Source organism: Oceaniglobus trochenteri (assembly GCF_020529025.1).
GTDB classification, from domain to species: Bacteria; Pseudomonadota; Alphaproteobacteria; order Rhodobacterales; family Rhodobacteraceae; genus Oceaniglobus; species Oceaniglobus trochenteri.
Genome location: NZ_JACNMM010000004.1, coordinates 1 through 415,966, shown reverse-complemented (window position 1 = coordinate 415,966; position 415,966 = coordinate 1). Strand labels below are relative to the sequence as shown.

The 415,966-nt window shown below is 65.5% G+C and carries 413 protein-coding genes, 4 tRNA genes, 1 other RNA gene and 3 pseudogenes; 201 read left to right on the top strand and 220 right to left on the bottom strand.

What is annotated here, in order from left to right:
• The first annotated feature begins 2 nt into the window (after window positions 1–2).
• The 8 genes and pseudogenes from H7828_RS22975 to H7828_RS09425 all read left to right on the top strand — a co-directional run bounded on the left by H7828_RS22975 (window position 3) and on the right by H7828_RS09425 (window position 4,589).
• Window positions 3–179, top strand: a complete 177-nt coding sequence (locus tag H7828_RS22975; RefSeq protein ID WP_226780788.1) for an integrase core domain-containing protein — start codon at window positions 3–5, stop codon at window positions 177–179.
• 33 nt (window positions 180–212) lie between these two features.
• Window positions 213–524, top strand: a pseudogene (locus H7828_RS09455) (ATP-binding protein); the annotation flags it as partial.
• Window positions 525–640: 116 nt separating this feature from the next.
• Window positions 641–1,069, top strand: a complete 429-nt coding sequence (locus H7828_RS09450; RefSeq protein WP_211237077.1) for a helix-turn-helix domain-containing protein — start codon at window positions 641–643, stop codon at window positions 1,067–1,069.
• Window positions 1,066–1,986 carry an ImmA/IrrE family metallo-endopeptidase gene (locus tag H7828_RS09445; protein WP_226780765.1) on the top strand — a complete coding sequence of 307 codons (921 nt, stop codon included), beginning with the start codon at window positions 1,066–1,068 and terminating at the stop codon, window positions 1,984–1,986. Before H7828_RS09450 ends, H7828_RS09445 begins: the two co-directional genes overlap by 4 nt.
• A 135-nt stretch (window positions 1,987–2,121) precedes the next feature.
• Complete coding sequence (locus tag H7828_RS09440; RefSeq protein ID WP_226780764.1) at window positions 2,122–2,400, top strand: hypothetical protein; 279 nt, start codon at window positions 2,122–2,124, stop codon at window positions 2,398–2,400.
• 34 nt (window positions 2,401–2,434) lie between these two features.
• Window positions 2,435–2,884 (top strand): DUF2924 domain-containing protein, encoded by a 450-nt coding sequence (locus H7828_RS09435; protein WP_226780763.1) that lies wholly within the window; start codon window positions 2,435–2,437, stop codon window positions 2,882–2,884.
• Window positions 2,884–4,209, top strand: a complete 1,326-nt coding sequence (locus tag H7828_RS09430) for a recombinase family protein (protein ID WP_226780787.1) — start codon at window positions 2,884–2,886, stop codon at window positions 4,207–4,209. The genes H7828_RS09435 and H7828_RS09430 overlap by 1 nt, the downstream gene beginning before the upstream one ends.
• Window positions 4,206–4,589, top strand: a complete 384-nt coding sequence (locus H7828_RS09425) for a hypothetical protein (protein WP_226780762.1) — start codon at window positions 4,206–4,208, stop codon at window positions 4,587–4,589. Before H7828_RS09430 ends, H7828_RS09425 begins: the two co-directional genes overlap by 4 nt.
• Before the next feature lie 3 nt (window positions 4,590–4,592).
• Here the strand turns inward: H7828_RS09425 and H7828_RS09420 are convergent, their stop codons facing one another.
• The 8 genes from H7828_RS09420 to H7828_RS09385 form a co-directional block, all read right to left on the bottom strand.
• A complete protein-coding gene (locus H7828_RS09420) occupies window positions 4,593–5,429 on the bottom strand; it encodes a protein NO VEIN domain-containing protein (protein WP_226780761.1) in 837 nt (278 codons plus the stop codon).
• A 349-nt stretch (window positions 5,430–5,778) separates the two neighbouring features.
• Window positions 5,779–5,868: transfer RNA gene (locus tag H7828_RS09415), tRNA-Ser, on the bottom strand.
• A 72-nt stretch (window positions 5,869–5,940) separates the two neighbouring features.
• Window positions 5,941–6,657, bottom strand: coding sequence for an alanyl-tRNA editing protein (locus H7828_RS09410; RefSeq protein ID WP_226780760.1), 717 nt, complete (start codon window positions 6,655–6,657; stop codon window positions 5,941–5,943).
• Window positions 6,654–9,128: a DUF3772 domain-containing protein gene (locus H7828_RS09405; RefSeq protein WP_226780759.1), complete on the bottom strand. Its 2,475-nt coding sequence runs from the start codon at window positions 9,126–9,128 to the stop codon at window positions 6,654–6,656. The genes H7828_RS09410 and H7828_RS09405 overlap by 4 nt, the downstream gene beginning before the upstream one ends.
• The gene (locus H7828_RS09400; protein ID WP_226780758.1) at window positions 9,125–10,150 is read right to left on the bottom strand and encodes a cysteine synthase A; all 1,026 of its coding nucleotides are present in this window, start codon (window positions 10,148–10,150) and stop codon (window positions 9,125–9,127) included. The genes H7828_RS09405 and H7828_RS09400 overlap by 4 nt, the downstream gene beginning before the upstream one ends.
• A 61-nt stretch (window positions 10,151–10,211) precedes the next feature.
• Window positions 10,212–11,318 (bottom strand): NUDIX domain-containing protein, encoded by a 1,107-nt coding sequence (locus H7828_RS09395; protein WP_226780757.1) that lies wholly within the window; start codon window positions 11,316–11,318, stop codon window positions 10,212–10,214.
• Between the two features lie 3 nt (window positions 11,319–11,321).
• A complete protein-coding gene (locus tag H7828_RS09390) occupies window positions 11,322–11,780 on the bottom strand; it encodes a TrgA family protein (protein WP_226780756.1) in 459 nt (152 codons plus the stop codon).
• Window positions 11,781–11,784: 4 nt separating this feature from the next.
• A complete protein-coding gene (locus tag H7828_RS09385) occupies window positions 11,785–12,999 on the bottom strand; it encodes an SAM-dependent methyltransferase (RefSeq protein ID WP_226780755.1) in 1,215 nt (404 codons plus the stop codon).
• A 207-nt stretch (window positions 13,000–13,206) separates the two neighbouring features.
• On the opposite strand from H7828_RS09385, the gene H7828_RS09380 reads away from it, so the two are divergent.
• Window positions 13,207–13,827, top strand: coding sequence for a hypothetical protein (locus tag H7828_RS09380; protein ID WP_226780754.1), 621 nt, complete (start codon window positions 13,207–13,209; stop codon window positions 13,825–13,827).
• Between the two features lie 13 nt (window positions 13,828–13,840).
• Here the strand turns inward: H7828_RS09380 and H7828_RS09375 are convergent, their stop codons facing one another.
• The 4 genes from H7828_RS09375 to acuI all read right to left on the bottom strand — a co-directional run bounded on the left by H7828_RS09375 (window position 13,841) and on the right by acuI (window position 19,580).
• Complete coding sequence (locus tag H7828_RS09375) at window positions 13,841–15,262, bottom strand: cryptochrome/photolyase family protein (RefSeq protein ID WP_226780753.1); 1,422 nt, start codon at window positions 15,260–15,262, stop codon at window positions 13,841–13,843.
• A gap of 36 nt (window positions 15,263–15,298) precedes the next feature.
• A complete protein-coding gene (locus H7828_RS09370; protein WP_226780752.1) occupies window positions 15,299–16,519 on the bottom strand; it encodes an aminotransferase class V-fold PLP-dependent enzyme in 1,221 nt (406 codons plus the stop codon).
• Window positions 16,520–16,708: 189 nt separating this feature from the next.
• On the bottom strand, window positions 16,709–18,349 hold the full coding sequence (locus H7828_RS09365) for a BCCT family transporter (RefSeq protein ID WP_226780751.1): 1,641 nt from the start codon (window positions 18,347–18,349) through the stop codon (window positions 16,709–16,711).
• Window positions 18,350–18,590: 241 nt separating this feature from the next.
• Window positions 18,591–19,580: an acryloyl-CoA reductase gene (gene acuI, locus H7828_RS09360; RefSeq protein WP_226780750.1), complete on the bottom strand. Its 990-nt coding sequence runs from the start codon at window positions 19,578–19,580 to the stop codon at window positions 18,591–18,593.
• Between the two features lie 228 nt (window positions 19,581–19,808).
• Here acuI and H7828_RS09355 point away from each other — a divergent pair, with 228 nt between their 5' ends.
• From H7828_RS09355 to H7828_RS09295, 13 genes are all read left to right on the top strand, one after another.
• Window positions 19,809–20,852 carry an ABC transporter substrate-binding protein gene (locus H7828_RS09355; RefSeq protein ID WP_226780749.1) on the top strand — a complete coding sequence of 348 codons (1,044 nt, stop codon included), beginning with the start codon at window positions 19,809–19,811 and terminating at the stop codon, window positions 20,850–20,852.
• A gap of 403 nt (window positions 20,853–21,255) precedes the next feature.
• Entirely contained in the window at window positions 21,256–21,708 is a 453-nt protein-coding gene (locus H7828_RS09350) for a TadE/TadG family type IV pilus assembly protein (protein ID WP_226780748.1), read from the top strand.
• On the top strand, window positions 21,705–23,279 hold the full coding sequence (locus H7828_RS09345) for a pilus assembly protein TadG-related protein (RefSeq protein ID WP_226780747.1): 1,575 nt from the start codon (window positions 21,705–21,707) through the stop codon (window positions 23,277–23,279). The genes H7828_RS09350 and H7828_RS09345 overlap by 4 nt, the downstream gene beginning before the upstream one ends.
• Before the next feature lie 28 nt (window positions 23,280–23,307).
• Window positions 23,308–23,661, top strand: a transfer-messenger RNA (tmRNA) gene (gene ssrA, locus H7828_RS09340).
• A 104-nt stretch (window positions 23,662–23,765) separates the two neighbouring features.
• Window positions 23,766–24,191, top strand: a complete 426-nt coding sequence (locus H7828_RS09335; RefSeq protein WP_226780746.1) for an ester cyclase — start codon at window positions 23,766–23,768, stop codon at window positions 24,189–24,191.
• A gap of 82 nt (window positions 24,192–24,273) precedes the next feature.
• The gene (gene chrA / locus H7828_RS09330; protein ID WP_226780745.1) at window positions 24,274–25,530 is read left to right on the top strand and encodes a chromate efflux transporter; all 1,257 of its coding nucleotides are present in this window, start codon (window positions 24,274–24,276) and stop codon (window positions 25,528–25,530) included.
• A 76-nt stretch (window positions 25,531–25,606) separates the two neighbouring features.
• The gene (locus H7828_RS09325; protein ID WP_226780744.1) at window positions 25,607–26,071 is read left to right on the top strand and encodes an SspB family protein; all 465 of its coding nucleotides are present in this window, start codon (window positions 25,607–25,609) and stop codon (window positions 26,069–26,071) included.
• Window positions 26,072–26,098: 27 nt separating this feature from the next.
• Window positions 26,099–26,668 (top strand): class I SAM-dependent methyltransferase, encoded by a 570-nt coding sequence (locus tag H7828_RS09320; RefSeq protein ID WP_226780743.1) that lies wholly within the window; start codon window positions 26,099–26,101, stop codon window positions 26,666–26,668.
• Between the two features lie 81 nt (window positions 26,669–26,749).
• Complete coding sequence (gene fumC, locus H7828_RS09315) at window positions 26,750–28,141, top strand: class II fumarate hydratase (RefSeq protein WP_226780742.1); 1,392 nt, start codon at window positions 26,750–26,752, stop codon at window positions 28,139–28,141.
• Window positions 28,138–28,326, top strand: a complete 189-nt coding sequence (locus tag H7828_RS09310; protein WP_226780741.1) for a DUF4169 family protein — start codon at window positions 28,138–28,140, stop codon at window positions 28,324–28,326. Before fumC ends, H7828_RS09310 begins: the two co-directional genes overlap by 4 nt.
• A complete protein-coding gene (locus H7828_RS09305; RefSeq protein ID WP_226780740.1) occupies window positions 28,323–28,553 on the top strand; it encodes a ribbon-helix-helix domain-containing protein in 231 nt (76 codons plus the stop codon). The genes H7828_RS09310 and H7828_RS09305 overlap by 4 nt, the downstream gene beginning before the upstream one ends.
• A gap of 151 nt (window positions 28,554–28,704) precedes the next feature.
• Window positions 28,705–29,421: an RlmE family RNA methyltransferase gene (locus H7828_RS09300; RefSeq protein ID WP_226780739.1), complete on the top strand. Its 717-nt coding sequence runs from the start codon at window positions 28,705–28,707 to the stop codon at window positions 29,419–29,421.
• Window positions 29,422–29,599: 178 nt separating this feature from the next.
• Window positions 29,600–30,067: a hypothetical protein gene (locus H7828_RS09295; RefSeq protein ID WP_226780738.1), complete on the top strand. Its 468-nt coding sequence runs from the start codon at window positions 29,600–29,602 to the stop codon at window positions 30,065–30,067.
• 81 nt (window positions 30,068–30,148) lie between these two features.
• On the opposite strand, the gene pgi is transcribed toward H7828_RS09295, so the two are convergent.
• The 3 genes from pgi to zwf all read right to left on the bottom strand — a co-directional run bounded on the left by pgi (window position 30,149) and on the right by zwf (window position 33,941).
• Entirely contained in the window at window positions 30,149–31,759 is a 1,611-nt protein-coding gene (pgi, locus tag H7828_RS09290; RefSeq protein ID WP_226780737.1) for a glucose-6-phosphate isomerase, read from the bottom strand.
• Window positions 31,756–32,427 carry a 6-phosphogluconolactonase gene (gene pgl, locus H7828_RS09285; RefSeq protein WP_226780736.1) on the bottom strand — a complete coding sequence of 224 codons (672 nt, stop codon included), beginning with the start codon at window positions 32,425–32,427 and terminating at the stop codon, window positions 31,756–31,758. The genes pgi and pgl overlap by 4 nt, the downstream gene beginning before the upstream one ends.
• A 62-nt stretch (window positions 32,428–32,489) precedes the next feature.
• On the bottom strand, window positions 32,490–33,941 hold the full coding sequence (gene zwf / locus H7828_RS09280) for a glucose-6-phosphate dehydrogenase (protein ID WP_226780735.1): 1,452 nt from the start codon (window positions 33,939–33,941) through the stop codon (window positions 32,490–32,492).
• 211 nt (window positions 33,942–34,152) lie between these two features.
• Between zwf and H7828_RS09275 the strand changes: the two genes are divergently transcribed.
• Window positions 34,153–35,103: a radical SAM protein gene (locus tag H7828_RS09275; protein ID WP_226780734.1), complete on the top strand. Its 951-nt coding sequence runs from the start codon at window positions 34,153–34,155 to the stop codon at window positions 35,101–35,103.
• Window positions 35,104–35,200: 97 nt separating this feature from the next.
• On the opposite strand, the gene H7828_RS09270 is transcribed toward H7828_RS09275, so the two are convergent.
• The 5 genes from H7828_RS09270 to H7828_RS09250 form a co-directional block, all read right to left on the bottom strand.
• Complete coding sequence (locus H7828_RS09270) at window positions 35,201–35,785, bottom strand: HNH endonuclease (protein WP_226780733.1); 585 nt, start codon at window positions 35,783–35,785, stop codon at window positions 35,201–35,203.
• A gap of 232 nt (window positions 35,786–36,017) precedes the next feature.
• Complete coding sequence (locus H7828_RS09265; protein ID WP_226780732.1) at window positions 36,018–36,692, bottom strand: alpha/beta hydrolase; 675 nt, start codon at window positions 36,690–36,692, stop codon at window positions 36,018–36,020.
• Window positions 36,689–37,321 (bottom strand): DNA-3-methyladenine glycosylase family protein, encoded by a 633-nt coding sequence (locus H7828_RS09260; protein ID WP_226780731.1) that lies wholly within the window; start codon window positions 37,319–37,321, stop codon window positions 36,689–36,691. The genes H7828_RS09265 and H7828_RS09260 overlap by 4 nt, the downstream gene beginning before the upstream one ends.
• Window positions 37,318–38,058 (bottom strand): cobalt-precorrin-6A reductase, encoded by a 741-nt coding sequence (locus H7828_RS09255; protein WP_342592292.1) that lies wholly within the window; start codon window positions 38,056–38,058, stop codon window positions 37,318–37,320. The genes H7828_RS09260 and H7828_RS09255 overlap by 4 nt, the downstream gene beginning before the upstream one ends.
• The gene (locus H7828_RS09250; RefSeq protein ID WP_226780730.1) at window positions 38,055–39,101 is read right to left on the bottom strand and encodes a cobalt-precorrin-5B (C(1))-methyltransferase; all 1,047 of its coding nucleotides are present in this window, start codon (window positions 39,099–39,101) and stop codon (window positions 38,055–38,057) included. Before H7828_RS09250 ends, H7828_RS09255 begins: the two co-directional genes overlap by 4 nt.
• A 95-nt stretch (window positions 39,102–39,196) precedes the next feature.
• On the opposite strand from H7828_RS09250, the gene cobA reads away from it, so the two are divergent.
• The 3 genes from cobA (at window position 39,197) to H7828_RS09235 (ending at window position 42,641) form a co-directional block, all read left to right on the top strand.
• Window positions 39,197–40,048 carry a uroporphyrinogen-III C-methyltransferase gene (cobA, locus tag H7828_RS09245; protein WP_226780729.1) on the top strand — a complete coding sequence of 284 codons (852 nt, stop codon included), beginning with the start codon at window positions 39,197–39,199 and terminating at the stop codon, window positions 40,046–40,048.
• A gap of 75 nt (window positions 40,049–40,123) precedes the next feature.
• A complete protein-coding gene (locus tag H7828_RS09240; protein ID WP_226780728.1) occupies window positions 40,124–41,398 on the top strand; it encodes a cobyrinic acid a,c-diamide synthase CobB in 1,275 nt (424 codons plus the stop codon).
• 28 nt (window positions 41,399–41,426) lie between these two features.
• Window positions 41,427–42,641: an MFS transporter gene (locus tag H7828_RS09235; RefSeq protein ID WP_226780727.1), complete on the top strand. Its 1,215-nt coding sequence runs from the start codon at window positions 41,427–41,429 to the stop codon at window positions 42,639–42,641.
• A 79-nt stretch (window positions 42,642–42,720) separates the two neighbouring features.
• Here the strand turns inward: H7828_RS09235 and H7828_RS09230 are convergent, their stop codons facing one another.
• From H7828_RS09230 to cysS, 4 genes are all read right to left on the bottom strand, one after another.
• Window positions 42,721–43,479: a squalene/phytoene synthase family protein gene (locus H7828_RS09230; protein WP_226780726.1), complete on the bottom strand. Its 759-nt coding sequence runs from the start codon at window positions 43,477–43,479 to the stop codon at window positions 42,721–42,723.
• Window positions 43,476–44,183 (bottom strand): class I SAM-dependent methyltransferase, encoded by a 708-nt coding sequence (locus H7828_RS09225; RefSeq protein ID WP_226780725.1) that lies wholly within the window; start codon window positions 44,181–44,183, stop codon window positions 43,476–43,478. Before H7828_RS09225 ends, H7828_RS09230 begins: the two co-directional genes overlap by 4 nt.
• A complete protein-coding gene (gene cimA / locus H7828_RS09220; RefSeq protein WP_226780724.1) occupies window positions 44,180–45,796 on the bottom strand; it encodes a citramalate synthase in 1,617 nt (538 codons plus the stop codon). The genes H7828_RS09225 and cimA overlap by 4 nt, the downstream gene beginning before the upstream one ends.
• 151 nt (window positions 45,797–45,947) lie before the next feature.
• Window positions 45,948–47,387: a cysteine--tRNA ligase gene (gene cysS / locus H7828_RS09215; protein ID WP_226780723.1), complete on the bottom strand. Its 1,440-nt coding sequence runs from the start codon at window positions 47,385–47,387 to the stop codon at window positions 45,948–45,950.
• Between the two features lie 225 nt (window positions 47,388–47,612).
• Between cysS and H7828_RS09210 the strand changes: the two genes are divergently transcribed.
• The 4 genes from H7828_RS09210 to H7828_RS09195 all read left to right on the top strand — a co-directional run bounded on the left by H7828_RS09210 (window position 47,613) and on the right by H7828_RS09195 (window position 50,931).
• Window positions 47,613–47,972 carry an MmcQ/YjbR family DNA-binding protein gene (locus H7828_RS09210; RefSeq protein WP_226780785.1) on the top strand — a complete coding sequence of 120 codons (360 nt, stop codon included), beginning with the start codon at window positions 47,613–47,615 and terminating at the stop codon, window positions 47,970–47,972.
• Between the two features lie 100 nt (window positions 47,973–48,072).
• Window positions 48,073–49,242, top strand: a complete 1,170-nt coding sequence (locus tag H7828_RS09205; protein WP_226780722.1) for a pyridoxal phosphate-dependent aminotransferase — start codon at window positions 48,073–48,075, stop codon at window positions 49,240–49,242.
• A complete protein-coding gene (locus H7828_RS09200; protein ID WP_226780721.1) occupies window positions 49,239–50,054 on the top strand; it encodes an isocitrate lyase/PEP mutase family protein in 816 nt (271 codons plus the stop codon). The genes H7828_RS09205 and H7828_RS09200 overlap by 4 nt, the downstream gene beginning before the upstream one ends.
• Before the next feature lie 40 nt (window positions 50,055–50,094).
• Window positions 50,095–50,931: a TPM domain-containing protein gene (locus H7828_RS09195; RefSeq protein ID WP_226780720.1), complete on the top strand. Its 837-nt coding sequence runs from the start codon at window positions 50,095–50,097 to the stop codon at window positions 50,929–50,931.
• 23 nt (window positions 50,932–50,954) lie between these two features.
• Here H7828_RS09195 and H7828_RS09190 read toward each other — a convergent pair whose 3' ends face one another.
• Together H7828_RS09190 and H7828_RS09185 are read right to left on the bottom strand one after the other, a co-directional pair.
• The gene (locus tag H7828_RS09190) at window positions 50,955–51,548 is read right to left on the bottom strand and encodes an outer membrane protein (protein WP_226780719.1); all 594 of its coding nucleotides are present in this window, start codon (window positions 51,546–51,548) and stop codon (window positions 50,955–50,957) included.
• Between the two features lie 258 nt (window positions 51,549–51,806).
• Window positions 51,807–52,922 (bottom strand): Ppx/GppA phosphatase family protein, encoded by a 1,116-nt coding sequence (locus H7828_RS09185; protein ID WP_226780718.1) that lies wholly within the window; start codon window positions 52,920–52,922, stop codon window positions 51,807–51,809.
• Window positions 52,923–53,156: 234 nt separating this feature from the next.
• On the opposite strand from H7828_RS09185, the gene H7828_RS09180 reads away from it, so the two are divergent.
• The 8 genes and pseudogenes from H7828_RS09180 to H7828_RS09145 all read left to right on the top strand — a co-directional run bounded on the left by H7828_RS09180 (window position 53,157) and on the right by H7828_RS09145 (window position 60,097).
• Window positions 53,157–53,453 (top strand): virulence factor, encoded by a 297-nt coding sequence (locus H7828_RS09180; protein ID WP_226780717.1) that lies wholly within the window; start codon window positions 53,157–53,159, stop codon window positions 53,451–53,453.
• Window positions 53,454–53,479: 26 nt separating this feature from the next.
• The gene (locus H7828_RS09175) at window positions 53,480–54,400 is read left to right on the top strand and encodes a methylenetetrahydrofolate reductase (protein WP_226780716.1); all 921 of its coding nucleotides are present in this window, start codon (window positions 53,480–53,482) and stop codon (window positions 54,398–54,400) included.
• Between the two features lie 9 nt (window positions 54,401–54,409).
• Window positions 54,410–55,063, top strand: coding sequence for an HAD family hydrolase (locus H7828_RS09170; RefSeq protein ID WP_226780715.1), 654 nt, complete (start codon window positions 54,410–54,412; stop codon window positions 55,061–55,063).
• A complete protein-coding gene (locus tag H7828_RS09165; RefSeq protein ID WP_226780714.1) occupies window positions 55,060–56,037 on the top strand; it encodes a methyltetrahydrofolate cobalamin methyltransferase in 978 nt (325 codons plus the stop codon). Before H7828_RS09170 ends, H7828_RS09165 begins: the two co-directional genes overlap by 4 nt.
• A gap of 96 nt (window positions 56,038–56,133) precedes the next feature.
• The gene (locus H7828_RS09160; protein ID WP_226780713.1) at window positions 56,134–56,820 is read left to right on the top strand and encodes a hypothetical protein; all 687 of its coding nucleotides are present in this window, start codon (window positions 56,134–56,136) and stop codon (window positions 56,818–56,820) included.
• Between the two features lie 10 nt (window positions 56,821–56,830).
• Window positions 56,831–58,864: an ASKHA domain-containing protein gene (locus H7828_RS09155; RefSeq protein ID WP_226780712.1), complete on the top strand. Its 2,034-nt coding sequence runs from the start codon at window positions 56,831–56,833 to the stop codon at window positions 58,862–58,864.
• A gap of 117 nt (window positions 58,865–58,981) precedes the next feature.
• Window positions 58,982–59,542, top strand: a pseudogene (locus H7828_RS09150) (fasciclin domain-containing protein); the annotation flags it as partial.
• A 21-nt stretch (window positions 59,543–59,563) separates the two neighbouring features.
• Entirely contained in the window at window positions 59,564–60,097 is a 534-nt protein-coding gene (locus H7828_RS09145) for a fasciclin domain-containing protein (RefSeq protein ID WP_226780784.1), read from the top strand.
• Window positions 60,098–60,163: 66 nt separating this feature from the next.
• Here H7828_RS09145 and H7828_RS09140 read toward each other — a convergent pair whose 3' ends face one another.
• From H7828_RS09140 to H7828_RS09100, 9 genes are all read right to left on the bottom strand, one after another.
• Window positions 60,164–60,949 (bottom strand): FAD binding domain-containing protein, encoded by a 786-nt coding sequence (locus H7828_RS09140; RefSeq protein WP_226780711.1) that lies wholly within the window; start codon window positions 60,947–60,949, stop codon window positions 60,164–60,166.
• Window positions 60,950–61,048: 99 nt separating this feature from the next.
• On the bottom strand, window positions 61,049–63,409 hold the full coding sequence (locus H7828_RS09135) for a xanthine dehydrogenase family protein molybdopterin-binding subunit (RefSeq protein WP_226780710.1): 2,361 nt from the start codon (window positions 63,407–63,409) through the stop codon (window positions 61,049–61,051).
• A gap of 114 nt (window positions 63,410–63,523) precedes the next feature.
• Entirely contained in the window at window positions 63,524–63,856 is a 333-nt protein-coding gene (locus tag H7828_RS09130) for a VOC family protein (RefSeq protein ID WP_226780709.1), read from the bottom strand.
• A gap of 4 nt (window positions 63,857–63,860) precedes the next feature.
• Window positions 63,861–64,346, bottom strand: a complete 486-nt coding sequence (locus H7828_RS09125) for a (2Fe-2S)-binding protein (protein ID WP_226780708.1) — start codon at window positions 64,344–64,346, stop codon at window positions 63,861–63,863.
• A 111-nt stretch (window positions 64,347–64,457) separates the two neighbouring features.
• The gene (locus H7828_RS09120; protein WP_226780707.1) at window positions 64,458–65,441 is read right to left on the bottom strand and encodes a molybdopterin-binding protein; all 984 of its coding nucleotides are present in this window, start codon (window positions 65,439–65,441) and stop codon (window positions 64,458–64,460) included.
• Window positions 65,441–66,412, bottom strand: coding sequence for an XdhC family protein (locus H7828_RS09115; RefSeq protein WP_226780706.1), 972 nt, complete (start codon window positions 66,410–66,412; stop codon window positions 65,441–65,443). The genes H7828_RS09120 and H7828_RS09115 overlap by 1 nt, the downstream gene beginning before the upstream one ends.
• A gap of 130 nt (window positions 66,413–66,542) precedes the next feature.
• Window positions 66,543–68,276, bottom strand: a complete 1,734-nt coding sequence (locus H7828_RS09110; protein WP_226780705.1) for an OmpA family protein — start codon at window positions 68,274–68,276, stop codon at window positions 66,543–66,545.
• A gap of 72 nt (window positions 68,277–68,348) precedes the next feature.
• Entirely contained in the window at window positions 68,349–69,608 is a 1,260-nt protein-coding gene (locus tag H7828_RS09105) for a vWA domain-containing protein (RefSeq protein ID WP_226780704.1), read from the bottom strand.
• Between the two features lie 93 nt (window positions 69,609–69,701).
• Window positions 69,702–70,610 (bottom strand): AAA family ATPase, encoded by a 909-nt coding sequence (locus H7828_RS09100; RefSeq protein ID WP_226780703.1) that lies wholly within the window; start codon window positions 70,608–70,610, stop codon window positions 69,702–69,704.
• A gap of 128 nt (window positions 70,611–70,738) precedes the next feature.
• Between H7828_RS09100 and H7828_RS09095 the strand changes: the two genes are divergently transcribed.
• Window positions 70,739–71,959: an acyl-CoA dehydrogenase gene (locus H7828_RS09095; protein WP_226780702.1), complete on the top strand. Its 1,221-nt coding sequence runs from the start codon at window positions 70,739–70,741 to the stop codon at window positions 71,957–71,959.
• A 10-nt stretch (window positions 71,960–71,969) separates the two neighbouring features.
• Here the strand turns inward: H7828_RS09095 and H7828_RS09090 are convergent, their stop codons facing one another.
• Genes H7828_RS09090 through H7828_RS09080 form a run of 3 tightly spaced genes read right to left on the bottom strand, consistent with a single transcriptional unit; the run spans window position 71,970 to window position 75,681 of the window.
• A complete protein-coding gene (locus H7828_RS09090) occupies window positions 71,970–73,007 on the bottom strand; it encodes a glycosyltransferase family 2 protein (protein ID WP_226780701.1) in 1,038 nt (345 codons plus the stop codon).
• Complete coding sequence (locus H7828_RS09085) at window positions 73,004–73,900, bottom strand: hypothetical protein (protein ID WP_226780700.1); 897 nt, start codon at window positions 73,898–73,900, stop codon at window positions 73,004–73,006. The genes H7828_RS09090 and H7828_RS09085 overlap by 4 nt, the downstream gene beginning before the upstream one ends.
• Window positions 73,897–75,681, bottom strand: coding sequence for a glycosyltransferase family 2 protein (locus tag H7828_RS09080; RefSeq protein WP_226780699.1), 1,785 nt, complete (start codon window positions 75,679–75,681; stop codon window positions 73,897–73,899). The genes H7828_RS09085 and H7828_RS09080 overlap by 4 nt, the downstream gene beginning before the upstream one ends.
• Window positions 75,682–75,886: 205 nt before the next feature.
• Between H7828_RS09080 and H7828_RS09075 the strand changes: the two genes are divergently transcribed.
• The 6 genes from H7828_RS09075 (at window position 75,887) to H7828_RS09050 (ending at window position 80,506) form a co-directional block, all read left to right on the top strand.
• Window positions 75,887–76,690, top strand: a complete 804-nt coding sequence (locus H7828_RS09075; RefSeq protein ID WP_226780698.1) for a hypothetical protein — start codon at window positions 75,887–75,889, stop codon at window positions 76,688–76,690.
• Entirely contained in the window at window positions 76,687–77,574 is an 888-nt protein-coding gene (locus tag H7828_RS09070; RefSeq protein ID WP_226780697.1) for a hypothetical protein, read from the top strand. Before H7828_RS09075 ends, H7828_RS09070 begins: the two co-directional genes overlap by 4 nt.
• Window positions 77,574–78,269 (top strand): class I SAM-dependent methyltransferase, encoded by a 696-nt coding sequence (locus H7828_RS09065; RefSeq protein ID WP_226780696.1) that lies wholly within the window; start codon window positions 77,574–77,576, stop codon window positions 78,267–78,269. Before H7828_RS09070 ends, H7828_RS09065 begins: the two co-directional genes overlap by 1 nt.
• A complete protein-coding gene (locus H7828_RS09060) occupies window positions 78,262–78,948 on the top strand; it encodes an FkbM family methyltransferase (RefSeq protein WP_226780695.1) in 687 nt (228 codons plus the stop codon). Before H7828_RS09065 ends, H7828_RS09060 begins: the two co-directional genes overlap by 8 nt.
• 142 nt (window positions 78,949–79,090) lie before the next feature.
• Entirely contained in the window at window positions 79,091–80,017 is a 927-nt protein-coding gene (locus H7828_RS09055; RefSeq protein WP_226780694.1) for a hypothetical protein, read from the top strand.
• Window positions 80,018–80,305: 288 nt separating this feature from the next.
• Window positions 80,306–80,506: a hypothetical protein gene (locus H7828_RS09050; RefSeq protein WP_226780693.1), complete on the top strand. Its 201-nt coding sequence runs from the start codon at window positions 80,306–80,308 to the stop codon at window positions 80,504–80,506.
• A 93-nt stretch (window positions 80,507–80,599) separates the two neighbouring features.
• Here the strand turns inward: H7828_RS09050 and H7828_RS09045 are convergent, their stop codons facing one another.
• Complete coding sequence (locus tag H7828_RS09045) at window positions 80,600–80,845, bottom strand: DUF1127 domain-containing protein (protein WP_226780692.1); 246 nt, start codon at window positions 80,843–80,845, stop codon at window positions 80,600–80,602.
• Between the two features lie 217 nt (window positions 80,846–81,062).
• On the opposite strand from H7828_RS09045, the gene pyrC reads away from it, so the two are divergent.
• The 11 genes from pyrC to H7828_RS08990 all read left to right on the top strand — a co-directional run bounded on the left by pyrC (window position 81,063) and on the right by H7828_RS08990 (window position 91,987).
• Window positions 81,063–82,100, top strand: coding sequence for a dihydroorotase (gene pyrC, locus H7828_RS09040; RefSeq protein WP_226780691.1), 1,038 nt, complete (start codon window positions 81,063–81,065; stop codon window positions 82,098–82,100).
• A 79-nt stretch (window positions 82,101–82,179) separates the two neighbouring features.
• The gene (locus H7828_RS09035; RefSeq protein ID WP_226780690.1) at window positions 82,180–82,854 is read left to right on the top strand and encodes an orotate phosphoribosyltransferase; all 675 of its coding nucleotides are present in this window, start codon (window positions 82,180–82,182) and stop codon (window positions 82,852–82,854) included.
• A gap of 200 nt (window positions 82,855–83,054) precedes the next feature.
• Window positions 83,055–84,557, top strand: coding sequence for a replicative DNA helicase (locus H7828_RS09030; RefSeq protein WP_226780689.1), 1,503 nt, complete (start codon window positions 83,055–83,057; stop codon window positions 84,555–84,557).
• A gap of 167 nt (window positions 84,558–84,724) precedes the next feature.
• Window positions 84,725–86,056 (top strand): ATP-binding protein, encoded by a 1,332-nt coding sequence (locus H7828_RS22940; RefSeq protein WP_226780688.1) that lies wholly within the window; start codon window positions 84,725–84,727, stop codon window positions 86,054–86,056.
• A gap of 69 nt (window positions 86,057–86,125) precedes the next feature.
• Entirely contained in the window at window positions 86,126–87,172 is a 1,047-nt protein-coding gene (gene alr, locus H7828_RS09020; RefSeq protein WP_226780687.1) for an alanine racemase, read from the top strand.
• Window positions 87,173–87,373: 201 nt separating this feature from the next.
• Window positions 87,374–88,189, top strand: a complete 816-nt coding sequence (locus H7828_RS09015; protein ID WP_226780686.1) for a DNA repair protein — start codon at window positions 87,374–87,376, stop codon at window positions 88,187–88,189.
• Between the two features lie 116 nt (window positions 88,190–88,305).
• The gene (locus H7828_RS09010) at window positions 88,306–89,067 is read left to right on the top strand and encodes a DNA repair protein (protein ID WP_226780685.1); all 762 of its coding nucleotides are present in this window, start codon (window positions 88,306–88,308) and stop codon (window positions 89,065–89,067) included.
• 46 nt (window positions 89,068–89,113) lie between these two features.
• On the top strand, window positions 89,114–90,478 hold the full coding sequence (gene radA, locus H7828_RS09005; protein ID WP_226780684.1) for a DNA repair protein RadA: 1,365 nt from the start codon (window positions 89,114–89,116) through the stop codon (window positions 90,476–90,478).
• Window positions 90,479–90,519: 41 nt separating this feature from the next.
• Window positions 90,520–91,074, top strand: coding sequence for a CvpA family protein (locus H7828_RS09000; protein ID WP_226780683.1), 555 nt, complete (start codon window positions 90,520–90,522; stop codon window positions 91,072–91,074).
• Window positions 91,075–91,287: 213 nt separating this feature from the next.
• Window positions 91,288–91,518 carry a hypothetical protein gene (locus H7828_RS08995; protein WP_226780682.1) on the top strand — a complete coding sequence of 77 codons (231 nt, stop codon included), beginning with the start codon at window positions 91,288–91,290 and terminating at the stop codon, window positions 91,516–91,518.
• Between the two features lies 1 nt (window position 91,519).
• On the top strand, window positions 91,520–91,987 hold the full coding sequence (locus H7828_RS08990) for a host attachment family protein (RefSeq protein ID WP_226780681.1): 468 nt from the start codon (window positions 91,520–91,522) through the stop codon (window positions 91,985–91,987).
• A gap of 59 nt (window positions 91,988–92,046) precedes the next feature.
• On the opposite strand, the gene H7828_RS08985 is transcribed toward H7828_RS08990, so the two are convergent.
• Together H7828_RS08985 and H7828_RS08980 are read right to left on the bottom strand one after the other, a co-directional pair.
• Entirely contained in the window at window positions 92,047–92,628 is a 582-nt protein-coding gene (locus H7828_RS08985) for a L,D-transpeptidase (protein ID WP_226780680.1), read from the bottom strand.
• Between the two features lie 79 nt (window positions 92,629–92,707).
• The gene (locus tag H7828_RS08980; RefSeq protein WP_226780679.1) at window positions 92,708–93,160 is read right to left on the bottom strand and encodes an Lrp/AsnC family transcriptional regulator; all 453 of its coding nucleotides are present in this window, start codon (window positions 93,158–93,160) and stop codon (window positions 92,708–92,710) included.
• Window positions 93,161–93,232: 72 nt separating this feature from the next.
• Here H7828_RS08980 and H7828_RS08975 point away from each other — a divergent pair, with 72 nt between their 5' ends.
• The 6 genes from H7828_RS08975 (at window position 93,233) to H7828_RS08950 (ending at window position 98,996) form a co-directional block, all read left to right on the top strand.
• On the top strand, window positions 93,233–93,826 hold the full coding sequence (locus tag H7828_RS08975) for a LysE family translocator (protein WP_226780678.1): 594 nt from the start codon (window positions 93,233–93,235) through the stop codon (window positions 93,824–93,826).
• Between the two features lie 109 nt (window positions 93,827–93,935).
• Window positions 93,936–95,393 carry an amidophosphoribosyltransferase gene (purF, locus tag H7828_RS08970; RefSeq protein ID WP_226780783.1) on the top strand — a complete coding sequence of 486 codons (1,458 nt, stop codon included), beginning with the start codon at window positions 93,936–93,938 and terminating at the stop codon, window positions 95,391–95,393.
• 108 nt (window positions 95,394–95,501) lie between these two features.
• Window positions 95,502–96,149: an SDR family NAD(P)-dependent oxidoreductase gene (locus tag H7828_RS08965; RefSeq protein ID WP_226780677.1), complete on the top strand. Its 648-nt coding sequence runs from the start codon at window positions 95,502–95,504 to the stop codon at window positions 96,147–96,149.
• A gap of 120 nt (window positions 96,150–96,269) precedes the next feature.
• Window positions 96,270–97,049, top strand: a complete 780-nt coding sequence (gene surE, locus H7828_RS08960; RefSeq protein ID WP_226780676.1) for a 5'/3'-nucleotidase SurE — start codon at window positions 96,270–96,272, stop codon at window positions 97,047–97,049.
• Window positions 97,046–97,690, top strand: coding sequence for a protein-L-isoaspartate(D-aspartate) O-methyltransferase (locus H7828_RS08955; protein ID WP_226780675.1), 645 nt, complete (start codon window positions 97,046–97,048; stop codon window positions 97,688–97,690). The genes surE and H7828_RS08955 overlap by 4 nt, the downstream gene beginning before the upstream one ends.
• Window positions 97,691–97,802: 112 nt before the next feature.
• Complete coding sequence (locus tag H7828_RS08950; RefSeq protein ID WP_226780674.1) at window positions 97,803–98,996, top strand: LysM peptidoglycan-binding domain-containing protein; 1,194 nt, start codon at window positions 97,803–97,805, stop codon at window positions 98,994–98,996.
• 146 nt (window positions 98,997–99,142) lie between these two features.
• Here H7828_RS08950 and H7828_RS08945 read toward each other — a convergent pair whose 3' ends face one another.
• From H7828_RS08945 to H7828_RS08935, 3 genes are all read right to left on the bottom strand, one after another.
• A complete protein-coding gene (locus H7828_RS08945; RefSeq protein WP_226780673.1) occupies window positions 99,143–100,507 on the bottom strand; it encodes a cytochrome P450 in 1,365 nt (454 codons plus the stop codon).
• Window positions 100,504–101,757 carry a hypothetical protein gene (locus H7828_RS08940; RefSeq protein WP_226780672.1) on the bottom strand — a complete coding sequence of 418 codons (1,254 nt, stop codon included), beginning with the start codon at window positions 101,755–101,757 and terminating at the stop codon, window positions 100,504–100,506. The genes H7828_RS08945 and H7828_RS08940 overlap by 4 nt, the downstream gene beginning before the upstream one ends.
• A 62-nt stretch (window positions 101,758–101,819) precedes the next feature.
• The gene (locus H7828_RS08935; RefSeq protein ID WP_226780671.1) at window positions 101,820–102,572 is read right to left on the bottom strand and encodes a cytochrome c biogenesis CcdA family protein; all 753 of its coding nucleotides are present in this window, start codon (window positions 102,570–102,572) and stop codon (window positions 101,820–101,822) included.
• A gap of 91 nt (window positions 102,573–102,663) precedes the next feature.
• Here H7828_RS08935 and H7828_RS08930 point away from each other — a divergent pair, with 91 nt between their 5' ends.
• On the top strand, window positions 102,664–102,894 hold the full coding sequence (locus tag H7828_RS08930; RefSeq protein ID WP_226780670.1) for a sulfurtransferase TusA family protein: 231 nt from the start codon (window positions 102,664–102,666) through the stop codon (window positions 102,892–102,894).
• A gap of 87 nt (window positions 102,895–102,981) precedes the next feature.
• Here the strand turns inward: H7828_RS08930 and H7828_RS08925 are convergent, their stop codons facing one another.
• The 7 genes from H7828_RS08925 to purC form a co-directional block, all read right to left on the bottom strand.
• Window positions 102,982–105,660 (bottom strand): Rne/Rng family ribonuclease, encoded by a 2,679-nt coding sequence (locus tag H7828_RS08925; protein ID WP_226780669.1) that lies wholly within the window; start codon window positions 105,658–105,660, stop codon window positions 102,982–102,984.
• Window positions 105,661–106,081: 421 nt separating this feature from the next.
• Window positions 106,082–107,410, bottom strand: a complete 1,329-nt coding sequence (locus tag H7828_RS08920) for a sigma-54-dependent transcriptional regulator (RefSeq protein ID WP_226780668.1) — start codon at window positions 107,408–107,410, stop codon at window positions 106,082–106,084.
• Window positions 107,411–107,418: 8 nt separating this feature from the next.
• A complete protein-coding gene (locus H7828_RS08915; RefSeq protein WP_425354942.1) occupies window positions 107,419–109,176 on the bottom strand; it encodes a sensor histidine kinase in 1,758 nt (585 codons plus the stop codon).
• Window positions 109,177–109,214: 38 nt separating this feature from the next.
• Complete coding sequence (gene purQ / locus H7828_RS08910) at window positions 109,215–109,883, bottom strand: phosphoribosylformylglycinamidine synthase subunit PurQ (protein WP_226780667.1); 669 nt, start codon at window positions 109,881–109,883, stop codon at window positions 109,215–109,217.
• A 10-nt stretch (window positions 109,884–109,893) separates the two neighbouring features.
• Window positions 109,894–110,928 (bottom strand): zinc-binding dehydrogenase, encoded by a 1,035-nt coding sequence (locus tag H7828_RS08905; RefSeq protein WP_226780666.1) that lies wholly within the window; start codon window positions 110,926–110,928, stop codon window positions 109,894–109,896.
• Window positions 110,928–111,158 carry a phosphoribosylformylglycinamidine synthase subunit PurS gene (gene purS, locus H7828_RS08900; RefSeq protein WP_226780665.1) on the bottom strand — a complete coding sequence of 77 codons (231 nt, stop codon included), beginning with the start codon at window positions 111,156–111,158 and terminating at the stop codon, window positions 110,928–110,930. Before purS ends, H7828_RS08905 begins: the two co-directional genes overlap by 1 nt.
• 52 nt (window positions 111,159–111,210) lie before the next feature.
• Complete coding sequence (purC, locus tag H7828_RS08895; protein ID WP_226780664.1) at window positions 111,211–111,972, bottom strand: phosphoribosylaminoimidazolesuccinocarboxamide synthase; 762 nt, start codon at window positions 111,970–111,972, stop codon at window positions 111,211–111,213.
• Window positions 111,973–112,142: 170 nt separating this feature from the next.
• Between purC and H7828_RS08890 the strand changes: the two genes are divergently transcribed.
• The 3 genes from H7828_RS08890 to H7828_RS08880 all read left to right on the top strand — a co-directional run bounded on the left by H7828_RS08890 (window position 112,143) and on the right by H7828_RS08880 (window position 114,170).
• Window positions 112,143–112,457 (top strand): DUF1476 domain-containing protein, encoded by a 315-nt coding sequence (locus tag H7828_RS08890; RefSeq protein WP_226780663.1) that lies wholly within the window; start codon window positions 112,143–112,145, stop codon window positions 112,455–112,457.
• 153 nt (window positions 112,458–112,610) lie between these two features.
• A complete protein-coding gene (gene bmt / locus H7828_RS08885; protein ID WP_226780662.1) occupies window positions 112,611–113,627 on the top strand; it encodes a betaine--homocysteine S-methyltransferase in 1,017 nt (338 codons plus the stop codon).
• Window positions 113,628–113,630: 3 nt separating this feature from the next.
• Window positions 113,631–114,170: a DUF1697 domain-containing protein gene (locus H7828_RS08880; RefSeq protein WP_226780661.1), complete on the top strand. Its 540-nt coding sequence runs from the start codon at window positions 113,631–113,633 to the stop codon at window positions 114,168–114,170.
• Here the strand turns inward: H7828_RS08880 and H7828_RS08875 are convergent.
• Window positions 114,128–115,216 (bottom strand): PA0069 family radical SAM protein, encoded by a 1,089-nt coding sequence (locus H7828_RS08875; RefSeq protein ID WP_226780660.1) that lies wholly within the window; start codon window positions 115,214–115,216, stop codon window positions 114,128–114,130. The two genes, H7828_RS08880 and H7828_RS08875, sit on opposite strands and share 43 nt — an antisense overlap.
• A 160-nt stretch (window positions 115,217–115,376) precedes the next feature.
• Between H7828_RS08875 and H7828_RS08870 the strand changes: the two genes are divergently transcribed.
• The gene (locus H7828_RS08870; protein ID WP_226780659.1) at window positions 115,377–116,078 is read left to right on the top strand and encodes a corrinoid protein; all 702 of its coding nucleotides are present in this window, start codon (window positions 115,377–115,379) and stop codon (window positions 116,076–116,078) included.
• A 519-nt stretch (window positions 116,079–116,597) separates the two neighbouring features.
• On the opposite strand, the gene H7828_RS22935 is transcribed toward H7828_RS08870, so the two are convergent.
• On the bottom strand, window positions 116,598–118,472 hold the full coding sequence (locus tag H7828_RS22935) for a divergent polysaccharide deacetylase family protein (protein ID WP_226780658.1): 1,875 nt from the start codon (window positions 118,470–118,472) through the stop codon (window positions 116,598–116,600).
• A 169-nt stretch (window positions 118,473–118,641) separates the two neighbouring features.
• Between H7828_RS22935 and H7828_RS08860 the strand changes: the two genes are divergently transcribed.
• Together H7828_RS08860 and trpD are read left to right on the top strand one after the other, a co-directional pair.
• A complete protein-coding gene (locus tag H7828_RS08860) occupies window positions 118,642–119,223 on the top strand; it encodes an anthranilate synthase component II (protein WP_226780657.1) in 582 nt (193 codons plus the stop codon).
• The gene (trpD, locus tag H7828_RS08855) at window positions 119,220–120,239 is read left to right on the top strand and encodes an anthranilate phosphoribosyltransferase (RefSeq protein ID WP_226780656.1); all 1,020 of its coding nucleotides are present in this window, start codon (window positions 119,220–119,222) and stop codon (window positions 120,237–120,239) included. The genes H7828_RS08860 and trpD overlap by 4 nt, the downstream gene beginning before the upstream one ends.
• 72 nt (window positions 120,240–120,311) lie before the next feature.
• Here the strand turns inward: trpD and H7828_RS08850 are convergent, their stop codons facing one another.
• The gene (locus H7828_RS08850) at window positions 120,312–121,844 is read right to left on the bottom strand and encodes an NAD(P)H-hydrate dehydratase (RefSeq protein ID WP_226780655.1); all 1,533 of its coding nucleotides are present in this window, start codon (window positions 121,842–121,844) and stop codon (window positions 120,312–120,314) included.
• 145 nt (window positions 121,845–121,989) lie between these two features.
• On the opposite strand from H7828_RS08850, the gene H7828_RS08845 reads away from it, so the two are divergent.
• Both H7828_RS08845 and glnA read left to right on the top strand, forming a co-directional pair.
• On the top strand, window positions 121,990–122,328 hold the full coding sequence (locus tag H7828_RS08845) for a P-II family nitrogen regulator (protein ID WP_226780654.1): 339 nt from the start codon (window positions 121,990–121,992) through the stop codon (window positions 122,326–122,328).
• A gap of 65 nt (window positions 122,329–122,393) precedes the next feature.
• Entirely contained in the window at window positions 122,394–123,800 is a 1,407-nt protein-coding gene (gene glnA / locus H7828_RS08840; RefSeq protein ID WP_226780653.1) for a type I glutamate--ammonia ligase, read from the top strand.
• Between the two features lie 85 nt (window positions 123,801–123,885).
• Here glnA and H7828_RS08835 read toward each other — a convergent pair whose 3' ends face one another.
• A complete protein-coding gene (locus H7828_RS08835; RefSeq protein WP_226780652.1) occupies window positions 123,886–124,836 on the bottom strand; it encodes an ADP-ribosylglycohydrolase family protein in 951 nt (316 codons plus the stop codon).
• A gap of 164 nt (window positions 124,837–125,000) precedes the next feature.
• On the opposite strand from H7828_RS08835, the gene H7828_RS08830 reads away from it, so the two are divergent.
• Window positions 125,001–126,221, top strand: coding sequence for a bifunctional alpha/beta hydrolase/OsmC family protein (locus H7828_RS08830; RefSeq protein WP_226780651.1), 1,221 nt, complete (start codon window positions 125,001–125,003; stop codon window positions 126,219–126,221).
• A gap of 9 nt (window positions 126,222–126,230) precedes the next feature.
• On the opposite strand, the gene coaD is transcribed toward H7828_RS08830, so the two are convergent.
• The 3 genes from coaD to H7828_RS08815 all read right to left on the bottom strand — a co-directional run bounded on the left by coaD (window position 126,231) and on the right by H7828_RS08815 (window position 128,173).
• Window positions 126,231–126,725, bottom strand: coding sequence for a pantetheine-phosphate adenylyltransferase (gene coaD, locus H7828_RS08825; RefSeq protein ID WP_226780650.1), 495 nt, complete (start codon window positions 126,723–126,725; stop codon window positions 126,231–126,233).
• A 63-nt stretch (window positions 126,726–126,788) separates the two neighbouring features.
• A complete protein-coding gene (locus tag H7828_RS08820) occupies window positions 126,789–127,220 on the bottom strand; it encodes a CBS domain-containing protein (protein WP_226780649.1) in 432 nt (143 codons plus the stop codon).
• Window positions 127,221–127,282: 62 nt separating this feature from the next.
• Window positions 127,283–128,173, bottom strand: a complete 891-nt coding sequence (locus tag H7828_RS08815; RefSeq protein WP_226780648.1) for a LysR family transcriptional regulator — start codon at window positions 128,171–128,173, stop codon at window positions 127,283–127,285.
• Window positions 128,174–128,281: 108 nt separating this feature from the next.
• Between H7828_RS08815 and H7828_RS08810 the strand changes: the two genes are divergently transcribed.
• The 3 genes from H7828_RS08810 to H7828_RS08800 all read left to right on the top strand — a co-directional run bounded on the left by H7828_RS08810 (window position 128,282) and on the right by H7828_RS08800 (window position 132,092).
• The gene (locus tag H7828_RS08810; RefSeq protein ID WP_226780647.1) at window positions 128,282–129,778 is read left to right on the top strand and encodes a CoA-acylating methylmalonate-semialdehyde dehydrogenase; all 1,497 of its coding nucleotides are present in this window, start codon (window positions 128,282–128,284) and stop codon (window positions 129,776–129,778) included.
• Between the two features lie 122 nt (window positions 129,779–129,900).
• Window positions 129,901–131,040 carry an acyl-CoA dehydrogenase family protein gene (locus H7828_RS08805; RefSeq protein WP_226780646.1) on the top strand — a complete coding sequence of 380 codons (1,140 nt, stop codon included), beginning with the start codon at window positions 129,901–129,903 and terminating at the stop codon, window positions 131,038–131,040.
• Window positions 131,037–132,092 (top strand): enoyl-CoA hydratase/isomerase family protein, encoded by a 1,056-nt coding sequence (locus H7828_RS08800; protein ID WP_226780645.1) that lies wholly within the window; start codon window positions 131,037–131,039, stop codon window positions 132,090–132,092. The genes H7828_RS08805 and H7828_RS08800 overlap by 4 nt, the downstream gene beginning before the upstream one ends.
• Window positions 132,093–132,217: 125 nt before the next feature.
• On the opposite strand, the gene H7828_RS08795 is transcribed toward H7828_RS08800, so the two are convergent.
• The 6 genes from H7828_RS08795 to H7828_RS08770 all read right to left on the bottom strand — a co-directional run bounded on the left by H7828_RS08795 (window position 132,218) and on the right by H7828_RS08770 (window position 138,529).
• The gene (locus tag H7828_RS08795) at window positions 132,218–132,817 is read right to left on the bottom strand and encodes a superoxide dismutase (RefSeq protein WP_226780644.1); all 600 of its coding nucleotides are present in this window, start codon (window positions 132,815–132,817) and stop codon (window positions 132,218–132,220) included.
• Window positions 132,818–132,931: 114 nt separating this feature from the next.
• Window positions 132,932–133,504 (bottom strand): sarcosine oxidase subunit gamma, encoded by a 573-nt coding sequence (locus H7828_RS08790; protein WP_226780643.1) that lies wholly within the window; start codon window positions 133,502–133,504, stop codon window positions 132,932–132,934.
• The gene (locus H7828_RS08785; RefSeq protein ID WP_226780642.1) at window positions 133,497–136,484 is read right to left on the bottom strand and encodes a sarcosine oxidase subunit alpha family protein; all 2,988 of its coding nucleotides are present in this window, start codon (window positions 136,482–136,484) and stop codon (window positions 133,497–133,499) included. Before H7828_RS08785 ends, H7828_RS08790 begins: the two co-directional genes overlap by 8 nt.
• Before the next feature lie 61 nt (window positions 136,485–136,545).
• Window positions 136,546–136,869 carry a sarcosine oxidase subunit delta gene (locus H7828_RS08780; RefSeq protein WP_226780641.1) on the bottom strand — a complete coding sequence of 108 codons (324 nt, stop codon included), beginning with the start codon at window positions 136,867–136,869 and terminating at the stop codon, window positions 136,546–136,548.
• A gap of 75 nt (window positions 136,870–136,944) precedes the next feature.
• Window positions 136,945–137,199: a hypothetical protein gene (locus H7828_RS08775; protein ID WP_226780640.1), complete on the bottom strand. Its 255-nt coding sequence runs from the start codon at window positions 137,197–137,199 to the stop codon at window positions 136,945–136,947.
• Window positions 137,200–137,281: 82 nt separating this feature from the next.
• The gene (locus H7828_RS08770) at window positions 137,282–138,529 is read right to left on the bottom strand and encodes a sarcosine oxidase subunit beta family protein (protein WP_226780781.1); all 1,248 of its coding nucleotides are present in this window, start codon (window positions 138,527–138,529) and stop codon (window positions 137,282–137,284) included.
• A gap of 209 nt (window positions 138,530–138,738) precedes the next feature.
• Between H7828_RS08770 and ccmI the strand changes: the two genes are divergently transcribed.
• From ccmI to H7828_RS08755, 3 genes are read left to right on the top strand one after another with little or no spacing between them, the layout of a single operon-like run.
• On the top strand, window positions 138,739–139,950 hold the full coding sequence (gene ccmI, locus H7828_RS08765) for a c-type cytochrome biogenesis protein CcmI (RefSeq protein WP_226780639.1): 1,212 nt from the start codon (window positions 138,739–138,741) through the stop codon (window positions 139,948–139,950).
• Window positions 139,947–140,423, top strand: coding sequence for a Holliday junction resolvase RuvX (gene ruvX, locus H7828_RS08760; RefSeq protein WP_226780638.1), 477 nt, complete (start codon window positions 139,947–139,949; stop codon window positions 140,421–140,423). Before ccmI ends, ruvX begins: the two co-directional genes overlap by 4 nt.
• A complete protein-coding gene (locus H7828_RS08755; protein WP_226780637.1) occupies window positions 140,420–140,683 on the top strand; it encodes a DUF1289 domain-containing protein in 264 nt (87 codons plus the stop codon). The genes ruvX and H7828_RS08755 overlap by 4 nt, the downstream gene beginning before the upstream one ends.
• Before the next feature lie 75 nt (window positions 140,684–140,758).
• Here H7828_RS08755 and dusA read toward each other — a convergent pair whose 3' ends face one another.
• Window positions 140,759–141,766 (bottom strand): tRNA dihydrouridine(20/20a) synthase DusA, encoded by a 1,008-nt coding sequence (gene dusA, locus H7828_RS08750; protein ID WP_226780636.1) that lies wholly within the window; start codon window positions 141,764–141,766, stop codon window positions 140,759–140,761.
• A gap of 395 nt (window positions 141,767–142,161) precedes the next feature.
• On the opposite strand from dusA, the gene H7828_RS08745 reads away from it, so the two are divergent.
• Genes H7828_RS08745 through H7828_RS08735 form a run of 3 tightly spaced genes read left to right on the top strand, consistent with a single transcriptional unit; the run spans window position 142,162 to window position 142,941 of the window.
• A complete protein-coding gene (locus tag H7828_RS08745; RefSeq protein ID WP_226780635.1) occupies window positions 142,162–142,353 on the top strand; it encodes a hypothetical protein in 192 nt (63 codons plus the stop codon).
• Between the two features lie 53 nt (window positions 142,354–142,406).
• Window positions 142,407–142,625, top strand: a complete 219-nt coding sequence (locus tag H7828_RS08740; protein ID WP_226780634.1) for a hypothetical protein — start codon at window positions 142,407–142,409, stop codon at window positions 142,623–142,625.
• Entirely contained in the window at window positions 142,606–142,941 is a 336-nt protein-coding gene (locus tag H7828_RS08735) for a YbjQ family protein (RefSeq protein ID WP_226780633.1), read from the top strand. Before H7828_RS08740 ends, H7828_RS08735 begins: the two co-directional genes overlap by 20 nt.
• Here H7828_RS08735 and H7828_RS08730 read toward each other — a convergent pair.
• Window positions 142,938–143,399, bottom strand: coding sequence for a hypothetical protein (locus H7828_RS08730; RefSeq protein ID WP_226780632.1), 462 nt, complete (start codon window positions 143,397–143,399; stop codon window positions 142,938–142,940). The genes H7828_RS08735 and H7828_RS08730 overlap by 4 nt on opposite strands.
• A gap of 154 nt (window positions 143,400–143,553) precedes the next feature.
• Here H7828_RS08730 and H7828_RS08725 point away from each other — a divergent pair, with 154 nt between their 5' ends.
• From H7828_RS08725 to H7828_RS08670, 12 genes and pseudogenes are all read left to right on the top strand, one after another.
• Window positions 143,554–144,198 (top strand): DUF1638 domain-containing protein, encoded by a 645-nt coding sequence (locus H7828_RS08725; RefSeq protein WP_226780780.1) that lies wholly within the window; start codon window positions 143,554–143,556, stop codon window positions 144,196–144,198.
• Window positions 144,191–145,213, top strand: a complete 1,023-nt coding sequence (locus H7828_RS08720) for a zinc-dependent alcohol dehydrogenase (protein WP_226780631.1) — start codon at window positions 144,191–144,193, stop codon at window positions 145,211–145,213. The genes H7828_RS08725 and H7828_RS08720 overlap by 8 nt, the downstream gene beginning before the upstream one ends.
• 113 nt (window positions 145,214–145,326) lie before the next feature.
• Entirely contained in the window at window positions 145,327–146,295 is a 969-nt protein-coding gene (locus tag H7828_RS08715; RefSeq protein ID WP_226780630.1) for a TRAP transporter substrate-binding protein, read from the top strand.
• 89 nt (window positions 146,296–146,384) lie between these two features.
• Window positions 146,385–146,828, top strand: a pseudogene (locus tag H7828_RS22705) (TRAP transporter small permease subunit); the annotation flags it as partial.
• A 135-nt stretch (window positions 146,829–146,963) separates the two neighbouring features.
• Window positions 146,964–148,295, top strand: a complete 1,332-nt coding sequence (locus tag H7828_RS08705; protein ID WP_226780779.1) for a TRAP transporter large permease — start codon at window positions 146,964–146,966, stop codon at window positions 148,293–148,295.
• Between the two features lie 68 nt (window positions 148,296–148,363).
• Window positions 148,364–149,320, top strand: coding sequence for a LacI family DNA-binding transcriptional regulator (locus H7828_RS08700; protein ID WP_226780629.1), 957 nt, complete (start codon window positions 148,364–148,366; stop codon window positions 149,318–149,320).
• Window position 149,321: 1 nt separating this feature from the next.
• A complete protein-coding gene (locus H7828_RS08695) occupies window positions 149,322–150,341 on the top strand; it encodes an ABC transporter substrate-binding protein (protein ID WP_226780628.1) in 1,020 nt (339 codons plus the stop codon).
• Window positions 150,342–150,440: 99 nt separating this feature from the next.
• The gene (locus H7828_RS08690; RefSeq protein WP_226780627.1) at window positions 150,441–151,271 is read left to right on the top strand and encodes an ABC transporter permease; all 831 of its coding nucleotides are present in this window, start codon (window positions 150,441–150,443) and stop codon (window positions 151,269–151,271) included.
• Entirely contained in the window at window positions 151,268–152,047 is a 780-nt protein-coding gene (locus H7828_RS08685) for an ABC transporter permease (RefSeq protein ID WP_226780626.1), read from the top strand. Before H7828_RS08690 ends, H7828_RS08685 begins: the two co-directional genes overlap by 4 nt.
• Entirely contained in the window at window positions 152,040–152,999 is a 960-nt protein-coding gene (locus tag H7828_RS08680) for an ABC transporter ATP-binding protein (RefSeq protein WP_226780625.1), read from the top strand. Before H7828_RS08685 ends, H7828_RS08680 begins: the two co-directional genes overlap by 8 nt.
• Window positions 153,000–153,001: 2 nt before the next feature.
• The gene (locus H7828_RS08675) at window positions 153,002–153,883 is read left to right on the top strand and encodes a nucleoside hydrolase (protein WP_226780624.1); all 882 of its coding nucleotides are present in this window, start codon (window positions 153,002–153,004) and stop codon (window positions 153,881–153,883) included.
• Complete coding sequence (locus H7828_RS08670; protein WP_226780623.1) at window positions 153,880–155,646, top strand: adenine deaminase; 1,767 nt, start codon at window positions 153,880–153,882, stop codon at window positions 155,644–155,646. The genes H7828_RS08675 and H7828_RS08670 overlap by 4 nt, the downstream gene beginning before the upstream one ends.
• Here H7828_RS08670 and H7828_RS08665 read toward each other — a convergent pair.
• Window positions 155,643–156,791, bottom strand: coding sequence for a M20 aminoacylase family protein (locus H7828_RS08665; protein ID WP_226780622.1), 1,149 nt, complete (start codon window positions 156,789–156,791; stop codon window positions 155,643–155,645). The two genes, H7828_RS08670 and H7828_RS08665, sit on opposite strands and share 4 nt — an antisense overlap.
• A 48-nt stretch (window positions 156,792–156,839) precedes the next feature.
• Between H7828_RS08665 and H7828_RS08660 the strand changes: the two genes are divergently transcribed.
• A complete protein-coding gene (locus tag H7828_RS08660; protein WP_226780621.1) occupies window positions 156,840–157,514 on the top strand; it encodes a phosphoribosyltransferase in 675 nt (224 codons plus the stop codon).
• A gap of 3 nt (window positions 157,515–157,517) precedes the next feature.
• Here H7828_RS08660 and H7828_RS08655 read toward each other — a convergent pair whose 3' ends face one another.
• The gene (locus tag H7828_RS08655; RefSeq protein ID WP_226780620.1) at window positions 157,518–157,931 is read right to left on the bottom strand and encodes a SufE family protein; all 414 of its coding nucleotides are present in this window, start codon (window positions 157,929–157,931) and stop codon (window positions 157,518–157,520) included.
• Window positions 157,932–158,044: 113 nt separating this feature from the next.
• Between H7828_RS08655 and H7828_RS08650 the strand changes: the two genes are divergently transcribed.
• Window positions 158,045–158,518, top strand: a complete 474-nt coding sequence (locus H7828_RS08650; protein ID WP_226780619.1) for a hypothetical protein — start codon at window positions 158,045–158,047, stop codon at window positions 158,516–158,518.
• Between the two features lie 66 nt (window positions 158,519–158,584).
• Here the strand turns inward: H7828_RS08650 and rnd are convergent, their stop codons facing one another.
• From rnd to purM, 3 genes are all read right to left on the bottom strand, one after another.
• Entirely contained in the window at window positions 158,585–159,748 is a 1,164-nt protein-coding gene (gene rnd / locus H7828_RS08645) for a ribonuclease D (RefSeq protein WP_226780618.1), read from the bottom strand.
• A gap of 73 nt (window positions 159,749–159,821) precedes the next feature.
• Window positions 159,822–160,415, bottom strand: a complete 594-nt coding sequence (gene purN / locus H7828_RS08640) for a phosphoribosylglycinamide formyltransferase (RefSeq protein WP_226780617.1) — start codon at window positions 160,413–160,415, stop codon at window positions 159,822–159,824.
• A complete protein-coding gene (gene purM, locus H7828_RS08635) occupies window positions 160,412–161,458 on the bottom strand; it encodes a phosphoribosylformylglycinamidine cyclo-ligase (protein WP_226780616.1) in 1,047 nt (348 codons plus the stop codon). Before purM ends, purN begins: the two co-directional genes overlap by 4 nt.
• A 117-nt stretch (window positions 161,459–161,575) precedes the next feature.
• Here purM and H7828_RS08630 point away from each other — a divergent pair, with 117 nt between their 5' ends.
• The 4 genes from H7828_RS08630 (at window position 161,576) to H7828_RS08615 (ending at window position 163,091) form a co-directional block, all read left to right on the top strand.
• The gene (locus tag H7828_RS08630) at window positions 161,576–161,818 is read left to right on the top strand and encodes a hypothetical protein (RefSeq protein WP_226780615.1); all 243 of its coding nucleotides are present in this window, start codon (window positions 161,576–161,578) and stop codon (window positions 161,816–161,818) included.
• Window positions 161,819–161,852: 34 nt separating this feature from the next.
• Window positions 161,853–161,929: transfer RNA gene (locus H7828_RS08625), tRNA-Ile, on the top strand.
• 355 nt (window positions 161,930–162,284) lie between these two features.
• Window positions 162,285–162,839 (top strand): DUF5131 family protein, encoded by a 555-nt coding sequence (locus H7828_RS08620; protein ID WP_226780778.1) that lies wholly within the window; start codon window positions 162,285–162,287, stop codon window positions 162,837–162,839.
• Between the two features lie 9 nt (window positions 162,840–162,848).
• A complete protein-coding gene (locus H7828_RS08615) occupies window positions 162,849–163,091 on the top strand; it encodes a Hint domain-containing protein (RefSeq protein ID WP_226780614.1) in 243 nt (80 codons plus the stop codon).
• Window positions 163,092–163,169: 78 nt separating this feature from the next.
• Here the strand turns inward: H7828_RS08615 and H7828_RS08610 are convergent, their stop codons facing one another.
• The 6 genes from H7828_RS08610 to H7828_RS08585 form a co-directional block, all read right to left on the bottom strand.
• Window positions 163,170–164,162, bottom strand: a complete 993-nt coding sequence (locus H7828_RS08610) for an ABC transporter permease (protein WP_226780613.1) — start codon at window positions 164,160–164,162, stop codon at window positions 163,170–163,172.
• Complete coding sequence (locus H7828_RS08605) at window positions 164,159–165,658, bottom strand: sugar ABC transporter ATP-binding protein (protein ID WP_226780612.1); 1,500 nt, start codon at window positions 165,656–165,658, stop codon at window positions 164,159–164,161. Before H7828_RS08605 ends, H7828_RS08610 begins: the two co-directional genes overlap by 4 nt.
• Window positions 165,659–165,713: 55 nt before the next feature.
• Window positions 165,714–166,637, bottom strand: a complete 924-nt coding sequence (locus tag H7828_RS08600; protein WP_226780611.1) for a sugar ABC transporter substrate-binding protein — start codon at window positions 166,635–166,637, stop codon at window positions 165,714–165,716.
• A 121-nt stretch (window positions 166,638–166,758) separates the two neighbouring features.
• On the bottom strand, window positions 166,759–167,082 hold the full coding sequence (locus tag H7828_RS08595; protein ID WP_226780610.1) for a MocE family 2Fe-2S type ferredoxin: 324 nt from the start codon (window positions 167,080–167,082) through the stop codon (window positions 166,759–166,761).
• An 18-nt stretch (window positions 167,083–167,100) separates the two neighbouring features.
• Entirely contained in the window at window positions 167,101–168,219 is a 1,119-nt protein-coding gene (locus H7828_RS08590) for a fatty acid desaturase family protein (RefSeq protein WP_226780609.1), read from the bottom strand.
• 2 nt (window positions 168,220–168,221) lie between these two features.
• The gene (locus H7828_RS08585) at window positions 168,222–169,100 is read right to left on the bottom strand and encodes an aldose epimerase family protein (RefSeq protein ID WP_226780608.1); all 879 of its coding nucleotides are present in this window, start codon (window positions 169,098–169,100) and stop codon (window positions 168,222–168,224) included.
• A 543-nt stretch (window positions 169,101–169,643) separates the two neighbouring features.
• On the opposite strand from H7828_RS08585, the gene H7828_RS08580 reads away from it, so the two are divergent.
• Complete coding sequence (locus H7828_RS08580; protein WP_226780607.1) at window positions 169,644–170,483, top strand: helix-turn-helix domain-containing protein; 840 nt, start codon at window positions 169,644–169,646, stop codon at window positions 170,481–170,483.
• Between the two features lie 55 nt (window positions 170,484–170,538).
• Here H7828_RS08580 and rnk read toward each other — a convergent pair whose 3' ends face one another.
• Window positions 170,539–170,973, bottom strand: coding sequence for a nucleoside diphosphate kinase regulator (rnk, locus tag H7828_RS08575; protein ID WP_226780606.1), 435 nt, complete (start codon window positions 170,971–170,973; stop codon window positions 170,539–170,541).
• A gap of 437 nt (window positions 170,974–171,410) precedes the next feature.
• Here rnk and H7828_RS08570 point away from each other — a divergent pair, with 437 nt between their 5' ends.
• From H7828_RS08570 to H7828_RS08550, 5 genes are all read left to right on the top strand, one after another.
• A complete protein-coding gene (locus H7828_RS08570; RefSeq protein WP_226780605.1) occupies window positions 171,411–171,827 on the top strand; it encodes an SRPBCC family protein in 417 nt (138 codons plus the stop codon).
• 29 nt (window positions 171,828–171,856) lie between these two features.
• Window positions 171,857–173,467: an alkaline phosphatase family protein gene (locus H7828_RS08565; protein WP_226780604.1), complete on the top strand. Its 1,611-nt coding sequence runs from the start codon at window positions 171,857–171,859 to the stop codon at window positions 173,465–173,467.
• 324 nt (window positions 173,468–173,791) lie between these two features.
• On the top strand, window positions 173,792–174,121 hold the full coding sequence (locus tag H7828_RS08560; RefSeq protein WP_226780603.1) for a TfoX/Sxy family protein: 330 nt from the start codon (window positions 173,792–173,794) through the stop codon (window positions 174,119–174,121).
• 62 nt (window positions 174,122–174,183) lie between these two features.
• Complete coding sequence (locus H7828_RS08555; protein ID WP_226780602.1) at window positions 174,184–175,446, top strand: methyltransferase domain-containing protein; 1,263 nt, start codon at window positions 174,184–174,186, stop codon at window positions 175,444–175,446.
• Between the two features lie 134 nt (window positions 175,447–175,580).
• Window positions 175,581–176,069, top strand: coding sequence for a P-loop nucleotide/nucleoside kinase family protein (locus tag H7828_RS08550; protein WP_226780601.1), 489 nt, complete (start codon window positions 175,581–175,583; stop codon window positions 176,067–176,069).
• A 181-nt stretch (window positions 176,070–176,250) separates the two neighbouring features.
• Here the strand turns inward: H7828_RS08550 and ndk are convergent, their stop codons facing one another.
• The gene (ndk, locus tag H7828_RS08545; RefSeq protein ID WP_226780600.1) at window positions 176,251–176,673 is read right to left on the bottom strand and encodes a nucleoside-diphosphate kinase; all 423 of its coding nucleotides are present in this window, start codon (window positions 176,671–176,673) and stop codon (window positions 176,251–176,253) included.
• Window positions 176,674–176,802: 129 nt separating this feature from the next.
• Between ndk and H7828_RS08540 the strand changes: the two genes are divergently transcribed.
• Genes H7828_RS08540 through H7828_RS08530 form a run of 3 tightly spaced genes read left to right on the top strand, consistent with a single transcriptional unit; the run spans window position 176,803 to window position 179,886 of the window.
• Entirely contained in the window at window positions 176,803–178,647 is a 1,845-nt protein-coding gene (locus H7828_RS08540) for an ABC-F family ATP-binding cassette domain-containing protein (RefSeq protein WP_226780599.1), read from the top strand.
• A gap of 3 nt (window positions 178,648–178,650) precedes the next feature.
• Complete coding sequence (locus H7828_RS08535; RefSeq protein WP_226780598.1) at window positions 178,651–179,265, top strand: MarC family protein; 615 nt, start codon at window positions 178,651–178,653, stop codon at window positions 179,263–179,265.
• A 39-nt stretch (window positions 179,266–179,304) separates the two neighbouring features.
• A complete protein-coding gene (locus tag H7828_RS08530; protein ID WP_226780597.1) occupies window positions 179,305–179,886 on the top strand; it encodes a retropepsin-like aspartic protease family protein in 582 nt (193 codons plus the stop codon).
• Between the two features lie 75 nt (window positions 179,887–179,961).
• Here H7828_RS08530 and H7828_RS08525 read toward each other — a convergent pair whose 3' ends face one another.
• Genes H7828_RS08525 through H7828_RS08515 form a run of 3 tightly spaced genes read right to left on the bottom strand, consistent with a single transcriptional unit; the run spans window position 179,962 to window position 182,290 of the window.
• A complete protein-coding gene (locus H7828_RS08525; RefSeq protein WP_226780596.1) occupies window positions 179,962–180,420 on the bottom strand; it encodes a DNA polymerase III subunit chi in 459 nt (152 codons plus the stop codon).
• On the bottom strand, window positions 180,420–180,821 hold the full coding sequence (locus tag H7828_RS08520; RefSeq protein WP_226780595.1) for a VOC family protein: 402 nt from the start codon (window positions 180,819–180,821) through the stop codon (window positions 180,420–180,422). The genes H7828_RS08525 and H7828_RS08520 overlap by 1 nt, the downstream gene beginning before the upstream one ends.
• Window positions 180,822–180,823: 2 nt before the next feature.
• Window positions 180,824–182,290: a leucyl aminopeptidase gene (locus H7828_RS08515; protein WP_226780594.1), complete on the bottom strand. Its 1,467-nt coding sequence runs from the start codon at window positions 182,288–182,290 to the stop codon at window positions 180,824–180,826.
• 137 nt (window positions 182,291–182,427) lie between these two features.
• Here H7828_RS08515 and lptF point away from each other — a divergent pair, with 137 nt between their 5' ends.
• From lptF to H7828_RS08475, 8 genes are read left to right on the top strand one after another with little or no spacing between them, the layout of a single operon-like run.
• The gene (gene lptF / locus H7828_RS08510; RefSeq protein ID WP_226780593.1) at window positions 182,428–183,552 is read left to right on the top strand and encodes an LPS export ABC transporter permease LptF; all 1,125 of its coding nucleotides are present in this window, start codon (window positions 182,428–182,430) and stop codon (window positions 183,550–183,552) included.
• Window positions 183,549–184,643: an LPS export ABC transporter permease LptG gene (gene lptG, locus H7828_RS08505; RefSeq protein WP_226780592.1), complete on the top strand. Its 1,095-nt coding sequence runs from the start codon at window positions 183,549–183,551 to the stop codon at window positions 184,641–184,643. The genes lptF and lptG overlap by 4 nt, the downstream gene beginning before the upstream one ends.
• Window positions 184,643–186,757, top strand: coding sequence for an LPS-assembly protein LptD (locus H7828_RS08500; protein ID WP_226780591.1), 2,115 nt, complete (start codon window positions 184,643–184,645; stop codon window positions 186,755–186,757). Before lptG ends, H7828_RS08500 begins: the two co-directional genes overlap by 1 nt.
• A gap of 31 nt (window positions 186,758–186,788) precedes the next feature.
• Complete coding sequence (locus tag H7828_RS08495; protein WP_226780590.1) at window positions 186,789–188,027, top strand: peptidylprolyl isomerase; 1,239 nt, start codon at window positions 186,789–186,791, stop codon at window positions 188,025–188,027.
• The gene (gene pdxA, locus H7828_RS08490) at window positions 188,024–189,028 is read left to right on the top strand and encodes a 4-hydroxythreonine-4-phosphate dehydrogenase PdxA (RefSeq protein WP_226780589.1); all 1,005 of its coding nucleotides are present in this window, start codon (window positions 188,024–188,026) and stop codon (window positions 189,026–189,028) included. The genes H7828_RS08495 and pdxA overlap by 4 nt, the downstream gene beginning before the upstream one ends.
• Before the next feature lie 55 nt (window positions 189,029–189,083).
• Window positions 189,084–189,932: a 16S rRNA (adenine(1518)-N(6)/adenine(1519)-N(6))-dimethyltransferase RsmA gene (gene rsmA, locus H7828_RS08485; protein ID WP_226780588.1), complete on the top strand. Its 849-nt coding sequence runs from the start codon at window positions 189,084–189,086 to the stop codon at window positions 189,930–189,932.
• Window positions 189,929–190,786 carry a PhzF family phenazine biosynthesis protein gene (locus tag H7828_RS08480; protein ID WP_226780587.1) on the top strand — a complete coding sequence of 286 codons (858 nt, stop codon included), beginning with the start codon at window positions 189,929–189,931 and terminating at the stop codon, window positions 190,784–190,786. Before rsmA ends, H7828_RS08480 begins: the two co-directional genes overlap by 4 nt.
• Window positions 190,787–190,834: 48 nt before the next feature.
• Window positions 190,835–191,776 carry a DMT family transporter gene (locus tag H7828_RS08475; RefSeq protein WP_226780586.1) on the top strand — a complete coding sequence of 314 codons (942 nt, stop codon included), beginning with the start codon at window positions 190,835–190,837 and terminating at the stop codon, window positions 191,774–191,776.
• Here H7828_RS08475 and H7828_RS08470 read toward each other — a convergent pair.
• Both H7828_RS08470 and H7828_RS08465 read right to left on the bottom strand, forming a co-directional pair.
• Window positions 191,764–192,567 (bottom strand): metallophosphoesterase family protein, encoded by an 804-nt coding sequence (locus tag H7828_RS08470; RefSeq protein WP_226780585.1) that lies wholly within the window; start codon window positions 192,565–192,567, stop codon window positions 191,764–191,766. The genes H7828_RS08475 and H7828_RS08470 overlap by 13 nt on opposite strands.
• Window positions 192,564–193,481, bottom strand: a complete 918-nt coding sequence (locus H7828_RS08465) for a diacylglycerol/lipid kinase family protein (protein ID WP_226780584.1) — start codon at window positions 193,479–193,481, stop codon at window positions 192,564–192,566. The genes H7828_RS08470 and H7828_RS08465 overlap by 4 nt, the downstream gene beginning before the upstream one ends.
• 133 nt (window positions 193,482–193,614) lie before the next feature.
• Here H7828_RS08465 and eno point away from each other — a divergent pair, with 133 nt between their 5' ends.
• From eno to H7828_RS08440, 5 genes are all read left to right on the top strand, one after another.
• Complete coding sequence (gene eno, locus H7828_RS08460; RefSeq protein ID WP_226780583.1) at window positions 193,615–194,889, top strand: phosphopyruvate hydratase; 1,275 nt, start codon at window positions 193,615–193,617, stop codon at window positions 194,887–194,889.
• A 128-nt stretch (window positions 194,890–195,017) separates the two neighbouring features.
• The gene (locus H7828_RS08455) at window positions 195,018–195,164 is read left to right on the top strand and encodes a hypothetical protein (protein ID WP_226780582.1); all 147 of its coding nucleotides are present in this window, start codon (window positions 195,018–195,020) and stop codon (window positions 195,162–195,164) included.
• On the top strand, window positions 195,161–195,337 hold the full coding sequence (locus tag H7828_RS08450; protein WP_226780581.1) for a hypothetical protein: 177 nt from the start codon (window positions 195,161–195,163) through the stop codon (window positions 195,335–195,337). Before H7828_RS08455 ends, H7828_RS08450 begins: the two co-directional genes overlap by 4 nt.
• A gap of 43 nt (window positions 195,338–195,380) precedes the next feature.
• Entirely contained in the window at window positions 195,381–195,908 is a 528-nt protein-coding gene (locus H7828_RS08445) for a glutathione peroxidase (RefSeq protein WP_226780580.1), read from the top strand.
• Window positions 195,909–195,915: 7 nt separating this feature from the next.
• Complete coding sequence (locus H7828_RS08440; protein WP_226780777.1) at window positions 195,916–196,335, top strand: cupin domain-containing protein; 420 nt, start codon at window positions 195,916–195,918, stop codon at window positions 196,333–196,335.
• Window positions 196,336–196,402: 67 nt separating this feature from the next.
• Here the strand turns inward: H7828_RS08440 and H7828_RS08435 are convergent, their stop codons facing one another.
• From H7828_RS08435 to H7828_RS08420, 4 genes are read right to left on the bottom strand one after another with little or no spacing between them, the layout of a single operon-like run.
• Complete coding sequence (locus tag H7828_RS08435) at window positions 196,403–197,245, bottom strand: ATP-binding protein (RefSeq protein WP_226780579.1); 843 nt, start codon at window positions 197,243–197,245, stop codon at window positions 196,403–196,405.
• Window positions 197,242–198,162, bottom strand: a complete 921-nt coding sequence (tatC, locus tag H7828_RS08430; RefSeq protein WP_226780578.1) for a twin-arginine translocase subunit TatC — start codon at window positions 198,160–198,162, stop codon at window positions 197,242–197,244. The genes H7828_RS08435 and tatC overlap by 4 nt, the downstream gene beginning before the upstream one ends.
• Window positions 198,159–198,626 carry a Sec-independent protein translocase protein TatB gene (gene tatB / locus H7828_RS08425; protein WP_226780577.1) on the bottom strand — a complete coding sequence of 156 codons (468 nt, stop codon included), beginning with the start codon at window positions 198,624–198,626 and terminating at the stop codon, window positions 198,159–198,161. Before tatB ends, tatC begins: the two co-directional genes overlap by 4 nt.
• A gap of 23 nt (window positions 198,627–198,649) precedes the next feature.
• Complete coding sequence (locus tag H7828_RS08420; RefSeq protein WP_226780576.1) at window positions 198,650–198,940, bottom strand: twin-arginine translocase TatA/TatE family subunit; 291 nt, start codon at window positions 198,938–198,940, stop codon at window positions 198,650–198,652.
• 219 nt (window positions 198,941–199,159) lie between these two features.
• Here H7828_RS08420 and H7828_RS08415 point away from each other — a divergent pair, with 219 nt between their 5' ends.
• Window positions 199,160–199,471, top strand: coding sequence for a hypothetical protein (locus H7828_RS08415; RefSeq protein WP_226780575.1), 312 nt, complete (start codon window positions 199,160–199,162; stop codon window positions 199,469–199,471).
• Between the two features lie 31 nt (window positions 199,472–199,502).
• A complete protein-coding gene (locus H7828_RS08410; protein ID WP_226780574.1) occupies window positions 199,503–200,183 on the top strand; it encodes a helix-turn-helix transcriptional regulator in 681 nt (226 codons plus the stop codon).
• A 20-nt stretch (window positions 200,184–200,203) separates the two neighbouring features.
• On the opposite strand, the gene H7828_RS08405 is transcribed toward H7828_RS08410, so the two are convergent.
• Both H7828_RS08405 and H7828_RS08400 read right to left on the bottom strand, forming a co-directional pair.
• A complete protein-coding gene (locus H7828_RS08405; RefSeq protein ID WP_226780573.1) occupies window positions 200,204–201,364 on the bottom strand; it encodes an ABC transporter ATP-binding protein in 1,161 nt (386 codons plus the stop codon).
• Window positions 201,365–201,448: 84 nt separating this feature from the next.
• Window positions 201,449–202,237: an SDR family oxidoreductase gene (locus H7828_RS08400; RefSeq protein WP_226780572.1), complete on the bottom strand. Its 789-nt coding sequence runs from the start codon at window positions 202,235–202,237 to the stop codon at window positions 201,449–201,451.
• 276 nt (window positions 202,238–202,513) lie between these two features.
• Here H7828_RS08400 and H7828_RS08395 point away from each other — a divergent pair, with 276 nt between their 5' ends.
• From H7828_RS08395 to H7828_RS08380, 4 genes are all read left to right on the top strand, one after another.
• On the top strand, window positions 202,514–203,521 hold the full coding sequence (locus H7828_RS08395; RefSeq protein WP_226780571.1) for a Hint domain-containing protein: 1,008 nt from the start codon (window positions 202,514–202,516) through the stop codon (window positions 203,519–203,521).
• Between the two features lie 144 nt (window positions 203,522–203,665).
• On the top strand, window positions 203,666–205,273 hold the full coding sequence (locus H7828_RS08390; protein WP_226780570.1) for a peptide chain release factor 3: 1,608 nt from the start codon (window positions 203,666–203,668) through the stop codon (window positions 205,271–205,273).
• Between the two features lie 182 nt (window positions 205,274–205,455).
• Window positions 205,456–206,922, top strand: coding sequence for a DEAD/DEAH box helicase (locus H7828_RS08385; RefSeq protein ID WP_226780569.1), 1,467 nt, complete (start codon window positions 205,456–205,458; stop codon window positions 206,920–206,922).
• 96 nt (window positions 206,923–207,018) lie between these two features.
• Entirely contained in the window at window positions 207,019–208,047 is a 1,029-nt protein-coding gene (locus H7828_RS08380) for an acyltransferase family protein (RefSeq protein WP_226780568.1), read from the top strand.
• A gap of 51 nt (window positions 208,048–208,098) precedes the next feature.
• Here H7828_RS08380 and H7828_RS08375 read toward each other — a convergent pair whose 3' ends face one another.
• The 27 genes from H7828_RS08375 to H7828_RS08245 form a co-directional block, all read right to left on the bottom strand.
• On the bottom strand, window positions 208,099–208,524 hold the full coding sequence (locus H7828_RS08375; RefSeq protein WP_226780567.1) for an OsmC family protein: 426 nt from the start codon (window positions 208,522–208,524) through the stop codon (window positions 208,099–208,101).
• 72 nt (window positions 208,525–208,596) lie between these two features.
• Window positions 208,597–210,264: a ribonuclease J gene (locus H7828_RS08370; protein WP_226780566.1), complete on the bottom strand. Its 1,668-nt coding sequence runs from the start codon at window positions 210,262–210,264 to the stop codon at window positions 208,597–208,599.
• Window positions 210,261–211,040 (bottom strand): type III pantothenate kinase, encoded by a 780-nt coding sequence (locus H7828_RS08365; RefSeq protein WP_226780565.1) that lies wholly within the window; start codon window positions 211,038–211,040, stop codon window positions 210,261–210,263. Before H7828_RS08365 ends, H7828_RS08370 begins: the two co-directional genes overlap by 4 nt.
• A 14-nt stretch (window positions 211,041–211,054) precedes the next feature.
• The gene (locus H7828_RS08360; RefSeq protein ID WP_342592290.1) at window positions 211,055–211,759 is read right to left on the bottom strand and encodes a biotin--[acetyl-CoA-carboxylase] ligase; all 705 of its coding nucleotides are present in this window, start codon (window positions 211,757–211,759) and stop codon (window positions 211,055–211,057) included.
• Window positions 211,760–211,802: 43 nt separating this feature from the next.
• Window positions 211,803–213,242, bottom strand: coding sequence for an NADH-quinone oxidoreductase subunit NuoN (gene nuoN, locus H7828_RS08355; protein ID WP_226780563.1), 1,440 nt, complete (start codon window positions 213,240–213,242; stop codon window positions 211,803–211,805).
• 11 nt (window positions 213,243–213,253) lie between these two features.
• Window positions 213,254–214,795, bottom strand: coding sequence for an NADH-quinone oxidoreductase subunit M (locus H7828_RS08350; RefSeq protein ID WP_226780562.1), 1,542 nt, complete (start codon window positions 214,793–214,795; stop codon window positions 213,254–213,256).
• A complete protein-coding gene (nuoL, locus tag H7828_RS08345) occupies window positions 214,795–216,912 on the bottom strand; it encodes an NADH-quinone oxidoreductase subunit L (protein WP_226780561.1) in 2,118 nt (705 codons plus the stop codon). The genes H7828_RS08350 and nuoL overlap by 1 nt, the downstream gene beginning before the upstream one ends.
• Before the next feature lie 545 nt (window positions 216,913–217,457).
• Window positions 217,458–217,763 (bottom strand): NADH-quinone oxidoreductase subunit NuoK, encoded by a 306-nt coding sequence (gene nuoK / locus H7828_RS08340; RefSeq protein ID WP_226780560.1) that lies wholly within the window; start codon window positions 217,761–217,763, stop codon window positions 217,458–217,460.
• 136 nt (window positions 217,764–217,899) lie between these two features.
• Complete coding sequence (locus H7828_RS08335; protein ID WP_226780559.1) at window positions 217,900–218,514, bottom strand: NADH-quinone oxidoreductase subunit J; 615 nt, start codon at window positions 218,512–218,514, stop codon at window positions 217,900–217,902.
• A 51-nt stretch (window positions 218,515–218,565) separates the two neighbouring features.
• Window positions 218,566–219,060 carry an NADH-quinone oxidoreductase subunit NuoI gene (gene nuoI, locus H7828_RS08330; protein ID WP_226780558.1) on the bottom strand — a complete coding sequence of 165 codons (495 nt, stop codon included), beginning with the start codon at window positions 219,058–219,060 and terminating at the stop codon, window positions 218,566–218,568.
• Window positions 219,061–219,063: 3 nt separating this feature from the next.
• Complete coding sequence (gene nuoH / locus H7828_RS08325; RefSeq protein ID WP_226780557.1) at window positions 219,064–220,101, bottom strand: NADH-quinone oxidoreductase subunit NuoH; 1,038 nt, start codon at window positions 220,099–220,101, stop codon at window positions 219,064–219,066.
• A 36-nt stretch (window positions 220,102–220,137) separates the two neighbouring features.
• Complete coding sequence (locus H7828_RS08320) at window positions 220,138–220,533, bottom strand: hypothetical protein (protein WP_425354941.1); 396 nt, start codon at window positions 220,531–220,533, stop codon at window positions 220,138–220,140.
• A gap of 4 nt (window positions 220,534–220,537) precedes the next feature.
• Window positions 220,538–222,556 carry an NADH-quinone oxidoreductase subunit NuoG gene (nuoG, locus tag H7828_RS08315; RefSeq protein ID WP_226780556.1) on the bottom strand — a complete coding sequence of 673 codons (2,019 nt, stop codon included), beginning with the start codon at window positions 222,554–222,556 and terminating at the stop codon, window positions 220,538–220,540.
• 181 nt (window positions 222,557–222,737) lie between these two features.
• Complete coding sequence (locus H7828_RS08310) at window positions 222,738–223,145, bottom strand: DUF5333 domain-containing protein (RefSeq protein WP_226780555.1); 408 nt, start codon at window positions 223,143–223,145, stop codon at window positions 222,738–222,740.
• A 136-nt stretch (window positions 223,146–223,281) separates the two neighbouring features.
• Window positions 223,282–223,749, bottom strand: a complete 468-nt coding sequence (locus H7828_RS08305) for a DUF3291 domain-containing protein (protein ID WP_226780554.1) — start codon at window positions 223,747–223,749, stop codon at window positions 223,282–223,284.
• The gene (locus tag H7828_RS08300; RefSeq protein ID WP_226780553.1) at window positions 223,746–224,102 is read right to left on the bottom strand and encodes a hypothetical protein; all 357 of its coding nucleotides are present in this window, start codon (window positions 224,100–224,102) and stop codon (window positions 223,746–223,748) included. The genes H7828_RS08305 and H7828_RS08300 overlap by 4 nt, the downstream gene beginning before the upstream one ends.
• An 80-nt stretch (window positions 224,103–224,182) precedes the next feature.
• Window positions 224,183–225,481, bottom strand: coding sequence for an NADH-quinone oxidoreductase subunit NuoF (gene nuoF / locus H7828_RS08295; protein WP_226780552.1), 1,299 nt, complete (start codon window positions 225,479–225,481; stop codon window positions 224,183–224,185).
• Between the two features lie 15 nt (window positions 225,482–225,496).
• On the bottom strand, window positions 225,497–225,730 hold the full coding sequence (locus H7828_RS08290) for a DUF5337 domain-containing protein (RefSeq protein ID WP_226780551.1): 234 nt from the start codon (window positions 225,728–225,730) through the stop codon (window positions 225,497–225,499).
• Between the two features lie 31 nt (window positions 225,731–225,761).
• Window positions 225,762–227,063, bottom strand: coding sequence for an NADH-quinone oxidoreductase subunit E (locus H7828_RS08285; RefSeq protein ID WP_226780550.1), 1,302 nt, complete (start codon window positions 227,061–227,063; stop codon window positions 225,762–225,764).
• An 80-nt stretch (window positions 227,064–227,143) separates the two neighbouring features.
• Entirely contained in the window at window positions 227,144–228,352 is a 1,209-nt protein-coding gene (locus tag H7828_RS08280) for an NADH-quinone oxidoreductase subunit D (RefSeq protein ID WP_226780549.1), read from the bottom strand.
• A 1-nt stretch (window position 228,353) separates the two neighbouring features.
• On the bottom strand, window positions 228,354–229,232 hold the full coding sequence (locus tag H7828_RS08275) for a sulfotransferase (RefSeq protein ID WP_226780548.1): 879 nt from the start codon (window positions 229,230–229,232) through the stop codon (window positions 228,354–228,356).
• Window positions 229,233–229,285: 53 nt separating this feature from the next.
• Window positions 229,286–229,897 (bottom strand): NADH-quinone oxidoreductase subunit C, encoded by a 612-nt coding sequence (locus tag H7828_RS08270; protein ID WP_226780547.1) that lies wholly within the window; start codon window positions 229,895–229,897, stop codon window positions 229,286–229,288.
• Between the two features lie 5 nt (window positions 229,898–229,902).
• A complete protein-coding gene (locus H7828_RS08265) occupies window positions 229,903–230,427 on the bottom strand; it encodes a NuoB/complex I 20 kDa subunit family protein (RefSeq protein WP_226780546.1) in 525 nt (174 codons plus the stop codon).
• Complete coding sequence (locus H7828_RS08260) at window positions 230,424–230,789, bottom strand: NADH-quinone oxidoreductase subunit A (RefSeq protein WP_226780545.1); 366 nt, start codon at window positions 230,787–230,789, stop codon at window positions 230,424–230,426. The genes H7828_RS08265 and H7828_RS08260 overlap by 4 nt, the downstream gene beginning before the upstream one ends.
• A 109-nt stretch (window positions 230,790–230,898) precedes the next feature.
• Window positions 230,899–231,567 carry a glutathione S-transferase family protein gene (locus tag H7828_RS08255; RefSeq protein ID WP_226780544.1) on the bottom strand — a complete coding sequence of 223 codons (669 nt, stop codon included), beginning with the start codon at window positions 231,565–231,567 and terminating at the stop codon, window positions 230,899–230,901.
• Window positions 231,568–231,655: 88 nt separating this feature from the next.
• Entirely contained in the window at window positions 231,656–232,876 is a 1,221-nt protein-coding gene (locus H7828_RS08250) for a DegT/DnrJ/EryC1/StrS family aminotransferase (RefSeq protein ID WP_226780543.1), read from the bottom strand.
• Between the two features lie 11 nt (window positions 232,877–232,887).
• On the bottom strand, window positions 232,888–233,553 hold the full coding sequence (locus H7828_RS08245; protein WP_226780542.1) for an HAD-IA family hydrolase: 666 nt from the start codon (window positions 233,551–233,553) through the stop codon (window positions 232,888–232,890).
• A gap of 121 nt (window positions 233,554–233,674) precedes the next feature.
• Here H7828_RS08245 and glmU point away from each other — a divergent pair, with 121 nt between their 5' ends.
• Together glmU and glmS are read left to right on the top strand one after the other, a co-directional pair.
• Window positions 233,675–235,030: a bifunctional UDP-N-acetylglucosamine diphosphorylase/glucosamine-1-phosphate N-acetyltransferase GlmU gene (gene glmU, locus H7828_RS08240; protein WP_226780541.1), complete on the top strand. Its 1,356-nt coding sequence runs from the start codon at window positions 233,675–233,677 to the stop codon at window positions 235,028–235,030.
• Window positions 235,030–236,844: a glutamine--fructose-6-phosphate transaminase (isomerizing) gene (gene glmS / locus H7828_RS08235; RefSeq protein ID WP_226780540.1), complete on the top strand. Its 1,815-nt coding sequence runs from the start codon at window positions 235,030–235,032 to the stop codon at window positions 236,842–236,844. The genes glmU and glmS overlap by 1 nt, the downstream gene beginning before the upstream one ends.
• Window position 236,845: 1 nt before the next feature.
• Here glmS and H7828_RS08230 read toward each other — a convergent pair whose 3' ends face one another.
• A complete protein-coding gene (locus H7828_RS08230; RefSeq protein WP_226780539.1) occupies window positions 236,846–237,376 on the bottom strand; it encodes a hypothetical protein in 531 nt (176 codons plus the stop codon).
• Between the two features lie 84 nt (window positions 237,377–237,460).
• Between H7828_RS08230 and moaA the strand changes: the two genes are divergently transcribed.
• Window positions 237,461–238,465, top strand: coding sequence for a GTP 3',8-cyclase MoaA (moaA, locus tag H7828_RS08225; protein WP_226780538.1), 1,005 nt, complete (start codon window positions 237,461–237,463; stop codon window positions 238,463–238,465).
• A gap of 243 nt (window positions 238,466–238,708) precedes the next feature.
• On the opposite strand, the gene H7828_RS08220 is transcribed toward moaA, so the two are convergent.
• Together H7828_RS08220 and argE are read right to left on the bottom strand one after the other, a co-directional pair.
• Window positions 238,709–239,875 carry a M20 aminoacylase family protein gene (locus tag H7828_RS08220; RefSeq protein ID WP_226780537.1) on the bottom strand — a complete coding sequence of 389 codons (1,167 nt, stop codon included), beginning with the start codon at window positions 239,873–239,875 and terminating at the stop codon, window positions 238,709–238,711.
• Window positions 239,876–239,952: 77 nt separating this feature from the next.
• Window positions 239,953–241,140 carry an acetylornithine deacetylase gene (gene argE, locus H7828_RS08215; protein WP_226780536.1) on the bottom strand — a complete coding sequence of 396 codons (1,188 nt, stop codon included), beginning with the start codon at window positions 241,138–241,140 and terminating at the stop codon, window positions 239,953–239,955.
• A 213-nt stretch (window positions 241,141–241,353) separates the two neighbouring features.
• Here argE and H7828_RS08210 point away from each other — a divergent pair, with 213 nt between their 5' ends.
• The 10 genes from H7828_RS08210 (at window position 241,354) to H7828_RS08165 (ending at window position 249,968) form a co-directional block, all read left to right on the top strand.
• Window positions 241,354–242,358 carry an ABC transporter ATP-binding protein gene (locus tag H7828_RS08210; RefSeq protein ID WP_226780535.1) on the top strand — a complete coding sequence of 335 codons (1,005 nt, stop codon included), beginning with the start codon at window positions 241,354–241,356 and terminating at the stop codon, window positions 242,356–242,358.
• A gap of 81 nt (window positions 242,359–242,439) precedes the next feature.
• Window positions 242,440–243,498 (top strand): ABC transporter ATP-binding protein, encoded by a 1,059-nt coding sequence (locus tag H7828_RS08205; protein WP_226780534.1) that lies wholly within the window; start codon window positions 242,440–242,442, stop codon window positions 243,496–243,498.
• Window positions 243,495–245,219, top strand: a complete 1,725-nt coding sequence (locus H7828_RS08200; RefSeq protein ID WP_226780533.1) for a peptide ABC transporter substrate-binding protein — start codon at window positions 243,495–243,497, stop codon at window positions 245,217–245,219. The genes H7828_RS08205 and H7828_RS08200 overlap by 4 nt, the downstream gene beginning before the upstream one ends.
• A 73-nt stretch (window positions 245,220–245,292) precedes the next feature.
• The gene (locus tag H7828_RS08195; protein ID WP_226780532.1) at window positions 245,293–245,913 is read left to right on the top strand and encodes a LysE family translocator; all 621 of its coding nucleotides are present in this window, start codon (window positions 245,293–245,295) and stop codon (window positions 245,911–245,913) included.
• Between the two features lie 15 nt (window positions 245,914–245,928).
• Window positions 245,929–246,936 carry an ABC transporter permease gene (locus H7828_RS08190; RefSeq protein ID WP_226780531.1) on the top strand — a complete coding sequence of 336 codons (1,008 nt, stop codon included), beginning with the start codon at window positions 245,929–245,931 and terminating at the stop codon, window positions 246,934–246,936.
• Window positions 246,929–247,867 (top strand): ABC transporter permease, encoded by a 939-nt coding sequence (locus tag H7828_RS08185; RefSeq protein WP_226780530.1) that lies wholly within the window; start codon window positions 246,929–246,931, stop codon window positions 247,865–247,867. The genes H7828_RS08190 and H7828_RS08185 overlap by 8 nt, the downstream gene beginning before the upstream one ends.
• An 88-nt stretch (window positions 247,868–247,955) precedes the next feature.
• The gene (locus H7828_RS08180; protein WP_226780529.1) at window positions 247,956–248,402 is read left to right on the top strand and encodes a hypothetical protein; all 447 of its coding nucleotides are present in this window, start codon (window positions 247,956–247,958) and stop codon (window positions 248,400–248,402) included.
• Window positions 248,402–248,965: a hypothetical protein gene (locus H7828_RS08175; RefSeq protein ID WP_226780528.1), complete on the top strand. Its 564-nt coding sequence runs from the start codon at window positions 248,402–248,404 to the stop codon at window positions 248,963–248,965. Before H7828_RS08180 ends, H7828_RS08175 begins: the two co-directional genes overlap by 1 nt.
• Window positions 248,962–249,516, top strand: a complete 555-nt coding sequence (locus H7828_RS08170; RefSeq protein ID WP_226780527.1) for an SCO family protein — start codon at window positions 248,962–248,964, stop codon at window positions 249,514–249,516. The genes H7828_RS08175 and H7828_RS08170 overlap by 4 nt, the downstream gene beginning before the upstream one ends.
• The gene (locus H7828_RS08165) at window positions 249,513–249,968 is read left to right on the top strand and encodes a rhodanese-like domain-containing protein (protein WP_226780526.1); all 456 of its coding nucleotides are present in this window, start codon (window positions 249,513–249,515) and stop codon (window positions 249,966–249,968) included. The genes H7828_RS08170 and H7828_RS08165 overlap by 4 nt, the downstream gene beginning before the upstream one ends.
• 108 nt (window positions 249,969–250,076) lie before the next feature.
• On the opposite strand, the gene mdoH is transcribed toward H7828_RS08165, so the two are convergent.
• The 12 genes from mdoH to H7828_RS08105 all read right to left on the bottom strand — a co-directional run bounded on the left by mdoH (window position 250,077) and on the right by H7828_RS08105 (window position 264,891).
• Window positions 250,077–251,972 carry a glucans biosynthesis glucosyltransferase MdoH gene (gene mdoH / locus H7828_RS08160; protein WP_226780525.1) on the bottom strand — a complete coding sequence of 632 codons (1,896 nt, stop codon included), beginning with the start codon at window positions 251,970–251,972 and terminating at the stop codon, window positions 250,077–250,079.
• Window positions 251,960–253,468 carry an OpgD/OpgG family glucan biosynthesis protein gene (locus tag H7828_RS08155; RefSeq protein ID WP_226780524.1) on the bottom strand — a complete coding sequence of 503 codons (1,509 nt, stop codon included), beginning with the start codon at window positions 253,466–253,468 and terminating at the stop codon, window positions 251,960–251,962. Before H7828_RS08155 ends, mdoH begins: the two co-directional genes overlap by 13 nt.
• A gap of 2 nt (window positions 253,469–253,470) precedes the next feature.
• On the bottom strand, window positions 253,471–254,709 hold the full coding sequence (locus tag H7828_RS08150; protein ID WP_226780523.1) for an OpgC family protein: 1,239 nt from the start codon (window positions 254,707–254,709) through the stop codon (window positions 253,471–253,473).
• A 31-nt stretch (window positions 254,710–254,740) separates the two neighbouring features.
• A complete protein-coding gene (locus H7828_RS08145) occupies window positions 254,741–256,102 on the bottom strand; it encodes a tetratricopeptide repeat protein (RefSeq protein ID WP_226780522.1) in 1,362 nt (453 codons plus the stop codon).
• Between the two features lie 166 nt (window positions 256,103–256,268).
• Window positions 256,269–257,450 (bottom strand): CaiB/BaiF CoA transferase family protein, encoded by a 1,182-nt coding sequence (locus H7828_RS08140; RefSeq protein ID WP_226780521.1) that lies wholly within the window; start codon window positions 257,448–257,450, stop codon window positions 256,269–256,271.
• Window positions 257,451–257,555: 105 nt separating this feature from the next.
• Window positions 257,556–259,163 (bottom strand): thiamine pyrophosphate-binding protein, encoded by a 1,608-nt coding sequence (locus tag H7828_RS08135; protein WP_226780520.1) that lies wholly within the window; start codon window positions 259,161–259,163, stop codon window positions 257,556–257,558.
• Between the two features lie 78 nt (window positions 259,164–259,241).
• Window positions 259,242–259,835 (bottom strand): L,D-transpeptidase, encoded by a 594-nt coding sequence (locus H7828_RS08130; RefSeq protein ID WP_226780775.1) that lies wholly within the window; start codon window positions 259,833–259,835, stop codon window positions 259,242–259,244.
• 209 nt (window positions 259,836–260,044) lie between these two features.
• Complete coding sequence (locus H7828_RS08125) at window positions 260,045–260,995, bottom strand: TAXI family TRAP transporter solute-binding subunit (protein WP_226780519.1); 951 nt, start codon at window positions 260,993–260,995, stop codon at window positions 260,045–260,047.
• 22 nt (window positions 260,996–261,017) lie between these two features.
• Complete coding sequence (locus H7828_RS08120) at window positions 261,018–261,812, bottom strand: ABC transporter permease (RefSeq protein ID WP_226780518.1); 795 nt, start codon at window positions 261,810–261,812, stop codon at window positions 261,018–261,020.
• Window positions 261,805–262,572 (bottom strand): ABC transporter ATP-binding protein, encoded by a 768-nt coding sequence (locus H7828_RS08115; protein WP_226780517.1) that lies wholly within the window; start codon window positions 262,570–262,572, stop codon window positions 261,805–261,807. The genes H7828_RS08120 and H7828_RS08115 overlap by 8 nt, the downstream gene beginning before the upstream one ends.
• 6 nt (window positions 262,573–262,578) lie before the next feature.
• Window positions 262,579–263,592: an ABC transporter substrate-binding protein gene (locus tag H7828_RS08110; protein WP_226780516.1), complete on the bottom strand. Its 1,014-nt coding sequence runs from the start codon at window positions 263,590–263,592 to the stop codon at window positions 262,579–262,581.
• A 69-nt stretch (window positions 263,593–263,661) separates the two neighbouring features.
• Window positions 263,662–264,891 (bottom strand): TRAP transporter substrate-binding protein, encoded by a 1,230-nt coding sequence (locus H7828_RS08105; RefSeq protein WP_226780515.1) that lies wholly within the window; start codon window positions 264,889–264,891, stop codon window positions 263,662–263,664.
• A gap of 141 nt (window positions 264,892–265,032) precedes the next feature.
• Between H7828_RS08105 and H7828_RS08100 the strand changes: the two genes are divergently transcribed.
• Window positions 265,033–266,028, top strand: coding sequence for an aldo/keto reductase (locus H7828_RS08100; protein WP_226780514.1), 996 nt, complete (start codon window positions 265,033–265,035; stop codon window positions 266,026–266,028).
• An 89-nt stretch (window positions 266,029–266,117) separates the two neighbouring features.
• Here the strand turns inward: H7828_RS08100 and H7828_RS08095 are convergent.
• Together H7828_RS08095 and H7828_RS08090 are read right to left on the bottom strand one after the other, a co-directional pair.
• Window positions 266,118–266,203, bottom strand: a tRNA-Leu gene (locus tag H7828_RS08095).
• A gap of 73 nt (window positions 266,204–266,276) precedes the next feature.
• Window positions 266,277–267,602 carry a peptidoglycan-binding domain-containing protein gene (locus H7828_RS08090; RefSeq protein WP_226780513.1) on the bottom strand — a complete coding sequence of 442 codons (1,326 nt, stop codon included), beginning with the start codon at window positions 267,600–267,602 and terminating at the stop codon, window positions 266,277–266,279.
• A gap of 137 nt (window positions 267,603–267,739) precedes the next feature.
• Here H7828_RS08090 and lipB point away from each other — a divergent pair, with 137 nt between their 5' ends.
• From lipB to H7828_RS08070, 4 genes are all read left to right on the top strand, one after another.
• Window positions 267,740–268,396: a lipoyl(octanoyl) transferase LipB gene (lipB, locus tag H7828_RS08085; RefSeq protein ID WP_226780512.1), complete on the top strand. Its 657-nt coding sequence runs from the start codon at window positions 267,740–267,742 to the stop codon at window positions 268,394–268,396.
• A gap of 339 nt (window positions 268,397–268,735) precedes the next feature.
• A complete protein-coding gene (ctaD, locus tag H7828_RS08080; protein ID WP_226780511.1) occupies window positions 268,736–270,409 on the top strand; it encodes a cytochrome c oxidase subunit I in 1,674 nt (557 codons plus the stop codon).
• 31 nt (window positions 270,410–270,440) lie between these two features.
• A complete protein-coding gene (locus H7828_RS08075) occupies window positions 270,441–270,977 on the top strand; it encodes a DUF2244 domain-containing protein (RefSeq protein ID WP_226780510.1) in 537 nt (178 codons plus the stop codon).
• Between the two features lie 63 nt (window positions 270,978–271,040).
• Window positions 271,041–271,670, top strand: a complete 630-nt coding sequence (locus H7828_RS08070; protein ID WP_226780509.1) for an NADase-type glycan-binding domain-containing protein — start codon at window positions 271,041–271,043, stop codon at window positions 271,668–271,670.
• Here H7828_RS08070 and H7828_RS08065 read toward each other — a convergent pair.
• A complete protein-coding gene (locus H7828_RS08065) occupies window positions 271,667–272,131 on the bottom strand; it encodes a GatB/YqeY domain-containing protein (protein ID WP_226780508.1) in 465 nt (154 codons plus the stop codon). The genes H7828_RS08070 and H7828_RS08065 overlap by 4 nt on opposite strands.
• 198 nt (window positions 272,132–272,329) lie before the next feature.
• Between H7828_RS08065 and carA the strand changes: the two genes are divergently transcribed.
• A complete protein-coding gene (carA, locus tag H7828_RS08060; RefSeq protein ID WP_226780507.1) occupies window positions 272,330–273,490 on the top strand; it encodes a glutamine-hydrolyzing carbamoyl-phosphate synthase small subunit in 1,161 nt (386 codons plus the stop codon).
• 73 nt (window positions 273,491–273,563) lie between these two features.
• Complete coding sequence (locus H7828_RS08055; RefSeq protein WP_226780506.1) at window positions 273,564–275,429, top strand: glycosyltransferase; 1,866 nt, start codon at window positions 273,564–273,566, stop codon at window positions 275,427–275,429.
• Here H7828_RS08055 and H7828_RS08050 read toward each other — a convergent pair.
• Entirely contained in the window at window positions 275,410–276,060 is a 651-nt protein-coding gene (locus tag H7828_RS08050; protein ID WP_226780505.1) for a GntR family transcriptional regulator, read from the bottom strand. The two genes, H7828_RS08055 and H7828_RS08050, sit on opposite strands and share 20 nt — an antisense overlap.
• A gap of 100 nt (window positions 276,061–276,160) precedes the next feature.
• On the opposite strand from H7828_RS08050, the gene H7828_RS08045 reads away from it, so the two are divergent.
• Together H7828_RS08045 and H7828_RS08040 are read left to right on the top strand one after the other, a co-directional pair.
• Window positions 276,161–276,808: a pyrimidine 5'-nucleotidase gene (locus H7828_RS08045; protein WP_226780504.1), complete on the top strand. Its 648-nt coding sequence runs from the start codon at window positions 276,161–276,163 to the stop codon at window positions 276,806–276,808.
• A 38-nt stretch (window positions 276,809–276,846) separates the two neighbouring features.
• Window positions 276,847–278,046, top strand: a complete 1,200-nt coding sequence (locus H7828_RS08040) for an FAD-dependent monooxygenase (RefSeq protein WP_226780503.1) — start codon at window positions 276,847–276,849, stop codon at window positions 278,044–278,046.
• Here the strand turns inward: H7828_RS08040 and H7828_RS08035 are convergent.
• The 3 genes from H7828_RS08035 to H7828_RS08025 form a co-directional block, all read right to left on the bottom strand.
• On the bottom strand, window positions 278,034–279,161 hold the full coding sequence (locus tag H7828_RS08035; RefSeq protein WP_226780502.1) for an aminotransferase class V-fold PLP-dependent enzyme: 1,128 nt from the start codon (window positions 279,159–279,161) through the stop codon (window positions 278,034–278,036). The two genes, H7828_RS08040 and H7828_RS08035, sit on opposite strands and share 13 nt — an antisense overlap.
• 68 nt (window positions 279,162–279,229) lie before the next feature.
• The gene (locus H7828_RS08030) at window positions 279,230–279,685 is read right to left on the bottom strand and encodes an Lrp/AsnC family transcriptional regulator (RefSeq protein WP_226780501.1); all 456 of its coding nucleotides are present in this window, start codon (window positions 279,683–279,685) and stop codon (window positions 279,230–279,232) included.
• On the bottom strand, window positions 279,682–280,137 hold the full coding sequence (locus H7828_RS08025; RefSeq protein ID WP_226780500.1) for an Lrp/AsnC family transcriptional regulator: 456 nt from the start codon (window positions 280,135–280,137) through the stop codon (window positions 279,682–279,684). The genes H7828_RS08030 and H7828_RS08025 overlap by 4 nt, the downstream gene beginning before the upstream one ends.
• Window positions 280,138–280,272: 135 nt before the next feature.
• Here H7828_RS08025 and ilvC point away from each other — a divergent pair, with 135 nt between their 5' ends.
• Both ilvC and H7828_RS08015 read left to right on the top strand, forming a co-directional pair.
• Complete coding sequence (ilvC, locus tag H7828_RS08020) at window positions 280,273–281,295, top strand: ketol-acid reductoisomerase (protein ID WP_226780499.1); 1,023 nt, start codon at window positions 280,273–280,275, stop codon at window positions 281,293–281,295.
• Between the two features lie 74 nt (window positions 281,296–281,369).
• Entirely contained in the window at window positions 281,370–282,314 is a 945-nt protein-coding gene (locus H7828_RS08015; protein WP_226780498.1) for a DMT family transporter, read from the top strand.
• Window positions 282,315–282,370: 56 nt separating this feature from the next.
• On the opposite strand, the gene glmM is transcribed toward H7828_RS08015, so the two are convergent.
• From glmM to H7828_RS07995, 4 genes are read right to left on the bottom strand one after another with little or no spacing between them, the layout of a single operon-like run.
• Entirely contained in the window at window positions 282,371–283,714 is a 1,344-nt protein-coding gene (gene glmM, locus H7828_RS08010) for a phosphoglucosamine mutase (RefSeq protein WP_226780497.1), read from the bottom strand.
• On the bottom strand, window positions 283,711–284,748 hold the full coding sequence (gene folP, locus H7828_RS08005) for a dihydropteroate synthase (RefSeq protein ID WP_226780496.1): 1,038 nt from the start codon (window positions 284,746–284,748) through the stop codon (window positions 283,711–283,713). Before folP ends, glmM begins: the two co-directional genes overlap by 4 nt.
• Window positions 284,749–284,779: 31 nt before the next feature.
• Window positions 284,780–285,700: a dihydroneopterin aldolase gene (locus tag H7828_RS08000; RefSeq protein ID WP_226780495.1), complete on the bottom strand. Its 921-nt coding sequence runs from the start codon at window positions 285,698–285,700 to the stop codon at window positions 284,780–284,782.
• Between the two features lie 42 nt (window positions 285,701–285,742).
• Entirely contained in the window at window positions 285,743–286,309 is a 567-nt protein-coding gene (locus H7828_RS07995; protein WP_226780494.1) for a cell wall hydrolase, read from the bottom strand.
• Between the two features lie 365 nt (window positions 286,310–286,674).
• On the opposite strand from H7828_RS07995, the gene H7828_RS07990 reads away from it, so the two are divergent.
• Entirely contained in the window at window positions 286,675–287,481 is an 807-nt protein-coding gene (locus tag H7828_RS07990) for a lytic murein transglycosylase (protein WP_226780493.1), read from the top strand.
• A 48-nt stretch (window positions 287,482–287,529) separates the two neighbouring features.
• Here H7828_RS07990 and H7828_RS07985 read toward each other — a convergent pair whose 3' ends face one another.
• Together H7828_RS07985 and H7828_RS07980 are read right to left on the bottom strand one after the other, a co-directional pair.
• On the bottom strand, window positions 287,530–288,231 hold the full coding sequence (locus H7828_RS07985; RefSeq protein ID WP_226780492.1) for an HAD family hydrolase: 702 nt from the start codon (window positions 288,229–288,231) through the stop codon (window positions 287,530–287,532).
• Window positions 288,228–288,506, bottom strand: a complete 279-nt coding sequence (locus tag H7828_RS07980; protein ID WP_226780491.1) for a DUF3572 domain-containing protein — start codon at window positions 288,504–288,506, stop codon at window positions 288,228–288,230. Before H7828_RS07980 ends, H7828_RS07985 begins: the two co-directional genes overlap by 4 nt.
• A 95-nt stretch (window positions 288,507–288,601) precedes the next feature.
• On the opposite strand from H7828_RS07980, the gene H7828_RS07975 reads away from it, so the two are divergent.
• A complete protein-coding gene (locus tag H7828_RS07975) occupies window positions 288,602–290,056 on the top strand; it encodes a diguanylate cyclase (RefSeq protein ID WP_226780490.1) in 1,455 nt (484 codons plus the stop codon).
• On the opposite strand, the gene H7828_RS07970 is transcribed toward H7828_RS07975, so the two are convergent.
• The 4 genes from H7828_RS07970 to H7828_RS07955 form a co-directional block, all read right to left on the bottom strand.
• A complete protein-coding gene (locus H7828_RS07970; RefSeq protein ID WP_226780489.1) occupies window positions 289,996–290,490 on the bottom strand; it encodes a periplasmic heavy metal sensor in 495 nt (164 codons plus the stop codon). The two genes, H7828_RS07975 and H7828_RS07970, sit on opposite strands and share 61 nt — an antisense overlap.
• Window positions 290,491–290,493: 3 nt before the next feature.
• On the bottom strand, window positions 290,494–290,856 hold the full coding sequence (locus H7828_RS07965; protein WP_226780488.1) for a dihydroorotate dehydrogenase: 363 nt from the start codon (window positions 290,854–290,856) through the stop codon (window positions 290,494–290,496).
• Window positions 290,849–291,427: an RNA polymerase sigma factor gene (locus H7828_RS07960; RefSeq protein ID WP_342592289.1), complete on the bottom strand. Its 579-nt coding sequence runs from the start codon at window positions 291,425–291,427 to the stop codon at window positions 290,849–290,851. The genes H7828_RS07965 and H7828_RS07960 overlap by 8 nt, the downstream gene beginning before the upstream one ends.
• A 77-nt stretch (window positions 291,428–291,504) precedes the next feature.
• Window positions 291,505–292,050: an EF-hand domain-containing protein gene (locus H7828_RS07955; protein WP_226780486.1), complete on the bottom strand. Its 546-nt coding sequence runs from the start codon at window positions 292,048–292,050 to the stop codon at window positions 291,505–291,507.
• Between the two features lie 203 nt (window positions 292,051–292,253).
• Between H7828_RS07955 and H7828_RS07950 the strand changes: the two genes are divergently transcribed.
• Both H7828_RS07950 and H7828_RS07945 read left to right on the top strand, forming a co-directional pair.
• Window positions 292,254–292,661, top strand: a complete 408-nt coding sequence (locus tag H7828_RS07950) for a DUF983 domain-containing protein (RefSeq protein WP_226780485.1) — start codon at window positions 292,254–292,256, stop codon at window positions 292,659–292,661.
• Between the two features lie 29 nt (window positions 292,662–292,690).
• The gene (locus H7828_RS07945) at window positions 292,691–293,389 is read left to right on the top strand and encodes an NUDIX hydrolase (RefSeq protein ID WP_226780774.1); all 699 of its coding nucleotides are present in this window, start codon (window positions 292,691–292,693) and stop codon (window positions 293,387–293,389) included.
• Here the strand turns inward: H7828_RS07945 and H7828_RS07940 are convergent.
• From H7828_RS07940 to H7828_RS07910, 7 genes are all read right to left on the bottom strand, one after another.
• The gene (locus tag H7828_RS07940) at window positions 293,384–294,286 is read right to left on the bottom strand and encodes a DMT family transporter (protein WP_226780484.1); all 903 of its coding nucleotides are present in this window, start codon (window positions 294,284–294,286) and stop codon (window positions 293,384–293,386) included. The two genes, H7828_RS07945 and H7828_RS07940, sit on opposite strands and share 6 nt — an antisense overlap.
• An 88-nt stretch (window positions 294,287–294,374) precedes the next feature.
• A complete protein-coding gene (locus H7828_RS07935; protein WP_226780483.1) occupies window positions 294,375–295,808 on the bottom strand; it encodes a carnitine 3-dehydrogenase in 1,434 nt (477 codons plus the stop codon).
• Entirely contained in the window at window positions 295,805–296,356 is a 552-nt protein-coding gene (locus tag H7828_RS07930; protein WP_226780482.1) for a lipocalin family protein, read from the bottom strand. The genes H7828_RS07935 and H7828_RS07930 overlap by 4 nt, the downstream gene beginning before the upstream one ends.
• The gene (locus H7828_RS07925; RefSeq protein ID WP_226780481.1) at window positions 296,344–296,685 is read right to left on the bottom strand and encodes a hypothetical protein; all 342 of its coding nucleotides are present in this window, start codon (window positions 296,683–296,685) and stop codon (window positions 296,344–296,346) included. Before H7828_RS07925 ends, H7828_RS07930 begins: the two co-directional genes overlap by 13 nt.
• Window positions 296,682–297,332 carry an SGNH/GDSL hydrolase family protein gene (locus H7828_RS07920; RefSeq protein WP_226780480.1) on the bottom strand — a complete coding sequence of 217 codons (651 nt, stop codon included), beginning with the start codon at window positions 297,330–297,332 and terminating at the stop codon, window positions 296,682–296,684. The genes H7828_RS07925 and H7828_RS07920 overlap by 4 nt, the downstream gene beginning before the upstream one ends.
• Window positions 297,332–298,246 carry a 3-dehydrocarnitine:acetyl-CoA trimethylamine transferase BcoG gene (gene bcoG / locus H7828_RS07915; protein WP_226780479.1) on the bottom strand — a complete coding sequence of 305 codons (915 nt, stop codon included), beginning with the start codon at window positions 298,244–298,246 and terminating at the stop codon, window positions 297,332–297,334. Before bcoG ends, H7828_RS07920 begins: the two co-directional genes overlap by 1 nt.
• 184 nt (window positions 298,247–298,430) lie before the next feature.
• On the bottom strand, window positions 298,431–299,474 hold the full coding sequence (locus H7828_RS07910; RefSeq protein ID WP_226780478.1) for an aldo/keto reductase: 1,044 nt from the start codon (window positions 299,472–299,474) through the stop codon (window positions 298,431–298,433).
• A 172-nt stretch (window positions 299,475–299,646) separates the two neighbouring features.
• Between H7828_RS07910 and H7828_RS07905 the strand changes: the two genes are divergently transcribed.
• The 3 genes from H7828_RS07905 (at window position 299,647) to metG (ending at window position 304,839) form a co-directional block, all read left to right on the top strand.
• On the top strand, window positions 299,647–301,764 hold the full coding sequence (locus tag H7828_RS07905) for a DEAD/DEAH box helicase (protein ID WP_226780477.1): 2,118 nt from the start codon (window positions 299,647–299,649) through the stop codon (window positions 301,762–301,764).
• Window positions 301,765–301,837: 73 nt separating this feature from the next.
• A complete protein-coding gene (locus tag H7828_RS07900) occupies window positions 301,838–303,055 on the top strand; it encodes an MFS transporter (RefSeq protein ID WP_226780476.1) in 1,218 nt (405 codons plus the stop codon).
• 53 nt (window positions 303,056–303,108) lie between these two features.
• Entirely contained in the window at window positions 303,109–304,839 is a 1,731-nt protein-coding gene (gene metG / locus H7828_RS07895) for a methionine--tRNA ligase (RefSeq protein ID WP_226780475.1), read from the top strand.
• A 113-nt stretch (window positions 304,840–304,952) separates the two neighbouring features.
• Here metG and H7828_RS07890 read toward each other — a convergent pair whose 3' ends face one another.
• The 4 genes from H7828_RS07890 to H7828_RS07875 all read right to left on the bottom strand — a co-directional run bounded on the left by H7828_RS07890 (window position 304,953) and on the right by H7828_RS07875 (window position 308,282).
• Complete coding sequence (locus tag H7828_RS07890; RefSeq protein WP_226780474.1) at window positions 304,953–306,311, bottom strand: MATE family efflux transporter; 1,359 nt, start codon at window positions 306,309–306,311, stop codon at window positions 304,953–304,955.
• Window positions 306,312–306,354: 43 nt separating this feature from the next.
• Complete coding sequence (locus H7828_RS07885) at window positions 306,355–307,008, bottom strand: DUF1007 family protein (protein ID WP_226780473.1); 654 nt, start codon at window positions 307,006–307,008, stop codon at window positions 306,355–306,357.
• A gap of 149 nt (window positions 307,009–307,157) precedes the next feature.
• Window positions 307,158–308,063, bottom strand: a complete 906-nt coding sequence (locus tag H7828_RS07880) for an NAD-dependent epimerase/dehydratase family protein (RefSeq protein WP_226780472.1) — start codon at window positions 308,061–308,063, stop codon at window positions 307,158–307,160.
• Window positions 308,064–308,126: 63 nt separating this feature from the next.
• On the bottom strand, window positions 308,127–308,282 hold the full coding sequence (locus H7828_RS07875) for a hypothetical protein (RefSeq protein WP_226780471.1): 156 nt from the start codon (window positions 308,280–308,282) through the stop codon (window positions 308,127–308,129).
• A gap of 165 nt (window positions 308,283–308,447) precedes the next feature.
• Here H7828_RS07875 and parE point away from each other — a divergent pair, with 165 nt between their 5' ends.
• Both parE and H7828_RS07865 read left to right on the top strand, forming a co-directional pair.
• Window positions 308,448–310,409: a DNA topoisomerase IV subunit B gene (gene parE / locus H7828_RS07870; RefSeq protein WP_226780470.1), complete on the top strand. Its 1,962-nt coding sequence runs from the start codon at window positions 308,448–308,450 to the stop codon at window positions 310,407–310,409.
• A gap of 3 nt (window positions 310,410–310,412) precedes the next feature.
• A complete protein-coding gene (locus H7828_RS07865) occupies window positions 310,413–311,186 on the top strand; it encodes a hypothetical protein (protein ID WP_226780469.1) in 774 nt (257 codons plus the stop codon).
• 302 nt (window positions 311,187–311,488) lie between these two features.
• On the opposite strand, the gene H7828_RS07860 is transcribed toward H7828_RS07865, so the two are convergent.
• Complete coding sequence (locus H7828_RS07860; protein ID WP_245398628.1) at window positions 311,489–311,887, bottom strand: c-type cytochrome; 399 nt, start codon at window positions 311,885–311,887, stop codon at window positions 311,489–311,491.
• A 159-nt stretch (window positions 311,888–312,046) separates the two neighbouring features.
• On the opposite strand from H7828_RS07860, the gene H7828_RS07855 reads away from it, so the two are divergent.
• A complete protein-coding gene (locus tag H7828_RS07855) occupies window positions 312,047–312,730 on the top strand; it encodes a hypothetical protein (protein WP_226780468.1) in 684 nt (227 codons plus the stop codon).
• Here H7828_RS07855 and H7828_RS07850 read toward each other — a convergent pair.
• The 10 genes from H7828_RS07850 to H7828_RS07805 form a co-directional block, all read right to left on the bottom strand.
• Complete coding sequence (locus H7828_RS07850) at window positions 312,727–316,293, bottom strand: hydantoinase B/oxoprolinase family protein (protein ID WP_226780467.1); 3,567 nt, start codon at window positions 316,291–316,293, stop codon at window positions 312,727–312,729. The two genes, H7828_RS07855 and H7828_RS07850, sit on opposite strands and share 4 nt — an antisense overlap.
• A gap of 59 nt (window positions 316,294–316,352) precedes the next feature.
• The gene (locus H7828_RS07845; protein WP_226780466.1) at window positions 316,353–316,715 is read right to left on the bottom strand and encodes a VOC family protein; all 363 of its coding nucleotides are present in this window, start codon (window positions 316,713–316,715) and stop codon (window positions 316,353–316,355) included.
• Window positions 316,716–316,738: 23 nt separating this feature from the next.
• A complete protein-coding gene (locus tag H7828_RS07840; protein ID WP_226780465.1) occupies window positions 316,739–317,485 on the bottom strand; it encodes an ABC transporter ATP-binding protein in 747 nt (248 codons plus the stop codon).
• Window positions 317,482–318,336 (bottom strand): ABC transporter ATP-binding protein, encoded by an 855-nt coding sequence (locus tag H7828_RS07835; RefSeq protein ID WP_226780464.1) that lies wholly within the window; start codon window positions 318,334–318,336, stop codon window positions 317,482–317,484. Before H7828_RS07835 ends, H7828_RS07840 begins: the two co-directional genes overlap by 4 nt.
• Window positions 318,333–319,244, bottom strand: a complete 912-nt coding sequence (locus H7828_RS07830; protein ID WP_226780463.1) for an ABC transporter permease — start codon at window positions 319,242–319,244, stop codon at window positions 318,333–318,335. The genes H7828_RS07835 and H7828_RS07830 overlap by 4 nt, the downstream gene beginning before the upstream one ends.
• A gap of 9 nt (window positions 319,245–319,253) precedes the next feature.
• Complete coding sequence (locus tag H7828_RS07825; RefSeq protein ID WP_226780462.1) at window positions 319,254–320,312, bottom strand: ABC transporter permease; 1,059 nt, start codon at window positions 320,310–320,312, stop codon at window positions 319,254–319,256.
• On the bottom strand, window positions 320,313–321,911 hold the full coding sequence (locus H7828_RS07820; RefSeq protein ID WP_226780461.1) for an ABC transporter substrate-binding protein: 1,599 nt from the start codon (window positions 321,909–321,911) through the stop codon (window positions 320,313–320,315).
• A 44-nt stretch (window positions 321,912–321,955) separates the two neighbouring features.
• The gene (locus H7828_RS07815; protein ID WP_226780460.1) at window positions 321,956–323,017 is read right to left on the bottom strand and encodes a dipeptidase; all 1,062 of its coding nucleotides are present in this window, start codon (window positions 323,015–323,017) and stop codon (window positions 321,956–321,958) included.
• A 63-nt stretch (window positions 323,018–323,080) separates the two neighbouring features.
• Window positions 323,081–324,043: a hypothetical protein gene (locus H7828_RS07810; RefSeq protein ID WP_226780459.1), complete on the bottom strand. Its 963-nt coding sequence runs from the start codon at window positions 324,041–324,043 to the stop codon at window positions 323,081–323,083.
• Window positions 324,018–325,268, bottom strand: a complete 1,251-nt coding sequence (locus tag H7828_RS07805) for an NAD(P)/FAD-dependent oxidoreductase (protein ID WP_226780458.1) — start codon at window positions 325,266–325,268, stop codon at window positions 324,018–324,020. The genes H7828_RS07810 and H7828_RS07805 overlap by 26 nt, the downstream gene beginning before the upstream one ends.
• A gap of 112 nt (window positions 325,269–325,380) precedes the next feature.
• Between H7828_RS07805 and H7828_RS07800 the strand changes: the two genes are divergently transcribed.
• Entirely contained in the window at window positions 325,381–326,091 is a 711-nt protein-coding gene (locus tag H7828_RS07800; RefSeq protein ID WP_226780457.1) for an aspartate/glutamate racemase family protein, read from the top strand.
• Here H7828_RS07800 and gghA read toward each other — a convergent pair.
• Together gghA and H7828_RS07790 are read right to left on the bottom strand one after the other, a co-directional pair.
• A complete protein-coding gene (gene gghA / locus H7828_RS07795) occupies window positions 326,048–328,441 on the bottom strand; it encodes a glucosylglycerol hydrolase (RefSeq protein ID WP_226780456.1) in 2,394 nt (797 codons plus the stop codon). The genes H7828_RS07800 and gghA overlap by 44 nt on opposite strands.
• Window positions 328,442–328,506: 65 nt before the next feature.
• Entirely contained in the window at window positions 328,507–329,082 is a 576-nt protein-coding gene (locus tag H7828_RS07790; RefSeq protein ID WP_226780455.1) for a hypothetical protein, read from the bottom strand.
• A 117-nt stretch (window positions 329,083–329,199) separates the two neighbouring features.
• Here H7828_RS07790 and H7828_RS07785 point away from each other — a divergent pair, with 117 nt between their 5' ends.
• Window positions 329,200–330,237, top strand: a complete 1,038-nt coding sequence (locus tag H7828_RS07785) for a hypothetical protein (protein WP_226780454.1) — start codon at window positions 329,200–329,202, stop codon at window positions 330,235–330,237.
• Here H7828_RS07785 and H7828_RS07780 read toward each other — a convergent pair.
• The 4 genes from H7828_RS07780 to H7828_RS07765 all read right to left on the bottom strand — a co-directional run bounded on the left by H7828_RS07780 (window position 330,234) and on the right by H7828_RS07765 (window position 332,360).
• On the bottom strand, window positions 330,234–330,632 hold the full coding sequence (locus H7828_RS07780) for a DUF2177 family protein (protein ID WP_226780453.1): 399 nt from the start codon (window positions 330,630–330,632) through the stop codon (window positions 330,234–330,236). The genes H7828_RS07785 and H7828_RS07780 overlap by 4 nt on opposite strands.
• Before the next feature lie 70 nt (window positions 330,633–330,702).
• Entirely contained in the window at window positions 330,703–331,038 is a 336-nt protein-coding gene (locus H7828_RS07775) for an arsenate reductase family protein (protein ID WP_226780452.1), read from the bottom strand.
• 42 nt (window positions 331,039–331,080) lie between these two features.
• Window positions 331,081–331,581, bottom strand: coding sequence for a dihydrofolate reductase (locus tag H7828_RS07770; RefSeq protein ID WP_226780451.1), 501 nt, complete (start codon window positions 331,579–331,581; stop codon window positions 331,081–331,083).
• Window positions 331,581–332,360: a thymidylate synthase gene (locus H7828_RS07765; RefSeq protein WP_281070712.1), complete on the bottom strand. Its 780-nt coding sequence runs from the start codon at window positions 332,358–332,360 to the stop codon at window positions 331,581–331,583. The genes H7828_RS07770 and H7828_RS07765 overlap by 1 nt, the downstream gene beginning before the upstream one ends.
• Before the next feature lie 242 nt (window positions 332,361–332,602).
• On the opposite strand from H7828_RS07765, the gene H7828_RS07760 reads away from it, so the two are divergent.
• Genes H7828_RS07760 through H7828_RS07745 form a run of 4 tightly spaced genes read left to right on the top strand, consistent with a single transcriptional unit; the run spans window position 332,603 to window position 336,238 of the window.
• Window positions 332,603–333,583: a hypothetical protein gene (locus tag H7828_RS07760; protein ID WP_226780450.1), complete on the top strand. Its 981-nt coding sequence runs from the start codon at window positions 332,603–332,605 to the stop codon at window positions 333,581–333,583.
• The gene (locus H7828_RS07755; RefSeq protein WP_226780449.1) at window positions 333,561–334,952 is read left to right on the top strand and encodes a surface lipoprotein assembly modifier; all 1,392 of its coding nucleotides are present in this window, start codon (window positions 333,561–333,563) and stop codon (window positions 334,950–334,952) included. Before H7828_RS07760 ends, H7828_RS07755 begins: the two co-directional genes overlap by 23 nt.
• 57 nt (window positions 334,953–335,009) lie before the next feature.
• A complete protein-coding gene (locus H7828_RS07750) occupies window positions 335,010–335,438 on the top strand; it encodes a VOC family protein (RefSeq protein WP_226780448.1) in 429 nt (142 codons plus the stop codon).
• Window positions 335,435–336,238: a DUF1194 domain-containing protein gene (locus H7828_RS07745; RefSeq protein ID WP_342592288.1), complete on the top strand. Its 804-nt coding sequence runs from the start codon at window positions 335,435–335,437 to the stop codon at window positions 336,236–336,238. The genes H7828_RS07750 and H7828_RS07745 overlap by 4 nt, the downstream gene beginning before the upstream one ends.
• Here H7828_RS07745 and H7828_RS07740 read toward each other — a convergent pair.
• The 3 genes from H7828_RS07740 to H7828_RS07730 all read right to left on the bottom strand — a co-directional run bounded on the left by H7828_RS07740 (window position 336,232) and on the right by H7828_RS07730 (window position 337,475).
• The gene (locus tag H7828_RS07740) at window positions 336,232–336,729 is read right to left on the bottom strand and encodes a MarR family winged helix-turn-helix transcriptional regulator (RefSeq protein ID WP_226780447.1); all 498 of its coding nucleotides are present in this window, start codon (window positions 336,727–336,729) and stop codon (window positions 336,232–336,234) included. The genes H7828_RS07745 and H7828_RS07740 overlap by 7 nt on opposite strands.
• A gap of 81 nt (window positions 336,730–336,810) precedes the next feature.
• Window positions 336,811–337,074: a succinate dehydrogenase assembly factor 2 gene (locus tag H7828_RS07735; protein WP_226780446.1), complete on the bottom strand. Its 264-nt coding sequence runs from the start codon at window positions 337,072–337,074 to the stop codon at window positions 336,811–336,813.
• Window positions 337,071–337,475, bottom strand: a complete 405-nt coding sequence (locus tag H7828_RS07730) for a helix-turn-helix domain-containing protein (protein ID WP_226780445.1) — start codon at window positions 337,473–337,475, stop codon at window positions 337,071–337,073. The genes H7828_RS07735 and H7828_RS07730 overlap by 4 nt, the downstream gene beginning before the upstream one ends.
• Window positions 337,476–337,582: 107 nt before the next feature.
• Here H7828_RS07730 and H7828_RS07725 point away from each other — a divergent pair, with 107 nt between their 5' ends.
• Both H7828_RS07725 and H7828_RS07720 read left to right on the top strand, forming a co-directional pair.
• On the top strand, window positions 337,583–338,788 hold the full coding sequence (locus tag H7828_RS07725) for a pyridoxal phosphate-dependent aminotransferase (protein WP_226780444.1): 1,206 nt from the start codon (window positions 337,583–337,585) through the stop codon (window positions 338,786–338,788).
• Entirely contained in the window at window positions 338,785–339,183 is a 399-nt protein-coding gene (locus H7828_RS07720) for a hypothetical protein (protein ID WP_226780443.1), read from the top strand. Before H7828_RS07725 ends, H7828_RS07720 begins: the two co-directional genes overlap by 4 nt.
• Window positions 339,184–339,190: 7 nt before the next feature.
• Here the strand turns inward: H7828_RS07720 and H7828_RS07715 are convergent, their stop codons facing one another.
• Entirely contained in the window at window positions 339,191–340,006 is an 816-nt protein-coding gene (locus tag H7828_RS07715) for a DUF4198 domain-containing protein (protein WP_226780442.1), read from the bottom strand.
• On the opposite strand from H7828_RS07715, the gene H7828_RS07710 reads away from it, so the two are divergent.
• A complete protein-coding gene (locus tag H7828_RS07710) occupies window positions 340,005–341,168 on the top strand; it encodes a HupE/UreJ family protein (protein WP_226780441.1) in 1,164 nt (387 codons plus the stop codon). The two genes, H7828_RS07715 and H7828_RS07710, sit on opposite strands and share 2 nt — an antisense overlap.
• A 49-nt stretch (window positions 341,169–341,217) precedes the next feature.
• On the opposite strand, the gene H7828_RS07705 is transcribed toward H7828_RS07710, so the two are convergent.
• Window positions 341,218–342,339, bottom strand: coding sequence for a polysaccharide biosynthesis/export family protein (locus H7828_RS07705; RefSeq protein ID WP_226780440.1), 1,122 nt, complete (start codon window positions 342,337–342,339; stop codon window positions 341,218–341,220).
• Window positions 342,340–342,456: 117 nt separating this feature from the next.
• Here H7828_RS07705 and H7828_RS07700 point away from each other — a divergent pair, with 117 nt between their 5' ends.
• Together H7828_RS07700 and H7828_RS07695 are read left to right on the top strand one after the other, a co-directional pair.
• The gene (locus tag H7828_RS07700) at window positions 342,457–343,308 is read left to right on the top strand and encodes an NAD-dependent epimerase/dehydratase family protein (protein WP_226780439.1); all 852 of its coding nucleotides are present in this window, start codon (window positions 342,457–342,459) and stop codon (window positions 343,306–343,308) included.
• Complete coding sequence (locus H7828_RS07695; protein WP_226780438.1) at window positions 343,305–343,916, top strand: sugar transferase; 612 nt, start codon at window positions 343,305–343,307, stop codon at window positions 343,914–343,916. Before H7828_RS07700 ends, H7828_RS07695 begins: the two co-directional genes overlap by 4 nt.
• Here the strand turns inward: H7828_RS07695 and H7828_RS07690 are convergent.
• From H7828_RS07690 to H7828_RS07675, 4 genes are all read right to left on the bottom strand, one after another.
• Complete coding sequence (locus H7828_RS07690) at window positions 343,903–344,628, bottom strand: YjbF family lipoprotein (RefSeq protein ID WP_226780437.1); 726 nt, start codon at window positions 344,626–344,628, stop codon at window positions 343,903–343,905. The genes H7828_RS07695 and H7828_RS07690 overlap by 14 nt on opposite strands.
• Window positions 344,629–344,639: 11 nt before the next feature.
• Window positions 344,640–346,814, bottom strand: coding sequence for a YjbH domain-containing protein (locus H7828_RS07685; protein WP_226780436.1), 2,175 nt, complete (start codon window positions 346,812–346,814; stop codon window positions 344,640–344,642).
• A 160-nt stretch (window positions 346,815–346,974) separates the two neighbouring features.
• On the bottom strand, window positions 346,975–348,861 hold the full coding sequence (locus H7828_RS07680; protein ID WP_226780435.1) for a polysaccharide biosynthesis protein: 1,887 nt from the start codon (window positions 348,859–348,861) through the stop codon (window positions 346,975–346,977).
• A gap of 220 nt (window positions 348,862–349,081) precedes the next feature.
• Complete coding sequence (locus H7828_RS07675) at window positions 349,082–349,954, bottom strand: MurR/RpiR family transcriptional regulator (protein ID WP_226780434.1); 873 nt, start codon at window positions 349,952–349,954, stop codon at window positions 349,082–349,084.
• Window positions 349,955–350,050: 96 nt separating this feature from the next.
• Here H7828_RS07675 and H7828_RS07670 point away from each other — a divergent pair, with 96 nt between their 5' ends.
• The 7 genes from H7828_RS07670 to H7828_RS07640 all read left to right on the top strand — a co-directional run bounded on the left by H7828_RS07670 (window position 350,051) and on the right by H7828_RS07640 (window position 357,853).
• Entirely contained in the window at window positions 350,051–350,833 is a 783-nt protein-coding gene (locus H7828_RS07670) for an N-formylglutamate amidohydrolase (RefSeq protein WP_226780433.1), read from the top strand.
• Window positions 350,830–351,396, top strand: coding sequence for a TRAP transporter small permease subunit (locus tag H7828_RS07665; protein WP_226780432.1), 567 nt, complete (start codon window positions 350,830–350,832; stop codon window positions 351,394–351,396). Before H7828_RS07670 ends, H7828_RS07665 begins: the two co-directional genes overlap by 4 nt.
• On the top strand, window positions 351,396–352,721 hold the full coding sequence (locus H7828_RS07660; protein WP_226780431.1) for a TRAP transporter large permease: 1,326 nt from the start codon (window positions 351,396–351,398) through the stop codon (window positions 352,719–352,721). Before H7828_RS07665 ends, H7828_RS07660 begins: the two co-directional genes overlap by 1 nt.
• Window positions 352,722–352,767: 46 nt before the next feature.
• The gene (locus H7828_RS07655) at window positions 352,768–353,796 is read left to right on the top strand and encodes a TRAP transporter substrate-binding protein (protein ID WP_226780430.1); all 1,029 of its coding nucleotides are present in this window, start codon (window positions 352,768–352,770) and stop codon (window positions 353,794–353,796) included.
• Window positions 353,797–353,866: 70 nt separating this feature from the next.
• Window positions 353,867–355,225: a glutamine synthetase family protein gene (locus tag H7828_RS07650; RefSeq protein WP_226780429.1), complete on the top strand. Its 1,359-nt coding sequence runs from the start codon at window positions 353,867–353,869 to the stop codon at window positions 355,223–355,225.
• A gap of 99 nt (window positions 355,226–355,324) precedes the next feature.
• Window positions 355,325–356,704, top strand: coding sequence for an aldehyde dehydrogenase family protein (locus tag H7828_RS07645; protein WP_226780428.1), 1,380 nt, complete (start codon window positions 355,325–355,327; stop codon window positions 356,702–356,704).
• 3 nt (window positions 356,705–356,707) lie between these two features.
• On the top strand, window positions 356,708–357,853 hold the full coding sequence (locus H7828_RS07640) for an iron-containing alcohol dehydrogenase (RefSeq protein WP_226780427.1): 1,146 nt from the start codon (window positions 356,708–356,710) through the stop codon (window positions 357,851–357,853).
• Here the strand turns inward: H7828_RS07640 and H7828_RS07635 are convergent, their stop codons facing one another.
• From H7828_RS07635 to H7828_RS07610, 6 genes are all read right to left on the bottom strand, one after another.
• Window positions 357,854–358,729, bottom strand: a complete 876-nt coding sequence (locus H7828_RS07635; RefSeq protein WP_342592287.1) for a carbohydrate kinase family protein — start codon at window positions 358,727–358,729, stop codon at window positions 357,854–357,856.
• Window positions 358,726–359,778, bottom strand: a complete 1,053-nt coding sequence (locus H7828_RS07630) for an ABC transporter ATP-binding protein (protein ID WP_226780426.1) — start codon at window positions 359,776–359,778, stop codon at window positions 358,726–358,728. Before H7828_RS07630 ends, H7828_RS07635 begins: the two co-directional genes overlap by 4 nt.
• Window positions 359,779–359,781: 3 nt before the next feature.
• Entirely contained in the window at window positions 359,782–361,269 is a 1,488-nt protein-coding gene (argH, locus tag H7828_RS07625) for an argininosuccinate lyase (protein ID WP_226780425.1), read from the bottom strand.
• Window positions 361,270–361,359: 90 nt separating this feature from the next.
• Window positions 361,360–362,238, bottom strand: a complete 879-nt coding sequence (locus H7828_RS07620) for a carbohydrate ABC transporter permease (RefSeq protein ID WP_226780424.1) — start codon at window positions 362,236–362,238, stop codon at window positions 361,360–361,362.
• On the bottom strand, window positions 362,238–363,125 hold the full coding sequence (locus H7828_RS07615) for a carbohydrate ABC transporter permease (RefSeq protein ID WP_226780423.1): 888 nt from the start codon (window positions 363,123–363,125) through the stop codon (window positions 362,238–362,240). Before H7828_RS07615 ends, H7828_RS07620 begins: the two co-directional genes overlap by 1 nt.
• Window positions 363,126–363,203: 78 nt before the next feature.
• Window positions 363,204–364,466 (bottom strand): sugar ABC transporter substrate-binding protein, encoded by a 1,263-nt coding sequence (locus tag H7828_RS07610; RefSeq protein WP_226780422.1) that lies wholly within the window; start codon window positions 364,464–364,466, stop codon window positions 363,204–363,206.
• Between the two features lie 123 nt (window positions 364,467–364,589).
• On the opposite strand from H7828_RS07610, the gene H7828_RS07605 reads away from it, so the two are divergent.
• The 4 genes from H7828_RS07605 to H7828_RS07590 all read left to right on the top strand — a co-directional run bounded on the left by H7828_RS07605 (window position 364,590) and on the right by H7828_RS07590 (window position 370,477).
• Window positions 364,590–365,765, top strand: a complete 1,176-nt coding sequence (locus H7828_RS07605) for an ROK family transcriptional regulator (RefSeq protein ID WP_226780421.1) — start codon at window positions 364,590–364,592, stop codon at window positions 365,763–365,765.
• 17 nt (window positions 365,766–365,782) lie between these two features.
• Window positions 365,783–368,149: a PIG-L family deacetylase gene (locus H7828_RS07600; RefSeq protein WP_226780420.1), complete on the top strand. Its 2,367-nt coding sequence runs from the start codon at window positions 365,783–365,785 to the stop codon at window positions 368,147–368,149.
• A 2-nt stretch (window positions 368,150–368,151) separates the two neighbouring features.
• Complete coding sequence (locus H7828_RS07595) at window positions 368,152–369,024, top strand: DMT family transporter (RefSeq protein WP_226780419.1); 873 nt, start codon at window positions 368,152–368,154, stop codon at window positions 369,022–369,024.
• A 64-nt stretch (window positions 369,025–369,088) separates the two neighbouring features.
• Window positions 369,089–370,477: a phosphomannomutase gene (locus H7828_RS07590; protein WP_226780418.1), complete on the top strand. Its 1,389-nt coding sequence runs from the start codon at window positions 369,089–369,091 to the stop codon at window positions 370,475–370,477.
• On the opposite strand, the gene kdsA is transcribed toward H7828_RS07590, so the two are convergent.
• The 3 genes from kdsA to H7828_RS07575 all read right to left on the bottom strand — a co-directional run bounded on the left by kdsA (window position 370,468) and on the right by H7828_RS07575 (window position 373,613).
• Complete coding sequence (gene kdsA / locus H7828_RS07585) at window positions 370,468–371,289, bottom strand: 3-deoxy-8-phosphooctulonate synthase (RefSeq protein ID WP_226780769.1); 822 nt, start codon at window positions 371,287–371,289, stop codon at window positions 370,468–370,470. The genes H7828_RS07590 and kdsA overlap by 10 nt on opposite strands.
• A complete protein-coding gene (locus tag H7828_RS07580) occupies window positions 371,286–372,092 on the bottom strand; it encodes a 3-deoxy-manno-octulosonate cytidylyltransferase (RefSeq protein ID WP_226780768.1) in 807 nt (268 codons plus the stop codon). The genes kdsA and H7828_RS07580 overlap by 4 nt, the downstream gene beginning before the upstream one ends.
• Window positions 372,093–372,218: 126 nt before the next feature.
• A complete protein-coding gene (locus H7828_RS07575) occupies window positions 372,219–373,613 on the bottom strand; it encodes a pyridoxal phosphate-dependent decarboxylase family protein (RefSeq protein WP_226780417.1) in 1,395 nt (464 codons plus the stop codon).
• A 121-nt stretch (window positions 373,614–373,734) separates the two neighbouring features.
• Between H7828_RS07575 and H7828_RS07570 the strand changes: the two genes are divergently transcribed.
• Entirely contained in the window at window positions 373,735–374,751 is a 1,017-nt protein-coding gene (locus H7828_RS07570; RefSeq protein WP_226780416.1) for a P1 family peptidase, read from the top strand.
• A 3-nt stretch (window positions 374,752–374,754) separates the two neighbouring features.
• Here H7828_RS07570 and ychF read toward each other — a convergent pair whose 3' ends face one another.
• A complete protein-coding gene (gene ychF, locus H7828_RS07565; RefSeq protein ID WP_226780415.1) occupies window positions 374,755–375,852 on the bottom strand; it encodes a redox-regulated ATPase YchF in 1,098 nt (365 codons plus the stop codon).
• Between the two features lie 62 nt (window positions 375,853–375,914).
• On the bottom strand, window positions 375,915–376,106 hold the full coding sequence (locus tag H7828_RS07560; RefSeq protein WP_226780414.1) for a hypothetical protein: 192 nt from the start codon (window positions 376,104–376,106) through the stop codon (window positions 375,915–375,917).
• 100 nt (window positions 376,107–376,206) lie between these two features.
• Between H7828_RS07560 and trpA the strand changes: the two genes are divergently transcribed.
• The 4 genes from trpA (at window position 376,207) to H7828_RS07540 (ending at window position 380,684) form a co-directional block, all read left to right on the top strand.
• A complete protein-coding gene (trpA, locus tag H7828_RS07555) occupies window positions 376,207–376,998 on the top strand; it encodes a tryptophan synthase subunit alpha (RefSeq protein WP_226780413.1) in 792 nt (263 codons plus the stop codon).
• 25 nt (window positions 376,999–377,023) lie between these two features.
• Complete coding sequence (locus H7828_RS07550; protein ID WP_226780412.1) at window positions 377,024–377,338, top strand: hypothetical protein; 315 nt, start codon at window positions 377,024–377,026, stop codon at window positions 377,336–377,338.
• A gap of 221 nt (window positions 377,339–377,559) precedes the next feature.
• On the top strand, window positions 377,560–378,729 hold the full coding sequence (locus tag H7828_RS07545; protein WP_226780411.1) for an alpha-hydroxy acid oxidase: 1,170 nt from the start codon (window positions 377,560–377,562) through the stop codon (window positions 378,727–378,729).
• Window positions 378,730–378,788: 59 nt separating this feature from the next.
• Window positions 378,789–380,684: an alpha-amylase family protein gene (locus H7828_RS07540; protein WP_226780410.1), complete on the top strand. Its 1,896-nt coding sequence runs from the start codon at window positions 378,789–378,791 to the stop codon at window positions 380,682–380,684.
• Here the strand turns inward: H7828_RS07540 and H7828_RS07535 are convergent.
• Complete coding sequence (locus H7828_RS07535; RefSeq protein WP_226780409.1) at window positions 380,651–381,820, bottom strand: MFS transporter; 1,170 nt, start codon at window positions 381,818–381,820, stop codon at window positions 380,651–380,653. The genes H7828_RS07540 and H7828_RS07535 overlap by 34 nt on opposite strands.
• 282 nt (window positions 381,821–382,102) lie before the next feature.
• Here H7828_RS07535 and H7828_RS07530 point away from each other — a divergent pair, with 282 nt between their 5' ends.
• On the top strand, window positions 382,103–382,753 hold the full coding sequence (locus H7828_RS07530; RefSeq protein ID WP_226780408.1) for a 50S ribosomal protein L25/general stress protein Ctc: 651 nt from the start codon (window positions 382,103–382,105) through the stop codon (window positions 382,751–382,753).
• Between the two features lie 91 nt (window positions 382,754–382,844).
• Here the strand turns inward: H7828_RS07530 and H7828_RS22830 are convergent, their stop codons facing one another.
• The 9 genes from H7828_RS22830 to H7828_RS07480 form a co-directional block, all read right to left on the bottom strand.
• Window positions 382,845–384,662, bottom strand: coding sequence for a patatin-like phospholipase family protein (locus tag H7828_RS22830; protein WP_281070710.1), 1,818 nt, complete (start codon window positions 384,660–384,662; stop codon window positions 382,845–382,847).
• A gap of 278 nt (window positions 384,663–384,940) precedes the next feature.
• The gene (locus H7828_RS07515; protein WP_226780407.1) at window positions 384,941–386,005 is read right to left on the bottom strand and encodes a Gfo/Idh/MocA family protein; all 1,065 of its coding nucleotides are present in this window, start codon (window positions 386,003–386,005) and stop codon (window positions 384,941–384,943) included.
• Window positions 386,002–387,000, bottom strand: a complete 999-nt coding sequence (locus H7828_RS07510) for a Gfo/Idh/MocA family protein (protein WP_226780406.1) — start codon at window positions 386,998–387,000, stop codon at window positions 386,002–386,004. The genes H7828_RS07515 and H7828_RS07510 overlap by 4 nt, the downstream gene beginning before the upstream one ends.
• Window positions 387,001–388,002, bottom strand: coding sequence for a Gfo/Idh/MocA family protein (locus H7828_RS07505; RefSeq protein ID WP_226780405.1), 1,002 nt, complete (start codon window positions 388,000–388,002; stop codon window positions 387,001–387,003).
• Window positions 387,999–389,096, bottom strand: a complete 1,098-nt coding sequence (locus tag H7828_RS07500; protein WP_226780404.1) for an ABC transporter ATP-binding protein — start codon at window positions 389,094–389,096, stop codon at window positions 387,999–388,001. The genes H7828_RS07505 and H7828_RS07500 overlap by 4 nt, the downstream gene beginning before the upstream one ends.
• 22 nt (window positions 389,097–389,118) lie before the next feature.
• Window positions 389,119–390,198 carry a carbohydrate ABC transporter permease gene (locus tag H7828_RS07495; protein ID WP_226780403.1) on the bottom strand — a complete coding sequence of 360 codons (1,080 nt, stop codon included), beginning with the start codon at window positions 390,196–390,198 and terminating at the stop codon, window positions 389,119–389,121.
• Between the two features lie 3 nt (window positions 390,199–390,201).
• The gene (locus tag H7828_RS07490) at window positions 390,202–391,632 is read right to left on the bottom strand and encodes a carbohydrate ABC transporter permease (RefSeq protein WP_226780402.1); all 1,431 of its coding nucleotides are present in this window, start codon (window positions 391,630–391,632) and stop codon (window positions 390,202–390,204) included.
• 75 nt (window positions 391,633–391,707) lie between these two features.
• Entirely contained in the window at window positions 391,708–392,997 is a 1,290-nt protein-coding gene (locus tag H7828_RS07485; protein ID WP_226780401.1) for an ABC transporter substrate-binding protein, read from the bottom strand.
• 94 nt (window positions 392,998–393,091) lie between these two features.
• Window positions 393,092–393,991 carry an alpha/beta hydrolase family protein gene (locus H7828_RS07480; protein ID WP_226780400.1) on the bottom strand — a complete coding sequence of 300 codons (900 nt, stop codon included), beginning with the start codon at window positions 393,989–393,991 and terminating at the stop codon, window positions 393,092–393,094.
• Between the two features lie 84 nt (window positions 393,992–394,075).
• Here H7828_RS07480 and H7828_RS07475 point away from each other — a divergent pair, with 84 nt between their 5' ends.
• On the top strand, window positions 394,076–396,535 hold the full coding sequence (locus H7828_RS07475; protein WP_226780399.1) for a hypothetical protein: 2,460 nt from the start codon (window positions 394,076–394,078) through the stop codon (window positions 396,533–396,535).
• 182 nt (window positions 396,536–396,717) lie between these two features.
• Here H7828_RS07475 and uxuA read toward each other — a convergent pair whose 3' ends face one another.
• Window positions 396,718–397,926, bottom strand: coding sequence for a mannonate dehydratase (gene uxuA / locus H7828_RS07470; protein ID WP_226780398.1), 1,209 nt, complete (start codon window positions 397,924–397,926; stop codon window positions 396,718–396,720).
• Window positions 397,927–397,950: 24 nt separating this feature from the next.
• Window positions 397,951–398,637, bottom strand: a complete 687-nt coding sequence (locus H7828_RS07465) for a rhomboid family intramembrane serine protease (protein ID WP_226780397.1) — start codon at window positions 398,635–398,637, stop codon at window positions 397,951–397,953.
• 75 nt (window positions 398,638–398,712) lie between these two features.
• On the opposite strand from H7828_RS07465, the gene trpS reads away from it, so the two are divergent.
• The 3 genes from trpS (at window position 398,713) to H7828_RS07450 (ending at window position 401,084) form a co-directional block, all read left to right on the top strand.
• The gene (gene trpS, locus H7828_RS07460; RefSeq protein ID WP_226780396.1) at window positions 398,713–399,744 is read left to right on the top strand and encodes a tryptophan--tRNA ligase; all 1,032 of its coding nucleotides are present in this window, start codon (window positions 398,713–398,715) and stop codon (window positions 399,742–399,744) included.
• 3 nt (window positions 399,745–399,747) lie between these two features.
• On the top strand, window positions 399,748–400,491 hold the full coding sequence (locus H7828_RS07455; RefSeq protein ID WP_226780395.1) for an NAD(P)H-dependent oxidoreductase: 744 nt from the start codon (window positions 399,748–399,750) through the stop codon (window positions 400,489–400,491).
• A gap of 95 nt (window positions 400,492–400,586) precedes the next feature.
• Window positions 400,587–401,084, top strand: coding sequence for a VOC family protein (locus tag H7828_RS07450; protein ID WP_226780394.1), 498 nt, complete (start codon window positions 400,587–400,589; stop codon window positions 401,082–401,084).
• A gap of 3 nt (window positions 401,085–401,087) precedes the next feature.
• Here H7828_RS07450 and H7828_RS07445 read toward each other — a convergent pair whose 3' ends face one another.
• Window positions 401,088–402,281, bottom strand: a complete 1,194-nt coding sequence (locus H7828_RS07445; protein WP_226780393.1) for a pyridoxal-phosphate-dependent aminotransferase family protein — start codon at window positions 402,279–402,281, stop codon at window positions 401,088–401,090.
• A gap of 156 nt (window positions 402,282–402,437) precedes the next feature.
• Between H7828_RS07445 and H7828_RS07440 the strand changes: the two genes are divergently transcribed.
• Entirely contained in the window at window positions 402,438–404,198 is a 1,761-nt protein-coding gene (locus H7828_RS07440) for an ABC transporter ATP-binding protein (protein ID WP_226780392.1), read from the top strand.
• Here the strand turns inward: H7828_RS07440 and H7828_RS07435 are convergent.
• Entirely contained in the window at window positions 404,195–404,878 is a 684-nt protein-coding gene (locus H7828_RS07435; protein ID WP_226780767.1) for a TIGR04283 family arsenosugar biosynthesis glycosyltransferase, read from the bottom strand. The two genes, H7828_RS07440 and H7828_RS07435, sit on opposite strands and share 4 nt — an antisense overlap.
• 59 nt (window positions 404,879–404,937) lie before the next feature.
• Between H7828_RS07435 and ygfZ the strand changes: the two genes are divergently transcribed.
• Window positions 404,938–405,681, top strand: coding sequence for a CAF17-like 4Fe-4S cluster assembly/insertion protein YgfZ (ygfZ, locus tag H7828_RS07430; RefSeq protein ID WP_226780391.1), 744 nt, complete (start codon window positions 404,938–404,940; stop codon window positions 405,679–405,681).
• A gap of 50 nt (window positions 405,682–405,731) precedes the next feature.
• On the opposite strand, the gene efp is transcribed toward ygfZ, so the two are convergent.
• A complete protein-coding gene (gene efp, locus H7828_RS07425; RefSeq protein WP_226780390.1) occupies window positions 405,732–406,295 on the bottom strand; it encodes an elongation factor P in 564 nt (187 codons plus the stop codon).
• A gap of 213 nt (window positions 406,296–406,508) precedes the next feature.
• Between efp and H7828_RS07420 the strand changes: the two genes are divergently transcribed.
• Together H7828_RS07420 and H7828_RS07415 are read left to right on the top strand one after the other, a co-directional pair.
• Window positions 406,509–406,826, top strand: coding sequence for a DUF6280 family protein (locus tag H7828_RS07420; RefSeq protein WP_226780389.1), 318 nt, complete (start codon window positions 406,509–406,511; stop codon window positions 406,824–406,826).
• A 190-nt stretch (window positions 406,827–407,016) separates the two neighbouring features.
• Window positions 407,017–408,471 carry a cobyric acid synthase gene (locus tag H7828_RS07415; protein ID WP_226780388.1) on the top strand — a complete coding sequence of 485 codons (1,455 nt, stop codon included), beginning with the start codon at window positions 407,017–407,019 and terminating at the stop codon, window positions 408,469–408,471.
• 3 nt (window positions 408,472–408,474) lie between these two features.
• On the opposite strand, the gene H7828_RS07410 is transcribed toward H7828_RS07415, so the two are convergent.
• The 3 genes from H7828_RS07410 to H7828_RS07400 all read right to left on the bottom strand — a co-directional run bounded on the left by H7828_RS07410 (window position 408,475) and on the right by H7828_RS07400 (window position 411,408).
• Window positions 408,475–409,227, bottom strand: a complete 753-nt coding sequence (locus tag H7828_RS07410; protein ID WP_226780387.1) for a hypothetical protein — start codon at window positions 409,225–409,227, stop codon at window positions 408,475–408,477.
• 108 nt (window positions 409,228–409,335) lie between these two features.
• Complete coding sequence (locus H7828_RS07405) at window positions 409,336–410,715, bottom strand: TolC family outer membrane protein (RefSeq protein WP_226780386.1); 1,380 nt, start codon at window positions 410,713–410,715, stop codon at window positions 409,336–409,338.
• 39 nt (window positions 410,716–410,754) lie between these two features.
• Window positions 410,755–411,408, bottom strand: a complete 654-nt coding sequence (locus H7828_RS07400; RefSeq protein WP_226780385.1) for a protein-L-isoaspartate O-methyltransferase family protein — start codon at window positions 411,406–411,408, stop codon at window positions 410,755–410,757.
• A 359-nt stretch (window positions 411,409–411,767) separates the two neighbouring features.
• On the opposite strand from H7828_RS07400, the gene H7828_RS07395 reads away from it, so the two are divergent.
• From H7828_RS07395 to H7828_RS22970, 4 genes are all read left to right on the top strand, one after another.
• Window positions 411,768–411,841: transfer RNA gene (locus tag H7828_RS07395), tRNA-Cys, on the top strand.
• A 131-nt stretch (window positions 411,842–411,972) separates the two neighbouring features.
• Complete coding sequence (locus H7828_RS07390; RefSeq protein WP_226780384.1) at window positions 411,973–412,371, top strand: hypothetical protein; 399 nt, start codon at window positions 411,973–411,975, stop codon at window positions 412,369–412,371.
• The gene (locus H7828_RS07385; RefSeq protein ID WP_226780383.1) at window positions 412,371–412,574 is read left to right on the top strand and encodes a hypothetical protein; all 204 of its coding nucleotides are present in this window, start codon (window positions 412,371–412,373) and stop codon (window positions 412,572–412,574) included. The genes H7828_RS07390 and H7828_RS07385 overlap by 1 nt, the downstream gene beginning before the upstream one ends.
• Window positions 412,567–412,935 carry a DUF262 domain-containing protein gene (locus H7828_RS22970; RefSeq protein WP_425354940.1) on the top strand — a complete coding sequence of 123 codons (369 nt, stop codon included), beginning with the start codon at window positions 412,567–412,569 and terminating at the stop codon, window positions 412,933–412,935. Before H7828_RS07385 ends, H7828_RS22970 begins: the two co-directional genes overlap by 8 nt.
• A gap of 178 nt (window positions 412,936–413,113) precedes the next feature.
• On the opposite strand, the gene H7828_RS07375 is transcribed toward H7828_RS22970, so the two are convergent.
• The 5 genes from H7828_RS07375 to H7828_RS07355 all read right to left on the bottom strand — a co-directional run.
• Window positions 413,114–413,326 (bottom strand): hypothetical protein, encoded by a 213-nt coding sequence (locus H7828_RS07375; RefSeq protein ID WP_226780382.1) that lies wholly within the window; start codon window positions 413,324–413,326, stop codon window positions 413,114–413,116.
• A complete protein-coding gene (locus tag H7828_RS07370) occupies window positions 413,323–414,090 on the bottom strand; it encodes a glycoside hydrolase family 108 protein (protein WP_226780381.1) in 768 nt (255 codons plus the stop codon). Before H7828_RS07370 ends, H7828_RS07375 begins: the two co-directional genes overlap by 4 nt.
• A complete protein-coding gene (locus H7828_RS07365) occupies window positions 414,087–414,566 on the bottom strand; it encodes a hypothetical protein (protein ID WP_226780380.1) in 480 nt (159 codons plus the stop codon). Before H7828_RS07365 ends, H7828_RS07370 begins: the two co-directional genes overlap by 4 nt.
• Window positions 414,563–414,892, bottom strand: a complete 330-nt coding sequence (locus H7828_RS07360) for a hypothetical protein (protein ID WP_226780379.1) — start codon at window positions 414,890–414,892, stop codon at window positions 414,563–414,565. The genes H7828_RS07365 and H7828_RS07360 overlap by 4 nt, the downstream gene beginning before the upstream one ends.
• A 37-nt stretch (window positions 414,893–414,929) precedes the next feature.
• Window positions 414,930–415,966, bottom strand: a 1,037-nt coding sequence (locus tag H7828_RS07355) for a hypothetical protein (RefSeq protein ID WP_226780378.1), incomplete at its 5' end; no start/stop codon positions are given.

Here is a 415,966-nt window from a genome sequence, read left to right as displayed (position 1 = left end):
GCATGGTCGAGCGCTTCATTCGGACGCTCAAGGAGCAGTGCGTGCATCGCCACCGCTTCGAAAGCATCCAACATGCGATGCGCGTCATCGGTGACTGGATTGCCTTTTACAATAACCGCCGCCCTCACCAGGCGCTTGCCATGCGCACGCCTGCCGAGGCATTCAGATTAGCGGCTTAACCTGAGCAGATTCCGCTGGGTCAATACACAAGCCTCGTCCGACTGGATCTCGTGATCATGGACGAACTTGGCTACCTGCCATTCAGCGCATCAGGCGGCGCGCTGCTCTTCCATCTGCTGAGCAAACTCTACGAGCGGACCAGCGTCGTCATCACCACGAACCTGAGCTTCAGCGAATGGGCCACCGTCTTTGGCGACCCCAAGATGACGACCGCACTCCTCGATCGCCTGACACACCGCTGCCACATCCTGGAGACCGGCAACGACAGCTTCCGCTTCAAAGCCAGCGCCGCCGTAGCGGCCCGGAAAAAGAGGGAGGCCAATGATGTCTTGACCCAAGCCTGACCCTCGAAACATAACCTCAAGGTGGGTCAGTTCTCGATGGAAAACCCGGGTCATTTCTGGGTGAAAATCAACACTTTCTGGCCAGGAGGAGGAGGGAAACGGCGCAAAGCGATACGATGCTGTTCGATATATACCGAACAAACCGCCATGTCTACTTGCGCGGCACGATTTTGTTCGGCATACCGAACAAGCTTCCTGCAACCAAGGAAAACAAGGATGATACAATGACCACGTCCCTCGGCGCCAAGATCAAGCGCCACCGCCAGGAAAAGGGATACTCCCTAGACAAGCTCGCGGAACTGACCGACTCGAGTAAGAGCTACATTTGGGAGTTGGAAAACCGCGACGCACGAAAGCCGTCCGGAGAAAAACTGACACGGATCGCTCAGGCCCTCGAGGTCACCACCGATTATCTGCTGGATGAAAGCGAGGAGCCCGGAGACGCGGTTCTAAAGGAGGCATTCTTCCGCAAATTCAGCAAGCTCGCCCCGGACGACCAAGCTAAGATCAATCAGATGATCGATATGTGGGGAAAGAAGGATTGAGCCTGCCCACGACGCCACAGGGTTGGGCAATCCGCCTTACTCAGATCCTGTCGCTGCATCAGGCAGCGCATGGGCTACCGCGGTTTCCCATTGATGTGGCGGCGCTGGCGAAGGATTTCTCACGACAGGTGTTTCCGGACGCACCGATCACCATGGTCGGCGGGTTGGACCTGTCCAAGGGCGTCGAAGGCATGTTGATGCCGCACCCCAACGGTTCCGGTGAGTGGGGTATAATTTACAATGAGACCATCCGTTCGCCGGGGCGGCGGAACTTCACGCTGGCCCATGAGCTGGGCCACTACCTGCTGCACCGGCAGACCAACCCCAACGGCCTTGAGTGTAGCAACCGCAATATGGCTGACTGGGATGAGGGCCGGAACAAGATCGAAGGTGAGGCCAATACTTTTGCCTCCTACCTGTTGATGCCGCTCGACGATTTCCGTGAGCAGATCAAGGGTCGCGTCATCGATATCGATATGATGACTGATTTGGCCGACCGCTATGCCGTGTCGCTCACGGCGGCGATCCTGAAATGGATGACCATCACCGACAAGCGGGCGATGATCGTGGTTGGCAAGGAGGGGTTCATCGACTGGGCATGGTCCAGCGAGCCTTTGCTGAAATCCGGCGTCTTCTACAGGGCGCGGCAAACCGTGACCGAGATGCCAGCCGCCTCCTTGGCCGCGCAGGAGGTGGACTGGGATACTGGTCGCCATGGTCACCTCCACCCGGCAGGTGTCTGGTTGGGATCTGAACCCGTCCATGAAATGACGGTGTTCTCGCCCCGCAACGACCAGATGACGATCTCGCTGCTGCTTTATCCTGACCGCGCTCCATCCCGCTGGGATATGGCCGAGCTGGAAGAAGAACAGACCATCGATACATTCGACAAATTCATGGATGGTCGCCGAGGCTGATTCGGCTCTGTGCTTCCAATTGGCGCCCCCTACGGCCGCATAGTCATTGCGCAGAAATACGCGGCTCTACGCGCAGGTCGATGCTGTCCGCAAATTATTGAATTGCTTGTGATTTTCTGATTTCGCGATACATTCATGGCATCATTCCAATCGCGAAAAGTCGCCATGCCCAGCATCACATCAGGCCCGATTTCGGGTGCCAATCCCCTTTGTCCTGAGCGCATGTCAGCGGATGCGCGCCTCGAAGAAATCGGCCGCATTCTGGCGGCTGGCGTCATTCGCCTGAACGCCGAAGATGCCAGTTCTTTATCTGCCGAAGGCGGAGACAGTTTCGTGGACTTCTCGCCCCGGAAGAGCGGTGGTCGTCGTGCAAAACGTATCCGCATCGGAGGAATTGATGAAGCATCACAATAAGATAAGCCCTAAAAAACCTGGGCAGGACCGATCCATGGATCAAACCGTCCTAGCGCGCCTGGCCACGCTGAAGGCCATGTCGGTCAGGGATCTGAAAGCCGAATGGGAAAAACTTTTCGGCAGTGCCGCGCCGAACAACAGCCGGACCTTTTTGGAAATGCGCATCGCCTATCGTATCCAGGAACTGACCTACGGCGGCCCTGACCGGGAAACGCGCCGCATGTTGGATCTGCTGGCCGATGAGGTTGAGGGTGTCGCGCGGAGGAAAAACCAGATCGCCGATCCGCGCAATCCGGTGGTGGGCACGAGACTGATCCGGGAATGGGACGGGGTCGAGCAGACTGTGATCGTTCTGACAGACGGTTTCGACTGGCAGGGCCGGAAGTTCAAATCGCTCTCGGCCGTGGCCCGTGCCATCACCGGAACGCGTTGGAATGGCTATCGCTTCTTCGGCCTGCGTGAACGCAAGCGGGAGGAAGCATGATGGATATCAACGCCCGCCCCAAGCGCCGCCTGCGCTGTGCCATCTACACCCGCAAGTCGAGCGAAGAAGGGCTCGACATGGAATTCAACAGCCTCGATGCCCAGCGGGAGGCCTGCGAAGCCTATATCGCCAGCCAGCGATCCGAGGGCTGGGTTGCGACCCGCGAACGCTACGACGATGGCGGTTTTTCCGGTGGCACCCTCGAACGTCCCGGTCTCAAGCTGCTTCTGGCCGACATCGACGACGGGTTGATCGACGTGGTCGTTGTCTACAAGATCGACCGCCTCAGCCGCTCGCTGATGGATTTCTCCAAGCTGGTCGAGATCTTCGACCGCAACGGCGTCACCTTCGTGTCGGTGACGCAGTCGTTCAACACCACCACGTCCATGGGACGGCTGACGCTGAACATCCTGCTCAGCTTCGCCCAGTTCGAGCGCGAAGTTATCGGCGAGCGGATCCGCGACAAGGTGGCGGCATCGCGCAAGCGCGGGATCTGGATGGGCGGCTATGTTCCGCTGGGTTATGATGTGCAGGATCGAAAACTGTTGGTGAACGACGCCGAGGCCGCATCGGTCCGCCGCATCTTCGAGCGGTTTGTCGAACTGGGATCCGCGACGGTTCTCGCACGCGAACTCCGCCGCGACGGCTTCCGCAACAAGCAGGGTACGCTGATCGACAAGGGCTACCTCTATCGGCTCCTGAACAACCGTGTTTATCGTGGTGAAGCCGTCCACAAGGGCAAGGCTTATCCCGGCGAGCACGACGCTATCATCGACAACGACCTCTGGGATCGGGCGCACGCCATCTTGCAGGAAAGCCCGCGCAAACGTGCAAATAACAGCCGGTCGCGGACCCCCGCCCTGCTGAAAGGGCTGATCTTCAGCGACACCGGCGCTGCCATGACGCCCACAAGCACCAAGAAGGGCGCGAAGCTTTACCGCTACTACGTTTCGATGGACGTCATCCGGAACCGCGAGACCGGCGAAGAGACCGCCCCGATGCGGCTCGCGGCTGGAATGGTCGAGGACGCTGTCGTGACAGAGGTCCGGCGCATTCTGCAGACGCCGGAGGTCGTGACGCAGGTGATCGCGGCCCTGAAGACGGAAAAGGGCGCGACTTCCGAGGCCGACGTCATCGCAGCATTGCATGAATTCACCGCGCTCTGGGCGCAACTGTTCCCGACCGAGCAAGCACGGATCATCCAGCTTCTAATCCGTCGTGTCACCGTCACAGCCGACGGCTTGGAGCTGGACATCAGGCGCGAAGGGATCGCAGGCGTCATCCGCGAGATGGTCGCGCCGCGCAATCTGGAGACAGCCGAATGACCCATGCCGATGACACAATTCGCGTGCAGATACCATTGAAGGTCCGCAAGAAGAATGGTCGGCCTAAAATCATGCCGCCTGCCGATTATCTGCCCAGCGAGGACCAGACGCAGGATCCGCATGTCCTCCGCGCCATTGGGCGGGCGTGGGGTTGGCGGCGGCGCATGGACACTGGCGAATTCAGCACGATCATGGAACTGGCCGAAGCCGTCGGTCTGGCCGAACGCCATGTCAGTCGCCAGTTGCGGCTGGCCTACCTCGCACCGGAGGTACTCAAGCGGCTGACCTGCGGGCGCGAGCCGTTGGCGGTCAGCCTGTACGATCTGTGCTTTCTCCCAGGAGAGGCTTGGCCAGAGCAAGAACAGCGCGGGTTCAGTTAGATTTTAATGAAAGCTCGCCTGAAAGGCCGTCGCGGTCAACGAGACATGGGCATCTAGCGGCGGGCGCAACTCAAATGCTTTCGGCTCACGCGAGAAATTCCAGAGACGGAACAAGCACCATTCTGACCGGCGCTCTTCGGCGACCGCCAGTTCATTGCGGGAAATGTAAAAGGGCGTTCGTTCCCAGCCATTTGTCGTTTTCACCTCGATCAAACGCTCCTGTCCGTCCGGCGTAAAGCTGGCAATGTCGTACCCGGCACCGTCGCCATCCTCTTCGGAAACCCACCGCACCTTGCGCGCCAGATCATCTCGACCGGCTATTTTCAGTGCGGATTGTTCGTGTGCAACGACGCACTCTTCTCCCGCACGTCCGAGGGCGCGGTTGCGTTCATCCCGACCCGCCACGTCAAACTTTTTAGCGACATGCAACATCTGCTCCAGTTCCAGCGGCGGCGGCTGGTTCGACAGCGTCGGTGACGGTCCAATCCAGATCTGCGCAGCCTCGCGCAAACCATTTGCTGATCGCGAGCCCGGCATCCGCCCAAGCCAGGCCGGGTTCCATGCCAACCAGCGCGCCACAGCATCAACCAAGGTCATCTGGAAATTGAACGCTGGCTTGTAGCCGGGGATCCAATCTTCGCCGAGCCCCTTCAGCACCGCACTGATATTCTGATGCTTGAACTCGATCGATCCTTCCGTTCGGCTTCGCAAAAGGGGCATCAAACTGCGCCGGTGCTGAGCCTTGTTGTAGGGACGGCCCGCCATGTCGTCGGCCAGCATCGCGAAGTAATCCGCGACGATCAGGTCGTTTTCTTCATCTGTCCAGGGCCCGTTCGACATGCCACCAGGCTATGAGCGGAAAGTCCGTTTGTCATCAAAGACGTCTCGCGACCGTTCGCACTGTTTCGAAGAACCACGCCGCCTTCAGGTGTCTCTGACCGTTTCGATAGCGGTCGAACCTGCCTCAACTGCGGCGCAATCCATTTTTGGCAAGCATCTGAAAAGAGTTGCTTTTTTGAATGCGTCTCGATTTGAGTGAAGGGCGGGTGAAAAGAGCCGCGGGGCGTTCAGAGACAGATTTGGGCCCAAATGCCAGTCTCCGAAAGTCGGATGGCCTCGTTAAACCCCTTTGAACCAAAAAGAAAAAAGGCCCACACTGGGACCTCGTCTCGGGTTCGCGAATCGTTTGTGGCGGACAGACAGGGATTCGAACCCTGGAGACGGTCTCCCGCCTACACACTTTCCAGGCGTGCGCCTTCGACCACTCGGCCACCTGTCCGTGGCGCGTGGATTAGCCAATCGTGGCGGGGATTGCAAGGGAGTCGGGCGGGAAAACGCGGGGTTTCGACGCTCAGGCCAGGTGAAGATAGATCCGGCGGTTCTGTGCGCCCTTCTTTTCGATCTTGCCCAGCCGCAGAGGGCCGATTTCGCCGGTGCGGCGCACATGGGTGCCGCCGCAGGGTTGCAGATCGACCTGGTCGTCGTCGGAGCCGATGCGCACCAGGCGCACCTTGCCGCTTCCCATGGGGGGCATGACCGACATGGTTTTCACCAGCCCCGGATTTGCGCGCAACTCGTCATCGTCGATCCAGCTTTCACTCACCGCAAGATCACGCGCGACAAGGTCGTTCAGCGCGTTTTCAAGGGCCGCCTTGTCGTCGGGCGCTTCGGGCATGTCGAAATCCAGCCGCCCCTTGTCGGCGCTGATCGCGCCGCCGCTGACCGGCAGCGGTACGACCACCGAAAGCAGGTGCAGGGCGGTGTGAACGCGCATGTGGCCCAACCGCCGGCCCCAGTCCAGCGTCTGGGTCACGGCCTGGCCCACGGGGGGCAAGGGCGCCGGGGCTGCGGGCACCAGGATCAGCGTCTCGCCCTCGCGCTTGAGACAGGTCGCGATCTCGATCTCGCCGCCCGGCCAGCGCAGGGCGCCGCTGTCACCCGGCTGACCACCCCCCGTGGCATAGAACAGCGACTGGTCAAGGATGATGCCCCCCTCGTCGGTATGGGCGGTGACGGTGCCGGTGGCCGTGTGGCAATAGGCATCCTGGCGGAAGAGAGGGAGGGTCACGGTTCGTCCTTTCCGGCGTCGGGGTTGTCGGTGGCATTGCCTGTCTGTTCCAGGTCGTCCGGGGTCAGGTAAGGCCGGTCCGAAACAGGGGCTTGGGTGGCAGGTGCGGAAGAAGCGGCTGGACCGGTGGCACCGGTGCGGCTTTCGTGCAGCGCCTCGGGGTTGCGCAGCCAGATGTCGCGTTGGGCGAAGGGAATTTCAATCCCCTCGGCGGCAAAGCGTGCCGCGATCTCGTGGTTCATGTCGGATTTCACCGAGAGAACGAAGTTCACGTCGCGCAGGATGGCCCGGATCTCGAAGTTCAGGCTGTCGGCACCAAAGGCCACGAACAGCACGGCAGGTGGCGGGTTCAGCACCACGAGGGGGTGCGCCTCGGCGATCTCCTGGAGGATGGCTTCGACCTTGCGGGTGTCCGAACCATAGCCAACGCCCACCGGCACGATCACCCGCCCCACCAGGTTGCCCCGGGTCCAGTTGGTGACGGTGCCGCTGACGAAATCGGCGTTGGGCACGATCACGTCGGTGCGGTCGAAGGTCTCGATCCGGGTCGAGCGTACCGAGATGTCGCGCACATAGCCCATCTGCCCGCCGACCTCGATCCAGTCGCCTTCGGAAATCGGGCGCTCCACCAGCAGGATGATGCCGCTGATGAAGTTGCTGACGATGTTCTGAAGGCCAAAGCCGATCCCGACCGACAGCGCCCCCGCCACGATGGCAAGCGACGACAGGTCGATCCCGGCCGAGGTGACGGCGAAAATCCCCGCCAGGAACACCCCGATATAGCCGGTGCCCGCCACGATGGCGTTGCGCCCGCCGGTATCCAGCCGCGTCTTGGGCAGGACCGAACCGCGCAGGGCAGCCTGCAACAGACGGGTCAGCATGAAGCAGACGGCAAAGACCACGGCAAAGCTGAGGAAATCGGCCGGCGATATGCGGCTGTCACCGATGGCAAAACCTTCGCGGAACCGCGCCCAGAGTTCCGATAGGTCCGTGACCCTTGCCCCCCAGATCAGCGCGAACAGCGGCAGGGCACAAATCGCCAGCAGGAAACTGATCAGCACCGGGGTCAGCGCCTCTCCGGCCTGTTGCGGATCAAGCCGCATGACCAGGGCGTAGAAATCGCGTACCACCAGCCGCATCACCGCCAGCAGGGCCAGAAGGGCAATGCTGCCGATCATCCCGAAGACGATCAGCGACCCCGCGCTGGCAAACCCCAGCGCCGCAAGGGCCGGCCCGATCACCCCGATCACCATCGACGCCCGCCCCAGCAGGTGCAGCATGGTGACGAAATAGGGCACACTTTCCCCCTCGCCGTCGTCCGGCGCCGGGTCGGGCGGGCCGACCTCGCTCAGCAACCGGCCAAAGCCAAACAGGATCGCCCCGCCCGCCAGTTGGACAAGGAAGCTGAGCACCGAAACCGTTTCGGCCGAATAGTTGTCGAATTCCACAAGGCGCGTCAGAAGCGTGGCCGCCGCGCTGAGCAGGCCCAGCATCGCCGCATAGAACCGCCCCGAACGGCGCCGTTCGGCCCGCACCGGAAGCGGGGAATCGTGGATGCCATCGGTGGGGAACACACGCGCGCCCAGCCAGACCGCCCCGAAGACGACGATACCCAGCCCGGTCAGGTTCTCGGCCAGGATCTGCCCGCGCAGCCCCAGAAGGCCGCTGGCAAAGCCGACCGTCGCCAACAGCGCCAGCCCCAGCACCGGCACAACCACCTGCCCCAACGACACGATGAAGGCCAGGGCCGGGCTGCTGTTGCCGCGCCAGCCGACATAGAACCGCCGGGTCAGCCAGGTCAGCGCGACGCGCCCGCGCAGGACCATGACCATGCCGATCGCGGCCAGCGCCAGCAGGATCGCGTTGTCGGCATTCAACAGTTGCCCGCCGATGGGGGCTGTCAGCCCCTCGTGCAGTTCCTTGCCCCATTCATCCAGGCTGCGCGCCAGGTCGGCGAAGGCGGGCGCCCAGTGGGCGGGGTTCAGGGGGCTTGGGCCGCGGCTCAGCACCTCCTTGGTCTGGCGTTCGCGGATGGTGCGGTCGATCTCGCGGATCAGGCCGTCGGCGCGGTTATAGGCCTCCTCCGCGGCGCGGCGGGGCGCCTCAAGGCGCGCAAGCTGCTGTTCCAGCTCGGCCCGGCGCGCGGCGATCTCGTCGGCCTCGGGCGGGTCGTTTTCGCCCGGCGGGGCGCCAAGGGCCGAAATCTGCGCCTGAAGCGTGGTGATACGGGTCTGGTTGGTGCCCTGGGCGCTCAGGAACGTCTCGCGGTAATCGGCAATCTCGCCGCGCAGATCCTCAAGCCGCCGGTCCGAGGCGCGATCGACCTCGAGGATCTCTTCGGCGCGTTCGGCCAGGGCCTCCCAGGCGGCGATGTCGTCCTCTCCCTGGGCCAGGGGCGCAATCGCCAGCGCCAGCCAGACAAGGACGCCAAGCAGGAACGCGCGCAACAGTTGCGGCGCGCCTTGGATCATTCCTCGAACACCGCTGGCAATCCGCGCCCGCCATCGTCCAGCCATACCGGGATCGGCAAGCCCTTTTCACGCAGGAAGGCGGGGTTGAACAGCTTGCTCTGGTAACGGGTGCCGTAATCGCAGAGGACGGTCACGATGGTGTGGCCCGGACCCATCTCCCTGGCCATGCGGATCGCGCCGGCCACGTTGACGCCCGACGAACCGCCAAGGCACAGCCCTTCGTCGGTCAGCAGCGAGAAGACCACCGGCAGCGCCTCGGCATCGGGGATGCGGAAGGCCATGTCGGGGGTGAACCCTTCGAGGTTGGCGGTGATGCGCCCCTGGCCGATGCCCTCGGTGATCGAATCTCCCGGGTTCTCATCGCCGGTATAAAGCTTCAGCAGGCCTGCCCCCTCGGGGTCGGCCAGGGCCACCTTGACGCCCTTGGGTTGCAGCACATCGGCCACACCGGCCAGCGTGCCGCCCGACCCGACCGCGCAGATGAAACCATCCACCTTGCCCCCGGTCTGATCCCAGATCTCGGGGCCGGTGGTCTCCACATGGGCCTGGCGGTTGGCGGTATTGTCGAACTGGTTGGCCCAGATCGCGCCGGCCGGCTCGGTCCTGGCCAGCGCCTCGGCCAGACGGCCGGAATATTTCACGTAATTGTTGGGGTTCTTGTAGGGCACCGCGGGCACCTGCACCAGTTCGGCCCCCGCAAGGCGCAGCATGTCCTTCTTTTCCTGGCTCTGGGTTTCCGGAATCACGATGACCGTGCGAAACCCCATCGACGCGCCGACCAGCGCCAGCCCGATACCGGTGTTCCCGGCGGTGCCTTCCACGATGGTGCCGCCCGGCTTCAACTCGCCGCGCGCCACCGCATCGCGGATGATGTAAAGCGCGGCGCGGTCCTTGACCGACTGGCCGGGGTTCATGAATTCGGCCTTGCCCAGAATCTCGCAGCCCGTGGCCTCGGACGGGCCTTTCAGCCGGATCAGGGGCGTGTTGCCGATGGCCGCGGCCAGATCACTGTGAATTGTCATGCTATGCTTCCTTGCCGATGCCCTTCGATCAGCTTCTGTCTATGCCTGCGGCACGGCGAACTCAAGCAAAGGCGCCGGGGCGGCTGCGTTCGTTCAACAACCAGTATGCGGTCAGCAGAAGCGGGGTGTTGGTGATCACCCCCTGCCCGATGCGCGCCATCAGATCGTCGAAGGCCATCACATGGGTGCGGATGTCCTCGTGTTCGGAATCGAGCCCGCCCGCCCCCGGCGTCAGCCCAGGCAGATCGCAGAGGCCGACATAGCTGAACAGAAATTCGGTCACGGCGGCGGGGCTGGGATAATGGTTGGCCACATGGTGCAGCCTGCCCATTTCAAGGCCCGCCTCCTCCTGCGCTTCGCGGCGGACGGCGGTTTCGGGGTCTTCGCCGGGGTCGATGCGGCCTGCCACGGGCTCAAGGCTCCATGGCGCGGGATCGCCGCGCAGGTAGATGCCATAGCGGAACTGTTCGACCAGAAGCACCCGGTCGCGCACCGGATCATAGGGCAGCACCGTGACCGCATCGCCCATGAGGAAGCCCGCGCGCGTCATCACCCCGCTTTGGGTGCCGTCAAAACGACGGTGCGACAGCTCCTGCTCCTCGACGGCGAAGAAATTCACGTAGGGGCGGCGCGCGGCGATGGTGGTGACGGCCGAGCGGCCGAATGGTTCACCCGCCACCTCGCGCGTCTCGGCCCGCAGGGATGAGGCCGCGCGCACGCGGATGGTGCCCATCCTCTGGCGCAGCCCCTCGCCCGTGGTGGTTCCGAACAGCGCCATCGCCTCTTGCGCGGCGCGGCGCGTCATGGCGCCCCAGCCGGCCTGCCAATCGGCCAGCGACCATTCATCGCCGCTGGGGGCTGCCGGATTTGCCGGCACATAGACGGTGGCCGGGCGCATGGCCCCATCGACGCAGACGGTCACGCTGTCGGTGACATAGCCGAAACCTTCCTCGTAGAAATGCAACCGCGCCAGCGCCTCGGACGGGACATCGCACAGCAGCAGGCCCGCGGCACCGTCACCCGCCCCAAGAACCGGGTAATCCCCCCTCGAGGCCCGCCAGACCCCCTGCCCGTTCAGAACCGCAGGATGACCGGCAAGATCACAGCCCGCCACCACGCGCCGCAGGTCGCCGTCCAGCAGCGTGCCGAAAATGAAAAGGTCGTTCATGGATCACTCCGTCGGGTGGGCGTTCTTCTGGCCGACCCATTCGGTGACGATTCCGCAGAAGACCGCGCCGACCGCGAATGCGGGTATCACCCCGCCGGGCAGCATGTAAGCCGCGTAATCCAGCATCAGCCGCACCATTTCCTCAAGCGCCTCGGTCGGATCGTCATAGTAGAGATCGAGCGAGCGTTTGATCATCTCGCGCCCGGCCCAGAACATGAGAACCCAGAAGGCGGTGGCCACGGCCGCCGTCGCGCCGTAGGCCATGCCGAAGGCATATCCCTCGCCCGCGCGCCGCCCCACCACGCGCCAGCCCATGAGAAAACCGATCACGGCATTCATCAGCCCGAACTTCATCGGAATATCCGCACCATAGGGGATGTTCGGAATGACCAGCCCGCTTACGAAAAACGCCAGCGCCGCGAAAAGAAGTCCGGCGATCAGCTTGGCGGCGGTGGGATACATGGGGCTATGCGGGCCTTGTCACGGTAATCTGGGTCACGTCGCAGTTTCCGCTTTGAAAGGCCGCAGCGCAAGAGACCAGATAGAAATTCCACATCCGCCGGAACCTGTCGTCGAACCCCAGGGCGCGCACCTCGTCCCAGCGGTCGTTGAAGGCATCGTGCCAGCGGCGCAGCGTCCGGGAATAGCTTTCGCCGAATTCCACCGAACGGCGCACGGTCAGACCGGCCTTTTCCACCTCGCGGCGCAGCACCGAAGGCGCGGGGAGCATCCCCCCCGGGAAGATGTATTTCTGAATGAAATCAACGGTGTTTCGATAGACATCCCAACGCTCCTCCATCACGGTGATGATTTGCAGGGTGGCATTGGCGCCGGGTTTCAGGCGTGCGTGCAGCGTCTTGAAATAGACCGGCCAATATCTTTCGCCCACGGCCTCGAACATCTCGATGCTGGCGATGCCGTCGTAAAGGCCGGTTTCGTCGCGGTAATCCTGCAGCTTTATGGTCACACGGTCGGCCAGACCGGCCGCCGCGATCCGCGCCACGGCATAGTCGTGCTGGGCCTTGCTGATGGTCAGGCAGGTCACCTTCAGCCCGCGTTCGGCCGCAGCATATTCGGCGAACCCGCCCCAGCCACAGCCGATTTCCAGCACGTGATCGCCCGGCTTCGCGCCCATCTGATCGACCATGCTGGCATATTTCGCGGTCTGCGCGGCCTCAAGGCTTTCCTGCCCCGTGGTGAACAGCGCGCTGGAATAGGTCATCGTGTCATCCAGCCACAGACCGTAGAAATCGTTGCCCAGGTCGTAATGGGCGGCAATGTTGCGCCGGGCCTGGGCCTTGGAATTCCCCAAAAGCCAGAACCGCGCCCGTTCGAACAGGCGCACGATGCCCATGCCCGGAAAGCTGTCGTAGACATCCCAGTTGTCGGCATTGCAGAGATCGAGAAAGGCCTGAAGATCGGGCGATGACCACCAGCCGTCGATATAGGCGTCGCAAAAGCCAAGATCGCCCTCGCGGATCAGGCGGGCAAAGACATCGGCGTTGTGCACATGCAGCTCGGCCACCGGCCAGGGGGTTCTGGTTCCGGTCGCGCGAAACCGCCGTCCGTCGGGCAGGACGAAATCCAGCCGCCCGTTCTGCATTCCGCAGGCCATGTTGAAGACCTGGGGAAAATACCGCGGCAGACCCTTCTGGTCGGCCGTGCTTGTCAATGGGTTCATCCCGCCTCATCCTGTTTGCAGGCCAGATTAGCGCCTGCGCCTGTGCGGAACAATATCCGCTTTCCTGATACTTACGGCGGTATCGGCGAACCGGATCATTGAAAGCCTGCCTTACCCAGGGTGAGGATTTCCCCACTTTCGCCCACCGCTTCCCCTACGTCATGATGCGCCCAGACCGGCAAACCGAGGCAAGCAAGGAGGTTGGCAATGACCCAGGCAAGCATCTGGCGGGTTCCCGCACCCCGGGTTCGGCGCGGCGGCGGCCATTCCGTCATTCAGGACAACGGAATGATGCGCTCTGCCACCATGGCGTCCAGCGTGAATGGCTGGGTGTTTTCCGAGGTGGGCGCCGGGGTTCAGCCCCTCGCGCTGATCGGCACGGCCCACGGGTTGGCCGAATGGTGCGCCGTGCACCGCGAACAGAAGATCGTCAACCTGATCGCCGATCTGCCCGAGATCTACATGGGTCTGTGCCGTTATGTGCCAGGCAACCGCTACAAGGGCCTTTTCCCCCTGCATGACAGCGGCGCCGCCATTGCCAAGACCGCGGCCGGTTTTGCCGTTGGCGGCGCGAAAACCGCCATCGGAACGCCCGACGGCGTGGCCAAAACTGCAGCCTCCTTGGGCAAGACCATCGCAAGCGGCTACAAACAGGTCAGGACAATCTTTCCCGGCAAGGCCAAGCCGCCGAAATTGCGAGGGTCAGGCCATGATCTTTATGTCAAGATCAGCTATCTGCCGGAAAAGAACATGATGAAGCTGGGCGAAGGCAAGGTGACGATCGAGGCCCTGGGCGCGCAGCTCTTTCGTCAGATTGCCCTGATGTGACGCGGCACCCCACCTAGAAATCGCGGTCTTCATAGGCGGCAAGCGCGCGCTTGCGCCCCTCGGACACGCCGACCACCGGTTCGGGGTAATCATCCGTCTCTGCCATGGACCAGCGGCGCGGGATCGCCTTGAAATAGGCCAGCGCATCCTTGTGCGGATCGTCGCGCCCCTCGGCGATCCAGCGGTTCACATAGGCATCGTCGGGGTCGAACTTCTCTTGCTGGGTCACGGGGTTGAACACCCGGAAATAGGGCGTGGCGTCCGGCCCCGACCCCGCCGACCATTGCCAGCCCATGGCATTGCTCGCGGCGTCCCAGTCGATCAGGCAATCCTCGAACCATTTCATCCCGATCCGCCAGTGGCACATCAGGTGCTTGGTCAGATACGAGGCGACAATCATCCGCGCTCGGTTGTGCATGCGCCCGGTGACATACATCTCGCGCTGCGCGGCATCCACGAAGGGAATGCCGGTGCGCCCCTGCTTCCACGCCTTCACCTCGGCCAGACGCTCGTCCTCGTTCCAGGGGAAGGCCGACCAATCCTCGCGCCAGTTGTCGCTGACGATGCGGGGCGTGTGATAGACAAGGTGATAGGCGAATTCGCGCCAGACCAGTTCCTTCAAGAAGGTTTCGGCCCCTGCCTTGCCCTCGTGCAGCGCACGCATCCCCGAATGCCAGCAGGACCGGGGCGAGATTTCGCCATAGGTCAGGTTCTCGCTCAGCCCGCTGGTGCCGTCTTCGGCCACCATGTTGCGCGCCTCGCGATAGTCCTCGACCCGGTGGGCCATGAAGGTGCCCAGCCGCGTCTGCGCCGCCGCCTCGCCCAAGTGCAGATGCGGGCGCACGATCCCGGCGCCCCGGTCCATGGCGGCGCCCATGGCCCAGTCATCCAGGGTATCGCTCGCGGGCCAATCTCCCGGCGCCGGAATGTCCGACGGCGCCGAAAGGGCGGCGGGTACATCGCGCCCCTTTACCGATTTCCAGAAGGGCGTGTAGACCTTGTAGAAGCCACCGGTCTGCGTCTCTACACTCCAAGGCTCGAACAGAAGATGGCCGGCGAAACTCTCGGCCTCGATCCCGTCCTCCTTCAGCCCGGCCTTCACCCCCTTGTCGCGGGCGATGCTGTCGGGGTCGTAAACGCGGCTCCAATAGACCGCCCCCGCCCCGGTTTCCGCCACGAGGGCGCGCAAGACCTCAAGCGCCCTGCCCCGGCGCAGGATCAGGCGGCTGCCCTGTTCTGCCAGCAGGTCGGCCATATGCCCGACCCCCAGCCCCAGGCGCCACTTCGGGCAGGCCCCGTGGGTTTCGGCCACCTCGTCCAGAATCCAGACCGGAATCACCGGCCGCCCCGATTGCACCGCAGCGCATAGCGCGGGGTGGTCGGACAGCCGCAGATCGCGCCGCAGCCAGAGAAGAACAGGAGAGGTTTCGGACATGGGACAGAACCGGAGTTGCGCCGGTCCGACCGGCCGTTACACCCGATCTAGTGCGTCGATCAGCCCGTCAACCTCTTGCCGGGTGGTGTAATGCACGAAGGACAGGCGCAGAACGCCTCGCTCCATCTCCACTCCCATGCCAGACAGCGCGCGCCCGGCATAGAAATCGCCCCCTTCGGCCATGATCCCGCGCTCGGCCAGCCGCGCGGCAACCGCCTCGCCCGGTTCGGCCAGCGCGATTGCCACCGTGGGCGCACGGCGGGCGGCATCGGCGGGGCCGATCAGGCGCATGGTGTTCTTCGCGGCGACGTGATCCAGCAGCGGCTGCAACAGCGCGGCCTCGTGGGCGCGGATCAGGTCATGCACCGCCACACCCCGCGACGGGGCATCGGCACTTTCGGAAAAGTGGTGATCGTACAGCGCATCGAGGTAATCGACCATTCCGGCACAGGCCGCCACCTGTGCATGGTCCGGCCCCGCGGGCGTGAACCGCTTGTAAAGGGTATCGCCGTTGAACACATGCCCCTGATTGGGGAGCGCCATACCCAAGGCGCGCCGGATCGTCATGATCCCCTGATGGGGCCCGAAGGTCTTGTAGGCCGAGAACAGGTAGATGTCGGCGCCAAGCGCGCCCACGTCCGGCAAACCATGGGGCGCATAGCTCACTCCGTCCACGCAGGCCACGGCACCCGCGGCATGGATGCGCGCACAGATCGCCGCAACATCGTTGATCTCGCCCACCACGTTGGAACAATGCGGAAAACAGACCAGCCGCACCCTGTCGTCCAGCAGATCCTCCAGCGCTTGCGGGTCAAGATGGCCGGATTCGGGGTCGATCCGCCACTCGCGTATCTCGAACCCCCGCTCGGCCAGGCGGCGCCATGGGCCGGTGTTGGCCTCGTGATCCTGGTTGGTCACGATCACCACATCGCCGGGTGCCATCATCGCCGCAAAGGCCTGGGACAGGACATAGGTGTTCTGGGTGGTCGAGGGCCCGAAGGACAGTTCGTCAGGGGCCACGTTCAACACCGCAGAAAGACGCGCCCGGGCCTCGTCCATCTCCTCGCCGGCCAGCAGCGAGGCGGCGTAGGGCGCATAGGGCTGCACCTTGCGCTGGGTGTAAAAGCGCGTGAGCCGGTCGATCACCTGGCCACAGGTATAGGACCCACCGGCATTGCCGAAAAAGGCCTGCCCGGCAAGCGAGACTTCGCGAAAGGCCGGGAATTGCGCCCGGACGAATTGGGTATCCAGTTTCATGGCTCCACCGTTGCGCCCCCGACCTGCCGCGTCAAGAGCGGCGCCGTCGACGCCTCCGGCGGGAGTATTTGGGCAAAAAAGAAACCCTGGCACCCGCCCTGTCTCTTTCTTGCTAAAAAAACTCAAAAAAAAACCGGCGCGCAGTTTCCCGCGCGCCGGTCATTGTCTTGCCGAATGGTCAGCCGGGCATCACATCTTGGCCCGTTCCGACTGAAGCCCGCGCCAGATGCAGTAACACATGGCCAGAAGCACGACCGTGAACAGAAGCCCGGTCGAGATGACCATGGATTGCAGCGCCGCAAGGCCACCGCCGATCAGCAGGGCAATGGCGACCGCGCCCTCGAAGATGCACCAGAACACCCGCTGGGGCATGGGCGCATCCACCTTGCCGCCCGCCGTGATCGTGTCGATCACCAGCGAACCGGAATCCGACGAGGTGACGAAGAACACGATGACAAGGACAATACCGATGAACGAGGTGATCTGTGCCAGCGGCAGTTCGGCCAGCATCTTGAACAGCTGCAGCGGAAGCTCGGCATCCTGGGCGCCGGTATAGCTGTCGGTCAGCACCTGGTGAATCGCGGTGCCGCCGAAGATCGACATCCACAGCACACAGACCATGGAGGGGATCAGCAGAACGCAGATCACGAATTCGCGCACCGTGCGCCCCCGCGACACCCGGGCGATGAACATGCCCACGAAGGGTGACCAGCTGATCCACCAGGCCCAGTAGAAGGCCGTCCAACCCTGGCTGAAGTTCACGTCTTCACGCGCGAAGGGATTGGCCAGTTGCGGCAGGAACTGGACGTAGGCCACCAGACTGTCCCAGAAGAAGGCCAGCAGGAAGGCCGTCGGCCCGACGATCAGGGTGAACAGCGCCAAAAGGCCGGCCAGCCCCATGTTGACCTCGGACAGGATCTTGACCCCGCCATCCAGCCCGCGCACCACCGACACCAGCGCGACAGCGGTGATGCAGGTGATCAGGATCACCTCGGTCGTGTTGCCGATGGGAATGCCGAAGAGCTCGTTCAGGCCGGCATTGGCCTGGGTCGCCCCGAAGCCCAGCGATGTCGCCAGGCCGAACAGCGTGGCGAAGACGGCGATGATGTCGATCACGTGACCCCACCAGCCCCAGATGCGTTCGCCGAAGATCGGGTAGAAGGCGCTGCGGATCGTGAGCGGCAGCCCCTTGTTGTAGGTGAACAGCGCCAGCGCCAGGGCCACGGTCGCATAGACCGCCCAGGGGTGCAGGCCCCAGTGGAAGATCGTGGCCGCCATGCCAAGGCGCACCGACGCCGTCTCGTCACCCGTCGCCGCCCCCAGGGGGGCCCAGTCGGTGCGGATGCCGTTCTCGCTGGTGATCTCGCCCATCGAGGTCGAGAAGTGGGTCAGCGGTTCGGACACGCCGTAAAACATCAGCCCGATGCCCATGCCCGCCGCGAACAACATGGCGAACCAGCCGATATAGGTGTAATCCGGTTTGGCCTCCGAGCCGCCCAGGCGCACGTTGCCATAGGGGGTGACGATCAGAAGAAGCGTGAAGATCACCACCAGGTCGGCCGCGCCCAGAAGGAACCAGTCGAAGTTCTTGGTGGTGAAGTCGAACATCCCCGAGAACACGCCGCTGGCCTGTTCAGGAAGCGCTATGGTGTAGAACACGAAGGCCATGATCGAGAGCGCCGAGATCATGAAGACCGGGTTGTGGATGTCAAAACCCAGCGACCCGAGCGAACCCTCGATGTTGTTGTCCCCGATCTCGTGCTCCGTCTGAATGACGGCAGTATTGCCTTCGGGCTCGGGTATGCCCTGATTGGCGGTCTGGTCTGTCATATGGTTGTCCCTTTTTGTGCGGGGTCGTTGTTGCGCGACCTTCGATCGCGGTATTCACATGGAAAGAAGACCGGATCATTCTGCCCCGGGCGGTGCGAAAAGCGACGCTTCGCCCCGGGTTAGCGGTGATTTCAACCTTGTTACGCCGCCGACACCCCCTTCGGGCGCAGGCGGCGGCCGCGTTCGTGAAACAAGGCTAGCAGGCGCACCCCCCGGTGCGCAACCAAAGCCGCGCCGCGGTTCAGGCGTTCACATCCACCACCACCCTGCCGCGCACCTGTCCCTTGAGGATGGCCGCCCCCAGCTCGGGCAGATCGTTCAGCGTCGCCGGAACGATCATGCTGTCCAGCTTGTCCAGGGGCAGATCGCGCGCGATCCGCGCCCAGGCCCGCTGGCGGTTGGCGAAAGGCTGCATCACCGAGTCGATCCCCAGAAGGTTCACGCCCCGCAGCAGGAACGGGATCACCGAGGCGGGCAGCGTCGCCCCCCCGGCCAGGCCCACGGCGGCCACGCTGGCGCCGTATTTCATCTGCCCCAGGACCCGCGCCAGCATCGCGCCGCCCACCGCATCGACACAGCCGGCCCAGGTCTCGCCCTCCAGCGGGCGCTTGATGGTCTCGTCGATCTCGCCGCGCGCCACGATCCGCTGCGCACCAAGGTCGCGCAGGTATCCCTCCTGCTCGGGGCGCCCGGTGACGGCGGCCACCTCATGCCCCAGCGCCGCAAGAAGCGCCGTCGCGATCGACCCGACACCGCCCGCCGCGCCCGTCACCAGAACCGGCCCCTGCCCGGTAGCCAACCCGTGATCCTCCAGCGCCATGACCGCCAGCATGGCCGTGAAACCGGCGGTGCCCACCGCCATGGCGCGCCGCGGGTCCAGCCCCTCGGGCAGCGGCACCAGCCAATCGGCCTTCACCCGCACCTTCTGGGCATGGCCGCCCCAATGCGCTTCGCCCACCCGCCAGCCGGTCAGAACCACCCTGTCGCCGGGGGCATAGCGCGGATCGTCGCTCGCCTCGACGGTGCCGGCAAGATCGATGCCGGGCACATGGGGATAGGTGCGCACCAGCCCGCCGCCGGGCCCGATGCACAACCCGTCCTTGTAGTTGACGGTGGAATATTCGACCGCCACCGTCACCTCTCCCTCGGGCAGCCTGTCCTCGGAGATTTCCTGAACTTCGGCGCGCGTTTTCCCGTCCTCGTCCTTCTCCACCACCAATGCCTTGAACATCCGCTTCTCCATCTTTGGTCCCCAAATATCCCGGGGGAGGGCGCCGCAGGCGACCGGGGGCAGCGCCCCCAAACCCCGCTCGCGACCGACGCCGCCCTTCCCTTTCGCGCCAGCCTAACCGATCCTGACCGCGACCGCGACATTCGCCTTGCCTTTCGCCTTGTCTGGCGCCGGTCGGCCCCCTAACGTCACAACGATTCACGCCACGCCTTCACGGGAGGAAAGCCATTGACCAAGTATACCGCCCTCTTCTGTTCCAGCGCGCTGTCGCTGGTTGCCGGTGCCGCATTGGCACAGGATGCCGAACTTCTGGTGTTCGATTACCCGGGGTTCGAAATTCCCGCATTCCACAACAAATACGTGGAAGAAAACGGCGCCAGCCCGACCTTCGCCTTCTTCGGTGACGAGGAGGAAGCCTTCCAGAAGCTGCGCTCGGGCTTTACCGCCGATGTCAGCCACGTCTGTGCCGGCTCGGTCACCAAATGGGTCGAATCCGGCATTCTCGAACCCTGGGACACCTCGCGCATCGCGGCCTACGGTGATCTGGATGCCAACCTGACGGGCAAGGACGTGTCGGCCGACACCGACACCTTCTTCATTCCCACCGATTTCGGCTCGACCGGCATTGCCTACAACACCGACGAGGTCCCGGCCGAGGATGTCGCCAGCCTCGAGGTGTTCAAGAACCCCAAGTACGCCGCGCGCATCACCCTGCCCGACAACGTCGACGATGCCTATGCGCTGGCCTACCTGGCCACCGGCACCACCGATTGGACCACCGCCACCGACGAACAGTTCCAGGCGGCAAGCGATTGGCTGCGCGAGGTGCACGGCAACCTGCGCACCTACTGGACCGACCCGGCCGAACTGGCCCAGCTTCTGGCCACGGGCGAGGTTCTGGTGGCCTGGGCCTGGAACGAGACCCTGCCCACCATGGTCGAGGAAGGCTTCCCCATCGGCTTCCAGCGCGAAGCAACCGAGGGATCGTCGCTCTGGCTGTGCGGCTACGTCAACCTGAAGGACGGTCAGGGGTCCGAGGACAAGGCCTATGGCTTCATGAACGCCATGCTCGACCCTTCCTCGACCGAACCGCTTCTTGATGCGGGCTATGGCCACTCCAACGCCACCGCCATGCAAAGCTTCGGTGACGAGGCGCTGAGCGCCGTAGGCCTTGGCCAGATCGACGCACCCGTTCTGGCCCAGCTGCCCATGTCGAACGAACTGCGCGAAAAGCAATCCGAGACCTTCGAGAAGATCAAGGCCGGTTTCTGAGAAACCGCACGAAAACAGGAATTGACGCCGCACGTTCGGCGTCAATTCCATTTCAGGGGAATCGCGGCATCGGATTCCATTTGTTTCTGCACAAATGAACCCTCACCTTTCCCCGCAACATTTCCAATTTCACCGAAAAAATTAAATCGCGCGCCCGGTCGTTTCCTGCGCGCCGCAATCCTGCCGCGCCCAAAGTGTTAACGCGCCATTTCCCTGCATTTCAAAGCCCGTTGCGCATCGGGCTTTGCACATTCTTCGTGCATTGCCACATGTGTGACCGCATGAAGGCAGAATTGCGCGAAACGCGCCTGAATCCGGCCCTAAAAATGCCTTCTCTCTCGGCCCCAATCACAACCATACGGAGAGTTCCAAATCTTCACCCCTGCTCCGTGGAGACAATCCGATGTTGGAAAAATCACTTGTAAAAAAGAGGACTGAACGCTTCCTGCGCGCCGAGGACGGCAACATCTCGGTTGAATTTGTCATCCTGCTGCCCGGGATCTTTCTAGTCTGCCTGACGATCGCCGCGATCTGCCTTTATTTCGCTACCCTCAGCGATGTTCAACAACTTGCCTCGGACATGACACGTTTGTCGCTGACCTATGTTGACCGCGCCATTCCCACCAATGAACTTTGCCTTGCGCTGCAGTCCGACCTGATGCCGAAACTTGCCGAGGGCCTGCCCTTTGTCACCCCCGAACGTGTGAACAGCGTGATCTGCCATTCGGGCGAATCGGGTCGGACGATTTCGGTCATGGTTCAGTACGATCTGGCGGAAACCCTGGCCCATCGTCTGGGGGGGCTGATCGGCTTTACGATCCCGAACCTTTCAGGCTCGGCGGAGATGGTCCTGTGAGTGGGCGGGCGTTGCGCGCCCGCCTGCGCGTCCTCGCCCACCGCGAAGACGGCGGGCTGAGCGTTTTCGTCATGGTGATGATGCCCGCCATCATCATCGCGCTGGGGCTGGCCATCGACCTGACCAGCCTGAACGCCCAGAAACGCCACGTCCAGGCCAAGGCCGATCTGGCCGCCCTGACCGCGATCCGAAATTTCGACACCGCGCCGATCTCGCGCCGCGCGGCACAGGACACCAACGCGCGGCCCGGGCGTTGGCCCTTTCCCATGCTGCCCCTGCCCGATGGCCATGTCGTCTTTGGCCACCTGTCCCCCGATCACCATTTCGCCCCCGCTTCCGATCAGTGGCGGCTGGATGGCATGAACGCCGTGCGGGTGACCGCAAGGGCGCGGCCTCATTTCTTTGTCCTGAATGCCTTCCTGCCCGAAGAAGAGCTGATGATCGCCCGCGCCGCCACCGCCGCGCTGAAGCCCCGGGTCAGCTTTGCCCTGTCCAACTGCCTTCTCAGCCTCAACCTGTTCCGCGACATGCTGCGCCCGGTGCTTGGCGCAAGTCTCGACACCCTCTGCTCGGGCCACGGCCTGCGGTTGCGCGGGTTCGAGTTCCTCGGCCTTGTCGCCGCCGAGGCCGATATCCTCCAGCCCGGCCATACCACCTATGGCGACGTCCTGGATGCCCAGATCGACGCTTCGACGATCATGGGCACGGCCACCGGGCGGACTGTTTCCAACCTGCTGGGCGACATCCGGCTTGGCGATCTGATCTACCTTGACGAAGCGCTGCGCCGCACCGTCATCGGCTCTCCCATTCACGAAGTCGAACTTTCGGTCGCCGATATCGTTTTCGGCTCTGCCGAAATACTGGGCGCGCGGGTCGTCGATCTGGGGGTGAATCTGGATATCGGTGCCTTGGCCGGGGCCGATGTGCTGGTGCAGGTCTCCGACCCCCGCCAGATCGTGCTGAGCGCAGTTCCGGGCGACCCGAACGCCGTGGCCCGCACGTCGCAGATCCGCCTGCACATCACCGGCGTGCGCCTTGCCGGACTGGTGGAACTGAACCTGATCATCGATGTGGCCAATGCGGCGGCGCGGCTGTCGGATGGCGGCAATGCCTGCAGCGAGTCCGCAAGCCAACCCGTCGCAGTCTTTTCCCCGGTCGAGGCCGATCTTCTTCAGGTGTCCATCTCGGCCCGTGCCCTGGGCCTGTCGCTGGGCGGCAGCACCGATCACATGGACAGCGAGGGCTACCGTTATGAACCGGTCAGCCGTTCGGTGTCGTTCACCTACGGCGATTACGCCCAGGGCCGCTCAAAAACCTTCGGGCCCACCACGCCGGGGCTTACCGCCTCGCTTCGCCAGGACCTGCGCCACCTGCTGGTCGACATCATCGCCGATGTCCTGCCCGGCCCTGTCGGCGGGCTGCTGGGCAACGTGCTGGGGGGGCTTGATCGCGTCGTCGGCCTGGTGGGCGGCCCAGTCGATGCCCTGCTGATCGGTCTTCTCGATCTGAAACTGGCCGAGGCACAGCTTGACCTGCTGAAAATCGATTGTTCGGCACGCCTGGCCCTGTGACGGGGCCGGCCACCGAAGCCTGCGAAGAACCCTTGAAATCCATCTGGGAACGCCCTACTTTCAATCCTGTCGGGGCAACCCGACTATGGTGATAAACGCGCAGGTAATAAGCGGATTGGACCCGGGGGCGGTACCCGGCGGCTCCACCAACACTTCCCTTATTGGGGGAATATGGGGCCGAAACAGGATCGACAAACGTCTAAAGCTGTTGCTTTTACTCGGTGAGCTACCACCGATATCGGTGCATATAGTATAGTTGCCAATAACAACCATGCTCCGGTCGCAGTCGCAGCGTAAGCTGTCACTGTTACCAAATCTTAAGTCCTTGCGCCTAGCCGCGTAAGGCGGGGTTCGCAGGCACCTGGCAACAGAAGCCTGCACTTTCCCACATTTCCGGCCCTGACCGAACCCTGACCATGGGGCTTCACGGATTCTCAAGGTTTGGGGCATAGAACCGGACCAATCACAGTTGTGAAAGGCCGCGCGATGACCAATGCCCAGATCCTGAACGATTTCCTGCACCGTGTCTGGATCCGGGGGGACATGGACGTGGTGGATGACATCTTTGCCCCCGATGTCGAAGCCGCCGGTCTGATGCCCGACATGAAACTGACGCCGGAAGACTTCAAGACGATGGTGCTGGCCATGCTGAACATGGTCACGATCCGCGAATTCACCGTCGTGATGGCCCTCTCCGACGGCGATTGGGTGACCGCCATGATCCGCATCCGCGCGCAATCGCAGATCAACACCGCCATGGTCGACACCACAGCCCAGACCACCGCAAGGTTCGAAGGCGGAAAGATTGTCGAAGCCTACAACCACTTCGATTTTCTGGCCCTGTTCCAACAGTTGGAGCTGATCCCGCCGGATGCCATGGTCGTCTGCCTTTCGGGGGAATCGCTGTCATGAATTGCGGCCGGGCGCCCCTTGCCCTTCCCGGCGTTCTGGCCAAGGCTGCGGCCCGAACCAGCCGCCCGGAAGGACCGCCCCGATGCCGCCCAGCTTTTGTGAACTTGTCCGCGTCTTCGGGCGGATCGGCCTGCTGTCCTTCGGCGGCCCGGCGGCGCAGATCGCCCTGATGCACCGCGAGTTGGTGGACCGTCGCCCATGGCTGGACGAACGCAGCTTTCTCAACGCGCTGTCCTTCTGCATGCTGCTGCCCGGCCCCGAGGCGACGCAGCTGGCCACCTATGCAGGTTGGCGATTGCGCGGCACCTGGGGCGGTGTGCTGGCGGGCGTTCTGTTCGTGCTGCCGGGGGCGCTGGTCATCTTCGGGCTGGCGGCGGGCTATGCGCTTTGGGGGGACCTGCCGCTGATCATGGCGCTGTTCCTCGGCGTCAAGGCAACCGTCGTGATCGTGGTGGTCGAGGCGCTGATCCGCGTCGCGCGCCGGGCGCTGGTGGGCCATGCCGGCTGGATCATCGCCGCGCTGTCCTTCGTCGCGATCTTCGCGCTGCGCCTGCCCTTCCCCCTGATCATCGCGCTGGCGGGGGCCTGGGGCGCCTGGCGGGCCAAAACCGCGCTGGCGCCCGGCGATGATCCGCCCCTGCGCCCCCGCACCCTTCGCACGGTGGCGATATGGCTGGCCATCTGGGCCGCGCCCGTTGCCCTGCTTGCCGCCACCGATCAGGCCCTTTTGCTTGAAATCGCCGGGCTCTTTTCGAAACTTGCCGTCGTCACCTTCGGCGGCGCCTATGCCGTTCTGGCCTACATGACGCAAGAGGTGGTGGCACAGCGGGGCTGGCTGAGCACCGAGCAGATGATGGATGCCCTCGGCCTGGCCGAAACCACGCCCGGCCCGCTCATTCTCGTGACACAGTTCGTGGCCTTCATGGCGGGCTTTGCCGCCGATGGAATCGCCCTTGGCATTCTCGCCGGTGCGGTGGCGCTTTGGGTCACCTTCGTGCCCTGTTTTCTGTGGATCTTTGCAGGCGCCCCCTATCTTGACTGGATCGCCACACGCCCCCGGCTGACCGGGGCCCTTGGCGCCATCACCGCCGCGGTTGTCGGGGTGATCCTGAACCTTTCGGTCTGGTTTGCCGCCCATGTCTTTTTCGACTCGGTGGGCACCGCAACCCTTGGCCCGCTGCGCGTCATCCTGCCCGATCCGCTCAGCATGAACCTGGCGGCCGTGGTGCTGGCGCTTTGTGCCGGGGCGCTTCTGCTGTGGCGGCACTGGCCCCTGCCTGCGGTGCTGGGCACGATGGCGCTGGCGGGCGCGGCGATCCCGGCGCTTGGCTGGGCCTGACGCGAAAAGCGCCGTCGCGGTCTTTTCATCACCTCGGAATCAACTATGGTGAAAGCTACCAAAACGGGGGCCGTTGATGTCGCGCACGATCGACTATGGAAACCTGATGCACCGCGCCATGCGGGGCCTGATTCAGGAGGTGTTGAATGATGTTTCCCGGCATGGCCTGCCGGGCGATCACCATTTTTTCATAACGTTCGACACGATGCATCCCGACGTCGAGATCGCCGATTGGCTTTCGGATCGTTACCCCGATGAAATGACCGTGGTGATGCAGCACTGGTATGACGGGCTGGACGTCACCGACGAAGGCTTTTCCGTCACGCTGAACTTTGGCGAAAACCCCGAACCGCTGTATATTCCCTATGACGCGATCCGCACCTTCGTGGACCCCTCGGTGGAATTCGGCCTGCGCTTCGAAACCCAGACCCGCGATGACGACGAGGCCGAGGATGACGAGGCCGACATCGAAGACGAGGATGACGCCGCCGAAAAGTCGGCGGGCGAAGTTGTCAGCCTCGACAGCTTTCGCAAACACTAGAAAACACAGCGGGCGGACAACGGGCCAGTGATCGAGCAAACCTCAGAACGGGCCATTTTCCGCCGTCGCCTGCTAAGCAACCCCCGCCAGATCTCGGCCATAGCGCCCTCGTCGCGCCATCTGGGGGCGGCCATGGCCTCGGGGTTCGGCCCCACCAGCGGCCGGGTTGTCGAATTCGGGCCGGGCACCGGCAGCATATCCCGCGCCCTGCTGCGGGCCGGCCTGCCGCCAAGCCACCTGACCCTGTTCGAGCTTGACCCCGAACTTGCCACCTACCTGCAAACCGCCCTGCCCCCCGGCGTGACGATCCACAACGCCCCGGCGCAGACCGCTGCCGAAACCCCCGATCTTCACGATGTTGATGGCGTCGTGTCGGGCCTGCCGCTCTTGTCGATTCCCGAATCCATCGTCCATGATCTGGTCAGCGCCGCCTTCCGCATCCTTGCGCCCGGCGCGCCCTTCGTGCAGTTCACCTATGGCCCCCGCGTGCCCCTGCCTGCGGAAACCATCGCCAAGCTTGGCCTGCGGGTTGAACGGGGCGAACGGGTTTTGCGCAACCTGCCCCCGGCGCGAATCTATCGTTTTCGCCGCTGCTAGCGCCACCGGCGCGCGCCGAAGAATTGCCTTTCGCCCGCGCGGCGCCTAGAACCCGACCAATCCCTTTTGCCGGAGACTGCAATGACCAATACCCGCACCGAAACCGACAGTTTTGGCCCCCTCGAGGTGCCCGCCGACAAATACTGGGGCGCCCAGACCCAACGGTCGATCCTGAATTTCCCCATCGGTTGGGAGAAACAGCCCGTCGCGATCGTGCGCGCCCTCGGGGTCATCAAGCAGGCCTGCGCCATGGCCAACAAGGCCGCCGGGGCGCTGGACGCCGACAAGGCCGATGCGATCATCACCGCCGCTTCCGAGGTTGTTGCCGGCAAGCTCGACGACAATTTCCCGCTGGTGGTCTGGCAGACCGGCAGCGGCACCCAAAGCAACATGAACGCCAACGAGGTGATCGCAAACCGCGCCATCGAAATTCTGGGCGGCGTGATCGGCAGCAAGGACCCGGTGCACCCGAACGATCACTGCAACATGGGCCAGTCGTCCAACGACACCTTCCCCACCGCCATGCACATCGCCGTGGCCACCACCGCCCGCGATGTCACCCTGCCGGGGCTTGAGAAACTGCACGCCGCGCTTCAGGCCAAGGTTCAGGAGTTCGACGGCATCATCAAGATCGGCCGCACCCATACCATGGATGCCACGCCGCTGACCCTGGCGCAGGAGTTTTCCGGCTATACCCACCAGGTCGCCATGGCGATCAAGCGGGTAAAGGCCGCCCTGCCCCATATTCACGAGCTGGCCCAGGGTGGCACCGCCGTCGGCACCGGGCTGAACACCCGCAAGGGATGGGATGTCGAGGTCGCTGCCAACATGGCCGAGATCACCGGCATTCCCTTCGTCACCGCCCCCAACAAGTTCGAGGCGCTGGCCGCCCATGACGCGCTGGTGGAAATGTCGGGCGCACTGAAAACCGTCGCGGCCTCCCTGTTCAAGATCGCCAACGACATCCGGCTTCTGGGCTCGGGCCCCCGTTGCGGGCTGGGCGAACTGATGCTGCCGGAGAACGAACCGGGCAGCTCGATCATGCCGGGCAAGGTGAACCCCACCCAGTGCGAGGCGCTGACCCAGGTTTGCGCCCATGTCTTCGGCAATGACGCCGCCGTGGGCTTTGCCGGATCGCAAGGTCACTTCGAACTGAACGTCTACAAGCCGATGATGGCCTATAACGTGCTGCAAAGCATGCAGCTTCTGGGCGATGCGGCGGCGGCCTTCACCGACAATTGCGTCGTCGGGATCAGGGCCAACACCGACAACATCACCCGGATCATGAACGAATCGCTGATGCTGGTCACGGCCCTGGCCCCCACCATCGGCTATGACAATGCCACCACCGTCGCCAAGACGGCGCACAAGAACGGCACGACCCTGAAGGAAGAGGCGATCAACCTCGGCTTCGTCGATGCCGAAACCTTCGACAAGGTGGTGCGCCCCGAAAAGATGATCGGTCCGAAATGACCTCGGGGTCGGGGCCGATCAACCTGAACCGCGCCCGCAAGGAAAAGGCCCGCGACGAAAAGCGGGCCAAGGCCGACGCGAACGCGGCAAGCTTCGGGCGCAGCAAGGCCGAGAAGATCCTCGAGGCCACCCGCAACGCCCGGGCGGCCCGCACCCTTGACCAGCACCGGCTGGACGAGGAATGAACGACCGCCCGCGCAAACATTCGCTTACCCTGCGCGGGCATCGCACCTCGGTCTCGCTCGAGGATGATTTCTGGCAGGGCTTCCGCGCCCTTGCCGCAGCACAGAAACGCCCGATCAACGATCTTGCGGCCGAAATAGACGCCACCCGCGACCCCGAAACCGGGCTGGCCACGGCGATTCGGCTTCACGTCTACCGGGCGGTGCGGGACGGGCGCGGCGGAATTTGAGTATTTTGGGCAAGAAAGAAACAGGGCGGGCGCCTGGAATTTCTCGCTGCACGCGCAGGCCCGCCGAAATCACCCGACGGCTGCCCCGCAGTCGGCCATGGCCCCGCCTGCGGCCACGCGTTATAAGAGCGCCGTAAAGAGGGACCGAACCATGGCCAAGACACCCGGCAAGAAGAACAACTCGGGACGCGGACAGCGTGACCTGACCATCAAGGTCAAATCCGCACGGGGGCGCAAGCTGTCTTCGACGCTGTGGTTGCAGCGCCAGTTGAACGATCCCTACGTGAAGAAGGCCCAGGCCATGGGCTATCGCGGGCGGGCGGCCTTCAAGATCCTTGAACTGGATGACAGGTATCGCTTCCTTGTGCCTGGCGCGCGGGTGGTCGATCTGGGCTGCGCGCCCGGGGGCTGGTGCCAGGTGGCGGCGCGCCGGGTCAACGCGCTTGGCGACAAGCCGGGCAAGGCGGTGGGCCGGATCGTGGCCATCGACCTTCAGGAGGTCGAGCCGATCGCGGGCTGCGACATCCACGTTCTCGATTTCCTGGAAGAGGGCGCCGACGAGAAGGTGAAGGGTTGGCTTGACGGGCCGGCCGACGTGGTAATGTCGGACATGGCCGCTTCAAGCTCGGGGCACAAGCAGACCGACCACCTGCGCATCATGGCCCTTTGCGAGGCGGCGGCGCATTTCGCTTTCGACGTGCTGGACCCGGGCGGCACCTTCGTGGCCAAGGTTCTGGCCGGCGGCGCCGAGGGCGATCTGCAGCACCTTCTCAAGCAGAAGTTCACCAAGGTCGCCAATGTGAAACCCCCTGCGTCTCGGTCCGACAGTTCCGAGAAATTCGTCGTGGCGACGGGGTTCCGGGGATAGAGCGGGCGCGACGCCCTTTTCCCAACCTTTGAAACCGGCCTTTCCCCGCCTCGCCCACCCGGGCGGGGTGAAAAAATCTCTGCGCGGCCGATAATCCGCGACGGAACCCTGGCGCTGCCGCGTTTACGGCATGCAAACCAACGGGCCGGATGCCCAAGCCAGAGGAAAGACCAAGACCATGAAACCGAACGCCTATTTCGCCGCCCTCGTCGCCGTCGCCACGTCTGTCGCCGCCCTGCCCGCCCTCGCACAGAGCTATTCCGCAGGCCACGTGCAACTGTCGCAAAGTGTCGGCGTCGCCCCCGGCACCCTGACCGATGGTCAGTTGATCCTGCTGAACCAGGCGCTGAGCGAGGGCGGGGCAACCGGGCGCGCGAATGCCGAACACATTCTGAAATCCGCCGGTATTGGACGCATCTCGACCTCGGGCCAGGGCGCCGGGGATCAGGGCCGTGCCATCCTTCTTGAACAGGCACGGCAAGAAAACGACGCTTTCCTGATCCGTCAGCTTTCAACGGCGGCTGATGACACCACTGCCAGCGACCGCGGTGCGGTGACACCCGGCAAGGCGCAACTTGCCGCATCGCTGGGCGTGAACGCGGCAGATTACACCACTGCCGAACTGGTCCTGCTCAGCACCCGCTAAGTGGGCAGGCCACGGCTGGCGGGCAGGCAAGACGCCCTCTCTTTCTTGCTGAAAATACTCTCGCCGAAGGCGTCCTGCCCGTCAGCCCGCGTGCCGCTGGATATAGCTCACCAGTCCCAGCGTCGATTCGTCCTTGCCTGCGCCGTCGTCCTTGCCGCTGACCACCGGTTCAAGCGCCAGCGCCAGCTCCTTGCCCAGTTCGACACCCCATTGATCATAGGAGTTGATGCCAAGAAGGACGCCTTCGACAAACACCCGGTGTTCGTAAAGCGCGATGATCTGGCCCAAAACGAAGGGCGTCAGCTTGGGATAGGCCAGCGTGGTCGAGGGGCGGTTGCCCGGGAAGACGCGGTGACGGGCCTGGCGCTCCAACTCGTCGCCGGAAAAGCCTTTTTTCTCCATCAGCGCGCGTGCCTCGTCCAGGGTGCGCCCGCGCAGCAGTGCTTCGGACTGGGCCAGACAATTGGCGATCAGCAGGCTGTGCTGGTGCGCCAGGTCCGGCTCGAACCCCTCGGCGCCCACCATGAATTCGCAAGGTACGACCCGCGTTCCCTGGTGAATCAGTTGATAGAAGGCGTGCTGGCCATTGGTGCCGGGTTCGCCCCAGACCACCGGTCCGGTATCGACCGGCACGGTGCTGCCATCCATCTGCACCGACTTGCCGTTGCTCTCCATCTCGAGTTGCTGAAGATAGGCTGGCAGGCGCAGCAGCCGCTGTTCATAGGGCAGAACGGCGCGGGTGGCATAGCCGCAGCCCTGGTTGTGCCAGATTCCCACCAGGGCCAGCATCACCGGCATGTTCTCAAGCGGCGCGGCGGCGCGGAAATGCTGGTCCATCGCCTCGGCACCCGCCAGGAAGGCGCGGAAGGCCTCGCGGCCCACGGCCAGCATCAGCGGCAGGCCGATCGGCCCCCAGATGGAGTAGCGCCCGCCGACCCAATCCTCGAACCCGAACACCCGTTCCGGCGCAATGCCGAAATCGGCGGTCTTGTCGGCGGCTGTCGACAGCGCGGCGAACTGCGCGCCCGGATCGGTGACCCTCTCGCCCATCCAGGCCTTGGCTGTTGCGGCATTGGTCATGGTTTCGATGGTGGTAAAGGTCTTGGACGCGATGATCACCAGGGTGGTTTCGGGGTTCAGCGGGCGCAGGGTGTCGGCGATATGGGCGCCATCGACATTGCTGACGTAATGCACCCGCGGCCCGTCGTGATAGGGCGACAGCGCCAGCGTGGCCATGACCGGCCCCAGGTCGGACCCGCCGATGCCGATGTTCACCACATCGGTGATGGCCCCGCCCTGCCCCGTGAAGGTGCCGCTACGCACGGCCTCGGCGAAATCGCCCATCCGCTTCAGCGTGTCCAGAACACCCGGCATCACGTCTTCGCCCCCAACCGTCACCGGCGTGCCGGTCAGGTTGCGCAGGGCCGTGTGCAGTACCGCGCGCCCCTCGGTGTCGTTGATCGCTTCGCCCGAAAACATCGCATCGCGCTTTTCCGCCAGCCCGGCCGCGTCGCAGAACGACACCAGCAGATCGCGGGTGTCACCGTCGATATTGGTCTTGGAATAGTCGAACAGAAGGTCCCCGGCCGAGACCGAGAATTCCGCTGCCCTGTCGCCCTGGAACAGGGAAAGGATCTTGCGCTCGCCAACCTTTTCGGCGGCCTCGGTCAGTTTGCTCCAGTCGATCATCATTCAGCCCAGTGTATGGTTGCTTCGCCCAGGACGGCCGCAATCGGCGCCTCGGCGGGGGAAAGGTGGCGGGCGCGGTCAAGTGCCTCGCGCTTCTCGGTGCCGGTGATCACCACGTGGGTCGACAGCGCGCCGCGCAGCACCGGTGCGGTCAGGGTGACGCGCGGTTCGGGGGCGCCCGGCGCGCGCATGGCCATCAGGGGCGGCGCATCGCTGTTCAGCGCATCGTCCAACTGATCGGCCCCGGGAAACAGCGAGGCGGTGTGCATGTCGGCCCCCATGCCCAAGAGCAGCACCGACAGCGGCAGGACCGAGACGATCTTCTCGCTCAGCATGTCCAGCCGGTCTTCGGGCGTCGGCGCCTCGTCGTACAGCGGCACATAGGTGGCCGCCGCCGCCTTGTCGATCAGCAGGCGCTGGCGCAACAGCCGGGTGTTCGACCTGTCCGAGCTTTCGGGCACCCAGCGTTCGTCGGTCAGCATGACATGCACGCGATCCCAGTGCAGATCGGCCCCGCACAGCGTATCGAAGACCGGCCCGGGCGTGGTTCCGCCCGGCACCGCCAGCGACGCGGTATCGTGCGTCAGCAGGCAATTGTTCAGCTCGCTGGCGATCCGGTCGGCCAGCTGCATCATCATCATTTCGCGGTCGGCGTATTCTTTCAGGTCCATGCCTGGCCCCCCTTTCGGTTTCGCGCCCAAGGTATCGTGCCGCGCGGGCTGCCGAAAGCCCCTTAGTCCCGGATGTCGCGCCAGCGGCGGCCTTCTCGGTGCATCAGCATCTGCGCATCCTCCGGCCCGGACGAGCCGGGGTCATAGGTTTTCGGGGCCTCGCCACGCCCCTCCCAGCCTTCGATGATCGGGTCGGTCCAGGCCCAGGCGGCCTCAACCTCGTCACCGCGCATGAACAGGGTCTGGTTGCCGCGGATCACGTCCATGATCAGCCGCTCATAGGCTTCGGGCGCTTCCTCGGCATCCGGGCCCAGGGCATCGGCAAAGGTCATGTCCAGCGGCACGTCGATCAGGCGCATGCCGCCCGGGCCGGGTTCCTTGATGGTCACGCCCAGGGTCATCCCCTCGTTGGGTTGCAGGCGGATGGTCAGGATGTTGCGGTGTCGCCCGGCCTCTTCTCCGAAGATCGAATGGGGCGCGTCCTTGAACACCACGGCGATCTCGCTCGTGCGGGCCTTCAGCCGCTTGCCCGTGCGCAGGTAGAAGGGCGTGCCCGCCCACCGCCAGTTCGACACGTTGATCTTCATGGCGATGAAGCTTTCCGTCAGGCTGCGCGCGTTTTCCGCATCTTCGCGGTACGACACGGTATCGCCATCGCCATCGTATTGCCCGCGCACGATGTGGTGCGGCATCACCGGATCAAGCGCGCGGATCACCTTCAGCTTTTCGTCCCGCACGCTGTCGGGGGAGAAGCGGCTGGGCGGCTCCATGGCGATCAGGCACAGAAGCTGCATCAGGTGGTTCTGCACCATGTCCCGCATGGCGCCCGACTTGTCGTAATAGGCGCCCCGCCCGCCCACGCCCACGGTTTCGGCCACGGTGATCTGGATGTGGTCCACGTATTGGCTGTTCCACAAGGGTTCGAACAGCACGTTACCGAAACGGACCGCCATAAGGTTCTGCACCGTCTCCTTGCCCAGGTAATGGTCGATCCGGTAAATCTGGGTTTCGTCGAAATGCTGCGCCAGGGTGGCATTCAGCGCCTTGGCCGACCCAAGGTCGCGGCCAAAGGGTTTTTCCACCACGATGCGGGTGTTGTTGTCGGCCAGGCCATGCTTGTGCAGACGCTCGGCCAGGTCGCCGAACAGGCTGGGCGCGACGGAAAAGTAATAGGCGTGGATCACGTCGTCGCGCACCAGGTCGGCCAGCTGCGCCCAGCCGCCCTCGCCCTTGGCGTCGATGCTGACGAAATGCAGCCGTTCCAGGAATTGCGACAAGGCGGCATCGTCGCGGTCCTCGGTCACAAACTCCTCGACCGCGGCGCGCACGAAATCGCGGTATTCCGCATCGCTGGGCTCGGACCGCGAGGCACCGATCACCCGTGCCGTCTCGGGCATCTGGCCGGCCATGTAGCGGCGGAACAGCCCCGGCAGGATCTTGCGGCGGGCCAGGTCGCCGGTGCCGCCAAAGATGACCAGATCGAACGGATCGACCGGAATTACGCGTGAGACCATGATACCCTCGTCTGCTTGCGGCCCGTGGGCCGGTCTTGTCGGATCAGCGCCGGATGTTAGCGCTAACCAGCCCTCGTCGCCTCTTATCGCCCGTCACGGCGCAAGTCCAGTGTCGCGATTGACCTTCACTTCTGTGTCAAACATGCCCGGCGGGGTTTCGGCCCGCCGCGCAAGCCGTTACCACATCTGACAAAACATGCGGAGCCTTGCAATGAAAGACCAGTCCAACACGCTTGATCCGGCCAAGTTTCGCGATCCCCGCGTAACCGCCAAGGGCGAGCAGCGCGCGACGGTCGCCCTTGGCGATCCGCAGACGCTCTGGTTCAACACCGGCACCCTGTGCAACATCGAATGCGTGAACTGCTATATCGAAAGTTCCCCCACCAACGACGCGCTGGTCTATATCACGGCCGCCGAAGTCGAGGAGTATCTCGATCAGCTGGACCAACGCCAATGGAACGTGCGCGAAATCGCCTTCACCGGGGGCGAGCCCTTCATGAACCCCGAGATGATCGACATGACCCGCGCCGCCCTGGCCCGTGGGTATGAGGTGCTGATCCTCACCAATGCCATGCGCCCGATGATGCGCAAGAGCGTGCGCGCCGGGCTCGAGGGCCTGCAGGCCGAATATCCCGGCAAGCTGACCCTGCGCATTTCGGTCGATCACTGGTCGCAGGACATGCACGATACCGAACGCGGCAAGGGCGCCTTCGCCAGAACGGTCGAGGGGATGGAATGGCTGCGCGATGCGGGCATTCCCATGGCGGTGGCCGGGCGCACGGTCTGGGGCGAAACCGAGGCCGACTCGCGCGCCGGCTACGCCGCCCTCTATGCCCGCCACGGGTTCGACATCGACGCCAACGATCCGGGGGCAACGGTGCTGTTCCCCGAAATGGACGACCGCGCCGACGTGCCCGAGATCACGACCGCCTGCTGGGGCATTCTCGACGTGTCGCCCACCTCGGTCATGTGCGCCAGCTCGCGCATGGTGGTCAAACGGCGCGGCGCCGCGAAACCCGCGGTGCTGGCCTGCACCCTCCTGCCCTATGCGCCCGAATTCGAATTGGGCGAAACCCTGGAGCAGGCCGAACGCGACGTAGCCCTGAACCACCCCCACTGCGCGAAATTCTGCGTGCTGGGCGGGGCAAGCTGCTCGGGCTGACTGCGGGACGGCGGGTGGGGCGTCGTGCCGAAGGCACGCGCGTCACCCGGCCGCGCCAAAGGCACGCGCGAACCTTCCAACCGGACCCCTCGCCTCCCTAGGCCTCCAGTTCCGCATCCCAGTACAGGAAATCGACCCAGCTGTCGTGCAGGTGGTTGGGCGGGAAGCGGCGGCCGACGTTCTTCAGCTCTTCCGCCCCCGGCTGACGGGCCGGTTTCAGCAGGTTCATGCCCGACTGGCGCAGGCTCTTGCTGCCCTTCTTCAGGTTGCAGCGCGAACAGGCCGCCACCACGTTTTCCCAGCTGGTCACCCCGCCCCGGGCCCGCGGGATGACGTGATCGAAGGTCAGATCGCCCTTGGCGCCGCAGTACTGGCAGCAGAATTCATCGCGCAGGAACAGGTTGAACCGGGTGAAGGCCACCCGCTTTTGCGGTTTGACATAATCCTTCAGCACCACGACCGAGGGTATCCGGATCTGCGTGGTGGGCGATCTTACGATCTGGTCGTATTCCGCCAGAATCTCGACCCGGTCCAGGAATGCGGCCTTCACCGCCTCCTGCCAGGGCCAGAGCGACAGCGGATAATAGGAAAGCGGCCGGTAATCCGCGTTCAGCACCAGCGCAGGGCAATGCCTCAGATTGCTGGGTTCGCGTACGAAAGTGGTTCGAAAATCGCCGTCCATCGGTGCGTTTTCTCCTCGCCCGGGGGCGGCGGAGACCTGTCAGAGGGCCCACGCTCCGCCCCGGTTATGATCGGACTATAAGCCGCGCTGACCAAGGGGCAAGCACAACATTTCCTGTCCTCGGGGGCGAAGATGGCAGGCGGATGCAACAGGATGATGACGCCCCCGCAAATGGCAACGGATAAGAACCGCACCCGCAGGGGCCAATCGCGGGCGGCGGGAACCGCGCGGATCAGCCGGTCTGTTCCATCCCCAGCCGTTCGCGCATGAAGGCCAGAGCAACCGAAAGGCCGTCGGGTGCGATCCCGTGGCCCGTGCCCTTCATGATGTGGGCATAGACATCGATCCCGGCCTCCTGCAGGGCCTCGGCGGCGGCCGGCAGGCTTTCGGGCGGCACCACCTCGTCGGCGTCCCCGTGAATCAGCAGGACGGGCATTTTCGACACCACCTCGTCGGCCAGGGTTTCGGGCTGCACCAGGCGGCCGGAGAAACCGACGACACCCGCCAGTTCCTCGCGACGACGCGGCGCCACGTGCAGTGCCATCATCGTGCCCTGGGAAAAGCCCACAACGATCATCCGGTCGGCGCTCAGCCCCTCATCGGCCAGCACGGAATCAAGCCAGGCGTTCAGATCGTCCACCGAGGCGCGCATCCCGGCCTCGGCTTCCTCTTCGCTGGACCCGTCCATCCAGGGGATCGGAAACCACTGGAACCCCATCGGGTTGCCGGGGCACCGCTCGGGGGCGTCGGGGGCCAGGAAGGCCACGCCGGGCATATGCGGACCCAGCGGATCTGCCAGCCCCAGAAGATCGGCGCCATCGGCCCCGTATCCGTGCAGCAGCACCACAACTGCCGTCGCCTCGCCCTTGGGCGCGCCGGCCCGCTTGCTGTCCAATGCCCGTGTCATCCGATGCCCTCTCGTGTCTTGATATGGGCGTAGTACGCCCAAAGCCCCCGCGCCGCAACGCCGCGCCAGGGCGCCCAGGGCTCGGCCAGGGCGCGCAGCCGCGCTTCGTCGGGGCGGGCGGGCAGATCGAACAGCACCCGCGCGCCCTCCTGCACCGCCAGATCGCCTGCCGCAATGACATCGGCCCGCCCCAGGGCGAAGGCGGCGTAGATGTCCGCCGTCCAGCGCCCGATGCCCAGCAGTGCCGTCAGCCGCGCGATCACCTCGTCGTCGGGCAGATCCGCCAGCACGTCGAAATCGAAGTCGCTGTCGGCCAGCGCCTTGGCATAGCGCACCTTGGGCCGCGAAAGGCCGCAGGCGCGCAGATCGTCGTCGCTGGCGGCGGCAACGGCGGCGCGGTCATCCAGCCCCGCCGCCTGCGTTTTCGCCCAAAGCGCGGCCGCCGAGGCAACGCTCACCTGCTGGCCGACGATGGCGAACAGCAGCGTGGCAAAGCCACCCGCCCGGCGTCGCAGGGGCCAGGGCCCGGTCAGCGCCAGAACCTCGGCAAAGCGCGGCTCGACCCGGATCAGCCATGCCGCGCCCTCGGCCATGTCGTCGGGCGTGTCCAGGATGCGCCCGACGCTCATGTCACCAGGGCCCGCGCCCAATCCAGTGCCTGCGCCACGGTTTCAACCCTCGCGCCGCCCGGTTGCGGGGGGCGGCGGATCATCCCCACCGGCAGCCCCAGTTCCCGCGCCGCATCCAGTTTCGACCGGCTGGCATCGCCGCCGGCGTTCTTCACGATCAGCCAGTCGATCTTCAGCTCCCGGAACAGCGCCACCTCGTCCTGTACCGAAAACGGCGGCCGCCCCACAAGGAACCGCCCGTTGGCAAAGGGGAACGGAGCCTCGGGCGGGTCGATCTGCCGGCAGGTCAGATCGCAGCGTGACAGATTGGCGAAACGCTCCAGCGTCTGGCGCCCGGTGGCCAGAAAGACGCGGGCGCCATGGGGAACATGCTCGGCGGCCTCTTCCTCGCGCGCCAGATCGACCCAGCAATCGCCCGGCTGCGCCACCCAGGGCGGGCGCAAGACCTGCAGACAGGGCAGGCCATGGGCGGCGCAAACCTCATGCGTGCGATGCGAGATGGCATCGGCAAAGGGATGGGTCGCATCCAGAACCGCGCCGATCCCTTCACGCTCCAGAAATCCGACAAAGCCCGCGCGCCCGCCAAAACCGCCGATCCGCGTGTCCACCCCCATGGGGCGCGGCGCCCTTGTGGCCCCCGCCAGCGACGCGATCACCTTCAACCCCGGCGCATCGCGCAGCCCCTCGGCAATGCGGCGCGCATCCGTGGTGCCCGCCAGCAACAGCAGCCGCATCATTGCGCCACCGCCAGGATCGCGCCCGCCCGGTCGCAGACCACGACATCGACTGCGATATCGGTCTTCGCCACCATCTGGCGCAACTCGCGCAAAGCCTCCTGCGCGATCACCTCTGCCAGGGGCGGGCCGACCATGCCATAGGCCTCCAGCACTGTCCGCGCGCCCGCCACATCCGCCACACCGCAGGACAGCGCCAGCCGGTCGAAATCCACCTGGTTGCGGGCCGAATGCAGATCGCGCGCGCCCTGCCCCAGCTTGGCCATCTTCGCCATGCCCCCGCCCACCGTCAGGCGCGGCACCGGATGGCGGCAGAGGTATTTCACCAGCCCGCCGACGAAATCGCCCATGTCCAGCATCCCGAAATCAGGCAGGCCGAACCGCGCCTGCACCGCGCGTTCGGATTGCGCGCCGGTGGTCCCCGCCACATGGTCCAGACCCTCGGCGCGGGCCACGTCGATGCCCCGGTGGATGCTGGCAATCCAGGCGGCGCAGGAAAAGGGCCGCACGACGCCGGTGGTGCCCAGCACCGAAAGCCCGCCGACAATGCCAAGCCGGGGGTTCCAGGTGCGCCCGGCAATCTCGGCCCCGCCCGGGATCGACAGCGTGATCTCGACATCCGGCGCCTCTCCATGTTCGGCGGCCAGGGCCTCGACCTCGGCGATCATCATCTGGCGCGGCACGGGGTTGATGGCGGCTTCGCCCACCGCCACCGGCAGGCCCGGGCGCGTCACGGTGCCCACGCCCACGCCGGCGCGAAACACCACGCCCCCGCCCGAAGGCGCCACCCGCGCGATCACGAGGCAGCCGTGGGTCACGTCCGGATCGTCGCCCGCGTCCTTCACCACCCCCGCCTCGGCCCAGCCCGCGCCGGTCTCGCGATGCGCCAGCTCCCATTCCGGCACCTCGCCGCGCGGCAGGATCAGCGACACCCTCGCCGGAAAGGCCCCGCCCCACAGCCGCATCAACGCCGCCTTGACGGCAGCGGTGGCACAGGCGCCCGTGGTCCAGCCACGGCGCAACTCTCGGGTCTGGGGGCCTATCATGGCGCCACCATAGGCCCGGGCGACAGCGGCGCCAACGGCAAGATTTCGGTCGCAACCGGGCTTTGCCCCGGCGCCGTTCCGCGCCATAACGGGGCATGAGCGATTCATCCCCCCTTCCGCCCCTCGACTGGCCGGTGATGCAGCCCGGCTGGGTCTGGCTGTGCGGCGCCGGGCCGGGCGATCCGGGTCTTCTGACACTGCACGCCCTGAACGCGCTGCGACAGGCCGATGTCGTGGTATATGACGCCCTGGTGGAACCGGCGATCCTCGACTGGGCGCCCGGGGCCGAACATGTCTATGCCGGCAAGCGTGGCGGCAAACCCTCGGCCAGGCAGCGCGACATCTCGCTGCAACTGGTCGATCTCGCCCGCAACGGCAAGCGGGTGCTGCGCCTGAAGGGGGGCGATCCCTTCGTCTTCGGGCGCGGCGGGGAAGAGGCGCAGACCCTCGTGCAACACGACATCCCGGTGCGCATCATCCCGGGCATCTCGGCCGGGATCGGCGGGCTGGCCTATGCCGGCATCCCCGTCACCCACCGCGACGTGAACCAATCCGTCACCTTCGTCACCGGCCACGATCAATCGGGCAACACGCCCGGATCGCTGGACTGGCAGGCGATCTCGCGCGGCAGCCAGGTGATCGTGATCTACATGGGCATGAAGCATATCGCCCAGATCACCGCCGCCCTGCTGGCGGCCGGGCGTCCGGCGGATGAACCCGTGGCCGTCGTCACCACCGCCACCCTGCCAACCCAGCAGGTGCTGGAAACCACACTTGCCACCTGCGTCGACGACATTGCCGAGGCAAGGCTCGAACCACCCGCCGTGATCTGTGTCGGCCGCTCGGTCCTGATGCGCCAGACGCTCGACTGGCAGGGCCAGGCACGGGGCGAACCGCCGCGCAACCTCGATCCGCTGGGCCGCGGCCGCCCCGCCGAATCCGCCTGAGCGCACCCCCTCTTTCTTGCCCAAAATACTCCCGCCGGAGGCTCCCGAAATCACCCCTCGCGCCACGCCCAGACAATGAGCACCGGACTGATCATCGCCGCGCCCCATTCGGGCAGCGGCAAGACCACCCTCACCCTTGGCCTGCTGCGGGCGCTTTCGCGCATGGGCCATGGGGTGCGTGGGGCGAAATCCGGGCCCGATTACATCGATCCGCACTTTCACGAAGCCGCCTGCGGGGCGCCCTGCCGCAATCTCGACGCCTGGGCGATGACCCCCGACCGCATCCGCAGCCTCGCGCAGGGCGATGGCACCCTCATTGTCGAAGGCGCCATGGGCCTGTTCGACGGCGCTCCGCCCGAAGGGCGCGGCGCCACGGCCGACCTGGCCCGCATCCTTGGGCTGCCGGTGGTGCTGGTGGTGGATGCCGGGCGGATGGCCCAGTCGATCGCGCCACTGGTGGCGGGATTTGCGGGCCATGACCCGGCGGTGCGCATCGCGGGCGTGATCCTGAACAATGTCGGGTCCGACCGCCACGAAGGTATGCTGCGCAAGGCCCTGGCCCCGCTGGCAATTCCGGTGCTGGGTGCGGCGGCGCGCAGCGCGGCGCTGTCGCGCCCCTCGCGCCATCTTGGGCTGGTGCAGGCGGGGGAACAGCCCGATCTCGAATCCTTCCTCGAAAGCGCCGCCGATGCCGTCGCGGCTGCGGTCGATCTGGCCACCATCGTGGCGCTGGCGGCCCCTCTGGCGCCCGTCGCGGCCGCACCCGGCCTGCCGCCCCCCGCTCAGAAAATCGCCGTCGCCCGCGACGCCGCTTTCGCCTTTTCCTATCCGCACATGCTTGACGACTGGCGCCGCGCGGGGGCCGAGATTCTGCCCTTTTCTCCCCTGGCCGACGATCCGGTGCCGCCCTGCGATCTGGTGTTCCTGCCCGGCGGCTACCCCGAGCTTCACGCCGGCCGCCTGGCCGGCAACAACATCTTCATGCAAAGCCTTAAAGATGCCACAGAAAATACTGATATATATGGAGAATGTGGCGGTTACATGGTCCTGGGCGACAGGCTCACCGATGGTGAGGGGCGACACCACGCCATGGCCGGGCTGCTGCGGCTGGAAACCAGTTTTGCAAGGCGGCAGCTTCACCTGGGATATCGCAGCCTTATCGCGGGCCGCGGTCCCTTTTGCGGCGCATGGGCGGGGCATGAGTTTCACTATGCCACCACCCTGCGCGCCGAGGGCGATCCGTTGTTCAAGGCGGAAGATGCCGAGGGCACGGCCCTGCCCGACATGGGCCTGCGCCTTGGCCGGGTCTGTGGCAGCTTCGCACATCTGATCGACCGCCCTCTTCCCTAATGCGCGCGCCGGGCGTATGGGAGGGTTCATGACCCAAGCCAGCACCCCCAAAACCGCCATACGCAACGTCTGGATCCTTGTCGCCGCGCAGGCGATCCTGGGGGCGCAGATGCCCATGATCTTCACCATCGGGGGCCTTGCGGGCCAATCTTTGGCGTCGAACCTCTGTTTCGCCACCCTGCCGATTTCCATGATCGTGCTGGGCAACATGCTCTGCGCCACGCCGATGTCGGCCTTCATGCAGCGCCACGGGCGGCGCGCGGGATTCTGGCTGGGCACGCTGGGGGGGGCCATCGGCGCGGCCATCGGGGCCTGGGCGCTGGCGATTGCCAGCTTCCCGCTGTTTCTGGTCGGTTCGCTGTTCACCGGCATCTACATGTCGGCCCAGGGGTTCTATCGCTTTGCCGCCTCCGACAGCGCCGACGATGCCTTCCGGCCCAAGGCGATTTCCTATGTCATGGCGGGCGGGCTTTTCTCGGCCTTCGTCGGCCCGCAGCTGGTGAAGGTCACGGCCGATTCCATGGTGGTGCCTTTCCTCGGCAGCTACCTGGCCGTGATCGCGCTGAACGCCGTTGGCTCGCTTCTGTTCCTGGGGCTGAAGATCGCCCGCCCGCCCGTGCCGAAGGCGGGCGAGGATCTGGGCCGCAGCCGCTGGCAACTTCTGACCACCCCGCGCATCGCCGTGGCGATCATCTGTGCCATGGTGTCCTATGCCCTGATGAACCTGGTGATGACCTCGACACCGCTGGCCGTGGTCGGCTGCGGGTTCGACAAGAACAACGCCGCCGACGTCGTCTCGGCCCATGTGCTGGCCATGTTCATCCCCTCGTTCTTCACCGGCCACCTGATTGCCCGGTTCGGTGTCGAGAAGATCGTCGGCATCGGCCTTGTCATCCTTGCGGGCGCCGGAATCGTGGGGCTGTCGGGCGTCGCGCTCGAGAATTTCTTCGTCGCGCTGATCCTGCTGGGCATCGGGTGGAACTTCGGCTTCATCGGCGCCACCACCATGCTGGCTGGCGCCCATTCCCCGGCCGAACGGGGCCGCGTGCAGGGCATGAACGACATGATCGTCTTTGGCTGCGTCACCGTGGCCAGCCTGGCCTCGGGCGGGCTGATGAATTGTTCGGGCGGCACGCCCCAGGCCGGGTGGAGCGCGGTGAACTATGCCATGGTGCCCTTCCTCGTGCTGGCGGGTGGGTCGCTTCTGTGGCTGGTGCTGCGTGGACGCGGGCGCACCGCCTGACCCCGAACCGCCCGCCCCGCTGCGGGCGGCGGGATTGTGAGTATTTTCAGCAAGAAAGAGAGGGGCCCGCGCCTGCCCTTCAGATCCCGGTGATCTGCGCCTTCAGCAGGCTGGCGCGGCGGGCGAATTCGGATTCCGAAAGCCTGCCGTCCAGCACCGCCTGGGGATCACGCCGCGCGCGCGTCAGGATGCCCCGCGCCCGCCAGGCCGAAAGTGCCGCCCGGCGCAACGCCTTCGAGGCCACCGGCCGTGCCTTGGCCCCGGCCAGCAAGGCCAGATGTTCGCCCGCGAGGTCACGGATGCAAGACAAGGTCTCACCCGGCAGGGGCTGCCCCCCCTGGGCGATCAGGGCCGGCACCGCCAGAAGATAGTTCGCCGCCGCCCCGGCCTGGCCGATCAGATGGGCGCGCTCTTCATCCTGGCCGCCCAGGGCGCGGGTCGCCACCGCCATGAGCGTGCCGCCGGTGTCGCCAAGATAGCGTTCCAGGTCGCCACGCTGCGCGAAAGGCTCATCGCCGAGGTCGTGTTCGCGCGCGTCGATCAGGCGCCCCAGCCGCGCCGCGCCCTCGGCATCGATCACGCCGGCCAGGGGCACCACGACCTCGTGTCGCCGCACGATGCCCCCGGCCGCGATCTCGGCCAGGGCGTCGCGCCACCATTGCAGGCGCATCTGCGCAATCATCGGTTCCTTCGTCACCTGGGGGGCGCGGGCCACCTCGACGTTGAAGGCATAGAGCGGAAACAGCACCTGGCGCGCCGCGGGCGGCGCTGCCATGACCGCAAGAAACCGGTCAGGATCGCCCTTCAGGACGATCTCGGCGCAGGCCTGCACGCTCATGCGGGCTCGACCACCAGCAGGGCATAGGCGATCTCGTCGGGGGCGCTGCGCCAGAGGTCGATCTCGCGCTGGCCTTCGTCCAGCACCTCGATCAGGTCGGGGCTCGCGGTGGGGCGCAGCAGGTCGATGCGTGCCTGCATGGGGCGGTAATAGGCCTCCCATCCGGCGCCGACGATCATCCGGTGGTGCAGCACCCGGTATCCGGCCTTGCGCACCCGTACGACGATCCCGTCGTAATCGGTGATCTCGGGGTATTCGGCCCAGAACTCGGCCACCGCGCCCGAGGGCTTGCCCAGCAGGCAGGGTTCGGAGAAGGCCACCCGCCCCCCCGGCGCCAGCGCCCTTGTCCAGGCGTTCAGCCCCTCGGTCACGCCGACAAAGTAAAGCGCCCCGGCGCACCAGATCAGATCGTAGGGGCCGGAAATCTCGGTCATGTCGCCCTGTTCCACCGTCACCCGCGCCGGGAACTGCGACAGACGCGACCGGGCGGCCACTACGAAATGGCGCATCTTGTCGATGGCATGGACCGATCCCGCCGGGCGCGAGGCCGCCAGCGTCACCGCATCCGCCCCCGGACCGCAGGCCGCATCGCAGATGCGCGCGCGCAGCGGCGTCTTTGCCACATCCAGCGCCCATCGCACGTCGTCCGGCGTGCCGGGGCCTTCGCGCATCAGCCCGCTGTGTAACTGGAAGAAGGGTGTCATGCCCGGGCTCCGTCGCGCACCAGTTTCCAGTTCACGGCATCCAGCAGCGCCTGGAAGGACGCATCGACGATGTTGGGTGATACCCCCACCGTCGACCAGCGCCGCCCCTTGCTGTCTTCGCTGTCGATGATCACGCGGGTCACGGCCTCGGTCCCGCCCTGGGTGATGCGCACCTTGAAGTCCACCAGGCGCATGTCGTCGATATAGCCCTGATAGGGGCCCAGATCCTTGGCCAGCGCCTTGGAGAGCGCGTTGACCGGGCCACGGTCGCTGCCCGTCTCGTCCATGCTTTCGCTGACCGACAGCATCTTCTGATCGCCCACCTTCACCACCACCACCGCTTCCGACAGCGTGACCATGGTGTCGTACTTGTTCTTGCGCCGCTCGACGCTGACGCGATAGCGCTTCACCTCGAAGAAGCTGGGCAATTGGCCAAGGGCGGCCCGCGCGATCAGCTCAAAGCTGGCCTGGGCGCTGTCATAGGAAAACCCCTGGTCCTCGCGGGCCTTCACGTCGTCCAGGATGCGCCCCAGGGCCGGATCGCCCGGCGCCACCTCGATCCCCATGTCGGCCAGCCGGGCGCGCAGGTTCGACTGCCCGGCCTGGTTGCTCATCGGGACGATGCGGGCGTTGCCCACAAGGCCCGGGTCGATATGCTCATAGGTGGTGGGGTCTTTCAGGATCGCGCTGGCGTGCAGCCCGGCCTTGTGGGCAAAGGCCGAGGCGCCGACATAGGGGGCCGAGCGCTGTGGCACCCGGTTCAGGATGTCGTCCAGCATCCGCGCGCCCCGCGTCAACCCGGCCAGCGCGTCCTCACTCACCCCGATGTCGAAGTTCGAGCGGTAGGGTTCCTTCAACAGGAGGGTGGGAATCAGGCTGGTCAGGTTGGCATTGCCGCACCGCTCACCCAGCCCGTTCAGCGTGCCCTGCACCTGGCGCACCCCCGCATCCACCGCCGCAAGGGTCCCCGCCACGGCATTGCCCGTGTCGTCGTGGGTATGGATGCCCAGCCGATCGCCGGGAATGCCGGCGGCGATTACCTCGGTCACGATCCGCCCGATCTCGGCTGGCAGTGTGCCGCCGTTGGTGTCACACAGCACGATCCACCGCGCCCCGGCATCATGGGCGGCGCGCAGACACTCCAACGCATAGCCGGGGTTGGCAGCATAGCCGTCAAAGAAATGCTCGGCATCGAACAGCGCTTCGCGCCCTTCCCCCACCAGGTGTGCAACCGAGGCTGCGATGTTCTCGACATTCTCGGCCAGCGGTATGCCCAGCGCGGTGGTGACGTGAAACTCGTGGGTCTTGCCCACCAGGCAAACGGCCGGCGTGCCGGCATTCAGAACCGCCGCCAGAACATCGTCGTTGCCGGCCGACCGCCCCGATCGCTTGGTCATGCCAAAGGCGGTGAACTTGGCGCGCATGCGGGGTGCTTCGTCAAAGAAGGCCGAATCCGTCGGGTTCGCCCCGGGCCAGCCGCCTTCGATGTAATCCACGCCCATGGCATCCAGCATCGCTGCAATGCGCAGCTTCTCGGGCGTCGAGAACTGCACGCCCTGGGTCTGCTGACCGTCGCGCAGCGTGGTGTCGTAAAGGTAAAGCCGCTCTGTCACCCCCGCCCCCCATCTTTGGTCGTCAAATATCCTCGGGGGGAGTCGGCGCAGCCGACGGGGGGCAGACAGCCCCCCTTTCCCCGCGCGCCGAAGGGCGCGCCATTCCTTTGGGCACTATGGCGGGCGCACTCGGGCGACTGGTCGCAGAGGTTCACTGCATCCCCTCCAGCACCGTAGCGTCAAATCCGGGCCCGGGCACCCATGTGGCCTGCCCGCCCACGTCGCTCACCTGCACGCCTGCCGCGTTCAGCAGGTCGCGCAACCGGTCGGCCTCGGCCCAGTCCTTTGCCGCGCGCGCCGCCTGGCGCTGCATCAGCAGCCTCTCGACGACACCCTCCACCCAGGCCGGATAGGCCCTGTCCGAAGGCGCAACCCCCGCCAGATCGCCCAGCGCGTCCCAGTCCGACACCAGCCCCAAAAGCTCCAGCCCATGGGCCAGCCCCGCCAGGGCGGGGGCCGTGTGCCCCTTGGCCAGCACATGCAGACGGGCCAGGGCGCCGGGGGTATTCAGGTCGTTGGCCAGCACGCCCAGAAACTCGGCATCGGGGCGCCAGTCGCCCGAGGCCTTCAGCGCCGCCACCATCCGCGCGCAATAGCCGTGCTGGTGCAGCACCGCGGCCCAGCGGCGCAGGGTCGCCTCGGCTTCGGCGCGCTTGGCGTCGGTCCAGTCCATGGGCTTGCCGTAATGGGTCGACAGGAACACCAGCCGGATCACCGGGCCGGGAATGCCCCGCTCCAGCAGGTCGCGCACGGTGAAGAAGTTCCCGAGCGACTTGCTCATCTTCTTCCCCTCCACCAGCAGCATCTCGTTGTGCATCCAGATGCGGGCGAAATCGCTGCCCGGATGGGCACAGCGGCTTTGGGCGATCTCGTTCTCGTGGTGCGGGAACATCAGGTCATTGCCCCCACCGTGAATGTCGAAATCCTGCCCCAACAGGTCATCCGCCATGGCCGAGCATTCTATATGCCAACCCGGACGGCCCCGCCCCCAGGGGCTGTCCCATCCGGGCAGATCCTCAGGCGAGGGCTTCCACATGACGAAATCCATCGGATCGCGCTTGTAGGGGGCCACCTCGACCCGGGCACCGGCGATCATGTCGTCCACGCTGCGCCCCGAAAGCGCGCCGTAGTCGGCATAGCTTTCGACCGAGAACAGGACATGCCCCTCGGCCTCGTAGGCGTGGCCCGAGGCGATCAGCCCCTCGATCATCGCGATCATCTGCGCGACATAGCCGGTGGCGCGGGGGGTATGGGTCGGGGTCAGGTTGCCCAGCGCCGCCATGTCGTCAAGATACCAGCGGGCGGTTTCGTCGGTGATCTCGCCGATGCTGCGCCCGGTCTGTTTGGCGCGGGCGTTGATCTTGTCGTCCACGTCGGTGATGTTGCGCACATAGGTGACATGGGCCGCGCCGTAGATCTGGCGCAGCAGGCGGAACAGCACGTCGAAAACGATGACGGGGCGCGCGTTGCCCATGTGCGCCCGGTCATAGACGGTGGGGCCGCAGACATACATCCGCACGTTTTCGGGGTCGATCGGCGTGAACGTCTCGCGGCGGCGTGTCTTGCTGTTGTGCAGGCGTATCTCGGTCATGTGCCGTCCCTCGTGGTGCGCAGTGGTGCTGCGTTGCCGCGGGCTTAGCAACATCGGATGTGATTGAAAACAGAAAGACCGGCCCGCGCGGATATGTCAGCGGGTAATACAGCGGGCGATATGTGCGTTCTTGGTCATGGCGGCATGTCTACCACCACCCCGAAGGCGCGGCAAGGTGCGCGCTTTTCGTTGCCAGGCAAGGCAACCGCTGGCACCCTGCCCGGCATGGACCGCTCCAACCTCACCCGCATCTGCAAGGCGCTGCCCGGCGCCACATGCTCCGACCCCTGGGGCGGGGGCCACGACGCCTGGAAGGTCGGCGACAAGATGTTCGCGCTGGTGGGCGCACAGGATCTAGGCGTGTCGGTGAAATGCGCCGACACGGAAACCGCGCAGATGCTGATCGAGGTGGGGCTAGCCGTGAAGGCGCCCTATATCCACCGCTCCTGGGTCCTGCTGACATGGGAGGGCCTGGCCGAGGACGAATTGCGCCACCGGGTCGAAACCTCCTACGATCTGATCCGCGCGGGGCTGCCCAAGAAGGTGCAGGCCGCGCTGGACAAGGCGCCCCATCACCCTTCGTGACATGACGCATCACGAAATTTCCGCCCCCTGCCCGGCGCCCGAGGTTTGACAAACCGCGCGCGGCAATGTCCCACTCCGGCGCAGCAACGCCGGAGGATTCATGCAGCTGTCACGACGTATCACCGGTATCCTGACCGACGGCGACGACGGCTGGAGCGTGTTCTACCGCGCCCGCGCGATGATCGCCGCGGGCCGGCCGGTGACCGAACTGACCATCGGCGAACACGACATCCGCACCGACCCGACGATTCTGGCGGCGATGGAGGCTTCGGCGCGGGGCGGGCATACCGGTTATGCCGCCGTGCCCGGCACCGAAGCCCTGCGCGCCGCCGTGGCCGCCCGGGTGCAGGCGCGCACCGGCGTGGCGACCGGCCCGCAGAACGTGCTGATCACACCGGGCGGGCAATCGGCGCTGTTTGCCGCGCACCTGGCGGCCTGCGATCCGGGGGATCGGGCGCTGTTCATCAACCCCTATTACACCACCTATCCCGGCACCCTGCGCGCGCTGGGGCTTGACCCGGTGGCGGTGGAAACCGACTCGGCCCGCGCCTTCCGCCCCACGGCGACGCAGATCGACGGTCAGGCCGATGGCGCCCGGTCGCTTCTGATCAATACGCCCAACAACCCCACCGGCACGATATACGACCACGCCACGCTTCAGGGCATCTGCGATGTCGTGCAGGCGCGTGACCTCTGGCTGATCAGTGACGAGGTTTACGACACCCAGGTCTGGGAGGGCGAACACCTGTCGCCCCGCGCCCTGCCCGGCATGGCCGATCGAACCCTGGTCGTCGGCTCGATGAGCAAGAGCCACGCCATGACCGGCAGCCGCATCGGCTGGATCGTCGGGCCGCCCGGCGCCATCGCGCGGATCGCTGACCTGGCCGTCAACACCACCTATGGCGTGCCCGGATTCATCCAGGATGCCGCCTGCTTTGCGCTGGAACAGGGCCGCGACCTGGAAGACCGCATCGCCGCCCCCTTCGCCCGCCGCCGCGCCATCGCCGCGCAGGTTCTGGCCGGGCAGGACGTGGTGCGCGCCCTGCCCTCGCAGGGCGCCATGTACCTGATGCTCGACATTCGCGCGACGGGGCTGAGCGGTGTGGATTTCGCCCTGCGCCTGCTGGAACGGCACAGTGTCGCCGTGATGCCCGGCGAAAGCTTCGGCAGTTGCGCGGCAGGCCATCTGCGCGTGGCGATGACCGTTGATGACGATGCCTTTGCCGATGCCCTGACAACCCTTGCGGATTTCGCGAAAGGCCTGACATGAGCGATGCCCCCACCGCCACCTTCCATGCCCTGCACCGCCCCGGCGCGCCCTTCATCCTGGCCAATGCCTGGGATGCGGGCAGTGCGCGGATGCTGGTGGCCCTCGGGGCGCGGGCCATCGCCACCTCGTCGGCGGCCCATGCCTTTACTCTGGGCCGTCCCGATGGCCAGGTCACCCGCGACGAGGCCATGGCCCACGCGCAGGATATGATGGCTGCCGTGACGGTCCCCGTTTCGGGCGATTTCGAGAACGGCTGGGGCGATGACCCCGACACCGTGGCCGAAACCGTCCGCATGGCGGGAAAGATCGGCCTTGCCGGCATCTGCATCGAGGATGTGTCGCTGGGCGGTTCATCGGCCTATGATCGCGACCTTGCCGTGGAACGCATCCGCGCCGGTGCCGCCGCAGCGCGGGCGCTGGGGCGCGATTTCGTGCTGATGGCGCGGGCCGACGGTGTGATGACAGGCCACTACGCCCTGCCCGAGGCGCTAAAGCGGGTGCGCGGTTTCGAAGAAGCGGGCGCCGATGGCATCTATGTGCCCATGCCCGGCACCCCCGCGGATCTGCGCGCCGTGGTCGCCGCCACCAGCCTGCCGGTGAATGCGCTGGCCGCCGGGCCCTTTGCCGCCCTGTCGCTGGCGGAATTCGCCGCGATGGGGGTGGCGCGCGTCTCGCTCGGGTCGGCGCTTGCGCGGGTGACGCACCGCGCGATTCACGACAGCGCCCGCGCCATGTTCGAGGACGGGGATTTTTCGCCCCTCGGCAAGGGAATGCCCGGCGGCGCCGTCGACGATCTGTTGCGCGGCGCCTGAAAACCGTGGCATGACCGCGCTGATTTCAAGGAGCCATGCCATGTCCCGCCTGCCCGCCGCGCTTCTTGCGCTGACGCTGCTTGTCGCGCCGCTTCACGCCCAGGTCTACCCCGAACCGGCAAGCCCCTATGTCAACGACTTCGCGGATCTTCTGCCCGAGGAAGACGAAGCCGCCCTGGCCCGCCAGCTTGAGGGCCTGCGCGACGAACACGATATCGAGATGACCGTCGTCACCATCCTGCGCCGTGCCGATTACGGCCAGAGCGACACCATCGAAGAATTTGCCACCGGGCTGTTCAATGCCTGGGGGGTCGGAGATTCGCGCCGCAACGACGGTGTGCTGGTGCTGGTCGCCCGCGAGGACCGCGAAATGCGGATCGCGCTCGGCTCGGGCTATTCGTCGGACTGGGATTGGCAGGCGCGGCTGGTAATCGACGACTATTTCCTGCCGTCGTTTCAGGCCGACAACTATCTGCGCGGCATCCTGACCGGCACCACCCAGACAATCGAGCAGGTCGTGCTCCCCCATGCGGCGGGGCAGGAACCGGTGGGCCAGGGCGGTTACAACCCGCTGATCCTGTTCGGGGGACTTTTCGCGCTGATCCTGGGCATCGGGATGCGCCGCCAGATCCGCGATGTGCTGACCCGCTTTCGCCGCTGCCCCAACTGCGGGCGGCGCGGCTTGCGCGCCAGCCGCGACATTCTGGTGGAACCGGGCGATCACACAAACGGAACCGGGCAGCGCGATCTGCGCTGCCCGGCCTGTGGCCATCACGACCGTTCGACCTATGTCATCGCGGCAATCAAGGATTCACCGGATTCGGGATCGTTCGGCGGTGGCAGTTCATCGGGTGGCGGTGCCTCGGGGCGCTGGTAATCCGCGCCCCGGGCCCTGCCCGATCAGAAGCGGTAGTTGACGTTGGCGCCGACAGTGGTGATACCGATGTCGTCACCGGTACCGTTGATGTCTTCGAAACGGCTGTGGTTCACTTCACCGCCAAGGCTGACGCTGTCGGTGAGCATGTAATCGACGCCCGCACCCAGCAGGTAACCGGTTTCGTCGTAATCGGTGCCAAGGTAGGTGCCGCTGGACTGCGCCGCGCCCACGGTGCCGTAGATCAGGGTGCGGCCAACGTCATAGCCGCCCTTCAGCTTCAGCGTGTGCAGCGTGTCGGCATTGCCTGCGCCACCGTCAAATTCGACGTCCGCGGCATTCAGGCCCAGCTCGCCACCCAGGACGAACTGACCGAAGTCGTAGAGGTAACCGGCCTGCACACCGCCCACGGCGCCGTTGCCGTCGACATCCTGGTTGGCGCCGCCATAGGCGAGGTTGGCACCGACATAGCCGCCGGTCCAGTCACCGCCCGAAAACGCGGGGGCGATCACGGGTGCGGGCGCGGGGATGACGGCTTCGGGTTCGGGGGCGTTCATGCCGCCGGCCAGGGCGGGGGCGCTGACGAGTGCGGCGATGGCCGTTGTGGTAAGGAATTTCATGTCTCTGCTCCAGGTTCGTGAATATCGGGCAACGTCTTCTGCGCCGCCGCTGTGTACATAGGACATGGGAGCGCCGAATGTTCCCCCCTGCCCGTTCACGAAAAATTAATCGGCTGTTTCATGCCGTTAGCGGAAATCCGCAGAATGCCCCGGCGTCATTCCGCCAAGGGCCGGGGCGCGGGCCGCACCTGCGGGACGCCTCCGGCGGGAGTATTTCGGGCAAGAAAGAGAAGACAGGGCGCCCAAGGGTCGCGAGGGTCAGTATGGCCCGTCCTCAAGCACGCCATCTGCCGACATCTGCGAATAAAGCAGCCCCTCGCGCAGGCCCCTGTCGGCCACGGAAAGCCGGTTGGTGGGCCAGACCCGCAGCAGCGCCTGGAGAATCGCCGCGCCCGACATGATGAGCGTGTGGCGATCGCGCCCGATGCGCGGATCGGTGCGCCGCCCCTCGGGCCCGAGGGCCAGGTATTCGCGGATCACCTTGTCGATCTGCTCGGACGTCATGCGCAGCCCGTCCACGCGGTTGCGATCATAGCGGCGCAACCCCAGGTGGCTGGCCGCCACGGTGGTGACGGTGCCCGAGGTGCCGATGATCTGGAATTTATCGACCGCCTGTTCCTTGGCGTAGGGCGCGAAATCGGCCAGGTTCTCTTCGAAGAACCAGCTCATCAATGCGAAGCGGGCGGCGTCGTTCTTCACGTCGTCGAACTGGTCACGCAGGGTGGCGACCCCCAGCGGCACGCTGATCCAGTCGACGACCCGGGCCGCCGCGAAAGGCGAGGCCTGGTCGGGCAGGAACCCCGAGTGCAGGCGCATGATCGCCTTGGGCCGTTCGATGCGCGGCACGCGGGTGAGGTCGATCCAGACCAGTTCGGTGCTGCCGCCGCCGATATCCACCACCATCAACTGTTCGGTCTTGGTGCTGACCAGGGGCGCGCAGGAGATGACGGCCAGGCGCGCCTCTTCCTCGGGTTCGATGATTTCAAGCGCCAGGCCGGTTTCGCGTTTGACCATGGCCATGAACTGCGCGCCGTTGGTGGCGCGCCGGCAGGCCTCGGTCGCGACAAGGCGCATCCGTTCCACGCGGTGCTTCTTCAGCTTCTTGGCGCAGATTCGCAGCGCCTGTACCGTGCGCGCCATCGAGCTGCGCGACAGCCGCCCCGATGCCTCGAGCCCGAGGCCAAGCTGCACCGACTTCGAAAAGCTGTCCACGACATGAAACTGGGTGCCCTTGGGTTGGGCAATCAGCATGCGGCAACTGTTCGTGCCGAGATCCAGCGCCGCGTAGAGCGCGGCGGGATCGGATTTCAAGGTGCCGGGTGGCTCGACCGGGATCGGGAACGCGCCCGCACCTTTGGGACGCTCGGGCGCCATTGCGTCGCCCTCCATTTGGTTGCCCGCAGCCTAGAACGGGGCGCGCCCCGGCGCAAGGCGGCTGCGCGCCCGGCTCATAATCATCGTGAGAATTTTGCGCCCTGCGCCCGGTGGCCCCCCGCCGCCGCCGGGCGTAGAAGAAAGGCGTCGCGGAACAGGCACCAGAGGTCGAAAACCGCCCCTGACAGGCAGGCCGCGACGCGTATGAGGGGCAAGGGTGAGGGAGCATTATCCATGGCGGACGTCACGATCGTATATTGGCGCGATATTCCGGCGCAGGTCATCGTCGGCAAGGGCCGGCGGGCCACCAAGCGGCCGCTGGCCGAACGGTTCGAACAGGCCATCGACCGCGCCGCGATGAAATCGGGCGCCGCCGAAACCGACGCCTATCTTGCCGAATGGCGCAAGGCCGAACCCTACAGTGTCGAAGGTGACGATGCAGAGGTCGCAAAGAACGAGGCGGCCCGCATCGAAGCCGAATACGACAAGGACAGGATCCTGCAACTGATCGAAAACCACGGCCGGGCCTGATGCCCCGCCGGATATGGGAGGCCACGATGGCGCTTTTGAACTTTCGCCGCAAGACTGCCACCGCCCCCCGGTCCGGGGACCTGGAGCCGTTCCTGAAAGGTTACTCCATCGAGGTGATGCCGCGCACCGCCAGGTCGGTCGAGGATTTCCGCGCCCTTCTGCCCCGGGGCACCCGCGTCTATATCGCCCATATCGACGGAACCCCGATCGACGACATGGTGGCCACGGCGCGCCGCCTGGCCGATGACGGATACGCGGTGATGCCGCATTTCCCCGCGCGCATCATCCGCGACCGCGCCACCCTTGCCGACTGGGTCGCGCGTTATCGCGGCGAAGCGGGGGTGGATCAGGCGCTGCTGCTGGCGGGTGGCGTGGCCGCGCCGGTGGGGGATTATCACTGCTCCATGCAATTGCTGGAATCGGGCGCCTTCGACGGGTTCAAGCGCCTGCATGTGGCCGGCCACCCCGAGGGCAACCGCGACATCGACCCCGACGGCGGCATGAAGAACGTCGAAGACGCCCTGCGCTGGAAACAGCGGTTCAGCGAAACCACCGACGCGCAGATGGCGCTGACCACGCAGTTCTGCTTCGAAGCCGCGCCGGTGATCGCCTGGGCCGATGCCATGCGCGCGGCGGGTGTCACGCTGCCGATCCATATCGGGGTGGCCGGGCCCGCGAAGCTTCAGACGCTGATCAAGTTCGCCATCGCCTGCGGGGTCGGGCCTTCGCTGCGGGTCTTGCAAAAGCGGGCAATGGATGTGACCAAGCTGCTGCTGCCCTATGAGCCGACAGATTTCGTCGCTGATCTGGCAGCCCACAAGGCCGCCAATCCCGGTTTCAATATCGAACAGGTGCATTTCTTCCCGCTGGGCGGGATCAAGGCCAATGCCACCTGGGCCATGGACAATGCCGGCGCCTCGGGCGTTCCGGCCGCAATGGCAGGCTGAGTCAGACACATGCAGGCAATTCTATTCGACCTTGACGGCACCATGGTGCATTCCGACCCCGTGCATGCGGCGGTCTTCGTCGACCTGATGGCCGATTACGGCCAGACGATCGACGCGTCCTATTACGTTTCGCATCTTCACGGGCGGCTGAACGTCGATATCTTCGCGCAGCTTCTGCCCGATGAAGACCCCCACGCCATGGCCGACCACAAGGAAGCCATGTATCGCGAACGCCTGGACGAGGTGAAGATCATCCCCGGCCTGCCCGCCTTTCTGGACAAAGCCCGGGCGCGGGGCGTGAAGCTGGGCGTGGTGACGAACGCGCCGCGGCTGAACGCCATCGCCGTGCTGAAGGCCGTGGGCCTGGCCGATGCCTTCGACACCGTGGTCATCGGCGACGAATGCGCCCGGGGCAAGCCCGACCCCCTGCCCTATCTTACCGGGCTGGCCAATCTTGGCGCCGAGGCCGCCCATGCCTTCGCGCTGGAGGACAGCCCCAGCGGCATCAGCGCGGCGAAGGGCGCCGGGCTTTACACCTTCGGGGTCCGTTCCAGCCTGGGGACCGACACGCTGCTTGGCGCCGGGGCGAATGACACCATCGACGATTACAACGACACCGCGCTCCACACCTACCTGGACCGCCTGACAGGAGCCTCCGCATGACCAGAACCGTCATCGAATCCAAAACGAAAACCGTGGTCATCGGCTTTGACGAACCGTTCTGCGTGATCGGCGAACGCATCAACCCCACGGGCCGCAAGAAGCTGGCCGCAGAACTTGAGGCGGGGGATTTCACCACCGTCGAAAAGGACGCGCTGGAGCAGGTGGCCTGCGGCGCCATGGTGCTTGACGTGAACTCGGGCGCCGTCTTCACCAACAAGATGGCCGAAGATCCGCGCTATGCCGACAACAACTTTGTCGAACCCCCCCTGATGCGCGAGCTGATCACGCGGATCCAGGCCCTGACCGATGTGCCGCTGTGCATTGATTCCTCGGTGCCCGGCGCACTTCAGAACGGGCTTGAGGTGGCCGAGGGCCGCCCGCTTCTGAACTCGGTCACCGGCGAAGAGGAACGCCTGGAACTGGTGCTGCCGCTGGTCAAGAAATACAACGTGCCCGTGGTGGCGATTTCCAACGACGACACCGGCATTTCCGAAGACCCCGACGTGCGCTTTGCCGTGGCAAAGAAGATCGTCGAACGCGCCGCCGATTTCGGCATTCCGGCCCATGACATCGTGGTCGATCCGCTGGTGATGCCCATCGGGGCCATGGCCTCGGCCGGTCAGCAGGTCTGGGAACTGGTGCGCCGGTTGCGCAATGAATTGGGCGTGAACACCACCTGCGGTGCGTCGAACATTTCCTTCGGCCTGCCCCACCGTCACGGGATCAACGGCGCCTTCCTGCCCATGGCGATCACCGCGGGCATGACCAGCGCCATCATGAACCCCATGCGCCCGCAGGAGATGGAGGCGATCCGCGCTGCCAACTTCCTGATGAACCACGACCCCAACGGCGCCCAGTGGATCGCCTTCACCCGGATCATGGATGCGGTGAACGAAGGCGCATCCTTTGCCGAAGCCAGCAAGGCATCGTCGGATTCGGGCGCGGGGCGCGGTGGCCGACGCCGCCGCAGGTAACGGTTGTCGCCATGCCCCGGCTGATCGGTTGTCATCGCGCTGCTTTGACGCTCAACTGTGCCTTGGTGCGCACCCCCGCGCCAAGGAGCCGCAAGCGTGAGCAGACCGACACCACCGCCCCTTCCCGTCTCGCTGCGCCGCATCGCGTTGCGGGTGCTGGTGCTGGCGCTTCTGGCCTGGGGCATCCACATGGCCATGGGCCTGGCCGGCGATGTTCTGGCCCTTGTCCCGCAAGAGCATCAGGGCGGCCTGCGCCTGGCGCTGGTGCTCTCGGCGCTGGTTCTCTATGCGCTGCTGATCGCGGTACCCTTCGTGCCGGGCGTCGAACTTGCCCTGATGCTGATGTGGCTGGGCGGCGCGCAGATGGCGCCGGCGGTCTATGTCTTCACCCTCGCCGGGCTTTTGATGGCCTATCTGGCGGGGCGGTTCCTGCCACTGCACCTGCTGCGCCGCTTCTTCCTCGATCTCAGGCTGGTGCGGGCCTGCGCGCTGATCGACCGGGTGGCGCCGCTGTCGCGGCCCCGCCGCCTTGCCCTGCTGCGCCAGAACCTGCCCCGTCGGCTGGGCGGGCTGGCCGTGCGCTGCCGCTATGTGACGCTGGCCGTGCTGTTGAACATTCCCGGCAATGCCCTGATCGGCGGCGGTGGCGGGATCTGCCTTGTCGCCGGGCTGAGCGGGCTGTTCGGCCTGCGGGCCATGGCGCTGACCCTTGCGGTCGTCGTTCTGCCCGTGCCACTGGCGGTCTGGGTCTTCGGGCCATCGCTGATCGCCTCACCGTTGTGAAAGAAACCCCATGACCGACCCCCTTGTCATCTTCACGCCTTCGGGCAAACGCGGCCGTTTTCCCACCGGCACCCCCATCCTGACCGCCGCGCGCCAGCTGGGCGTCGACCTGGATTCGGTCTGCGGCGGGCGCGGGATCTGCAGCAAGTGCCAGGTGTCGCCCGGCTATGGCCAGTTCTCCAAGCACGGGGTCACGGTGGCCCCCGATGCCCTGTCCGAATGGAACAGCGTCGAGGAACGCTATGATTCCATCCGCGGCCTGCCCAAGGGGCGGCGCCTGGGATGCCAGGCGACGGTTCAGGGCGACGTGGTGATCGACGTGCCCCCCGAAAGCCAGGTCCACAAGCAGGTGGTCCGCAAGGAGGTGACGGCCCGCGACATCCGCATGGACCCGGCAACCCGTCTCTATTTCGTCGAGGTTGCCGAGCCTGACATGCACGAACCCTCGGGCGATCTGCAAAGACTGTCCGAAGCGCTTGAAGCGCAATGGCAGACCGGCCCGGTCAGCGCCAGCCTGCCGCTGCTGCGCAAGCTGCAACCGACCCTGCGCGCGGGCAACTGGCAGGTGACCGTCGCGCTTTACCAGGGCCACGACGACGCCGCGCCACGGATCACCGACATCTGGCCGGGCCTTTACGAGGGTGGGCTTTACGGGCTGGCGGTCGATCTGGGGTCAACCACCATCGCCGCGCATCTGTGCGATCTGCGCACCGGCGCCGTCCTGGCGGCGGGCGGGCGGATGAACCCGCAGATCCGCTTTGGCGAAGACCTGATGAGCCGGGTCAGCTATGTGATGATGAACCCCGGTGGCGATCTGGAGATGACCCGCGCCGTGCGCGACGCCATCAACGCCCTGGCCGGAGAGATCGCGGCCGAGGCAGGGGCCGATCCGGCGATGATCGTCGAGACGGTGATCGTCTGCAACCCGGTGATGCACCACCTTCTGCTGGGGATCGACCCGGTGGAACTGGGCCAGGCGCCCTTCGCGCTGGCCACCTCGGATTCGCTCGCGCTTGACGGCTCCGACCTTGACCTTGCCGCGCTGCATCCGGCCGCCTCGGTCTATATCCTGCCCTGCATCGCCGGGCATGTGGGGGCCGATTCAGCCGCCGTTGCCCTGTCCGAGGAACCGGGCAAGCAGGATGCGCTGACCCTGATCGTCGACGTGGGCACCAACGCCGAAATCCTGCTGGGCAACCGCGAAAGGGTGTTGGCCTGTTCCTCGCCCACCGGCCCGGCCTTCGAGGGCGCGCAGATTTCCAGCGGCCAGCGCGCCGCCCCCGGCGCCATCGAAAGGGTGGAAATCGACCCGGTCAGCAAGGAACCCCGCTTCCGGGTCATCGGCTGCGATCTGTGGTCCGACGGACCGGGGTTCGACGAGGCGACAAGGGCCACCGGCATCACCGGCATCTGCGGTTCGGGCATCATAGAGGCGATTGCCGAAATGCGCATGGCGGGCCTTGTGGACGCGCGCGGCCTGAACGGTTCGGCCGAACAGACCGGATCGGCCCGGATGGTTCCCGAAGGGCGCACCCACTCCTACCTGCTGCACGAATCTTCCGACGGCCGCCGGATCACGGTGACCCAGGGCGACATTCGCGCGATCCAGCTGGCCAAGTCCGCACTTTACGCCGGCGCGCGGTTGCTGATGGACGAATTCGGCGTCGACAAGGTGGAACGTGTCGTGCTCGCCGGGGCCTTCGGCGCCCACATCAGCCCGAAACACGCCATGGTTCTGGGCATGATCCCCGACGCCCCGCTCGAGCACGTCCGCAGCGCGGGCAACGCGGCGGGCACCGGCGCGCGCATCGCCCTGCTGAACCGCGCCGCCCGGGCCGAGATCGAATCGACGGTGCACCGGATCACCAAGGTGGAAACGGCGATCGCGCCGAAGTTCCAGGAGCATTTCGTCAACGCCAACTCGCTGCCCCATGCCACCGATCCCTTCCCCGAGCTGAACCGGATCGTCGCCCTGCCCGACCTGTCGTTCAACACCAGCGGCGACGGCAGCGAAGGCGGGCGTCGGCGCAGGCGGCGCGGCTGAGCTCATCGCCCGCCCATGGCGGGGCCGGATTATTTTCGTGCCCCGCGAAACTCTTGGCGCACAGGTTCCGTGGTTTCGACCAGAAGGCAGACAGGCTGCCATACCCGGAGGAACCCCATGTTGCGCTCGATCCTTAAGACCACCACGCTGATTGCCACCCTGGCTGCAGCCCCCGCATTTGCCGATAGCCACGCCGAAACCGGCAACCCCATGGTGGGCGGCGCCGCGATGTTCGCCGACAAGAACATCGTCGAAAATGCCCTGAACTCGGCCGATCACACCACCCTGGTGGCCGCGGTCAAGGCCGCCGGCCTGGTGGAAACCCTGATGGGCGAAGGCCCCTTCACCGTTTTCGCCCCCACCAACGCCGCCTTCGACGCCCTGCCCGACGGCACCGTCGAAACCCTGCTCAAGCCTGAAAACAAGGACATGCTGACCAAGATCCTGACCTGCCATGTCGTCGGCGCCAATGCCATGTCCGATGCCATCCGCGGGATGATCGACGATGACGGCGGCAACCACCCGGTTCCCACTCTTGGCGGCTGCACGCTTCAGGCGAAATACGATGGCGACATCATCACCCTGACCGACGAAACCGGTGGCGTGGCCACGGTGACGATCGCGGACGTGAAACAGTCGAACGGCGTGATCCACGTGATCGACAAGGTGCTTCTGCCCGGCGAAAAGAAGGCCGACGCGATGGAGACCACGATCGAAATGGCCGATGAAAAGATGGCCGAGGGTGACAACCCCATGGTGGGCGGCGCACCGATGTTCGCCGACAAGGACATCATCGACAACGCCGTGAACTCGGCCGATCACACAACGCTCGTCGCCGCCGTCAAGGCCGCAGGCCTGGTGGAAACCCTGAAAGGTGAAGGCCCCTTCACCGTCTTCGCCCCCACCAACGCCGCCTTCGACGCCCTGCCCGCCGGCACCGTCGAAACCCTGCTCAAGCCCGAAAACAAGGACATGCTGACCAAGATCCTGACCGCCCACGTGGTTTCAGGCAAATGGTCGGCCCAGGACATCGTGGCCCAGGCGAAGAAATCGCGCGACGGTTTCTACCACTTCCAGGCCGTCTCGGGCGATGCCCTCTCGGCCAAGGTCACGCCCTCGGGCGCCGTATATATCTTCGATGAAAGCGGGAACGCGTACGAAGTCACGATTGCCGATGTGAACCAGTCAAACGGCGTGATCCACGTGATCGAAGGTGTGCTGCTGCCCAAGTAAAAGGGCACCGCAGCACCAACTGGACCGCCCGCCTTTCGGTGGGCGGTCTTTTTCATGTAGCGACGGTCAGGCGGCGGCCGAAACGGCCCGCCCGGTCAGCACCTTGATCAGATGGGCGCGATAGGCGGCACTGCCGTGCATGTCCCCGATCAATCCATCGGCGGACGCGGCAAGATCGCCCAGGGCATCGGCGCTGAAATTGCCCGAAAGCGCCTCTTCCGCCTCGCGCCAACGGAACACACCGCCTTCCGAGGCCCCGGTGACCCCCACGCCAACCCCATCCGCTCCTTTGGCGACAAAGACCCCCACCAGCGGAAAACGCGATGCCGGCTGCGCGAACTTCTGATAGTTCGATTTCTCCGGAATCGGCAACTTCACCTCGGTGACGATCTCGCCTTCCTCCAGCGCGGTGGTGAACATGCCCTGAAAGAAATCGTCGGCGGCAATCTCGCGCCGGTCGGTCACAATCGTCGCACCGGTCGCCAGAAGCGCGGCCGGATAGCAGGCCGAGGGATCATTGTTGGCGACCGAACCGCCAATCGTGCCGCGGTTGCGCACCGCCGGATCGCCGATCCGCGCCGCCAGACCGGCAAGGCCCGGAAAATCGCCCTGCTCGGCGATGGCCCGGTGCACGGTCCCCCCGCCGATGCACAGCCGACCGGCATCGTCCTTCGAAATTCCCTTGATCGCGTCGATCCCGGTCAGCGACACCAGCTTGCCGGGCATGGCCAGCCGGGCTTTCAGCGTCGGGATCAGGGTCTGCCCGCCGCCCAGCGCCTGCGCGTCCTCGTCCTTCAGCGCGGCAACCGCCTCGTCCACCGTCGTGGGGCGCTCCATCTCGAATGCATACATGTCGTTCTCCTCGTGCCGGACGGGGCAAAACCCCTGGCTTCTTCTTTGTCCAAATACTCAATTTCCGACGCCCGCCACAGGCAGGACGCCGGATTGTCCTCACTGCATCGCCGCCCAGACCCGCGCGGGCGACAGCGGCATGTCGATATGGGTAACATCCTTGCCCGCCCTTTGCAGCGCATCCACCACGGCATTCACCACCGCCGGGGGCGAGCCGATGGCCCCCGCCTCGCCACAGCCCTTCACGCCCAGCGGATTATGGGTACAGGGGGTCTGGCAGGAATGATCGACGGTGAACATGGGCATGTTGTCGGCACGCGGCATGGCATAGTCCATGTAGCTGGCCGAGGTCAGTTGGCCGTTCTCGTCGTAGATGCAGCTTTCCAGCAGCGCCTGCCCGATCCCCTGGGCAATGCCGCCATGCACCTGCCCATCGACGATCATCGGGTTGACGATATTGCCGAAATCATCCGCCGCGGCGAACCGCTCGACGGTCACGCGCCCGGTGTCGGGATCGACCTCGACCTCGCAGCAATAGGCGCCGGATGGATAGGTAAAGTTGTTGGGGTCGTAGAACGCCGTCTCCTCCAGCCCCGGTTCCATGTCCTTCAGCGGATAGTTGTGCGGCACATAGGCCGCCAGGGTCACATCACCCCAGGCCAGCGACTTGTCGGTGCCCGCAACGGTGAACTGGCCGTCCTTCAACTCGATGTCCTGATCGCTGGCCTCCATGATATGCGCGGCGATCTTCTTGGCCTTGGCGATGATCTTTTCCGTCGCCCGCACCATGGCGCTGCCCCCCACGGCCAGGGAACGCGAGCCGTAGGTGCCCATGCCCATGGGCGTGTTGGCGGTGTCGCCGTGGACGATCTCGACCATGTCCTCGGGGATGCCGATCATGTCGGCCACCACCTGCGGGAAAGAGGTTTCATGGCCTTGCCCGTGGGAATGGCTGCCGGTCATCACCACCAACCCGCCAGTGGCGTTCACCCGGACGGTCGCGCTTTCGTAAAGCCCGGCGCGTGCGCCCAACTGGCCCACGAGGTTCGAGGGCGCGATGCCGCAGGCCTCGATATAGCAGTTCACGCCAAGACCGCGCAGCATCCCCTTCTCGGCGCTCGCTGCGCGACGCTTCTCGAAGCCCTTGATGTCGGCGATCTCGATCAACTTGTCCATGGTGGCGTGGTAATCGCCGGTATCGTATTCCACCGCGACCGGGGTGGCATAGGGAAACTCGGTGATGAAGTTCTGACGGCGCAGCTCGATCGGATCGCGCCCGGTTTCGCGTGCCGCCTTGTCGATCACCCGCTCCAGCTGATAGGTCGCCTCGGGCCGCCCGGCGCCGCGATAGGCGTCCACGGGCACGGTGTTGGTGAAGACCGCCTTGACGTTCACATAGATCAGCGGCGTTTTATAATTCCCCGCCATCAGCGTGCCGTGCAGCCAAGTGGGCACCGAGGGCGCGAAGGTCGACAGATAGGCGCCCATGTTCGCATAGGTTTCGGTGCGCAGGGCGGTGAACATGCCGTCCGCATCCATGGCCAGTTCGATCTTGGTCACATGGTCGCGCCCGTGGGCGTCGCTCATGAAGGCTTCGGAACGCGAAGCGGTCCATTTCACGGGGCGGCGGCATTCCTTGGCGGCCCAGGTGCAAAACGCCTCTTCGGCATAGTGGAAGATCTTGGTGCCGAACCCGCCGCCCACATCGGGCGCCACGACCCGCAGCTTGTGTTCCGGTATGCCCAGCACGAAGGCCCCCATCAGCAGGCGGATCACATGGGGGTTCTGCGAGGTGGTATAGAGCGTGTAATCGCCCGTGCCCTTTTCCCACTGGCCCACGGCGACGCGCGGTTCCATGGGGTTGGCCACTAGGCGGTTGTTCACCAGTTCCAGGGTGGTGACATGGTGGGCCGACTTGATCGCTTCGTCTACTGCCGCGCGGTTGTCCTCGACAAACCCCCAGTCATAGCAAAGGTTGCTGGTCAGGTCGTCATGCACCTTGGTGGCGCCCTCCTGCACCGCCTTCTTCATGTCGATCACGGCGGGCAGTTCCTCGATGTCCACGACGATTGCCTCGGCGGCGTCGCGGGCCTGGGACAGGGTGTCGGCCACCACGGCGCAGATCGGATCGCCCACGTGGCGCACCTTTTCATGGGCCAGGACCGGGTGCTTGGGTTCCTGCATGGGGTTGCCTTCGCGGTCGGTCACGCACCAACCACAGGGCAGCCCGCCGATGGCTGCGAAATCCTCGCCGGTGAAGATGCGCACGACGCCCGGCATTTCGGCCGCCTCCGAGGTATCGACCGAGCGGATGCGCCCATGCGCCACGTCCGAACGCAGGAAATAGACATGCGCCTGTCCGGCAATGTTGATGTCGTCGGTATAGCGCCCGTCGCCCGTCAGAAACCGCACATCCTCGCGCCGTTTCGGGCTGGCGCCAATTCCATGATCCTTCGGCATCGCTTTTCCTCCCAGAAAGCCGGGGGTCGCCCCCCTTTCACACCCGCCGGGGCCATCTGCGCGGCCCCTGCTCTTTCTTGCCAAAAATACTCAAATCCGGCATCTGCACCCCGCCTAGCCCTTTGCGGCAGGTTCCATCAGTCCGAACCGAAGGCCGCGCGGATCGCTGCATTGGGCAAAGCGGCCAAAGCCCGGCTCCTCCACGATCCCGCCATGCTGCACCCCGCCGGAAATGCGCACCTTGTCCAGCGTCGCGTCCAGATCGCGCACCGGCAGGAACACGGCCATCGCAGGCACCTCTTCCTTGTGCAGCCCGATCTGGCCCTCGCCGGACTCGAACCACCCCTGCCCCAGCTCGCCCTGCCAGTCCCACCCAAGGGCGGCGACGAAGAAATCGCGCGTCGCGGCCAGATCGTCGGACCCCAGTTCGAAGAAGGGCGCGGGCATGGGTTTATTCCGCCGCGACTGCCGGCATTTCCTGCCCGCTTGCGGCCAGGATCGCCTTGACGATGTTGTGATAGCCGGTGCAGCGGCAGAAGTTCCCCTCGAGATACTTGCGGATCTCGTGTTCGCTGGGCTTGGGGTTGTCCTTCAGAAGGGCAGCCGCGCTCATCACCATGCCGGGGGTGCAGAAGCCGCACTGAAGCCCGTGGTGATCCTGGAACGCCTGCTGGATGGTGCCAAGGCTGCCATCGGCATTGGCCATGCCCTCGATCGTGGTCACCTCGGCGCCCTCGGCCTCGGCCGCGAACATGGTGCAGGCCTTGACCGCCGCGCCGTCCACGTGAACCACGCAGGCGCCGCACTGGCTGGTGTCACAGCCGACATGGGTGCCGGTCAGCCCCTGGTCGTTGCGCAGAAAGTCCACCAGCAGCGTGCGCCCTTCAACTTCGCCACTCACGGCGCGGCCGTTCACCCGCATCGAAACCTTTGACATCGCAGTTCTCCCTGATCTTGCTTGGCCAGAGTTAAGCACGGGTCATGGCGATTGAGAACCACTCTTTTCGCTTGACAGAGCGGGCCGCCAGGCACCGCCAAGGCGCCCCGATCACCCCTCGCGCGGGCGGGGGCGGGTCGGGATTTCCTTCAGCAGGCCACCTACCCCCATGCCCATGATATCGTCGCCCGTCACCGACAGCCCGCAGACAACCCTTTGCAGAACCCAGTCCGCCCCGTTCAACGCGGGCGAGCGGACACAGCCCGGCAGGCCGATCACCGGACGCCCCGCCAGATCGCCCAGAAACAGCAGGTTTCCCGGATCGACCGGCATTCCATAGTGATGCACCCGTCCCCCGGCCCGGCGCAGCGCGGCGGGTGCCACATCGGCCGCGTCCGAGGTGGCGGTGGCGGTCAGGATCAGGATCACGTCGCCCTGCGCGTTGCCGATGGCCTCGGCCAGGGGGGCCTCGTCATGGGGCACGCGGACAGGTTGGGCCATGGCAACGCCCAGCGCCGTCAGGCGGTCGGCGATGGCACGCGCGCCCTTCTCGCCCAGATCCTTGCCGCCCGTGGTTTCGATGAAGGCGGCCTTGCGCAATGCCGTGGTCGCCAGCGACAGCGCGCCGCCCGCCAGCGCCTCGGCCCGCGCCAGCGCGCCACCCTCTACGGCATAGGGAATGATCTTGATGGTGGCGATCATCATGCCCTCGTCGGCCCAGTGGAAGGGCGGCAGCGTGGCCACGGTGATCGCCGGGTCCAGCCGGTTGATGGCGTCGATCGCCCCGGTGTCGATCTGCACAACCCCGCCCGCCTTGGCATAGAGGTTCACCCGCCCCGTCGCGGCCTTCGAGACACGCAGCGCCCTGCCGCCCTCGATCAGGGCCGCGGCAAGGCGGGCGGCGGCGGTATCCTCGTGCACGTCGGTGTCGTCCAGCTGCGCGACGGTGACGGTTTCGATCCCCGCGTCGCGCAGGTGGGCGATGTCGTCGCCATCCAGCCACCGCCCCTTGCGCAGCCGGCCCTTGGGCAGATCGACGGAATGGGCCAGGATCGCGCCTTCGGCCCGGTCAAGCGGAACGGCAGCGAACCGCATCAGCCTTGCCGCAGGCGTTGGGTGATCTCGGCCAGGACCGCCACGGCGATCTCGGCGGGGCTGCGCGCGCCGATGTCCAGCCCCACGGGCGCGTGGATGCGGGCAATGGCGTCATCGTCAAAGCCCTGCTCGCGCAGGCGGTCGACCCGTTTTCCATGGGTCCGCTTCGAGCCGAGCGAGCCGATATAGAACACCTCGGATTTCAGGGCGGTCACGATGGCCGGATCGTCGAGCTTCGGATCATGGGTCAGGGTGACGACAGCGGTGCGCGGATCAAGCCCATGGGCCGCGAGGGCGGCATCGGGCCAGTCGTGGATCAGGGTTTCGCCCGGAAAGCGCGCCGGAGAGGCAAAAGCCTCGCGCGGGTCCACCAGCACGGCGTCATAGCCCACCATCCGCGCCATCTGCATCAGGGGCTGGGCGATGTGAACGCCCCCCACCACCACCATGCGCAGAGGCGGGTTATGGATGCCGACGAAGGTGTCGCCATCCTCTTCAAAGCCCGAGCGATCCAGCCGGAACCGGTCGGGAAAAGCGGCGCGCCCGACCAGGCGGCGCGACCAGTCGGCGGTGTTGACGACATAGCCCACCTGTTCGCGCGCGGCGCGCCGTTTCACAAGGTCGGCGAGCAGGTCTTCGGGCAGATCGCGGCCCACCGGTTCCACCAGAACCCGGATGCGCCCGCCGCAGGCCAGACCCACGGCAAAGGCCTCGTCATCGCTGACCCCGAAATCGAGGATGCGCGCGCCGCCCTCCTCCACCGCTTCCAGCGCCTCGACCACGACGGCCCCTTCGACACAGCCGCCCGACACGCTGCCCGCGATGTCGCCCGCGCCCGAGATCGCCAGTTGGCTTCCCACCGGGCGCGGGGCCGAGCCCCAGGTTTCGATGACCGTGGCCAGGGCGGCGCCGGTTCCGGCGCGGTGCCACTTCAGCGCGGTTTCGGGGATGTCGTCAAATCCGGGGTTCATCGTGCGATCCTTCTTTGCGAATGGCCCGATCATGTGCCAGCCCGCGTCGGGTGTCCAGCCGGGGCAGAGCCAAGAAAAAAGCCGCGCCCCCGGCAAGGGGCGCGGCCTTCATCCGTCACGGTGCTGGGGCTCAGTTCAGCCCGGCCACCTGCATCAGACCGGTGATCCGGCGCACACCGGCGCGGCGGTTGGCCTGTTCGGCGCCATCGGTGGCAACCTTCAGATCGCTTTCACCATAGCCCTGCACCACGAGGTTTTCTGGCGGCACGTCGAAGTATTCGCTGAGTGCCAGCGCCAGGGATTCGGCCCTGCGGTCGGACAGGATCAGGTTGGTGCTGGCCGACCCGACGGCATCGGTATGGCCTTCGACCAGGAACACCTCGTTCGGGTTGCGGTCGATCATCCGGGCGATGGCGCGGCCAAGATCGGTCAGGCTGCGGGCCTGTTCCGGCTGGATCGCGGCCGAACCCGTGGCGAAGGTGATCGTGTCCACCTCGATGGCCGGGGCCAGCTTTCGCACCTCGCTGATCTGGCGGATCTGCGACAGCGAGAAGCGCCGATCGAAGGCACCCTGACGTTCCAGCGCGGCGCGCAGGTCTTCCGCCCCGGTATCGGCACGCACGGCGGGCGCGGCTTCGGGCAGGGTCGACACGTCGACGGGTTCGGATTTCACCGTATCGTCGATCAGCGAAACCTCGGTCCCGTCGGTGCGCACCAGCACACGGCGCAGCACGCGCAGGTCGGCGTCACGCACGGTGATCACCTGGCTGCCATCGGCGCGGGTGGTGACGGTGCGGGTCGAACCGTCGTCGAAGGTGCGGGTCTGGATTTCGCTGCCAGGCTGACGCAGAAGTGCGTCGTCATCCTTCAGCACCTCCAGTTCGCCGTCCTTGCCGGTGACGACAAGGCGGTCCTGCGAGGTGCTGACCACTTCGCGGTTGCCCTTGAGGATCGCACCGACCGCCAGTGCACCGGCCCCCACCAGAAGCGCCTTTTCGAACTTCGAGAGGCCTCCGCCATCGTCGCTCTTGGCTTCCGCACCGGCTTCGGCGTTGATCTTGCCTTCGAAATCCTGATCCGAAGAGCGCGCGGTTTCCTCGGTCACGGTTTCGGTGGTGGTTTCCGCGCTTGTGGCATCGGCATCGGTGGTTGTCGCGGCAGCAGCGGCTGCGGGCACTTCGGCCTCGACCTCTGCTGCCGTTTCAGCCTCGGCCTTGGCTGCGGCTGCGGCTTCGGCTTCCTTGGCCTTCTTGCCGGGCTTGGCCTTGGGGGCCTTGTCGCCCTTCTGGCCTTTGTCGCCCTTCTGGGCCTTGTCAGCCTTCGCGGGTTTCTCTTTCGGCTTGGCCGAGGCTTCGGGAACGACTTCTTCGTCGGTCTTGGTCTCGGTGACCTCCTCGGGCGCGGCCTCGCGTTCCTCGACCGCTTCCTCCTCGGTCGCCTTCTCCTCGGCGGGGGCGGCTTCTTCGGTTGCGGGCTGTTCGCTCACCTCCGCTTCGGCGGCGGGCGCAGGTTCGGCCTCGGGTTCAGCTTCCGCCTCGGGCTCGGCTTCGGCTTCGGCTTCGGGCGCGGGCTCAGCTTCCGGCGCTGCCTCTGCTTCGGGAGCAGCTTCTTCCGCCACCTCGGCCTCGGGGGCCTCTTCGGGCGCGGCTTCGGGTTCCCCGGCTGCTTCCTCATCGGCTGCCGGTTCCTCGGCGGTGCCGTTCAACAGGCCCTCGACCGCATCTTTCACGGCCTCGCAGGGTTGTTCGGCGCCTTCGGGGCATTCGATGGCGGGTTCCGTGGAATCCTGCGCCGGCAGGACCGTGGGCACGGTCAGGGCCAGGCTGGCAAGGATGGCTGTCGTCGCTCTCAGTGATTGGCGCATGTCCAATTCCCTTCGATGTCATTCACATTCGCACACCAACGCGGTGGCACACCAAAGGTTCAACCGGGCCGATCACATCCTTGGCAAAAGGGCCCGGATGCGCGCCATTTCGCCGATGTCGTCCGGGCGGGCCAGGGCCTGGGCCAGGGCGGCAAGCGAATCGATGCTGTGCCCGGCGCGCAGGCTGTCGACATGGGGCAGCATGGCCGCGATGCCACGGGCCCTGGGCGCGAAACCGTCCCAGCGCAACAGCGGGTTGAGCCAGACCAGGCGGCGCGCCGAGAGGTGCAGCCGCCGGCATTCGGCCGCCAGCAGATCGGGGTCGTCACGATCAAGCCCGTCGGTGATCAGCAACACCACCGCCCCCTGCCCCAGCACCCGGCGCGACCAGTCGCGGTTGAAGTCGTGAAGGCAGGCGCCGATCCTTGTGCCGCCCTCCCAATCCTGCGCCTCGGCCCCTGCCGCGGCAAGCGCGGCATCGACATCGCGCTGGCGCAGGTGGCGGGTAATGTTGGTGAGCCGCGTGCCGAAGGTGAAGGCATGAACCTTTGCCCAGCCGGCGCCCTGTCGGTTGCTGACCGCATGCAGGAAATGCAGCACCGCACGGGAATAGGCGCTCATCGAGCCGGAAATATCGCAGATCGCCACCAGGTTCGGCCAGCGGATGCGCGGCGCCCGGCGGGCCAGGCGCGTGACCTCGCCCCCGCGGCGCATGGCCTGGCGCAGGGTGGCGCGCCCGTCGGTCAGCGCACCGTGGACATCGGCCCGGGTGCGGCGCGCGAGGATGGGCGGCACCGGCAGCGCGAGGCGTGAAATCAGGCGGCGTGCCTCGGCCATCTCGGCATTGCTCATCTGTTCGAAATCGAGACTGCGCAGGCGTTCCTCGCCCGACATGGTGGCCGAGGCGTCGATCTCGATCTCGCTGCCGTCCTCGTCGCGGTCGGGCTGGGGCAGATCACGCTCGATTCCTGCCAGAAGCGACTCGGCGGCGCGTTTTTCGGCCGGGCGGGCGGCGCGGTCCTCCTGAGTGCCGCGGAGGGCCGGGCTGAGCAGGGAAATCATGTGGTCGAGATAGCGCGGATCGCGCCAGTAGAGGCGGAAGATCTGATCGAAAACCACCCGCTGATCGGCACGGGAGACGAAACAGGCGTGCAGCGTCCAGTAGAAATCCTGCCGGTCGGTGAAGCCTGCGGCGGCCACCGCGCGAATGGCATCGACAATGCGCCCCGGCCCGATGGGCAGCCCGGCGTTGCGCAGGGCGCGGGCGAACCAGGTGATGTTGTGGGCGAGTTTCGGGTTTTCGGGCAGGTCGAGGGCGGGAAGCTCAGCCATGGCACGGCGCCTGCGGCGGGCGTGGATGGGGGGCTGTCTGCCCCCCGTCGCTGCGCGACTCCCCCCGAGGATATTTTCCGACCAAAGATGGGATCACCGGGAGAGTTCCGCGCGGACCGAGGCCAGAAGGCGGGCCGCCTCGCTGCCCTGGATCTTCTGGATGTCGTCCTGGTATTTCAGGATCGCGCCCAGGGTGTCGGCGATGACCTCGGGCGAGAGTTCCATCGCGTCGAGCGCCAGCAGGCACTTGGCCCAGTCGATGGTTTCGGCGACGCCCGGCTTCTTGAACAGGTCTTCGGTGCGCAGGGCGGCGATGAAGGCCACCACCTCGCGGCTGAGGGTTTCGCCGGCTTCCGGGGCGCGGGCCTTGAGGATCTCGATCTCGCGGTCGAAGGTCGGGTAGTCGACCCAGTGATAGAGACAGCGGCGTTTGAGGGCATCGTGCACCTCGCGGGTGCGGTTCGAGGTGAGGATGACGATGGGCGGTTCGGGCGCGGCGATGGTGCCCAGTTCGGGGATGGTGACGGCGAAGTCGGACAGCGCTTCGAGCAGGAAGGCCTCGAACGGTTCGTCGGTGCGGTCGAGTTCGTCGATCAGCAGCACCGGTGCACCGCCCGGTTGCGGGCGCATGGCCTGAAGCAACGGGCGAGCGATGAGGTAGTCCTCGGAGAAGAGTTCGGATTTCAGGGCAGTGCGGTCGGCGCCGCCTGTTGCCTCGGCGGTGCGGATGGCGATCATCTGTTCGGCGAAGTTCCATTCGTAGACGGCGCTTGCCGCGTCCAGCCCCTCATAGCATTGCAGGCGGATCAGCCGCCGCCCCAGCCCCGCCGCGATGGCCTTGGCAATCTCGGTCTTGCCCACGCCGGCCTCGCCTTCAAGGAACAGCGGCCGGCCCAGTTTGAGCGCGAGGAAGGTGACCACCGCCAACGCGCGGTCGCAGACGTAATCCTGCTCGGCAAGGAGCGTTCGAACGGCGTCGATGGACTGCGGGATGGTCTTCATGGGGCCTCCGGATGATCCCGGGCATTGCTGCATCTGGGCGCCGCCCCGTCAAGCGCCCCTGTGCAAAGATTGCGCAGGTGGCGCGATGGGGCTATGTGATCGGGCAGTCCGCTTGAGGAGGGTCCGCGATGAACGCCACACGAGAGATTTCCGCCAAGGATGCGCCAGACATGGCCCGGTTCACCTGGGACGATGCGCTGTTGATCGAGGATCAGCTGGACGAGGACGAACGCATGCTGCGCGACGCGGCGCGCGATTTTGCCCAGGGCGTGCTGCAACCCCGCGTGATCGCCGCCTATCGCGAGGAGAAGGCCGAGCCCGAGATCTTCCGCGAAATGGGCGAAGCGGGCCTTCTGGGCGCCACCCTGCCCGAGGAATACGGCGGGCTGGGCGCCAGCTATGTCACCTATGGTCTGATCGCGCGCGAGGTCGAGCGGGTGGATTCCGGCTATCGCTCGATGATGTCGGTGCAGTCCAGCCTGGTGATCTATCCGATTAATGCCTATGGCACCGAGGCGCAGCGCAGGAAATACCTGCCCGGCCTCTGTTCGGGCGAATTGATCGGCTGTTTCGGCCTGACCGAACCCGACGCCGGATCGGACCCGGCGGCCATGAAGACCGTGGCGAAGAAAAGCGGCGCGGGATACGTGATTTCCGGCGCGAAGATGTGGATTTCCAACAGCCCCTTCGCCGATGTCTTCGTCGTCTGGGCGAAATCCGAGGCGCACGGCGGCAAGATCCGCGGCTTCATCCTGGAAAAGGGAATGACGGGGCTGAGTGCGCCAAAGATCGGCGGCAAGCTGTCGTTGCGGGCCAGCACCACGGGCGAGATCGTGATGGACGGCGTCGAGGTGGGCGAAGAGGCGCTGCTGCCCCATGTCGAGGGGTTGAAGGGGCCGTTCGGCTGTCTGAACCGGGCGCGCTATGGCATTTCCTGGGGCGTCATGGGGGCGGCCGAATTCTGCTGGCATGCGGCGCGGCAATACGGGCTGGACCGCAAGCAGTTCGGCAAGCCGCTGGCGCAGACGCAACTGTTCCAGAAGAAACTGGCGGACATGCAGACCGAGATTTCCCTTGGCCTTCAGGGCTCGCTCCGACTGGGGCGGTTGATGGACAAGGGGCGCGGTGCGCCCGAAATGATTTCGATGATGAAGCGCAACAACTGCGGCAAGGCGCTGGATATTGCGCGGGCGGCCCGCGACATGCACGGCGGCAACGGGATTTCCGAGGAATACCAGGTGATCCGGCACATGGTGAACCTCGAGACGGTCAATACCTATGAAGGCACCCATGATGTGCATGCCCTGATCCTGGGGCGGGCGCAGACGGGGCTGCAGGCGTTCTTCTGAAGCGCCTGCCCTAGGCCGAGGCGCGGCGGAAGGTCCTCACCAACTCGCGTGCCAGGGCGTCGTCGGGCGGGGTGCTGCCCGCCGCAAGAACCAGCCGGCCCATCAGTGCTACGGTGTCGGGCTGTGCCAGGGCCGCCTGCAACGCCGCCTGGCCAAGCCGGTCACTGGCCGCCTGCGCCGCCGCAACGCCCGGCAGCGCCGACAGGCGGGCAAGTTCGGCGCGGGTGGCGGGGGCCATCCGGGCGATGCTGGCATCCTCTTCGCAGTTGAAGTTCCGCTCAATCCAATAGGTCAGGTCAACGGGCTTGTCGGTGTGGTTGGGCAGGCCCCTGCCCCGTTTCAGCAGGAAATCATGCACCGAGCGGACCGAGTAATGGTTCAACTGCACAAGGTCGGTGGCCAGTGGCGCCCCCCAGAGCATGATACGCCCGTCATCCCCGGCCATGGCCCGATCGAGCGGCCGCCCCGACCCATCGACCCAGGCGGGCACCGCGCCCTTGCGCTGTTTCGGGCGGTGGACGCCGGGTTTCTGCATCGCCTCGCGCCGGTAGAGTGTCTTGAAGAACCGCGACAAGGGCGGGTAAAGCGCCGTTGGCGAAATCGCGCGGGTATAGCTGTCGATGGTCAGGCCATCGGGCCGCGCAAGGTGTCCCGCATGCCCGAACAAGCGCCAGGGCAGGACGATGGCATCGGCACCCGGAACCGCAGCGATGAGGGCGTGGAACGACCGAAGAGCGCCGCGCAGGTTGATGAATTCGTCACAGTCCAGCACCGCGATCCAATCGGCGGCGCGGGTCAGCGGATGATCGGCGGCCTGTTTCAGCGCCGACCATTGCGGCGTGCGCCCCTCGGGCGGGGTATTGCGCACATGGGTCAGGGCACCACCGGCGGCCAAGGCATCCAGCAGCACGTCAGTGCAATCGGTGCAATCGTTCGAAAACACCAGGATATCGTCGGCCCCCGCCGCGCGGGTATGGGCGACCCATTCCAGAAGGTGTGGCCCCTCGTCGCGCATGGTCGAGATGACAAGAACCCTCTGGCGCGTCATTGGGCGGGCTGCGGGGCGCGGAACCAGTGCTGCCCGAAGAGCGGCACCAGGGTCTCCATCAGCGCGGGGCCAAGGGTGTGGGCCATGCGGGCCAGTTCGGCGCGCACCTGCGGCCACTCGGCGGCGAAGCGGAAGGAATGGTAATGGATCAGCGCGGGCGCGGCCTCTGGTTCGAAGGCGCGGTCCGAGATCGAGAAATTCCAAGCATCGGGCAGCACGTCATACCCCAGCCCATACCGTTTCAGCGCGACAGGGAGCGCCACCTGATCCAGCCAGGGGCGTTTCTGCGCCACGGCGACATCGCGGTCGATCTCGCGCGCGGTGTCCAGCCACAGTTGGCCGAAACCACGACCGGCGGCGCCGAAATCACGGTGAAACCCTACCATCCCGGCGTTGAAATAGGGCAGAAATTCGATCCGCCGCCGCCGCACCAGCCGCACCCGGTCGCGGGGCAGAGGCAGGCCGAAATGGGCATAGACCCGATCCCAGCGGTCGTTGCCCTTGCCCCAGGTCGGCGTTCCCTCGGGCACCACCGCCAATGCATCCTTGCCGATGACACCGGTATCCAGCGGCGCGACACAGACCATGTCGCTGTCAAGAAAGACCTGCCGTTCGGCCTGGCGCGGGGCGGCGCAGGCAAAAAGCTTGTTTCCATGGGGATAGGGCGTTTTCCAGATCGACGGGTCGGTGTCCAGGCGCAGCGCATCGACTCCCAGCGCCTCGAAGGCCGCCCGCACCGGTGACGGCAGATCGGTGGGGGTGGCATCGGGCAGATAGGCCAGAAGCTGCGGCGCCGGGCCGTTGTGAAACCGCAGGCTGGCGGCCAGCAGGATCGCCTGCGCGGTCAGGTGGTCGCCATCGGCGATGAAGAAGAAGGCGGTATCGCCGGTCATGGCGCAGGCCCTGCGCGCCGATATCCGGCGGCCAGCAGCGGGTCGAGCGGCAGACGCTCGGCAAATCCTGCCGCTTTCAGGGCCTTCTCATACCCCCGCCGCTCGCCATGCCTCTTGCCCCAGAACAGGCCCGCGAAGATCACCGTCGCGGGGTAGTGCCCCTTCAGGAGGCTGGCCAGATCATCCGCCGACAGGTTCGGATCTTCCAGAATCAGCAGATCGGGGGCAAAGGGCGCCAGATCCTTCACCGGGTCGGGCGAAACTGTCAGATCGGCGCCGTTGCGTTCGGCGATCATCGCGAAGGCGGCGCGCCAGCCGGCGTCGCGCTGTTGCAGGGTCAGCGTCACATCCGGGCGCGTGTTCGCCAGGTGCAACGCCAGGAAACCGGTCGTGGTGCCCAGTTCCAGAACGCGGCCAGCTTCGGGCACCAGCGATCCGATGTTGCGGGCCAGGTTGCGGGCATATTTACCCTCGGCAATGGCGATCAACGCGGGCGGCGTGAACAGCCGCGGATCGGCCGGCAGTTCGACACTGTGGTTGGCGTGCCAGTCCAGCGGCACCCGCGCCGAGACATCCACAGGCCCGCGCACCAGCATATCAAGAGGTTGCACCTTGCGCTCCTGCGGGGGCTTCTTCTTCTCCGCCTGCGCCTTTTCGCCCACGCGCTTTTCCACATCGCTCATCAGTTTGGCGATCTCGGCGGCGTCACGTTCCTTCGGGGGCTTGGCTTCGACCTGGGTGATGGGCACGGCGCTTGCCGCCTTCAGGTTCTCAACGAAATCAGCATATTCCGGGGTGTTCTTGAAGCTGGAAAGCTGCGCCTCGGCCCTCTCGAGCGCGGCGTGGTGCAGGCGGTTCAATTCCGGGTCGCGCAGAAGCGCCTCGAAAATCTCGCGTCGCCGGGCGGAATAGCGCAGCATGGTGTCGTCGCGCACCTCGTTGCGGTCCTGAAGCGACCAATAGTCGTCGTTGTACTTGTTCTTCTTGTTGTTCACGTTGCCGCGGAACTTGCGGATGGCATAGCTGTCGATGCTTTTCACGGCATAGTGGTTCATCTGCGCCCAGTCATAGCCCACCGTGCGGGTGATCGAACGCCAGCCGCGAAACTTGAAATACTCCTCCATCTCGCGCCCCGACCCGTTCAGCCATTTGACGGTATTCGGAAACTCGGTATCCAGGGTCTTGTTCAGCAGTTTTGGACGGTGGATGCCCAGCCGCCAATGGGCCGGGTCGTACTTGAACAGGGTCTTCACGCCCCAGCCCTTGTTCCACATGGGCGGCGCGGCCATCAGGTATTGTTCGGTCACGAAATCGCGCGACCAATCCACCACCCCGCCCGACCCGAAGATCCGCCAGGTGATGACCATGCCGTTGGCCCCCTGCGCCTCCATCTCGTCCAGCATCGGATCAAGTGTTCCGTCGCCATGGCGCAGGCAGAGGAATTCGTCGGCGTCGAAAACCAGCACCCAGTCGGCAGCCTGCACCAGGGGTTCCTTCGTGGCGTATTTGATCGCCGAGGGCTGGGGTTTCACGCCCTTGGGGATGTCGTTGCGCCGGTGATGGGCCAGGCCCAGCTGTTCCAGCCGGATCAGCATGTCGTCGGTGCCGTCGCTGCAATCGTTGGTATAGACCAGCAGATCGGTAAAGCCGACGGCCATGTGATGGGCCACCCACTCCAGCAGGAAGGGGCCTTCGTCCTTCATCATCGACACCGCCATCAGCGTGCCGTGGCGGCTGACGTTCCTGGCGGGAATGCCCGCGATGGGTTGCGAAACGCTCACCTTCTCATGCCTTCACCTGCCGCACTTTTCGCTGTTTGACGCGAAATATTCACTTTTCCCGACCATAGACCAACCCCGAAGCAGCGCACAACAGGCCGTGCTGGACAGGGCGAATCGCATAAGGCATTGTGTCGAAAATGGTAAAAAAATCCGTGCTGATCCCCGGGATCGGGGCCGCAGGATACCGAGGATAAAAGGGGCAGGCATGGAACGGCGACCGGTCGCATCGCTCTGGATTGGCGAAAGATTACAATACATCAACCAGTTGTGCCTGCTGTCGCATGTGCGCCAGGGCCATCCCACCACGCTTTATTGCACCGACACCGTGGAAAACGTGCCCGAGGGCGTGACGGTGCGCCGCGCGGATGAGATCATGGACATTCCCATGGATATCGTCGCCGAAACCAGCGCCTCGTTCCTCTCCAACGTCTTTCGCTACAAGATGATCCAGAAGACCGATGAGATCTGGATCGATTGCGACGCCTTCTGCCACCGCCCCTTTCCCGATGACCTTGATCACATCTATGCCGGGCACGGGATGCGCGGCGCGCTGAACTGCGGCGTGGTGAAGATTCCGCAAAGGGGCGCGCTGATGGATGCCCTGCTGGATTACTATGACAACCTGCCCCCCGCCCCGCCCTGGTTCAACGACCGCCAGAAGCGCCGCCTGGCCCGCCAGCCCGAAGACCTGCCCCACGCCGCCCGCATCTATCGCGCCGAACGTACGGCCTTTGGCCCGCAGGCCTTCACCCATTTCGCCAAGGTCACGGGTGACATCGACCGCGCGATGACGGCCGATGTGCTTTACCCCGTGCCGTTCCAGTTGAACGACGTGTTCTTCGATCCGCACGGCCATGTCGAAGGCTGGTTCACCGAGGCCACCCTTTCGGTTCACCTCTACACCAACGGCACCCGCCCCTGGTGGCGCAAGCACGCGCCGCTGAAGAATTCCTACGTGGCGCGGATGTGCGACCAGATCGGGGTCAACCCCAAGGACGCGCTGGAATGACCCACCGCCTGACCTTCGCCTATATCGTCGAGCCGCCCGAATACCAGATCTTCGCCTGCACCCTGCTGGCCAGCATCCGGTTGCAGTTCGGCGACGATGTGGGCGCGGTCGGCTATTGCCCCGAACACCGGATGGACGAACTGCACCCCGCCGTCTTCAAGGCGCACGAGATGATGGGCGCCGAAATCCGCCCGATGCGCACCAGGGGCATGTGGGACAGCGAATATCCCCATGGCAACAAGATCATCGCGGCGATGCAGCCGCGCGACAGCGAATTCAGCGCCTTCGTGGACAGCGACGTGTTGTTCCTGCGCCCCAACAGCCCCGAGAACCTGATCCGCCAGGGCCATGTCTCGGCCTCGGTCGCCGCCTCGAAAACCTGGAGCGGCGAGGAAATCTGGCCCCCCATCTACGGCGCCTTCGACATGCCCCTTCCGGTTGAGCGGGTCGAATACATGCGCCGCCCGGTCGGGCCTGTCATGCCCTATTACAGCGCCGGTCTGGTGGTCTTTCCGGAAAACGGCCGGTTGCGCTTTCCCGATATCTGGCACGAAACCGCGCAGCGGATCGACCGTATCGACACCCTGGACAACCGCCGTCCCTACCTTGACCAGATGAGCCTGCCCGTCGCCATCGCCCGCGCCGGCCTGCGCTGGAACGAATTGCCCGAGGAACAGCACTTCATCATGGGCGGGCGGCTGCGCGGCGAACCCCTTCCCGAGGATCGCGAGGTCTTTACCGTTCATTACCGCCACAACGGCGTGCTGAAGGACTCGGGGCTTCTGGGCACCGCCCGGGCGATGTTGCAGGAAAAAACCGGCGTTCCCTTCGTGCGCCGCCTGACCGAGGGCAACGTGCGCAAGGCCCGGCGGGAACAGGCCTGATGGGCATTTCGCTGATCCCCGGCTTGTTCATGGCGCGCCATGCCCGCCATGCGGCGGGGGCGCGAAACGGCGTGATCCTGGGGCGGCAGAAATTCCACATGCCCCCGCGCCGCATGACCCGCTTCGTGGCACTTCTGAACACCATGGGGTTTAAGGTAAGCGAAGACACGATCACCCAGGACGACGGATTCACCGAAACCCTGTTCGCCGCCCTTGGCTATCCCCCGATCGAGGCGATGGATTTCACCGACGCCGAGGGCGCGCAGCATATCCACGACCTGAACCGCCCTGTCCCCGACGCCCTCCATGAACGCTTCGACATCGTGATCGACGGCGGCACGACCGAACATATCTTCTATATCGGTCAGGCGCTGGACAACTGCTATGCCATGCTGCGCCCCGGTGGGCTGATGCTGTCCTATGTCTCTTGCGACGGGTGGTTCGGCCACGGGTTCTTCCAGACCGGGCCGGATGTGCCCTGGCGCTATTGGCACCATGCCCGCGGCTGCGAGATGCTTGAGGTATCGGTGGTGGGCCGCAAGACCCCGCGCACCGTCGTCACCATCCCCGACCCCACCGGCCAGCCCCGCGGGGGCGAGAGGTTTTTTGAAGGGCCGCAGATGCTGCTTTATGCCTGCCGCAAACCCCTTGACGCGCCAGCCTATTCCCCCCCCATACAGGGCCATTATGTCTGACGAGACACCGCAGAAATCGCCCGCCGAGGTGCAGGCCGAAAAGCTGATCCGCCGCCAGAAACGCAACCTGCGCAAGGCCGAGGCCGAGGGGTTCATGGCCGGCATCTGTGCCATGCTGCGCCCGGGCGATACCGTGCTGGATTGCGGCGCCAACATGGGCGTTGTCACCGCGCAACTGGCCGCGACCCCGGCGCAAGTCATCGCCTATGAGCCCGATCCCTTCGCCTTTGCCCGCCTCACCGACCGGTTCGCCGACACCGAAAACGTCAGCCTCATCAACGCCGCCGTGGCCGCCGCGCCCGGCACCGTGCGGCTGATGCGGGCCGAGAATTTCGACGAGAACCCCGAAGGCGCCTCGGTCAAATCCACCATCCTGAGCGGTGGGCGATCCATCGCCGCGACAGGCGGGATCGACGTGCAATGCCTCTCGTTCCTCGACATCCTGCGCGATCTGGCCCGCCCCGAAGCCCCCCTGGCCTTCGTCAAGATGGACATCGAAGGTGCGGAACTGGAAATCCTCGAAACCATGCTGGAGCAGGATCTGTTTTCCCACGTCCGATGCCTTGTCGCCGAAACCCACGAGCGGAAATTCAAGGACCTGCGCCCCCGGTTCCGCGCCCTGCGCGCCGAGATCACGCAGCGTTTCGCGCCCGGCCATGTCAACCTCGACTGGATCTGACAGACCGACAATTGCTGGCCCATGCCAGAAAAAGACTTATTCTCAGCACAAAACGAGACCATTTGTTGGTTAAACCGGTGCCCGAGGGACGAGGGCGACGACTGGCTCGAAAGGTGTTAGAACGATGAAAACGCAGGAAATTATGGCCGACGATGCGTTCGACGACGATCTGGACGAAGATTCGATGGACGCCGGATCTCTGAACGAATTCGCCTATGCGCTGAACCCCTCCCACTATATCCGCTTCCAGCGGCGCGGCCCCGCCCTTTTTGTCAGCTTCGAAACTGAACGCGGCGAGGACAAGCTGGCAGACCGTATGTCGCGCTTTGACGACCTTGCGGAAGACATGGATTGGTCGACCCTGACGCTGGTGTCGCGGGGCGATACATGGTTCCGCGCGCCCGAGGTGATCAATTTCTTCGACGCCCTGGTCGACGGCACCCTGCTGGACCAGTTCGAAACCGTGCTGTTCTATGGTCAGGGCTCGGGCGGGCATGCCGCGCTGGCCTTTGCGCTGACCGCGCCGGGCGCAAGGGTGATGGCGCTGGCCCCGCAGGTGGGCCTGGGCGCCGATGCCCCCGACGATCCGCGCTTCCCCGACGCCGGGGAAATCGATTTCACCAGCCGCTATCCCGTCAGCGCCGAAAGCCTGGCGGCGGCAACCTCCGTGCTTCTGCTCAGCGATCCGAATCAACCGCAGGACCGCGCCCATGCCCGCGCCATCACGGGCGGTGACCTGCGCCGCCTGTCCTGCCGCAACATGGGGTCGGACATCGAATCCGGCCTGACCGAACTGGGCCTGCTTGAAGAAATGGTGGTACGCGCCATGGAGGGCGAGCTGGACGCCACCGGCTTTTACGCGGCCCTGCGCGTGCGCCGCGACGATCCCGCCTGGCTGCGCCGCCTGATCGGCCGCCTGATCGAACAGAAGCGCCCGTTGCTCGAGGCGCTGGCCGTGCGCAACGTGGCACAGCGGACCGGTCGCCACAGGTTCACCAAGCGGTTCGAACAGATCGAGGCGGACCTTAAGCAGCAGGGCATCGCCATTCCGGCCTCGCGCTCGGCCTGACAAGGGCGCCAACGGGCCCCGCCTTGCCCGGATGGGCATGGTGGGGGTCATGTCGTGGCGCGCCTGCGCGCCGCCGCTGGATCACCCCGGTCGGCGGCGATCTTCCTGCCCAAGACCGGAATGGGCAGTCTCTTGCCCAACACAACATCCCCCCGTGTCAGGCGCGCCGCGTTGTTGTAATCCTTCAACTTCGATGCAATCGATGGCTGGCCTGCGCATCTGTTCTCTGGTTTAATGGGGAAAGTGCGGCTAGGTTTCGATCACCAAACAAGAAAAGAGCAGTACACCATGAAAATTCTCTTCCCGACCATGCTTCTGGGGCTGGCCGCCTGTGTCGAAACCACGGATCAGGGACAGCAGACCACCGCCAAGGCGGCGTTCGAGCCGACGGCCCCTGTAGAAGCCGCCGCGCCGGTCGAAGAAGCCGCGCCGCAATATACCGTGCAGCGCAAGGGTGGCGTCGTCACCATCGTCGGCAGCCTTCACTGACCGCCAACAGGTCTTTGCCTCGTTCCTCTATTGACGGCTCGGCACGCAAACCCGTGCCGGGCATCGCAATGGGCGCGCCCGGCGCCTGACTGCTCAGTCCTTCAGGAAATCGCTGTAGACGTAGTGGATGATCTGATCGCGCGACAGGCCGATGTCGGCCAGGTCACGATCGGACAGCGCGTTGAGGTTGGCAATCCGTGCGCGGCGCTGGTTGTATTCGCGGCTGACGGTGATTGCCTTGCCGAATGCCGTGAACCACGATGCCAGGCCCGAACGGATGGCACCGCCCTGGGATGCTGCAGCTGCATTGTTGCGGGATTCGAAAGTTGCGGTTGCCATGATCAGGTTCCTCGTTTCATCTTTTCAATATCTTCCGTTGCCTTTCAAATAGGCCCGATCGTCCGGAAACGGGAGGCACGATTGCGCAATGCCGCAATGCAGCAGACGCAAGGCCACGCGGGGAGAACCGGAAATGCCCCCGCGCCAAGGCCCACGCCCGATGGCGCCGTGATTTGCCCACTGGAAACCGCCATCGCGACGGGGTAACCAACGGGCCATGACCCGTATCACCCTGCCCCGCCCCGACGATTGGCACCTGCATCTGCGCGACGGCGCCATGATGCGGGCCGTGCTGCCTGAAACCACCCGTGATTTCGCCCGGGCGCTGATCATGCCCAACCTGGTGCCGCCCGTGGTGACGGCCGCGCAGGCGACGGCCTATCGCGACCGCATCCTGGCCGCGATGCCCGAAGGGGCCGATTTTCAGCCGCTGATGACGCTTTACCTGACCGAAGAGACCGAGGCCGCCGATCTGCGTGCCGCCGCCGAAAGCGGGCTGATCACCGCGGTCAAGCTTTACCCGGCCGGGGCGACCACCAATTCGGCCAGCGGCGTGTCCGATTTCACCAGGGTGAAGCCGGTGCTGGAGACCATGGCCGAGATCGGCCTACCGCTTTGCGTCCATGGCGAGGTGACGGACCCTACCGTGGACATCTTCGACCGCGAGGCAGTGTTCATCGACCGCGTGCTTGACCCGATCCGCCGCGAGATTGCGGGCCTGCGCGTGGTGATGGAGCATGTTACGACCCGCGACGCCGTGGACTACGTTCGCGCGGGCGGGTCCGACCTGGCCGCCACGATCACGACGCACCACCTGGTGATCAACCGCAACCACATCCTGGCCGGTGGGATCAGGCCCCATTATTATTGCCTGCCCGTGGCCAAGCGCGAAGAGCACCGCCGCGCCCTCGTCACTGCGGCCACCTCTGGCGAGGCGGCCTTCTTCCTCGGGACGGACAGCGCACCGCACCTGGACAGCGCCAAGCTGATGCCCTGCGGCTGTGCCGGTTGTTTCACCGCCACCAACACCCTGTCGATCCTGGCCGAGGTTTTCGAGGCCGAGGGCGCTTTGGAGCGGCTTGAGGGCTTTGCCTCTCGCCATGGTCCTGGCTTCTACGGCCTGCCGGTGAATGAAGATCGCGTGACACTGGAAAAGGGCGAACCGGTCAGTTATCCGGCGGCCATCGCCACCGAGGACGGACCGGTTACGGTGTTCGATCCGATGATGCCCCTGCATTGGCGGGTGGTGGCCTGACGGCGGGGCCGAGGCGCGGAATGCACCGTCGGAGCCTCCGGCGGGGATATTTGTTGACCAAAGATGGAAGGGCGGCTTCATGATACCCAGCGGGTTTCCGGCCAAGGACGAGATTGCGCGGCTCACGGCAGGGATGCTGCTTGAGATCGGGGCGGTTCATTTCAACGCGACCGAGCCCTTCAAGCTGGCCTCGGGGCTGCCTTCGCCCACCTACATTGATTGCCGCAAGTTGGTGTCTTATCCGCGAATCCGCAGCATCTGCATGGATTTCCTGGCCGTCACGGTCATGCGCGAGGCGGGGTTCGAGGCCTTCGACAATGTCGCAGGCGGTGAGACGGCGGGCATTCCCTTTGGTGCCTGGGTGGCTGAACGCCTGGCCCTGCCCATGACCTATGTGCGCAAGAAGCCCAAGGGATACGGGCGCAACGCCCGCATCGAGGGGGTGATGACCGAGGGCCAGCGGGTGCTTCTGGTGGAGGATCTGACCACCGACGGGGGCAGCAAGCTGTCCTTCGTGGATGCGATTCGCGACACTGGCGCGACCTGCGGGCATACGGCCGTGATCTTCTATTACGGCATCTTCCCCGGCACGATCGAAACACTGGGCGGGCACGGTGTGCAGTTGCACCACCTGTGCACCTGGTGGGACGTCCTGGCCGAGGCGCGGCGGCGGGCGGCCTTTGACGACGACACACTGGACGAGGTCGAATCCTTCCTGCGCGCCCCCCGCGCCTGGCAGGACGCGCGCGGCTGACGTCGGGTTTGATCGGCGGAAAGCCTCCTTCGCCACAGCACGCTGCGGGCAGATGTTGACGACCTTCGGCGTCGTGTCGCAAGATGCGGTGCGACGCCGGGCCTCGGGAAACTATCCACAGAAAGATACAATTTGCACCCCACCGGGTGAAGGCCCTAAGACCCCCGGTACGTCAGGCAGGCATTGGTACGAGGGCAGAGATGAACGAGATCGCAACGATCCGCAGTGGCGAAATTTCAGCGGAAGGCGGCGAGGCGCCCGACCTTCTGCCCCACAACATCGAGGCCGAGCAGCAGCTGCTGGGCGCGATCCTGACCAACAACGACATTTTCGACCGCATCGCCAGCATCGTCAACGAAAGCCATTTCTACGATCCGGTGCATGCGCGGATATACGAGATTGCCGCGGCCCGCATCGCCAAGAACGCTTTGGCCAGCCCGGTCACGCTGAAGGCGTTCATGGAGGACGATCCGGGCCTGAAGGAGCTGGGCGGGCCGTCCTACCTGATGCGGCTGGCGGGGGCGGCGATTTCATCATTCGCGGCACGCGACTATGCGCAGATGATCCATGATCTTTCGGTCCGCCGCGAGCTGATCCAGCTGGGCCGTGACATCAGCGCCAAGGCCGCCAAGGTGGACGTGGCGAGCGAGCCGAAAGAGCAGATCGTCGAGGCCGAGCAGCGGCTTTACAAGCTTGGCGAGGCGGGCCAGGCCAGCCAGGGGTTCCAGAGCTTTCTGAAGGCCGTCACCGACGCGGTGAATGTCGCCAACGCCGCCTATCAGCGCGAGGGCGGGCTGTCGGGCGTGTCCACCGGCCTTGTGGACATGGACAAGAAGTTGGGCGGGCTGCACAAGTCGGACCTTCTGATCCTGGCCGGGCGGCCGTCGATGGGCAAGACATCGCTGGCCACCAACATCGCCTTCAACATCGCCAAGGCCTACAAGCGCGGCCGCCTGCCCGATGGCAGCGAAGGCGCGGTGGATGGCGGCGTCGTGGGCTTCTACAGCCTTGAAATGAGCGCCGAGCAGTTGGCGGCGCGTATCCTCTCGGAGGCCAGCGAGGTGCCCAGCGAACAGATTCGCCGGGGCGACATGAACGAGGCCGAGTTCCGCCGCTTCGTCGAGGCGGCCAAATCGCTCGAGGCCTGTCCGCTGTTCATCGACGACACCCCTGCCCTGCCGATCAGCCAGCTGGCCGCCCGGGCGCGAAGGCTGAAGCGCACCCATGGGTTGGACGTGCTGATGGTGGACTATCTGCAACTGGTGCGCGGAACCGGGCGCAGCGAGAACCGGGTGAACGAGATTTCCGAGATCACCATGGGGCTCAAGGCCATCGCCAAGGAACTGGACATTCCGGTGGTGGCGCTGTCGCAGCTGTCGCGCCAGGTGGAAAGCCGCGACGACAAGCGCCCGCAGCTTTCGGATCTGCGGGAATCGGGTTCGATCGAGCAGGACGCCGACGTCGTGATGTTCGTGTTCCGCGAGGAATACTACAAGGAACGCGAGAAGCCCGGCGATCACGAGCTGGAAAAGGTCGCTGCCTGGCAGGAAGAGATGGAGCGTCTGCACGGACGCGCCGAGGTCATCATCGGCAAGCAGCGGCACGGCCCCATCGGCACGGTCGACCTGTCGTTCGAAGGGCGGTTCACGCGCTTCGGCAACCTGGTTCAGCCCTGGCAACAACAGGGCGACACGGAGTTCTAGCGGGGGTCGGGAAAACCCCCATTGCGCCGGTCACGGAAATGGTGGCCTGATCGCGCCCGGGAAACGGCGAACCGGGCCGATTGTGATACAATATCGGGCCAGGCCCATTTCGGGCCAGGCACGGCGAAAAGGCCTGCCGCGCGACGGCATTTGATTGGGATAAGACCGTGCCAACATCCTATGCCGCCCGCGTCGACGAACAATGGCTGCGGCTTCGCCGGATTCACGATGCCGATGTCGGCCGCTCCTACGAATTCCTGCTGCGCAACGCCATCGTCGTCAGTGTCTCGCTGACGCTGGTTCTGGTGACGGGGCTGACGATCGTCCTTTGGTGGCTTCTGGTTTTCGAGACCATCAACGTCGGATACTTCACCTACATGAAGCGGCAGCGCCCGCCCGGAACGCGCCGGCAATACCGGGTGGCCGTGGCCTTTTACGTCGTCACGACCAGCTTCTTCGCGCTCATGCCCCTCTATCTCTGGACGCTGCCCGACCCGGCGGTGAATGCCGTGGCGGTCGGTGCGCTGTTCGGGCTGTCGATGCTGAACCTCACGCGCCACACCTTCGATCCCAACATTGCCAGGGCCGACATGGCGGTGGTGGGGCTGTCGATCCTGTTCATGGGGTTCTACTGGATCGCCGGGTTGGGGATGACCGGTGAATCCCTGCTGATCGGGCTGGGCGCCATATGCAGCGCCGGATACTACGTCTACGCCCATATCGACGGGCTGAAGCTGCGCACCCGGGTGATGGAGAACGAGCGGCGCGCAGGCCAAAGCGCCAAGATCCAGGCCATCGGTCAGCTGACCACCGGAATTGCCCATGATTTCAACAATATCCTGACCGTAGTTCTGGGCAACATCGAACTTGCCAGGTTGGCCCCCCACGCGGCCGAGGCCGACGAAAGCCTGACCGAGGCCCATCGTGCCGCCGAACGGGCGGCGGGCCTTGTGGCACAGCTTCTGGCGTTCTCGCGGCGCGCGCAGCTTAATCCGGTGCCGGTGGATGCGGGCAACATGCTGGAAACCTTCGGGCGCACCATGCAGCGGATACTGCCCGCCACGATCACCCTGCGCCACGAACTGGCGCCCGGTCTGCCCCCTATCCTGTGCGACCGCCCATCGCTGGACACCGCGCTGATGAACCTGGTGATCAACGCCCGCGACGCCATGGAGGGGCGCGGCACGATCACCGTGGCCATCACGCGGGCCGAGATCCTGTCGGACACCGACGACGAGCTGCGCCCCGGCACCTACGCCCGAATCGCGGTGCGTGACACCGGCTCGGGCATCCCCGACCACCTGATCGACCGGGTGGCCGAACCCTTCTTCACCACCAAGTCCATCGGTCAGGGATCGGGGCTTGGCCTGCCCATGGTCAAGGGGTTTTCCGAACAGTCCGGCGGCGGGTTGGAGATTGCCAATACAGCCGCGGGCGCGGAAATCGCCATGTACCTGCCCCTTGTCACCACCGCGGCGCCCGACAGCCAGCGGCGCTGAGCCGCCGAGGCGAATAATTTCCCTCTTCGGCCCCTTGCCTCGGCCCGCGGGCTTGGTCACAAACGGCGCATGGCAACAGGAACGCTTCACATCGATCTCGACGCCCTCGTGGCCAACTGGCGTGCGCTTGATGCGCTGTCGGGGCCGGGGGTTGAAACCGGCGCCGTGGTCAAGGCCGATGGCTATGGCCTGGGCGCGGGCAAGGTGGCGCGCGCGCTGCAAAGGGCGGGCGCAAAGCGGTTCTTCGTCGCCGTCGCCGAGGAAGGCGCGGCCCTGCGCCAGGAAATCGGGACCGAGCCGGCGATCCATGTCTTTTCCGGCCACATGCCGGGCGACGCCGACATCCTGCACGATCTGTCGCTGATCCCCATGCTGAACAGCATCGAACAGATGACCCGGCATTTCGAATCCCTGCCCGGCCACGCCTTCGGCGTGCAGCTTGACACCGGCATGAACCGCCTTGGCCTTGAGCCGACGGAATGGGGCGCCGCACGCGCGATCGTGATGGCCCAGAAACCCCGCCTTGTGATGAGCCACCTTGCCTGCGCCGACGACCCCGAGGACAGGATGAACGCCGAGCAGCTTTCGGTGTTTCACGACATGACCGACGACTTGGGCGTGCCCCGGTCGCTTTCGGCGACGGGCGGCATCCTGCTTGGCCCCGACTATCACTTCGATGTCACCCGCCCCGGCGTCGGGCTTTATGGCGGCGCCCCCTTTGGCGAGGCTGAGCCCGTCGTGCGCCTGTCGCTTCCGGTGATCCAGACCCGCGACGTCGCGGCAGGTGAAACCGTGGGCTATGGCGCCAGCTGGACGGCCGAGGAACACACTGTCATCGCCACCCTGGCCGCCGGTTATGCCGACGGGCTGATCCGCGCCCTTGGCAATGTTGCCGTGGTCTTTTCCGAAGACACCCCCTGCCCCCTGGCAGGACGGGTTTCGATGGACCTTCTGACGGTGGACATCACCCACCTGACGCGGGTGCCCGACCACCTTGATATTCTCTGTCCGCTTCAGACCATCGACGATCTGGCCGATGCGGCCGGCACCATCGGCTATGAGATCCTCACCTCGCTGGGGGCGCGGTATCATCGCCGCTACGCCGGGGGCGCCTGATCCGGGCGATTCCGTTTCGCCACATTTGCGCCATCTTTGGCGCGAATTGTCGCCCGCCCCAATACAATCGCGTGCCAGTTGGTTAACTGTATGCGCAACAAGGGGTTATAACCCGCCAACCCTGCCCGATCCTTGACACATTCCCCCCCGCCCCGCGAGATCGCGGTGAAGGGTGCAGTGGGTGTACAAGGTATGGACAGTTTGAAACCTCCCCCCGTGATGGGGTTGGGAACGATGGCGCAGACGGGCGCGCTGGTGGCACTGGCGGTTCTGGCCGGGTTGATGGGCGGGCTGACGCTGATGTCCCTTGCCGGGATCGCCCCCTGGTTCGAGATCGACGCGCGCTATGGCGGCGTCACCCTGCCCTGGGCCGGTGTCGCGCTTCAGGTCGGGTTCACGCTGTTCTGCGTCGGGCTGTGCTTCTTCCTGCCCGCCAGCCGCCGAATCCTGCGGCTGGAACAATCGCACCGCGACTTTCACATGAACATGGAGGATGTCGCCCGCGCCTATCGCACCAGCCATGCCGCCGACCGCGCCGGGCTGTTCCGCGCCTCGTCCGAGTTCGATTCGGTGCGCGAGCGCATCAACCACCTGCGCAACCACCCCGATCTTGGCGCACTTGAACCGGGCGTGATGGAGGTGGCCGCCCAGATGAGCCACGAATCGCGCGAGCTGGCCCGCATCTATTCGACCGAAAAGGTGGAACGCGCCCGCGAATTCCTGCGCGCCCGCCAGGAAGAAGCGGCACGCATGGACGACACGATCAAGATGGCCCGCGACACCTGCGACCAGCTGCGCCACTGGCTGCTGGAGGTGCAGACCGAAGAGGCGCTGGTGCGCCGCCATCTCGGAAAGCTCGAAGCCGATCTTCTTGAGCTGCTGCCGCAACTGGGCTTCGAAACCTCGGTCGAGGATCGCGCCAGGCGCGGTGAAACCGTGATTCCGCTGAACCGGCACATCGGCGAACAGGCACAGCGCCTCCAGGCCCTCTCCCAGCCCCAGGGCCGCGACAAATAGAACACAGCGCGACGAATTAACGCAACGATTGGAACGAACTGGGCAGAAATCCGCTTATCATCGCAAGCACTGGAAAAGACGGTGCCGCATTCATCCAGCTTTGGGGGAGCATTCGAATGACGCAGCGCAGGATAGGGTTCGCCCAGACGGTCTCCAACCTGGTGCAACGCCTGGCGATGATCGGCATCACCCTTCTGGCGCTGGCGGCCATCGCCAGCATCGCCGCCGCGCTGACCGGTTACCTGCCCTGGCTGACGCTGCCCCTCACCTTTGGGGAATACCGGGTCGAAGAGGCGGGAATCTACGTTCAATCCGGCCTTGCCCTGTTGCTGGTGCTGCTGGCCTGCATGGTGCCGGGCGGTTCGCGCGTCATGCGGCTGGAGCGCAGCCACCGCGACTTTTCCATCTGCATGAGCGACGTGGCCGACGCCTATCGCATTTGCCATGCCGCCGACCGCGAAGGGGTCTTCCGCCTGCACGAACAGTTCGACGCCGTGAAAGAGCGCATGGCCTTCCTGCGCCAGCACCCCGACCTGGGGAACCTTGAACCGAACATCCTGGAAACCGCCGCTCTGATGAGCACCGCCAGCGCCGAACTGGCCCGCATATATGCCGACGACAAGGTGGACCGCGCACGCAGTTTCCTGCGGGAACGGCAGGCCGAGATCGAACAGTTCCAGACCCGCATCGCCGAGGCCAATACCATCGGCCATGAATTGCGCCGCTGGGTCGAAAACGTCGAGGTGGAAGAGGCCGTGATGGAAAGCCAACTGGCCCGCTTCGACGAGGAATTCGGCGAGGCGCTGGAAAAACTGGGCTTTGCACGGCGCAAGCACGGCAACGTCCTGCCCTATCCACGGGCCACCGCCGCCGAGTGATGATGGCACCCTTGCGCCGCCCGGCCCTTTGGGGGCAAAAGACGCCATGGCAAAAGCTCCCGGATATACCTGTAACGCCTGCGGTGCGGCCCATTCCAAATGGTCGGGCCGCTGCGATGCCTGTGGCGCGTGGAACTCCATCGTCGAGGAAGTGCCCCTGTCGTCTGGCCCCGCCGCGCAATCGCTGGGGTCGAAACGGGGCAACCGCATCGTCCTGTCCGATCTGGCCAGCGACGAGTCCCCGCCGCCGCGCACGTCGTCGGGCATCGACGAACTGGACCGGGTGCTGGGGGGCGGGCTTGTCCCGGCTTCGGCCATTCTGGTGGGCGGCGATCCGGGTATCGGCAAATCCACGCTTCTGTTGCAGGCGGCGGCCAGTTTCGCCAACGCCGGGCTGAAATCGGTCTATGTCAGCGGCGAAGAGGCCAGCGCCCAGGTGCGGATGCGCGCCCAACGCCTTGGCCTTGCCTCGGCCCCCGTCAAGCTGGCGACGGAAACCAACCTGCGCGACATCCTGACCATGCTGGAGACGGAAAAGCCGGCCCTTGCAATCATCGATTCGATCCAGACCATGTGGAGCGATCAGGTGTCATCGGCGCCCGGTTCGGTCAGCCAGGTGCGTGCGGCGGCCCATGAACTGACCACCTTTGCCAAGCGCCACGGGGTGGCGGTGATCCTGGTGGGCCACGTCACCAAGGACGGTCAGATCGCCGGGCCGCGCGTGGTGGAACACATGGTCGACACCGTACTGTATTTCGAGGGCGAACGCGGCCACCAGTTTCGCATCCTGCGGGCGGTGAAGAACCGCTTTGGCCCGGCGGACGAGATCGGCGTTTTCGAGATGACAGGCGATGGCCTGGCCGAGGTGACGAACCCCAGCGCGCTGTTTCTCAGCGACCGCGAGAACCCGGCGCCCGGGTCGGTGGTCTTTGCCGGAATCGAAGGCACGCGCCCGGTGCTGTGTGAATTCCAGGCGCTGGTGGCCCCCACGCCCCACAGCCAGCCCCGGCGCAGCACCGTCGGATGGGACGGTGGGCGGCTGGCGATGATTCTGGCGGTGCTGGAGGCGCGCTGTGCGATCCCCTTCACCGGCCTTGACGTCTATCTGAACGTGGCAGGCGGCCTTCGCGTCAGCGAACCGGCGGCCGACCTGGCGGTGGCCATGGCCCTGCTCAGCGCGCGGGAAGACACCGCCCTGCCCGCCCAATCGGTGGTTTTTGGTGAAATCAGCCTGTCGGGCGCCCTGCGCCCTGTCGGTCAGACCGAAAACAGGTTGAAAGAGGCGCAAAAACTTGGTTTCACGGCGGCGATTGCGCCCGAGCGCAGCAAGACCTCTGGAACGTTCGGCCTGTCCCTGCGACAGTACGGCGATCTGACCGGGCTTGTGGGTGATCTGTTCGGCGCGGGATGACATCGGCGGCCCGCGGGCTGCAACAGGAAAAGGCGACGGTTATGGAAGGTTTTACCATCATTGATGGTGTGGTCGCGGCAGTGATCGTGATTTCGGCCATCCTGGCCTATTCCCGCGGTTTCGTGCGCGAGGCGATGGCCATCGTCGGCTGGATCGCGGCGGCCATCCTGGCCTTCATCTTCGCCCCCCAGGCCGAACCCCTGGTGCGGGAGATCCCAGTTCTGGGCGATTTCCTGGGCGACAGTTGCGAATTGTCGATCATCGCCGCCTTTGCCGCCGTCTTCGCGGTGGCGCTGGTGCTGGCCTCGATCTTCACGCCGCTTTTTGCCGGGGCGGTCCAGCGGTCGGCCCTTGGCGGCGTGGACCAGGCCATCGGCTTTCTCTTCGGGGTGGCGCGGGGTGTTCTTCTGGTTGCGGTGGCGATGGTGGTCTACGACCGCATGGTGACGACGGATTCGATTCCCATGGTCGACAACAGCCGCACCGCAAAGATCTTTGCCCGCACACAGGCCAGCATCGACGAACAGATCCCCAGCGATGCGCCCGGCTGGATCGTGTCGCGTTATGAGCAGCTGGTGGGCGACTGCGGCGCCTGACCCGGCGGAGGCGCGCAGGGCGCGCCAGTCCATTCCTTGCGGGCGCCCGTTGCGAATGGTGCGCGCCCGATCCCAGGGCAGCGCGACCTGATCCTGCGGGAGCCTCCGGCGGGGTATTTTTAAGACCAAAGATGAGAGCGGCGGCGATCTTCCTTCGGGAACTTCGGCCCTTGGCGCGTGTTGATTTCACAGTTGAAGTGAAAGGACATGACAATGGCCGAACGCAAGAGATCAACCGATGGCAGCCGCGACACCGATGCGCTGATCGACGACACCGCCACGCCGGGCCAGCAGGGCCGCGCGCAGGGCAATCTGGAACGCAAGGTCGGCACCCGCGACGAGTTGAAACGCGCCGAACAGGGTGGCGGGAAGACCCGCGTCACAAAATCCGACGAAAAGGGTGACGGCAACCTTGGCGGACACCACGGCACGGGGGACAAATAGTATGACCCGATTGAAAAACGGAGCCTGGGTTCTGATCGCCGACGGCGAGAAGGCGCTGTTCCTTGAGAATGTGACCGACGGTGAAGACCCCTATCTTCAGGTTCGGCGGATCGAGGAGCAGGACAACCCCAAGGACATTGACCAGTCCGCCAACCGTCCGGGGCGCATGCAGGAGGGCCGGCCCGGCAATGCCTCATCCGGGCCACGCTCGGCCTTTCAGGATACCGATTGGCACCAACTGGCCAAGGATAGGTTCGCGGATGACTTGGCCGATATCCTTTATCGGCAGGCCCATCGGGGGGAATTCAAGCACCTGGTGATCGTCGCCGCGCCGAAGGTTCTGGGCGAGTTGCGCAAGAGCCTGCACAAGGAGGTCGAGGATAAGATCATCGGTGAGATCCCGAAGACCCTGACCAACCATTCGGTCGATGAGATCGAAACCCTGGTGAAAGGCGAATTGGCCGCCTGAAAACAGAAACGGCGCACCCGACATGGGCGCGCCGTTTCCTTTTCGTCAGATGGGGTTCGTCAGATAAGGCGGACCTGCGCGCCGACCGGCACGAGTTCAAACAGTTCGGCGATCTGGCGGTTGTACAGGCCGATGCAGCCCGAGGACGAACGGCGCCCGATCTTGCGGGTATCGTGGGTGCCGTGGATCAGGTAGGCAGGCCAGCTGAGATAGAGCGCATGGGTGCCCAGGGGGTTATCCTCGCCCGCGGGCATGAAGGTGGGCAGTGTCGGATCACGCTCGCGCATCGAAGCTGTCGGCGTCCAGGTGGGGCCGACCTTCTTGCGCACCACCTCGGTATAGCCGAGGCGCGTCAGCTCTTCGGTCAGCGGCACCGACGTGGGGTACATCCGGTAATCGCTGCCATCGGCCGCCCAATAGTGCAGCGCGCGCGAGGTGGTGTCGGCCACGATGGTGACACGGCCCAGCTGGTCGAAGTGGTCTTCCCAGCGCTGGGTCACGAAGGCCGAGGCATTGCGCCGCGCCGTCGGATCGGCCCGCACGTCGGGTTGGATATCCTGAGCGCGGATGATCTGCGGTGCCGCGATGAAAGCCGCGGCCGTTGCCAGCATCCTGCGTCGGGTGGGGGGTGTGCCTGCCATACTGGTCCTCGTCTTCGTTGTTTCCTTGGGCTGCATATGCCAGCAAGCCACACGCCGGCCAAGGCCCCTCACGGCAATGTCAGGCGCGCGTGTCCTTGGGTGAGCCCATGACGACATAGGTGGTGATCGCGCTGACCTGAGGCAAGGTGCCCAGGACATCGGTGTGAAAGTACTTGTAGGCCGCAAGATCGCGCACCTCGATGCGCAGCAGGTATTCCACGGTGCCGGTGATGTTGTGGCATTCGACAACCTGCGGCGCCTGGGCGATGGACCTCTCGAAGGCCTCCTGGCTGCGCTTGGTGTGATCGTTCAGCCCCACGGTCATGTAAGCCACAAAGCCGCGCCCGACCGCTTCGCCGTCCAGCACCGCGCGATAACCCCGGATCACGCCGATGCGCTCAAGCTCCTGCACCCGGCGCAGGCAGGCCGAGGGCGACAGGCCGATCCGTTCGGCCAGTTCCATGTTGCTTTGCCGGGCATTGCGCGACAGGGCCTGCAATATCCGTTCGTTAATGGCGTCAATCTTCGTCATCTGTTGCGCATCATGGGCCAGATTGCGGAATTTCGCAATTTCAATGCGCCCGCTTTGGCAGATCATTGCGCGATGACCAATGATCTTCTTCCCGCCCTTGCGGCCTTCGCCCTTGTCTCGTCCATCACGCCGGGGCCCAACAACCTGATGCTCATGGCATCGGGGGCCAATTTCGGGCTGCGGCGCACCCTGCCGCACATGATGGGGGTGGCACTGGGATTCGTCATCATGGTCCTGCTGGTCGGGGTCGGGTTGCAGGGGGTGTTTCGCGCCTTCCCCGTGGTGCACCTGGTGCTGAAGGTGCTGTCGGTCGTCTTCCTGCTGTATCTGGCCTGGAAGATCGCACATGCCGCCCCGCCCGATCCGACCCGCGCCGAGGGGCAGCCGATCACCTTCTGGCAGGCCGCCGCCTTCCAGTGGGTAAACCCCAAGGCCTGGGCCATGGCGCTGACCGCGACCTCGGCCTATGCCCCCTCGCAAACCCTGACGGCCATTGCGCTGGTCGCCCTGGTCTTTGGCGGCATAAACCTGCCGGCGATCTCGCTCTGGACGGTCACGGGGCGGCAGATGCGGCGCATCCTCACCAATCCGGCCCGCCTGCGCGCCTTCAACTGGACGATGGCGGTGCTTCTGGTGGCCTCGCTTTGGCCAGTGCTGAGGCCCTAGCGGGCACTGCAACGCGGCGAAACGTGATCCTTGGGTGACACCGCCCGCCAGACCCACTATGTGATGGCCCAACAGCCCAAAGGATTCGGAGCGCGCGCCCATGCCCGACATGCCCCCTGCCCACCCATTCGATTTCGACAGTGACAAGCTGAAGGAGGAATGCGGCGTCTTCGGTGTGACGGGGGTGGCCGACGCGGCCAATTTCGTCGCGCTTGGCCTGCATGCCCTGCAGCACCGCGGCCAGGAGGCCGGCGGCATCGTCAGCCACGACGCCGAACAGGGCTTCAACAGCGCCCGCCGTTTCGGATACGTGCGCGACAACTTCACCAAGCAGTCGCTGATGGACACCCTGCCCGGCCCCCTGGCCATCGGGCATGTGCGCTATTCCACCGCCGGATCGAAGGGCAACACCCAGATTCGCGACGTGCAGCCCTTCTTCGGCGAATTCTCCATGGGTGGTGCCGCCATCGCCCATAACGGCAATATCACCAATGCCGTCGCCCTGCGACGCGAGCTGATCGGCGCCGGCTCGATCTTCCAGTCGGCCAGCGACAGCGAATGCATCATCCACCTGATGGCCCGCTCGCTTCAGCGCAAGGTGCCCGAACGGATGCAGGACGCCCTGCGCCGGGTCGAAGGCGCCTTCTCGATCGTCGCCATGACCCGGACCAAGCTGATCGGCGTGCGCGATCCGCTGGGCGTGCGCCCGCTGGTGCTGGGCAGTCTTGGCGACGGCTGGGTGCTGTCCAGCGAGACCTGCGCGCTCGACATCATCGGCGCCCGCTTCGAACGCGAAGTCGAACCCGGCGAGATGGTGGTGATCGAGGACGGCAAGGTGCAAAGCCACCGCCCCTTCGCGCCCCAGAAACCCCGGTTCTGCATCTTCGAACATGTCTATTTCTCGCGCCCCGACAGCATTCTGGGCGGACGCAGCGTCTATGAAACCCGCCGCGCCATCGGCGTGGAACTGGCGCGCGAAGCCCCGGTCGAGGCCGATCTCGTCTGCCCCGTGCCCGATTCCGGCACCCCCGCCGCCATCGGATACAGCCAGGAAAGCGGCATTCCCTACGCCATGGGGATCATCCGCAACCAGTACATGGGCCGCACCTTCATCGAACCCACCGAACAGATCCGCAACATGGGTGTGCGCCTGAAGCTCAACGTCAACCGCGCGCTGATCAAGGGCAAGCGGGTGATCCTGGTGGACGATTCCGTCGTGCGCGGCACCACCTCCATCAAGATCCGCGAGATGATCCTCGATGCCGGCGCGGCCGAGGTGCATTTCCGCATCGCCTCTCCGCCCACCGCCTGGCCCTGCTTTTACGGCGTCGACACCCCCGAGCGCGAAAAGCTCCTCGCCTCACACATGAGCGCCGAGCAGATGCGCGATCACCTCAAGGTCGACAGCCTCCGGTTCATCTCGCTTGACGGGCTCTACCGTGCCGTGGGCGAAAAAAAGGGCCGCAACCCGAAGTCACCGCAATATTGCGATGCCTGTTTCTCGGGGCAATACCCGGTCGCCCCCTCCGACATGATCGACAAGGGCTTCACCCTCGCGGCCGAATGACGCCCGCCCCTCTTTCTTGCCGAAAATACTCACGCCCCGGGCGAAAATCCCGATTTTCGACCGGGGCGCCCTCACCCGCCTCCCGCGCAACCGCCTGAAGTGACATCCATGACCAAAATTGCCCTCATCACCGGCGCCTCGCGCGGCCTGGGTGCCGCGCTGGCCAAGGCGCTGGCCGAAACGCACCACATCATCGCCGTGGCGCGCACCACCGGCGCGCTTGAGGAACTGGACGACGAAATCCAGGCCGCGGGCGGCACTGCCACCCTCGCCCCCCTCGACATCAACGATGCCGGGGCCATGGCGCATCTCTGCCGCTCGGTGCATGACCGCTGGGGGCACGTCGATCTCTGGGCGCATACGGCGATCCATGCCGCCCCCCTGACCCCGTCCAGCCACCTCGACGCCAAGGACTGGGCAAAATCCCTGGCCACCAATGCCACGGCGACGGCAACGCTGATCCCCATGGTGGCGCCGCTGCTGCTGGCCGCCCCTGCCGGGCAGGCGCTGTTCTTCGACGATCCGCGCATGGGTCAGAAATTCTTCGCCAGCTACGGCGCCAGCAAGGCGGCCCAGATCGCCCTTGCGCAAAGCTGGCAGCGCGAAACCGAAACCATCGGCCCCCGGGTCCATATCCTTGCGCCACAGCCGATGCCCACCGCCCTGCGCGCCCGCTTCTTTCCGGGCGAAGACCGCACCGCGCTTGCCGCGCCCGGTGACGAAGCTGCCCGCCTCCTGACGCAGTTCGCGCCCTGATCCGCGCAACCGTGGCAACAGCGCACCTTGAGGGCACCCCGGTGCCCGAAAGGGGCGCTCCCCCGCTTGCCGCAAAGGCCCCCGTCCCCTAATGAAGTCACAACGGACAAGGGGCAAGGCATGCGAATTCTGATCACCAACGACGACGGCATCAATGCACCGGGGTTGAAGGTACTCGAAAAGATCGCCCATGAACTGGCCGGGCCAACGGGCGAGGTCTGGACCGTCGCCCCCGCCTTCGAACAGTCGGGCGTCGGCCATTGCATCAGCTACACCCACCCGATGATGATCGCCGAACTGGGCCCGCGCCGGGTGGCCGCCGAAGGCTCGCCCGCCGATTGCGTGCTGGCGGCGCTCTACGACGTGATGCCGCAACGCCCCGACCTTGTTCTTTCGGGGGTGAACCGTGGCAACAACGCCGCCGAGAACACGCTTTATTCCGGCACCATCGGCGGCGCGATGGAAGCCGCGCTTCAGGGTCTGCCGGCCATTGCGCTGTCGCAGTATTTCGGCGAGGGCAATCGTGATCTGGAAGATCCCTTCGATGCCGCCGCGCGCACCGGGGCCGCCACCCTGCGCACCCTGCTGGACAAGGGCGTCTGGGACGATGCCGATTACCGGCTGTTTTACAACGTCAATTTCCCGCCCGTCCCGGGCAGCGCCGTCAAGGGGCTGCGGGTTTCGACCCAGGGCTTCCGGCGCGACAGCTATTTCTCGACCCAGCCGCACCATTCCCCCTCGGGGCGCAAGTTCCTCTGGATCAAGGGCGGCGCACAGACAGCCAGCGCGCCGGGGTCGGATTCCCATGACAACCTGGAAGGCTATACCTCGATCACGCCCATGCGCGCGGATCTGACGGCCCATGATCGCATCGCCGATCTGAAAGCCGCGATCGAATGACATATGACGCGGAACGCAAGATGCAGTTCCTTTTTGCCCTGCGGTCGCGCGGGCTGACCGACAGCCGCGTCCTGAACGCCATGGAGAAGGTGGACCGCGGCGCCTTCGTGCGCGGCATTTTCGCCGAACGCGCCTATGACGACATGCCCCTGCCCATCGCCTGCGGCCAGACCATCAGCCAGCCCTCGGTCGTCGGACTGATGACCCAGGCGCTGGATGTCCGCCCACGCGACAAGGTGCTCGAGATCGGAACCGGTTCGGGCTATCAGGCGGCGATCCTCAGCCACCTGGCGCGCCGGGTCTACACCGTCGACCGGCACAAGCGCCTGGTGCGCGAGGCGCGGCTGGTCTTTGAATCGCTGGGGCTGAACAATGTCACGGCCTTCGCCGCCGACGGCAGCCACGGATTGCCCGAACAGGCGCCCTTCGACCGCATCCTCGTGACCGCCGCCGCCGAAGACCCGCCCGGCCCCCTCTTGGCGGAATTGCGCGTTGGGGGTATCATGGTGCTGCCGGTCGGACAGTCCGACACGGTGCAAAGCCTGATCAAGGTCACACGGCACGAAACGGGCTTCGATTACCAGGAACTGCGCCCGGTGCGCTTCGTCCCCCTGCTGGAAGGCCTGGGACAGGACGGTTGACTCCGCGCGCACGAAACGAGACGGATGGCACTGGCCGGGGCAACGACCCCGGAGATTTTGGCGGTAAGGCGCGCGCCCACAGAAGGCGCCGCCATTGAGTTGAGGACGACAGATGGCAGTATTTCCCACCTTTCGCGGGCCTGGTGCCCTTTTGTGCGGCGCGGCGCTGATGACGCTGGGGGCCTGTGCCAATTCGGGCTTCGACTTCGATCTGCGCGACAACCTGGGCAATGCCTTCGACACCTCGGATGCCGCGCTGGCCGTGCGCACCGAAGCTCGCCCCCGCCCCGACAGCCGCGGCGTGATTTCCTACCCCAACTACCAGGTGGTGGTGGCCCGGCGCGGCGATACCGTGAACACCATCGCCGCAAGGGTCGGCCTTTCGGCCGACGAACTGGCGCGATACAACGGAATGCCGCAGGATCTTCCGCTGCGCCGGGGTGAGATCGTCGCCCTGCCGCGCCGTGTGGCCGAACCTTCGCCCGCCACGGGCGCGCGCACCAGTGGACCGATCCTGCCCGCCCCGGCCCCTGTCGTCGGCACGCCGATCGCCAATGACACGATTTCAAGCGCGCCGCTGGACAGCTCGGTGATCCAGCCCGCCGCGCCGCGCCCCACCACCGGCCCCGAAGGGCAGGAGCCGATCCGTCACAAGGTCAAGCGCGGCGAGACCGCCTATTCCGTGGCCCGCCAATACGGCATTCCGGTCAAGGCGCTAGCCGAATGGAACGGGCTGAGCGGCGATCTGGCGATCCGCGAGGGGCAGTTCCTGCTGATCCCCGTGGCGCTGTCCATGCCCGCACCGCCCCCCCAAAGCCCGCCGGGCAGCGGCAGCCTGGCCCCCGTGCCACCAAGCGCGGCCCAGCCCCTGCCCGACGAGAAGGCAACCGCCGAGAAGCCGAAGGAAACCCCGCCCTCGCCCGCGCTGGCCGCCGAAAAGACCAAGGCCAGCGACACCGCGCGCTTCGTTCTACCGGTGAACGGGCCGATCATCCGCACCTTCAAGAAGGGCAAGAACGACGGGATCGACATTTCCGCCAGTGCCGGATCACCGGTGCGCGCCGCCGACGCGGGCACCGTGGCGGCCATCACCCGCGACACCGACCAGATCCCGATCCTGGTGCTGCGTCATGCCGACAACATCCTGACCGTCTATGCCGGGGTGGAATCGATTTCGGTACAGAAGGGCCAGACCGTCAAGCGCGGCCAGGAGATTGCCAAGGTGCGCGGCGGCGCGGCGCCGGGGCTGCATTTCGAGGTGCGGGAAGGCTTCGACAGCGTCGATCCGGTGCCCTACGTCAATTGACGGGCCGCCCCGACGCGGTATCTGACCTGAAGGTGTGCCTGCGGCACATTCCATGTTTTTGGCAGCGCCCCTGGCGCGGTTGGCGTGCCGTTTCCCGGCCAAGGCGCCCTGCTGCGCTGTCGATGAGTATTTGAAGCAAGAAAGAGTCAGCGGCGGCGTTCGAGGACCAGACGGATCCCGTCGCGGCTGCGCACGGTGAGGTGGGCCACGGGCACCGGGCTGTGGCCCTCTTCCGGTGTGATCTTCCAGTCGGCCAGCAGTGTCGCCAGAAGCAGCGGCCCTTCGACCATGGCAAAGCCCGCGCCGGTGCAGACGCGCGGACCGCTGGAGAAGGGGATGAAGGCATTGCGCAGGCAGTTGCGGCCGTTTTCGGTGGCGAAACGGTCGGGATCGAAGCCATCGGGATTGTCCCAGAGCCGCGTATGGCGGTGCAGGTGCCAGGGGCTGAGCACGATTTGCGCGCCCCTTTCGGCCGATCGGCCCCGCAGGTCTTCGGGCTGGGCCGTTTCGCGCACCATCATCGGCACCGGCGGATAGAGGCGCAGCGCCTCGCGGAAGACATTGCGGGTGAACTTGAGGGTCGAGAGGCGGGCGAACTGTGGATCGGCAAGGAAGCTTTGCGACTCTTGCGCAACCTTCTCCTGTGCCTCGGGGTGGGTGGCCAGCAGGTAGAGCGCCCAGGCGAGGGCCGAGGCGCTGGTTTCATGGCCCGCCAGAAAGAAGATCGCCACCTGGTCGACCATTTCCGCGGCGCTGAAGGTATCGCCGGTTTCGGGATCGCGGGTCGTCATGATCTTGGTGGCCAGGTCATCGGGGGCCGTGCCTGCCGCGATTTCGTCCATGCGGCGGTTGGTCAGGTCGGTGATCAGGCGGCGGATCGCGCGGGCGGTCCGTTTCGTGCCGCGCCGGTGAAAGCGCGGAAACCAGCGCGGGACCGGCAGGAAGGCGGCAAGGTTCAGGATCGGCTGGCTGCGCTGGTACTGGCGGAACTTGTCGAAGACCTCGGCCGCGATTTCGTGGTCGATCGGGATCGAGAACAGCGTGCGGAAGATCACGTCGGCCGCGGCGTGGCTGGTTTCGGGTTCGATATCGCGGGCGCCTTCGGTGAGGCGCGCACTGGCCGCCTGCCCCGCGGCCAGCATTGCCGGAAAGGCATCGCGCAGGCGCCCGCCCTCGAAGGCGGGGTCGATGATGCGGCGCTGCTTCTGCCAGGCCGCACCGTTGGTCAGGAAGACCGAGTTGCCCAGGAGCGGGCGCAGACCCTCGCCGATGCGGTCGGACTTGGGGAAATCCATCGGCCTTTCGTTCAGCACCCGCCGCACGAGGGCCGGGTCGTTCACCAGGAAGCTGCGGAAGAAGGGCGTGCGGAATTCGGCCATCCAGGCGCGGTAGAGCTTGGCCGGTTGCGCCGAGAGGATGTCCTGGCGGAACAGCCAGAGGTAACGCCAGAGCGAGACCTTTTCGGGCCGCGCGGCGGGTTTGGGCGGGTTCGGCTGTTTCGCTGCGCTCATGCGGCCATCGTGGTGTGGCAGGAGGCGGCGATGTCGATGCGCGACTTGCTGGGCTTGCGCCCGGCATAGCGGGCGCCCAGGGTCAGTGGCCCGGCGGTGATCTGGAAATAGTCATAGTCGCGCGGGGCGTCGAAGGCGCAGAGATATTGGAAATGCAGGCGAAAGAACCGCCAGCGCAGGGCCTTCCAGGTTTCGGGTTTCAGGCTTTGGGTGAAGGCGGCGGAAAAGACCAGCGGCCATTTCTGCGCCTTGGGGGCCACGCCCGAAACCGCCACCGGATCGCAGAGCGCGAAGGCACAGCCATCGCCGGGGGCCGTCACATCGACCCAGGTGATGTCATCCCGGGCCGAGAGGAAATGCAGATCGGCCCGCAGGCGCCGCGCCTCGGGCAGGAAGCTGACCATGGGGATGACCTGGCCCAGCGACAGGAACGACAGGGCCGGGCCGTTGGCGGGCACCTTTCCCTGGCGGATCAGGTCGGCGAGGATGGAGACGGTCAGATGTGCCCCCGAGGAGTGGCCGACCACCAGAACCTCGTCAACGTCATCGGCCATGGCACGGGCCAGGGTGGTGGTGAATTCGCCCATCCTCTGTTCCAGTTCGGGCGGGTTGGCGCCCCTTGTGGCGGCCGAGAAGGCATAGTCGTGCATCAGGTAATAGGCGAAGAACTTGCCGTCTTTCGCGCGAAACCAGCGCAGCAGGGCAATGGCGGCCGCACCCCCGCCCGCCCAGGCCGCGGCTTGCGTCGCAAACATCGGTGCGGCTGGCCAGGCGACGCTGCCAAGGGCCGAAAAGAGCGCACCGATGATCGTGGCCAGGCCCGCCATCAGCGCCAGCGCCAGTGCCAATTGCAGCAGCAGCATCCCCACCGGGTAGAGCGCGGCGATCACCGGCCCCTTGCGCAGCCACATCAGGCGGCGCAGCGCACCCGAGGCGATGTAGATATGGGCGGTGCGCAGCAACTGGCCATAGGTGGCAAGGATGCCCGTCTTCATCGACCGGCGTACGATATCGGACCAGACCAGAACCTCGACCACGGAATGCACCTTGGCACCGTCGATGCGGGCGGTCACGTCCCAGCCGTAATGCGCGCCCTTGCGCGGCTTCAGCCCGATCTCATAGCCCGAGATTGCCGCCTGCGCCGCGCCTTCCTTGCGATAGAGTTCGCGGTAGCGGCGGGGGTGGATCGGGTCGTATCCGGGGATGTAGAACACCCGCCGCCGGGTGACGGGCGTTTGATCTTGGGCCATGGCTGCCGTCCTGTTGCGTCACGGCGCAGGTTAGCAGGACAGTGGGGCGAAAATAAGCCTGCCTAGCCCAGGGTGGCCAGCGCCGGGAAGGTTTCAAGCAACCACCACGAGAAGGCGCTGAAGGCACCGGTCAGAAGCGCGAGCCCGACAAGGATCAGCAGAACGCCCATGCCCTTTTCGATCACGCCCATCCAGGGTTTGATCCGGTTCATCAGGCCGATGGAACGCTGGATGAACACCGCCGCCAGCAGGAACGGGATGCCCAGCCCGGCGGCATAGATGCCCAGAAGCGTGGTGCCCCGCGCGACACTGGCCTCGCTGGCGGCGAGAGACAAGATCGCGCCCAGTTGCGGGCCGATGCAGGGTGTCCAGCCAAAGGCGAAGGCCAGGCCCAGCACATAGGCCCCGAAGGCCGATCCGCCCCGGTCGCCCGCATCCATCCGCGCCTCGCGGTTGAGCAGCGGAATGCGGAAGATGCCCAGGAAATGCAGCCCGAAAACGATGACGACGACGCCCGAGACCTTGGCGAACATCTCTTGGTTCTGAAGGAAGAAGGCGCCGAAGGCCGAGGCGGTGAAACCCAGGATCAGGAACACCGTCGACAGCCCCAGAACGAAGAACAGCGCCGAAACGATGGCACGCCTGTGGGCGCCGGTCTGTTCCTTCATCTCGTTCATGGTTATGCCACCCATATAGGCCAGATAGGGTGGCACGATGGGCAGCACGCAGGGGCTGAGGAAGGACAGCAGCCCGGCAAGCAGGGCGACGGCCATGGCGGGGATCAGGCCCGCGTCGATGATTTCGATTCCGAACATGGCACCGGCTTAGGCCATGGCGCGGGCGGCGTCACCTGCGATGATGTCACATCCCCGTGGACAATATGAAACAATGGAGTAGCCTTGAACCATGGATGAAGCCGACGACATTCTCGACACCCTCGGGCTGCTCTGCCCCCTGCCCGTTCTCAAGGCGCGCAAGCGGCTTCTGGCCCTGCGCCCGGGCCAGGTTCTGCGCATGCAGGCCGATGACCCGGCGGCGGTGGTGGATGTGCCGCATTTCTGCGCCGAATCCGGCCATGCCCTGCTTGAGATGCGCACCGAAGGCGCGGTGCTGGAGTTCCTGATCCGCCGCCACTGAGCGCGGTTGCGGGCCGGGAAGGGCCGAATCGAAAACCGCGCCGGAGTGCGGCGCGGTTTCCAGTTTCGTTCGCTGTCGTGATCCGGCCTAGCGGCCCAGCGACCACCAGCCGCGCCGCTTCGGCTTGGACTCTTCCTCGGTGCTTTCCTCGGCCAGGGCCGGTTCACGTTCGTCCTTGGGCTGGGGCGACGGTTCGGGCGCCGCAGCGGGGGCATCGGCCATGCTGTCAACGGCCACGGGCGCCTCGGCCTCGGGGGTTGGCGTTTCGGCCACCGGTTCGGGCACCTGTGCCGGGGTTTCCGCGGCGGATGCCGGGGCCTCGGGTGCCGTTTCCTCGACCGGCTTGGGCTTGGCCCGGCTGCGGGTGCGCTTCTTGGGGGCAGGCTTTTCCTCGGCCACCTCCTGCACCACCGCTTCGACGGGGGCATCCTCGCCCGCCGCGGCAGCTTCCGCCTCGGCGGCCTTTTCGGCAGCCGTCTTGCGCTTGCGCGGTGCGCGGCGCTTCTTGGGCTTCTCCTCGGCCTCGGGCTGGGCCTCTTCGGCAGCGGCGGGTTCGCTCACTTCCGCCTCGGCCGGTTCAGGCTGAGGCTGAGGCTCGGGCGCGGTCTGCGCCTCGGCTTCGCTGGCTGCGGCCTTGCCCTGGTTGTCGTCGTTGGCATGACCGTTGTCGCCGTTGCCGTTGCCGTTGTCGCCGTTCTGGCCACCGTTCGACTTGCGGCGGCGACGCCGACGGCGGCGCTTCTTGGGCTGCCCGTCATCGTCCGACACCTGCTGTTCGGGCGCAGCCTCGGCGGCGGCGGGCGCCTCCTCGGGCACGACGGCCTCTCCCGGTTCATCCTCTTCGACGGCATCGGACATGTGCGAGGCATCGACCGACACCACCGGCATCACCTGTTCGACGACGCGCGTGGCGGTCTTGAACTTCTCGACGGTGAAATCGGGCGACACGAGGGTCGGGTCGGCCTCGATCCGGACCGACATGCCATAGCGCGCCTCGATATTGGCGATGTGTTCGCGCTTCTGGTTCATCAGGAAGTTGCAGATGCCCACCGGCACCTTCACCAGCACTTCCTTGCTGCGCTTGCGCACGCCTTCTTCCTCAAGCTGGCGCAGGATGTTCAGCGCCAGGTTGTCGTCGCTGCGGATCAACCCGGTGCCGTGGCAGGCGTGGCAGGGCTGGGTCGTCGCCTCGATCATGCCGGGGCGCAGACGCTGGCGCGACATTTCCATCAGGCCGAAGCCGGAAATGCGGCCCACCTGGATGCGCGCGCGGTCGGTCTTCAACTTGTCCTTGAAGCGTTTTTCCACGGCGGTGTTGTTCTTGCGCTCTTCCATGTCGATGAAATCGATCACGATCAGGCCCGCAAGGTCGCGCAGACGCAGCTGGCGCGCCACCTCTTCGGCGGCCTCGAGGTTGGTGTTCAGCGCCGTCTGTTCGATGCTGCCTTCCTTGGTGGCCCGCCCCGAGTTCACGTCGATGGCCACCAGTGCCTCGGTCACGCCGATCACGATGTAACCGCCTGATTTCAACTGCACCGTCGGGTTGAACATGCCTGAAAGATAGCTTTCCACCTGGTGACGGGCGAAAAGCGGCATCTGGTCCTGGTACTGTTTCACGTTCTTGGCGTGGGACGGCATGATCATCTTCATGAAGTCCTTGGCCGTGCGATAGCCCTCGACACCCTCGACCCAGACTTCGTCGATGTCGCGGTTGTAAAGATCGCGGATCGACCGCTTGATCAGGTCGCCTTCCTCATAGATCTTGGCCGGCGCGATGGATTTCAGCGTCAGTTCGCGGATCTGTTCCCACATCCGTTGCAGGTATTCATAGTCGCGCTTGATCTCGGTCTTGGTGCGCTGGCTTCCGGCGGTGCGGATGATCAGCCCTGCGCCCTGGGGCACGTCGATACCGTTGGCGATTTCCTTGAGCTTCTTGCGGTCGGCGGCATTGGTGATCTTGCGCGAGATGCCACCGCCACGGGCGGTGTTGGGCATCAGTACGCAATAGCGCCCGGCCAGCGACAGATAGGTGGTCAGCGCCGCGCCCTTGTTGCCGCGTTCTTCCTTGACCACCTGCACCAGAAGGATCTGGCGCACCTTGATCACTTCCTGGATCTTGTACTTGCGCGCCCGGGGCTTGCGCGGACGGCTGATTTCTTCCGAAACATCCTCATCGGCGACCGATTCGATGTCGTCGTCACGGTCGGCGTTGGTTTCGGCGCCATCGTCATCGTCGCTATCGTCGATGTCGGGGGTTTCGACCGGCGTTTCGGCCACCCGTTCCATGGGCGAGCTGCCCTCGTCATCGTCGCCCGCGTCCAGGTCGACGACATCCATGCCCTTGATGGGGCGGGATTCGTCGGTTTCCTGGGTCACGACAGCGTCATCGCTGGCGGCATCGGCGGCCTTGGTCTTGGTCCGGCTGCGCGTGCGGCTACGGCGCTTGGGCTTTTCCTCTTCCTCTTCCAGGGATTTGGCATAGGCGGCCTCCTCCTCGAGAAGGGCCTGACGGTCGGCGACCGGAATCTGGTAGTAATCGGGGTGGATTTCCGAAAAGGCCAGGAAACCGTGACGGTTTCCGCCATAGTCGATAAAGGCCGCCTGAAGCGACGGTTCGACCCGTGTTACCTTGGCGAGGTAGATGTTGCCGGCAAGCTGGCGCCGGCTTTCCGATTCGAAATCGAATTCCTCGACCTTGTTTCCATCAACCACCACGACCCGGGTTTCCTCGGTGTGGGTGGCATCGATAAGCATCTTCTTTGGCATGTTACTGGTTCTCGCACCGCGCCAGGGCCCCTCCGTGAAGGAGGCGGCATCAGCGGATGTTGTCTGTTGATGGCGATCGGCGGGCATGCGGACGTGGAAAAGCCGGGTCTTGAACCCTCTGCCCCTCGTCCTCGTTGTGCGTCGCGCGTCATCGCGTTTCTTGCTCCGACACCCCGTGGGGCGCCCATTTTACACCCGGCCTTTTCAGGCACGCGGGCAATCGGTTGGCCCGAAGGCCGATCATCTTGCCCCGAAAGGATCTTCAGCCACGTTGGTGGCCACACTTTCGGCGCAGTGAATCTCTTGGCGGCGGCGTTCATCGAAGGCGAACACACGTCCAGCTTTCATAGTAAGGGGCGCGGGACAACAAACACAATGCCCAATTTGACGGGCCGTTGTGAATCTGCCCCGCTGCCATCGCTTACAGGTAATCCGAGCGGGTCAGGTTGTACTTTGCCATCTTCTCGTTCAGCGTCCGGCGCGGCAGACACAATTCGTCCATGACGTTGACGATGCTGCCCTTGTGGCGGCGCATGGTGTTGTCGATCAGCATCCGCTCGAACGCCTCGACATATTCCTTCAGCGGCTTGCCCTCGGTGGTCATGCCCGGTTCGGTTTCTTCGGAATCGGCCATGAGCAGCGACGAGATGGTACCGCTGCCGCGCCGGTTCTGCAGCACGGCGCGTTCGGCCACATTCACCAGCTGGCGGATGTTGCCGGGCCAGGGCGCCTGCAAAAGCTGTGCCGCCTCCTGGGCCGAAACCTCGGGTGCGTCACAGCCGTATTCCTCGGCGAACTGTTCGGAAAAGCGGGCGAAAAGCGTCAGGATATCCTCGCCCCGGGCGCGCAGAGGCGGCAGGGTGATCTTCATCGCGGCCAGCCGGTAATAGAGATCGGGGCGCAGCACGTCCTCGCAGGTCTTGCCCTGCTCCTGAAGGTTCGAGATGGCGACAAGCCGCGTTTCGGCCGGCGTGCCCTGGTCGTTGATCCAGGTCAGCAGCCGCGCCTGCAGGGCGGTGGGCAGCGCATCGATATCCTCAAGCACCAGGGTGCCGCCGCGCGCTTCCTCCAGCAGGGGCATCTGGTCGCTGCCGGGCTGGCCGAACAGGCGTTCGCCCATGGCGTCGGGCTCCATCCCGGAACAGGAGGCCAGCACGAACTTGCGCCCCGCCTTGGCCCCGACCGCGTGCAGGGCATGGGCCACCAGCGTCTTGCCGGTGCCGGTTTCCCCGTCGATCAGGACATGGCCATCGGCCTGCCCAAGGTCGAGGATATCCTCGCGCAGCCGCTCCATCACCTGAGAGCTGCCGATCACCTTGCGCATGATGCCGGTGCCGTCCGAAAGCTCGCGCCGCAGGGCGCGGCTGTCCAGCGTCATGCGCCGCTTGTTCGTGGCCTTCTTGGCCAGTTCGGTCATGCGGTCGGGGTTGAAGGGTTTCTCGAGAAAATCGAAGGCCCCCACGCGCATCGCCTCGACCGCCATGGGCACATCGCCATGACCGGTGATCATGATGACCGGCAGCGACGAATCCACTGTCATCAGGCGTTTCAGGAAGGCCATGCCATCCATGCCCGGCATCTTCACGTCGCTGACCACTACGCCCGGGTAATCGGCGGTGATGCCCTTCAGCGCATCCTCGGCGGTTGCGAAGGTTTCGGTATCGAAGCCCGACAGGGCCAACCACTGGCTGATCGACTGACGCATGTCCTTTTCATCGTCCACAATCGCGATCTTCATTGCCTGGGCCATGATGGTTCCTATTCTGCTGCCTTGACGGTCTGTTGTTCCAAGATGGGTATCTGCATTTCAAATACAGCCCCCCCTGCCCGACCATTGCGCGCGGTCAGGCGTCCGCCGAGGTCAGACACGATTCCCGATGAAATGGCCAGCCCCAGACCGACGCCGTCGCCCGGAGCCTTGGTGGTGTAGAACGGCTCGAACAGTTCGTCCAGATTGGCGATGCCGGTGCCGTTGTCACGCACGCTCAGCGTCGCGGTATCGCCTGCCGCCAGCAGCAGTTCGATATGCGGCCGTTCGATATCCTTGGTGGCATCCAGGGCGTTGCGCATCAGGTTGACGATCACCTGTTCCACGCGAAGGCGGTCGGCCCGGATCATCACCGGTTCGCGCGGCAGGCTTTTCGTGATCTCGATGTCGCGCTGCTTCAACTGCGGCTCCATCATGGCCAGCGCGCTGGAAAGCGAGGCGCGCAGGTCCATCGGCTCGAACGCTTCGCCGCCCCGCCTGGCATAGCTTTTCAGCTGCCGGGTGATGGCGCCCATGCGGTCGATCAGGTCGTCGATGCGGGCAAAACTGCTCAGCGCCTCGTCGGGGCGCTTGCGCTTCAGAAGCAGCCGCGCCCCCGCCAGATAGGTCTTCATCGCCGCCAGGGGCTGGTTCAATTCGTGGCTGACAGCGGCCGACATTTCGCCCAGAACCGCCAGCTTGCTGGTCTGGGCCACGGTCTGCTCTGCCACCTCGAGGTTCTTCTCGGCCTTCTCGCGCTCGGCGATCTCGCGCTGAAGGGCCAGGTTCAACTGGCGCAATTCCGCCGATTCCCGCTGAAACAGCACCACCCGGCTCAGCGCCTTGCGGCTGACCAGGTAGAAGGCGGCGGCCAGAAGCAGGGCGAAGGCCATGATTTCCAGCGCCAAAACCCCGTTCACCCTTTCGCGCACCGAACTGTAGGTGGTGAAGGACGCCATGCGCCAGCCCTGGAAGGGAATCCGCGCCTCCTGCCGCATCACCGCCTCGCCCAGAAGATAGGCATCCGCCGGCAGCGCGGCCCAGTCGGCCGTCGCCTGCAGGGCCCGCTCGATCGCGTTGGGGGCCGAGCGCACGGCCAGCGCCTCGGCCTCGGAGCGGCCACGCCAGCGGCTTTCGGTGGCCAGGATGATCGTGCCCTCGCTGTCGGTGACGAAAACCGCGTCGGAAAAGCCCGCCCAGCTGCTTTCGAACTTGGCCAGATCCACCCCCACGACGATGACGCCCCGCAACTCTCCACCCACGGAAATCTTGCGCGAATAGGAAAAGATGTATCCCCCCGCCTCGGTGCGCACGGTGGTGAAGACGGTATCGTTGCTGCGCAATGCCTCGACAAAATAGGCCGAATTGCGGTGCTGACTGCCCAGGGCGGCCCGATCGGTGGCGGCAACGGTGCGCCCGTCGCGATCCAGCAGCTTGAGCGAGGCGGCCCCGATCTCGTCACGGTACGAAATCAGCCGCTGGGTGGATTGCGAATAATCGGCCGAGTTCAGCGCCCCGATCAGCGCCGGATCGCGGCTGAGCAGAAGCGGCACGATGCTGGCCCGCTGCAGCTCCGACCGCAGGTTGCCGATGTATAGCGCCATGCGCACTTCGGCCCGGTTGCGGGTGCTGACGGTGAAACGTTCGGTCAGGAACTGGTTGGTGAACCAGACGATACCAAGCGCACCGGCCACCAGCGCGGCAAAGACCAGCCGGACAGGCCAGCGGCGGGCGGGGCGTGCGCCCGTATCGTCTTTCACTGCATTCATCCGCGCAGGATACGCCGCCCCGCCCCCCGGCTCAAGCGTCAGGCAGGGGCCATGACCCCCGCCAATGCGCGGAACATCGCCGCCCCGTCGGTGTTGCCAAGCGCGGCGTCACAGGCCCGTTCGGGATGGGGCATCATGCCCAGCACGCGGCGGTTGGCCGAAAGCACCCCGGCGATATCATCGGCCGAGCCATTGGGGTTGTCGGCATAGCGGAACGCGACCCTGTCCTCTCCGGCCAGGCGGGCCAGCGTTTCGGCATCGGCGGTATAGTTGCCGTCGTGGTGGGCGATGGGAATGCGCACCTCCTGCCCTGCCTCATAGCCAGCGGTGAAATCGCTGTCGGCGGTGGCAACCCGAAGCGCCTCGGTCCGGCAGATGAACCGGATCCCGGCATTGCGCATCAGCGCACCGGGCAGCACGCCGGTCTCGCTCAGCACCTGGAAGCCGTTGCAGATGCCCAGGGCATAGCCGCCACGCTCGGTATGGGCCACGACCGCCCGGCAGATGGGCGAACGGGCGGCGATGGCACCGCAACGCAGGTAGTCGCCAAAGGAAAATCCGCCCGGAATGCCGACGATGTCGGTGCCCGCGGGCAGGCCGGTTTCCTTGTGCCAGACCATGGAAACCTCCATGCCCGCCTCGCGGAAGGCCACGGCAAGATCCCGGTCGCAATTAGATCCGGGAAAGACGATGACGGCAGCTTTCATGGTACGTCTCTCAGTTCAGGAAATCGTTGACAACCGCCACGCCCGGCGCGGTCGGCCCGTTGAAGGCGGCCAGTTCGCCGCTCACACCGCTCAGCGCGATTTCGCGCGCGATCATCGGCGAAACATCGACCCGCCCCGCCTCGATCAGGCTCAGCAGGCTGGGATAGCGCCACGAAGGCATGCCCCGGGTGCCGTAAAGCGCCAGGTTGCCCATGTAGACGGCGTTCATGTTGATCTGCATCCGCGCCGAATGGCCCACGGGCATGCCCACCTGCACGTGCCGGCCCAGGGGACGCAGGCATTCGATGCTGGCATTGGTGGTCACCTCGATGCCCAGGGCCTCGACACTGACATGGGCACCGCCGCCGGTGATCTCGCGGATCTTCGCGGCCACGTCGCCCTCGCGCGCATCCACCGCCGCCTCGGCACCCAGCCCCAGGGCATGGGTCAGCTTTTCTTCCACAACGTCAACCACCACGACACGCGCCCCCAGCGCCCGCCCCAGGATCAGGGTGGCCAACCCGATGCCGCCGGTGCCATGCACGGCCAGCCATTCGCCCGCCTGCACCGCCGCACGACCGGTCAGCGCATGCCAGGCCGTGGTCACACGGCACCCCAGCCCCGCCGCCACGACCGGCGAAAGATCGCCCAGTGGCGACAGGTTGTGGTCAAAGGGCACGGCAACATATTCGGCGAAGGCGCCGGGCTCCACGAAGCCCGGCAGCCGCTGGTTGGGGCAGGTGTTCTGCGCGCCGCTCTGGCAGGCCGGGCAGCGCCCGCAGGCCAGGATGAAGGGCGCGACCAGCCGGTCGCCTACCCGGTGCGTGGCCCGCGCTCCGACCTCGACAACCTCGCCGCAGTATTCATGGCCGCCGATCTGCCCGGGCTTGACCCGTGGATGTTCGCCGCACCAGCCGTGCCAGTCAGACCGGCAGACACCGCAGGCCAGCACCTTCAGCACCACGCCGTCCTCGGGGCAGTGCGGATCGGGCACCTCCTCGATCGACAGGGGGGCGTTGTATTCGCGCAGAACCGCGGCCCGCATCAGACGATCTCGACGCGGTAACTTTCGATCACGGTATTGGCCAGGAGCTTTTCGCACATCTCGCCGATCCGCGCCTCGTCGGTGCCCTCTGCCAGGTCCAGTTCGATCACCTTGCCCTGGCGCACGCCGTTCACCCCGTCAAACCCCAGCGCGCCAAGCGCATGGCGCACCGCCTCGCCCTGGGGGTCCAGGACACCGTCCTTCAACATCACATGAACCCGTGCCTTCATGGCCCAACCCCCTGCTCTTTCTTGCTAAAAATACTCACTGCGCGACGCCGGATCAGTTGATCAGCGTCGGTTTGGGCGCGTGGGTGACATTGGTGGGCAGAACGCCCAGCCGTCGGGCCACCTCGGTATAGGCATCGGTCAGGTTGCCCAGGTCGCGGCGGAACACGTCCTTGTCCAGCTTCTGACCGGTCTCGATATCCCAGAGCCGGCAGCTGTCGGGCGAAATCTCGTCTGCCACGATCAGGCGGTGGAAATCGTTCTCCCAGATGCGGCCGATCTCGATCTTGAAATCCACCAGCTTGATCCCGACGGCCAGCATGACGCCGGACATGAAATCGTTCACCCGCAGCGCAAGCGAGATCATGTCGTCCAGATCCTGCTGACTGGCCCAACCGAAGGCGATGATATGTTCCTCGCTGACCAGCGGATCGCCCAGGGCGTCGTCCTTGTAGCAGAATTCGACGATGGGCCGGGGCATCGGCGTGCCCTCGCTCATGCCCAGCCGCTTGCACATGGAACCGGCGGCGAAGTTGCGCACGATCACCTCAAGCGGAATGATCTCGACGCTGCGGATCAGCTGCTCTCGCATGTTCAGGCGCTTGATGAAATGGTTCGGAACGCCGATCTGGGTCAGCCCGGTCATGAAGAATTCCGACAGCCGGTTGTTCAGAACGCCCTTGCCCTCGATCACGGCCTTCTTCTCGGCATTGAACGCGGTGGCGTCATCCTTGAAATACTGAACCATGGTGCCCGGTTCCGGCCCTTCATACATGATTTTGGCTTTGCCTTCGTAGATCTTCTTGCGACGGGCCATGGGACGCTCCAGAAACGAAAAGGGGCGCAGGGGGTGACCCCCCGCGCATTTCCCCTGCCTATAGGGCAATCCGCCCCCCCCGGCAAGAACACCCTCTTGCCCCAGCCGCCCGCCGTGGGCATATCGGACATATCACCGGCGCAAGGCGCCTCTGTACAAAGGAATGACCGATGGCCCAGTTCGACGACCGCAAGGACGCATTCGAAAACAAGTTCGCCCATGACGCGCAGATGCAGTTCAAGGCCGAGGCGCGCCGCAACAAGCTTCTGGGTCTCTGGGCGGCGGAACTGATGGGCAAGACCGGCGAAGACGCCGATGCCTACGCCCGCGAGGTCATCAACTCGGATTTCGAGGAAGCCGGCGACGAGGATGTCTATCGCAAGGTTTCCGGCGATCTTGGCAACAAGGCCGACGAGGCGACGATCCGCGCCAAGATGAACAGCCTGATGGCCGAGGCCAAGGCCCAGTTGATGAGCGAACTCTAGGCGTCTCTGCGTCGCGCGCCCTCGCGGGCCGCGCGGCGCCCCCTGACGGTGAACATGCCCTCGGGCGCATGATCATCATGAGCCTTCTGCATTTGCGCCTGTCTGCGTTCCGTGGCAACAGGTCGCAACGCCTTTAGCCCGAAAGCTCTCTCAATGACCGATGCCCTGTCCAAAATGCTTGCCGACAAGCCGTACATCCTTGCGGATGGCGCAACCGGCACGAACCTGTTCAACATGGGGCTGCAGTCGGGCGATGCACCGGAATTCTGGAACGTCGATCACCCCGACAGGATCCGCACCCTCTATCGCGGGCCGGTCGAAGCGGGCAGCGATCTGTTTCTCACCAACACCTTCGGCGGCAATGCCTCGCGCCTGAAACTGCACGATGCGCAGTCCCGGGTGCGCGAATTCAACCGCGCCGGGGCCGAACTGGGCCGCGAGGTGGCCGATGCCGCCGGGCGCCAGGTCATCGTCGCCGGGTCGATCGGCCCCACCGGCGACATCATGGAGCCGATGGGCACCCTCACCTTCGATCTTGCGGTCGAGATGTTCCACGAACAATGCGAGGGCCTGAAGGAAGGCGGTGCAGATGTCGTCTGGGTGGAAACGATCAGCGCGCCGGAAGAATACCGCGCCGCCGGCGTGGCTGCCGACCTGGCGGGCATTCCCTGGTGCGGCACCATGAGCTTTGACACCGCCGGGCGCACCATGATGGGCGTCACCAGCGCCGGCATGGTCGACATGGTCGAGGCGATCAAGGGCAGCAAACCCTTGGCTTTCGGCGCCAATTGCGGCGTCGGTGCCTCGGACCTGCTGCGCACCGTTCTGGGCTTTGCCGCCGCCGGAAGCGAACGCCCCCTGATCGCCAAGGGCAATGCCGGCATCCCGAAATTCCAGGCCGGCCACATCCATTACGACGGCACCCCCGAACTGATGGCCGATTATGCCGTGCTGGCCCGCGATTGCGGCGCGCGGATCATCGGGGGCTGCTGCGGCACGACGCCCGAACACCTGCGCCACATGCGCGCCGCGCTCGATTCCCGGCCCACCGGCACCCGCCCGACGCTGGAACAGATCACCGAGCGTCTTGGCGGCTTTTCCTCGCCCAGCGACGGAACCGGCGACTCGGCCGGTCCGACGCGCGAACGGCGCGGCCGTCGGCGCAGCTGACCGATGACCGTCTGGATCGCCCTGCTGCGCGCGGTCAACGTCGGCGGAACCGGCAAGCTGGCAATGGCCGACCTGCGCGCCCTGGCCGATGGGCTGGGCCTTGGCGGGGCGCAGACCCATCTTGCCACCGGCAACCTGCTGTTTTCATCCGATCTGCCGCGCGACAGCCTGATCGCTTCTCTCGATGACGGGCTGGCCGGCCTCATGGGCCGGTCTCCGGGCGTCATCCTGCGCAGCGGCACTGAAATGGCGGCCCTGGCCGATACCCTGCCCTTTGGCGATGCCCCGGGCGGCAAGGTCGGCGTGCTGTTCCTACCCGATGCGGCAAGATCCGAAGATCGTCTGGCCAAAGGCCAGAGAGATGAGGACATCGCGCTGTGCCAGGATCATATCGTCATCCACTATCCCTCGGGCATGGGCACCTCGCGCCTGTCGCTGCCCGCCTTCGCCCGCGGCACCCTGCGCAACCGCAACACGGTGCAGGCACTGGCGCAAAAGGCTCAGAACAGCGACAGCTGGTCACCCGGGCGGGGTGGCACATGAAACAGGTCGTTTCGCAGGGGCGGCAAGGTGGCATCCAGCCCCAGCCGCGCACAGGCCAGGTCGAACCGCTTGCCGATCATCTCGGCATGGGGTCCCTCGCCGCGCATCCGGTGATGCCAGGTGGCGCTGTATTCCTTGCCGCCATGCATCTCGCGCAGGCGCGACATGATCTTGCCGGTACGGGCGGGGTAATGTTCGCGCAGCCAGGCCACAAACAGCGGCGACACCTCGTAGGGCAGCCGCAGCATGATCCAGCTGGCCGCCACCGCCCCGGCATCGCGCGCGGCCCCCAGGATGGATTCGATCTCGGGGTCGCTGAGCCCGGGAATGACCGGCGACACCATCACGCGCACCGGCACCCCGGCACGTGCCAGGGTCTCGATCGCCTTCAGGCGGCGCGCGGGCGATGGCACCCGGGGTTCCAGCCGCCGCGCCATGTCGCGGTCAAGCGTGGTGATCGATATGCCCACGCGCGCCAGCCCGGCCTGCCCCATTTCGCCCAGGATATCGGCGTCGCGTTCCACCAGCGTGCCCTTGGTGGCCACCGTCACCGGGTGGCGGAACTCGGACAGCACCTCAAGCACCCGGCGCATGATCTTGCGGTCGCGTTCGATGGGTTGATAGGGGTCGGTATTGGTGCCGATGGCAATGGGCGCCACCCGATAGCGCGGCGACGAGAGTTCGCGCGCCAGACGCTCGGGCGCCTTGGGCCGGGCAATCAGCCGCGTCTCGAACTCCAGCCCCGCCGACATGCCAAGATAGGCGTGGCTGGGGCGGGCGAAACAATAGATGCAGCCATGTTCGCACCCCCGATATGGGTTGATCGACCGATCGAACGAGATGTCGGGCGAGGTATTGCGCGAGATCACCCGGCGCGGCACCTCGGTGCTGACCGTGGTGCGCAGCGGCGGCAGATCATCCTCCCTCTCCCAACCGTCGGGTTCGGTGGTGCGGACATAGGGATCGAACCGCACGGCCGGATCGAAGGCCGCGCCCCGCCCCTTGCGCCGCTCGGGCGAAACAGTCTGATCGTGGTCGTGATTCATGACGCCAGATTAGAACGTAACAGGAACACTGACCAGCCCTTCATCGCGTTCGCGTCGGTCATCGCACCGCCAGCGTCGCAATCCGCCGCGTGGGGCGCGACGCTTTGCCCCTACAACCGAAACCAGCACCGCGCCTGACACGCGCCCAGGAGGAAACACCATGGCCGAAGACGAAGAGATCATCCTGGCCGATCTGCCCGATGACGAACTGGTTCTGCAAATGCAGGACGATCTGTACGATGGCATGAAGGAAGAGATCGAGGAAGGCGTGAACATCCTTCTCGAACGCGGCTGGCAACCCTATGACATCCTGACCAAGGCGCTTGTCGCGGGCATGACCGTGGTCGGGCACGATTTCCGCGACGGCATCCTTTTCGTCCCCGAGGTGCTTCTGGCCGCCAATGCCATGAAGGGCGGCATGTTCATCCTCAAGCCGCTGCTGATCGAAACCGGCGCGCCGCGCATGGGCAAGATGGTGATCGGCACCGTCAAGGGCGACATCCACGACATCGGCAAGAACCTTGTCGCCATGATGATGGAGGGGGCCGGGTTCGAGGTGATCGACCTTGGCATCAACAACGCCGTCGAAAAATACATGGCCGCACTGGAAAGCGAAAAGCCCGATATCCTGGGCATGTCGGCCCTGCTGACCACAACCATGCCCTACATGAAGGTGGTGATCGACACGCTGGTCGCCGAGGGCAAGCGCGATGATTACATCGTGCTGGTGGGCGGCGCCCCCCTGAACGAGGAGTTCGGCAAGGCCATCGGCGCCGACGCCTATTGCCGCGACGCCGCCGTCACGGTCGAAACGGCCAAGGCCTTCATCGCCCGCAAGCACAACCAGATGACGGCGGGCTGACACCTGACACCGCCCGCCCCGGATGGCTCTGCCATTCCGGGGCTACAGGCGCGTTGGCCTGCTGCCTTCACCGGCGTTTTCTTTCGCCCGCCGTCAGGTGGGCCGGGCGTGCCTAAGTATGGTCGAGCACAGACAATCCCGGGCGCGGGATTTTCGACACAATCCGATCAGCCTGCGCGCCAAACTTGCCCCCTGCATTCCTGCATCGTCGAAAACCCGGGCGCCGGGCCGACCGGGGCGGTGACATGGTGGTCTTGTCGGTTCCGGCGCAAGGATGGCCCAGGGTGGGGCCGTCCAGATCGCGTGGCCTACGGCAAGGGAATCGCGGGACGGCCACAGCCCGAACGCCGACAACCTAACTGCGCCCTGCTCCTGCCCATGGAGCCTGAAGAGCGCACCCTGCCGGGAGGCGACGATGCGGTGGCTGATGTGCTGGTCATGGCAACCGCGTTTGCCGGCGGGTCAATCGTTTCTCGGTCAGCCCGGCCACCCTGCCCCGAGGGGGCAGCAGTTCATCGCTCAGGGCTCCAACACTTTCAGCGCCGCCGAGACCGGCGCCAGCGCCACGCTGGCCGCCCGGTTGCCAAGCGCCCATTCGGCCAGCGCCGCCAGGGTATCGGGCCGGTTGCGCCCCACCAGGATCACGGCGTTTTCCTGCCGGGCACGGAAGGCCGCCTGGTCAAGGAACCGCTTCACCGCCCGAAGATCCTGCCCCTCGCCATCAATCTGGCGGAACACCAGCGCCGAGGTGACCCCGGCCCGTGCCGCCACCTGCTGGGCCGTGTTCAGCCCCTTGGGAAAGGTGACAAAGCCGTGGCCGGTCTCGGCCAGGATGCCCACAAGCTGCCCCAGCGCCTCGCGGTTGCCCTGCACCTTGCCCTGGGGCGTGTCCATCAACGCCACGGCCTGGGGCATGCGCGCCAGCACATCCTGCATGGCCACCGCCACATCCGAAGGCTGCGCGCCCTCGGGCAGTGGCGGGATAAGGACCACCTCGGTTCCGGCGGCGCGATAGCGCGCCGCACGTTCGCCCGCATCGGGGGCGGCGGCGTCGATGGCGATGCTGAAGGTCACCGGCAGCTTCACCTCGGGGCCGCCCTCATCCAGCAGTACGACCGAAACGATGGGCCGGCCATCGGGGTTGTCGAAGGCCACGGCGTTGCGGCTCAGCGCATCCTCGGTAAGCACCTCTTCCACCTGCTCCGGCTCGGCCTCGGGCTCTTCGGGGGCGTCGCCGATACGCGGCAGGCGGTCGGTGATCACCTCGGGCTCGGGCTCGGCCCGCGCTTCGGGGTCGTCCTCGCCGTTGACGGGAAGCTGGCCCGCATCGGCCCGGGCGACGGGCAGATCCGGCACCTCCGACGGGGTCGGCGCCTCGGCCAGCGCGGGCTTTTCCAGGGCGGCATCGGGGGCCGGCTGCCCGGCCTGTTCGGGCGTCTCGGCCAGGGCGGGCGGGGCGGGCACCGGCGCGGGCACTTCGCCGGCCTCGTCCCGTTGGGCCAGAAGCGGCGCCGCCGGGGGCATGTCTTCCGGCAGCACATCCTGCGGGGGCGGTGCCACATCGGGCGTCTCGGGTTGCGCGGCTGCGGGCGGGCGCACGTCAATGCTGGCCTGATCCGCGTTCACCGGCCCCGGCCCGCCCGGGGCATCGGGGCCCGCGCCCTGCTGCGGCGTGTCGGTGTCGGCGGGACGACGGGGCGGCACGCCATCCTGCGGAGCAAGCGGCCCCGAGGGTGCTTGGGCCACCAGAACCGGCCCGGGTGCGGGTGGCAGCGCCTCGGGCGGGCCATCCACCACCGGAAGGTCTGCGTTTTCATCGGGCCGGGGCAAACCTTCGCCGCCCTCGCCCGGCGCAACCGGCCCTTCGCCGCCCGGACGCCGGGGGGCCGCTTCGCCGGATTGCGCGGGGGGCGCCATGGCCTCGGGCGCCTCGGCCGGGGTGGGTGGCGTCACCGGCCCCTCTTCGACCTCGGGCACCGCGTCGCGCAGATCGGCGGGCGCAGTCGGCGGAACCTCGCCCCCGGGCACCCCGGTTTCCGCGCCCTCGGGGGGCTGAGGCGCTTCGGGCGCTTCGCCCTCAAGCTCCGGCAACGGCGCCACCTCCTCCGGAACCTCGGGCGCCGCGGCGGACGATTCGGTCTCGGGCACCGCGTCGGGCGACGGGGATTCGGGGCTGGCCTCGGGGGGTGAAACGGCAACCTCCTGCTCGTCGGCGGGGGCAATGGCAGGCTCGGGCGCGGCGGGGTCTGCTTCGGGGGGCAGCGGTGCCGGGGTCGTCGTTGCGGGGGGAACGGGCGCAATCTCGCGCCGCTCGACCTGCTGGCTGATCACCACCAGGCACAGCCCCGAAACGACCAGCCCCCAAAATCCACCCGAAACAAATGCGCGACCCACGTTCCAAATACTCCGTTCTCGAGGCGCCGACGGCGCTTGACCCCCGGGGGCGCCTGCGGCCATGTATACCGCGACACCCCGGCAGGTTCACCCCCCTTGCCACCACTCCGCGACTGCGGCACATCTTTGACCCACCGCACCGCCGACCAAGCCCGAAGGAACCTGCCCCGTGCTGCTGCTGATCGACAACTACGACAGTTTCACCTACAATCTCGTGCATTATCTCGGCGAACTCGGTGCCGATGTGCGGGTGCATCGCAACGACGCGCTGAATGTGCAAGAGGCGATCGCGCTTGGCCCCGATGCGATCCTGCTGTCGCCCGGCCCCTGCGACCCCGACAAGGCCGGAATTTGCCTGGCCCTGACCCATGCGGCGGCGGAAAGCCGCATTCCTCTTCTGGGGGTCTGCCTGGGGCATCAGACCATCGGCCAGGCCTTCGGCGGGAAGGTGGTGCGCGCGCCCGACATCGTGCATGGCAAGGCGGGCGTGATCCGTCACAGTGGGCGCGGCGTCTTTGCCGGCCTGCCCTCGCCCTTCAACGCCACGCGGTATCATTCCCTGACGGTTGAGCGCGACAGCCTGCCCGACTGCCTGGAAATCACCGCCGAGGTCGAGGACGGCACGATCATGGGCCTGTCGCACCGCAGCCTGCCGATCCACGGGGTGCAGTTCCACCCCGAATCCATCGCTTCGCAGCATGGTCACACCCTGTTGCGCAACTTCCTTGAAAACACCGCGGTGCCGGCATGAGCGCGGACCTCAAACCCCTGATCGCCGCCGCCGTCGAACGCCCCCTGACCCGCCCCGAGGCGGAAGAGGCATTTTCGCTGCTGTTCACCGGCGCCGCAACGCCCAGCCAGATCGGCGGCTTCCTGATGACCCTGCGCACGCGGGGCGAAACGGTGGATGAATATGCCGCCGCCGCCGCCGTGATGCGCGCCAAATGCCGGCCCGTGCGCGCGCCCGAGGGGGCGATGGACATCGTCGGCACCGGGGGCGACGGCAAGGGCACGCTGAACATTTCCACCGCCACCGCCTTTGTTGTTGCAGGGGCCGGTGTCGTGGTGGCCAAGCATGGCAACCGCAACCTCAGTTCGAAATCCGGTGCCGCCGATGCCCTGGGGCAGATGGGCATCGACGTGATGGTGGGGGCCGAGGTGGTGGAACGCGCGCTGCGCGAGGTCGGCATCGGCTTCATGATGGCGCCGATGCATCACCCGGCCACGGCCCATGTCATGCCCACCCGGTCCGAGCTGGGCACGCGCACGATCTTCAACATCCTCGGCCCGCTGACCAACCCGGCGGGGGTGAAACGCCAGCTGACCGGCGCCTTCTCGGCTGACGTAATCCGCCCCATGGCCGAAACCCTGGGCGCGCTGGGGGCCGAGAAAGCCTGGCTGGTGCATGGCGGCGACGGGACCGACGAAATCTCGATCGCCGCACCCACAGAGGTGGCCATTCTTGATGCCGGCACGGTCAGCGAAACCCAGATCGCCCCCGAAGATGCCGGCCTGCCGGTTCACCCCTTCGAGTCGATCATGGGCGGCAGCCCCGCCGACAACGGCCGCGCCTTCCGCGCCCTTCTGGACGGCGCGCCCGGTGCCTACCGCGATGCTGTGCTGCTGAACGCCGCTGCCGCGCTGATCGTCGCGGACCGGGTGAACACCCTGCCGGAAGGCGTTGAAATGGCCCGCGAAAGCATCGATTCCGGCGCCGCCCGCAACAAGATCGAGGCGCTGGCCCGCCTCACCCCGCTCAAGGCCTGAACGCCCGGGCCGGGTTTCTTTCTTGCCCAAATACTCCCGCCGGAGGCGCCCCGGCCCGCCAGGTGCGCCGCCCTAGAGGTGGCGCAGAACCCCCGGCAGCGCCTCGGGCAGATCCTCGGCAATCAGCCCCGGACCGAAGGCGCGGGCAGATTCCACGTGCAGCCAGGCGCCGTCGCAGGCCGCTTTGAACGGTGCCCGACCTCGCGCCAGCAGCCCGGCGATGAACCCGGCCAGAACATCGCCCGCCCCCGCCGTGGCCAGCCAGGGCGCGGCGCGCTCATGGCTGGCGGCGTTCAGCGCCACCTGGCCATCCGGCGCGGCAATCACCGTGTCGGCGCCCTTGAACAGAACCGTACAGCCCACCCGATTTGCCGCCGCGCGGATGATCTCGGGTTTCGACACTGCCGCCCCGCGCCCCGGATCGGCAGAAAGCCGTTCGGCCAGATCGGGGAACAGCCGGGCGAATTCGCCGCCATGGGGCGTCAGAACACAGCCTTGGTGCAGCCGCGCCCGAGCCTCGGGGTGGCGCGCCAGCAGGGTCAGCGCGTCGGCGTCCAGCACCGTGCGCCGTCCGCTCTTCAGCGCCGCGAGGACAAGAGACAGCGCGCGCCCGTCGGTGCCAAGGGCGGGGCCAAGCGCCAGTGCCGCGATCCTCTCATCCTCGTCCAGCAGGCGTGCCAGCGCATCGCCATCCGCAATCCGCGCCAACATCACCGCGTTCAACTGCGCCGCGTTCTCGATCACTGCGGCGGGCGGGCAGCCCAGCGTCACCAGCCCGGCACCGATCCGCAGCGCGCCCCGCGCCGCCATCCTCGCCGCACCGCCCCGGCCCACCCCGCCCGACAGGACAAGGGCATGCCCATGGCCAAACTTGTGACCGCCCCCGCGCTTGGCCATGTCGGTGGGCGACGCGGTCAGGCAAAGCACGTCTTGCGGCCCGTTCGTCTGTGGCAGGCCGATATCCACCACCCGCAGCGCCCCGCAAAGCTCGGGGCCGTCGGCCAGGTAATGGCCCGGCTTGGCGCTGTGGAAGGTCACCGTCAGATCGTAACAGCCGCGATTGCCCCTGTTGCGGCCACTGTCGGCGCAAAGCCCGCTTGGCACATCCACAGCGACGACCCTGGGGCGCATCCCGTCACGGTCCTTCAGGGCGTGTATCGCGGCAATCTCGGCCGCGAGGGATTCGTCCAGATCGCGGGTCAGGCCGATCCCCAGGATGGCATCGACAATCAGGTCGGGCGGCGCCTCGGCCGACTGCGCCGTGCCCAACTCCAACCAGGCAATGCGTGCCGCGCGGGCGTCGGGGGGAAGGCGCGCCGGATCGCCGAAGGCGCGCACCGTGACCGACCACCCCCGATCCCGCAGCAGCCGGGCGATCACATAGCCATCGCCGCCGTTGTTGCCCGGCCCGCAAAGCACCAGGGCCTGCCCCGGGTTGCGGGCGAGCGCTGGCCAGTGGCGCAGGATGGCCTCAACCGTGCCCTGCCCCGCCCGCTCCATCAACTGCGCGCCCGAAACGGCGCCCGAACCGATGGCGGCCTGTTCGGCCGCGCGCATCTGGTCGCTGGTCAGCAACGGGGCGCCCAACATTGGTTCAGCGTTCATATTCTGCCCACTTTCGATGCCGAACGCACAAAATTTGTGCAAACCACCATGAATCCTCCTTGCCCGACCGCGCCCCAAACCCTACCCAATTGTGAGCCCGGGTGAGAAGTGGTCTGACCCGGTACCAACATCAAGGAGTCGGCCCATGAAGAAGATCGAAGCGATCATCAAGCCTTTCAAGCTGGACGAGGTGAAGGAAGCCTTGCAGGAGATCGGTGTTCAGGGCCTCAGCGTTCTCGAGGTCAAGGGGTTCGGGCGCCAGAAGGGGCACACCGAACTTTACCGTGGCGCCGAGTATGTGGTCGATTTCCTGCCGAAGGTGAAGATCGAGGTGGTGCTGGACGACGATCAGGTCGACTCGGCCATCGAGGCCATCGTCGATGCCGCCAAGACCGACAAGATCGGCGACGGCAAGATCTTCGTCGCCCCCATCGAACAGGCGGTTCGCATCCGCACCGGCGAAACCGGAAGCGACGCATTGTAACACCCGCCGGGCCAGCCCCGCGCGACCACGACACCAACATCGAAAAATCGAAGGACAGGTTCATCATGAGCACTTCTGACATGCTGAAGACGATCAAGGACGAGGATGTCGAATACGTCGACATCCGTTTCACCGACCCGCGGGGCAACCTGCAGCACGTCACGGTGATGTCCGATCAGATCGATGAGGATTTCATCGAAGAGGGCTTCATGTTCGACGGCTCGTCGATCGCCGGGTGGAAGTCGATCGACCAGTCGGACATGAAACTGGTTCTGGACACCGAGAGCGTCTACATGGACCCGTTCTATGCCGAAAAGACCATGGCGATCCATTGCACGGTCTGCGAACCCGACACCATGGAACGCTATGCCCGCGACCCGCGCGGCACCGCGCGCAACGCCGAGGAATACCTGAAATCCACCGGCATCGGCGACACGGCCTATATGGGCCCCGAGGCCGAGTTCTTCCTTTTCGACGACGTGCGCTTCAGCGTGGGCATCAACAAGGTGTCCTACCAGGTGGATGCCGTTGACGGTTCGTGGAACGGCGATACCGAATACGAAATGGGCAACATGGGCCACCGCCCGGGCCTGAAGGGCGGTTACTTCCCGGTGAACCCCGTGGACGACGGCCAGGACATCCGCGCCGAGATGCTTTCGACCATGAAGCGCATCGGTATGAAGGTCGACAAGCACCACCACGAAGTCGCCTCGTGCCAGCACGAACTGGGCCTGCTTCACGGCACCCTCACCCGCCAGGCGGACGAGGTTCAGAAATACAAGTACATCGTGCAGAACGTCGCCCATGCCTATGGCAAGTCGGCCACCTTCATGCCCAAGCCGATCTCGGGCGACAACGGGTCGGGCATGCATGTGAACATGTCGATCTGGAAAGACGGCAAGCCGCTGTTCGCAGGCGACAAATACGCCGACCTTTCGGACGAGGCGCTGTTCTACATCGGCGGCATCCTGAAGCACGCCAAGGCCCTGAACGCCTTCACCAACCCGACGACCAACAGCTACAAGCGGCTGATCCCCGGGTTCGAGGCACCCGTGCTGCGCGCCTATTCCGCGCGCAACCGGTCGGGCTGCGTGCGCATTCCGTGGGCTGAATCGCCCAAGGCGAAACGTGTCGAGGCCCGCTTCCCCGATCCGGCGGCCAACCCCTATCTGTGCTTCTCGGCCCTGCTGATGGCCGGCCTTGACGGGATCAAGAACAAGATCCACCCGGGCGAAGCCATGGACAAGGATCTCTACGATCTGCCCGCCGAGGAACTGGCCGGCATCCCCACCGTCTGCGGCAGCCTGCGCGAGGCCATGGACGAACTTGAGAAGGACATGGATTTCCTGACTGCCGGCGATGTGTTCACCAAGGACCAGATCGAAGGCTACATGGACCTGAAGTGGGAAGAGATCTACGCCTACGAGCACACCCCCCACCCCATCGAGTTCAAGATGTACTACAGCTGCTGATCCTGACCGGCAGCCACAAGACAAGGGGCGCCCCGGCCGGGCGCCCCTTTTTCGTTTCGGTCGCGGGCGGCAGCGCGACGCGGCGTTACGGGCCGTCGACCGGCGCCAGATCGGCCAGCGCCAGACTGCGCGACCAGGCCTCGGCCCCATCTTCGAGCTTCAGCAGCCAGGCCAGCGGCACACCGGTTCTGGTCGCGACGCCATGGGCGGCCCCCATCAGCGCGCCGATCACGATGGACCGCCCCGCGCTGTCGCCGCCCGCGTCGATGTTGCGGTTGATCGCCTCTTCGAACGAGGACGCCCGCGCCAGGATGTGAAAGGCCAGCGGCATCGCCATGGGCAGGTGGCAGGCGCGGCCCGTCACCTCGCCATAAGCTGTCGAATCCGGTTCTTCCGTGTCCAGAGCCTGGATCAGCGCCTCGACGCCCTCTTCCCCGGCCAGCGGCGCGGCATCGCGCAGGGCCTGCGCCAGGGGGGCACCCTTCAGCACCGCGCCAAGGGCCACGGCAAAGACCGCACCATAGGCGCGGGCCACGTCATTGTCGTTGGTCACGCAAATGGCCTGCTCCACGTTCTGCCCGGTGACGATGACGGCTGGCAGGGTTGCCAGCGCGGGCAGCTGATCGTCGTCGATGCCCGAGGGGTCGGTGCGCTCGGCCGCGATATTGGCAAGGGTGCCGCGCGTGGGCCGGTCGATATACCCGACGAAAGGCCCGCCCGCGCCGAAATAGGCGGCGAAATCAGCCTGATATGCGCCTACGTCAAATCCACCGTCGCGCTGGATCGCGGCCATGGCAAGGGCCAGGGTCGCGCCATATTGCGTCTGCATCCCCAGGCGGCGCGCACCATGGGCGAAATAGCCCACGCCACCGTCATAATGGGCCGGATCGACCGGCAGGAAGGCGGCGCTGCCCCCGTGGGCGGCGCGCAGGTCGGCGATGCGGCCCACGTCATAGATCCAATGCGCGCCCAGGCTGGCGGCATCCCCCACCAGCGCCCCCATGAGGGCGGCGCGCCTGCGTTCAACCGTGTTCATGGCAATCCCCTTTCGATTTGCCGCAAGGCACCATGCCCCGGCCCGCGCGTCAACGCGCCCGGCATTTCAGTGCGTCACCATGGCGTGAGGCAGCGCCCTCGGCCGTTGCGTCGGTGGACCGGGGGCGACAGATTGATGGCAGGCGAACAAAAGGGAGAGCCGCGATGCCCATGGAGAAGATCACCTTTCAGGGCCACGACGGCCAAACCCTGGCCGCCCGGCTGGATCTGCCGACCGGGCCGCACCTGGGCACCGTGCTGTTTGCCCATTGCTTCACCTGCTCAAAGGACATTCCCGCCGCCCGCCGCATCGCCGCCCGCCTCTCGGCCATCGGCCTTGCGGTGCTTCGGTTCGATTTCACCGGCCTTGGCCACTCCGAGGGCGAATTCGAAAATACCAACTTCACCTCGAACGTGGCCGACCTGAAGGCCGCCGCCGATTACCTGGCCGGGCGCGACATGGCGCCGGGCCTGTTGATCGGCCATTCGCTGGGGGGTGCGGCGGTGCTGCGCGCGGCGGGGGGGATCGCGTCGGTCAAGGCGGTGGTGACCATCGGCGCGCCCTATGACCCGGGCCATGTTACCCACAATTTCGCCGCCGCGCTGGACCAGATCAAATCCGAGGGCGTGGCCGAAGTTTCGCTGGGGGGCCGGCCCTTCCGCATCGCCCGCCAGTTCCTCGAGGATGTATCGCAGGAAAACCTGGAGCCGGCGATCCGCGACCTGAAACGCGCCCTGCTGGTGATGCACGCACCGCGCGATCAGATCGTCGGGATCGAGAACGCCAGCCAGATCTTCACCGCCGCAAGGCACCCCAAGAGTTTCGTCACCCTTGACGATGCCGACCACCTGATCAGCGATGCCGCCGATGCCGAATACGCGGCCGAGGTGATAGCCGCCTGGTCGGCCCGCTATCTGCAACTGCACCCGCCCGCCCCGCCCCGCGGCGCGCCCGAAGGCATCGTGCGCGTCTCGGAGGCCGACCCAAAGGGGTTCCTTCAGGATGTCACCAGCGGGCAGAGCATCCACCTTCTGGCCGACGAACCGCTGGCCTATGGCGGCACCAACCGGGGCCTGACGCCCTATGGGCTGGTCGGGGCCGGGCTGGGCGCCTGCACCTCGATGACGCTGCGCATGTATGCAAGGCGCAAGGGCTGGCCGCTGGATCATGTGCGGGTGGATGTCAGCCATGACAAGGTACACGCCCAGGACGCAGGCGCGCCCAGCGACGACAAGGTCGATGAGTTTCTGCGCGAAATCCACATCGAAGGCGACCTGGACGACGAACAGCGCGCCCGCCTGATGGAGATCGCCGACCGCTGCCCCGTGCATCGCACACTGGAGCGCACATCGCACGTCGTGACCCGCAGCGCCAAGGCGGATTAGGCCGGTGGCCTAGCCTTTCAGCTTGCGGTGCAGCGCGGTATCCACCGCGTCGGTGACGAACTTCGACGTGTCACCGCCCAAGCGGGCGATTTCCTTGACCAGTTTGCTGGCAATCGCCTGATGCCGCGCCTCGGCCATCAGGAACACCGTCTCGACCGAATCGTCCAGAGCGCGGTTCATGCCCACCATCTGGTATTCATACTCGAAATCCGCCACGGCCCGCAGGCCGCGCACGATAACCCCTGCGCCCACGTCGCGGGCACAGTCGATCAGCAGGTTCTCGAAGGGATGGGCGATCAGTTCGCACCCGGTCTGGTCGGTCAGATCGGCGAACTCTGCCTCGACCATGGCAACCCGTTCTTCCAAGCTGAACAAGGGCCCCTTGTCGCGGTTTATGGCAACGCCGATCACCAGCCGATCCACCAACCGGCACGCCCGGCGAATGATATCGAGATGACCAAGCGTTACGGGGTCGAAGGTTCCGGGGTACAGACCGATGCGCATGGCAAACCTCTTGTGTGCTGCGCCACACGCAACATTATTGCGCCCAAAATTGCAAGTGCTTGGCTAGTGCCCCATGACCATGGATTCCAGCGCGTCACGCTCCATCGACAGTTCCGAAAGCCGCGCCTTGATCACGTCACCGATCGAGATCAGCCCGATCATCGTGTCGCCCCGCATCACCGGCATGTGGCGAAAGCGCCCGTCGGTCATCTTTTGTAGAACGCTCACCGCCTCGTCCTCGGGGGTGCAGCCGATCAGGTCGCGCGTCATCAGGTCATCGACCTTGTCGTCCATGCAATTGGCGCCACGCTTGCCCAGTTCGCGCACGATGTCGCGTTCCGACAGGATGCCCAGGGGCGCCGCCCCGTCCGAAACGATCACGGCACCGATCCGCTTTTCCGACAAGAGCGCGGCCGCATCGCCAACGTTGCTGCCCGGCGCAACCGTCACCACGTCCGCAGCCGATTTTCCCTGAAGGATTTGTTGAACCAACATAATTCACGCCTTTCCACTGCCGGTTGACCTTGATCAAGCGTCGCCGCAACGGGGGCATCCTGTCAAGCCAAGGCTTCCAACCGGGCGATTTCGGCGCGCAATGCCGCCCCCAGCGCGGCGGCGAACCGGTTCAGCCGCGCCACGCGCCGGTCATCGCCATGGCGGATCAGCCAGAAGGTGCGCGACAGCGCCACCTCGTCGCGCAGCACCCGCACCAGCCCCGGCGCGGCGGGCAATGCGAAATCATGCACGATACCCACGCCACAGCCCTGGGCAAGCCATTGAAACTGAACGGCAACCGAATTGGATGACAGCGCCACCCGGTCGATCCCCACTTCGCCAAGATAGTCGAGTTCCTTGTCGAAGATCATGTCGGGAATATAACCGACGATGGGATGGGCGTTCAGATCGGCGCGGGTGGCAAGGGGCGGTGCCTTGGCCAGGTAATCGCGGTGCGCGGCCAGGTGCAGCTGGTAATCCGCGATCTTCTGCACCGTCACCCGCCCGCCGGTGGGCGGCGAGACGGCGATTGCCATGTCCGCCTCGCGCCGCGACAGGTTGAAGACCCGGGGCAGCGCGACAACCTGAACCTCAAGCCCAGGGTTCTGCGCCACCAGTTGGGCACAGACGCGCGGCAGCAGGAAGTTCGCACAGCCATCGGGCGCGCCCAGCCGGATCGGCCCGCTCAGCCCGCCGCCTTTGCCGCGCAGCTCGTCGCTGGCCGCCGACATGGCCTGTTCGGCGCGTTCGGCATGGGCGACAAAGCGCTGGCCCGCTTCGTTCAGCAGATACCCCTGCGGCGACTTCACGAAGAGGATCGCCCCGACATCGCCCTCCAGCCGGGCAATGCGCCGCCCCACCGTGGCCGCGTCCAGCTTCAACGCCCGCGCGGCGCCCGAAAGACTGTCGTGGCGCGCCACAGACAGGAAAATCCGCATGTCATCCCACTGCATCGCAACCACCATACCGACAAAAACGCAAAGCCCTTTTGGCAAACTGCCGCTTTTCCCCTACCCGGCGCAACCCTAGAGTGAGGGCGAAGCGAAACAACGGAGAGCGCCATGGAAACCCTGTCACACTGGATCAACGGCAAACACGTCAAGGGCACGGGACGCAGCGCCGATGTGTTCAACCCCGCCACCGGCGAAGTGCAGGCCCAGGTGCCCCTGGCCGACAAGGCCCTGCTGGACAGCGCCGTGGCCGACGCCGCCGAGGCGCAGATCAAGTGGGGCGCCACCAACCCCCAGCGCCGCGCCCGGGTGATGATGGAATTCGTCCGCCTGCTGAACCGCGACATGGACAAGCTGGCCGAGGCGCTGAGCCGCGAACACGGCAAGACCCTGCCCGACGCCAAGGGCGACGTGCAGCGCGGGCTTGAGGTGATCGAGTTCTGCATCGGCGCGCCGCACCTTCTGAAGGGCGAATATACCGATGGCGCCGGGCCGGGCATCGACATGTATTCCATGCGCCAGCCCCTGGGCGTGGTGGCGGGCATCACGCCCTTCAACTTCCCGGCGATGATTCCGATGTGGAAGATGGGCCCCGCCCTGACCTGCGGCAACGCCTTCATCCTCAAACCCTCGGAACGTGATCCCTCGGTGCCGTTGATGCTGGCCGAACTGCTGCAAGAGGCCGGCCTGCCCGATGGCGTTCTTCAGGTGGTGAACGGCGACAAGGAGACGGTGGACGCCATCCTGGACAACGAGACGATCCAGGCCGTGGGCTTTGTCGGCTCGACCCCGATCGCGGAATACATCTATGCCCGCGGCTGTGCGGCCGGCAAGCGGGTGCAGTGTTTCGGCGGTGCCAAGAACCACATGATCATCATGCCCGACGCCGACCTTGATCAGGCCGCCGATGCGCTGATCGGCGCGGGTTACGGTGCGGCGGGCGAACGCTGCATGGCGATCTCGGTGGCCGTGCCGGTCGGCGATGCCACGGCGGATGCGCTGATCGAACGGCTGGTGCCGCGGATCGAGAAGCTGAAGGTCGGCCCCTATACCGCCGGCAACGACGTCGATTACGGCCCCGTCGTCACCGCGGCAGCGAAGGAGAACATCCTGAAGCTGGTGCAATCGGGCATCGACCAGGGCGCGGAACTGGTGGTGGACGGACGCAACTTCAACCTGCAGGGATACGAGGACGGCTTCTTCGTCGGCCCCCACCTGTTTGACCGCGTCACAACCGACATGGACATCTATCGCAAGGAGATCTTCGGCCCGGTCCTGTCGCAGGTCCGCGCCAAGACCTACGAAGAGGCGCTTGGCTATGCGATGGACCATGAATACGGCAACGGCACCGCGATCTTCACCCGCGACGGCGACGCCGCCCGCGATTTCGCCAGCCGGATCAACATCGGCATGGTGGGCATCAACGTGCCCATCCCCGTGCCGCTGGCCTATCACACCTTCGGCGGCTGGAAGAAATCGGGCTTTGGCGATCTGAACCAGCACGGCCCCGACGCCTTCCGCTTCTACACCCGCACGAAGACCGTGACGGCGCGCTGGCCCTCGGGCATCAAGGAAGGTGGCGAGTTCAACTTCAAGGCCATGGACTGATCGAGAGTGCGGGCGCCTCCGGCGGGGATATTTGAAGGACCAAAGATGGGGGATGACGTGCCTTCCCCCTGCGGTTCGTGATTTCCCCGCCGGTGGCCTGACGAACGCCAAGGGGGGACGGCATGGATTTCGGGCTGAGCGAGGAACAGAAGGCCATCTTCGAGATGGCGCGCGACTTCGGGGCCGAACATATCGCCCCCCATGCCCGGGAATGGGAAGCGGCGGGGGAAATTCCGCGCGCGCTCTGGCCCCGGCTGGCCGAACTGGGGTTCGGCGGGCTTTACGTTTCCGAGGACAGCGGCGGCACCGGGCTGGGGCGGCTTGACGCGACGCTGGTGTTCGAGGCGCTGTCCATGGCCTGCCCCTCGGTCGCGGCTTTCCTGTCGATCCACAACATGTGCGCCGCGCTGATCGACCGGTTTGCCGATGATGCCATGAAGGCGCGGATGCTGCCTGACGTGCTGTCGATGAAAACCATCCTGGCCTATTGCCTGACCGAACCCGGATCGGGCAGCGACGCCGCCGCCCTGCGCACCCGGGCCGAGCGGACCGACCATGGCTATCGGCTGAACGGCAGCAAGGCCTTCATCTCGGGCGGGGGATATTGCGACGCCTATATCGTGATGTGCCGCACCGGCGCCGAGGGGCCGCGCGGCATTTCCGCCGTCCTCGTCGAGGATGCGACGCCGGGCCTGTCCTTTGGCGCGAAAGAAGACAAGATGGGCTGGCGCAGTCAGTCCACCCGGCAGGTGCAGTTGGACGATTGCGACATTCCGGCAGAAAACCTGCTGGGGGCCGAGGGGATGGGTTTCACTTATGCGATGTCGGGGCTGGATGGCGGGCGGCTGAACATCGGCGCCTGTTCGCTGGGCGCGGCGCGGGCCGCCATGGACGCCACCCTTGCCTACATGGCCGAGCGCCGCGCCTTCGGGCGCAGTATAGACCAGTTTCAGGCGTTGCAGTTCCGCCTTGCGGACATGGAGATCGCGCTGGAGTCTGCCCGTGTCTTCCTGCGCCAGGCCGCCTGGAAATACGACACCGGCGCGCCCGATGCCACGAAGCACTGCGCCATGGCCAAGGCCCTTGTCACCGAGGCGGGCAGCCGCATCGTGGATCAGTGCCTGCAACTGCACGGCGGATACGGCTATCTTGCCGACTACGGGATCGAGAAGCTGGTGCGCGATCTGCGGGTGCACCAGATTCTGGAGGGCACGAACGAGATCATGCGCCTGATCGTGGCGCGCGAGATGCTGAAGCCATGAGCGATGTGGAAATCCGCACCGCCGGGCGCGCCGGACGCATCACCCTGAACCGCCCCAAGGCGTTGAACGCCCTGACATGGGATATGGTGCGCGCCATCGATGCCGCGCTGATCGGCTGGGCGCGGGACGATGCCGTTTCCATGCTGATCCTGGACGGCGCGGGTGAGCGGGCCTTTTGCGCTGGGGGCGATCTGGCCGCTATCCATGCCGCCGCAAGCGCGGGCGATCACGATCATGCCCGCGGGTTCTGGCGCGACGAATATGCCATGAACGCCAGATTGTTCAATTATCCCAAGCCTGTGGTCAGCCTTCTTCACGGCTTCACCATGGGGGGCGGTGTCGGGGTCGGTTGTCATGCCAGCCACCGGATTGTCGGCGAAAGCAGCCGGATTTCCCTGCCCGAATGCGCCATCGGCCTTGTGCCGGACGTGGGCGGATCGCTTCTTCTGGCGCGCGCACCGGGGCGACTGGGTGAATATCTGGGCACCACGGGCCGGCGGATGCGGGCGGGTGATGCGATTCTTGCGGGCTTTGCCGATCACTATCTGGCGGAAAGCGACTGGCCTGCCCTGATCGAAGCGCTGGAACGCACCGGCGATCCGGCCCTGATCGACGCCGCCGCGCAGCCCCCCGCCCCTTCCGAGCTGGCCGGGCTGACAGACGAGATCGACCGGTTCTTCGGCGCGCGGACCCTGGCCGACCTGCTGAACGCGCTTGGTGCGTCCGAGACGGCATTCGCGCGGCAGACCTTGGGCGAGTTGGAGCGGGTGTCGCCCTTGTCGGCGGCCTCCACCCTTGACCTGGTGCGCCGTGTTCGCGGGCTGGATGGCATCGAACAGGCGCTGCGGATGGAATACCGCTTCACCGCCCGTGCCCAGGCCGAGGGCGATTTCTTGGAAGGCATTCGCGCCGCCATCATCGACAAGGACGATGCACCACGCTGGCGCCAGGGCGTAAAAGGGATCGAGGCACAGGCAAGGGCGATGCTGCAACCGCTGGGCGACGATGAACTGAAGCTTGATGAAGGCCCGGCGCGCGGGTCGGGCAGATAGCAGCGACGCGCCTTTGGCCAGCGGCGGATTGGGGTTTCACCCCAAACCCCAGGATATTTCAGGACCAAAGATGGAAAAAGGGCCGCCTTTTCGCTGGCGGCCCTTCGTTTGCTTTGGCGTGGGGATCACATGCGCGAGGCGACGTTTTCCCAGTTGACCAGGTTGTCGAGGAAATTGGTCAGATAGGCCGGGCGCTTGTTGCGGAAATCGATGTAGTAGGAATGTTCCCACACGTCGCAGCCCAGAAGCGCGGTCTGGCCGAAGCAGACGGGGTTCACGCCGTTTTCGGTTTTCGTGACCTTGAGGCTGCCGTCGCTGTCCTTGACCAGCCAGGCCCAGCCCGAGCCGAACTGACCGCCACCGGCGGCGGCGAAATCTTCCTTGAACTTGTCGACCGAGCCGAAGGAGTCTTTCAGCGCGCTTTCCAGCTCCGAGGGCATTGCCGATTTGCCGGGGCTCATCATTTCCCAGAACTGGTTGTGGTTCCAGAGCTGCGAGATATTGTTGAAGATGCCGCTTTGGGCGACGGCGTTGTTGTCGTAGGTGCCCTTGATGATCTCTTCAAGCGACTTGCCTTCCCACTCGGTTCCGGCAATCGCCTTGTTGCCGTTGTCGACATAGGCCTTGTGGTGAATGTCGTGGTGGTATTCCAGTGTTTCCTTGCTCATGCCGTTGTCGGCCAAGGCATCATGTGCATAGGGAAGATCGGGAAGTTCAAAAGCCATAACAAGCCCCTTTGGTTGATGTTTCGCTGCCTGATACCTGCGGCCGCGGGCCGCGGAGGTCAAGCCTTCTAGTGGGAAACGGCCTGGCCGCCCGCCGGTTCCCGCCAGGCTTACCTAACTGTCGAAAAGTTCGGGTTCGCTGCCCTTGCGGGCGGACGTGGACAGCAGGTCGAAGACATATTGCGCCACCGAGCGGAAGCAGATCACATGGGCGGCCTGCTGATCCGTCAGCCAGAAGGCCGCCGCCACCTGGGCCAGGCGGCTGCGGCGCAGGGTGAAAGGCGCCAGCCCTGCCGGGGAGACATCGGCCGGCGTCAGCTTGGCCAGTACATCGCGCAGGCCCGCGCCTTCGAGGCGGAACATGGCCCGCGCGTCGGAGACGTCGACGGCAAGGTGATGGCTGCCCTCAAGGGCCGTGGCGAGCTGTGCCAGGGCATCGGGCACATCGGCGCGGGGCAGCAGCAGCAGCGCCTCGTCGGGGGACATCCAGGCGCAGCCCCGGCTGCCGTTGATGACGATGCGCCCCATGTCAGGGAGATCGGCCCCTGCCACGGCCAGCACCGCATCGCGCAGGGCAGCCGCGGCCAGATCGCCGCGCAGGGTGATCATGCCCTGGGGCGCCGTTTCCGTGACGGTGACGAAGCCCTGGAAGGACGCGCCGTTCAGGGGGGTGACGGGATCAGACATTCTGTTTCGCTCCGTCCTTGTCGAAGAATACCGGGTCAGTGATGCGGGCCTGAACGATTGTTCCGTCGGTGCGCGGGAAATCCAGCACCTCGCCCATGCGGTCGGGGCCGTTCAGCACCAGCCCCATGGCGATGCCATGCCCCAGGGTCGGCGAATGATAGGTCGAGGTGACGCGCCCCTGGGTGTGTTTCTGACCGTTGGCATTGGTTCCCGACGCGGTGGCATAGGCGCCGTCGGGCAGGACCGACCCGTCGAGCGTTTCAAGGCCCACCAGTTTCCAGCGTGTGGGGTCCTGCATGTGGCTGCGCTGATGGGCGCGCTTGCCGATGAAATCGTCCTTCTTCTTCGAGATCGCCCAGTTGAGGTTGAGATCCTGCGGGATGACCGTGCCGTCGGTTTCATCGCCGATCATGATGAAGCCCTTTTCGGCGCGCATGATGTGCAACGCCTCGGTGCCATAGGGGGTGACGTTGAACTCCGCTCCCGCCTCGAGCAGCCTGTCCCAGAGCGCGCGGCCATGGCCCGCAGGCACGGCGATTTCAAAGCTGAGCTCGCCCGAGAAGGAGATGCGGAAGACCCGCACCGGAAGACCGGCCAATGTGCCTTCGGTCCAGTGCATGAAGGGCAGACTGTCCTTCGAAAGGTCCATGCCGCCGAGCCTTTCCAGCACCGCGCGCGCCTTCGGGCCCACCACGGCGATCTGGGCGTATTGTTCGGTGAGGTTGGCGGTATAGACCTTCCAGTCCCACCACTCGGTTTGCAGGAATTCCTCCATGTGGGCATGGACATGCTCGGCCCCGCCGGTGGTGGTGTGGCACAGCCAGGTGTCATCGTCGATCCGCGCCACGACACCGTCATCCATGAGAAAGCCGTTCTCGCTGCACATCAGGCCATAGCGGCATTTGCCGGGGGCGAGGTTGCTCATCATGTTGGTGTACATCATGTCGACAAAGCGGCCCGCGTCGGGGCCCTTGACCAGGATCTTGCCCAGGGTCGAGGCATCGAGCAGGCCCAGGCTGTCGCGGGTGGCATTCACCTCGCGGCTGACGGCCCCCTCGATGGATTCCCCGGGCCGGCGATAGCAGTAGGGCCGGCGCCAGTGGCCCACCGGCTCCCAGTGGGCGTGGTTTTCGGCGTGCCACTGGTGCATCGGGCTGCGGCGCAGAGGCTGGAAGATTTCGCCACGCGCCTCGCCTGCGATGGCGCCCATGGAAATCGGGGTATAGGGCGGGCGGAAGGTGGTGGTGCCGACCTGGGGGATCGGCGCGGCCAGTGCCCCCGACAGAACGGCCAGGCCGTTGATGTTGGAGAGCTTTCCCTGATCGGTGGCCATACCCAACGTGGTATAGCGCTTGGCGTGTTCGACGGATTCATAGCCTTCCTGGGCGGCAAGCTGCACATCGGAGACTTTGACGTCGTTCTGGAAATCGAGCCACATCTTTGCGCGCAGTTTCGCGCCCGCGCCATGGGGCATGATCCAGACCGGCATCAGCGGCGCCTCATCGCTTGGCGCCGCCTGGGCGGCGCTTGCGCTTTTCGTCGGGTCGATGGCGCGGGCGGCGTCGGCCAGCGCCTCGGCCGCGGTCAGCGCGCCGCTGGCGGCCCCTGCGCTGGCCACGAAAGCGCTGCCATCGGCGCCGGTGGGCGGGCGGTTCGGATCGGGGATGAAACAAGCCCGGGGGTCATCCCAGGTCAGCTTGCCGCCGCAATGCGACCAGAGGTGGACGACAGGCGACCAGCCGCCGGACATGGCGACCACATCGCAGTCGATGCTGTCGATCACCGCACCCTCGCCCGCCTGCTGACAGAGGGTGATGCCTGTGACACGCTTGCCCCCCTGCACCGCCGCGATGCCCTTGCCGGTTTCCACGCGGATGCCCTGCTGGCGGGCCTGTTCCATCAGCGCGCCGCCCCCGGCGGGGCGCGCATCGATGATGCAGGGCACGTCGAGCCCGGCCCGTTTCACCGCCAGGGCGGTGCGATAGGCATCGTCGTTGTTGGTGACGACCACGACCCTGTCGCCGGGCGAGACCGCGTAGTTGACAATGAAATCACGCACCGCACTGGCCAGCATGACGCCGGGGATGTCGTTTCCGGCAAAGGAAAGCGGGCGTTCGATGGCGCCGGTGGCGGTGACGATGCGCCCTGCCCTGATCCGCCAGAGCCGGTGGCGCGGCATGTCGGCCTGGGGCTGGTGATCGGCCAGACGCTCATAGGCCAGCAGGTAGCCGTGATCATAGACCCCCGCCCCCATGCAGCGCAGGCGCAGGGTGACGTTGGGCATCGCTTCGAGCGCGGCGATCGTGGCGTCGATCCAGGCCTGGGCCGGCTGACCGTCGATCTCGTCGCCATCCACCGGGGCGCGGCCGCCCCAATGCGCCGTCTGTTCCATCAGCAGGATGCTCTGGCCGCCCTCGGCGGCAATGCGCGCCGCTTGCAGGCCCGCGATTCCGCCGCCCACCACCACCAGGTCAAACCGGGCGTGAAGGTGTTCGTAACGGTCGGCGTCGCGCTCGCTCGGGGCCTGGCCCAGTCCGGCCGATTTGCGGATCACCGGTTCGTAGACATGCTTCCAGAATGACCGGGGATGGATGAACATCTTGTAGTAGAAACCGGCGGGCAGGAAACGCGACAGGTGGGTGTTGATCGCGCCGATATCGAAATCGAGGCTGGGCCAGTGGTTCTGCGAGGTGGCGGTGAGCCCTTCGAAGAGTTCGGTGGTGGTGACCCTCTGGTTCGGCTCGAACCGGTCGGAGAGGCCGAGGTTAACCAGTGCGTTCGGCTCTTCCGCGCCGCTGGCGACAATGCCGCGTGGGCGGTGATACTTGAACGACCGGCCCACCAGCATCTGATCGCCCGCCAGCAGCGCCGAGGCCAGCGTGTCGCCCTGAAATCCACGCAGGGCCTTGCCGTTGAAGGTGAAGCGCCGAGGCGCGCCGCGGTCGATCAGGCGGCCGCCGGTGGCGAGGCGTGTGCTCATGTCATTGGCCTTTCGACGGGGGAGGCGGTGGTTTTTTGAGTATTTTCGGCAAGAAAGAGCATCAGGCGAAGCCCTGCCAATCGGGGCGGCGCGCGGCGATGGCATCAAGGATGTCTTGCGGCGGTTCCAGGGTCTGCGCGCTGTAGGTGCCGAAGACCTCGAGCGTCACGGTGCAGCGGGCGGCGTGAAACCACTTGCCGCAGCCCATGGCATGGCGCCAGCGTTCGAAATGCACGCCGCGCGGGTTCTTGCGCAGGAACAGATATTGCTCGAAGGCGTCATCGCCGCTGTCGGGGCCGGCCCGCGACACATGGGCCTGGCCGCCGGGGTGAAGCTCGGTCTCGTCGCAGGCGATGTTGCAGCAGGGACAGGTGAGGGTCAGCATGGGCAGGGTCCGGATGCAATTGGGCGGGCGCCATTCGGCACCCGCCCGGGATTGAAGTCTGTCAGTCGTGACGTGTCAGTTGCCGGCAGGGGCCGGTGCGCTTTCCTCGGCCGCGGGGGCGTCGCTGGCGGGTGCTTCGACGGTGACGTTGGTGTCGCCGCCGCCCGCGCCCGCGCCCGTGGTGCCCGCACCATCGGCGCCGGCGAAGACGATGTAGGCCACGATGGCAAGCGCCACAACGACGCCCCCGAGGATGAAGGCGAGAGTGGAGGAGCCGCCCTTTTCGCGTACATGGGTTTCACGAAGGGTTGTGTTGGTATTGTCAGGCATGGTCGCGTTTCCTTGCGTTGATGCATCTGACGCTCAACGGAGAGGGGTGACCGGCGGTTCCGGGGGGGACTGGGCATCGGCATCAATGCGCCACCCCTGCTGCAACGCTTTCGTCGATGAAGCGGCCTTCGCGGAACCGGTTCATGGTAAAGGCGGCCGCCAGGGGGCCCGGTTCGCCCTGGGCCATCAGTTCGGCCATGGCCCAGCCCGAGCCGGGAATTGCCTTGAACCCGCCGGTGCCCCAGCCGCAGTTGACGAAGCAGTTTTCCAGCGGCGTCTTGCTGATGATAGGCGAGCGGTCGCCGGTCATGTCGACAATCCCGCCCCACTGGCGCAGCATCTTGAGCCGCGAGATCATCGGGAAGGTTTCGATGAGCGCGCGCACGGTTTCCTCGATATGATGGAAGCTGCCGCGCTGGGTATAGTTGTTGTAGCCGTCGGCGCCGCCGCCGATCACCATTTCGCCCTTGTCGGACTGCGACATGTAGCCGTGTACCGTGTTGGCCATCACCACCACGTCCATGCAGGGCTTGATCGGTTCGCTGACCAACGCCTGAAGCGCGACCGATTCCAGCGGCAGCCGGAACCCGGCCATTTCGGCCAGAACGCCGGAATGCCCCGCCACCACGATGCCCAGCTTGGCGCAGTCTATTTCGCCCTTCGTGGTGCTGACGCCCGCGACCTTGCCGTTTTCGCGGCGGATCGCCGTCACCTCGCATTGCTGGATGATGTCCATGCCCATGTCGCTGCAGGCCCGGGCATAGCCCCAGGCCACGGCATCGTGGCGGGCGGTGCCGCCCCGCGCCTGCCAGAGCGCCCCCAGCACCGGATAGCGCGGGCCGTCGATGTTGATGATCGGGCACAGCTCTTTCACCCGGTCGGGGCCGACGTATTCGGTCGCCACACCCTGCAGCGCATTGGCATGGGCCGTGCGCTGAAAACCGCGCACCTCGTGTTGGGTCTGCGCCAGCATCATCACGCCGCGCGGCGAGAACATGATGTTGTAGTTCACATCCTGGCTCATCGTCTCGTAAAGGCTGCGCGATTTTTCATAGATCGCCGCCGAAGGGTCTTGCAGGTAGTTGGAGCGGATGATCGTGGTGTTGCGGCCGGTGTTGCCCCCGCCCAGCCAGCCCTTTTCGATCACCGCGACATTGCGGATGCCGTGATTCTTGCCCAGCCAATAGGCGGTGGCCAGGCCATGCCCCCCCGCGCCGACAATCACCACGTCGTATTTCTTCTTCGGCTCGGGCGAGCGCCAGGCCCGCTCCCATCCGGTGTGAAAGCGCAGCGCTTCGCGTGCGACGGCAAAGACCGAATAGCGTTTCAACGGCATGACCTTTCGTGACCTCGGGCGGCGGGCGACCTGCCCCTTATGGGTGGATTATCACGCGCTGCCGCCCTGTCAAACGGCAGGTGCCCGGCAATTTGCGACATGGGGCGCGGCGGCGGTGTCACAGCACTGTGACCGAAGGTCGCGCATGGCTGGCGTTCGGGCGCACAAGACGGCACATAGGGCGCGCAAGGATCGGAGGCGCGATGTTCTGGGTGGTGATCGTCGGATTGGCGGGGGTGACGGCGGCGGCGATCGTCCTGGCACTGCTGCGCGGTGGCCGCGGCGCGGCGGGCGAGGCGCCGGATATCCGCATCTACCGCGATCAGTTGGATGAGGTGGAACGCGATCTGGCGCGCGGCACCCTGACCGCCGAAGAGGCGGGGCGCGTGCGCACCGAGGTGTCGCGCCGCCTGCTTGAGGCGAATCGTGCCGCCCGGGCGGCGGGCACCCCCGCCACGGCGCCGCGCGGCGCCACGGTGGCGATGGCCGTGCTTTGCGCGGTACTGGTGGTTGGCGGCGGGCTGGGCACCTATGCCTGGCTGGGCGCGCCGGGCTTTCCCGATCTCCCGATCGCCACCCGCAAGGCGCTGGCCGATCAGGCCCGCGAAAACCGCCCCTCCCAGGCCGAGGCCGAACGCCAGGCCGCCGAGGTGATGCCCGCCCCCACGCCCGATCCGACCTATGTAAAGATGATGGAACAACTGCGCGAAACCGTGGCCAAGCGCCCCGACGATCTTCGCGGCCACCAGCTTCTGGCACGAAACGAGGCGCGGCTGGGCCGGTTTGCCGATGCTGTCGCGGCCCAGGAACGGGTCGTCGAACTGCTGGGCGACAAGGTGGGGGCCGAAGATCACACCGACCTGGCCGAATACATGATTCTTGCCGCCGGCGGCTATGTTTCGCCCGAGGCCGAGGCCGCGCTGACCCGTGCCTTGCAGATCGACGAGCGCAACGGCGCCGCGCGGTATTATTCCGGCCTGCTCTATGCCCAGACGGGGCGCCCCGACCTGGCCTTTCAGCTGTGGCGCGGACTGCTGGAAACCGGCCCCGAGGACGCCCCCTGGATCGCGCCCATCCGCGAACAGATGCCCGACCTCGCGGCCCGGGCCGGCACCCGCTATGACCCGCCCGAGGCCAGCGGCCCCAGCGCCGAGGACATGGCCGCCGCCGCCGACATGGCGCCGGAAGACCGCGACGCTATGATCCGCAACATGGTGTCGGGCCTGGCCGACCGGCTGGCGGCCGAAGGCGGCCCACCCCAGGACTGGGCCCGCCTGATCGCCGCCTATGGTGTACTGGGCGAAACCGAAACCGCCGCCGCGATCCACGCCGAGGCACTGGACACCTTCGCCGGGAACGACGAGGCGCTAACCCTGATCGCCGAAGCGGCCCGTCGCGCGGGGATCGCCCGATGATCTGCGAGGACATCACCGATTTCGCCGCCGCCCTGCCCCGCCACGGCGCCCTTGCCGGGCTTGACCTCGGCACCGTCACCCTTGGCGTTGCGGTGTCCGATGTCATGCGCTCGATCGCGACGCCGCTTGAAACGATCCGGCGCAAGAAGTTCGGTGTCGATGCGGCGAAGCTGCTGGAAATCACCACCGCGCGTCAGATCACCGGGCTGGTTCTGGGGCTGCCGCTGAACATGGATGGCAGCGAAGGCCCCCGCGCCCAATCGACCCGCGCCTTCGCCCGCAACCTCGAACGGTTGACCGATCTGCCCATCGCCTTCTGGGATGAACGCCTGTCCACCGTCGCCGCCACCCGCGCCCTGCTTGAGGCGGATACATCGCGAAAGCGCCGCTCGGAGGTGATCGACCATGTGGCGGCCGGCTATATCCTGCAGGGCGCGCTGGACCGCCTCGCCCACCTGCGGGGCACACCATGAGCGATGACGGGAAAGCCTCGGACGACGATATCGTCTGGAGCCGCGCCGAAACCGATTCACCCTGCGTCAAGATATGCGTCGTCCACCCCGCCGAACGGCTTTGCACCGGGTGCCTGCGCACGCTGGATGAGATCGCCCAATGGTCCCGCCTCGACGCGGCCCAACGCAGGCAGATCCTGGCCGAATTGCCGGGCCGCGCGGGGCAGTTGAAACAACGGCGCGGCGGACGGGCTGCGCGCCTCGCCCGCTCGCAGGGTTAGGCCCCGCCAAAAGCAGCGCCACGCCGCCCGAAACCGGCACCCTGAATGTCTTGCGCCGCAGGCGCGCCTTTCTGCTCAGGCGTCAAGCCCCTCGACCGCGCCCAGGGCCGCGCGCAGCACCTCCAGCCCCGCGCCCTTCCGGTGTGCGCCTTCCGACAAGGTCCGCCGCCAGGCCCGCGCGCCGGGTTGTCCGGCGAAAAGGCCCAGCATGTGGCGCGTGATCTGGTTCAACCGGCCCCCTTCCGTCAGGTGACGTGCGATATAGGGTTCCATCGCCGCCACGACCTCGGGGCGGGTCGGGGCCGGGTGGTCGTCGCCGAAGATTTCGCGATCCGCGGCAGCGAGGATATCGAAAGGCTGGTGATAGGCCGCCCGTCCGATCATCACACCGTCCAGCCCCCGGGCCAGCAATGCGCGCGCCTGCTCAAGGCTGGTGATCCCGCCATTGATCGAGACGTGAAGATCGGTAAATTCCGCCTTCATCGCCACCACAAGATCATAGTCCAGCGGCGGCACATCGCGGTTCTGCTTCGGGCTCAGCCCCTGCAACCAGGCCTTGCGCGCATGGATCTGCACCCGTCGCACACCGGCCGCGCGTATCCGTGCCAGAAAATCGGGCAGAACCTGCTCCGGGGCCTGGTCGTCCACCCCGATGCGGCACTTGACCGTCACTTCGACGTCGCGCGGGACAGCCGCGATCATCGCCGCCACGCCCTCGGCCACCAGCGCCGGGCGTTCCATCAGCACGGCGCCAAAGCAGCCCGATTGCACCCGGTCCGAGGGGCAGCCGACGTTCAGGTTGATCTCGCCATAGCCCTCGTCGGCCCCCATCGCCGCCGCCTGCGCCAGTTCACCGGGATCGGAGCCGCCCAGTTGCAGGGCCAGGGGCTGCTCGGCCGGATCGAACCCCAGAAGATGCCGCGCCCCCCCGCGCACCAGCGCGGGCGCCGTCACCATCTCGGTGTAAAGCAGGGTGCGCCGCGACATCAGCCGGTGAAAGAAACGGCAATGCCGGTCGGTCCAGTCCATCATTGGGGCCACGGAGAGGCGGGCGGCCGCTTCGGGGCTGATCTTGCCTGGCATGTCCAACTCCGGTTCCTCTCTGCCATTTCCTGCGGGTTCGGCGTTCTGTTCCACAGCCCCACGATCCGGCGGTTCGTTCCGCTTCGGACCTAGCACAGGCCACCACTCTTCGAAACGGCCCCTGCCGGAACGTCAGGGCGACCCCTTCATAATTCGGCAACCCCGCCATCACGGGCGGGCCGGTTGCCGTTTAGACGACTGCGTTGGGCGATGGAAGGTGCGATCACCCGGGCGCATGCAACGCCCAGGGGCAAATGTGGCGCGTCGGGGGCGGCGCGGCCCCGGCGCTGCCTGATTTGATCACAACCTCACCCCCACCCGGCCCTTTTTGCGCCACAGCCTGCGATCAATGATGAAGCAACGAAACAATGAACCAACAGTGTCGGAGTTGCCGGATGTCGATTGCCCTCTTTCTCAAGCGCGTTGCCATGATCTTTGCCGCCTTTGCCTTTGCCGCGCTGTTCAAGGCCGTGCTTGCGGCCGACGAAGCCCTTCTGGCCAATGGCCTGCTGGCGCTGCTGCCCTCGGCCATTGTCGTGATCCTTCTGGTGCGCATCGCCCGTCGCCCGGCGCGCCTGGCCGACTGACCCCTTCCAAATCGTGCGGCCCGTTGCCATGTATGGGCAAAGGAGTTGTCGCCATGCCGCTTGACCGACTTGTGCTGATCCTGATCTGTGTCGCCGTTGCGGCGGGGGTGACGGTGTGGCTGGGGGTTTTCCTGGCCGCCATGGTGACCCTGCCCTTTCCGGCGATGCTGCTTCTGGTGCCTGTTGCCCTTGTGGCCTGGGTGCTGTGGCGCGTGATTGCCGAGCGTTTGAACAACCGCGAGGACGATCATTATGACCAGATCGAAAAGTGACATCATCGTCACCACCACCGATGGCGTCGCCGGGCGCGAGGTGGTTGAGGTTCTGGGCCTGGTGCGCGGCTCGACCGTGCGGGCAAAACACATCGGCTCGGACATCGTCGCGTCGCTGCGCAATCTCGTGGGTGGCGAGGTGAAGGAATACGCCCAGCTTCTGGCCGCCGCCCGCGAACAATCCTACGACAGGATGGTGGCCGAGGCGGCGGGCCTGAACGCCGACGCCATCGTCGGCACCCGCATGGAAACCTCGACCATCATGAATGCGGCATCCGAGGTCGTGTTCTACGGCACCGCCGTGCGCCTGCGCTAGGCACGCCGGCGGGCCAGCCAGGACAGGGCCGCCACCAGAACGACCCCGTAAAGGACATGCCCGACAAGGGCGACCCAGGCGATCTTCGTGAAGTTGAGGAAGATATCACCCGTGGCGAACCCGGCAATGCCGCCGATTGCCACCACCCACAGGCCAAATCCATAGATCGCCGAGGCGGCGAAGCGGTGAAGCCCCGGCATGACCCGCTGCTGTATCGGGCGGAAGACCACCATCCAGCCCAGCGGATAGGCGATCAGCCCCACCAGCACCAGGTGCATCACATGGCCCGCCGGTCTGCCGTTGGGCAGGCCCAGCTTGCCCAAAAGGCTGCGCGCCAGGCCCTCGGGGGCCAGGTTGCCCAGCCCCAGCATCGGCGCAAGCGCCTGGCCCCAGATGTCGAAGGCGACGGTCGCAGCGGCACCGGCCAGCAGCATCGCCACAAGTGTGTCACGGTTCATCGGGGGCAAGGCGCCCGCGGATGGGGTGGGATCGCGTCGTGTCATGGCTTGCCTCGATCGGTTGTTGAACTTGGACGTGACTGCCATAATGTCCTCCGTGGCCCTTCGCACAACGCCATTTCATCCATTGCACAGGAAGGTCAGAATTGTGTCAGTGCTCCCCGACGACGCCACGCTGACCGAAAATGGCCTGAAGGCCAGCGGCAAGGGGCGGGTTCTGCTGATCGCATGCGGTGCCCTTGCGCGCGAGATCATGGCGCTGAAACGGGCGAACCGCTGGGATCACCTGGATCTGACCTGCCTGCCCGCGATCCTGCACAACCACCCCGACCGGATCACCGATGCCGTACGCGCCACGGTGGCCAGAAACCGCGCCGATTATGAAACGATCTTCGTGGTCTACGCCGATTGCGGCACCGGCGGCCATTTGCAGGCCGCCTGTGCCGAAATGGGGGTGGAGATGGTGGCCGGGCCCCATTGCTATGCCTTCTATGAAGGGGTCGATGGCTTCGTCGAACGGGCCGAGGACGAATTCACCTGTTTCTATCTCACCGATTTCCTGGTGCGACAGTTCGATGCCTTCGTCTGGCGGCCCATGGGCCTGGACCGCCACCCCGAGCTGCGCGAGATGATCTTCGGCAACTACACCAAGCTGATCTACCAGGCACAGACCGACAACCCCGACCTGACCGCCCGCGCCGAGGACTGCGCCCGGCGGCTGGGGCTGGAATTCGAGCGGCGCTTTACCGGCTATGGCGATCTGGCGGGCGTTCTGGGCAAGGTCGCGCAGGATGGCTGAAACCATGCCCGCAATCCGGCTTGAGGCGCCCCATGTGGCCCGGCTGTGCGATCTGCCCCGGCCCGCCCCGGCCACGGGCGATGTGCTGATCCGGGTGCGGGCCACGGGGATCTGCGGCACCGACATCGAACTTTACGAAGGCACGGCGCCCTACCTGCGCAGCGGGCGGGCGCGCTATCCCATCGTGCCGGGCCACGAATGGGCCGGGGTGGTGGAAAGCACCGGCGCGGGCGTGACCGGCTTTTCCCCCGGCCAGCAGGTGGTGGGGGAATGTTCGGTGGGCTGCGGCACCTGCGCGCGGTGCCGCGCGGGCGCCTACCACATCTGCCCCGACCTTACCGAGACGGGCATCCTGAACCGCGACGGCGGTTTTGCCCGGTTCATCGCGATGCCGGCCCGCGCCCTGCACCGCGTCGCCGATCACGTCCCGCCCGCCAGCGCCGCGCTGGTGGAACCAACGGCGGTGGCGCTGAACGGGGTGCGCAAGTCGGGGGCCGTGGCGGGCGATGCGCTGGTCATCCACGGCGACGGGCCCATCGGCCTTCTGGCATTGCTGGTGGCGCGGGCGCTTGGCCTGGGGCCGGTTGCCTTGGTGGGGGCCGATTCCGCCCGCCTTACGCTGGCGCGCGATCTTGGCGCGGCGCAGTGTTTCAATATACGCGACGCGACGCCCGATTTGCCGCCCCATGCCCACGCGCTTGAGGCGACGGGCCGCCCCGAGGCCGTGCAAGCCGCCATCGCGGGCCTGTCGCCCGGCGGCACCCTTGCCCTGCTGGGCCTGTTCGGCGGACGCCGCACCATGATGGATTTCGACCCGCTGGTCATCGGCGATCTGACCCTGCGCGGCGTGCTGGGAAGCCCGGGCCTTTGGCCTGAAACCATCGCGCTGATCGAATCGGGCGCCGTCGATCCCGGGCCCCTGATCAGCCACCGCCTGCCATTGGCCGAATTCGATGCCGCAATCACGCGAGCAAAGGCCCGGGACGGGGTGAAATGCCTGCTGGAACAACCCTGAAACGCGATCATTGGCATTCGAACAAAAGCCGTTAAACTGCGCCCCCGAGGGGCCATGCGCCCTGCCCCGCGACCCCGGGATACACCGGGGCGCAGACCAGAGAGGAAAACAGAATGTCGTTTCTGAAAACCGCGCTTGCCGCATCCGTCGCCACCCTGGCCACGACCGCCGCCCATGCCGAAAACTGGGACATGCCCATGGCATACCCGGCCGACAACTATCACACCGAGAACGCGCAGATCTTCGTGGACGCCGTGCGCGAATGTTCGGGCGGTGACCTGAACATCACCATTCACGCGGGCGGGTCGCTGTTCAAGGGCGACGAGATCAAGCGCGCCGTGCAGGTGGGCGAGGCGCAGATCGGCGAACGCCTGCTGTCGGCCCATGCGAATGAGAACCCGGTCTTCGGCTATGATTCCGTGCCCTTCCTGGCCACCTCGTTCGAGGCCAGCGACAAGCTGCGCGATGCGGCCAAGCCGACCCTGACCAAGGTGATGAACGCCCAGAACATGACACCGCTCTATTCGGTGCCCTGGCCCGCGCAGGGGCTGTATTTCGCCAAGGAAGTCAACAGCCTGGACGATGTGCAGGGCGTGAAGTTCCGCGCCTACAACGCCGCCACCGCGCGGGTGGCCGAACTGGCCGGGATGGTCCCCACCCAGATCGAGGCGGCGGAACTGAAGCAGGCGCTGGCAACCGGCGTGGTGTCGGCCTTCATCTCGTCCGGGTCGACCGGAGTGGATGAAAAGGCCTGGGAGGATCTGACCCACTTCTACGATGCCAAGGCCTGGCTGCCGCGCAACACGGTTTTCGTGAACAGCGATGCCCTGGCCGGCCTGTCCGACGAATCGCGCAAGTGCCTGCTGGACGAGGCCGCAAAGGCCGAAGCGCGCGGAAGCGAGACCGCCGCCAAGCTGGCCGGCGGCTTCCTTGACCAACTGGCCGAAGGCGGCATGACCGTGGCCGAACCGGGCGAACAGCTGGCCGCCGACCTTCAGGAAATCGGCGCCACCATGACCGACGAATGGCTGGAAAGCGCGGGCGACGACGGCCGCGCCATCGTTGACGCCTACCGCAAGTAAACCACCGCTCATCGCTTCCGCCCCCTCACGGGGGCGGTCGCATTTCGCTCTTACAATCACGCGGCCTGCGGGGCGCGCCGGGAGACTTCATGCGCAACGCTCTTGACCGTCTTTACCTGTCCTCGGGCTATGCTGCCGCACTTGCCCTGCTGGCCATTCTGGGGCTGGTGATCGTGCAGATGGTGGCCCGCTGGATGGGCCTTCTGTTCAAGGGCGGCGCGCAATATGCCGGCTATGCCATGGCGGCCACGTCGTTTCTGGCCATGGCCTATACCTTCAACAACGCCGCCCACATCCGGGTGTCGCTTTTCGTGAACACCGCCGGGCGCTGGCGGCGGGCGGTCGAGATCTGGTGTTACACGCTGGCCGCCGTCGCAGGTTGCTTCCTGGCGTGGTATGCCGTCAAGGCGACGCGATTGTCCTACAAGATCAACGACATATCCCAAGGCCAGGATGCCACGCCCCTGTGGATGCCGCAAACCTTCATGGCCATCGGCGCGGTGATCTTCGCCGTGGCGCTGGTGGACAATGTGGTGCGCCTGCTGCTGACCGAATGGCAGGGTGTCGAGGATGATGGCGCGTGGGACAGCGGCCCCTTCGCCTCGCGCCTCTCACGCATCGCGCTGGCCGCCGCCGTTCTGCTGGCCGCCTATGGTGCGGCGCAAATGATGACCGGGTTTGACCGTGACGCCGTGGCGCTGAAGATCGGGATCTTCCTTTTCGTGCTGTTCTTCCTGCTGGGCACCGGGCTTTGGGTGGGGCTGGCGCTGTTCGGGGTCGCCTATATCGGGATGATCGGTTTCACGACGCGCGATCCCGGGAATGCCATGATCATCACCGTATGGACCGGGGCCAGCAGTTGGACCCTGACCGCCCTGCCCCTGTTCATCTGGATGGGCGAAATCCTTTACCGCACAAGGCTTTCCGAGGATATGTTCAAGGGGCTGGCCCCCTGGATGGCGCGCATTCCCGGGGGGCTTCTGCACACCAATGTCGTCGGCTGCACCGTCTTTGCCGCCGTGTCGGGCAGTTCGGCCGCGACGCTGACCACCGTCGGCAAAATGTCCATCCCAGAGCTGCGCGCCCGCGGCTACCCCGAGTTCATGACCATTGGAACCCTTGCCGGCGCGGCCACCCTGGGGCTGATGATCCCGCCGTCGCTGACCCTGATCGTCTATGGCGTGACCGTGCGCGAAAGCATCACCAAGCTGTTCATGGCCGGTGTTCTTCCGGGCCTCGTGCTGGCGGGAATGTTCATGCTTTACATCGTCGCCTGGTATTTCCTGAAACCCCACCAGCGCCCCGAACCCGAAGCGAAAATCGGCTTTGTGGCCGCCCTGAAGAATTCGACCCTGCTGATCCCCGTGATCGCGCTGGTCTTTGTCGTCATCGGGTCGATGTACACCGGATACGCCACCGCGACCGAGGCGGCGGCCTTCGGGGTTGTCGGCGCGTTGGTGCTGGCGTTGCTCCAGGGCTCGCTTTCCCGCGAAAATTTCATCGAATCGCTGCTGGGCGCCACCCGCACCAGCGCGATGATCGCGCTGATCCTCATGGGCGCGGCTTTCCTGTCGCTGTCCATGGGCTTCACCGGTCTGCCGCGCGCCTTGGCCGCCTGGATCGCCACCTTCGATCTGTCGCCCATCGCCCTGATTGCCGCGCTGACCGTGTTCTACATCATCATCGGCATGTTTCTTGACGGGATCTCGGCGGTGGTGCTGACCATGGCGATCATCGAACCGATGATCCGCGCCGCGGGGATCGATCTTGTGTGGTTCGGCATCTTCATCGTGGTGGTGGTGGAAATGGCGCAGATCACGCCGCCCATCGGGTTCAACCTCTTCGTGCTGCAGGGCATGACGAAACACGACATCACCTATATCGCCCGCACCGCGATTCCGATGTTTGCGATCATGGTGGTGATGGTGGCGATCCTGGTGGCCTTTCCGGGGCTGGCGACCTGGCTGCCCGAACAACTGATGTCGGCCCCCACCCCCTGACGCAATCGCCGCTTGACAGAATCGCCCCCGGCAACGCAATTTGCTTTAACGATTAATCGGGGGATTTCGTGCAGCCACGCCTGCAAGACATCGCGAACGAACTGGGGGTTTCGGCCGCCACCGTGTCAAACGCGCTGACCGGGCGGGGCCGCGTGTCGCCTGCCCTGCGCGACCGGATTCGCGCCACCGCCCTTGCCATGGAGTATCGCCCCAGCCCCCAGGCCCGCGCCCTGCGCACGGGGCGCAGCGGGGTCATCGGGCTGGTGCTGCCCGATCTGTCGAACCCCCTGTTTCCGGCCATTGCCCAGGCGGTCGAATCCGCCGCCGCGGCCGCGGGGTTCGGCGTGCTGATCGCGGATTCGCGTGGCGACACCGGCACCCAGACCGACGCCCTGCGCCGACTTGAACGGCAGGGCGCCGACGGCATCGTCCTGGTGCCCCGGCGCGGCACGCGGCTGATGGCGATGGACCTGCCCGTCGCGGTGATCGACACCGCCTCGACCCCCGGCAACACCGCCGCATCGGACCATCGCGGCGGCGGCGCGCTGGCCGTCGCGCATCTGGCCGACCTGGGGCATCGCCACCTGCTGTTCCTGGGCGAAAGCCGCCAATCGCTGGTTCAAAGCGACCGGATCGCGGGGATGCGCGCGGCCCTGACGCCGCAGATGCAGGCCGAAACCCTGTGGCTTGAGGATGGCGGGGATATCGCCGCCACCCGGGCGACCGGCATCATCGCCACCTCTGATCTGCACGCCCTGACCGCGCTGACCACCCTGCACCGAAGCGGCCGTCGCGTGCCCGACGATGTCAGCGTGATCGGCTTCGACGACCACGCCTTCGGGCGCGCCATCACCCCCGCGCTGACCACCGTGGCCCAGGATACCCAGGCCATCGCCGGGGCCGCCATTGCCAGCCTTGCCGCCCAACTGGGCGGCGCCCCCGCCCCGCACGAGAGGATTTTTCCCATGACCCTCACAAGGCGCGGTTCAACCGCACCGGCCCCCAACCCCAACACGGAGACATGAGATGAAGAAACTGCTTTGCACCACCGCCGCGGCCCTGATCGCCACCGGCGCCCAGGCCCAGGACCGGACCCTGACCATTTCGGTTTATTCCTTCGCCCAAGACGAGTTCAAGGAACTGGTCTATGACCCCTTCGAGGCGATCTGCGATTGCGAACTTGTCGTGGAAACCGGCAACTCGGTCGAGCGTATGGCCAAGATCGAGGCCAACGCCGCCAGCCCGGTGATCGACATGGCCGTGGTGTCGACCCACGATGCCCTGGCCGCCGCCCGCAAGGGCCTGTTGCAGCCCATCGACGTGAGCAAGCTGGAAAGCTACGACAAGCTCTATGATCTGGCGAAAGATCCCATCGGCGACAACATGGCCGTCGGATATACCTTCTATGCCACCTCGATCGTCTATCGTTCCGACATGATCGACAGCGTCGATTCCTGGGCCGATCTGCTGGGCCCCGAACTGGCCGGCAACGTGGCCCTGCCCGATGTGACCACCAACCAGGGCCCGCCCACGCTGCACATGATCGGCAAGGCCATGGGCGACACCGACCCGTCGCTGGCCGCACCCATCCAGGCCGTGGCCGACCATGCCGACGACATCGTGACCTTCTATGTCCGCTCGTCCCAGCTGGCCCAGCTGATGCAGCAGGAAGAGATCTGGGCCGCCCCCGTGGGCCGCTTCGCCTGGGGTCAGTTCAAGGACAGCGGCTTGCCCCTGGCCTGGGCCACCCCGAAAGAGGGGCAGACCGGCGGCATGAACGTCATGGTCATGACCAAGGACAACGGAAACGAGGATCTGGCCCTTCAGTTCATGGATTTCTGGCTCTCCACCGACATCCAGAAGGCCCTGGCCGAAGCACTGGTCGACAGCCCGGCGAACGCCGAGGTCGAAGTGAGCGACGAAATCGCCGAGAACCTGACCTATGGTGCGGAAACCGCCAACAGCCTCGATCTGATCCCGGCCGACGTGATCCTGGACCAGCGCGAGAACTGGCTGGCCGAATGGAACGCGAAGGTGTTGCAGTAACCCTCCCGGTCAGCCCCCCAAGGCGGGGGCTGGCCACCCTGACGGTCAGGCGGGTGATCCCGCCGGTGCCGCAGCCAAGCATCTGAAAAGACAGAAACCATGTTTGAAAACCGCGCCGTCGGCCTTGCCCTGACCCTGCCCGCCGCCCTTTTCGCGGCGGCGCTGTTCATCCTGCCCGTGGGCATCCTGCTGTCCGAGGCGTTTCAGGGCGAAAACGGGTTCTCGGTTCAGGCCTACATCGATTTCTTCAGCTCCGGGCGCAACCAGACGGTGTTCTGGCGCACCCTGAAACTGGCCGCCTTCGTGGCCGGCGTTTCGGCGGTGATCGGCTATGCCGCGGCCTTCTGCATCGTGTCGCTGCCGCCCACCTCGCGCGGGCGGATGTTCGGGCTTGTCACCCTGCCGCTGATGATCTCGCCGGTGGCGCGCACCTATGCCTGGCTGGTGATCCTGGGGCGCACAGGTTTTGTCAACGCCATCCTCGTGGACATCGGCATCATGGACACACCCGCCCGCATCCTGTTCACCGAAACCGCCGTCTTCATCGGGCTGTTGCAACTGTTCCTGCCGCTGATGATCATTTCGCTGGTCAGCGCGATGGAGAACATGCCGCGTGACGCCATTCCCGCCGCCCGCATCCTGGGCGCGAACTGGTTCCAGGTCTTCACCCGCGTGATCCTGCCCCTGACCCGCGAGGGGCTGGTGATCGGCGGAACGCTGGTCTTCACGGGGTCGATGACCGCCTATATCACCCCCGCCATCCTGGGCGGCAGCAAGGTTCTGATGCTGGAAACGCTGCTTTACCAGCGCGTAACCGTGGCCAATGATTTCGTGGCCGCCAGCGTGATCGCCATGATCCTGATCGTCATGGCCTTTTCCGCCAACCTTCTTCTGAAACGCATCGCCACCGCACGAAAGACCCGCGCATGAACAACCGCCTTGCCACATGGGTCATCCTGGGGCTGACCCTGACGTTCCTGATCGGCCCCTTCCTCATCATCATCGCCGCCGCGCTTTCGGCGGGCAACACCCTGGCCTTCCCGCCCCAGGGGATCAGCCTGAAATGGTTCATCAAGGTGTTTCAGGTCGACAGCTTTCGCATGTCCTTTGGCGTGTCGATGTTCCTGGCGATCTTCGGCACCCTCACCGCCCTGCTGCTGGGCATTCCGGCCAGCTATGGCATGGCGCGCTACAAGGTGCCGGGCGCGGAATTCGTGCGCCTTGTCGTCTCGTCTCCGATCATCGTGCCGGGCATCATCGTCGGCCTTGCGCTGCTGCGCTATCTGGTGATTCCCACGGGCGTCGGGATCGGGCCGGCGCTGTTCATGGCCCATACCGCGCTGGTGCTGCCCTATGCGGTGCGCGTGGTGTCGGCCAGCATGGAGAACCTGCGCGTCGACATGGAGGAAGCCGCCCTTCTGCTGGGCTGTACCCGCTTCACCGCCTTCCTGCGCATCGTGCTGCCCAACATCAAGGGCGGCGTGCTGGCCGCCTTCATCCTGGGCTTTGTCACCTCGTTCAATCAGGTGCCCGTGTCGCTGTTCCTTTCGGGGCCGGGCCTGCGCACCCTTCCCATCGACATGATCGCCTACATGGAAATCAACTATGACCCGTCGGTGGCGGCGCTGTCGGCCCTGCTGGCCGCGCTTTCGATCGCCATCATCTTTGCCGCCGAAAAATTCCTGGGGTTCTCCCGCTATGTCTGACTTCCTCAATATCTCCGACCTTACCCTTGCCTACGGGCGCACCGTGGCCGTCGAGAAGATGAACCTGGCCATCGCCAAGGGCGAACTTGTCGCGCTGCTGGGGCCTTCGGGCTGCGGCAAGACGACGACGATGCGCGCCATCGCCGGGCTGCTGACGCCGGTGGCGGGCAGCATTACGATCGACGGGCGCGACGTCACCCGCCTGGCCCCGGCCAAGCGCGAGGTGGGCCTGATGTTCCAATCCTACGCCCTGTTTCCGCACCTGACGCTTTACGACAACGTGGCCTTCGGGCTGCGCCTGCGCCGCGATCCCGATCTTGACGCCAAGGTGCGCGCGGGGCTGGAAACCGTGGGCCTGGCCAAATTCGCCACCCGGATGCCGGCCGACCTTTCGGGCGGTCAGCAACAGCGCGTGGCCCTGGCCCGCAGCCTGGTGATGCAGCCCAAGGTTCTGCTGCTGGATGAACCGCTTTCGAATCTCGACGCAAGGCTGCGCCTTGAAATGCGGGTCGAACTGCAGCGGGTTCAGCAGGAAACCGGCGTCACCATGGTTTTCGTCACCCACGACCAGTCCGAGGCGATGGGACTGGCCGACCGGATCGTGCTGATGCGCGGCGGGGCCATCGAACAGATCGCCACCCCGGAAGAGATCTATTCGGCGCCGCGCACCACCTTCGCCGCCGATTTCCTGGGCTTCGAAACGATCCTGCCCATCGAAGGCGAGAACCGGTCCATGGCCTGGCGTCCCTCGGCGGTGGTGCTGGGCGAAGGCCCGCACGAGGGCACGGTGCGCGGTGTCGCCTTCGCCGGAGAGCGGCGCGAATATGTCGTCGAGTCGGCCATCGGGATGGTCAAGGTCGACATGCCCGCGTCCGACACGGTCTATCGCATCGGCCAGCCCGTGCGCTTCGATCTGCCGAAAGACCGCGCCGTCATCGTGGAAAACAGCTGAGCATGGGCATCTGGATCGACACCGACATGGGCGTGGACGATCTTTTCGCCGTCCTGCTGGCCCTGCGCCACGCCACGGTCGATGGCATCTCGCTGACCTTTGGCAATGCACCGCTGCCCCAAGTGGCCGCGAATGCCGCCGGGGCGATGGCCGTTTTCGGCTGGTCCACCCCCATCAGCATGGGCGCGGAACGCGCGGTTCTGGGGGGGCTTGAGACCGCCCAGCGTATCCTGGGCGACAGCGGGATGCCCACGCGCGGACTGTCCCTGCCGCCGGTCAATGCGCAATTTCCGCCCGCCGTTCCCGCCCTGGCCCGCTGGCTGAAGGGCCAGGACGACGCGCAGATCCTGGCCCTTGGGCCGCTCACCAATCTTGCCACCCTGGCGCTGGCACATCCCGACCTTCTGGACCGGATCGGGCGGATCACCTGGATGGGCGGCGCCGTGGGTGCGGGCAACCACACCGCCAGCGCCGAATTCAACGCCTATGCCGACCCCGAGGCGCTGGCGATCTTGCTGGCCCGCGACGTGCCGATCACCATGGTCGATCTGGACATCTGCCGCCAGGTGCAGATTTCCGAGGATGACGTCACCGCCGCCACCGATCCGCTGCTGCGCGACCTGCTGGGCGGCTATCTTGACATCGCCCTGTCGCGGGGGCGTCCGTCGATGGCGCTGTACGATCCGGTGGCCGCCGCCGCCCTGCTGCGCCCCGATCTCTTCGATGCCGCGCCGGTGCATCTGGCGGTCGAACTTTGCGGCCAGCATACCCGCGGGCGCACCGTGACCGACCGGCGCGGCGCCGAGGGCCAGCTCGCCCACATCCTGCCCGGTTGCGATGCCAAGGCGGTGCATGCGCTCTGCATGTCGGTTTTCACCCCATGACGCGCGAGCCTGACGATTTGAACGATGCCGCCCTGCGCGACCGCGCCGTCGCCGCCGCACGGGGCGACGCGCCATTCGATCTGCTGATTACCGGTGCAACGCTGGTCGATGTGATCACGGGCGAATTGCGCCCGGCCGACATCGGATGTACCGGCGCACTGATTGCTTCGGTCCACCCTAAAGGTAGCCGCAAGGACGCCTTGGAAACCATTGACGCGACAGGATTGTTCGCAACACCGGGCCTGATCGACGCGCATATGCATGTCGAATCCAGCATGGTCACGCCCGAAATCTATGCCGCTGCCGTTCTGCCCCGTGGTGTCACAACCGTGGTATGGGACCCGCATGAGTTCGCCAATGTCGCGGGCCTGAACGGCATGGCCTATGCCATTGATTGCGCGAAGGATTCACCGCTTCGCATCCTCACGCTGGCGCCATCCTGTGTGCCCTCGGCCCCAGGATATGAAACGGCAGGCGCGGATTTTACTTCAGAAACTCTGTCCAACATATTGTCGAGTAACGATATTCATGGTCTGGCCGAGGTCATGGACATGGCCGCCGTCACCAGCCGCGCCCCCCGCATGCGAGCGATCCTGCAAGCCGCGCTGGAATCCGGCAAGAACATCAACGGCCACGCCCGCAGTCTGACCGGCTCCGATCTGCAAGCCTATGTTTCCGCAGGCGTTTCCTCGGATCACGAGCTGACTTCGGGCGAGGACCTGCTGGAAAAACTGCGCGCGGGCCTTTGGGTTGAGATGCGCGGATCGCACGATCACCTTCTTCCCGAATTCGTTGAGGCGCTGAAAACCCTTCCTCAACAGCCATCGACGCTAACCCTTTGCACCGACGATGTCTTTCCTGACGATCTTCACCGTTCCGGGGGCCTTGACGATGTGCTGCGCCGCCTGGTGCGCTATGGCATGGCGCCCATCGATGCCCTGCGCGCGGCCACCCATAACGCCGCCCAGCGGCTGCGCCGCGCCGACCTGGGGGTCGTGGCCCCCGGCCGGCGCGCCGACGTTGTGCTGTTCGAGGATCTGGAGGGATTCACCGCCCGCCATGTGCTGCGCGATGGCGCCTTGGTGAAAGAGGTGCCACAGGGCAAACCCATCCCGACCCAACTCTCGAGAACCTGCGATATTTCAAGTCTCAATGCCGCGAACTTCATGCTTCGCGCGAAGGGGCCGAAGGTGAGGATTGCCACCATCGACCAGCCCCGTTTCACCCGCTGGGGGGAAACCACGCTGGCGGTTGATGCGGGCACCGTCATGCTGCCCGCCGATCACACCCGGATTGCCGTGATCCATCGTCATGGCATGCACCCCGCCACCCCATCGCTGGGCGTGCTGCGGGGCTGGGGTACATGGCGCGGGGCCTTTGCCACCACCGTCAGCCACGACAGCCACAACCTGACCGTCTTTGGCCACGATCCCGAGGATATGGCGCTGGCGGCGAATACTCTGATCGAGGCGGGCGGCGGAATGGTGGCAACGTCGCGCGGCAAGGTGTTGGCATTGCTGCCCTTACCCGTCGCCGGCCTTGTGTCGGACCACCCCCTGGCCGAGGTGGGCGAGGCCTTCGCCGCCGTGCGTTCGGCCATGGACCGCGTGGTTGACTGGCAACCGCCCTACCTGGTGTTCAAGGCCCTGGTGGGCGCAACGCTGGCCTGCAACGCCGGGCCGCACCAGACCGACCTTGGCACGGCCGATCCGCAAGGCGGGCGGCTTCTGCGCTCGCCCATCCTCGAGGATGGCTTAGCTTAGGTCAGCGCCTCGCGCGCGACGGCGGCCCAGAAGGCGATGCCCGTGGGCAGCGCCTGATCGTTGAAATCATACCCGGTGTTGTGGTGCAGCGCGCCATCCACCGCCGGGCCGTTGCCCAGCCAGACATAGGCACCCGGCGCCTCTTGCCCGAAGAAGGCGAAATCATCGCCCGCGGTCGAGGGCGGAAAATCCGTGATCACATTGTCGCTGACCGACTGTGCCGCGCGCAAGGCGATCTCCGTGGCGCCGGCATCGTTCACCACCGGCGGAATGCGGCGGATATAATCATACTCGGCCGTAACCCCCATGGCGCTGGCAATCCCGTGGGCCAGGCGGCCGATCTCATGCTCAAGCTGATCGCGTACTTCGGGGGTATAGGCCCGGGCGGTGCCGCCGATTTCCACGAAGTCGGGAATGACGTTCAGCGCGTTGGGGTCGCCCGCCCGCAGGGAACAGGCGCTGATCACGCTGGGTTGCAGCGGGTCCACCACCCGGCCCGGGATGGTCTGGAGCGCCGACAGGAACTGTCCCGCCGCCGTCACCGGATCGCGGCCCAGGTGCGGCTTGGCGCCGTGGGTGCCGATGCCGCGAAAGGTCAGCCGCCAACTGTCGGAACTGGCCAGTTGCGGGCCGACCACCACCGCCATCTGATCGGGCGCCAGGCCGGGCATGTTGTGCAGGCCGAAGACCATATCGCAGGGGAAACGTTCGAACAGCCCCGCCTCGACCATGGCCTTTGCCCCGCCGCGCCCTTCCTCGGCGGGCTGGAAGATGAAATGCACCGTTCCGGCGGGCGGATCGGCGGCCAGAACCTCGGCCGCGCCCAGAAGCAGCGTGGTGTGCCCGTCATGGCCGCAGGCGTGCATCTTGCCGGGGGTTTCGCTGGCATAGGGCAGACCGCTGGTTTCGGGCATGGCCAGCGCGTCCATGTCGGCGCGCAGCCCCACCGAGCGGCCATTCCCGCGCAGGGTGGCGACAACGCCGGTTCCGGCGATGCCGGTTTCCACCTCAAGCCCGAGGGCGCGCAGCCGTTCGGCGACGATCCCCGCGGTGCGGTGTTCCTCGAACCCCAGTTCGGGGTGGCGGTGCAGATCGCGGCGCAGGGCGGTCAGGGCGGCGATGTCGGGTTGGGCTGGCTGTTGCATGGCTGCGATGATAGCGTCGCCGCGCAGGCGGGAACAAGAGGAACACCCATGCAGCCCCATGATTTCTGGCAGGAATTTTCCGACAGCGCCCCGGTCGCGCCCTATACCGACCGGTTTCCGGCGCATCTGCCGGACGGGCGCATCCTGACCCTGCCGATCCGCGCCCTGGGCGACACGGGCAATGCCATCGCCTCGCTGATTCTCAACCAGAGCAGTTTCGAGGTGGAGGGCGCGCTGGCCGGGATGCTGGCCGAAAAGCTGCACGCGACGGCCCCCGAGGTGATCGTCGGCCTGCCGACCCTTGGGTTGTCGCTGGCCCGCCTTGTGGCGCAGCGGCTGGGCCATCGCCGCTTTGTCGCCCTGGGGACATCGCGCAAGTTCTGGTACGATCCCGACCTTTCGGTGCCGATGCGTTCGATCACCAGCCCCGGCGCCGAAAAGCGGCTTTACGTCGATCCGCGCATGGTGCCCCTGCTGGCAGGCAAGCGGGTGGTGCTGATCGACGATGTGATCTCAAGCGGCACGTCGATCTGTGCCGGGCTGGCGGCGCTGGCGCTGATCGGGGTGACGCCGGTGGCCGTGGGGGCGGCGATGCTGCAGACCCGCCGCTGGCACGATCGGATCGGCGCGGATTATCCCGATGTGCCCGACCGGGTGATGGGCGCCTTCACCTCGCCACTGCTGAAGCGGCAGGGCGATGGCTGGATCGAGGACGAGGGTTAGGCGTCAGGCCGCCAGCGTGCGAATCCGTTCGACCATGGCGCGCACCCCGTTTGAACGTTGCGAGGACAAGTGATCGTGCAGGCCCAGACGGCCAAGTTCCTGCATGGCATCGACGGCGCGCACCTGGTCCAGCGTCAGGCCCGAATAAAGCGCGCGGAGGATGGCGATCAGCCCCTTCACGATCATCGCATCGCTATCGCCATCGAAGGTCAGGACGGCATCGCGCCCCTCGCCCTCGACCGAGGGCACCAGCCAGACCTGGCTGGCGCAGCCCTCGACCTTGGTGGCCGGAATCTTCAGGTCGTCGTCCATGGGCGGCAGGGCGCGGCCCAGTTCGATCACGTGGCGATAGCGGTCTTCCCAGTCGTCCAGAAACTCGAAGGTTTCGGCGATGTCCTCGAATGCGGCGGTGGCCATGGCAGTCCTCTCATGTCACACCCTTGGGTAAGCAACGTGCGCGGTGGGGACAAGGCTTTTCAACCCCGCCGGTTTGGTGCTAACCCACTGACAGGTTGGGGAAGGATACGGCCATGGCACGGACGCTGATCGCGACGGTTCTGATCTTGGGCACTTTGGCGGGTTGCGGTCGGGTGGCCGAATCGCGCCTGAACCCGTTCAACTGGTTCGGCAGCAGCCGCTCCGAGGCGACGCTGGCCCCCGAGGGCGGCTATGGCGAGATCGACCAGGACCTGCGCCGCCTGATGGATCAGGTCAGCGCGCTGAACGTCGAGAAGACGCCGGGCGGGGCCATCATCCGCGCCACCGGCCTGCCGCCCGAACAGGGCTACTATGACGGCGAACTGGTGTCGGTCAGCGATGACAAGCCGGTCGATGGCGTGCTGGAATACCAGTTCCGCGTGCGCCCGCCGCTGCGCCCCAACCGCGCCTCGACCCCGCAATCGCGCGAAGTGGTCGTCGGGCTGTTCGTAACCAACCAGGCGCTGGACGGCGTGCGCGAAATCCGCGTGGTGGCGGCGCGCAATACCCGCGCGGTGCGCCGCTAGGCCGTCAGCCTGCCGCTGAAACGATGACGCGCGCCCCCGGCGCATGATCTGCCGGGGCGCCGGATATCAGCGCTTGATCTCGAAAACCTCGACGCTTTGCCCCTTGGCCACAAGGCCGACCTCGCCGTTGCACAGGCGCAGGGCATCGTTGCCGAACACCTTCTTGCGCCAGCCGCGCAGCGCCTGGGCGTCGCGTTCGCCCCCGGCGATGGCATCCAGATCGGCCGATGTCGCGATCAGCTTGCTGGCCACGCCCGCGGTTTCCGATTTCGCCTTCAGCAGCACGCGCAGCAGGTCGGCGATGGCCGGGTTGACCTGCGCCTTGTCGCGCCCCGCTTCGGGCTTGGGGAACGTCTTTGGATCGGCCGCCTGCCCTGCCGCGACCGCCGCCAGGATGCCATCGGCAATCGGCCCCTTGCGGGCATCGCGCAGCAAGAGGCGTGAACGCCCCAGGTCCTGCACCGTGGCAGGCTTGGTCGAGGCCAGTTCAAGCAGGGCGTCATCCTTGTAGACGCGCGTGCGGGGGATGTTGTTGTCGCGGGCATAGGCCTCGCGGAACTGGGCCAGCTCCTTGACGATGGCCATGAAACGCCCCGAATTGGTGCGGGTCTTCACCCGGCGCCAGGCCTCGGGCGGATCGACGGTATAGGTCGACGGATCGGTGAGCACGCCAAGCTCTTCCTCGACCCATTCGGTGCGGCCCGATTTCTTCAGCTCGGCAGCAAGATATTCGTAGATGTCGCGCAGGTGGGTGACATCGGCCAGGGCATAGGTTTTCTGCGCATCGGTCAGCGGACGGCGCGACCAGTCGGTAAAGCGCGAGGTCTTGTCCAGGCTTTCGCGGGCGATCTTGCGCACCAGGGTTTCATAGCCCACCTGTTCACCGAACCCGCAGACCATGGCGGCGACCTGAGTGTCGAACAGCGGTTCGGGAAACACGTTGCCTTCGACAAAGAAGATCTCGAGATCCTGGCGCGCGGCGTGAAACACCTTCACGACCGAGGTGTCGCGGAACAGATCGTAAAGCGGTTCAAGCGACAGCCCGTCGACCAGGGGGTCGACCAGAACTGCGTCTTCCTCGGCGTCACCCGGCACGGCCATCTGGATCAGGCACAGCTTGGAATAATAGGTGCGTTCGCGCAGGAACTCGGTGTCGATGGTGACATAGGGGTGTGCGCGGGCGCGGGTGCAGAATTCTGCCAGCGCTTCGGTTGTGGTGATGGTGATCATTCGGGTGGTATTTATCCGTTGTTATGCCCCGCCTGCCCCCGTTGATAGGCAATCGCGCGGAAAAAGAAAACCCTCAGCCCAGGGTCACGGGCGTGGCATCCCCTGCGGCGAACCGGGCCAGGACAGCCGGGTAAAGGCGGTGTTCGGCCGTCAGCACCCGCGCGGCCAGGGATTGCGCCGTATCGTCGGAGCGCACCGGCACCGTGGCCTGGCCGCGGATCGGGCCATCGTCAAGTTCCGCCGTCACCTCGTGAACCGTGCAGCCGGCGACAGTGTCGCCCGCCGCGATGGCGCGGGCATGGGTGTTCAGCCCGCGGTATTTTGGCAGAAGCGAGGGGTGGATGTTCAGCATCCGCCCCTCCCACCGCGCGATGAAACCCGGCGTCAGGATGCGCATGAACCCGGCAAGGCACAGGATGTCGGGGCGGGCCGCGATCAGCTTTTCGTGCAGGGCATCCTCGAAGGCGGCGCGGTCGCCGCGAAAGGGGCGGTGATCGACCGCCGCCGTCGCCACGCCCAACTCCTGCGCGCGGGTCAGCCCACCGGCCGCCGGGTCGTTCGATGCCACCAGCACCGGGCGCGCGGGGTGATCGCCGGTCATGCTGCGCACCAGCGCAACCATGTTCGACCCGCCACCCGACAGCAGGATCGCGACGCGCCTGCTCACGCCCAGGCGCCGGTGTAGGTCACGCCCTGCCCTTCGCGCACCTCGCCCAGCCGGCAGACGGTTTCGCCTGCCGCCACCAGAAGATCGGTCAGTTTCTCGGCGTGATCGGCCTGAACCACCAGCACCATGCCGATGCCGCAGTTGAAGGTCTTGAGCATTTCGCCGGTCGCGATCCCGCCGGTTTCGGCCAGCCAGCGATAGACCGGCGGCAGCGCCCATGCGCCCAGGTCAACCTCGGCGCCCAGACCTTCGGGCAGGACGCGCGGCAGGTTCTCGGTCAGCCCGCCACCGGTGATATGCGCCAGACCATGCACGCCGCCTTCGCGGATCGCGCCCAGCACCGGGCGAACGTAAAGCCGCGTCGGCGTCAGCAGGGCCGCGCCAAGGGATCCGTCGGCAAAGGGGGCATCGGCCTCCCAACCCAGGCCCGACAGTTCGACGATCCGGCGCACCAGCGAATAGCCGTTGGAATGCACCCCGTCCGAGGCCAGCCCCAGCAGAACATCGCCCGCCCGCACATCGGCCGGCAGGGCCGTGCCACGCTCCATCGCGCCGACGGCGAAACCGGCCAGGTCGAAATCGCCGCCGTGGTACATGCCCGGCATTTCTGCCGTCTCGCCGCCGATCAGCGCACAGCCCGACTGCGCACAGCCCGTGGCGATGCCTTCCACCACCCGGGCGGCGTTTTCCACGTCCAGCTTGCCGGTGGCGAAATAGTCGAGGAAGAACAGAGGCTCGGCCCCCTGGCAGATCAGATCGTTGACGCACATCGCCACCAAGTCGATTCCCACGCCATCCACATGGCCGGTGTCGATCGCGATGCGCAGCTTGGTGCCCACCCCATCGGTCGCGGCCACCAGCACCGGGTCCGAGAAACCGGCCGCCTTCAGGTCGAACAATCCGCCAAAGCCGCCAAGCCCCGCCATCACCCCGGGGCGGTCGGTGCTTTTCGCCGCGGGTTTGATCCGGTCCACCAGGGCATTGCCCGCGTCGATATCCACACCCGCCGCCGCATAGGTCAGCCCGTTCTTGCCCGATGTCATGCCGATTTGCCCTCAAATGAACTGAGGGCCGGATAAACGATCCGCCGCCCACGCGCAACGCGGATGGAACCGACGACGCTCACAAAGTCTTAACGTTGTGAACGTAAAGGATACGACATGTTGAACCTGACCGTCCTTATCGCCTTTTCCACCGGCCTTGTCACGGCCGACGCGGTGACATTCGTCCAGCCCTCGGTCGCGCCCCCGGCCCAGGTGGAAAGCCTGCGCGCCATGGCCGAAATCGACAATGACCCGGCCACCTTCACGGATGAGGAACAGCGCAAGCTCGCCGTGCTCGAGTCTGTCCTCGGCACATCACCCATCGCCCCTGCAAACGACCTGGCCGCGCTTGGGTCTTGACCGGCGGGCTCGCTCTGCTAATGCACGGTGAGGCGGGCCTGTAGCTCAATTGGTTAGAGCAGAGCGCTCATAACGCTTTGGTTGCGGGTTCAAGTCCTGCCGGGCCTACCATTTTTCCCGTATCATATTGTTTTCATTGCGATGAATTGCCCCACGCGGGGGTAAATTCACCTGGAATGGAATCAATGGGTTGCACCGCTGATTGCCCACCGATTCGAAGACAGGCCACTGTTTTCGTGGGGCTGTACCGCACCCAGCCTTCGCGCCGCGTTCCCCTTTTTCACCTCGTTTCGTTCACGTTCATAGCCGTTCGGCGATGCTGAAACCTGTACGCGCAACGGAAACCCGCGCGGGGTGCGCGTGATGGCGGAAAACAGCGGCACCAAGTGGACAATCCACATGTTCAACCCGTGGATCGGCTTCACCAAGGCCGGCGCGGACACACACGAAGACATGGGGCAACCCGATCAAGTGTAACCGTCAGAACGAAGGAGCGTCGGATCGCCCACGTGTGATCGTCGCTTCACTGGCGGATGTGTTCGACAATCACAAGAGCAGAGCCCCATCATGGCGGCGCGAGCTTTGGGCGCTGATCCGGCATTGTCCGAACCTTGATTGTCTCATGCTTGCCAAGGGTCCTCAGAACATTGCCAAGATGCTGCCTGACGATTGGGGCGGTGGATACCCGAATGTCTGGCTTGGTGCGACCGTTGAGAGCCAGAAGGAGGCCGACCGGCTGGCGCACCTTCCCGCCGTCCCTGCCGTGGCACACTTCTTGAGCATGGAGCCGCTTCTTGGCCCGGTTGACCTGTCCGCGCATATCGACAGGCTGGAATGGGTCATAACCGGAGGCGAGAATGGGGCGCATTACCGGCCCGTCGATCCCGACGGGTTTCGGATGCTTCGCGACCAGTGCGCCGCCGCTGACGTGCCGTTCCTGTTCAAGCAGTGGGAAGGACGCAACCAGCGTGAAATCAAGGCGAAAGGCCGGGCACTGGATGGCGTTGTGCATGACGGATAAACCCACTTCATGTTCGCGGGGCATGAAGTGGTGAACGCGGCCGGCGCGCTTACCGAGAGCCTTTTCACCGGGCCACAGGCCATAAAATCCGTATCGCGCGAAGCGCGGGAAGAGATATTTTCGTTGTTTCCCGGTCTTCGCAAGGATGACGCCGTCGCCGTCCCGGCAGCAAGAATTGTCGAGCGTGCAAAAGAGGTGAAGGAGCTGCTGCACAGGTCGAACAAGAACGGCGTTCCGCTGGTCGTGGCATAGGTGCCTTGGCGCACGCGGGCCGGGGCCGAAGGGGAGCGGCGGGCGGGCACCCCTTGGGAAACCCGCCCGGCGCGGGCGTCAGCCCGACTTGCCCTGACGGTTGATCAGCTGGTCCAGCGCAACGGCGGCCAGCAGGACCGAGCCCTTTACCACCCACTGGACGTATTCGTTGATGTTCAGCAGGATCATCCCGTTTGCCAGAACACCCATGATCAGCACACCGGCCAGCACGCCGGTCAGCCGCCCCACCCCGCCGAAGATCGAAACGCCGCCCAGCACGACCGCCGTGATGATATCAAGCTCATAGCCCTCGCCCCCCTTGGGCTGACCCGAGTTGACCCGCGCCATGAGCACGATACCGGCAAAGGCCGCCAGGGTGCCGCTGAGGGCATAGACCTTGTATTTCAACCACTTGACGTTGACCCCCGACAGGCGCGCAGCCTCTTCGTTGCCCCCCACGCCGTAAACCTCGCGCCCGAAGCGGGTATGGGTCAGCACGATGTGCCCGAAGGCCAGTGTCGCCGCCATGAGGATGACCGGAACCGGGATGCCGAAGACATAGCCCTGCCCCAGGAACTTCAGCGTGTCGGGCACACCATAGACCGGCAGGCCCCCGCCGATGATGTAGGAGACACCGCGAAAGGTGGTCATCAGCCCCAGCGTGGTGATCAGCGGCGGAATGCCCGCTTCGTTGATGATGAACCCTGCAATCAGCCCGGCCAGAAGCCCGAAGGCCAGCGCCGCCGCCACCGCCACCACCACGGGAAAACCGGCAGCGGTCAGGGTGGCGCAGGTCATGCCCGCCACGCCGATCACCGAGCCGACCGACAGGTCTATCCCGCCGGTCAGCAGAACGAAGGTCAGCCCCACGGCGCAGATCCCGATGATCGACACCTGGCGCAGCACGTTCAGGAGGTTCGCGCTGCTCAGGAACACGTCGCTGCTGATGGTGAAGAACACCACGAGGATCAGCAGCGCGAAATAGATGCCGTATTGCGCCAGCCGGGCCACGATGGCGCGCCGCCGATCTCCGCCCTGTGGCACCGGTCCTGCCGTCGTCTCCGTGCTCATGCTGTCTCTCCCATCATCTCAAGACCCGAGGCGAGGCGCAGCACGCGCTCCTGGTCGAATTCGTCTTTTGAAAGTTCCCCCGCGACCCGGCCTTCGGCCAGCACGAGAATGCGGTCGGACATGCCCAGAAGCTCGGGCATCTCGGATGAAATCATGATGATCGCGGCACCCCTGTCGGACAGGCGGCGCATGAGGGCATAGATTTCCTCTTTCGCGCCCACGTCGATGCCGCGTGTCGGTTCGTCGAAGATCAGAACCCGGCTTTCGGTCAGCAACCACTTGGCCAGAACCACCTTCTGCTGGTTCCCGCCGGACAGGCGGCCCACAAGCTGTTCAAGGGTCGGCGTCTTGATGCGCAGCTGATCGCAGAGCTTTTGCGCCGCCGCCCGTTCGGCACGGGCATCGGCCAGAAGACCGGGCGACACCCGCGAGAGGGCCGCGAAAACCGCGTTGAAGGTCACCGACTGGTTCAGCAGCACGCCCTGGCTTTTCCGGTCTTCCGGGATCAGCCCGATTCCGGCGGCGATGGCATCGCGTGGCGAACGGATCTGCGCCACCTTGCCATCGACGATCACCTCGCCCGCGTCGCGTTTGTCGGCTCCGAAGACCAGGCGCGCGGTTTCCGTGCGCCCTGCCCCCACCAGCCCCGCCAGCCCGAGGATTTCACCGGCCCGCACCTTGAAGCTGACACCATGCACCTTGGGCGACGACAGGCCCCGCGCCTCAAGCAGAACCTCGCCCTGCTGCGCGGTCGAGACGGGGTGATCGTGGATCACCTCGCGGCCCACCATCTGGCGCACCAGCTCGGCCTCGGTGGTGTCGGCGGTGTCCACCGTGCTGACAAGATCGCCGTCGCGCAGCACCGTGACGCGGTCGCAAAGGTCGAAGACCTCTTTCAGGCGGTGCGAGATATAGATGATGGTGACGCCCCGCGCCTTCAATTTGGCCACCACCTTGTAAAGGAAACCCACCTCGCGGTTGGTCAGGGGCGCGGTGGGTTCGTCCATGATCAGCACGCGGATGTTGCGCGACACCGATTTGGCCAGTTCCACCAGTTGCTGATGGCCCACTGAAAGGCTGCGCGCGGGCGCGCGGGGTGAAATATCGGTGCCCAGATCCTTGAGGATGCGGGCGGTTTCCTCTTCCATGGCGCGCCGGTCGATCATGCCGCCCTTCGTGATCTGGCGGCCGAAAAACACGTTCTCGGCCACGGTCAGATCGGGAAACAGCGAAAATTCCTGATAGATCGCAGCGATCCCGCGCGACAGCGTGCCAGCCGGATCGTGGCCCAGCACGTCTTCGCCATCCAGGATCACGGCGCCTGCATCGGCGCGCACCGCCCCCGTGATCAGCTTGATCAGCGTCGATTTGCCCGCGCCGTTTTCGCCCAGCAGGGCATGAACCTCGCCCTTGCGGAACGACAGGTCAAACGGTTTGAGAGCGGCAACCCCCGGATAGCTTTTGGAAAGCTGCTTCAATTCAAGAATGGACGTCATTCTGGCCCTTCCGCAGATTTGGCCGCCGACAGGGTGCCGGCGGCCGGGGGTCGGCTTAGTTGGCCGACAGGGTTTCGGCGGTGACGGGCACCATGTCCTGCACGATCATGTCGGCCACGGGGCCGGATTCGATCACGCGGATTGCCAGGTCGATGGCCGATTTGCCCGCTTCGACCGGTGCGATGTCGACGGTGGCCTTGTACATGCCGCCATCGCGCATCCGCGCCAGTGCCTCGGGGGTGGCATCCAGGCCGAACAGCGCGAACTCTTCGGTGGGAACGCCCATGCCAGCCAGGGCCTCGTAGGCGCCCAGCACGCCCGCGTCGTTGATGCCGGCCACGACGCGCACGTTGGGGTGGGCCTGCATGATCGCCTCGATGGCGGCGGCCCCGGTTTCGGGCGTGGCGGCGGATTGTTCGGCCACGACCTTCGCCTCGGGGGCGATTTCCAGGATGCCGTCGCGGATGCCTTCGCCGCGCAGGATCACCGGCGCCAGTTCCGGATAGGTAAGGATCGCAACTTCGGCCTGGCCGCCCATGTTGTCGACGATGTACTGGCCCGCGATCCGGCCGATGGACAGGCCGTATTCCCGTTCGTCAAGGCCAAGGAAGGCGTCCGAACCGGGCACGCCCTGGGCCACGCTGATCATCGGTATGCTGTTCATCTTCACCTGGTCGACCAGCGGTTCCAGCGCGCGGGGGTCGATGGGCGACACGAGGATCGCATCCATCTGCTGAACGATGAAGTTCTCGATGGCCGAGACCTGGCTGGCGGGGTCGGATTTGCCGTCATGGATGGTCAGCGCGATGCCCAGTTCGTCGGCACGCTGCTTCATCCCGTCGGTCAGGGCGATGAAATAGGGGTTGGTGAGGTCGATGGCGGTATAGCCCATCTTCCGGTCCTGGGCGGCCAGCGGCCCCGCCAGGGCGCTGGTTGCCAGCGCGATTGCGGCGGCCTTTGCGAGTGTCTTCAGCATCATGTCCAAACTCCTCCTTCTGGATCGATGTTTTCCGTGTCGTGTGGTGGTGTCTTGTGCCGTCACCTTCGGGTGCCGGACGTGTTCTTGCGGCAAGGGCCCCGCCCAGGGGGCCGTGCGGGCCCTATCCGGCCTGGTCCGGCATGACCTGAATGCGCCCCCCTTCGATACGGGCGGGATAGGTCGCCAGCGCCTCGCAGACCGGGGCGCGCAGGGGTGCGCCGCTGCGGTAGTCGAACAGCCCGTTATGCTTGGGGCATTCGATCTCGTGGTCCATCACCATCCCGTCGGCCAGGTGCACCTGTTCGTGGGTGCACAGCCCGTCGGTGGCGTAGACCGCGCCATCCGGGGCGCGATAGATGGCAAAGGTGCGCCCGTCGTGATCCCAGCGCATGACATCCTCGTGCTCGATGTCATCGGCGTCGCACACATCGATCCAGTCGCCCATGTCACTTTCCCCCGGCACTCACGCCGTTGCCCGCTCGGGGATCGCCTGGTGCAGATCCTCGCGATAGGGCCGCGCGGTTTCGGGCAGGTCGCGGCGCAGGTAATAGCCCGGCTCGCGGCGCTGGCGCAGGATGGCGCGCACCATGTCGCGATAGGCCACCCAGATCGAGGGGTCGGGCTCGGGGAGGTCGTGCTTGACGATCTCGTGCAGTTGGGGAAGCGCGTGATAGGGCACCATGGGGAACATGTGGTGTTCGACATGATAGTTCATGTTCCAATAGATCCAGCGGCTGATCGGGTTCATGTAGACCGTCCGCGAATTCAGCCGGTGATCCAGAACATCCTCGGCCAGGCCGCCATGCTGGAGCAGTCCGGTCATGACCATGTGCCAGCAGCCATAGATGCGGGGAAGCCCGATAACCATGAAGGGGATCAGCGACGCCCAGCCCATGCCCGACAGCAACATGCCCAGCGCGACAAGGGCGGTGGCAACATAGATGGCCAGGTGAATCCGCGCGACCATGATCGACTTGGGCCATTCGGATTCGGGGGTATAGTTCTGTTCGTCCGGTGAAAGGCTGCCCATGGCGTTGCGCGTGATGGCCTTGAAGTACCTCCACACCTCGACGACACCGACATAGGCCAGCGACTTCAGCGCAAGGTTGACGGGATGCATCCAGGCAATCTCGGCGTCGCGGCCGACGATGATGGTGTCGGTGTGGTGGCGCGCATGGCTCCAGCGCCAGTTGATCGGGTTGCGCATCACCTGGAACGACGCGATGTGATAGACGACATCGTTCATCCAGCGGGTGCGGAAGGCCGTGCCATGGCCGCATTCATGCCAGCGCGAATCGCAGGCCGAACCGTAAAGCACGCCATAGGCGATCCAGAACGGCACGCACCACCAGCTGCCCCAGAAATAGATGCCCCCTGCCGCGGTCAGCACATGCAGTACCGCCCAGAGGATCGTGTCGCGCATGGCCGGCCCGTCGCTGCGCGCCATCAGCGCCTTCATCTGCTTGCGCGGAATTTCGGTGTGATACCATTCCGCAGCGACCAGCCCGGCCTCGGCCGCCTGGCGCGCGCTTTCGCCGGTCAGCGAATAGTCGCGCCGTTCCACCTTCGGCTTCTTCGTCATCGTCATTCTCCTTGTTCCGCGTCCAGCAGCGACAGCCCGACCGGCCATTCATGGGTCTGGCCCGGGGCCAGCCAACGTTCCTGGCCCAGCGCCAGGGCACCGGCCAGATCGTCGGCTTCTCCGGTTGTCGGTTCGATCGCGACCTGAACCAGCGGTTTGTTCTTGTCGGGCCAGCCCCCGTAGTCAAGCCACAGGCCCAGCGCCGGAACATCTGCGCCGGCCCAATCGAAACGCAGCCCGCCGTCGCGCCCGATGATCGCCGCCGATGCCAACCCGGGCGTCGGCGCATAGGCCTTGAGGACATAGCCTTCGGAAAGTTCGCCCACCATGGTCAGGTCGCGGGTGGGATGATGCGGCCAGTCAAAGGCGCTGTCGCCCCCCTGCATCCTGCCCTGCCCGGCCAAAACGATCCGGTCGCCCTCGCGGGGCGACAGAACGCAATGCTGGCTCCAGAGATAGGGCAGCGGCCTGTCGGATTGAGAGGTGACAGCGTAGGCGGCCGTGACCACCGCGCCCTTCACGCTCAGCCGGCGGGAAAAGCGCACACCTTCGCCGGTAAAGACCGTCTCAAGGTGCTGCGGCCCCGCGTCGGCCACAGCCCAGGGCCGCCCCCAGAGCATGCCGTGATCGCGCAGCCGCTTGCCCCAGTCCGCGTTCTCGCAGGACAGGACGGTTGGAAAGCACTCGTCCCAGCCACGCGATTCGTCGCCCAGGAACACCACGTCGTCAGACACGTCATTGCATCGTGCGCCTTCAAGCAGCCATTGCCGGCCGCTTGCGCGATCGGTCAGCGCAAGAACCCGCGCCCCGAAGGCCGGATCGACCGTCAGCGCGACACGGTCGGTCTTCAGTTCATGCACATCGGAGGTTCCAGCCGTCATGACGTCACAGCTCCGACGAAGGGGGGCAGTTGCGTGCGACAACTGGCGCAGTTTGCCAAAGCGCAGTCGTATGAGAGGTTGGAAAAAGTCGGGATGCCGCAGTTGGCCGTGTCGGGCGCAAAGCGCCGGTCGCTGTTCGGTACATCATGCCCTCCCCCTGTCGCATGCCCCGGTGTCCAACCGTGGTTTGACGACGATAAGGCCGATCACACGACACCGGAATAAAGCCATGTTCCGATGACCTTCGATATTGTCCTGCCCCACTCCTCATTGAAACAGGCGGGGATCGGGGGCCAAAGCCCGCCCAGATGGCAACCGACCTTCCCGCAACCCTAACGCCGGCGGCGACGCCCGCCCTGCGATCATCCGCCGATATGCAAGCATGGAAGGCTCTCGCGCCTATTCAAGCGGTCGGCGCCCGGTTCCAGAAGACAGAACCGCCCGGTTGCCAGCCCCGCAGCGCGGTGCGACTATGGAGATATCCGCATGCGCTCGTGTTTCGCGCATCAGTGGCCCGGGCCAAACAACAGGGAAGTTGCGAATATGCGTATCGTGCCGTTCGAACCTTCACCGCTGAAGGGTACGATTCTGGGCGATCTCCAGGTTCAGGGCGTCGGACAGACGCGCGCCCTGCGCCCCGAAGGCACCCGGGATTGGCTGATGGCCTGTACGCTTTCCGGGCTGGGTTATGTCCAGGTGGATGGTGAGGAAACCATAATGCGGCGCGGTTCGCTGCTGTTGATCGCGCCGGGTACGCGGCATGATTACGGCCACCTGCACGAAGACGGCGCCTGGCGTGACATCTGGGTGCATTTCCACCCGCGCGCGCACTGGCTTCCCTGGCTGGTCTGGCCGCAACTGGGCCGGGGCACGATGCTGCTGGATGTCAGCGAGGCCCTTGATGAAATCGAGGTGGAAATGCACCGGATGCTGGAGTGTTTCCGATCCGCCTCGCGGCTCAGCGACGATCTTGCGCTCAACCATCTGGAAAGGGTAATCCTGCTGTGCGACGGGCTGAACCCTCTGCAAAAGACGGTGGGCCTTGACCCGCGCATCCGTCAATCGCTGGATATCGTCGCCGAACGCTTCGATCAGCCGCTGAGCGTTAAGGCGCTCAGCCGTGAGGTGGGGATGTCGCGGTCGCGCTTCACCATCCTGTTCAGCGAACAGATGGCCATGTCACCCCAGGCCTATATCGAAAGTGTGCGGCTGGACCGCGCGGCACAGTTCCTGCGCATGTCGCGCCTTGGGATCGCCCAGGTGGCCGAACGCACGGGGTTCAGCAACGCCTATTACTTTTCAACCCGGTTTCGCCGTCGCCACGGCGTGCCCCCCACGCAATACCGCGAAAGCGTGGACGAGGCCGGCCGACCCACCCTGTGACAAGGCAGGCCGCCCGGCCCGGTTGTGACGGGGCGCCCTGCCCCGCATCGCGCGCTCAGGCTTCGCCACCCGGTTGTTCGACGCGAACCACCGTCAGCATCCGGCGCTGGTTGTCGCGCGTGTCCCAGTGAAACTCGGCCCCTTCCGGCAACCCCAGAAGCGCCACGCCGATGGGTGTCATCACCGAAATCCGCTGGCACGAGATATCCGCCTTTTCAGGATAGACCAGGGTCACGGTCTTCTCCTGCTTGGTGGTTTCGTCGCGATAGGTGACCAGGCTGCCGATGGTGATGACATTGGCGGGCATCTTGGCGGGCTTGACGATGCGCGCGCGGGCGATCTCATCCTGCAAACGCTCGGCCAGGGCGGGGTTCGAATTCCATGCCCCTTCGGCCAGCCCTTCGATATGGGCCAGTTCATCGGCGTTGATCACGATCTTGGGGCGGCGGGTCGTGCGTTTCTTCACGCTTTCGGTTGTCTGCTGGTTCACTTGCGGAACTCCTTGAATAACGGTGGTTTGAAATGTCCGGGCGGTCGCCGCCGAACCCGGATCGGCGGGGTTCTGGTTTCGGCCCTTTGGGCAATTGTCAGGTCTTGGTCGATGGGGGTCGGCGCTGCACATCGTTGGCTTGCCGCGGGGCGGCGTTGCGGTGTCAGTGATGTGTGAAGAAGGAACCCCGGGAAGTGCGCCGGGCGCAAATGCGCCTATACCGCCCGGGGATAGGGGCGGTTCAGCAAGGGAAATCGAAATTGGTTTGCATGAGCCTTCATGCCTTGAATGTAGGAACGCCCATCCCCCCTGTCAATCGTCGCCGCGGGCCCCAACAGGCGCCGATCCGCCCCATGCGAATCCATGCTTGCCGTCGCGTCGCTTTCGCCCCACCCTGCCCGCCGTGAAGAACGCCCCGACCGCCAAGGAATGACCCGATGACCCAGGACAGAATCACCGTCGAAACCACCGTCGCCGCACCGATCGAAACGGTCTGGGGCGCCTATACCACCCCCGAGGACATCACCCGCTGGAACCAGGCCTCGGACGATTGGCACTGCCCCTCGGCCAGCGTGGATCTGCGCGAGGGCGGCGCGTTTTCATCCCGGATGGAAGCGAAAGACGGCAGCATGGGCTTCGATTTTGCCGGAACCTATACCCGGATCGTCGAACACCGCCTGATCGAGTACAGCTTCGGCGAGCGTAGCGCGACGGTCGAATTCCTGCCCCAGGACGGGGGCGTCGTCGTGCGGGTCAGCTTTGACCCCGAAGACGAATTTCCTCTGGACCAGCAGCGCGACGGCTGGCAGGCGATCCTTGGCAACTTCAGGGCCCACGTCGAAGGGGCGGCATGACGCGATTGCCCCGGCCGCAGGAGTGACCAATGCCGCACAAGAACATCCTTTTCATCATGTGCGATCAGCTGCGCCACGATTATCTTGGCTGCACCGGGCATCCACATATCAAGACGCCCCATATCGATGCCCTGGCGGCGCGCGGTGTCAGGTTTGACCGGGCCTATGTGCAATCGCCCATCTGCGGGCCGTCGCGCATGTCGTTCTATACCGGGCGCTATTGCCGTTCGCACGGCGCAACCTGGAACAACTTTCCCCTGCGCGCCGGTGAAATGACGCTGGGCGATCACCTTGAGCCGCTGGGCCTGCGCACGGCCCTTTGCGGCAAGACACACATGGCCGCCGACATCGCCGGGATGCAACGCCTGGGGATCGACCCCGAGTCCGACAAGGGGCGGCGCATCGCCGAATGCGGGTTCGAGGTCTGGGACAGGCTGGACGGATTGCACCCCGACGGCGGCCCCCAGCCCAGCCACTACAACAGCCACCTGCGCGATGCCGGCTTCGAAGCCGACAACCCCTGGCACGACTGGGCCAATGCCGCGCAGGGCGACGACGGCCTTGCCTCGGGCTGGTTGATGGAAAACGCCGACAAGCCCGCCCGCGTGGACGAGCGTCATTCCGAAACCCCTTATACCACCACCCGCGCGATGGAGTTCATCGAAGAGGCCGCCGACAGATCGTGGTGCCTGCATCTGAGCTATATCAAGCCCCACTGGCCCTACATCGCCCCGCCCCCGTATCACGACATGTATGGCGCCGATGATGTGATCCCGGTCAACCGCGACCCCGCCGAACGTGACGGCGCCCACCCCGTGCTTGCCGCTTATCACCAGCACCGCTTCAGCCAGGCCTTCAGCCGCGACGAGGTGCGCGAAAGGGTCATCCCGGCCTACATGGGGCTGATCACCCAGATCGACGATCAGATCGGGCGGCTGATGGCCTTTCTCGACGAAAAGGGGCTGACCGACGAAACGCTGATCGTCTTCACCTCGGACCATGGCGATTACCTGGGCGATCACTGGCTGGGCGAGAAAGAGCTGTTTCACGATGCCTCGGCGCGCATTCCGATGATCCTGGTCGATCCCTCGGCGCAGGCCGACGCCACCCGTGGCCAGGTCTGCGATCACCTGGTCGAGGCGATCGACCTTCTGCCCACCTTCACCGACTGGGCCGGGGGCGCGCCAGAGCCGCATATCCTTGAAGGGCGCTCGCTCCTGCCGCTCCTGCGCGGCGAAAGGCCCGAATGGCGCCAGCATGTGTTCAGCGAATATGATTATTCGGCGCGGCGGGCCCGCAAGATCCTGGATCAGCCCATCGGCGACTGCCGCCTTGTCATGGTCTTCGACGGGCGCTGGAAGATGGTGCATGCCGAAGGCTTCCGCCCCATGCTTCACGATCTGGAAACCGACCCGCAGGAACTGCACGACCGGGGCGACGATCCGGCCTGCGCCGATCACATCGCCCGGCTGACCGACGCGATGAACGCCTGGGCGCGGGGCCATCACAACCGTGTCACCATCAGCGATGAATCCATCGCCGCCCGCGCGGGGGGTGAACTGCGCCGGGGCTACATCATCGGCTTTTGGGATCAGAACGAACTCGACGAGGGCCGCAGGCTGGGCGAAAGCGGCAACTGAGCTGCGCTGCGGCGGCGCAAACGTGGCTTTCTCACCACCCTCGGCAGAGTTTGGCCGAGGCCGGAAATGCCCTGTGGCCTTTCCTCCACAGGGCTGGCAAATGGCGCGGCACTGCCCAAAAGTCGCCCAAATTCACTGCAAAGCTGAACGAACTCGACCTACCGGCTTAACGCAGGAGTAAGAAATGCCCACACCGAATCAGACCCCCGCCCAAGAGTCCAAGTCGCCCAAGGCCTCGAAGCCCGCAAAGCCGCCCGTCCGCTTCACCGACTGGGCCGCATTCTGATCCTTGGCGACGCCGTGGCACTGCCCTAGAACAGGGTCATGACAACGCCGGTCACCACCATCCGCAACCTTGGCCCGGCCATGGCACAGGCCCTGGCCAAGGTCGGAATCGACAGCGCCGAGCAATTGCGCGACCTGGGAACCGATGCCGCCTATGCCCGGCTGTTGCAGGGCGGAATGCGGGCCCATTTCATTTCCTATTACGTCATCGAAATGGGGCTTCAGGGGCGCCCGTGGAACGATTGCAAGGGCGCCGAAAAAGACGCCCTGCGCGCCCGGTTCGATGCGCTGAAGGCCGAACACTCCGACACCGACCGCGCCGCACTTGAGGCGATGCTTGACCGCATCGGCGTTGTGGCGCGCAAATAATACTGGCGTCGCGCCATGCCTTTCGGGTTCACTATCGCCATTGAACCCGAGGATTTTGCAAAATGACACAAAGCGATGCCGAAGCCGCCGCAGCGCAGGAATGCGCCCGCCTCACCTTCGAAGCGCGCACTTTCCTGCGCAACGGAAACAAGTCCGCCACCCTTGAAAACTGCATGGCCGCCCTGCGCTGCGGCGAGGTGCCCATGGAACAGGGCGCGATCATCGACTCGCTTCTGCGCGAATGCGACCGAAGCGACATCGCCGACCAGATCCGCGCGCAGCTGTACAAGGGCCTGGCCGAGGTCGAGGCGCATTACGCCGACCAGGCCGTCGCTCTGGTTCACATGGCCAATGTCCTGATCCTGCTGGGCGAGCACGCCAAGGCCACGCCGCATCTGGACAAGGCGCTGGTTTTGGCCCCCGACAGCGACGAGGCGCTGTTCCTTCACACTCTTTGCCACCTCGAGAACGGCACCTTCCGACCGGGCCAGATCGACATTGCGCCCGTGCTCAAGGCCTCGCGCACGCCGGGGCGGGCGCTTTCTGGGCTGGTGTCGCTGCTGGGTCACCACGGCGAAAAGCAAGAGGCGCTGCGTGTGCTGGACACCGGCCTTCCCCTGCTGGGCGACAAGGATGTGCTGGACAAGCGGGTGGAAACCCTGCGCGCGGCGCTGTCCGGCGGGATCGAACAGATCAACCAGCGTGAAACCGCCAACCGCATCTTCGACAGTTTCGCCGAAACCTATGACACCAGCCTGGCCGCCCTTGGCAACAACGGGCCGAACATGATCGGAACCGTTCTCGACGATATCGGGCTGGCGCGCGACAACAGCCTGAAGGTTTTCGACGCGGGCTGCGGCACGGGGCTGTGCGAACCGCACCTGCGCCCACGGGCCAGCCTGCTGCACGGGGCCGACCTTTCGGTCGCGATGCTGGAAAAATGCCTGGCCAAGGGCACCTACGATCTTTTGTGCCGCAGCGACCTGGCCGCCGCCGAAACCCTGCCCGACGATACCTTCGACCTTGCGGTCTGCGCCGATGTCCTGGTCTATTTCGGACGCCTGCAAGAGGTGTTCACCAACCTGGCCGGGCGACTTGCGCCGGGTGGATGGCTTATCTTCACGGTCGAGGAAGCCCCCGCCGACATCCCGCCCCCCGGCTACGGGCTCAACCCATCAGGGCGCAACTGCCACAGCGAGGCATACCTGCGCGCGGCCCTGGCCGAGGCCGGCTTCAGCATCGAGCATTTGCACCGCGACACCCTGCGTCTTGAATTCCGCAAGCCGGTGCCGGGCCTGGCGGTGGCGGCGAAGAAGAACGGCTGAGAATGTCAGCTTGTCGGTCGCAATGGACTGTAGCGTTGGGCTCAGACGATGACTATTGCACTGCGAAACGTTATGCCTCAATCGCTCTCATCAATAAATCTTCGCACGACCCAGTGCTCTGAAACCGGGGGACAATGCAACAAAATCCACCTACGCTGCACATGATCTGCGGAAAGATCGCCTCCGGGAAATCGACGCTGACCCGCAACCTCGGGGCTGCGCCGGGGACTGTCGCAATTTCGGAAGACGACTGGCTGAATGCTCTGTTTGCTGACGAAATGAAGTCGCTTGGCGATTACGTCCGCTGCACGAGGAAACTCCGCGAGATCATGGCACCGCACGTCACGGCGCTGCTTGATGCGGGCGTGTCGGTTGTTCTGGATTTCCAGGCGAACACCGTCGAGGCACGCAACTGGATGCGTGGCATGCTCGAACAGACGGACGCTTCTCACGTCCTTCATGTTCTGGATGTTCCCGACGAGGTTTGCCTGGCACGGCTACACGCCCGCAACGCCCAGGGCAATCATCCATTCGCGGTGTCGGACGAGCAGTATTGGCATATCTCGAACTACTTCGTCGCACCGTCTCCGGATGAGAATTTCGATATCGTCCTGCATCATTGAAGATCCATAGAGATCTTCAGCAGGCATTCGTTCATTGCTCAACAATCTTCAGATTGGGCTCCAGGCTCTCACGACCGATCCAACCAACCACACGTAGTATTAACGCACAGCCCCGAAGATCGCCCACGAAAAAGGGACCCGCGCCGTCGCGCAGACCCCCTCTTTTCGGGATCGAAACGGATCAGCCGACCAGTTCAAGACCCGAGAAGTAGAAAGCGATCTCTTCCGCGGCGGTTTCCGGTGCGTCCGAACCGTGGACCGAGTTTTCGCCGACGGATTCGGCAAACTCGGCGCGGATGGTGCCGGCGGCGGCGTCGGCGGGGTTGGTGGCACCCATCACTTCGCGGTTCTTGCCGATGGCACCTTCGCCTTCCAGAACCTGCACGACAACCGGGCCCGAGGCCATGAATTCGCACAGTTCGTCGTAGAACGGGCGGGCGGCATGCACTTCGTAGAATTTGCCGGCCTGGTCCTTGGTCAGCTGGATGCGCTTCTGCGCGATGATGCGCAGGCCGGCATCCTCGAACTTGGCGTTGATCTTGCCGGTCAGGTTGCGCTTGGTGGCATCGGGTTTGATGATCGAAAGGGTGCGTTCAATGGCCATTGGCTCTGCCTCTGTCTGAGCAGGGTCAGCCCCGTGCCGACCCCGTAAATCCGGCGCCCTGCTAACATGGCAGGCGCCCGGTGAAAAGCCGCGATTGACGCGGCGCGGCGTCACTGGCACATGCACGCCATGCTTATAATAGACAACATCTCATACTCGGTCGAAGGCCGCCCCCTGTTCGAGGGGGCCAGCGCGTCGATTCCCGCAGGCCACAAGGTGGGCATCGTCGGGCGCAACGGCACCGGCAAGACGACGCTGTTCAACCTGATCCGCGGCGAACTGGTGCTTGAGGGCGGCGACATCCGCATGCCCGCCCGCGCACGCATCGGCGGCGTCGCGCAGGAGGTTCCGGGCAGCGAGGTGTCGTTGATCGACACGGTTCTGGCCGCCGACACCGAACGCGCGGAATTGCTGGCCGAAAGCGAAACCGCCACCGACGGCGCCCGCATCGGCGAAATCCAGGCGCGGCTGGCCGACATCGACGCCTGGTCGGCCGAGGCGCGGGCCGCCAGCATCCTGCGCGGTCTGGGTTTCACCCACGAAGAACAACTTATGCCCTGTTCGGCCTTTTCCGGCGGCTGGCGGATGCGCGTCGCGCTGGCGGCGGTCCTTTTCGCGGCCCCCGATCTGCTGTTGCTTGACGAACCGACGAACTATCTTGACCTTGAAGGCGCGCTCTGGCTGGAAAGCTATCTGGGCCGTTACCCGCATTCGGTGCTGGTGATTTCCCATGACCGCGGCCTGCTGAACCGCGCGGTGGGGCATATCCTGCACCTCGAAGACCGCAAGCTGACGCTGTATTCCGGCAACTACGACACCTTCGCGCGCACCCGTGCCGCCCGCCTTGCGGTGGCCGAGGCGCAGCGCGGCAAGGTCGAGGCGCGGCGCGCCCATCTGCAAAGCTTCGTCGACCGGTTCCGCGCCAAGGCCAGCAAGGCCAAGCAGGCGCAAAGCCGGATCAAGATGATCGAAAAGCTGGAAACGATCTCCAGCCCGCAAGAGGCCGCCCTGCGCGCCTTCACCTTCCCCGAGCCCGAGGAACTGAGCCCGCCCATCGTCAACCTTGAATCGGCAAGCGTGGGCTATGGCGACAGGACCGTGCTGTCGAAGCTGAACCTGCGGATCGACCAGGACGACCGGATCGCCCTTCTGGGCCGCAACGGTGAGGGAAAGTCGACGCTTTCCAAGCTCCTGGCAGACAAGCTTGATCCCATGGGCGGGCGGCTGACCAAGTCGGGCAAGCTGCGTGTCGGCTATTTCGCCCAGCACCAGCTGGATGAGCTGCGGGCCGATGAAACGCCTCTCGATCATCTGCGCCGGTTGCGCCCGACCGAAACGCCGGCCCGCCATCGCGCCCGGCTGGCGGGTTTCGGGCTGGCGGCGGCGCAGGTCGAAACGGTGGTGGGGCGGCTTTCGGGCGGTCAGAAGGCGCGCCTTTCGCTGCTGGTGGCCACCATCGACGCGCCGCACATGCTTATCCTCGACGAACCGACTAACCACCTTGACATGGAAAGCCGCGAGGCTTTGGTCGAGGCGCTGACCGCCTATTCGGGCGCCGTGATCCTCGTGTCGCACGACATGCACCTTCTGTCGCTGGTGGCCGACCGGCTGTGGCTGGTGAAGAACGGCCGCGTCACGCCTTACGACGACGATCTGGAAAGCTATCGCAAGATGCTGCTCTCGGCCGATGCACCGCCCGAAAAGTCGAAACCGGCCAAGCGCAAGCAGGTCAGCCAGCAGGATCTCTCGGCCCTGCGCTCGGACGTGAAGCGGAACGAGGAACGGGTGAACAAGCTGTCCGAGATGCGCGACAAGCTGGCGAAGAAGCTGGCCGATCCGGGCATGTACGAACCCGAGAAGCTGGGCGAAGCCGAGGTGTGGCAGAAGAAATACGCCGAGGTGATGGAAGCGCTGGACCGCGCCGAGGGGCTTTGGATGAAATCGCTGGAAAAGCTGGAAGAAACAAAGGTCTGACCGATGGACTTCGCGTTCTATGTCACCGCTTTCGTCACCCTTTTCGTGGTGATCGACCCGATTGGCCTGACACCGCTTTTCGTGGCGCTGACCGCTGGCATGGCCCCCGAAAAGCGCCGCGCCATCGGATACCGCTCGCTGTTCATCGGCGCGGCGCTGCTCACGCTGTTCGGGCTGTTCGGCGAGGCGGTGCTGGGTTTCATCGGCATCTCCATGCCCGCTTTCCGCATCGCCGGGGGCATCCTGTTGTTCCTGACCGCGCTCGACATGCTGTTTGAACGGCGCACCGAACGCCGCCAGGGTCAGGCCGACGCGAACGAGGACGATCCTTCGGTCTTTCCCCTTGCCACGCCGCTGATCGCCGGGCCGGGCGCCATCGCGACGATGATCCTGCTGACCGGCCAGACCGGCGGCGATCTGGGCGCGATGGTGCTGGTTCATCTGGTCCTCGCGCTTGTGCTGGCGATCATGCTGGGGTTGTTCATGGCCGCAAACCTGCTTGAACGGCTTCTGGGCGATGTGGGCATCAACGTCGTCACCCGCCTTCTAGGCATGTTGCTGGCCGCACTTTCGGTTCAGTTCGTGGTGGATGGCGTCAAGGCGCTGATGCCGGTCTAGGCACTGGAAAACCGCCGCGCCCGCGCCTATCTGGGGGGCATGGACGGTGATACTCTCGGGCGCATTCTCTATCTTCTTCTGCTGCTTCTGGCGGTGGGTGGATGGTTCGCCGTCGCCAATCGCGAAAGCCTGGGCAAGACGGTGCAACAGGGGCTGGTCTGGGTGCTGATCTTTGTCGGTGTCGTCGCGGTTGCCGGACTGTGGAGCGACCTGCGCGATGACGTGATGCCGCGCCAGAGCGTGATCGGCGATGGCGCCCGGATCGAGGTGCCGCGCGGCTTTGACGGCCATTACCACATCGGGCTTGAGATCAACGGCAAACCCGTTCGCTTCGTGATCGACACGGGCGCCAGCGATATCGTGCTGACCCGTCAGGATGCCGTGCGCGTCGGAATCGACCCCGACCGCCTCGCCTACCTGTCCCAGGCACAGACAGCCAACGGCCTTGTCCCGATTGCCCGGGTCACGCTGGACCGGGTCGCCCTTGGCGGTGTCGTCGATCAGGGCGTCGGCGCTTCGGTGAACGGCGGAGAGATGTCGGGTTCGCTTCTGGGGATGAGCTATCTCAACCGGTTCGGACGGATCGAAATCGCGGATGGCAAGCTGATCCTCGAACGCTGAGCTTGCAGAATCCCGGCTTTTCCTGGCACCACCTTGCCCAAGTGGCCGCGAAAAATGTCACTTCTTCAACATTCCTCAGGTTTCGGCCTTCTTTTCCCAGCGCCCGCTCTCCTCGCTCCAGTATTGGGCGCTGCACCCGGCCTTTGTCAGGCTGCGCCACTGGCCGCGCGCCTTTTCCAATGCCGCGGGGTCGTTGCCGTCGAACAGCACGCAGACCCTTTCAAGGCTCTGCACCTCGTCCGGCGCCACTTCGGCCCCCTCCATCGTCATAAGGCATTGGGCCTTGTTGGGCAGGGCGGCATCGGTGGTCAGCAGGATCGGCTGATCGGCATCATGGGGGCCACCGGCCAACCCGTGCGCCAGGAAGGGTTCGTTCTCCAGCAGCCAAAGCTGTTCGTCCAGTTGGGCCATGCGGCGAGGGTTGGCCCCGCGCACGCAGATCCGCCAGCCCGCCTGCCGCGCCTTGCCCAGAAGCATCGGCAGGTTCGCTTCAAGCGGGCGCTGGGTCAGGTGATAGAAATATGCCGCGCCCATCAGCCTGCCAACGGATCGTAATCGCCCACGGTCCAGACATGCCCGCCGGGGTCACGCAGGGAAAAGGCCACGCCGCCGTGATCCTGCGCCTCGAGCGGCATCAATATCTCGGCCCCTGCGGCATTTGCCCTGTCAAGACAGGCCTTCACGTCGGCCATGACGGCATAGACCGTCACGGTGGCCCGCCCGCCGGTGTCGCCGGGCGCCACCATGAACCTGCCGAAACCTTCGGGCCCGCTGTTGGGGCCGAACATGAAGATCCCGTCGCCCAGGCGCATCTGGGCGTGAAGAATGGCGCCGTTGTCGTCGCGGAACACCTGGTGTTCGGCCAGCCCCAGCACATCGCGCAGGAAGGCCAGGGCCGCTTCGCAATCGTCGTACCGGGTTGCGCCGATCAGCATGGTCAGCCCTCGAACCGGTCCGCGATCAGGCGGTCAAGCGCCAGCACGCCCCAGCCCGTCGCGCCCTTGGGGGCATAGGGGCTTTCGTCGCTGGTGAGAGCGACACCGGCGATGTCGAGGTGAATCCAGGGCGTGCCGTCCTTGACGAAGCGTTGCAGGAATTCCGCCGCGGTGATCGATCCGGCGGGGCGGCCACCGACGTTCTTCACATCCGCCACCCGCGATTTCAGCTGCTTGGCATAGGCCTTGCCCAGGGGCATGCGCCAGGCGCCCTCGCCCTCGGCATCGGCCGCCTTGAGGAAACCGCTGCACAGCGCATCGTCGTTCGAGAAGACACCGGCGTTCTCGTGGCCCAGGCCGATGATGATGGCGCCGGTCAGTGTGGCCAGGTCCACCATGCCCGTGGGCTTGAACCGTTCCTGCGCGTACCACATCACGTCACACAGAACCAGGCGGCCCTCGGCGTCGGTGTTGATCACCTCGACGGTGTCGCCCTTCATGGATTTCACCACGTCGCCGGGGCGCTGCGCCTTGCCGTCGGGCATGTTTTCCACCAGCCCCACCAGGGCCACGACATTGGCCTTGGCCTTGCGGGTGGCGATCGTCTTCATCACGCCGGCCACGGTGCCCGCGCCGCCCATGTCCATGGTCATGTCTTCCATGCCGCCCGCCGGTTTCAGAGAAATGCCGCCGGTGTCGAAGACGACGCCCTTGCCGATCAGGGCGAAGGGCGCCTCGCTTGCGCCGCCCTTCCACTCCATGACAACCACCTTGCTGGGGCTTTCGCTGCCCTGGCCCACGGCCAGAAGGGTGCGCATGCCCAGCTTTTCAAGCGCGTCTTCCTCCAGCACCTCGACCTCGACCCCCAGATCGCGCAGGCCCTCAAGCTGGCTGGCGAATTCGGTGGTGGTCAGGACGTTGGAGGGCGCATTCACCAGGTCACGGGTGAAGAACACGCCATCGGCCCGCGCCCGGATCAGCGCGGCGGCATCCACCAGGGTTTCGGATTTCCCGGCCATGACGGTGATCGCGCCGGGCAGGGTTTTGTCGCCGGTCTTCTGATCGGCATAGTCATAGGCGCGCAGCACCGCCCCCAGCGCCACGTCCTGCACACCGCGCAGACCGCCCGCAAGAATGGTCACACCGCCGGCCCCAAGGCCGCGCCCGATGGCCACGCCGGCCCGGCGCGCCACTTCGCCCGTGGTGCGACGGCCCAGGCGGATCACCTGCACCGCCTCGGCCTCAAGCCCGACCGGGAAGGCCAGATCCTGCGCCGCCCCTTCTTCAAGCTTGGCAAAGGCATCGCTTTCGACGAAGCGCTGAAGCGCGCCCTTGGTCAGCCGGTTCACCCGCCGCGCCGCCTGGTCCAGGTTCGCCTCGGGGTCGATGAACACTACGACGCGGCCCTTGGCGGTGGCGATGGTCTCAAGATCGAGCGGCACGAAGGACAGGTCTGCAGGCTTGGTCATCGGATCGGCTCCTTGGGATTGTCAGCGTTTGGGCAATACCTAGCCCCCCGTTGCCCTGTTGGCCAGAAGGGAGTTTTCCCGGCCCGCGCCATCGGCTAACATGCCCGCAACGGGCGTGAGAACCGGCGGGGGAACGAGTGGCCAGATTCGACCGATACATGCTGTCACAGCTGATGTGGGTCTTTGGCTTCTTCTCGCTGGTGCTGGTGCTGGTCTATTGGGTGAACCGGGCGGTTTCGCTGTTCGACCAGCTGATCGCGAACGGCCATTCGGCCTTTGTGTTCCTGGAATTCACCGCGCTGTCGCTGCCCAATGTCATCCGCATCGTGTTGCCCGTCTCGGCCTTTGCCGCCGCCGTCTATGTCACCAACCGGATGGCCAGCGAAAGCGAACTGGTGGTGGTGCAATCCACCGGGTACAGCCCCTGGCGCATGGCCCGCCCGGTGATGGTTTTCGGACTGGTGGTGGCGGCCATGATCTCGGTGCTGTCCCATGTCCTGATCCCGGCCTCGACCACGCAACTTGCCGCGCGCACCGCCGAAATCAGCGAAAACGTCACCGCCCGCCTGCTGAGCGAGGGCGAATTCCTGCATCCGGCCGACGGCGTGACCTTCTATATCCGCGAAATCACCCCCGAGGGCGAATTGCGCGACATCTTCCTGTCGGATGCCCGCAAGCCCGATCAACGCTCGATCTACACGGCCGAGCGCGCCCTGCTTCTGCGCAGCGACGCAGGGCCGAAACTGTTGATGTTCCAGGGCATGGTGCAGAACCTCGACCTTGAAACCGACCGTCTGGCCACCACGCGGTTCGCCGAATTCGCCTTCGATGTCAGCGCGCTTGTCGATCTGCCCACGACCGGGCCGCGCGGCACCCGCGAACTTTCCACGGCCGAGCTTCTTTCCCCCACCGCCGCCCTGGCCGAGGAGACCGGCCAGAGCATGAACGTGCTGCGCTATGAAGGGCACGGGCGGATCACCGAGGCGCTTCTTGGGCTGGTGACGCCCGTCGTCGGCTTTGCCGTGCTGCTTCTGGGCGGATTTTCGCGCTTTGGCGTCTGGAAACAGATCGTCGGCGCCATCGTCTGCCTGATCGCCATTCAACTGGCCGACAATGCCGTGACCGATGCAGCGCGCAGCCGGGGCCTTTGGCCCATGGCCTATCTGCCCGCGCTGTTCGGGCTGGCGCTGGCGGCGGTCTTTCTGTGGCTGGCGGCCCATCCCCGCGCCTTCCGGCGCAAATCCGCGCAGGTGACGCCGTGATCCTGCACCGGTATTTCGCCCGCCGCTTTGCCATGACCTTCGCCGGGGTGGCGGGCGTGTTCCTGGCCATCCTGATGCTGCTGGACCTGGTCGAACAGGTGCGCAAGTTCAGCAGTGAAACCGTGCGCTTCGTCGACATGCTGGGGCTGGCGATGCTGCATGTGCCCGAAAGCCTCTATCGCATCCTGCCGCTGATCATGATCCTGGCCACCCTGACGCTGTTCCTGTCGCTGGCCCGCACCTCCGAGCTTGTGGTGACGCGGGCCTCGGGGCGGTCGGCCCTGCGCAGCCTGACGGCGCCGGTCATCGTCGCGCTGATCATCGGGGCCGTGGCGGTGGCCGTGTTCAACCCGATCGTCGCCGCCACCTCGAAGCAATACGAACTGACCGCCGGGCGCTATGCCGCCACCCCGGCCAGCGTGCTGTCGATCAGCCGCGACGGGCTGTGGCTGCGCCAGGGCGACGACGCAAGTCAGACCGTGATCAGCGCGCAACGCGCCAACCTGGACGGGACCGAGCTGTATAACGTCACCTTCATCGGCTTTGGCGCCACCGGCGGCCCGGCGCTGCGGCTTGAGGCGGGCAAGGCGACGCTGGCCGATGGCGCATGGCAATTGACCGGGGTGAAGGAATGGCGTTTCGACAGCGACAACCCCGAACGCGACGCCACGCTTTACCCGCAATACACCCTGGCCTCGAACCTTACGCCCAGCCGAATTCTCGACAGTTTCGCCACCCCCTCGGCCATCCCGATCTGGGAACTGCCCCGCTTCATCGCCCAGCTTGAAAGCGCCGGATTTTCGGCCCGCAAGCACCTGATGTGGCTGCACATGGAGCTTTCGCTGCCGCTGCTTCTGGCGGCCATGGTTCTTGTGGGAGCCGGGTTCACCATGCGCCACACGCGTTTCGGACGTACCGGCCTGATGGTGCTTTTGGCGCTGGCCATGGGTTTTTCGCTGTATTTCATCCGCAATTTCGCGCAAATCCTCGGTGAGAACGGGCAGATTCCCGTGCTTCTGGCCGCTTGGGGGCCACCCGTCGCCGCGCTGCTTCTGCCGCTCGGCCTGTTGCTTCACTGGGAGGATGGCTGATGCGCCGGCCCTTGATCTTCGCGCTTGCGCTGTTGCTGTCGTCCTTCGGGGCGAAGGCCCAGCAGACGGCGACCCTGGTGGCCGACAAGGTGCAACTGACGCGCCAGAACACGCTTGAGGCGACGGGCAACATCGAGGTGCTGTATGGCGAAACCCGCCTGCGGGCGCGGCGGATCACCTATTCGCGGGCCGGGCAAAGCCTGCGCATCGAAGGCCCCATCACCCTTGTCGAGGGCGACGGCCGGGCGATCCTGGTGGCCGATCAGGCGGATCTGGATGCCGATCTGCAGAACGGCATCCTCACCTCGGCGCGGCTGGTGCTGGATCAGCAGTTGCAACTGGCGGCCAATGAGATCGCCCGTGTCGATGGCCGCTATACCCGGCTGTCACGCTCGGTCGCCTCGTCCTGCGAGGTTTGCGCCGGCAACCCGACCCCGGTGTGGGAAATCCGCGCGCGCGAGATCATCCACGATCAGCAGGAACGCCAGCTTTACTTCGATCAGGCACAGTTCCGCTTCCTGGGCGTGCCGATCTTCTATTCCCCCCGCCTGCGCCTGCCCGACCCGACGCTGAAGCGCAGCAGCGGTTTTCTGCTGCCCTCGCTGCGCACCTCGTCGCGCCTGAAAACCGGGGTGAAGCTGCCCTATTTCCAGACGCTGGGCGATCACGCCGACCTGACGCTGACGCCCTATGTCTCGGCCGCCACGCGGACCCTTGAAGCGCGCTATCGCCAGGCCTTTGCCATGGGCGAAATCTCATTCGAGGGCGCGGTGTCCGACGACGATCTGCGCCCGGGCGAGACGCGCTATTACCTGTTCGGCGAAGGCGAATTCGAGCTGCCCCGCCAGTTCCGCCTGAACTTCGATGTCGAACTGGTGTCAGACACCGCCTATCTGCTGGACTATGGATTTTCCGACAAGGACAGGCTGGACAGCGAGATCAGCATCACCCGCGCCCGCCAGCGCGACCTGTTCCGCGCCTCGCTGACCGATTTCCGCACCCTGCGCGCCTCCGAGGTGCCGATCCGCGGACAGTTGCCGCGCACCTTCTCGAACGTCAGCTATGAACGCCGGATCAAGGGGTTGGGCGGCGAATTCCGCCTTGGCTTTGACGCGGCCAGCCTGACACGCGCCTCGAACGTGCAGGGCGATGGGCGCGATGTCAGCCGGATCGGCGTATCGGCCGACTATCGCCGCGCGGTCACCTTTGCCAACGGCATGGTGGCCACCGGGCAACTGGGCATCGTGGCCAGCACCTATGACACCCGCCAGGACCCCGCCTTTGCCACCAACACCGGCCAGGTCACCCCGCGCGCCAGCATCGAACTGCGCTGGCCCTTCCAGCGCAGCGAAAGCGGCGGCGCCTATCAGCTGCTTGAGCCGGTGATCCAACTGGCCTGGTCGGAAACCAACGGCAACATCGTGCCGAACGAGGATTCGGTGCTGGTGGAATTCGACGAGGGCAACCTTTTCGACCTGTCGCGCTTCCCGGGCGAAGACGCCCGCGAACAGGGCACGCGCGCCAACATCGGCCTGCGCTGGACACGCTATGATCCGGCGGGCTGGACCCTTGGCGTGACGGTCGGCCGGGTGTTCCGCAGTGAAGACACCGGCCAGTTCGCGCCCGGAACCGGGCTGTCCGGCGAACGCTCGGACTGGCTGGCCGCCGGGCAACTGCGGCTGGGCGACCGGCTGGCCCTGTCGCACCGGGCGCTGTTCGACGATGATTTCAGCTTCACCCGCAACGAAACCCGGCTGGCCTGGCAGAACGACCGCGCCGCCATCGGATCGTCTTACCTGTGGATGGAAGCCGAACCCGCCGAGAACCGCCCCACTGACACCCATGAACTGTCGGTCGATGCCGCCTATCGCCTGTCGCGCCATTGGACGGGCCGCCTGGACGGACGGTTCGACCTGGTGGCCGACCGCACCGCCGAGGCCGGAATCGGCATGGAATACCGCTCCGAATGCCTGACCGTCGATCTTTCGGTATCGCGTCGCTTTACATCCTCGACTAGTGTAAGCCCCAGCACGGACTTCGGACTGAACGTGTCGCTTGCGGGCTTCGGCTCGGGGCGCAATAACGAATCCTATCGCCGCACCTGCGCAAGATGAGACGGCAAAGACACGAGGGAGCAGCACGCCCATGATCAAGACTTCGCTGAAACGTTGGGCCATGGCACCGGCGATTTGCATGGCATTGCTGGCCGGGGTGCCCGATGCCGGGGCGCAGAACCTCTTCGCGCCGGTGGCCAAGGTGAACGAAAGGGTGATCACCGCCTTTGAACGCGATCAGCGCGCCCGGATGCTGATGCTGTTCCGATCGCCCGGCGACCCCCAGGAAGAGGCGCTGAAATCGCTGATCGACGAAAGGCTGCAACTGGCCGAGGCCCGGCGCCTGGGCATCACCGTCAAGCCCGAGGAGATCACCGAAGGCATGACCGAATTCGCCGGACGCGCCAACCTGTCGAGCGAGGATTTCCTGAAGGCCCTGGCGCAGGAAGGCGTGGAGGCCGAGAGCTTCCGCGATTTCGTGGCCGCGGGCGTGGCCTGGCGGCAGGTGGTGCGGGCAAAGTACGCCGGTCGCGCCAATATCACCGAGGCCGAGGTGGACCGCGCCATCAAGCGCGAAGGCACCCAGCCGGGCGTGCGCGTCCTGCTGAACGAGATCATCCTGCCCGCCAATACCCCCGCCGCCGCCGCAACCGCCGAACGGCGCGCCGCCGAGATCGCCGCGATCACCACCCTGCCCGCCTTTGCCCGGGCCGCGCGCAACTATTCCGCGTCGCCCTCGCGCAATGTGGGCGGGCGGATCGACTGGATGCCCATCGGCAACCTGCCCCCCGCCGTCGCGGCCCGCATCCTTACCCTGTCGCCCGGCCAGGTGACGCAGCCCATCGCGGTGCCCAACGCCATCGCCCTGTTCCAGTTGCGCGCGATCGAGGAAACCACGGCCTCGACGCCGGAAACCCTGGAAGTCGACTATGCCGCCTTCTACATCCCCGGCGGCCGCAGCGAGGCCGGGCTGGCCGAGGCCGCCCGCCTGCGCGCCGAGATCGACACCTGCGATGATCTTTACGGCATCGCCAAGGGCCTGCCCGCAGGCACCCTTGAACGTTCGACCGTGCCGGCGGCCCAGGTGCCCGGCGATGTGGCGCTGGAACTGGCCAAGCTGGACGAGAACGAAGTCTCGACCGCGCTGACCCAGGCCGGGGGGCGCACGCAGGTGTTCCTGATGCTGTGCGACAGGCGCCCCGCCAAGGGCGAGGCCGCAGAGGTCGATCGCACGACCGTGCGCACCCAGCTGATCAACCAGCGCCTTGCCTCTTACGCCAGCGCACATCTGGCCGAACTGCGCGCCAACGCGACGATCACCTACCAATGACCCCCCGCGCGCCCATTGCCATGACCTGTGGCGATCCCTCGGGCGTGGGGCCGGAACTGGCGCTGGCGGCCTGGCGACAGCTGGGCGCACGCCTGCCCTTCTTCCTGATCGGCGATCCGGCCCATTTGCCCGTCGGCGCGCTCTGGTCCGAGATCCACGACCCCTCCGAGGCGCTGTCGGTCAGCACCCGCGCTCTGCCGGTGCTGCGCCACGATTTCCCCGCCCCCGCCCTGCCCGGCCGCCCCGATCCGGCCAATGCCCAGGGCGTGATCGACGTGATTGCCCGCGCCGTCGACCTGGTGCAATCGGGCGCCGCCAGTGCGGTCTGCACCGGGCCGATCCACAAGAAGGCCCTGATGGATGGCGCGGGCTTTGCCCACCCGGGCCATACCGAATACCTGGCCGCCCTGGCCGGGGTGGACCGGGTGGTGATGATGCTGGCCTGCGACACACTGCGCGTCGTGCCGGTGACGATCCATATCGCGCTGGCCGATGTGCCGGGGGCGCTGACGGCGGAACTGCTGCGCGATACCCTGCGCATCACCCATGCCGCGCTGATCCGCGATTTCGGCATCGAGGTGCCGCGCATCGCAGTGGCGGGCCTAAACCCCCACGCGGGCGAAGGCGGCGCCATGGGCGGCGAAGAGATTGCCCTGATCGCACCGGTTGTCGCTGCGCTGCGGGCCGAGGGTATGGCGGTGAGCGGCCCCGCTTCGGCCGACACCATGTTTCACGACCAGGCGCGCGCCGGGTATGACGTGGCGGTCTGCATGTACCACGACCAGGCGCTTATCCCCATCAAGACGCTGGATTTTTCCGGCGGCGTGAATGTCACCCTTGGCCTGCCCTTCATCCGCACTTCGCCCGACCACGGCACCGCCTTCGACATCGCCGGCAAGGGCGTGGCCGATCCGTCGTCACTGGTCGCCGCCCTGCGCATGGCCGAGCGGATGGCCCTTGCCCGCGCGGCACAAAGCACCCCGGCCGGGGCGTCGCGCTGATGGAAAGCGGCCCTCCGGGGGGAGTATTTTTCAGCAAGAAAGAACAGGACCGGGCATGAGCGGACTGGACGACCTGCCGTCGCTGGCAAAGGTGATTGCCGCCCATGGACTGGCGGCGAAGAAATCGCTTGGGCAGAACTTCCTGCTGGATCTGAACCTGACCGAGAAGATCGCCCGCCAGGCCGGCGATCTGACCGGCAGCGACGTTCTGGAGGTGGGCCCCGGCCCCGGGGGGCTGACGCGCGGCCTGCTGAGCCAGGGGGCGCGGCGGGTTCTTGCGGTCGAGAAGGACCCGCGTTGCCTGGGCGCGCTGGCCGAGATCGCCGCGGTATCGGACGGGCGGCTTGAGGTGATCAACGCCGACGCGCTTGAGATCGACGCGGCCGCCCTGCTGACCCCGCCGATCCGCGTGGTGGCCAACCTGCCCTACAACGTGGGAACCGAACTTCTGGTGCGCTGGCTGGACCCCGGCCAGTGGCCCCCCTTCTGGGACAGCCTGACCCTGATGTTCCAGCGCGAGGTGGCCGAGCGGATCGTGGCCCAGCCCGGCGGCAAGGCCTATGGTCGGCTGGCGGTGCTGAGCCAGTGGCGCAGCACGCCGCGCATCGTCATGTCCCTGCCGCCCGAGGCCTTTACCCCCGCCCCCAAGGTGCATTCGGCGGTCGTGCATTTCACCCGGCTGGAGGCGCCGCGCTTTCCGGCCGACGGCAAGACGCTGTTCCGCCTGGTGGCCATGGCCTTCAACCAGCGGCGCAAGATGCTGCGCGCCGCCCTGAAGGGCGCGGCGCCGGATATCGAGGACAGGCTGCGCGCCGCCGGGATCGCCCCCACGGAACGGGCCGAACAGGTATCGCTGGAACAGTTCTGCGCCCTGGCGCGCACCTTCACCGAGGGCAAGGCATGACGGATTATCTGGTTTACGATGTCTTCACCGACACCGCCTTTGGTGGCAACCCGCTGGCCATCATCCCCGACGCCACCGCCCTGCCCGAGGCGCAATTGCAGCAGATCGCGCGCGAGTTCAACTTTTCCGAGACCACCTTTGTCTATCCGCCCCGCGATCCGGCCCATACCGCGCGGGTGCGCATCTTTACCCCGACGATGGAGATTCCGTTTGCCGGGCATCCTCTGATCGGCACGGCGCTGGCGCTGCACGACATGGGGCGCGGCGATACCCTGACGCTGGAGGTTGAGGTCGGGCCCATCGGCTGTACCGTCGAGGGCGGGCTGGCGCGGTTCACCAGCACCACGCCACTTCAGGTGGAATCGCACCCGGCCCTGGGCGATGTGGCCGCCTGCCTGTCGCTGGCCCCGGGGCAGATCCGCACCGACCGCCATCAGCCGGTGCAGGCGGGCGTCGGCCTGCCTTTCGTCCTGGCCGAGCTGAGCGATGGCGCCGCGCTGTCTGCGGCCCAGCCGGCGATCGAGGCCTATCGCAAATGCGCGGCGGATTACCCCTCGCAACTGGATTTCGCCATTCTGGCCTATGTGCGCGAGGGTGCCGAGGTTTCGGCGCGCATGTTCGCCCCGCTGGACAACATCCCCGAAGATCCCGCCACGGGCAGCGCCTGTGCCGCGCTGGTGGCCTTCCTGTCGCAGATGGAGGGCCAGTCGCTGACCCTGATGATCGAACAGGGCGTGGACATGGGACGCCCCAGCAGCATCCACGCCGAGGCCGAGATCGAGGGCGGGCTGTGCCGCGCGGTGCATATTGCCGGACGGGCGCGGCGGATGATGGAGGGGCGCCTGACGCTCTGACGCCATTGCCGCTGGTGCCGGCCGGCGCCTTGGCCTAAGGACGGCGCCATGACCACCCCCCTTGCCCCCGCCACCCCGCCGCCCACCCCCGCCGATCCCGACACGCCGCCCCTGCGCGCCATCGGGCTGATGGTCTTTTCCATGGCCGGTTTCGCCGTGGCGGACATGTTCATCAAGCTGTCGAGCGACCTTCTGCCGACCGGCCAGATCATTTTGATCCTCGGGCTGGGCGGAACGCTGATCTTTGGCGGGCTGTCGTGGCGGCAGGGGCTGGCGCTGTTCGGGCCCGACCTGTTTCATCCGGCGATCCTGGCGCGGATGCTGGCCGAGGTTGTCGGCACGCTTGGCTTTGTCACGGCGCTGACGCTGACCACGCTGTCCATGGCCTCGGCCGTGTCCCAGGCCACGCCGCTTGCTGTGACGCTGGGCGCGGCGCTGCTTTTGAAAGAACCCGTGGGCTGGCGGCGTTGGGCGGCGGTGCTGGTGGGGTTCGGCGGCGTCATCATCATGTTGCGCCCGGATGGATCGGGCGTGAACCTGGGGGCGCTGTCGGCGCTGGTGGGGGTCGTGGGCCTGTCGGCGCGCGATCTTGTCACCCGGCTGGTGCCTGCGCGGGTGCCCAACCTTCTGGTGTCGACCTATGGTTTCCTGTCGCTGGTGCCCACGGGGATTGTCCTGCTTGCCATCTCGGGCGGGGCGCGGATGCCCGAACCGGTGACGCTGGCCATGCTGGGGGGCATGCTTCTCTGTGCCACGGTTGCCTATTTCGCGCTGACCACATCGCTGCGGCTGGGGTCGATGGCGGTGGTGGCGCCCTTCCGCTATTCGCGCCTGATCTTCGCCTTTGGCTTGGGCGCGCTTGTGTTCGGCGACCGCCTGACGCCCTCGATCCTCACCGGCGCGACGCTGATCGCGGGGGCCGGGATCTACACCTTCTACCGCGAGGACAGGGCACGCCGTCGGGCGCGCGGGGCGGCTCAGGTCGGTTGAACCTGCCAGCCGCCGGGGCGCAGTCCGAAGCGGCGCAGGGTGCCTTCGGTGAACCCCGGGGTGTCGGGATCGGCCACCATGCGCTGCACCTCAAGTTCGCCGTGGCGCAGGGTCAGCAGGTTGAAATCGTTCTCTTCGCCGCGCAGCCGGGTCGAAAGGCCCGTGCCCGCCTGAACCTGGATCATCCCGAACCGCCCCGCCCGTTCGGCAAAGGCATCGGCACCCCATGAATGCAGATGGCCCGACAGCACAACGTCGGTGCCACAGCGGGCCAGTTCATCCAGCGCGGTTTCGGCGCCGCGCATGGGTTTCTTGCGCTCGCCCGGAAGATGTTCGAGCGGGTGATGCACCATCACGATGCGCATGCGCCGCTTCACCCCCGCAAAGGCCGAGGCGACGCGGGCAATGTCGCCGCCTGAAAACCAGCCGCTTTGCCAGGCCATGGGATTGACCGTGTTCACCCCCACCACGATCATCCGGTCGTCGGCATAGGTCGGTTCAAGATCGCGGCCGATCCAGCGGCGATAGCGCCGCCAGGGCGCGAAAAGGCGCAGGAAGGGGTTGGTCAGCGGCACGTCATGGTTGCCCGGCACCACCAGCACCGGCGGGTCAAGCGCGTCGATGAAGGCCGCCGCCTCTTCGAACTGGGAATTGCGGGCGCGCTGGGTCAGATCGCCCGAGATGGCCACCAGATCGGGCCGCAGGTCGTTCACCTGTTCGATAAGCGGAGGCAGAAGATCGGGCCGGTCGCGCCCGAAGTGCAGGTCGGAGAGGTGTACGATACGTCTCATCTGATCTCCCGGTCGAAGTCCTTTGGCACCACGACATGCAGTTCATCCGGCACGGCGCGAATCGATAGCGGGTTTTTCAACCGCCGCCTTTCGCCATCCAGGGCCACGCGATGACGCTTGCGGCGGGCGTGGATATCGAAACGATAGGCCGAAACCAGGCGAAAGTCGCGCCCGTCCTCGGCCACGCCGAAGGCCAGCGCAAGCGCCTGGCGCAGCAACCCGAACCGCCCTGTGTCGGGCGAAAGGAACATCAGCAACTTCCCCTCGGCCAGATCCTCCTGCCCTTTCAGGCCCATCTGATCCAGCTGGAAGGCGTTGTTCAGCACGAAAACCAGCGGCGTGCGCATGCTGATCGTCTCGTCGTCGGCCTCGATCCGCAGGTCTAGAGGGCGGCGCAGGGTCAGCAGCGTCTTGAGAACCGACCAATAGGCAGCGATGCGCGAGCGGCCCCAGCGGCGGTAGATGCCTTCGCGGTTGGCCAAAATCTCGGGGTAGCGGCCGATACTGGTGTTGTTCAGGAAAAGCCGGTTATTGATGCGCCCGGTGCGCACCGCGCGGGCATCGCCCTTCAGCAGAACCTCGACCGCGCCTTCGATATCATCGGGAATCGACAGCGAGCGGGCGAAATAGTTGAAGGTACCAAGGGGCAGAACACCCATGGCGACGCCCGAACCGGCCATGCCTTCGGCAACGCCGCAGATCGTACCATCGCCGCCAGCGGCCACCACCAGATCGGCGCCGCCCGACAGGGCATCCTCCACCAACTGCCCGATGGGCCGGTCGCGGCGCACCTGCGACACCTCGACATCGGCCCCCTGCGCCGACAGCATCCGGCGCAGATCATCGGCATCGCAGACCGGCTCTTTCTTGCCGCTGCCCGGGTTCAGGACAACGTGGATCTTTTTCAGTGGCATCTCGGTCTCATCCCCCTGGCTACCCGGGTAAACGCCGCCCCCGGACAAAGGTTGCATCGCCGTGGCATTTGCCTTCGCGTCAGGCACTGCTATACCGCGCTGGAAACAACAGTCAGCCCCGGAGCCCATTTTCATGAGTACCATCATCGACATCATCGGCCGCGAAATCCTGGACAGCCGGGGCAACCCGACGGTCGAAGTCGACGTGATCCTGGAAGACGGCACCATGGGCCGCGCCGCCGTTCCCTCGGGTGCCAGCACCGGCGCCCACGAGGCGGTGGAAAAGCGCGACGGCGACAAGGCCCGCTACATGGGCAAGGGCGTGCTGGAGGCCGTGGCGGCCGTGAACGGCGAACTGGCCGAGGGGCTGGTGGGTTTCGACGCCACCGAACAGGAAGCCATCGACGCCACGATGATCGAAATGGACGGCACCGACAACAAGGGCCGCCTGGGCGCCAACGCCATCCTGGGTGTGTCGCTGGCCGCGGCCAAGGCTGCTGCCGATTACAGCGCCCAGCCCCTGTTCCGCTATGTCGGCGGCACCGCCGCGCGCACCCTGCCGGTGCCGATGATGAACATCATCAACGGCGGCGAACATGCCGACAACCCCATCGACATCCAGGAATTCATGATCATGCCGGTGGCCGCGGACAACATCCGCGAAGCCGTGCGCATGGGGTCCGAGGTGTTCCACACGCTGAAAAAGGAACTGACGGCGGCGGGCCTGTCCACCGGCATCGGTGACGAAGGCGGCTTTGCCCCCAACATTTCCAGCACCCGTGACGCGCTGGATTTCATTCTGAAGTCGATTGAAAAGGCGGGCTACACGCCTGGCGACGACATCATGCTGGCCATGGATTGCGCCGCGACCGAATATTACAAGAACGGCAAATACGAGATGAAGGGCGAGAACGCCTCGCTGTCCTCGGAAGAGAACGTCGCCTACCTGGCCAAGCTGGTGGCCGACTATCCGATCCTGTCCATCGAGGACGGCATGTCCGAGGATGACTGGGACGGCTGGAAGATGCTGACCGACGAACTGGGCGGCAAGGTTCAGCTTGTGGGCGACGACCTGTTCGTCACCAACCCGGTGCGTCTGGCCGATGGCATCAAGCGGGGCTGTGCCAACTCGATGCTGGTGAAGGTGAACCAGATCGGCACCCTTTCGGAAACCCTGCGCGCCGTCGAGATGGCCCACCGCGCGCGTTACACCAACGTGATGTCCCACCGCTCGGGCGAAACCGAGGATGCGACGATTGCCGATCTCGCCGTTGCAACGAACTGCGGTCAGATCAAGACCGGCTCGCTTGCCCGCTCGGACCGGCTGGCCAAGTATAACCAGTTGATCCGTATAGAGGAAATGCTGGGCGAAACCGCCGTCTACGCGGGCAAATCCATCCTGCGCTGACACCCGGTATCACGAAGTGTTTCAAGGGGCGGTTCCGGCGGGGCCGCCCCTTGTCGTTCATGGCGGGCGTTCACAGATACGCCTACCGGCGGCAAGATGTCGTGGGACCGATAGAGAGGTACAATTCGATGAAAAAGACTGGTCTGATCCTTCTCGTGGGCCTTTTCGGCCTGTCCGCCTGCAACACGGCTGTCGGCGTCGGCAAGGACGTGTATGGTGGCACCAAGTATATCGCCAAGAAGGCCATCGGCAGCGACGAGGACAAGGACGTATGACATTCCCGACCACAGCACGCCTTGCGATGATCACGCTTGTCCTTGCGGGGCTTGCGGGCTGTGCCGTGGTCAAGGTGCCGGTCAAGGCGGCCGGCACCGTTGTGGGCCATACCATCCTGGCGGTGACGCAATCGGCGCACCGCCCCGCCACCCTGCCCCTTGACGGCAGGTGATCGCGCGCTCTTTCGTGGTGTGCAAACCCCGTGGGAGCCGACGATGAAACCGATCCTTGCCCTGTCGCTGATGCTGCTGGCCACCCCGGCAATGGCCGCATCCCCATCGCGCGACGCCCCCTTCACCAACATCGACGGCGGCACCCTGTCGCTGGCCGATTATCGCGGGCAGCCGGTGCTGGTGGTCAACACGGCGTCGCGCTGCGCCTATACCCGGCAGTACGATGGTTTGCAGGCGCTTTGGGACAGGTACCGCGCCGCGGGGCTGGTGGTTCTGGCGGTGCCCTCGGACGATTTCGCGCAGGAACTGGGTTCGGCGGCCGAGGTAAAGGAATTCTGCGCCGTCAACTTCGACCTCACACTGCCGATGACCGACATTACACCGGTGCGCGGCGATGCGGCCCATCCCTTCTATGCCTGGGTGGCCGAGACCGAAGGCTTCAGCCCCGCCTGGAACTTCAACAAGATCCTGATTGCCCGCGACGGCAAGGTGGTGGCGACCTTCGGGTCGGGAGCCGATCCGCTGGGCCGGGCCATCGTTACAGCGGTCGAAGCCGAGCTGGAGCAATGAAGTGCGCCTGAGCTCCGACGAGATCATCGAAAGGCTGAACCTGGCCCCCCACCCCGAAGGCGGCTGGTATCGCCAGACCTGGGAGGGCAGCGAAACGCCGCGCCCCTCGGGCACCTGCATCTATTTCCTGCTCAAGGCTGGCGAGACCAGCCATTGGCACCGGGTGGACGCGACCGAGATCTGGCACTTTCACGCCGGCGCGCCCCTGACCCTGAGCATGGCCGCCGACAAGACCGGACCGGCAGAGGACCATGTGCTGGGCCCGGACCTGGCCGCCGGGGCGCTGCCGCAGCTTATCGTTCCGGCGGGGCATTGGCAGGCGGCACGGTCGCAGGGGGATTGGACCTTGGTCGGCTGCACCGTGTCCCCCGGTTTCACCTTCGAGGGTTTCGAACTGGCGCCCCCGGGCTTCGACATTCCGCGGTAACGCGGGTTTGCGGGCCGGGGAATGAGTATTTTCAGCAAGAAAGAGAGGGGGCGCGGCGCAGCAGCGCTCAGGCGATGCCAACCCCCTTGCGCCCCGCGAGGTCGGTGAAATACTGCCAGGCCACCCGGCCCGAACGCCCGCCGCGCGTGGCCTGCCATTCGATCGCTTCGGCACGCAGGGTGTCGGCGTCGATCGTGACGCCGTGGGCAGCGCAATAGCCTTCGATCATCGCGAGGTATTCGTCCTGCGTGCAGGGGTGGAAGCCCAGCCACAGCCCGAAACGATCCGACAGCGAGACCTTTTCCTCGACCGCCTCGGAGGGGGAAATCGCGCTGGAGCGTTCGTTCTCGATCATGTCGCGAGGCATCAGGTGGCGGCGGTTCGAGGTGGCATAGAAGACCACGTTGTCGGGCCGCCCTTCGATGCCGCCGTCCAACACCGCCTTGAGCGATTTGTAATGCTGGTCGTCGTGGGAAAACGACAGGTCGTCGCAGAACAGCACGAAGCGATGGGCCGAGGCGCGCAGCAGGTTCAGCAGGCGCGCGATCGATGGGAGATCCTCGCGCTGGACCTCGACGATCTTGAGCGGATGGCCCCGCGCGATCACTTCGGCGTGGATCGCCTTGACCAGGCTGGATTTTCCCATCCCCCGCGCGCCCCAGAGCAGGGCGTTGTTGGCCGGCAGGCCCCGCGCAAACTGCATCGTGTTCTCAAGCAGGGTATCGCGCGACCGGTCGACCCCGATCAGCAGGGACAGATCGACCCGGTTCACCCGCGCCACGGGCACCAGGCGGTCAGGCGAAACATGCCAGACGAAGGCATCGGCCCCGTCGAAATCCGGCGCCTGAAGGGGCGGCGGCGACATGCGCTCCAGGGCGGCGGCGATACGTTCCATCGGATCGGTGGTCATGCTTTCGGCTCGTCCTCGTGGTGTTCCTCGTCCCAAAGCTCCTCGTCGTCGTCCAGGATGCCTTCGGCACGCAGCTGTTCGGTGCGTTTCTTCTCGACCCGTTTCACCAGCTGGATCGAGATTTCGTAAAGGCCATAGACCACCACGAAGAGGATCAGCTGTGTCACCACGTCGGGGGGCGTGACCAGCGCGGCCAGCAGCAGAATGCCCACCACGGCGTATTTGCGCACATCACCCAGCCCCTTGGCCGACACCAGCCCCGCCTTGCCCATCAGCGTCAGCAGAACCGGAAGCTGAAAGCAGAGCCCGAAGGCGATGATGAATTTCAGCGTGATATCGAGGGATTCGTTGACCTTGCCGAAGAAGGTGATGCGCACGCCATCGCTGGTGGTGGGCACGACGGCGGTATCCGCCGGGAGGGCGCCCGTGGCGGATTTCAGCAGCCCCGCGAAGATCGAGGTGATGTCGGCGAACCCGAGGAAGAACTGCATCGCCAACGGCGTGACGACGAACTGTGCAAAGGACGCGCCCAGCAGGAACATCAGCGGCGAGGCGATGAGGAAGGGCAGGAAGGCGTTCTTTTCGGTGCGGTACAGCCCCGGCGCCACGAAGCGCCAAAGCTGGTGGCCGATCACCGGAAAGGCCAGCGCGAAGCCGAAGACCATCGAGATGCGGAACAGCGTAAAGAGGTATTCCTGCGGCGAGGTGTACTGCAGCGTCGGCGAGGGATCGCCCAGCTCGCGCAGGGTGGCCTCAATCGGGTAAAGCAGGAATTGCAGGATCGGCTCGGCCACGACGAAGGCCAGCACGATGCCGATGATGAAGGCAATCACCGCGCGGATCAGCCGCGTGCGCAGCTCGGCCAGGTGTTCGATCAGGGGGGCGCCGGTGTCTTCCAGCTCGTCACGGTCGGTCATGACTTGTTCTCGGGGTCGGTGTCCGGTGCGGGCATCGGGGTTTCCGGTGCCGTTTCGGCAGCGGCCGCGCGGGCGGCGGCGGTTTCGCGCAGTGCCGCGCTTTCGGCGGCGCGCTTTTCGGCCAGTTTCGCGGTTTCGCTTTCGGCCTTGGCGACATCGCCTGTCTTCGGCCCCTTGGTGCCGGCGCCCGGTTGCCATTTCTCGAACCGGTCGGCGGCGCTGTTCAGCTTGTCGAGCCCGAGGCTCTTGTTCGAGGTCACGTTGCGCAGGTCCTTCGCCACGTCCTTGACGCCCGATTCATTGGCGGCATCGTCCATGGCGCGCTGAAACTCCCGCGCCATACCCTTCATCTTGGCGGTGAACCGCCCCAGGGTGCGGAACATCCCGGGCAGGTCCTTGGGGCCCACCACGATCAGCGCAACGACGCCGATCACAAGAAGTTCTGTCCAGCCGATATCGAACATGGCGTGTGCCTCTCAGGCTCGGTTCAAACCTTGTCCTTGTCCGCGGTCGTGTCGCCGTCCACCCGGGTCGCCTGACCCGAAAGGGGCGCATCGCCCTGGGCGGGGGGCGCGACGCGGCGATCCTCGGCCTTGTCGGCCTTTTCCGCATCGGCGACGTCGTCCAGTTCCTTGGTGCCATCGCTGACGCCGCGCTTGAAGGCGGTGATGCCCTTGCCGACCTCGCCCATCAGCGACGAAATCTTGCCCCGTCCGAAGAGGACCAGAACGACGACGGCGATCAGAAGCAGGCCGGGCAGGCCGATATTGTTCAACATGGGGTCTCTCCCTTAGCGCGCCCGGGACCGGGCGGAAATCACCGGTCATATGTAGGCCAGCAGCCGGTCGAGTGAAAGCGCGAACCGGCCATTTCGCACGGCGCGGACAGGCAAAACGGGATGTTTTGCGACAGCCGATTGTCAACTGACAGGTTTGTGTCAGTTGAGGGGTGATAGCGAGGGGGAGCGAAAGCGAATCACTCAACGAAAGGAAGCTTCATGACCACCCCCACCGCGATCGAGATCGTCACCTACCGCCTGAAGCCGGGGGTCGACCCCGCGCAGCACCTGCAACATGCCATGGGCACCCGTGACGGCGTGGCGGCGCGGGCCGGGTTCCGCCGTCGCCAGCTTAGCTGTGACGATACTGGCCTTTGGACCGACCACATCGAATGGGCCAGCCTGGCCGATGCCCGGGCCGCCGCGCAATCGCTGGGCGACATCCCCGGTTTCGCGGCCTTCGGTGCCGACATCGACGACGCGTCGGTGGACATGCGCCACGCGACGCTGCACATGGGCGCCGAGGCTTGACCATGGCCCCGGACGGGCCGACTGTGACGCCATGCGCCGCACCGACCGCCTGTTCGAACTGATCCAGATCCTGCGCGACGGGCGACTGCATCGCGCGCAGGGCATGGCCGACCGTCTGGAAGTGTCGGTGCGCACCGTTTACCGCGACATGGAAACACTGATGGCCTCGGGCGTGCCGGTGCAGGGCGAGCGCGGGCTTGGTTATCAGATGACGGCGCCCATCACCCTGCCCCCCCTGAACCTGACCCTGACCGAGCTTGAGGCCTTCCACCTGGGCATGGCCGTGGTGGGCGAGGCGGCGGACCCGGAACTGCAAAAGGCCGCCGCCAGCCTTTCGGCCAAGATCGACGCGGTGCTGCCCGAAGACCGCAGCGCACCGCCCCGAGGCTGGGGATTTGCCGTCTATCCCTTTGCCGATGCCGCCCATGGCTTTGCCCATATGCCGCGGATCCGCGCTGCGATCCGGGCGCGCCAAAAGCTGTCGGTGACATACACCGATCTTGCGGGCAACGAAACGCAACGTTCCCTTCGCCCGCTTCAGATGGAATACTGGGGGCGCGTCTGGACCGTCACCTGCTGGTGCGAATTGCGAAATGATTTCAGGGTGTTGCGGGTGGACAGGATTACCACTCTCAAGGTCTTGCCCGAACTCTTCGTCGAGGAGCAGGGCAAGACCCTGATCGACTATCTCAATCGGCCCAAGCCGGGCTGATCCTGGCGGTTTTTCCCGTTCTACGTCGGTTCGCCGCCATCCCGCGCACCGTCTGAGCGCGCGGATTTCGGGCCATCTGCCGGAACAGCCGCAACGCCCTGGCGGTGCGGAAACACAAAGCAGCGGTCGCGTCGGATCATCAGCCACAGGGGTGTGCCGACCTTGGGCAGGAACACCGATGGCACGGTGGCAGTCATGGTCGAGCCGTCGAAATCCAGACGGAATTCGACCAGGCTTTCCTTGCCGATGAAGCGCGCCCGCTCTACCACCGCGCGGGCCGGTGTGCCGTCGGACGGCGTGGGCAGCGGGCCGCGCCCGGCACGGTCGAAATCCATGCGCACATGCTGCGGGCGGATGACGATATCGACATCAGTATCGTCCGGCACCCCCGGCGCCAGGAACTGGCCAAAGGCGGTTTCGGTCAGCGCGCCGCGCACCTTGCCCCGGATCACGTTGATATCGCTGAAAAACGCGGCAGCCTCCTGGTCGGCGGGGGCATTGTAGATGTTGTAGGGCGCGCCGCGCTGCACCACCCTGCCCCGGCGCATCAGCGCGATCTCGTCGGCCATGCGCATGGCTTCCTCGGGTTCGTGGGTCACCAGCAGAACCGCCGTGCCTTCCTCTTTCAGGATCGACAGGGTTTCGTCGCGGATGCCATCGCGCAACCGGTTGTCCAGCCCCGAAAAGGGTTCGTCCATCAGCATGATCTTGGGGCGCGGGGCCAGGGCGCGCGCCAGGGCGACGCGCTGTTGCTCACCCCCCGAAAGCTCGTGCGGGAAAACGTCGATATAGCGCCCCAGAGCGACCCGTTCGAGAAGTTCCTCGACGCGCCGCCGCTTGTCGGCCCGCCCACCGCGCAGGCCGAAGGCCACATTGTCGGCGACCGAAAGATGGGGAAACAGCGCGAAATCCTGGAACATCAGCCCGATCGACCGGCCCTCGGGCGGGACGCGGGTGATGGTGTCGCACATCAGCTTGCCATCGACCCAGATCTTGCCGGAATCCTGCTCGTCCACCCCGGCGATGATCCGCAGGGTCGTGGATTTGCCACAGCCCGAGGGGCCAAGAAGGCAGGTCACCTGCCCCGGCATCACGTCTAGCGTGACATCGTCCACCACCACCCGGCCGCCGAAGCGGCGGGTGATGTTCTCGATACGCAGGCGGGGGGCGGTCTGTTTCACCGGGGCCTCATGTCATACCCGAGCGATCTTGTCGGGCTTGCCCGCAGGTAACAGCGCGCAACGGCGCGATCAACCCCGCCACGCCTACATGGTCGAGGTGACGGCGCCGCCATCCAGCAGGATGTTCTGCCCCACCATGTAGCCGGCATGGACGCTGCACATGAAGGCGCAGGTCTGGCCGAATTCCTCGGCCGTGCCATAGCGGCGCGCGGGGATGCCCGCGGCGCGCTGGGTCTTGGCCTCGTCCGGGGTCACGCCCTGGGCCTTCGCGGCGCCCTGGTCCAGCGAGACGGCACGGTCGGTGGCGTGGATGCCCGGCAGCAGGTTGTTGATCGTCACGCCATGGGGTGCCACCTGCCGCGAGGTGCCCGCGACATAGCCGGTCAGACCGGTACGGGCCGAGTTTGAAAGCCCCAGCACCGGGTTGGGCGCCTTCACCGACATCGAGGTGATGTTCACCACCCGGCCCCAGCCCTTGTCCATCATGCCCGGCAGATGCGCCTTCATCAGCGCGATGGGGGTCAGCATGTTGGCGTCCAGCGCCTTGATGAAATCGTCGCGTTCCCAATCGGTCCACATGCCCGGGGGCGGGCCGCCCGCATTGGTCACAAGGATGTCGGCACCACCCTGGGCGCGAATGGCCTGCATGATCTCGTCACGCTGCGCCTCTTCGGTGATGTCGCCCGCCACGGTGGTGACCTCGACCCCGAAATCGGCGCGGATCGCCTTGGCGGCCTCTTCCAGGGCATCCCCGCCCCGGGCGTTCATCACCAGGTGCACGCCAGCCTCGGCCAGGGCGCGGGCACATCCAAGCCCCAGCCCCTTGGAGGATGCCGTCACGATCGCCCGCTTGCCCGAAATTCCCAGATCCATCACGTTTCTCCCACGTTTAAGCTTTGACCTTCGATCTAGCATCGCGGGATGCCGGGTGAAAGGCCACGATTCGCCCGCCGATGTGGCCAAAGCGGCCAAGGCGGCGAAACCGTTCAACATTCCGCGACAATCGGGCAGGAAAGGCACCCGGTTTCCCGGCTTCGGTTGACCCGGGGCAAAGGGGTTCTTAACTTGGCAAATGCTATGGCGGTGGGGTGTCGTCGGGCGTTGAAGAGAAGCCTCGCGGCAGCCGCGTTCAAACATGGTGGGCTGCACATGCAGGAAACAGGTCAGATCAGGGCGGAACCGGCGCACAGCGTGACGGTCTTTCGCAGCGGTGCCTTTCGCGCCATCGACGGGGCAAACCTGGGCGATGCCATGGGCCATGCCGGCGATCTGAACCTGGGCGATGTCTACATGCTGACGCCGCGCGCGCCCCGCCACCGTCTGGCGCTGCGTGTGACAGCGACACCGGGGCGCATGGAAATCGCGCCCGATACCGAATGCGGCGCTGTGGGCGCGCCCCTGCATCTCGACAGCCTTGCCACCTTCATGACGCCCGATGGCACCACGCTTGAGGCGCTGATCCTGGTCGAACTGAACGCCGACCGCGCGACCATCGCGGAAATCTACCTGTTCCCCCTGGCGCGGCTGAAACAGAAGCTGGGCTATTCCCTCGTCGCCGTCGACCGCGACGCGGCCTTGGCGCGCTTTGCCCAGACGGCCTGTGTGTCGTTCACCCGGGGCACCCATATCACCCTGGCCTCGGGCCGGCAGGTGCCCATCGAAGACCTGAACGAGGGCGACAATGTCCTTACCCGCGATCACGGGGCGCAGAAGGTGCGCTGGATCGGCCACCAGACGCTGCGCGCCACGGGGGCGATGGCGCCCATCCGCATTGCCGCCGGAACGCTGAACAACGACAACGACCTGATCGTCAGCCCCAATCACCGCCTGTTCATCTACCAGCGTCAGGACAGGGTGAAGGCCGGCCAGGCCGAGGTTCTGGTGAAGGCCAAGTATCTGGTCAACGACGATACCGTCACCCGCACCGATGGCGGTTTCGTGGATTACTTCCAGATCCTCTTCGATCGGCACGAAATCATCTATGCCGAGGGGATCGCCGCCGAAAGCCTGATGGTGGACACCCGCGTGCGCCCTGCCCTCCCGCCCGAACTGCAAGACACCCTGGCCGGGGGTGCCGCCGCGCTTGGGGTCGAACTGCTGCGCCCGCAGCGCGGGTCGCTCGACATCGCATTGCTGCGCACCGCCTCGGGCCGCTAGCGGGCCACCGGCCACGGGCGCCAGCGGGCCCCGGGCCTTGCCGCACGGCAAGGTTGGGGGGCTTGTCGGGGCGCGCCCCGCGCGCCGCCGTTGTTTCAAACGCCGCCGATTGCGCAGCCCTGCCTGCGGCGCTATATGCGCTTCATGTTGGATCGCACCTCGAATTCGCCCGCCCTGCCGCCGGAAATTGCCCGGCGCCGGACCTTTGCCATCATCAGCCACCCTGATGCGGGCAAGACCACCCTGACCGAGAAGTTCCTTCTCTATGGTGGCGCCATCCAGATGGCCGGCCAGGTGCGCGCCAAGGGCGAGGCGCGGCGCACCCGCTCGGACTTCATGCAGATGGAGAAGGACCGCGGCATTTCGGTTTCCGCCTCGGCCATGTCCTTCGATTTCGGCACCTTCCGCTTCAACCTGGTCGACACGCCGGGCCACTCGGATTTTTCCGAGGATACCTATCGCACCCTGACGGCGGTGGATGCCGCGGTGATGGTCATCGACGGCGCCAAGGGCGTGGAAAGCCAGACCCAGAAGCTGTTCGAGGTCTGCCGCCTGCGCGACCTGCCGATCCTGACATTCTGCAACAAGATGGACCGCGAAAGCCGCGACACCTTTGAAATCATCGACGAGATCCAGGAAAACCTGGCGATCGACGTCACCCCCGCCTCCTGGCCCATCGGGCTGGGGCGCGATTTCCTCGGCTGTTACGACATGCTTCATGACCGGTTGGAGCTGATGGACCGGGCCGACCGCAACAGGGTGGCCACCTCGATCTCGATCAAGGGGCTGGACGATCCCAAGCTGGCCGAACATGTGCCCGCCGACCTTCTGGAAAAGCTGCGCGAAGAGGTTGAAATGGCGCGCGAGCTTCTGCCGCCCTTCGATCAGCAGGCCCTGCTGGACGGCACCCTCACGCCGATCTGGTTCGGCAGCGCGATCAACAGTTTCGGCGTGAAAGAGCTGATGGACGGGATCGGAGAGTTCGGCCCCCAGCCCCAGCCCCAACGCGCCAGCCCGCGCCAGATTGCGCCCGACGAACCGAAAGTGACGGGTTTCGTCTTCAAGGTGCAGGCCAACATGGACCCGAAGCACCGCGACAGGGTGGCCTTCGTGCGGCTTGCCTCGGGGCATTTCCATCGCGGCATGAAACTGACCCATGTACGCAGCAAGAAACCCATGGCCATCACCAACCCGGTTCTGTTCCTCGCCTCGGACCGTGAACTGGCCGAAGAGGCATGGGCCGGCGACATCATCGGCATTCCGAACCACGGGCAGTTGCGCATCGGCGACACGCTGACCGAAGGCGAGGCCTTGCGCGCCGTCGGCATCCCGTCGTTCGCCCCCGAGCTTCTTCAGAACTGCCGGGCCGGCGATCCGATGAAATCCAAGCACCTGGACAAGGCCCTCTCGCAATTCGCTGAAGAAGGCGCCGCGAAGGTGTTCCGCCCGATGCTGGGCTCGGGGTTCATCGTGGGCGTTGTCGGGCAGTTGCAGTTCGAGGTTCTGGCCAGCCGGATCGAGCTGGAATACGGTCTGCCGGTGCGTTTCGAACCGTCGCAGTTCACCAGCGCGCGCTGGGTTTCGGGCCCCCGCGCCGCCGTCGACAAGTTCGTAAACGTCAACAAAAGCCATATCGGCCACGACACCGACGGCGACATCGTGTTCCTGACCCGCCTGCAGTGGGATATCGACCGGATCGGCCGCGACCACCCCGAGGTCAAGCTGACCGCCACCAAGGAGATGATGGTGTAACCCGCCAGGAGCGGCCCGAATGGGCCGCCCAAACCCCTCTTGCGCCTTGTAACGTTGACCGCAGGCCGCATTTGCAGTAGCCAAGGCCCCACGCGCGTGCCCCTTGGGCAAATTCGGCCGTCCGGGCCGCCGCATCAATGACGCACGGGCCATGGGAACGGTCCGTTAACCTTCGGAACCGAATGACAAAATTCTCTGACCTGAAACTTGACTCCAAGATCCTGAAAGCCATCGACGAGGCGGGCTATGATTCCCCCACGCCGATCCAGGAGGGGGCCATCCCCGCCGCATTGCAGGGGCGCGACGTTCTGGGCATCGCCCAGACCGGCACCGGCAAGACCGCGGGCTTCACCCTGCCGATGATCCATGCGCTGGCCCGCGGGCGCGCCAAGGCGCGCATGCCGCGCAGCCTGGTGTTGTGCCCTACGCGCGAACTGGCCGCGCAGGTGGCCGAAAACTTCGACACCTATTCGAAATACGTCAAGCTCACCAAGGCGCTGCTGATTGGCGGCGTTTCGTTCAAGGAACAGGACGTGCTGATCGACAAGGGCGTCGATGTCCTGATCGCCACGCCCGGTCGTCTTCTCGATCACCAGGAACGCGGCAAGCTGATCCTCAACGACGTGAAGATCATGGTGGTGGACGAAGCCGACCGCATGCTCGACATGGGGTTCATCCCCGATATCGAGCGCATCTTCGGCCTTGTCCCCTTCACCCGCCAGACGCTGTTCTTCTCGGCCACCATGGCGCCCGAGATCGAACGGATCACCAACACCTTCCTGTCCAACCCCGTGAAGGTGGAAGTGGCGCGCCAGGCGACGGCTTCGGAAACCATCGAACAGGGCGTCGTGATGTTCCGCGCCAGCCGCAAGGACCGGCAGGCCGGCGAAAAGCGTGCCGTGCTGCGCGCCCTGATCGACGGCGAAGGCGACAAATGCACCAACGCCATCATCTTCTGCAACCGCAAGACGGATGTGGATATCGTGGCCAAGTCGCTGAACAAATACGGTTATGATGCCGCCCCCATCCATGGCGACCTTGACCAGTCGCAGCGCACCCGCACCCTTGACGGGTTCCGCAATGGCAACCTGCGCTTCCTTGTCGCCTCGGATGTCGCGGCGCGCGGGCTTGATGTTCCGGCGGTCAGTCATGTGTTCAACTTCGACGTGCCCAGCCACGCCGAGGACTATGTCCACCGGATCGGGCGCACCGGGCGGGCCGGACGGGACGGCAAGGCGATGATGATCTGCGTGCCGTCGGACGAAAAGAACCTCGAAGATATCGAACGTCTGATCGAACGGGAAGTGCCGCGCCTCGACAACCCCCTGAGCCAGACGGCGGCACCTGAACCCGCCGCTGCCGAGGATAACAGCGAAAAGCCCGCCAAGCGTACGCGCAGCCGGTCGCGCAAGGCCCCTGCCCCCAAGGCCGAGGAACCTGTCGTCGCCGCCCCGGCCCCGGCACCCGAGCCCAAACCCGAGCCCGAGGCAAAGCAGCCCGAGGCACCGAAGGACGAACCGCGCAGCCGTGGACGTGGCGGGCGCAATCGCGGCAACGATCGTCAGGACAACAACGCGCAGGTCGTCGGCATGGGCGACCACCTGCCCAGCTTCATCGCCATGAGCTTTGAGGAACGGCGCGCCGGGTGATCCTCTCGACCCCTGATCGCCTGTGGCATCGGCCAGAGTTTCAACCTACCGCCATCGCGCGGCAGGTTTTTTGCATCGCGCCCCGGGGCTGAACCGGTGACGCCCCCGATGCAGATGCGCACGCCGCGGATCGACAGTATCCAGTTCCTGCGCGGGCTAGCCGCCACCATGGTCGCGGCCTTCCACCTATGGGCCGCCGCCGATGCCGCGGGATATGCGCCCGGGGTTTTCGAACTGTTCAAACATGGCGAGGCCGGCGTCGACATCTTTTTCGTCATCAGCGGCTTCATCATCTATTACAGCGTGCAGGGCCGCAGAAAGCTGACCGCGCTCAGGTTTCTGCGGGCGCGGTTCTGGCGGATCGTTCCGCCATATTGGGTGATCCTGACGCTCTATGTCCTGGCCGCCATTGCCCTGGGGCTGGTGCAGCAGGGGCAGGTTGTCTTGCCCTCGTCCTTCCGGCTGGTGGTGTCTTACCTGATCTGGCCCTATCCCGATCACGTCATCACCATTGCCTGGACGCTGTCGATCGAACTGCTGTTCTACTGGCTGTTCGCGCTGACCTATTTCAGGTTCGGTTCGCGCGCCTTCTTCGCGGCGATGGTGGCCTGGGTGATGGCCACGCAGGTCTTTCTGCATGCCGTCCCGGACAAGCCGGTCTGGCTTCTTCTGCCGCTGCATTCCGCAGTGATGGAGTTTCTTTTCGGCGCCATCATCGCCGTCGTCTTCCTGCGCGGGCAGACCCGGTTCCACCTGCCCGTACTGCTGGCCGGAAGCGCGCTGATGCTGGCCTACCTGACCGAGCATCTTGCCCTCCCGCTGTCCCGCGAATTCCTGCCGGGGATACCGGCGGCGATGATCGTTTATGGTGTGCTTGGGTTCAGATCCCGCCTGCCCGAGGGGGTGATCCTCTGGGGGGAATCGTCGTATGTCCTCTACCTTGGACATATCCTGGCCTATTCCGTGCTGGGCAGCCTTGTGCGCATCGCGACGGGCTTTGACGTCTACAGCAGCCCCTGGGCCATGGCGGGGATGCTTGCCTTTGCCGTCGCCGTTTCGGCGCTGGCCACAAAATACGCCGAATACCCCTATCAGCGCTGGTACAGAAAGCGCCTGCGCCGCTGACCATGCGAAAAGGGCCGCCACCATCGGTGACGGCCCCTGCTGTTGAAAGCTTCAGGTCAACTTGGCATCCATGGTGATCTCGGCGTTCAGAACCTTGGACACGGGGCACCCTTCCTTGGCGGCGTTGGCGGCCTCCATGAACTTCGCCTCGTCCGCGCCGGGGATCTTTGCCGTGACATCAAGGTGGATCTTGGTGATCGCAAAACCGCCATCCACCTCTTCCAGTGAAACCGTGGCCTTGGTGGCGATCTCATCGGCGGTCAGGTCATGCTGGCCCAGGATCATGCTCAGCGCCATGGAATAGCACGAGGCATGGGCCGCACCGATCAGCTCTTCGGGGTTGGTGCCCTTGCCACCCTCGAACCGGGTGTTGAAGCCATAGGGCTGATCGCTCAGAACGCCGGTCTGGGTCGAGACGTGGCCCTTGCCATCCTTCAAGCCACCTGACCATTTGGCGGAACCGCTTTTCTTGATCATCTCATCGTCCTCTCGGTTATTACGACAGGACAACGTGCGCGGGCCATGATGGTTGCATGGCCCGCGAAATAGTCAGCTGAGCCGCGAGACAACCACCGTGACCTCGGGCTTGCGCCCGATTTCGTCGTTCGCCGCATTGCGGGTGGCACGGCGCAGCGCCTCGTCCAGCTTCGCGTCGTCAACCAGAACCTTGTCGGCCATCCGCCCCAGCACCTGTGACAGCTCCGCCTCAAGAACATCCACCAGCGGTGCGCCCGAGCGTCCGGTTTCCGGCAGGCCCATGATCTCGACCCAGGGGTCGCCAAGGGGATCGTCGTTCTCGTCCATGATGAGCGTGACGATGGCATGACCGTTCAGCGCCATGCGAATGCGGTCACGCACCACCCCGTCAAGCGCGCCGATCTGCACCGAACCGTCAAGATAGGTGCGCCCGGTTTCCACGTATTCGACGACCTTGGGTTCGTTCCCCGACAGCGACACGCAGGTGCCGTTGGGCGCCAGGACCGAAACGCGCCCCTGCTGGGCGGTCAGCTTGCAGTGTTCGCGCAGGTGGCGGTGCTCGCCGTGCATCGGCACCACGATCTGCGGCTTCACGAGGTTCTGCATTTCCAACAGGTCGGGCCGGTTGGCATGGCCGGACACATGGTACATGCCGTCGTTGTCGTCCACCACGTCAACGCCCATTTCGGAATAGGCGTTGATGATGCGATAGACCCCGCGTTCATTGCCCGGAATGATCTTCGAGGACATGAGGAAGGTATCGCCCTCTTGCATGGACATGCCCAGGTATTTGCCCCGCGCCAGTTGCGCACTGGCGGCGCGGCGTTCGCCCTGCGATCCGGTCACGATCAGCATCAGGTTCTCGCGCGGGACCTCGCGGGCATCCTCGACCGGGATGGTCGAGGGGAAGTCCGACAACACGCCGGCATTGACCGAAGCGTCGATCATCCGCCGCATGGCCCGCCCCAGAAGGCAGACCGAGCGCCCGGCCTTTTCACCGGCAACGGCCAGCGTGCGCACCCGTGCGACGTTCGACGCAAAGGTTGTCGCCACCACCATGCCCGGTTGTTCCGAGATCAGCTTGGTGATGTTGTCGCCCAGCGATGCCTCGGACCGGCCGGCATGGCCAGAAAAGACGTTGGTGGAATCGCAGACCAGCGCGCGAACGCCGTCCTTGGCGACATCGGCCCAAAGCTCGGGGTCATAGGGCTCTCCCACCAGGGGGGTCTTGTCGAGCTTGAAGTCGCCGGTGTGAACGACCCGGCCTTCCGGGCTGTCGATGACCAGGGCGCTGCTTTCGGGGATGGAATGCGAGATCGGCAGGAAACCCACCGTGAAGGGCCCCGCCTGCACCGTTTCGGGCCAGGCCGACACGATCTTCACCTCATCGGGGTTCTGGCCCTGCTCCTCCATCTTGCGCTTGGCGTGAATGGCGGTGAAGGCCCGGCAATAGACCGGCACCTGCAGCTTGGACCACAGAAGGCCCACGGCGCCGATATGGTCCTCGTGGGCATGGGTGATAAATATGGCATCCAGCCTGTCGCGCCGCTCGGCGATCCAAGCGATGTCGGCGAAGATCAGATCGACACCGGGGCTGCCGTCCATGTCGGGGAAGGTCACTCCCAGATCGACGATGATGTAACGTTCCTTGCCAGCCGGGCCGTAGCCGTAGACATAGCAGTTCATGCCGATTTCCCCGGCGCCGCCGAGGGGCAGGTAAATCAATTGTTCAGTGCTCATGCGCTCTTGTTTTCCTTGTTATAGCGATGGATCACGGTCAGGCCGTGTATGGTCAGGTTGTCGGCGAAATCGTCGAACAACGCTTCGGATTGCTGGAACAGCGGCGCCAGCCCGCCGGTTGATATGATTTTCATCTCGCGGCCGCGTTCGGCCCGGATCCGCGCGCAGATTTCGCGCACCAATCCGATATAGCCCCAGAACACGCCCGATTGCATGCAGGCCACGGTGTTGGTTCCCACCACGGACTGCGGTTTCGAAATATCGACATGGGGCAGCGCGGCCGCCGCGTTGTGCAGCGCCTCAAGGCTCAGGTTCACGCCCGGTGCGATCACCCCGCCCACATAGGCCCCATCCTCGGCCACGACATCGAATGTCGTCGCGGTGCCGAAATCGACGACGATCAGATCGCCGCCGTAAAGATCGTGCCCCGCCACCGTGTTCACCAACCGGTCGGGGCCGACCGCCGTACCCTGATCCACGCGCACGTCGATGGGCAGCAGGCACTCGGGCTTGCCCACCACCAGCGGACGGCAGTTGAAATAGCGGTCGGACAGGACGCGCAGGTTGAACACCACGCGCGGCACGGTCGAACTGACGATGACCTCGCTGATCTGCACGTCCAGCTTGTGCAGGCTGATCAGGGTCGACAGCCAGACATAGTATTGATCGGCGGTGCGCTGCCATTCGGTGCTGGTGCGCCAGGTGGCCACGAAACGGGTGCCGTCCCAGATCGAGAAGACAGTGTTGGTATTGCCGCAATCGATGGCCAGAAGCATGGGCAATGCGCCTTTCAGAAATACACGTCGGCGGCGGGCACGACCTTGCGTCCCGCTGGTGTCTCCAGGATCAACTGGCCCGCCTCGTCGATGGTTTCAAAGCGGCCGGTCAGTTCCTCGGTGGTGGTGCGGGCTGTGATCACCTCGCCCAGGCGCGCGGCGTGACGCAACCATTTTTCGCGGATCGGAGCAAAGCCCAACTGTTCAAGGATCGATTCCTCTGTCGCATAGAACCCGGCGAGTTGATCGAGGAACGCCTCGGGCGCGACAGCTGCGCCGCCCTGTTCGGCAAGGCTTACCGGCGGGAAGGCGGCATCCCGCACCAGCGGTGCCACCGCCAGGTTCACCCCGATCCCGATGGACAGCCATTGCACTTGCCCGCCCTGCCCCGCGCTTTCCAGAAGGATGCCGCCCACCTTGCCGTTGTCCAGCAACACGTCGTTGGGCCACTTGTTCGAAAGACGCGACCGGTCGACATGCATGGCCAGCGTTTCAAACAGGGCATTGGCCGCCAGGAACGACCGAAGCGCCGCCCAGCCCGGCACGCCGCCCGGGCGCATCACCAGGGTGGCCGCGAAATTGCCCCGCGGCATGTCCCAGGCGCGGCCCCGGCGCCCGCGTGCGGCGCTTTGGCGGTGCGCCATGATCCAGGTGGGATGGCCGAGGTCGGGCGCGATGCGCGCCGCCTCGGCGTTGGTGCTGTCCACGTCGTCCAGCACGATCCGGCCGTATCCCTCCGGCCAGTTCGCCGGCGAAGGCGCCTCAGTTGACAAGGGTTGCCGCCGCTGCGGCTGCCGCACCTTCGATACCGAAGAGGTTGATCACCCCAAGAACCATCGCCGCGGCCGACACCATCAGGAATCCCCAGAGCACGGGCGAGCCGCCCTGATCCAATCCATCCTCTTCCTTGCCGAAGTACATCAGAAAGACGATCCGCAGATAGTAATAGGCACCGATGGCCGAGGCGACAGCGGACAGCACCACAAGCCAGATCAGGTTGGCATCGACACCGGCCTGCCAGACGTTCAGCTTGGCGAAAAAGCCCAGCATCGGCGGAACACCCGCAAGGCTGAACATCAGCACCAGAACGGCGAGGGCCTTCAGCGGATCACGCTTGGCATATTGGCTGAGGGCGGAAATCTCGGTCACCGGCTGGCCGTCCTTCTCCATGGACAGGATGAAGGCGAAGGTGCCGACGTTCATGGTGACATAGATCGCCATGTAGACCAGCATCGCCTGCACGCCGAAGGCCGTGCCCGAGGCCAGGCCGATCAGCGCATAGCCCATGTGCGAGATCGAGGAATAGGCCATCAGCCGCTTGATGTTCGTCTGACCGATGGCCGCAATGGCCCCCAGGAACATCGACAGCACCGACAAAAGCGCGACGATCTGCTGCCAATCGCCCACGACACCGCCAAAGGCATCGTGCATCACCCGGGCAAACAGGCCAATGGCGGCCACCTTGGGGGCGGTCGCGAAGAAGGCCGTGACCGGCGTGGGCGAGCCTTCATAGACGTCCGGCGTCCACATGTGGAAGGGGGCGGCCGAAACCTTGAAGGCCAGACCCGAGGCGATGAAGACAAGCCCGAACAGCAGCCCCAGCGGCGCCTGTTCGGTGCCGACGGCGGTGATGATCCCGGCGAAATGCGTGGTTCCGGCAAAGCCATAGGTCAGCGAGCAACCATAGAGCAGCAATCCGGAAGACAGCGCGCCAAGAACGAAGTACTTGAGGCCGGCCTCGGTGGACTTCGCACTGTCACGACGCAGCGAGGCGACGACATAAAGCGCCAGCGACTGAAGCTCCAACCCCATGTAGAGGGTGATCAGGTCGGCAGCGCTGACCATGACCATCATGCCGATGGCCGAAAGGGCCACCAGCACCGGATACTCGAACCGCAGAAGGTTGCGCCGCGCCATGTAGCCTTCGCTCATCAAGAGGACGGCGGCCGCTGAGAAGAGGATCATCACCTTGGCGAAACGGGCAAAGCCATCGTTGATGAAACTGCCGTTGAAGGCCAGCGTCGTCCCCTCGCCGCCCGTCGCGATGACCAGCGCCAGGATGACCATGAGGGCGCCGGTGAGCCAGAGGATGGGCCTCGCCAGCGCGTCCTTGCCGAAATAGACACCACCCAGCAGCGCCAGCATGGCATAGATCGCAAGCACCGTTTCGGGCAAAACCTGAAGGATATCGTTCGAAGTCATCTCATTTGATCCTAATGCTGCGCGATCTGGCTGGCGGCGCCATGTTCGACCACTGCCGTGTCATAGCTGCCCAGCAACGCCTCGACCGAGGGGCCGGTGATGTCGGTGACAAGGCTGGGATAGACGCCCAGCAGGATGGTCATGATGACCAGCGGGGCAAAGATCGCCCTTTCGCGGGTTGTCATGTCGGTGATGGATTTCAGCGACTCCTTGATCAGGTCGCCCATCACCACCCGGCGATAAAGCCATAGCGCATAGGCCGCCGAGAGGATCACGCCGGTCGTGGCGATGGTGGCCACCCAGGTGTTGGCCTGGAACATGCCCATCAGCGTCAGGAATTCGCCTACGAAACCGCTGGTCCCCGGCAGGCCGACGTTGGCCATGGTGAACAGCAGGAAGATCATCGCATAGGCCGGCATCCGGTTCACAAGGCCGCCATAGGCGTCAATCTCGCGGGTGTGCATCCGGTCGTAGATCACGCCGACGCAGAGGAAGAGGGCGCCCGAGATGAAGCCGTGGCTGATCATCTGGAAGATCGCACCATCAAGCCCCTGCTGATTGGCGCTGAAGATACCGGCGGTGACATATCCCATATGCGCGACCGAGGAATAGGCGATCAGCTTTTTCATGTCAGACTGCGCCAGGGCCACCAGCGAGGTATAGACGATGGCAATGGCCGAGAGCCACAGCACCAGCGGCGCCAGCAGGTCGGAAGCGACCGGGAACATCGGCAGGCTGAACCGCAGGAAGCCATAGCCCCCCATCTTCAGCAGGATCGCGGCCAGCACGACCGAACCGGCGGTCGGCGCCTGAACGTGGGCATCGGGCAGCCAGGTATGCACCGGCCACATGGGCATCTTCACCGCGAAAGAGGCGAAGAAGGCCAGCCACATCAGGGTCTGCATCCCGCCGACAATGTGGATGCCCAGCACCGTGAAATCCTCGGACCCGAAGTTGTGGGCCAGCAGGGTCGGGATATCGGTGGTGCCTGCGTCGATATACATCGCGACCATCGCCACCAGCATCAGCACCGAACCGAAGAACGTGTAGAGGAAGAACTTGAAGCTGGCGTAGATGCGGTTTGCCCCGCCCCAGATGCCGATGATCAGGAACATCGGGATCAGCCCGGCCTCGAAGAAGAGGTAGAACAGGATCATGTCCAGCGCGCAGAAGACGCCAAGCATCAGCGTTTCCAGCAGCAGGAAGGCGATCATGTATTCCTTGACCCGGAACTTCACGTCCCAGCAGGCCAGGATGGTGATCGGCATCAGGAAGGTGGTGAGCATCACGAACAGCACCGAGATGCCATCAACGCCCATCTTGTATTTCAGGCCCAGCAGCCATGCACGCTCTTCCACGAACTGGAAACCGGTATCGGCGGAATCGAACCCGGTGAGGATGAACAGCGAAAGGACGAACGAGGCCGTGGTGGCAATCAGCGCCAGATACTTGGCGTTCTTCTGCGCCGCTTCGTCGTCGCCGCGCAGGAAGAGGGCAAGGATCACCGCACCGAGGGCCGGCAGGAAGGTAACGATGGAAAGAAGGTTGTCCATTATTCGGCCCCTCCGCCGAGCGTCATCCAGGTGATGAGCAATGCAATGCCCAGCACCATGGCGAAGGCGTAGTGGAACAGATAGCCCGATTGGGCACGGCCCGCGAGCCGGGTGAAGAACGGGATGATCCCCATGGCAAGGCCGTTCAGCCCGCCGTCGATCACGCTGCCGTCGCCGCGTTTCCAGAGGAAGGCGCCAAGACGCTTGGCGGGGCGCACGAAGATGGCATCGTAGATCTCGTCGAAATACCACTTGTTCAGAAGGAAGCGGTAGAGCTGCGGCTGGGTTTCGGCAAGACGGACAGGCAGGCTGGGGTTCTTGATGTAGAACAGCCAGGCCGTGACCAGGCCGATCAGCATGGCGATGAAGGGCGAGACCTTGACCCAGACGGGCGAATGGTGCGCCTCGTCCATCACATGGTTGTCGGGGGCCATGTAGATGGCGCCCTGCCCCGGTTCGGCCACGGCGTGGCCTGCGCCCTCGGCGTGCTCTTCGGTTGCTGACGCGCCCTCATCGCCGTGGCTTTCGGTGGCGGCATGGGCCGCGCCGGGCAGCAGGGTGGCGCTTGCGTGGGCTTCGTCCTTGGTGATGCCGAAGAAGGCATTCACCTTGTCATGGTCGCCGAAGAACGAACCATACCACAGCATCCCCGAGAAGATCGCGCCAAGCGCCAGCACGCCAAGGGGCACCAGCATAGTCATCGGGCTTTCATGGGCATGATCGTGGGTGTGCTTGTCGCCCCGCGGCTTGCCGAAGAAGGTCAGGAACATCAGGCGCCAGCTGTAGAAACTGGTGAACATCGCGGCGATGACCAGCATCCAGAAGGCATAGGTCCCCGGCCCTGAAAGCGCGCCCCAGGCGGATTCGATGACCGCATCCTTGGACAGGAACCCGGCAAAACCGATATGGGTCAGCGGGATACCGACGCCGGTGATGGCGAGCGTGCCGATCATCATGGCCCAGAAGGTATAGGGCAGCTTCTTGCGCAGCCCGCCATAGTTCCGCATGTCCTGTTCGTGGTGCATCCCGTGGATCACCGAACCCGCCCCGAGGAACAACATCGCCTTGAAGAAGGCATGGGTGAACAGGTGGAACATGGCCACGGAATAGACGCCGACGCCGGCGGCCACGAACATGTAGCCAAGCTGCGAACAGGTGGAATAAGCGATCACGCGCTTGATGTCGTTCTGCACGAGGCCCACGGTGGCCGCGAAGAACGCGGTGGTGGCCCCCAGGATCACGATGAAGGTGGTGGCATGGGGCGCGAATTCCATCAGCGGCGACATGCGGCAGACAAGGAAGACGCCCGCCGTCACCATGGTGGCGGCGTGGATCAGCGCCGACACCGGCGTCGGGCCCTCCATGGCGTCGGGCAGCCAGGTGTGCAGGATCAGCTGCGCCGATTTGCCCATGGCGCCGATGAACAGCAGGAGGCAGATCACCTCGACGGCGGTCCACTCGGCCCAGAGGAAGTGCAGCTTGGTTTCCGCAAGCTCGGGCGCAGCGGCGAAGACATCCGAGAAGTTGATGGAATCCACCAGGAAGAAGATGGCGAAGATGCCCAGGGCAAAGCCGAAATCCCCGACGCGGTTGACCACGAACGCCTTGATCGCGGCCGCGTTGGCCGAAGGCTTGCGATAGTAGAAACCGATCAGAAGGTAGGAGGCCACGCCAACGCCTTCCCAGCCAAAGAACATCTGGACCAGGTTGTCGGCAGTCACCAGCATCAGCATGGCGAAGGTGAAGAACGACAGGTAGGCGAAGAACCGGGGGCGATAGCTTTCGCCTTCGCGGAAGTTCTCGTCGTGGGCCATGTAGCCGAAGGAATAGAGGTGAACCAGCGAGGAGACCGTGGTGACGACGATCAGCATGATCGCGGTCAGACGGTCAAGGCGGATCGCCCACTCGGTCGCCAGCGAGCCGGACTCGATCCAGCGCATGATCGGGATCTGCTGTGTCACCCCGTCGAACGAGAAGAACACGATCCAGGACAGGAAGGCGGCCAGGAACAACAGGCCCGTGGCCGTCCATTGTGCCGGCTTCTCACCGATGAATTTCCAGCCAAAGCCGCAGATCAGCGCGCCCATCAGCGGGGCAAAGAGAATGATGGTTTCCATTTTAAGCCACCTGCAACGCTGTTGTCTTAGTCAAAGTCATCTCCTGAACCGCCGATCCGATGCCACTTTGTCGCCTAGCATATCCGAATAATACACGGCGCACCCGCAGATCTCTGTCTCTTCGCTTTCCCGCTTTGTTCGTAAACCCGCTTGTTTCGCAAGAACCTCAAGCGAAGCGATAGATTGCTTTTCCAGAGCATTCACCCTGTCGTGGTATTTTGCAAAGGCCGTCCGGGAGTTGTATTGTGTTCTTACCGAACCCGATCCACGCGAGACACCTACCACTAGCGTCTCGCCGGATTGACATGATGTCGCACGCCAATGACTGTATTGTTCGCCCCCCATGCTGACAAAACTGACGAATACCTTCTGAGAGACCAAACCATTTCCGAGATCTTGAGGTGCTTCTCGGCTGTAATGATAATTATCCGTCGCGATACAAGCTTCGGGTTCGTTTAAGACAGAATTGCCTGCGCCCGCTTGTCGAAAAGCGTTGCATGAGGTCACGGACACCAATGCGGCTAACGGTAGAATAGCCACTCTCCTCATCCCTTCATCACGTTGACGTCTTCAACGTCGATGGTTCCGCGGTTGCGGAAGAAACAAACGAGGATCGCCAGCCCGATCGCGGCCTCGGCGGCGGCGACCGTCAGGACGAACATGGTGAACACCTGGCCCACCAGATCGCCCAGGAAGGACGAGAAGGCGACGAAGTTGATGTTCACCGCCAGCAGCATCAGTTCGATGCTCATCAGGATGATGATGATGTTCTTGCGGTTCAGGAACAGCCCGAAGATGCCGATCACGAACAGTGCGGCGGCAACGGTAAGATAATGTTCGATTCCGATCATTGGGTGATTTCCCGTGTCAGGTCAGTCTTGCGGGCGCTCAGCCCAGGAACGAATAGCCGCCGAACAGAACGATCAGCACGACCACCAGCACCACGATTGTATTGCGCGACATCACATTCTCCTTTTGCGGCAGGCATCAAAGCCCCTGCCCCGGCTTCACGTCCTTCACTTCCATCGCCAGCGCCGGATCGCGCATCATCTGGGCGACGACGTTCTGACGTTTCACATCCGCGCGGTGGCGCAGGGTCAGGACGATGGCGCCGATCATGGCGACCAGAAGGACAAGGCCGGAGAGCTGGAATTGCAGCAGGTAATCGTCATAGATCAGCTGCCCCAGCATGGCGGTGTTTTCGGTGTTGCCATATTCGGCAGCGACGGCGGCGCGCAGCCCTTCGGCCTGCTCCGAGGCTTCCCAGACGCCGAAGGCGATGCCAAGCTGCATCAGGATCACGATCCCGATCAGCAGGGCCAGCGGCATGTACTTGGTCATCTCGGCCTTGAGCTCGGCGAAATCCACATCAAGCATCATGACGACGAAGAGGAACAGAACCGCCACGGCGCCGACGTAGACGATGATCAGAAGCATCGCCACGAATTCGGCGCCAAGGATCACGAACAGGCCCGCCGAGGACAGGAAGGCGAGGATCAGCCAGAGCACCGAATGCACCGGATTGCGGCTGACCACGGTGAACAGACCCGCCGTCACGACCGTGATCGAGAAAAGATAGAATGCGAATGCCGCAGCGCCCATCGTTCAGTTTCCTTCGTTCGGTTGGCCTCTGACGGGCCTTCGTGCAGTGCGTTACCGGTACGGCGCGTCGATTTCGAGGTTGCGGGCGATCTCCGCCTCCCAACGCTCGCCGTTTTCCAGCAGCTTGGTCTTGTCATAGTAGAGTTCTTCGCGGGTTTCGGCCGAGAACTCGAAATTCGGGCCTTCGACGATGGCATCGACCGGGCAGGCCTCCTGACAGAAACCGCAGTAGATGCACTTGGTCATGTCGATGTCATAGCGCGTGGTGCGGCGGCTGCCGTCCTCGCGCGGTTCGGCGTCGATGGTGATGGCCTGGGCGGGGCAGATCGCCTCGCACAGCTTGCAGGCGATGCACCGCTCCTCGCCGTTGGGATAGCGGCGCAGGGCGTGTTCACCGCGAAAGCGCGGCGACAGCGGGCCTTTCTCGTGGGGGTAGTTGATCGTCGCCTTGGGGGCGAAGAAATATTTGAACCCCAGCTTGAAGCCCTTGAAGATGTCGAACAGCAGGAAATAGCGGCCTGCGCGGGCATAGTCGATGTTTGCCATGGATCAGCCTCCAACGGCCCAGCGGGCATAGGCGCCGCCGAACATTTCAAAGTGTGCGAAGAACGAGACCAGGACGACCCAGAACAGCGAGAAGGGCAGGAACACCTTCCAGCCAAGGCGCATCAACTGGTCATAGCGATAGCGCGGCACGATGGCCTTCACCATGGCGAAGAGGAAGAAGAAGATCGCCATCTTGCCAACCATCCACAGCGCGCCATCGGGCAGGCCGGGGATCGGCGACAGCCAGCCACCGAAGAACAGCAGCGAGGTCAGCGCGCACATCAGGAAGATGGCGATGTATTCGCCCGCCATGAACAGCAGGAAGGGCGTGCTGGAATATTCCACCTGGTAACCGGCCACCAGTTCGGATTCCGCCTCGGGAAGGTCGAAGGGCGGGCGGTTGGTTTCGGCCAGGGCCGAGATGAAGAACAGGAAGACCATCGGCAGGTGCGGCAGCCAGTACCAGTTGAACAGGCCAAAGTCGCCGTCCTGCGCACGAACGATATCGCTGAAGTTCATCGACCCGGTCGAGATGATGATGCCGATGATGATCAGGCCAAGGCTGACCTCATACGAGATCATCTGTGCCGCCGAACGCAGCGAGCCGAGGAACGGGTATTTCGAGTTCGACGCCCAGCCCCCCATGATCACACCGTATACTTCAAGCGAGGAGATGGCGAAGACGTATAGGATGGCGACGTTGATATCGGCCAGCACCCAGCCGTCACTGAAGGGAATCACCGCCCAGGCGACCATGGCCAGAACAAAGCTGGTCATCGGGGCCATCATGAACACCGTGCGGTCGGCACCGGCGGGAATCACGATCTCCTTGACGACGTATTTCAGCGCGTCGGCCACCGATTGCAGGATGCCGAACACCCCGACCACGTTGGGCCCGCGCCGCATCTGGACGGCGGCCCAGATCTTGCGGTCGCCATAGACGAGGAACAGCAGCGAGATCATGACAAAGCCGATGACCAGCAGGCACTGCGCCACGACAAGCAGGGCAATGCCCGGTCCGGTGGAAAGGAATTCAGCCATTATCTGTCACCGTGTCCATCTTAAGCATGGGCCTTCTCAAACCGTTGGTATTCCGCTTTCCCGGCAACGCGCCACGACGACTTCTGCGTCGATGGTGCGCACGCCCCGGGGCAGGGCTGGCGATATGGTGTAAACAGCATCGCCGCGCCAAATGCCACCCTCTTCGTCCACATTCGTACGCACATGCCGCGCAAATCCATAGCCGCGGATCAGTGCATACTGCGCCGCAGCACACTCGGCATAACGCTCAACGTCGGTGGGTTGCAAGGCGCCACGCGCCTCGACAAGAAAGTTCACCAGATCGCCGTCCAGAAGCCGGGTCTGCACCCCCAAATAGTCGGGCACCAGCCCCAGCTGATCGACCGTCGGATTGGCCGGCTGGCAGGCCGTCAGCGCACCGACGGCCAGAATCGCTGCGATCCTGGCGTGCAAGGCGCTACTCCGCCGCGAGCTTCTGTGCGCCGCGTGCCTTTGCCCTGGCTGCCATTTCGCCCATCAGGGCACTGGCCCGAGCAATGGGATTGGTCAGGTAGTGTTCGCGCACCGCCGGGGCGAAGGGCGCATCGGAGATGTCGCCCCCGTCGACCAACTGCCACTCGTTCTCGGCAACCTCGTCGATCCGGCCCAGGTGCGGCACCTCGGCGATCAGCGCCTTGCGCAGTGCCGCGAGGGAATCGTAGGGCAAGGTCGCGCCCAGTTCGGCGGACAGGGCGCGCAGGATGGCCCAGTTGTCCTTCGCCTCGCCCGGGGCGAAACCCGAGCGCAATGCCAGTTGCGGTCGGCCCTCAGTGTTGACGAAAAGGCCCTGCTCCTCGGTCCAGGCGGCGCCCGGCAGAATCACGTCGGCGCGGTGCGCGCCCCGGTCGCCGTGGCTGCCCTGGTAGATCACGAAGGGGCCGGCCGGGATGTCGCCCTCGTCGGCGCCGAGGTTATAGACCACTTCGGCCCCGTCCAGCGCGGCGGTGATCCCGCCTTCGGTCACGGCGCCCACGTCCATCGCCCCCACACGGGCCGCGGCGGTGTGCAGGATCAAGAGGCCCGCCTTCGACTTTTCCGCCGCTGCCATGGCCAGGGCCAGAACCGCCGCGCCGTCGTCGCGGCACAGGGCGCCCTGCCCCACGATCACAAGTCCGGGGCCGTCCTTTTCCGGGTCATAGCCGCTGTCGTCCATATCCTTCAGGACGGCCGGACCGGTGCCTAGGTGGCGATAGTCATAGGTCAGATCCGCCGCCTCGCCCACCAGCGCCACATTGGCGCCACGCAGCCAGGCCTTGCGGATACGGGCATTCAGAACCGGCGCCTCGGTGCGCGGGTTCGTTCCCACCAACAGGATGCTCTTGGCGTTGTCGATATCGGCAATCGTCGCCGTCCCCGCATAGCCCGAGCGGTTGCCGATCGGCAGCTTGGCGCCATCCGTGCGGCATTCCATCGTGCCGCCCAGACCGTCGACGATTCCCTTCAGGGCGAAGACCGCCTCGACCGGGGCCAGATCACCGACAACACCGGCCACCTTCTTGCCCTTCATGGCATTGGCAGCGGCGGCCAGGGCCTCGGGCCAGGTGGCAGGCTGCAGCTTGCCATCGACGCGCACGTAGGGCCGGTCCAGCCGCTGGCGACGCAGACCGTCCCAGACGAAACGCGACTTGTCGCTCAGCCATTCCTCGTTGATGCCGTCGTGGTTGCGCGGCAGCAGGCGCATCACTTCGCGCCCCTTGGTGTCGACGCGGATGTTGCTGCCCAGGGCGTCCATCACGTCGATGGTTTCGGTCTTGCTCAGCTCCCAGGGGCGGGCAGTGAAGGCATAGGGCTTGGAGGTTAGCGCGCCGACGGGGCAAAGATCGATGATGTTGCCCTGCAGTTCCGAATCAAGCGTCTGCCCAAGGTAGGAGGTGATCTCGGCATCCTCGCCCCGGCCCGTCTGGCCCAGTTCGGGCATGCCGGCCACTTCGGTGATGAAACGAACGCAGCGCGTGCAGGAGATGCAGCGCGTCATGTGGGTTTCAACCAGCGGGCCAAGATCCATGTCGGTATTGGCGCGCTTGGGTTCGCGGTAACGCGAGAAATCGACGCCATAGGCCATGGCCTGATCCTGAAGATCGCATTCGCCGCCCTGATCGCAGATCGGGCAATCCAGCGGGTGGTTGATCAGCAGGAATTCCATGACCCCTTCACGGGCCTTCTTCACCATCGGGCTGTTGGTCTTGATGACCGGCGGCGCACCTTCCGGCCCCGGACGCAGATCGCGCACCTGCATCGCGCAGGAGGCGGCCGGCTTGGGCGGTCCGCCCACGACCTCGACAAGACACATCCGGCAGTTGCCGGCGATCGACAGGCGTTCATGATAACAGAAGCGCGGAATCTCGATTCCCGCCTGTTCGCAGGCCTGAATCAGGGTCATGGCCTGATCGACCTCAACCTCGGCTCCGTCGATGATGATCTTGCGCAGGGTGCTCATCGCGTTCGTCCTTCCCTTAACCGGGCCCATGGCCGGGCCGACGGGCGGCCCCAAAACCGTTGCATTGGCGGCGGTCGCCCGCGCCAAAGGTTATCCCTGTCTTGGAACACTTCGCCGGAATTCGCAACGCCGTTTCCCCGCCCTGCGGCAGCTTGGCCCGCAATTTCCGCACCTTGCCGCGTCAGTTCGCGGACAACAGTCGCCCCGCAGCGGTATCGGCGGCGATCTCCTCAAGCCCGACCTTGCAATAGCCCTCGGGATTGCCCTGTTTCACGCCGCGCTTGGCCAGATCGGCGCGGATGCGGGCGCGCAGGCGCTCCTTCTCGGCCCTGTCTTCGACCAGGGCGCGAATCTGGTCCTCGGAATAGCCGGCCTTGCGGGCATAGCGTTCGATGGATTTCAGATAGGTATAGGCCCGGATCATCCGGGGCGAGATGGAGGGGCAGTTCTTGCGCACCTCGTCGGCCAGACCGATGGCATAGAACATCGACACCACCGTCTTCTCCTGGTGCAGGGGGGTAAGGGCCAATGCGGGGGCGGCCATGGAAAGGCCCGCCGCAAAGGCGACGCTGGTGAGAAACTTGGTCATGGTGACTGCTCCGATTTGTGGTTCCGAGGTGTCCGCACACTCCAAAACGCCGCGCCTTGCGGCGTGGTTGCAAAGAAACTGGCCCGTCGGCCGCATCAAATCAAGGGCATGAGCCGAATCACGCGCAAACGTGAGGTCAGTCGGCGCGCTTCAGCCAGGACCAGCCAAAGGCGCGGTCCGAGGGGCCGTCGCGATCAAGAAGATCGAACCGCGCCTTGGCCTCGGCGATGGTGGGGCGGTGACCCTCGGGCACCCACCACATGACCAGGCGCAGAACGGCGCCCATGTCGTACCATTCGTGGCGGCGGTCGTAGAACCGCTTGTGCACGGTGTTCCAGACGAAATGTTCAAGGCTGGGCACATCGCGCCAGACCGACAGGGTGCTGGCCGTGCGCGGATTGCCCCCCAGCACACCCGCAACATCGTTCTGCGCTGCCTCCATGTCGTCATCGCCCAGCCGCCAGACAAAACCGGGGCTGCGCGCGGCGACACGATTCACCAGGTCCAGCCCGTTGACGAAGTCGGCAACGCGCGGATCGTCCCAGTCATGCGACAGGATACCGACGTTGAATTCCGCGATGTGATGGCCTGCGGGCTGTTTCACCGGGCCGTGCAGGCGCCCGAAAAGACAAGGCCGCCCTTGTCGTCGCGCGTTGCCTGCCATTCGCCGCTGGCGTCGGTGTCCCAGTCGATGGCCGAGCCGCCGAAGTTCAGAAGGCAGTAACCGGTGGCCGGATGGCGCGCGCTTTCGCGGACATCCGCGATCGAGGCGCCGTTGGCCGCCACGCGCACCGAAAAGCGGCGCGCATCGTCGCCCTTGGACAGCTTCGATTGGAACGGCAGCACGATCTCGGGCTCGGCCTTGGCAAAGCCCAGGCGTTGCTGAACACCACAGCCGCCAAGGCCCGTCGCCAGAACCGCGCCCAGAATGGCAAGTCGTCCCAGAACTGCTGTCATTTGCGGGCCTCTCCCTGCCGTTGCGCTGCCCAGACATATCCGGGAAGCGCGGTTTGTCACAAGCTTTTGTTCCGCCCCGCCTATTCGGCGGCAACCGCGCTGCTGCGCCCGGCGCGCTTGTGCTTGATCCGGTCCTCGATCTCATCGCGGAAATGGCGGATCAACCCCTGGATCGGCCAGGCGGCGGCATCGCCAAGCGCGCAGATGGTGTGGCCCTCGACCTGCTTGGTCACGTCCAGCAGCATGTCGATTTCCTCAGGCTCGGCGTTGCCCTTCACCAGGCGGTCCATCACCCGCATCATCCAGCCGGTGCCTTCACGGCAAGGCGTGCACTGCCCGCAGCTTTCATGCTTGTAAAAGGCCGAGAGGCGCCAGATTGCCTTGATGATGTCGGTATCGTTGTCCATCACGATGACGGCGGCGGTGCCAAGGCCCGACTTCTGCTCGCGCAGCCAGTCGAAATCCATGATCGCCTCGTCCTTCATGATCTTGCCGGGCAGCAGCGGAACCGAGCTTCCCCCCGGGATCACCGCCTTGAGGTTGGACCACCCGCCGCGGATGCCGCCACAGTGACGTTCGATCAGTTCCTCGAAACTGATCGACATGGCCTCTTCCACCACGCAGGGGTTGTTCACATGGCCCGAGATCGCAAACAGCTTGGTGCCCGCGTTGTTGGGGCGGCCGAAACCGGCGAACCATTCGGGACCACGGCGCAGGATGGTCGGCACAACGGCAATGGATTCGACGTTGTTCACCGTCGTCGGGCAACCGTAAAGCCCGGCGCCCGCCGGGAACGGCGGCTTCATGCGGGGCATGCCCTTCTTGCCCTCAAGGCTTTCCAGAAGCGCGGTTTCCTCGCCGCAGATATAGGCCCCGGCCCCGTGGGACAGGTAAAGATCGAAATCCCAACCCGATCCGGCGGCGTTCTTGCCCAGCAGACCGTCGTCATAGGCGGCGTCGATGGCCGCCTGAAGCGCCTCGCGCTCGCGGATGTATTCGCCGCGGATGTAGATATAGCAGGCGTTGGCGTTCATGGCGAAAGACGCGATCAGGCAGCCTTCGATCAGGGTATGCGGATCATGGCGCATGATCTCGCGGTCCTTGCAGGTGCCCGGTTCGGATTCATCGGCGTTCACCACCAGGTAGGCCGGGCGCCCGTCGCTTTCCTTGGGCATGAAGCTCCACTTCAGGCCGGTGGGAAAACCCGCTCCGCCCCGACCGCGCAGCCCCGAGGCCTTCATCTGGTCGATGATCCAGTCGCGACCCTTCTTGATGATGTCGGCGGTGCCGTCCCAATGCCCGCGCGCCTTGGCGCCCGCCAGCGAACGGTCGTGCATACCATAGATATTGGTGAAAATCCGGTCCTGGTCTTTCAGCATGTCGTCTACCTTACCTCAGCGGGTCCTGTCGGCGCGCCGTTTGCGCCAGACCCTGTATGTCACCACCAACGCCCAGACCATAACGGCCAGCGCGGCGAAATCGAACAAAAACAGCACCCGGGTCGTGACAAGCCCCTGCGACCCGGCAAACTGAAGGATCATCCAGATCACCACCGCCCCGGCAATCGCGAAACCCGCCGCGCGTTGTTGGCGGGCCAGCGACAATTCGGGATCGGGGCGGTCGTTCATCCTGTGCCTTTCAGCGCATCACATCGCGCGATCAGTAGTCGGCCCGCTTCGAAAACTCGGTCTCGCCACCGGTCGCCAGGATCTTCGCCTGGGAAACCCAGTCATCCCGCGTCACGCGGCCGTGGAACCCTTCGAGGTTCTGATCGACCCAGGCGATTTCCGCCGGCGTCCATGCGGCGACCTGATCGAAGTGGAAGAAGCCCAGATCGTGCAGGACCTGCTCGAGCTTCGGCCCGACGCCCTTGATCATCTTCAGATCGTCGGGCTTGCCGTCGCGCGCCGATTCCAGGGCGGCGGGGCGCACGGCATCCTCGGGCGCGATTTCTGCGGCCTTCGTCTCTTTCGCCTCTTGCGCCCTGTCGGCCTGACCCTTGGGCGCAGTGCCGGCGGCGGCATGGCCATCGTCGGCCGAAATCTCGTCGCCGCTCACGTCCTTGCCCTTGGGCGCGGTCTTGCCGGCGTCGGGCCTGCCCTTCTCGGTTTCCTGGGCTTCCTGCTTGGTCACCCCGGTGTCATCGGCCGCCGCATTGCGCGATGGCTTGGGCCCCGGCGTGGGCCGGTCGGTCCGGGCCGAGGGCGGCATCAGGTCATCGCGCGCGCTGTCCTGGCTGGCGCCTTCGTTGCGCGCCCGTGCCCAGGGGGCGATCAGCGGCACTTCGGTGCCGTCGATCCGCTTGATCGTGTCGCCAAGATCGGTGGCAAGCCCGGCACTGGCGTTGTACTGGGGGCGGCCTTCGAAATGGTCGGTCAGGCTGGTCAGCCCGCTGGCCGGTTCGGCGGCATAGCGGCCGTTCTGCGGCCCCGGCACCGGCACGTTGCCCGCCGCCAGGTCATCCAGAAGTGCCGCCAGCTTGTCGGCGGTCAGGTCTTCGTAATAATCCTTGCCGATCTGGGCCATGGGCGCGTTGGCGCAGGCGCCAAGGCATTCCACCTCCTCCCAGGAAAACTTGCCATCGGCGCTCAGCTGATGGGGGGCCTTGGCGATCTTGTCGCGGCAGACCGCCACCAGATCCTCGGCCCCGCAGATCATGCAGGATGTGGTGCCGCAGATCTGGATATGGGCCACCGAACCCACCGGCTGAAGCTGGAACATGAAATAGAAGGTCGCAACCTCCAGCACCCGGATATAGGCCATGTCGAGCATCCGCCCGATCTCTTCGATCGCGGGGCGGGTCAGCCAGCCTTCCTGTTCCTGCGCGCGCCACAGAAGCGGAATCACCGCGCTGGCCTGGCGGCCTTCGGGAAACTTGGTCATCTGCGCTTCGGCCCAGGCCTGGTTGGCGGGGGTGAAGGCAAAGCTGTCGGGCTGTTCGGGGTGGAGACGGCGGAGCATCAGTTCGGATCCCTGTGGTCTTGGCAGAGGGCGGAGCCTCCGGCGGGAGTATTTTGGCAAAGAAGAAACATGGGCGCGGCCTACCTGTCGATCTCGCCGAACACCACGTCCATGGTGCCGATGATCGCGGCCACATCGGCCAGCTGGTGGCCCGAAGCGACGTGATCCATGGCCTGAAGGTGCAGGAATCCCGGCGCGCGCAGTTTCGCGCGGTAGGGCCGGTTGGTGCCGTCGGCGACGAGGTAGACCCCGAATTCGCCCTTGGGCGCCTCGACGGCGGCGTAAACCTCGCCGGCGGGAACGTGGAAACCTTCGGTGTAAAGCTTGAAGTGGTGAATCAGCGCTTCCATCGAGGTTTTCATGTCGCTGCGGGTGGGCGGCGCCATCTTGCCGCGGGCCATGACCGGCCCCGGCTCCTTGCGCAGCTTTTCGCAGGCCTGGTGGATGATCCTGATCGATTCGCGCATCTCCTGCATCCGCACGAGATACCGGTCATAGCAGTCGCCGTTCTTGCCCACGGGAATGCCGAATTCGAATTCGTCATAGCATTCATAGGGTTGCGAGCGGCGCAGATCCCAGGCCATGCCCGATCCGCGTACCATGACACCGGAAAAGCCCCAATCCAGCGCCTCTTGTTCGGTGATGACACCGATGTCGGCATTGCGCTGCTTGAAGATGCGGTTCTCGGTCAGCAGCCCGTCGATATCGGCCAGGACGCGGGGGAAATCCTTTGCCCAGGCGTCGATATCCTCGATCAGTTCGGGCGGAAGATCCTGGTGCACGCCGCCGGGGCGGAAATAGGCCGCGTGAAGCCGCGCGCCGCAGGCCCTTTCGTAGAAGATCATCAGCTTCTCACGCTCTTCAAAGCCCCAGAGCGGCGGCGTCAGCGCGCCGACGTCCATGGCCTGGGTCGTGACGTTCAGAAGATGGTTCAGGATGCGCCCGATTTCCGAGTAAAGGACCCGGATCAGCGAGGCGCGGCGCGGCACCTCGGTCTTGGTCAGCTTTTCGATGGCCAGGCACCAGGCGTGTTCCTGATTCATCGGGGCCACGTAATCAAGCCGGTCGAAATAGGGCAGGTTCTGCAGGTAGGTGCGCGATTCCATCAGCTTTTCGGTGCCGCGGTGCAGCAGGCCGATATGGGGGTCGCAGCGCTCCACGATCTCGCCGTCCAGCTCCAGCACCAGGCGCAACACACCATGGGCCGCAGGGTGCTGTGGCCCGAAGTTGATGTTGAAGTTGCGGATCTTCTGTTCGCCCGTCAGCGCGTCGTCGAATTGTCCGTCCATCTCAGACCCTCACCATGTTTGCCTGCCAGGCTTCCGGCAGGCGGCCCATCCGTCGGGCCACATCTTCGTATTGCGGCACCAGCCATTCCCGCGCCTTGTCGCGCAACGGCCCGGGCATGTCCAGCGCCGAGCCTTCATGAACGCGCCGTGCCTGTTCGCCCGTTTGCGGGGCGATGCCCAGAAAGCCGCAGATCCGCGCCATTCCGTCGCCGCCGAACAGGTCTTCGTAAAAGACCGTCAGTTGCTTTTCGGGCGCCACGGCCTGGTCCAGCCGCCCAAGCGCGCCGGCATAATCGCCACGCATGGAAATCTCGTCCTCGCCGCCCGCGATCGTGCGGTTGAGGATATTCTTCGCGCGGTTCGGGTCAACCGTCCCGTCTTCGCCGCGCCGTGCGGCCATCATCCGCACGTGGGACCAGAGCCGCGCCACCGGGTCGCGCAGGACGTAGACAAAGCGCACATCCTCGCTGAGGGTGGCCATGCTGCGCAGCCGTTCGACCGGCAAAAGCGCATAGGCCGGCGTCACGTCACCCACCACCTTCGCGGATTTGCGGCCCTTCATCAGGTAGTCGAGATAGGCGGCTTTGTCCTCTTGCCCGCGGGCCAGCACGGCAAGCCAATCGTCACGGTCCTGCACCCGTCGGGCCAGCCCACCACGACGCAAAAGCGAGGTGGCAGCGCGCTTCTGATCCAGCGCATCGCGCCAGCGGGTCATCTGGGCGTGCTGTTCGGCCAGCTTGCCCTTTTCCAGCCCGTCGAAGTAATGCAACTCCTTGACGCTGCGAAAGTGGCATTCGGGGTGCCGGGCAAGCGCATCGTGCAACCAGGAGGTGCCCGATTTCGTCGCCCCGACACAGAACATCACGACAGGTGCGGCCATGGCTCAGCCCCCGCAACAATCGCCAGGTCGCGCAAAGGGGGCGCCTGCGCGCTTCACTTGGCGCCTTCTTGGGCCTTGTCGTCACCCGGCAGGATATATTCGGCACCTTCCCAGGGGCTCATGAAATCGAACTGGCGGTATTCCTGCACAAGCTTGACGGGTTCATAGACGACACGCTTCTGCGCCTCGTCATAGCGCACCTCGGTATAGCCGGTGGTGGGGAAATCCTTGCGCAGCGGATAGCCACGAAAGCCGTAGTCGGTGAGGATGCGGCGCAGGTCGGGATGCCCGGTGAAGAGGATGCCGAACATGTCGAAGATCTCACGTTCGAACCAGTTGGCCGAAGGATGCACCTCGATGATCGAGGGCAGCATCTCGTCCTCGCGGGTGGCCACGCGCAGGCGGATCCGGTGATTCTGGTACATCGACAGAAAGTGGTAAACCACGTCGAAGCGCGCCGGGCGGGCCGGGTAATCGACCGCGGTGATGTCCACCAGCGTCGAAAAGCGGCAGGTGCGGTCCGTCTTGAGGAATTCGACGAAGGACACCAGCGACGAGGGCGCGATGTCCATGGTCAGTTCGTCATGGGCGACGGCGTAGGACAGCACGCAATCGGGGCGCTTTGCCTCGATGTGGGCGCCGAGTTCGGACAGGTTCTCAGACATGGGGCCTACCTTGCGATGGTGCCGGTGCGGCGAATCTTGCGTTGCAACTGGAGGATGCCGTAAAGCAGCGCCTCGGCCGTCGGCGGGCAGCCGGGCACGTAGATGTCGACCGGCACAATCCGGTCACAGCCGCGCACCACCGAATAGCTGTAGTGGTAATAGCCGCCGCCATTGGCGCAGCTGCCCATGGAGATGACATAGCGCGGCTCGGGCATCTGGTCGTAGACCTTGCGCAGCGCCGGCGCCATCTTGTTGGTCAGGGTGCCCGCGACGATCATCACGTCCGACTGGCGCGGAGAGGCGCGCGGCGCGACACCGAAACGTTCGGCGTCATAGCGCGGCATCGAGGTGTGCATCATCTCGACCGCGCAGCAGGCCAGGCCGAAGGTCATCCAGTGCAGCGAGCCGGTGCGCGCCCAGTTGACGATGTCCTCGGTGCTGGTGACAAGAAACCCCTTGTCCTGCAGGTCGCGGTTCAGATCCTGGACGGTAACCTCGCGGTCGACGCCAGCGGTATTCGTGCCGGTCATTGCCATTCCAGCGCCCCCTTCTTCCATTCATAGGCAAAGCCCACGGTCAGCACGCCAAGGAACACCATCATCGACCAGAACCCCACATCGCCCAGGTCCTTGAAGGCCACGGCCCAGGGAAACAGGAACGCGATTTCAAGGTCGAAGATGATGAACAGGATCGAAACGAGGTAGAAGCGCACGTCGAATTTCATCCGCGCGTCATCGAACGCGTTGAACCCGCATTCGTAGGCCGAAACCTTCTCGGGGTCGGGCGCGCGCACGGCAATCACGGCGGCGGCGAGAATCAGGATCAGGCCAAGGCCGATGGCCATGGTCAGGAAGATCATGATTGGAAGGTATTCGCGAAGGTATTCGTCCACTGTGCTGCTCCGTTGGTGCCGGGCAGCGGCCCGGCGAAACATTGGCTTTCGCCTGTCTAAGACGGCCCTAGGGCCGGGTCAACCTGCGCAGGGCCCGCGCGGGGCGTGCTCAGCGCGGCCAGGGCGGATAAAACGGCTGGTCGTAGAGCAGTTCGGCGCCCTCGGGCGGCAATGCCGAGCGGAACGAGGGGCGTTCCGTGATTCTCTCATACCATTCAGCCAGGGCGGGAAAGCCGTCGAACGTGGCAAAATGGCGCGCCATGTAGACCGCCTGCCCTACGCAGATGTCGGCCGCCGAAAAGCCGCTGGTCAGCAGGTAGTCGCGATTCTCGACCGGGGTCGACAGCCGCCCCTCGATGGCGGCATAGCATTTGCCCAGCCGCGCCGCCTCAAGCTGCATCACGATGGGCGAGCGCATGGAGTCTTCGTAAAGCGCGATATGCTGCTGGGTCAGGGCCGCGGTGTGCTGGCTGATGGTTTCGGCGAAATGCAGCCAGACCAGGTAATCGGGGCGGTCGATCTCTCCGGGGATACGGCCCAGCCCCCGCTCGGTGAAGCGTTCGCACAGCACCTCGCAGATGGCGCCGCTTTCCCACAGCACATCGCCGTCGATCTCAAGCGCGGGCACCCGCCCCGCCGGTGAGCGGGTGAGGAATTCCTCGGATCGAAGCGAGCGGTCGAAGGGGTGAACGCGCAGGTTGAATTCGACATCCAGTTCGTTCAACAGCCACAGAACCCGCATCGAGCGGGTCTGGTGGCAGTGGTGCAGTGTGATCATCTTGGTATCCCGTGCAACTTGCGCCTGATCTATCCGAGCGGGCGGCGGACTGCAAACCGGCGCCCCGGGCCGGGCGGGCGGATACCGCTCAGACGTCGGCCCCTGCCCCGCCTTCCGACTGGAACGCAGCACCGATTTCGGCCCGCAGGATACGCGCGATCACGTCGCAATCGGCCAGAGAGAACGTCAGCGGCAAACGCATGTCCAGTAGCCCCGCCATCACCCTGTCGGTCGCGGGCAGCTCACCCGCCCCGGCATAGCGCCAATGCCGGTAGGTCGACGTGAAGCCCGCCGGTTCGGGCGCGCCGAACCATTTCAGTTCGACCCCCCGCGCCCTGCACCGCGCCACCACCTGTTCGATCTTGTCGGCCGGCCAGTCGCGCAGCAACATCTGGAAGGACGACCCGACGAACCCCTCCTGCCCCGGCCTGTCGATCAGCGTGAGCCCCGGCGTGGCGCGCAGCCCCGTCTCGATCCGGCGATAGCGCGCGTTCCAGCCGGCAACCCTTTCGGCCAGCCCCGCCAGTTGCGGGCGCAGGATCGCCGCGCGCAGGTTGTCCATGCGCCCCGAGATATTGGGCGTGTCGTATTTCACCGCGGCAAAGGCTTCGGGCGGGGGCGCGGCGATGTGGCGGTCGTACAGCATGTACGACCCCGACAGCAGCACCGCCCGCGCCATCAGTTCGGCGTCATCGGAAATCAGCAGCCCGCCCTCGCCCGAATTGGCGTGCTTGTAGGTCTGGGTCGAAAAACACCCCATGGCGCCGAAACGGCCCGTGGGCCTGCCTTCCCAGGTGGCCCCCATGGTGTGGGCGCAATCCTCGACCACCCGCAGGCCCGCCTTGTCGCACAGGGCCATCAGCGCGCCCATGTCGCAGATGTGCCCGCGCATGTGCGACAGCAGCAGGACCCGCGCGCCCGACGTTGTGATCTTTTCGGCCAGATCCTCCAGGTCGATGGTCAGCCCCTCGGTCACGCCGACAAAGACCGGCACCGCGCCAAGGCTGGCAATGGCCCCCGGCACCGGCGCCAGGGTAAAGGCGTTGGACAGCACCCGATCGCCCGCCCCCACCCCCATGGCCCGCAGCGCGGTGGCCATGGCATAGCCCCCCGATGCCACCGCAAGGCAATAGCGCGCACCACTCAGGGCCGCGAATTCCTGTTCCAGCAGCGCCGCTTCGCCGGTTTCGCCCGGTGCAAGGTTATAGCGGTGCAACCGCCCATGGCGCAGGACGGCAAGCGCCGCCGCGATGCCTTCGTCGCTGATCGGCTCTTGCTGGGTGAAACTCCCGGTGAAAATCTCCTGCATCCCGCCCCCCTTCACCCGATCAACGAGGCCACGACGCCATCAAGGTCGTCGTAGTGCTCCAGCATGGCGTCGGGCATCAGCGCCCGCGCCTTGTCTGCGCCCGGCCCGAAACCCACAAGAACCGAGGGCACCCGGGCATTGCGCGCCGTCTGATGGTCGGTCACCGTGTCGCCGATCATCACCGCCTGCCCGATATTGCCGCCACAGCGGCGCACCGCCTCGAACAGGGGTTCGGGGTCGGGCTTGCGGGTGGGCAGGGTGTCGGCCCCGATCAGGGCACCGAACCAGTCGCGCGCGCCCATGCTCTGCATCAGGCGTTCGGCCAGGGCCTCGGGCTTGTTGGTGCAGATGCCCACGGCATAGCCCCCGTCGCGCAGCCGCTGCACCGCCTCGGCCACGCCGGGATAGAACCGGCTGTGAACATGGATGTTCTCGCGGTAATGCTCCAGCAGCAGGGGATAGAGTTCGTCAAGGCGCCCCGCCTCGGGCGCGATGCCCAGTCGCGACAGGCCCAGCGTCAGCATCGCCCGCCCGCCCCGCAGACCGACACCCTGATCGGTTTCCCCGCGCAGAAGGTCGCCATGCCCCAGCGCGCGGAAACAGGCATTGGCCGCCGCCAGCATGTCCAGCGCCGTATCGGCCAGGGTGCCGTCCAGATCGAAAATAACCGTCCGCATGTCGTCTCCCGGCCAGAATCCGCCCGCGTTGCAACGTGGCGAAACGGTTTTTGATCGCCCCGCCCCTTGCCGCATGGCCGCCAAGGGGTAAAAGGTTCAGGAATAAAAAGAAAGAGCAGTGATGGACGCACATCTTATCGTCCTGGCCGCCGGTCAGGGAACGCGCATGAACTCGGACCTGCCGAAGGTGCTGCACTGCATCGGTGGCGCGCCACTTTTCGCCCATGCCCTGGCCTCGGGCGATCCGCTCGAGCCACGCTCACGGGTGCTGGTGGTGGGCCATGGGGGCGACAGCGTGCGCCGCGCCGCGGCCGAGATCGACCCCGACATCGCGGTCGTCGAACAGGCCGAGCAACTGGGCACCGGCCATGCCGCCAACTGCGCGCGTGACGCGCTCAAGGATGCGACCGGCACCGCCTTCGTGCTGTTCGGCGACACCCCCTTCGTGCGGGCCGAAACGCTGGAGCGCATGGCCCGCGCGCGCGCCGAAAACGATATCGTCGTGCTGGGCTTCTCGCCCGCCGTTCCGGGCCGCTACGGGCGGTTGGTGATGCAGGGCGACACGCTTGAGCGGATCGTGGAATTCAAGGATGCCAGTGATGAAGAGCGCGCGATAACACTTTGCAACGGCGGGATATTTGCCGTCGATGTGGCGCTGTTGTTCGATCTTCTGGCCAGCCTTGGCAACGACAATGCCGCCGGTGAATACTATCTCACCGATATCGTCGCCGTGGCCCGCGAACGCGGCCTGTCGGCCACCGCCGTCACCTGCGACGAGGCCGAGACGCTGGGCATCAACACCCGCGCCGAACTGGCCCGCGCCGAGGCGATCTTCCAGACCAATCGCCGGGCCGAGGCGCTGGAGAATGGCGTCACCCTCGTCGCACCCGAAACCGTCTTCTTCGCGCTGGACACCTGGATCGGGCGGGATGCGGTTATCGAACCCAATGTCGTCTTCGGCCCCGGCGTCACGGTGGAATCCGAAGCGCAGATCCGCGCCTTTTCCCACCTTGAAGGCTGCCATGTGGGCGCGCGCGCCGTCGTCGGCCCCTATGCCCGCCTGCGGCCGGGGGCAGAACTGTCCAACGATGTGAAGGTGGGCAATTTCGTCGAGATCAAGAACGCCCAACTGGGCGACGGGGCGAAGGTGAACCACCTGTCCTACGTGGGCGATGCGGATGTGGGCGAAAAGGCCAACCTTGGCGCCGGAACCGTCACCTGCAACTATGACGGCGTGTTCAAGCACCGCACGGAAATCGGCGCAAATGCCTTCATCGGATCGTCAACCATGCTGGTCGCCCCGGTGCGGGTGGGCAGCGGCGCGATGACGGCCAGCGGCTCGGTCATCACATCAGACGTGCCCGACGGGGCGCTGGCCCTGGGCCGGGCAAGGCAGGTGAACAAACCGGGTCTCGCCCAGCGATTGTTCGAAAAGTTAAAGGCGCTGAAGGCAAGCAAACAGAAAGATTCCCGGTAATGTGCGGTATTGTCGGGGTTCTGGGCAGGAATGAGGTTGCGCCGATCATCGTCGAGGCGCTGAAGCGGCTTGAATATCGCGGTTATGACAGCGCCGGCCTTGCCACGGTGAACGACGGCACGCTGGACCGCCGTCGCGCGGTGGGCAAGCTGGTGAACCTTTCCGATCACCTGGTGCATCACCCGCTGGCGGGCAAGTCCGGCATCGGACACACCCGCTGGGCCACCCATGGCGCCCCCTCGGTGGCCAATGCCCACCCCCACCAGGCCGGACCGGTGGCCGTGGTGCACAATGGCATCATCGAGAATTTCCGCACCCTGCGCGAGGAACTGACCGCCGAGGGACACGAATTTCAAAGCGACACCGACACCGAAACCATCGCACAGCTCACCTGCAAGCACCTTGCCGAAGGCCACGACCCGCGCGAAGCGGCGCGCCTGACCCTTGGGCGGCTGGAGGGCGCCTTCGCGGTGGCCTTCCTGTTCCGGGGGGAAAACGACCTGATGATCGCGGCGCGCAAGGGCTCTCCGCTAGCCATCGGCCATGGCGAGGGCGAGGTCTTCATCGGCAGCGATGCCATCGCCCTTGCGCCGATGACGAACCGGATCACCTATCTTGAGGAAGGCGATCGCGCCGTCCTGACCCGTGGTTCGGTTGAAATCTTCGACGCAGAAGACCGGCCCGCAACGCGTGAGGCCAGGACCCTGACCGCCGATCAGACCCGGGTGGAAAAGGGCGGGCACAAGCACTGGATGGCCAAGGAAATCGCCGAACAGCCGGTGGTCCTGGCCGATGCCATGGCCCACTACCTGACCGCCGACACCTTCGACTTCCCGCCAGAACTTCCTGATTTCAAAGAAATAGATCGTATCGTCATGGTGGCCTGCGGCACGGCCTTCTATGCCTGTCTCACCGCGAAATACTGGTTCGAACAACTGGCGCGCCTGCCGGTCGAAGTGGATGTCGCCTCGGAGTTCCGCTATCGCGAGCCGCCCATCGGGCCGCGCACCCTGGCGATCTTCGTCAGCCAGTCGGGCGAAACCGCCGATACCCTCGCCGCCCTGCGCTATTGCCGCGACAAGGCCGCCATCGTTTCGGTGGTCAACGTCCCAGAAAGCAGCATCGCCCGCGAAAGCGACGTGGCACTGCCCATTCTCGCGGGGGTCGAGATCGGCGTCGCCTCGACCAAGGCCTTCACCTGCCAGTTGACGGTCCTTGCCATGCTGGCCCTGCGGGCGGCGCAGGATCGCGGGACGCTGGAGGCCCCGGCCCTTGCCGCCCATGTGGCCGACCTGCGCGCCCTGCCGGCCCAGATCAGCCAGGCCCTGGGTGCCGAAGACCGGATCGCGGCAATCGCCCGCCGCCTGGCCGAGGCGCAGGACATCCTGTTCCTGGGCCGTGGGGCGATGTTTCCACTTGCCATGGAAGGCGCCCTGAAACTCAAGGAAATCAGCTATATACACGCTGAAGGTTATGCATCAGGTGAACTGAAGCACGGCCCAATCGCCCTGATCGACAAACATGTGCCGGTGATCGTCCTCGCGCCGCGCGACGGGTTGTTCGACAAGACCGTCAGCAACATGCAGGAGGTCATGGCGCGCAACGGCAAGGTGGTCCTGATCTCGGATTCTGCGGGCGCCGCCGAAGCCGGGGCCGGCACATGGGAGGTCTTGACCATGCCCCGGGTCGCGCCGGTCTTCGCCGCGATCCTCTATGCCATCCCGGCGCAGCTGCTGGCCTATCACACCGCCATCGCCAAGGGCACGGATGTGGATCAGCCGCGCAACCTGGCGAAATCGGTGACGGTGGAGTGACCTAGTTCGCGTAGACCACCAGCGTCGGCAGGTCGGTGATCGGGGCCTCGATCAGGCGCAGCGCGGCAAGGGATACCTGCGAGCCGCCGGATTCGGGGCCGTCGAGCGGGATCAGTTCAACCTGTGCCGATTTGCCGTTCGTCGGGTTCTCGATACGGCCCGAACCGGGCGTCTTCACCAGCGGCGACTTGATCCAGAACCCCGATTGCGTCGGATCGCCCAGCGAGGCCACCGTTTCGCCAAGGCGGCGTTCGCCCCCGCCGGTGGGGGCCGCTTCGGCCTTGGCGCGCTGTTCGGATGTGGTGGTGTCGAACTCATCCGCCGTGCGGGCCGAGGACGGCGGCGGCGGCGCGGCGACCACGGCGCGCACCTCGTCGCTCAGGTCGGCACCGCCGGGCGTGGTCGAACTCAGCGGCTCGCCCGCCGGGCGCTGATTGGCCGGCTTGCCACGCTGAAGGAATTCGGGAGCCTGGCCGCAGGCGGTCAGGGCGAAGAGGCCGACAAGGGCCGCAGGACACAGGAACTTGTTCATGGGCCCGACGATACTGCCCCTTTGGCGGGCGGGCAACGGGCAATCCCCCTTGCGGCGGAAGACTGCCCTCCCTAGTCTCTTGGCATGGATACTCCTCTGATCGATCCGTTTCAGCGTGCAATTTCCTACCTGCGGGTATCGGTGACCGACCGCTGCGATTTCCGCTGCGTTTATTGCATGTCGGAACACATGACGTTCCTGCCCAAGAAGGAACTTCTGAGCCTCGAGGAACTGGATCGCATGTGCAGCACCTTCATCGGGCTGGGGGTTGAAAAACTGCGCATCACCGGCGGCGAACCGCTGGTGCGGCGCGATATCATGACGTTCTTCCGGTCGATGACCCGGCACCTCGACTCGGGTGCCCTGCGCGAGCTGACCGTGACCACCAACGGGTCGCAGCTGGAAAGATACGCCGCCGATCTCTACGCCGCCGGCGTGCGGCGGATCAACGTGTCGCTGGACACGCTGGACGAAGAGAAATTCGCCCGCGTCACCCGTTGGGGCCGCCTGCCCCAGGTTCTGCGCGGCATCGACGCGGCCCAGGCGGCGGGCCTTCGGGTGAAACTGAACGCCGTCGCGCTGAAGGGCTTCAACGAGGACGAGCTGTTCTCGCTCACCCGCTGGTGCGCGGCCCGCGATTGCGATCTGACCTGGATCGAGGTCATGCCCATGGGCGATCTGGGCAACGAGGATCGGCTTGACCAGTACTGGTCGCTGAAGGACCTGCGCGCGCGCCTGGGTGAGGAATATTCCGTCACCGACCTGGCCGAACGCACCGGCGGCCCTGCCCGCTATGTGCGGCTTGAGGAAACGGGACAGAAGATCGGCTTCATCACGCCGCTGACCCATAATTTCTGCGAAAGCTGCAACCGCGTGCGCCTGACCTGCACGGGTGAGCTTTACATGTGCCTCGGGCAGGAAGACATGGCCGACCTGCGCGCGCCGCTGCGGGCCTCGAACGACGATGCGCTGCTGAAAGAGGCGATCCGCGCCGCCATCGCCCGCAAGCCCAAGGGCCACGATTTCGATTATTCCCGCCAGAAGGCCGATGGCCAGATGTCCCGCCACATGAGCCATACGGGCGGCTGAGGCGCGCCCGGGCGAAGGTTTTAGCTGACGGAGGCAGAGGTGCGGTTCTGAGCCACGCCATGGTTTGAGAGGTTGGAAAAGGGGGGCTGTCTGCCCCCCTTCTTGCCTTCGGCAATTCATCCCCCCGAGGATATTTCACGACCAAAGATGAGGGGCGTGGAGGGGAAGTGACGCGCCTTGTCGATATGAAGAAGGCCCCGGGGTGCGCCGGGCCGCATTTCAGCCTTCGGCGCACCTTTGTGATCAGTTGGCCAGCGGCATCCGCATTTCCGCCACGCCGGCCCACCAGGAGCAGCCTGCCGGAATCGCCTCGTCGTCGAAGTTGTACTTGGGGTGGTGGACGCCTGCGGTATCGCCGTTGCCCACGAGGATATAGGCCCCCGGGCGGGCATTGGCGAGGAAGGCGAAATCCTCGCCCCCCATGACCAGCGGCGCCTCGGCGCAGTCGCCCGCCACCGCGCGGGCCACTTCGGCGGCGAAATCGGTCTGTTCCTCGGCGTTCACCATCACCGGGTAGTTGCGGTTGTAATCGATGGTGACGCTGCAGCCCATGGCCTGGGCCGTCAGGGTGCAGATTGCCTTCAGCCGCTCTTCGGCCATGTCGTGCACCCCTTCATCCAGGGTGCGCACCGTGCCGCGCAGGCGCACCCTCTGCGGGATCACGTTGAAGGCTTCGCCTTCGGACTGGAACGAGGTGACCGAGACGACAAGCTGTTCCACCGGGTCGAGATTGCGCGACGCGATGGATTGCAGCGCCGTCACCATCTGCGACGCGGCGACGATGGGGTCGATGCATTCCTGCGGCTTGGCCCCATGGCCGCCGCGCCCTTCGACGTTGATTTCGAAGACATCGGTTGCGGCGAAGAACCCGCCGGGGCGGATGGCGAAGCTGCCCACGGGCATGCCGGGCCAGTTGTGCATGCCGAACACCTCCTGGATGCCGAAACGCTCCATCATGCCGTCGTTCACCATCTCGCGCCCGCCGCCGCCGCCTTCCTCGGCGGGCTGGAAGATCACCACGACGGTGCCGTCGAAGTTGCGGGTTTCGGCCAGGTATTGCGCCGCACCCAGCAGCATGGCGGTGTGCCCGTCGTGGCCGCAGGCATGCATCTTGCCCTTCTCGGTGCTGGCATAATCGAGGCCCGTATCCTCGATGATCGGCAGCGCGTCCATGTCGGCGCGCAGCCCGATCACCTTGCCCGACCCGGTCTGGCGCCCCTTGATCACACCGACGACACCGGTGCGCCCGATGCCGGTCACCACCTCGTCACAGCCGAAGGCCTTCAGCTTTTCCTCGACGATGCCGCTGGTGCGGTGAGTGTCGAACAGCAGTTCGGGGTGCATGTGCAGATCGCGCCGCCATTCGGTGATCTGGGGCAGCAGTTCGGCAAAGCGGTTCTTGACGGGCATGACAAAGGCTCCTGATGATTTGGGCGCAAGCCTGACAAAGCGCGCAGCCTGCGGCAAGGGGCAAACGGGACCGCGGGTCAGGTGCAGAGGCTGTCGACGACCCGCGCGACGAATTGCTCTCCTGCCTCGAACTGCGATTTCTCGATGTATTCGTTCGGCTGGTGGGCCTGGGCGATGTCGCCCGGCCCGCAGACCACGGCGGAATAGCCGCGTTCCTGGAACTGCCCGGCCTCGGTGCCGTAGCTGACCACGTGGTTGCCGTTGTCACCGGTGATCGCGCGGGCCAGCGCCTCGGCGGCACCGTTGTCTTCCGGGGCAAGGGGCGTGACGCTGAAATAGGGTGTCACGTCGATGCCGGTTTCCGGGACGATCGCCTGCATCTCGGCCTCGATCTCGCGCACCTTGTCGAGATAGCGCTGCCGCCACCCTTCCATGGATTCGCCCGGCACGACGCGGAAGTCCATGCCGAAGCGGCAATCCTTGGCGGTGATGTTGTGGGCGGTGCCGCCTTCGATCTGGCCGACGTGCAGGGTGGTATAGGGCGGCACGAAGACGCTGGCGAGGGGGCCGGGCGTCGCGGCGGCGTTTTCGCCATTCGTGGCGTTGGCCCATTCGATCAGCTTGGCTGCGAACATGATCGCGCTGACCCCGGTGTGGATGAGCGAGGAATGCACCTCGAACCCGCGAACGTGGGTGTGAAAGCCGGTGCCGCCCTTGTGGGCCGTGACCGTCTTCATCATCGAGGGTTCGCCGATGATGGCGGCGGCGGCGCGCGGCAGGTGTTTCACCATGTCGTCGATCATCGGCGGCGCGCCCACGCATCCCACCTCTTCGTCATAGGACAGCGCGATCTGAAGCGGGCGCTTCACCCCCCGCTCCAACGCCAGGGGCACGGCGGAAAGGGCCAGCGCGTCGAACCCCTTCATGTCGCAGGTGCCCCGCCCATAGAGGCGCCCGCCCTTTTCAGTGACCGTGAAGGGGTCGGTATCCCAGGCCTGTCCGTCCACCGGCACCACGTCGGTGTGGCCCGACAGCACGATGCCGCCTTCGACCTCGGGGCCGACATTGGCATAGAGCGCGGCCTTTCGCCCCGTGGGGTCATAGACGCGGGTGGCCTTCACGCCGAAGCCGGCCAGGTATTCCTCGACCCAGTCCACCAGTTCCAGGTTGCTGTCGCGGCTGACGGTGGGAAAGCTGACCAGCTTGTCCATGATCTGGCGCGCCGAAAGGCGCTGGCTTGGCGAGGGCGCGGAGGGGCTGGACATCGGGGGCATTCCTTTCGGCGGTTTGGCAAAGGGTGCGCCGCTGCCGCCGCCGCGTCAAGCCGGCCCGCCCGACAGCGGCCCAGGGCGCGACCTTGACGCCATGTCAGACGATAAAAGGTTGTGAGGATACGAATCTTGCGCAATGGTGATCGTCAACCTGAGACGGCACAGACCGATCCGGGATGAACGATAAAATTGACTGGGGAGTCATATATGCCCGATGGGGCCGCGCCCGTCCTTGATGTCAAGGGCCTGAAGACCGTGTTCCAGACACGGTCCGGCAAGATACATGCCGTGAATGACGTGAGTTTCGATCTGCGCCCGGGGGAATTGCTGGGTGTGGTGGGCGAATCCGGCTCGGGGAAATCGGTGACGATGATGTCGCTGATCGGCCTGCTGCCCTCGCCCCCGGCCGATGTCTGCGCCGGGCAGGTCCTGTTCGGCGGGCGCGACCTGCTGAAGACCGACGCCGACGCGCTGCGCGGCATTCGCGGCAAGCGGATCGGCTTTGTCTTTCAGGACCCGATGACCTCGCTCAACCCCGTGTTCAACGTCGGATTCCAGATCTGCGAGCCCCTGCGCAAGCACATGGGCCTGAGCAAGGCGGCGGCGCGCAACCGCGCGGTCGAATTGCTGGAACTGGTGGGCATTCCCGATGCGCGGCGGCGACTGGATGACTACCCCCACCAGTTTTCCGGCGGCATGCGCCAGCGTGTGATGATCGCCATTGCCCTGGCCTGTGACCCCGAGGTTCTGATCGCCGACGAACCGACGACGGCGCTGGACGTGACGATCCAGGCGCAGATCCTGGAACTGGTGAAGGACCTGCGCGAAAAGCTGGGCATGGCGATCATCTGGATCACCCATGACCTGGGGGTGATCGCGGGCATCGCCGACCGGGTGATCGTGATGTACGCGGGCCAGGTGGTGGAACAGGCCCCGGTGCAGGAGCTGTTCTCGAACCCCCAGCATCCCTATACGCGCAGCCTTCTCAAGACGATCCCCTCGGTCAGCGGCGACCGCGCCCCGCGCCTGCAGGTGATCGAGGGGCAGCCGCCGATCCAGATGAAGGCCCCCGACGCCTGCCCCTTCCTGCCCCGCTGCGCCCATGGGTTCGACCGCTGCGCCGCCGAGAACCCGGCGCGCCTTGCGGTGGGCCAGGGGCACGACGTGGCCTGTTTCTGGGACCCGGCCACCGGGGGGCCGCGCCATGTGTAACGGGGCGCTCTTCGGTCCTGGCGTCCCTCATCGCGGGGAGACGGCGCGCCGCGCCGAGCGACCGGCAGGGAGCGAAAAGCGATGAGCACGCCACGCAAGCTGGTCGAGGTGCGCGACCTCAAGATGCACTTTCCCATCCGTGGCGGGTTGCTGCGCCGCATCGTCGGTGCCGTGAAGGCCGTCGACGGGGTGACCTTCGACATTCTGGAAGGCGAAACCCTGGGCCTTGTCGGTGAATCGGGCTGCGGCAAATCCACCTGCGGGCGCGCCCTCCTGCGCCTTTACGAGGTTTCGGGCGGGTCGATCCTGATCGAGGGGGCCGACATCGCCGAGGCCAGCCCGGAAGAGCTGCGCCGCATGCGCCCCAAGATGCAGATGGTCTTCCAGGATCCCCAGGCCAGTCTGAACCCCCGCATGACCGTGGCCCGCATCATCGGCGAACCGCTGCTGGAACACACCAGCCTTTCAAAGGCCGAGCGCGAAGAGCGGGTCTATGAACTGATGGACCAGGTGGGGTTGAACCGCGCCTTCGCCAACCGCTATCCCGATGCCTTTTCCGGCGGCCAGCGCCAGCGCATCGGCATCGCCCGCGCCCTTGCACTGAACCCCCGTTTCATTGTCTGCGACGAACCCATTGCGGCGCTGGACGTGTCGATCCAGGCGCAGGTGGTCAACCTCCTTGAGGATCTTCAGGACAAGTTGGGCCTGACCTACCTGTTCATCAGCCACGATCTTTCGATGGTGCGCCACATCGCCGACCGGGTGGCGGTGATGTACCTGGGCAAGATCGTCGAACTCGCCCCGCGCGAGCCGCTCTATTCCGCGCCGCTGCATCCCTATACCCAGGCGCTTCTTTCGGCGGTGCCCGACCCCGACCCGGCCATCGCGGCGCGCCGTCAGCGCACCATCCTGACCGGCGATGTGCCCAGCCCGGCCAACCCGCCGAAAGGGTGCAATTTCTGCACCCGCTGCCCGCAGGTGATGGACATCTGCCGCAGCGTCGACCCCGAATTCCGCGAGGTGGCCCCGGGGCGTTTCGCCGCCTGCCACCTTCTGGACGATACCGTCTCCGCTTCGGGCCACGGCCCCGGGCGAGGGGCGCAAGACCAAAAGACCAACCAACAAGGGAGTATGACATGAGACTGAAGACAGCGCTCTGGGGCGCCGCCGCTGCGGTGGCGATGACCCCGGTAATGGCCTATGCCGACGCCCACGAAGGCGAGCGTGGCCGCGACGGTGAGGTGCGGGTCATCTATTGGCAGGCCGTTTCGATCATGAACCCGTTCCTGTCGGGCGGCACCAAGGACATCGAGGGCGCCTCGCTGGTTCTTGAACCGCTGGGCCGCTACGATCAGGACGGCAACCTGGTGCCCTACCTCGCGACCGAGATTCCGACCGTTGCCAATGGCGGCGTCAGCGAGGATCTGACCACAATCACCTGGAAGATCAAGCCGGGCATCAAGTGGTCCGACGGGTCCGATTTCACCTCGGCCGACGTGGTGTTCACCGCCGAATACTGCATGGACCCCGAAGGCGGCTGTGCGCAGCTGGCCAAGTTCGAGGGCGTGAAATCGGTCGAGGCCCTGGATGACCTGACCGTCAAGGTCACCTTCAAGGAACCCAAACCGAACCCCTATCTGCCCTTCATGGGCGGCCAGTCGCCGATCCTTCAGGCGGCCCAGTTCGCCGACTGCAAGGGTGCCCGCGCCCCCGAATGCACCGAGGAAAACTTCAACCCCATCGGCACCGGCCCCTTTGTCGTGACCGATTTCCGCCCCAACGACGTGATCACCATGGAGGCGAACCCCAATTACCGCGAAGCCGGCAAACCTGCCTTCTCGAGGCTTGTCCTCAAGGGCGGCGGCGATGCGGCGGCGGCCGGGCGTGCTGTTCTGGAAACCGGCGAATACGACTATGCCTGGAACCTGCAACTGGCCCCCGACGTGATCGAGGCCATGGCAGCCGCCGGCAAGGGCAAGCCCGTCTCGGCCTTCGGCACCCTGGTCGAGCGGCTTGAGATGAACCTCACCGATCCTTCGCCCGACCTGCCCGAGGGCGAGCGTTCGACGCTGAAGCATCCGCATCCGATCCTGTCGGACGGCCGTGTGCGCAAGGCGCTGAGCATTGCCATCGACCGCGATCTCCTGGTCGAAGTGGGCTATGGCCAGGCCGGCCGCGCCACCTGCAACCTGGTGCCCGCCCCCGAAAACTATGCCTCGGACAACACCGAATGCATGCCCCAGGACATCGAACGCGCCAAGGCCCTGCTGGAAGAGGCCGGCTGGACCGACACCAATGGCGACGGCGTGCGCGACAAGGACGGCAAGAAACTGTCGCTGCTGTATCAGACCTCGGTCAACGCGGTGCGCCAGGACTTCCAGGCGCTGATCAAGCAGTGGTGGCAGGAAATCGGTGTCGAGACCGAATTGCGCGCCATCGACGCCTCGGTCTACTTCGGTGGTGACCCCGGTTCGCCCGACACCTTCCAGCGCTTCTATGCCGACGTGGAAATGTACGCCAACAACTTCGATGGCACCGACCCCGAGGCCTATCTTGCCGCCTATACCTGCGACAAGGTGCCCAGCCCGGAAACCCAGTGGCAGGGCGAGAACATCAACCGCTTCTGCGACCCTGCCTACGAAGAACTGCTGGCCGAACTGGGCCGCACGGGTGATCTGGACGAACGCGGCCGCATCGCCAAGCAGTTGAACGACATGGTGACCAAGGACAGCGACGTGATCGTCGGGCTGGTGGATCGTGGCCGGGTTTCGGCCCATTCCAACACCCTGGGTGGCGTGATCCTGAACACCTGGGATTCCGAACTGTGGAATGCCGCCGACTGGTACCGCATCAAGGAATGACGACAACCGGGGGCGGGCCAGCGCCCGCCCCCACCCTGCGCCTTTCCGAACTCCGACCGCCACAGGGGCCTGCATGACCTGGGAAACCTACAGCCTTTACCTGGCCACCGTGGCCGTGTTCTTTGCCACGCCTCCGGGGCCAAGCCAGCTTTTGATGCTGTCGAACGCCGCCCGCCACGGCGCGCGCCGGTCGATGGCGACGGCCGCGGGTGACCTGACGGCGAATGCGTTTCAGATGCTGGCCGCCGGTCTTGGCCTGGCCACCCTGATCGCCACCTCCGATCATCTGCTGGACGTGATCAAGTGGGCCGGTGTCGCCTATCTGATCTATGTCGGCATCCGCACCTTCCGCGCCGCCCCCGCCACGCCCGAGGTTTCGGCGCCACAGGTCAGCCTGCGCGCGCTGTATTTCCAGGGCTTCTTCACCTCGGCGTCGAACCCCAAGGCGGTGTTCTTCTTCGCCGCGCTGTTCCCGCAATTCATTGATCCGGCCCGCCCGCTGGCCGCGCAGCTTCTGATCCTCGGCGCCACCTATATCGTGGTCGACGGGACGATCCTGACGCTTTACGCCCATCTGGCCGAACGCGTCATGGGCCGCCTGCGTCATCGCGGACGGCTTCTCAACCGCGTTTCGGGGGCCATGATGCTGGCCGCCGCGGCCCTTCTGGGGCTGAAAGACGTTCATGCCCGCTGATTCACGAGGCATCCCATGCTGACCTTCACCATCCGCCGCCTTTTCCTGTCGGTGCCGACCCTTCTGTTCATCGGGCTGGTGATCTTCCTGCTGCTTGAACTTGCCCCCGGCGACCCCATGGCGCAGGTGCCGCTGACCGTGCCCCCCGAGGTGAAGGAGAAGATGCGCCTTGCCCTGGGCCTGGGCGAACCCGGTCACATCCGGTTCATGAAATGGCTGGTCCAGTTCTTCTGGATCGAGCCGCTGAACCTGTTCGACCACATCTTCGGCACCGGTTTTGCCGAGGGCAAGTTGCGGGTGATCTCGTGGCAGACGCGCAGCCCGGTGATGGACATCGTGATGCAGCGCATTCCGCAAACGCTCTGGGTGGTGGGGCTGGCCTATGTGGTGGGGGTGCTGATCGCCCTGCCCATCGGCATCTACTCGGCCTATCGCCAGTATTCCGTCTTCGACCAGGCGGGCACCTTCGTGGCGATGATCGGTTATTCGGTCCCGCCGTTCTTTTCCGGCGTGCTTTTGATCGTGATCTTCTCGGTCAAGCTGGGCTGGCTGCCCTCGATCTACGACACCACCCATGTCGTCAACGACTGGGCCAGCTTCAAGGTGCAGCTGATGCAGATGATCATGCCGGTCATGGTGCTGGCCCTGCAGACCACGGCGCAGATCAGCCGCTTCATGCGCGCTTCGATGCTGGACAACCTGAACCAGGATTATGTGCGCACCGCGCGGGCCAAGGGGATGACGGAATCGGTGGTCGTCATGGTGCATGTGCTGCGCAACTCCATGATCCCGGTGGTGACGGTGATCGCCCTTGGTGTGCCGGGCATCTTCGGCGGCGCGATCATCACCGAACAGGTGTTCAAGGTGAACGGCATCGGCCAGCTTCTGATCACCGCGATCCAGGCCAACGACCTGCCCATGGTGCAGACCCTGACCTTCATCTTCGCCATCCTGATCGTGGTGTTCAACCTGATCGCAGATGTGCTTTACGGCGTTCTTGACCCGAGGATCCGCTATGACTGAACCCGTGATCCACAATCCCGTCGGTGCCGCACAGGCCGCCCGCCTGCCCGAAAAGGCGCGCAGCCAGTGGCGCGATGTCTGGGACCAGTTCCGCACCCACAAGGGGGCGCTGACCGGGCTGGGGTTCTTCGTCTTCATCCTGCTGGCGGTCATCGTCGGCCCGCTTCTCTGGGATATCGACCCCAAGTACATCGATATCCGCGCCCGCAACTCGGGGCCTTCGCTGGCCCATCCCTTCGGCACCGACCAGTTGGGCCGCGACACCCTGGCGCGGATGATCGCGGGCGGGCGCACCAGCGTTTCGGTCGGGTTGATGGCGATGGCGCTTTCGCTGGTGCTGGGCACCTTCATCGGGGTGCTGGCGGGGTATTTCCGCCGTCTCGACGGGCTTTTCATGCGGTTTACCGACCTGTTCCTGGCCCTGCCCCTGCTGCCGCTGCTGCTGGTCATCATCCTGCTGTTCCGCGATGCGCTTCGCTCGGCCTTCGGGCCGGAAGCCGGCATCTTCATCCTGATTGTCGGGGTCATCGGCATCACCAGCTGGATGCAGACGGCGCGCATCGTGCGCGGCGATGTCCTGGCACTGAAGGAACGCGAATTCGTCCTGGCCGCGCGCAGCATCGGCACCCCAAGCCGCCGGATGATCACCCGCCATATCCTGCCCAACGTGATGAGCCCGATCATGGTCAGCGCCACGCTGGGCATCGCCAATGCCATCATCACGGAATCGGCGCTGTCCTTCCTTGGGCTGGGCTTTCCGTCGGATTTTCCCACCTGGGGGCGGCTGCTGTTCGATTCCACCGATTACCTGCAACAATACCCCGAACGGGTTATGTGGCCGGGCCTGGCGATTTCGCTGACGGTGCTTTCGGTGAACTATATCGGTGACGGGCTGCGCGACGCGCTTGATCCGCGCATCCGCGGGCGGTGATCACGCCTGCTTGATCGGGCGTTTTGCCGTTAGGTGGCGCGCCGGGTCTGTGTCAGGCTAAAGCATCGCCCCTGACAGGAGACGCCCGATGCTGTTACGCCCGCTTGCCGCCCTGCTTGCCCTGGCCGCCCCCCTTCACGCCGCCGAGGGCACCCGGATCAGCGTGACCGGTGAAATCATCGACACCTGGTGTTACTTTTCCGGCGTCATGGGCGGCCCCGATGCCGTGGTGGGCAGCGCCCATCACACCTGCGCGCTCTGGTGTTCGGCCGGGGGCATTCCGGTGGGCCTGCTGGCCGAGGACGGCACCGTCTACATGGTGCTGAAGATCGAAGGCAGCGCCGAAAGCGCCGGGGGCGATACGCAGCTGAACCTGGCCTCTCACCAGATCGTCGCGGACGGGATGCACTACCAACGCGACGGGCTGAATTACCTGGTGGTGGAAAAGGTGGTCACCGACAACGACATCACCGTCGAAAACCACCTTGATTACGGCACCGTCCCCCCCTTCGCCATCCCGGAGGGAGAACGCTGATGCGGTATCTTCTTGCCCTTCTCGCCCTTGCCATGCCCGCCGCGGCACAGGATTTTTCCGAAGGCAGTGAGGCGAAATCCTGGAACCTCTATGCCGAACAACCGGCCCGGTTCGAAGCGAAGGTCGTCGACATCCTGTGCGAAGTCACCGGGGATTGCCCCGAAAACTGCGGCGATGGCACAAGGCAATTGGGCCTGGTGCGCAGCGCCGACAACGTGCTGGTATTTCCCAACAAGAACAGCCAACCCGCCTTCACCGGCGCGGCTGTCGAACTGCTGCCGTTCTGCGGGCAGGATGTCGAGGTTGATGGACTGCTGATCGAGGACGAAGACCTTGGCGCGCGCAACATCTACCTGGTGCAGACGATCCGCAGGCAGGGCGATGCCGAATGGACCAAGGCCAACCGCTGGACCAAGGTCTGGGCCGATACCCACCCGGACGCGGCGGGCAAGGGGCCGTGGTTTCGCCGCGATCCGCGCGTGAATGCCGAAATCGCCAGAGAAGGTTACTTCGGCCTTGGCGCCGACAAGGACGCGGCGATCAAGGACGAACTCTTCGAATGATCCGCGCCGCCCTGATCCTGCTGTGTCTTGCGGCCCCTGCCCGGGCCGAGGCGCCCCTGCCCTTCGACCTCGGGGGCAGTTTCACCCTCACCGATCAGACCGGCACCCCCCGCAGCGAGGCCGACCCCGAAGGGCGCGCGCAGCTTCTGTTCTTCGGCTATGCCAACTGCCTGCAAATCTGTTCCGCCGCCCTGCCCCTGATGGCCGACCTGGTGGATGACCTGGCGGGCGAGTTTGCCCTGCGCCCGGTGATGATAACCGTCGATCCCGCCCGCGACACGGTCGAGGAAATCGGCCCGCCGCTGGAATACCTGCACCCCGATTTCGTCGGGCTGACCGGAACCAAGGCGGAATTGCAGGTGGCCTATGATGCCTATTCGGTCGAGATAAAGCACATCTTCGACGATCCCGAATATGGCCCCATCTATGCCCACGGCAGTTTCATCTACCTGCTTGACGGGCAAGGCGCGGTGCTCAGCCTCCTGCCGCCGATCCTGTCGCCCGAACAGGCGGCCGAGATCCTGCGCGCGCGGCTGGCCCCCGCCGGGTGAAGCGCCGAGCCGTTCTGACCGGCCTTGGCGCCTGTGCGGTCGCAGGCCTTGGTTTTGTCGCGCTGGACGGACAAAACCTGTTCTATTCCGCCCTGACCGAAGACTTTGGCGGCGACACCCTGACCCCGCCCCAGGCCCATGACATGGCCATGGCCAACTCAATCGTGCTGATTGACATCCGCCGCCCCGACGAATGGGCCCGGACCGGAAGCGCCGGCCCGGCCCTGCGGCTGGATCTGCGACGCGAGGATTTCATCGCCGCGCTGGACGGGGCGGTTGATGGCAACCGCGATGCGCCTGTCGCGCTGATCTGCGCGCGCGGGGTACGCTCGGCCCGGCTGGCCAACCACCTGCGCGCGGCCGGATTCACCCGGATCATCGACGTGCCCGAAGGCATGCTCGGCTCGTCCGCCGGGCCGGGATGGATCGCCCGCGGCCTGCCGGTGCGATAAGGCCGGACCGCTGATGGCGCCGCTGCGCGGCGTGCCTTCGGCAAGAGTATTTTAAGCAAGAAAGAGATGGCTGTGCCGGGCGGGCGGCAGGCGGCCCGCCCCGGCGATTCATTCGGCGGCGACGCTTTCGGGGCGGGCCAGCAGGGCGGCAAAACGCCGACGCTCGACCATGGCAGAGCGGATGATGCGCGGGGCGTTGATGCTTTCCGGCGTCCCCAACTGACGCGACGACCAGCGCCGGTTGGCCAGATTCACCCCCGACAGCGCCGACAGCGGCACCGCCATCACCAGGCTGACCGCGATGGGCAGCAACCAGAGACTGACGACCCCCAGGGCCATGCCGCCGACGATCGCCAGCCCCATCACCGTTTCCACGGCGTGAAACTTGACCAGCGTGGCCAGGCCGTATTGCCCGCCCCCGCCCCGGTGCTGCGGCACCCAGCTTTCGCGCAAACCCGCCGCCGTGCGCAGGACGGCGATGGATTGCTGCACCATCAACACCGGAGCATAGGCGATGGAGAGGGCGATTTCCCCCAGCACCGACAGCAGGAACTGGCGCAGCCCGCCCAGGTCGCGCAGGGGAATGCCGACCCGGTGGATGGCACCCGCGCTCATCAGTTTGGGGGCCAGCAGCATGGCATACATGAACATCAGCATGGCAATGCCGTGGGTGCGCGTCATCTCGGGCCAGCGCACCTGGGGGTTCAGGTCGCTGAAATAGCGGATCACGTTGGATTCCGTGCCGTTGCCCACAAGAAACCACACCACCAGCAGCGCCAGCCAGGCCGGAGACATGAGATAGCCCATGGCGCCCGAGATCAGATGAAACCGCGACACCGCATGAAAGCCCCGGCTGGCCAGAAGCCGCAGGTGTTGCAGGTTGCCCTGGCACCAGCGCCGGTCACGCAGCACATAATCGATCAGGGTTGCGGGCACCTCTTCATAGCTGCCCTCGATCCGGGGCAGGAACCGCACCGACCATCCCGCGCGCCGCAACATCCCCGCCTCGACGAAATCGTGGGACAGGATCAGACGCTCTTCGCCGCTGCGCATCTTCACCCGGGGCAGACCGGCGCAGGCGGCAAAGGCGGCCGAGCGGATGATGGCGTTGTGGCCCCAATAGTTGCCCTCGCGGTCGGTCCACTTGGCCAGCCCCTCGGCCAGGGCGGTGCCGTAGATGCGGTTGGAAAACTGCTGCACCCGCCCGAACAGCGATTGCGCGCCAAACAGCTTCGGGAACGACTGGATCAGCCCGGCGCCCGGATCGGCCGAGAGGGCATCGGTGAGCGCGACGATGGCGCGCCCGCTCATCAGGCTGTCGGCGTCCAGAACCAGCATCGCCGGATAGGCGCCGCCCCAGTTCTCCACCCAGTCGGCCAGGTTGCCCACCTTGCGGTCGATATTGTCGGCGCGGCGGCGATAATAAACCGGCGCACCGGGCGGCAGCATCGCGCGCAGCCCATGAAAGGCGCGCAGCTCCTGCAGGGCGATGGCATCGTCGCGGGTGTCGGACAGGATGAACAGCGAAAACCGGTGAACGTGGTTTTCCTGTGCCAGGGCATTCAGCATCGCGGCGGCATTGCCGAAAACGTCGGCCGGCGCCTCGTTGTAGACCGGCACCAGAAGGGCCACGTCCAGCGGTTGCACCTTGCCCGTCGGCGCAGCGGCCTTGTGGCGCGACACGAAAAGCGTCGCCACGCCAAGGGTGGCGGTGGCGACCGAAAGCGCGATCCAGAAGAAGGTGAAGGCGATCAGGGCAATGACCACGCCTTCAAACCCCGAAAGCCCGTCCATCGCGAACCAGTCGGTAAAGGCGGCGATCAGGGCCAGCGTGGTCAGGATGGCCGGCACGAAGGTGGCCAGCCGCCACCATGCCGCCCGCGACCGGGCATTGACCGGGGCCGAAGCGCCGGCATGGGGCCGGTCAAGCGCCTGGATGGGGCGGTTCAGCGGGCTGGGCGGCGGCATGGTGCCGGTTGTCGGAAAAGGGGTCAGTGTGTCCATTTATAAAGCCATACTTCACTGATGGGCGATCCGTCCTTGAACAACTGCGCGCGCAGTTCGACCGACTGCGCCTCGCCCGGTTCAAAGCTGAACGCCAACCGCATTCCGCCGGTTCCCGGGTTGTGCTGCAAAATGCCGGGGGTGGCATCGCCCCGGCTGGCATCGACGTGAATCGTCACCGCCTCGGGGCCGTCGGCAAAGGCCGGGTGATCGGCAAAGTCGATGGCACAGACGATGCGCACCCTGTCAAAGCCCTTGCCGATGCGGGTGTTGGTGATCTGCGCCAACGGGGGCAGATCGGCCGGGTGTTCGCCCCAAGCCATGCCATAGGCGAAATCGTGGCTCTGGCCCGGTGCAAGCGGATCGCGCGGCCGCCAGTAGGCGACGATGTTGTCATAGATTTCACGGTCGGCGGGAATTTCCACCAGCCGCACCAGGCCCGGCCCCCAGTCGCCACGCGGGGTGATCCACAGCGAGGGGCGGTTTTCATAGCGCGCCTCGAAATCGGCGAAATCCTCGTGGCGGCGGCCGCGCTGCATCAGGCCGAATCCACGGGGGTTTTCATCGACGAAGCTGGAAAGTTGCAGGGCGCGCGGGTTGGCCAGCGGGCGCCACAGCACCTCGCCCTTGCCGTTCCAGATCATCAGCGCCTCGCTGTCGTGGACGGCGGGGCGGAAATCATCGAACTTGTCCCGGTTGGTTTCATCGAAAAGGAACATGCTGGTGAGCGGTGCCAGCCCCGCATGCTCCAGCGCGACGCGCGGGTTGATCTGGGCCTGCACCTCGACACGGGTGGGGGTGCCGGGCGTGATCTCGAAGCGGTAGGCCCCCGTGGCCGAGGGCCCGTCAAGCAGCGCGTGAACCACGAAGGTCTCGGCGCCTGCCTCGGGGGCTTCGACCCAAAGGCGCGTGAACTCGGGAAATTCCTCGCCCTCGGCCTCGCCCGTGTTCAGGGCCAGGCCACGCGCCGACAGCCCGTAGGTCTGACCACTGGCAATGGCGCGGAAATAGCTAGCGCCCTGGAACACCATGAATTCCTCGAAGATGCCGCGCTTCTTCAGCTCGGCCCGCAGGCGCAGCCCGGAATAGCCCATCGTCTCGTCGATGGGCAGATCGGGGAACTTGTCGGTCTTGTCGAACAGGCTGAAATCGAAACCCAGCGTGCGGGCCATGCCGTCTTCGACAATGGCAATCTGCACCGGATGTTCGAAGTAAAGCCCCGCCGCGAAGAGATCGAGCTGAAGCGGGCGCGGTTCATCGGCCCAGATCGCCTTTTGCGAGTTGAACCAGATCATCCGGTATTGATCGTAGGTCAGTTCGCGCCAGGGCGCGGGCACGTCGGGTGCCGGGGCATAGGGCGCCTGGGCCAGGCGGCGCGCCTCATCGCGCAGCCAGTCGTGGGAAAACGGCGCCTCGGCACGCACCAGTTCGTTGCGGGCGGCGGCGGGGGCGGCGGCCAGCGCGGCAAGGCTGGCCAGGAAAGAGCGGCGTTTCATATTCATCCTGTGGCTGATCCTCTCCAGGGTTGGCTCTTGAACCAGGCCACGCCGTAGGCCACCGCGATCAGCAGGGCGAAACCGACGAAGTTGGCCAGGGCCATGTTGGCGGCGGTGCGTTCGGTCTGGTCCATCACGAAGCCGCTGAACCGCGCGAAGGCCATGGAGAACAGGAACACCGCCAGCGATTGCTGACCCACCTTGGTGATCAGCGTGACAATCACCCGCCATCCACGCAACGGCAGGCTTTCCCCCTCGGGTTGCAGGCGGGCGCCACCGGGCCCTGCCACGACATAGGCCAGGTAGGCCAACCCGAGGAAATGCACGTAGCGCAGCAGCGCGAAATCCGACTTGTCGATCCAGCCGGTGTTGGCGATACGCCAGTCCTTCGCCCAGTCGAAGCCGAATTCACGCATGCCCACATGGGACAGCGGCACATTGGCCAGCACCACGAAAGCCGCCAGCGCCACAATCCACCAGCGCACGGGGGGCGCGGGAATCCAGCCGCGCATGAGGGCGAAACCGGTGAAGAACACCAGTTGCCAGGCGAAGGGATTGAAGAACCAGCGCCTGTCCGACCAGGGCTCGGCCGGAAGGCTGAGCCCCGCGAACCCGGTGTCCAGCCAGGCCCAGAGCGCACCCTGCGCCAGAATCCAGACGGCGACGACGGCCACCGCGACGGCCCAGAAGCCTAGCCGCGACAGCGCCATGACAAGGGGCATCATCGCAAGGATGACCATATACATCGGCAGGATGTCGAAATAGTTCGGCACATAGGTCAGGCTCATCAGCCCGATCAGTTGCGGCGCGGGGTCAGAGAAGAACTTCCACAGGTTCAGCGACCCGATATAGACCTTGTCGTAATCGCCAAAGTGGTCGATGGCGGCCATCATCGTGGCAATCGCCATGAACATGCCGATATGGGCCCAGTAGACCTGCCAGACCCGCTGACCCACCCGCGCCGTGCCCAGCACCCAGCCGCGCCGATCGAAGCTGGAGCCGAAGGCGATGGCGCTGGCCATGCCCGAACAGAAGACGAAGATCTCGGTCGCGTCGGAAAAGCCCCAGCGCGCGGGAATCCAGGATGAAAAGTAGTTGCTGGGCGTGTGGGCGCACAGGATGATGAACATCGCGATGCCGCGATAGAAGTCGAGCCGTGGGTCGCGCACACGAACGGCCTTTGCGGGCCGTGCCGGTGCCGAAGCACCCGTATAGGATGAAAAATCGATCGTCGTCGTCATGCCTTGGCCCGTGATCTGAGTGACACGCGGCTTATTCCGCCGGAACACGACCAGCGCAAGCGGCATCGCGCCCCCGCGCGATCAATGCGCGGCGGACCGCCGCATATCCATCTGATTTTCCTGCCCGTTTGGCCGTTCTTTCGTCCAGGACACGCTCGGCTTCGTCCAAAAACCCGGCGCGGATGCCGCTGTCGATGGTCAACCTCTCGAAGATGTCGCGTTGGGCGTGGCTTCCGCCCGCAAGTTGCATGGTCTTGCGGGCCTGAAGCAGGTTCAGAAAGGCGATGTCGAATCGCGATTCGCCAAAGGCTTCCAGCCCTGCCGCCGCCGAAAGGCCGGGCTTTTCCATGGCGCGGTGCATCTGGCTGGCCTGGGTCCGGGCGTCGCGGTGCAGCCGCCCCATGAGGGTGCTGATTGCCCGGGTCCGGTTCTGGCTGACCAGCGCCAGCATGTAATGCAGATCGGCAAAGACAAGGCATCCATCCTCGGTCCGCTCGGCGGAAAGGTCGGCCAGTTCGCTCCAGCGATCGCCCACCGACACGCCGTCAAGTTCAAGGCGCATCAACAGCGACGTGGCGTTGGAGATGTCACGGTAGTCGTCGGTGCGATCCTTGCGGATCTCGCCATCGTAAAGGGCCAGAACCGCATCGGTCTGGCCCAGGTCGAGATGCATCAGCGCCTTGTGCCACCAGACGTGATAGCGAAAGTTGTTGCAATGGGCCCAGGCCGCCTCGCGCCCGTCGAGCCAGCGCAGCCCGCCTGCCGCATCCGCCGTCATGTCATGGACATGGGCCACTGCGTGCAGCCCCCAGGCATCGTCCGGGCAAAGCTCAAGCGCCCGTTGCCCTGCCCGTTGCGCGCCGTCATAGGCGCCGGTTTCCTCAAGCGCGAAGGCGTGGCAACCCAGGACATAGCCGCGCGCGGGGTGCCCGGCGTCATAGGCCGGAAGCGCGGCTTCGATCATCCGGCGCATTCCCGCCGCATCGCCCATGACAAAGCGCAGGGCATGATCCAGTTTCAGGGTCAGCGTGTCGGTCGGATGCGCGGCCAGCACGGTTTCGAACCGGTTGAGCGCCCCCGAAACGTCCCCCGCCAGCCACAGGCCCAGGGCATCGACGATCTGTCCTTCGCGCGGCGTGCCCGGATCGGCGGCCCGTGCAGCGGCCAGCGCCTCGGTGGCGGTCTGCATCAGTTCGCGCCGCCCCATCAGGATATTGAACATCCCCTTCACCGCATGGCCCAGGGCAAAACCGGGTGCGGCCGCCAGGGTTGCGCCCAGGTGCGTCGGCGTGGCGGCACCATGGGCCAGAAAGGCCATCTGCGTCGCGTTCCAACTGTCCAGCGCCGCACCGGCAGGCAGGCTGGTGGCTTGGCCAAGGATATCGTGCGTCATGGGGTGTCCCGCTTTGTCGGTGGCATCCCCCCTTCTCTAACCGCGCGACGGACCATTCCCCCCTCACAGAGCCGTGTATGACGGACCCGTGATCACAATTGTCCGAATTTCGGCCATTTCCGCCCCGGCGGCTTCAATTTCGGGCAGAATCGCGATGCCCGATGTTTCAGGGCTTGTCGCGCAGGCGGGCTAGAACCTCGTCCGTGTCCTGTCCGAAACGGGGCGGCGGGCGGCGATAGCGCACGGGGCTGGCCGACAGGTGCAGCGGGTTGCCGATCAGGCGAACGTGTCCCTCGGCCGCGTCGGGGCTGGCCACCTCGGCCACCATGCCACGCGCCGCCACCTGGTCCGAGGCGAAGACCTGATCCAGCGTCTGCACCGGCCCCACCGGCACGCGCCGCGCCTCAAGCCCGGCCTGGATCTCGGCCATGGGGCGCGCGGCCAGAAGTGGCGCCAGCGTGGCGATCAGCGTATCGCGGCTGGCCAGCCGCGCCGGGTTGGTGGCATAGCGTGGATCGGCGGAAAGATCGGGCCGGTCAAGGAATTCGCAGAAGCGCGTGAACTGGCTGTCGTTGCCCACCGCCACCAGCATGTGCCCGTCCAAGGCGGCGAAAACCTGGTAGGGTACGATATTGGGGTGGGCGTTGCCCCGCCGCTGGGGCAATTGCCCCGATGTAAGGTAATTCACCCCTTCGTTGATCAGCCAGGCAATCTGGCTGTCCACCAGCGCGATGTCGATATGCTGTCCCTCGCCGGTGGCGTCGCGGTGGCGCAGGGCCGCCAGGATGCCGACACAGGCATACATGCCGCACATCACGTCGGCGATGCCCACGCCCACCTTCATCGGCTCGCCATCCGTGGCGCCGGTCAGCGACATGATGCCGCCAAAGCCCTGCGCCATCAGGTCGTACCCGGGCTTCGCGGCATTGGGTCCGGTCTGCCCGTAGCCCGAGATCGAGCAGTAGACCAGCGCCGGATGGTCGGCCAGCAGCGTCGCCGCGTCCAGCCCGTATTTCGCAAGGCCCCCCGGCTTGAAATTCTCGATCACCACGTCCGACTGCGCCGCCAGCGCGCGCACGGTCGCCTGCCCCTCGGGGGTGGCGATATCGACGGCAACCGACAGCTTGTTGCGGTTGGCGCACATGAAATAGGCCGAAAGGTCGGTCTGGTTGCCCGCCGGATCGCTGACGAAGGGCGGCCCCCAGGCGCGGGTGTCGTCGCCCCCCGTGGCCGGGTTTTCGATCTTGATCACCTCGGCCCCCAGATCGCCCAGAAGCTGGGTACAGGTCGGCCCGGCAAGGATGCGGGTCAGGTCGAGGATCTTCAGCCCGTCAAGAGCGCCTGGCATGGGAGGTCTTCCTTCGCTTGTCTCGTGCGGCGGTTCTACTGCGCCGGGGTGATGAACTGCAACGCCGGCCGTCAGGCCGCAGGGCAAGGGCCGTTCGCCCTCGCGTCAGATGCGCCCGTCATAGGATTGCCGGTCGATCAGTGCGCCGATCACGGTGAAGGTATCGGCCTGCAGGGCCGCCTCGATCGCGGCGGTCAGGTCGGCGCGGTTGTCGACATTCACCCCCTGCCCGCCAAAGGCCCGCCCGATGGCGGCAAAATCGTGCCCGGCAAAGTCGACTCCGCGGTTCTTCATCTGCCGGCCCCTCTGCTTCAGCTCGATCAGCGCGAGTGAGCGGTCGACGAAGACCACGAAGATCGTGTTCTGCCCCAGTTCCGCCGCGGTGGAGAGTTCCCCCGCGACCATCAGGAACCCCGCGTCGCCACTGAAGCTGACCACGGGGCGGTCGGGGGCGGCGACCTTGGCGCCCATGGCCAGCGGCACGGCACAGCCCATGGTGCAGAACCCGGTCGATTGCAGCAGCCCGCGCGGCGCCTCGCAGCGCCACATCTGCGACAGAAGAATGCGGTGGGCCCCCGAATCCACCGTGGCGATGGTGCCTTCGGGTAAAGCGGCGCGGCAGGTGTCGATCACCGCCGCCGGGCCCCAATCCTCGTCCGTCGGGAAGGCTTCGGCCAGGGCATCCTGCGCGGCTTTCACCCTGCCCTGTGCCCATTTCGCCCGCACCACGCCATCTTCGCCCATGGCGCGCAGGGTGGCGCCGGTATCAGCCAGAAAGCTGAGCGCGGCCTGGTGCATGTAGTGGTGGTTGGGCGCGGCGTGAATGTCGATCACCCGCTGTTCGACGGGGTTCCACGGGTCGCGCCAGCCGCTGCGCATCTCGATCGGGTCATAGCCGACGCAAAGCACCAAGTCGGCCTCGGCCACCAGCGGCAACAGCACCTTGTCGGCCTTTGGCGACAGACCGGCGGCCCCCAGCGACAGGGGGTGATCCTCGGGGATCACGCCCTTGGCCTTGTAGGTGGTGATGACCGGCACGGAATGGGCGCTGGCGAACTTGCGCACATCCTCGGCCGCGCCGTCGTTCAACACGTCAAGCCCCACGATCATGATCGGGCGGTGCGCCTCGGACAGCCAGCGGCGCGCCTTTTGCAGATCGGCGGGAATGACGGGCGCGGCAGCGACGCGGCGGCCCGGCATGTCGGTGCCCGGCGCATCGGCGACCGAGATCGGCACGTCGATATGCACCGGCCCGGCGCGCCCCTCGGTGGCGATGCCCAGGGCCTTGTCGGCAATCACCCCCGCCGCACCGGCCGTCAGGGTGAAGGTGGCCTTGGTAATCGGCGCAAAGACGGCGCGATGGTCCAGCACCTGGTGGGTATAGGTCGCGGCCTCGTCGGCGTCGATGCAACCGCTGAGCACGATCAGCGGCACTCGGTCCTGCTGGGCGTTGGCCACCACGTTGACACCGTTCATCGCCCCTGGCCCCACGGTGGCCACCAGGATGGCGGGCGCGCCATCGACATGATGCACCCCTTCGGCCATGAAGCCGGCGGCGTTTTCATGCTTGCCCAGGGTAAAGGCGATGCCCGCCCGTTCCAGCGCGTCGATCAGCGTCAGAACCTCGCCCCCCGGCATTCCGAAGGCATGGCGGCAGCCAGCCGCAAAAAGGCGGCGCGCCAGGATGTCGGCTGCGCGGGGAAGGTCACTCATATCACAGGCTCCGAAACGATTTGTGCGCAGCCTAGGGGGCCGCGCACATCCTTGCCAGTCACGATTGCGTCCGCCCGGTCACGACCGGTTGGGCAGCATCCGCGCGTAAAGAACCACGCGGCTTTGCATCGGGACGCGGTTGTAAAGATCGGCGATCTGGTCGTTCACCAACCGCGCACAGCCGTTGGACACGGCCCGCCCGATGGTGTTGGGCTTGTCGGTGCCGTGAATGCGCAGGAAGGTATCGCCGCGCTGGGGCTGGAACAGGTAAAGCGCCCGCGCCCCAAGGGGGTTCGACAGGCCGCCCGGCAGGCCATCCTCGGCATAGCGGGCATATTGTTCGGGCGAACGTTTCACCATCTCGGGGGTGGGTTTCCAGCTGGGAAACTCTTTCTTCGCGCCGACATAGAATTCGCCCGGTTCATACAGCCCCACCCGGCCGATCCCGCAGGTATAGCGGATGGCGCGGTTTTCAGGCAGCGTCCAGTAAAGCGCGAATTCGTCCGGCAGGACGTGAATTTCACCCGGCGCCAGGTTGACCCGCAGGCTCACCTCGCGCGGCAGATATTGCTCCGGGACATTGTAGGTGGGGATGGTCGGCGCAGCGGACAGCGGCGTCGCGCCCAGCAGGCCAAAGGCGACCCCGGTTTTCAGGATATCCCGACGGTTCATCATGGCAGTTCCTTTTTAACATCTTGGACCCCCGGGCAGATCGGGGTCATTCTTGCTATCGTCGACATTGAAGCCGCGGCGTTCGATCTGGCAACCCCACCCACGGGGAATTGTTCCGGCGCGGGGGGCGGGCCGTTCCATTTCACGGCGACCGGGTTCTTTCGGTCACGCTCGGGGCCCGGCGCGCGACGCACCGGGCCGGGGCGCATTCACTTTTGCGAATCGTTCAGTTCGACCCCGATTTCACCGTAATAGCGGGCAGCGCCGGGGTGAATCGCGGTGGTGATGTTGGACAGCATGTCGGTATCGACCGCGGCCCACCAGGGGGCGGTTCCGCTCATCGCTTCCTTCTGTTCCCAGAAGGTCTTTGTCAGGGCATAGGCGGTGTCGTCGTCCATCTGGTCGGTGGTATAGGCGACGACCGGCAGGGAGGTCGTCACCACATCGCTGTCCTGCCCCGCATAGGTGCCCGCCGGAATGACAAGCCGCGTGCGCCCCGAGGCTTCGACCTCGGCATCAGTCATCGACAGAAGGGTGACGGGGGTGGATGCCGCCGCCTCGATGACGTTGGGCGCGGGATAGCTGCCGGCGGTGACGAAACCGTCGATCTGGCCGTTCTTCAGGGCGGCAACGGCGTTGGACAATTCGCTGTCGGCGATCTTCACCTTGCCCTCAAGCCCGAACAACCCGATGTATTTCTCGCCCTCGGTCGCCCCGAACGACCCCGAGCCCAGCAGGATCGTCTTGCCGTCAAGCCCCGCCATGTCGGTGGTGCCGCTGGCCTCGCTCATCACGAAGTGCATGGTCAGCGACGGAATGGGAAACAGCGCACGGATGCCGTCGAACTGAGGTGCGCCCTTGCCCTCGAACGGGCCGGCGGCCTTCTGTGCCGCGCCCACCAGTGCGGGCGGCGTGGTGAAGACGTAATCGACACCGCGTGCGCGAACTTCCATCACGTTCTGCACCGACCCCTGGCTTTCCTCGACCGTCACGATCACTTCGCCTTCGGTGCCCTTCTTCATCGCCTCGGCGATCTCGACGCCCATCTGGTAATAGGACGATCCGGTTTTCGCCGACTTGTAAGTGATGCGCGTTTCCGCCATGGCGGGCGCGGCCATGGCCAGAACGGCCAGGGTGGCGGTGAGGGTGGTGAATTTCATCTTCGGTTTCTCCGGAATGGTTTCAGTTGCGCCAGCGCAGCAGGCGTTTTTCGATCGCACCGATGGCGAAGCTGACAGCGACGCCCAGCAAAGACAAGATGGTCACCCCCGCGAAGAGCCGTTCGAGATCGTAAAGCGACCCGGCCTCGAGGATATAGGCGCCGATGCCGCGCTGCGCGCCCAGCATTTCGGCGGCCACCAGCAGGATGATGGCAATGGCAAGGCTGATGCGCAGCCCCGACAGGATGCCGGGCATGGCGCCGGGCAACACGATCTTTCGCACGATGCTCCACCACGACAGGCCGAAACTCTGCCCCATGCGGATCAGGGTGCGGTCCACGTTGTCGACGGCGCCATAGGTGGCAACGACCGTGGGCGTGAAGGTGCCAAAGGCGATCAGCGCGTATTTGCTGGCCTCGTCGATGCCGAACCAGATCACGAACAGCGGCAGAAGCGCGATCTTCGGTATGGGGAACAGCGCCGCCACCAGCGGCACCAGACCGGCCCGGGCATAGGAAAACAGCCCGATTGCGAACCCCACGCCGATTCCGGCGCAGACCCCGAACAGCGAGCCGACGGCGAAGCGTGTGAGGGACGGTGCCAGATGCTCCCACAAGCGGCCCGAAGACCAGAGTTCGCCGAAGGTGGCCAGAACGTCGGACGGGCGCGGCAGGGTCAGCGATGAAATCCAGCCGCTGCGCGTGCCCCATTCCACCAGCGCGATCAGCGCGATGAACACCACGACACCGACGCCGCGCTTGGCACGCGGGGCAAAGCCGCCGCCGCGGAAGGGAACGGGGGTGCCCTGCTCAGCCATCGACAAGCTCACTGTCAGCGGCGCGCGCCTCGTCACGCATGATCGACCAGAGGTGTTGCTGCTGGCGGGCCAGGTCCGGGTGGTCGGCGGTCCGCTCGGCCAGTGGAATGTCGATGTCCACCATCTCGGCAATCCGGCCCGGGCGGCGCGACAGCACCACGATGCGATGGCCCAGGCGCACCGCTTCGGCCAGGTTGTGGGTGACATAGACCGAGGTGAAGGGCGCCCGCGTCCAAAGCGCCACAAGATCGTCCATCAACAACTCGCGGGTCTGGGAATCCAGCGCGCTCAGCGGTTCGTCCATCAGCATCACAGCCGGGTTCACCGCCAGGGCGCGGGCAATCGCCACCCTTTGTTTCATGCCGCCCGACAACTGGCGCGGCAGGGCATCGGCGAAATCCGAAAGCCGGGTGCGCGCCAGAACATCGGTCACGATGCGGCGCGCCTCGGCCCCCGGCAAACCGTGATCTTCCAGCACCAGGCGCACGTTGCCCGCCACGCTGCGCCAGGGCAGCAGCGCGAAATCCTGAAACACATAGGTCAGCGGGTTCAGGCACCCCTCGGGCGCCCTGCCCATTTGCAGGATCTGGCCGCGCGTCGGGCGTTCCAACCCGCCGATCAGGCGCAACAGGGTGGATTTGCCACAGCCCGAAGGCCCGACGATGCACAGGATGCGCCCGCCGGGAATATCAAGCGTGATGTCGGTCAGAACGTCGGCGTCACCGTAGGCATGGGCGACGCCGACAAGGGAAAGCTGCATCGCGCGTCAGGCCATGGTCGGGGCGAAGCTGTCATCGACCACGGTGTCGATGCCGATGCCGTCATCCACCAGGTCTTCGGCCTTGAACCAATCCAGCTGATCGCGCAGCGACCCCATGTTCAGCGCCGCATTGGCGTTCAACCGCATGGCGCCGTTGATGATCGAGGGCGCGGCCTTCTCCAGCGGCTGATCGCTGTAGACATAATTGTGGATCAGCTCGACCATGGCGTCGCGTCCGGCGTCGCCTTCGGTCTTGTCCACCAGGGCGGCGTTGAAATCATCCACCCCGCGCGAGAAGACCTTGAGAAACTCTTCCGTCATGGCGCGTTCGTCGGTGGTGTTCTTTTTCGAGGTGAAGACCGTCGTCACCTGGTAGTCGGGCAGGTAATCGGCCACGTCCCCGATGATATGCACGGCCCCCGATCCGGCCAGCGCCTTGGCGATATGGGGCACGATCGACCAACCGTCCACCTGCCCCGATTTCATCGCGCCGATGATCGCGCCCACCTTCTGCAGGGGCGTATATTGCAGGTCGATCCCCTCGGCCGCCGCGATCTTCGATCCCATGTAGTGAAACGACGAACCGGCCTGGGTGACGGCCCATTTCTTCCCGTCCAGCATGCCGGGCGCGGTGATGCCCGCCTGGAACGCCGCGTCGGACGCCAGAATTTTCTGCCCGTCGATGCCCGGCTCTTCCTGAAGTGCACCGCCGATGATGCGCACCGCGCCCTTGTCGGCCAGCGAGATCAGCGCGCCGGTCATGGCGGTGATGCCGAAATCGACGTCACCGCTGGCAATCGCCACCGCCATCGGCTGGGCGGCATCGAAGAAGCGCAGTTCGGCATCCAGCCCCGCCTCGGCGAAATAGCCCCGCTGTTCGGCCACGAAGCTGGCGGCGTGGCTGGTCAGGCGCAGCGCGCCGACCGTGATCTTGCGGTTCTGGGCAATGGCCGGCGCGGCCAGGGCGCTGGCGGCCGTGCCCGAGATCAGGGCAAGGGTCTGGCGTCTGGTGAATGTCATCGTGTCCTCCCGGGCGTTTCTTTGGTCTGGCGCAGTCTTTGCGCTGTGACCAGCGGGGTCAAGCGGCAATCACCCCCGCCACCAGCGGCGCGGCTCCACGTTCTCGGCCAGGGTATCGGCGGGAATTTCCCGCGCGACATCGTGAATTTCGCGGTAGGTGTCAAACCCGCCCGACCAGGCGTTCAGCCTTTCGCGCCAGGGTTCCCACAGCTGCGGCTGGGACGCGGGCGATGACATTTCCTCGGCCTTGGCGATTTCCTCGGCCCCCAGGGTGGCAACGCGCACGTCGTCCTGCGCGAAGACGGTGCCCGGCATTGGCGGATCGCTGAACCCCACGGTGTTCAGAAGCGATGCCTCGTTCGCGCCCTGGATATAGGCCTGGGTCCAATAGGCAGATTCCATCACGGCATCCTGCAATTCCCCCGACAGCGCATCGAACACGCTGGCCGACATGGCGGTATGTTCGGTTCCCGCGCAGAACCGCAGATCCACGCTTTGCGACACCACCGGGGCAAGCCCGCCATAGGCCACCGCCGAGGCCCAGGTTTCAGCCCCGTCGATCAACCCCGAGCGCAGCCCCTCAAGCGTTTCCTCCCAGGCCATGGGCACCGGGTTCAGGTTCAGTGCGCGCATGGTGATGCGCCCCAGTTGCGTTCCGGTCACACGGTTGGTGGTGCCCGCCAGTTCGTCCAGCGTGCTGACCGTGGGCCGATCCGCCCAGCCAAGACCCAGTTGAAGGCCACGCAATTCACAATGGCTGAACAGGAATTTCAGGCCGTGGCGCTGTTCCAGCGGATTGCGCAAAAGCGCCATCGACGCGGGCGAATAGAGGAAGTGATATAGCGCCGCCCGCGAGGGAAACATGTAGGCATAGTCCAGCACGTTCAGATAGGGCGCCGCCACGGCCGAATTCTGGGTCGAGGCCGTGTAGATGTCGACGATCCCCTGCAGGGCCTTCTCGACGCAGGAGGTCTGGCGGCAGGCGCGCTCGTCGCCCAGGAACTCCACCCTGATCTCACCATCCGTGCGGCTTTCAAGATCGCGGGCGAATTCGATGGATCCGGCCCGTTCGATCAGCAGGTTCCGGGTGTTCAGCCCCGCCGCCCCGAAGCGCAGTGTATGGCGCGCCGCTTTCGAAAACCGCCGCTCGTAGCCCGACTCGGCCGCGCGGGCCACATCGGCCAGCCCGACGGCGCCGCCCATGGCGAAAAGTGTCGAACTCAGGCCATAGCGGCCGGCCAATGCCATGAAATCGCGGCGGGTGATGGCAGGGCGGGGTGTGGTGGTGCTTCTGGTCATTCGACTTCTCCCCAAGGCTCGGCGTTCAGCGGCGACGCCACGTCACCTTACAAGGTAAGTCCGGCAACGGGAACGCCCCCTATCGGCTCGACTCTGGCGCGCGATCGCGCTTTGCTGCCCCGGCCCAGCAGGAGGACACCAATGCACACCCGCACACTTGGCCATGACGGCACGAAGGTCTCGGCCATCGGAATCGGCGCCATGTCGTTTTCCGATTTCTACGGCCCGACAACCGACGAGGCCTCTTTCGCCATTCTCGACGCCGCCCAGGATCTGGGCATCACCGCCATCGACACGGCCAATGTCTATGGTGCGGGGCGTTCGGAAACCGTGATCGGGCGTTACCTGGCCCAGACGGGCGCGCGCGACCGGTTTCACATCGCCACCAAGGCCGGGATCACCCGCGACAGCGACGGCAACCGTCATTTCGACAACGCCCCCGCCCACCTGGAACGGGAACTGGACGCCAGCCTGAAGCGGCTGGGCATCGAACAGGTGGACCTGTTCTATGTCCACCGCCGCGACGACGCGCACGAGATCGAAGAGGTTGTCGAAACCCTTGTCGGGCTGAAGCGCGCGGGCAAGATCGCCGCCTTCGGCTTTTCCGAGATCGCCCCCACCTCGCTGGCGCGGGCGGCGGCCGTTCATCCGGTGGCGGCGGTGCAATCGGAATATTCCCTGACCACCCGCTATCCCGATCTTGGCCTGCGGCAGGCCTGCGCGCGCCATGGCACGGCCCTTGTGGCGTTTTCGCCCGTGGGGCGCGGGTTGTTGTCGGACGCTCCGCCCGATGCGGAAAAGAACGCGGCCTCGGCCTTCATGCAGTCGAATCCGCGTTTCGCCCCCGCCAACCTGCCCCGCAATATCGCCGCAACCGACCCGCTGCGCCACCTGGCCGCCGACATGGGCGTTCCCACCGCCGCGCTGGCCATGGCCTGGCTTCTGGCACAGGATGATCACGTTCACCCGATTCCCGGCACACGGTCGGTCGAACACCTGCGCAATCTTGCGGCGGGGGCCGATATGACCCTGACGGCGGATGACCTGGCCCGCATCGAAACCGCCCTGCCGGTAGGGTCGATCCACGGCGACAGATATGGGCACGATCAATGGGTCGGGGTTGAAAAATACTGTTGAACCAATGCCTTGCCCGACGCGAAATGTCTATCGGCCCCGCAGGCGGGGCCGTACCGCCCTTGCGGGCATCCATGGGCACTTGGGAAAATTGGTGCGGTCGAGAAGACTCGAACTTCCACGGGTGTTACCCCACAGCGACCTCAACGCTGCGCGTCTACCATTCCGCCACGACCGCACGCCTTGGCATGGCGGCGGTGTAATGAACACGGCCGCCATTGTGAAGCCCCTTTTTCACGCAGGGGCCCGGCTTATTGGCTGACCGAGAAGGCCGGCAGCGTGGCGGCCTTCTGCGGCACCACCTGGGGCGTTGCCGAAGCCTGCCCGCCGTTCTGCAAGGCAAAGGACGCTTCGCGCAGCAGCTCCAGCCGTTCGGGCTGACCGGGGGCGAAGACGGCTTGCGTTGTCGCGCCATCAAGGCCGGTTTCATACCAGGCCAGCGCCAGATCGTTGCGCTTGCTGGCGCCGAACCCCTGGCTCAGGTGATGGCCCATCAATTCGCCATAGCCGGTTTCGCCCAGCGTCACGAGGATGAGCGCCGAGCCGATGGCGACATCGAGATCGTCGGTGCGATAGCCCACCGAAAGACAGACCTTCGCCGTCGCCGCCAGATCCTGCGTGGGGATGCCGGTGCCCAGCACGAAGCCCGACACATCGCGCACGACCGAATCGCGATCCTTCAGCGATAGTGCTGCCACATGGGGTTTCATCTGCTCGCCGTAGGCATCGCAATGGCTGGCGATCTGTTCGGGCGTGGCGCCCAGCCCCTGGGCCAGCGACTCGCCCTCGGCGATGGCATAGGTGCGGGCCAGGCAGAACTGTTCGTTCAGCGCCACGTTCGGATCGGTCATCGTGCCGACCGTGGTAAAGCCGCCGTTGGTGTTGGTCAGAAGGCTGACCGTGTTGCAATGCGACGCCAGCGAAGCCCGGGTCGTCGTGCCCCCGAACAGGTTGGGCAGGGCGTCGGACTTGGGCGCCTCATCGCCGGCCATGGCCGTGACGGTGGTTGTCGTTGTCGTGGTGGCCGCCGCGGCGGGGGCAACGACAACGGTGGTCTGCGGTGCCGTGACGATGCCCGGCGCGCCACCTGCCATTTCGGTGCGATAGACCTTCAGCAAACCGCGCACGCCTTCGGGATTGGCCGCCACCTGCTGTTGCGTGACATAGCCCCCCGCCTGGGCGCGGTTGTAGGAATTGATCAGCAGATCCTGCTCGAACGACGAAAGCTGTCCGGTCACGGGATAACCCAGATAGGCCTGATACTGCGAGATTGCATCGCGCGACTTGCGGCCCAGCTGCCCATCCACCGATCCGGCGTTGAATCCGAAATAGTTCAGCGAGGATTGAATTTGGCGTCCGGTCTGGGTGGCGGGAATGCGTGGCTTGGAATAGGTCTTGCGCTTGGTGGAGCGATATACCTTCTTGGTGGTGCCGCGATTGTTGCGCGCCGCGTGGTTGACGATGGCACCGACAATGGCGCCTGCCACGAAATCGCCCGCGTCGGCGGCAGCGCGCGTCGCTGGCAGGATCACGAGTGAGGCGGCAATTGTGGTGGACAAGAGGGTTTTTGAAATCATGACAGCGCTCCGCAGGTAATAAAAAATCCGTACGGGAAGAATAGTAACATGATATTGCCAATGACCGGCGCATTTATTGCGAAAGTGACGCATTCGACTGCGCCACTCTCTGTTCCTTTCCGCGCGGACCTGCCCCGATGACCGAATGGATCACGACACCCGGCCTTGTCCCCTATCCCGAGGCGCTGCACCGGATGGAGGAAATTGCCGAGGGAATTCGCGCAGGTACGCATCCCGAGACGATCTGGCTGCTGGAACATCCGCCGCTTTACACCGCCGGGACCAGTGCCCGGCGCGAAGACCTGATCGCACCCGAACGGTTTCCGGTCTACGAGGCGCGGCGCGGTGGGCAATACACCTATCACGGCCCCGGACAGCGGGTTGCCTATGTCATGCTGGACGTCGCGGCACGCGGGCGTGACGTGCGCCGATTCGTTCATGACATGGAGGCCTGGGTCATCGCCGCGCTGGATGAGTTCAACATCCGTGGCCAGGTGCGCGAGGGGCGCGTGGGCGTCTGGGTCGAACGGCCGGAGAAGCCCCGCGCCCCCGACGGAGCCCTGCGCGAGGACAAGGTGGCGGCCATCGGCATCCGGCTGCGCAAATGGGTTTCGTTTCACGGCCTGTCGATCAACGTGGAACCCGACCTTGGCCATTTCGACGGCATCGTCCCCTGCGGCATCCGCGACCATGGCGTGACCAGCCTGGTCGATCTGGGCCTTCCGGTCACGATGGAGGACGTGGACATGGCATTGCGGCGCAGCTTTGACCGGGTCTTTGCCCCCGCGGGGTAGGGAATACCGCCATGGCAGGGCGCGGCGCGCCCCTCTAGGATTCGGATCAACGGTTGCCAGATATCCGGAAAGGACCCCGCCATGCCCGCCATCATGTCCGTCTTTCTTGCCTCCCTCGCCTTCGGCATGGCCGCCGCGTCGCTGACTTTCCTCTGAAATCCGCCCGCGCAGGCGGGCCGAAAGCAGCGGGAACGCTGCAAGAGCGGCACGCGGGGCGATTTTTTCGCCCCCTGCGGCGGAACGCAACATTGCCCCCGCCCCCCGGATTGCATTAGAACGCTTCCAACCTTGTCCGGCACATGTGCGGGACAGCAAATTTCGGGAACCAGGAGACTCCACATGGCGGACGCAACCGTTCATGGCCACGATGGACACGACGAGCGGGGGTTCTTCACCCGCTGGTTCATGTCCACGAACCATAAAGACATCGGTATCCTTTACCTTTTCGTCGCCGGCTTTGCCGGTTTCATCTCGGTTGCCTTCACCGTCTACATGCGGCTGGAACTGATGAACCCCGGTGTGCAGTACATGTGCATGGAAGGCGCCCGCATGACAGCGGCTGCCGTGGGTGAATGTACGCCGAACGGCCACCTCTGGAACGTGCTGATCACCGGCCACGGCATCCTGATGATGTTTTTCGTGGTCATTCCGGCGCTCTTCGGCGGTTTCGGCAACTATTTCATGCCCTTGCAACTTGGCGCGCCCGACATGGCGTTCCCGCGGCTCAACAACCTGTCGTTCTGGCTCTACGTGGCGGGTACGTCGCTGGCCGTCGCCTCGATCCTGTCGCCCGGCGGCAATGACCAGGCCGGCTCGGGCATCGGCTGGGTGCTTTACCCGCCGCTTTCCACCACGGAAGGCGGGTTCTCGACCGACCTTGCGATCTTCGCGGTTCACGTTTCGGGCGCCAGTTCGATCCTTGGCGCGATCAACATGATCACCACCTTCCTGAACATGCGCGCCCCCGGCATGACCCTGTTCAAGGTTCCGCTGTTCTCGTGGTCGATCTTCGTCACCTCCTGGCTGATTCTGCTGTCGCTGCCCGTTCTGGCCGGCGCCATCACCATGCTGCTGACCGACCGCAACTTCGGCACCACCTTCTTCGATCCTTCGGGCGGTGGCGATCCGATCCTCTATCAGCACATCCTGTGGTTCTTCGGCCACCCCGAGGTCTACATCGTGATCCTGCCGGGCTTCGGCATCATCAGCCATGTGATCTCGACCTTCTCGCGCAAGCCGATCTTCGGTTACCTGCCCATGGTCTGGGCCCTGATCGCCATTGGCGCACTGGGCTTCGTCGTCTGGGCGCACCACATGTACACCGTGGGCATGTCCCTGACCCAGCAGAGCTATTTCATGCTGGCCACGATGGTGATCGCGGTTCCAACCGGCATCAAGATCTTCAGCTGGATCGCGACGATGTGGGGCGGGTCGGTTGAATTCAAGGTGCCGATGCTCTGGGCCTTCGGCTTCCTGTTCCTGTTCACCGTGGGCGGCGTGACCGGCATCGTGCTGTCGCAGGCCGGTATCGACCGCGCCTATCACGACACCTATTACGTCGTGGCGCACTTCCACTACGTGATGAGCCTTGGGGCCGTCTTCGCCATCTTCGCCGGGATCTATTTCTACTTCCCGAAGATGACCGGCAAGATGATCCCGGAATGGGCCGGACAGGTTCACTTCTGGGCCTTCTTCATCGGCGCCAACCTCACCTTCTTCCCGCAGCACTTCCTGGGCCGTCAGGGCATGCCGCGCCGCTATATCGACTATCCCGACGCCTTCGCGCTGTGGAACTACGTGTCGAGCTGGGGCGCCTTCCTGTCCTTCGCGTCCTTCGTGTTCTTCATTGGCGTGGTGTTCTGGGTGCTGATCAAGCTGCCGCGCACCGCCTCGGCCAACCCCTGGAACGAATACGCCGACACCCTGGAATGGACCCTGCCCAGCCCGCCGCCCGAACACACGTTCGAAACGCTGCCCAAGCAGAGCGAATGGGACAAGCAACCGGGCCACTAAGCCCCGGCGCCCTGTCACCAGGATAGGTTTCATGCCCGTAAGATGGGAAAAGAAATGGCAGGAGGCCCCGGTTGATCCCGGGGCCTTTTTGCATGGCGCCGCCAGCGGCCCCCTGGCGCGGGCCGTTCTCTGGCCCAACCGGTCCCTGCCCCGCCGCGGCATGGTGGGGGTGATCGGCTTTGCCTTCGTGATGCTGCTGATTCCGGTCTTTCCCTTGCTTGGCTCACCGGTGTTGTGGGGGCTGTTGCCCTTCACCATGGGGGCCATCTGGCTTTTGTGGTTCCTGCTGGAACGCAGTTATGCCAGCGGGGCCGTGCGCGAAGACCTCAGTATCTGGAACGACCGGATCGACATTGTCCGCTCGGCCCGCCATGGCCCGGAAAAGCGCTGGTCGGCCAATCCCTTCTGGGTGCGCCTGGCCCTGCGCGAAACCGGCGGGCCGGTGGCCAATTACCTCACGCTCAACGGCGCGGGGCGCGAGGTTGAACTGGGCGCCTTCCTCAGCCCGGAAGAACGCGAGGCGCTGCACGGCGATCTGCAAAGGCTGCTGAACCGGCTGGAACGGTAAAGCCCTTTGCCCGAACCCAAGCGCCGGCTAATCTGGGCCAAGCCCGCTGCACCGGATCACGCCATGTACCGCACCGCCCTGTTCTGCCTGACCCTCGCCGCCTGCCCCGCCTTCGCCCAGGGCCAATCGGGCATTTCACGCGGGCCGGAAACCAGGTCTCCGGGCATCGCTGCCCCCTCGGCGCCCGGCATCGCAGGGCCCGGCCCCGCCACAACCGCCCGCGACATGCCCAACCGTCCGGGCGAAAGATGTGCAAGAGTCCAGACCAACGCGGGAAGCGCGATGGCCTGCGCCTCTTCGACCCTGCCCACCAGTGCGGCGGCCAGCTATGGCGTTGAAAACATGTTCGACGGCCGCCCCGAAACCGGTTGGGTCGAAGGGGTCGAGGGGACTGGCGCGAATGAATTCGTCACGATCCGATTCGACAGACCCGTCCGGCTGGGCCAACTGGCGCTGCGCAACGGCTATGGCAAATCCGCCCGCCTGTGGGACAGGAATGGCCGGGTCGAACAGATCAGGCTGGAGTTCTCAACCGGTGCCGATCTTGCGATCGCCCTGCAGGACAGCGCCGATTGGCAGGCGATCAGCCTGGCCGACGGCGGGCCCGTCGAATGGCTGGCGATTCATATTCTTCGGGCGCGATCCGGGTCGGCCTATACCGACACCGTGATCTCCGAGATCGACCTGCGTTAACCCAGCCGGGTCTTGAGCCGGCCACCCACCGCGCCAAAATCCATCTGGCCGGTATACTTGGCCTTCAGCACGCCCATCACCCGCCCCATGTCGCGGATCGAGCTGGCCTCGGTTTCGGCAATCGCGGCGTCCAGCGCGGCGTCGACCTCGGCATCCGAAAGCTGGCGGGGCAGGAAATCCTCGATCACGGTGATTTCCTTGCGCTCCTGCTCGGCCAGTTCCAGCCGCCCACCCTCTTCATAGGCGCGGGCGCTTTCCTGGCGCTGCTTGACCATCTTGCCGAGGATCTGAAGAACCTCGCCATCGCCGACCCGCGCATCCTCGCCTTCGCCATCGCCGCGCAGGGCGATGTCGCGGTCCTTGATTGCCGCATTGATCAGGCGCAGGGTCGAAAGACGCTCTGCCTCCTTGTTCTTCATCGCAGATTTCAGCGCGTCCGAGACGCGGGTTCGCAGATCCATAATTCACCTGTCCAAGGTCAAACCGTGCAGTCCTTGACAATAGCGCATAGCCAAAGGACAGACAACCTCGGCCGGAGCCTGCAACATACTGTTCTGAAAAGATAAATGATTTGGCCAGCACCCTTGACCCCCCGGCGCTGTCCACATAGGTTGCCGCAGGTTTGACCACCGCACACCCCCACAGTCCGAGGTTCCGCCATGTCCGCATCGCCCGCCCCCCCCCGCCCGACCGCCTGTCTTGCGCTCGCAGATGGAACGCTGTTCTTCGGGCGCGGTTTCGGCGCCACGGGCCAGACGGTTGCGGAACTCTGCTTCAACACCGCGATGACCGGTTACCAGGAAATCATGACCGATCCTTCCTACGCCGGGCAGATCGTCACCTTCACCTTTCCCCATATCGGCAACACCGGCGTCAACCCCGAGGATGACGAAACCGCCGATCCGGTCGCGGCGGGCATGGTGGTGAAATGGGACCCGACCGAACCCAGCAACTGGCGCAGCGCCGAAACGCTTGACGCCTGGCTGACTCGGCGCGGCCGCATCGCCATCGGTGGCGTCGATACCCGCCGCCTGACCCGCGCGATCCGCCAGCAGGGCGCGCCCCATGTCGCGCTTGCCCATGACCCCGACGGCAACTTCGACCTCGAGGCGCTGGTCGCCGCCGCCCGCGGCTTTGCCGGGCTGGAAGGCGTTGACCTGGCCCGCGAAGTCACCTGCGCACAGTCCTATCGCTGGGATGAAATGCGGTGGGCCTGGCCCGAGGGATACACCAGGCGCGAAACGCCCGGCCACCGCGTTGTCGCCATTGATTACGGCGCGAAACGCAACATCCTGCGCTGCCTGGCCAGTGCGGGTTGCGACGTGACCGTCCTCCCTGCCTCGGCCACCGCCGAGGATGTGCTGGCGCTTGAACCGGCCGGGCTGTTCCTGTCGAACGGTCCGGGCGATCCGGCAGCAACGGGCGTTTACGCCGTGCCGATGATCCGCGAAGTGCTTGAACGCTCGCAGATTCCGGTTTTCGGCATCTGCCTTGGCCACCAGATGCTGGCGCTCGCGCTGGGGGCCCGCACGGTCAAGATGAACCACGGTCATCATGGCGCGAACCATCCGGTCAAGGATGTCGAGACGGGCAAGGTTGAAATCACCTCGATGAACCACGGCTTCACCGTCGACAGCCAGACGCTTCCCGAGGGCGTGCGCGAAACCCATGTTTCGCTGTTCGACGGCAGCAATTGCGGCATCCGCATGGTCGACCGCCCCGTCTGGTCGGTTCAGCATCACCCCGAGGCAAGCCCCGGGCCGCAGGACAGTTTCTATCTTTTCGAGCGCTTCGCCCGCGCCATGGACGACGCCGCCTGACCTGGCGGGATTAATGGCCGATTAACCTCTTTGGTCCAGAACGGGGGCGTTGTTTCCTGTTCTGGACCGCGTGATGGGGTTTCGCCCGCTTTACCTTTCCGACCCAGATGATACCGCCCCTGCGGTCGCGCCGCCGCGCGGCGGGCGGCTGGGCGCGCTTCTGCTTGGGGCGGGGCGCATCGGGCCGGACGATCTGCGCCTGGCGCTGGCCCACCAGGCGAAATCGGCCGCCCCCATCGGGCAAATCCTCACCAGCCTTGGCGCCCTTGACGATGCGGCGCTGTTCGATGCCCTGGCCGAACAGTTCGCCACCCGGCGCGTCGATCCACAGCGCCTTGTCCCCGATGTTACCCTGACCGACCGTCTGGGCGCACAGGTCTGCGCGGCCCATGGTGTGTTGCCCCTTCAACGGGCCGGGGCGCTGACCTTTGTTGCCACCTGCGAACCCGACCGCTTTCACCTTGTCCGCCCGCTGTTGGAACAGACATTCGGCAGTGTTTCCATGGTGTTGTCCACCAAGGCCGATCTTCACGCCGCCCTGACGGCACAGCGCGCGCGCAAAATCGCCGGCGCCGCCGAAGTTCGTGTCGCAGGTGGCGAAAGCTGCCGGTCGCTGTCGGGCCGGATGCTGGTTGGCGGGGGCCTGTCCCTTGCGCTGGCGCTGGCGCTGGCGGCGTTGCTGGCGGGCGCGGCACTTGTCTCCGCGCTGACATGGCTCGCGCTGTTCGTGCTGGTCCTGAACACCGGCTTCGCGCTTCTCCTTGCCGCGCAACGCTGGCCCGGCGGCAAACGCGCGCCCGTGCCCGAAGGCACGCTGCGTGTGGTGCCCGTCTCCATCCTCGTGCCGCTGTTTCGCGAAAGACACATCGCCGAACGCCTTGTGCAAAGGCTGGCGCGGTTGGATTACCCGCGCGAACAACTCGAAATCCTTCTCGTGGTGGAAGAGGACGATACCGTCACCCGGGCCACCCTCGCCGCCTGCGCACTGCCCCCACATATGCGCTGCATCACCGTGCCGCGCGGCAATGTCCAGACCAAGCCCCGGGCGCTGAACTATGCGCTAGATTTCTGCAATGGCCATATCGTCGGGGTCTACGACGCCGAAGATGCCCCCGACCCCGGACAGATCCGGGCCGTTGTCCGGCAATTCCAGACCGCGCCGCCCCAGGTGGCCTGCCTGCAAGGACGGCTCGATTACTATAACCCTCGCACCAACTGGATGGCGCGCTGCTTTACCGTCGAATATGCAACCTGGTTCCGGGTGATGTTGCCGGGCCTCGCTCGGCTGGGGTTGGTGCTGCCACTGGGCGGCACCACGCTGTTCTTTCGCAAATCCGCCCTCATGGCCCTGGGCGGATGGGACGCGCACAACGTGACCGAGGACGCCGACCTGGGCCTGCGGCTGGCAAGGCGCGGCTATCGCACCGATCTGCTGGACAGCAGCACCATGGAAGAGGCGAACTGCCGCCCCTGGCCCTGGGTGCGGCAACGCTCACGCTGGCTCAAGGGCTATGCGATGACCTATTTCGTGCACATGCGACGGCCCGCACGGCTGTGGCGCGACCTTGGCGCGCGTCGGTTCTGGGGGGTGCAGATCCTGTTCCTGGGCAGCCTTCTTGGCGTTTTCACGGCTCCATTGCTCTGGGCCTTCGCCCTTCTGCCCCTCGGCCTGCCCCACCCCTGGGCCGGGGCGATGGAGGGGGTGGGCGGCACCCTCCTGACCGCCACGCTTGGCACCGTGGCAATGATTCACTGGGGCATCTGGATGCTGGGCGCCCGGCTGCGCGGGGACAGGTGGCTGGCGCTCTGGGCGCCCACATTATCGCTTTATCACCTGCTGGCCACCGCGGCCGTGATCAAGGCCGCCTTCGAGATCGTGACCCGCCCCTTCTTCTGGGACAAGACAAGCCACGGGCATCTCAGCGATGGTCAGACGTGACCGCGACAACCTTCAGCCGCGTCTCGAAGGCGTTCGAGATATGCGCCTTCAGCGCGCTGCGCGCCGCATCGCCATCGCCCGCCTCGATGGCTGCGACGATCAGGGCATGTTCGCTCAGCGCCTTCTCGCCCCGCCCCTCGACGGCAAGCGAGGTGGTTGCCAGAAGGGCCATGAAGCGATGAACAAGATCAAGCTGCTGCACCAGATACCGGTTGTGAGAGGCCAGGTGGATCTGCTTGTGAAAGCGCCGGTTCGCGCGGGCCATCGCCGCCGGATCGCCCAAAAGCGCGCGGTCTTCCTCGACCATGGCGCGCAGAACCCGCACCTCTTCCTCGGTGGCGTGGCGCGCGGCCAGTTGCGCGGCCAGGCCCTCAAGCTCGGTGCGCACCACGTACAGCTCGGCCAGTTGGTTGTGATCCAGCGAGGCCACGATCAGCGACCGGCCGTCGCGCGTCAGCATCGACTGGGTTTCAAGCCGCTGCAACGCCTCGCGGATCGGCGTGCGCGACACGCCGAACCTTTCGGCCAGCTCGCTTTCGACCAGGCGGTCGCCGGGGCGGTAGGTGCCGACGTCGATCGCATCCAGGATCAACTGATAGGCGTCCCTGTGCCCGTTGCGGTGTTCTGCCATCTGCGCCTCATCCCGTTTATGCGCGATCCTAGCCGCCCGCGCCCGGCAAGTACAAGGCGCACCATTGCAAAGCGGCCCCAAGCCAGAGTAGGCAGCCCCCATGCACCGCGATGCCTTCTCTCATGTCACCACCTGGGTCTTCGACCTGGATCACACGCTTTACCCGCCCGAAGCGCGCCTTTTCGCGCTGATCGAAACCCGCATGACCACCTGGGTGATGCAGACCCTGGGCGTCGACCGGCCCGAGGCCGACCATCTGCGCCGCCATTACTGGGCACATTACGGCACTACCCTGGCGGGCCTGATGCGCGAACACGATGTCGATCCGGCCTCTTACCTGGCCGAGGTGCACGACATCTCGATGGACAGCCTGACGCCCGATCCGCTTCTGGCTGCGCGCATCGCCGCCCTGCCCGGCCGCCGGATCATCTATACCAACGGCAGCGCACCCTATGCCGAACGGGTGATCGACGCACGGGGTCTCTCGGGGCTGTTCGATGCGATCTACGGGGTGGAGCACGCGAATTTCCTTCCCAAGCCCGAACGCGCGGCCTTTGACACGGTCTTTGCCGCCGACGGATTGCACGGGCCAAGTGCCGCGATGTTCGAGGACGACCCCCGCAACCTTCTGGAACCCCATGCCATGGGGCTGCGCACGGTTCATGTCGGGCCGGTGCGCGGCGAGGGGGCGCATATCCATTTCCACACTGACAACCTGTCCGACTTTCTGTCGCACCTGGGCGCCTGAGCCTTGCCAAAGGCGCCAAAAGGCGCAGGTATGCCGGCATGATGAGAGAGCAGACAGACATCCTGATTTCCGGCGCCGGCATTGCCGGCCTGGTCGCCGCAGCGGCACTGTCAGCGCAGGGATATCGCGTTGTCATCGTCGATCCTTCGCCCCCGGCGCAGACGGCCGAGGCGGAAGGATCGGACCTGCGATCGACCGCCTTCCTGCAGCCCTCGCGCGAATTGTTCGAAAGGCTGGGCCTGTGGAACACCCTCGCGCCGCATGCCACCCCCCTGCGGGCGCTGCGGGTGATCGACACCTGGGGCTGGCCGCCGCAGGAACGTGGGCGGCGCCAGTTCGACCCCCGGGATCTGAACGCCGAAAATTTCGGCTGGAACCTGGCCAACTGGCGCTGCCGGGCCGTGCTGAGCGATCACATCGCCACGACACCCGGAATTGATTTGCGCCTGGGCGTGGGTTTTGCCGACATGCTGCGCCGGGATGCCGGGGTGCGCGTCACCCTCAGCGACGGCAGCCGGATAGAGGCGCGGCTGGTGATCGGCGCCGACGGGCGCAATTCGCCGGTGGCCCGCGCGGCGGGGATCGGGGCGCAGGTGCGCCGATATGGGCAGAAGGCGCTGGCGCTGGTTGCCTGTCACAGCCTGCCCCATGACGAGGTTTCGACCGAAATCTACAACTCGGGCGGGGCCTTCACCACCGTTCCCCTGCCCGACCACGAGGGTTCGCCCGCCTCGGCCATTGTCTGGATGAACGATGGCGCGCGCGCCCATGCCCTGGCCGGGATGGAAGATGCCGCCTTCGCGCAGGAAATGACCCTGCGCTCCTGCGGGGTTCTGGGAGCGATGCACCCCGTCAGCCCCCGGCGGCTTTGGCCGGTGGTGACCCGCACCGCCGATGCGCTGACCGGCAAGCGCACCGCCCTGGTGGCCGAGGCGGCCCATGTGCTGCCACCCATCGGGGCGCAGGGGCTGAACACCTCGCTGCATGATGTCGGGGCGCTGATCGCGGCGCTGTCGGATGATCCCGGCGCGCCCGACGGACTGGCCCGCTATGAGGCGAGCCGCGCGCGCGACATTGCCGGGCGCGCGCGGGTCATCGACCTGTTCAACCGGGTCTGCCAATCGGACATGGCAGCGGTGCAATCCCTGCGCCTTGCGGGGTTGCGGGGGGTGCATGATCTGGCCCCGCTCCGGCGCGGCGTGATGCGCGCCGGAATGGGGCCGGCTCAGAACACCTGATCCAGCGCCTTTTCCAGCCGTTCCACGCTGGCTGGAACATCGCGCAGCTTGTCCAGCCCGAACAGGCCAAGGCGGAAGGTCTTGTAATCCGGCCCCTCGCCCACCTGAAGCGGCACGCCGGCGGCGATCTGCATGCCAAGGGCAGCGAAGGCCTTGCCGTTCTGCACATCGTCGCGGTCGGTATAGGCGACCACGACCCCCGGAGCGCCGAAACCTTCGGCCGCGACCGATTTCACACCCCGTTGTGCCAAGGCGGCACGCACCGCGCGGCCCTGTTCCCACTGCGCCTCGGCCAGCTTGGCAAAGCCCAGTTCGCGGGTTTCCTGCATCGCATCGCGGAACCCCTTCAGCGCATCGGTGGGCATGGTGGCGTGATAGGCATGGCCGCCGTTCTCATAGGCCTCCATGATCGACAGCCATTTGCCCAGGTCGGCCGCAAACGAGGTGGACTTGCGCGCCTTCACCCGTTCGATGGCCGCCTCGCTCAGCATGACGCAACCGGCCGAGGGCGAGGCCGACCAGCCCTTTTGCGGCGCCGATATCAGAACGTCGACGCCCGTCGCCTTCATGTCGACCCAGATGCAGCCCGAAGCGATGCAATCCAGCACGAACAGCCCGCCGACCTCATGCACCGCATCCGCCACCTGCTTGAGATAATCGTCGGGCAGGATCATCCCCGAGCTTGTTTCGACATGGGGCGCGAAAACCACTTCGGGGCGGGTATCGCGAATCTTGGCCACGACCTCGTCAATCGGGGCGGGGGCGAAGGGGGCGTCGGGGGCGTTGCCGGTGCGGCGCGCCATCATGACGGTTTCCTCCGCCACGTTCACGCCGGCCTCGAAGATCTGGGTCCAGCGGTACGAGAACCAGCCGTTGCGGATCACCATCACCCGGGCGTCGGTGGCCAGCTGGCGGGCCACGGCCTCCATCGCATAGGTGCCGCCACCGGGAATCAGCGCTACCGCGTCGGCATTGTACACCTCGCGCAGAAGGCCCGAGATATCGCGCATCACCCCCTGGAACGCGCCGCTCATGTGGTTCAGCGACCGGTCGGTGAAGACCACGGAATATTCAAGCAGGCCATCGGGATCGACATCAGGTAACAGGGCGGTCATGGCGTATCTCCTTCTTTTCCTCATGGGGTAGCGCCCCGGCGCGGGCTTGGCAAAGCCTATCTTGGCCCCTAGCCCAAAGGCCCCGGCAGACGCTCCTCGCTCAACAGGACGTTGGCTTCGACATCGCCCACGCCGGGCAGCGTCATGATGCGACGGCGCAGGACACGTTCGAAATCGGCCAGGTCACGCGCGACCACGCGCAACCGATAGTCGTAAAGGCCCAGGACATGGCTCACCGCCTGCACCTCGGGGATGGCGATGACGGCGCGTTCGAAATCCTCAAGGCTGACGCGCCCCTTGGTGGCCAGCTTGACCCCCAGAAACACCGAGACGCCGAAGCCCAGCTTTTCAAAATCAAGGTCAAGGTGGCGACCCGTCAGCACGCCCGCCTGTTCCAACCGCTGAATCCGGCGCCATGTGGCCGGCTGCGACAGGCCCAGGGCGCGGCCAAGGGTGCTGGCGGGCTGGGTCGCGTCACGCTCCAACAGCCGCAGCAGGGCCCAGTCGGTTGCATCGGGGGTCATATGGGCAAGGGGCCGGCGGATTTGATCCGCGCGACCTCCATCAGGGCTTCGATATCGGCGATATGGGGCAGAACCAGGATCTTGGTGCGGTAGATCTGCTGATAATGGGCCATGTCGCGGGCGATGATCGCAAGGCGCACATCGACCCGGCCAAGGAAGGTCTGGATTTCGATGACCTCGGGCACCTGGCGCGCGGCGGCCAGGAAATCGTCAAAGGCGGTCGGTGCCGTCTTGTCGAGCGTGAAGCGCAACGACACCTCGACCGCCCAGCCCAGTGCCGCCCAGTCGATCACCGCCCGGGTGCCCTTCAGCGCACCGGAGCTGCGCAGCCGCTCAAGCCGCCGGGTGGCCACGGCACCGCTGACATTGGCTCGCACCGCCAGGGCCGAAGTGGCAAGCGAAGGATCGGCCATCAGGTGGCGCAGCAGGCGACGGTCGATGTCGTCAAGCATGACTTTCTCCTTATATCAGCATTTGGCGCATGGATTGCACGTTATCACGGCAAATCATCGCAAAACACCCCCTCGTCAAGCGGTGATGGCGCGCCTATGGTCCAGCGCAACGAAACCAGACCGGAGAATTCCAACATGCGCGTTTATTATGACCGCGATTGCGACATCAACCTGATCAAGGACAAGAAGGTCGCGATCCTGGGCTATGGCAGCCAGGGCCACGCCCACGCCCTGAACCTGCGCGACTCGGGCGCGAAGAACCTTGTCGTTGCGCTGCGCGAAGGCTCGCCCTCGGCCAAGAAGGCCGAAGCCCAGGGGCTCAAGGTCATGGGCATCGCCGAGGCCGCCGCATGGTGCGACCTGATCATGTTCACCATGCCCGATGAACTGCAGGCCGAAACCTACAAGAAATACGTCCACGACAACCTGAAAGAAGGCAGCGCGATCGCCTTTGCCCACGGTCTGAACGTGCACTTCGGCCTGATCGAACCCAAACCCGGCGTTGACGTGCTGATGATGGCGCCCAAGGGCCCCGGCCACACCGTGCGCGGCGAATACACCAAGGGCGGCGGCGTGCCCTGCCTCGTGGCCGTTCACAACGACGCATCGGGCAAGGCGCTGGAAATCGGTCTGTCCTATTGCTCGGCCATCGGCGGCGGGCGCTCGGGCATCATCGAAACCAACTTCCGCCAGGAATGCGAAACCGACCTCTTCGGCGAACAGGCCGTGCTCTGCGGTGGTCTGGTCGAACTGATCCGCATGGGTTTCGAAACCCTGGTCGAAGCCGGTTACGAGCCCGAGATGGCCTATTTCGAGTGTCTGCACGAGGTGAAGCTGATCGTCGACCTGATCTATGAAGGCGGCATCGCGAACATGAACTACTCGATCTCGAACACCGCAGAATACGGCGAATACGTCAGCGGCCCGCGCATCCTGCCCTACGACGAAACCAAGGCGCGGATGAAGGCGGTTCTCAAGGACATCCAGAGCGGCAAGTTCGTGCGCGACTTCATGCAGGAAAACGCCGTCGGTCAGCCGTCGTTCAAGGCCACGCGCCGCCTGAACGACGAACACGAGATCGAGAAGGTGGGCGAAAAGCTGCGCGCCATGATGCCCTGGATTTCGGAAGGCCGCATGGTCGACAAGGAAAAGAACTGATCTTTTCCCGCAACCCGTGAAACGAAAGGCACCGCCCCTCCGGCGGTGCCTTTGCATGTTGAGGAAGGGCCGACATGAGACCGCTACAGGTGACATCGCTGCGCGGAGAGGCGCCCGCCAGCGCGACGGAACCCACCCCCGGCAACTGGCTGACGGTGATCCTTCTGGGGGTGATCTGGGGCGGCACCTTCATGGTGGTGTCGCTGGCGCTGCGCGGTTACGGCCCGATCACGGTGGCCACGGCACGCACCGGGCTGGGCGCCGTGGCGCTGACCCTTTTGGCGCTGGTGCTGGGGCGGCGCTTTCCCCGTGATCCGGCGGTCTGGCGCATTGCCCTGCCCATCGGGCTCTTGTCCTCGGCGGTGCCCTTCCTGTTGCTGAGCTGGGGTCAGCAATATGTGCCCTCGGCCTTTGCGGGGCTTTCCATGGCCGCGCTGCCGCTTTTCGTTCTGCCGCTGGCCCATGTCTTTTCCGACGAAAGGCTGAACCTGCGCAAACTGCTGGGCGTGGTCCTGGGGTTTGTCGGGGCACTTGTGCTGATGGGGCCGGGATTGCAGGGGCTGGGTGTCGGCGCGCGGGAATCGCTGGCCCAGGCGGCCTGTATCGCGGCGGCGATCTGCTATGCCGTGGCCTCAGTTCTGACGCGGCGCTGTCCGCCGGTCGATCCGGTGGCGCTATCGGCGATCTCGCTGATCGTGGGCTCGGTCGTGCTGGTGCCGCTGATGCTGCTGACCGAGGGTGTCCCGGTCTGGCAACCCGGCGTTTCGGGCTGGGCGATCGTGCTGCTGGGGCTGGTGCCCACCGCCATGGCGGCAGTGCTGCGGGTACAGGTGATCCGCACCGCCGGGTCGGTCTTCATGACGCTGGTGAATTATCAGGTGCCGCTGTGGTCCATGGCCTTCGGCGCCTGGATATTGTCCGAGGCCCTGCCCCTGCGCTTTTTCGCGGCACTGCTTCTGATCCTTGTCGGGCTGGCGGTCAGCCAGTGGGCCAGCCTGAAGCGGATTCTGAAAATCTGACATTCGGCGCCGATACCATAGGGTAATCGGCGCCGGTTCTTTACATTTTCAGACAATCACACGACGGCTTTCACCTCGGCGATGATACCGCTGACGATGCGTTCCAGCTTTGCCTCGTCCTCGCATTCGGCCATGACGCGGATCAGCGGCTCGGTTCCCGACTTGCGGATCAGAAGCCGCCCGTCCCCGGCCAGTTCGGCCTCGGCGCTGGCGATGGCGGCCTTCACGCTTGCCGCCTCAAGCGGGCGCTGCCCGGTGCCATAGCGCACGTTGCGCAACAATTGCGGCACCGGTTCGAAGACCCGCATCAGCGACGAAGCCGCCTGCCCCGTCTGTTTCATCGCGGCCAGGAATTGCAGCCCCGCCAGCAGACCGTCGCCCGTGGTGGCATAGTCGGTCATCACGATATGGCCCGACTGTTCGCCGCCCAGGTTGAACCCCTCACTGCGCATCGCCTCGACCACGTAACGGTCGCCCACGCCGGTGCGGTGCAGTTCGATCCGCTGACCGGTGAGGTAACGCTCAAGCCCCAGGTTGCTCATCACCGTGGCCACGAGGGTGCGCCCGGAAAGGCGGTCTTGCCGCGCCCAGCGTGACGCGAATAGCGCCATGATCTGATCGCCGTCGGCCACCTGCCCGTTCTCGTCCAGGATCATCACCCGGTCGGCATCGCCATCCAGGCAGATGCCCACATCGGCGCCATGGGCCACCACGGTTTCGGCGGCGGCGTTCACGTTGGTCGACCCGCAGCCCTGGTTGATGTTGTGACCGTTCGGCGCCACCCCCACCGGGATCACATCGGCGCCCAGTTCCCACAGAACCTCGGGGGCGGTCTTGTAGGCGGCGCCATTGGCACAGTCGATCACCACCTTGATGCCGTCCAGCCGCATGCCGTGGGGCAGCGTCGCCTTGACCCGTTCGTTATAGCGAAAGCGGCCGTCGTCGATCCGCTTGGCGCGCCCGATGTTGCCGGCCTTGGCGGGCTGCACGCCCTGTTCGACCAGCGCCTCGATCTCGGCCTCGGCCTCATCGCTCAGCTTGAAGCCGTCGGGCCCGAAGAACTTGATCCCGTTGTCGGCGGCGGGGTTGTGGCTCGCGGAGATCATAACCCCCACATCGGCCCGCATCGAGGTGGTCAGCATGCCCACCGCCGGAGTCGGCACCGGGCCAAGAAGAAACACGTTCATGCCGGTCGAGGTGAACCCGGCGGTCAGCGCGTTTTCGAACATGTAGCCCGACAGGCGCGTGTCCTTGCCGATCACCACGCGGTGCACGCCCTTTTCGTGCTGGCGGAAATAGCGCCCCGCCGCGGCCCCGAGGCGCAGCGCCAGATCGGCGGTCATCGGGTGGGTGTTGGCCGTGCCGCGCACCCCGTCGGTTCCAAACAGTTTACGGCTCATGGCCTGCCTCCTTGCCCGGCCGTCTGCGCGGCCCCCTGAACGGCGGCCCACCAAAGGGTAAGCGCCTGTCTTGTCTCTGCGATATCATGGACGCGCAAAATCTGCACCCCTTGCGCAACGCCCGCCAGCGCAACGCCCACCGAACCAGGCGCACGGGCGCGCGCCTCGTCGGTGCCGCCCAGCGTGCCGATGAACTTCTTGCGCGAGGCCCCCAGCAGCACGGCACAACCCAGCCCGTGAAACAGCGACAGCCCCGCCAGCAGGGTCAGGTTATGTTCAAGCGTCTTGCCGAAACCGATCCCCGGATCGATGATGATCCGGTCGCGCGAAATGCCCGCCTCCACGGCCATTTCCACCCGCCCGGCAAGATAGTCGTAGACATCCAGCAGCACGTCGTCATAGCGCGGCGCCTTCTGCATCACCTCGGGCGTGCCCTGGGCATGCATCAGGCAGATCGGCGCGCCGGTCCTGGCGGCAAGGCGGGCCATGGCGTCATCATAACTCATCGCCGAGACATCGTTGAGGATCGTCGCACCGGCCTCCAGTGCCGCCTCGGCCACCGCCGCCTTGCGCGTGTCGATCGAAACGGGGCCGTCATGACCGGCCCGCAGGGCGGCGATCACCGGCGCGGTGCGTTCGATTTCATCCCTGACAGGAACGGTTGCGGCGCCCGGGCGGGTGGATTCGCCGCCGATGTCCAGAATGTCGGCCCCCTGCGCCGCCAAGGCCCGCGCCTGGGCCAGTGCCGCATCGGGGGCCGCGAACAGCCCGCCGTCGGAAAAGCTGTCAGGTGTGACGTTGAGAATGCCCATCAGGCGCGGCTGATCCATGTCCAGACCGGCGATGGGTGGCCGGGGGCGCGACAGGCGGTCAAGGGCGTCGGCCGGAAGCTCCTGCGCCGGGACGAAGCGGGAGGGGCGGCCGCGCTGCAACCGCTCGACCATGGTGAACCAGTGGGCACCACCGGCCAGCGGCACCGCATCGGCGGGGCGGCGCGGTCCGGTCTGCACAAGGGGGCGGAAATATTCGGTCATGGGGGTTCTATCTGCCCAGCCGCTTCGGGTTTCAAGTCTCGGGCAGCCCGGGATCGTCAACACGATGGGGCCAGAGCCGCAGGCCGGCGGTTTCAGGCGGGGTTTCGCCGATCACGATCATGTCCGACGCCCCGTTCTGCCCCGCGAACCACGATGCCAGGCCCGGGGCGTGGGTGCCCATCGGCGGCGGTGTCACGCTGTCCAGCACGATCTTTGACGGTGCCCAGACGGTCAGCGCGCCGTGCTTCATGGCCCAGTCAAGCTCGGTCCGGCTGGCCACCACGCTCAGCCGCGCGTCACGGGCCGCCAGCGCCCAGGCGTTCTGCTCGATGCTCAAGAGGTCGATCCGCCGCTGGGCCTGGGGGTGATCGACGGCGGGCGGCACAACCGCGCCGGGCCCGACACAAAGAACGGCGGGGCCCTCGCGCTGCGCCAGCCGGTCGATCCAGCCCGCAAGATGGGGCGCGCAGAGCGCCGCGTTCGAGAGGTAAACCACCAGTGGCACCACCTGCACCTCGCCGCCCGCCTCGCCCGCGACATCGCCGTGGGCACGCACGATCTCCACCCCCAGGGCGCCCGGCCCACGGTCAAGCTTTTCGATCCGCACGAAACACCGCTGCGCCTGGGGTTCGCGCAGCACCCGCAGGGCGATACGTTCGGCCAAAGTTTCCAGCAGGTTCAGGCGTTCGGCGGCCAGTTCGGCGGCGATCGCCTCGGTCAGGGTGTCATAGGAAAGGATGCTGTCGACATCATCGCTTTGCGCGCCGTCGTGGGGCGCCACCTCGACCACCAGGCTGAAGCTGACCCTCTGGGTCGTTCCCCTCTCCTGCTGGAAGGCGCCGATTTCAACCTCGACGACATGATCGCGCAACGAGATGCGGTCAAGCGGCAACGCCATGGCGGCGGCGCGGTCGTCCAGAGGGGCGAAGGCGGTGCTGGGATCGGATGTCATGCCCCTTCCCTAGCGCAGCGAAACGCCCCCCGCCAGAGCGGCCTAGCCCTTGCGATAAAAGAGGTGAACGCCGATCTGCGCGGTGCGGGCGAATACCCGGCTCCAGCGCGGGCGCACGGCATTGGTGTGGTAATAGGTGGCCCCCCCGGTCAGGCCGCGCGGCGCGCCTTCCAGCATCACCTGGGCGACCTTGCCCACCTTAGTCCAGGCGCCGGGTTCGCGGATCTTGCGCGAGTTTCCGTTGCAGGTATAGGTGAACTGGCACTGGTACTTGCGCCCGGTGCCCTGGTTCACGACCTTGCAGACGGTATCGGGAAAACGGCCACTGTCGACCCGGTTCAGGATCACCTCGGCCACCGCGAAGATGCCCTTCACCGATTCGCCCCGCGCCTCGAAATACAGCGCCTCGGCCAGGCAGGACCACTCCGCGTCCCCCTCGACCCTTGGCAGGGACGACAGCGCGCGCGCCGAATACTCGGGCACCGACGATTTGCGCGGCCGTGCCCCGGCCGTGGGCGCGCCGGGCCGGAACAGCCGGTTCCCACGTTCTGGTTGCAGGGGCACGCTTTGGGTGCCCAGAAGGCCACCCAACTGGTGCGCCAGCTTCACGGAAGGATCGTTGGAAGTGGAGAAAACAATGTCGGCCCCAGCGGGCGCTGAAAATGTGGTTGCGGCACAAAAAAGTGCGGCCCACGCAAGACGCGGGTGTTTCATTCTGCCTCCGGGCAATGGGGTGCTGCGGCGCATTTTCGTAATCCACGCACCGAAGCTGCAAGCGGCGGCGGGTCTAGGCCCCCCGGCATGGGTTGAAAACCCCACAGGCCGCCGGGGCCGCTGACCGGCGGTTTCTTGCCGGCCCGCGCGCGGGGCCAAAGGTGACCATCCCCTGACGGTAGCGGCTGAACTGCGCTCTGGCGAAATGGCCATGTTCCGCCTAAGCTTTGCCCGTCATTCGGATTTAACGGAGCAGGTTCATGTTGAAATTGATTTCCAAAGCCGCCGCCCTCGCGTCGGTTCTGGCCCTTGGTGCCGGGGCGGCCCAGGCCGCGCAATGCGGCAACAACGCCGGCGGCTTCGAGGCCTGGAAAGCCGCCTTCGCAGGCGAGGCCCGCGCCCAGGGCGTCGGTCAGCGCGGGCTTCAGGCGCTGGCCTCGGCCCGCTATGCCACCAAGACCATCCAGGCCGACCGCAACCAGAAAAGCTTCAAGTACAGCCTCGAGAAGTTCATGCAGGTGCGCGGCGCCGACACGATCGTGGCACAGGGGCGCAAGCACCGGGCGCGCAACGCCAACCTGTTCAACGCGCTGGAACAACGCTTTGGCGTGCCGGCTGGTGTCCTGCTGGCGATCCACGGGATGGAGACCGGATTTGGCGGGTTCATGGGCGACAGCAACGTTGTTTCGGCCATCACAACGCTGGCCTATGATTGCCGGCGCTCGGGCTTCTTCACGCCCCATGCCGTGGCCGCGCTCAAGCTGGTGGACAACGGTTCGATGTCGCCCAACGCCATCGGGGCGCGCCACGGAGAGTTGGGCCACACCCAGTTCCTGCCGGGCAACGCCCTGCGCTACGGCGTGGATGGCGACGGCAACGGCCGCGTCGATCTGACCAACCTTGTCGATGCCATGGCCAGTACCGCCAATTACCTGCGCCAGAAGGGCTGGCAACCCGGTGCCGGGTATCAGCCCGGCCAGACGAATTTCCGCGCGATCCAGGAATGGAATGCCGCGGGCGTCTATCAGAAGGCCATCGCGATCATGGCCGCCCGGATCGACGGCTAGAACCGCCTTTGCCGCCGCCCCGTTGCGGGCGGCGGGTTTGCCACGGGCCTAGCCCCGCGAATCGAGCCATTCAGGCAGTTCGCCGATGTCGTTCAGCACGACATCGGCCAGGGGCGGCAGGGCCTCGGGGTCGTTGGCGCCCCGGCTTACCCCGACACAAACCATGCCCGCCGCGCGCCCCGCCATCAGATCGTGCGCACTGTCCCCCACCATCGCCACGCTGCCGGGCTCCAGCCCGAGCGCCTGCGCAAAGGCCAGAAGGGCGCCGGGCTCGGGCTTGCCGCCATGGCCGCTGTCGGCACCCGCGACGAAATCGAACATCCCAAGCACGCCCGCCTTTTCCAGGTGCGACCGGGCCGGCGCCTCGCCGTCGTTCGTGGCCACGCCCAGGGCAAGGCCCCGCCCACGCAGGTTTTCCAGCAGGGGGGCCAGCGGCAGGATGGGCACCTGCGTGATCTCGGCCGCCAGCCCGTCCATATGGGCAACAAGCCGCGGATGATCCCAGTTGGGCAGATGGCGCAACAGGATGGACGCATTGGTGGCCGTGGTTTCGGCGATGATCGGGCTGCCGGGCAGGAAGGTGCCGCTGTCGGGTGCGTATCCCACGGCCTTGGCCAGCCGGGCGCCCAGCGTGGCATCGCCTTCGGACAGGTCTTTCAGCAACCGGCGCAGCCAGCCGCCCCACGAGGCCGCGAAATCGAACAGCGTGCCGTCCTTGTCGAACAGGATTCCCTCGATGCGCGCGCTCATGTCCAATGCACCTGGCCGCCGCCGGGCAGTGCGTGGCGCGCCTGCATCGGCGCATCGTAGGGCAGGCCCGCATCGTCGCAGAAGCGCACCACCCATGCATCGTCCATGGTCAGGAAATCCAGAACCGAGGCCAGGAAATCGGGGTGCCCCGCCGCCTTGCGGATCTCGTCGGCGCCCACACCGGTCGCCCCCATGAAGACGCCCAGCAGGTCATCCTGCCCTGCCAGCCAGCCCAGTGCCTGAACCGCGATCGTCTCGGCGTTTTCCTGCTGCATCGCGAACTCCTTAATGCTTTCGAAAGAGTTTCTTAATCATTCTCCACGAAAGATGACACAGGTCGGAACAATTCAACCTAAATCCGCGGGGAAACATGGCAGGCAGGATATTGATTGCCGACGATGTGGCGACCAACCGGATCGTTCTGAAGGTCAAGCTGGCCGCGGCCCAGTACCGCGTCAGCCAGTGCGACAGCGCGGCAAGGGCGCGCAGCATGGCCCGCGCCGAAGAGATCGACCTGATGATCCTGCCGCCCTCCCTGCCCGACATGGACGGCGCGGCGCTGTGCCGGCAGCTGAAATCCGATCCCGTCACCGCCGCCCTGCCGATCCTGATGCTGCTGGACCACAACCAGAGCGCCCACCGCCTGGCCGCCCTTTCGGCCGGTGCGGACGAGGTGATGTCCTATCACTTCAGCGAAACCTGCCTGCTGGCGCGTGTGCGCAGCCTGCTGCGCGCCCATGACACCGACCGCGAATTGCGCGGCCGCGACATGACGGCCCGCGAGATGGGCTTTGCCGAAGCCGCGCCGGTGCTGCACCGGCCGGGGCGCGTGGCGCTGATCGGGGCAAGCCCGGAACAGGCCGTGGGATGGAAATCGGGGCTGCGCGGGCTGTCGACCCATGGCATCAGCCTCATGGGGCGCAGCGAGGCGATGCAGCTTTCACCGGATCAGCCCGCCCCCGATGCCTTTGTCCTGGCCACCGGGCACACGGGGCTGAACGACGGTCTGCGCCTTCTGTCCGAACTGCGCAGCCGCCCGGCCACCCGCCACGCCGCGATCCTCATGGTGCACGGGGCCGATGCCGACGAATTGCAGGCCACCGCCCTTGATATCGGGGCCAACGCCCTGCTTGAGGAAGGGTTCGACCCCGCCGAACTGGCGCTGCGGCTTGATCGTCAGATCCGCCGCAAGCGCGACAACGACATCCTGCGCAACTCCGTGGAATCGGGGCTGCGCATGGCCACGATCGACCCGCTGACCGGCCTGTTCAACCGCCGCTATGGCAACCACCACCTGGCCCGCCTGGCCGAAAGGGCCGCAAGGAACCAGCGCAGCTTTGCGGTGCTGATGATCGACATCGACCGCTTCAAGACGGTCAACGACACCCATGGGCACAGCGCGGGCGACATCGTGCTGGCCGCCGTAGCGCGGGGGCTCCAGGACAACCTGCGCGCGGTCGACCTGGTGGCGCGCTACGGGGGCGAGGAATTCGTTGTCGCCCTGCCCGATGCCACCCTGCCCGACGCCCGCCTTGCCGCCGAACGCCTGTGCCGGCGCATCGCCGCCCTGCCCATTGCGCTGCCCGACGGCGGGCAGGTGCGCGTGACGATCAGCCTCGGCCTGGCCATGGGCAGCGCCGAGAACGGCGAGGTGGACGCGCTGCTCGCCCGGGCCGACGCTGCGCTTTACCGGGCCAAGTCCGAGGGGCGTAACCGGGTCTGCATCGCGCCGACCGCGCGCCTGACCGAACCGGCCGGCCCCGATCAGGGGTGCGCGCCCTTGCGCGGCCCCCTGCGCAGCGACCGGTCCAGCCGGTCGGCATAGGCGGCGCGGTCTTTTGCGCTCATCCCCGAGAGGCGGGCGATCAACAGGTCTTCCCCCAGCTTCTGACGCTCGAACAGGGTTTCGCGCTGTTCGGCCATCAGGGCGCGCAGGGCCTCGGCGTCGAAATCATCGGCGCGCAGAAGGGCCAGCACCGCCTCGAACCTTTCGCGCAACCTTTCGCGGTTGGCGCGGAACGCCTTGCTGCGGGTGCCGCCCAGCTCCTTGATCAGGGCGGAACGGTCGTCGCGGGGCAGCGCCATGACGAAGGGCACATTCCCGATCTCGCGCAGGGCCTGTTCGGGGCCGCGCCGGTCGTCGTGGCCCCCGCGATCAGAAAGCTTCGCCCCGACGACGACACCCACCACCAGAAGGTTCGCCGCCAGGGACAGCACCAGAAGGATCCGTCCGCTTTTTCCAAGGCCCGTCTTCATCATCGCTCAACCCTCGCCCGTCAGGGAATCATATCCCGGCATCATGTCGCCCAATTCGTATCCCGCCTGCACCCCGTCGCCCGACCACAGCCCCAGGTCGGAAAGGCCCGATGGTTGCGCGACCCCGATCCAGACGCCCGCAAGCGTCGCGGTGGCCAGCCCCGCCATCGAGGGCCAGCCCCCCAGCATCGCACCCAGCGCGGCCAACCGGCTTTGCCGCCTTGGTGACGCCGCCGGCGCAGCGGGAAGCCGGCTTTCGGCATCGGCCATGATCCGCGCGAACAGATCGTCGGGCAGCGGGGCGCTTTCGCGTCGGGCCTCGGCAAACAGCGCCTCGAGGGCGGTATCGTCGTTCTTGCGCTCAGTCATATCCCAACTCCTCGCGCCGGGGGGCCAGATCGGCCGCCAGCGCCCGTTTGCCCCGCGCGGTCAGACTTTCGACCGCCTCGGTGCTGATGTCCATTATCTCGGCGATCAGCGGGTTCGCCATGCCCTCGATGTGACGCAGCACCACCGCCTGTCGCTGCCGGTCGGGCAGACGGGCCAGCGCCTCGGTCAGCGCCGCCTGCCGCTCGGCCTCGGCGATGCCGTCCAGCGCGCCCGGCCGGTCGTCCTCGGGCTCGGCCGTTTCGTCCAGGCCGACGGAACGGCCCGTCTTGCGCAACCGGTCAAGGCAGAGGTTCGACGTGACCCGGAACAGCCAGGTCGAGACCCGCGCCTGCCCCTGCTGCCATTCAGGCGCCTGTTTCCACAGCCGCACCATGGCCTCCTGCGTCACGTCCTCGGCCTCGGCCCGGTCGCCCTTCAGCATCCGGGTGGCAAAGCCCAGGACACGCGGCCCAAGCCGCGCCGTCAGCAGGCGCGCCGCCGACAGATCGCCATTGCCAAAGGCCACCAGAAGCGCGGCGTCGGGGTCATGTCCGGGCAGTTCCATCGTCACGGGGGCTAGCCTGCTTTCATCGTTCGGGCAATCCACTTGCATGGGATGCCGGGGAAGACCCCCGGCATCCGGTCGGCTTACTTGTCGTCGCGGCGGTCCTTGCCGTGCTTGCCGCCGTGGCCGCGCCCCTCACCACGTTTCTTGCCGCCGCGCTTTTCCATCTTTTCAAGCGCTGCCGCATATTCGGCCTCGGAAACCGCGCCGTCGCCATCGGTGTCGGCGCGTTCGATCATCCGTGCGCCCATGTCGCCGCCGCCCCTGCGGCCCTTGCGCATGTCCCGCATTTCCTCGGCGCTCAGCGCACCGTCGCCATCGGCGTCAAGCGAATTGATCATGCGGGTGGCCATCTGCGCCGCCCGTTCGCTGGCGCGCTGCTCGGCCCGGGCCTGGAGTTCGGCCGCCGAAAGCGTGCCGTTGCCATCGGTGTCGGCGGCCCGGAAGCGGGCCTCGGCCAGGGCGGTCAGATCGGCGCGGTTGATGCTACCGTTGCCGTCGGCGTCAAGTTCGCTGAAGGCGGGCGGGGCCATCCGGTTGTCGCGTGCAACGGCGGTGGTCGCGCTGAACGCGGTGGCGCCGATGGCCAGGGCCGTCAGGCCGGCGATGAGTTTTGCCTTGGAAGTCATGTCGTCTCCTTGATGTTCTTCACATCGGACAGCGCCCTGTGCCTGCCCTTCTGAACATCAAACGGGGCAGGCCCGGGGTTCCGTCGCACAATCTGTCATTCTTTTGCGACATCCCGACGCAAGGACGCGGCCGCGCCTTTGAGATATAGCCTGCAGCGGCCTATATGGGCAGAAGTCACCCGCACCCACCGAAAGGCGCAGACATGTATGATGCGGCCACCGAGGCCCCCGTCGACGACGGCCAGACCACCGAGCAGGCCGAGCGCGCGCTGCGCCCGGCGATGTTTCGCGGCTGGCGGCGGCGCTGCCCGAACTGCGGCGCGGGGCCGATGCTGAAGGGCTATCTCAAGGTGCGCGATCACTGCCCGGTCTGTTCCGAGTCCTTCCGGCACCAGCGGGCCGATGACGGGCCCGCCTATCTGACGATCCTTCTGGTCGGGCACATCATGGCGCCGCTGATGCATATCGCCTTCACCACCTTCCGGCCCCAGCCGATGATCCTGGCAACGGTGTTTTCTGTGGGCTGCGTGGCACTTTCGCTTTATCTTCTCCCGCGACTCAAGGGCGCGATGGTCGCGTTCCAATGGGCGCGGCGGATGCACGGCTTCTGATCGCCGCCACCCCGGACGAAGGGCCTGCCATGGCACTGGACAAATCCGCCCTGCGCGATGCGGCAACGCTGATCCTCGTACGCGACGCCGGGGGGCCCACTCCCCAGGTTCTGATGGGCCAGCGGGGGCGCAATGCCGCCTTCATGCCCGGCAAGTTCGTCTTTCCCGGCGGCGCGGTCGATCCCACCGACACCGGCATTCCCATGGCCCGCGCGATCAACGGTCTGTGCCGCGCCCGCCTGACCCAGGCCGCCGGCCGGGCCGAGCCATTGGCCCTTGTCGCCGCCGCCATCCGCGAATTGTGGGAGGAAACCGGCCTGATCCTGGGCCAGCCCCACCGCTGGCCCGGCACACCACCCGAGAACTGGCGCAGCTTTGCGGAAACCGGCCATCTGCCCGCCCCCACGGGCATGCGGTTCGTCTTTCGTGCCATCACACCGCCGGGGCGGCCGCGCCGGTTCGATGCGCGGTTCTTCCTGGCCGATGCCGCCCGTATAGCGGGTGACCCCGACGATTTCTCGCGCGCCTCGGACGAACTTTCTCACCTGCAATGGATACCACTGGCCAAGGCGCGCAGCTTCGATCTGCCATTCATCACCGAGGTTGTCCTGGCCGAGGTGGCGGCCCGCCTGCCCGCTCTCGATGCGCCGCCCTCGGTGCCCTTCTTCCAGAACAACGACGAGGAAAGCCTGTTTCGCCGCCTCGGGCGGGCCGGCGCCCCGCTATAGCGCGAGGATCAGCACCAGGATCGACAGGGTCAGCAGGGCCATGCCCATGCCCTCGCGCCAGGACAGCCTCTCGCGGAACACCAGCACCGAGGCCCCGAGCGAGAACAGGATCTCGACCTGCCCCAGCGCGTTCACATAGGCGGCGTTCTGCAACGTGAAGGCCGTGAACCAGCAGAACGACCCCACCATCGAGGCCAGCCCAACAAGGCCGGCAATCCGCCAGGCCGCCACGACCTGCCCGATCTGCCCGTTTTCCCGCACCGCCAGCCACAGCGCCATCACGGCCGTCTGGCAGGCCGTCACGATGGCCAGCGTACAGCCCGCCCGCAGGATCACGTCACCGCTTTCCAGCGCCAGGGATGCCCCCCGATACCCCACGGCGGAAAAGGCGAAGAAGACCCCAGACAGAAGGCCCAGCCCCGCCGCGCGGTTGAACAGCCTGCGCCGCCAAGGCCCCGTGCCGCCCGGCGGGTCCGACAGCAGAAGCACCCCGAGAAAGCCGATCCCGATGGCCAGCGCTCCGCGCGCCGAAACGCCCTCGTCCAGGACGATGGTCGAAACCACCGCCGTCTGAACCACCTCGGTCTTCTTGAAGGTGATCCCGACGGCGAAGTTGCGGTGCGAAAACAGCGCGACGATGCACATGGTCGCCAGGATCTGCGCCGCCCCGCCGACCATGGCAAAGGTCCAGAACCGGCCCGAGGTGCCCGGCAGGGCCTGCCCGCTGGCCGCCGCATAGGACAGGATCAGCACCGCCACCAGGGGCGCCGAGAACAGGAAGCGCGCAAAGGTGGCGCCGCCGGTGGAAAGGCCGACGGTTTTCAGCTGCTTTTGCGCCATGAACCGCAGGGTCTGGGCAAAGGCGGCGGTCAGGGTGATCAGAATCCAGGGGTCCATCGCGCCCTTTTGGCACGGGTCGGCAGGGCCCGCCAGTGGCGGTGTCACCCGATGCGGCGATAAAAAATGGCGCCGCCGCGCCCCAAGATCACTTTCGCCCGACCGCTCGGCCGATGCCATCGGGGCGCGCAAGGCGGCCGTGGTCCCCGGCCACCTTCGCCATGCGGGCGGCCAACCGGCCCTCGGGGGGCACCGGGCGGCGCGTGTCCAGCGAGACATGCAGCAGGAAATGCTCGCCTGTCGCCAGAAGCATTTCGTCGCGGTAGAGCTGGTGGAACAGATGCAGCTTGGCGCCCTCGGCCTTCAGGCACAGCGTCTCGATCCGGATACGCTCACCGGCGCGCGCCTCGTTCAGGTGGCGGATATGGGTTTCGGCGGTGAAAAAGCTCTGCCCGCGCGCGATGTAATCGGCATCGCAGCCGAGGATTTCAAGAAACCGGTCGCTGGCATCGCAGAAGGCCTGAAGATAGCGCGCCTCGGTCATGTGGCCGTTTGCATCGGTCCAGTCGGGGGGCACTGCGCGGGCAGCGGTGACAAGCGGCGCCTCGGGCAGCCACTCCACCGCCCGGCGTTGCGTGTCATGGTGGCGCAGCAACGCCCCCGCGCCCCAGTCCTGCGCCTTCAGCGCCCGCAGGATGGCGACAAGGTTGGTATCGCGCGCCCGTTCCAGGACGCGGATGTCCATGTGGCCCGACTGGGCGTCGGACTGTGCCGCGATGCGCGCCACCAGATCGCCGGTCAACTCGGGCACATCGGTCAGACGGCTCCAGGGCCAGTGCAGGCAGGGGCCGAACTGTTCGATGAAATGCGCCATTCCGGCTTCGCCCCCGGCAATGCGATAGGTCTCGAACAGGCCCATCTGCGCCCAGCGCAGGCCAAACCCCATTCGGATCGCCCGGTCGATCTGGTCAGTGGTGGCAAGGCCATCCTCGATCAGCCAAAGCGCCTCGCGCCAGACGGATTCAAGCAGGCGGTCCGCCAGATGGCCGTCGATTTCGTGGCGCAGGTGCAGGGGGTCCATCCCCAGCGAAGAGAGAAGGGCGCAAGCCCGAGCGATGAGCGGCCCCTCGCCCACCACCTCGACCAGCGGCAGAAGATAGACCGGGTTGAACGGATGCGCGACGATGATCTCACCGGGGCGCAGCGCCCCCTCGCGCAAATGCGCCGGGCGAAAGCCGCTGGTGGACGAGGCAACCACCGTGCCCGGCGCACAGGCCACCTGCACCGCCCGCAGGATCCGGTGTTTCAGATCCAACCGCTCGGGCACGCTTTCCTGAACCCAGGTCGCACCCTCCACCGCCTCTTCCAGCGTTGCACAAAGGGTCACCTGCCCCTCGGGTGGCAGGGCCACGTCCCAGAGGCCGGGAAAGGACGACCGCGCCGCCGCCAGCACCGCCTCAAGCTTGCGCGCCGCTTCGGGGTCGGGGTCGCAGACCCGCACCTCCCAGCCCATCAGCGCAAAGCGCGCCGCCCAGCCACCGCCGATGACGCCGCCGCCGATGATCGCCGCAATGCCGGTCACCGGGCGACCTGCGGCACCATCTCGAGGCGGCTCAGGTCATAGCCGTTGAAGTCCAGGATTTCCCGCGCGGCGTTCAGCCTGTCCTGCGGGATCACCGGATCGCGGTTCAGGATCCACCCCGCCCGCCCCGAAGGCACCCCCACCACCGCCGTGCGATAGCCTTCATCCACCCAGAGCACCCAATAGGGCGATGTGAGGAATGGCACGCTGTCGAACGACACCTGCAACCGCCCCGGCCCCACCGGGCGGGCCGTGCCTTCGATCCGGCGCAGCGCACCGTCAAGCGCACGGTCGCGGCAGGTATTGACCACCGACAGCGTTCCGTCGGGCTGCATGTCGTACTGCGCCCGGCTGGCGACACAGCCTTCCTGGAAAGGCACCGGGTAGCGGGCGATTTCATACCAGGTTCCGGCATAGCGGGCCGGTTCGAACAGCGCGATCGACGAGAAGGGCGCAGAGGCATCCCGGTAGCTGGGGAAGACGCCGGGCGGCACCGCGGCGGTGCTGCAACCGGCCAGAAGGGCCGCGGCCAGGATCAATCCACGCATATCGTCGCCTCCGCTCCGCCACCGGTCAGCACCGCGTTGCAGCCGAACAGGGGCGTGACCGGCGCACAGCTTTGCGACCGGGCCAGGCACAGCCCCTCGCATTGCGACCCCGCCGAACAGCTTTTGCCCGCATCCCGGGTATCGGTGTAACACACGAAGCGCCCGCCGATGCCCCCCTGCCCCCAGCGCCCGCCGCGCTTGGTGCAGGCGGCCTGCTGACGCTCGATCAGCTTCGGATCATAGCCGGACAGCCCGGTGTCGGGCGTTTCGGGTTCGGGCTGGCAGGCCACCAGCACCAGCAGGGCTGCGGCAAGAAACGGGCGGATCATGGGGTGCCGCCCTTCATCTGCCGTTTGAACCGGTCGCGCACTGCATCGGCCACCACACCCCCCAGAACCGCATGCGAGGCGACGCTGAGGTGCACCCCGTCCAGCGGATCGACTGCGACATGGGCCCCCGCATCCACGAAGCCGCAGCCCAGCCGCGCGGCGACCTGCATCATGTGCACGAAAAGGCCCGCGCCCCGCGCCTCGGCCCCTTCGAACATGCCGGCCAGCACGCCCACCTCGCGCACCACCGGCGGACAGACGATCATCACGTCGCGCGCCGCGCCACTGGCGCGCACCGTTTCCGCCAGCCGCCCCACCGACAGGGCGATGTCGATGGCCGGCACGTTGAAGCGCAGCTTCAGATCGTTGGTGCCCAGCATCAGCACCACCATGTCCAGCGGCGCGTGGCTGTGCAGGACAGCGGGCAGAACGCTCAGCCCGTTGCGAAATCCGCCCTCGACCGGATCGTCATGCACCGTGGTGCGCCCGGGCAGGCCTTCGACCAGCACCTCCCACTCGGGGCCCAGCGCCGCCGCCATCACCGAGGGCCAGCGCTGCGCGACGGGCATCCGCCCCTGCTGCCCCAGCTCCGACATCGGGGGCGAGCCGTGGGAATTGCTGTCACCATAAACCATCAGGACCGGCATCACATCTCCTCGGGGGTTCGTTTCACAAGGCCCAGACGGGCGCGCACCTCTTCAGGGCCCATCACGCGGGCGCCCAGCCGTTCGACGATGCCCACCGCACGGTCCACCAGTTGCGCGTTGGTGGCCAGTACGCCACGTTCCAGCATCAGGTTGTCCTCCAGCCCGACGCGGACATTGCCCCCCGCCAGCACGCTGGCGGCGACATAGGGCATCTGGTGGCGCCCCAGCCCGAAGGCCGAAAAAGTCCAGCCGCGCGGGATATTGTTCACCATGGCCAGGAAGGTGTTCAGATCGTCGGGCGCGCCCCATGGCACCCCCATGCACAGTTGCACCAGCGCCGGTTCGGCCAGAACGCCCTCTTCGGCCAGGCGCCGGGCCAGCCACAGGTGGCCGGTATCGAAGGCCTCGATTTCGGGGCGGATGCCCAGATCCGCCATCGCCCGCGCCATGGCGCGCAGCATGCCGGGCGTGTTGGCCATGACGTAATCGGCTTCGGCAAAGTTCATGGTGCCGCAATCCAGGGTGCAGATCTCGGGCAGGCATTGCGCAAGATGCGCCACCCTTTCGCCCGCGCCCACCATGTCGGTGCCCGGTTCAAGGGGCAGCGGCGCGTCGGGGCCGCCGAAGACAAGATCGCCCCCCATGCCCGCGGTCAGGTTCAGCACCATGTCGACGGGCGCGGCGCGGATACGCGCGGTCAGCTCGCGGTAAAGTGCCGGGTCGCGAGATGCCGCGCCGGTTTCGGGGTCGCGCACATGGCAATGAACCACCGCCGCCCCGGCGCGCGCCGCCTCGATGGCGCTGGCGGCGATCTGGGCCGGGCTGCGCGGCACATGGGGGCTTTTGTCCTGCGTGCCGCCCGATCCGGTCAGCGCGCAGGTTATGAACACCTCGCGATTCATCTGCATGGGCATCGCCTGCCCCCCTTTCCGCCGACAGGGAATGGCATTTGCAGCCCGCGTGCAAGGCCAAGAGAGCTTTCATGCCTCCGGCGGGGATATTTCACGACCAAAGATGCCACCGCCACACCCTGTCATCGCCCCGCATCCCCCAACGGGGGCGAACCTGCATGGTCCGCCCCCGGGGAATGACGCGCCGTCAATAGGGCATCGGGTGCGCCTTGTGGGTTGCGGCGATGTCGTCCAGCACCTCCTGCGACAGGACAAGGCCCGCCGCGTCGATCGCGGTGTCGAGTTGTTCCACCGAGGTCGCGCCGAAGATAGGGATGGTGCGGAAGGGCCGGCTGCGCGTGAAGGCCAGGGCCATGTGAACCGGGTTCAGCCCGTGTTTGCGCGCCACGCCAAGATAGGCATCGACGGCGGCAAAGACCCGTTCGGACTTGCGCCCGCCAAGGTCGGGCGAAATGTCCATCCGCGATCCCGCCGGAATCTGGCCGCCCTGGTACTTGCCCGTCAGAAAGCCGACGGCCAGGGGCGAATAGGCCAGCAGCGTGACCTTTTCATGGTGGCTCATCTCGGCCAGGTCGGTGTCATACTGACGGCACAGCAGGGAATATTCGTTCTGCATCGTCGCAATCCGCGGCCCGCCCGTGGCAGCGGCGGCGGCGTTCCATTGCAGGGTGCCCCAGGTTGATTCGTTCGACAGCCCGAAGGCGCGGATCTTGCCCTCTTTCACCAGCGCGGCCAGGGTTTCCATGACATCGGCGAAATGCGCCTTGGCCGCCGCGCCGTCCTGCCCCGAGGGATCGAAGCCCCAGTACTGGCGGAAATGGAACGACCCCCGGTTCGGCCAGTGCAACTGGTAGAGATCGACATGATCGGTCCTCAGCCGCTTCAGCGACCCTTCCAGCGCCCGGCGCAGGCTGTCGCCGCTGACCGGCTCACCCTGGCGCACGAACCTGTCGTTCAGCCCGCTGCACTTGGTGGCGATCACCACATCATCGCGCCGGCCGGTCTTTTCGATCCAGTCGCCGATCACCGTTTCGGTGCGCCCCACGGTTTCCGCCGTCACCGGGTTGACCGGGTACATCTCGGCGGTGTCGATGAAGTCGACGCCCCGCTCCAGCGCCCGGTCGATCTGGGCGTGGCCTTCCTCGGTTGTGTTCTGGCTTCCCCAGGTCATCGACCCGAGGCAGAATTCGGAAACCTGGATGTCGGTCGCACCCAGCGGTACTCTTTTCATGCGTGTTCTCCTGTGATTGCCCAGAGGGATAACCTTTGAGGCGGTGAAGGCAATATTGCAGCGCGGGTTTTTTCGGGGCACAGTTGGCCCTATACATCGCCCGCCAATGCGCGTAAGGCCCGTTGCTTGGCGCGCAATCGCCACTTCCCCTGCCCCAACTGATGTGACCGCCGTGATCCAGACCCTTGCCGATGCCCTTGCCCAGCGTGGCTATGACACCCTGACCCAGGTGCAGAAGGCGGTGACCGACCCGGCGCTGTCGCAGGCCGACCTGCTGGTCAGCGCCCAGACCGGATCGGGCAAGACGGTGGGCTTTGGCCTGGCCATCGGTCCGACGCTTCTGGATGATACGGGCCGCTTCGGCCCCGCCGGAACGCCGCTGGCCCTGTGCATCGCGCCGACACGCGAACTGGCCCTGCAGGTGAAGCGCGAATTGCAGTGGCTTTACGCCAATACCGGTGCTGTCGTCGCCTCGTGTGTCGGGGGCATGGACATGCGCGACGAACGCCGCGCACTGGATCGCGGGGCGCATATCGTGGTGGCCACGCCGGGCCGTCTGCGCGACCATATCATGCGCAACTCGCTCAAGATGGATGCCATCCGCGCCGTCGTCCTGGACGAGGCCGACGAGATGCTGGATCTCGGGTTCCGCGAAGACCTGGAGTATATCCTGGGCGAGGCGCCCGAGACGCGCCGCACCCTGATGTTCAGCGCGACGGTGCCCCGCGCCATCGCCACCCTGGCGCAGAACTACCAGAAGGACGCCGTGCGCGTCAGCACCACCGCCGAGAAGTCACAGCACTCCGACATCGAGTACCGCGCCCTTTCCGTGGCCCAGCACGACGCCGAGAACGCCATCATCAACGTGCTGCGCTATTACGAGGCGCCCAATGCCCTGGTCTTCTGCAACACCCGCGCGGCGGTGAACCGGCTGACCACGCGGTTTTCCAACCGTGGCTTTTCCGTCGTCGCCCTGTCGGGCGAACTGACGCAGAACGAACGTACCCACGCCCTTCAGGCGATGCGCGACGGTCGTGCGCGGGTCTGCGTGGCCACGGACGTGGCGGCACGCGGCATCGACCTGCCCAACCTGGAACTGGTGGTGCATGGCGAACTGCCCAGCAACTCGGAAACCCTGCTGCACCGTTCCGGGCGCACCGGGCGGGCCGGGCGCAAGGGCGTCAGTGCGCTGATCGTGCCCCACAAGCTGCGCAAGAAGGCCGAGCGTCTGCTGCAGGGCGCCAAGGTGCGCGCCACCTGGGATGTCCCGCCCACGGCGGACGAAGTGCGCGCCCGTGACGAGGAGCGGCTGCTGGAGGATGCGGTGTGGGACGAAGACCCCACCGAGGACGAAGCCGCCTTTGCCGCCCGCCTTCTGGACATGCACGGGCCGGAGAAGATTGCCGCCGCCTATCTGCGCCTTTTCGCCAGCCGCCAGTCGGCCCCCGAGGATCTGTCCGATCCCGGCACCCCGCCCCCGCCCCGCGCGCCCTTCGGCCCGTCGGTCTGGTTCTCGCTGTCCGTGGGCCGCGCCCAGAACGCCGAACCCCGCTGGCTTTTGCCGATGCTGTGCAAATCGGGCGGCATCTCGCGCGATGACATCGGCGCGATCCGCATCCAGCAGGGCGAAACCTTCGTCGAAATGCTGGCCAGTTCAGAGGCCGGGTTCCTGAAGGCGATCGGCTCCGACATGATGCTTGAGGGCGGAACGGCCATCCGCCGCCTGCCCCAGGCGCCCGACCTGGCCCGCGCGCCGCGCCCGCCCCGCCCCGAAGGCCCGCGCCCCCCGCGCGAAGACCGCCCCGCCAGCGAAGAGCGCGTCAAGCGCGATGAGCGCCCGGCCCGCGATCAGGCCGCCGCAGCGCCGCGCCCGCCGAAAACCCGCTGGCAGCCCGACACCCCCGATGCCCCGGCCCCGCGCCCCAAGGAAAAGTACCGCGCCCCCGAAGCGCCCAGCGAACCGCGCGAGAAGCCGAAGGGCAAACCCTTTGCCAAGGGCGCGGCCGAAGGCGCCAAATCCCACAAGGCCCCGCGCCCCTGGGAAAAACCCCGCGGCGACGAACGGCCCAAGACCGGCAAGCCCTACGGCAAACCGGGCGGTAAGCCGAGTGGCAAACCCGCCCCCCGCGCCGAAGGTGGCCCCGCAGCCAAGCCCAAAGGCGACGCGCGCGACCCCTCCAAGCGTTTCTCGCCCCCCGGCGCGAAACCGGGTGGCAAGCCGTTCAAGCCGCGCGGTGGTGCGAAAGCACCCGGCAAGGGCCCGCACGCCACGCCCCGCCGCAAACCCTGATCGGCGAAAACGCCCGGAACGGTCGCAAACGGCCCAGACAGCGCGCAACCGCCAAGGCTATCCCGAACAGACCATGCGCCTGATCATCTCTTTCGCCGCCCTGTTCCTGTCGATCCTGCTGTTGCAGGTCGGATCGGGCGGCATCGTGCCTCTGGATGCGATCTCGGGGCTGAACCTGGGGTTCACGCGGGCCGAGGTGGGTGTTCTGGGTTCGGCGCATTTCCTTGGCTTCCTGATCGGCTGCTGGTGGGCGCCGCGCCTGATGGGCAGCGTCGGCCATTCGCGCGCCTTCGCCGCCTTCACGGCGGCGGGCACCATCGGCATCCTGGCCCATATGATCGTGATCCATCCCGTCGCCTGGGCCGGGTTCCGGGTGATGTCGGGGCTTTGCATCGCGGGTTGCTATACCATCGTCGAAAGCTGGCTTCAGGCCAAGGTGACGAACGAAACCCGGGGCCGCGCCTTTGGCACCTATCGCATGGTCGACATGGGCGGATCGCTGGTGGCGCAGCTTTTCATCGGCGTTCTCACGCCCGGGAGCTATGTCTCCTACAACCTCCTGGCGCTGCTGTGCTGTGCCGCGCTCATCCCCCTGACCCTGAGCACGACACCGCAACCCGAAACCCCCAAGGCCCCGCGCCTGCGCCCCGCCCTGGCCTGGCGCCGCTCGCCCCTTGCGGCGGCGGGGGTGGTCGTGTCGGGGCTGACGGCGGCGGCCTTCCGCATGGTGGGGCCGGTCTACGGGGTCGAGGTGGGGCTGAGCGCCGATCAGATCGCGCTGTTCCTGGCGGCCTTCGTGCTGGGCGGTGCGCTTTCGCAACTGCCCGCCGGCTGGCTGGCCGACAAGTTCGACCGGCGCTGGGTGCTGATCCTGTTTTCGGTGGCCGGGATACTGGCCTGCGCGGCCACGGTGGCCCTGTCGACCCGGGGCACCGGAGCGGTGATGCTGGGGGCCGGGCTGTTCGGGCTGGCCACCTTCCCGATCTATTCGATCTCGGCCGCCCATGCCCATGACTTTGCCGAAAACGACGAACGGATCGAGCTTTCGGCGGCGCTCATGTTTCTGTACGCGGTGGGGGCCATCGCATCGCCCTGGTTCGTTTCCGGCCTGATCCAGGCCTATGGGCCGCCCGCGATGTTCCTGTTCGTCAGCGCCGCCCATGTGGTGCTGATCGTCTTCGGGCTGTCGCGGATGCCGCGCCGCCCGGCCGCGACGCGCACATCCTATGTCTATGCGCCGCGCACCACCTTCATCATCGGGCGACTGCTTGGCAAGATGCGCGACCGCTAGCACTTGCCGACGGCTTGCGCTAAACGGGCGCCCAGACCACCGAAAGGCCCCCCATGGCACGTATTCTCATCACCTCGGCAATTCCCTACATCAACGGGATCAAACACCTCGGCAACCTGGTCGGCAGCCAGCTTCCGGCCGATCTTTACGCGCGCTACATGCGCCAGCGCGGCCACGAGGTGATGTTTCTCTGCGCGACCGACGAACACGGCACCCCGGCCGAGCTGGCCGCCGCCAAGGCGGGCAAGCCTGTCGATGAATTCTGCGCCGAGATGCACGCCGTCCAGTCCGAAATCGCCGCCGGCTTCCGGCTGTCCTTCGACAAGTTCGGCCGGTCCTCCAGCCCGCAGAACCACCGGTTGACCCAACAGTTCGCGGCACGGCTGGATCAGGCCGGCCTGATCGAGGAAGTCAGCGAGAAGCAGGTCTATTCCAATGCCGACGGGCGCTTCCTGCCCGACCGCTATATCGAGGGCACCTGCCCCAACTGCGGCTATGACAAGGCCCGGGGCGACCAGTGCGAAAACTGCACCAAGCAGTTGGACCCGACCGACCTGATCGACGCCCGCAGCGCGATTTCCGGCAGCACCGATCTTGAGGTGCGCGAAACCAAGCATCTCTACCTGAAACAGTCGCAGATGCGCGGAAAACTGACCGAGTGGATTGACACCAAGACCGACTGGCCGATCCTCACCACCTCGATCGCGCGCAAGTGGCTGAACGATGGCGACGGCCTGCAGGATCGCGGCATCACCCGCGATCTTGACTGGGGGGTTCCGGTGCAGAAGGGCGACGACCCCTGGCCGGGGATGGAGGGCAAGGTCTTCTACGTCTGGTTCGACGCCCCCATCGAATACATCGCCTGCGCCGCCGAATGGGCCGAGGAAAAGGGCCTGGACGATGCCGCCTGGCAACGCTGGTGGCGCACCGACAAGGGCGCCGACGACGTGCGCTATGTGCAGTTCATGGGCAAGGACAACGTGCCCTTCCACACCCTGTCGTTCCCCACAACGATCATGGGCGCCAATTCGGTCGGCCAGGAAGAATGGAAGCTGGTCGATTACATCAAGGCGTTCAACTACCTGAACTACGACGGCGGGCAGTTCTCGACCAGCCAGGGGCGCGGCATCTTCATGGACCAGGCGCTGTCGATCCTGCCCGCCGACTACTGGCGCTGGTGGCTTCTGTCCCACGCCCCCGAAGGCAGCGACGCCGAGTTCACCTGGGAGAATTTCCAGTCCTCGATCAACAAGGACCTGGCCGATGTGCTGGGCAACTTCGTGTCGCGGGTGACGAAATTCTGCCGCTCGAAGTTTTCCGAGGCGGTGCCCGAGGGCGGCAGCTATGGCCCGGACGAGGAAAAGCTGATCGCCGATCTGACCACCCGCATCCGCGCCTACGAGGGCCACATGGAGGCCATCGAGGTGCGCAAGGCCGCGGCCGAGTTGCGGGCGATCTGGGTGCTGGGCAACGAATACCTGCAGGCCACGGCCCCCTGGACCGCCTTCAAGACCGACCCCGACCGCGCCGCCGCCGTGATCCGCCTGTCGCTGAACCTGATCCGCGTCTATGCCGTGCTGTCGCGCCCCTTCATCCCCGATGCCGCTGCCGAACTTCTGGCGGCGATGCAGACCGACGACGACAGCTGGCCCACCGACCTGGCCACGGCGCTTGACGCCCTGCCCGCAGGCCACGGGTTCAGCGTGCCCAAGGTGACCTTTGCCAAGATCACCGACGACCAGCGCGACGACTGGCAGGCCCGCTTCGCCGGCAAGAGGGACTGAGCGCGCGCCCTGATGGGCGTTGCGTGTTCGATCAAGGCAGAAACCGGGGGCGCTGAACGGGCGTTGCGTGTTCGATCAAGGAAGAAACCGGGGGGCGCTGATGGCCCCCCGCGTCAAAGCGCGCGGGCGCGGCTGACGAAACGCGCCATCAGAAGCGCCCCCGCCACTCCAAGCCCCAGCGCCAGCCCCAGCCAGATGCCCACGCCGCCCAGCCCGAAGGTGAACCCCATGAGGTAGGAGGCCGGCGCGCCGATGATCCAATAGCTGATCATCGCGATCACCATCGGCCCACGGGTGTCCTGCAGCCCCCGCAACAGCCCCAGCGCCATGGCCTGTGCCGCATCCATGACCTGGAACAGAGCCGCCGCCGCCAGCAGGCCGACCCCGATGGCCAGCACCTCTTCGCGGGCCGGTTCCAGCGGGTCGAGGAAGACCCCGATCAGCGGCGCCGGAACCGTGACGAAAAGGATCACCGTCACCACGGCCACGATCATCGACAGGGCAATCGCCATTCCGGCCCCCCGGCGCAGCCGCGCGCCATCGCGCCGCCCCATCGCCTGCCCCGCCCGCACCGTTGCGGCATTCGACAGGCCGATATGCACCATGAACATCAGGCCGGAAATCTGGAGCGCAACGCCATGGGCGGCCAGCGCGATGGGCCCGATCCAGCCCATCATCACCGACGAGGCGGCAAAAAGCCCCACCTCGGCCAGATTGGTCAGCCCGATGGGCCAGCCAAGGCGGAACACGTCGCCAAAGGCCTCCCAGTCGGGGCGCCAGAGCCGCACGAACAGCTCGTATTCCGGCGTCACCCAGCGCGCATAGCCCGCCAGACCGATCAGCGAAACGACCTGCACCGCCACCGAGGCGATGGCCGCGCCGGTGATGCCCAGTTCCGGCGCGCCCCAGTTGCCGAAGATCAGCGAATAGTTGATGCCCACGTTCACCACCACGGCCGCCAGCGTGACCCACATCACCACCCGCGTACGCTCGAGCGCGGCAAGATAGCTTTTCAGAACCATCACCCCCAGCGCCGGCAGCAGCCCCCAGGCCGCCACGTCAAGATAGGCCGAGGCAAGCGTGACGATCAGAGGGTCCTGGCCCATGGCGCCCAGCCAGACCTCGGACAGCAGCAGCAAGGGCACCGCCAGCCCGGCAAACATCAGCGACACCCAGATGCCCATGCGCGTCACCCGGCGCACCTGCACCCCGTCACCTGTCTCGTTGGCCTGGGCCACCATGGGCATGACCGCAAAGGCAAAGCCCGACCCGAACAGGAACAGCACGAACCACATGGTGCCGCCCAGCACCTGCGCGGCAAGGGCGTTGACATCGTACCACCCCAGCATCAGGGCATCGGTCAGGGAAATGGCAAACTGCGCCACGTGGCTTGCAATCAGCGGCAAGCCAAGGATCAGGATGGCGCGGGCGTGACCGGCCCGCGACAGGGGAATGTCGGATGAGTCGGACATGAAACAGCGGTAGCCGAGCGGCGCGCCCCCCGCAAGCGGCACGTTACCCCGTGGCGCGACAGTCCAGCTTCAGGGTATCGGCGAAGGTCTCGCCCACCTCGGGGAAATTGTACTCGTCATATCCGGCGCCCGAGGGCGAGGCGAGCAGCGCCTCGAGGTCGGCATTCGCCGCGCCTTCGTCGGGTTCCACCACCGCAAGGGTGCACTCAGCCTCGCCCTCGATCCGGGGGGTCAGGGACAGATCGAAAGCCGCGTAATAGGTCGGATCGAAGGTGCGCAGGAATACCGGCGCGCCCGCAGGGTCCAGCGGTTCCTCGAACAGCCGCAGGTGGGTCGATATAAGCTGCCCCGCCTCAAGGGTCACATGGGGCTCGACGGGCGGCGAAAGGGCCAGTTCCCGGTCGCCCAGGTAGGCGCGCGTGGTGCCGGTGTATCCCTTGTCGGGGTTCTGGTCGAACCCGGCCAGCGCGGCCTCTTCCGACTCGCTCAACTGCCCGTCGCCATCGGCGTCAAACCCGCCTTCCTCGATCATCAGCAGCGAATAGAAGGCATCGTAAAGCCAGATCACCCGCACCCCGGCCAGTTGCCCCTTGTCGTTGAAGACAGGGTTCAGGCCGGTGTCCAGAAACATGTGCGGATGGGCCTGCGCCGGGGCGCTGGAAAGAAGCAGGACGCTGAGGCAGGCGGCAAATCTCATGCCGCGCATGATCCTATGGGCGCCGACCAACTGCAAGCCCAAGCCGCCGGTGCAGCCATCAGATTCCGCCCCCTCTTTCTTGCACCAAATACTCCCGCCGGAGGCTTGCGTTGCCAAGGGCAACGCAAATCCGGCACGCGCCACGCCGGTCACTTTTTCCCGCGCGGGTCGTCAAGATAGCGCCGCCAGGGATGTTCCTGCGCAAAGCCCAGCATCTCGCGCGCCTTGCGGTTGGAATAAAGCGTTTCGTGTTCCCCAAGATCACCGCGCACCGGCACCCCTTCGTAGTGGCGCGCCAGGATCTCGGGCGTGGTCAGGTTGACCGAGTGATCGTCGTTGCTGGCGTTGAACACCTGATAGCCCAGGCCATCGGTCGCAAGACAGCGGTCGACAATCTGGCCCAGGTCGCGGGCATCGATATAGGCGAAGAAATTGCGCAACCGCTGGTCGGGGTTCTCGATGAAATCGGGGAACTTCTCGGCATAGTCCTGCGGCTCCATCACGTTGTTGATGCGCAGGCCATAGATGTCGGCCCCCGTGCGCGCCTGGAACGAACGCGCCGTCCCCTCGTTGCAGACCTTGGACATGGCATAGCTGTCCTCGGGCAGGGTCGGGTGGTCTTCGTCGATGGGCAGGTATTCGGGCTGGCGCGTGCCGCTGGCAAAGCAGACGCCATAGGTGGTTTCGGACGAGGCGAAGATCACCTTGCGGATCCCCAGCTTCACCGCCGCTTCGATCACGTTGTAGGTGCCGATGGTGTTGACGCGGAAGGTTTCGTTGTCGGGGTGGATCAGGATGCGCGGCACCGCGGCGAAATGCACCACGGCGTCATAGCCCTGCACCCCCTGCCCGGCCTGCATCTCATCGAAACCGGCATACATGGTCAGCGCGTTCCACACCTGGCCGCTGTCGGTGATATCGGCCTTCAGGGTGGTGACGCCGGGGCAGTCCAGGTCGACCAGATCGAGGTTGGTCACCCGGTGCCCCTTTGACACCAGATAGGGCACCACGTGCCGTCCCGCCTTGCCGCTGCCGCCCGTGAACAGGATGCGCATGTCGTCTCCTCCAGGTTTGTTCTACCCGAAGGGACATACCGCGCCGCGCCGCCCTGACAACCCTCAGCGGGCCATCAGGCGCAGAACGGTGGCGCGGGTGACGCGCGGCGCGCGGTTGCGCCCGCCGAAGGGGTCAGACGCCCCATCGCGTGCCGCCAGCGCCAGAAGCGCGATCCGGCGGCGCCGCCGGGCGAGTTCGTAGAACGGTCCCTTGCTCATGGTCAGACCCGTGGTGATTGAAGGCTGCCCGCGACCCTGCCGGCGGATTGCGGCCAAACCGTGCCGCGCGTCCGGCATCCGCGTGATTTTCGCCACGCCACGCCCCTTTCCCGGCCCCGGCGCAAATGCCATACTGTGCCGGGTAACATAAAAATGAGCAGCACAATGGCCAACGACGATCTTCTGTCCGGGGCAGAGCCCGAGGTTTATGACGCATCCTCGATCGAGGTTCTTGAAGGGCTTGAACCGGTACGCAAGCGGCCGGGCATGTATATCGGCGGCACCGACGAACGCGCCCTGCACCACCTGGTGGCCGAGGTTCTGGACAACTCGATGGACGAGGCCGTGGCAGGCCATGCCAACCGGATCGAAGTTGAGCTGCACGCAGATTACGCCGTCACCATCCGCGACAACGGCCGCGGCATCCCGGTGGACCCGCACCCCAAGTTCCCGGGCAAATCCGCGCTTGAGGTGATCCTGTGCACCCTGCACGCGGGCGGCAAGTTTTCGGGCAAGGCCTATCAGACATCGGGGGGCCTGCACGGCGTCGGGGCCTCGGTCGTCAATGCGCTCAGCGATTCGATGGTGGTTCAGGTCGCCCTGAACAAGGAGTTGCACGAACAGCGCTTTTCGCGGGGCGTGCCCCTTGGCCCGGTCGAGAAGATCGGCGCCGCCCCCAACCGGCGCGGCACCACGGTGACCTTCCACGCCGACGAACAGATCTTCGGCCATCACCGGTTCAAGCCCGCGCGCCTGTTCAAATCCATCCGCTCGAAGGCCTACCTGTTCTCGGGGGTCGAGATCCGCTGGAAATCGGCCATCGACGACGGCGAAACCCCGACCGAGGCGGTGTTCCACTTTCCCGGCGGGCTGGCCGATTACCTGAACGAAACCCTGGGCGGCGCGGTCACCTATTCCGACCGCCCCTTCGCGGGCAAGGTCAGCTTCCAGGACAAGTTCAACACCCCCGGCAGCGTCGAATGGGCCATCAACTGGACCCCGGCGCGCGACGGCTTCACCCAAAGCTATTGCAACACCGTCCCCACCCCCGAGGGCGGGACGCATGAGGCGGGCTTCTGGTCGGCGATCCTGAAGGGCATCCGCGCCTATGGTGAACTGATCAACAACCGCAAGGCCAAGGACATCTCGCGCGATGACCTGATGGGCGGGGGCTGTGCGCTGGTGTCCTGCTTCATCCGCGAACCCGAATTCGTCGGCCAGACCAAGGACCGACTGGCCACCACCGAGGCGGGCCGCCTGGTGGAAGGGGCCGTGCGCGACCACTTCGACAACTGGCTGGCCGCCGATACCAAGGCGGCGGGCGCGATCCTCGATTTCCTGGTGCTGCGCGCCGAGGAACGGATGCGCCGGCGCCAGGAAAAGGAAACCGCCCGCAAGACCGCCACGAAAAAGCTGCGCCTGCCCGGCAAGCTGGTGGATTGTTCGGCCACCGACCGTTCGGGCACCGAGCTTTTCATCGTCGAGGGCGATTCGGCCGGCGGGTCGGCGAAGATGGCGCGCGAACGCAAGACACAGGCCCTGCTGCCCCTGCGCGGCAAGATCCTGAACGTGCTGGGCGCCGCCTCGTCCAAATTGGGCAGCAACGCCGAGATTTCCGATCTCTGCCAGGCTCTGGGCGTGGGCATGGGGACGAAGTTCAACGTCGACGACCTGCGCTATGACAAGATCATCATCATGACTGACGCCGACGTGGACGGCGCGCATATCGCCTCCCTCTTGATGACTTTCTTCTTCACCCAGATGCGCCCGATGATCGACGCGGGGCACCTGTACCTGGCCTGCCCGCCCCTCTTCCGCCTGACCCAGGGCGCCAAGCGCGTCTATTGCCTGGACGAGGCCGAGCGTGATGTCTGGCTGGCCAAGGGTCTGGGCGGCAAGGGCAAGATCGACGTGTCACGCTTCAAGGGCCTGGGCGAAATGGACGCGAAAGACCTGAAAGACACGACCATGAACCCCGAAACCCGCAAACTGATCCGCGTGACGATCGACGAGGACGAACCCGGCGAAACCGGCGACCTGGTGGAACGCCTGATGGGCAAGAAACCGGAATTGCGGTTCCAGTACATCAGCGAGAACGCGCAGTTTGTGGAGGAGTTGGATGTTTGAGACATGAAGAATAAATGTATCTCCATTAGACGTCTCAAAGTTCATGAATTTGATACTACTCTCCGAAAATTGAATCGAGAGTCAAACACGTGGACCGGGAGGTACGAGATTCTTCTAAATTTGGAGAAAAAGGCAACACGTCAATTTATCAAAATCTATGGGCAAATAGTTCTTGCCTATCTAATAATAACATCCCTAAGATCTGGTGATACTTTAAAAGTGAAGATTCAGAGTTTTGAACTAGATATACCTTTGTCATACTTTCTGGCAACAACTGGCGTTCTCTTTCTAATTTCCGCGATTTCTCTTTGCCACCTATCGGTTGCTTTGACCTTGAAGGCAAGAGAAGGTGGGCGAGTCCTTATTTCAGGTTTCTCCGCCAATATTTATGGTCTCCTTCAAGGAAATGAAAATGACGCTTCACTTGGAATTTCCATGTTCTCAAATTATTTCATAAAGGAGATAATGCCTGTTTCGACCATGTTTGCCTTAGCATTTTTCTTTGCATTCATAGCGATGCTCATCCCCTTTGGTGCCATTGGTTACTATTTTCTCACAATACAGCTTGACCTACTCTTTACGCCAGGTGTAACCGCACCCCAGAAATTTTCGATGGTATTTGGAGGTTTGTCGATAATTCTTAGCTTCATTTACACCTTTCTATTTCACATCCCTCTTCCAGTGGAAAAGAACAAGGGTTTGATCAGATGGATTTTTCTCAACCACCTATCGAAAAACAGGCATCCAATGGCAGATAAGTGGCTAAAAGATAATTGAATATCTTAAAAGAGACGACTTATTAAGAAAACCATCACGGCCAACACGGAGGGCAGCGCCCGGACCGAGGGGTGGGCGAGAAGCGCCCGCCCCGTGGGGGCGGTTCGGGCGCTGCCCGGCGGTGCCGCCGGGCGAGTCATCACGGCAGGGCGTTTTTTTGGTCTAAACGGGCAAGTGCGTCTGGGGGGCTTTTGCTTCGGACTTTGATCGTTGAGGCGGTGGATCGAACCGCCCGGCGACGCGCCTGCGCTCCGCGCGTTCGACGCTGAAAAAGGTCCACCGGACCTTTTGCCGGGCGCGTCTCACTCCTGCAACCGTTCCAGATAAGCCGCCAGGGCCACCAGCGGCGCCGGTGTCGGGGTGGCGCGGCCGTCTCCGGTATCGACGGGGACAAGCATGTCGTCCTCCATCCCGGCGCCGAATTCCGGCATCACGCTGTGCGGATCGCCCTCGCGCGAGAAGCCGTCGATCACCCCCATGACATAGGTGCGGGGGAAGGTGCCGCCGTTGCGGGCGGAAAGCTGCGTGAGGTCGGGCACGGGTTTGCCCAGGTTGCCCGCCAGGTCTCCGTCGCCCTTGCCGGTCGCGCCATGGCAGGCGGTGCAGGACTCGGCATAAAGCCCGCGCCCCACCTCGGCGGGCGGGGGCACACAGGCGGCGAGGGTGGCAAGCGTGGTGGCGGCAAGGGCAAGGCGGATCATCGTCGCTCCTTCGAATCTGGCTTCGGGTCTGGTTGGGGCCAGTCTGGCCGGGCAGCGCGCAGGCCGCATTGATCCAGATCACCCTAGCAAGGATCACGCCGGCGTGAAACGCAAAACCAATGCTCGCCCCATCGGGATTTCCGCCTTAACATCAACCCCATGCGCGCGATCCTCCTGCCCCTTCTCCTGCTTGCGCTTGCCGCCTGCGCGCGCCCGCTGAGCGTGGAGGAAAGGGCCTTTGCCGCCACGGTGCAGGGCGCCGCGTTGAACCCCGCGCCGGTGCGCATCGCCAAGGGCGCGCTGATCGGCAACATCACCCGCACCCGCCCGCCGCGCCCCGCCCTGGCCTGCCGCGAACGTATCCGCCACCCCGAAACCGGCGATGTCCGCATCTCGACCGCCGCCTTCGTGCTGTTCGACCGGATGTTCGCGGCCCGGCGGGTCTACCGTGACAACTACCTGCCCGGTTATCCCGACACCCTGCCCCTGGCGCGGGCCATGTTCATCGCCCACGAAATGACCCATGTCTGGCAATGGCAGAACCGTGCCGTCACCGGCTATCACCCCCTGCGCGCGGCGGCCGAACACCGCCCCGGCGCTGATCCGTACCTGTTCGACTTGAAGGCGGGCCAGGATTTCCTGAGCTTCGGATACGAACAGCAGGGCGGCATCGTCGAGGAGTTTGTCTGTTGCCGCGCGCTTGACCCCGAGGGGGCGCGCACCCGGCGGCTTTACCAGATGCTGCGCCCCTATTTCCCGGGCCTGGAACCGCACAGCCGGGTGGCGCGCGCCGCCGTCACCCTGCCCTGGAAAGATGCGCCGACCGCCGGGATTTGCAGTTAGGCCGCGCCGTAACCGCCGCCCCCCGGCGTTTCCATGATGAAGACATCGCCGGGATGCAGTTCAGCGGAATCGTTGCCGCGCAGGGGTTCAACCGTGCCATCCGCCCGGCGCACCGCGTTGCGCCCCGGCTTGCCATCGCCCCCGCCATTGGCCCCGAAAGGCCGGGTTTCACGGTGCGACGAGAGGACGGTAACTGTCATATCTTCGAGAAAGCGCAATTCGCGCAGGATGCCATCGCCCCCCGGCCAGCGCCCCGCCCCGCCCGAACCGCGGCGGATCTCGAACCGGTCCACCCGCACCGGGAAGCGGGATTCCAGAACCTCGGGGTCGGTCATGCGGGTGTTGGTCATGTGCGAATGCACGCCACTGGCCCCGGCAAACCCCTCGCCCGCGCCGGTGCCGCCGCAGATGGTTTCATAGTTCTGATGCACATCGTTGCCATAGACGAAGTTGTTCATCGTCCCCTGGCTGCCCGCCAGCACCCCCAGCGCCCCAAAGAGCGTTTCGGTGATCGCCTGGCTGACCTCGGTATTGCCGGCGATCACCGCCGCCGGATAGGCCGGGTTGATCATGCAGCCCTCGGGCACCCGCAGATCGAGCGGTTTCAGGCAGCCTTCGTTCATGGGAATATCGCTGCCCACCAGGCAGCGGAAGACATAGAGAACCGCCGCCCGGCAGATCGCCAGCGGCGCGTTGTAGTTGCCGCCGTCCTGGGGCGAGGTGCCGGCAAAGTCGATCACCGCGCTACGGGCCCTGGCATCGACGGTGATCTTCACCGCGATCTGCTGACCGGAATCCAGCGTATAGGTGAAGGCGCAATCCTTCAGCACGTCCAGCACCCGGCGCACGGATTCCTCGGCGTTGTCCTGAACGTGGCGCATGTAGGCGTGAACCGTCTCCAGCCCGAACTGGCCGGTGATGCGCTGCAATTCGGCCACGCCGGTCGCATTGGCGGCGATCTGGGCGGAAAGGTCGGCCATGTTCTGGGCGACATTACGGGCGGGATATTTCGCCCCGCGCAGCAGGGCCTCGGCGGCCTCGCGCTGCAATTCGCCCTGATCCACCAGCTTGAAGTTCTCGATCACCACCCCTTCCTCTTCGATATGGGTGCTGTCGGGGGGGGCCGATCCGGGGGTCGTGCCGCCGATATCGGCATGATGCCCGCGCGAGGCGACGATGAAGGCGATGTCGTCGCCTTCAAACACCGGGGTGATGACGGTGATGTCGGGCAGATGGGTTCCACCGTTGAACGGATTGTTCATCATGATCACATCGCCCGGTTTCAGGCTGCCCGCGTTCTGGGCCAGCACCGTGCGCACGCTTTGGCTCATCGAGCCGAGGTGCACTGGCACATGGGGCGCATTGGCCACCAGATCGCCGTTCGGATCGAAGATCGCACAGGAAAAATCGTATCGTTCCTTGATGTTGACCGAATAGGCCGTGTTCGCCAGAGTCGCCCCCATCTGTTCGGCGATGGACATGAAAAGGTTGTTGAACACCTCGAGCATGATCGGATCGACGCGGGTTCCCACCGCCTCGGCCCGCTCAAGCGGCACGATGCGTTCAAGGATCAGGTCGGCGCCATCGGGAGTGTGGGCGGCCCAGCCGGGTTCGACGATGTTGGTGCCCGTAGGCTCGAAGATGACGGCCGGGCCCTTCACCGTGGTGCCGGGGGTTAGAGAGGCGCGGTCGATCAGCGGCACGTCACGCCAGTCGCCTTCGGTGAACATGGGCGTGGTGGCATCGGGGGCGCCTCCGATGGCGCGCGGCAGTGTCACCGCCTCGCCCGTTTCGCCCACCGCCTCAACCGTCAGCACGTCGAGGATCAGCCGGTCATAGGCGGGAACGAAACCGAAGCGCGCCTTGTGGGCGGCATCGAAGGCGGCGCGCATCTTGGCGGGCGTATCGAAGGGCACCGGCAGGGCCTGGTGGCCGCCGTCGGTGCGCACATGGGCGGTTTCGATCAGGCGGATCGCCTCGGCGGCAATCCCCTGTTTCGCCACCGCCGCCCGGGCGCTTTCGGCGATACCGTCCAGCACCTCGCGCGCGCCGGAATCATCAAGCGCACCGGCGAACTGGTGTTCACGGATCTCGCGCACATCGGCCAGCCCCATACCGAAAGCCGACAGCACGCCCGCGAAGGGGTGAACATAGATCCGCTTCATGCCCAGCACATCGGCCACAAGGCAGGCATGCTGCCCCCCTGCCCCGCCGAAGCAATTCATGGTGTATCCGGTCACGTCATAGCCGCGCTGAACGCTGATCTTCTTGATCGCGTTGGCCATGTTTTCAACAGCAATGCGCAGGAAGCCCTCGGCCAGCTCTTCGGGCCTTCGTTCCTCATCGCCCAATTCCTGGGCCATCTCGCGCGCCAGGGCGACAAAACCGTCGCGCACCGCCTGCACATCCAGCGGCTGATCGCCGTCGGGGCCAAAGACATGGGGGAAGATATCGGGGTTGATCTTGCCCAGAAGCACGTTGCAGTCGGTCACCGTCAGCGGCCCGCCCCGGCGATAGGCGGCCGGCCCCGGATCGGCGCCCGCACTTTCGGGGCCGACCTGCAAGCGGCCCTGCCGGAACGACAGGATCGAACCACCCCCGGCAGCCACGGTGTGAATGCTCATCATCGGGGCGCGCATGCGCACGCCTGCCACCTCGGTTTCGAAGCTGCGTTCGTATTCGCCGGCAAAGTGGCAGACGTCGGTGCTGGTGCCGCCCATGTCGAACCCGATCAGCCGGTCATACCCCGCCCCCTGGGCCGTGCGCGCCATGCCCACGACACCGCCCGCCGGGCCGGACAGAATGGAATCCTTGCCCTGGAACATCGCCGCATCGGTCAGCCCGCCGCTGCTTTGCATGAACATCAGCGCGCCCTCGCCCCCCAGCGCATCGCTGACCTGCGCGACGTAGCGGCGCAGGATGGGCGAGAGATAGGCATCGACAACCGTGGTATCGCCCCGGCTGACCAGCTTGATCAGCGGCGATACCTCGTGGCTGAGCGAGACCTGGGTGAAACCGATATCGCGGGCGATCTGGCCCGCCGCCTTTTCATGGTCGGAAAACCGATAGCCATGGGCGAAACCGATGGCGATCGCGCGATAGCCGTCATCGAAGGCGGCCTGAAACTGTGCCCGCAGCTTTTCATCGTTCAGGGGGGTGACGATGGTGCCGTCGGCGGCCAGGCGCTCTTCTACCTCGATCACGTCGGAATACAACATTTCAGGCAATTTGATGTGCAGATCGAACAGGCGGGGCCGGTTCTGATAGCCTATTTGCAACAAATCCCGCATTCCGGCGGTGATCGCCAGAACGGTGCCTTCGCCCTTGCGCTCCAGCAGCGCATTTGTGGCCACCGTGGTGCCCATCTTGACCGCCTCGATGGTGCCTTCGGGGATCGGGTCATCGCCCGCCAGTCCCAGAAGATGGCGGATGCCATGCACCGCGGCGTCGCGGTAGGCTTCGGGGTTCTCGCTCAGCAGCTTGTGGGCCACGACGTTTCCGTCGGGGCGGCGCGCCACGATATCGGTGAAGGTGCCGCCGCGATCGACCCAGAACTGCCACATGATACGTCTCCCCGAAGTTGCCCGCGAACCCTAGCCGGGCCGCATGCAAAGGAAAAGTGTCAGTCGGCCCGTTCCAGAAGCTCGATCCGGTTGCCGAAGGGATCGGTGATGTAGATGCGGTTGAAGCCGGGGTAATCGCCATCGGCCTCGTAGGTGACGCCCGCCGCATCCAGCCTGTCGCGCACCACCGAAAGCGAGGCGACAAGAAAGCCGGGGTGCGCCTTCACCGCCGGGGCAAATGGCGTTTCCACCCCCAGATGAACCCGCACCGACCCGGATTCGAACCAGCACCCGCCCCGTTTGGCCAGGGCCTCGGGCTTGGGCTGTTCGGCCATCCGCAGGACACCGCCGTAAAACGCCCGCGCGTCGGCCTCTCCTCCCTTGGGCATGGCCAGTTGCACATGGTGCAGACCCATCAGCATCTCTGTCTCCTCCGTCGCCGGGGTCAGGCCCCGACCGAATTGCGCAGCAGCTCCTGCGAATAGGGATGTTCGGCCCGTCTTGCGCGCAGGCTGTCCACATCCATCACTTCGACGATACGGCTGTCCTTCATCACGGCCAGCCGCCCGCACATATGCCCCACCACCGCAAGGTCATGGGACACCATCACATAGGTCAGGCCATGTTCGGCCCGCAGATCGGTCAGCAGGTTCAGGATTTCGGCCTGCACCGAAACATCCAAGGCCGAGGTGGGTTCATCCAGCAAGAGAATTCTGGGCTCGGCCGCCAATGCGCGGGCAATCGCCACCCTTTGCCGTTGCCCGCCAGACAGTTGGTGGGGATAGCGGAAGCGGAACTTCTGCCCCAGCCCCACATCGTCCAGCAGCTTGACCACCCGCGCGTCGATGTCGCGGAAGCCGTGCAGGTGCAGCGTTTCGCCCAGCACCCCGTCGACCGAATGGCGCGGATGAAGCGATGCATATGGGTCCTGGAACACCATCTGCACCGTCTTGTAGAAGGATTTGACGCGCCCCTGGGTCAGTTCCTGACCATCCACCGTGATCTTTCCGTCCCAGGTGGGCGCCAGGCCGGTGATCGCCTTGAGGATGGTGGATTTTCCCGACCCGGATTCCCCGACAAGGCCAAAACTCTCGCCCTTGTCGACCGCGAAACTGGCGCCCTGCACCGCGTTTACCCTGTCATGGCCCCGGCCAAACCAGACGTTCAGGTTTTCGACGGACAACATGCTCATGCGCGGCCACTCACACTTGGGGCGTCCGACCAGGCGGGATCGCGTTTCAGCACGTCCAGCTTGCCGCGGGGCTGATCCAGCCGCGGCAGCGAATTGAGAAGCCCGCGGGTATAGGGATGCGTCGCCTGGTGCAGCTTGTCGGCATCGCAAACCTCGACCACCCGGCCCGCATACATGATCAGGACACGGTCACAGAAATCGGCAACTAGGTTCAGATCGTGGGAAATGAAGATCAGGCCCATCCCCCGCGAGGTGACAAGATCGTCCATGATCGACAGCACCTGGCGCTGAACCGAAACGTCCAGGGCGCTGGTGGGTTCGTCCGCGATCAGGATCTGCGGACCGGGAATAAGCATCATGGCGATCATGATCCGCTGGCCCATGCCGCCCGACATCTCGTGCGGATAGGCCCGCATCACCCGTTCGGGATCGCGGATCGAAACCGATTCCAGCGCGGCAATCGAAGCCTGCCGCGCGTTCGAGCGGCCCGACTTGTGCGCCAGACGATAAGCCTCGACCAGTTGATCGCCGATGGTCATCACCGGGTTGAGCGAGAATTTCGGGTCCTGCATCACCATCGAGATCTGCTGGCCCCGCACCCCGCGCATCTCCTTTTCGGAAATCTGCATCAGGTCGCGCCCCTCCAGCGCGATATGATCGGCCTCGACGATGCCGGGGGGCCGGATCAGGCGCAGGATCGCCCGCCCGGTCATGGATTTTCCGCTGCCGGATTCGCCAACGATGCCCAGACGCTCCTTGCCCAGGGTGAAGGACACGCCGCGCACCGCATCGAAGACGCCTTGCCGGGTGGGAAACTTCACCCAGAGGTTTTCAACATCAAGCAGGGTCATTGGCCACTGTCCTTCGGGTCAAGCACATCGCGCAACCCGTCGCCCAGCAGGTTGAAGGCCAGCGAGACGGTGAAGATCGCAAGGCCCGGCATGGTTGCCACCCACCAGTGATCCAGGATGAACCGCCGCCCCTCGGAGATCATCGCGCCCCATTCCGGGCTGGGCGGCTGCGCGCCAAGGCCCAAAAAGCCAAGGCCGGCGGCGGCAAGGATGATGCCCGCCATGTCCAGCGTGACCCGCACGATCAGCGAGGAAATGCACAGCGGCCAGATATGCTTGGTGATGATGCGAAGCGGCCCGGCGCCCTGCAACTTGATCGCGCTGATGAAATCGGAACTGCGGATGGTCAGGGTTTCGGCCCGGGCGATCCGGGCATAGGGCGGCCAGGCGGTAAGCGAGATGGCCAGCACCGCGTTTTCGATCCCCGCGCCCAGGGCGGCGACAAAGGCCAGCGCCAGAACAAGGCGCGGGAAGGCCAGGAAAATGTCGGTGATCCGCATGAGAACGGCATCGGTCCAGCCGCCGACATAGCCCGCGATGGTTCCGATCAGCAGCCCGGCAATGGGCGCGATCAGGGCCACAAGCGCCACGATGTAAAGCGTGATCCGCGAGCCATAGATCAACCGGCTGAGCGTATCGCGCCCCAGGCTGTCGGTGCCGAGGATGTGACCCTCGGTGCCCAGGGGTTTCAGGCGGTTGGCCAGATCCTGGTCGAAGGGGCTGTAGGGGGCCAGAAGCGGCGCGAACAGCGCCACCAGCCCCAGCAGCACCAGGATGCCAAGGCCCACCATGGCCATGGAATTGCCCCGAAACGACAGCCACCCCTTGTAGAAGGCGGCCATGCGGGCATGACGCCGCGAGGTGGGCGTATCGCTCAGCAGCCATTGGCGCAGGGTCTGATCGCTCATGTAAACACCTTATTTTGCACGGGGATCAAAGACCTTGTACAGAAGGTCGGAGAAGATGTTCAGCAGGATGAACACAAGGCCGACAACCACCGTACCGCCCAGAACCGCGTTCATGTCGGCGGCCAGAAGGGCCGTGGTGATATAGCTGCCGATGCCGGGCCAGGAGAAGATGATCTCGGTCAGGACCGACCCTTCCAGAAGGCCGGCATAGGACAGCGCGATCACCGTGATCAGCTGCACGCGGATGTTGCGGAAGGCGTGGCGCCAGACGACATCCCATTCGCTCATCCCCTTGACCCGGGCGGTGGTGACATACTCGGCGCTCAGCTGTTCCAGCATGAAACTGCGGGTCATCCGGCTGATGTAGGCCAGCGAGTAATAGCCCAGAAGCGAGGCGGGCAGGATCAGGTGGGAAAAGGCGTTGCGGAACACGGCCCAGTCCCCCGCCAGCGCGGAATCGACCAGGATCATGCCGGTCACCTGCGGGACGATGTCGACATAGAAGATATCCAACCGCCCAGGCCCGCCGACCCAGCCCAGAATGCCGTAAAAGATCAACAATCCGATGAGACCAAGCCAGAAAATCGGCATGGAATATCCGACAAGTGCAACAACCCGCGCCACCTGGTCCACCCATGAACCGCGCTTGACGGCGGCGACGACGCCCAGCGGCACGCCAAGGACAACGCCCATGATGACGCCAAGGGTGGCCAGTTCCAGGGTGGCGGGAAAGACGCGCAGGATGTCTTCGGCCACGGGCCGGGCGTTCAGTGTCGAGATGCCGAAATCGCCGCGCAGCACGTCGCCGAGATAATAGAGAAACTGGACGATTAGCGGCTTGTCCAGCCCAAGCTGTTCGTAGACCGCATCATAGGTCGATTGCGAGGCCCGTTCGCCCACGATGGCAAGGACCGGATCAATGGGCATCACCCGCCCGATGACGAAGGTGACGAACAGCAGACCCAGCATGGTGACAGCGACCGACGCCAGCGTACGCAGGGAGCCGAGCGCAAAGGCGGCGAAAGGCGCGCCGATGCGCCTTTCGCCTGTGTTATCGCTCAGGGCCACTTACTTGGTGACCTGCCAGTAGGACGCGGCGGTGATCGCCTGCCCCGTCGAGAAGTCGGTGACGTTCTCACGCTGGGCCGACTGTTCGATCTGCTGGAACATGATGACAAAGGGCGAGATTTCGCGGAACTCGGCCTGGATGTCGCGGTACATCTGGGCGCGTTTCTCGGTATCGCCCTCCACCACGGCGGCTTCGGTCTTTGCGGTCAGGCCGCCCGTATCCCAGGCCGTGCGCCAGGCCAGAAGCCCGGTCGCGCCCGCCTCGTCCGAGTTGTCGGGGTTATAGGCAAAGGTGCCGGCGTTGGTCTGCGGATCGGGGTAATCCGGGCCCCAGGCGCCGATATACATGTCCAGTTCCCGCGCACGGTAACGCGCCAGGATCTGCGCCGCGGTGCCCAGGGTGATGTTCATCTTGATACCCACCTGCGACAGCTGGTTCTGCATCGACTGGGCAATCTCGATCCGCTCCTGCGCCTCGCGCACGCCGACCTCGAACTCGAACCCCTCGGGCACGCCCGCCTCTTCCAGAAGCGCCTTGGCCTTCTCGATATCCAGCGAGAAGGGGTTTTCCTTGACCGAGCCAAGATAGGTCTGGGGCAGGAAGTTCTGGTGGATCGTGTACTGACCGTTCAGGAAGCTGTCGCGCATGCCTTCGTAATCGACCAGGTACTTGAAGGCCTGCTTGACCTTTGGCTTGGAAAGAACCGGATGCTTGCCGTTCAGCGCGGCATACATCAGGCGGCCCTTCAGCTCTTCCTCGATCTTCACGCCGTCAACGCCGGTGATGCCGGCGATGTCTTCGGGGTTGAGGTTGCGGGCGATGTCGATGTCGCCACGCTCAAGCAGCAGGCGCTGCGAGGCGGATTCCTGCACGTGGCGCACGATCACCCGCTCCATCGCCGGGGCGCCCAGGTAGAAATCGGGGTTCGACGTCATGGTGACGGATTCGTTGGGCTTCCAGCTTTGCACCTTGTAGGCGCCCGAACCGGCGCTGTTGGTTGCCAGCCAGGTGTTGCCCATGTCGCCGTCCTGCTCGTGCGCCATGACTTCCTTCATGTCGACGATCGACCCGATGGTCGCGGTCAGGCAGTTCAGAACGAAGGAGGTGGCATAGGGCTTGTCGGTCTTGATGGTCAGGGTGTTGCCATCGGCGACGATGGTTTCCTCGACATTCTCGGGGGTAAAGCCGAACTGCGACAGGATGAAGGCGGGCGTCTTGTTCAGGATGACCGCGCGGCGCAGCGAAAATTCGGCGTCCTTCGCCGTTACCGGGTTGCCCGAATGGAAGGTGACGCCGTCGCGCATGGTGAAGGTGATGGTCTTCTTGTCTTCCGACACTTCCCAGCTTTCGGCCAGATCGGGCTGATACCCGGCCTCAAGATCAAGAGGATCGAAGTTCACCAGCTTGCCATAGACGTTACGGATCACGTCGGCACCGGCGAATTCAAAGCTCTGCGCCGGATCCAGGGTCGTGATGTCGTCGATCCGGTTGGCGATGACCAGCATGTTGGCGGGCGTTTCGGCAAATGCGGCGCCGCCGGTCACGGCCACGGCAAGGCCGATGGCGGCCCCGGATAGAAGTCTGCTGAAAGCGGTCATGTGGTTTGGTCCTCTCTGTTGTTGTGTCGTGGCGCGTCGGGCGTTTATTCGCCCCAGGTTTTTTCCAGTACGCGCAGCCAGTTTTCATGGCACAGCTTGGCGATCAGCGGCGCGTCGTATCCATGCGCTGCCATCGCCTCCCGAAGGTTGGGCAAATCGGCCACCGTGTCCAGTCCTTTCGGCACTGTCGCCCCGTCGTAGTCCGACCCCAGCCCGACGCGGTCTTCGCCCATCCGTTCGATCATGTGGTCAAGATGACGCATCATCTGGCTCAGCGGAACGTCGCTTTGCATCTTGCCGTCCTCGCGCAGGAAGGCGACGGCGAAGTTCAGCCCCACCATGCCATCGCTGTCGCGGATCGCGTCCAGCTGGCGGTCGGTCAGGTTGCGGGCGTGGGGCGAATGGGCGTGGGCATTGGAATGGGTCGCAACCAGCGGCGCATCCGACAGCTTTGCCACCTCCCAGAACCCGGCCTCGTTCAGGTGGCTGAGATCGACCATCACCCGCAATTCGTTGCAACGACGCACCAGCCGCTTGCCCGCATCGGTCAGCCCCGTGCCGATGTCGCCGGTGCTGGGAAAGCGGAAGGGCACACCGTTGCCGAAGATCGTCGGGCGGCTCCAGACCGGGCCAAGCGACCGCAGCCCCGCCTGATAAAGCACATCCAGCGTGTGCAGGTCTTCCGAGATGCCCTCGGCCCCTTCGATGTGGAAGATCGCCGCAAGCTGCCCGGCCTTCAGCGCGGCGCGGATGTCGGCGGCGCTGCGGCAGACCCGGAGCGTGCCCTGCGCCTCAAGCGCAAAGAGGATCGCCGCCTGGTGCATGACCACCGGCAGGGCCTCGCCCGCCGGGATCGCATCGGGCAGCGGCAGGTCGTACTGCGATTTCGTCATCTCGATGAACTTGTGTTCCAGATCCACCGGCGAGGGCACGTAGACCGCGAAGAAGCCACCGCCAAAGCCACCGGCGCGGGCCTTGGGCAGGTCAAGTGCCGCATCGTAACCCTTTGTGAACTGATCGGCATTCGCCAGGCCGCCGTTCTTGAACAGCTTCAGCAAGGCGTCGTTGTGGCCATCGAAGATGGCGGGTTCGGTTGGTTTGGGCATGGTCTCTCTTTCGGTCTTTGCGGGCGAGGCTACAGGATCGGCGCCTCAGGACCAGCCCAAATCTTACCCCGTGGCCGGGTTTTGCCGCCCCCCCTGCCCATAGACCCACCCCATCACCAGGGGGGTCAGGAACATCGGAATCTGATAGCAGCCGATGAAGACCATGATCGGCGCCGTCACCTCGGGCGGCAGCGCCACGAGGAACAGCGCGATGTTGCGATTGCCCGAAATCAGCGCGACCGGCACCGCGACACCCGCCCCCCGCTGCCGCATGATCCGGTGGACAAGGATCTGCGCGCCGAAATTCACCACCAGAACCGTGGCCATCCAATAGGCCGCGACCCAGGGGTCACCACGCAGCGCACCGCCCACCGCGGGCATCAGGCCGACCACGAAAACCGCCAGAACCAGCGCCGAAACACCATCCAGCCGGGCCAGCGCCACCGCCCCCGGCGCGCGCCAGGCAAAGCGGCGCAGCGCGAAACCGGCCCCCGCCGCAAGGGCGATCACGGCCAGAAGGCGCAGCGCGGCGATCAGAACCTCGGACACCGCGCCAAGCTGGGGCAGGAACCAGAAGACCGGGATCACCGTCACCGGCAACAGCGCTGTGCCCAGGATCAGCAGCCGCATGGCCAGTTCGGGCGGCGCCCCCAGCATCAGGCACATGTTGGGCGACCCGACGATCGAGGGCGCGGCACACATGATGGCAAGCGCGATCGCCGTGGGCGTATCGGCCAGGCCCAGCGCCCTTGCGCCCGCGATCACCAGAAGCGGCAGCGCCAGTTGCACTGCCAGGACAACGCCGACGGTCAGTGGCAGCGCCCTGAGCGCCCCGGCAAAGACGCCGGTGCCGATGCGCAGCGCCGCCAGGAACAGCAGCAGCGCCACCATCTGCGGCACGAAGGGGCGCAGGACGGCGGCAAGGCCGGGCAGCAATACCCCCGCCACCAATCCGCCCACCAGCACCCAGCGCCCGTGACGGGCGGCAAAGATCAGCGGGTCAGCGGGCAAATCGCGCCGGGGCATAGGGTGTCATGTCGACATTCGGCCTGTGCCCGCCGATCACCTGCGCCAGAAGCCGCCCGGTCTTTGGCCCGCCGGTCAGCCCCACGTGGTGATGGCCAAACCCAAGGTAGGCGCCGGTGGTGCCGGGCACCTCGCCGATCAGCGGTATCGAATCGCTGGGGGCCGGGCGATGGCCCATCCATTCGACCGCGCGCTGCCAGGTCAGCCCTGGCATCGCCTTTTTCGCATGGCGCAGCAGCAAATCGAAAGGCGGGCGCGATGCTGGCGCCTCAAGCCCGCCAAATTCAACCACCCCAGCCAGGCGGATCCGCCCCTGCATGGGCGTGGCGACGAATTTGCCCGAGGCGATCATGACCGGCGCGCGTGGCATGACGCTCGGCTCCCACAGCTCGATGTGATAGCCGCGTTCGGATTCCAGCGGCACGTCGATCCCCAGCTTGCCCGCCAGCGCCTTGCTCCAGACGCCGGTGGCGATGACGGCCGCGTCGCAGGCGATGGTTTCGCCCCCCGCCCGCAGGCCCGTCACCCGGCCCCCTTCGCGCACCAGGTCGGAAACGTCGGCCATCACCAGTTTCGCCCCCTGCGCCACGGCATGGGCCGCCAGATCCTTCACGTAACGGCCCGGGTCGGCAATGCGGCCATGGTTGCCCATCTTCACGGCAAAGCCCAGTTCGTCGGCGAACATCGGATCATAGGCCCTGAGCGCGGCCCCCTCCAGTTCATCCCACTCAAACCCGTGGGCGCGGCGGATGTCCCAGCCGAAGGCATCGCCCTGAAACTGTGCGCGGTCCTTGTAGATATACAGGTAATCCGACGGCACGATCCAGTGTTCCGCCCCGGTTCCGGCGGCCAGCGCCTGGTGATCGGCCAGGCTGTCGCCCACGATGGGCGCCATGGCGGCGGCGATGCGCCGGGTGTCCTGGGCATTGGCGTGGCGCAGGTATTTCACCAGCCAGGGCGCAAGTTTCGCCAGGTAGGACCAGCGCAGGAACAGCGGCTGTTCGCTGTCCAGCAACATGCCCGGCGCACGCCGCAGCAGCCCCGGCCCCGTCACCGGCACCATGGCACAGGAGGCGAGAACTCCGCCGTTGCCGTGGCTTGTCCCCTCGCCCGGGCCGGCCCTGTCGATCAGCGTGACACGATGACCGGCCCGCAACAGCCAGATCGCGGTTGAAACGCCGACGATGCCGGCGCCGATGATTGCAACGTGTTTGCCCTGGTCCATACTGCCCCCGCTTTTGCGCCACAGTGGCGAAGGCAGCGCGGATTTCCAAGGGCATTCTGCACCTTGGCAGCGCCCCTGCCCGGGCCTAGGTTGCGCCGAAAAAGGGGGCGACATGGCGCGTGGTGGCAAGGCGATAACGGGTGCGGCGGTGGGGCTGTTGATGCTGGACACGCGGTTTCCGCGCATCCCCGGCGACGTGGGCAACATGACCACCTTTCCCTTTCCGCTCCACGCCCGCGTGGTGCGCGATGCCACCCCGTCGCGGGTGGTGCGCAACCGGGCCGAGGGGCTGTTGCCCGCCTTCGTCGAGGCCGGGCGCACCCTTGTCGCCGACGGGGTCGATGGCGTGGTGGCCAACTGCGGTTTCCTGGCGCTCTATCAACGGGAACTGGCCGAAGGTATCGGGGTGCCGGTGCTGTCGTCCTCGCTGATGCAGGTGGCCATGGTGAACGCGCTGCTGGCGCCCGGACGGCGCGTCGGGGTGCTGACGGTTTCCGCGCGCGCGTTGGGTGCCGACACCCTGCGCGCCGCCGGTGTGCCCGAAAGCACGCCCATCGGCAGCACCGAGGGCGGGCGCGAATTCAGCCGCGTGATGCTGAACGACGAACCCGAGATGGATGTGCAGGCGGCGCGGGATGACAACATCGCCGCCGCCTGCGCGCTTCAGGCCGCCCATCCCGACCTGGGCGCGCTGGTGCTGGAATGCACCAACATGGCGCCCTATGGCGCCGATATCGCCAGCGCGACCGGATTGCCCGTCTTTAGCATGGTCAACCTCATCACCTGGTTTCAGGGCGGGCTTGTGCCGCGCCGGTTCGGGTAAAGATCAGGCCCATGGAATCCTGCAAGGCAATCGGCCCGCCGTCATAATCGGGGTCGATCCCGGGGGTGCGCAGCGCCAGTTCCCAGCCACCCCCCGAAAGGCCCGGAATATCGCTTTGCAGCGGATCAAGCTCTTCGGTCGGCTTGCCCTCCATATGCAGGAGCGCGAAGACCTGTTCGCCGTCCGGCCCGTGACGCAGAGACCGGAACAGGGTGCGCCCCTCGATCGGCATGCGGTAATCGAAGTGGTCCTTCGGGCCGAAATTGTCGCGCAGCCAGGGCCTTGCGCGGCGGAAATTCCGCAAGGCAAGGGTAAAACCCGTCTGCTCGGGCACCAGGGTCGAGAAATGGTGGGCGACGTTGCAATATTCGTGCATGTCGTCCATCCAGGCCCGCGCGATTTCCTTCAGCGCCGGCACCGTCAGCGGATGTGGTCCGGCCAGCGGCGGCTCGGCCGAGTTCAGAAGGCTGGCGATCTGGTTCAGGTCATACTCCGTCACCTCGACCAGGGCGGGCAGGAACTCGAAGAATCGCGCCAGTTGATCGCGCGTCTCAAAGCCCAGGTCCTTCAGCCGCCGGAAATTGCTGCCGATGGAATAGGCGTATTCGTCGACCTGCCATTTCAGGCTGATCGCCTCTTCCGCCACCACCTTGACCCCGTACTTGTCATCCTGGTTGCGGATGAACCCCCAGCTGGCGCGCGCCGTGGCGTTCAGGAAATCCATCGGCACCCCGGGCAGGACACCATAGGTCAGGGCATGGACGGCGGGGTTGTCATAGGCCTTTTCCAGGATATCCATGTGGGTGCTGCCGAGGCGGGTGTTGATGTTCATCTTCAACGACACCTGGGTGCCGCGGCGCAGGGTATCGTGGTTCGAGGTGCCGGAGATCCAGTTCGCGCCCACTTCCAGCATTTCGCGCAGTCGCCAGTATTTGCTCAGCCAATAGGTGTAGAGGAAGGGCGTGTTGTGGGCAAAGGTCAGCGGCCCCCACTGGAACACGTCATCGTCCTTCTGGCTTTCGGTCACGCTGCGGTAGGTGCTGGACAGCTCCCAATCCTCGTCCGGCCAGGGGCGGCCATCCTCGAAGATGAACCAGGGCCGATAGGTGGTGCCGGCCACCGTCTGTTCGATGTCGGCCATCTGTTGAAGATAGTCGTCGTCATGCTCCATGCACTGGGTCGCGATGTTCCAGTTCTTGAAGTCCTGCGCCCCGTCCACGCGCACGCCATCGGCCCCGAAATCGACCTTGCGCCGCTGCATTTCCAGCAGGATCGCGCGCACGGCCGGATTCTGGTAATCAAGGTTCTGGCCATACATGTTCGGACCCGCAAAGAAACGCGGGTTCAGCGCCGAAAGGCCCTGGTTGTCGGAATGGCCGAAGACCACATCAAGGATCAGTTTCTTCGGCTTGCTGGCGAAATTGTGCAGCACGCTGGCAAAATCCACCAGTTCGTCGGGCCGCCCGGATTCCAGCAGAACGGGGTTCACCGTGCCCATCCCCGAAATCACGATGTCATAGCCCCAGTTGGTGGTATCGGGGCGGGTCAGCAGAACGTCGCAATCGCCTTCGCCCAGAGTATCCTGCCAGAACGAGGGGCCGTTTTCGTACACCGTGGTCGGTTCCACTGGCAGAAGCTGCACCGCGTCGTAACCGACGAACAGTTCGTCCGATGGTTCAAGCGGGAGGCCCTCGGCCACGCGGTCGGACAGGCGCTGATAATAGCGTGTCAGGCTGGCCAGGGTGCCGCCGGCGGTCGCCGTTGGCACATGGATCTGCAGGATGTTCACCGGCGGGCCGAACTTGTGGGGCGCATCGCCCTTCAGCGCGGCGAAATAGGCGCTGTCGCCCCGCCCCGCCTGCATCGCCGCCACATCATAAAGTTCGGCAGGCGCGAAGGCCCCGAAGGGCAGCGACATCGCCAGCGGATCAAGGATGCGGTGCCAGTTGTCCTCGCCGTCGCGCCAGACGAGGGCATAGAAATCGCCCACCAGATCGCGCCGCCCCGCGATCGCCCCGCGCACGGCGGCAAAGGTGCGGGTTTCATGGCGCACCGTCGGCACAAGCACCCGTTCAAACCGAACCTCGCGATGGCCCAGCGTGAGGTCGAGCGGGGCCGTCGGTGCCATCAGTTCGAGGAACACATCGCCCTCGGGCACGCGATGATCCAGAAGCTCGGGCGTCCAGAAGCTGAACCGCGCCACATCGCCCTCAAGCGTTGCGCCCATGGTGCGGGAAATCGCCAGTTCGGCCGCAAAGATCGTGTCGCTGTGGGTGTAGAGATCACCACAGGCGCGGGCCAGCGCCTGTGCGGTCTCGGGGTCCGGGGTGATGCGGGCGGCAAGGCTCATGCGGGAAACTCCTGATCTTTGAAGGCCAAGCTAGAGGCTGCACCCCAAGTGTCCACCCCCCCGGCTCAGGGCATGAGGATGGCGTTTCGTTCGAAACGTGCCGTATCGGTCGACAGGTCATCGAAGAGCAGCTGAACGCCGACCGATTGCACCGACCCTTTGGGAAAGGCAAGATAGGGCAATGTCGTTTCCGCCGTAATCGCGTTCGGCTGGGCGGTATCAAGGTGGCAGGGTTCGGCCTCAAGAACCTGGGGCGCGCCATCGTTGATGCTGTATTCGATCTGGTGCAGCCCGCACCGCCACGACAGAAGCTGCGTGAAGTAAAGCAGATCCTGCCCTTCGTAGTCGCGCAGCGCCACCCAGTTCGCCCGCGTCGCCTCAAGTATTATCCGCACCTCGGCTGCGGTGGTGAACTTGCCGGTGGGCGTCTGGTCTTCGGCGTCGAACGCGGGGGTGGGCGGCAGAAGGGCTGCTGGCGGTTCGCTGTCCTCAACCTCGGGCAAGGGGGCGAACCTGGGTGGCGGCAACACATCGGCCACCGGCGGCCTGACCATGTCGCGCGGGGCGGGCGGTGCCCCGCCACCGGGAAGGGCGACGGCCATCGCGGCGCCCAGGGCAATCAGAATCAATATCAAATCCATTTCAATCTCCGAAAATCGGGCCGAAGGACGGGCCACCTTGCACAACAACGGTCTTTCCGCCCGGGAACAGACAGGTATACTTGGCCCGATCCGAGGCATCCGAGCGAGGCCGCCGCAATGGCAGAAATTCCCAACGCCGCCGCGCCTGCCCCCACTAAGCCCGGGTCAGACGGGCGTTTCAACATTTTCATCGTCGTGCAATCGGGGCGCCTGGCCTACGAGGCGGCGCTTTTCGCGGCCTCACTGCGCCACACCAACCCGGATTTCGCCGGTCGCCTGATCCTGGGCGAACCGCAACCGGGGCCGCTGTGGAAGAACGACCCCCGCCTTCTTGACCGCGATATGCGCGACCTGCTGACGGGCGAATTCGGCGCCGAGATCCTGCCATTTGAATCCCGCCACTTCGGCGAAACCTATCCCCAGGGCAACAAGATCGAGGGGCTGTTTTGCCTGCCCGAGGGCGAGCCTTTCGTCTTCTTCGACACCGACACCCTGATCACCGGGCCGCTGTCCGACGTTCCCTTCGATTTCAACCGCCCCACGGCGTCACTGCGCCGCGAGGGCACCTGGCCCGAACCGCAGCTTTATCAGGCCGGCTACACCGCGATCTGGAAATCGCTCTACGATCGGTTCGGGCTGGATTTCGACACGTCGCTGGACCGCTCGCAACCCGACGAATACTGGCGCCGCTATCTTTACTTCAACGCCGGGTGGTTCTTTCACGCCTGCCCGCGCCAGTTCGGAGAACGCTTCTTGCGCTATGCCCTGTCGGTGCGCGACGATCCCCCCGACATGCTGGCGGCGCAAACCCTTGACCCCTGGCTTGACCAGGTGGTGCTGCCGCTGGTGATCCATTCCTTCGGCGGCGGGCGCGACACGCTGCCCGAAGGCATGCTGGACGGCACCCACAGCTGCCATTACCGGATGCTGCCCCTGCTCTACGCACGCGAGGACGATCACGTCGTCGATCTTCTGGAAACCGTGGCCGCCCCCAACAAGTTGAAGAAGCTGTTGAAGGGCCATGTGCCGATCCTGCGCATGGTTTATCAGAACCGCGGGCAGAAGGCGCGGGCCATGTTCGACCGCGCCAACCTTCCCAGGAAGGAACGCCAGATCCGCAACCAGTTGCGCCGCGCCAACCTGTGGATGCGTTAGCCGAAGGCGCGCGCCACCATCACCCCGGCCCAAAGGCTGGTGCCGGTCAGGACGGTTCCCCAAAGGCCGTCGACGATCACCTGCTCCAGCGACCAATCACGCATCACCGCGTAGCTGGTGAATTCATAGGTGCCATAGGCCAGCGCCCCCAGGATCGCGCCGTTCACCAGCGCCTGGGTCGGCACGCCGTCGCGCAGGGCGGGCAGCGACACCAGCCAGACCGCGCCCGCCACGTAGAACAGATAGAAGACCACCGCAGCCCCCAACCGGGGAGACTCCAGGATCGCATCGCCCAGGTGCTTTTCAAACAGCGGCTTCATGAACATCCGCAGCATGACGGCATCTGCCGCCAGGAAGACGGCGGCGGTGGCGATATAGGCGATGATGATCTGCATGGCGGCACTCCGTCGGTGGGTTACACGGGGTATACGCGCCAACCCGCCGATCGGTTTTGCGCCGTGGCGATTATTTCAGCAGGGCCGCCTGAACGCCCGTGTCCCAGCCCAGGTAATACCGGTCTTCGGTTTCGATGACCGGGCGCTTCATCAGCGTGGGGTGCTGGGCCAGTTGCTCTTCCGGGTCCGAGGCCTTCATCCAGTCCGACAGCCCGCGATAGGTGGTCGAGGACCGGTTGATCAGCTTTTCGCCGAATTGCAGCAGCAGGGCATCCCATTTCGACGGGGAAAGCGGATCGGCCCGCACATCGTGAAAGGTCACGTCGTGGCCGGCTTCTTCCAGGGCCTTGATCGCTTTCTTGCAGGTGTCGCAGGTGGGGATGCCGTAAAGGGTAAGTGTGGTCATATCAGGCCATGAAAATGTATCTACGGCGCGGATAGTGACGCATTATTCCGGGCCTGTCACCTGTGCTTTGCGCAGATATTCATGCACCACGCAGGCCGGGTTTTCATCGCGCAGGGGGGTGGCGCCGACATGGTGCCAGGTGTCGGGGGCGAGGGGCGGAAAAAACGTGTCGGCCCCCGGCACATCGACCGCCACTTCGGTGATCAGCAGGCGGTCGGCACTCTTCAGCATCTCGTCATAGATCCCCGCCCCGCCGATGCCATAGACCCTGCGGTATCCGGCCCCCAGCGCATGGGAAATGGCCGATCCGACATCGCGGCAGATCACAGGGGCATCCTCGACCGACTGCGAGCTGACCACGATGTTAAGGCGGTTTTTCAGCGGGCGCACCGGCAGGCTTTCCCAGGTCTTGCGCCCCATGATGATGGCGCCGCCCAGGGTTTCGCGCTGGAAGAACGCCAGGTCTTCGGGCGCACGCCAGGGGATCGTGCCGTCCTTGCCGATTGCGCCGTCGCGCGCCCGGGCCACCACCAGCGACAGCATCAGACCGCCACCGGGGCGCGGATGGCCGGGTCGGGATCGTACCCGGTGATGCGGAAATCGTCGTAGGTGAAATCGAAGATCGAATCGACCTTGCGGGCGATCTCAAGCTTCGGGAGGGGCTTGGGGGTGCGCGCCAGCTGTGTCTTCACCTGCTCCATGTGGTTGGAATAGATATGCGCATCGCCCAGCGTGTGAACGAAATCGCCCGGTTCATAGCCGGTCACATGGGCCAGCATGTGCAGAAGAAGCGCATAGGAGGCGATGTTGAACGGCACACCCAGGAACATGTCGGCCGAGCGTTGGTAAAGTTGCAAGTGCAACCGCCCGTTCAGAACCCGCACCTGCCACATGGCATGGCAGGGCGGCAGCGCCATGTCGGGCAGATCGGCGGGGTTCCAGGCCGAAACCATGAGGCGGCGACTGTCGGGGGTGGTACGGATCGACTCGACCAGCGCTGCAATCTGATCGACGCCGCCGAAATCGCGCCACTGCTTGCCATAGATGGGGCCCAGATCGCCGGTATCGTCCGCCCATTCATCCCAGATGGAAACGCCGTTGTCGCGCAGATAGCCCACATTGGTATCCCCCGACAGGAACCACAGCAATTCGTGGATGATGGAGCGAAGATGAAGCTTCTTCGTCGTCACCAACGGAAATCCGTCGGCCATGGAAAACCGCATCTGCATTCCGAAATACGACAGGGTGCCGGTGCCGGTGCGGTCATCGCTGGGCTGACCCTGCGCCAGGATATGCCTCAGTGCATCGTGATATTGCTGCATTCCGCTCTCCATCCGACTCGGCGCGTCGGCCAGCGGGGCTATACCGGCGCTGGCCGCAATTGACAACCGCGCGTCCCGTCCGGCGGCCACCCTGCGATGGCCACACAATCCAAGACGCGCAGCGCCTTGGTGCGCAAATTCCACACCTCCCGCCTTTTCCCCGCCCCCACTCCGATTGCCTTGACTTGCGCCGCCAAACTCCTGACTCTCGGGAAAAATCCGAAATCGGGCAGGCAGTAGCAATGATCAAGAAATACCTGGCGGTCGGCGCTCTGACCGGCCTGGCCGCGTGCAGCGGCGGCGAATTCCTCTTCCCCGACGGAGAGGACGAGGAAACCCCCGTCGCCACGACCACCTATTCCAACGAGGTGAACAAGGTCGAATACGACTCGGAGAACGATGAGTTGGTCATCAACAACCTGCCCTTCGACGGGCCGGATGGCGTTTACGAACGCGTTCAGGACCGTACCGAGGTGAACGGTTTCGGCGTCTATACCAGCCTTCAAACCGAGGAAACTGGGCAACGCCGGTACTATGCCGTCTTCCGGCGCACCGAGAATGGCGCCGTCTCGGCCGTCAGCTCCAGCAGCTATCGCAATTTCGGCTTCGGCGGCACGTCGATCGCGCGGACCAACGACCTGACCACCATGCCCACCGAAGGCGAATACGTCTATTCCGGCCTCTACGGCGGCGTGCGCACATTCAGTGACCGCAGCGGGCTGGAACTGGTCAAGGGCGATGTCCTGCTTGAGGTCGACATTGCCGACTTTGATGAAACCGGCGCCGTCGAGGGCCGCGTGAACAACCGCGTCGCCTATGATGTCGGCGGTGTGCCGCTGCGCCCGATGCCCAACATCATCTTCACCACCACCTCGATCGCCGCCGATACCGGCGTGATCGAGGAAGGCACCGCCTCGACCATCGTCGAGGGGGCAACCCGCGACACGGGCACCTACCAGGGCCTTTTCGTGGGCAAGGACGGCGAAGAGATCGTCGGCACGGTCAGCCTGACCGGGACATTCCACGCCTATCGCATCATCGAAACCGTGGATGTGACCGACGACGAAGGCAATGTGACCCAGGAAGAACGCGCCCTGCCCTATACCGAGCTTCTGGCGATTCGTGCCGCCGGCGATCAGGAGCGGCTGGACCGGATCGAGATTTCCGAAACCTCCGAGGGGTATCAGGCGCGTGAGCTTGGTGTCTTTACCACTGCGGATTGATCGGATCAGCCGGCTGCTTGGCGCCACGGCCCTCGTGCTTTGGGCCGGGCCGTTGGCGGGCGTCGCGCAGACGGGCGATTCGATCCGCCTGTCGATCCCGGAATCGCGCCGGGTGGCCGCCACCCTCCTGAACGACGGCGAAAGCGCCGCCGCGCGCGACCTTGCGCAGATCCTGCTGCAACGCGACCCGAAGGATTTTGCCGCGCTGGTGATCCTGGCCCAGGCCGAACTGCGCATGGCCCGCCTGAAACCCGCCGTCGCGGCGGGGCGGCGGGCCTTTTCGGCCGCCCGGACCGATGGCGAGAAATACCTGGCCGCCGATGTGACGGCCGGCGCCCTGAACCAGATGGGCGCGCGGACCCGGGCACAGATTTGGCTGCGCCGCGCCGCGCAATATGCCCCCGACAAGGCAACGGCCCGGCGGGTCGCCAGCGACTACCGCCATGTGCGCGCCGCCAATCCGCTGTCGTTCCGGTTCAATTTCGGGGTCCGGCCGTCATCGAACATCAACAACGGATCGCAGCACGATACCGAACGTTTCGGCTCGCTCTCGCGTGTGCTTGAGGGCAGCGAGAAGGCGCTTTCGGGGCTCGAATATTCGCTTGAGGGCGCGTTGCAATACCGCATTGACGAAGGCAAAAGGCACAAGAGCTGGCTGTCGCTCGGCGCGGATGCGCAGATCTATTCCCTGTCGCAATCGGCAAAGGAAATGGCGCCCGAGGCCCGCGCCAGCGATTACAATTACCGCGAGGTCACGCTGGGCTTTGGCCACACCCGGGCCGCGCCCGACGGCAAGGCGCTCACCACTTTCACCTTCGATCTTGAACACAGCTGGACCGGCGACACCGCCCGCAGCCGCAGCGCGCAGGCCGCCGTCAGCCGCCGTTTCGCGTTGAACGACACCACCCAGGCGCAACTGCGCGGGGCGGTCGAAAAGAACTGGCGCCTGGACCGGCGCATCGACGATTCCATGGTCTATTCCGTCTCCGGCGCCCTTTCCTTTGCGCTGCGCGGCGGCAACCTGCTCAGCGCGCAGGTCGGGGTGGCGCGGTCCGACTCCGACAGCTATCGCACCGCTTATGACAGCGCCCATGTCAGCGTCAGCCTTGACATGGGCAAGCCGGTGCTGGGCGCCGATGTCAGCCTCTGGGCCAGCCTGCAACAGCGCGACTATGACCTGCCCTATGTCATCTTCGCCCCGCGCGAGGATACCCGCGCCAGCCTTGGCGCCACGCTGTTCTTCCGCGATCTCGATGCCTATGGCTTTGCGCCTACCCTCGATGTCGGATTTTCGCGCAACCGTTCGAACGTGGATGCTTATGACGGGCGGTCGCTGACCGTTGGCCTTGGGCTGAAATCGACCTTCTGATCGCCCTTTCCCTCGGGCGACGTCATGCTAGTCTCAGACCTGAAAAGGAGAACTGCCATGACGATCGAATATCTGCACACCATGGTTCGGGTGAAGGATCTGGAGAAATCCAAGGCCTTCTATGAACTTCTGGGCCTGGTCGAAACCCGCCGCATCGACAACGAAGGCGGACGGTTCACGCTGCTGTTCCTCTCGCCTCCGGGGCAGGAAAACGCCGCGGTCGAACTGACCCACAACTGGGATGGCGACGAGGGCCTGCCCAGCGACAGCCGCCATTTCGGCCACCTCGCTTACCGCGTCGACAACATCTATGACCTGTGTCAGCACCTCATGGACAATGGCGTGACCATCAACCGCCCGCCGCGCGATGGCCACATGGCCTTTGTCCGCTCGCCCGACAATGTCTCGGTCGAACTGCTGCAAAGGGGCGATCCGCTGCCCAAGGCCGAACCCTGGGCCAGCATGGAAAACACGGGCCACTGGTGATCCGCAGCCTGGCGGCGGTGGCGTTGGCCCTGGCTGTTGCCACCCCGGCGGCGGCCAGTTGCCGTCAGGCCCTGGTGCTGGGGCTCGACATCTCGGGGTCGGTCGACGGGGCGGAATATCGCCAGCAACTTGACGGGCTGGCCGGGGCGCTTGTCGCTCCGGCGGTGCAAGAGGCGCTTCTGGCCATGCCCGGCGCCCATGTCGATCTTGCTGTCTTCGAATGGGCCGGGCCAGCCGATCAGCGGCTGATCCTGCCCTGGACGACGCTGGACAGCCCGGGCAGCATCGACACGGCGACAGATCGCCTGCGCGCCACCCGGCGTCAGCCGGCCGATCCTTCGACAGCCATCGGCGCCGCATTGATATTTGCCCAAAAACTGCTGGGCCAACGCGCGCCCTGCTGGCGCCGCGTGGTGGATATCTCGGGCGACGGCATTTCGAACACCGGCCCCCGTCCGCAGGATGTGGCCACCGCGCCGGATATCACCGTCAACGCCCTTGTCATCGCCAGCCCGGGGGCGCCCGGCGGCGCAGGGCAGCCCGACAATGTGGGGGAGCTTTCGGGATATTTCACCGCCAATGTCACTCGCGGCCCCGATGCCTTTGTCGAGATCGCCCTTGGCTATGACGATTACCGCGCCGCCATCGAACGCAAGCTCTTGCGCGAATTGCGCGTCCTTGCCATCGGCAGCCTGGCAGGCGCGACCGGTGGCCCGCATGGGCAGACACAGGCGCCAATCAACAATGTCGTCGCGCCGCAGGCGCGGCCTTTTGGTCAGACCCCGCCCCGCGGTCAATAGATATACCTGATCTGGTCGGTCCAATAGCGTTCGACCCGGCGCAGGGTGGTGTTGATCGTCTCGACCCCGTCGGCGCCCAGAACACCGCGCGATTGCAGCCCCTCGGCGTGCCGTTCGAACAGCTTGCGCACCACGTCATGCACCGCCCGGCCCTTCGCCGTCAGCCGCACCCGCACCGCGCGCCGGTCGATGCCGCAACGCTGATGGTGCATATAACCCATTTCGACCAGTTTCTTCAGGTTGTAGGACACGTTCGACCCCTGGTAATAGCCGCGCGTCTTCAACTCGCCTGCCGTCACCTCGTTGTCGCCGACGTTGAACAGCAGCAGGGCCTGCACTGGGTTGATTTCCAGCACGCCCACCCGCTCGAATTCATCCTTCAGCACATCCAGCAAAAGCCGGTGCAACCGTTCGACCAGGGACAGGCTGTCAAGGTAATCGGCCATGAATCCGCGTTCGCCAACCGCGCCCAGACGTTCATGCACACTCATCTTTCTTCTCCGCCAAAGCTCTATTGGCTCACAGCTTTGGCGCAGAAGTCCTAATTATTTGCAAATCCGCAAATTTCAATTTCACCGACAATTGCCATGGCGGGAAATGTCGTCGATCAGCGGCGCGAAATGCGCCGGGCTGGGGGCCTGACCGGTGACCCACTGGTAAAGGTCGTGGTCGTTCTCGGCCAGAAGCCTGTCGTACAGATCCAGCCATTCGGGCGACAGCCGCTCAAGCCCCGCATCGGCATAGGCACCCAGGATCAGGTCCATTTCCTTGATGCCCCGGCGCCATGACCGCATGGCAAGGCGTTTCAGGCGGTGTTCGGGGGTTTCGGGCGTCATGATCCGGCACTCCAGGCCAGTTTGAGCCGTTTTTCCAGCCGCCCCACCCTGTCAGCCATGCGCACCAGGTCGGTGCGGGTCTGGCGCAACTCGGTCAGGATCTCCGAGATGTCCTCGGGCAGTTCGGCGGTTTCGCCCGGCCCGCTCAGCCCCTCGCCCTCGCCGGTCAGCAGCCAGCGCAGCGACACGTTCAGCAGCCCCGACAGGATGTTCAGCCGGTTCGCCCGGGGTTCGGACAGGTCGTTCTCCCATTTCGCCAGGGTGCCGGGTTTCACCCCGACGCGGCGCGCCAGGTCCTCCTGGCTCATGCCCAGGGCCTGGCGGGCATCGGCCAGGCGGTCGCCGAAGGTTGCGGCCTCGTTCGAATACCAGTTCGGCGCGCTTGTCGTGTCGTCGGTCATCTGTCCATCCTTGTCACCGCGGCGGTGGGCCGGTCGTTTCGGGGGCTTGATCCGCTATCGCGCGGACCCTATGACAAAACAAAATATTGTTCCACCGGGAGACCACGATGGACATCCTCTCCGCGACGCTGAGCCGCGTCAAACCCAGCCCCACGATCGCCGTTACCACGAAGGCCGCGGAACTGCGCGCCGCCGGGCGTGACATCATCGGCCTTGGCGCGGGCGAGCCGGATTTTGACACGCCCGAGAACATCAGGAACGCCGCCAAGACAGCGATAGACGCCGGCAAGACGCGCTACACCGCCGTGGACGGCATCCCGGAACTCAAAACCGCCATTGTCGAGAAATTCCGCCGTGAAAACCGGCTGGAGTATACGCCCGCGCAGGTCAGCGTGGGCACCGGCGGCAAGCAGATCCTGTACAACGCCCTGATGGCCACCCTGAACCCGGGCGACGAGGTGGTGATTCCCGCGCCCTACTGGGTGTCCTATCCCGATATGGTGCTTCTGGCCGGCGGCACCCCCGTGGTGGCCGAGGCCAGCCTGCAAACCGGGTTCAAGCTGACGGCGGATCAGCTTGAGGCGGCGATCACCCCGCGCACCAAGTGGCTGATCTTCAACTCGCCTTCCAACCCCACCGGTGCCGGCTATACCTGGGACGAGCTGAAGGCGCTGACCGATGTTCTGCTGCGCCACCCCCATGTCTGGGTGATGTCGGATGACATGTATGAACACCTCACCTTCGGCGATTTCACCTTCTGCACCCCGGCCGAGGTTGAACCGCAGCTTTACGACCGGACGCTGACGGTGAACGGCGTGTCCAAGGCCTATGCCATGACCGGCTGGCGCATCGGCTATGCCGCCGGGCCCGTGCCGCTGATCAACGCCATGCGCAAGGTGCAAAGCCAAAGCACCTCGAACCCCTGCACGATCAGCCAGTGGGCCGCCGTCGAGGCGCTGAACGGTCCGCAGGATTTCCTGGAAACCAACCGCGCCCTGTTCCAGCGGCGCCGCGATCTGGTGGTTGCCGGCCTGAACGCCTGCGAAGGCATCCGCTGCCCGGTGCCCGACGGGGCGTTCTATGTCTATCCTTCCATCGCGGGCTGCATCGGCAAGACCAGCGCGGGCGGCACCCTGATCGAGAACGACGAAGCCTTCGCCACCGCCCTGCTTGAGGAAACCGGCGTCGCGGTGGTGTTCGGCGCGGCCTTCGGCCTCTCGCCCAACTTCCGCGTCAGCTATGCCACCGCCGACGAACAACTGGCCGAGGCCTGCGCCCGGATCCAGACCTTCTGTGCGGGGCTGCGCCCATGAACCTGCCCGATTACTATTTCCGCGTGCGCGACAACGGCGCCTTCGTCTTCCGGGTGGAGAACGACACCCGCCAGCGCCGCCTCGAGATGGACCAGATCGCCGTCGTCAACCTGAACAAGGGCGAGGTGAAGCCCCATGGCGACCGGGTTCTGTCACCGGCCGACGAAGCCGCCATCGCCGAGTGGATGCGCGAGCGAAAGGCGCTTCTGGCCAAGCGCGATCTTGACGACATCCACAGGGCCGTCGATTTCCTGAACACCACGACCCACTGGATTCAAAGCCGTGCCACCGATGAACAACTGGCCGAAGTGACCGACCGGCTGCTTCTGGCCATGCATGACCTGCGCACGACACTGGTGCGCAAGAAGGCGGAACGCACCAGCGGCGGCAACTGACGGCCGCTCACTCGTCCGGGACGGCGAAGGTCAGGCTGGCCCAGAGGCTTTCCCAATGGGCGCCCTTCAGCGCCCTGTTCGACCCGCTGGCCCGGCGCAGCACGACAGCATCCGCCAGATACGTCACGCCCTTTTCAACCGGCAGGGTCGCCACGCCATCGGCGTCGGTGCGGTGCAAGGTCACCCCGACCGTGCCATCGGGCGCCTTGGCGAAAAGCTCGACCTGCACATCGGCGCGCGGCTTGCCCTCGTAAAGCACCCTGACCGGAAAGCCGCCCGACAGGTCGTCGGTATAGGGGTTGGCCTGGGCGACGATCTCGGTCAGCAGGCCGTATTCGCGATCCTCGCCCTCACCATTGCCCACGGCCACAAGGCTTTTGGCAAAGCGGGTGTAGATCTCGACGATATCGGTGTCGGGAAAACCGGCTGCCGCGTGTTCGTCCAGCGTCCAGGCGGCATCCTTGTGGCGCACGAATGTCTCGAACTTGGAAAGCTCGGAATAGACAAGGTCGTAATCCTTGGTGACATGCAGAACCACGTTCAGCCCCTCGCCCGCGGGGGCCTGGTTCAGCGCCGGCCTGTCGCCCATGCGGCCCAGCACCGGCACCCGCTCTGCGCCCCGGGCGATTTCGAACAATTTGAAGTTCGCCGGAAGATAGGAATAGGTCGCACCCGAAAATTCCTGCCCGACCCGAAGCTCGGCCTCGATGTTCTCGGACCCCTCCAGGGTAAAATCCAGCGGATCGATCCAGAATTCATGGCCGAATGCCACCGTCGTGCTAAATGCCAATGGCAACAGTGAAATTCCGAGGTATCTGAACATGGTCAAGGCTCCGTTGAAACTGGATTACAGGGTGGGCCTGCGCGCGCTGCTGTCAAGCGTGCTGACTGTCACGTTGCTGTGGCTGGGCGCCCTGCAGGCCGCCGCGCACGAGGTCCAGCCGGCCGTGTCGGACCTGACCATCGACGGACGCGCCGTAACCTGGGATATCGAACTTGCGCTTGAGCCGCTGATCGCGGGCGCCGACCTGGAGGGCGTCGACGACACCAACACCACCGACGAGGCCGACGAGATCGACCGCCTGCGCGCCCTGCCCCCGGCCGAGCTTGAACAAGCCTTCACCGCCTACTGGCCGCAGATGCGGGGCAAGTTGATCCTGCGTTCGGGCGAAACCGAAATCACCCCGGAACTGGCCGGCGTCATCATTCCCGAGGTGGGCGATGTGGCCCTACCCCGCGAGTCGCGCCTGCAACTGACCGCCCAGTTGCAAGAGGGCGACGCCCCCGTGATCGTGGGTTGGGATTCCAGCTTTGGCTCGCTGGTCGTGCGGCAGATGGGCGCCGGGCCCGATGGCTATTCGGGGTTCCTGACCAATGGCGCGCTCAGCGAACCGATTGCCCGCGAAGGGGCAACGCCAAAATCGGCGGTATCGGTGTTCCTCGACTATATCGTCATCGGATTCGAGCACATCATCCCCAAGGGGCTGGATCACATCCTTTTCGTGCTGGGCCTGTTCTTCCTTTCGGCCCGCCTTGCGCCGCTGTTGTGGCAGGTGACGGCCTTCACCGCCGCCCATACCGTGACGCTGGCCCTTGGCATCCTGGGCTATGTCAGCGTTCCGGCCAGCATCGTCGAACCGCTGATCGCGACCTCGATCGTCTATGTCGGGGTCGAGAACGTGATGTCGCGCGGGCTGTCGCCCTGGCGGCCGATCATCGTCTTTGCCTTCGGCCTGCTGCATGGCCTGGGCTTTGCCAGCGTGCTGGGCGACATCGGGCTGAACCCGGCGCAGTTCGTCACCGGCCTCATCGGCTTCAACGTCGGGGTGGAACTGGGCCAGCTCAGCGTGATCGCCATCGCCTTCCTGCTGGTCGGCCTGTGGTTCCGCAACAAGCCCTGGTATCGCGTGCGCATCTCGAACCCGGCGTCCATCGCCATCGCGATCATTGGCGCCTACTGGGTGATCGAACGCACCCTGCTTTAGTGGTGTAGGGGATTTGACGGCATCGGGGGCGCTGCGGCGCCCCCTTTCGTTACAGATTGCCGGCGCGGCTGATCAGCCCAAAACCCGAACCGATCAGACCCACGACCGTCTGAACGCGTGTCACCGGGCTTTCGGTGGCCAGCACCACATCGCCGGGCTGGATCTCAAGGTTCTTGGCGCTGAACAATCCGTCGGCCGATGTCATGTCGATGGCAAAGACCACGCGTTGATTGCGCGGACCACGATTGCCCGCCGCGATGGCCGAACGGGGATATTCGCGCAACACCAGCACGCCCTTGGGGTCGGCCCGGGTGTCGGTGACTCCGCCGATCATCGAAATCGCCTCAAGCGCGGTGATCCGGTCCTGGTCGAACCTGACGATCTCTTCCTTGCCTGCGGCCCCCAGCGACAGGAAATAGCGCGGATCGTCCTCGACGATCACCTTGTCGCCACCGACCAGCACCGCGTCAAGCTGCGGTGTATCGAACAGCCGCGACACCGAGGTGACATAGGTCTTGTTGCCGCGTTGCAGCTTAACCCGCGGATTGCGCATCGAAGGCGGTACCCCGCCACCCTGGCTGATCAGGGCCAGCACCGAGAAGTTGCGATCCTGCATCGGATAGCTGCCCGGACTTGCCACACCGCTGACCAGGTCAACCGTGTTCTGGCGCCCCGACACCAGCGAAACCTGCGCCTGGGCCGAAGCCGAGATCGAGGACATATGCTCCTGCAGCACCCGGCGTGCACGATCCGGCCCCATGCCCGCAATGCGCACATCGCCAACGTAGGGCACGAAAACCCGCCCCGAGGGCGAAACCACCTGGGCCCCCAGTTCCACGAACCGCTGACCGGGCGCCAGCAGAAGCGAATTTTCCTGGTTGTCCCAGATCTTGATATCGACCGTATCCCCAACGGCAATCACCTGCCCCAGCGACCCGTGGCTTGCCTTGGGCCAGCCTGCCGAAGGCTCGGGGTTGACGCGCGGCCACGACGCGACGGCAGGCAGCAGCCCGCGCGTGACCTGGTAGAACGCCAGGTCGCCTTCGTAGGTATCGGCATCGGCGGTGATGTCCGTGCGCAGGGCGGCCCCCTGCGGCAGGTTCGTGCATCCCCCCAGAATGGCAAGGCCACTTACCGACACCAACAGCGCTTTGCGAAATCCGTGCATCATTCCCCCGGTCACATCCTTCTGGCGGCTTTGCCGACACCTTGATAGACAGTTGCCGATGCTTTCGCACCGCTCTTGGTTAGTTAGCCCAATTGGAACGAGTTCAACAGAGTTTGTCGCATGATCGCACCGATTTTTCTCGGCTCCGGCAGCCGTGTTGCCCGGCTGGTGGCGCAATGCTGGGGGGGAACGGGCCGGATCGGCGCAAACCCGCTGAGGATCGGGCGAAGCGGCACGACAGACCTTGAATGGGACATGGCCAAACCCGCCCCGCCCCTGCCCGGCGCGCCCCACCCGGTGATGATCTGCTTTGCCGGCGTGGTGCCCCGCAGTGGTGCCGACCTGGGCCAGAACCGCAGCCTTGCCCTTGCGGCCTGGCAGGCGGCGCGGGACTGGGGCGTGCGGCAGGTCTTCGTCTGCTCCTCCGCGGCGGTCTACGGCGATCCGGGCCCCGATCCGGTGCCCGAGATTGCCGATCCCCACCCCCTGGCCCCCTATGGCGAGGCCAAGCTTGAGATGGAGCGCGCGCTGCGCGATCTGCCCGCCGATGGCCCGCGGGTAAGTGTGCTGCGCCTTGGCAACGTGGCCTGGGCCGGCCAACCCTTCGATGCCGCGCAAGAGACCGACCGGAACAGCCTGCCGCTGCACCGCTTCGAAGACGGGTTTGGCCCCTCGCGAAGCTATATCGGCCCCCGCACGCTGGCCCAGATCCTCGCGCGCCTCTGCGATCTGGCCGTCGAGGGCGCCCCGCTGCCTCACCTTCTGAACATCGCCGCCCCCCGGCCCACGCCGATGAGCGAGATTCTGGATGCCCTGGGGCGGAAATGGCATTGGACGCCCGCCCCCGACAGCGCAATTCAGCATGTGCATCTTGACGTGACACGGCTTGCGGGTCTTTGTGACCTTCCCGATGACGCAGGCCAGGCAAGAACCCTCGTCGATGAACTTCCCAGGAGCTTCCAAACCCCATGACGCCGCAGAAACGGGCCTTCGACCTGATAACCGTCATCCTCATGCTGGCATGGCTTGGCCCGATCCTGCTGATCATCCTGGCGGTCATGCTGTTCACCACAGGGCGGCCGTTGTTCTATACATCGGAACGGATGAAGACACCCGACAAGGCCTTCACCCTGTGGAAACTGCGCACGATGACGGTGGCGGGTGACCGGGAAACCGGCGTTTCCGGCGGCGACAAGGCCGCGCGCATCACCCCCTTCGGGCGCTTCCTGCGCAAGACGCGGGCGGATGAACTGCCGCAGCTGTGGAACATCCTGCGCGGCGACATCAGCTTTGTCGGCCCCCGCCCGCCCCTGCGCGAATATGTCGAACGTTTTCCCGAGCTTTATCGCGAGGTGCTGAAATCGCGCCCCGGCGTGACCGGCCTTGCCACCCTGCGCTATCACCGGACCGAGGAACGGCTTCTGGCGGATTGCGCCACACCGGGCGAAACCGACGCCGTCTATGCCCGGCGCTGCGTGCCGCGCAAGGCCGCCATCGACCTGATCTATCAGCGCAACCAGTCGCTTTGTTACGATCTGAAGCTGATCGGTCAGACCTTCACGCGGGTCATTCCAAAATGAAGACCTGCGGCTGCGCCTCGCTCGCCAAGGCCTGACGGGTGCCGCCGCCATCGCGCGGCACGAACTCGATCGTCAGCATCCCGATTTCGGGGCTGACACGCTGCTGCGATTTCAGGATGCCGCCCTGCGCGTTGAACCAGTAACGGTTGGTGAAACTGTCCTCTTCACCGGTGCAGGTTTCGGTCACCAGCCTGGTGTCAAAGCCAAGCCCAAGAAGGTTGATCCGCTGCGCCCCGCCATCGCGATAATCGCAGAGATAGGCGAAACGGCGCACCACTTCATCCCCGCCAAGGTAGTAATTCTCGCGCAGCATGCCGGTGTCACCGGCCACGACGCTGGGCACCTTGGCCGAGCTGAGATCGTTGCCAAAGCCCTTGGTCGAGATCAGCAGGCCGTTGAACAGCGTGATCTGGTTGCCGTCGGCCGATTGCCAGATCACGGCGGCGCCCTTGTCGTCGGCTTTGCCCACGGCGGCGCTCAGCCCGGTTTTCTCCAGGGTGATCTTCAGCAGCGGCCGCCGGAAGGCGCGCAGCTGCGCATCCGTCGCGGTCAGCCCCTCGGCCCCCAGGATGCCCCGGCTCACGCCATCGCTGCGCAACAGGCCGGCGGCGTTGCGTCCGATGGCCAAAAGGCCGTTGCTTTCGCTCTGGCTGCCGCACCCGGCGAGAACCGCCAGCGTGCCCAGCACACATGCCCGCGCAATCCCGCGCATCTTCGACCCCGTCATCGCCACACCCGTCCCCATTCATCTTCCAGAGTGGGGCGCTGATACTGGCGCACACGCTCGTACAACCGGCCGTTTACCTGCACCCTTGCGCCGCCGTCACGCTGGATCGGGCGCAGGGTCGTGCCCAGCTTGTAGGTGCTGGGCGTACCCAGGAACCACGATACCGGAATGGTCAGGCGGATGCCCTTGTCGAACGAGCCTTCGCCGAATTCCTCGGCCGACACGTTGGTCAGGGTCGCAAAGGCCCCGACCGACCAGCCGTTCTTGAACTCGCGGTCGATGGAAAGGGTCGCGCCCACATCGCCCGCGAGGTAGCGGCCGACATCAAGCTGGGCGTGGAACCCGTTGTCCATCTGGTAATAGGCCGAAACATGCCCGGTCACGACGCTGTAGTCGCGGAAGCCCAGGCGGGTGTCGAAATCACGCTGCTTGACATAGTTCAGCTCGGCCCCGAGGGCGAGGCGGCTGTTGACCGGCTTCCACAGGATCTCGCCTGAGACACCGCCATACATCCGCTCCAGGTAACCGCCGGTGATCCGCCCAAAGACGTTTTCGGCCGGCTTGAAGTAATAGCTTGCCGTCAGATGCTCCAGCGCGGGGTCGCCCTGCTGTTCATAGAACAGGGCATCGGTGCGCACCGGTTGCAGGTTGGTGGGATACTTGAAGGTATCGTTGGCGATATTGCCCGCCAACCGCTTGGTGACCGAGCCCGAAAACACCAGCCCCGGCGTCGGTTCATAGCTGGCCGAAAGGCGCAGGCCGGTGCCGAAACGGAAGGGGTTGCTGGGGTCGAAATAGCTTTGCCGCAGGTAGGGGGCAAGGGTCCAGTTGAACTTGGGGAAGTAATCGGTGTTCAGGGCCGCATCGGGGCCACGACGGCCCGGCGCGGCGGCGAAACCGGTAACGGCCAGCAACTGTTCCTCGTGGTTCGGCGTATGCTCCAGCGCTTCGATGTCGGAACGGCGGATGGTCACCATCGAGGCCGCAAGCCCCTGCACCACCGGCACGATGCGGAAGGTTTCGACCGAGGCCGGCATCGTCGCGGTCAGCCCGCGCATGACCCGGCCCAGCATCTGCGCGCCATTGTCGAACTGGCCGGTGCGCACCCGCACCTCGACGCTGTCGGCGCGGGCGTCAAGGGAATCGACGATGATGCCCTGCGGCTCAAGCTGGCGGGAAAGCGCCTTGATCAGGCGGGCGTTGGCGGTCTTGCCCAGCGCCCATTCCTCTTCCCAGGCGGCGGCATCGTCGGCGCGTGCGGGGCGGATGAACACCGGCGCGGGCCCGGGGCCACGGCTGCCCTTGGCGGGGGGCGCGTAGGGGTTCAGCGACACGTTCAGGTTCACACCGAAGGTGTCGCCGTACATGTAGGTGGCACCCAGGTTGACCGAATTGTTGATCTTGTAGTCGATCCCGAAGTTCAGCGGCGACTTGCGTTCGAACAGCGCGATTGCGCGCCGGGGGTCGGTGCCGGTTTCCAGGCCATAGGCATCCGACGAATATTCCGCCATCAGGGTCAGCTTGTCGGTGGCGCGATAGGTGATCCCGGCGAAAGGGGCCGCGGGGCCGCGGAACCATTGGCCGAAGTTCGCCTTGCCGCCCAGCCCGATATCGTTGTCGGGCCGGTCCCCGAAGGGCGCGCCGAGGGGCTTGTATGTGCCCAGCCGCCCCCAGCCAAGACCACCGCTGACAGTCAGCCGGTCGCCGAAGGTCTTGGTGGCGACGATGTATTCGCCCGAATAAAGCCCCGTGCCGATGAAGTCTTGCAGGCCCACCTTGACCGCGGGCAAATAGCGGGTTTCGTCGAGGATGCGCAGCGAGATATCGAAGCTGCGGTCGAAATAGTCGGCCCCGCCCCCACCGCCGAAGTTCAGATCCTTGAACTTCGCATAGCGAAAGCTGCCCTCGACCCGGGGCAGGATCTGGAAGGTCAGGGTGGTGCGGGTGATCCCGGCAAAGTTGGAAACCGTCGTCGACAACTGCCCGTCCGGCTGGCTGAGCGCGGTCGGCGTTTCGATGACCCCGGTCACCCCGTAGAAGTTGAGGTTTGGCCGGTCGGTCACGGCGCGCGTCATGTCTTCGGGCGACGCCGCACCGGTGAAGGCCAGCGTTGCCACGGTGCCAACGGCCACGCCCAACGCCTTGCCGGTCTTTCCTGCCTGCCTGCTCACATCGGTTCCTGTCTTGTGCTGTAGTGTCGGCCAGCCCGGCGCCACACTGTTCTTTCCGTTGTAGCGATGGAGGCCCGTGCTATGCAAACGCCCTCTGCCCCGGCAGGTGCGGCAGCGATGGCATGTGACGATTTTTCAACGCCTTTGGCCGGAGTAATGCTTAACCGGCGCTGCCCGAGGCAAGGGATTGCCCGGCCGGGTGATACCCTTCGACGAATCGCTCGGCCACGGCCAGCGCGGCCTTGTCGTTTCCGGTGGCCAGCGCCTCGCGCAGGGCGCGGATCGCCGACGCGACCTCGATCTCGGACAGCCGGGCCTCGTGCGCGGCAAAGATCTTTTCGTGGGCCGTGGTGGCATGCCCCTCGCCCACCAGCAGCTCCTCGTGCAGCTTCTCGCCCGGGCGCAGGCCGATCTCCTCGATCCCGATATCGCCGTCCGGGTTGGCCTCGTCGCGGACGGTGTAACCCGCGTCCTCGATCACCTGGCGCGCCATGTCCCAAATGCGGCGCGACCGGCCCATGTCCAGCACGAAAACCTCACCCCCACGCGCGAAGGAACCCGCCATCAGGACAAGGCTCACTGCTTCCTCGATGGTCATGAAGAAGCGGGTCACGTCGCGATGCGTCACCGTCACAGGGCCGCCACGCGCGATCTGTTCCTGAAACAGCGGCACGACCGAACCCGAAGAGCCGAGAACGTTGCCGAAACGGACCATGGCAAAGACGGTGCCGGGGGAACGTTCGGCAAGATCCTGCACCACGAATTCGGCCAGGCGCTTGGAGGCGCCCATGACGTTTGTGGGGCGCACGGCCTTGTCCGACGACACGAGGATGAACCGTTCAACCCCGGCCTCGCGCGCCTCGCGGCCCAGCGTCCAGGTGCCCAGCACATTGTTGGCCAGCCCGACAAGCGGGTTCTGCTCCACCATCGGAACATGCTTGTAGGCGGCGGCGTGCAGCACCACGTTGACCTTCTGATCCTGCAGCACACGGCGCACCAGCCGCTGTTCCGTCACCGACCCCAGGACGGTGACCAGTTCGGTCCCCGTTTCCAGGGCAAGGGGGCGCAGCGCGCGCTCGGCCTCGTAAAGGGCATATTCGCTGATGTCGAAGACGATCAGCTTGCCGGGCTTGCAGGCCAGCACCTGGCGACACAGCTCCGACCCGATGGACCCGCCACCGCCCGTCACCAGAACGGTGCGGCCAACAAGATGCGAACAGCCGAAGTTCAGCGACTGGTCAAAGGCCTTGCGCCCCAGGAATTGCGCCGGAGCAATCGGCACCAGCTTGTCGAGAAGCGCCTGCTCTTCTCCGATCAGCTGCGCGAAGCTGGGCAGGGCCTGAACCTCAAGCCCCTTCTTTTCAAGGCGGCGGGCGATCTGCATCTGCTTGGGATGCGACAGTGAAGGCATGGCCAGAAGCACCCGGTCAACCTGCTTTTCCGCGACGATCCGGTCAATATCGGTGGGCAGTTTCACCGGCAGTCCGGCAATCGACAGGCCTTGCAGGGCCGTGTTGTCATCGACAAAGGCAACGGCCTTGATCGTTTCGTGGGCCATCAGCGCGCGGGCCAGCTGGCTGCCGGTGGTGCCCGCCCCGTAGATCAGGACGCGGCAGCGCGGGTTGGTGCGCCGGTACATGGCCGTCAATACCTCAAGCATGACAACGCGGGTCGCGGCCGACACGATGAAATAGACGATGCCGAACATGACGTAGCTTCCCGAACTCAGCGGAATGCCGGCAATCTGGTGCAGAACCCCGGTCGCCACGGCCACGATCACCGACAGGGCGGCGATCCGGCCCATGCCGTTCACGTCATAGGAATTCAGCTGAATGTTGGGAATTTTCAGTGCCTTGGAGACACCCGACGTGATGACGACAAGCAGCGCAAGCACCAGCGCGCCGGTGCCCGCCGAGGGCGCGACATCGAAGGTTTCCTGTTGGACGGTGAAGGTGAAAATATAAGCGATTGGAAGGAGAACGACATCGACCGTGAGAAGAATCGACCGTTTCGCCTCCCTTGGCAGCGAGGTGAAAAAAATGATCATCTGGTTCATGTAGCACACCCGAAATTGGCGCATGAGAAAAAAATAAATGAGAGCCGCAAGGAGCGGCCTTATATGAAGCGATCGACAGGGAACGCCCAAAGTGCAAGCAGACCGACCTTAGGCCGGGCGCTGCAATTATAGTCGGGCTGCAATTCACCACACAAGGTGATTCCTCGGAATGTGCGAAAACCCGCCACAGGCCCCTCCCCCTCCCCGATCCTCAGGTGAAATTGCGAAAGAGGCGGGTCTTGCCGAACATCCCCTCCAGCTCTTCGATGCGTTCGCGACTTTCTGCGCCGATGGTCTCCTGCACCTGCGCCACCAGGGCTTCGACCAGCAGCATGATGGCCACGGTGCTGTCCCAGCTTGACGGCACCTCGACCGAGGCGTGGAACCGGAACCGCGCATGCCGCCCGACGGGCGAGCCCCACTGGTCGGTGAACAGCACGATCCGCGCGCCGCGTTCCTCGGCCAGGCGGGCCAGCTTCAGAAGGTCGGATTCATAGCGGCGGATGTCGAACATCACCAGAACGGTGTCGGCGTTCATGTCCACCAGGTATTGCGGCCAGACATTCGACGACTGGCTGAGGTGCTGCACGCCCGGGCGCAGGATCTGAAGGTGGTTGAACAGGTAGTCGGCCAGCGACCGGGTGATCCGTCCCCCGGCGATGGACACGGCACATTGGCGATCCGCCAAAAGGGCGGTGACGGCATCGAAATCCGCGATATCGACCCGTTGCAGCGTGCTGCGCACGTTCATCGAGATGGCATCGGCAAACCGGTTCAGCGGATGCGCCTCGCCGGGGTCGGTGCTCCAGAGATCCTTTTTCGACAGCGGCGCGCGGATCTGCGCCGAGACTTCGGCACGCAGGGCCCGCTGGAAATCGGAGAAGCCGTCAAAGCCCAGCTTGCGCGCCAGCCGCACCACGGTGGGCGTGCTGACATCGGCGGCGGCGGCCAGCTCGCTGATCGAGCCGAGCCCCGCCATGGGGTAATTGTCCAGAAGGGCCGCGACCAGTTGCTTTTCGGCGCGGGTAAACCCCTCGCGGTCGCTGCGCAGCCGCTGTTCGATCATTGCCTCATCTTCGTGCATCTGGCCTCCTTCCGGCGCTTGCGCCGGCTGGCGTAAGTTAAAGATACTGAAATTCATTTGACAGGGCAAAAGAAAATGTAATGAACTGTTCACACCATGACTCATGCCCGCCTCGCCCCCCTTCTATCCGAAACCGACGGCCCCCCGGTCGAGGTTCTGAACCCCTCGGGCAAGGCTCGGCTGGTCCTGGTCTGCGAACATGCCAGCCCCGTCATACCCGAGGCCCTGGGCAATCTCGGCCTTGCCGCAGGCGACCGCATGTCGCACGCGGTCTGGGACCCGGGCGCCTTCGACCTGGCGCTGGCGCTGTCCGACCGGCTGAACGCGCCCCTGGTGGCCGCGCGGTTTTCGCGCCTGGCCTATGACTGCAACCGCCCGCCCGAGGCCGCATCATCCATGCCCGCGCAAAGCGAACGCATCACCGTGCCGGGCAATGCGAACCTGACAAGCGCGCAGCGCAACCAACGCAGCGCCGCGCTTTACGATCCGTTTCACGCCGCCCTGGCCGATCAGATCGCCCGGATGAACCACCCCGCCATCGTGACCGTCCACAGCTTCACCCCTGTCTTTCACGGCGCCCCTCGCACTGTCGAACTGGGCGTACTGTTCGATCCGCGCGATGAACGGCTGGGCCGCGCCCTTCTGTCGGCCCCCGGCAACCCCCTGCGCACCGAAGCCAACGCGCCCTACGGGCCGGGCGACGGGGTGCTGCACACGCTAGAGCGTCACGCGCTGGCCCAGAACCTGCCCAACGCCATGCTGGAAATCCGCAACGACCTGTTGAAGAACGCCGCCGACATCGCCCGCATCGCCGACGTGATCGAGGTGCTGCTGGCCCATGGACTTGATCAGACCCCGGCAAAGGGGCACCCGGCATGAGCGTCGCCCGCCGCTTTGTCGCCATCGTCGATGGGCTGAACCACCGGGTCGGGCGGTTCGTGATGTACGGCATCTTTGCCATGATGGCGGTTCTGCTGTGGTCGTCGATCTCGAAGACATTCTTCCTGCCCGTCTCGTGGACACTCGAAATGGCGCAGTTCGCCATGGTCACCTATTACATCCTGGGCGGTGCCTATGCGATCCAACTGGGCAGCAACGTGCGGATGGACCTGCTCTATGGCGCCTGGTCGCCCCGGCGCAAGGCGCTGGTGGATGCCTTCACCATCTTCTTCCTGATCTTCTATCTAGGAGTGCTGCTTTATGGGGGCCTGGGGTCGCTTGCCTATTCGCTTGGATATTGGGGCACCGAATATGTCGGCTATTTCGTCGGCCTTGCCTCGGGCAGTGAAGAGATCGGCCGGCTTGAACGCTCGCCCACATCCTGGCGGCCCTACCTCTGGCCGATCAAGGTGGTGATGGTGACGGGCCTTATCCTGATGCTGCTGCAGGCGGTTTCGGAATTCATCAAGGATATCATCCGCCTGCGGGGGGGAGACATCTGATGGACTATGAATTCATCGCCCTGCTGATGTTCGGCACCATGATGCTTCTGCTGCTGACCGGGCAACGTGTCTTCGGGGCCATCGGTGCCGTGGCCGCGATTTCGGCCGTTGCGCTTTATGGCACCGGGGGCATCGACATTCCCTTCGCCGCCGCCATGAAGCTGATGAAATGGTATCCGCTGCTGACGCTGCCGATGTTCATCTTCATGGGCTATGTCCTGTCGGAATCGCGCATCGCCGACGATCTATACCGCATGTTCCACGTCTGGATGGGGCCGGTGAACGGCGGGCTGGCCATCGGGACGATCCTGCTGATGGTGCTGATTTCGGCGATGAACGGGCTTTCCGTGGCGGGCATGGCCATCGGTGCCACCATCGCCCTGCCCGAACTTCTGAAACGCGGCTATGACAAACGGATGGTCACCGGGGTGATCCAGGCCGGATCGTCCCTGGGCATCCTGGTGCCGCCCTCGGTGGTGCTGGTGCTTTACGCGATGATCGCGCGCCAGCCGGTGGGCCAGTTGTGGCTGGCGGGAGTCGTGCCGGGGCTGATGATGGCGGGCATGTTCATCGCCTATATCGTGATCCGGTGCCGCGCCAACCCCGCCCTAGGCCCGGTGATCCCGCCCGGGGAACTGGCAGCGATCACGCCTGCCGAAAAGCGCCGCCTGTTGCGCGCGGGCCTTCTGCCGCTGTTCATCTTCGCCGCGATGATGGTGCCCTTCGTCAACGGCTGGACATCGCTGGTCGAATCCTCGGCCATCGGGGCGATCACCGCCTTCCTGGCCGCCGTCCTGAAAGGCCGCATGACGCGTGAGGTCTTCGAGAACTCGGTGCGCAACACCCTGGGCATTTCCTGCATGTTCATGTGGATCATCCTGGCCGCCCTTGGCTTTGGCGCGGTCTTCGACGGACTTGGCGCCGTGAAGGCCATCGAGGATCTGTTCACCGCGCAACTTGGCCTGTCGCCCTGGACGATCCTGATCCTGATGCAACTGTCCTTCATCCTCATGGGGACGTTCCTTGACGACACCGCCATGCTGGTGATCGTCGCGCCGCTCTATATTCCGCTGGTCGATGCCCTGGGCTTCGATCTGATCTGGTACGGGGTGCTTTACACCATCACCACCCAGATCGCGTACATGACGCCGCCCTTCGGCTATAACCTTTTCCTGATGCGTGCCATGGCCCCGGACGAGGTGTCGCTGGGCGACATCTACCGTTCGATCGTGCCCTTCGTGGCGGTGATGGTCCTGGCGCTGGCGGTGATCATGGTCTTTCCGCAGATCGCCCTGTGGCTGCCCGATTATGTCTATGGAAAATAACGAAAATGACCCCGAACGGGGCATCCCACCAGCAAGGAGAGAAGACATGACCACCAGACGCAAGTTCATCGCCGGGGCCGCGGTTGCCCCCGCCGCGCTGGCCACGCCGGCCATCGCCCAGGGCAAGATCACGTGGCGGATGCAAACCTATGCCGGCCCGGCCCTGGCCGCACACGTCATCGACCCCGCGATCAAGAGCTTCAACGCCATCGCCGGCGACCAGATGGAGATCGAGCTGTTCTATGCCGACCAGCTGGTGCCCACCGGAGAGCTGTTCCGCGCCCTGCAGCGTGGCACCATCGACGCGGTGCAGTCGGACGACGACAGCATGGCATCGCCCACCGAAGTCACCGTGTTCGGCGGCTATTTTCCCTTCGCCTCGCGCTATAGCCTCGATGTGCCGGTGCTGTTCAACCAGTACGGACTGAACGAGATCTGGGACGAGGAATATTCCAAGGTCGGCGTGAAACACATCAGCGCCGGCGCCTGGGATCCGTGCCATTTCGCCACGAAAGACCCCATCCGCAGCTTGGAAGACCTGAAGGGCAAGCGCGTCTTCACCTTCCCCACCGCCGGGCGCTTCCTCGAGCAATTCGGCGTTGTGCCCGTCACCCTGCCCTGGGAAGACATCGAAGTGGCCGTGCAAACCGGCGAGTTGGACGGCATCGCCTGGTCGGGCATCACCGAGGATTACACGGTCGGCTGGGCGGATGTGACCAACTATTTCCTCACCAACAACATCTCGGGCGCCTGGGCCGGATCGTTCTTTGCCAACCAGGACCGCTGGAACGAACTGCCCCCCCACCTGCAGGAACTGTTCCGCGTCTGCTGTGACCAAAGCCACTATTATCGCCAGTGGTGGTACTGGGGCGGTGAGGCCGCGCTGCGCGTCAACGGGCCGAAGATGGAACTGACCAGCATCCCCGATGACGAATGGCAGAAGGTCGAGGACGCGGCCGAGGTCTTCTGGGATGAAATCGCCGCCGAAAGCCCGACAAAGGCAAAGGTTGTCGAGATCTTCAAAAAGTACAATGCCGACATGCGAAAGGCCGGACGCCCCTATCGTTATGGCTGAACTTGACCTTTTCGAACAATAAGACGATGGCGCGCGGGATAACCGCGCGCCCCCATTTAAGGATGCGACCATGCCCCGGATGACCCTAGACACCCTCGCCCAACTGGCCGACCGCGGCGAGATCGACACCGTTCTGGCCTGCCTTGTCGACATGCAGGGCCGCCTGATGGGCAAGCGGTTCCATGTGCGCAACTTCCTTGAAAGCAGCCACGCCGAAACCCATGCCTGCAACTACCTGCTGGCCACCGACCTTGAGATGGCAACGCCCGAAGGCTATGCCGCCACCTCCTGGCGCCACGGCTATGGCGACTATGTGATGAAGCCCGACCTTTCCACCCTGCGCCCCCTGCCCTGGCTTGAGGGCACGGTCATGGTGATCTGCGACGTGCTGGATCATCACAGCCATGAACCGGTGCCCCACGCGCCGCGCCAGGTGCTGAAGGCTCAGCTTGCCAGGCTGGAAAAGCTCGGGTTCACGGCCAAGATGGCGACCGAGCTGGAGTTTTTCCTGTTTGCCGACAGCTATGACACGATCCGCGCCGGAGGCTTTCGCAGCCTGCGGCCGATTTCGGGCTACAACGACGATTACAACATCCAGCACACCACCCGGATCGAGAACATCATGCGCCCGATCCGCAACCACCTCCATGCGGCCGGAATCCCCATCGAGAACAGCAAGGGCGAGGCCGAAACCGGGCAGGAAGAGCTGAACATCCGCTACGACGACGCGCTCTTGTGCTGCGATTATCACACCATCGCCAAGCAGGGGGTGAAGGACATTGCCTGGCAACAGGGGGTTTCGGCCAGTTTCATTCCGAAATGGCACCGCGACAAGGTGGGGTCGGCCGCGCATATCCACCAGAGCCTCTGGACGGACGGCAAGAACGCCTTTCACGACCCCGAGGCAGACATGGGCATGTCGGCCACGATGCGCAGCTACATGGCCGGGCTGATCGCCCATGCGCCCGAAACCACCGTGTTCATGGCGCCCTATGTGAACAGCTACAAACGCTTCGTCGCGGGCACCTTCGCCCCCACGAAAACCGTCTGGAGCGTCGACAACCGCACCGCCGGCTTCCGTCTCGTGGGCGAGAGCACCAAGGGTGTGCGCGTCGAATGCCGCATTCCCGGTTCCGACATCAACCCCTACCTGGCCTGCGCCGCCCAGATCGCCAGCGGCATCGCCGGGATCGAGGCCGGGCTGGCCCTGGGCGATCCGATCCGGGGCGATGTCTACAATGCCGAGGTGCCGGAAATTCCCCGCACCCTGCGCGACGCGACGGCCACCTTGCGCGACTCGGAAATGTTGCGCAAAGCCATGGGCGATGCGGTGATCGACCACTATGTCCGCTGTGCCGAGGTCGAGCAGGAAGACTTCGACAGCGCCGTGACCGACTATGAAATCGCCCGGGGATTCGAGCGGGCCTGACCCGCAGGAGGGGGGCTGTCTGCCCCCCGTCGCCTGCGGCGACTCCCCCCGAGGATATTTTGGACCAAAGATGGGGCAAGCCCCGGAAATGAGGCTGAGATGAGCAAGATGCTGCAATGTGTTTCGCCGATCGACGGGTCGGTCTATGCCGAACGTCCGGCGCTGGATTTCAACAGCGCCGCCGTGGCCGTGGCCCGCGCCCGCGAAGCGCAGCGGGACTGGGCGGCGCGCCCCCTGTCCGAGCGGATATCGCTGGTGATGGCCGGAGTGGCCGCCGTGGGCGCCATGAACGACGAGATCGTTCCCGAACTGGCCTGGCAGATGGGCCGCCCGGTGCGGTACGGCGGGGAATTCGGCGGTTTCGAGGAACGGGCCACCTACATGTCGGGGATCGCGGAAAGCGCATTGGCGCCGCTGGTGATCGAGGAGTCTACGCAGTTCTCGCGCCGGATCGAGCATCGCCCCCATGGCGTTGTCCTGGTGGTGGCGCCCTGGAACTATCCCTACATGACGGCGATCAACACCATCGCCCCTGCCCTGATCGCGGGCAATACCGTTCTGCTGAAACATGCCACCCAGACCCTTCTGGTGGGCGAGCGGATGGCGCGGGCCTTCCATTCGGCGGGCGTGCCCGAAGAGGTGTTCCAGGCGGTGTTCCTGGATCACGAGGTGACAAGCGGCCTGATCGCCGGACGCGCCTTCGGTTTCGTGAACTTCACCGGTTCGGTTGCCGGCGGCAAGGCAATGGAACAGGCCGCGGCCGGCACCTTTACCGCCGTATCGACGGAACTGGGCGGCAAGGACCCGGGCTATGTCATGGAGGATGCCAACCTGGAGGCGGCCGTCGATACGCTGATCGACGGTGCGATGTTCAATTCCGGACAATGCTGTTGCGGAATCGAGCGCATCTATGTCCACGAAAAGCACTATACCGACTTTGTCGATCGTGCGGTGGCCATCGTCGAAGGCTATCGGCTGGGCAATCCGCTGGAGCAGGACACCACCATCGGCCCCATGGCACACCGCCGCTTTGCCGAGGAAGTGCGCGCCCAGGTGAGCGAGGCCATCGCCGATGGCGCGAAACCGATGATCGACGCCAGGCGTTTCGGCCCGGCCGAGGGCGCCTATGTCGCGCCGCAGATCCTGACCGATGTGACCCACGAAATGCGGATCATGCGCGATGAAACCTTCGGCCCCGCGGTGGGCATCATGAAGGTTTCGGGCGACGACGAGGCCGTGGCCCTGATGAACGACAGCCAGTTCGGGCTGACGGCATCGCTCTGGACCGCCGACATCGACCGGGCCAATGCCATCGGCGCGCAGATCGAGACCGGCACCGTTTTCGCCAACCGCTGCGATTACCTTGACCCGGCGCTGTGCTGGACCGGGTGCAAGGACACCGGGCGCGGCGTCGGCCTTTCGGAACTGGCCTATGGGGCGCTGACCCGGCCGAAATCCTATCACCTGAAGAAAGCCTGAGACATGAGCATGACCGCAAACTGGTCTTACCCCACCGCAATCCGGTTCGGCGCCGGGCGCATCGCCGAGATTGCCGAGGCCTGCCGCGCCGCGGGCATCAGCCGCCCGCTTCTCGTGACCGACCGTGGCCTTGCGGGCATGGAGATCACGACCCGCACCCTTGACCTGCTGAACGAGGGCGGACTGGGCGCCGCGCTTTTCGCCGAGGTCGATCCGAACCCGAACGAGCGCAACGTCGCCGCCGGCCTTCAGGTCTATCGCGACGGCGGCCATGACGGCGTGGTGGCCTTTGGTGGCGGTTCGGGGCTGGACCTGGGCAAGGTCCTGGCCTTCATGGCCGGGCAGACCCGCCCGCTGTGGGATTTCGAGGACATCGGCGACTGGTGGACGCGGGCCGATGCGGCCGCCATCCACCCCATCGTCGCCGTTCCCACAACGGCCGGCACGGGTAGCGAAGTGGGCCGCGCCAGCGTGATCACCAACAGCGAAACGGCGGAAAAGAAGATCATCTTCCACCCCCGGATCCTGCCTTCGGTGGTGATCTGCGACCCTGAACTGACCGTGGGCATGCCGCGCTCCATCACGGCAGGCACCGGCATGGACGCCTTCGCCCACTGCCTTGAGGCCTATTGTTCGCCCCACTACCACCCGATGTCACAGGGCATCGCGCTGGAGGGGCTGCGCCTGGTGGCCGAGAACCTGCGCACCGCCTATGACGCGCCGACCAACCTGACGGCACGGGCCGAGATGATGTCGGCGGCGATGATGGGGGCCACGGCCTTTCAGAAGGGGCTGGGCGCCATCCATGCCATCAGCCATCCGATCGGCGCGATGCACCACACCCACCACGGCACGACCAATGCCGTGGTGATGCTGCCGGTGCTGCGCTTCAACCGCCCGGCGGTTGAGGACAGGTTGGCGCGCGCCGCTGCCTACCTCGGGGTTTCGGGCGGTTTTGACGGGTTCTATGATTTCGTCGGCCAGCTGAATGCCGATCTTGGCATCCCGGCGAACCTGACCGAACTGGGGGTACGCGATCCGGACATGGACCGCATCACGGCCTCGGCGCTGGCCGATCCCTCCTGCGGGGGGAACCCGGTTCAGATGACGGCGGAAAACACCCGCCCCCTGCTGGAAAGCTGTTTCTGATCAGGTGGTTGCGGCGGCACCTTCCGTGGTGAATCCGCCGCGCTGCTGCACCGCGACGGCGCCCCGCGCGTTGCCGGCCGCAAGGCAGGCCGCAAGGGGCGCCCCCGCAAGCCATCCATCAAGGAAACCGCTGTTGAAGGCATCGCCCGCCCCAGTGGTATCGACCACCGGCACCGAAAGGCCGGGCGCTTCCGCCGTTTCGCTTTCGCTTTCGCCCAGGGCGCCGCGCGCGCCACGCTTGGTCACGGTCAGGGGCGCATAGGGTGGATTGACGCCGAGACGGGCCAGTTGCGCCACCTCTTCCTCGTTCGGGAAGAACACGTCGACCCGGGCAATCAGGGCCAGGTGATCGGCGCTGGTGTCGTCGTCCCAGCTGCAATCGAGCGAAATGCTCAACCCGGCGGCGCGGGCAATGTCGATCAGCCCGGGCGCCTCGGCCAGGGTGGCCAGTTCTCCGATGTGAAGGTGACCGACCTTCAGCCTTTCAAGATCGGCGGTCGCCAGATCGGGCACCGCGCGCCCCACCCTGCGGGTCAGGAAGGCGCGATCCTGCGCGCCCGACATCGCAACGGTGATCTGCGGATCGCCGGGTGCTGCGGGCAGGCACAGATCGTGCCCGACTCCCACCGCGGCGACATCGCCCATCACCTGGTCCTGAAACGGCGGGCCGGGCCAGAAGGCGGCCAGGTGGGCGGGGCGGCCCAGTTGTGCAAGATGCGCGGCGGTGATCACCGCACCGCCCCCGGCCCGCAGGGCCAGCGCCCCGGCGTAAACCTCGTGCCCCAGGGTGGGCATGCGCGGCAGATCGGAAAACACCAGGTCGCAATAGAGGCGCCCGACGCACAGCACCCCCGGAGGGCGGGACGGGTCGCTCACGTCAGGGCCTGTCCGGTGTTGGCGTCGAAGAAGTGCAGGTTTTCGGGCTTGGCGTTCAGCGTCACCTCGGCGCCCACCTCGGGGGGGGTGCGGCCATCGGCCTTGGCAATCACCTCGCCCCCTGCGCCGGTGTCGACATAGATCAGGGTTTCAGGGCCCAGCGGTTCGCGCACGGTGACCTTGCCCCGGACCAGCGCGACGCCTTCGCCAAGGCCCAGGTCGTCGGGGCGCACGCCCAGCGTCACCGGCCCGTCGGCGCGGGCCGGCAGATCGACGGTGCTGCCGGTATCAAGCCGCAGCACACCGCCGCTGGCGGTGGCTGGCAGCATGTTCATCGATGGCGCACCGATGAATCTGGCCACGAAGGTATTGGCCGGGCTGTGGTAAACCTCGGCCGGGGTGCCGACCTGCTGGATGTGGCCGTCCTTCATGATGACGATCCGGTCGGCCATGGTCATCGCCTCGACCTGGTCGTGGGTGACGAAGACGATGGTATTGCCCACCCGCTGGTGCAGCTTCTTGATCTCCAGACGCATCTGGGTGCGCAGCTGCGCATCGAGGTTCGAGAGCGGTTCATCGAAAAGAAACACCGCCGGGTCGCGCACCATGGCGCGGCCAATGGCGACCCGTTGACGCTGACCGCCCGAAAGCTGGTTGGGCTTGCGATCCAGAAGGTCGGTCATGTCGAGGATGGCTGCCACCTCGTCGATGCGGGCCTCTTTGTCGGGCTTGCTCATCTTCGCGGTGCGCAGCCCGAAACCGATGTTCTTGCGCACCGACATGTGCGGGTAGATCGCATAGTTCTGGAACACCATGGCGATGTCGCGATCCTTGGGTTCGAGGTTGTTCACCTGCCGCCCGCCGATCTCGATGCTGCCGCCTGTCACCTCTTCCAGCCCGGCGATCATCCGCAGGGTGGTGGATTTGCCACAGCCCGAGGGGCCGACGAAGACGACGAATTCGCCATCCGCCACATCAAGGTTGATGCCGTGCAACACCTCGGTCTTGTCGTAGGTTTTCACCAGATCGCGCAGGGCAAGGGTGGCCAAGGATCAATCCTCCAGAAGGTCGGCAAATGCGGTTTCAAGGGTGGCGGCGGCAGTGCTGCGCCGGTTGTCGCGCACCGATGCGCGGGGCAGCAGATCGTCCTGCAGCACGCTGGAATAGCTGGCAAAGGCATGGGTCAGGGCCGCGGGTGCGGGGCCGCCCGGACGGTCGCGCCGCGCCACGAAGGTTTCGGGGGCCACGGCGGTGCGGAAGGCCCGCTCATCGGTCCGCGGGGCGCGTCCCTCTTCGCTTTCGAAGGCGCGCGTGAAGGCGGCGTGGCCTTCGCTGAGGGGCTGGCCCTCGGCAATCACGGCCCGGGCCGTTGCCGCCGCGACCTCATGCGCCTGGCGAAAGCTGAGCCCTTCGTCGCGCACCAGGGTATCAGCCAGTTCGGTGATGGTGATGCAGGCGGCATCGGTATTGGCACGCACCCTGTCGGCGTTGATCGAACAGGCGGGGATGAAGGCGGTCAGCAGATCGAGGACCCGCCCCCCCGAATCGAAGGCGGCATAGCCGGCCTGCTGCACCTCGCCCTCGCTGTCGTTCATGTCGGTGAAGGGAGTGTTGTGCATCGTGTTCACGATCATGTCGCACCGCCCCACCGTCACGCTGGACAGGTGGCGCAGGTGTTCGATGGGCACCGGGTTGCGCTTTTGCGGCATGATGCTGGAAATCTGCACGAGGCTGTTGGGCACATAGAGCTGCCCGACCTCGAATGCGCTCCAGAAGGCCATGTCCTGGATCAGGCGGCCGAGGTGCAAAAACACCAGCTTGATCGCAGAATAGAGCCCGGTGATGTAATCGACCGAGGCGATGCAGCCGTAGGAGTTCAGCGAAACGGCGCCGAACCCCAGCAGGTCGGCCATGCGGGCGCGGTCGATGGGAAAGCCGCTGGTGGTGATCGCAGCCGCGCCCATGGGGGATTTGTCGACGGTGTCCAGCGCATCGGCCAGGCGCCTTGCATCGCGCAGCAGAACCTCGACGATGGCCGAAAGGTAATGGCCGAAGGTTGTCGGCTGGGCCGGCTGACCATGGGTATAGGCCACGATCAGTGTTTCGCTTTCCCGCTTTGCCGTCTGGATCAGCGCATCGATCAGCGCGCCCAGCCGGTGCTGCATCGCGCTGCCCCGGTCCAGCAGGGCCAGCTTGAACAGGGTGTGATCCATGTCGTTGCGCGAGCGGGCCGTGTGCAGCGCCCCGCCCAGATCGCCCAGGCGGCGCTTGAGTTCGGATTCCACCAGGAAGAAGTAATCCTCATGCTCGCCTGTATAGGTGAGCGCGGCGATGTCGGTTTCGGCCTCGATGTCGCGCAGGGCGCGGGCGATGGCGCGGGCATCGTCGCGCTTCAGGATGCCGGTGTCGTGCAGCATCACCAGGTGCGCGCGGTTGATCGCCCCCATATGCGCCGCATAGTGGGTTTTCACCCCTTCGAACAGCGGGGCAAGCACCGTGTCGCGGTAGGTAGGATCGGGGAATTTAGACGTGTCGTTCATGTTATCGGGGCCTGCGTGACCCGAAGGCGCGGACGCCTCCGGCGGGAGTATTTTTGCAAGAAAGAAACCACGGGGTTTTCCTTTCGCCGTTCATCCTTTCAGCCCCGCCATCACGACGCCACGGATGATGAACCTCTGGAAGATCAGGAAGACCACCAGCGTCGGGATGGTCGAGATCGCGGCGCCGGTCATGATCAGTTCCCATGCGACATCGGCCTCATCCCCGAAGGACGACAGGCCCACGGGCAGCGTGTACATCTCGACCGAGTTGGTGACGATCAGCGGCCAGATGAAGGCCGTCCAGTTCCCGAGGAAGACGAAGATCGCCAGGGCCGCCAGCGCCGGTTTCACCAGGGGCATGGCCACGGTCCACCAGATCTGAAGTTCGTTCAAACCGTCGATGCGGGCCGCCTCGATGAAATCGTCGGGGACGGTTTCGAAGAACTGCTTCATCAGGAAGGTGCCGAAGGCCGTCATCAGGCCGGGGAACATGATGCCCCAGTAGGTATCCAGCCAGCCGAACTGCTGGCTCATCAGGTACCAGGGGATCACCAGCATTTCGGTGGGGATCATCAGGGTCGACAGGATGGCGATGAAGATGATGTAGCGCCCGGGAAAGCGGAACTTGCACAGGGTATAGCCCACGAGACTGTCGAACAGGATGTTGCAAATCGTGGTCACCGTGGCGATGACGATGGAGTTCAGGAACCAGGCGTAGAAGCGGCCGTCCTCGAGAACATAGGTGTAGTTCTCGATCGTCGGCTCTTCGGGGATCAGGTTGACGTTGTATACCTCGTGCGGCCATTTCAGCGAGGTCGAGATCATGTAGGCGATGGGCATGACCATCACGATCCCGCCGATGAACAGCAGCAGCCAGCGGATGATCTGACCCATGTTCGCGGGCTTCCTGGGCGGCTTGGTGCCCAGCAGCGCTTCGGAGGTGGGGCGGATTTCCTCGACGACGGCCATTACTTGTCCCTCAGGATGCGCAGTTGCAGCAGCGACACCACCAGCAGCACCAGGAACAGGACGACCGTCTGCGCGGCGGCATAGCCCATGTCGAACTTGGTGAAGGCGGATTCATAGATCATCAGCACCAGCGGTTTCGTCGCGTTCAGCGGGCCGCCGGGGTTGTTGGTGGTCATGTTGAAGACGTGATCGAAGATCCGCAGGAACCCGATGGACGAGAAGACCACGATGAAGACGATGGTGGGTTTCAGCAGCGGCAGGGTGATTTCCCAGAGGATCGTCCACCAGCCCACGCCGTCGATGCGGGCCGCTTCGTAATAGGATTTGGGGATGGCGCGCAGGCCGGCCATGAAGATGATGATCTGGAACCCCAGCCCCGCCCAGACCGCCGGCGCCAAGACGGCCGGCAGCGCATTGGTGGTGGAGTTCAGGAATTCGATCTGCCCGATCCCGAGGTTGGCCAGCATGTTGTTGAACAGCCCGGTCGGCACCGGTTGATAGAACCACCGCCAGACCCAGGCCATGGCGACGGCGCTGGTCATGAAGGGCAGGAAATAGAGCATCCGCAAGAAGCCGTGCATGAAGCGCAGCTGATCCAGGTGATAGGCGATGACGAAGGAGATCACGAGGCTGATGGGCGTGCCCAGCAACAGGTAGATGAAGGTATTGGCAAAGACCTTCCAGAAGACCGGATCGTTGAACAGCTTGATGTAATTGTCCAGCCCGGCCCAGGTGCGGTCGCCCAGAAGGTTCCAGTTCTGGAACGAGATGAGGATCGCGTTGCCCGTGGGATAGAAGCGGATCACGCTGTAGAACACGACCGGGATCGCCAGAAAGGCCCAGGCCCAGACGATCTGTTTCTGCTTGATGGTCAGGTTGCGATACATGGTTGCCCCATCCGCCAAAAAGGATCGCCCACCCCGTGACAGGGTGGGCGCAGGGTGGTCAGACCACCCCCTTGCGTCTTACTTGCCGTAGTAATCGTCAAGCAGCTTCTGTTCGGCCTTGGCCGCGGTGGCCAGGCTTTCCTCGGCCGACACACCCTGCAGCTGCATGCGCTCGACCATTTCGACCAGCACCTGGCGCTGACCGCTTTCGTCGGCGAACTTGGTGGTGTGGGCGTATTCCAGGCCGCGGATGAAGGGGCCGAAGACCGGATCGTTGGCGTTCTTGTCGGTCATGCCCACCGAGGGCTTGGCGGGCAGTTCGCCCACGACCTCAAGCCACAGCTGCATCGCCTCGTCCGAGGTGAGGTATTCCATGAACTTGACGGCGGCGTCGTATTTCTCGCCTTCGGCCTTGGTGGTGATCGCGTTCACCCAGTACGAGGAGTAGTTCGAACGCGTGCCGTCCGGCCCTGCGGGCAGTTCGGTGACACCCCACTTCAGCCCGCGGATATCGGCAAGCGAACCGATGCGGAACGACCCGTCGATGTGCATGCCCGCGCGACCGGCCTTGAAGGCGGCCTGGGGCTCGTCCATGAAGGTGGTGGCCGTCACGGCGTCGTCACCCATGAACAGGCTGGTGTAATAGTTCAGCGCGGCAAGGCCTGCCTCGGTGTCATAGTTCACCGTCTGGTAGTCGTCCTTGTAGGGGTCGCCGCCGAACTGCCGCACGAGGCCCTCGCGCCACCAGTGGTGATCCTGCGCCGTCATGCCGGCCGTGATGCCCACCTGGGTCAGGTTCCCGGCGCCGTCCTTCTTGGTCAGCTTGCGGGCGACCTCGATCAGCTCGTCCAGGGTTTCGGGCGGGCTTTCGATGCCGGCCTCGTCGAACAGGCGTTCATTGTAGAACAGGGCAAGCGAGCGGACCGCCGTGGGCAGCGCCCAATACTGATCGCCATCGCGCATGGCGCTGACCATCGGGAAGAACTCGGAATCGATCTTGTCGGCCGGGAAGGTGTCGGCGGGCAGCGGCTGGATCAGCTGCGCCTCTTTGTAGTCGTTCAACCAGCCGTAGAACAGCTGCACCACGTCCGGCCCCTCGCCCGCGGGAATGGCCGAGGCCACCTTGGTGCGGTAATCGGCATAGGGGAAATGCGACATCTTGACGGTGATGTCGGGGTTGGCGGCCTGGAACTTCTCGATCAGCTGGTTCATCGCCTCGACGCGGGCGTCGTAGAAATACTGCCAGTATTCGATTTCCACGGCATGGGCCGCGCTGCCCAGAAGGCCCGCGATCCCTGTCACGCTGGCAAGGGCCAGCCCCCGGATTGCTCCAAATGTCATGTCTGTTCTCCCGGTTCGACACCCATGGGTGCCCTTGGTATGAGATTGGGGGTCTGCGCCCGCCTGTTCCGTGATTAACTCAATCCAGTTGAATTAACAAGCGGTTTGAGTTAATGCCGCGGAATGGTTGTCAGACTCGATCAGATTGTCGGTGCCAATGCCGAGCGTTCGCGCAGCCATAACCGGCAGCTTGTCCTGGGCCATGTGCGCCGCGCCGGACAGGTGGGCCGGGCAGAGATCGCCCGCGCCTCGGGGCTGAGCACACAGGCCGTTTCCAACATCATCGCCGATCTTGAACGCGAGGGGCTGCTGGTGGAACAGGGCCGGTTGCAGGGTGCCCGGGGGATGCCCGCGATCCAGTATGCAGTCAACCCCCGGGGCGGCTTTGCCTTCGGGATCGAGATTCGCCCCGGTGCCGTCTTCGCCGTGATGCTCGACCTCTTGGGCAATACCGTGTTCAGCCATCGCTGCACCCTGTCCTCGGCCCTGCCCGACGCGGTGACGGCCAAGGTCCTGGCGCTGCGCGATCTGGCGCTGAGCCAGACCGGCGTGCCCGCCGACCGCATCCTGGGCGCCGGGGTGGTAGTGCCCGGGCCCTTCGGCACGACAAGCCTGAAGGACGAGGCGACGGAACTGCCCGGCTGGGCGCAGATCGACATGTCGGCCTGGTTTACCCGGGCCTTCGGCCTGCCCGCCCATGTCGAAAATGACGCCAACGCCGCCGCCATGGCCGAGCATGTCTCGGGTGCCGCGCGCGAGCTGAGCCATTATGCCTTCCTTTATTTCGGCACCGGCCTGGGCCTTGGCCTGGTGTCCGAGGGCCGGCTGGTGCGCGGGGCCTTCGGCAACGCGGGCGAGATCGGCCATGTCACCATGCCCACCGCCAGCGGCGGTGTGGTGCTGGAACAGGCGGTCAGCCGCCTGTCGATCGCCCGCCATCTGGCCGGCCATGGCATCGACGCCCCCGACAGCGCCAGCCTGGCCCAGCTTTACGACCAGGGCTGCCCGGCGCTGATCGACTGGCTGGACCAGGCCGCCCTGCCCCTGGCCCATGCGGTTTCGCTGGTCGAGAATCTTTTCGATCCGCAGGCCGTCATCCTGGGCGGTGCGCTGCCCGATACCCTGATCGACCACCTGATCGCCGCGATGCCGCTTGACGAACGCTCGGTCGCCAACCGCCCCGACCGCACGACGCCGCGCCTGTTGCGAGGCGCATCCGGTCGGATGACCGCCGCCCTAGGCGCGGCCTCGCTGATCGTAAACCGAACCTTCACACCGCAACTTGCCGTTGCCGTCTAACGCCGGAAGAACCTGCCATGCCCCTCACCGCCCAACTGCCCGACGCCCTTCGCATCCATGGTCAGACGGCCCGTATCGTCGATCTTTGGCAGGCGCTGTTGCCGCTGCAATCCTGCGTCAGCTTCATGAACACCGGCGCCCATCCCGATGACGAAACATCGGCCATGCTGGCGGCCCTGCGCCACCGGGGATTCGACCTGTCCTATGCCTGTTCCACCCGGGGCGAAGGCGGGCAGAACGATATCGGCACCTGCACCGGCGCCGACCTGGGCGCCCTGCGCACCGCCGAGATGGAGCGCGCGGCCGAGGCCCTGTCGCTGCGGCTTTACTGGCTGGGGGAAACGGCCGATGACCCGATCACCGATTTCGGCTTTTCCAAGAGCGGGGTCGAAACCCTGGCCAAGTGGGGCCGCGAACGCACGCTGGCGCGCTTCGTCCATATCCTGCGCCGCGAACGCCCCGACATCATCTGCCCCACCTTCCTCGACATCCCCGGCCAGCACGGCCACCACCGCGCCATGACCGAAGCGGCGCACCTGGTCATGGACCTGGCCGCCGATCCGGCCTTCACCGGCAGCAACCTTGCCCCCTGGCAGGTGAAGAAACTGTTCCTGCCCGCCTGGTCGGGCGCCGGTCAGGCCTATGACGACGACCTGCCCCCGCCCCCCGCCACCACCATCGTCGCCGCCAAGGGGGGCGATCCCGTCACCGGGCACAGCTTTGAACAGATCGGGCAGCAATCCCGCGTCTTCCACGCCACCCAGGCCATGGGCCGCTGGGTTGCCCCGGGCGAAGAACGCGACTGGCCCCTCCACCTGGCCGATTGCAGGATCGTCGCCGATGGCGATGACGTGGGCGCGGGCCTGCCCGATGGCCTGGCCGCGCTGGCCGGCTTTGCGCACGCGCCCGAGATCGCGCAACATCTGACCGCCGCCCAGGACGAGATCGACGCCTGCCTTTCGGCCCTGCTGGCGCCCGACCTGGCCGCCCGCCTGTCGCGCGCGCTCGAGCATGTGCGCGCCGCTCGCGTCGCCTGCCCCGATCACGCCGCGACCGAGGTGCAGCACCGCCTGGCCCGCAAGGAACAGCAACTGTCGCGCGCCATCCGCATCGCCGCCGGTGTCACCGTCGAGGGCTATCTCGAACGGGCCATGGTGCGGCCGGGCGAAAGCCTGCGCACCACCGTCGAACGTTGTGACGGCACAGCCGACGGGCTGCGCGTCGAGTGGATGCTGCCCGACGGCTGGCGGATGGAGGGCGACCGGCTGACCGTGGCCGCCGATGCCGCGCCCCATGACGGGTACCGCGATACCTGGCTGGCGGACATGCCCGATCTGCCCTCCCTGCGCGTCACCACCACGGTGGAGGGCATCGACAGCGAAACCCGCCTGCCGCTGCTGTTGCCGCCGGTGGTTCTGCCTGCCCGCGCCGCCGATCTTGAACCCCACGCCGCCCTTCTGAACCGCCAGGGCAAGCGGCGTGACATCCCCGTGGCCATCAACGCGATCTTTCCCCCGAAGGCCGAACCGGCGCTGACCCTGCCCGAGGGCTGGTCGGCCGAACCCTCGGCCTCGGGCATCCTGCTGACCGCGCCCGGCGATGTGGCGCCGGGGCTTTACGACATCGCGCTGACGCTGGACGGCGAACCCGCCTTTTCGGCCCGCAGCATCAGCCACCCCCATATCGCCCCCACGGCGCGCACGGTTCCCGCCCGCCTTCAGGTGCGGGTGGTCGACGTGGCGCTGCCCGATGTGCATGTCGGCTATATCGGTGGCGGCAACGACAGGGTGGGCCACTGGCTGCAACAACTGGGGCTGGGGGTGGCGCGGCCCGAACCCACCCGTGTCAGCGACGCCGACCTCGACAAGCTGGACACCATCGTCATCGGGATCTTCGCCATGCGCTTCCGCGAGGGGCTGGCCGAACTGATGCCGCGCCTGCACGACTGGATCGAACGGGGCGGCACGCTGATCACGCTCTACCATCGCCCCTGGGACGGCTGGAACCCCGACACGATCCCGCCCCGCCGCCTTGAGATTGGCCAGCCTTCGCTGCGCTGGCGGATCACCGACGAGACGGCAGAGGTCACGCATCTGCAACCTGACCACCCCCTGCTGAACACCCCCAACACCATCGACGCCGAAACCTGGGCCGGGTGGCACAAGGAACGGGGCCTCTATTTCGCCAAGTCCTGGGACGAAGCCTATCAGCCGCTTCTGGAAATGGCCGACCCCGAGGAAGACCCGATGCAGGGCGCGCTTCTGACAGCCGATATCGGCAAGGGGCGGCATATCCACACCTCGCTGATCCTGCATCACCAGATGGAGCGGCTGACCCCCGGCGCCTTCGCGCTTTTCGCCAACCTCCTGTCCAAACGGGGCTGACCATGACATTGCCGCCCCGCGACAATCTGCGTGGCGGCGCCTGGATGCTGGCCGACATGGCGCTGAACATCTGGGCGCTCAGCATCGTCAAGGCGCTTGGCCTGGGCTTTCCGCCGGCGCAACTGGTGTTCCTGCGGGCGGTGATAGGGCTTATCCTGATCGCGCCCTGGGTCTGGCGCGGGCGGCGCGTCTTTGTCGGGGTGGGCGATCTGTCGATCCACGCCCTGCGCGTCGGCCTGTCCATCGTCACGCTGACGGCCAGCTTCTTTGCCATCGCCCGCCTGCCCTTCGCCACCTTCACCGCGCTGAATTTCACCCGTCCGGTCGTGACGATGGTTCTGGCGGCGCTGGTGCTGCGCGAAACCATCGGGCTGGCGCGGTGGGTGGCGGCGGGTGTTGCGTTGATCGGGGTCGTCATCGCGGTCGAACCCTCGGCCCTGCCGCCGGGCAACGGGCTGCCGGTGCTGTTCCTGGCGATCTGCGCCGGGTCGGCCGCCGTGATCGCGACACGCCGCCTGCGGGCCGCGCCGACGCTGGTTTTGATGACATTCTATACCGCCGGCCTTGCCCTTGTGACCGGCCCCATCGCCGCCCTGTCATGGGTGCCGATCCCGCCTGAGCACCTTGTGCCGCTGCTGTCGATCGGGGTCTTCGCCCAATGCGCCCAGGCCTGTTTCCTGCGCGCCCAGTTTCACGGCGAGGCGGGGTTCCTTTCGGTTCTCGGCTATCTGTCGCTGATCTTTTCCGGCCTCGTGGGGTATTTCGTCTTCGACGAGGTGCCGACGCCTGCCTTCGCCCTTGGTGCGGTGCTGGTGGTCGGCGCGGCACTCAGCGTCAGCTATGGCGCAAGGCGGCGCCGCGCGCCCGCCGCCTGAGATATGGCACCTTGCCCGCGCACCATGCTATGACAGCCGGACATCATCGCAGGAACAGGATTTCATGGCACCCAAATTCGGAACCAGCGGCCTGCGCGGATTGGTCAGCGAACTGACCGATACACTCTGCGCCAACTATACCCGCGCCTTTCTGAACCGCGCCCGTCACGATGGTGTGCTGCTGGTCGGCGCCGATCTGCGGCCCTCGTCGCGGGCGCATCTGCGCGCCGTGGCCGCCGGGGCGCGGGCGGCAGGGCTTGAGGTGGTGGATTGCGGCACCCTGCCCACACCGGCCCTTGCGCTTGAGGCGCAACACCGCCGCGCGCCGGCCGTCATGGTCACCGGCAGCCACATTCCCGCCGACCGCAACGGGCTGAAGTTCTATCGTCGCAACGGAGAGATCACCAAGGGCGACGAGGCCGCGATCAACGCCGCCCTGCGCGACTGGAACGGTCCGCTTGACCTGACCGATCCGCCGACCGACGCCGGTGTCGCCGCCCGCTATGCCGAACGCTATACCGGTTTTTTCGCCGCCGACGCGCTGGGTGGGCTGCGCGTGGGGCTTTACGAACATTCCGCCGTGGGGCGCGATCTGTTGGGCCAGGTGCTGAAGGCACTGGGGGCCAAGGTGGTGCCCCTTGGGCGGTCCGACCACTTCATCCCCGTCGATACCGAGGCGGTGGATGATGACACCCGCGCCCGCCTGCACGGCTGGGCAGGGGAACACCAGCTGGACGCCATCGTTTCGATGGACGGCGATTCCGACCGCCCGCTGATCACCGATGCCACGGGCCGGGTCGTTCCGGGCGATGTGATCGGGGCACTGACGGCGCAATTTCTGGGCGCGCGCATTATCGTGACGCCGGTGTCGTCGAACACGATGATCGACAGCATGGGCTTTGACGCGATCCTGCGCACGCGCATCGGTTCGCCCTTCGTGATCGCCGAGATCGAAACCGCCCTGGGCGACAGCGCGAAGGCCCGCGTCGTCGGGTACGAGGCGAACGGCGGCTTCCTGACCGGCTTTCCCGTCGAGGGGCCGGGCGGCACGCTTGCGCCGCTGCTGACGCGCGATGCCTTCCTGCCGATCCTCTGCACCCTTGCCGGGATTGTCCGGAACGGTGCGCTGGCCGATCAGGTGGCCGCCCTGCCCGCGCGCCGCACCGCCGCCGACCGGCTGGTGGGACTGCCCAGCGAAACCTCGGCCCGGCTGATCGCGTCGCTGCGCCAGAACCGCGCTCTCAGGGCCGAGCTTTTCGCCGCCCTTGGAGAAGAAACCCACCTGAACCAGACGGACGGGCTGCGCATCACCTTTGCCTCGGGCGAAGTGGTGCACCTGCGCCCCTCGGGCAACGCGCCCGAACTGCGCTGCTATGGCGAAGCGACAACCGAAGACCGCGCCCGCGCGATCGTGCGCACCACCTTGGACGAGGTGAACCGCCGCTACGCCTGATCCATGTCCGATTTGCGCAGGGCGTCATAGCGGCGCAGATCGGCCAGCAGCGCCGCCATCTCGGCAAGCGGAATCATGTTCGGCCCGTCGCTGGGGGCAGTATCGGGCGCTTGGTGGGTTTCGATGAACAGCGCCGATATGCCCACGGCACAGGCGGCCCGCGCCAGCACCGGTGCAAATTCGCGCTGGCCGCCGCTGGTGGCGCCCTGCCCGCCGGGCTGCTGCACCGAATGGGTGGCATCGAAGACCACCGGATAGCCCGTGCGCGCCATCACCGGCAGGCCACGAAAATCGCTGACCAAGGTGTTATAGCCAAAGCTGGTGCCGCGGTCGCACAGCATGATCCGTTCGTTGCCGGTGCTAGCCACCTTTTCGGCCACATGCGCCATGTCCCAGGGCGCGAGGAACTGGCCCTTCTTGATGTTCACCGCCGCCCCGGATTCGCCTGCCGCCAGCAAAAGGTCGGTCTGGCGGCACAGGAAGGCCGGAATCTGCACCACGTCCAGAACACCACCCGCCACGCGCGCCTGCTCCACGTCATGCACATCCGACAGGACAGGGCAGCCATGGGCATCGCGTACCTCTTGCAGGATGTGCAATCCTTCGTCCATGCCGACACCACGGGTCGAGCCCAGGGAGGAACGGTTGGCCTTGTCGAAACTGGCCTTGAAGATGAACGGCCGGCCCCCGTTGGCCCGCGCGATCCCTTCGGCCATGAACAGCGCGTGATCGCGGGTTTCCAACTGGCAGGGCCCCGCGATCAGCGCGAAGGGCAAGGCGCCGCCAAGATCGACAGGGCCGATGCGGATCATCCGACCGGGCACGACAGCTCCTGCAGCACCTGTTCGACGCGGCCCACATCCTCGGGGTTGTTCACCTCCCAGAACACGCGGCCCCGGCCATCGACCACCACACAGCGCACCGCGTGACCGTTTTCAAGAAACCGCAATTGCTCCAGCGCCTCCAGCTTTTCCAGCCGCCCCACCGGCCAGCCGACATAGGCCGCCAGCGCCGAGGGGCGATAGGCATAGACCCCGACGTGGTGATAGACAGGCACATCACGGGCGAATGTCTTTTTCGGATCGATATAGGGCAGAACTTCCTTGCTGAAATACAGTGCATGCTGGCGGGCATCGAAGACCGCTGTCGTGGCCCCCACGCGCCCCGCCTGCCGGTCGGCCATGAAATGCCCGTAACTCTGCGGATCGCACTGCACCACCGGCGTCGCGACCTGGGCCGCCTCATCCTCGGCCATGGCGGCGATCAGGTCTTCGACGAACCAGGGTGGGGTCAGCGGCGCATCGCCCTGCACGTTCACCACCAGGTCAGCGGTGATGTCATGGCGCGCCAGGGCATCGGCACAGCGGGCGGTGCCGTTTGCGCAGTCCGGCGATGTCATCAGCACCGATGCGCCGAAGTCCTGCGCCGCGTCGCGGATGCGGGCATCGTCGGTGACGACATGCACGGCATCGACGCCGCGCACCTGCATCGCCGCCTCCCAGGTCAGGTGGATCAGGCTCTTGCTGCCGCCGCCGGGCACTGCCAGATGCGCCAGCGGCTTGCCGGGAAACCGGGTCGAGGCGAAACGCGCGGGGATCATCACGACTGTCTTCATCTTGCGCCCCTGACTGCGCCCGATCGGGGTAAGTGCATTCATCGGCCCGTCCTTCCCGTTGGTTCAGCCCAAGGAAAACACGAAACCGCGCCCATAATGGGGCATTCCCGTGAAAATGACAGGGGGTCAGCCGCCCGAAAGTTCGACAATCACGCGGCGTGCCATTTCCACATCGGCGCGGGTGGCATCGAACTGCCCCACCTGGAACCGGATCGCCATGCGCCCGTCCACCCGTGTCTGGGTCAGGTAGATGCGGCCATCGTCGTTGATCCGGTTCACGAGGTCGATCTGCGCCGCGTCATCACCATCGCGCAGGCGGAAGGTGAACAGCGACAAAACCGGCGCGGTGACGATTTCAAACCGTGGGTCGCGCCCCAGGTCGGCGCAAAGCGCCCGGGACCAGGCAACATGGTTGCGCAGCCTTTCGCGCAGGCCATCCAGGCCATAGGCGCGGATCAGGAACCACAGCTTCAGCGCCCGGAACCGCCGGCCCAGCGGCACCGACCATTCGGAATAGTTGATCAGCCCGTCGTGGCCGTGGGTCTTCAGATACTCGGGCTGGATCGCCAGGGTTCTGACCAGATCGGCCGGATCGCGCAGGAAATGCGCCGAACAGTCGAACTGCGCCCCCAGCCATTTATGTGGATTGAAGACGACCGAATCCGCGCCCTCGACCCCGGCCCAAAGCGTGCGGAACTCGGGGCAGATCATCGCCGCCCCGGCCCATGCGGCATCGACATGGGTGTAAAGGCCGTGGTCCTTGGCCACCGCGATCACCGCCGACAGGTCATCGCAGGCGCCGGTGCCCGTGCCCCCGGTGCAGGCCACCACGCCCGCCGGGAGATGCCCCGCCGCGATGTCATCGGTGATGGCGGCCTGCAAGGCGCCTGGGTCCATGCCGCGCAGGGGGCCGGTGACGGGGATGCGCACCAGATTGTCCTGCCCGATCCCCGCAATCCAGATCGCGCGGTCGACCGATGTATGCACCTCGGCCGAACAATAGATGCGCAGCCGCCCCTGCCCCGACAGCCCCCGCGCGTTGCCCTGCCAGTTCAGCGCCCTTTCGCGCATGGTCAGCACCGCCGCCAGGGTGGCCGAGGATGCGCTGTCCTGGATCACGCCCGCAAACCCGACAGGAAGGCCGATGGCCTGGCGCAGCCAGTCCAGCATCACGGTTTCCATCTCGGTCGCGGCGGGCGAGGTTTGCCACAACATGCATTGGGCCGCGATGGTACTGACCAGCATTTCGGCCAGCATCGAAGGTGGTGCGGCATTGGCCGGGAAATAGGCAAAGAAACGCGGATGCTGCCAATGGGTGATGCCCGGCATCACCACGCGTTCGAAATCCGCCATGATGGCCTCCATGGCCTCGGCCCCCTCGGGCGGCGCGGCGGGCAGTTGCGCCGCAATCTCGCCCGGTGCGGTCTGCGCACGCACCGGACGGTCACGCAGCGTTCGGTGATACGCGGCCGCCCATTGCGACACACGCGCGCCCCAGTCGGAAAATTCGTCCCAGTCCATCGTCTGCCCTCCTGCCTTGCCGCGTTTAAAGCGCAGGATCGCCCCCGGCGCCATCCCCTTGCCCCTACTGGCAAAGCCGATCAGAAACAGGGCATCCGCCCGCCAAAGGACAGGTCACGCCATGCCGCAAGACGCCCAACCGCCCCGCCGCGCCCGCGCCCAGGGCATCACCATCGGCCAGCACACCCCCGGCCCGCTGAATGCAATCACCGATGTCGAAGGGGTGGCGGTGGGCCATGTGACCCTGATCGAAGGCGACCGCACGCGCACCGGGGTAACGGCGATCCTGCCCCACGGCGGCAACCTGTTTGCGCGCAAGGTGCCCGCCGGGTTGGCGGTGCTGAACGGGTTCGGCAAGTTCACCGGAGCCACCCAGATCGACGAGTTGAACCAGATCGAAACGCCGATCCTGCTGACCAATACCCTCGCCACCGGCCGCGCCATCGAGGCGCTGATCGCCCATACCCTGGCCCATCCGGACAACGGCAACGTCGTGTCGATCAACCCGGTGGTGGGCGAAACCAACGATTCGCGCCTGAACGACATCCGCGCCCCCCGCCCCACCGTGGCGGAAATGCGCCGGGCGCTGGAGACTGCCCGGGGCGGCGTGGTGGACGAGGGCGCCGTGGGCGCGGGCACCGGAACCGTCGCTTTCGGGATGAAGGGGGGCATCGGCACCGCCTCGCGCGTCGTGGATGGCGTCACGTTGGGGGTGCTGGTGCAGTCGAACTTCGGCGGCAGCCTGCGGATCGACGGCCGCCCCCTGAACCATGCCCTGCCCCCCGCAGATGCCGATGGGTCCATCGTGATCATCCTGGCCACGGATGCGCCGCTTGACGGAAGGTCGCTGGAACGGCTGGCCCAGCGGTGTTTCGGCGGCCTGGCCCGCACGGGTGCGGCGCTTTCCCACGGGTCGGGCGATTACGCGCTGGCCTTTTCCACCTGCCTTGCGCCCTCGGCACCCCTGCGCAACGGCGCCCTGTCGCCCCTGTTCGAGGCCGCGATCGAGGCCACCGAAGAGGCGATCCTGAACTCGATGCTCATGGCCGTGCCGATGGAGGGGTTCGACGCCGCCTCGCAAAAGGCATCGCATATACCGGCCCTGCGCCTGCCCGTATCCTCGGAGCAGGAGCCGTGACGATCAGGTGTTGAACAGGAAGTGCAGCACATCGCCATCCTTGACGATATAGCTCTTGCCCTCGATCCGCATCTTGCCCGCATCCTTCACTGCCGCCTCGCCGCCCAGGGTGACGAAATCGTCATAGGCGATGGTTTCGGCGCGGATGAAGCCCTTTTCGAAATCACCGTGAATGACACCCGCCGCCTGAGGGGCTGGGGTGGCGGTGGGGATCGTCCAGGCGCGGGCCTCTTTCGGGCCGACGGTGAAATAGGTCTGCAAGCCCAAAAGCTCGTATCCCGCAACGATCAGACGGTCCAGACCCGCCTGCTCCAGCCCCAGTTCGCCCAGGAACATCTCGGCCTCGTCGGGCTCAAGCTGGCTGATCTCTTCCTCGATCTTCGCGGAAATCACCACGATCCCCGCGCCCTGTTCGGCGGCCATGGCGGCCACACGCTCGGATTGGGCGTTGCCGGTCGCGGCATCCTCTTCGCCGACGTTGCAGACGAAAAGGATCGGCTTGCTGGTCAGCAGTTGCAGAAGCTTCCAGGCGCGCCGGTCATCCTCGGCCACCTCGACGGTGCGGGCCGGCTTGCCGTTCTCAAGGGCGGCCTGCGCATCCTTCAACAGCCGCTCCTGCTGCACTGCCTCCTTGTCGCCGCCGCGCACCTTGCGCGACAGGCCCGCCAGGCGGCGTTCGACCGAATCCAGGTCGGCCAGCATCAGTTCGGTCTCGATGGTTTCGGCATCGGCCACAGGATCGACGCGATCCTCCACATGGGTCACGTCGCCGTCCTCGAAACAGCGCAGCACATGGGCGATGGCATCGCATTCGCGGATATTGGCCAGAAACTGGTTGCCCAGCCCCTCGCCCCGGCTTGCGCCCTTCACAAGGCCAGCGATGTCGACAAAGGTCATCCGCGTCGGGATGATCTGCTTGCTTTTCGCAATGGCGGCCAGCTTGTCCAGCCGGGCGTCGGGCACGGCCACCTCGCCCACGTTGGGCTCGATCGTACAGAACGGAAAGTTCGCGGCCTGCGCGGCGGCGGTGCGGGTCAGCGCGTTGAACAGGGTGGATTTGCCCACGTTCGGCAGCCCGACGATACCCATCTTGAACCCCATGACGCGCTCTCCCTGCTAGTGGTTTCGCGCGCTTCTATGGCGGCAGGCGCCCGGGTGCAAGGTTATCGCAGGCGCCCGTCGGCATGGGTCTGGTAAATCAGCACCCAGGCCAGCAGGATGAAGATCGGATGACCCAGCCCGCCCGAAAAGATGATGGCCGGCAGCCAGATCACGAAGACCAGGATGGACAGGAACACCCGACCCGTCAGAAGGATCGAGAGCGGCGGCAGGAAAAGGGCAAGGACATAATTCATGAGGGGTCATATGGGTTCGCCGCCGAAGGTTTCAAGCGGCCATTGATCTTGCCGCGCAATTCGCGCAAACCCCTGACAGGGACCCGAGGGAGAAGACGGAATGACACGGATCGACGCCAAATTCGCTGAGCTGCGCCGCGCGGGCAAGAAGGCCTTCGTGTCTTACGTCATGGCGGGCGACCCCGATTTCGACACCTCGCTGGCGCTGGTCCGGGGCCTGCCCGGGGCCGGGGTCGACGTGATCGAACTGGGCCTGCCCTTCACCGATCCCATGGCCGACGGCGCCACGATCCAGCTGGCCGGCCAGCGCGCGCTGGAGGGTGGCATGACGCTTGACCGCACGCTCGACCTCGTGCGCGCCTTCCGCCAGGGCGACGACAGCACGCCGATCGTGATGATGGGCTATTACAACCCGATCAGCTCGCGGGGCGTTGACCGGTTTCTGGAACAGGCGAAAGAGGCAGGCATAGACGGGCTGATCATCGTCGATCTCCCCCCCGAAGAGGACGCCGAGCTCTGCATTCCCGCCCAGGCGGCGGGGCTGAACTTCATCCGCCTGGCCACCCCCACCACCGATGACGCCCGCCTGCCCAAGGTGATGCAGAACACCAGCGGCTTCGTCTACTACGTCTCGATCACCGGGATCACCGGTGCCGCCGCCCCCGAACCCGCCGATGTCGCGCCCGAGGTGGCCCGCATCAAGGCCCAGACCGACCTGCCCGTGATCGTCGGCTTCGGCATCCGCACCCCCGAGGCCGCGCAATCCATCGCCGCCATCGCCGACGGCTGCGTCGTCGGTTCGGCCATCGTCGCCGAACTGGCCGAAGGCAAGCCGGTGGACCAGGTGCTCGCCTTCGTCCGTTCGCTGGCCGAGGGCGCCCACCGCGCCTGACGGCCGGGCGGGCAGGGAAACGGCAATGGTCAACGTTCTGGCAGGTCTGGCGCGGTTGCTTCTGGTGCTGCAGGCGGCACTGGCAATCGTCGTTCTTGTCGTCGCCGCCGTCGGCATGCAAAACGCCGCGCCGTCCAGCGGCTGGCAAGGCGTCGCACCCTTCTTGGTCGGCTTCGCGCTTCTGGCCTCGGCCGGGTTCACCGCTGTGCTGTTCCAGATCAGCGATCGCCTCGGCGCCATCCACAAGACGCTTCAGCACGGCGCGCCCCGTTCCGACACACCGGCCGGTTCTCCCCCGGGCAGCAAACGCCGCGAACCAACCCTTCGCGCAGCACGCTGACCCCGACCGGGCCCGCACGCCCGCCTCTCTTTCTTGCCAAAAATACTCATGGCGCGCGAGAAACCGCAGGTTTCGAGCGCGCGCCCGGGCGACGCCGAAGGCGGCGCAATCCCTGTTTTCGCCATTCTCCGAACACCCTTCGCGACGGGGGCAAAGCAGCCTTGCCGTCAGACGCACCGATTGGTAAATCTTCCTTACCAATTCACCCCGAAGGCCAGCCCATGCCCCATATAACCGAGATCGAAGACCTCAAACGCATCTACAGGCGGCGCGTGCCGCGGATGTTCTACGACTATTGCGAATCCGGCGCCTGGAGCGAGCAGACCTTCCGCGACAACTCGACCGATTTCGATCTGCTGCGCCTGCGCCAGAGGGTGGCCGTCGACATGGCCGGGCGCAGCACCGCAACACAGATGATCGGCGAAGACGTGGCAATGCCGGTTGCCCTGGCCCCCGTGGGGCTGACGGGCATGCAGCACGCCGATGGCGAAATCCTCGCCGCCAAGGCCGCCGAAAAGGCTGGCGTCCCCTTCACCCTCTCGACGCTCTCGATCTGCTCGATCGAGGATGTGGCGGCAAACACCACCAAGCCGTTCTGGTTCCAGGTCTACACCCTGAAGGACACCGATTTCATGGAGCGGCTGTTCGAGCGGGCGCGCACCGCGGGCTGTTCGGCCATCGTCATCACTCTGGATCTTCAGGTGCAGGGCCAGCGCCACAAGGACATCAAGAACGGCCTTTCCGCCCCGCCCAAGCTGACCCCGAAATCCATCGCCAACATGATGACCAAGGTGCCATGGGGGCTTGAGATGCTGGGCACCAAGCGGCGGTCCTTCGGCAATGTCGTCGGCCATGCCAAAGGCGTCAGCGACCCGTCGTCGCTGTCGTCCTGGACGGCCGAGGCCTTCGACCCCTCGCTCGACTGGGCGCGCATTGCCGAGTTCAAGCGGATGTGGGGCGGCAAGGTGATCCTGAAGGGCATTCTCGATGCCGAGGACGCCCGGCGCGCCGTCGACGTGGGGGCCGACGCCATCGTCGTTTCCAACCACGGTGGGCGGCAACTCGACGGGGCCATCTCCTCGATCCGCGCCCTGCCCGAGATCGTCGAGGCGGTGGGCGACCAGATCGAGGTGCACATGGACAGCGGTATCCGCTCGGGGCAGGACGTGCTCAAGGCCGTGGCCCTGGGCGCCAAGGGCACCTTTATCGGGCGGTCGTTCATCTATGGCCTGGGCGCCATGGGGCAGAAGGGTGTGGAAACCGCGCTCGAGGTGATCCGCAAGGAGCTGGACACCACAATGGCCCTTTGCGGGCGCAAGAACATCCAGGATGTCGACCGCGACATCCTGCTGATCGACGACGATTTCTACCGCTGGCGGCGCAAGGGCTGATCCGCCACGGGGCGGCGCGGTTGAATTGACAATCGCGCCGCATCTGCATTGATGCCTTCATGGCAGACACAAGACCCATCACCGACACCCTGTTCGACCTGCGCTGGCAACGCAGCGCCCCCGACATGACCGCCGCGCTTGCGCGGGTCTACGGCGAAAATTGCGATATCGACAGGCTCACTGCCCGCCTGCGCGCCCTCCTGCTGGAAAAATGGCAGGCCCGCCCGCGCGACCTGCGCGCGCTGGACCTGGCGCGCGACGTGATGCCCGACTGGTTCCTGTCGCAACAGATGGTGGGCTACGTCTTCTACATCGACCGTTTCGCCGGGCGGCTGAAGGATGTGCCCAAACACATCCCCTACCTGCAAAAGCTGGGTGTCACCTATGCCCATTTCATGCCCTGCCTGAAACCGCGCCCGGGCGACAGCGACGGCGGCTATGCGGTGATGGATTACGGCGCGATCAATCCCGCGCTCGGCACCATGGCCGATTTCCGCCGGGTGACAAAGCAGATGCGCGCGGCGGGCATTTCCACCTGCATCGACATGGTGCTGAACCACACCGCGAAAGAACACGAATGGGCCGAAAAGGCCCGCGCCGGCGATCCGCACTACCGCGCCTTCTATCGCATCTTCGACGATGCCACCCTGCCCCGCCAGTACGAACAATCCCTGGTCGAAGTCTTTCCGAACCAGGCGCCGGGAAATTTCACCTTCTATCCCGACATGGACAAGTGGGTCTGGACCACGTTCAACGAATACCAGTGGGATCTGAACTGGGAAAACCCCGAGGTTTTCCTGGCGATCCTCGCCGTGATTCTGGACCTCGCCAACAACGGCGCCGAGGTGATGCGCCTGGACGCCGTCGCCTTCATGTGGAAGCGCATGGGCACCAATTGCCAGAACCTCCCCGAGGTGCACGACCTGCTTCAGGCCATCGTACAGGCCACCCGCATCGCCGCCCCCGGCGTCGTGCACAAGGCCGAAGCCATCGTCGGCCCGCGCGATCTGGTGCCCTATCTCGGTCAGGGGCGCCACGCCGGGCGGGTCAGCCAGTTCGCCTATCACAACAACCTGATGGTGCAGTTCTGGTCATCGCTTGCCGCGCGCGACACGCGGATGATGGCGGATGTGCTGGCGCGCCATTTCCCCGAGAATTTCCGCCGCGCCGGCTGGGCCACCTATATCCGCTGCCACGACGATATCGGCTGGGCCATCGACGATGGCGATGCCGCGCGGTTTGCCCCGATCACAGGGCCGGGACACCGCCGCTTCCTGGCCGATTTCTATGCCGGCCGCTTTCCCGGCAGCTTTGCCCGCGGGGCCGATTTCCAGGTGAACGAGGAAACCGGCGACAAGCGCACCAATGGCACCTTTGCCTCGCTCGCCGGGCTGGAGGCCGCCCTTGCGGCGGGCGATCCGGGCCAGGTTGACCTGGCGGTAAACCGCATCCTTATGGGCCACGCCCTGATCGCGTCTTTCGGCGGCATGCCCCTGATCTACATGGGCGACGAGATCGGGCTGACCAACGATCATTCCTATGCCCGCGATCCCGACCTGGCCGAGGATGGCCGCTGGATGCAGCGCCCGGCGATGGACTGGGTGGCAGCAACGGGCGGCGAAACCGCCGAAGGCCCGGCAGGCTGGATCTGGCGCGGCACCCGGCACATCCTGGCCCGGCGCAAGGCCCTGCCGCAACTGGCCGGCTCGGTTCCCACGCGCATCCTGCAAACCGGCCACCCCGCGCTTTTCGCGGTGCAGCGGCCGGGCGACGATGCCACGCTGACGGCGGTGTTCAACTTCACCGAACACCGGCAGGCCATCGACGGGATAAATCTGGGCCTGCAAGAGGGGCAGTGGTACATCGACGCGCTGACGAAACGGCCCCTGTTGCAGGGGCAGGACAGGCTAGACCTGCCGCCCTACGGGCGGGTCTGGCTGTTGCCCGCCACCTGACCTTCGCTGCGCCGCAGGGGCAGAAGCATCGCCAGGATCGCAATCAGCAGCAGCGACACGATGGCAAAGGACACCCGCAGGCTGAAGGCCTCGGACAGAAGGCCCATGACAGGCGGCCCGACGAAGAAGCCCAGAAAGCCGACAACCGCCGTGCGCGAGATCGCCTTGGTGCGATGCGCGGGCGACACCCGCCGCCCCACCAGCGCCAGCCCCATGGGCGCCAGCACCGAAACCCCCAGCCCGTAAAGGGCGAACCCGAGGTAGGCCATGGGCAGGTTCACCGCCCCCGCCGCAAGGAAACCGCCCAGGGCCGAAAGCACCGCCGACCAGCGGATGACGGTGGATTCCCGCAGCCGGTCGGCGATCAACTGTCCCGAGAACCGGCCAATCCCCATGGTCAGGCCCAACATGGCCGGGCCAAAGGCCCCCTCGGCCGCGCCGCCACCCAGGGTGCGTTCGATATGCAGGGCCGACCAGCCCTCGGCGGCATTCTCGGCCAGGAAGGCAATCAGGACGATACCACCGCCCCAGACTACGATCGAGGTCGGGAAGGCGCGGCGCGAATGCTCATCCTCTTCGGGCACGATCTCGACATCCATGCGCATCCAAAGGGTGCCGATCAGGGCGATGGCACCGATTCCGGCAAAGACCGTCACCGGCGCCAGCCCCGCTTCGCGCGCAATGCCGGTGACAACGGCGCTGGCGGCATAGGCGAACGAGAACATCGAATGGTTCAGGTTCATCAGCGACCGGTCATGGCGCGCCTCAAGCTCGCTCACCCGGGCGTTCATCACCACATCGGTCAGCCCCGAGGCCATGCCAACACAGGCCATGGACAGCGCGAAGGCCAGAACCGTGTCGGCCGTGCCGGGCAGCAGGAAGGACACCGACAAGAGAGCCGAGGCAATGGGCATCGCCCAACGCCCCAGACGCGCATCGGCCAGCGGCGCCAGCCACATCGACATCACCAGTCCGATGGCCGAACACAGCAGCGCCAGCCCGAACAGGCCATCCCCCGCCCCAAGTCCGGCCTTCAGCACGGGTACGAAAGCGGCAAAGGATCCCCACATCGCCCCCATGCCGGCAAAGGCCAGGGCGGGCGAACGGGACAGGCGAAGGGCAGATCGTACAGTCATGCCCGCCTGTTGCCAGCAACCGGTTTGCACGGCAAGTGCCAAATCATCCACCGCCGCGCCTGTCGAAAGGCCGCTCTTTGAGTATTTATGACAAAGAAGAAGCATCAGGTGCGATTGCGGTTTCTTCTTTGTGACAAATTCTCCCGCCGGAGGCTCCCGCATTTTCCGCCCGCGCGACGCCGACAAGGCTTTCCAACCGCGCCAACATCGCCTATAGCCACGCGCTCATGGGCGGACACCCTTGGAGGCCGCCCCCAACATCGAATCAAATGGAGAACTGCAATGGCTGGTAAAATCCCAGACATCCAGGCGCTGCCGAGAACGGGGACAGGCAAGGGGGCCGCCCGTTCCGCCCGCCGCGAAGGATTTGTCCCCGGTGTCGTCTATGGCGGGGGTGCCGATCCCCTGCCGCTGAACCTGCCTTACAACGAGCTGATCAAGAAGCTCAAGGCCGGGCGCTTCTTGTCGACCCTCTTCAACCTGAAGATGGAAGGCCAGGAAGACGTGCGCGTGATCTGCCGCGGCGTTCAGCGCCACGTGGTCAAGGATCTGCCGACCCACGTGGATTTCATGCGCCTTAAGCGCACCAGCCGCGTTTCGCTGTTCATCCCTGTCGAAGTCGAGGGCGAGGAAGACTGCCCCGGCCTGCGCAAGGGCGGCGTGCTGACCATGGTGCGCCCCGAAGTCGAACTGCGCTGCACCGCCGGCGACATCCCCGAGAAGATCACCATCTCGATCGCCGGGCTGGAAATCGGTGACACCGTCACCATCTCCTCGGTCGACCTGCCCCAGGGCACGCGCCCGACCATCGACCGCGACTTCGTGATCGCCAACCTCTCGGCTCCGGCTGGCCTGGTTTCGGCGGGCGAAGAGGAAGACGGCGAAGTCGAAGCAGACGAAGTCGAAGCCATCAACGTGGACACCGACGAATAATCCGTCTGCCCCGCCCTTTTCGGGCGTTGCACAGGTCCATGGAATGCCGCCAGCCCCCTCGCTGGCGGCATTTTTCGTTTCCGGGCCGGCCTCAGCCCCCCTTTGGACCGGCCCAGGGCAAAGCGGCTTTCGTGGCCCGCATCATCGCGACCGGGTCGGCCGGGCTTTCCCCCGCCGCGCTCGCCTGTTCAAGGGCGCGGGAAAAGGCGCGATAGCTGGCGTCGAACTGGGCGCGGGATTTCGTCCAGTCGAGATAGGCCATGCCCGCCAGAGGCTCGATATCGATCATCACGTCACCGGGCGCATCGACCCCGCGCAACCGCCGCTGGGCGTTCACGTTGAAGACCCGTGACAAGACCGAGATCGCGGTGGGAAAGCCGCCCTCGCCCGAGCCGCGACGCCAGGGGGTGGACAGAACCTCCCATGCCGTGCCGGCGCGGGTCGGAAGGGACTCATAGCCCCTAGCGCTGCGCCAATCCGTATCGCGCAGCATGTTCAGCAGGATCGCCGGCCCCGGCTTGCGCGCCCGCATGGCCAGGATCGGCGCATTGTCGATCATCGCACCGTCCACCAGGACATTCCCGGCGCCGTCGATCCATGGCGGAAACACGACAGGGATCGAGGTACTGGCCCGCAGCGCCTGCCACAGGGGACCCGAGTCGAGGATCGCCACGTCGTTTGCCGAAAGGTTCGTTGCCACGGCAAAGAAGGGCAGCGCCAGATCTTCGATGTCCCAAAGACCGAAATGTTCGCGAAGGGCGGCATCGTACAGGGCGGGATCAAGGATGCTGTACTTGGGCAGGGCATACCGCCCCATGGCCTTGCTGCGCAGGAAGATCTCCTCGCACAGATCCATGACCATGTCGGGATCGCGCCCTAGGGCCAGGGCCGCGCCCATGGCCGCACCCGCACTGGTACCACCGATCATGTCGAAGGTCATCCCGTGTTCACCGAGGGCCTTCAGCGCGCCAAGATGCGCCGTCCCCTGCGCCCCTCCCCCGCTGAGCACGAGGCCGAGCGCCCGGCCATCGACGAAACGCACCAGCCGGTCCAGATCGGCAGGCTGGTCCAGCGCAACATGGTGATGCTGCGCGACCTGCCGGGCCTGACGCAGGGCTGCCGTGCCGCCAATCGGCTGGTCCGCCCGATCACGCCAAAGCACCAGTTGCGCCATCGTGCCCGGCGGCAAGGGCGCGCGGTTGCGGGCGCCGGAACTGGCAAGGGGCGCAAAGTCGAAGACCTCGTCCACCTCGGTCAGCATCCCGGCGGATGGCGCCACGAAGAGAACTTTCCGCCCCTCCGCCTCGATCTGCTGCTGGCGGGCGCGGGGGTCGGCGGCACCGGCCTCGATCACGCCCCAGTCGGGCAGACCCGCCCGCAGGGCCGCGATTACCCTGGGGGGCACCTCGCCGCAAAGCGCGACACAGCGCGCCGCTCTCGGGCGCAGCGCCCTCGCTCCCCGGCTTGTCGTGGCCAGGCGACGGGCAAGGCTGGCCATGATCGCCTGCGCGATCCCGGGCACCTCTTGCGCGACAGCGTTCCAGGCCTCGCGCCCCAGCATCAGAACCTCGCTGCCGCGCGCGGCCACCACATCGGCCGATCTTGCGCCCCCCGCGAAAAAGCCGATTTCACCGATCGGCTCTCCGGCGCCAATATCCGCGATCGCCTGACCGCCCGCCATGACAGTAAAGCGGCCGCGCAACACCAGGAAAAGAAAGTCGGCGGGGTCACCCGCCCGGATCAGCCGCGTGGCCCGCGCCACCTGCCGCCGTTCCGCCACGCCCAGAACCCGCGCGGCCTGTTCATCAGAGAGTTCGGCGAAAGGCGGTGTGCGGCGCAGGGCCTGGATCGCGGCCCCGGTACAGGGGGCGAAACGGTCGTCGCTGGTGGGCGTGTCGGAGGGGGACATGGGCAATCCGCGTCGCTGTCTGAAATCGGCCCCATAATGGCGCCCCATCGTTGGAGCGCAAACGAAAAGGCGGCGACAGGGCCTTCAGCGATACTTGTCTCGAACGGCCCATTTGTTGGGACAGGCGGACTGGGGCGCTGCCCCAGACCCCGGGATATTTCAGGACCAAAGATGGGGAAGGTGCACCCATTTGCCCAGAGACGGGCCGGGACCGGGCGGCGAGGCCCCTACTTTCTTGCTTAAAATACTCCCGCCGGAGGCGTCCCGCCGCCGCGGGGTCACCCCTCGGGGACCCAGCCGCCATACATCGGGTGATCGCGCCCCAAAGGCAGCGTGACCGGGGCGTTTGCCTTCGCCGAGGCATAGACCGCGGTCACGAATTCCAGCGAGCGTCGGCCGTCTTCCAGCGTCACCTCGCGCCCGCCGTTGCCGTCCAGGGCATCTGCCAGCGCTTCGAACATGCCCACGAAACCCGTCTTCGCCTCGGTCACATCGGCCAGCACATCGTCGATCTGCGCCTGGGTCGTCGGTGCGCGGGCGGTGAAGTGCCAGGGCTTGGCGGCCAGCGAATAGGGCGCATGGTCGGATTCGACGGTGAACCCCTCGAAGTTCAGGCGCATCCTACTGGTGTTTCCGGCGCTGCCCAGGGTGACCGAGCTGGTGATCAGGGCACCATCGCCCATGCGCAGCGACAGAGCGGCGCAATCCTCGACCTCGATGTCGTTCACCCGCGTCGCCGTATCGGCAAAGACCTGCGCCACGGGGGCAAGCAGCCAGGGCAGCAGATCGTGGATGTGGATCGCATGGCCCAGAAGGGCACCGCCCCTCTCGCCCTTCCATGTACCGCGCCAGGGAATCGCGTAATAGGCGGCGTCGCGGTCCCAGTGGGTTTCCAGCGTCCCGGCATAGCATTTTCCGGCCAGTCCGGCCTCGATCAGCGCGAGGAGCTGCGCCGTTCCCAGGCCATAGCGATACTGGAACACCGGCGCGACGATGCCATCGGTCTGGGCGACCTTCTCGGCCAGTTGATCGACCTCGGCCAGCGAGGCGACCAGGGGTTTTTCGCAGACAACGATCTTGCCCGCGTCCAGGGCTTCCATGATGGCAGAAAAGTGCAAGTGCGGCGGAAGGCAGATATCGACGATATCGACATCAGGATCGGCCAGTACGTCCTTGAAATCCTGGATATACCGGCAGCCATCATGGGCATCTGCCGCCGCTTGGCCACGTTCGGCGTCAAGGTCGCAAATGCTGTGAATTCGATAGTCGTCGGGCAAGGCCGCATAGCCGGTCAGATGCTGTGCGCCGATCCCCGCGCCAATGACAGACACGGTTCTGGTCATGCTGCGGCGGCCTGTGCACGGATGGCCAGTTCCATGGTCGTGAAGGTGTGGCGCTGTCCAACGGCGGTTTCCGTGCGATCCTGAACATCGGCGCAGAGCCTCGGGAAATAGGGCAGTGCCATTTCGGAACAGTCGATGTGAACGTTTTCTTCACCATTCACGAGGTAGAGATTGCCCAACCGGTGCGCCTGACCGATCTCGGTATATTTGCGCAACTCGATCTGGCCTTCGGTGCCCTGCAAGAACAGGCGCCCGTCGCCCCAGGTGGGCATCCCGTTCGGGGTGAACCAGTCGACGCGCACATAGCCGTGCCCGCTGGGCGAGCGGAGCACCATCTCGCCGAAATCCTGGAAGCCGGGATGATCGGGCATCGTCGTGTTCTCGACGTGGGCGTGAACGATATCGGCCATGTCCGAGCCGGTGAAATGAAGGAACTGATCGATCTGATGCGAACCGATGTCACAGAGAATGCCACCGAACTTCTGCGTGTCGAAGAACCAGTCGGGCCGCGTTTTCAGGTTCTGCTTGTGCGGGCCAAGGCCCACGGTCTGCACCACCCGCCCGATGGCCCCGGCGTTCACCAGTTCCTCGGCCTTGGCCACTGCCGCCACCTCGAACCGTTCGGAAAAGTTGACCGTCCAGATGCGGCCGGTGCGCGCCTGGCACTCCTTGATCGCGTCCAGTTGCTCAAGCGTGGTGCAGCCCGGCTTGTCGACCATCACGTCCTTGCCCGCCTCCATCGCCGCGATCGCCAGGTCGGCGCGGTCGCAGGGAATGGCGGAAATCAGGACCATCTTCACCTCGGGGTCGTCAAGAATGGTGCGGTAATCCGCCACCTTCTCAAGCTGGGGAAAGACCTCGCGGAACTTGTTCTCGGTCACGGCCGGGCCGCCCGTCCACCACTGGGTACAGCTGCATCCCTGCGCCAGCATGTTGGACAGCATTCCGAAGATGTGACCATGATCTATGCCCATGACGGCAATCTTGAACGGCATCTAAACCTCCGTGCGGGCACCCCTGCGCCCCGATGTTTCAATGGCCGCAATCAGGCGATGCACCTCAAGCGCCGCACGGCCGGGCACCATGGGCGCACGCCCCTCGCGGATCGCGTCAGCAAAATCACAGATCACCGCGCGATGCCAGTCCGAGGTGAATGCCATCGGATCGGCCCCGCCGCCGCTGGCCGTTGCGGCCCCGAAGGTTTCGCTGTTGCCGTCGCGCCAATCGATCGAAAGCTGGTTCGTTTCAAACCGGGCCGAGCCCTTGGCGAAATGCAGGGTGATGGATTCGCCCCGCCCCGGGAAACTGGCCGTCGTGGCGGTAAGCGTTCCGACCGCGCCATTGGCAAAGTTCAACCCCGCCGAGACGAAATCCTCGGCCTCCATGTCGTGAAAGGCCGTGGTCGCGGTGAGTGCGGTGACATCCACCACCGGGCCGGTCAGGGACAGCATCAGGTCAAGCGTGTGAATGGCCTGGGAGATCAGGACCCCACCGCCGTCGCGCGCATAGGTGCCGCGGCCCGGCTCATCGTAATAGGACTGGGGACGCCACCAGGGCACATGCACCTCGACCATGCCGAGGGCGCCCAGATCAGGCTGGATGCGGCGCAGATCGGCCAGCACCGGTCGCGCGCGGAATTGCAGCATGATGCCCAGCGGCACGCCCGCCGCCTCGCAAGTTTCGACAAGGGCCGTGGCGTTCTCGAGGTTCCGCTCGACCGGCTTTTCCATCAGGATCGGTTTACCTGCCGCGGCCAGTTCTCCGATGATCTCGGCGCGGGCATTTGGGGGCGTGGTGACGATCACGAAATCGACGTCGTCTGCGGCAATCTCGGCGACCGAGCCATAGCTGCGCGCCGTCAAACCGTGCTTTGCCAGGAAGGCCTGCCGGCTTTCCTCGGAGCGGGAGTAGACCCCCGCAAGGGTGATATCGGTTTTCGACAGGGCATCCACATAGGTGCCCGAGACCATGCCAAGGCCGATCAGCGCAACCTTCATGCCAGCGCCCTCCCCTTCAGTTCCAGCGCCCTTTCGCCTTCGCCGGCGAAGATGTGGAAGCGTTCCGGATCGAACGTCACGCCGATTTCCTGGCCCCGCTTCAGGGGGATCTGCTGGGCCAGTTGCACGGTCAGCGTCTCACCGTTGGGGAAGGCGGTGTAGATATAGGTCACCGCGCCAAGTTGTTCGAAATTCTGCACTTTCACCACCATATCGCCCGCCCCTTCCAGAGATACCCCGATGGTTTCGGGGCGCAGGCCAAGGGTACAGGGCATTGTTTCCACCAGAGTTTCGCCCAGTTGGACGGGCATCTGCAACCCGCAATCCATGGTCAGCTTGCCATCGGGCGCGATCTTGCCGGCAAGAAAATTCATCTGCGGCGCCCCCAGGAAACCGGCGACGAACTTGTTGACCGGCCGGTTGTAGAGGTCCAGCGGCTTGCCCACCTGTTCGATCCGCCCGCCGCGCAGCACGACGATGCGGTTGGCCATGGTCATCGCCTCGACCTGGTCATGGGTGACATAGATCATCGTATTGCCAAGCTCGGCGTGCAGATTGGCAATCTCGACCCGCATCTGCAGGCGCAATTCGGCGTCGAGGTTCGACAGCGGTTCGTCGAAGAGGAAGATCTGCGGCTCGCGCACGATGGCCCGCCCGATGGCGACCCGCTGCCGCTGCCCACCCGAAAGCTGCCCGGGGCGACGATCGAGCAGCATCTCGATCTGCAGGAGCTTGGCCGCGTCGTTGACCCGCCGGTCGATCTCTTCCTTTGCCATGCGAAGGTTTTCCAGCCCGAACGACAGGTTCGAACGCACCGACATATGCGGATAAAGCGCGTAGGACTGAAACACCATCGACAGCCCGCGTTCCGAGGCGGGCACGTTGTTCACCCGCTTGTCCTGCAACAGGATGTCGCCCGAGGTCGGATCGTCCAGCCCCGCGATCAGGCGCAGCAGGGTGGATTTGCCACACCCCGACGGTCCGACGAAGACCACGAATTCGCCCTCTTCGATGGCCAGGTCGATGCCGTGGATCACCTGGACCGCGCCCCAGGATTTCTTGATGTGCTTCAGTTCAAGTGCATGTGTGGCCATTACGTCAAACCTGTCGTGAGGATCATTTGAGCCCCGATGTGGCTATGCCGGTGGTGATGAAGCGTTGCAGCCACACGAACACCAGCGTGATGGGGATGAGCGATACGACCGTCATCGCAAGGATGTAGTGGAAATCGCTGTCGAATTCACCGCTGAAGGTGGTCAGGCCGATCTGCAGGGTATGGGCCGAGGGGTCGGAGATCAGCACGATCAGCGGCCAGAGGAAATCGTTCCAGCGCCAGATGACGCTGAGGATCGCCAGCACCGACAGCGCCGGCAGGCTGAGCGGCAGGACGATGCGCCAGAAGATGCGCCATTCGCTGGCGGCATCCATGCGCGCCGCCTCGAGCAGTTCGTCGGGGATGGTCAGCATGTACTGGCGCAGCAGGAACACGCCCGTGGGCGTGGCCGCAGCCGGGATGATCACCCCCCAGAGCGAGCCGAAGATGCCGAAGGACCAGACCACGAAGAACAGCGACACCAGGATGATCGACGACGGGATCAGCAGCGTGGCCACGATCAGGATGGTGAAGGTCAGCCGCCCGCGAAACCGGTATTTGCTGAGCGCGAAGGCCGCCATGGCGTTGATCAGCAGGGTGATCAGGGTCGCCATCACGGTGACGAAAACGCTGTTGAACAGGTAGGTGAAGAAGGTGAAATTGGTCTGCCCGTTCCGTTTCAGGATCGGGTCGAGGTAGTTTTCCGTGGCGATGCGGATCTCCTCGTTCGGGGCAAGCTGGGTGCGCGGCACCTTGAACACGTTGGTCGGATCGTCGATCGGCGCGACATCGGTTTCCTTGCGCGTCGGCCCGGCCTTGAACACCACCGTCTCATTGCCGTTGTCGTCGGTATAGATCCAGGTGGTCTTGTCGCCCTCGCCCGGCACGTCCGTTTCGACCTGGGCATAGGGCAGCAGACGGGTGTCGAAACTGTCGACCGCGCGTTCGGGTTTCACCGAACTGAAAAAGGTCCAGAGCACGGGGACAAGGATGATGAAGACCCCCAGCGCAAGATAGCAATAGGCCATGACATCGGCCGCGCCGATCCGTTCGGCCTTGTCGGCGCTGCCACGGGTGCGGGTGAGGAATGTTGCGATGCCCATGACTTACAGCTCCGACTGGCGGCGGGTGATGAACAGTTGGAAGAAGGTGAAGATGGCAATCACCACCGCCATCAGGACCGACCCCGCCGCCGCCTCGCCATAGGCGGGGTTGTCGCCCGTGAAGGCGGTTTCATAGATATGCTGCACGATCATGAAGGTCTCGCGCCCCGGGCCGCCCCCGGTCAGCAGCCAGACCTCGTCGAAGATCTGGAAGCTGCGGATCAGCGACAGCACCAGAACCACCGTCAACGTCGGCATGACCAGCGGCAGGGTGATGCGATAGAAGGCGCGCGCCGGCTTGGTGGCGTCCATCTTGGCGGCTTCGTAGAGATCGCGCGGGATCGCCTGAAGGCCGGCCAGCAGGATCAGCATGTAAAAGCCCATGTGCGACCAGCAGAAGACGAAGACCAGCCAGAAGAAGGGCCAGTTGGTGTTGGGCGTCACCAGCCAGTTGATGGGGCGGAAGCGCCCGAAATCGAAGACCGAGTCGAACTGGATCGACAGCAGCAACACGATCGACAGGATGCCGAAGCCGATGATCGCCCAGCGCGCCCTCGGGTGGCCCGTGGCCACGAACCACAGCAGGCCCGCCACCAGCACAAGGCCCAGCCAGAAGGACGACAGCGCCTCGAACCCCACCATCCGCAGCGGGCTGGCCCAGGAGAAGACGGCAAGGAACAGCGCGGCGAAAACCGCCGTCCAGGGCAGCGAAGGATCGGCATTGGCGCGGATTGCCCTTTCGCTGGCCAGCATCAGCAGGATGCCGAAGGTGACGGTCGCGGCAATGTCAAAGCCGGTCATTCCCGCCAGCGCGGTGATCCCGTCCGAGGCATTGCCAAGGGTTTCGTTCAGGATGCCCTTGCGGTGCAGAACCCAGTTCCAGATGTTCGCGATCACCACCGGTGACAGCATGACCGGATAAAAGAACATGGCCCGCCAGAACCCGCGCCCCACGATGTTCTTGTTGACCACCAGCGCCGTGGCCAGGGCGGCAACGCAGAGGATCGGCACCTGCACCGCCACGAAAATCAGGGTGTTGCCCATCCCTTTCCAGAAACTGAAGCCTTCGTTGGAACAGGTGCGCGGGTCGAAATAGCTTTCGCATTCGAAGATCGCGCCATAGTTCGCGCCCCCCACCCAGGGCCGGTCGAACAGGGCAATCGACGATCCGCCGGTGAAGCTGACATAGAAGTTCAGGATCATCGGCAGGAAGGTGAAGAACCCGAAGATAAGCATGTTGGGCAGCAGCAGGGCATAGGGCACCCCGCGCCTGCCGAACAGGCTTTGCGCCAGTTCCACCGGAAACCCGATGAGATCCATGGCGAAATTCGGGATCTGGGCCAGCCGGTATTGGCGCCGGGCCAGCAGCCACCATGTGCCGCCTCCGATCCACAGGATGCCGATGATCAGGCTGGCAAGGGCGGCGATGCTCATGGGGGGTATCCTTGGGCAGGCGTAAATCGAAGATGCGGGGCCGCATGGAACGGCCCCGCATCGCCGGTGACAGGATCAGTTGTTGGCGTTCTTGTCGGTTTCCTCCTGGATCTTGGCCATCGCCTCGTCCAGGGAGATTTCGCCGTTCATCGCCGCGCCCAGGTATTGGGTCGTGGCATTGAAGATGACGAAGTTGTTGGGATTGCCTTGCAGGTCATAGGCCTGGGGCAGTTCCTCGGCCGTTACCACCGCCATGGCGGCGAACTTGTTCAGGCCGTCGGCCACCGCTTCCGAGGCACCGGCGGACTGGTAATCAAGCCCTTCCTTCTGAAGCTCGGCATGGGCGGGGATGGCGAAGGTCTGGGTATAGTATTCCTTGGCCTGTTCCTTTTCGCCCATCCAGGCCACGAACTTGGCCGCCGCCTCGTCATCGGCGCCGCCCGAGAAGGCAACCAGACCGGCACCGCCCGGCATCACGCCACAGCCCGCCGGACCGCAGGGCACGGGCACCACGGCCCAGTCGAACTTGTCGCCGACGTTGGCCTCGACGTTGCCCACGTTCCACGACCCGGACATGTAGAACGACACATCCTGGTTGAAGAACATCTCGTTGCCGTTGGCGTATTTGCCACCGGACACCGCCGGCCAGACATCGGGGGGCATCAAGCCTTCGGCGTGCCAGTCCAGCATCATCTGCGCGAAGGTCTTGAACCCTTCGTCGACGATCAGTTTGCCATCCTCGTCGAAATACTTGGCACCGTAGGACATGGCAGGCCCGGCCATGCGGTGACCCGACCGGTCCATCACCATGCCGGAATAGGCGCCGGTGGCCTCCATCACCTGACGGGTGGCATCGGCCCAGTCTTCCCAGGTTGCGCCGGGTTCTGGCACGTCCACGCCCGCCTCTTCGAACATGGTCAGGTTGACATAGGGGCCCGTCACCGTCATTTCGGTGTGAAAGCCGTAGATCCCGTCGGGCTTGCCCGCACGATACCAGGGCAGAACGGCGCCATAGGCCGCTTCCCAGGCCTCGGCATCGACGTAGGGGGTCAGGTCGACGTAATAGGGGTTGAAGCCGCCAAGGTTGGTGACAAGCGCCAGATCGGGGCCCGACCCGGCCTCAAGCTGAACGGGAAGCTGTTCGCGCACCACGTCATAGCCGACGATGTTCAGCGAGATGTTAACGTCGGGCTCGATTTCCTTGTAGCGGTCGATGAAGCCCTGAAGGATCTCGGCCTCGTTGTCGTTTTCGTTCAACATCAGGCTCAGATCGACAGCGTAGGCCGCGGTTCCCAGCGACATGGCAATGGCCGAGACCGTGCCGAGAGCCGCAGAACGGCGGACGAGTTTCTTGGTATAGGACATGGTTCCTCCCTAGGGTTGATACTGTGTTGCCCAGCATTGGCCCCGATAGTGCGCAGCAAAAATCCATGCGTCAATAGACTGTATCAATCGAGTATCAATTTTCCGCACCCGGCGCCCCCAACAGGGTTTGCAGCAGGAAATCCAGCACCCTTTCGCGCATGGCCGGGGTCTCGGCATGGCCCAGGTCGTCCTCGACATGAAAGGCCAGCGCATCTTCGGCCCCCGCCGCGCGATACCCCGCCAGCAGGTCGTCGCGCGCCCTTGCAAAGGCCGAGGGCGGCGTGCCGCAATCCTGCAACCCGACACAATGCAGTGCCGGACGTGGCGCCGACAGCGCCGCCACCTGTCCGGTGCGCCCCAGCTTCAGCAGGCCGGGCACCGTCATGTAGTTGCCATGCACGTCATGCGCGCCGGTTTCGATCAGCCCGCCCATATCGGCCAGACAGACCATGGAGACGCTGGCGGCGATCCGGGGGTCGATGGCCGCCAGCCACCAGGCCAGGGTGCCGCCCATGGAAATGCCCATGGCCCCGATCCGCGCGGCATCCACCCCCTCCTGCGCGGTCAGCCAATCCAGCCCGGCCACCTGCTCGGCCAGCATCTGGCCAAACAGGGTGCGGCCCTGCCACAGCCGCGCCTTGGCGGTGGCGTTCTCCTCGGTGGCCGCCCGCGCGCCGAAACAGGGCATCTCAAGGCAGAGCACGGCAAACCCGGCCCGCGCCAGGGCATCAGCATAGGGCGCGGTCAGCGCCGGGCGCCCCTCGGTCAGTTCGGCCATGCCGATGTCGTACCGCGCGCCATGGGCGTGACAGTAGAGCAGCGCAGGCGCCGGGCCGGGCTGCGGGATGTAGAGGGCGGGCACCTCTTCCCCCGCGCCGGTGGTGAAAAGCAGCCGCTGCACCGCCCCCTGCCCCACGACCTGACACTCCATGAACCCTGTCCTGCCCACCTCGTCGCCCAGCAGCGCCAGAACATCCTGCCTTGCAATCGCCATCGCCCGCCCCCTTCAGCCATCCGATAACACCTTGCACCATGGGGCCGGTCGCGCAAACACTGCGTCAACGAAACGGAGACCCCGATGAGCAACACCACCCCCCTGGCCCCCGGAGACGCGATCCGACGCTGGGCCATGGCCGCCCCCAAGGCCGAACATTTCCCCGGCACCGCGCGCCCCATGCCCGACCGGATCGATTATCGCTTCGTCAACGGCTGGGTCGACACCGGCGATCTGCCGTGCCGCGAGGCGATTCACGCCATCCGCGGCGCCAACGACACCCGCCCCGATACCCTGCCCGAGGCGACCTTCGACAATATTCACCTGACCGGCGACAGCCCAGATGCCGACTTCTCGCAGTTCTGCCATCGCCCCACGCTGGTGCGCCACCTGCTGCGCTGCACGCTTTCAGGGCAAGGCGACACCCGGTTCCGCCTGTCCACCTGCGGCGGGGTCCGCCTCTGGCTCGACGATCGCCTTGTCGCGCGGTTCCAGCCGTTTCAGCGCAACCGCAAGCAGGCCAGCGAAATCACCCTGCCGCTGTCCCCTGAGGGCGCCACGCTGACCGTCGAACTGGAGGATCTGCACGAACGCGACACCACCTGTTTCGTTTCGCTGATCCTGGCCGAGGGGCGCGAGGTACAGGCCGGTCTGCCCGCCGACATGGAGACACCCGGCCTCGCCCCGATCCTCAGGGCGATGAACGCGGTGCGCACCGACCGTGTGTTCTATGCCGACGGAACCGTGTCGCTGGTCTGCGATGCACCGCCCGAGGCGCCCCTGGCACTGCGTCTCACCGACATCGGGCCCTTTCCCCGCGGCGGTCTGTCCCAGCCCCCGCAAAGCTGGCCCGACGTCGCCTTCACCCTCTCGGCCGATGCCCCCTCGGCCCCGGTGCTTGATACGGCGACGGCGCCCCAGGGCTGTGTCACCCTCACCCTGCGCACAAAGGTCGGCGCCGGTGAAATCAGCCGCCGCCTGGGCACCACCATCCTGGCGCGGACATATCCGCTGGATCCGCCGACCCTCGCCGCGCGCAAGGCCGCCGCTCTCGCGATCATCCGCGACGAATCGGCCTTCGACCCCACGGTCGCCCTTGCCCTGCTGGCCCGGGGTCAGGCCACGCCACGCGCCCTCGCCATCCTCGACCAGGCGCTGACCACCATCGAACAGCGCCACGACTGCTGCGATTTCTCGCTCCTGCCACTGCTGCGCATCCTGCGCGACCACGCCGCCCCGCTTCCGGGGGAAACCGTCGAACGGCTGCGCGCGGCGGTGATCGGCTTTCGCTACTGGCTGGACGAACCGGGCGACGACGTGATGTGGTTCTGGTCGGAAAACCATGTCGCCTGTTTTCACATCTGCCAGCTGGTGGCAGGCGCAATGTTCCCCGACACCACCTTCCCCAACAGCGGCAAGTCCGGCGCGCAGCTGCGCCAAGAGGCCACGCAGCGCCTCCACCGCTGGTTCGATTCGATCGATGCCCATGGCCTGGGCGAATGGAACTCGGCCGCCTATTACCCCATCGACCTGCTGGCGCTGTTCTCGCTCCGCGACATGGGGCAGGACGATGCCCTTGCCCGCCGCGCCAACGCCCTGATCGACCGGATCTTCGTGATGACCGGCCTGCACACCATCGGCGGCACCCCCGCCGGTTCCCAGGGCCGCGCCTACGAGAAAGAGCTTCTGGCCGGGCCGGGCACCGAGCTGGGCAGCACCGCCGCCGTCGCCTTCGGCGGCCCCTTCGTGCCCGGCTTCGACAGGGCGGCGGTGATGTTCTGCCTCTCCGATTACGAACCGCCCGCCAGCGCCGCCGCCTTCGCCCACCCGCCACAGGGCCAGGTGATCACCGCCCGCTACACCCAGGGCCCCGACCACATGGGCCGCCTCACGCTCTACAAGACCGCCGATGCCCAGATGTCGACGGTCAGCGACCACAAGACTGGCCAGCCGGGCCACCAACAGCATGTGATCGACGTGCAATGCGCCGCCCATCCCATGGCCCGCGCCTGGATCAACCACCCCGGAGAGCTCAAGGAATGGGGCGAACGCCGCCCCTCGCTTCTGGCCGGCAACGGGCAGTTGCCGCGCGTGGCCCAGCATGGCCCCCTGGCGTTGATGGTTTACGACCTGCCCGGCGACACGCCCCACCCCTTCACCCAGCTTTTCGCCCCCACCGAGGCCTTTGACAGGGTCGAACAGGCCGACGACTGGCTGCTGCTGCACAGCGGCGCGGCCCGCATCGCGATCTGGTGCAGCGCGCCCCTGCGCCCCGTTGCCCATGGCCAGTACCGCAAGGCGCTCTGGCGCGCGCAGGGCCATCGGATGGGCTGGGTGGTCACGCTCGATCCCGGGGCGCTGCCGGACACCCGGTTCGACCCCGAAACCCTGACCGTCGAAGCGCGAACGGAAAGCGGGGTGATCCGGCTGCCCTTCGCAGGCCCGGCCATGGAAAACGGCACACCCTGCAACTTCGCGCCGCTCTCGCCACTGCCCCATGTCTCGATCGACGGCGCGCCGCTTGCACCCTGGAGCGGCGATTGAGGGGCGCAGGCCGCCCCCATCTTTGGTCTTCAAATATCCAAGACCGGTGGGTTGAAAATCCCATTTTCAACCCACCGGGGCGCGTCAGCCGCAGCAAGAGGGCCTGCTCGCCGATTGTCGGATAGGCCCGCCACGGGCGCCCGCAAGGAATGGCGTGGCGTGCGCAGCACGCCGCCTTTGGATCAGACCGCGCCGCCCAGACCGGCAATGACGCCGCGCAGTTCGGCCAGGCCGCGCATCCGCCCGATCAGCGGATAACCGGGCATGCCCTGCACCGCCAGATCGCTCAGAAGATCCTGGCCGTGGTCCGGGCGGAAGGGAATCTGCCAGTCGGCCCGCCCCTCGCCGCGCCGCCGCTCCTCTTCGGCCAGGAGGGCACGCAGGGTGGCCACCATGTCGGTGTCGCCCTCAAGATGCGCCGCCTCGAAAAAGCTGCTGCGCCCGCCGTGGGCCGGCGCGATCCGCTTGGTGTTGCGCAGGTGGACGAAGTGGATCTTCGGCCCCAGCGCCTTCACGAAGGCCTCGGCGTCAAAGTCCGGATCAACGCCCAGCGAACCGGTGCACAGCGTGGCGCCATTGGCCGGGCTTTCGACCGCGTCCATCACCGCCCGGTAATCGGCCAGCGACGACATGATCCGCGGCAGCCCCATGATCGAGAAGGGCGGATCGTCGGGGTGACAGCACAGCCGCAGGCCCAGACGCTCGGCCGTCGGCACGACTTCGGCCAGGAAATCCACGAGGTTCCGGCGCAGGGTTTCCGCGTCGATGTCGCGATACCGCCCAAGGTGGCCGCGAATATCCTCAATCGTCCAAGTGTCGTTCGCCCCGGGCAGACCGGCCACGATGTTGTTCTGCAGGGCAAGCCGCGCGCCGTCGTCCATGGCCGCGATGCGTTCGCGGGCCGCTTCGATGCAGTCCTCGGGGTAATCATCGAAGGCGGTCGCGCGCTCCAGTATGAACAGGTCGAAGGCGGCGAAATCCACCAGGTCGAACAGCATCGCCGTGCCGCCGTGGGGCATGGGCGCGCGCAGCACGGTGCGGGTCCAGTCCAGCACCGGCATGAAGTTATAGCAGATCACCTCGATCCCGGCGGCGGCCAGGTTCTCCATGCTTTCGATATAGGTGGCGATATGGTCGCGAAAACCTTCGGCCTTGGTCTTGATCGCCTCGCTGACGGGCAGGCTTTCCACCACGTCCCAGGTCAGCCCCGACGCGCCGCCGTCCGGCAGGGTCGCGATCAGCTTCTGGCGCGCCGCAATCTCTTCGGCGGGCCAGAGCACCCCCGGCTTGAACTGGTGCAGCGCGGACACCACGCCCTGCACACCCACCTGCCGCATCTCGGCGGTGCTGACCGTATCGGCCGGGCCGAACCATCGCCATGTCTGTTTCATCGTCTCGTCTCCCTAATTCCGGCCTCAACGCTGCCGCAGCTTGTCCATCACCCGGCCCCAGCCGCCGGGGCTGACCAGGAATGACAGGATGAACCCGGTGCAGAACCCGCCCAGTTCCGCGACCCAGTAATTGCCCCCGCCAAACAGCAGCCCGAACAGCAGTTGGAAGGCCATGAGAAACCCGATCAGGGTGAAGGCGCGGGCGCGGTTCTGGCGGATGGCGCCAAGGCCCGTCCACATCACGAAGGTATAGGCCCCGATCAGCCCGTAGACCGCCGGATACCCGCCGATCAGCGCCACCCTGTCATCCAGGAAAACCCCGTAACAGGCAGCCCCCGCTATGGCCGATCCGAAGAAAATGGTCAGCAGGGCGGCGGGGTGAAACAATTCGCCCACGAATTTGCCCATGGCCAGCAGGAACACCAGCACAAAGGCCAGATGCGCGAACCCCTGGTGCAGGAAGACATAGCTGACCATGCGCAGCGCGTCGCGGGCCGTCCACTGGCCCGTGGCCACCGACCTGTCGAACAGATCGGGCAGGAAGGCATAGCCGTTGAAGGCCGCGATCCGCCAGCCCACCCCGTCGGGGCCACCGGCAAAGCCGCGTGCGCCCGCCTGGAACACCAGTTCAAGCCCCACCAGCACCACCGCCAGCGCGATGACGACCGGCGGCAGCGGGTTGATCGGGGCAACGTTGTGATCACTGCGCATGGGGGCCCTTCCTTGACGGCGATTGTCCCCATGGGTAAGCGAGCGGGACGGGAATATCCAGACGGAGTATCCACCATGACGGCCCCAACCTTCACGCCGCGCGTCTTTTCGGGCATCCAGCCCTCGGGCGGTCTGCATCTGGGCAATTATCTTGGCGCGATCAAGCGTTTCGTCGACATGCAGAACGATGGGCTGAGCGGTCAGCCGATCGAGACGATCTATTGCATGGTCGACCTGCACGCCATCACCGTCTGGCAAGACCCGGCCACGCTGCGCCGCAACACACGCGAGTTGTGCGCCGGCTTCATCGCCAGCGGCATCGACCCCGAGAAATCGGTGCTGATCAATCAGTCCCAGGTGCCCGAACACGCGCAACTGGCCTGGATCTTCAACTGCGTGGCGCGCATGGGCTGGATGCAGCGGATGACCCAGTGGAAGGACAAGGCCGGGAAGAACACCCAGAATTCCAGCCTGGGACTTTTTGCCTATCCGGCGCTGATGGCGGCCGACATCCTGATCTATCACGCCACCCATGTGCCGGTGGGCGAGGATCAGAAGCAGCATCTTGAACTGACGCGCGACATCGCGGCCAAGTTCAACAACGATTTCGGCGTCGACTTCTTTCCGATGACCGAACCGGTGATCGAAGGCGCGGCCACCCGTGTCATGTCGCTCCGCGACGGCACCAAGAAGATGAGCAAGTCCGACACCTCGGACGCCAGCCGCATCAACATGACCGACGATGCCGACACGATCGCCAAGAAGATCCGCAAGGCCAAGACCGACCCCGAGCCGCTTCCCGAAACGCTTGAAGGGCTGGAGGGCCGGCCCGAGGCGCGCAATCTGGTCAACATCTACGCCGCCCTGTCCGACATTTCCGCCGAGGCCGCGATGGCCCAGGTGGGCGGTCAGCAGTTCGGCCAGTTCAAACCGATGCTGGCCGATCTGGCGGTGGCGAAACTCTCGCCCATCTCGGCCGAAATGGCCCGGTTGATGGAACAGCCAGACGAGATCGACGCGATCCTGTCCCGCGGTGCCGAACGGGCGCGCGAAATCTCGGCGCCGATCCTGCGCGACGTCTACGAGATCGTGGGTATGGTGCGCTAGGGCGTGGCGACAACGCTTGTCCTGCTGGGCCACCCCGAGCGGCGGTCGTTCAACGGCGCCTGGGCCGACGCCAGCGCCCGGGCCGCCCGCGACCTGGGCCACGAAGTTCTGTTCAGCGCGCCCCACGACGAAGGTTTCGACGCCGCCGAAGGGCCCGCCCACTACACCGATCCGCCCAGCCCCTTCGATCCGCTGAAGGCGCAGGAGGGCACCCTGCCTGCCGATGTCGCCCGCGAGGCCGCGCGCCTGCGCGCCGCCGACCGGCTGATCGTGCATTTTCCCATGTGGTGGTTCGCACCGCCCGCCATGATCAAGGGCTGGACCGACCGGGTTCTGGCCCATGGCCACCTGCATGACGTGGACAACCGGTTCGACACCGGGCGGTTCAAGCGGCTTGAGGTTCTGTTCTGCGTCACCACCGGCGCGCGGGCCAATGAAAGCGGGCCGGACGGGCGCGAGGGGAATTGGCAGATGCTGCTCTGGCCCCTGGCGCAGACCTTCCGCTATCTGGGCGCGACGGTGAAGGCGCCCGTGGCGGTGCATGGCGTGCACGGCTATCACACCGGCGCGGCGCAAGAGGCCCTTCAGGCGCGGCTGTCCGATACACTTGCGCGACAGGCCGGGCTGATCGCGGGCTGGAACGACCGGGCGAACCTGTCGTTCAATGCCGACAGCGATTTCGACGCCAGCGGGCGGCTGCGCCCCGATGCGCCGTCCCATTCCCCCTTCATCCGCCAGCCCGGCTGACCTGCGCGCAGGCGCACGCTTGGCCTGTGGCGCTGCGCGATGGGCAAGGGCGCGCGCCCTGCTATAACCGTGGCACCCCGAAACGGAGCGCCACCATGTCCCCCCTGCCCCCCGCCACACGCATCGGCCATTTGCATCTGAAGGTCGCCGACCTGGACCGCGCCATCTGTTTCTATTCCGGTGTGCTGGGGTTCGACGTGACCCAGAGGTACGGCACCCAGGCCGCCTTTCTGTCGGCGGGTGGCTATCACCACCATATCGGGCTGAACACCTGGGAAAGCGCGGGCGGCACGCCGCCACCGCCGGGCCACACGGGGCTGTTCCACACCGCCATCATCTTTCCCGACCGCGCCAGCCTCGGCGCCGCACTGGCACGGGTCATCGCCGCGGGCATCGCCATCGAGGGCGCCGCAGATCACGGCGTCAGCGAGGCGGTGTACCTGCGCGATCCTGACGGCAACGGCGTGGAACTTTACCGCGACCGCGCGCCCGAAGACTGGCCCCGCGACGAACAGGGCAACCTGGCGATGGTCAACCGCCGCCTGGATCTTCTGGCCCTGCTGGCCGAGGCCGAACCGCCCGCCAGCCTTTAAGGTTCAACGCCCCGCGCAGACAGCGCTGGCCGCTTCCAGCGCGCCCTTGCCGTGGGGAATGTCCAGCGCCTTCAGCCCCGCATCGATGGCCCCCAGGGCGCCCAGCACCATATGCGCGTTCACATGGCCCATGTGTCCCAGACGGAAGAAGCCCCCTGAGCCCCGGTCATCGGGGGCAACCATGCCAAGGCCGATTCCCAGGGTCACGCCCGCATTGGCCATAGTCCAGTCGCGCAGGCGGTCGCCATGATCGCCCCCGATCCTCAGCGAGGTGACGGCATGGCTGCGCAGGGCCGGGTCGGCGATGTTCAACTCCATCGGGCCCTCGCTGCCCCAGGCCTCAAATGCGGCCCAGACGGCACGGGCCAGGGTGGCATGGCGGGCGTGGACATTGTCCAGCCCCTCTTCGGCGATCATGTCCAGCGCGGCGCGCAGCCCATAGATGTGATGCGTGGGGGCGGTGCCATCGAAATACTGCCAAAGCTGCTCTGCCGCGCCGCGCACCTTCCAATCCCAGTAATGGGTCGCCAGGTCGGCGGTTTCATGCACCGCCTCGGCCCGTTCGTTGTAGAACACGAAACCCAGCCCCGGCGGCGTCATCAGCCCCTTCTGGCAGGCCGAAACCATCACGTCGACGCCCCATTCGTCCATGCGGAAATCGTCGCAGGCCAGGCTGGCGATGCAATCGACCATCAGAAGCGCCGGATGGTTCGCCGCGTCCAGGGCGGCGCGCATGCCGGGCACGTCGTTGCGCACGCTGGTCGAGGTATCGACATGCACCGCCATCACCGCCTTGATCCGGTGCTCGGTATCCTCGGCCAGCGCCTGGGCCAGCCTGTCCATGTTGGCAGGCGCGCGTTTGCCGTGATCCAGGATTTCGCAATCGGCCCCCATGCGCTGCGCCACCTCGGCCCAGCCATGGGCGAACCGCCCTGTGGCCAGCACCAGCACCCTGTCACCGCGCGACAGGACATTGGCCAGGGCCGCCTCCCAGGCGCCGTGGCCGTTGCTGATGTAGATGGCGCATTTTCCCGCCGTCCGGGCCACCGCCTTCAGGTCGGCCACGACCCCGGGCATCATGGCGGGCATTTCCCCGGCATAGATGTTGGGCGCCGCGCGGTGCATCGCGTTCAGCACCCTGTCGGGCATGACCGAGGGGCCGGGAATGGCAAGATAATGACGACCGTTGGAAAGCATGGGGAACCTCGCGGGATACTGCCCGGCGTTGGTATTGCGCGCCGCCGGGGCCGTCAATCGCGCACCGCCCGCGCCGCAAGCCGCCCAGCCCGCGTTGCGCGCTTTTCAATCCGCCCCCAAGCCGTTAGCACAAGCACCACCCACCGGAGCCAGACGATGCCCAAAGCCCCCCTTGCCCCCACCTCGCGCGCCCTCATGGGGCGGCTGTGGCGTGAATATGTCGCCCGGCACTGGCGCCTGATCGCGCTGGCCTTCGTGATGATGGTGATCGAAGGATCGACGGTCGGCCTGCTCAGCTACATGTTGCAGCCGATGTTCGACCTGGTCTTCGTGAACGGCAGTGCCGATGCCATGTGGTGGGTCGGGCTGGCCATCCTGATGCTGTTCGTGGTGCGCGCCCTGACAGGCGTGGTGCAGCGGGTTCTGCTGGTGCGGGTCGCCCAGGAAAGCAGCACCGCCATGCAGGTCGATCTGCTGGGCCACATGATGACGCTGGATTCCACCTATTTTCAGATGAACTCTCCCGGCGCGCTGATCGAACGGGTGCAGGGCGATACCCTGGCCGTGCAGGGCGTGTGGCAGGTGCTGATCCAGGGGCTGGGGCGCGATATCGTGGCACTGGTGTCGCTGTCGATCGTGGCGCTCAGCGTCGATTGGGTCTGGGCGCTGACCGCGCTGATCGGGATTCCGCTTCTTGTGCTGCCGTCAATGGCGCTGCAACGCTATGTACGGCGCAAGACCGGCCAGATGCGCGATGCCGCCACCCAGCGTTCAACCCGGCTGGACGAGATTTTCCACGGCATCAACCCGATCAAGCTGAACCGGATGGAGGATTACCAGCTTGGCCGCTTCCGCGCCGTGGTGAACCGCATCGTCAGCGTCAACGTCAAGACCGAGGCAGGCCGCTCGATGCTGCCCGGGATGATCGACATCATGACGGGCCTCGGCTTTTTCGGCGTGCTGGTTCTGGGCGGACGCGAGATCATCGAAGGCGAAAAGACCGTGGGCCAGTTCATGTCGTTCTTCACCGCCATGGCGCTGGCCTTTCAGCCGCTGCGCAGGCTCGGCTCGCTCTCGGGCATCTTCCAGGTGGCCGCCGCTTCGCTTGAGCGGCTTTATGGCATCTTCGATCTGCGCCCCGGCATCGTTTCGCCCGCCACCCCGCGCCCCCTGCCCGCGGGACAGACCGACATCACCCTGTGCGATGTGCATTTCGCCTATGGCGACACGGCGGTTCTGAACGGGCTGACCCTGACGGCCGCCGCCGGCAAGACGACCGCGCTGGTCGGGGCCTCGGGCGCGGGGAAAAGCACCGTGTTCAACGTGCTGACCCGCCTGGTCGAACCGCAGTCGGGCACGGTCGCCCTGGGGGATGTGCCGGTTTCGGCGCTGCCGCTTGGCGAACTGCGCGGGCTGTTTTCCACGGTCACGCAGGATGCTCTGCTGTTCGACGAAACCATCCGCGAGAACATCCTGCTGGGGCGCTCCGACGTGAGCGAGGCGCGCCTGACCGAGGTTCTGGACGCCGCCCATGTGTCCGACTTCCTGCCCAACCTGCCCAGCGGTCTGGACAGCCACGCCGGGCCGCGCGGATCGAACCTGTCTGGCGGTCAGCGCCAGCGCGTGGCCATCGCCCGCGCCCTGCTGCGCGACACCCCGATTCTGCTGCTGGACGAGGCGACATCGGCGCTGGATGCCCAGTCGGAAACCATCATCCAGAAGGCCCTGGAACGGCTGAGCGCGGGGCGCACGACGCTGGTGATCGCCCACCGTCTGGCCACGATCCGCAACGCCGACCTGATCGTGGTCATGGACCGTGGGCGCGTGGTGGAACAGGGCAGCCACGATGCGCTTCTGGCGAAGGGCGGCCATTACGCCGATCTCTACCACCTGCAGTTCGAAAAGGACGGCGCCTAACGCCGGTAATCGCGCGCCAGACGTTCAGGCGAAACCCCCGCGAAGTACCGCGCCAGCGTCCACAGATTGCGCGCGCCCCGGCGCAGCCAGCCACCCGTCAGGTACCGTCCCGCCCCGGTGTAGATCACCCCCTCAAGCGGGCGCAGATGGCCGCGCAGGGCGCGGGCAAGGGCCACATCCTCCATCAGCGGCAGATCGGGAACACCCCCCACCTGCGCGAGAAGTTCGCGCGAAATCAACAGCCCCTGATCGCCATAGGGCAGGCTGAACAGCCGCGAACGCAGGTTCGCCCAACCCGCCACGAAGCGCGGCGCGGCACCCGTCGCGCGAAAGGCCAGGCGGAACCACCCCGCGCTGTCGCCATGACGGGCCAGGTGGGTTTCCACCGCGCCGACCCAACCGTCGCCCGGCCAACTGTCGGCATGCAGGATCAGAACCCAGGGCGAATCCGCCGCCGCCACGCCCCGCGCGATCTGCGCGCCTCGCCCCGCCGGCCCCTGCACCAGCTGGGCGCCCATCGACTCGGCCATCCTTGTCGTGCCGTCCTGCGATCCGCCGTCGCTGACCACCAGCCGCCGGATCAGCCCCGCCTGCAACCCGGGCATCAGCGCCGCCGCGCAGCCCGGCAGCGATTCGGCGGCGTTCAGGGTGGGGATCACGATGGTGAGGGGGGCGGGCATGGCGGCCATGGTCATTGCGGGGTCGCCCACCTATATATCGCCGCGAAGGGAGCCGAAAGATGAACACGACCGATCCGCGACGTATCCTGGCCCTGGGCGGCCCCGAGGCCCATGATTTCCTGCAGGGGCTGGTCAGCAACGATGTGCCCTCGGCACCCGGCGTGCTGCGCTATGGCGCGTTGCTGACGCCGCAGGGCAAGTATCTTTGCGATTTCTTCATGTTCGTGCAGGACGATACCCTGATGGTGGACGCGCCCGCCGATCTGTTCGACGATCTGAAGCAACGCCTGACCATGTACCGCCTGCGCCGCAAGGTCACGCTGGATGAAGTGCCCCTGCCCGTGGCGCGCGGCACCGGCGCAACGCCGGACGGCGCCCTCCCCGATCCGCGCCACCCGGCGCTTGGCTGGCGGGCCTACGGCGAAGGCTTCGCCAGCGACGCCACCGATTGGGATGCGATCCGCGTGGCCCATTGCATCCCCGCCGCGGGGGTCGAACTTGTGCCGAACGAAACCTACCTGCTGGAGGCTGGGTTCGAGCGTCTGAACGGTGTGGATTTCCGCAAGGGCTGCTACGTGGGGCAAGAGATCAACGCCCGCATGAAGCACAAGACCGAGCTGAAGAAGGGCCTGACCACGGTCAAGATTGAAGGCTCGGCCGCTGTCGGCACCCCCATCGCCCGCGATGGAAAGCCGGCCGGCACCCTGTTCACCCAGTCGGGAGACCGTGCCATCGCCTATCTGCGGTTCGACCGCGCGACCGGCCCGATGGAGGCCGAAGCGGCCAGGGTCACGATGCCCTGACCGTCATGCGCGCCCTGCAAGGCAAGGCGCGCGATCACCCCTCGCAGCCCTCAGGCGCGTTCGGCGTATTCCATGGTTTCGGTGTTCACGATGATGTCTTCGTCCTGGCCGACGAAGGGCGGCACCATGACCTTGACGCCATTGTCCAGGATCGCGGGCTTGAAGCTGTTGGCGGCGGTCTGCCCCTTCACCACGGGTTCGGTTTCGACGACCTTGCAGGTCACTTTCTGGGGCAGCGTGGCGTTCAGCGCCTCTTCCTCGTAGAATTCGACGAGGATGGTCATGCCGTCCTGAAGGAAGGGGCGGCGTTCGCCCAGCAGTTCGGCGGGCAGTTCGATCTGTTCGTAGGTTTCGGCATCCATGAAAACCAGCATGCCATCGGTTTCGTAAAGGAACTGTTGATCCTTCTGCTCAAGCCGGACTTTTTCAACCTTGTCGGCGGAACGAAACCGTTCGTTAAGCTTTGAGCCGTTACGAAGATTGCGAAGTTCGACCTGTGCAAAGGCGCCGCCCTTCCCGGGTTTCACATGATCCACCTTCACGGCTGCCCAAAGGCCGCCGTTATGCTCCAGAACGTTACCGGGGCGAATTTCGTTTCCGTTGATCTTGGGCATTGAGGCTAAACCATGGCAAAAGGTTGATTGAAGATTGGCGCCTCCTATATCTGGGCAAGGAAAGGCTGACAAGGCACTCTATCCGGGCGCCACTGTCGGTCAGCCATGCGCAGGACGCATAGGTGGCATTCCAAATGAGAGACACAGAATCGGTCTGTTAGCGTCCATAAGAGGCTTCACGCCGAAAACGCAAGAGCAAGAATAGAGGACGAGATGTCAGATTTCGTTGATGGAACAGCTTTCAACCACGAACAGGGCAACCGGGCACGCAAGCTCTTTGCCGCCGTGGTTCTGGCCGCTTTGGATGACGCCATTGCAGACGACAAGAAATACGGCAACGGGCCCGAGCAGATCGCGCGTTGGGCACGGTCGCGCGATGGACGCGAGGTTCTGTCCTGCGCCGGGATCGACCCCAACGAACGCGTCGTCTCGGGGCTGATGGAATTCGTTTCCAAGGGCATCCGCACCTCGGTGGCGCTGTCGCGCGAGGAAAGCGAACGTCGCAACGCCGCACAGGCCGAAGCCGCCTGATATCCGATTGCTGCCAGCAAGAACAAACGCGCCAATCGGCGCGTTTTTCTTTTGCACGATCCCGGCGCACCCCAGTTGCGCGCTGGAGGATTGCACCCATCCCGCACCAATGACAGCGCCGCCGCGCATTCGGCTTTTCCCCCGGCGCCCCGCCCCTTAGGACAGTCTTGCGATCCGGAATGGGGTGAACATGGCCAAGGCGATCATGATACAGGGCGCGGGCTCAAACGTGGGGAAATCCATGATCGTGGCGGGCCTTGCACGGGCCTGCCTGCGGCGCGGGCTGTCCGTCGCCCCCTTCAAACCCCAGAACATGAGCAACAACGCCGCCGTCACCATCGACGGGGGCGAGATTGGCCGCGCCCAGGCCCTGCAGGCGCGCGCGGCGGGGCGGGCGCCCGTGGTCGACATGAATCCCGTCCTGCTGAAGCCCGAAACCGACACCGGCGCGCAGATCATCCTGCGCGGCCACCGCTTTGCCACCCTGCGCGCCCGCGACTATGGCGCGCGCAAACACGAACTCCTGCCTGCCGTTCTGGAGAGCTTCCGCAACCTGGCCGCCACCGCCGATCTGATCCTGGTGGAAGGCGCCGGCAGCCCCGCCGAGATCAACCTGCGGGCCGGTGACATCGCCAACATGGGCTTTGCCGCCGCCGCCAATGTGCCAGTGATCCTGGTGGGCGATATCGACCGGGGCGGCGTGATCGCACAATGCGTGGGCACCCACGCGGTTCTGCCCGAGGCCGACCGCGACAGGATCGTCGGCTTTGCGATCAACAAGTTCCGGGGCGACGTGACGCTGTTCGATGCCGGCCTCGCCGAGATCGTATCGCGCACCGGCTGGCCCTCGCTGGGGGTGATGCCCTGGTTCGACGCGGCCTGGCGCCTGCCCGCCGAAGATGTCATGGACATCTCCAGCCGCAAAGGCGGCCCGTTCCGCGTGGTGGTGCCGCGCCTGTCGCGAATCGCCAATTTCGACGATCTCGACCCACTGTCGGCCGATCCGCAGGTCAGCGTCGACGTGGTGGAATCCGGGCGCGCCCTGCCCGGCGACGCCGACCTTGTGCTGATCCCCGGCAGCAAGGCCACCATGGCCGACATGGCCCATCTGCGCGCCCAGGGGTGGGACATCGACATTCTGGCGCACCACAGGCGGGGCGGGCATGTGCTGGGCATCTGTGGCGGCTACCAGATGCTGGGGCGCGAGATAATCGACGCCGAGGGTATCGAAGGCCGCCCCGGGCGGGTGGCGGGACTTGGGTTGCTGGATGTCAGCACGCGGATGGAACCGGCCAAGCGCCTGTCGCTGACCCATGCGCGCGATCGCGAGAGCGGGGCCGATGTGGAGGGCTATGAAATCCACCTGGGCCGCACCACCGGCCGCGATTGCGCCCAGGCGTGGCTTGAGATCGACGGCCGCCCCGAAGGCGCGGCATCCCCCGACGGGCGCGTGCGGGGCTGTTATCTGCACGGATTGTTCGCCGGTGACCGGTTTCGCGACGCCTATCTGCGACGGCTGGGCGCGGCGCCCTCCGATATCGGCTATGATGCGATTGTCGAACAGACACTGGACCAGTTGGCCGAACATCTGGAACGGCACATGGACATCGACTTGCTGCTTGATCTGGCCCGGCCCGTGGGCTGACCCCTATTCGAAATCGCGGATCGAAATGGCGCGCATGATTTCGCGGCGCACCAACTTGCGCACGTTGCGCGTGATCCGTTCACCCAAGGCACCCTGAAGTTCCTGCCGGACGATTTCGGCCACCATGTCGCGCAGCATCTCTTCGTCGATGATGGCGTCGTCGTTCGAAAGATCGAACTCGGGCCCCTGGCGCGCGGCGGTATCCTTGCGGTGCGATTCGGCTTCCAGAACCTCGATCCGGTCTTCCGGGTCCGAGGGGGTGCCGGGGGCATCGTCTTCGGCGCTGTGCTGGCCCTTTGGTTCGTCGTGATCGGGCGTGGGGTTCTCGGCCTCAAGCTCACTGATCAGAACGTCCAGATCGACGGCGCCGTCATTGTCCTTGGCTTGTGCCGCCTCCGCCGCGCCGTGGTGGCGCGCGGGGAACAACACGGCCGTGGGGCGGTGCTGGGTCGTATCCTCGCTGCCGTCGGGCTCGAACTCGGCGGCCTGGTCGCCGACCGCCGCCTCAAGCTCGGCAATCCGCCGCTCCAGCGTCTTGGTGTAATCCTCGGCCAGGCGCGCCGTCTTCTCCGCCGGAACGGATTCGGCCTTCTCCTGCGGGGTGACGGGGGGCGAGATGCGGTAATCCTGCGTGAGGATCAGCTTGCTGTCCGGTGCCGGATCCACCGGTTTCGGCCTGCCGGAATCGACCGAGACCAAGCGCCGGATCGACGACAGGACATCTTCAATTTCAACGTTTGTTACCGGGTCGGACATGATTGTGCCTCTGTCTGCTCCGCCGAAAGTGTAATCGCAGTTGCGGTGTCACACAACTGATAGAGACAAAAGGTTCATGACGGTTTCATGCCGATTGTCGGCACTTGCCTATTTCTTGCCCAGCGATTTCAACACACGGTCCAGCTTTTCGCCCTGGGGGCTGACAAAGCGTGTCGGCGCGTCGCGCACGGCGTTGTAATAGGCCGCCGGATCGTAGGTCACGATGCCCAGCCCCAGATGATCGACCGTCAAAAGACCCATCGACGCAAGAAGGCCGTAGATCGCGGTGATGCGGTTGGTTTCGGCGGTGATGCGCGAGGCGCGGGCGTCCAGCAGTTCCTGTTCGGCGTTCAGCACGTCCAGCGTGGTGCGGGCGCCCAGGGTCGCTTCCTCCTGCACGCCGCGAAAGGCGACAGTGGCGGCGCGCACCTGTTCGTCGCTGGCCGCAAGGCTGGCCTGCGCGACGGCAAGCGAGGCCCAGGAATTGCCCACCGTCTGTTCCACCAGGAACCGGGTGTTGTGCAGCGAAGCGCGGCTGGCGTCGCGGCGGGCCTGCGCCTGCCGCATGGCCGAGCTGAGCCGCCCGCCCTGGTAAATCGGACCGCTGAGGCGCAGCCCCACCGACGAGGCGTTGTCGAAATCCTCGTTCACGCCGACACTGCCGCGCAGTTGCAGCGTGGGCTTCATCGCGGCCTCGGCGCGGGCGATGCCCAGTTCGGCCACCGTCACCTGGCGCATGGCCCGGCGGATATCGGGGTGGGTGCGGCGCGCGACCTCGCGGGCGGCCTCAAGCGAATTCGCGGTTTTCGGAGGCGTCGGCGGCGGGCTGAGCGTGTCGGGATAACGCCCCACGGCCTGGCGGTAAGCCTCGCGCGAACGGGCCAGATCGCCCTGGGCCGCGGCCAGGCCCGCGCGGGCCGATGCCAGGCGCGATTCGGCGAAGGACACATCGGTGCGCGTCACCTCGCCCACCTCGAACCGGTCACGGGCCGCGCGCAGTTCGCGTTCGATCAGGCGCATGTTGCTTTGGCGCAGGTTCACCTGGGCAGAATCGTTGCGCACGGAAAGATAGGCATCGACGGCGGCGAAAAGCACGTTCATCTCGACCCCGATCAGCCCCTCGCGGGTGGCCAGAACGGTTTCCTTGGCGATCTCGACGCCCAGTTTCGCACCGCCGAAATCGAACAACAGCTGTTCAAGGGTGATCGCGAGGTTGCTGTCGGTGTTGTCGACGCTGGCCGAAAGCGAGAAGTTGTAGGTGGTGGAGGCCAGATAGCTGATGACCGGGCGCAGGGTGGCCACGGCCTGTGCCACATCCTCGTCAGCGGCGCGCAGAGTGGCGCGGTTCTGCTCCAGAAGGCCGCTGTGCTTGTAGGCGCCGACCATGGCATCGGCCAGGGTCTCGGCACTTGCGGCGAGGGGCGCCAGCGCCGAAGCCCCGAAAAGTGTGGCCGACAAGAGCCCCGCAGCGATCCGGTTGGTCAACATCTTGGCCTCTCCCAATGTACTCCCGAAAACCGTCGGGCCTTAAAAAACGAATGCCGGTTGCCGGGCAAACCCCGGAAGAACCGGCGCCGAGGCATTGAACGCGAAACGCCAGCTGATCCGACCGTCGATCTGATAACCGATCCGGCACACCCCAAGGGTGCCTTCCTGGAACAGGCAGGCAATGCGCCCGCCCTCGTTGAGCTGATCCAGCAGGGCCTGCGGCACCTCTTGCACCGCCCCCTCGACGATGATCACGTCATAGGGGCCATGTTTGGGCGCGCCCTCGGTCAGCGGCGCTTCGACGACCGCGACGTTATCGACGCCCTGATCGCTCAGCGTATCGGCGGCCTCGCGCGCCATGTCTGCGTCTTCCTCGACGGCAACCACGGCTTCGGCCATGCAGGCCAGGATCGCCGAGGAATATCCCAGCGCACAACCGACATCCAGCACCAGGTCACCCGGCTGCACGTCCGCCGCGTCCAGCATCTTGGCCAGTGTGCGCGGCTCGACGATGCAACGCCCCCCGCCCAGTTCGATGTTCTCGCCCACATAGGCGGCCTCGCGGCGGGACGCGGGAACATAGATCTCGCGCGGCACGTTTAACATGGCGTCGATGATGGGAAACTTGGTCACATCGGACGGGCGGATCTGGTTGTCCACCATCATCATGCGGCGCTTGGCAAAGTCGGTCATTGACTGAACTCATCCGTTCATTTCATTGAAACCGGGTTTGGCACGATTTGCGGGGCTGGGCAACAGGCGGATGGGCAAAAGCGCGCCCTGCCCCGTGTTCTGTGGCGTCGCGGTCAGCGCCGCTGGCTGCACATCGGTGCACGGCCAGGCCGGAGCAACCCTTTCACCGATGCGGCCGCGCAAGGCGTCGGGTTCGTCCGCTTTCTCGTGGATGGACCGGCTGAACGGATCGACCGTTCGCGCATGTATGTCGAGGCAGAATGAACAGGGGCTGCGCAATGAATGTGCACAGATTGTGCAGAGACGCCACTTGCGGCCAGCCGACGGACGGGGTAAATGCCATGCACCACAACGGGCTAGGCGAGTTGGCGGAGTGGTTACGCAGCGGATTGCAAATCCGTGTACAGGAGTTCGATTCTCCTACTCGCCTCCATTGCTTTTCAATGACTTACGAGTTGACCCCACGCCCGGTTCTACCCGGTTTCGTGGAAATGCTACCAATTCCCGTTCCGTTCATGTTCCGTGCCATGGCCGAGACAGCCTGACCCGCGCGGGGTGCGCGTGATGGCCGACTGTACCCACTGGCTTGGCGATGAAGTGAATGGCATTTGGGTATGCGCCCGATGCTTTTCCAAACATCCCGAAAGGCCGCGCCGTTACGTAATGGAACTGTCTAGAGAGTCCAGCGGCAGACCAGCCCGTCAGATGGTGATCTTGGCGCCAATCGCGCAGGCGGGCGATGTGCCTCTGGCCATGTTCATCGACTTTATGGCTCGCCGTCTAATTGCCAGAACGCGCGGCGGTTTCCACATGGCGGATGCCCGCGATTATGCCATCGAAATCTTGCGCAGCTTTGGCGAGCCGTTTGGGTCGGATGACTTGGATTGGACCATCGCGGGGGCTTGGGAAATGGTGGACGAAGATATGCAGTGCTGGGACCACGACGAAAGGGCCTCCAACTGATGCCCATGACCCGCCCCACCATCCCGAAGGGCCGCATGACGATCCGCAAGGCGAAACAACGCTGGCAGGACGTGTGGGATGCGGCGCAGGAGGGCCACCCGCAGAAGATGGCGGATGCCGTCTCGCGGTTCCAGAGCATTGCCGAGACGTTTTTCATGGACCCGGAGACGCTGGGCCGGATCGAAGGGATAGAGGATGAATGATCGGAAGATGCCGACCCCCTACCGACTGGGGCAGCACATGGCTTCTGCCGTAAGTCACGCTGAACTCAATTGGCAGAACGCCCAATTCGCACACCTTCCAGATCGTCAGGTCATGGGGTTTCGCTTGCCATCTTGGCAGCGCCCGCTTGTCTGGACGGAGGCACAGATGGTCCGCTTGATCGAAAGCCTTTGGCTCGGCATTCCTATCGGGACATATTCCTATGTCCTGAATGACGACCCGGCGACGGATGGCCTTCTGATCGACGGACAGCCAGCATGGCCTCGACCGGTGCGACCAGCGCCAGGCATTCGCGGGGGTCCGTTTCGATCCGCATGGCCTCGGTTCGGCAATCGACCGTGACCGGGTCGGACAGCAGGCAGATGGTCGCGGTGAGGAGCAACATCACCCGCACACCGCCTCGGCCCCTAGCACCACGTCAGCGCCCGCCTGCCCCACCGCTTCTGGCGTCTCGGGGTGCTTCACCAGCGCGGCGCGCAACGCGTCTGTACGGGGCTTGAGGGCGATGCACGGCACGGCATCAATCGGGGCAGGTTTCACGCAAGCGGTCAAGCCAGTTGCAATCGTCAGGATTAGCAGCGCCTTCATTGAAGTCCCTCGCGTTGTTGATGGTTTCGCCCAGCCCGTCGCGTTCGGCCCGCAGGTTGGCGTTGTCCTGGATGGCCCACCACAGCGCCCCGGCCAGTGACGCGACAACCGCCGCGCCACCGATCAGCAGGTAAAGGCGGGTCATGCCTGCCGACCTCGCACAAGCCACCAGATGCCCGTCAGAGCCGCCATGACCAGCACAGCGGCGATGGCGTACTGCACCGGGCCATTGCCGCCCAGCAGCGTCCCAGCAGCGCCCAGAACGCCCGCCACGCCCCCCACCGCTCCCTTGTCGCTCAGCACGTCCTTGATGGTAGCGGTGGTGCTCTCCGGGCCGGATGCTTTGCCGGGGGCGGGTTCGCTCGCTTCCGGGCCGGTGACATGCACATAGCTTGCCTCGGCCAGTCGGATCGCCTTTGCCCGGACCTCGGCCACGCGCCGCGCCCAGCCCTTGCCGAACGTCGCCCAAGTCTTGAGCCGCTTGAGCCACGTCAGCCGCGCCGCGCACAGTTCGGCGACCACCTGTTTCGCGCTGGTTCGCCCGATTGCCGCCAGTGTCTGCGCCCCGATCACGCCGTCAGCATCAACGCCGACGATCCTCTGGACAAACTGCGCCGCGCGGGCTGGTCCGCTGTTCACTGCGAAGTCGAACACGGCATAGTCCAGACCGGACGGCAGATCATCGCCGCGCACGGCGTCCCAATACTGCGCCTTGTAAATCGCGGCCACTTCCTCGTCGGTGATTTCCTTGACTGACCGCACCGGCTGGTTGTGCTGGCGCAGCCACGCGGTGTAGGTCCGGTGCGTGATACCCTTGTTGGTCGCGCCGCCGGGGTCTTTCGGGTGGTTCACATAACCGCCTTCATGGATCAGGACGGCCCGCAGGCTTTCGGCGAAGTTCTCTCTCATTTACTGGGTATCCTCGGGTCATAAAGGTCAGAGCAAAACGGGCCGAAGTCACCCGCAACGCCGCGCGCCGTGCGCACCGTGTAGCTCACGCAAATTCGGAATGGCTCATTCGGCACCGGGCGATCAGCCTCAAAGAAGGCATCCCAATCCCAAGCGCGTTCAACCGATTTCGTGCTGTAGGTTCCGCTCCCGCCCCCGCCAGCCAGACGCCGCCCGCTTTCCAGTTCCGGCCATGCCTTCCACCGCCCCTCGACAAACGCCGGGGCATTGACGCGGTACAGCAGGACGGGCTTTCTGTCGTTGCGCTGGGGGATGATTTCGATTGTGGCGTGGAGCCATGGGCGCACCCGAAGATGCTCATCATAGACCCTCACAGCCGGATCGATGCCGACGAGGATAACAACGGTCAGGAAGGCCCCCACCAGCATCGTTCGCAGCGCATTCTCGTTCGGCGTTCCTTTTGAAACCCGGATCATTTCTCCTTCTCCTTTTCAGACACATCCACCCACCGCTCGATCATGGTCACGGCGATCAGGCCCGTCAGAAATGCAGCGGCGCAGATCGTGCCTAGCGCCCCGTGGATGCCCTCGGGCAGGTCGCCCACCCACGGCTTGAGAAGGTACGGGGCCAAGGTGCCGACGCCGAAACTGGTGGCGCTGCCGACGAACACCACCCGGAGGCTTTCGCGCCATGTGGTTTTCAGCGCGGCGGATCGAACTGCACCGCCAAGCCCGCCGAAGAACGCGATCAGGGCGCCGCGCTGGTTGAAGATTTCGGCCCATGGGCCAGGGTCTTGCGCCATGGTCAGCCCCGCCATGTTTTCGGGAATTCGTCGCTGGTCATGCGGATACCTCGGATTGCGGCATCCGCAATATCCGCAGGTTCCCCGTGCCAGCCGACCGCGTGACGTAGAGGCGAGTGGTTTTCGCCGCCATCGACAGGCCGGAAAGGGCGGCGTTGGTCACGTTGCCCGTCACGCCAAATTCGGCCTTGGACGATCCATCACTGCCGATGGCCGTAGCGGAATACCGGCCAACAGTGTTTCCGGGCAACGGCCCGCTGACGTTGAAAATGACCTTGTAGATGGTCGCCGCCGTGGGGCTGAGCGTGATTGCACCCAACAGATAGCTGGTGCTGGAACTGTCGCCTGCAATCTGGATCGTGACGGTTTCGGCAACCGGGCAGTCAATCTCGTATTCAACCTGCCCCCACGCTTTCGGAGAGAGCAGCCACGGCCCCGGCATGTTGAACGGCATGATTTCAGCATTCGTCGCGGCCATGTTGGTGCGAGTGGTCCCGGTCAGCGTGACGGGCCATGTGGAATCGTCGTTGAGGGGGTAGTAGCGATGCCCCGCCCCCTGCCTGCCTTCCCAGATGCCATCCATGTAAACGCCCGGCACAAGCAGCAGCGGCGTATCGCCGTTGGTCGCCCCGCAGCTTGAAATGTCGTTTGGTTCGTCGGGGTCAAACTGGAAAATCCCCGGCGCATGGGAACCGTAGAAGATGGCACGGTTGAAACTGCCGTGGGTGTTGCCCCGTGCACGGATGCGGAAATCGCGCGATCCTTGGATATGCACGTCGCAGGCGGTCGTCACGCCAAATGTGCAATCCTCGATGTAGCCGTGCGTCCCGCGTGAATAGTGAACGCAGGGCGCGAGGGCATCAACACCGTCCGCGATGCCGTCGAAGTCCACATTCTGAACCCCGAACCCTTGGGTGTAGCAGTCTTGAAGGCCGATGCCGCCCGAGTCGCAATCGGTAATGGCAGCGTTCTTGATGGTCGCCACGCAGTCGCGCAGAAGGAACGGACCCGCCGACGTGTTCCCATCGCAGTTGAAATTATCCAGTACCGTCTCGCCGGAATGGCGGATATCCA

Excerpts from the sequence above, each read along its gene's own strand:
- H7828_RS08455 (WP_226780582.1), top strand. The coding sequence starts at position 195,018 with ATGAAAAAGACTGGTCTGATCCTTCTCGTGGGCCTTTTCGGCCTGTCC.
- H7828_RS09195 (WP_226780720.1), top strand. The coding sequence starts at position 50,095 with ATGTCCCGCCTGCCCGCCGCGCTTCTTGCGCTGACGCTGCTTGTCGCG.
- H7828_RS07370 (WP_226780381.1), bottom strand. The coding sequence starts at position 414,090 with ATGAGAGAGAACTTCGCCGAAAGCCTGCGGGCCGTCCTGATCCATGAA.
- H7828_RS07615 (WP_226780423.1), bottom strand. The coding sequence starts at position 363,125 with ATGTATCGCAACCTGACCATCAAGCAGAAACAGATCGTCTGGGCCTGG.
- H7828_RS08155 (WP_226780524.1), bottom strand. The coding sequence starts at position 253,468 with ATGAAACGCCGCTCTTTCCTGGCCAGCCTTGCCGCGCTGGCCGCCGCC.
- H7828_RS08310 (WP_226780555.1), bottom strand. The coding sequence starts at position 223,145 with ATGACCAAGTTTCTCACCAGCGTCGCCTTTGCGGCGGGCCTTTCCATG.
- H7828_RS07680 (WP_226780435.1), bottom strand. The coding sequence starts at position 348,861 with ATGATCATTTTTTTCACCTCGCTGCCAAGGGAGGCGAAACGGTCGATT.
- H7828_RS07875 (WP_226780471.1), bottom strand. The coding sequence starts at position 308,282 with ATGAGCAAGGGACCGTTCTACGAACTCGCCCGGCGGCGCCGCCGGATC.
- H7828_RS07780 (WP_226780453.1), bottom strand. The coding sequence starts at position 330,632 with ATGCAGATCATCATCGCCTATATCGCCACCGCCGCCGTCTTCCTGGCG.
- H7828_RS08335 (WP_226780559.1), bottom strand. The coding sequence starts at position 218,514 with ATGGGCGCTGCGGCATTCGCATTCTATCTTTTCTCGATCACGGTCGTG.
- H7828_RS09180 (WP_226780717.1), top strand. The coding sequence starts at position 53,157 with ATGGCGGACGTCACGATCGTATATTGGCGCGATATTCCGGCGCAGGTC.
- H7828_RS07670 (WP_226780433.1), top strand. The coding sequence starts at position 350,051 with ATGACTCATGCCCGCCTCGCCCCCCTTCTATCCGAAACCGACGGCCCC.
- H7828_RS09030 (WP_226780689.1), top strand. The coding sequence starts at position 83,055 with ATGAACGAGATCGCAACGATCCGCAGTGGCGAAATTTCAGCGGAAGGC.
- H7828_RS09275 (WP_226780734.1), top strand. The coding sequence starts at position 34,153 with ATGAAAGACCAGTCCAACACGCTTGATCCGGCCAAGTTTCGCGATCCC.
- H7828_RS08945 (WP_226780673.1), bottom strand. The coding sequence starts at position 100,507 with ATGAGCGCAGCGAAACAGCCGAACCCGCCCAAACCCGCCGCGCGGCCC.
- bcoG (WP_226780479.1), bottom strand. The coding sequence starts at position 298,246 with ATGCCCATGCAGATGAATCGCGAGGTGTTCATAACCTGCGCGCTGACC.
- H7828_RS07535 (WP_226780409.1), bottom strand. The coding sequence starts at position 381,820 with ATGACTGTACGATCTGCCCTTCGCCTGTCCCGTTCGCCCGCCCTGGCC.
- H7828_RS07605 (WP_226780421.1), top strand. The coding sequence starts at position 364,590 with ATGGTTGTCAGACTCGATCAGATTGTCGGTGCCAATGCCGAGCGTTCG.
- H7828_RS08050 (WP_226780505.1), bottom strand. The coding sequence starts at position 276,060 with ATGGCAGAACACCGCAACGGGCACAGGGACGCCTATCAGTTGATCCTG.
- H7828_RS08185 (WP_226780530.1), top strand. The coding sequence starts at position 246,929 with ATGACTGAACCCGTGATCCACAATCCCGTCGGTGCCGCACAGGCCGCC.
- H7828_RS07610 (WP_226780422.1), bottom strand. The coding sequence starts at position 364,466 with ATGACATTTGGAGCAATCCGGGGGCTGGCCCTTGCCAGCGTGACAGGG.
- H7828_RS08605 (WP_226780612.1), bottom strand. The coding sequence starts at position 165,658 with ATGACGTCCATTCTTGAATTGAAGCAGCTTTCCAAAAGCTATCCGGGG.
- H7828_RS07740 (WP_226780447.1), bottom strand. The coding sequence starts at position 336,729 with ATGAGTGTGCATGAACGTCTGGGCGCGGTTGGCGAACGCGGATTCATG.
- pgi (WP_226780737.1), bottom strand. The coding sequence starts at position 31,759 with ATGATGATCGACTGGAGCAAACTGACCGAGGCCGCCGAAAAGGTTGGC.
- H7828_RS09170 (WP_226780715.1), top strand. The coding sequence starts at position 54,410 with ATGCAGGCAATTCTATTCGACCTTGACGGCACCATGGTGCATTCCGAC.
- H7828_RS08780 (WP_226780641.1), bottom strand. The coding sequence starts at position 136,869 with ATGCTGACCCTCACCTGTCCCTGCTGCAACATCGCCTGCGACGAGACC.
- H7828_RS08730 (WP_226780632.1), bottom strand. The coding sequence starts at position 143,399 with ATGAACCGTGACACACTTGTGGCGATGCTGCTGGCCGGTGCCGCTGCG.
- H7828_RS08920 (WP_226780668.1), bottom strand. The coding sequence starts at position 107,410 with ATGGCCCAGGCAATGAAGATCGCGATTGTGGACGATGAAAAGGACATG.
- H7828_RS08560 (WP_226780603.1), top strand. The coding sequence starts at position 173,792 with ATGACAACGCCGGTCACCACCATCCGCAACCTTGGCCCGGCCATGGCA.
- H7828_RS08555 (WP_226780602.1), top strand. The coding sequence starts at position 174,184 with ATGACACAAAGCGATGCCGAAGCCGCCGCAGCGCAGGAATGCGCCCGC.
- parE (WP_226780470.1), top strand. The coding sequence starts at position 308,448 with ATGGCCAACGACGATCTTCTGTCCGGGGCAGAGCCCGAGGTTTATGAC.
- H7828_RS09105 (WP_226780704.1), bottom strand. The coding sequence starts at position 69,608 with ATGGCTGAGCTTCCCGCCCTCGACCTGCCCGAAAACCCGAAACTCGCC.
- H7828_RS07600 (WP_226780420.1), top strand. The coding sequence starts at position 365,783 with ATGCCCCTCACCGCCCAACTGCCCGACGCCCTTCGCATCCATGGTCAG.
- H7828_RS09435 (WP_226780763.1), top strand. The coding sequence starts at position 2,435 with ATGGATCAAACCGTCCTAGCGCGCCTGGCCACGCTGAAGGCCATGTCG.
- tatB (WP_226780577.1), bottom strand. The coding sequence starts at position 198,626 with ATGTTCGATATCGGCTGGACAGAACTTCTTGTGATCGGCGTCGTTGCG.
- H7828_RS08695 (WP_226780628.1), top strand. The coding sequence starts at position 149,322 with ATGAAGAAACTGCTTTGCACCACCGCCGCGGCCCTGATCGCCACCGGC.
- H7828_RS07940 (WP_226780484.1), bottom strand. The coding sequence starts at position 294,286 with ATGGACCCCTGGATTCTGATCACCCTGACCGCCGCCTTTGCCCAGACC.
- H7828_RS07865 (WP_226780469.1), top strand. The coding sequence starts at position 310,413 with ATGAAGAATAAATGTATCTCCATTAGACGTCTCAAAGTTCATGAATTT.
- H7828_RS07770 (WP_226780451.1), bottom strand. The coding sequence starts at position 331,581 with ATGCTGTCGCTGGTGGTGGCCCGGGCGCGCGACGGCGCAATCGGCAAG.
- H7828_RS07665 (WP_226780432.1), top strand. The coding sequence starts at position 350,830 with ATGAGCGTCGCCCGCCGCTTTGTCGCCATCGTCGATGGGCTGAACCAC.
- H7828_RS08205 (WP_226780534.1), top strand. The coding sequence starts at position 242,440 with ATGAGCACGCCACGCAAGCTGGTCGAGGTGCGCGACCTCAAGATGCAC.
- H7828_RS09155 (WP_226780712.1), top strand. The coding sequence starts at position 56,831 with ATGACCGACCCCCTTGTCATCTTCACGCCTTCGGGCAAACGCGGCCGT.
- H7828_RS08075 (WP_226780510.1), top strand. The coding sequence starts at position 270,441 with ATGCCCGTAAGATGGGAAAAGAAATGGCAGGAGGCCCCGGTTGATCCC.
- H7828_RS07695 (WP_226780438.1), top strand. The coding sequence starts at position 343,305 with ATGACGCCGCAGAAACGGGCCTTCGACCTGATAACCGTCATCCTCATG.
- H7828_RS07885 (WP_226780473.1), bottom strand. The coding sequence starts at position 307,008 with ATGAGATTTGCCGCCTGCCTCAGCGTCCTGCTTCTTTCCAGCGCCCCG.
- H7828_RS08480 (WP_226780587.1), top strand. The coding sequence starts at position 189,929 with ATGACGGATTATCTGGTTTACGATGTCTTCACCGACACCGCCTTTGGT.
- H7828_RS07570 (WP_226780416.1), top strand. The coding sequence starts at position 373,735 with ATGCCGCAAGACGCCCAACCGCCCCGCCGCGCCCGCGCCCAGGGCATC.
- H7828_RS09140 (WP_226780711.1), bottom strand. The coding sequence starts at position 60,949 with ATGTATGCATTCGAGATGGAGCGCCCCACGACGGTGGACGAGGCGGTT.
- H7828_RS09175 (WP_226780716.1), top strand. The coding sequence starts at position 53,480 with ATGGCGCTTTTGAACTTTCGCCGCAAGACTGCCACCGCCCCCCGGTCC.
- H7828_RS09265 (WP_226780732.1), bottom strand. The coding sequence starts at position 36,692 with ATGACACGGGCATTGGACAGCAAGCGGGCCGGCGCGCCCAAGGGCGAG.
- zwf (WP_226780735.1), bottom strand. The coding sequence starts at position 33,941 with ATGGTCTCACGCGTAATTCCGGTCGATCCGTTCGATCTGGTCATCTTT.
- H7828_RS07440 (WP_226780392.1), top strand. The coding sequence starts at position 402,438 with ATGCCCAAAGCCCCCCTTGCCCCCACCTCGCGCGCCCTCATGGGGCGG.
- H7828_RS08520 (WP_226780595.1), bottom strand. The coding sequence starts at position 180,821 with ATGCTGATCGGCGCAACCCGGTACGACGATTGCGAAGCGGCCCTGGCC.
- rsmA (WP_226780588.1), top strand. The coding sequence starts at position 189,084 with ATGAGCGGACTGGACGACCTGCCGTCGCTGGCAAAGGTGATTGCCGCC.
- H7828_RS09430 (WP_226780787.1), top strand. The coding sequence starts at position 2,884 with ATGGATATCAACGCCCGCCCCAAGCGCCGCCTGCGCTGTGCCATCTAC.
- H7828_RS08660 (WP_226780621.1), top strand. The coding sequence starts at position 156,840 with ATGCAGCCCCATGATTTCTGGCAGGAATTTTCCGACAGCGCCCCGGTC.
- H7828_RS08195 (WP_226780532.1), top strand. The coding sequence starts at position 245,293 with ATGACCTGGGAAACCTACAGCCTTTACCTGGCCACCGTGGCCGTGTTC.
- H7828_RS07505 (WP_226780405.1), bottom strand. The coding sequence starts at position 388,002 with ATGAAGGTTGCGCTGATCGGCCTTGGCATGGTCTCGGGCACCTATGTG.
- H7828_RS07375 (WP_226780382.1), bottom strand. The coding sequence starts at position 413,326 with ATGACCCGCCTTTACCTGCTGATCGGTGGCGCGGCGGTTGTCGCGTCA.
- H7828_RS07845 (WP_226780466.1), bottom strand. The coding sequence starts at position 316,715 with ATGCTGATGGGTCTGCACCATGTGCAACTGGCCATGCCCAAGGGAGGA.
- alr (WP_226780687.1), top strand. The coding sequence starts at position 86,126 with ATGGCAACAGGAACGCTTCACATCGATCTCGACGCCCTCGTGGCCAAC.
- H7828_RS08025 (WP_226780500.1), bottom strand. The coding sequence starts at position 280,137 with ATGCTTGACGACATCGACCGTCGCCTGCTGCGCCACCTGATGGCCGAT.
- H7828_RS09425 (WP_226780762.1), top strand. The coding sequence starts at position 4,206 with ATGACCCATGCCGATGACACAATTCGCGTGCAGATACCATTGAAGGTC.
- H7828_RS09365 (WP_226780751.1), bottom strand. The coding sequence starts at position 18,349 with ATGACAGACCAGACCGCCAATCAGGGCATACCCGAGCCCGAAGGCAAT.
- H7828_RS07480 (WP_226780400.1), bottom strand. The coding sequence starts at position 393,991 with ATGGCGATTGCAAGGCAGGATGTTCTGGCGCTGCTGGGCGACGAGGTG.
- ilvC (WP_226780499.1), top strand. The coding sequence starts at position 280,273 with ATGCGCGTTTATTATGACCGCGATTGCGACATCAACCTGATCAAGGAC.
- H7828_RS08800 (WP_226780645.1), top strand. The coding sequence starts at position 131,037 with ATGAGCGATGTGGAAATCCGCACCGCCGGGCGCGCCGGACGCATCACC.
- H7828_RS09165 (WP_226780714.1), top strand. The coding sequence starts at position 55,060 with ATGACCAGAACCGTCATCGAATCCAAAACGAAAACCGTGGTCATCGGC.
- H7828_RS08385 (WP_226780569.1), top strand. The coding sequence starts at position 205,456 with ATGACAAAATTCTCTGACCTGAAACTTGACTCCAAGATCCTGAAAGCC.
- H7828_RS09295 (WP_226780738.1), top strand. The coding sequence starts at position 29,600 with ATGAAACCGAACGCCTATTTCGCCGCCCTCGTCGCCGTCGCCACGTCT.
- H7828_RS08915 (WP_425354942.1), bottom strand. The coding sequence starts at position 109,176 with ATGAATGCAGTGAAAGACGATACGGGCGCACGCCCCGCCCGCCGCTGG.
- H7828_RS09045 (WP_226780692.1), bottom strand. The coding sequence starts at position 80,845 with ATGGCAACCGCAACTTTCGAATCCCGCAACAATGCAGCTGCAGCATCC.
- H7828_RS08285 (WP_226780550.1), bottom strand. The coding sequence starts at position 227,063 with ATGCTCCGCCGTCTCCACCCCGAACAGCCCGACAGCTTTGCCTTCACC.
- H7828_RS07880 (WP_226780472.1), bottom strand. The coding sequence starts at position 308,063 with ATGCGCATCCTGTTCACGGGCGGCAGCGGCAAGGCGGGACGGCACGTG.
- H7828_RS08230 (WP_226780539.1), bottom strand. The coding sequence starts at position 237,376 with ATGAACAAGTTCCTGTGTCCTGCGGCCCTTGTCGGCCTCTTCGCCCTG.
- H7828_RS09050 (WP_226780693.1), top strand. The coding sequence starts at position 80,306 with ATGAAAATTCTCTTCCCGACCATGCTTCTGGGGCTGGCCGCCTGTGTC.
- H7828_RS08680 (WP_226780625.1), top strand. The coding sequence starts at position 152,040 with ATGTCTGACTTCCTCAATATCTCCGACCTTACCCTTGCCTACGGGCGC.
- H7828_RS07955 (WP_226780486.1), bottom strand. The coding sequence starts at position 292,050 with ATGACTTCCAAGGCAAAACTCATCGCCGGCCTGACGGCCCTGGCCATC.
- ndk (WP_226780600.1), bottom strand. The coding sequence starts at position 176,673 with ATGGCCATTGAACGCACCCTTTCGATCATCAAACCCGATGCCACCAAG.
- nuoI (WP_226780558.1), bottom strand. The coding sequence starts at position 219,060 with ATGGCAAACATCGACTATGCCCGCGCAGGCCGCTATTTCCTGCTGTTC.
- H7828_RS08070 (WP_226780509.1), top strand. The coding sequence starts at position 271,041 with ATGTACCGCACCGCCCTGTTCTGCCTGACCCTCGCCGCCTGCCCCGCC.
- H7828_RS07400 (WP_226780385.1), bottom strand. The coding sequence starts at position 411,408 with ATGACCGACTTTGCCAAGCGCCGCATGATGATGGTGGACAACCAGATC.
- H7828_RS08775 (WP_226780640.1), bottom strand. The coding sequence starts at position 137,199 with ATGCCTGACAATACCAACACAACCCTTCGTGAAACCCATGTACGCGAA.
- fumC (WP_226780742.1), top strand. The coding sequence starts at position 26,750 with ATGACCAATACCCGCACCGAAACCGACAGTTTTGGCCCCCTCGAGGTG.
- H7828_RS08580 (WP_226780607.1), top strand. The coding sequence starts at position 169,644 with ATGCGTATCGTGCCGTTCGAACCTTCACCGCTGAAGGGTACGATTCTG.
- H7828_RS07790 (WP_226780455.1), bottom strand. The coding sequence starts at position 329,082 with ATGGATTTGATATTGATTCTGATTGCCCTGGGCGCCGCGATGGCCGTC.
- H7828_RS07690 (WP_226780437.1), bottom strand. The coding sequence starts at position 344,628 with ATGCGCGGGATTGCGCGGGCATGTGTGCTGGGCACGCTGGCGGTTCTC.
- mdoH (WP_226780525.1), bottom strand. The coding sequence starts at position 251,972 with ATGGACACACTGACCCCTTTTCCGACAACCGGCACCATGCCGCCGCCC.
- gghA (WP_226780456.1), bottom strand. The coding sequence starts at position 328,441 with ATGAGCCTTGCCGCCCGCATCACCCCGGACCCCGAGACCGCACAGGCG.
- H7828_RS08745 (WP_226780635.1), top strand. The coding sequence starts at position 142,162 with ATGTCGATTGCCCTCTTTCTCAAGCGCGTTGCCATGATCTTTGCCGCC.
- H7828_RS08255 (WP_226780544.1), bottom strand. The coding sequence starts at position 231,567 with ATGATCACACTGCACCACTGCCACCAGACCCGCTCGATGCGGGTTCTG.
- H7828_RS07500 (WP_226780404.1), bottom strand. The coding sequence starts at position 389,096 with ATGGCCACACATGCACTTGAACTGAAGCACATCAAGAAATCCTGGGGC.
- H7828_RS22975 (WP_226780788.1), top strand. The coding sequence starts at position 3 with ATGGTCGAGCGCTTCATTCGGACGCTCAAGGAGCAGTGCGTGCATCGC.
- H7828_RS09115 (WP_226780706.1), bottom strand. The coding sequence starts at position 66,412 with ATGAACCCCGGATTTGACGACATCCCCGAAACCGCGCTGAAGTGGCAC.
- H7828_RS07475 (WP_226780399.1), top strand. The coding sequence starts at position 394,076 with ATGAGCAACACCACCCCCCTGGCCCCCGGAGACGCGATCCGACGCTGG.
- H7828_RS08565 (WP_226780604.1), top strand. The coding sequence starts at position 171,857 with ATGCCGCACAAGAACATCCTTTTCATCATGTGCGATCAGCTGCGCCAC.
- H7828_RS07920 (WP_226780480.1), bottom strand. The coding sequence starts at position 297,332 with ATGCCGGTCCTGATGGTTTATGGTGACAGCAATTCCCACGGCTCGCCC.
- H7828_RS08365 (WP_226780565.1), bottom strand. The coding sequence starts at position 211,040 with ATGCTTCTGGCCATCGATTGCGGCAATACCAACACTGTCTTCTCGATC.
- cobA (WP_226780729.1), top strand. The coding sequence starts at position 39,197 with ATGAGCGATTCATCCCCCCTTCCGCCCCTCGACTGGCCGGTGATGCAG.
- H7828_RS22830 (WP_281070710.1), bottom strand. The coding sequence starts at position 384,662 with ATGTCCCCCTCCGACACGCCCACCAGCGACGACCGTTTCGCCCCCTGT.
- H7828_RS08830 (WP_226780651.1), top strand. The coding sequence starts at position 125,001 with ATGCCCATGGAGAAGATCACCTTTCAGGGCCACGACGGCCAAACCCTG.
- H7828_RS08465 (WP_226780584.1), bottom strand. The coding sequence starts at position 193,481 with ATGCCACTGAAAAAGATCCACGTTGTCCTGAACCCGGGCAGCGGCAAG.
- H7828_RS08115 (WP_226780517.1), bottom strand. The coding sequence starts at position 262,572 with ATGCAGCTTTCCCTTGTCGGCGTCGCCCATGCCTACGGTGACGCCGAC.
- H7828_RS08300 (WP_226780553.1), bottom strand. The coding sequence starts at position 224,102 with ATGACAGCAGTTCTGGGACGACTTGCCATTCTGGGCGCGGTTCTGGCG.
- H7828_RS07575 (WP_226780417.1), bottom strand. The coding sequence starts at position 373,613 with ATGGACTGGGACGAATTTTCCGACTGGGGCGCGCGTGTGTCGCAATGG.
- H7828_RS08755 (WP_226780637.1), top strand. The coding sequence starts at position 140,420 with ATGAGCGATGACGGGAAAGCCTCGGACGACGATATCGTCTGGAGCCGC.
- H7828_RS07850 (WP_226780467.1), bottom strand. The coding sequence starts at position 316,293 with ATGTGGCAGTTCTGGGTCGATCGCGGCGGCACCTTCACCGATATCGTG.
- purQ (WP_226780667.1), bottom strand. The coding sequence starts at position 109,883 with ATGAAAGCTGCCGTCATCGTCTTTCCCGGATCTAATTGCGACCGGGAT.
- nuoH (WP_226780557.1), bottom strand. The coding sequence starts at position 220,101 with ATGGCTGAATTCCTTTCCACCGGACCGGGCATTGCCCTGCTTGTCGTG.
- H7828_RS07930 (WP_226780482.1), bottom strand. The coding sequence starts at position 296,356 with ATGCGTGGATTGATCCTGGCCGCGGCCCTTCTGGCCGGTTGCAGCACC.
- H7828_RS08995 (WP_226780682.1), top strand. The coding sequence starts at position 91,288 with ATGGCCGAACGCAAGAGATCAACCGATGGCAGCCGCGACACCGATGCG.
- H7828_RS08395 (WP_226780571.1), top strand. The coding sequence starts at position 202,514 with ATGCAGGAAACAGGTCAGATCAGGGCGGAACCGGCGCACAGCGTGACG.
- H7828_RS07705 (WP_226780440.1), bottom strand. The coding sequence starts at position 342,339 with ATGATGCACGGATTTCGCAAAGCGCTGTTGGTGTCGGTAAGTGGCCTT.
- H7828_RS07855 (WP_226780468.1), top strand. The coding sequence starts at position 312,047 with ATGCGCGCGATCCTCCTGCCCCTTCTCCTGCTTGCGCTTGCCGCCTGC.
- H7828_RS07890 (WP_226780474.1), bottom strand. The coding sequence starts at position 306,311 with ATGTCCGACTCATCCGACATTCCCCTGTCGCGGGCCGGTCACGCCCGC.
- H7828_RS08845 (WP_226780654.1), top strand. The coding sequence starts at position 121,990 with ATGAAGAAGATCGAAGCGATCATCAAGCCTTTCAAGCTGGACGAGGTG.
- H7828_RS09230 (WP_226780726.1), bottom strand. The coding sequence starts at position 43,479 with ATGAGCGTGCAGGCCTGCGCCGAGATCGTCCTGAAGGGCGATCCTGAC.
- H7828_RS08650 (WP_226780619.1), top strand. The coding sequence starts at position 158,045 with ATGGCACGGACGCTGATCGCGACGGTTCTGATCTTGGGCACTTTGGCG.
- ychF (WP_226780415.1), bottom strand. The coding sequence starts at position 375,852 with ATGGGGTTCAAGATGGGTATCGTCGGGCTGCCGAACGTGGGCAAATCC.
- H7828_RS08940 (WP_226780672.1), bottom strand. The coding sequence starts at position 101,757 with ATGGCCCAAGATCAAACGCCCGTCACCCGGCGGCGGGTGTTCTACATC.
- H7828_RS07530 (WP_226780408.1), top strand. The coding sequence starts at position 382,103 with ATGGCTGGTAAAATCCCAGACATCCAGGCGCTGCCGAGAACGGGGACA.
- H7828_RS07660 (WP_226780431.1), top strand. The coding sequence starts at position 351,396 with ATGGACTATGAATTCATCGCCCTGCTGATGTTCGGCACCATGATGCTT.
- H7828_RS07980 (WP_226780491.1), bottom strand. The coding sequence starts at position 288,506 with ATGCAGCAGGAAAACGCCGAGACGATCGCGGTTCAGGCACTGGGCTGG.
- moaA (WP_226780538.1), top strand. The coding sequence starts at position 237,461 with ATGGATACTCCTCTGATCGATCCGTTTCAGCGTGCAATTTCCTACCTG.
- H7828_RS08815 (WP_226780648.1), bottom strand. The coding sequence starts at position 128,173 with ATGCAGTGGGATGACATGCGGATTTTCCTGTCTGTGGCGCGCCACGAC.
- H7828_RS08525 (WP_226780596.1), bottom strand. The coding sequence starts at position 180,420 with ATGGGCGCGGCATATTTCTATCACCTGACCCAGCGCCCGCTTGAAGCG.
- nuoG (WP_226780556.1), bottom strand. The coding sequence starts at position 222,556 with ATGAGCACCCTGCGCAAGATCATCATCGACGGAGCCGAGGTTGAGGTC.
- H7828_RS07365 (WP_226780380.1), bottom strand. The coding sequence starts at position 414,566 with ATGATCCGGGTTTCAAAAGGAACGCCGAACGAGAATGCGCTGCGAACG.
- H7828_RS09055 (WP_226780694.1), top strand. The coding sequence starts at position 79,091 with ATGGCCGACGATGCGTTCGACGACGATCTGGACGAAGATTCGATGGAC.
- H7828_RS07715 (WP_226780442.1), bottom strand. The coding sequence starts at position 340,006 with ATGTTCAGATACCTCGGAATTTCACTGTTGCCATTGGCATTTAGCACG.
- H7828_RS07540 (WP_226780410.1), top strand. The coding sequence starts at position 378,789 with ATGGCAGACACAAGACCCATCACCGACACCCTGTTCGACCTGCGCTGG.
- H7828_RS08370 (WP_226780566.1), bottom strand. The coding sequence starts at position 210,264 with ATGAGCACTGAACAATTGATTTACCTGCCCCTCGGCGGCGCCGGGGAA.
- H7828_RS08930 (WP_226780670.1), top strand. The coding sequence starts at position 102,664 with ATGGATGAAGCCGACGACATTCTCGACACCCTCGGGCTGCTCTGCCCC.
- H7828_RS09250 (WP_226780730.1), bottom strand. The coding sequence starts at position 39,101 with ATGATAGGCCCCCAGACCCGAGAGTTGCGCCGTGGCTGGACCACGGGC.
- nuoF (WP_226780552.1), bottom strand. The coding sequence starts at position 225,481 with ATGCTGAAAGACCAGGACCGGATTTTCACCAATATCTATGGTATGCAC.
- H7828_RS08110 (WP_226780516.1), bottom strand. The coding sequence starts at position 263,592 with ATGACATTCACCAGACGCCAGACCCTTGCCCTGATCTCGGGCACGGCC.
- H7828_RS09205 (WP_226780722.1), top strand. The coding sequence starts at position 48,073 with ATGCAGCTGTCACGACGTATCACCGGTATCCTGACCGACGGCGACGAC.
- H7828_RS07550 (WP_226780412.1), top strand. The coding sequence starts at position 377,024 with ATGGTCAACGTTCTGGCAGGTCTGGCGCGGTTGCTTCTGGTGCTGCAG.
- H7828_RS08785 (WP_226780642.1), bottom strand. The coding sequence starts at position 136,484 with ATGAGCACACGCCTCGCCACCGGCGGCCGCCTGATCGACCGCGGCGCG.
- dusA (WP_226780636.1), bottom strand. The coding sequence starts at position 141,766 with ATGCCAGGCAAGATCAGCCCCGAAGCGGCCGCCCGCCTCTCCGTGGCC.
- H7828_RS09300 (WP_226780739.1), top strand. The coding sequence starts at position 28,705 with ATGGCCAAGACACCCGGCAAGAAGAACAACTCGGGACGCGGACAGCGT.
- H7828_RS08740 (WP_226780634.1), top strand. The coding sequence starts at position 142,407 with ATGCCGCTTGACCGACTTGTGCTGATCCTGATCTGTGTCGCCGTTGCG.
- H7828_RS09210 (WP_226780785.1), top strand. The coding sequence starts at position 47,613 with ATGGACCGCTCCAACCTCACCCGCATCTGCAAGGCGCTGCCCGGCGCC.
- H7828_RS07435 (WP_226780767.1), bottom strand. The coding sequence starts at position 404,878 with ATGCCCGCCCCCCTCACCATCGTGATCCCCACCCTGAACGCCGCCGAA.
- H7828_RS09110 (WP_226780705.1), bottom strand. The coding sequence starts at position 68,276 with ATGCGCCAATCACTGAGAGCGACGACAGCCATCCTTGCCAGCCTGGCC.
- H7828_RS09135 (WP_226780710.1), bottom strand. The coding sequence starts at position 63,409 with ATGCCGAAGGATCATGGAATTGGCGCCAGCCCGAAACGGCGCGAGGAT.
- efp (WP_226780390.1), bottom strand. The coding sequence starts at position 406,295 with ATGCCCAAGATCAACGGAAACGAAATTCGCCCCGGTAACGTTCTGGAG.
- H7828_RS07835 (WP_226780464.1), bottom strand. The coding sequence starts at position 318,336 with ATGACCCTGCTTGATGTTGAAAACCTCTGGGTGAAGTTTCCCACCCGG.
- H7828_RS08870 (WP_226780659.1), top strand. The coding sequence starts at position 115,377 with ATGGCCGAAGACGAAGAGATCATCCTGGCCGATCTGCCCGATGACGAA.
- argH (WP_226780425.1), bottom strand. The coding sequence starts at position 361,269 with ATGAACGACACGTCTAAATTCCCCGATCCTACCTACCGCGACACGGTG.
- glnA (WP_226780653.1), top strand. The coding sequence starts at position 122,394 with ATGAGCACTTCTGACATGCTGAAGACGATCAAGGACGAGGATGTCGAA.
- H7828_RS09255 (WP_342592292.1), bottom strand. The coding sequence starts at position 38,058 with ATGATGCGGCTGCTGTTGCTGGCGGGCACCACGGATGCGCGCCGCATT.
- chrA (WP_226780745.1), top strand. The coding sequence starts at position 24,274 with ATGCCGCCCAGCTTTTGTGAACTTGTCCGCGTCTTCGGGCGGATCGGC.
- purF (WP_226780783.1), top strand. The coding sequence starts at position 93,936 with ATGCCCCCTGCCCACCCATTCGATTTCGACAGTGACAAGCTGAAGGAG.
- H7828_RS07640 (WP_226780427.1), top strand. The coding sequence starts at position 356,708 with ATGAGCATGACCGCAAACTGGTCTTACCCCACCGCAATCCGGTTCGGC.
- H7828_RS07485 (WP_226780401.1), bottom strand. The coding sequence starts at position 392,997 with ATGTCCTATACCAAGAAACTCGTCCGCCGTTCTGCGGCTCTCGGCACG.
- purM (WP_226780616.1), bottom strand. The coding sequence starts at position 161,458 with ATGACATCGGGCAAGAACGGGCTGACCTATGCGGCGGCGGGTGTGGAT.
- H7828_RS08990 (WP_226780681.1), top strand. The coding sequence starts at position 91,520 with ATGACCCGATTGAAAAACGGAGCCTGGGTTCTGATCGCCGACGGCGAG.
- H7828_RS08210 (WP_226780535.1), top strand. The coding sequence starts at position 241,354 with ATGCCCGATGGGGCCGCGCCCGTCCTTGATGTCAAGGGCCTGAAGACC.
- H7828_RS08805 (WP_226780646.1), top strand. The coding sequence starts at position 129,901 with ATGGATTTCGGGCTGAGCGAGGAACAGAAGGCCATCTTCGAGATGGCG.
- H7828_RS08090 (WP_226780513.1), bottom strand. The coding sequence starts at position 267,602 with ATGATTTCAAAAACCCTCTTGTCCACCACAATTGCCGCCTCACTCGTG.
- purS (WP_226780665.1), bottom strand. The coding sequence starts at position 111,158 with ATGAAGGCACGGGTTCATGTGATGTTGAAGGACGGTGTCCTGGACCCC.
- trpS (WP_226780396.1), top strand. The coding sequence starts at position 398,713 with ATGACGGCCCCAACCTTCACGCCGCGCGTCTTTTCGGGCATCCAGCCC.
- H7828_RS08965 (WP_226780677.1), top strand. The coding sequence starts at position 95,502 with ATGACCAAAATTGCCCTCATCACCGGCGCCTCGCGCGGCCTGGGTGCC.
- H7828_RS08610 (WP_226780613.1), bottom strand. The coding sequence starts at position 164,162 with ATGAGCACGGAGACGACGGCAGGACCGGTGCCACAGGGCGGAGATCGG.
- H7828_RS08665 (WP_226780622.1), bottom strand. The coding sequence starts at position 156,791 with ATGCAACAGCCAGCCCAACCCGACATCGCCGCCCTGACCGCCCTGCGC.
- H7828_RS07910 (WP_226780478.1), bottom strand. The coding sequence starts at position 299,474 with ATGAAAAGAGTACCGCTGGGTGCGACCGACATCCAGGTTTCCGAATTC.
- H7828_RS08600 (WP_226780611.1), bottom strand. The coding sequence starts at position 166,637 with ATGATGCTGAAGACACTCGCAAAGGCCGCCGCAATCGCGCTGGCAACC.
- H7828_RS08135 (WP_226780520.1), bottom strand. The coding sequence starts at position 259,163 with ATGAGTGACCTTCCCCGCGCAGCCGACATCCTGGCGCGCCGCCTTTTT.
- H7828_RS08275 (WP_226780548.1), bottom strand. The coding sequence starts at position 229,232 with ATGGCCGCACCTGTCGTGATGTTCTGTGTCGGGGCGACGAAATCGGGC.
- H7828_RS09385 (WP_226780755.1), bottom strand. The coding sequence starts at position 12,999 with ATGAACCCATTGACAAGCACGGCCGACCAGAAGGGTCTGCCGCGGTAT.
- H7828_RS07390 (WP_226780384.1), top strand. The coding sequence starts at position 411,973 with ATGGCCGACTGTACCCACTGGCTTGGCGATGAAGTGAATGGCATTTGG.
- H7828_RS08040 (WP_226780503.1), top strand. The coding sequence starts at position 276,847 with ATGATGAGAGAGCAGACAGACATCCTGATTTCCGGCGCCGGCATTGCC.
- H7828_RS07990 (WP_226780493.1), top strand. The coding sequence starts at position 286,675 with ATGTTGAAATTGATTTCCAAAGCCGCCGCCCTCGCGTCGGTTCTGGCC.
- pyrC (WP_226780691.1), top strand. The coding sequence starts at position 81,063 with ATGACCCGTATCACCCTGCCCCGCCCCGACGATTGGCACCTGCATCTG.
- H7828_RS09350 (WP_226780748.1), top strand. The coding sequence starts at position 21,256 with ATGTTGGAAAAATCACTTGTAAAAAAGAGGACTGAACGCTTCCTGCGC.
- H7828_RS08470 (WP_226780585.1), bottom strand. The coding sequence starts at position 192,567 with ATGAGACGTATCGTACACCTCTCCGACCTGCACTTCGGGCGCGACCGG.
- H7828_RS09335 (WP_226780746.1), top strand. The coding sequence starts at position 23,766 with ATGACCAATGCCCAGATCCTGAACGATTTCCTGCACCGTGTCTGGATC.
- H7828_RS08735 (WP_226780633.1), top strand. The coding sequence starts at position 142,606 with ATGACCAGATCGAAAAGTGACATCATCGTCACCACCACCGATGGCGTC.
- H7828_RS08250 (WP_226780543.1), bottom strand. The coding sequence starts at position 232,876 with ATGCAGGAGATTTTCACCGGGAGTTTCACCCAGCAAGAGCCGATCAGC.
- purC (WP_226780664.1), bottom strand. The coding sequence starts at position 111,972 with ATGGCCCGTCGCAAGAAGATCTACGAAGGCAAAGCCAAAATCATGTAT.
- H7828_RS07810 (WP_226780459.1), bottom strand. The coding sequence starts at position 324,043 with ATGCCCCGGCGCGATTTGCCCGCTGACCCGCTGATCTTTGCCGCCCGT.
- H7828_RS08875 (WP_226780660.1), bottom strand. The coding sequence starts at position 115,216 with ATGAATCACGACCACGATCAGACTGTTTCGCCCGAGCGGCGCAAGGGG.
- H7828_RS08685 (WP_226780626.1), top strand. The coding sequence starts at position 151,268 with ATGAACAACCGCCTTGCCACATGGGTCATCCTGGGGCTGACCCTGACG.
- cysS (WP_226780723.1), bottom strand. The coding sequence starts at position 47,387 with ATGACCGAGATACGCCTGCACAACAGCAAGACACGCCGCCGCGAGACG.
- H7828_RS08790 (WP_226780643.1), bottom strand. The coding sequence starts at position 133,504 with ATGTCTGATCCCGTCACCCCCCTGAACGGCGCGTCCTTCCAGGGCTTC.
- H7828_RS09400 (WP_226780758.1), bottom strand. The coding sequence starts at position 10,150 with ATGACAATTCACAGTGATCTGGCCGCGGCCATCGGCAACACGCCCCTG.
- H7828_RS08375 (WP_226780567.1), bottom strand. The coding sequence starts at position 208,524 with ATGATCAAGAAAAGCGGTTCCGCCAAATGGTCAGGTGGCTTGAAGGAT.
- glmU (WP_226780541.1), top strand. The coding sequence starts at position 233,675 with ATGGACGCACATCTTATCGTCCTGGCCGCCGGTCAGGGAACGCGCATG.
- H7828_RS07820 (WP_226780461.1), bottom strand. The coding sequence starts at position 321,911 with ATGACCGCTTTCAGCAGACTTCTATCCGGGGCCGCCATCGGCCTTGCC.
- H7828_RS07800 (WP_226780457.1), top strand. The coding sequence starts at position 325,381 with ATGGCGCGTGGTGGCAAGGCGATAACGGGTGCGGCGGTGGGGCTGTTG.
- H7828_RS07830 (WP_226780463.1), bottom strand. The coding sequence starts at position 319,244 with ATGAGCGATCAGACCCTGCGCCAATGGCTGCTGAGCGATACGCCCACC.
- H7828_RS07710 (WP_226780441.1), top strand. The coding sequence starts at position 340,005 with ATGGTCAAGGCTCCGTTGAAACTGGATTACAGGGTGGGCCTGCGCGCG.
- H7828_RS07950 (WP_226780485.1), top strand. The coding sequence starts at position 292,254 with ATGTATGATGCGGCCACCGAGGCCCCCGTCGACGACGGCCAGACCACC.
- trpD (WP_226780656.1), top strand. The coding sequence starts at position 119,220 with ATGAGCGCGGACCTCAAACCCCTGATCGCCGCCGCCGTCGAACGCCCC.
- H7828_RS08000 (WP_226780495.1), bottom strand. The coding sequence starts at position 285,700 with ATGACATCCGATCCCAGCACCGCCTTCGCCCCTCTGGACGACCGCGCC.
- ctaD (WP_226780511.1), top strand. The coding sequence starts at position 268,736 with ATGGCGGACGCAACCGTTCATGGCCACGATGGACACGACGAGCGGGGG.
- H7828_RS07975 (WP_226780490.1), top strand. The coding sequence starts at position 288,602 with ATGGCAGGCAGGATATTGATTGCCGACGATGTGGCGACCAACCGGATC.
- glmS (WP_226780540.1), top strand. The coding sequence starts at position 235,030 with ATGTGCGGTATTGTCGGGGTTCTGGGCAGGAATGAGGTTGCGCCGATC.
- H7828_RS09440 (WP_226780764.1), top strand. The coding sequence starts at position 2,122 with ATGGCATCATTCCAATCGCGAAAAGTCGCCATGCCCAGCATCACATCA.
- H7828_RS07465 (WP_226780397.1), bottom strand. The coding sequence starts at position 398,637 with ATGCGCAGTGATCACAACGTTGCCCCGATCAACCCGCTGCCGCCGGTC.
- H7828_RS09065 (WP_226780696.1), top strand. The coding sequence starts at position 77,574 with ATGGGCATTTCGCTGATCCCCGGCTTGTTCATGGCGCGCCATGCCCGC.
- H7828_RS09395 (WP_226780757.1), bottom strand. The coding sequence starts at position 11,318 with ATGAACGACCTTTTCATTTTCGGCACGCTGCTGGACGGCGACCTGCGG.
- folP (WP_226780496.1), bottom strand. The coding sequence starts at position 284,748 with ATGACCGAATATTTCCGCCCCCTTGTGCAGACCGGACCGCGCCGCCCC.
- H7828_RS08150 (WP_226780523.1), bottom strand. The coding sequence starts at position 254,709 with ATGACGACGACGATCGATTTTTCATCCTATACGGGTGCTTCGGCACCG.
- H7828_RS08415 (WP_226780575.1), top strand. The coding sequence starts at position 199,160 with ATGACCACCCCCACCGCGATCGAGATCGTCACCTACCGCCTGAAGCCG.
- pgl (WP_226780736.1), bottom strand. The coding sequence starts at position 32,427 with ATGGACCTGAAAGAATACGCCGACCGCGAAATGATGATGATGCAGCTG.
- H7828_RS08935 (WP_226780671.1), bottom strand. The coding sequence starts at position 102,572 with ATGTTCGGAATCGAAATCATCGACGCGGGCCTGATCCCCGCCATGGCC.
- H7828_RS07410 (WP_226780387.1), bottom strand. The coding sequence starts at position 409,227 with ATGTCCGACCCGGTAACAAACGTTGAAATTGAAGATGTCCTGTCGTCG.
- H7828_RS07415 (WP_226780388.1), top strand. The coding sequence starts at position 407,017 with ATGGCCAAGGCGATCATGATACAGGGCGCGGGCTCAAACGTGGGGAAA.
- H7828_RS08045 (WP_226780504.1), top strand. The coding sequence starts at position 276,161 with ATGCACCGCGATGCCTTCTCTCATGTCACCACCTGGGTCTTCGACCTG.
- nuoK (WP_226780560.1), bottom strand. The coding sequence starts at position 217,763 with ATGATCGGAATCGAACATTATCTTACCGTTGCCGCCGCACTGTTCGTG.
- H7828_RS08705 (WP_226780779.1), top strand. The coding sequence starts at position 146,964 with ATGACCGGGTTTGACCGTGACGCCGTGGCGCTGAAGATCGGGATCTTC.
- H7828_RS07775 (WP_226780452.1), bottom strand. The coding sequence starts at position 331,038 with ATGACCACACTTACCCTTTACGGCATCCCCACCTGCGACACCTGCAAG.
- H7828_RS07900 (WP_226780476.1), top strand. The coding sequence starts at position 301,838 with ATGCGCCTGATCATCTCTTTCGCCGCCCTGTTCCTGTCGATCCTGCTG.
- H7828_RS09125 (WP_226780708.1), bottom strand. The coding sequence starts at position 64,346 with ATGTCAAAGGTTTCGATGCGGGTGAACGGCCGCGCCGTGAGTGGCGAA.
- H7828_RS07490 (WP_226780402.1), bottom strand. The coding sequence starts at position 391,632 with ATGAGCATCGCCGCCCTTGCCAGCCTGATCATCGGCATCCTGTGGATC.
- H7828_RS09225 (WP_226780725.1), bottom strand. The coding sequence starts at position 44,183 with ATGACACCCTTCTTCCAGTTACACAGCGGGCTGATGCGCGAAGGCCCC.
- H7828_RS08265 (WP_226780546.1), bottom strand. The coding sequence starts at position 230,427 with ATGACCGGCACGAATACCGCTGGCGTCGACCGCGAGGTTACCGTCCAG.
- H7828_RS07805 (WP_226780458.1), bottom strand. The coding sequence starts at position 325,268 with ATGGACCAGGGCAAACACGTTGCAATCATCGGCGCCGGCATCGTCGGC.
- H7828_RS07735 (WP_226780446.1), bottom strand. The coding sequence starts at position 337,074 with ATGACGCCCGAAACCCCCGAACACCGCCTGAAACGCCTTGCCATGCGG.
- H7828_RS07760 (WP_226780450.1), top strand. The coding sequence starts at position 332,603 with ATGATCAAGAAATACCTGGCGGTCGGCGCTCTGACCGGCCTGGCCGCG.
- H7828_RS09120 (WP_226780707.1), bottom strand. The coding sequence starts at position 65,441 with ATGCGGTTCGCTGCCGTTCCGCTTGACCGGGCCGAAGGCGCGATCCTG.
- H7828_RS08410 (WP_226780574.1), top strand. The coding sequence starts at position 199,503 with ATGCGCCGCACCGACCGCCTGTTCGAACTGATCCAGATCCTGCGCGAC.
- H7828_RS09190 (WP_226780719.1), bottom strand. The coding sequence starts at position 51,548 with ATGAAATTCCTTACCACAACGGCCATCGCCGCACTCGTCAGCGCCCCC.
- H7828_RS08540 (WP_226780599.1), top strand. The coding sequence starts at position 176,803 with ATGCTTATAATAGACAACATCTCATACTCGGTCGAAGGCCGCCCCCTG.
- H7828_RS08495 (WP_226780590.1), top strand. The coding sequence starts at position 186,789 with ATGATCAAGACTTCGCTGAAACGTTGGGCCATGGCACCGGCGATTTGC.
- H7828_RS07515 (WP_226780407.1), bottom strand. The coding sequence starts at position 386,005 with ATGACCAGAACCGTGTCTGTCATTGGCGCGGGGATCGGCGCACAGCAT.
- H7828_RS08590 (WP_226780609.1), bottom strand. The coding sequence starts at position 168,219 with ATGACGAAGAAGCCGAAGGTGGAACGGCGCGACTATTCGCTGACCGGC.
- kdsA (WP_226780769.1), bottom strand. The coding sequence starts at position 371,289 with ATGATCCGCATCGGCCCTGTCGATCTTGGCGGCGCCTTGCCCTTCGCG.
- H7828_RS08125 (WP_226780519.1), bottom strand. The coding sequence starts at position 260,995 with ATGAAATTCACCACCCTCACCGCCACCCTGGCCGTTCTGGCCATGGCC.
- H7828_RS07495 (WP_226780403.1), bottom strand. The coding sequence starts at position 390,198 with ATGGGCATCGCAACATTCCTCACCCGCACCCGTGGCAGCGCCGACAAG.
- H7828_RS08015 (WP_226780498.1), top strand. The coding sequence starts at position 281,370 with ATGAGACCGCTACAGGTGACATCGCTGCGCGGAGAGGCGCCCGCCAGC.
- H7828_RS09000 (WP_226780683.1), top strand. The coding sequence starts at position 90,520 with ATGGAAGGTTTTACCATCATTGATGGTGTGGTCGCGGCAGTGATCGTG.
- H7828_RS08980 (WP_226780679.1), bottom strand. The coding sequence starts at position 93,160 with ATGACGAAGATTGACGCCATTAACGAACGGATATTGCAGGCCCTGTCG.
- H7828_RS08880 (WP_226780661.1), top strand. The coding sequence starts at position 113,631 with ATGACCGTCTGGATCGCCCTGCTGCGCGCGGTCAACGTCGGCGGAACC.
- H7828_RS08975 (WP_226780678.1), top strand. The coding sequence starts at position 93,233 with ATGACCAATGATCTTCTTCCCGCCCTTGCGGCCTTCGCCCTTGTCTCG.
- H7828_RS07580 (WP_226780768.1), bottom strand. The coding sequence starts at position 372,092 with ATGAAGACAGTCGTGATGATCCCCGCGCGTTTCGCCTCGACCCGGTTT.
- pdxA (WP_226780589.1), top strand. The coding sequence starts at position 188,024 with ATGACCCCCCGCGCGCCCATTGCCATGACCTGTGGCGATCCCTCGGGC.
- H7828_RS09310 (WP_226780741.1), top strand. The coding sequence starts at position 28,138 with ATGACCTCGGGGTCGGGGCCGATCAACCTGAACCGCGCCCGCAAGGAA.
- H7828_RS07560 (WP_226780414.1), bottom strand. The coding sequence starts at position 376,106 with ATGAATTATGTCCTTGCCCTTTTCCTGCCGCCGCTCTCGATCCTTCTG.
- H7828_RS08795 (WP_226780644.1), bottom strand. The coding sequence starts at position 132,817 with ATGGCTTTTGAACTTCCCGATCTTCCCTATGCACATGATGCCTTGGCC.
- H7828_RS07765 (WP_281070712.1), bottom strand. The coding sequence starts at position 332,360 with ATGCAGCAATATCACGATGCACTGAGGCATATCCTGGCGCAGGGTCAG.
- H7828_RS09240 (WP_226780728.1), top strand. The coding sequence starts at position 40,124 with ATGAGCACCGGACTGATCATCGCCGCGCCCCATTCGGGCAGCGGCAAG.
- H7828_RS08400 (WP_226780572.1), bottom strand. The coding sequence starts at position 202,237 with ATGGATCTGGGAATTTCGGGCAAGCGGGCGATCGTGACGGCATCCTCC.
- H7828_RS22970 (WP_425354940.1), top strand. The coding sequence starts at position 412,567 with ATGAATGATCGGAAGATGCCGACCCCCTACCGACTGGGGCAGCACATG.
- H7828_RS09095 (WP_226780702.1), top strand. The coding sequence starts at position 70,739 with ATGAACGCCACACGAGAGATTTCCGCCAAGGATGCGCCAGACATGGCC.
- H7828_RS08925 (WP_226780669.1), bottom strand. The coding sequence starts at position 105,660 with ATGCCAAAGAAGATGCTTATCGATGCCACCCACACCGAGGAAACCCGG.
- H7828_RS08270 (WP_226780547.1), bottom strand. The coding sequence starts at position 229,897 with ATGTCTGAGAACCTGTCCGAACTCGGCGCCCACATCGAGGCAAAGCGC.
- H7828_RS08120 (WP_226780518.1), bottom strand. The coding sequence starts at position 261,812 with ATGGCTGAGCAGGGCACCCCCGTTCCCTTCCGCGGCGGCGGCTTTGCC.
- tatC (WP_226780578.1), bottom strand. The coding sequence starts at position 198,162 with ATGACCGACCGTGACGAGCTGGAAGACACCGGCGCCCCCCTGATCGAA.
- radA (WP_226780684.1), top strand. The coding sequence starts at position 89,114 with ATGGCAAAAGCTCCCGGATATACCTGTAACGCCTGCGGTGCGGCCCAT.
- H7828_RS07725 (WP_226780444.1), top strand. The coding sequence starts at position 337,583 with ATGGACATCCTCTCCGCGACGCTGAGCCGCGTCAAACCCAGCCCCACG.
- H7828_RS08200 (WP_226780533.1), top strand. The coding sequence starts at position 243,495 with ATGAGACTGAAGACAGCGCTCTGGGGCGCCGCCGCTGCGGTGGCGATG.
- H7828_RS08715 (WP_226780630.1), top strand. The coding sequence starts at position 145,327 with ATGTCGTTTCTGAAAACCGCGCTTGCCGCATCCGTCGCCACCCTGGCC.
- H7828_RS09145 (WP_226780784.1), top strand. The coding sequence starts at position 59,564 with ATGGAGACCACGATCGAAATGGCCGATGAAAAGATGGCCGAGGGTGAC.
- H7828_RS09090 (WP_226780701.1), bottom strand. The coding sequence starts at position 73,007 with ATGACGCGCCAGAGGGTTCTTGTCATCTCGACCATGCGCGACGAGGGG.
- argE (WP_226780536.1), bottom strand. The coding sequence starts at position 241,140 with ATGTCCAGCCCCTCCGCGCCCTCGCCAAGCCAGCGCCTTTCGGCGCGC.
- H7828_RS08450 (WP_226780581.1), top strand. The coding sequence starts at position 195,161 with ATGACATTCCCGACCACAGCACGCCTTGCGATGATCACGCTTGTCCTT.
- H7828_RS09370 (WP_226780752.1), bottom strand. The coding sequence starts at position 16,519 with ATGAAACTGGATACCCAATTCGTCCGGGCGCAATTCCCGGCCTTTCGC.
- H7828_RS08615 (WP_226780614.1), top strand. The coding sequence starts at position 162,849 with ATGTTCGCGGGGCATGAAGTGGTGAACGCGGCCGGCGCGCTTACCGAG.
- H7828_RS09450 (WP_211237077.1), top strand. The coding sequence starts at position 641 with ATGCTGTTCGATATATACCGAACAAACCGCCATGTCTACTTGCGCGGC.
- H7828_RS09035 (WP_226780690.1), top strand. The coding sequence starts at position 82,180 with ATGATACCCAGCGGGTTTCCGGCCAAGGACGAGATTGCGCGGCTCACG.
- H7828_RS07445 (WP_226780393.1), bottom strand. The coding sequence starts at position 402,281 with ATGCTTTCCAACGGTCGTCATTATCTTGCCATTCCCGGCCCCTCGGTC.
- H7828_RS08175 (WP_226780528.1), top strand. The coding sequence starts at position 248,402 with ATGCGGTATCTTCTTGCCCTTCTCGCCCTTGCCATGCCCGCCGCGGCA.
- H7828_RS08105 (WP_226780515.1), bottom strand. The coding sequence starts at position 264,891 with ATGACCAGAAGCACCACCACACCCCGCCCTGCCATCACCCGCCGCGAT.
- H7828_RS09070 (WP_226780697.1), top strand. The coding sequence starts at position 76,687 with ATGACCCACCGCCTGACCTTCGCCTATATCGTCGAGCCGCCCGAATAC.
- H7828_RS08420 (WP_226780576.1), bottom strand. The coding sequence starts at position 198,940 with ATGTTGAACAATATCGGCCTGCCCGGCCTGCTTCTGATCGCCGTCGTC.
- H7828_RS08445 (WP_226780580.1), top strand. The coding sequence starts at position 195,381 with ATGAAACCGATCCTTGCCCTGTCGCTGATGCTGCTGGCCACCCCGGCA.
- H7828_RS07655 (WP_226780430.1), top strand. The coding sequence starts at position 352,768 with ATGACCACCAGACGCAAGTTCATCGCCGGGGCCGCGGTTGCCCCCGCC.
- nuoN (WP_226780563.1), bottom strand. The coding sequence starts at position 213,242 with ATGACTTCGAACGATATCCTTCAGGTTTTGCCCGAAACGGTGCTTGCG.
- H7828_RS08530 (WP_226780597.1), top strand. The coding sequence starts at position 179,305 with ATGGACGGTGATACTCTCGGGCGCATTCTCTATCTTCTTCTGCTGCTT.
- H7828_RS08835 (WP_226780652.1), bottom strand. The coding sequence starts at position 124,836 with ATGAACACGGTTGAACGCAGGCGCGCCGCCCTCATGGGGGCGCTGGTG.
- ccmI (WP_226780639.1), top strand. The coding sequence starts at position 138,739 with ATGTTCTGGGTGGTGATCGTCGGATTGGCGGGGGTGACGGCGGCGGCG.
- H7828_RS07840 (WP_226780465.1), bottom strand. The coding sequence starts at position 317,485 with ATGAGCATGTTGTCCGTCGAAAACCTGAACGTCTGGTTTGGCCGGGGC.
- H7828_RS08140 (WP_226780521.1), bottom strand. The coding sequence starts at position 257,450 with ATGCCAGGCGCTCTTGACGGGCTGAAGATCCTCGACCTGACCCGCATC.
- glmM (WP_226780497.1), bottom strand. The coding sequence starts at position 283,714 with ATGAGCCGTAAACTGTTTGGAACCGACGGGGTGCGCGGCACGGCCAAC.
- H7828_RS09270 (WP_226780733.1), bottom strand. The coding sequence starts at position 35,785 with ATGGACGGCGATTTTCGAACCACTTTCGTACGCGAACCCAGCAATCTG.
- H7828_RS08810 (WP_226780647.1), top strand. The coding sequence starts at position 128,282 with ATGGAAACCCTGTCACACTGGATCAACGGCAAACACGTCAAGGGCACG.
- H7828_RS08820 (WP_226780649.1), bottom strand. The coding sequence starts at position 127,220 with ATGTTGGTTCAACAAATCCTTCAGGGAAAATCGGCTGCGGACGTGGTG.
- H7828_RS07785 (WP_226780454.1), top strand. The coding sequence starts at position 329,200 with ATGGCAGAAATTCCCAACGCCGCCGCGCCTGCCCCCACTAAGCCCGGG.
- H7828_RS08180 (WP_226780529.1), top strand. The coding sequence starts at position 247,956 with ATGCTGTTACGCCCGCTTGCCGCCCTGCTTGCCCTGGCCGCCCCCCTT.
- metG (WP_226780475.1), top strand. The coding sequence starts at position 303,109 with ATGGCACGTATTCTCATCACCTCGGCAATTCCCTACATCAACGGGATC.
- uxuA (WP_226780398.1), bottom strand. The coding sequence starts at position 397,926 with ATGAAACAGACATGGCGATGGTTCGGCCCGGCCGATACGGTCAGCACC.
- H7828_RS08435 (WP_226780579.1), bottom strand. The coding sequence starts at position 197,245 with ATGACCACCGATCCGATGGAACGTATCGCCGCCGCCCTGGAGCGCATG.
- H7828_RS08720 (WP_226780631.1), top strand. The coding sequence starts at position 144,191 with ATGGCTGAAACCATGCCCGCAATCCGGCTTGAGGCGCCCCATGTGGCC.
- lipB (WP_226780512.1), top strand. The coding sequence starts at position 267,740 with ATGACCGAATGGATCACGACACCCGGCCTTGTCCCCTATCCCGAGGCG.
- H7828_RS07970 (WP_226780489.1), bottom strand. The coding sequence starts at position 290,490 with ATGATGAAGACGGGCCTTGGAAAAAGCGGACGGATCCTTCTGGTGCTG.
- H7828_RS09390 (WP_226780756.1), bottom strand. The coding sequence starts at position 11,780 with ATGTATCCCACCGCCGCCAAGCTGATCGCCGGACTTCTTTTCGCGGCG.
- H7828_RS07860 (WP_245398628.1), bottom strand. The coding sequence starts at position 311,887 with ATGATCCGCCTTGCCCTTGCCGCCACCACGCTTGCCACCCTCGCCGCC.
- H7828_RS09185 (WP_226780718.1), bottom strand. The coding sequence starts at position 52,922 with ATGGCGCCCGAGCGTCCCAAAGGTGCGGGCGCGTTCCCGATCCCGGTC.
- H7828_RS08220 (WP_226780537.1), bottom strand. The coding sequence starts at position 239,875 with ATGCCCGTCAAGAACCGCTTTGCCGAACTGCTGCCCCAGATCACCGAA.
- H7828_RS08030 (WP_226780501.1), bottom strand. The coding sequence starts at position 279,685 with ATGACCCCCGATGCAACCGACTGGGCCCTGCTGCGGCTGTTGGAGCGT.
- H7828_RS08475 (WP_226780586.1), top strand. The coding sequence starts at position 190,835 with ATGACCACCCCCCTTGCCCCCGCCACCCCGCCGCCCACCCCCGCCGAT.
- H7828_RS08690 (WP_226780627.1), top strand. The coding sequence starts at position 150,441 with ATGTTTGAAAACCGCGCCGTCGGCCTTGCCCTGACCCTGCCCGCCGCC.
- H7828_RS08570 (WP_226780605.1), top strand. The coding sequence starts at position 171,411 with ATGACCCAGGACAGAATCACCGTCGAAACCACCGTCGCCGCACCGATC.
- H7828_RS07360 (WP_226780379.1), bottom strand. The coding sequence starts at position 414,892 with ATGGCGCAAGACCCTGGCCCATGGGCCGAAATCTTCAACCAGCGCGGC.
- H7828_RS08055 (WP_226780506.1), top strand. The coding sequence starts at position 273,564 with ATGGGGTTTCGCCCGCTTTACCTTTCCGACCCAGATGATACCGCCCCT.
- H7828_RS08145 (WP_226780522.1), bottom strand. The coding sequence starts at position 256,102 with ATGACGCACGATATCCTTGGCCAAGCCACCAGCCTGCCTGCCGGTGCG.
- H7828_RS08955 (WP_226780675.1), top strand. The coding sequence starts at position 97,046 with ATGACATATGACGCGGAACGCAAGATGCAGTTCCTTTTTGCCCTGCGG.
- H7828_RS08170 (WP_226780527.1), top strand. The coding sequence starts at position 248,962 with ATGATCCGCGCCGCCCTGATCCTGCTGTGTCTTGCGGCCCCTGCCCGG.
- H7828_RS07815 (WP_226780460.1), bottom strand. The coding sequence starts at position 323,017 with ATGCCCAAACCAACCGAACCCGCCATCTTCGATGGCCACAACGACGCC.
- H7828_RS07405 (WP_226780386.1), bottom strand. The coding sequence starts at position 410,715 with ATGTTGACCAACCGGATCGCTGCGGGGCTCTTGTCGGCCACACTTTTC.
- H7828_RS08670 (WP_226780623.1), top strand. The coding sequence starts at position 153,880 with ATGACGCGCGAGCCTGACGATTTGAACGATGCCGCCCTGCGCGACCGC.
- H7828_RS08890 (WP_226780663.1), top strand. The coding sequence starts at position 112,143 with ATGGCCCAGTTCGACGACCGCAAGGACGCATTCGAAAACAAGTTCGCC.
- H7828_RS08130 (WP_226780775.1), bottom strand. The coding sequence starts at position 259,835 with ATGAACCGTCGGGATATCCTGAAAACCGGGGTCGCCTTTGGCCTGCTG.
- H7828_RS09420 (WP_226780761.1), bottom strand. The coding sequence starts at position 5,429 with ATGTCGAACGGGCCCTGGACAGATGAAGAAAACGACCTGATCGTCGCG.
- H7828_RS08985 (WP_226780680.1), bottom strand. The coding sequence starts at position 92,628 with ATGGCAGGCACACCCCCCACCCGACGCAGGATGCTGGCAACGGCCGCG.
- surE (WP_226780676.1), top strand. The coding sequence starts at position 96,270 with ATGCGAATTCTGATCACCAACGACGACGGCATCAATGCACCGGGGTTG.
- acuI (WP_226780750.1), bottom strand. The coding sequence starts at position 19,580 with ATGTTCAAGGCATTGGTGGTGGAGAAGGACGAGGACGGGAAAACGCGC.
- eno (WP_226780583.1), top strand. The coding sequence starts at position 193,615 with ATGAGTACCATCATCGACATCATCGGCCGCGAAATCCTGGACAGCCGG.
- H7828_RS07925 (WP_226780481.1), bottom strand. The coding sequence starts at position 296,685 with ATGATCCGCCCGTTTCTTGCCGCAGCCCTGCTGGTGCTGGTGGCCTGC.
- H7828_RS07385 (WP_226780383.1), top strand. The coding sequence starts at position 412,371 with ATGCCCATGACCCGCCCCACCATCCCGAAGGGCCGCATGACGATCCGC.
- H7828_RS07645 (WP_226780428.1), top strand. The coding sequence starts at position 355,325 with ATGAGCAAGATGCTGCAATGTGTTTCGCCGATCGACGGGTCGGTCTAT.
- H7828_RS08595 (WP_226780610.1), bottom strand. The coding sequence starts at position 167,082 with ATGGGCGACTGGATCGATGTGTGCGACGCCGATGACATCGAGCACGAG.
- H7828_RS07700 (WP_226780439.1), top strand. The coding sequence starts at position 342,457 with ATGATCGCACCGATTTTTCTCGGCTCCGGCAGCCGTGTTGCCCGGCTG.
- H7828_RS07450 (WP_226780394.1), top strand. The coding sequence starts at position 400,587 with ATGTCCCCCCTGCCCCCCGCCACACGCATCGGCCATTTGCATCTGAAG.
- H7828_RS07945 (WP_226780774.1), top strand. The coding sequence starts at position 292,691 with ATGGCACTGGACAAATCCGCCCTGCGCGATGCGGCAACGCTGATCCTC.
- nuoL (WP_226780561.1), bottom strand. The coding sequence starts at position 216,912 with ATGGAAACCATCATTCTCTTTGCCCCGCTGATGGGCGCGCTGATCTGC.
- H7828_RS08100 (WP_226780514.1), top strand. The coding sequence starts at position 265,033 with ATGCACACCCGCACACTTGGCCATGACGGCACGAAGGTCTCGGCCATC.
- H7828_RS07590 (WP_226780418.1), top strand. The coding sequence starts at position 369,089 with ATGGCACCCAAATTCGGAACCAGCGGCCTGCGCGGATTGGTCAGCGAA.
- H7828_RS09380 (WP_226780754.1), top strand. The coding sequence starts at position 13,207 with ATGACCCAGGCAAGCATCTGGCGGGTTCCCGCACCCCGGGTTCGGCGC.
- H7828_RS09235 (WP_226780727.1), top strand. The coding sequence starts at position 41,427 with ATGACCCAAGCCAGCACCCCCAAAACCGCCATACGCAACGTCTGGATC.
- H7828_RS08535 (WP_226780598.1), top strand. The coding sequence starts at position 178,651 with ATGGACTTCGCGTTCTATGTCACCGCTTTCGTCACCCTTTTCGTGGTG.
- H7828_RS07730 (WP_226780445.1), bottom strand. The coding sequence starts at position 337,475 with ATGACCGACGACACGACAAGCGCGCCGAACTGGTATTCGAACGAGGCC.
- H7828_RS08290 (WP_226780551.1), bottom strand. The coding sequence starts at position 225,730 with ATGAACGACCGCCCCGATCCCGAATTGTCGCTGGCCCGCCAACAACGC.
- H7828_RS08655 (WP_226780620.1), bottom strand. The coding sequence starts at position 157,931 with ATGGCCACCGCCGCATTCGAGGACATCGCCGAAACCTTCGAGTTTCTG.
- H7828_RS08585 (WP_226780608.1), bottom strand. The coding sequence starts at position 169,100 with ATGACGGCTGGAACCTCCGATGTGCATGAACTGAAGACCGACCGTGTC.
- H7828_RS07595 (WP_226780419.1), top strand. The coding sequence starts at position 368,152 with ATGACATTGCCGCCCCGCGACAATCTGCGTGGCGGCGCCTGGATGCTG.
- H7828_RS09100 (WP_226780703.1), bottom strand. The coding sequence starts at position 70,610 with ATGAAGACCATCCCGCAGTCCATCGACGCCGTTCGAACGCTCCTTGCC.
- H7828_RS08500 (WP_226780591.1), top strand. The coding sequence starts at position 184,643 with ATGCGCCGGCCCTTGATCTTCGCGCTTGCGCTGTTGCTGTCGTCCTTC.
- H7828_RS08350 (WP_226780562.1), bottom strand. The coding sequence starts at position 214,795 with ATGGACAACCTTCTTTCCATCGTTACCTTCCTGCCGGCCCTCGGTGCG.
- H7828_RS07675 (WP_226780434.1), bottom strand. The coding sequence starts at position 349,954 with ATGCACGAAGATGAGGCAATGATCGAACAGCGGCTGCGCAGCGACCGC.
- trpA (WP_226780413.1), top strand. The coding sequence starts at position 376,207 with ATGACACGGATCGACGCCAAATTCGCTGAGCTGCGCCGCGCGGGCAAG.
- H7828_RS09085 (WP_226780700.1), bottom strand. The coding sequence starts at position 73,900 with ATGACCGGCGATACCGCCTTCTTCTTCATCGCCGATGGCGACCACCTG.
- H7828_RS07750 (WP_226780448.1), top strand. The coding sequence starts at position 335,010 with ATGACGATCGAATATCTGCACACCATGGTTCGGGTGAAGGATCTGGAG.
- H7828_RS09305 (WP_226780740.1), top strand. The coding sequence starts at position 28,323 with ATGAACGACCGCCCGCGCAAACATTCGCTTACCCTGCGCGGGCATCGC.
- H7828_RS07965 (WP_226780488.1), bottom strand. The coding sequence starts at position 290,856 with ATGACTGAGCGCAAGAACGACGATACCGCCCTCGAGGCGCTGTTTGCC.
- H7828_RS09405 (WP_226780759.1), bottom strand. The coding sequence starts at position 9,128 with ATGATCCAAGGCGCGCCGCAACTGTTGCGCGCGTTCCTGCTTGGCGTC.
- H7828_RS07650 (WP_226780429.1), top strand. The coding sequence starts at position 353,867 with ATGCCCCGGATGACCCTAGACACCCTCGCCCAACTGGCCGACCGCGGC.
- H7828_RS09010 (WP_226780685.1), top strand. The coding sequence starts at position 88,306 with ATGACGCAGCGCAGGATAGGGTTCGCCCAGACGGTCTCCAACCTGGTG.
- H7828_RS08950 (WP_226780674.1), top strand. The coding sequence starts at position 97,803 with ATGGCAGTATTTCCCACCTTTCGCGGGCCTGGTGCCCTTTTGTGCGGC.
- coaD (WP_226780650.1), bottom strand. The coding sequence starts at position 126,725 with ATGCGCATCGGTCTGTACCCCGGAACCTTCGACCCCGTAACGCTTGGT.
- H7828_RS07420 (WP_226780389.1), top strand. The coding sequence starts at position 406,509 with ATGTCAGATTTCGTTGATGGAACAGCTTTCAACCACGAACAGGGCAAC.
- H7828_RS08850 (WP_226780655.1), bottom strand. The coding sequence starts at position 121,844 with ATGAACGCTGAACCAATGTTGGGCGCCCCGTTGCTGACCAGCGACCAG.
- H7828_RS08065 (WP_226780508.1), bottom strand. The coding sequence starts at position 272,131 with ATGGATCTGCGAACCCGCGTCTCGGACGCGCTGAAATCTGCGATGAAG.
- bmt (WP_226780662.1), top strand. The coding sequence starts at position 112,611 with ATGACCGATGCCCTGTCCAAAATGCTTGCCGACAAGCCGTACATCCTT.
- H7828_RS09075 (WP_226780698.1), top strand. The coding sequence starts at position 75,887 with ATGGAACGGCGACCGGTCGCATCGCTCTGGATTGGCGAAAGATTACAA.
- H7828_RS08515 (WP_226780594.1), bottom strand. The coding sequence starts at position 182,290 with ATGACCAAGCCTGCAGACCTGTCCTTCGTGCCGCTCGATCTTGAGACC.
- carA (WP_226780507.1), top strand. The coding sequence starts at position 272,330 with ATGTCCGCATCGCCCGCCCCCCCCCGCCCGACCGCCTGTCTTGCGCTC.
- ruvX (WP_226780638.1), top strand. The coding sequence starts at position 139,947 with ATGATCTGCGAGGACATCACCGATTTCGCCGCCGCCCTGCCCCGCCAC.
- H7828_RS07510 (WP_226780406.1), bottom strand. The coding sequence starts at position 387,000 with ATGCCGTTCAAGATTGCCGTCATGGGCATAGATCATGGTCACATCTTC.
- H7828_RS07620 (WP_226780424.1), bottom strand. The coding sequence starts at position 362,238 with ATGGCCGTCGTCGAGGAAATCCGCCCCACCTCCGAAGCGCTGCTGGGC.
- H7828_RS08190 (WP_226780531.1), top strand. The coding sequence starts at position 245,929 with ATGCTGACCTTCACCATCCGCCGCCTTTTCCTGTCGGTGCCGACCCTT.
- H7828_RS09060 (WP_226780695.1), top strand. The coding sequence starts at position 78,262 with ATGTCTGACGAGACACCGCAGAAATCGCCCGCCGAGGTGCAGGCCGAA.
- H7828_RS07545 (WP_226780411.1), top strand. The coding sequence starts at position 377,560 with ATGCCCCATATAACCGAGATCGAAGACCTCAAACGCATCTACAGGCGG.
- H7828_RS08390 (WP_226780570.1), top strand. The coding sequence starts at position 203,666 with ATGTTGGATCGCACCTCGAATTCGCCCGCCCTGCCGCCGGAAATTGCC.
- H7828_RS08245 (WP_226780542.1), bottom strand. The coding sequence starts at position 233,553 with ATGCGGACGGTTATTTTCGATCTGGACGGCACCCTGGCCGATACGGCG.
- H7828_RS09130 (WP_226780709.1), bottom strand. The coding sequence starts at position 63,856 with ATGCCCGCGCCCTTCTTCGAACTGGGGTCCGACGATCTGGCCGCGACG.
- rnd (WP_226780618.1), bottom strand. The coding sequence starts at position 159,748 with ATGATCACCATCACCACAACCGAAGCGCTGGCAGAATTCTGCACCCGC.
- H7828_RS09325 (WP_226780744.1), top strand. The coding sequence starts at position 25,607 with ATGTCGCGCACGATCGACTATGGAAACCTGATGCACCGCGCCATGCGG.
- H7828_RS08550 (WP_226780601.1), top strand. The coding sequence starts at position 175,581 with ATGCAACAAAATCCACCTACGCTGCACATGATCTGCGGAAAGATCGCC.
- H7828_RS08675 (WP_226780624.1), top strand. The coding sequence starts at position 153,002 with ATGGGCATCTGGATCGACACCGACATGGGCGTGGACGATCTTTTCGCC.
- H7828_RS08630 (WP_226780615.1), top strand. The coding sequence starts at position 161,576 with ATGTTGAACCTGACCGTCCTTATCGCCTTTTCCACCGGCCTTGTCACG.
- H7828_RS09260 (WP_226780731.1), bottom strand. The coding sequence starts at position 37,321 with ATGAGCGTCGGGCGCATCCTGGACACGCCCGACGACATGGCCGAGGGC.
- H7828_RS07720 (WP_226780443.1), top strand. The coding sequence starts at position 338,785 with ATGAACCTGCCCGATTACTATTTCCGCGTGCGCGACAACGGCGCCTTC.
- H7828_RS09200 (WP_226780721.1), top strand. The coding sequence starts at position 49,239 with ATGAGCGATGCCCCCACCGCCACCTTCCATGCCCTGCACCGCCCCGGC.
- H7828_RS09375 (WP_226780753.1), bottom strand. The coding sequence starts at position 15,262 with ATGTCCGAAACCTCTCCTGTTCTTCTCTGGCTGCGGCGCGATCTGCGG.
- H7828_RS07985 (WP_226780492.1), bottom strand. The coding sequence starts at position 288,231 with ATGAGCGCGCGCATCGAGGGAATCCTGTTCGACAAGGACGGCACGCTG.
- H7828_RS08905 (WP_226780666.1), bottom strand. The coding sequence starts at position 110,928 with ATGCGGGCCGCGGTTCTGCGCGAATACAACGCCCCCCTGTCGATCGAG.
- H7828_RS08035 (WP_226780502.1), bottom strand. The coding sequence starts at position 279,161 with ATGACCGCCCTGTTACCTGATGTCGATCCCGATGGCCTGCTTGAATAT.
- H7828_RS08280 (WP_226780549.1), bottom strand. The coding sequence starts at position 228,352 with ATGGACGGACAATTCGACGACGCGCTGACGGGCGAACAGAAGATCCGC.
- ygfZ (WP_226780391.1), top strand. The coding sequence starts at position 404,938 with ATGAACACGACCGATCCGCGACGTATCCTGGCCCTGGGCGGCCCCGAG.